Annotated in this window: 425 protein-coding genes, 2 tRNA genes and 5 pseudogenes; 194 read left to right on the forward strand and 238 right to left on the reverse strand. The window is 72.7% G+C overall.

The window, feature by feature from the left end; translation table 11 throughout:
* A partial coding sequence (locus tag BMW85_RS00005) for a transposase (RefSeq protein WP_143082045.1) occupies positions 1–213 on the forward strand: 213 nt, incomplete at its 5' end.
* 104 nt (positions 214–317) lie between these two features.
* Here BMW85_RS00005 and BMW85_RS00010 read toward each other — a convergent pair.
* Positions 318–2,186 (reverse strand): CASTOR/POLLUX-related putative ion channel, encoded by a 1,869-nt coding sequence (locus tag BMW85_RS00010; RefSeq protein ID WP_091075226.1) that lies wholly within the window; start codon positions 2,184–2,186, stop codon positions 318–320.
* A gap of 95 nt (positions 2,187–2,281) precedes the next feature.
* Between BMW85_RS00010 and BMW85_RS00015 the strand changes: the two genes are divergently transcribed.
* Both BMW85_RS00015 and BMW85_RS00020 read left to right on the forward strand, forming a co-directional pair.
* Positions 2,282–3,781: a serine/threonine-protein kinase gene (locus BMW85_RS00015; protein ID WP_091075228.1), complete on the forward strand. Its 1,500-nt coding sequence runs from the start codon at positions 2,282–2,284 to the stop codon at positions 3,779–3,781.
* A gap of 58 nt (positions 3,782–3,839) precedes the next feature.
* Positions 3,840–4,949: a DUF5925 domain-containing protein gene (locus BMW85_RS00020; RefSeq protein ID WP_091075230.1), complete on the forward strand. Its 1,110-nt coding sequence runs from the start codon at positions 3,840–3,842 to the stop codon at positions 4,947–4,949.
* A 16-nt stretch (positions 4,950–4,965) separates the two neighbouring features.
* Here BMW85_RS00020 and BMW85_RS00025 read toward each other — a convergent pair whose 3' ends face one another.
* Both BMW85_RS00025 and BMW85_RS00030 read right to left on the reverse strand, forming a co-directional pair.
* Positions 4,966–7,695 carry a DUF6493 family protein gene (locus BMW85_RS00025; RefSeq protein WP_143082046.1) on the reverse strand — a complete coding sequence of 910 codons (2,730 nt, stop codon included), beginning with the start codon at positions 7,693–7,695 and terminating at the stop codon, positions 4,966–4,968.
* 194 nt (positions 7,696–7,889) lie between these two features.
* Positions 7,890–9,251: an SWIM zinc finger family protein gene (locus BMW85_RS00030; protein WP_091077013.1), complete on the reverse strand. Its 1,362-nt coding sequence runs from the start codon at positions 9,249–9,251 to the stop codon at positions 7,890–7,892.
* A gap of 120 nt (positions 9,252–9,371) precedes the next feature.
* Between BMW85_RS00030 and BMW85_RS00035 the strand changes: the two genes are divergently transcribed.
* The 4 genes from BMW85_RS00035 to BMW85_RS00050 all read left to right on the forward strand — a co-directional run bounded on the left by BMW85_RS00035 (position 9,372) and on the right by BMW85_RS00050 (position 14,252).
* The gene (locus BMW85_RS00035) at positions 9,372–10,436 is read left to right on the forward strand and encodes a C39 family peptidase (protein ID WP_091075235.1); all 1,065 of its coding nucleotides are present in this window, start codon (positions 9,372–9,374) and stop codon (positions 10,434–10,436) included.
* A 4-nt stretch (positions 10,437–10,440) separates the two neighbouring features.
* Positions 10,441–12,303, forward strand: coding sequence for a prolyl oligopeptidase family serine peptidase (locus BMW85_RS00040; protein ID WP_245774516.1), 1,863 nt, complete (start codon positions 10,441–10,443; stop codon positions 12,301–12,303).
* A complete protein-coding gene (locus tag BMW85_RS00045) occupies positions 12,300–13,574 on the forward strand; it encodes a M20/M25/M40 family metallo-hydrolase (protein ID WP_091075239.1) in 1,275 nt (424 codons plus the stop codon). The genes BMW85_RS00040 and BMW85_RS00045 overlap by 4 nt, the downstream gene beginning before the upstream one ends.
* A 78-nt stretch (positions 13,575–13,652) precedes the next feature.
* On the forward strand, positions 13,653–14,252 hold the full coding sequence (locus BMW85_RS00050) for a TIGR03086 family metal-binding protein (protein ID WP_091075242.1): 600 nt from the start codon (positions 13,653–13,655) through the stop codon (positions 14,250–14,252).
* Here the strand turns inward: BMW85_RS00050 and BMW85_RS00055 are convergent.
* The 3 genes from BMW85_RS00055 to BMW85_RS00065 all read right to left on the reverse strand — a co-directional run bounded on the left by BMW85_RS00055 (position 14,249) and on the right by BMW85_RS00065 (position 16,557).
* The gene (locus BMW85_RS00055) at positions 14,249–14,992 is read right to left on the reverse strand and encodes a DUF427 domain-containing protein (RefSeq protein WP_091075244.1); all 744 of its coding nucleotides are present in this window, start codon (positions 14,990–14,992) and stop codon (positions 14,249–14,251) included. The two genes, BMW85_RS00050 and BMW85_RS00055, sit on opposite strands and share 4 nt — an antisense overlap.
* A gap of 41 nt (positions 14,993–15,033) precedes the next feature.
* Positions 15,034–15,618, reverse strand: coding sequence for a hypothetical protein (locus tag BMW85_RS00060; RefSeq protein ID WP_091075247.1), 585 nt, complete (start codon positions 15,616–15,618; stop codon positions 15,034–15,036).
* Between the two features lie 75 nt (positions 15,619–15,693).
* Positions 15,694–16,557, reverse strand: a complete 864-nt coding sequence (locus BMW85_RS00065; protein WP_091075249.1) for a DUF72 domain-containing protein — start codon at positions 16,555–16,557, stop codon at positions 15,694–15,696.
* A 44-nt stretch (positions 16,558–16,601) separates the two neighbouring features.
* Between BMW85_RS00065 and BMW85_RS00070 the strand changes: the two genes are divergently transcribed.
* On the forward strand, positions 16,602–17,459 hold the full coding sequence (locus BMW85_RS00070) for an NAD(+)/NADH kinase (RefSeq protein WP_091075252.1): 858 nt from the start codon (positions 16,602–16,604) through the stop codon (positions 17,457–17,459).
* Between the two features lie 18 nt (positions 17,460–17,477).
* On the opposite strand, the gene BMW85_RS00075 is transcribed toward BMW85_RS00070, so the two are convergent.
* Positions 17,478–18,950, reverse strand: coding sequence for a YibE/F family protein (locus BMW85_RS00075; protein WP_091075253.1), 1,473 nt, complete (start codon positions 18,948–18,950; stop codon positions 17,478–17,480).
* Positions 18,951–19,022: 72 nt separating this feature from the next.
* Between BMW85_RS00075 and BMW85_RS00080 the strand changes: the two genes are divergently transcribed.
* Both BMW85_RS00080 and BMW85_RS00085 read left to right on the forward strand, forming a co-directional pair.
* Positions 19,023–19,730: a DUF72 domain-containing protein gene (locus BMW85_RS00080; protein WP_091075256.1), complete on the forward strand. Its 708-nt coding sequence runs from the start codon at positions 19,023–19,025 to the stop codon at positions 19,728–19,730.
* Positions 19,730–20,698: a magnesium transporter CorA family protein gene (locus tag BMW85_RS00085; RefSeq protein WP_245774517.1), complete on the forward strand. Its 969-nt coding sequence runs from the start codon at positions 19,730–19,732 to the stop codon at positions 20,696–20,698. Before BMW85_RS00080 ends, BMW85_RS00085 begins: the two co-directional genes overlap by 1 nt.
* 17 nt (positions 20,699–20,715) lie before the next feature.
* On the opposite strand, the pseudogene thrS reads toward BMW85_RS00085, so the two are convergent.
* Positions 20,716–21,915, reverse strand: a pseudogene (gene thrS / locus BMW85_RS00090) (threonine--tRNA ligase); the annotation flags it as partial.
* Positions 21,916–22,103: 188 nt separating this feature from the next.
* Here thrS and BMW85_RS00095 point away from each other — a divergent pair.
* Positions 22,104–23,075, forward strand: a complete 972-nt coding sequence (locus tag BMW85_RS00095) for a helix-turn-helix transcriptional regulator (RefSeq protein ID WP_091075260.1) — start codon at positions 22,104–22,106, stop codon at positions 23,073–23,075.
* 24 nt (positions 23,076–23,099) lie between these two features.
* Here the strand turns inward: BMW85_RS00095 and BMW85_RS00100 are convergent, their stop codons facing one another.
* Entirely contained in the window at positions 23,100–23,675 is a 576-nt protein-coding gene (locus BMW85_RS00100) for an NADPH-dependent FMN reductase (protein ID WP_091075263.1), read from the reverse strand.
* Between the two features lie 88 nt (positions 23,676–23,763).
* On the opposite strand from BMW85_RS00100, the gene BMW85_RS00105 reads away from it, so the two are divergent.
* Positions 23,764–24,108 (forward strand): winged helix-turn-helix transcriptional regulator, encoded by a 345-nt coding sequence (locus BMW85_RS00105; protein ID WP_218155616.1) that lies wholly within the window; start codon positions 23,764–23,766, stop codon positions 24,106–24,108.
* 4 nt (positions 24,109–24,112) lie between these two features.
* Here the strand turns inward: BMW85_RS00105 and BMW85_RS00110 are convergent, their stop codons facing one another.
* A complete protein-coding gene (locus tag BMW85_RS00110; protein WP_091075264.1) occupies positions 24,113–24,568 on the reverse strand; it encodes an ATP-binding protein in 456 nt (151 codons plus the stop codon).
* Positions 24,569–24,777: 209 nt separating this feature from the next.
* On the opposite strand from BMW85_RS00110, the gene BMW85_RS00115 reads away from it, so the two are divergent.
* Positions 24,778–25,245: an adenylyltransferase/cytidyltransferase family protein gene (locus tag BMW85_RS00115; RefSeq protein ID WP_091075267.1), complete on the forward strand. Its 468-nt coding sequence runs from the start codon at positions 24,778–24,780 to the stop codon at positions 25,243–25,245.
* Between the two features lie 16 nt (positions 25,246–25,261).
* Here BMW85_RS00115 and BMW85_RS00120 read toward each other — a convergent pair whose 3' ends face one another.
* The gene (locus BMW85_RS00120) at positions 25,262–26,131 is read right to left on the reverse strand and encodes a glycerophosphodiester phosphodiesterase (RefSeq protein WP_091075270.1); all 870 of its coding nucleotides are present in this window, start codon (positions 26,129–26,131) and stop codon (positions 25,262–25,264) included.
* Between the two features lie 177 nt (positions 26,132–26,308).
* Here BMW85_RS00120 and BMW85_RS00125 point away from each other — a divergent pair, with 177 nt between their 5' ends.
* From BMW85_RS00125 to BMW85_RS00140, 4 genes are all read left to right on the forward strand, one after another.
* On the forward strand, positions 26,309–26,974 hold the full coding sequence (locus BMW85_RS00125) for a DUF1345 domain-containing protein (protein WP_091075272.1): 666 nt from the start codon (positions 26,309–26,311) through the stop codon (positions 26,972–26,974).
* Entirely contained in the window at positions 26,971–27,351 is a 381-nt protein-coding gene (locus BMW85_RS00130) for an STAS domain-containing protein (protein WP_091075274.1), read from the forward strand. The genes BMW85_RS00125 and BMW85_RS00130 overlap by 4 nt, the downstream gene beginning before the upstream one ends.
* A 70-nt stretch (positions 27,352–27,421) precedes the next feature.
* The gene (locus tag BMW85_RS00135) at positions 27,422–27,892 is read left to right on the forward strand and encodes an SPW repeat protein (protein WP_177240433.1); all 471 of its coding nucleotides are present in this window, start codon (positions 27,422–27,424) and stop codon (positions 27,890–27,892) included.
* Between the two features lie 206 nt (positions 27,893–28,098).
* Complete coding sequence (locus BMW85_RS00140; RefSeq protein WP_091075277.1) at positions 28,099–29,109, forward strand: TerC/Alx family metal homeostasis membrane protein; 1,011 nt, start codon at positions 28,099–28,101, stop codon at positions 29,107–29,109.
* Positions 29,110–29,127: 18 nt separating this feature from the next.
* Here BMW85_RS00140 and BMW85_RS00145 read toward each other — a convergent pair whose 3' ends face one another.
* Positions 29,128–30,993 carry an ABC transporter ATP-binding protein gene (locus tag BMW85_RS00145; RefSeq protein WP_091075280.1) on the reverse strand — a complete coding sequence of 622 codons (1,866 nt, stop codon included), beginning with the start codon at positions 30,991–30,993 and terminating at the stop codon, positions 29,128–29,130.
* A gap of 164 nt (positions 30,994–31,157) precedes the next feature.
* Here BMW85_RS00145 and BMW85_RS00150 point away from each other — a divergent pair, with 164 nt between their 5' ends.
* The 3 genes from BMW85_RS00150 (at position 31,158) to BMW85_RS00160 (ending at position 33,656) form a co-directional block, all read left to right on the forward strand.
* Positions 31,158–32,039, forward strand: a complete 882-nt coding sequence (locus BMW85_RS00150) for an alpha/beta fold hydrolase (RefSeq protein ID WP_091075282.1) — start codon at positions 31,158–31,160, stop codon at positions 32,037–32,039.
* Between the two features lie 131 nt (positions 32,040–32,170).
* Complete coding sequence (locus BMW85_RS00155; protein ID WP_091075284.1) at positions 32,171–32,527, forward strand: helix-turn-helix domain-containing protein; 357 nt, start codon at positions 32,171–32,173, stop codon at positions 32,525–32,527.
* A 178-nt stretch (positions 32,528–32,705) separates the two neighbouring features.
* The gene (locus BMW85_RS00160; RefSeq protein WP_091075286.1) at positions 32,706–33,656 is read left to right on the forward strand and encodes a M23 family metallopeptidase; all 951 of its coding nucleotides are present in this window, start codon (positions 32,706–32,708) and stop codon (positions 33,654–33,656) included.
* 65 nt (positions 33,657–33,721) lie between these two features.
* Here the strand turns inward: BMW85_RS00160 and BMW85_RS00165 are convergent, their stop codons facing one another.
* Genes BMW85_RS00165 through BMW85_RS00185 form a run of 5 tightly spaced genes read right to left on the reverse strand, consistent with a single transcriptional unit; the run spans position 33,722 to position 39,319 of the window.
* The gene (locus tag BMW85_RS00165) at positions 33,722–35,182 is read right to left on the reverse strand and encodes an FAD/NAD(P)-dependent oxidoreductase (protein ID WP_091075288.1); all 1,461 of its coding nucleotides are present in this window, start codon (positions 35,180–35,182) and stop codon (positions 33,722–33,724) included.
* Entirely contained in the window at positions 35,166–35,570 is a 405-nt protein-coding gene (locus BMW85_RS00170; RefSeq protein WP_091075290.1) for a (2Fe-2S)-binding protein, read from the reverse strand. Before BMW85_RS00170 ends, BMW85_RS00165 begins: the two co-directional genes overlap by 17 nt.
* Complete coding sequence (locus BMW85_RS00175; RefSeq protein ID WP_091075292.1) at positions 35,567–36,721, reverse strand: NAD(P)/FAD-dependent oxidoreductase; 1,155 nt, start codon at positions 36,719–36,721, stop codon at positions 35,567–35,569. The genes BMW85_RS00170 and BMW85_RS00175 overlap by 4 nt, the downstream gene beginning before the upstream one ends.
* Positions 36,718–38,037, reverse strand: a complete 1,320-nt coding sequence (locus BMW85_RS00180; protein ID WP_091075294.1) for an aminopeptidase P family protein — start codon at positions 38,035–38,037, stop codon at positions 36,718–36,720. Before BMW85_RS00180 ends, BMW85_RS00175 begins: the two co-directional genes overlap by 4 nt.
* Positions 38,030–39,319, reverse strand: coding sequence for an alpha/beta fold hydrolase (locus BMW85_RS00185; protein WP_245774518.1), 1,290 nt, complete (start codon positions 39,317–39,319; stop codon positions 38,030–38,032). Before BMW85_RS00185 ends, BMW85_RS00180 begins: the two co-directional genes overlap by 8 nt.
* Before the next feature lie 330 nt (positions 39,320–39,649).
* On the opposite strand from BMW85_RS00185, the gene BMW85_RS00190 reads away from it, so the two are divergent.
* Positions 39,650–40,792, forward strand: a complete 1,143-nt coding sequence (locus BMW85_RS00190) for an RNA-guided endonuclease InsQ/TnpB family protein (protein ID WP_245774519.1) — start codon at positions 39,650–39,652, stop codon at positions 40,790–40,792.
* 53 nt (positions 40,793–40,845) lie between these two features.
* Here BMW85_RS00190 and BMW85_RS00195 read toward each other — a convergent pair whose 3' ends face one another.
* Positions 40,846–41,772 (reverse strand): SDR family oxidoreductase, encoded by a 927-nt coding sequence (locus tag BMW85_RS00195; protein WP_091075299.1) that lies wholly within the window; start codon positions 41,770–41,772, stop codon positions 40,846–40,848.
* Between the two features lie 118 nt (positions 41,773–41,890).
* Between BMW85_RS00195 and BMW85_RS00200 the strand changes: the two genes are divergently transcribed.
* Entirely contained in the window at positions 41,891–42,466 is a 576-nt protein-coding gene (locus BMW85_RS00200) for a TetR/AcrR family transcriptional regulator (protein WP_091075302.1), read from the forward strand.
* A gap of 55 nt (positions 42,467–42,521) precedes the next feature.
* On the opposite strand, the gene BMW85_RS00205 is transcribed toward BMW85_RS00200, so the two are convergent.
* The 3 genes from BMW85_RS00205 to BMW85_RS00215 all read right to left on the reverse strand — a co-directional run bounded on the left by BMW85_RS00205 (position 42,522) and on the right by BMW85_RS00215 (position 46,246).
* Entirely contained in the window at positions 42,522–44,210 is a 1,689-nt protein-coding gene (locus BMW85_RS00205; RefSeq protein WP_245774520.1) for an RICIN domain-containing protein, read from the reverse strand.
* Positions 44,211–44,507: 297 nt separating this feature from the next.
* Complete coding sequence (locus BMW85_RS00210; RefSeq protein WP_091077024.1) at positions 44,508–44,897, reverse strand: VOC family protein; 390 nt, start codon at positions 44,895–44,897, stop codon at positions 44,508–44,510.
* Positions 44,898–44,959: 62 nt separating this feature from the next.
* Positions 44,960–46,246 carry a glycosyltransferase family 4 protein gene (locus BMW85_RS00215; RefSeq protein WP_091075303.1) on the reverse strand — a complete coding sequence of 429 codons (1,287 nt, stop codon included), beginning with the start codon at positions 46,244–46,246 and terminating at the stop codon, positions 44,960–44,962.
* Between the two features lie 237 nt (positions 46,247–46,483).
* Here BMW85_RS00215 and BMW85_RS00220 point away from each other — a divergent pair, with 237 nt between their 5' ends.
* Together BMW85_RS00220 and BMW85_RS00225 are read left to right on the forward strand one after the other, a co-directional pair.
* Positions 46,484–46,837, forward strand: coding sequence for a peptidase inhibitor family I36 protein (locus BMW85_RS00220; protein WP_091075306.1), 354 nt, complete (start codon positions 46,484–46,486; stop codon positions 46,835–46,837).
* Positions 46,838–46,951: 114 nt separating this feature from the next.
* Positions 46,952–48,622, forward strand: a complete 1,671-nt coding sequence (locus BMW85_RS00225) for a RecQ family ATP-dependent DNA helicase (protein WP_245774521.1) — start codon at positions 46,952–46,954, stop codon at positions 48,620–48,622.
* Between the two features lie 8 nt (positions 48,623–48,630).
* On the opposite strand, the gene BMW85_RS49165 is transcribed toward BMW85_RS00225, so the two are convergent.
* Entirely contained in the window at positions 48,631–48,807 is a 177-nt protein-coding gene (locus BMW85_RS49165) for a hypothetical protein (RefSeq protein WP_177240435.1), read from the reverse strand.
* Between the two features lie 23 nt (positions 48,808–48,830).
* The gene (locus BMW85_RS00230; RefSeq protein ID WP_091075310.1) at positions 48,831–49,034 is read right to left on the reverse strand and encodes a hypothetical protein; all 204 of its coding nucleotides are present in this window, start codon (positions 49,032–49,034) and stop codon (positions 48,831–48,833) included.
* Positions 49,035–49,476: 442 nt separating this feature from the next.
* Between BMW85_RS00230 and BMW85_RS00235 the strand changes: the two genes are divergently transcribed.
* A complete protein-coding gene (locus BMW85_RS00235) occupies positions 49,477–50,145 on the forward strand; it encodes an SEL1-like repeat protein (RefSeq protein ID WP_143082047.1) in 669 nt (222 codons plus the stop codon).
* 3 nt (positions 50,146–50,148) lie between these two features.
* On the opposite strand, the gene BMW85_RS00240 is transcribed toward BMW85_RS00235, so the two are convergent.
* Entirely contained in the window at positions 50,149–50,889 is a 741-nt protein-coding gene (locus BMW85_RS00240) for a GntR family transcriptional regulator (protein ID WP_091075314.1), read from the reverse strand.
* A gap of 74 nt (positions 50,890–50,963) precedes the next feature.
* Here BMW85_RS00240 and BMW85_RS00245 point away from each other — a divergent pair, with 74 nt between their 5' ends.
* From BMW85_RS00245 to BMW85_RS00285, 9 genes are all read left to right on the forward strand, one after another.
* Positions 50,964–52,454 carry an amino acid permease gene (locus BMW85_RS00245; protein ID WP_091075317.1) on the forward strand — a complete coding sequence of 497 codons (1,491 nt, stop codon included), beginning with the start codon at positions 50,964–50,966 and terminating at the stop codon, positions 52,452–52,454.
* A gap of 2 nt (positions 52,455–52,456) precedes the next feature.
* Entirely contained in the window at positions 52,457–53,893 is a 1,437-nt protein-coding gene (locus tag BMW85_RS00250) for an FGGY family carbohydrate kinase (protein WP_091075319.1), read from the forward strand.
* Positions 53,890–55,260 carry an NAD(P)/FAD-dependent oxidoreductase gene (locus tag BMW85_RS00255; RefSeq protein ID WP_091075321.1) on the forward strand — a complete coding sequence of 457 codons (1,371 nt, stop codon included), beginning with the start codon at positions 53,890–53,892 and terminating at the stop codon, positions 55,258–55,260. Before BMW85_RS00250 ends, BMW85_RS00255 begins: the two co-directional genes overlap by 4 nt.
* A complete protein-coding gene (locus tag BMW85_RS00260; protein ID WP_091075324.1) occupies positions 55,257–56,498 on the forward strand; it encodes an NAD(P)/FAD-dependent oxidoreductase in 1,242 nt (413 codons plus the stop codon). The genes BMW85_RS00255 and BMW85_RS00260 overlap by 4 nt, the downstream gene beginning before the upstream one ends.
* Before the next feature lie 94 nt (positions 56,499–56,592).
* On the forward strand, positions 56,593–57,828 hold the full coding sequence (locus tag BMW85_RS00265) for a cytochrome P450 (RefSeq protein ID WP_091077027.1): 1,236 nt from the start codon (positions 56,593–56,595) through the stop codon (positions 57,826–57,828).
* A complete protein-coding gene (locus BMW85_RS00270) occupies positions 57,825–58,463 on the forward strand; it encodes a TetR/AcrR family transcriptional regulator (protein ID WP_091075325.1) in 639 nt (212 codons plus the stop codon). The genes BMW85_RS00265 and BMW85_RS00270 overlap by 4 nt, the downstream gene beginning before the upstream one ends.
* A 104-nt stretch (positions 58,464–58,567) precedes the next feature.
* The gene (locus BMW85_RS00275) at positions 58,568–59,536 is read left to right on the forward strand and encodes an alpha/beta hydrolase (protein ID WP_091075328.1); all 969 of its coding nucleotides are present in this window, start codon (positions 58,568–58,570) and stop codon (positions 59,534–59,536) included.
* Positions 59,537–59,621: 85 nt separating this feature from the next.
* Positions 59,622–60,944, forward strand: a complete 1,323-nt coding sequence (locus tag BMW85_RS00280; protein ID WP_091075330.1) for a sensor histidine kinase — start codon at positions 59,622–59,624, stop codon at positions 60,942–60,944.
* Positions 60,941–61,612 (forward strand): response regulator, encoded by a 672-nt coding sequence (locus BMW85_RS00285; RefSeq protein WP_091075333.1) that lies wholly within the window; start codon positions 60,941–60,943, stop codon positions 61,610–61,612. Before BMW85_RS00280 ends, BMW85_RS00285 begins: the two co-directional genes overlap by 4 nt.
* On the opposite strand, the gene BMW85_RS47995 is transcribed toward BMW85_RS00285, so the two are convergent.
* The 5 genes from BMW85_RS47995 to BMW85_RS00315 form a co-directional block, all read right to left on the reverse strand.
* Positions 61,606–62,706 (reverse strand): phage terminase large subunit, encoded by a 1,101-nt coding sequence (locus BMW85_RS47995; protein ID WP_143082048.1) that lies wholly within the window; start codon positions 62,704–62,706, stop codon positions 61,606–61,608. The genes BMW85_RS00285 and BMW85_RS47995 overlap by 7 nt on opposite strands.
* Positions 62,707–63,129: 423 nt before the next feature.
* Positions 63,130–63,645, reverse strand: coding sequence for a hypothetical protein (locus BMW85_RS00295; protein WP_091075335.1), 516 nt, complete (start codon positions 63,643–63,645; stop codon positions 63,130–63,132).
* A gap of 438 nt (positions 63,646–64,083) precedes the next feature.
* Entirely contained in the window at positions 64,084–64,764 is a 681-nt protein-coding gene (locus BMW85_RS48000) for a hypothetical protein (protein ID WP_143082049.1), read from the reverse strand.
* Positions 64,765–64,888: 124 nt separating this feature from the next.
* Positions 64,889–65,356, reverse strand: coding sequence for a helix-turn-helix domain-containing protein (locus tag BMW85_RS00310; RefSeq protein WP_143082050.1), 468 nt, complete (start codon positions 65,354–65,356; stop codon positions 64,889–64,891).
* Between the two features lie 31 nt (positions 65,357–65,387).
* Positions 65,388–65,894 carry a hypothetical protein gene (locus BMW85_RS00315; RefSeq protein ID WP_091075344.1) on the reverse strand — a complete coding sequence of 169 codons (507 nt, stop codon included), beginning with the start codon at positions 65,892–65,894 and terminating at the stop codon, positions 65,388–65,390.
* A gap of 89 nt (positions 65,895–65,983) precedes the next feature.
* Between BMW85_RS00315 and BMW85_RS00320 the strand changes: the two genes are divergently transcribed.
* Positions 65,984–66,706: a hypothetical protein gene (locus tag BMW85_RS00320; RefSeq protein WP_091075346.1), complete on the forward strand. Its 723-nt coding sequence runs from the start codon at positions 65,984–65,986 to the stop codon at positions 66,704–66,706.
* Between the two features lie 35 nt (positions 66,707–66,741).
* Here the strand turns inward: BMW85_RS00320 and BMW85_RS00325 are convergent, their stop codons facing one another.
* Positions 66,742–67,539, reverse strand: a complete 798-nt coding sequence (locus BMW85_RS00325) for a hypothetical protein (protein WP_091075348.1) — start codon at positions 67,537–67,539, stop codon at positions 66,742–66,744.
* Between the two features lie 137 nt (positions 67,540–67,676).
* On the opposite strand from BMW85_RS00325, the gene BMW85_RS00330 reads away from it, so the two are divergent.
* Positions 67,677–67,862, forward strand: a complete 186-nt coding sequence (locus tag BMW85_RS00330) for a response regulator transcription factor (RefSeq protein ID WP_425434303.1) — start codon at positions 67,677–67,679, stop codon at positions 67,860–67,862.
* Here BMW85_RS00330 and BMW85_RS00335 read toward each other — a convergent pair.
* Together BMW85_RS00335 and BMW85_RS00340 are read right to left on the reverse strand one after the other, a co-directional pair.
* The gene (locus tag BMW85_RS00335; RefSeq protein WP_091075351.1) at positions 67,856–69,106 is read right to left on the reverse strand and encodes a DUF3500 domain-containing protein; all 1,251 of its coding nucleotides are present in this window, start codon (positions 69,104–69,106) and stop codon (positions 67,856–67,858) included. The genes BMW85_RS00330 and BMW85_RS00335 overlap by 7 nt on opposite strands.
* A gap of 26 nt (positions 69,107–69,132) precedes the next feature.
* Complete coding sequence (locus BMW85_RS00340) at positions 69,133–69,882, reverse strand: FadR/GntR family transcriptional regulator (protein ID WP_091075352.1); 750 nt, start codon at positions 69,880–69,882, stop codon at positions 69,133–69,135.
* A 68-nt stretch (positions 69,883–69,950) separates the two neighbouring features.
* Here BMW85_RS00340 and BMW85_RS00345 point away from each other — a divergent pair, with 68 nt between their 5' ends.
* Positions 69,951–70,997: a fumarylacetoacetate hydrolase family protein gene (locus BMW85_RS00345; protein ID WP_245774522.1), complete on the forward strand. Its 1,047-nt coding sequence runs from the start codon at positions 69,951–69,953 to the stop codon at positions 70,995–70,997.
* Here BMW85_RS00345 and BMW85_RS50685 read toward each other — a convergent pair.
* Positions 70,910–71,311: pseudogene (locus BMW85_RS50685) on the reverse strand (hypothetical protein); the annotation flags it as partial. The gene BMW85_RS00345 and the pseudogene BMW85_RS50685 overlap by 88 nt on opposite strands.
* Positions 71,312–71,403: 92 nt before the next feature.
* On the opposite strand from BMW85_RS50685, the gene BMW85_RS00355 reads away from it, so the two are divergent.
* Both BMW85_RS00355 and BMW85_RS00360 read left to right on the forward strand, forming a co-directional pair.
* Entirely contained in the window at positions 71,404–72,051 is a 648-nt protein-coding gene (locus tag BMW85_RS00355; RefSeq protein ID WP_091075355.1) for a DUF4142 domain-containing protein, read from the forward strand.
* Between the two features lie 26 nt (positions 72,052–72,077).
* The gene (locus BMW85_RS00360) at positions 72,078–72,584 is read left to right on the forward strand and encodes a MarR family winged helix-turn-helix transcriptional regulator (RefSeq protein WP_091075357.1); all 507 of its coding nucleotides are present in this window, start codon (positions 72,078–72,080) and stop codon (positions 72,582–72,584) included.
* An 8-nt stretch (positions 72,585–72,592) separates the two neighbouring features.
* Here the strand turns inward: BMW85_RS00360 and BMW85_RS00365 are convergent, their stop codons facing one another.
* The 5 genes from BMW85_RS00365 to BMW85_RS00385 are packed head-to-tail and all read right to left on the reverse strand — an operon-like array spanning position 72,593 to position 76,414.
* Complete coding sequence (locus BMW85_RS00365) at positions 72,593–73,021, reverse strand: GNAT family N-acetyltransferase (protein WP_091075360.1); 429 nt, start codon at positions 73,019–73,021, stop codon at positions 72,593–72,595.
* Positions 73,022–73,060: 39 nt separating this feature from the next.
* Complete coding sequence (locus tag BMW85_RS00370; protein WP_091075362.1) at positions 73,061–73,654, reverse strand: response regulator transcription factor; 594 nt, start codon at positions 73,652–73,654, stop codon at positions 73,061–73,063.
* A complete protein-coding gene (locus BMW85_RS00375) occupies positions 73,651–74,793 on the reverse strand; it encodes a sensor histidine kinase (RefSeq protein ID WP_143082051.1) in 1,143 nt (380 codons plus the stop codon). Before BMW85_RS00375 ends, BMW85_RS00370 begins: the two co-directional genes overlap by 4 nt.
* The gene (locus BMW85_RS00380) at positions 74,790–75,491 is read right to left on the reverse strand and encodes an ABC transporter permease (RefSeq protein ID WP_091075367.1); all 702 of its coding nucleotides are present in this window, start codon (positions 75,489–75,491) and stop codon (positions 74,790–74,792) included. The genes BMW85_RS00375 and BMW85_RS00380 overlap by 4 nt, the downstream gene beginning before the upstream one ends.
* The gene (locus BMW85_RS00385) at positions 75,488–76,414 is read right to left on the reverse strand and encodes an ABC transporter ATP-binding protein (protein WP_091075369.1); all 927 of its coding nucleotides are present in this window, start codon (positions 76,412–76,414) and stop codon (positions 75,488–75,490) included. The genes BMW85_RS00380 and BMW85_RS00385 overlap by 4 nt, the downstream gene beginning before the upstream one ends.
* A gap of 299 nt (positions 76,415–76,713) precedes the next feature.
* On the opposite strand from BMW85_RS00385, the gene BMW85_RS00390 reads away from it, so the two are divergent.
* Complete coding sequence (locus tag BMW85_RS00390) at positions 76,714–77,412, forward strand: CHAP domain-containing protein (protein ID WP_091075372.1); 699 nt, start codon at positions 76,714–76,716, stop codon at positions 77,410–77,412.
* 76 nt (positions 77,413–77,488) lie between these two features.
* Here BMW85_RS00390 and BMW85_RS00395 read toward each other — a convergent pair whose 3' ends face one another.
* The gene (locus BMW85_RS00395) at positions 77,489–78,703 is read right to left on the reverse strand and encodes a TetR/AcrR family transcriptional regulator (RefSeq protein WP_091075374.1); all 1,215 of its coding nucleotides are present in this window, start codon (positions 78,701–78,703) and stop codon (positions 77,489–77,491) included.
* Positions 78,704–78,877: 174 nt separating this feature from the next.
* Here BMW85_RS00395 and BMW85_RS00400 point away from each other — a divergent pair, with 174 nt between their 5' ends.
* The 4 genes from BMW85_RS00400 (at position 78,878) to BMW85_RS00415 (ending at position 84,532) form a co-directional block, all read left to right on the forward strand.
* Positions 78,878–80,665 (forward strand): AMP-dependent synthetase/ligase, encoded by a 1,788-nt coding sequence (locus tag BMW85_RS00400; RefSeq protein ID WP_091075375.1) that lies wholly within the window; start codon positions 78,878–78,880, stop codon positions 80,663–80,665.
* Positions 80,662–81,798 (forward strand): acyl-CoA dehydrogenase family protein, encoded by a 1,137-nt coding sequence (locus BMW85_RS00405; RefSeq protein ID WP_091075378.1) that lies wholly within the window; start codon positions 80,662–80,664, stop codon positions 81,796–81,798. The genes BMW85_RS00400 and BMW85_RS00405 overlap by 4 nt, the downstream gene beginning before the upstream one ends.
* Before the next feature lie 128 nt (positions 81,799–81,926).
* The gene (locus BMW85_RS00410) at positions 81,927–83,480 is read left to right on the forward strand and encodes a PP2C family protein-serine/threonine phosphatase (protein WP_091075380.1); all 1,554 of its coding nucleotides are present in this window, start codon (positions 81,927–81,929) and stop codon (positions 83,478–83,480) included.
* A 26-nt stretch (positions 83,481–83,506) separates the two neighbouring features.
* Positions 83,507–84,532: a cobalamin B12-binding domain-containing protein gene (locus tag BMW85_RS00415; protein ID WP_245774523.1), complete on the forward strand. Its 1,026-nt coding sequence runs from the start codon at positions 83,507–83,509 to the stop codon at positions 84,530–84,532.
* A gap of 13 nt (positions 84,533–84,545) precedes the next feature.
* On the opposite strand, the gene BMW85_RS00420 is transcribed toward BMW85_RS00415, so the two are convergent.
* Positions 84,546–86,198, reverse strand: a complete 1,653-nt coding sequence (locus BMW85_RS00420) for a YncE family protein (RefSeq protein WP_091075383.1) — start codon at positions 86,196–86,198, stop codon at positions 84,546–84,548.
* Between the two features lie 218 nt (positions 86,199–86,416).
* Positions 86,417–86,821 (reverse strand): hypothetical protein, encoded by a 405-nt coding sequence (locus BMW85_RS00425; RefSeq protein WP_143082052.1) that lies wholly within the window; start codon positions 86,819–86,821, stop codon positions 86,417–86,419.
* A gap of 214 nt (positions 86,822–87,035) precedes the next feature.
* On the opposite strand from BMW85_RS00425, the gene kdgD reads away from it, so the two are divergent.
* A complete protein-coding gene (gene kdgD / locus BMW85_RS00430) occupies positions 87,036–87,968 on the forward strand; it encodes a 5-dehydro-4-deoxyglucarate dehydratase (RefSeq protein ID WP_245774524.1) in 933 nt (310 codons plus the stop codon).
* 115 nt (positions 87,969–88,083) lie between these two features.
* On the opposite strand, the gene BMW85_RS00435 is transcribed toward kdgD, so the two are convergent.
* Complete coding sequence (locus tag BMW85_RS00435; protein WP_091075386.1) at positions 88,084–88,527, reverse strand: nucleoside deaminase; 444 nt, start codon at positions 88,525–88,527, stop codon at positions 88,084–88,086.
* Positions 88,524–89,378 (reverse strand): TIGR03619 family F420-dependent LLM class oxidoreductase, encoded by an 855-nt coding sequence (locus BMW85_RS00440; protein ID WP_091075387.1) that lies wholly within the window; start codon positions 89,376–89,378, stop codon positions 88,524–88,526. The genes BMW85_RS00435 and BMW85_RS00440 overlap by 4 nt, the downstream gene beginning before the upstream one ends.
* A 93-nt stretch (positions 89,379–89,471) precedes the next feature.
* Between BMW85_RS00440 and BMW85_RS00445 the strand changes: the two genes are divergently transcribed.
* Positions 89,472–89,921, forward strand: a complete 450-nt coding sequence (locus tag BMW85_RS00445; RefSeq protein ID WP_091075389.1) for an Lrp/AsnC family transcriptional regulator — start codon at positions 89,472–89,474, stop codon at positions 89,919–89,921.
* On the opposite strand, the gene BMW85_RS00450 is transcribed toward BMW85_RS00445, so the two are convergent.
* The 3 genes from BMW85_RS00450 to BMW85_RS00460 are packed head-to-tail and all read right to left on the reverse strand — an operon-like array spanning position 89,918 to position 91,561.
* The gene (locus BMW85_RS00450; RefSeq protein WP_091075391.1) at positions 89,918–90,277 is read right to left on the reverse strand and encodes a hypothetical protein; all 360 of its coding nucleotides are present in this window, start codon (positions 90,275–90,277) and stop codon (positions 89,918–89,920) included. The two genes, BMW85_RS00445 and BMW85_RS00450, sit on opposite strands and share 4 nt — an antisense overlap.
* 7 nt (positions 90,278–90,284) lie before the next feature.
* A complete protein-coding gene (locus tag BMW85_RS00455; RefSeq protein WP_091075393.1) occupies positions 90,285–91,190 on the reverse strand; it encodes a WXG100-like domain-containing protein in 906 nt (301 codons plus the stop codon).
* Positions 91,187–91,561 (reverse strand): YbaB/EbfC family nucleoid-associated protein, encoded by a 375-nt coding sequence (locus BMW85_RS00460; RefSeq protein ID WP_091077033.1) that lies wholly within the window; start codon positions 91,559–91,561, stop codon positions 91,187–91,189. The genes BMW85_RS00455 and BMW85_RS00460 overlap by 4 nt, the downstream gene beginning before the upstream one ends.
* Before the next feature lie 68 nt (positions 91,562–91,629).
* Here BMW85_RS00460 and BMW85_RS00465 point away from each other — a divergent pair, with 68 nt between their 5' ends.
* Entirely contained in the window at positions 91,630–92,337 is a 708-nt protein-coding gene (locus BMW85_RS00465) for an SDR family oxidoreductase (RefSeq protein WP_091075394.1), read from the forward strand.
* A 61-nt stretch (positions 92,338–92,398) separates the two neighbouring features.
* On the opposite strand, the gene BMW85_RS00470 is transcribed toward BMW85_RS00465, so the two are convergent.
* Both BMW85_RS00470 and BMW85_RS00475 read right to left on the reverse strand, forming a co-directional pair.
* The gene (locus BMW85_RS00470; protein WP_091075395.1) at positions 92,399–96,403 is read right to left on the reverse strand and encodes a S8 family serine peptidase; all 4,005 of its coding nucleotides are present in this window, start codon (positions 96,401–96,403) and stop codon (positions 92,399–92,401) included.
* A gap of 408 nt (positions 96,404–96,811) precedes the next feature.
* Positions 96,812–99,673: a helix-turn-helix transcriptional regulator gene (locus BMW85_RS00475; protein ID WP_245774525.1), complete on the reverse strand. Its 2,862-nt coding sequence runs from the start codon at positions 99,671–99,673 to the stop codon at positions 96,812–96,814.
* A gap of 90 nt (positions 99,674–99,763) precedes the next feature.
* Between BMW85_RS00475 and BMW85_RS00480 the strand changes: the two genes are divergently transcribed.
* Entirely contained in the window at positions 99,764–100,408 is a 645-nt protein-coding gene (locus BMW85_RS00480; RefSeq protein ID WP_091075398.1) for a LysE family translocator, read from the forward strand.
* A gap of 23 nt (positions 100,409–100,431) precedes the next feature.
* Here the strand turns inward: BMW85_RS00480 and BMW85_RS00485 are convergent, their stop codons facing one another.
* On the reverse strand, positions 100,432–101,331 hold the full coding sequence (locus tag BMW85_RS00485) for a cation diffusion facilitator family transporter (RefSeq protein WP_091075401.1): 900 nt from the start codon (positions 101,329–101,331) through the stop codon (positions 100,432–100,434).
* A complete protein-coding gene (locus tag BMW85_RS00490) occupies positions 101,331–101,744 on the reverse strand; it encodes an ArsR/SmtB family transcription factor (RefSeq protein ID WP_091075403.1) in 414 nt (137 codons plus the stop codon). The genes BMW85_RS00485 and BMW85_RS00490 overlap by 1 nt, the downstream gene beginning before the upstream one ends.
* 91 nt (positions 101,745–101,835) lie before the next feature.
* On the opposite strand from BMW85_RS00490, the gene BMW85_RS00495 reads away from it, so the two are divergent.
* From BMW85_RS00495 to BMW85_RS00525, 8 genes and pseudogenes are all read left to right on the forward strand, one after another.
* A complete protein-coding gene (locus BMW85_RS00495; protein WP_091075405.1) occupies positions 101,836–102,621 on the forward strand; it encodes an IclR family transcriptional regulator in 786 nt (261 codons plus the stop codon).
* An 86-nt stretch (positions 102,622–102,707) separates the two neighbouring features.
* Positions 102,708–102,968: pseudogene (locus tag BMW85_RS52425) on the forward strand (SMP-30/gluconolactonase/LRE family protein); the annotation flags it as partial.
* A gap of 109 nt (positions 102,969–103,077) precedes the next feature.
* Entirely contained in the window at positions 103,078–103,350 is a 273-nt protein-coding gene (locus BMW85_RS50695) for an SMP-30/gluconolactonase/LRE family protein (protein WP_245774527.1), read from the forward strand.
* A 20-nt stretch (positions 103,351–103,370) separates the two neighbouring features.
* Positions 103,371–104,210 carry a fumarylacetoacetate hydrolase family protein gene (locus tag BMW85_RS50700; RefSeq protein ID WP_425434312.1) on the forward strand — a complete coding sequence of 280 codons (840 nt, stop codon included), beginning with the start codon at positions 103,371–103,373 and terminating at the stop codon, positions 104,208–104,210.
* Positions 104,211–104,259: 49 nt separating this feature from the next.
* A complete protein-coding gene (locus tag BMW85_RS00510) occupies positions 104,260–107,064 on the forward strand; it encodes an FAD-binding and (Fe-S)-binding domain-containing protein (protein WP_218155619.1) in 2,805 nt (934 codons plus the stop codon).
* A 40-nt stretch (positions 107,065–107,104) separates the two neighbouring features.
* A complete protein-coding gene (locus tag BMW85_RS00515; RefSeq protein WP_091075409.1) occupies positions 107,105–107,863 on the forward strand; it encodes an IclR family transcriptional regulator in 759 nt (252 codons plus the stop codon).
* Between the two features lie 81 nt (positions 107,864–107,944).
* A complete protein-coding gene (locus BMW85_RS00520) occupies positions 107,945–108,655 on the forward strand; it encodes a type III PLP-dependent enzyme domain-containing protein (RefSeq protein WP_091075411.1) in 711 nt (236 codons plus the stop codon).
* Positions 108,656–108,671: 16 nt separating this feature from the next.
* Positions 108,672–109,436: an SDR family NAD(P)-dependent oxidoreductase gene (locus BMW85_RS00525; protein WP_091075413.1), complete on the forward strand. Its 765-nt coding sequence runs from the start codon at positions 108,672–108,674 to the stop codon at positions 109,434–109,436.
* Here BMW85_RS00525 and BMW85_RS49170 read toward each other — a convergent pair.
* From BMW85_RS49170 to BMW85_RS00550, 5 genes and pseudogenes are all read right to left on the reverse strand, one after another.
* Positions 109,429–111,246, reverse strand: a complete 1,818-nt coding sequence (locus BMW85_RS49170) for a spherulation-specific family 4 protein (protein ID WP_177240436.1) — start codon at positions 111,244–111,246, stop codon at positions 109,429–109,431. The two genes, BMW85_RS00525 and BMW85_RS49170, sit on opposite strands and share 8 nt — an antisense overlap.
* A 156-nt stretch (positions 111,247–111,402) precedes the next feature.
* Positions 111,403–112,092, reverse strand: a complete 690-nt coding sequence (locus tag BMW85_RS52430; protein ID WP_425434313.1) for a fibronectin type III domain-containing protein — start codon at positions 112,090–112,092, stop codon at positions 111,403–111,405.
* Positions 112,093–112,122: 30 nt separating this feature from the next.
* Positions 112,123–112,743: pseudogene (locus tag BMW85_RS52435) on the reverse strand (spherulation-specific family 4 protein); the annotation flags it as partial.
* A gap of 40 nt (positions 112,744–112,783) precedes the next feature.
* A pseudogene (locus BMW85_RS52440) lies at positions 112,784–113,035 on the reverse strand (spherulation-specific family 4 protein); the annotation flags it as partial.
* Positions 113,036–113,273: 238 nt separating this feature from the next.
* The gene (locus BMW85_RS00550) at positions 113,274–115,481 is read right to left on the reverse strand and encodes a SpoIIE family protein phosphatase (RefSeq protein WP_245774528.1); all 2,208 of its coding nucleotides are present in this window, start codon (positions 115,479–115,481) and stop codon (positions 113,274–113,276) included.
* Between the two features lie 59 nt (positions 115,482–115,540).
* Here BMW85_RS00550 and BMW85_RS00555 point away from each other — a divergent pair, with 59 nt between their 5' ends.
* Both BMW85_RS00555 and BMW85_RS00560 read left to right on the forward strand, forming a co-directional pair.
* A complete protein-coding gene (locus BMW85_RS00555) occupies positions 115,541–116,023 on the forward strand; it encodes a MarR family winged helix-turn-helix transcriptional regulator (protein ID WP_091075419.1) in 483 nt (160 codons plus the stop codon).
* Positions 116,024–116,068: 45 nt separating this feature from the next.
* Entirely contained in the window at positions 116,069–116,983 is a 915-nt protein-coding gene (locus BMW85_RS00560) for an LLM class flavin-dependent oxidoreductase (protein ID WP_091075421.1), read from the forward strand.
* A gap of 9 nt (positions 116,984–116,992) precedes the next feature.
* Here the strand turns inward: BMW85_RS00560 and BMW85_RS00565 are convergent, their stop codons facing one another.
* Both BMW85_RS00565 and BMW85_RS00570 read right to left on the reverse strand, forming a co-directional pair.
* Positions 116,993–118,150, reverse strand: coding sequence for an ArgE/DapE family deacylase (locus tag BMW85_RS00565; RefSeq protein ID WP_091075423.1), 1,158 nt, complete (start codon positions 118,148–118,150; stop codon positions 116,993–116,995).
* A gap of 23 nt (positions 118,151–118,173) precedes the next feature.
* Positions 118,174–119,271, reverse strand: coding sequence for a diaminopropionate ammonia-lyase (locus tag BMW85_RS00570; RefSeq protein WP_091075426.1), 1,098 nt, complete (start codon positions 119,269–119,271; stop codon positions 118,174–118,176).
* A 104-nt stretch (positions 119,272–119,375) separates the two neighbouring features.
* On the opposite strand from BMW85_RS00570, the gene BMW85_RS00575 reads away from it, so the two are divergent.
* On the forward strand, positions 119,376–120,914 hold the full coding sequence (locus BMW85_RS00575) for an alpha-N-arabinofuranosidase (protein WP_091075429.1): 1,539 nt from the start codon (positions 119,376–119,378) through the stop codon (positions 120,912–120,914).
* Between the two features lie 133 nt (positions 120,915–121,047).
* The gene (locus BMW85_RS00580; protein WP_091075431.1) at positions 121,048–122,409 is read left to right on the forward strand and encodes a glycoside hydrolase family 43 protein; all 1,362 of its coding nucleotides are present in this window, start codon (positions 121,048–121,050) and stop codon (positions 122,407–122,409) included.
* Positions 122,410–122,425: 16 nt separating this feature from the next.
* Here the strand turns inward: BMW85_RS00580 and BMW85_RS00585 are convergent, their stop codons facing one another.
* Positions 122,426–122,881, reverse strand: a complete 456-nt coding sequence (locus tag BMW85_RS00585) for a MarR family winged helix-turn-helix transcriptional regulator (RefSeq protein ID WP_245774529.1) — start codon at positions 122,879–122,881, stop codon at positions 122,426–122,428.
* Between the two features lie 92 nt (positions 122,882–122,973).
* On the opposite strand from BMW85_RS00585, the gene BMW85_RS00590 reads away from it, so the two are divergent.
* The 11 genes from BMW85_RS00590 to BMW85_RS00640 all read left to right on the forward strand — a co-directional run bounded on the left by BMW85_RS00590 (position 122,974) and on the right by BMW85_RS00640 (position 131,479).
* Positions 122,974–123,426 (forward strand): YybH family protein, encoded by a 453-nt coding sequence (locus BMW85_RS00590; RefSeq protein WP_091075434.1) that lies wholly within the window; start codon positions 122,974–122,976, stop codon positions 123,424–123,426.
* 68 nt (positions 123,427–123,494) lie between these two features.
* The gene (locus tag BMW85_RS00595; RefSeq protein WP_091075436.1) at positions 123,495–123,866 is read left to right on the forward strand and encodes an STAS domain-containing protein; all 372 of its coding nucleotides are present in this window, start codon (positions 123,495–123,497) and stop codon (positions 123,864–123,866) included.
* Between the two features lie 10 nt (positions 123,867–123,876).
* Complete coding sequence (locus tag BMW85_RS00600; RefSeq protein WP_091075438.1) at positions 123,877–124,656, forward strand: LLM class flavin-dependent oxidoreductase; 780 nt, start codon at positions 123,877–123,879, stop codon at positions 124,654–124,656.
* 136 nt (positions 124,657–124,792) lie between these two features.
* On the forward strand, positions 124,793–125,098 hold the full coding sequence (locus tag BMW85_RS00605) for a PadR family transcriptional regulator (protein WP_245774600.1): 306 nt from the start codon (positions 124,793–124,795) through the stop codon (positions 125,096–125,098).
* A 17-nt stretch (positions 125,099–125,115) separates the two neighbouring features.
* Positions 125,116–125,793, forward strand: coding sequence for a vWA domain-containing protein (locus BMW85_RS00610; RefSeq protein ID WP_091075441.1), 678 nt, complete (start codon positions 125,116–125,118; stop codon positions 125,791–125,793).
* Between the two features lie 41 nt (positions 125,794–125,834).
* The gene (locus BMW85_RS00615; protein ID WP_177240438.1) at positions 125,835–126,743 is read left to right on the forward strand and encodes a protein phosphatase 2C domain-containing protein; all 909 of its coding nucleotides are present in this window, start codon (positions 125,835–125,837) and stop codon (positions 126,741–126,743) included.
* Complete coding sequence (locus tag BMW85_RS00620; protein ID WP_091075446.1) at positions 126,740–128,500, forward strand: hypothetical protein; 1,761 nt, start codon at positions 126,740–126,742, stop codon at positions 128,498–128,500. The genes BMW85_RS00615 and BMW85_RS00620 overlap by 4 nt, the downstream gene beginning before the upstream one ends.
* Before the next feature lie 81 nt (positions 128,501–128,581).
* On the forward strand, positions 128,582–129,334 hold the full coding sequence (locus tag BMW85_RS00625) for an SDR family oxidoreductase (protein WP_091075448.1): 753 nt from the start codon (positions 128,582–128,584) through the stop codon (positions 129,332–129,334).
* 33 nt (positions 129,335–129,367) lie between these two features.
* Entirely contained in the window at positions 129,368–129,808 is a 441-nt protein-coding gene (locus tag BMW85_RS00630; RefSeq protein WP_091075450.1) for a cupin domain-containing protein, read from the forward strand.
* 20 nt (positions 129,809–129,828) lie between these two features.
* Positions 129,829–130,818, forward strand: coding sequence for an RNA polymerase subunit sigma-70 (locus tag BMW85_RS00635; RefSeq protein ID WP_091075453.1), 990 nt, complete (start codon positions 129,829–129,831; stop codon positions 130,816–130,818).
* Positions 130,819–130,879: 61 nt separating this feature from the next.
* Positions 130,880–131,479, forward strand: coding sequence for a maleylpyruvate isomerase family mycothiol-dependent enzyme (locus BMW85_RS00640; protein WP_091075454.1), 600 nt, complete (start codon positions 130,880–130,882; stop codon positions 131,477–131,479).
* On the opposite strand, the gene BMW85_RS00645 is transcribed toward BMW85_RS00640, so the two are convergent.
* Positions 131,469–133,148 (reverse strand): glycerol-3-phosphate dehydrogenase/oxidase, encoded by a 1,680-nt coding sequence (locus BMW85_RS00645; RefSeq protein WP_091075457.1) that lies wholly within the window; start codon positions 133,146–133,148, stop codon positions 131,469–131,471. The genes BMW85_RS00640 and BMW85_RS00645 overlap by 11 nt on opposite strands.
* A gap of 103 nt (positions 133,149–133,251) precedes the next feature.
* Between BMW85_RS00645 and BMW85_RS00650 the strand changes: the two genes are divergently transcribed.
* The 3 genes from BMW85_RS00650 (at position 133,252) to BMW85_RS00660 (ending at position 136,135) form a co-directional block, all read left to right on the forward strand.
* Complete coding sequence (locus tag BMW85_RS00650; RefSeq protein ID WP_245774530.1) at positions 133,252–134,049, forward strand: MIP/aquaporin family protein; 798 nt, start codon at positions 133,252–133,254, stop codon at positions 134,047–134,049.
* 10 nt (positions 134,050–134,059) lie between these two features.
* A complete protein-coding gene (gene glpK, locus BMW85_RS00655) occupies positions 134,060–135,568 on the forward strand; it encodes a glycerol kinase GlpK (protein WP_091075460.1) in 1,509 nt (502 codons plus the stop codon).
* Between the two features lie 117 nt (positions 135,569–135,685).
* Positions 135,686–136,135 (forward strand): carboxymuconolactone decarboxylase family protein, encoded by a 450-nt coding sequence (locus BMW85_RS00660; protein WP_245774531.1) that lies wholly within the window; start codon positions 135,686–135,688, stop codon positions 136,133–136,135.
* A gap of 2 nt (positions 136,136–136,137) precedes the next feature.
* Here the strand turns inward: BMW85_RS00660 and BMW85_RS00665 are convergent, their stop codons facing one another.
* The gene (locus tag BMW85_RS00665; RefSeq protein WP_091075462.1) at positions 136,138–136,881 is read right to left on the reverse strand and encodes an SDR family oxidoreductase; all 744 of its coding nucleotides are present in this window, start codon (positions 136,879–136,881) and stop codon (positions 136,138–136,140) included.
* A gap of 144 nt (positions 136,882–137,025) precedes the next feature.
* Here BMW85_RS00665 and BMW85_RS00670 point away from each other — a divergent pair, with 144 nt between their 5' ends.
* From BMW85_RS00670 to BMW85_RS00690, 5 genes are all read left to right on the forward strand, one after another.
* Positions 137,026–138,264 (forward strand): phospholipase D-like domain-containing protein, encoded by a 1,239-nt coding sequence (locus BMW85_RS00670; protein WP_143082053.1) that lies wholly within the window; start codon positions 137,026–137,028, stop codon positions 138,262–138,264.
* Between the two features lie 93 nt (positions 138,265–138,357).
* Positions 138,358–139,005: a hypothetical protein gene (locus tag BMW85_RS00675; RefSeq protein ID WP_091075467.1), complete on the forward strand. Its 648-nt coding sequence runs from the start codon at positions 138,358–138,360 to the stop codon at positions 139,003–139,005.
* 148 nt (positions 139,006–139,153) lie between these two features.
* Positions 139,154–139,723: a copper chaperone PCu(A)C gene (locus tag BMW85_RS00680; protein WP_245774532.1), complete on the forward strand. Its 570-nt coding sequence runs from the start codon at positions 139,154–139,156 to the stop codon at positions 139,721–139,723.
* Positions 139,716–140,978: a Dyp-type peroxidase gene (locus BMW85_RS00685; RefSeq protein WP_091077054.1), complete on the forward strand. Its 1,263-nt coding sequence runs from the start codon at positions 139,716–139,718 to the stop codon at positions 140,976–140,978. Before BMW85_RS00680 ends, BMW85_RS00685 begins: the two co-directional genes overlap by 8 nt.
* 170 nt (positions 140,979–141,148) lie before the next feature.
* Positions 141,149–142,501 (forward strand): cytochrome b, encoded by a 1,353-nt coding sequence (locus BMW85_RS00690; protein WP_091075471.1) that lies wholly within the window; start codon positions 141,149–141,151, stop codon positions 142,499–142,501.
* Between the two features lie 35 nt (positions 142,502–142,536).
* On the opposite strand, the gene BMW85_RS00695 is transcribed toward BMW85_RS00690, so the two are convergent.
* Positions 142,537–143,793: a hypothetical protein gene (locus BMW85_RS00695; RefSeq protein ID WP_143082054.1), complete on the reverse strand. Its 1,257-nt coding sequence runs from the start codon at positions 143,791–143,793 to the stop codon at positions 142,537–142,539.
* Positions 143,794–143,951: 158 nt separating this feature from the next.
* Between BMW85_RS00695 and BMW85_RS00700 the strand changes: the two genes are divergently transcribed.
* Positions 143,952–144,269 (forward strand): hypothetical protein, encoded by a 318-nt coding sequence (locus BMW85_RS00700; protein ID WP_143082055.1) that lies wholly within the window; start codon positions 143,952–143,954, stop codon positions 144,267–144,269.
* Here BMW85_RS00700 and BMW85_RS00705 read toward each other — a convergent pair.
* From BMW85_RS00705 to BMW85_RS00730, 6 genes are all read right to left on the reverse strand, one after another.
* Complete coding sequence (locus BMW85_RS00705) at positions 144,266–146,176, reverse strand: AfsR/SARP family transcriptional regulator (protein ID WP_177240439.1); 1,911 nt, start codon at positions 146,174–146,176, stop codon at positions 144,266–144,268. The genes BMW85_RS00700 and BMW85_RS00705 overlap by 4 nt on opposite strands.
* A gap of 185 nt (positions 146,177–146,361) precedes the next feature.
* Positions 146,362–146,733 (reverse strand): hypothetical protein, encoded by a 372-nt coding sequence (locus BMW85_RS00710; protein WP_143082056.1) that lies wholly within the window; start codon positions 146,731–146,733, stop codon positions 146,362–146,364.
* Positions 146,734–146,756: 23 nt separating this feature from the next.
* Positions 146,757–147,050: a hypothetical protein gene (locus BMW85_RS00715; RefSeq protein ID WP_091075482.1), complete on the reverse strand. Its 294-nt coding sequence runs from the start codon at positions 147,048–147,050 to the stop codon at positions 146,757–146,759.
* Positions 147,051–147,274: 224 nt separating this feature from the next.
* Entirely contained in the window at positions 147,275–150,769 is a 3,495-nt protein-coding gene (locus BMW85_RS00720) for an nSTAND1 domain-containing NTPase (RefSeq protein WP_091075484.1), read from the reverse strand.
* 266 nt (positions 150,770–151,035) lie between these two features.
* Complete coding sequence (locus BMW85_RS00725) at positions 151,036–151,647, reverse strand: VOC family protein (protein WP_091075486.1); 612 nt, start codon at positions 151,645–151,647, stop codon at positions 151,036–151,038.
* A gap of 23 nt (positions 151,648–151,670) precedes the next feature.
* Positions 151,671–152,021 (reverse strand): VOC family protein, encoded by a 351-nt coding sequence (locus BMW85_RS00730; protein WP_091075489.1) that lies wholly within the window; start codon positions 152,019–152,021, stop codon positions 151,671–151,673.
* A gap of 136 nt (positions 152,022–152,157) precedes the next feature.
* Here BMW85_RS00730 and BMW85_RS00735 point away from each other — a divergent pair, with 136 nt between their 5' ends.
* Entirely contained in the window at positions 152,158–155,040 is a 2,883-nt protein-coding gene (locus BMW85_RS00735; protein WP_245774533.1) for an ATP-binding protein, read from the forward strand.
* A 106-nt stretch (positions 155,041–155,146) separates the two neighbouring features.
* A complete protein-coding gene (gene nadE, locus BMW85_RS00740; RefSeq protein ID WP_091075494.1) occupies positions 155,147–155,977 on the forward strand; it encodes an NAD(+) synthase in 831 nt (276 codons plus the stop codon).
* Positions 155,978–155,983: 6 nt separating this feature from the next.
* Here the strand turns inward: nadE and BMW85_RS00745 are convergent, their stop codons facing one another.
* Positions 155,984–156,979 (reverse strand): aldo/keto reductase, encoded by a 996-nt coding sequence (locus BMW85_RS00745; protein WP_091075496.1) that lies wholly within the window; start codon positions 156,977–156,979, stop codon positions 155,984–155,986.
* Positions 156,980–157,115: 136 nt separating this feature from the next.
* On the opposite strand from BMW85_RS00745, the gene BMW85_RS00750 reads away from it, so the two are divergent.
* Positions 157,116–157,976: a helix-turn-helix transcriptional regulator gene (locus BMW85_RS00750; protein ID WP_091075498.1), complete on the forward strand. Its 861-nt coding sequence runs from the start codon at positions 157,116–157,118 to the stop codon at positions 157,974–157,976.
* 12 nt (positions 157,977–157,988) lie between these two features.
* Positions 157,989–158,681, forward strand: a complete 693-nt coding sequence (locus BMW85_RS00755) for an HAD family hydrolase (RefSeq protein ID WP_091075500.1) — start codon at positions 157,989–157,991, stop codon at positions 158,679–158,681.
* On the opposite strand, the gene BMW85_RS00760 is transcribed toward BMW85_RS00755, so the two are convergent.
* From BMW85_RS00760 to BMW85_RS00775, 4 genes are all read right to left on the reverse strand, one after another.
* Positions 158,610–159,041: an ester cyclase gene (locus BMW85_RS00760; protein ID WP_245774534.1), complete on the reverse strand. Its 432-nt coding sequence runs from the start codon at positions 159,039–159,041 to the stop codon at positions 158,610–158,612. The genes BMW85_RS00755 and BMW85_RS00760 overlap by 72 nt on opposite strands.
* 227 nt (positions 159,042–159,268) lie before the next feature.
* Positions 159,269–160,450: an FAD-dependent oxidoreductase gene (locus tag BMW85_RS00765; RefSeq protein ID WP_091075504.1), complete on the reverse strand. Its 1,182-nt coding sequence runs from the start codon at positions 160,448–160,450 to the stop codon at positions 159,269–159,271.
* Positions 160,451–160,453: 3 nt separating this feature from the next.
* A complete protein-coding gene (locus BMW85_RS00770; protein WP_091075507.1) occupies positions 160,454–161,020 on the reverse strand; it encodes a TetR/AcrR family transcriptional regulator in 567 nt (188 codons plus the stop codon).
* Between the two features lie 98 nt (positions 161,021–161,118).
* Positions 161,119–161,919: an SDR family NAD(P)-dependent oxidoreductase gene (locus BMW85_RS00775; RefSeq protein WP_091075510.1), complete on the reverse strand. Its 801-nt coding sequence runs from the start codon at positions 161,917–161,919 to the stop codon at positions 161,119–161,121.
* A gap of 122 nt (positions 161,920–162,041) precedes the next feature.
* Here BMW85_RS00775 and BMW85_RS00780 point away from each other — a divergent pair, with 122 nt between their 5' ends.
* The 3 genes from BMW85_RS00780 to BMW85_RS00790 all read left to right on the forward strand — a co-directional run bounded on the left by BMW85_RS00780 (position 162,042) and on the right by BMW85_RS00790 (position 165,535).
* Positions 162,042–162,374 carry a YnfA family protein gene (locus BMW85_RS00780; protein WP_091075512.1) on the forward strand — a complete coding sequence of 111 codons (333 nt, stop codon included), beginning with the start codon at positions 162,042–162,044 and terminating at the stop codon, positions 162,372–162,374.
* A gap of 102 nt (positions 162,375–162,476) precedes the next feature.
* Positions 162,477–163,766, forward strand: a complete 1,290-nt coding sequence (locus BMW85_RS00785) for an MFS transporter (RefSeq protein WP_245774535.1) — start codon at positions 162,477–162,479, stop codon at positions 163,764–163,766.
* Positions 163,763–165,535 carry a glycoside hydrolase family 2 protein gene (locus BMW85_RS00790; protein ID WP_091075517.1) on the forward strand — a complete coding sequence of 591 codons (1,773 nt, stop codon included), beginning with the start codon at positions 163,763–163,765 and terminating at the stop codon, positions 165,533–165,535. Before BMW85_RS00785 ends, BMW85_RS00790 begins: the two co-directional genes overlap by 4 nt.
* Here the strand turns inward: BMW85_RS00790 and BMW85_RS00795 are convergent.
* Complete coding sequence (locus tag BMW85_RS00795; protein ID WP_091075520.1) at positions 165,497–166,429, reverse strand: AraC family transcriptional regulator; 933 nt, start codon at positions 166,427–166,429, stop codon at positions 165,497–165,499. The two genes, BMW85_RS00790 and BMW85_RS00795, sit on opposite strands and share 39 nt — an antisense overlap.
* 60 nt (positions 166,430–166,489) lie before the next feature.
* Here BMW85_RS00795 and BMW85_RS00800 point away from each other — a divergent pair, with 60 nt between their 5' ends.
* The gene (locus BMW85_RS00800; RefSeq protein WP_091075522.1) at positions 166,490–167,410 is read left to right on the forward strand and encodes an SDR family NAD(P)-dependent oxidoreductase; all 921 of its coding nucleotides are present in this window, start codon (positions 166,490–166,492) and stop codon (positions 167,408–167,410) included.
* A 2-nt stretch (positions 167,411–167,412) separates the two neighbouring features.
* On the opposite strand, the gene BMW85_RS00805 is transcribed toward BMW85_RS00800, so the two are convergent.
* From BMW85_RS00805 to BMW85_RS00815, 3 genes are read right to left on the reverse strand one after another with little or no spacing between them, the layout of a single operon-like run.
* Positions 167,413–167,910 (reverse strand): NUDIX hydrolase, encoded by a 498-nt coding sequence (locus BMW85_RS00805; protein WP_091075525.1) that lies wholly within the window; start codon positions 167,908–167,910, stop codon positions 167,413–167,415.
* Between the two features lie 18 nt (positions 167,911–167,928).
* Positions 167,929–168,894 carry an alpha/beta hydrolase gene (locus BMW85_RS00810; RefSeq protein WP_091075527.1) on the reverse strand — a complete coding sequence of 322 codons (966 nt, stop codon included), beginning with the start codon at positions 168,892–168,894 and terminating at the stop codon, positions 167,929–167,931.
* Positions 168,895–168,933: 39 nt separating this feature from the next.
* Positions 168,934–169,251: a putative quinol monooxygenase gene (locus tag BMW85_RS00815; RefSeq protein ID WP_091075530.1), complete on the reverse strand. Its 318-nt coding sequence runs from the start codon at positions 169,249–169,251 to the stop codon at positions 168,934–168,936.
* 165 nt (positions 169,252–169,416) lie between these two features.
* On the opposite strand from BMW85_RS00815, the gene BMW85_RS00820 reads away from it, so the two are divergent.
* The gene (locus BMW85_RS00820; protein ID WP_091075531.1) at positions 169,417–170,301 is read left to right on the forward strand and encodes an AraC family transcriptional regulator; all 885 of its coding nucleotides are present in this window, start codon (positions 169,417–169,419) and stop codon (positions 170,299–170,301) included.
* A gap of 9 nt (positions 170,302–170,310) precedes the next feature.
* Here the strand turns inward: BMW85_RS00820 and BMW85_RS00825 are convergent, their stop codons facing one another.
* Positions 170,311–170,682: a universal stress protein gene (locus BMW85_RS00825; protein ID WP_245774536.1), complete on the reverse strand. Its 372-nt coding sequence runs from the start codon at positions 170,680–170,682 to the stop codon at positions 170,311–170,313.
* Between the two features lie 94 nt (positions 170,683–170,776).
* Between BMW85_RS00825 and BMW85_RS00830 the strand changes: the two genes are divergently transcribed.
* Genes BMW85_RS00830 through BMW85_RS00845 form a run of 4 tightly spaced genes read left to right on the forward strand, consistent with a single transcriptional unit; the run spans position 170,777 to position 175,979 of the window.
* Positions 170,777–171,118, forward strand: coding sequence for an ArsR/SmtB family transcription factor (locus BMW85_RS00830; protein WP_091075534.1), 342 nt, complete (start codon positions 170,777–170,779; stop codon positions 171,116–171,118).
* Positions 171,115–172,806, forward strand: coding sequence for a SulP family inorganic anion transporter (locus tag BMW85_RS00835; RefSeq protein WP_177240440.1), 1,692 nt, complete (start codon positions 171,115–171,117; stop codon positions 172,804–172,806). Before BMW85_RS00830 ends, BMW85_RS00835 begins: the two co-directional genes overlap by 4 nt.
* Positions 172,807–172,860: 54 nt before the next feature.
* The gene (locus BMW85_RS00840; RefSeq protein WP_342743372.1) at positions 172,861–173,616 is read left to right on the forward strand and encodes a beta-phosphoglucomutase family hydrolase; all 756 of its coding nucleotides are present in this window, start codon (positions 172,861–172,863) and stop codon (positions 173,614–173,616) included.
* Positions 173,613–175,979 carry a glycoside hydrolase family 65 protein gene (locus BMW85_RS00845; RefSeq protein ID WP_091075540.1) on the forward strand — a complete coding sequence of 789 codons (2,367 nt, stop codon included), beginning with the start codon at positions 173,613–173,615 and terminating at the stop codon, positions 175,977–175,979. Before BMW85_RS00840 ends, BMW85_RS00845 begins: the two co-directional genes overlap by 4 nt.
* A 3-nt stretch (positions 175,980–175,982) precedes the next feature.
* Here the strand turns inward: BMW85_RS00845 and BMW85_RS00850 are convergent, their stop codons facing one another.
* The 11 genes from BMW85_RS00850 to BMW85_RS00900 all read right to left on the reverse strand — a co-directional run bounded on the left by BMW85_RS00850 (position 175,983) and on the right by BMW85_RS00900 (position 185,935).
* Positions 175,983–177,902: an APC family permease gene (locus tag BMW85_RS00850; protein ID WP_245774537.1), complete on the reverse strand. Its 1,920-nt coding sequence runs from the start codon at positions 177,900–177,902 to the stop codon at positions 175,983–175,985.
* Positions 177,903–177,989: 87 nt separating this feature from the next.
* Complete coding sequence (locus tag BMW85_RS00855; protein ID WP_091075545.1) at positions 177,990–178,961, reverse strand: urease accessory protein UreD; 972 nt, start codon at positions 178,959–178,961, stop codon at positions 177,990–177,992.
* Entirely contained in the window at positions 178,943–179,617 is a 675-nt protein-coding gene (gene ureG / locus BMW85_RS00860; RefSeq protein WP_245774538.1) for an urease accessory protein UreG, read from the reverse strand. The genes BMW85_RS00855 and ureG overlap by 19 nt, the downstream gene beginning before the upstream one ends.
* A gap of 16 nt (positions 179,618–179,633) precedes the next feature.
* Complete coding sequence (locus BMW85_RS00865) at positions 179,634–180,305, reverse strand: urease accessory protein UreF (RefSeq protein WP_091075548.1); 672 nt, start codon at positions 180,303–180,305, stop codon at positions 179,634–179,636.
* Positions 180,302–182,026: an urease subunit alpha gene (gene ureC, locus BMW85_RS00870; RefSeq protein WP_091075550.1), complete on the reverse strand. Its 1,725-nt coding sequence runs from the start codon at positions 182,024–182,026 to the stop codon at positions 180,302–180,304. Before ureC ends, BMW85_RS00865 begins: the two co-directional genes overlap by 4 nt.
* Positions 182,027–182,031: 5 nt before the next feature.
* Positions 182,032–182,547 (reverse strand): urease subunit beta, encoded by a 516-nt coding sequence (locus BMW85_RS52445; protein WP_091075552.1) that lies wholly within the window; start codon positions 182,545–182,547, stop codon positions 182,032–182,034.
* Between the two features lie 33 nt (positions 182,548–182,580).
* Positions 182,581–182,886, reverse strand: a complete 306-nt coding sequence (locus BMW85_RS00880; protein ID WP_091075555.1) for an urease subunit gamma — start codon at positions 182,884–182,886, stop codon at positions 182,581–182,583.
* A gap of 10 nt (positions 182,887–182,896) precedes the next feature.
* Positions 182,897–183,829: an urea transporter gene (locus BMW85_RS00885; protein ID WP_091075557.1), complete on the reverse strand. Its 933-nt coding sequence runs from the start codon at positions 183,827–183,829 to the stop codon at positions 182,897–182,899.
* Positions 183,830–183,948: 119 nt separating this feature from the next.
* On the reverse strand, positions 183,949–184,326 hold the full coding sequence (gene crcB / locus BMW85_RS00890; protein WP_091075559.1) for a fluoride efflux transporter CrcB: 378 nt from the start codon (positions 184,324–184,326) through the stop codon (positions 183,949–183,951).
* Positions 184,323–184,721, reverse strand: coding sequence for a fluoride efflux transporter CrcB (gene crcB / locus BMW85_RS00895; RefSeq protein WP_091075561.1), 399 nt, complete (start codon positions 184,719–184,721; stop codon positions 184,323–184,325). The genes crcB (BMW85_RS00890) and crcB (BMW85_RS00895) overlap by 4 nt, the downstream gene beginning before the upstream one ends.
* Positions 184,718–185,935: an ammonium transporter gene (locus BMW85_RS00900; protein ID WP_091075563.1), complete on the reverse strand. Its 1,218-nt coding sequence runs from the start codon at positions 185,933–185,935 to the stop codon at positions 184,718–184,720. The genes crcB (BMW85_RS00895) and BMW85_RS00900 overlap by 4 nt, the downstream gene beginning before the upstream one ends.
* A gap of 196 nt (positions 185,936–186,131) precedes the next feature.
* Here BMW85_RS00900 and BMW85_RS00905 point away from each other — a divergent pair, with 196 nt between their 5' ends.
* Complete coding sequence (locus BMW85_RS00905) at positions 186,132–186,992, forward strand: LLM class F420-dependent oxidoreductase (RefSeq protein WP_091075565.1); 861 nt, start codon at positions 186,132–186,134, stop codon at positions 186,990–186,992.
* 25 nt (positions 186,993–187,017) lie between these two features.
* Here the strand turns inward: BMW85_RS00905 and BMW85_RS00910 are convergent, their stop codons facing one another.
* From BMW85_RS00910 to BMW85_RS00920, 3 genes are read right to left on the reverse strand one after another with little or no spacing between them, the layout of a single operon-like run.
* A complete protein-coding gene (locus tag BMW85_RS00910; RefSeq protein ID WP_091075568.1) occupies positions 187,018–187,629 on the reverse strand; it encodes a class I SAM-dependent methyltransferase in 612 nt (203 codons plus the stop codon).
* A complete protein-coding gene (locus BMW85_RS00915) occupies positions 187,626–188,276 on the reverse strand; it encodes a TIGR04282 family arsenosugar biosynthesis glycosyltransferase (protein WP_218155620.1) in 651 nt (216 codons plus the stop codon). The genes BMW85_RS00910 and BMW85_RS00915 overlap by 4 nt, the downstream gene beginning before the upstream one ends.
* A gap of 12 nt (positions 188,277–188,288) precedes the next feature.
* The gene (locus tag BMW85_RS00920) at positions 188,289–189,671 is read right to left on the reverse strand and encodes a glycosyltransferase 87 family protein (protein ID WP_218155621.1); all 1,383 of its coding nucleotides are present in this window, start codon (positions 189,669–189,671) and stop codon (positions 188,289–188,291) included.
* A 139-nt stretch (positions 189,672–189,810) separates the two neighbouring features.
* Here BMW85_RS00920 and BMW85_RS00925 point away from each other — a divergent pair, with 139 nt between their 5' ends.
* The 3 genes from BMW85_RS00925 to BMW85_RS00935 all read left to right on the forward strand — a co-directional run bounded on the left by BMW85_RS00925 (position 189,811) and on the right by BMW85_RS00935 (position 192,684).
* A complete protein-coding gene (locus tag BMW85_RS00925) occupies positions 189,811–190,782 on the forward strand; it encodes an NAD-dependent epimerase/dehydratase family protein (protein ID WP_091075571.1) in 972 nt (323 codons plus the stop codon).
* On the forward strand, positions 190,779–191,444 hold the full coding sequence (locus BMW85_RS00930) for a glycosyltransferase family 2 protein (RefSeq protein ID WP_091075574.1): 666 nt from the start codon (positions 190,779–190,781) through the stop codon (positions 191,442–191,444). Before BMW85_RS00925 ends, BMW85_RS00930 begins: the two co-directional genes overlap by 4 nt.
* Before the next feature lie 82 nt (positions 191,445–191,526).
* The gene (locus BMW85_RS00935; RefSeq protein WP_091075579.1) at positions 191,527–192,684 is read left to right on the forward strand and encodes a PP2C family protein-serine/threonine phosphatase; all 1,158 of its coding nucleotides are present in this window, start codon (positions 191,527–191,529) and stop codon (positions 192,682–192,684) included.
* On the opposite strand, the gene BMW85_RS00940 is transcribed toward BMW85_RS00935, so the two are convergent.
* The 3 genes from BMW85_RS00940 to BMW85_RS00950 are packed head-to-tail and all read right to left on the reverse strand — an operon-like array spanning position 192,620 to position 194,834.
* On the reverse strand, positions 192,620–193,879 hold the full coding sequence (locus BMW85_RS00940; protein ID WP_177240441.1) for an RNA polymerase sigma factor: 1,260 nt from the start codon (positions 193,877–193,879) through the stop codon (positions 192,620–192,622). The two genes, BMW85_RS00935 and BMW85_RS00940, sit on opposite strands and share 65 nt — an antisense overlap.
* Positions 193,861–194,238 carry a YciI family protein gene (locus BMW85_RS00945; RefSeq protein WP_091075580.1) on the reverse strand — a complete coding sequence of 126 codons (378 nt, stop codon included), beginning with the start codon at positions 194,236–194,238 and terminating at the stop codon, positions 193,861–193,863. Before BMW85_RS00945 ends, BMW85_RS00940 begins: the two co-directional genes overlap by 19 nt.
* Positions 194,239–194,255: 17 nt before the next feature.
* Positions 194,256–194,834, reverse strand: coding sequence for a dihydrofolate reductase family protein (locus tag BMW85_RS00950; protein ID WP_091077066.1), 579 nt, complete (start codon positions 194,832–194,834; stop codon positions 194,256–194,258).
* A gap of 123 nt (positions 194,835–194,957) precedes the next feature.
* Between BMW85_RS00950 and BMW85_RS00955 the strand changes: the two genes are divergently transcribed.
* A complete protein-coding gene (locus BMW85_RS00955) occupies positions 194,958–195,458 on the forward strand; it encodes a nucleotidyltransferase domain-containing protein (RefSeq protein WP_218155622.1) in 501 nt (166 codons plus the stop codon).
* Position 195,459: 1 nt separating this feature from the next.
* Here BMW85_RS00955 and BMW85_RS00960 read toward each other — a convergent pair whose 3' ends face one another.
* Positions 195,460–196,329 carry a helix-turn-helix domain-containing protein gene (locus BMW85_RS00960; RefSeq protein ID WP_425434314.1) on the reverse strand — a complete coding sequence of 290 codons (870 nt, stop codon included), beginning with the start codon at positions 196,327–196,329 and terminating at the stop codon, positions 195,460–195,462.
* Positions 196,330–196,451: 122 nt separating this feature from the next.
* Between BMW85_RS00960 and BMW85_RS00970 the strand changes: the two genes are divergently transcribed.
* The 3 genes from BMW85_RS00970 to BMW85_RS00980 all read left to right on the forward strand — a co-directional run bounded on the left by BMW85_RS00970 (position 196,452) and on the right by BMW85_RS00980 (position 197,942).
* A complete protein-coding gene (locus BMW85_RS00970; protein WP_091077069.1) occupies positions 196,452–197,081 on the forward strand; it encodes a DUF998 domain-containing protein in 630 nt (209 codons plus the stop codon).
* Between the two features lie 35 nt (positions 197,082–197,116).
* A complete protein-coding gene (locus BMW85_RS00975) occupies positions 197,117–197,410 on the forward strand; it encodes a DUF4287 domain-containing protein (RefSeq protein WP_091075587.1) in 294 nt (97 codons plus the stop codon).
* 109 nt (positions 197,411–197,519) lie between these two features.
* Complete coding sequence (locus tag BMW85_RS00980; protein ID WP_143082057.1) at positions 197,520–197,942, forward strand: spore-associated protein A; 423 nt, start codon at positions 197,520–197,522, stop codon at positions 197,940–197,942.
* Positions 197,943–197,963: 21 nt separating this feature from the next.
* Here BMW85_RS00980 and BMW85_RS00985 read toward each other — a convergent pair whose 3' ends face one another.
* Complete coding sequence (locus BMW85_RS00985; protein WP_091075592.1) at positions 197,964–198,872, reverse strand: helix-turn-helix transcriptional regulator; 909 nt, start codon at positions 198,870–198,872, stop codon at positions 197,964–197,966.
* Between the two features lie 264 nt (positions 198,873–199,136).
* Positions 199,137–199,343: a PLDc N-terminal domain-containing protein gene (locus tag BMW85_RS00990; protein WP_091075594.1), complete on the reverse strand. Its 207-nt coding sequence runs from the start codon at positions 199,341–199,343 to the stop codon at positions 199,137–199,139.
* Positions 199,344–199,494: 151 nt separating this feature from the next.
* On the opposite strand from BMW85_RS00990, the gene pflB reads away from it, so the two are divergent.
* From pflB to BMW85_RS01005, 3 genes are all read left to right on the forward strand, one after another.
* Positions 199,495–201,729, forward strand: a complete 2,235-nt coding sequence (gene pflB, locus BMW85_RS00995) for a formate C-acetyltransferase (protein ID WP_091075596.1) — start codon at positions 199,495–199,497, stop codon at positions 201,727–201,729.
* Positions 201,730–201,739: 10 nt separating this feature from the next.
* On the forward strand, positions 201,740–202,465 hold the full coding sequence (gene pflA / locus BMW85_RS01000; protein WP_091075598.1) for a pyruvate formate-lyase-activating protein: 726 nt from the start codon (positions 201,740–201,742) through the stop codon (positions 202,463–202,465).
* Positions 202,466–202,552: 87 nt separating this feature from the next.
* Positions 202,553–203,506, forward strand: a complete 954-nt coding sequence (locus BMW85_RS01005; RefSeq protein ID WP_091075600.1) for an Acg family FMN-binding oxidoreductase — start codon at positions 202,553–202,555, stop codon at positions 203,504–203,506.
* 3 nt (positions 203,507–203,509) lie between these two features.
* Here BMW85_RS01005 and BMW85_RS01010 read toward each other — a convergent pair whose 3' ends face one another.
* Entirely contained in the window at positions 203,510–204,211 is a 702-nt protein-coding gene (locus BMW85_RS01010; RefSeq protein ID WP_091075602.1) for a universal stress protein, read from the reverse strand.
* Positions 204,212–204,393: 182 nt separating this feature from the next.
* Positions 204,394–204,918 (reverse strand): DoxX family membrane protein, encoded by a 525-nt coding sequence (locus BMW85_RS01015; protein ID WP_091075604.1) that lies wholly within the window; start codon positions 204,916–204,918, stop codon positions 204,394–204,396.
* A 145-nt stretch (positions 204,919–205,063) separates the two neighbouring features.
* On the opposite strand from BMW85_RS01015, the gene BMW85_RS01020 reads away from it, so the two are divergent.
* A complete protein-coding gene (locus tag BMW85_RS01020) occupies positions 205,064–207,361 on the forward strand; it encodes a glycoside hydrolase family 65 protein (RefSeq protein WP_091077071.1) in 2,298 nt (765 codons plus the stop codon).
* On the opposite strand, the gene BMW85_RS49175 is transcribed toward BMW85_RS01020, so the two are convergent.
* Complete coding sequence (locus BMW85_RS49175; RefSeq protein WP_245774539.1) at positions 207,327–208,118, reverse strand: TetR/AcrR family transcriptional regulator; 792 nt, start codon at positions 208,116–208,118, stop codon at positions 207,327–207,329. The two genes, BMW85_RS01020 and BMW85_RS49175, sit on opposite strands and share 35 nt — an antisense overlap.
* Before the next feature lie 7 nt (positions 208,119–208,125).
* Between BMW85_RS49175 and BMW85_RS01030 the strand changes: the two genes are divergently transcribed.
* The gene (locus BMW85_RS01030) at positions 208,126–208,902 is read left to right on the forward strand and encodes a CPBP family glutamic-type intramembrane protease (RefSeq protein ID WP_177240442.1); all 777 of its coding nucleotides are present in this window, start codon (positions 208,126–208,128) and stop codon (positions 208,900–208,902) included.
* Here BMW85_RS01030 and BMW85_RS01035 read toward each other — a convergent pair.
* The 13 genes from BMW85_RS01035 to BMW85_RS01095 form a co-directional block, all read right to left on the reverse strand.
* Positions 208,896–211,343 (reverse strand): PEP/pyruvate-binding domain-containing protein, encoded by a 2,448-nt coding sequence (locus BMW85_RS01035; RefSeq protein ID WP_091075608.1) that lies wholly within the window; start codon positions 211,341–211,343, stop codon positions 208,896–208,898. The two genes, BMW85_RS01030 and BMW85_RS01035, sit on opposite strands and share 7 nt — an antisense overlap.
* Before the next feature lie 24 nt (positions 211,344–211,367).
* The gene (locus BMW85_RS01040; protein WP_091075611.1) at positions 211,368–212,525 is read right to left on the reverse strand and encodes a sensor histidine kinase; all 1,158 of its coding nucleotides are present in this window, start codon (positions 212,523–212,525) and stop codon (positions 211,368–211,370) included.
* Between the two features lie 11 nt (positions 212,526–212,536).
* Entirely contained in the window at positions 212,537–213,190 is a 654-nt protein-coding gene (locus BMW85_RS01045) for a response regulator transcription factor (RefSeq protein WP_091075613.1), read from the reverse strand.
* Between the two features lie 35 nt (positions 213,191–213,225).
* Entirely contained in the window at positions 213,226–214,395 is a 1,170-nt protein-coding gene (locus tag BMW85_RS01050; protein ID WP_091075615.1) for an ABC transporter permease, read from the reverse strand.
* On the reverse strand, positions 214,392–215,042 hold the full coding sequence (locus BMW85_RS01055; protein WP_091075617.1) for an ABC transporter ATP-binding protein: 651 nt from the start codon (positions 215,040–215,042) through the stop codon (positions 214,392–214,394). The genes BMW85_RS01050 and BMW85_RS01055 overlap by 4 nt, the downstream gene beginning before the upstream one ends.
* Positions 215,035–216,069, reverse strand: coding sequence for a peptidoglycan-binding protein (locus BMW85_RS01060; protein ID WP_245774540.1), 1,035 nt, complete (start codon positions 216,067–216,069; stop codon positions 215,035–215,037). The genes BMW85_RS01055 and BMW85_RS01060 overlap by 8 nt, the downstream gene beginning before the upstream one ends.
* A complete protein-coding gene (locus BMW85_RS01065; protein ID WP_143082060.1) occupies positions 216,066–216,542 on the reverse strand; it encodes a hypothetical protein in 477 nt (158 codons plus the stop codon). The genes BMW85_RS01060 and BMW85_RS01065 overlap by 4 nt, the downstream gene beginning before the upstream one ends.
* A 91-nt stretch (positions 216,543–216,633) precedes the next feature.
* Positions 216,634–219,150: a cation-translocating P-type ATPase gene (locus tag BMW85_RS01070; RefSeq protein WP_177240443.1), complete on the reverse strand. Its 2,517-nt coding sequence runs from the start codon at positions 219,148–219,150 to the stop codon at positions 216,634–216,636.
* A 187-nt stretch (positions 219,151–219,337) separates the two neighbouring features.
* The gene (locus BMW85_RS01075) at positions 219,338–220,171 is read right to left on the reverse strand and encodes a universal stress protein (RefSeq protein ID WP_091075624.1); all 834 of its coding nucleotides are present in this window, start codon (positions 220,169–220,171) and stop codon (positions 219,338–219,340) included.
* 13 nt (positions 220,172–220,184) lie between these two features.
* On the reverse strand, positions 220,185–221,024 hold the full coding sequence (locus tag BMW85_RS01080) for a universal stress protein (RefSeq protein WP_091075626.1): 840 nt from the start codon (positions 221,022–221,024) through the stop codon (positions 220,185–220,187).
* 90 nt (positions 221,025–221,114) lie between these two features.
* Positions 221,115–221,588, reverse strand: a complete 474-nt coding sequence (locus BMW85_RS01085) for a hypothetical protein (protein ID WP_091075629.1) — start codon at positions 221,586–221,588, stop codon at positions 221,115–221,117.
* A gap of 46 nt (positions 221,589–221,634) precedes the next feature.
* A complete protein-coding gene (locus tag BMW85_RS01090) occupies positions 221,635–221,922 on the reverse strand; it encodes a putative quinol monooxygenase (RefSeq protein ID WP_091077079.1) in 288 nt (95 codons plus the stop codon).
* A 143-nt stretch (positions 221,923–222,065) separates the two neighbouring features.
* Positions 222,066–222,842, reverse strand: coding sequence for a hypothetical protein (locus tag BMW85_RS01095; protein ID WP_091075631.1), 777 nt, complete (start codon positions 222,840–222,842; stop codon positions 222,066–222,068).
* A 112-nt stretch (positions 222,843–222,954) separates the two neighbouring features.
* On the opposite strand from BMW85_RS01095, the gene BMW85_RS01100 reads away from it, so the two are divergent.
* Positions 222,955–223,245, forward strand: a complete 291-nt coding sequence (locus BMW85_RS01100; protein WP_143082061.1) for a hypothetical protein — start codon at positions 222,955–222,957, stop codon at positions 223,243–223,245.
* Positions 223,246–223,250: 5 nt separating this feature from the next.
* On the opposite strand, the gene BMW85_RS01105 is transcribed toward BMW85_RS01100, so the two are convergent.
* Positions 223,251–223,327 (reverse strand) — tRNA-Pro (locus tag BMW85_RS01105).
* Positions 223,328–223,420: 93 nt separating this feature from the next.
* Here BMW85_RS01105 and BMW85_RS01110 point away from each other — a divergent pair.
* From BMW85_RS01110 to BMW85_RS01125, 4 genes are all read left to right on the forward strand, one after another.
* A complete protein-coding gene (locus BMW85_RS01110; protein WP_091075634.1) occupies positions 223,421–223,849 on the forward strand; it encodes a helix-turn-helix domain-containing protein in 429 nt (142 codons plus the stop codon).
* A gap of 111 nt (positions 223,850–223,960) precedes the next feature.
* Entirely contained in the window at positions 223,961–224,509 is a 549-nt protein-coding gene (locus BMW85_RS01115) for a hypothetical protein (RefSeq protein WP_091075635.1), read from the forward strand.
* Positions 224,510–224,517: 8 nt separating this feature from the next.
* Positions 224,518–225,345 carry a hypothetical protein gene (locus BMW85_RS01120; RefSeq protein ID WP_091075638.1) on the forward strand — a complete coding sequence of 276 codons (828 nt, stop codon included), beginning with the start codon at positions 224,518–224,520 and terminating at the stop codon, positions 225,343–225,345.
* A gap of 1 nt (position 225,346) precedes the next feature.
* Positions 225,347–225,544: a hypothetical protein gene (locus BMW85_RS01125; protein ID WP_091075640.1), complete on the forward strand. Its 198-nt coding sequence runs from the start codon at positions 225,347–225,349 to the stop codon at positions 225,542–225,544.
* 80 nt (positions 225,545–225,624) lie between these two features.
* Here the strand turns inward: BMW85_RS01125 and BMW85_RS01130 are convergent, their stop codons facing one another.
* Positions 225,625–226,035 carry an ATP-binding protein gene (locus tag BMW85_RS01130; RefSeq protein WP_091075643.1) on the reverse strand — a complete coding sequence of 137 codons (411 nt, stop codon included), beginning with the start codon at positions 226,033–226,035 and terminating at the stop codon, positions 225,625–225,627.
* Positions 226,036–226,050: 15 nt separating this feature from the next.
* Positions 226,051–226,821, reverse strand: a complete 771-nt coding sequence (locus tag BMW85_RS01135) for a SigB/SigF/SigG family RNA polymerase sigma factor (RefSeq protein WP_091075645.1) — start codon at positions 226,819–226,821, stop codon at positions 226,051–226,053.
* A 181-nt stretch (positions 226,822–227,002) separates the two neighbouring features.
* Between BMW85_RS01135 and BMW85_RS01140 the strand changes: the two genes are divergently transcribed.
* Positions 227,003–227,359, forward strand: a complete 357-nt coding sequence (locus BMW85_RS01140) for an STAS domain-containing protein (RefSeq protein ID WP_091075647.1) — start codon at positions 227,003–227,005, stop codon at positions 227,357–227,359.
* A 16-nt stretch (positions 227,360–227,375) separates the two neighbouring features.
* Here BMW85_RS01140 and BMW85_RS01145 read toward each other — a convergent pair whose 3' ends face one another.
* Entirely contained in the window at positions 227,376–228,101 is a 726-nt protein-coding gene (locus BMW85_RS01145; RefSeq protein ID WP_091075650.1) for an ANTAR domain-containing response regulator, read from the reverse strand.
* Between the two features lie 58 nt (positions 228,102–228,159).
* Between BMW85_RS01145 and BMW85_RS01150 the strand changes: the two genes are divergently transcribed.
* Both BMW85_RS01150 and BMW85_RS01155 read left to right on the forward strand, forming a co-directional pair.
* Positions 228,160–229,992 (forward strand): SpoIIE family protein phosphatase, encoded by a 1,833-nt coding sequence (locus tag BMW85_RS01150; RefSeq protein ID WP_245774541.1) that lies wholly within the window; start codon positions 228,160–228,162, stop codon positions 229,990–229,992.
* 111 nt (positions 229,993–230,103) lie between these two features.
* Positions 230,104–231,207, forward strand: coding sequence for a glycosyltransferase (locus BMW85_RS01155; protein WP_091075654.1), 1,104 nt, complete (start codon positions 230,104–230,106; stop codon positions 231,205–231,207).
* 66 nt (positions 231,208–231,273) lie between these two features.
* On the opposite strand, the gene BMW85_RS01160 is transcribed toward BMW85_RS01155, so the two are convergent.
* Positions 231,274–232,323 (reverse strand): PucR family transcriptional regulator, encoded by a 1,050-nt coding sequence (locus BMW85_RS01160; RefSeq protein WP_091075656.1) that lies wholly within the window; start codon positions 232,321–232,323, stop codon positions 231,274–231,276.
* 107 nt (positions 232,324–232,430) lie between these two features.
* On the opposite strand from BMW85_RS01160, the gene BMW85_RS01165 reads away from it, so the two are divergent.
* The 4 genes from BMW85_RS01165 to BMW85_RS01180 all read left to right on the forward strand — a co-directional run bounded on the left by BMW85_RS01165 (position 232,431) and on the right by BMW85_RS01180 (position 236,678).
* Positions 232,431–233,348 (forward strand): proline dehydrogenase family protein, encoded by a 918-nt coding sequence (locus tag BMW85_RS01165; RefSeq protein ID WP_091075659.1) that lies wholly within the window; start codon positions 232,431–232,433, stop codon positions 233,346–233,348.
* Entirely contained in the window at positions 233,349–234,974 is a 1,626-nt protein-coding gene (gene pruA, locus BMW85_RS01170) for an L-glutamate gamma-semialdehyde dehydrogenase (protein ID WP_091075661.1), read from the forward strand.
* Between the two features lie 115 nt (positions 234,975–235,089).
* Positions 235,090–236,052: a GlxA family transcriptional regulator gene (locus tag BMW85_RS01175; RefSeq protein WP_091075664.1), complete on the forward strand. Its 963-nt coding sequence runs from the start codon at positions 235,090–235,092 to the stop codon at positions 236,050–236,052.
* A 2-nt stretch (positions 236,053–236,054) separates the two neighbouring features.
* Complete coding sequence (locus BMW85_RS01180) at positions 236,055–236,678, forward strand: DJ-1/PfpI family protein (protein ID WP_091075667.1); 624 nt, start codon at positions 236,055–236,057, stop codon at positions 236,676–236,678.
* Positions 236,679–236,775: 97 nt separating this feature from the next.
* On the opposite strand, the gene BMW85_RS01185 is transcribed toward BMW85_RS01180, so the two are convergent.
* Positions 236,776–237,435, reverse strand: coding sequence for an ArsR/SmtB family transcription factor (locus BMW85_RS01185; protein WP_177240445.1), 660 nt, complete (start codon positions 237,433–237,435; stop codon positions 236,776–236,778).
* Positions 237,436–237,508: 73 nt separating this feature from the next.
* Here BMW85_RS01185 and BMW85_RS01190 point away from each other — a divergent pair, with 73 nt between their 5' ends.
* Complete coding sequence (locus BMW85_RS01190; protein ID WP_091075727.1) at positions 237,509–238,999, forward strand: MFS transporter; 1,491 nt, start codon at positions 237,509–237,511, stop codon at positions 238,997–238,999.
* 56 nt (positions 239,000–239,055) lie between these two features.
* Positions 239,056–239,862, forward strand: a complete 807-nt coding sequence (locus BMW85_RS01195; RefSeq protein ID WP_091075729.1) for a serine/threonine-protein kinase — start codon at positions 239,056–239,058, stop codon at positions 239,860–239,862.
* A gap of 279 nt (positions 239,863–240,141) precedes the next feature.
* Here the strand turns inward: BMW85_RS01195 and BMW85_RS01200 are convergent, their stop codons facing one another.
* Together BMW85_RS01200 and BMW85_RS01205 are read right to left on the reverse strand one after the other, a co-directional pair.
* Positions 240,142–240,888, reverse strand: coding sequence for a lysophospholipid acyltransferase family protein (locus tag BMW85_RS01200; protein ID WP_091075731.1), 747 nt, complete (start codon positions 240,886–240,888; stop codon positions 240,142–240,144).
* 21 nt (positions 240,889–240,909) lie between these two features.
* Complete coding sequence (locus BMW85_RS01205) at positions 240,910–242,076, reverse strand: cytochrome P450 (RefSeq protein ID WP_245774542.1); 1,167 nt, start codon at positions 242,074–242,076, stop codon at positions 240,910–240,912.
* Positions 242,077–242,197: 121 nt separating this feature from the next.
* Between BMW85_RS01205 and dhaK the strand changes: the two genes are divergently transcribed.
* Genes dhaK through dhaM form a run of 3 tightly spaced genes read left to right on the forward strand, consistent with a single transcriptional unit; the run spans position 242,198 to position 244,328 of the window.
* Positions 242,198–243,178 carry a dihydroxyacetone kinase subunit DhaK gene (dhaK, locus tag BMW85_RS01210; RefSeq protein WP_091075735.1) on the forward strand — a complete coding sequence of 327 codons (981 nt, stop codon included), beginning with the start codon at positions 242,198–242,200 and terminating at the stop codon, positions 243,176–243,178.
* A complete protein-coding gene (dhaL, locus tag BMW85_RS01215) occupies positions 243,178–243,954 on the forward strand; it encodes a dihydroxyacetone kinase subunit DhaL (RefSeq protein ID WP_245774543.1) in 777 nt (258 codons plus the stop codon). Before dhaK ends, dhaL begins: the two co-directional genes overlap by 1 nt.
* Positions 243,954–244,328, forward strand: coding sequence for a dihydroxyacetone kinase phosphoryl donor subunit DhaM (dhaM, locus tag BMW85_RS01220; RefSeq protein WP_091075738.1), 375 nt, complete (start codon positions 243,954–243,956; stop codon positions 244,326–244,328). Before dhaL ends, dhaM begins: the two co-directional genes overlap by 1 nt.
* Positions 244,329–244,362: 34 nt before the next feature.
* Here dhaM and BMW85_RS01225 read toward each other — a convergent pair whose 3' ends face one another.
* The 9 genes from BMW85_RS01225 to BMW85_RS01265 all read right to left on the reverse strand — a co-directional run bounded on the left by BMW85_RS01225 (position 244,363) and on the right by BMW85_RS01265 (position 253,481).
* Entirely contained in the window at positions 244,363–246,135 is a 1,773-nt protein-coding gene (locus tag BMW85_RS01225) for a thiamine pyrophosphate-binding protein (RefSeq protein WP_091075740.1), read from the reverse strand.
* Complete coding sequence (locus BMW85_RS01230) at positions 246,132–246,905, reverse strand: cyclase family protein (RefSeq protein WP_091075742.1); 774 nt, start codon at positions 246,903–246,905, stop codon at positions 246,132–246,134. Before BMW85_RS01230 ends, BMW85_RS01225 begins: the two co-directional genes overlap by 4 nt.
* 99 nt (positions 246,906–247,004) lie before the next feature.
* A complete protein-coding gene (locus BMW85_RS01235; RefSeq protein WP_091075744.1) occupies positions 247,005–247,826 on the reverse strand; it encodes a carbohydrate ABC transporter permease in 822 nt (273 codons plus the stop codon).
* Complete coding sequence (locus BMW85_RS01240; protein ID WP_091075746.1) at positions 247,823–248,737, reverse strand: carbohydrate ABC transporter permease; 915 nt, start codon at positions 248,735–248,737, stop codon at positions 247,823–247,825. The genes BMW85_RS01235 and BMW85_RS01240 overlap by 4 nt, the downstream gene beginning before the upstream one ends.
* On the reverse strand, positions 248,734–250,011 hold the full coding sequence (locus tag BMW85_RS01245) for an ABC transporter substrate-binding protein (protein WP_091075749.1): 1,278 nt from the start codon (positions 250,009–250,011) through the stop codon (positions 248,734–248,736). The genes BMW85_RS01240 and BMW85_RS01245 overlap by 4 nt, the downstream gene beginning before the upstream one ends.
* Positions 250,008–251,288, reverse strand: a complete 1,281-nt coding sequence (melA, locus tag BMW85_RS01250; RefSeq protein ID WP_218155623.1) for an alpha-glucosidase/alpha-galactosidase — start codon at positions 251,286–251,288, stop codon at positions 250,008–250,010. Before melA ends, BMW85_RS01245 begins: the two co-directional genes overlap by 4 nt.
* Positions 251,285–252,226: a carbohydrate kinase family protein gene (locus BMW85_RS01255; RefSeq protein ID WP_091075753.1), complete on the reverse strand. Its 942-nt coding sequence runs from the start codon at positions 252,224–252,226 to the stop codon at positions 251,285–251,287. The genes melA and BMW85_RS01255 overlap by 4 nt, the downstream gene beginning before the upstream one ends.
* Before the next feature lie 207 nt (positions 252,227–252,433).
* On the reverse strand, positions 252,434–253,030 hold the full coding sequence (locus tag BMW85_RS01260) for an Rv1352/Rv1906c domain-containing protein (protein WP_091075756.1): 597 nt from the start codon (positions 253,028–253,030) through the stop codon (positions 252,434–252,436).
* 22 nt (positions 253,031–253,052) lie between these two features.
* Positions 253,053–253,481: a CBS domain-containing protein gene (locus tag BMW85_RS01265; protein ID WP_091075758.1), complete on the reverse strand. Its 429-nt coding sequence runs from the start codon at positions 253,479–253,481 to the stop codon at positions 253,053–253,055.
* 145 nt (positions 253,482–253,626) lie between these two features.
* On the opposite strand from BMW85_RS01265, the gene BMW85_RS01270 reads away from it, so the two are divergent.
* The 11 genes from BMW85_RS01270 to BMW85_RS01320 all read left to right on the forward strand — a co-directional run bounded on the left by BMW85_RS01270 (position 253,627) and on the right by BMW85_RS01320 (position 264,628).
* Complete coding sequence (locus tag BMW85_RS01270; RefSeq protein WP_091075760.1) at positions 253,627–255,024, forward strand: aminopeptidase P family protein; 1,398 nt, start codon at positions 253,627–253,629, stop codon at positions 255,022–255,024.
* A 204-nt stretch (positions 255,025–255,228) separates the two neighbouring features.
* Complete coding sequence (locus BMW85_RS01275) at positions 255,229–255,981, forward strand: MlaE family ABC transporter permease (protein ID WP_091077086.1); 753 nt, start codon at positions 255,229–255,231, stop codon at positions 255,979–255,981.
* Positions 255,981–256,835 carry an ABC transporter permease gene (locus BMW85_RS01280; protein ID WP_091075763.1) on the forward strand — a complete coding sequence of 285 codons (855 nt, stop codon included), beginning with the start codon at positions 255,981–255,983 and terminating at the stop codon, positions 256,833–256,835. Before BMW85_RS01275 ends, BMW85_RS01280 begins: the two co-directional genes overlap by 1 nt.
* A 4-nt stretch (positions 256,836–256,839) precedes the next feature.
* A complete protein-coding gene (locus BMW85_RS01285) occupies positions 256,840–257,859 on the forward strand; it encodes an MCE family protein (protein ID WP_091075766.1) in 1,020 nt (339 codons plus the stop codon).
* Between the two features lies 1 nt (position 257,860).
* On the forward strand, positions 257,861–258,916 hold the full coding sequence (locus BMW85_RS01290) for an MCE family protein (protein ID WP_091075767.1): 1,056 nt from the start codon (positions 257,861–257,863) through the stop codon (positions 258,914–258,916).
* The gene (locus BMW85_RS01295; protein WP_091075770.1) at positions 258,916–259,941 is read left to right on the forward strand and encodes an MlaD family protein; all 1,026 of its coding nucleotides are present in this window, start codon (positions 258,916–258,918) and stop codon (positions 259,939–259,941) included. Before BMW85_RS01290 ends, BMW85_RS01295 begins: the two co-directional genes overlap by 1 nt.
* Positions 259,938–260,957 (forward strand): MCE family protein, encoded by a 1,020-nt coding sequence (locus BMW85_RS01300; protein WP_091075773.1) that lies wholly within the window; start codon positions 259,938–259,940, stop codon positions 260,955–260,957. The genes BMW85_RS01295 and BMW85_RS01300 overlap by 4 nt, the downstream gene beginning before the upstream one ends.
* Positions 260,954–261,970, forward strand: coding sequence for an MCE family protein (locus tag BMW85_RS01305; RefSeq protein WP_091075775.1), 1,017 nt, complete (start codon positions 260,954–260,956; stop codon positions 261,968–261,970). The genes BMW85_RS01300 and BMW85_RS01305 overlap by 4 nt, the downstream gene beginning before the upstream one ends.
* Positions 261,967–263,307, forward strand: a complete 1,341-nt coding sequence (locus BMW85_RS01310; RefSeq protein ID WP_091075777.1) for an MlaD family protein — start codon at positions 261,967–261,969, stop codon at positions 263,305–263,307. Before BMW85_RS01305 ends, BMW85_RS01310 begins: the two co-directional genes overlap by 4 nt.
* A complete protein-coding gene (locus BMW85_RS01315) occupies positions 263,304–264,011 on the forward strand; it encodes a hypothetical protein (RefSeq protein WP_091075779.1) in 708 nt (235 codons plus the stop codon). Before BMW85_RS01310 ends, BMW85_RS01315 begins: the two co-directional genes overlap by 4 nt.
* Before the next feature lie 17 nt (positions 264,012–264,028).
* Positions 264,029–264,628 (forward strand): 4'-phosphopantetheinyl transferase family protein, encoded by a 600-nt coding sequence (locus tag BMW85_RS01320; protein ID WP_091075781.1) that lies wholly within the window; start codon positions 264,029–264,031, stop codon positions 264,626–264,628.
* On the opposite strand, the gene BMW85_RS01325 is transcribed toward BMW85_RS01320, so the two are convergent.
* Positions 264,625–265,569, reverse strand: coding sequence for a cation diffusion facilitator family transporter (locus tag BMW85_RS01325; RefSeq protein ID WP_091075783.1), 945 nt, complete (start codon positions 265,567–265,569; stop codon positions 264,625–264,627). The genes BMW85_RS01320 and BMW85_RS01325 overlap by 4 nt on opposite strands.
* Before the next feature lie 33 nt (positions 265,570–265,602).
* Here BMW85_RS01325 and BMW85_RS01330 point away from each other — a divergent pair, with 33 nt between their 5' ends.
* From BMW85_RS01330 to BMW85_RS01340, 3 genes are all read left to right on the forward strand, one after another.
* A complete protein-coding gene (locus BMW85_RS01330; protein ID WP_091075785.1) occupies positions 265,603–266,061 on the forward strand; it encodes a MarR family winged helix-turn-helix transcriptional regulator in 459 nt (152 codons plus the stop codon).
* Between the two features lie 76 nt (positions 266,062–266,137).
* Positions 266,138–266,791 carry an LppX_LprAFG lipoprotein gene (locus tag BMW85_RS01335; RefSeq protein WP_091075787.1) on the forward strand — a complete coding sequence of 218 codons (654 nt, stop codon included), beginning with the start codon at positions 266,138–266,140 and terminating at the stop codon, positions 266,789–266,791.
* On the forward strand, positions 266,788–268,350 hold the full coding sequence (locus BMW85_RS01340; protein WP_091075788.1) for an MFS transporter: 1,563 nt from the start codon (positions 266,788–266,790) through the stop codon (positions 268,348–268,350). Before BMW85_RS01335 ends, BMW85_RS01340 begins: the two co-directional genes overlap by 4 nt.
* A gap of 27 nt (positions 268,351–268,377) precedes the next feature.
* On the opposite strand, the gene aspS is transcribed toward BMW85_RS01340, so the two are convergent.
* From aspS to BMW85_RS01365, 5 genes are all read right to left on the reverse strand, one after another.
* Positions 268,378–269,640 (reverse strand): aspartate--tRNA(Asn) ligase, encoded by a 1,263-nt coding sequence (aspS, locus tag BMW85_RS01345; protein WP_091075791.1) that lies wholly within the window; start codon positions 269,638–269,640, stop codon positions 268,378–268,380.
* 366 nt (positions 269,641–270,006) lie between these two features.
* Positions 270,007–271,398, reverse strand: a complete 1,392-nt coding sequence (gene der / locus BMW85_RS01350) for a ribosome biogenesis GTPase Der (RefSeq protein WP_091075793.1) — start codon at positions 271,396–271,398, stop codon at positions 270,007–270,009.
* Between the two features lie 42 nt (positions 271,399–271,440).
* A complete protein-coding gene (gene cmk / locus BMW85_RS01355) occupies positions 271,441–272,097 on the reverse strand; it encodes a (d)CMP kinase (RefSeq protein ID WP_091075795.1) in 657 nt (218 codons plus the stop codon).
* 52 nt (positions 272,098–272,149) lie between these two features.
* Positions 272,150–273,511 carry a carotenoid oxygenase family protein gene (locus BMW85_RS01360; RefSeq protein WP_091075798.1) on the reverse strand — a complete coding sequence of 454 codons (1,362 nt, stop codon included), beginning with the start codon at positions 273,509–273,511 and terminating at the stop codon, positions 272,150–272,152.
* Entirely contained in the window at positions 273,508–274,374 is an 867-nt protein-coding gene (locus BMW85_RS01365) for a TetR/AcrR family transcriptional regulator (protein WP_091075799.1), read from the reverse strand. The genes BMW85_RS01360 and BMW85_RS01365 overlap by 4 nt, the downstream gene beginning before the upstream one ends.
* Positions 274,375–274,492: 118 nt before the next feature.
* Between BMW85_RS01365 and BMW85_RS01370 the strand changes: the two genes are divergently transcribed.
* A complete protein-coding gene (locus tag BMW85_RS01370; protein WP_245774544.1) occupies positions 274,493–275,338 on the forward strand; it encodes a glycosyltransferase family 2 protein in 846 nt (281 codons plus the stop codon).
* Positions 275,339–275,388: 50 nt separating this feature from the next.
* Entirely contained in the window at positions 275,389–275,583 is a 195-nt protein-coding gene (locus tag BMW85_RS01375; protein WP_091075802.1) for a DUF2795 domain-containing protein, read from the forward strand.
* A 76-nt stretch (positions 275,584–275,659) separates the two neighbouring features.
* On the opposite strand, the gene BMW85_RS01380 is transcribed toward BMW85_RS01375, so the two are convergent.
* The 9 genes from BMW85_RS01380 to BMW85_RS01420 form a co-directional block, all read right to left on the reverse strand.
* Positions 275,660–276,748, reverse strand: a complete 1,089-nt coding sequence (locus BMW85_RS01380; RefSeq protein WP_091075805.1) for a prephenate dehydrogenase — start codon at positions 276,746–276,748, stop codon at positions 275,660–275,662.
* Between the two features lie 51 nt (positions 276,749–276,799).
* Entirely contained in the window at positions 276,800–277,159 is a 360-nt protein-coding gene (aroH, locus tag BMW85_RS01385; RefSeq protein WP_091075807.1) for a chorismate mutase, read from the reverse strand.
* Positions 277,160–277,234: 75 nt separating this feature from the next.
* Positions 277,235–279,277 carry a pseudouridine synthase gene (locus BMW85_RS01390; protein WP_245774545.1) on the reverse strand — a complete coding sequence of 681 codons (2,043 nt, stop codon included), beginning with the start codon at positions 279,275–279,277 and terminating at the stop codon, positions 277,235–277,237.
* Entirely contained in the window at positions 279,274–279,807 is a 534-nt protein-coding gene (scpB, locus tag BMW85_RS01395; RefSeq protein WP_091077093.1) for an SMC-Scp complex subunit ScpB, read from the reverse strand. Before scpB ends, BMW85_RS01390 begins: the two co-directional genes overlap by 4 nt.
* A gap of 412 nt (positions 279,808–280,219) precedes the next feature.
* Positions 280,220–281,041 (reverse strand): segregation and condensation protein A, encoded by an 822-nt coding sequence (locus BMW85_RS01400; RefSeq protein ID WP_091075808.1) that lies wholly within the window; start codon positions 281,039–281,041, stop codon positions 280,220–280,222.
* A complete protein-coding gene (locus BMW85_RS01405) occupies positions 281,038–281,973 on the reverse strand; it encodes a ParA family protein (RefSeq protein ID WP_393181595.1) in 936 nt (311 codons plus the stop codon). The genes BMW85_RS01400 and BMW85_RS01405 overlap by 4 nt, the downstream gene beginning before the upstream one ends.
* 123 nt (positions 281,974–282,096) lie before the next feature.
* Entirely contained in the window at positions 282,097–283,002 is a 906-nt protein-coding gene (gene xerD / locus BMW85_RS01410) for a site-specific tyrosine recombinase XerD (protein WP_177240446.1), read from the reverse strand.
* A gap of 21 nt (positions 283,003–283,023) precedes the next feature.
* On the reverse strand, positions 283,024–283,644 hold the full coding sequence (locus BMW85_RS01415) for an NUDIX domain-containing protein (RefSeq protein WP_245774546.1): 621 nt from the start codon (positions 283,642–283,644) through the stop codon (positions 283,024–283,026).
* On the reverse strand, positions 283,641–285,305 hold the full coding sequence (locus BMW85_RS01420) for a CTP synthase (protein WP_091075820.1): 1,665 nt from the start codon (positions 285,303–285,305) through the stop codon (positions 283,641–283,643). Before BMW85_RS01420 ends, BMW85_RS01415 begins: the two co-directional genes overlap by 4 nt.
* Before the next feature lie 131 nt (positions 285,306–285,436).
* Here BMW85_RS01420 and BMW85_RS01425 point away from each other — a divergent pair, with 131 nt between their 5' ends.
* The 3 genes from BMW85_RS01425 to BMW85_RS01435 all read left to right on the forward strand — a co-directional run bounded on the left by BMW85_RS01425 (position 285,437) and on the right by BMW85_RS01435 (position 288,058).
* Positions 285,437–286,060: a DapH/DapD/GlmU-related protein gene (locus BMW85_RS01425; RefSeq protein WP_091075822.1), complete on the forward strand. Its 624-nt coding sequence runs from the start codon at positions 285,437–285,439 to the stop codon at positions 286,058–286,060.
* A gap of 62 nt (positions 286,061–286,122) precedes the next feature.
* On the forward strand, positions 286,123–287,244 hold the full coding sequence (locus BMW85_RS01430) for an NAD(P)H-dependent flavin oxidoreductase (protein WP_091075825.1): 1,122 nt from the start codon (positions 286,123–286,125) through the stop codon (positions 287,242–287,244).
* 70 nt (positions 287,245–287,314) lie between these two features.
* Positions 287,315–288,058, forward strand: coding sequence for a GntR family transcriptional regulator (locus BMW85_RS01435; RefSeq protein ID WP_091075828.1), 744 nt, complete (start codon positions 287,315–287,317; stop codon positions 288,056–288,058).
* Here the strand turns inward: BMW85_RS01435 and BMW85_RS01440 are convergent.
* Entirely contained in the window at positions 288,051–290,414 is a 2,364-nt protein-coding gene (locus BMW85_RS01440) for a GcvT family protein (protein WP_091075830.1), read from the reverse strand. The two genes, BMW85_RS01435 and BMW85_RS01440, sit on opposite strands and share 8 nt — an antisense overlap.
* Positions 290,415–290,483: 69 nt before the next feature.
* Between BMW85_RS01440 and BMW85_RS01445 the strand changes: the two genes are divergently transcribed.
* Positions 290,484–291,416 (forward strand): choline kinase family protein, encoded by a 933-nt coding sequence (locus tag BMW85_RS01445; RefSeq protein ID WP_091075832.1) that lies wholly within the window; start codon positions 290,484–290,486, stop codon positions 291,414–291,416.
* A 19-nt stretch (positions 291,417–291,435) separates the two neighbouring features.
* The gene (locus tag BMW85_RS01450; RefSeq protein ID WP_091075834.1) at positions 291,436–292,059 is read left to right on the forward strand and encodes a DUF4126 domain-containing protein; all 624 of its coding nucleotides are present in this window, start codon (positions 291,436–291,438) and stop codon (positions 292,057–292,059) included.
* Between the two features lie 147 nt (positions 292,060–292,206).
* On the opposite strand, the gene BMW85_RS01455 is transcribed toward BMW85_RS01450, so the two are convergent.
* Both BMW85_RS01455 and BMW85_RS01460 read right to left on the reverse strand, forming a co-directional pair.
* On the reverse strand, positions 292,207–293,013 hold the full coding sequence (locus BMW85_RS01455; protein ID WP_091075838.1) for an alpha/beta fold hydrolase: 807 nt from the start codon (positions 293,011–293,013) through the stop codon (positions 292,207–292,209).
* Between the two features lie 3 nt (positions 293,014–293,016).
* Positions 293,017–293,841 (reverse strand): glucose 1-dehydrogenase, encoded by an 825-nt coding sequence (locus tag BMW85_RS01460; RefSeq protein ID WP_281249540.1) that lies wholly within the window; start codon positions 293,839–293,841, stop codon positions 293,017–293,019.
* A gap of 120 nt (positions 293,842–293,961) precedes the next feature.
* On the opposite strand from BMW85_RS01460, the gene BMW85_RS01465 reads away from it, so the two are divergent.
* On the forward strand, positions 293,962–294,567 hold the full coding sequence (locus tag BMW85_RS01465; protein WP_091075840.1) for a hypothetical protein: 606 nt from the start codon (positions 293,962–293,964) through the stop codon (positions 294,565–294,567).
* 59 nt (positions 294,568–294,626) lie between these two features.
* The gene (locus BMW85_RS01470) at positions 294,627–295,202 is read left to right on the forward strand and encodes a Uma2 family endonuclease (protein WP_091075842.1); all 576 of its coding nucleotides are present in this window, start codon (positions 294,627–294,629) and stop codon (positions 295,200–295,202) included.
* Positions 295,203–295,213: 11 nt separating this feature from the next.
* On the opposite strand, the gene BMW85_RS01475 is transcribed toward BMW85_RS01470, so the two are convergent.
* Entirely contained in the window at positions 295,214–296,011 is a 798-nt protein-coding gene (locus tag BMW85_RS01475) for an MBL fold metallo-hydrolase (RefSeq protein WP_091075844.1), read from the reverse strand.
* A gap of 47 nt (positions 296,012–296,058) precedes the next feature.
* On the opposite strand from BMW85_RS01475, the gene BMW85_RS01480 reads away from it, so the two are divergent.
* Positions 296,059–296,460, forward strand: a complete 402-nt coding sequence (locus BMW85_RS01480; protein WP_091075847.1) for a MerR family transcriptional regulator — start codon at positions 296,059–296,061, stop codon at positions 296,458–296,460.
* Here the strand turns inward: BMW85_RS01480 and BMW85_RS01485 are convergent.
* Both BMW85_RS01485 and BMW85_RS01490 read right to left on the reverse strand, forming a co-directional pair.
* Positions 296,457–297,035, reverse strand: coding sequence for a hypothetical protein (locus BMW85_RS01485; RefSeq protein WP_245774547.1), 579 nt, complete (start codon positions 297,033–297,035; stop codon positions 296,457–296,459). The genes BMW85_RS01480 and BMW85_RS01485 overlap by 4 nt on opposite strands.
* 41 nt (positions 297,036–297,076) lie before the next feature.
* A complete protein-coding gene (locus tag BMW85_RS01490) occupies positions 297,077–297,616 on the reverse strand; it encodes a PadR family transcriptional regulator (protein ID WP_091077097.1) in 540 nt (179 codons plus the stop codon).
* A gap of 58 nt (positions 297,617–297,674) precedes the next feature.
* Between BMW85_RS01490 and BMW85_RS01495 the strand changes: the two genes are divergently transcribed.
* Positions 297,675–298,436 carry an alpha/beta fold hydrolase gene (locus tag BMW85_RS01495; protein ID WP_177240448.1) on the forward strand — a complete coding sequence of 254 codons (762 nt, stop codon included), beginning with the start codon at positions 297,675–297,677 and terminating at the stop codon, positions 298,434–298,436.
* A gap of 168 nt (positions 298,437–298,604) precedes the next feature.
* On the opposite strand, the gene BMW85_RS01500 is transcribed toward BMW85_RS01495, so the two are convergent.
* From BMW85_RS01500 to BMW85_RS52450, 4 genes are read right to left on the reverse strand one after another with little or no spacing between them, the layout of a single operon-like run.
* Complete coding sequence (locus tag BMW85_RS01500) at positions 298,605–299,324, reverse strand: PepSY domain-containing protein (RefSeq protein WP_143082062.1); 720 nt, start codon at positions 299,322–299,324, stop codon at positions 298,605–298,607.
* Between the two features lie 55 nt (positions 299,325–299,379).
* Positions 299,380–301,500: an excinuclease ABC subunit UvrB gene (gene uvrB, locus BMW85_RS01505; RefSeq protein ID WP_091075855.1), complete on the reverse strand. Its 2,121-nt coding sequence runs from the start codon at positions 301,498–301,500 to the stop codon at positions 299,380–299,382.
* 38 nt (positions 301,501–301,538) lie between these two features.
* A complete protein-coding gene (locus BMW85_RS01510) occupies positions 301,539–301,772 on the reverse strand; it encodes a helix-turn-helix transcriptional regulator (RefSeq protein ID WP_020543761.1) in 234 nt (77 codons plus the stop codon).
* Between the two features lie 14 nt (positions 301,773–301,786).
* Positions 301,787–302,908: an ABC transporter ATP-binding protein/permease gene (locus BMW85_RS52450; protein WP_425434315.1), complete on the reverse strand. Its 1,122-nt coding sequence runs from the start codon at positions 302,906–302,908 to the stop codon at positions 301,787–301,789.
* A 194-nt stretch (positions 302,909–303,102) separates the two neighbouring features.
* On the opposite strand from BMW85_RS52450, the gene BMW85_RS01520 reads away from it, so the two are divergent.
* The 7 genes from BMW85_RS01520 (at position 303,103) to BMW85_RS01550 (ending at position 309,697) form a co-directional block, all read left to right on the forward strand.
* On the forward strand, positions 303,103–304,728 hold the full coding sequence (locus BMW85_RS01520) for an SPFH domain-containing protein (protein WP_245774548.1): 1,626 nt from the start codon (positions 303,103–303,105) through the stop codon (positions 304,726–304,728).
* Positions 304,725–305,954, forward strand: coding sequence for an SPFH domain-containing protein (locus BMW85_RS01525; RefSeq protein ID WP_091075862.1), 1,230 nt, complete (start codon positions 304,725–304,727; stop codon positions 305,952–305,954). The genes BMW85_RS01520 and BMW85_RS01525 overlap by 4 nt, the downstream gene beginning before the upstream one ends.
* 16 nt (positions 305,955–305,970) lie before the next feature.
* On the forward strand, positions 305,971–306,744 hold the full coding sequence (locus BMW85_RS01530) for a sporulation protein (protein ID WP_091075864.1): 774 nt from the start codon (positions 305,971–305,973) through the stop codon (positions 306,742–306,744).
* A 143-nt stretch (positions 306,745–306,887) separates the two neighbouring features.
* Positions 306,888–307,928 carry a hypothetical protein gene (locus BMW85_RS01535; RefSeq protein WP_245774549.1) on the forward strand — a complete coding sequence of 347 codons (1,041 nt, stop codon included), beginning with the start codon at positions 306,888–306,890 and terminating at the stop codon, positions 307,926–307,928.
* A complete protein-coding gene (locus BMW85_RS01540) occupies positions 307,925–308,539 on the forward strand; it encodes a hypothetical protein (RefSeq protein ID WP_091075866.1) in 615 nt (204 codons plus the stop codon). The genes BMW85_RS01535 and BMW85_RS01540 overlap by 4 nt, the downstream gene beginning before the upstream one ends.
* A gap of 10 nt (positions 308,540–308,549) precedes the next feature.
* On the forward strand, positions 308,550–309,350 hold the full coding sequence (locus tag BMW85_RS01545; protein WP_091075868.1) for an inositol monophosphatase family protein: 801 nt from the start codon (positions 308,550–308,552) through the stop codon (positions 309,348–309,350).
* Between the two features lie 104 nt (positions 309,351–309,454).
* Complete coding sequence (locus tag BMW85_RS01550) at positions 309,455–309,697, forward strand: hypothetical protein (protein WP_091075871.1); 243 nt, start codon at positions 309,455–309,457, stop codon at positions 309,695–309,697.
* A 12-nt stretch (positions 309,698–309,709) separates the two neighbouring features.
* Here the strand turns inward: BMW85_RS01550 and BMW85_RS01555 are convergent, their stop codons facing one another.
* Positions 309,710–310,867: an ArsB/NhaD family transporter gene (locus BMW85_RS01555; RefSeq protein ID WP_091075873.1), complete on the reverse strand. Its 1,158-nt coding sequence runs from the start codon at positions 310,865–310,867 to the stop codon at positions 309,710–309,712.
* Between the two features lie 58 nt (positions 310,868–310,925).
* On the opposite strand from BMW85_RS01555, the gene BMW85_RS01560 reads away from it, so the two are divergent.
* Positions 310,926–316,502: a WD40 domain-containing protein gene (locus BMW85_RS01560; protein ID WP_091075876.1), complete on the forward strand. Its 5,577-nt coding sequence runs from the start codon at positions 310,926–310,928 to the stop codon at positions 316,500–316,502.
* Here BMW85_RS01560 and BMW85_RS01565 read toward each other — a convergent pair.
* A complete protein-coding gene (locus BMW85_RS01565) occupies positions 316,491–317,066 on the reverse strand; it encodes a TetR/AcrR family transcriptional regulator (protein ID WP_091075879.1) in 576 nt (191 codons plus the stop codon). The two genes, BMW85_RS01560 and BMW85_RS01565, sit on opposite strands and share 12 nt — an antisense overlap.
* A gap of 95 nt (positions 317,067–317,161) precedes the next feature.
* On the opposite strand from BMW85_RS01565, the gene BMW85_RS01570 reads away from it, so the two are divergent.
* Complete coding sequence (locus tag BMW85_RS01570) at positions 317,162–317,983, forward strand: SDR family NAD(P)-dependent oxidoreductase (protein WP_091075881.1); 822 nt, start codon at positions 317,162–317,164, stop codon at positions 317,981–317,983.
* A gap of 127 nt (positions 317,984–318,110) precedes the next feature.
* A complete protein-coding gene (locus tag BMW85_RS49180; protein ID WP_177240449.1) occupies positions 318,111–318,830 on the forward strand; it encodes a hypothetical protein in 720 nt (239 codons plus the stop codon).
* Between the two features lie 129 nt (positions 318,831–318,959).
* Here the strand turns inward: BMW85_RS49180 and coaE are convergent, their stop codons facing one another.
* The 6 genes from coaE to polA all read right to left on the reverse strand — a co-directional run bounded on the left by coaE (position 318,960) and on the right by polA (position 327,041).
* Positions 318,960–319,562: a dephospho-CoA kinase gene (gene coaE / locus BMW85_RS01580; protein WP_091075886.1), complete on the reverse strand. Its 603-nt coding sequence runs from the start codon at positions 319,560–319,562 to the stop codon at positions 318,960–318,962.
* 9 nt (positions 319,563–319,571) lie between these two features.
* Positions 319,572–320,060 carry a GNAT family N-acetyltransferase gene (locus BMW85_RS01585; RefSeq protein WP_091077103.1) on the reverse strand — a complete coding sequence of 163 codons (489 nt, stop codon included), beginning with the start codon at positions 320,058–320,060 and terminating at the stop codon, positions 319,572–319,574.
* Positions 320,061–320,087: 27 nt separating this feature from the next.
* Positions 320,088–321,242 carry an epoxide hydrolase family protein gene (locus BMW85_RS01590; protein ID WP_091075888.1) on the reverse strand — a complete coding sequence of 385 codons (1,155 nt, stop codon included), beginning with the start codon at positions 321,240–321,242 and terminating at the stop codon, positions 320,088–320,090.
* A 171-nt stretch (positions 321,243–321,413) separates the two neighbouring features.
* Positions 321,414–322,892 carry a 30S ribosomal protein S1 gene (rpsA, locus tag BMW85_RS01595; protein WP_091075891.1) on the reverse strand — a complete coding sequence of 493 codons (1,479 nt, stop codon included), beginning with the start codon at positions 322,890–322,892 and terminating at the stop codon, positions 321,414–321,416.
* Between the two features lie 192 nt (positions 322,893–323,084).
* On the reverse strand, positions 323,085–324,194 hold the full coding sequence (locus BMW85_RS01600) for a polysaccharide deacetylase family protein (protein ID WP_091075894.1): 1,110 nt from the start codon (positions 324,192–324,194) through the stop codon (positions 323,085–323,087).
* Between the two features lie 156 nt (positions 324,195–324,350).
* A complete protein-coding gene (gene polA, locus BMW85_RS01605) occupies positions 324,351–327,041 on the reverse strand; it encodes a DNA polymerase I (protein ID WP_091075896.1) in 2,691 nt (896 codons plus the stop codon).
* Positions 327,042–327,145: 104 nt separating this feature from the next.
* Between polA and BMW85_RS01610 the strand changes: the two genes are divergently transcribed.
* From BMW85_RS01610 to BMW85_RS01635, 6 genes are all read left to right on the forward strand, one after another.
* Entirely contained in the window at positions 327,146–327,517 is a 372-nt protein-coding gene (locus tag BMW85_RS01610) for a PaaI family thioesterase (protein ID WP_091077106.1), read from the forward strand.
* 417 nt (positions 327,518–327,934) lie between these two features.
* Entirely contained in the window at positions 327,935–329,224 is a 1,290-nt protein-coding gene (locus BMW85_RS01615; protein WP_245774550.1) for a branched-chain amino acid ABC transporter permease, read from the forward strand.
* Between the two features lie 12 nt (positions 329,225–329,236).
* The gene (locus BMW85_RS01620) at positions 329,237–330,223 is read left to right on the forward strand and encodes a branched-chain amino acid ABC transporter permease (protein WP_091075899.1); all 987 of its coding nucleotides are present in this window, start codon (positions 329,237–329,239) and stop codon (positions 330,221–330,223) included.
* Positions 330,213–331,199, forward strand: a complete 987-nt coding sequence (locus BMW85_RS01625; RefSeq protein WP_091075901.1) for an ABC transporter ATP-binding protein — start codon at positions 330,213–330,215, stop codon at positions 331,197–331,199. The genes BMW85_RS01620 and BMW85_RS01625 overlap by 11 nt, the downstream gene beginning before the upstream one ends.
* Positions 331,196–331,990: an ABC transporter ATP-binding protein gene (locus BMW85_RS01630; RefSeq protein ID WP_091075904.1), complete on the forward strand. Its 795-nt coding sequence runs from the start codon at positions 331,196–331,198 to the stop codon at positions 331,988–331,990. The genes BMW85_RS01625 and BMW85_RS01630 overlap by 4 nt, the downstream gene beginning before the upstream one ends.
* An 88-nt stretch (positions 331,991–332,078) precedes the next feature.
* A complete protein-coding gene (locus BMW85_RS01635) occupies positions 332,079–332,453 on the forward strand; it encodes a hypothetical protein (protein WP_091075907.1) in 375 nt (124 codons plus the stop codon).
* 76 nt (positions 332,454–332,529) lie between these two features.
* Here BMW85_RS01635 and BMW85_RS01640 read toward each other — a convergent pair whose 3' ends face one another.
* On the reverse strand, positions 332,530–333,837 hold the full coding sequence (locus tag BMW85_RS01640) for an ABC transporter substrate-binding protein (RefSeq protein ID WP_091075909.1): 1,308 nt from the start codon (positions 333,835–333,837) through the stop codon (positions 332,530–332,532).
* Between the two features lie 187 nt (positions 333,838–334,024).
* Here BMW85_RS01640 and BMW85_RS01645 point away from each other — a divergent pair, with 187 nt between their 5' ends.
* Complete coding sequence (locus BMW85_RS01645; protein WP_143082063.1) at positions 334,025–334,864, forward strand: putative periplasmic lipoprotein; 840 nt, start codon at positions 334,025–334,027, stop codon at positions 334,862–334,864.
* Between the two features lie 3 nt (positions 334,865–334,867).
* Here BMW85_RS01645 and BMW85_RS01650 read toward each other — a convergent pair whose 3' ends face one another.
* Entirely contained in the window at positions 334,868–336,172 is a 1,305-nt protein-coding gene (locus BMW85_RS01650; protein WP_091075914.1) for an ABC transporter substrate-binding protein, read from the reverse strand.
* 277 nt (positions 336,173–336,449) lie between these two features.
* On the reverse strand, positions 336,450–337,034 hold the full coding sequence (locus BMW85_RS01655; protein ID WP_177240451.1) for an ANTAR domain-containing response regulator: 585 nt from the start codon (positions 337,032–337,034) through the stop codon (positions 336,450–336,452).
* 111 nt (positions 337,035–337,145) lie between these two features.
* On the opposite strand from BMW85_RS01655, the gene BMW85_RS01660 reads away from it, so the two are divergent.
* From BMW85_RS01660 to dapD, 3 genes are all read left to right on the forward strand, one after another.
* A tRNA-Leu gene (locus BMW85_RS01660) sits at positions 337,146–337,228 on the forward strand.
* Positions 337,229–337,353: 125 nt separating this feature from the next.
* A complete protein-coding gene (locus BMW85_RS01665) occupies positions 337,354–337,776 on the forward strand; it encodes a pyridoxamine 5'-phosphate oxidase family protein (RefSeq protein WP_091077111.1) in 423 nt (140 codons plus the stop codon).
* Positions 337,777–337,819: 43 nt separating this feature from the next.
* Positions 337,820–338,788 (forward strand): 2,3,4,5-tetrahydropyridine-2,6-dicarboxylate N-succinyltransferase, encoded by a 969-nt coding sequence (dapD, locus tag BMW85_RS01670; RefSeq protein ID WP_091075918.1) that lies wholly within the window; start codon positions 337,820–337,822, stop codon positions 338,786–338,788.
* A gap of 57 nt (positions 338,789–338,845) precedes the next feature.
* On the opposite strand, the gene pyk is transcribed toward dapD, so the two are convergent.
* The 4 genes from pyk to gltB all read right to left on the reverse strand — a co-directional run bounded on the left by pyk (position 338,846) and on the right by gltB (position 348,331).
* Entirely contained in the window at positions 338,846–340,276 is a 1,431-nt protein-coding gene (pyk, locus tag BMW85_RS01675; RefSeq protein WP_091075921.1) for a pyruvate kinase, read from the reverse strand.
* Positions 340,277–340,502: 226 nt separating this feature from the next.
* Positions 340,503–342,191 carry a S8 family peptidase gene (locus tag BMW85_RS01680; RefSeq protein ID WP_245774551.1) on the reverse strand — a complete coding sequence of 563 codons (1,689 nt, stop codon included), beginning with the start codon at positions 342,189–342,191 and terminating at the stop codon, positions 340,503–340,505.
* Positions 342,192–342,329: 138 nt separating this feature from the next.
* Positions 342,330–343,811, reverse strand: coding sequence for a glutamate synthase subunit beta (locus tag BMW85_RS01685; protein ID WP_091075926.1), 1,482 nt, complete (start codon positions 343,809–343,811; stop codon positions 342,330–342,332).
* 14 nt (positions 343,812–343,825) lie between these two features.
* A complete protein-coding gene (gltB, locus tag BMW85_RS01690; RefSeq protein WP_091077113.1) occupies positions 343,826–348,331 on the reverse strand; it encodes a glutamate synthase large subunit in 4,506 nt (1,501 codons plus the stop codon).
* Between the two features lie 342 nt (positions 348,332–348,673).
* On the opposite strand from gltB, the gene BMW85_RS01695 reads away from it, so the two are divergent.
* The gene (locus tag BMW85_RS01695; RefSeq protein ID WP_245774552.1) at positions 348,674–350,278 is read left to right on the forward strand and encodes a bis-aminopropyl spermidine synthase family protein; all 1,605 of its coding nucleotides are present in this window, start codon (positions 348,674–348,676) and stop codon (positions 350,276–350,278) included.
* A gap of 29 nt (positions 350,279–350,307) precedes the next feature.
* Here the strand turns inward: BMW85_RS01695 and BMW85_RS01700 are convergent, their stop codons facing one another.
* The 6 genes from BMW85_RS01700 to BMW85_RS01725 form a co-directional block, all read right to left on the reverse strand.
* Positions 350,308–350,895: a hypothetical protein gene (locus tag BMW85_RS01700; protein ID WP_143082064.1), complete on the reverse strand. Its 588-nt coding sequence runs from the start codon at positions 350,893–350,895 to the stop codon at positions 350,308–350,310.
* A 52-nt stretch (positions 350,896–350,947) separates the two neighbouring features.
* Positions 350,948–352,501, reverse strand: a complete 1,554-nt coding sequence (locus BMW85_RS48015) for a hypothetical protein (protein ID WP_143082065.1) — start codon at positions 352,499–352,501, stop codon at positions 350,948–350,950.
* A 530-nt stretch (positions 352,502–353,031) separates the two neighbouring features.
* Positions 353,032–353,736, reverse strand: coding sequence for a VIT1/CCC1 transporter family protein (locus BMW85_RS01710; protein WP_091075935.1), 705 nt, complete (start codon positions 353,734–353,736; stop codon positions 353,032–353,034).
* Entirely contained in the window at positions 353,733–355,019 is a 1,287-nt protein-coding gene (gene lgt, locus BMW85_RS01715) for a prolipoprotein diacylglyceryl transferase (RefSeq protein WP_091075937.1), read from the reverse strand. The genes BMW85_RS01710 and lgt overlap by 4 nt, the downstream gene beginning before the upstream one ends.
* Before the next feature lie 26 nt (positions 355,020–355,045).
* Complete coding sequence (locus BMW85_RS01720; RefSeq protein WP_091075939.1) at positions 355,046–355,807, reverse strand: DsbA family protein; 762 nt, start codon at positions 355,805–355,807, stop codon at positions 355,046–355,048.
* Positions 355,807–356,283: a MauE/DoxX family redox-associated membrane protein gene (locus BMW85_RS01725; protein WP_091075941.1), complete on the reverse strand. Its 477-nt coding sequence runs from the start codon at positions 356,281–356,283 to the stop codon at positions 355,807–355,809. Before BMW85_RS01725 ends, BMW85_RS01720 begins: the two co-directional genes overlap by 1 nt.
* Positions 356,284–356,479: 196 nt before the next feature.
* On the opposite strand from BMW85_RS01725, the gene BMW85_RS01730 reads away from it, so the two are divergent.
* Entirely contained in the window at positions 356,480–357,139 is a 660-nt protein-coding gene (locus tag BMW85_RS01730; RefSeq protein ID WP_091075944.1) for a VC0807 family protein, read from the forward strand.
* 61 nt (positions 357,140–357,200) lie between these two features.
* On the opposite strand, the gene trpA is transcribed toward BMW85_RS01730, so the two are convergent.
* The 9 genes from trpA to BMW85_RS01775 form a co-directional block, all read right to left on the reverse strand.
* Positions 357,201–357,995 carry a tryptophan synthase subunit alpha gene (trpA, locus tag BMW85_RS01735; RefSeq protein WP_091075946.1) on the reverse strand — a complete coding sequence of 265 codons (795 nt, stop codon included), beginning with the start codon at positions 357,993–357,995 and terminating at the stop codon, positions 357,201–357,203.
* 70 nt (positions 357,996–358,065) lie between these two features.
* Entirely contained in the window at positions 358,066–359,289 is a 1,224-nt protein-coding gene (gene trpB, locus BMW85_RS01740; protein WP_091077115.1) for a tryptophan synthase subunit beta, read from the reverse strand.
* Between the two features lie 20 nt (positions 359,290–359,309).
* Complete coding sequence (trpC, locus tag BMW85_RS01745) at positions 359,310–360,149, reverse strand: indole-3-glycerol phosphate synthase TrpC (protein WP_091075949.1); 840 nt, start codon at positions 360,147–360,149, stop codon at positions 359,310–359,312.
* A gap of 129 nt (positions 360,150–360,278) precedes the next feature.
* Positions 360,279–360,710 carry a DUF2752 domain-containing protein gene (locus BMW85_RS01750; protein ID WP_091075952.1) on the reverse strand — a complete coding sequence of 144 codons (432 nt, stop codon included), beginning with the start codon at positions 360,708–360,710 and terminating at the stop codon, positions 360,279–360,281.
* Positions 360,711–360,740: 30 nt separating this feature from the next.
* Positions 360,741–361,322 carry a CD225/dispanin family protein gene (locus tag BMW85_RS01755; protein WP_091075955.1) on the reverse strand — a complete coding sequence of 194 codons (582 nt, stop codon included), beginning with the start codon at positions 361,320–361,322 and terminating at the stop codon, positions 360,741–360,743.
* Positions 361,323–361,459: 137 nt separating this feature from the next.
* The gene (locus BMW85_RS01760) at positions 361,460–362,044 is read right to left on the reverse strand and encodes a DUF4190 domain-containing protein (protein WP_091075957.1); all 585 of its coding nucleotides are present in this window, start codon (positions 362,042–362,044) and stop codon (positions 361,460–361,462) included.
* Positions 362,045–362,149: 105 nt separating this feature from the next.
* On the reverse strand, positions 362,150–362,737 hold the full coding sequence (locus BMW85_RS01765; RefSeq protein ID WP_091075960.1) for a Trp biosynthesis-associated membrane protein: 588 nt from the start codon (positions 362,735–362,737) through the stop codon (positions 362,150–362,152).
* Between the two features lie 4 nt (positions 362,738–362,741).
* Entirely contained in the window at positions 362,742–363,077 is a 336-nt protein-coding gene (hisI, locus tag BMW85_RS01770) for a phosphoribosyl-AMP cyclohydrolase (protein WP_091075962.1), read from the reverse strand.
* A 48-nt stretch (positions 363,078–363,125) separates the two neighbouring features.
* On the reverse strand, positions 363,126–363,488 hold the full coding sequence (locus BMW85_RS01775; protein WP_091075964.1) for an STAS domain-containing protein: 363 nt from the start codon (positions 363,486–363,488) through the stop codon (positions 363,126–363,128).
* A gap of 171 nt (positions 363,489–363,659) precedes the next feature.
* Here BMW85_RS01775 and BMW85_RS01780 point away from each other — a divergent pair, with 171 nt between their 5' ends.
* Positions 363,660–364,028, forward strand: coding sequence for an ATP-binding protein (locus BMW85_RS01780; RefSeq protein WP_177240452.1), 369 nt, complete (start codon positions 363,660–363,662; stop codon positions 364,026–364,028).
* Here BMW85_RS01780 and BMW85_RS01785 read toward each other — a convergent pair whose 3' ends face one another.
* Both BMW85_RS01785 and BMW85_RS01790 read right to left on the reverse strand, forming a co-directional pair.
* Entirely contained in the window at positions 364,029–365,810 is a 1,782-nt protein-coding gene (locus BMW85_RS01785) for an ABC transporter ATP-binding protein (RefSeq protein ID WP_091075969.1), read from the reverse strand. It abuts the gene before it with no gap.
* Positions 365,807–367,645: an ABC transporter ATP-binding protein gene (locus BMW85_RS01790; protein ID WP_245774605.1), complete on the reverse strand. Its 1,839-nt coding sequence runs from the start codon at positions 367,643–367,645 to the stop codon at positions 365,807–365,809. Before BMW85_RS01790 ends, BMW85_RS01785 begins: the two co-directional genes overlap by 4 nt.
* A 117-nt stretch (positions 367,646–367,762) precedes the next feature.
* On the opposite strand from BMW85_RS01790, the gene BMW85_RS01795 reads away from it, so the two are divergent.
* The 3 genes from BMW85_RS01795 (at position 367,763) to BMW85_RS01800 (ending at position 370,151) form a co-directional block, all read left to right on the forward strand.
* Positions 367,763–368,392, forward strand: coding sequence for a TIGR03085 family metal-binding protein (locus tag BMW85_RS01795; protein WP_091075973.1), 630 nt, complete (start codon positions 367,763–367,765; stop codon positions 368,390–368,392).
* 174 nt (positions 368,393–368,566) lie between these two features.
* Complete coding sequence (locus tag BMW85_RS49185) at positions 368,567–368,728, forward strand: cytochrome c family protein (protein WP_020543816.1); 162 nt, start codon at positions 368,567–368,569, stop codon at positions 368,726–368,728.
* Positions 368,729–368,789: 61 nt separating this feature from the next.
* A complete protein-coding gene (locus BMW85_RS01800; protein WP_091075976.1) occupies positions 368,790–370,151 on the forward strand; it encodes a glutamine synthetase family protein in 1,362 nt (453 codons plus the stop codon).
* A gap of 31 nt (positions 370,152–370,182) precedes the next feature.
* On the opposite strand, the gene hisF is transcribed toward BMW85_RS01800, so the two are convergent.
* The 9 genes from hisF to hisD are packed head-to-tail and all read right to left on the reverse strand — an operon-like array spanning position 370,183 to position 376,246.
* Positions 370,183–370,944 (reverse strand): imidazole glycerol phosphate synthase subunit HisF, encoded by a 762-nt coding sequence (hisF, locus tag BMW85_RS01805; RefSeq protein ID WP_091075979.1) that lies wholly within the window; start codon positions 370,942–370,944, stop codon positions 370,183–370,185.
* Positions 370,941–371,351: a Rid family hydrolase gene (locus tag BMW85_RS01810; RefSeq protein WP_091075981.1), complete on the reverse strand. Its 411-nt coding sequence runs from the start codon at positions 371,349–371,351 to the stop codon at positions 370,941–370,943. Before BMW85_RS01810 ends, hisF begins: the two co-directional genes overlap by 4 nt.
* Positions 371,352–371,371: 20 nt before the next feature.
* Positions 371,372–372,094 carry a bifunctional 1-(5-phosphoribosyl)-5-((5-phosphoribosylamino)methylideneamino)imidazole-4-carboxamide isomerase/phosphoribosylanthranilate isomerase PriA gene (gene priA, locus BMW85_RS01815; RefSeq protein WP_091075983.1) on the reverse strand — a complete coding sequence of 241 codons (723 nt, stop codon included), beginning with the start codon at positions 372,092–372,094 and terminating at the stop codon, positions 371,372–371,374.
* Between the two features lie 4 nt (positions 372,095–372,098).
* Complete coding sequence (locus BMW85_RS01820) at positions 372,099–372,428, reverse strand: hypothetical protein (RefSeq protein ID WP_091075986.1); 330 nt, start codon at positions 372,426–372,428, stop codon at positions 372,099–372,101.
* A 27-nt stretch (positions 372,429–372,455) separates the two neighbouring features.
* Positions 372,456–373,091, reverse strand: coding sequence for an imidazole glycerol phosphate synthase subunit HisH (hisH, locus tag BMW85_RS01825; RefSeq protein ID WP_218155658.1), 636 nt, complete (start codon positions 373,089–373,091; stop codon positions 372,456–372,458).
* Positions 373,088–373,243 (reverse strand): CG2302 family histidine operon protein, encoded by a 156-nt coding sequence (locus tag BMW85_RS49190; protein ID WP_177240453.1) that lies wholly within the window; start codon positions 373,241–373,243, stop codon positions 373,088–373,090. The genes hisH and BMW85_RS49190 overlap by 4 nt, the downstream gene beginning before the upstream one ends.
* Positions 373,240–373,833 (reverse strand): imidazoleglycerol-phosphate dehydratase HisB, encoded by a 594-nt coding sequence (gene hisB / locus BMW85_RS01830; RefSeq protein WP_091075992.1) that lies wholly within the window; start codon positions 373,831–373,833, stop codon positions 373,240–373,242. The genes BMW85_RS49190 and hisB overlap by 4 nt, the downstream gene beginning before the upstream one ends.
* A complete protein-coding gene (locus BMW85_RS01835; protein WP_091077118.1) occupies positions 373,830–374,915 on the reverse strand; it encodes a histidinol-phosphate transaminase in 1,086 nt (361 codons plus the stop codon). Before BMW85_RS01835 ends, hisB begins: the two co-directional genes overlap by 4 nt.
* 8 nt (positions 374,916–374,923) lie before the next feature.
* Positions 374,924–376,246 carry a histidinol dehydrogenase gene (gene hisD / locus BMW85_RS01840; protein WP_091075994.1) on the reverse strand — a complete coding sequence of 441 codons (1,323 nt, stop codon included), beginning with the start codon at positions 376,244–376,246 and terminating at the stop codon, positions 374,924–374,926.
* Positions 376,247–376,624: 378 nt separating this feature from the next.
* Between hisD and BMW85_RS01845 the strand changes: the two genes are divergently transcribed.
* From BMW85_RS01845 to BMW85_RS01855, 3 genes are all read left to right on the forward strand, one after another.
* Positions 376,625–376,837: a hypothetical protein gene (locus BMW85_RS01845; RefSeq protein WP_091075996.1), complete on the forward strand. Its 213-nt coding sequence runs from the start codon at positions 376,625–376,627 to the stop codon at positions 376,835–376,837.
* Between the two features lie 30 nt (positions 376,838–376,867).
* Entirely contained in the window at positions 376,868–377,872 is a 1,005-nt protein-coding gene (gene ligD, locus BMW85_RS01850; RefSeq protein ID WP_091075999.1) for a non-homologous end-joining DNA ligase, read from the forward strand.
* 118 nt (positions 377,873–377,990) lie between these two features.
* Positions 377,991–379,460, forward strand: a complete 1,470-nt coding sequence (locus BMW85_RS01855; protein ID WP_143082066.1) for a trypsin-like serine peptidase — start codon at positions 377,991–377,993, stop codon at positions 379,458–379,460.
* A gap of 6 nt (positions 379,461–379,466) precedes the next feature.
* Here BMW85_RS01855 and BMW85_RS01860 read toward each other — a convergent pair whose 3' ends face one another.
* On the reverse strand, positions 379,467–380,597 hold the full coding sequence (locus tag BMW85_RS01860) for an MFS transporter (protein WP_245774554.1): 1,131 nt from the start codon (positions 380,595–380,597) through the stop codon (positions 379,467–379,469).
* Positions 380,598–380,652: 55 nt separating this feature from the next.
* On the opposite strand from BMW85_RS01860, the gene BMW85_RS01865 reads away from it, so the two are divergent.
* A complete protein-coding gene (locus BMW85_RS01865) occupies positions 380,653–381,393 on the forward strand; it encodes an AraC family transcriptional regulator (protein WP_091076004.1) in 741 nt (246 codons plus the stop codon).
* Positions 381,394–381,452: 59 nt separating this feature from the next.
* On the forward strand, positions 381,453–381,908 hold the full coding sequence (ybaK, locus tag BMW85_RS01870; protein WP_091076007.1) for a Cys-tRNA(Pro) deacylase: 456 nt from the start codon (positions 381,453–381,455) through the stop codon (positions 381,906–381,908).
* Here ybaK and BMW85_RS01875 read toward each other — a convergent pair whose 3' ends face one another.
* The gene (locus BMW85_RS01875) at positions 381,909–384,167 is read right to left on the reverse strand and encodes a transglycosylase domain-containing protein (RefSeq protein WP_091076009.1); all 2,259 of its coding nucleotides are present in this window, start codon (positions 384,165–384,167) and stop codon (positions 381,909–381,911) included.
* Positions 384,168–384,219: 52 nt separating this feature from the next.
* A complete protein-coding gene (gene murA / locus BMW85_RS01880) occupies positions 384,220–385,530 on the reverse strand; it encodes a UDP-N-acetylglucosamine 1-carboxyvinyltransferase (protein WP_245774555.1) in 1,311 nt (436 codons plus the stop codon).
* Positions 385,531–385,592: 62 nt separating this feature from the next.
* Between murA and BMW85_RS01885 the strand changes: the two genes are divergently transcribed.
* Complete coding sequence (locus BMW85_RS01885; protein ID WP_091076012.1) at positions 385,593–386,150, forward strand: hypothetical protein; 558 nt, start codon at positions 385,593–385,595, stop codon at positions 386,148–386,150.
* Between the two features lie 27 nt (positions 386,151–386,177).
* On the opposite strand, the gene sigJ is transcribed toward BMW85_RS01885, so the two are convergent.
* Positions 386,178–387,086 carry an RNA polymerase sigma factor SigJ gene (gene sigJ, locus BMW85_RS01890; protein WP_091076014.1) on the reverse strand — a complete coding sequence of 303 codons (909 nt, stop codon included), beginning with the start codon at positions 387,084–387,086 and terminating at the stop codon, positions 386,178–386,180.
* 102 nt (positions 387,087–387,188) lie between these two features.
* Here sigJ and BMW85_RS01895 point away from each other — a divergent pair, with 102 nt between their 5' ends.
* Positions 387,189–387,551 (forward strand): hypothetical protein, encoded by a 363-nt coding sequence (locus tag BMW85_RS01895; RefSeq protein ID WP_091076016.1) that lies wholly within the window; start codon positions 387,189–387,191, stop codon positions 387,549–387,551.
* 30 nt (positions 387,552–387,581) lie between these two features.
* Here BMW85_RS01895 and BMW85_RS01900 read toward each other — a convergent pair whose 3' ends face one another.
* Positions 387,582–388,952, reverse strand: coding sequence for an amidase (locus BMW85_RS01900; protein ID WP_091076019.1), 1,371 nt, complete (start codon positions 388,950–388,952; stop codon positions 387,582–387,584).
* Positions 388,953–389,049: 97 nt separating this feature from the next.
* Complete coding sequence (gene dnaE, locus BMW85_RS01905) at positions 389,050–392,577, reverse strand: DNA polymerase III subunit alpha (RefSeq protein ID WP_091076021.1); 3,528 nt, start codon at positions 392,575–392,577, stop codon at positions 389,050–389,052.
* 206 nt (positions 392,578–392,783) lie between these two features.
* On the opposite strand from dnaE, the gene BMW85_RS01910 reads away from it, so the two are divergent.
* Positions 392,784–394,169, forward strand: a complete 1,386-nt coding sequence (locus BMW85_RS01910) for an amino acid permease (RefSeq protein WP_091076023.1) — start codon at positions 392,784–392,786, stop codon at positions 394,167–394,169.
* Positions 394,170–394,298: 129 nt separating this feature from the next.
* Positions 394,299–395,492 carry an SGNH/GDSL hydrolase family protein gene (locus BMW85_RS01920; protein ID WP_143082067.1) on the forward strand — a complete coding sequence of 398 codons (1,194 nt, stop codon included), beginning with the start codon at positions 394,299–394,301 and terminating at the stop codon, positions 395,490–395,492.
* Between the two features lie 33 nt (positions 395,493–395,525).
* On the opposite strand, the gene BMW85_RS52285 is transcribed toward BMW85_RS01920, so the two are convergent.
* Positions 395,526–396,593 carry a chorismate mutase gene (locus tag BMW85_RS52285; protein WP_091076029.1) on the reverse strand — a complete coding sequence of 356 codons (1,068 nt, stop codon included), beginning with the start codon at positions 396,591–396,593 and terminating at the stop codon, positions 395,526–395,528.
* 303 nt (positions 396,594–396,896) lie between these two features.
* On the opposite strand from BMW85_RS52285, the gene BMW85_RS01930 reads away from it, so the two are divergent.
* Genes BMW85_RS01930 through BMW85_RS50725 form a run of 6 tightly spaced genes read left to right on the forward strand, consistent with a single transcriptional unit; the run spans position 396,897 to position 403,786 of the window.
* Positions 396,897–398,690, forward strand: a complete 1,794-nt coding sequence (locus tag BMW85_RS01930; protein WP_091076032.1) for a serine/threonine-protein kinase — start codon at positions 396,897–396,899, stop codon at positions 398,688–398,690.
* 10 nt (positions 398,691–398,700) lie between these two features.
* Positions 398,701–400,356 carry a protein kinase domain-containing protein gene (locus tag BMW85_RS01935; RefSeq protein ID WP_091076034.1) on the forward strand — a complete coding sequence of 552 codons (1,656 nt, stop codon included), beginning with the start codon at positions 398,701–398,703 and terminating at the stop codon, positions 400,354–400,356.
* A 29-nt stretch (positions 400,357–400,385) separates the two neighbouring features.
* Positions 400,386–401,228 carry an AraC family transcriptional regulator gene (locus BMW85_RS01940; RefSeq protein WP_245774556.1) on the forward strand — a complete coding sequence of 281 codons (843 nt, stop codon included), beginning with the start codon at positions 400,386–400,388 and terminating at the stop codon, positions 401,226–401,228.
* Between the two features lie 10 nt (positions 401,229–401,238).
* Positions 401,239–401,904 (forward strand): AzlC family ABC transporter permease, encoded by a 666-nt coding sequence (locus tag BMW85_RS01945; RefSeq protein ID WP_091076036.1) that lies wholly within the window; start codon positions 401,239–401,241, stop codon positions 401,902–401,904.
* 7 nt (positions 401,905–401,911) lie between these two features.
* A complete protein-coding gene (locus tag BMW85_RS01950) occupies positions 401,912–402,223 on the forward strand; it encodes an AzlD domain-containing protein (RefSeq protein ID WP_091076038.1) in 312 nt (103 codons plus the stop codon).
* 9 nt (positions 402,224–402,232) lie between these two features.
* Complete coding sequence (locus BMW85_RS50725) at positions 402,233–403,786, forward strand: serine/threonine-protein kinase (protein WP_245774557.1); 1,554 nt, start codon at positions 402,233–402,235, stop codon at positions 403,784–403,786.
* Between the two features lie 28 nt (positions 403,787–403,814).
* Here the strand turns inward: BMW85_RS50725 and BMW85_RS01960 are convergent, their stop codons facing one another.
* From BMW85_RS01960 to BMW85_RS01970, 3 genes are read right to left on the reverse strand one after another with little or no spacing between them, the layout of a single operon-like run.
* On the reverse strand, positions 403,815–404,744 hold the full coding sequence (locus BMW85_RS01960) for an RluA family pseudouridine synthase (protein ID WP_091076040.1): 930 nt from the start codon (positions 404,742–404,744) through the stop codon (positions 403,815–403,817).
* A complete protein-coding gene (gene lspA, locus BMW85_RS01965; protein ID WP_091076042.1) occupies positions 404,737–405,282 on the reverse strand; it encodes a signal peptidase II in 546 nt (181 codons plus the stop codon). The genes BMW85_RS01960 and lspA overlap by 8 nt, the downstream gene beginning before the upstream one ends.
* Before the next feature lie 38 nt (positions 405,283–405,320).
* On the reverse strand, positions 405,321–405,710 hold the full coding sequence (locus BMW85_RS01970; RefSeq protein ID WP_245774558.1) for a TraR/DksA family transcriptional regulator: 390 nt from the start codon (positions 405,708–405,710) through the stop codon (positions 405,321–405,323).
* A gap of 473 nt (positions 405,711–406,183) precedes the next feature.
* Here BMW85_RS01970 and ileS point away from each other — a divergent pair, with 473 nt between their 5' ends.
* Entirely contained in the window at positions 406,184–409,330 is a 3,147-nt protein-coding gene (gene ileS, locus BMW85_RS01975) for an isoleucine--tRNA ligase (protein WP_091077129.1), read from the forward strand.
* Positions 409,331–409,412: 82 nt separating this feature from the next.
* Here ileS and BMW85_RS01980 read toward each other — a convergent pair whose 3' ends face one another.
* The 18 genes from BMW85_RS01980 to mraZ form a co-directional block, all read right to left on the reverse strand.
* On the reverse strand, positions 409,413–411,515 hold the full coding sequence (locus tag BMW85_RS01980) for a hypothetical protein (protein ID WP_143082068.1): 2,103 nt from the start codon (positions 411,513–411,515) through the stop codon (positions 409,413–409,415).
* 41 nt (positions 411,516–411,556) lie between these two features.
* Positions 411,557–412,429 carry a DivIVA domain-containing protein gene (locus tag BMW85_RS01985; protein ID WP_091076048.1) on the reverse strand — a complete coding sequence of 291 codons (873 nt, stop codon included), beginning with the start codon at positions 412,427–412,429 and terminating at the stop codon, positions 411,557–411,559.
* Between the two features lie 107 nt (positions 412,430–412,536).
* Entirely contained in the window at positions 412,537–412,824 is a 288-nt protein-coding gene (locus BMW85_RS01990) for a YggT family protein (RefSeq protein ID WP_020545512.1), read from the reverse strand.
* Between the two features lie 80 nt (positions 412,825–412,904).
* A complete protein-coding gene (locus tag BMW85_RS01995) occupies positions 412,905–413,405 on the reverse strand; it encodes a cell division protein SepF (protein WP_091076051.1) in 501 nt (166 codons plus the stop codon).
* A 142-nt stretch (positions 413,406–413,547) separates the two neighbouring features.
* Positions 413,548–414,240, reverse strand: a complete 693-nt coding sequence (locus tag BMW85_RS02000; RefSeq protein WP_091076052.1) for a YggS family pyridoxal phosphate-dependent enzyme — start codon at positions 414,238–414,240, stop codon at positions 413,548–413,550.
* Positions 414,241–414,345: 105 nt separating this feature from the next.
* On the reverse strand, positions 414,346–415,761 hold the full coding sequence (ftsZ, locus tag BMW85_RS02005) for a cell division protein FtsZ (protein ID WP_091076054.1): 1,416 nt from the start codon (positions 415,759–415,761) through the stop codon (positions 414,346–414,348).
* Positions 415,762–416,095: 334 nt separating this feature from the next.
* Positions 416,096–416,761: a cell division protein FtsQ/DivIB gene (locus BMW85_RS02010; RefSeq protein ID WP_091076056.1), complete on the reverse strand. Its 666-nt coding sequence runs from the start codon at positions 416,759–416,761 to the stop codon at positions 416,096–416,098.
* 80 nt (positions 416,762–416,841) lie between these two features.
* On the reverse strand, positions 416,842–418,242 hold the full coding sequence (gene murC / locus BMW85_RS02015) for a UDP-N-acetylmuramate--L-alanine ligase (protein WP_091076059.1): 1,401 nt from the start codon (positions 418,240–418,242) through the stop codon (positions 416,842–416,844).
* Complete coding sequence (gene murG / locus BMW85_RS02020; RefSeq protein ID WP_091076062.1) at positions 418,239–419,315, reverse strand: undecaprenyldiphospho-muramoylpentapeptide beta-N-acetylglucosaminyltransferase; 1,077 nt, start codon at positions 419,313–419,315, stop codon at positions 418,239–418,241. Before murG ends, murC begins: the two co-directional genes overlap by 4 nt.
* Positions 419,316–419,327: 12 nt before the next feature.
* The gene (gene ftsW, locus BMW85_RS02025) at positions 419,328–420,623 is read right to left on the reverse strand and encodes a putative lipid II flippase FtsW (protein WP_091076065.1); all 1,296 of its coding nucleotides are present in this window, start codon (positions 420,621–420,623) and stop codon (positions 419,328–419,330) included.
* Positions 420,620–421,996 carry a UDP-N-acetylmuramoyl-L-alanine--D-glutamate ligase gene (gene murD / locus BMW85_RS02030; protein ID WP_091076068.1) on the reverse strand — a complete coding sequence of 459 codons (1,377 nt, stop codon included), beginning with the start codon at positions 421,994–421,996 and terminating at the stop codon, positions 420,620–420,622. The genes ftsW and murD overlap by 4 nt, the downstream gene beginning before the upstream one ends.
* Positions 421,993–423,051: a phospho-N-acetylmuramoyl-pentapeptide-transferase gene (gene mraY, locus BMW85_RS02035; protein ID WP_091076072.1), complete on the reverse strand. Its 1,059-nt coding sequence runs from the start codon at positions 423,049–423,051 to the stop codon at positions 421,993–421,995. Before mraY ends, murD begins: the two co-directional genes overlap by 4 nt.
* Entirely contained in the window at positions 423,048–424,472 is a 1,425-nt protein-coding gene (locus BMW85_RS02040) for a UDP-N-acetylmuramoyl-tripeptide--D-alanyl-D-alanine ligase (RefSeq protein WP_091076074.1), read from the reverse strand. The genes mraY and BMW85_RS02040 overlap by 4 nt, the downstream gene beginning before the upstream one ends.
* Positions 424,472–426,010, reverse strand: a complete 1,539-nt coding sequence (locus BMW85_RS02045; protein WP_091076076.1) for a UDP-N-acetylmuramoyl-L-alanyl-D-glutamate--2,6-diaminopimelate ligase — start codon at positions 426,008–426,010, stop codon at positions 424,472–424,474. The genes BMW85_RS02040 and BMW85_RS02045 overlap by 1 nt, the downstream gene beginning before the upstream one ends.
* Before the next feature lie 40 nt (positions 426,011–426,050).
* Positions 426,051–427,784 carry a peptidoglycan D,D-transpeptidase FtsI family protein gene (locus BMW85_RS02050; protein ID WP_454188952.1) on the reverse strand — a complete coding sequence of 578 codons (1,734 nt, stop codon included), beginning with the start codon at positions 427,782–427,784 and terminating at the stop codon, positions 426,051–426,053.
* 746 nt (positions 427,785–428,530) lie between these two features.
* Entirely contained in the window at positions 428,531–429,157 is a 627-nt protein-coding gene (locus BMW85_RS02055; protein ID WP_091076078.1) for a 4a-hydroxytetrahydrobiopterin dehydratase family protein, read from the reverse strand.
* Positions 429,147–430,112 carry a 16S rRNA (cytosine(1402)-N(4))-methyltransferase RsmH gene (gene rsmH / locus BMW85_RS02060; RefSeq protein WP_091077135.1) on the reverse strand — a complete coding sequence of 322 codons (966 nt, stop codon included), beginning with the start codon at positions 430,110–430,112 and terminating at the stop codon, positions 429,147–429,149. Before rsmH ends, BMW85_RS02055 begins: the two co-directional genes overlap by 11 nt.
* Positions 430,113–430,331: 219 nt before the next feature.
* Positions 430,332–430,763 carry a division/cell wall cluster transcriptional repressor MraZ gene (gene mraZ, locus BMW85_RS02065; RefSeq protein ID WP_091076081.1) on the reverse strand — a complete coding sequence of 144 codons (432 nt, stop codon included), beginning with the start codon at positions 430,761–430,763 and terminating at the stop codon, positions 430,332–430,334.
* A gap of 431 nt (positions 430,764–431,194) precedes the next feature.
* Here mraZ and BMW85_RS02070 point away from each other — a divergent pair, with 431 nt between their 5' ends.
* The 3 genes from BMW85_RS02070 to BMW85_RS02080 are packed head-to-tail and all read left to right on the forward strand — an operon-like array spanning position 431,195 to position 436,029.
* Complete coding sequence (locus tag BMW85_RS02070) at positions 431,195–432,232, forward strand: AAA family ATPase (protein WP_393180048.1); 1,038 nt, start codon at positions 431,195–431,197, stop codon at positions 432,230–432,232.
* Positions 432,233–432,284: 52 nt separating this feature from the next.
* Positions 432,285–433,547 carry a DUF58 domain-containing protein gene (locus BMW85_RS02075; RefSeq protein WP_091076087.1) on the forward strand — a complete coding sequence of 421 codons (1,263 nt, stop codon included), beginning with the start codon at positions 432,285–432,287 and terminating at the stop codon, positions 433,545–433,547.
* A 10-nt stretch (positions 433,548–433,557) separates the two neighbouring features.
* Entirely contained in the window at positions 433,558–436,029 is a 2,472-nt protein-coding gene (locus BMW85_RS02080; RefSeq protein ID WP_091076089.1) for a transglutaminase TgpA family protein, read from the forward strand.
* A gap of 110 nt (positions 436,030–436,139) precedes the next feature.
* On the opposite strand, the gene BMW85_RS02085 is transcribed toward BMW85_RS02080, so the two are convergent.
* The 9 genes from BMW85_RS02085 to BMW85_RS02125 form a co-directional block, all read right to left on the reverse strand.
* Positions 436,140–436,547 (reverse strand): SCO2097 family morphological protein, encoded by a 408-nt coding sequence (locus BMW85_RS02085; protein WP_091076091.1) that lies wholly within the window; start codon positions 436,545–436,547, stop codon positions 436,140–436,142.
* Positions 436,548–436,775: 228 nt separating this feature from the next.
* A complete protein-coding gene (gene dinB / locus BMW85_RS02090) occupies positions 436,776–438,017 on the reverse strand; it encodes a DNA polymerase IV (protein ID WP_091076094.1) in 1,242 nt (413 codons plus the stop codon).
* Positions 438,018–438,071: 54 nt separating this feature from the next.
* Positions 438,072–438,824, reverse strand: coding sequence for a methyltransferase domain-containing protein (locus BMW85_RS02095; RefSeq protein ID WP_218155626.1), 753 nt, complete (start codon positions 438,822–438,824; stop codon positions 438,072–438,074).
* Between the two features lie 298 nt (positions 438,825–439,122).
* The gene (gene nusB / locus BMW85_RS02100) at positions 439,123–439,533 is read right to left on the reverse strand and encodes a transcription antitermination factor NusB (RefSeq protein ID WP_091076098.1); all 411 of its coding nucleotides are present in this window, start codon (positions 439,531–439,533) and stop codon (positions 439,123–439,125) included.
* Between the two features lies 1 nt (position 439,534).
* Positions 439,535–440,095 carry an elongation factor P gene (efp, locus tag BMW85_RS02105; protein ID WP_091076101.1) on the reverse strand — a complete coding sequence of 187 codons (561 nt, stop codon included), beginning with the start codon at positions 440,093–440,095 and terminating at the stop codon, positions 439,535–439,537.
* A 26-nt stretch (positions 440,096–440,121) separates the two neighbouring features.
* On the reverse strand, positions 440,122–441,159 hold the full coding sequence (locus BMW85_RS02110) for a M24 family metallopeptidase (RefSeq protein ID WP_091076103.1): 1,038 nt from the start codon (positions 441,157–441,159) through the stop codon (positions 440,122–440,124).
* Positions 441,160–441,205: 46 nt separating this feature from the next.
* Complete coding sequence (locus BMW85_RS02115; RefSeq protein ID WP_091076105.1) at positions 441,206–442,771, reverse strand: serine/threonine-protein kinase; 1,566 nt, start codon at positions 442,769–442,771, stop codon at positions 441,206–441,208.
* 107 nt (positions 442,772–442,878) lie between these two features.
* Positions 442,879–444,162 (reverse strand): dicarboxylate/amino acid:cation symporter, encoded by a 1,284-nt coding sequence (locus tag BMW85_RS02120; RefSeq protein WP_091076107.1) that lies wholly within the window; start codon positions 444,160–444,162, stop codon positions 442,879–442,881.
* 205 nt (positions 444,163–444,367) lie between these two features.
* On the reverse strand, positions 444,368–445,408 hold the full coding sequence (locus BMW85_RS02125) for an LLM class F420-dependent oxidoreductase (RefSeq protein WP_091076110.1): 1,041 nt from the start codon (positions 445,406–445,408) through the stop codon (positions 444,368–444,370).
* A 92-nt stretch (positions 445,409–445,500) separates the two neighbouring features.
* On the opposite strand from BMW85_RS02125, the gene BMW85_RS02130 reads away from it, so the two are divergent.
* Positions 445,501–446,388 carry an endonuclease/exonuclease/phosphatase family protein gene (locus BMW85_RS02130; protein WP_245774560.1) on the forward strand — a complete coding sequence of 296 codons (888 nt, stop codon included), beginning with the start codon at positions 445,501–445,503 and terminating at the stop codon, positions 446,386–446,388.
* Here BMW85_RS02130 and BMW85_RS02135 read toward each other — a convergent pair.
* The 5 genes from BMW85_RS02135 to BMW85_RS02155 form a co-directional block, all read right to left on the reverse strand.
* Positions 446,385–446,939: a nucleotidyltransferase family protein gene (locus BMW85_RS02135; RefSeq protein WP_091077138.1), complete on the reverse strand. Its 555-nt coding sequence runs from the start codon at positions 446,937–446,939 to the stop codon at positions 446,385–446,387. The genes BMW85_RS02130 and BMW85_RS02135 overlap by 4 nt on opposite strands.
* The gene (locus BMW85_RS02140; protein ID WP_091076114.1) at positions 446,939–448,030 is read right to left on the reverse strand and encodes an XdhC family protein; all 1,092 of its coding nucleotides are present in this window, start codon (positions 448,028–448,030) and stop codon (positions 446,939–446,941) included. The genes BMW85_RS02135 and BMW85_RS02140 overlap by 1 nt, the downstream gene beginning before the upstream one ends.
* Positions 448,023–449,132: a vWA domain-containing protein gene (locus BMW85_RS02145; RefSeq protein WP_091076117.1), complete on the reverse strand. Its 1,110-nt coding sequence runs from the start codon at positions 449,130–449,132 to the stop codon at positions 448,023–448,025. The genes BMW85_RS02140 and BMW85_RS02145 overlap by 8 nt, the downstream gene beginning before the upstream one ends.
* Positions 449,125–449,991: an AAA family ATPase gene (locus tag BMW85_RS02150; RefSeq protein ID WP_091076119.1), complete on the reverse strand. Its 867-nt coding sequence runs from the start codon at positions 449,989–449,991 to the stop codon at positions 449,125–449,127. Before BMW85_RS02150 ends, BMW85_RS02145 begins: the two co-directional genes overlap by 8 nt.
* Before the next feature lie 84 nt (positions 449,992–450,075).
* Positions 450,076–450,534 (reverse strand): PH domain-containing protein, encoded by a 459-nt coding sequence (locus BMW85_RS02155; protein WP_091076121.1) that lies wholly within the window; start codon positions 450,532–450,534, stop codon positions 450,076–450,078.
* Positions 450,535–450,631 lie beyond the last annotated feature (97 nt).

The raw sequence follows: 450,631 nt of genomic DNA on the forward strand, positions 1-450,631 counted from the left end.
GCCGGCATCCGGCTGCGGGACCTGGTCCGCCTGGCCAAGATCCGCTGGCGCATCGAGCACGACTACCGCGAACTCAAGACCGGCCTGGGCCTGACCCACTTCGAAGGACGTTCTTGGAGCGGGTGGCATCGCCACGTCACCCTTGTCTCGGCTGCCCACCTGTTCCTCACAGAACTGCGGTTGACCAGCCCAAAAGTGGTCGGCGGGGGCTGACCTTCTACAAGATCTTGCACATGCTTCAGGTGCTGTTAGCCACCTGGAGCGGTCGCTGCCCCACCTGCCATCAACGACCGCCATAACGAACTAACAAAGTACTACTAGTGTTCAGCGAGGACGATCACGGTGTCGCCCTCGGCGAAGACGATCGGGTCGGATTTACCGGGGTTGAGGACGATCCCGTAGTGCGGCGGCTCGTCGCGCCCGGCGCAGGCGCGGTAGCCGATGGCGGTCTCGCCGCGACGCCGCGCGGCCTCGATCACCGTGGAGAACGTCACCTCCGCCCCGGTCCGCACGTACGAGGAGGCGGGACGGGGGTAGATCTCCGAGCCGCGCGAGTCGAAGAGGTAGCCGAACACCTCGGCGAGGTGGCGGTTCTCGGCGAGCTGCGCCAGAAGCAGGCCGATGACGGTGTCGCTGATGACGATGTCGTCGGCCTCGGTGACCTCGGCGAGGGCCCGGTTGTTCTCGTCGTGCATCTCGCTGACGATCGAGTAGTGCTCGCCGAGCGTGCTCTGCATGTCCCGGAGCTGCAGCAGGGTCATGAGCGTACGCGTGTCCGCGTGGTGCGAGTCGAACCGGTCGTCGGACAGGACGATGACGTGCTGGAACACGCCGACGCCGAGCGACTCCAGCGCGAAGCGGTCGGTGGTGTCGCAGTCCTTGACGTTGACGGTGAGGTTGCGCAGCCCGTCCAGCCCTGCGCCGGCCCTCGGGTCGCCGGCGGCGATCTCCAGGACCGAGCCGGGCGCCACGTAGGCGTCGAGGAGGCGGACGATCCGCTCGGCGCGGCCGTTCCAGTTGAGCAGCAGCGTGCGCTCGGGCGCGGGGGCCGGCGGCGCGGCGGGCGCGGCGATGGCGGACTCGTCCACGGACGGCCGGCCGGCGGCGAGACGTACGTGTGAGTCGTCGGCGGCGATGACGATCACCTCGTCGTCCGCGCCGATCACGGTGTCGCCGGGCGGGTTGAGCACGACCCCGGACGGGCGGCGCAGGCCGATCACGGAGGCCGTCTGGTAGGCGTGCAGCGCCTCCCCGTAGGTGACGCCGACGAGCTTCTTCGGGGTGCGCAGGTAGATCTCGCCGCCGTCGAAGTTCAGCAGGTCCATGCAGACCACGGACAGGCCGGACTGGCGGGAGGACTGCACGATGAGCCGGGCGGCGGTGTCGTCGGAGTCGACGAGGTGCACGTCGGGGCCGCCGGCCAGGCGGGCGGCGGCGAGGTTGCGTCCGGAGGTGAGCGCGGCGACCACCGGCGGGTGCGCGCCCTCGCGCTTGGCCAGCGCGAGCAGGATCTTGATGACGTGCGCGTCCGGGTCCTCGCCCTCGGGCGAGAGCACGACGACGCTCCTCGCGGCGGCGAGGTTCATGAGCGCGAGGTCGTGCGGCTCCGTGGGCTTGCCGGTGCGGCAGACCAGCCGGGTACGCCCGAGGTCGCCGAGATGCTCGCGGAGGTCCTCCTCCATGTCCAGTTTGTCGCGGTCGGCGAGGATCGCGACGGCCGACCGCTTCTGGCTGGCGTGCGCCTTGACCAGCTCGCCCACGATCGTGAACACCTGGTCCGACCAGCCGAGCACCACCGTGTGGCCGGACTCCACGATCCGCGAGCGCCCCCTGCGCAGGCGGTCCACCTTCTGCTTCAGCCCGTTGGACAGCAGGCCGACGAGCATGCTGACGATGAACAGCCCGCCGAGCGAGCCGGCGAACATCACCGCCAGGTACGCGGCCGAGCCCTTGTCGCTCGCCACCTTGCTCGGGGTGAGCGCGTGCATGAGCGTGATCCATAAGACCTCGCCCGCCTGGCCCGCGCCGTCCGGTTCGCCCGGCGCCAGCCACAGCGTGAACCCGGCCACCGTCACGATGAGCGCCACCGACACGACGGCCAGCCACCCGATCAGCGAGGCGGTGCCTTTGGACATCGTGTTGTCGAACCAGTACCGCACGCGCGCACGGACCGTGACCTTGGACATTTCCCCGTTACCTCCGTGTAAGGAGCTGTTTGACACGGGGCAACAAGGTACCTGGCGATCTTTCCAGACGCAGGAGGACCGGTAACGTATCCGCCATGGTGCACCCCCTCGCCCCGGACGACCCGGAATCGCTGGGCGGATACCGCCTGGCCGGGCGGCTCGGCGAGGGCGGGCAGGGCGTGGTCTACCTCGCCCATCCGGCCGGGGGCGGCGACCCGGTCGCGGTCAAGCTGCTCAGCGCGGGCGACCGGGAGACGCGGGCCCGGCTCGCCCGCGAGCTCGACGCGCTGGAGGGCATCGCCTCCTTCTGCACGGCACGCGTCCTCGACGCCTCCGTGGACGGGCCGCGGCCGTACGTGGTGAGCGAGTACGTGGACGGCCCCTCGCTGGCCGAGCGGGTGCGCGAACGCGGGCCGCTGCGCGGCGGCGAGCTCGAACGGCTGGTCGTCGGCACCGCCACCGCCCTGGCCGCCATCCACGCGGCCGGGATCGTGCACCGCGACTTCAAGCCGGGCAACGTCCTGCTGGGGCCGGACGGGCCGCGCGTGGTGGACTTCGGCATCGCGCGGGCGGAGGGCGCGGCGACGCTCACGTCCGGGATCATCGGGACGCCCGCCTACCTCGCGCCCGAACAGATCAACGGCACGCCCGCGTCGGCGGCCTCGGACGTGTTCGCGTGGGCGGCCTCGATGGTGTACGCGGGGACGGGGGTGAGCCCGTTCGGGGCCGACACGGTGCCGGCGGTGCTGCACCGGGTGCTGCACGCCGAGCCCGACCTGTCGCCGTTACCCGGGCGGCTGCGGGAGCCGCTCGCCGCCTGCCTGTCGAAGGAGCCGGGACGGCGACCCACGGCCCAGCAACTGATGGTCACCCTCGTCGCCCCCGGCCCTCACCCCTCCCGCCCCCCGGCCCCTTCGGGCCCCCACCCACCGGCCCTTTCGGACCCCCGCCCCTCGGCTCCTCCCGGCGGCCCCGCACCCGTGGGCGCGCCTCCACGGCATCCGGCCGACACCGTGCCCGGCCGTTCCCGGCCACGGGGGCTGATCATGGGCGCGGTGGGCGCGGTGGCGGTCGTGGCGGCGTCCGCCGTCGTCGCCGTCGTCCTGCTGGACCGGCCCCCCGACCACCTCACCGACACCGGCCGCTCTCCGACGGCCGCCCCGCCCGCCACCACCTCCCCGGTCTCCCCCGCCGCCCCCGCCTCCGGCGGCGGCACCAGCGCCCCCACCAGCGCCGCCTCCCGCCCCGCCACCGGGCTGAAGATCCCGGCCGCCTTCGCGGGCGACTGGTCCGGCCACACCACCAGCACCAACCCCTTGGACGGCGACGGCGCCGACAACGAGGTACGCATGAAGAAGGGCGAGTCCACCGCCGAATGGCGCGAGGACAACAACGGCGGCGAGTGCAAGGGCACGATCACCCTCACCCAGGTCGAGGACACCCGGCTCACCTTCTCCCTCGGCGCGAACGAGGGCGGCTGCATCGCCGGCACCATCTGGCTCGACCTGCGCTCCGACGGCACGCTCGGCTACACCTGGCGTGACGAGCCCGGCCTCGGCCTCGTCACACAGACCGGTGCGCTCAGCAGAAACTAACCAGATCGGCAGGCAAAAACCTTCGACATCGGGCCCGGCTGACTAGATCATGGACGCTATGTCTGTGATTAAGGAGGTGCCGTTCCCCAGCCCGGAGTCTTCGGAGCTTCCGATGAACATCTGGATCGACGACGCCGACTCCGCCATCGACGTGATCGACGCCCTGGCGCTGTCGCCGTTCGCGACGGGCGCCCAGCCGTGGTCCCGGCTGGCGAACCTGGAGCGCGTCCGTTCCGATGCGCCGCTCGCCCCCAAGGGCGGCCGGGTGCTGCGTACGGCGCGGGTCGAGGACGGCACGGAGTCGCGGCTCATCTGCGGCGACGGCTGGACGCTGCGCGTGGTGCGTCACCGCAACCGCACCGCCACGGTCAGCGTCACGGCCATCGACGAGGAGCTGGCCAAGTCGGTGCTGCGCGAGAGCATCGAGGGCGCCGAGGAGGCCGTGCCCGAGGCCGACCACGTCGACATGGGCTTCTGGTGGCGGGGCACGCACGGGGGTACGCGCTCGGAGAAGCCGATCACCGCCCAGCCCTGGCCGGAGATCAGCCAGAACTACTCCGGCAAGGTACGTCCCGCCCTCGACCGGCTGATGTCGATCACCCCGGCCGACGTCAACGGCCGGCTCATCCTGCTGCACGGCCAGCCCGGCACCGGCAAGACCACGCTGCTGCGCACGCTCGCCAAGCAGTGGCGCGAGTGGTGCCAGGTCGACTGCGTGCTCGACCCGGAGCGCCTGTTCAACGAGCCCGGCTACCTGATGGAGGTGGCGGTCGGCTACGACACCGACGAGGACGCGCAGCGCTGGCGGCTGCTCGTCCTGGAGGACTGCGACGAGCTGATCAGCTCGGGCGCGAAGGCACAGGCGGGGCAGGGCCTGTCGCGGCTGCTCAACCTGACCGACGGCCTGCTCGGCCAGGGCCGGGACGTGCTGGTGGCCATCACCACCAACGAGGACCTGGCCCGGCTCCACCCGGCGGTGGTCCGTCCGGGCCGGTGCCTGACCCAGCTGGAGGTCGGGCCGTTGAGCAGGGACGAGGCCGTCGCCTGGCTCGGCAGGTCCGACGGCGTGGGCCCGTCGGGGGCGACCCTGGCGGAGCTGTACGCGCTGCGCGCCGGCCGCGAGTTCACCCCCGCCCAAGGCGACGAGTCCACCGGCCTCTACCTCTGAGACCCGTCGCACCGGCTCACGTCAGATAGGTGTGGAGCCGCCGCGCCTCGCGTACGAAGTTGTTCGACGCCCGGCGCGCGGCGGCCTCCGCCACGCGCGGCACCGCCCCGCGCGCCCCGGCCCACCGCGCCGCGCGCAGGGCGAACGCGAGCACCTGCGCGTGCCGCGCGGCCGGCCGCTCCTCCAGCCCCGGCAGGAACGTCTCCAGCAACCCGGTCACGACCTCCCACACCTGCCGGTGCGCGCCCAGCGCCGCCGCGGCCTCCAGCGTCTCCAGCGCCGGACCCGGCCTGCACCAGCCCCGGCGCAGCAGCCGGCCGAGCTGCCGCCCGAGCTCACCCCCGTCCAGCTCGCCACGCGCCGCCAGCTCCGCCACCGGCCCGGCCCGCCGCTCCGGAGCGCCGCCCCGGACCCGGTCCGCGACGACGTGGGCGAGCACGAGGGCGACCCCCTCCCCCGGCGGCCCGCCGGCCGCCGCGAGCGCCAGCGCCTCGCCCGGCCCGACGCTCTCGCGAGCGCGCAGGTGGGGCAGGTAGTGCTGCGCGACCACCTCCCTGTCCGACGGCATGACGTACGGCCACCACGCCAGGCAACCGCCGTTGTCGTCGTCCGGACGCGGCCCGGGACCGACGAACAGCAGGTCGATCAGCGGCAGCCCGGTGGCGGGGGCGGCATGAACACGCGGCACGGGACCGGCGGGCCCGGCGGGACCCTCGTCCGGCTTCACGTCCGGTCCCTCCTCCGGCCAGTCCACCGCGGTCAGCGGCGCCGGGCGGGCACCGTCCATCCAGCGGGCCGCCGCACGTCCTGCGGGCGAGGTGAGCGCACGGGCCCGAGCCACCGCCTCGGGCGGAACGGCGCGGGGCAACCGCAGCAGCGCCTGCTGCAGGTCGGCGGGCATGGCCTGGACACCCGCCCGCTCGTACGACTCCAGCCGGCTCACCAGCTCGCCGGGATCGAGGTGGCCGGTCGGCTCGGTGGGCTCGCCCAGCAGGAACGGCGGCAACGTCCCCTCGCGCAGCCCGTCACGGACCTCGGCCCAGCGGCACAGCAGGAGCAGGTGGGGCGCCGGCAAGCGTGGACCATCGGCGAGTGCGTCCGCGCCCCCGTCCGGGAACTCGCCGGAGGCCCCCTGCGAAGGGCCGGACACCGACCGGTCCACGGGCCGGTCAGCGAGCCCGTCCGGAGGCCCGTCCCAAGGCCGATCAGCGAGCCCGTCCACAGATCGGTCGGCGGGCCCGCCCGCGTGCCGGTCAGCAGGCCGATCGACGGGGCCGTCCGCGAGGAGGGCGGCGATCGCCTCCGAGAACGCCTCGATCCCGTGGCGTGGGCCGCCGGTTCCCGTCCTGCGGGCGGCGCGTTCGGCCAGGGCCGTCGCGAGGCCGCCGGGGTCCTCGCCGTGGAGCCGTACGACGCCCGCCAGCCACCGTTCCATGCCCTGCCAGTCGTCCCGGTGAGGAAGCTGCGCGAGGTCGGTGGCGGTGCGGGGGGCGGGCGGCAGCGGCGCGATGGGCCGGGGGGCGGGCAGCGGAACGGGGACGAAACCGTCGTCCTCGCGCCGCATCCCCGCGTGCGCCTCGCCGCCGAACGCCGCCGCCAGGGTCTCCGCGAGGTCCTGGGGCAGCACCCTGGCTCCGGCCCGTACGGCCGCGACGCCTCCGGGTCCGAACTGCCGGGCATGCGTGACCGCAAGCCGTACCGCCCGTCCTTGCACGTCGGCCGACGGGCAGCGGAAGGCGTCGGCCAGCGCGGGTGCGAAGGCGTCCAGTCCGGCGTGCCGGTCGCGCGCGTACTCGTCGAGCCAGGTGAGCCCCGCCGTCACCAGCCTGCGTTCCGGGCGGGACAGCAGCGCCCGCACCGCCTCTCCCACGTCCTGCGGGCCGAGCCCGTCGAGCCGCCGCAGGTGCCGCAGCGCCAGGTCGGCGACCGAGCCCGGCGCGGCGGGAAGCAGGCGCAGGTAGGCGGCGGCACGCTCGCGCACCTCGTCGTACGTGGGCTCCAGCCGCTCGTGCAGGCGGGCGAAGAAACGCAGGCCGACCACGGGGCCGCCGCGCAGGAACCGGCGTACGCAGCCGTCGAGCAGCAGGCCGCGGTCGATGCCGCCCTCGCTGGCCAGTGTCGTGAGCGCGGCGAGCCAGGCGCCGGGGGCGGAACGGTCACCGCGTTCGTCGCGCAGCGCCCTGCCGACGCCCTCCGCCTCGAACAGCCGGGGCAGGAGGTGGCCGAGCAGCGGGTCGCGGCGGAGCCGGTCGGCGGTGGGCGGGCGGATGACCCACTCGACCACGATTGGGTCGTGCACGGGCGGGGTGACGCCGGTGTGGCGCAGCATCGCCAGGGCCAGGGTGCCCGCGCCGCCGGAGCGGCGGTGGCCGCCAGGGGGACGGCCGGGGAGCCTGAGCGCGGCGCGGGTGGCGAAGTCGGCCTGCCAGGCGGGCGGGCGGGCCGACAGGACGCGTACCAGGACGGGGGTGACGTCGGGGGCGTCGTGGGTGCGGTCCTGGAAGTCGCGGCGGTTGAGCCAGGCCACGGTGGCGGCGGCGCCGGAGATGGTGCCCGCGCCGGCGACGCGCATGGGGTCGATCCAGGTCTCGTCGCCGGTCCGGTCGGGGACGGTGGTCGCGGCGCGGCGCCGCCGTACGACGGGGAGGTGGCCGGGGAGGGCGGCGGCCACCTCCTTGCGTCCCGCCGCGTCCAGGCTCAGAACGTAGTCGGCGACAAGCTCCGGATCCCCGCTGCCGATCGCCACCACTACCCCCTCCCACGCCCCTCCCCCACCGCCCCGGGCAAGGCCCCCAGGAGAAGAAGGGGCCGGAGTGGGGGACCCGGGGGCAGGGCTCGGGGCAGGGGCTTCGTCAAGGCGATCCGCCTCCCCGCCCACCCGGGCGAGGTCCCCAAGGGAAGAGAGGGCCTCGGGACGGGTGGGTGGGGAGTGGGTGGGCGTCACGAGGTGGCCTCGGACGGGGTCGGCTCGGGCAGGGCGGTGGGCGGGGTGGCGGGGCGGGCGGCGATGCGGGCGGCGAGTACGTGCTTGCAGGGGCCGCGCGACCCACGGTGGTCCCACCACCAGGGGCAGGTGCACTCGCCGGCCTCGATGCGCACCCGGCGTACGCCGCCGTCGGTGGTGACCTCGGCCGTGTCGCCCATGAGGCGCACCGCGCCGGCGGCGACCAGCCGGCGGGCGGCCGTGAGGCGGGGGTTGAGCTGGGCGACCTGGTCGCGGTCGTACGGCAGTTCGCGGTGGAAGTGGGCGGCCTCGTGCAGGTCGTAGCCGACGCGGCCGGCGACGCCGAGCTGGGTGAGCGCGGCGCGGACGCGTTCGGCGGGCAGGCCGGAGCGGTCGGCGAGCAGGCCGAGCTCGACCGTCGGCTCGAAGTTGAGCAGCATGCCGACCAGGTCGGCGTCGCCGGCGGCCTCGTCGGTGGCGAGGTCGGACAGGACGGCGCCCTCGCCGGAGAAGCCGCGCCACGGCTCGGGCGAGACGGCGAGCGTGTAGCGCATGCCGGGCAGCTCCAGCTCCCAGGCGCCGGCGGTGGAGGAGCCGTCGGCGGGCCCGTACACGCGGAGTTTCTTGGCGAAGCGCAGCAGCGGCAGGAGGGTGGCGACGCGCCCGGTGCCGGACAGGCAGACGCCGCCGCGCGCGGGCCCGGAGGACAGGCGCAGGTCGCGTCCGGACGGGACGGCCCAGACGGTGGAGCGGGCGCCGCGCGGCAGGGACCGCAGGAAGCGGACCGCCTGCGGCCCCGCGAGCTCGGCCCGCAGGTCGAACCCGGCGGCGATGACCTGCACCTCGGCGAAGCCGCGCAGCCACCGCTCCGGCAGCGGCACCTTCTTCTCCACCACGGCGCCGTCGAGGGTGGTGACGGTCAGCTCGTCGGGCCCGACGCCGAGGTGGAGCGGGTCGCGCCCGCCGACCCTGGCGAGGGATTCGCGCAGCGGCCCGTTGACGTCGACGTTGGTGGTGCCGCGGTCGAGGACGTCGCCGTCGAGCTCCAGCACGTCGAGGCGGGCGTAGACGCCGCCGCAGGCGGAGAACGACTCGAACCTGAGCCGGTCGCCGTCGCAGGTCACCACCGGGTCGCGGGTCCAGCCGGGGCGGGGCTGGTGGTAGCGGGTGAGCGCGACGTCGGCGACGGCCAGCAGCCCGGCGGCGGCCGGGGCGGCGTGGGTGAGCAGGCCGCTGAAGAAGCGGGGGTGCGCCTGCGGGCCGGACAGCGCGGTGCCGCCGGAGGTCGAGAGGCCGAGCCTGCCGTCGGTGAGGGTGGAGAGGCCCGCGTAGGAGTAGGCCTGTACGGCTTGAGTCATGGCCCGCACATTAGAGATCAACACCGACACAATTCCGCCGCCGGGAAGCCGCCGGGAAAGGCCCCCACACAGGCCGGTACGTAAACCATCCGATGTGCGTCATCCGGGGACGAAACCACAATGTGCCTGGTGCTCACCGTCGATCTCGCCCGCGTCTCCTTCGCCCGCTTCGCCGTGCCTGAGGCACCCGGCGAGCAGGCGGGCGACGACGTGTGGACCGGTGAGGAACGCGAGATCGGCTTCCCCGCCACCCAGCTCGTGCCCTCGTGGACCGCGCGCACCCCGCCGGGCGCGTGGATCGAGGTCGCGCTCCGCGCCAGGGTCCCGTCGGGGGCCCTGACCAAGTGGTACGTGATGGGCCGCTGGTCCGAGCAGGGCGCACCCCGCACGTCGGTCCCCGGCCAGGGGGACGAGGACGGCGACGTGGCGGTGGACACGTTCGTGGCGCGGCGGCCGGTGACCGCCTACCAGGTGCGGGTCGTCCGGCACGGGCCCGCGCGGGTGACCGGGCTGGGCGTGATGGCCTCGGCCGTGCCGCGCCGGCCGGTCACGCCGAGCGCGCCGCTCGCCGCCGAGCCGGTGGAGCTGGCCGTGCCGCGGCACTGGCAGCACGCGCACGCCGGCCACCATCCGCGCTTCGACGGCGGCGGCGCCAACTGGTGCGGCCCGGCGTCGGTGGCCATGGTGCTCGGCTACTGGGGACGCGGCCCCGGCCAGGACGAACTGGCGTGGGTGGGCGCCGGCGACCCGGCCCCGTCCGTGGACCACGCGGCCATGGGCGCCTACGACGAGAGCTACCAGGGCACCGGCAACTGGCCGTTCAACGTGGCCTACGCGGGCCGTTACGGGCTGGCCGGGTTCGTGACGCGGCTGCGCTCGGCGGCGGAGCTGGAGCTGTTCGTCAGGGCCGGGATCCCGGTGGTCACGTCGCAGTCGTTCAAGGCGCACGAGCTGCCCGGCTCCGGCTACTCCACGAACGGCCACATCCACGTCGTCACCGGCTTCACCGCGGCCGGCGACGTGATCGTGAACGACCCGGCCGTGCCCGACGGCGAGGTGCGGCGGGTGTATCCGCGGGCCGCGTTCGAGAACGTGTGGCTGCGGGGCTCGGGCAGCGGCGGCATCGCGTACGTGCTGCACCCGCCCGAGCAGTCCCTTCCCTACAGTAGTGATGGCAATTGGTGAGTTGATGAGCATTCGACCGATCGACGTGGCCCGTACCGACGGCGGCCCCCAGTGGGTGGAGGCGGTGGCCACACCCGCCGGCGTCGAGGTGTGGTGGGACGAGCCGCGTCCCCACGAGGGCGGCCGCCGGTGTGTGGTGCGCAGGCTGCCGGACGGCACGCGCACGGACGCGCTGCCGCCCGGCTGGAACGCCCGCAACCGGGTGGTCGAGTACGGCGGCCGCTCCTGGCGCCCGCTGCCCGGCGGCGGCCTGGTCTTCACGAACTGGGCCGACCAGCGCCTCTACCGCCGCGACGGCGGGGCCGAGCCGGTCCCGCTCACCCCGGAGGGCCCGGCCAGGTACGCCGACCTGTACCTGCCGCCGGGCCGCGACGAGGTGTGGGCGGTGCGCGAGGTGGACGACGTCCGCGACCTGGTCGCGGTGCCGCTGGCGGGCGGCGAGGTCCGGGTGGTCGCGACGGCCCAGCACTTCCTCATGAACCCCCGCCTGTCGCCGGACGGCCGGCACGTCTGCTGGATCGGCTGGGACCACCCGAACATGCCCTGGGACGGCACCGAGCTGTGCGTGGCCCCGCTCGGCGAGGACGGCACGGCGGGCCCGCACCGCGTGGTGGCGGGCGGCCCGAGCGAGTCGGTCGCCCAGGCGGAGTGGCGTGACGGGGCGAGCCTGTACGCGGTGACCGACCCCACCGGCTGGTGGAACATCCACCTCGTGCCCCTCGACGGCTCCCCCTCGGTCAACCTGACCCCGATGGAGTCGGAGTTCGGCGCGGCCACGTGGAAGCCGGGCATGTCGTTCTTCGCCGTCGCGGCGGACGGCCGGCTGGCGGCCCTGTACGGCACGGCCGACCGCCGCCGGCTCGGCGTGCTCGACCCGGGGAGCGGCGAGCTGCGTGAGATCGGCGGGGAGGCGACGTACTGGGTCTCGACCGTGTCGGTGGCGGACGGGCGGGTGGCCGGGGTGGCGGCGACGCCGTACACGCCGATGGAGGTCGTGCTGCTCGACCTGGACGGCGGCGCGCCCGAGGTGGTGTCGGCGCCGAAGCCGCTGCCGGACCGGGCGCTGCTGCCCGCCCCGGAGGCGGTGACGGTGGAGGGCGTGCACGCGCACCTCTACCCGCCGTCGGGGGCGCCCGCGGGGCCGGCCCCGTACGTGATCTTCGTGCACGGCGGGCCCACCGGCCACATGCCGATCGTGCTCGACCTGGAGATCGCCTACTTCACCAGCCGCGGCATCGGCGTCGCCGTCGTCAACTACGGCGGCTCGACCGGCTACGGCCGCGCCTACCGGGAGCGGCTGCGTCACCAGTGGGGCGTGGTGGACGTGCAGGACTGCGCCAGGGTGGCGCGCGGCCTGGTCGAGCTGGGCCGCGCCGACGCCGCCAGGCTGGCGATCCGCGGCGGCAGCGCGGGCGGCTGGACGACGGTCGCCGCGCTGGTGCACAGCGACGTGTTCGCGGGCGGCGTGGCCCAGTACGCGATCACCGACCCGGAGAGCTGGGCGGCCGAGACGCACGACTTCGAGTCCCGCTACCTGGACGGCCTGGTGGGGCCGCTGCCGGAGACCCGGGAGCGCTACACCGAGCGTTCGCCGCTGCTCAACGCCGCCCGCGCCTCGGGACCGTGCCTGATGCTGCACGGACTGGAGGACGCCATCGTGGACGTGAGCCAGGCCGAGCGCTTCACCGCCGAGCTGGACCGGCACGGCAAGGAGTGGGCCCTGCTGACCTTCCCCGGCGAGCAGCACGGCTGGCGCAGGGAGGAGACCATCGTCGCGGCGCTGGAGGCCGAGCTGGCCTTCTACGGGCTGATCTTCGGCATGGAGACGCCCGAGGTGCCGCCGCTGACCCTGAAGGGACGAGTGTGAAGAGCGTCGCCGAGATCTGCTCGGATCTGATCAGGTTCGACACCACCAATCCGGGATCCGGGGAACGCCCGGCGGCCGAGTACACCGCCACCCTGCTGGCCGACGCCGGCCTGGAGCCGGTCGTGTTCGAGGCGGCGCCGAAGCGGACCACGGTCGTCGCGCGGATCGCCGGCGACTCGCCGGACGCGCTGCTCGTCCACGGCCACCTGGACGTGGTGCCGGCCGACCCGGCCGAGTGGCGGATGCACCCGTTCTCGGGCGAGATCGTGGACGGCTGCGTGTACGGGCGCGGCGCGGTCGACATGAAGGGCTCGTGCGCGATGACCCTCGCGGCCGTGCTCGGCATGGCGGCGCGCGGCGAGCGGCCCAGGCGGGACCTGGTGCTCGCGTTCCTCGCCGACGAGGAGGCGACCGGCGACCACGGCTCGCGGCACGCGGTCACCGAGCACCGGGAGCTGTTCGACGGGGTGAGCGAGGCGATCAGCGAGTCCGGCGGGTTCAGCGTGGACTCCGGCGGGCACCGGGTGTACCCGATCGCGGTGGGCGAGCGCGGCACCGCCTGGATGAAGCTGACCGCGCACGGCGTGGCCGGGCACGGCTCACGCCCGCCGGTGGACAACCCGGTCGCCACGCTGGTCCACGCCCTGTCCCGCGTCGCCTCCCACCGCTGGCCGGTACGGCTGACGCCGTCGGTGGCGGCGCTGCTGAAGGAGCTCGGGGAGATCACCGGCCGGCCCGTGGACCTGGACCGGCTGGACGAGGAGTCGGCCCGGCTCGGCCCGCTCGGCAGCCTGTTCATGAGCCAGATCCGCAACTCGGCCAACCCAACCATGCTGGACGCCGGCTACAAGGTGAACGTCGTCCCCTCGACGGCGGAGGCGCACGTGGACGGGCGTTACCTGCCGGGGCTGCGCGAGGAGTTCCTGGAGACGATCGACGAGCTGCTCGGGGCGAAGGTCACCCGCGAGTTCGTCAACCTGGAGGACGCGCCGGACGCGCCGTACCCGTCGGTGTTCTTCGACGAGCTGGCCGGGGCGCTGACGGCGGAGGATCCGCTCGCCCGGCCGGTGCCGTACGTGATGGCGGGCGGGACGGACGCCAAGTCGTTCGCCAGGATCGGCATCAAGGGCTACGGCTTCGCGCCGCTCATGCTCCGGCCCGATCTGGACTACTTCGGCATGTTCCACGGCAAGGACGAGCGGGTGCCGGTGGAGGGGCTGGAGTTCGGCGTCCGCGTCCTCACCCGGCTCCTGACGGGCCGTACGGACTGATCGCGAGAGGGTGAGCCCCTAGTGGAACAAAGCATTCCGTTCTGATAGAGTGGAGTCACCACGAAAGGGGGCTCACCCATGAGCAGCAACACCAGCGGCTGGGACGTTCTGGACGAGGCGCACGAGGCGCTCCGCACGGCGGTCGCCGCCGTTCCCGCCGGCGGCTGGGACCTCCCCACGCCCTGCACGGGCTGGAACGTCACGGCCGTCCTGCAGCACGCGGCCGGCGACCAGCTCGGGTTCGCCTCCGCGCTCACCGGCGAGCCCGGCCCGGACTTCGACCCGTTCTCCCCCTCCGGCAAGCCGGAGCAGGACCCGGCGGCGTTCCTGGAGGCGGCGCTGACCCGCTCGGCCGCCGCCTGGGCGGGCGTCGACCACGACGCCGCCGAGGTGCCCACCCCGGTGCCGCCGCACAAGATGACGGCCTGGTCCGGCATGGCCGCGTGCGCGCTCGACGCCGCCGTGCACGCCTGGGACATCGCGGTGGCGGCCGGCGCGCCCTCGCCGCTCACGCCCGCTCTGGCCCGGCCGCTCATGCGGGTGGCCCGCGAGATCGTCGAGCCGCTGCGCGCGTGGGGCGCGTACGCCGCCGCCCTCGCCCCCGAGCAGGGCGACGACGACGTGGCCGCGCTGCTGCGCTACCTCGGCCGCGACCCTCAGTGGCAGCCGGCCGCCTAGGAGAACTTCGTCCTCGGCCGCTCCTGGAGCTCGCCGTCCACGTAGATGTCGAGCTTCTCGTTGTAGAACGCGACCAGCCCGGCGATCCGCTCGCTCTCCGGCAGCGGCGTCCGATAGGACCAGGCCAGGTCCTCCTGTCCGTTGACCGACCAGTATTCCGCCGTCCCCTTGTAGGGGCAGTGGGTCACCGTGTCGGTGCGCTCCAGCAGATTGAGCCGGACGTCGGTCTTCGGCAGGTAGTAGCGGGCGGGCAGCCCGGTCTCGAACAGGACGCGGGCGCCGCGCGAGTCGGCCACGGTCACGCCGTCCACCTCCACCCGTACGTGGCGGGAGGTGGGCAGGATGTCGACCCGCGTGTACGGGTCGCGCGGGTGGACGTAGACCTCCTCGTCCTCCTCGAACCAGGCGTCCATCGCGTCCCACTCGAACCTGACGTGCCCGCGGATCTCCTCCAGCGGCGAGTCCGGGTAGGTCAGCGCCGCGTCGGGCGCCTCGGCGGCACCGCTCGTCACGGTGTGCACGACGCCCTCGCCACGCGACGGCGAGTGCGTGGTGGCGCCGGTCGCCTTCAGCGCCGACTCCTCGACATCGGCGAGCGGGAAGTAGTAGGTCGGATAGTACGGGACCTCCCACACGAGGAGGGCGGCGGTGGTGTCGGCCACCGCCCGGCCGCCCAGGTAGGCCCTGACACGCTTGGCCGTGCGCTCGACGCGCACCCGGCCGCGAGCTGCGGTATCCATGAACGCGGCAACCCCGCCGCGGGCCCGCCTATTCCGGCGGCTCAGAGCCCGAAGACGGTCAGGGTGGCCCAGGTCGTCAGCGCGCCGACCGCCGCGCCCGCCGCCACCTGCGGCCACGTGTGGTGCGTCAGCCGCACCCGCGCCCAGCAGATCAGCGCCACCACCGCCGCTCCGGCGAGCAGCGTCGGCGCGGACGGCAGCACGTACGCCAGCACGACGACCGTCCCCGCCGACACGGCGGCGTGGAAGGAGATCTTCCACCGCAGCGTGATCGGCACGGTCACCGCCAGCGCCACCAGCATCGCGGTCACGGTGGCCACGAGCAGCAGAGGCGCGCCCAGCAGCACGAGCAGCAGCAGCGCCACGAGCACCGCCGCCACGGCCGCCATGAGGGGCCCGGCCCGGCGCGCCCGGTCCACGATGTGGTGGGAGTCGAGCCGCCCCGACCGCACCCCGGCCGCGATCACCGCCGCCGGCACGCCGCCGCACAGCGCCGAGGCCACCAGGCCCCACGCGGCCCCGCCCCAGCCCTGCGCGATGAGCCCGACGAGCGGCGGCATGAGGATCACCAGCACCTGCGGCGCCAGCAGGTCCGTCACCCGTTTCGCCAGTGAGTCGGCCGTCATGTCAGGAAAGGTTACGCGATCATGGGCCGCGGCCCGATCACGCCGGTTCGCCGCGTGTCCGCGCCGGGAGCAGCCTCAGAAGAGGGTCAGGGGCTCGTCCTCGGCGGGCAGCGGCATCGGCTCGGGCAGCGGCTCCAGCTCGGGCAGGCGGGCACGCACCTCGTCGTGGAAGCGCCGGGCGAGCTCCAGGGCGTCGGCGTTGTCGGGGGTGTGGACGAACACGGTCGGCGAGCGGCCCTCGCGCAGCCACTCCGCGACGGTGTCCAGCCACGGCCGCCAGCCCTCCACCGTGCGCTCGGTGGCGTCGCGGCCGAGATAGCGGACGATCGGATGGCCGGTGAGCGCGCGGGTCCTGCGCGGCAGGCGGGGCTTCTTGGTCCACGCGTCGCGCTCGGCGTCGCTGGCCGGCGGCGCGGCGAACATCGTGGTCGTGTCGAACGGCACCCACTCGGCCCCCGCCGCGTCCAGCACCCGTTCCAGGGCCCGCTCGGCGCGGGCGTCGGCGAAGAACGCCGGGTGCCGCACCTCGACGGCGCACCGGTGCGAGCGCGGCATCCGGCGCAGGAAAGCCGCCAGCGCACCCAGGTCGCCGGGCCCGAACGAGCCGGGCAACTGCACCCAGAGCGCGTGCGTACGCGACTCGATCGGCTCCATCGTCTCCAGGAACGCCCGTACCGGCTCGTCGGCGTCCACCAGCCGCCGCTCGTGCGTGACCGGTTTGGGGAACTTCACCACGAACCGGAAGTCCGGCGGCGTCTGCCGCGCCCACGACTCCACGGTGTCGCGGGACGGGGTGGCGTAGAAGGTCGTGTTGCCCTCCACCGCGTTGCACCAGGTCGCGTACGCGCCCAGCCGCTCCCCCGCCGGCAGGTGGGGCGGCAGGAACCGCCCCGGCCACTTCGCGTGCGTCCACATCGCGCATCCCACATGAAGCCGCATGCCCTCGACCGTAGCGGAGGAGGGGCACCGCATAGTCTGGGCCTATGGGCATGGTCGGGACGGTCGGGCTGGTGTTGCATCCGGAGCGCGACTCGAAGAAGGCGATCGACACCATCCTGCGCTGGGCGGGGGCCAAGGACGCCACGGTGCTCGGCCTGCCGGAGGAGGTCGGGCGGATCGACTGCAGCGCCGTCGCGGTGGACGCCGACGCGCTGGTCGAGCGGTCCGACCTGCTGGTGGGGCTCGGCGGCGACGGGACGATGCTGCGCACCATGCGGCTGCTGGCCGGGCGGCCGACGCCCATCCTGGGGGTCAACCTCGGGCGGCTCGGGTTCCTCGCGGAGATCGACGTCGACGAGCTGGCGGACACCCTGTCGGCCATCGACGGGCACCGCTACACGGTCGAGCCGCGGATGGCGATCCGGAGCCGGGTGGGCGACACGCACGTGACCGCCTTCAACGACATCGCGCTCGTCCGCATCCCCGGCGAAGGGCTCGCGGGCGTGGCCGTCACCCTGTTGGGCAGCGACTTCGTCCGGTTCTCCGCCGACGCGGTGATCGTGGCGACCACCACCGGGTCCACCGCCTACAGCTTCTCGGCGGGCGGGCCGATCGTCTCGCCGCGGGTGGAGGCGGTGCTGGTGGTGCCCGCGGCGGCGCACTCGTCGTTCAACCGGGCGCTGGTGCTGCCCGCGGACGAGGAGGTGACGCTGGAGGTGCTGCCCTCCAGTGGACGGCTCGCGGTCGAGGTGGACGGCGCGGTCGTCGGCCACCTGTGCCCCGGCGACTCCGTCACGGTCAGCGCGTGGCCCGGGGCCGCCAAGGTGGTGCGGGTCGGCACCACCTTCTACGAACGGGCCCGGCGCAAGCTGCGGGTGGACGGCAGCGCCGAGGCGTACTGACCGGGCGCCTCGCGTCGGTCAGGCGCGGCGGCGGTGGCGGGACGCGCGGCGTTCGGCGGGCGGCTGGCCGTGGACGTCGCTCGCGCCGGACGACGGGTAGGCCGGGTGCGGGTCGGGGCGCAGCGCGGACGGGCCGCCGGGGCGCTGCGGGGACGGGGTGAAGAAGCCGCCCTCCGGCACCGGCGACTCGCGGCGCTCGGCCTCGCCCGGCGCGGCCACGTGCCCGTCGCCGCCCACCCGGCTGAAGAAGTCCTCGTCGTCGTCGGCGTCGTCCCGCCGGCTGAAGAAGTCGCCGGGCTCGTCGTCGGCCGGCCCGGCCTGCTCGGGCGCGGAGCCGGCGCGGCGGGCGGCGGCGAAGGCGGCCAGCGCCGTCGTGACGGGCACGGCGGAGATGAGGCCGAGCGTGCCCGCGATGCTGCGGACGATCTCCTGGGCGACCACCGGCGTCGTCAGCACCTCGCCCAGCGGCTGGGAGCCGATGCTGAACAGCAGCAGCAGCGGCAGCGACGCCCCCGCGTACGCCAGGATGATCGTGTTGATGACCGACGCGATGTGCGCCCGCCCCACCCGGGCGGCGGCCCGGTAGAGGCGTACGAAGCCGTAGGAGGGGTTGGCCTGGGCCAGCTCGGTCACCGTGACCGCCTGGGTGACGGTGACGTCGTCGAGCACGCCGAGCGCGCCGATGATGATCCCGGCCAGCAGCAGGCCCCGCGTGTCGATGGGCAGGCTCATGCCGACGGTGACGGCGACGTCGTCGGTGGCGCCGTTGAGCTGGGCGAGGCCCAGCGCCGCGGACGACAGCCCGGCGGTGAGCGCCAGCGCGGCGAGCGTGCCGAGCACGGCCGTCGTGGTGGACGGCGAGAAGCCGTGCGTCAGATAGAGCACGGTCAGCATGATCGCCGCCGCGCCGACGACGGCGACCAGGATGGGCGGCTTGCCCTCGATGATGCCGGGGATGACGAACGTCAGCAGCAGCACGAACGTCACCGCCAGCCCCGCCAGCGCGGTCACCCCGCGCCAGCGGCCGAAGGCGATCACCGCCAGCGCGAACGCCAGCCCGAACAGCAGCAGCGGCGTGCCCCGGTCGTGGTCGGAGAGCTGGTAGCCGCCGTCGGGGGCGCGCAGCAGGATCACCGCGTCGCCCGCGGCGAAGCGCTGCGCCCCCGGCCCGCTGGGCAGACGGAGCTCGACGTCCTTGCCCGTGTCGGGCCCGTCGCCGACCTTGACGGTGGCCTTGCCGCACGTGGCGGGGTCGGGCCGGGGAGCTCCTTCGCTCACGGCCGCGCAGGGCGTGAGCGTGACGGCGGTGACGGTGCCGCCGAGTCTCTGACTGCCGGTCTCCGCCGGGGCCGCGGCCTGGCCGCCGTCCGGCCACAGCCAGATCAGCGCCGCCAGCGTGACGATCGCCAGCGGCACCAGAACCGCCAGCCCGGCCATGAGCGTGCGCCGCGACAGGGGCGCGGCCGGGCCGTGAGCGTGATTGGCGCCCATCGCGTGTTGGTCCTCCTCGCCTGACGAATAGTGACAGTAGTGCACGGCGGCGGTCAGGGTAGGCGTAAAGCCATGACATGGTGGGTGGGCACCTCGGGCTGGCAGTACAAGGACTGGCGGGAGGTGCTGTATCCGGAGGGGGTGCCGCAGCGCCTCTGGCTGGAGACGTACGCCGCCGAGTTCCCCACGGTCGAGAGCAACAACGCCTTCTACCGGCTGCCGCGGCCGGAGACGTTCGCCGCCTGGCGGGAGCGTACGCCGGACGGGTTCGTGATGGCGGTCAAGGCGAGCCGGTTCCTCACGCACATCAAGCGGCTGCGGGATCCGGAGGAGCCGGTGCGGCGGCTGATGGGGGCGGTCTCGGGGCTGAAGGAGAAGCTGGGCCCGATCCTGCTGCAGCTCCCGCCGACCCTGCGGGCCGAGCCTGACCGCCTCGACCAGTGCCTGGCCTGCTTCCCCGGCGGGGTGCGGGTGGCGGTGGAGCCGCGGCACGAGTCCTGGTGGACCGGCGAGGTCAAGGGCCTGCTGGAGGCGCGCGGCGCGGCGCTGTGCTGGGCGGACCGCCTGGACCGGCCGGTGAGCCCGCTCTGGCGCACCGCGGACTGGGGGTACGTGCGCCTGCACCAGGCGGCGGACGGCTGGGAGTACGGCGAGCCCGTCCTGTCCGCGTGGGCGGCCCGGATCCGCGAGGCGGGCTTGGACGAGGCGTACGTGTACTTCAACAACGACCCGGGAGGCGCCGCGGTGCGCAACGCGCGGCTATTTGCCACACTCGCGTAGTGCACACGCGTCTGTACCGGAACGGCGTCCTCGAGAAGGAAGGGTTCCCGGTCGAGGAGGTCTCCGACCACGTCGGCGATCCGGACAACACGGTCTGGTTCGACCTGTGCGCACCCGCGCCCGAGGACCTGGCCGTGCTCGGGCAGGAGCTGGGGCTGCACGAGCTGGCCGTCGAGGACGTGCTCAGCGGCCCCCAGCGCCCGAAGGTGGACGTCTACGACAACCACCTGTTCATCACTGTGTACGGCGTGCACGTCGACCAGGGCCGTCTGGAGCCGGTCGAGGTGGACGTCTTCGTCACCGCCAACGCCCTGGTGACGGTCCGCGAGAGCGAGCGTTTCGACATCGGCGCGGTGACCCGCCGCTGGGACGCCGCCGCCCGCCTGGCCGGGCACGGCGTGACGTTCCTGCTGCACGGCCTGCTCGACCACGTGGTGGACGGCCAGCTCGACCTGGTCCAGGACCTCGACGCGCAGGCCGAGGCCCTGGAGGAGTCGCTGTTCGAGGACGACGTCCGCGACGGCAGGGAGCTGCAGCGGACCATGTACGAGCTGCGCAGGAACACCACCCGCCTGCGCAAGATCGCGATGCCCATGCGCGAGGTGCTGGGCACGCTGCTCCGCCCCGACCAGGACTTCGTCGGCGGCGCGGCGATGGCCCCCTACTACGAGGACGTCCGCGACCACGTGCTGCGCACCGTCGAGTGGGTGGGCGAGGTCCGCGACATGCTGGCCAACGCCCGCGAGACCCGCCTGGCCCAGCAGGGCTTCCGGCTCAACGACATCATGAAACGCATCACGGGCTGGGCGGCCGTCATCGCCGTCCCCACGCTGATCACCGGTTTCTTCGGGCAGAACGTGCCCTATCCGGGCTCCGGCGAGCCGTGGGGGTTCTGGCTGTCGTCGCTGCTGGTGGCGGTCACATCGGTGGCGCTGTACGCGGTGTTCAGGAAGAAGGACTGGTTATAAGGCCCGCGCGGGGCCGGTCAGGGGAACGGCCGCGCCTCGGCGGCGAGCCGCTCGACCGGCACGTCCCCCGCCTGGCCGCCGTCCCGCAGCCGCACCGCCGCGCCGCCGGACGCCGCCTCCCGCGGCCCCACCACGAGCTGGTACGGCACCAGCCGGTGCGCCCTGATCCTGGCCCCGAGGCTGCTCCGGTCGGCGGGCGCCAACTCGGCCCGCAGCCCGGCGGCCAGGCAGCGGCTCAGCACCCGGGCCGCGGCGGGCAGCTCGGCGTCCGACAGCGGCAGCACCACGGCCTGCACCGGCGCGAGCCAGGCGGGGAACGCCCCGGCATGCACCTCGATCAGGTGCGCGACCAGGCGTTCGAGGCCGCCGACGACGCTGCGGTGCACCATGACGGGCCGCCTGGGGCCCTCGGGGCTCACGTAGGTGAGGTCGAAGCGGGCGGGCTGGTAGAAGTCGACCTGGACGGTGGACAGGGTGCTCTCGCGGCCGGCAGGGTCGGTGATCTGGATGTCGATCTTCGGGCCGTAGAAGGCGCCCTCGCCGGGCTCCTCGTCGTAGTCCTGGCCGCGTTCGTCCAGCGCCTCGCGCAGCACGGACTCGGAGCGGGCCCACATGGCGGGGTCGTCGACGTACTTGCCGCCCTCGCCGCGCAGCGACAGCCGGTGGCGGACGGCGCCGACGCCGAGCCGCGCGTGGGCCTGCCCGATGAGGTCGAGCGCGGCCGAGACCTCGGCGGCGGCCCGCTCGGGCGGGCAGAAGACGTGGCCGTCGTTGAGCTGGATGGCGCGCACCCGGCTGAGGCCGCCGAGCACGCCGGACTGCTCGGAGCGGTACATGCCGCCCAGCTCGGCCAGGCGCAGCGGCAGGTCGCGGTGGCTGCGCTGCCGCGAGCGGTAGACGATCGCGTGGTGCGGGCACAGGCTGGGACGCAGCACGAACTCCTCGCCGCCGACGCTCATCGGCGGGAACATGTCCTCGGCGTAGTGGGCCCAGTGTCCGGATCGTTCGTAGAGCTCGCGTTTGCCGAGTACGGGCGAGTTGACGTGCTGGTAGCCGTTGCGGCGTTCGAGCTCGTGCACGTAGTCCTCGACGGCCTTGCGCACGGCCGCGCCGGCGGGCAGCCAGTAGGGCAGGCCGGAGCCGATGAGCGGGTCGGTGTCGAAGATGCCGAGCTCGCGGCCGAGACTGCGGTGGTCGTTCATGATCGTCCTTTCGCGGGAAAGGGCGAACGACCAGCGGTCCCGGGCGTTCGCCCGGGAAGCGTGGAGTCAGCGCGCCGGGACGGGGTCCGGCGTCGTCGTGGCGAGGACGTGAGCGCGCTGCATGGAATCACGGTAGCACTCCGGGCCCGCTGAAAATAATCTTCAGCGGGGCCTCGGAGATTGGCGAATGGTATAAAGGGGCGGTGGCCGAGATCACCCTGGACGTCCGCCATCTCCGGGCGTTCGCGGAGGTCGGCTATCAGGTGGCGGACGGCGGCGACGCGCACGGGGCGATGGCCGCGCTGCGCAGGGTGGTGCCGCTCGACGCGTACGAGTTCGTCGCGTTCGACCCGGCCACCGGGCGCCACCACAGCGTCGTCTCCGACGGCCACCGGCAGATCGACCGCGACGCCGCCGAGGAGTACGCCGGGCTGGAGGCCTACCGCCGCGCCCGCGCGACCCGCTCCCCCGTGCCGATGCCCGACCCCTGCACCGAGCGCTACTTCCGCCGCCACCTCGCCCCCTACGGCTGGCGGGCGGGGCTGACCGCGCCGCTGTTCCTGCCCGAGGGCCGCTACACGGGGCTGCTGCACCTGGCCACCCGGGAGACGTTCCCCGGCCGGATCGGGGCCGTGGTGTCGGCCGTCAGCCCGCTGCTCGCGCACCTCACCGACCTGAGCCGATGCGTGATCGACCCGGTCGGCCTGCCGCCCGGCTTCCGCGCGGTGGCCTTCGACCGGCTCGGCGTCCGGCGCGAGGTCCCGGGGCGGGAGCCGTCGCCGGCGCTCTGGGACGATCCGGCCATGGCGGCCTACGCCCGCGCGTTCATCGACTCGCGGGAGCTGAGCCGCCACGGCCTCTGGCTCGACGGCGGCGGGCGCTGGCACGAGCTGCGGCTGCTGCGGGCCGGCGTCGGGTTCCAGGGGTCGCTCCAGGGGGCGGTGGCCGGGGAGCGGCCGTGCGTGCTGCCGTACGAGCTGACCGGCCGCGAGGTGGACGTGCTCACCCGGGTGGCGGCGGGCGACAGCAACCCGCAGATCGCCGCCGCGCTGGTGCTCAGCGTGCGCACGGTGACGACGCACCTGGAGCACATCTTCGCCAAGCTTGGCTGCGACAGCCGCACCAGGCTCACCACGAAGGCGCTCGCCGAAGGGCTGTGCCGGCTCGACGTGTGAGGCCGCCCGGCCGGCGGGGCCGGGTCAGGAGGCCAGGCGCATCGGGCGCAGCGCGCCGCCGACCTTGGCCAGCTCGGCCAGCATGGCGTCGGCGGCGGCCACGGTCTCCTCGTTGGGCCGCAGCGTGCCGTCCTCGGCCAGGAAGCGCGGCAGGAACGGGATGTTCACCGCCTCCGACACGGGGACCATCTTGAGCAGGCCGATCACCGTGCGCAGGGCGGTGACGGCGCGGGTGCCGCCGGAGACGCCGCCGTAGCTGACGAAGCCGGCCGGCTTGTACTTCCACTCGTGGTGCAGGTAGTCCAGCGCGTTCTTCAGCACGGCGTTGAAGCTGTGGTTGTACTCGGGGGTCACGAACACGTACGCGTCGCCGCGCTCGACGGTGGCGCTCCACTCCTTGGTGTGGGCGTTGACGTACTGGCGCAGGCGGGGGTGGTGCGGCTCGTCCAGGAAGGGCAGGTTCACCTCCGCCAGGTCCACCAGCTCCACCTCGAACAGCCCGGAAACGGCGGCCCGCTCGGCGAACCAGTCGGCGACGGCGCGGCCGGCGCGGCCTGGGCGGGTGCTGGCGACGATGACCTGCAGGACGGGCTTGTGCATGACTCTCCTCATGGTGCTGGGCTGCCTCGACGCAGTACTCAACATTATTTAGTAGCTCTACATTCCTTAGCAAATGTAGGATCAAGAGGTGAGCTCGGATTCCGTCTGCACACGCTTCCACGTCGCCATGGAGCTGATCGGCGCCCGCTGGTCCGGCGCCGTGATCCACATGATCTTCAAGGGCGCGCACCGCTACGGCGACATCAAGGCGGCCATCCCCGGCATCAACGACACGATGCTCGCCCGCCGCCTGCGCGAGCTGGAGTCGGCCGGGCTGGTCGAGCGCCGCGTGCTCGCCACGTCCCCCGTGCGCGCCGAGTACCACCTGACCCGGATGGGCGAGGAGCTGCGCCCGGCGCTGGACGAGCTGGTCACCTGGTCCCACAAGTGGATCACGCTCCCCGGCGACCACCCCGGGCAGGCGGCCGGATGAGCCGCTAGACAGCGACCGCCGCGACGCCTGCCTGCAGCAGCTCGAACCAGACCGTCGTCGAGCCGTTCTCGCGGGTGAAGCCCCAGCGGTGGCTGAGCGCCTCGATGAGCGGCAGCCCGCGCCCGCTGGTCGACTGCGCCCCCGTACGGCACACGCACGGCGGCCCGTCCGACCCGGCGTCCTCCACGCGCACCCGCACCACCGACGGCGAGCTGGTCACGCTCACCGTGAACGAGCCGCCGGCACCGGACCGGGTGTGCAGGACCGCGTTCGTGGCCAGCTCGCTGGTGAGCAGCACCACGTCGTCGTGCAGCGGGTGGTCGCGGCCCAGCGCGTCGGTGACGATCCCCCGTGCCCTCGCCACCTGGGAGGGCGCCCCCGGCAACCGGACCACGAGGTCGCCGGAGGCGGGCAGGTGGTCCCCGTCGACACCCCCGTCAACGCGGTGAAAGTCCGGCATCAGCGACCTCCCCCATGATCGTGCCCGTGTCCGGGCGGCGTTATGAGACGCGCCGCGCCCACCTTCCGGAGCCTCGCCAAAAGGTAGGAATGCACTTTCCCATGGTCACCTGCACGGCCTGCCGGAGCGACCGAGTACGCTGCGATCGACGATTCGTATAGGCCCAGGGGCGGAGCCGTCGAGGCCGGCAGGGCAGCGGAGGAGGTCGCGTGAGCAGCCTGGAGGCCGTCTGGGTGCAGCCGTACGACCGGCCGGGGGCGGCGGTCGTGACCGGGGTCTTCGACATCCTGCACGTGGGCCACGTGCGCTATCTCGGCGCCGTGGCGGCACGCGGGCTGCCGCTCGTCGTCGGCGTCGAGGACGACCCCCGCGTGCGCGCGTGGAAGGGGCCGACCCGCCCGCTCAACCCCGCCGCCGAACGGGCCGAGGTGCTGGCCGCGCTCCGGTTCGTCGCGGGCGTCTTCATCGTGACCGGACCGCCCGAGGCGCACGGCCCGGAGGACTACATCGACCTGCTCGCCCCCATGAGCCCCCGCGCCCTGGCCCACACCGCGGGCGACCCGCACGCCGGGGCCCGCGCCGCGGCGGCGGCCATCCTCGGCGCCGACTGCTGGGAGATGGAGGCCATCCCCGGCCGCTCGACCACCCGCATCGTCAACGCCGCGGGAAAGGGCTGAGACGCCCCTTCCGGGGTCAATAGCGCAGCACGTCCCGCAGGCGGGCGGGAACGCCCGTCATGATGCCGTCCACGCCGAAGGAGAGCAGGCGGCGCTGCACCTGCGGCCGGTCCGTCGGGCCGGCGTAGACCCGCAGGCCGCGTGCCTTGACCTCGCGCACCTGCCCTGCGGTGAGCCGGGCGGCGTGCGGCAGGACGAGCGCGTCGGCGTAGTCGGCCACGTCGGACAGCTGTCCGTTGTCCGCGCCGAGCAGGAGGATGGGGACGTCGGGCACGGCGCGGTGCAGCTTTCGCAATGCCTGCCGGTCGAACGACTGGAGCGCGAGGCGCCGGCCCTCCCACAGGTCCCGGTTCTGCAGCAGCTCGGCGGCCACCCGGTTGTCGATGCCGGGGCTGCGAGGCGAGTGCTTGATCTCCAGCAGCAGCCCGGCCCTGCCCTTGCCCAGCATCTCCAGTGCCTGCTGGAGCGTGGGCACGCGCTCGTTGCGGAAGCGCGGCGAGAACCACGACCCGGCGTCCAGGCGGCGGATCTCGGCGAGGGTGAAGTCGGAGACCCGCCACGGGCTGCGGTCGGGGAAGAGCTCCTCGACGTTCGTGGTGCGGGCCAGCGTCTCGTCATGGATGAGGACGAGCTGCTGGTCCTTGGTCTGCTGGACGTCGAACTCGCACCGGTCGGCGCCCGAGGCGCTGGCCCTGGCGCAGGCGGCGATGGTGTTCTCGGGCGCGACGCCGGAACCCGCGCGGTGCGCGATGTTCTCGGCGTGCGTGAAGTGCGACCTCGGCACCCTCGGTGGCCTTGCCGGCGAGGCCACCGAGGCCCACGCCGTGCCGCCGAGAAGTGCCGTGCCGGTGAGAAGTGCGGCGGCGATGCCGAAGGAGCGGTACATCTCCCTCCTTCACCCACTACGGAAAGTAATGTCGGACATGCAGACTGTGCCCGTTAAGAGGTTGATCACTCCCTTCTGCGCAGGTGAGTGTTCGCGACCCGCGCGGTGGGAGATCATCCGGAGCGGCGGGCGGCGCTAGCCTGGACCCGACGCGGCAGGCGAACGGAGGGATCCCAAGTGGTGCGGCCGAAGCGGGTGTCCTGGCTGGTGGGGACCACGGCGCGGCGGACCGCCGAGCTCGCCGCCGTGATCGGGGTCGTCGTCATGGCCGGGGCCGCGGCCCTCGTGCCCCCGTCCTTCGTGCCGCTCATCGGCTGGGACGCCGCCGCGCTCGCCTTCCTCGTGATGACCTGGTTGCGGATCGGCCGGCTCGACGGCCCCGAGACCTCCGCCGCGATCGAGAGCGAGGACCCGTCCAGGGCGGGGGCGGATCTCGCGGTCCTCGCCGCCGCGGTGGCCAGCCTGGTGGCCGTGGCCTACTTGGTCGTCCAGGCCGACACCCCGGCCGAGCTGGTGCTGCACGTGGGGGTCGGCGTGGTCAGCGTGGTGGTCTCGTGGGCGGTGATCCACACGATCTTCACGCTGCGCTACACACGGATGTACTACTCGCCCGGCCCCTGGGGCGGTGTGGACTTCCACGACCACGACCCGTCCCCCCAGCCCCGCTTCACCGACTTCGCCTACCTCGCCTTCACCGTGGGGATGACGTTCCAGGTCTCCGACACCGAGCTCAACACCGCGGGGTTCCGCGCGGCGGTGCTGCGCCAGGCGCTGCTGTCCTACCTGTTCGGCGCCGTCATCCTGGCCCTCGCCATCAACCTGGTCGCGGGCGTGGGCCGATGAGCCCGTCGCGGAGCCACCGGCTGGAGATCGGCGACCGCCCGGCCGGCGACCGGGTCGTCGTGGTGACCGTACGCGGGCCGCTCGACATCGACACCTGTCCCGTGCTGCAGGCCGCGCTGGCCCGGGCGCTGACCGTGCGCGACCCGCCGCTGCTGGCGATCGACCTGAGCGGCCTGACCTCGGCGGACTCGTACGGGCTCACCGTCCTGCTGGCCACCGAGCGGCACGTGCGGACGACCGGGGGCGGCCTCGTCGTCTTCGGCGTCGGCCCGCTCCCCCGCCGCATCTTCCGCGACCGCGGCCTCGACCGGTTCCTGGACATCCAGCCGACGCTGGACGAGGCCGTGCGGCGGCTGGAGGACGGCCCGCTCCTTTGAATAGGCCCCTCACCAGGGGTATGAGGCCATGAGGCACCGAGTCCGCGTACTTTCAGGAAGGCGGTGCACGATGGCCCACACATCGGGGACGCGGATGCGTCCCGACATCGAGGAAACCCGGCAGCACTACGAGGAGGCGGCCTGCCGGGCCGTCTTCCAGGCGCTCGACGGGCTCACCCTTCTCGCCGGGCTCTATCTGGCGATCTCGCCGTGGGTGGCGAACTTCACCCCGCTCGGCCGGCTCACCGTCAACAACCTGGTGACCGGCCTGGCGGTGGCGGCCCTCGCCGTGGGCTTCGCCACGGCCTACGGCCGCACCCACGGGCTGGCCTGGGTGACGCCGATCGTAGGCGTCTGGACGATCATCGCGCCCTGGATCTTGTACGGCGGCGCGGCCCCGGGCAGAGCCGTGCTGAACAACGTCGTGGTCGGCATCTGGATCGCCCTCACGGGCCTGGCGGCGGCCGGTCTGGCGGCGAGCGGACGCGGACGCGGCAGGGGCCGGACCGCGCACGTGAACGGAACCCGGCCCACCGTCTGACGGCCACGCGATCGACTTTCCGGCCATGACTTCGGCCGGAAAGGTTCAGGTACGTCCTGATCTGGTCTACGCTCAGCGTGGCGAGGGGAGTACTTCACAAGCGCCGATCCGGTCAGTACGGACGTACCTGAGCGTCCCCGGACGGCCGCCCGCCACCCCCGGGTGAAGGAGACCTCGAACGGTTGAGTCACGTTCGAGGAGGCTTCATGTCCCCGGGGACACTTTCGGCTGCGTCCGGCGCCGCGTCCGGCACCATCGCGTCGTTCACGCTGTGGGCGGTCACCGTCGCCGCGCTGCTCCTGCTGCTGGTCGTCGACATCGTCCTGACCAGGCGCCCGCACGAGGTGCGCATGCGCGAGGCGGTCGGCTGGTCGGTGTTCTACATGGTGCTGCCGGTGCTGTTCGGCTTCTACCTGTGGGCCGAGTTCGACGGCGGCGTGGCGGTCGAGTTCTTCACCGGCTGGGTGGTGGAGAAGTCGCTGTCGGTGGACAACCTGTTCGTGTTCATGCTGCTGCTGGCGGCCTTCGCGGTGCCCACCGAGCTGGCGCAGCGGGTGCTGCTGTACGGGATCGTCGGGGCGCTGGTGCTCCGGGCGATCTTCATCGCGCTGGGAGCGGCGGCCCTGCAGAGCGGCACCTGGGCGTTCCTGCTGTTCGGCGCGGTGCTCATCCTGACCGCAGGCAAGGTGCTCAGGGACGCGCGCAAGGGCGAGGCGCACGCCGTGGACATCGACTCCATGCGCAGCGTCCGGCTGCTGCGCCGTCTCGTGCCGGTCTCGCCCCGCTACCACGGCTTCCGGCTCGTGGTGCGGGAGAACGGCCGGACCGCGATCACCCCGCTGGCGCTGGCGACCGTCGCCGTGTTCGCCACCGACATCGTCTTCGCCGTGGACTCCGTGCCCGCCGTCTACGGCGTCACCGACGACCCGTTCCTGGTCTTCGCCACCAACGCCTTCGCCCTGCTCGGCCTGCGTGCGTTGTACTTCGTGCTGCGCGGCGCGCTGGCCCGGCTGCGCCACCTCAACTACGGCCTGGCCGTCATCCTGGCCTTCATCGGGGTCAAGCTGGTGCTGCACTGGGCGCACGGGATCTGGGCGTGGGTGCCGGAGATCCCCACGCCGGCCTCGCTCGGCGTCATCATCACGGTCCTGTTCACCGTCACGGTCACCAGCCTGCGGGCCGAGCGCGTTCCGCCGCCGGCGGAGGACGAGGCTTGACCATCGCCTGGGCCGGGCTCAGGCCGTGAGCTCCCCGGCCCGGTGGCCCGCGTCGGCCTCCTGGATCACGTCGGAGGTGTCCTCCTCCGGCAGGAAGCCGCCCGACTGGTGGCTCCAGAGACGGGCGTAGGGGCCCTGCGCCCGCAGCAGCTCGCTGTGGGAGCCCTGCTCCACGATGGTCCCCCGGTTGAGCACCACGAGCCGGTCCATCCTGACCACCGTGCTCAGCCGGTGGGCGACCACGATCGCCGTACGGTCCTGCATGAGCCGCCACAGGGCCTCCTGGACGAGGATCTCGCTCTCGGAGTCGAGGGCGCTGGTGGCCTCGTCCAGCAGCAGGATCGGAGCGTCGCGGAGGATGGCGCGGGCGAGGGCGACGCGCTGGCGCTGCCCGCCGGACAGCTTCACGCCCCGCTCGCCGACCAGGGTGTCGAAGCCCTCCGGCAGGGCCTCGACGAACTCCGTGACGTGCGCCGCCCTCGCCGCCCGCAGGATCTCCGCCTCGGTGGCGCCCGGCCGGGCGAAGGCGATGTTGTCGCGGACCGTGCGGTGGAACATCGCGGGTTCCTGCGGAACGTAGGCGATCAGGCTCCGCAGGTCGGCCTGGCGCAGCCGGGAGATGTCCTGGCCGCCGACGAGGATCCGGCCGCCGTCGACGTCCATGAGACGCAGCAGCAGGCGGGTGAGCGTGGTCTTGCCGCCGCCCGACTGACCGACCAGACCGATCTTGGTGCCGCTGGGGATGTCGAGGTCGAGATCGGCGAAGAGGGGGTCGCCGTCGGCGTAGCCGAAGCGCACGCGCTCGAAGCGCACGCCCGCGTCGGCCGGGCGCAGCGGCAGCGGCTCGGGCGGGTCCACCACGGTCGGCGGGTCCAGCAGCAGCTCCGTGAACTGCGCGGCCTCCGTGAGCACGCTCTCCACCCGCCGGTAGATCTGGTTGAACTCGAACATGATGCTGATCGTGTTGGTGTAGTAGGTGAACGTCACCACGATCGCCTCCACGCCCAGCCCGCCGCGCAGCGCCACGGCGAGCAGCAGGCCGACGGCGCTGGTCAGCACCGACAGGGGCGCGACGACGGTGTCGACCCGCAGGTTGCCGTAGTCCCACGAGCGCAGGGACGCCCGGCCCTGCTCGGCGACCCTGGCCCGGTGCTCGGCGGCCTCGCGGTCCTCGGCGGCGAAGGCGCGGACGGTGTCCATGTTCGCCAGCACGTCGGCGACGTGCCCCGACACCAGCACCTTGGCCGCCTCCCGCCGGTCGACCAGCGCCTGCCGGCGCCGGATGAGCGGGGCGACGAGGAAGCCGGTGACCAGGATGAGGCCCACCAGCACCAGGACCAGCAGCGGGTGGTACTGCCACAGCACCACCGAGGCGAAGCCCAGCGGCACCACCTTGGCCATGATCGAGAAGGCGAGCGTGTCGGCGAACTCCTCGAACCTGGAGGAGAACCCGAGCACCCGCTTGGTCAGCGAGCCCGCGAAGTTGTTGTGGAAGAACGCCGCGTCCTTGGCCAGCAGCTCGTCCATGCCGACGACGCCGAGCCGTTCGATGCCACGGGCGTCGGTGCGGTTGAGGAAGTGCAGGCCCACCCGCCACAGGGCCTCGCCCGCCAGCAGCATCCCCGCGAAGTAGGCGACGTACGGCAGCAGCGCACCGACGGACCCGTCGCCCCCGCCCGCCAGGTGCCCCACCAGGCCGGCCACCGCCAGCGGCGCCAGGTAGAACAGGCAGATGTTGCCGACGGCGGGGAGTGTCAGCGCGGGCAGCGCGACCGGCCACTGCCGGCGCAGTTCGTTCCAGTAGTGGCGCAGCGCGAGCAGGACCGCCGATTTTCGTGCGGACGATCGCTCTCCGGAGCCCACAAGTGATCCGAGCACAGCCATCCGCCCCTCCCGAACGCCGACGCCGCCCTGTCATGCTGCCGCAGCGCTCATGGCGGGAGCCAACGATTTTCCGTCAGGAAAGTCGGCCGCGGATGTCGAGAAGCCGGCGGCGGCTCCGACCGCCCAGTGAAGGAGTCACCGTCAACCCTCCGAGGAGACACACCATGGAAGCCATCAGGACCGGCACGCTCGTCACGCCCGGCGCCACCTTGCACCACGAGGTGCGGGGCTCGGGCCCGATCCTGCTGCTGATCTGCGGCGGCGTGTACGACGCCGCCGGCTTCGCGGCCCTCGCCGCGACCCTGGCTGACAACTACACGGTGGTCACCTACGACCGGCGCGGCAACTCGCGCAGCCCCCTGGACGGCCCGCCGGAGCCGCAGAGCGTCGAGGTGCACGCCGACGACGCCGCCCGGTTGCTGACGGCGGTCGGCGTCACGCCGGAGGAGCCGGCCCTGGTCTTCGGCAACAGTTCCGGCGCGATGATCGGGCTGGAGCTCGCGGCCCGCCGTCCCGAGCTGGTGCGGACGCTGGTCGCCCACGAGCCGCCCCTGTTCGAGCTGCTGCCCGAGCGTGACCGCTGGCGGGCGCTGTTCCAGGACGTCGAGGACGCCTTCCACAAGGAGGGGCCCGGCGCCGCGCACCAGATCTTCGCGGCCGGCCTGGAAGGCGGCGGCGACGGCGAGCACGCGGAGGAGGGGCAGCAGGGCCAGGACGGCGGCGAGGCCCCCGGTGGGCCGCTGGACCCGGAGCTCATGGCCATGATGGGCCGCATGGAGCAGAACGCCGCGTTCTTCATCGGCTACGAGGCTCCGTCCTTCTCCCGCCACGCCCCCGACCTCGCCGCGGTCCGCGCGGCCGGGGTACGGGTCGTGCCGGGGCTCGGCGAGGCGACGGCGGAGGACGAGCCGTACGCGCGCGCCACGCGGCTGGTGGCCGAGCGGCTGGGGGCGGAGATCGCCCCGTTCCCCGGCGACCACGGCGGTTTCGGCACCGACCCGGCGGCGTTCGGGGCGGCGCTGCGGAAGGCGCTTGCCACCGGCTGAGCCCGGCGCGGATTTCGGCCAGCGTTCGCAGGGATCAGGACACGGACGGCCGGTGTCGTTGCCGCGCGGCCGGGCCCGGCGAAGAGTGGGTCCGGCCGGCGCGGTGCCGGCGTACGGAAGGAGGAGAGCCCATGCGGGTGCTGGCGGACATCACCGTGGCCGCACCGGCCGCGGAGGACGAGACCCCGCCGCGCGGGGCGCCGGTTCCCACGGGAGCGGAACCGGTGCTGGGCGCGCTGCTGCGGGCCTGGCGGGAGCGGGCCCTGGTGACCCAGGAGGAGCTGGCGGCGCGGGCGGGGCTGAACGTGCGCACGGTGCGCCGGCTGGAGGCGGGCGCGATGAGCAGGCCGCGCGCCACGTCGCTGCGGCTGCTCGCCGACGCACTCGGCCTGGAGGCGGCGGAGCTGGCCACCCTGACGCGGGCCGCGACCGGGACGGCGATCGAGCTGACCGTCACGCTGCGGTACGTGGAGGAGCCCGGCGACTGACGACGGGGCCGGGCGGGCGCGCCGGCGTCCGGCGACGGCCGGCGCCGCGGCACGGACGTTGATTGAAGACATCTTTCACAGATATCTTCTTGATCCTCCGCCTTACCGGCTGTCACTCCGGCACCAAAGGCGGAACGCCTGACAGCGTCCCCCTCGTCCCCGTTCATGAAAGGTGAGCATGCCGACCACCGGCGCGCCGACCTGGCCGAAGACCTTCAGATCCACGACCGCCGCCCTGCTGCTCGCCGTTCCCGCGGTGCTGCTCCCCCAGCACGCCGCCGTGGCGCAGCAGCAGGACACGGCGTCGCTCGCGGTGACGCACAAGAGCCCGTTCAACTGCGGCAAGACCTTCTACGCCAACAACTGGACCCCCTCGCACAACCCGTCGGGCTCCATCGACTGGCAGACCTACGGCGGCGACGCCATCAACGGCGAGACCGTACGCGCCACCGCCGCGGGCACCGCCAGCTTCCACGACGCGGGCAGCACGAGCTACGGCAAATGGGTCGAGATCCGCCACAGCGACGGCTCCCGCACCCGTTACGCCCACCTGGCGACGATGGTGCGGGGGGCCGGCGGCTCGATGAGCGTCGGCCAGGGCACTGTGATCGGCACCGTCGGCTCGACGGGCGGCTCCCAGGCCCCGCACCTGCACTACGAGCAGCGCACCTCCTCGGGCGCGATGGACACCAGCCCGACCGTGAACGGCGTGACCGTCTCCCTGGGCCAGAAGAAGGCCGTCAAGAGCACCAACGCCTGCAGCGGAAGCACCACCACCAGCAACAGCAACAACAACGGTGACGGCGGCAACCGCTACACCCCGGCGGGTGTCTGCGGCAGCGGCTACGCGGTCATCGACTCGGCGGCGCTCACCGGGGGCCGCGCCTACCTGCTCTACAACGCGGGCAACGGCTCCAACTGCGTCGTGACGCTCAAGACGACGAAGGTCGGCTCGGCCTCGCCCGTCTCGGCGTTCCTGGAGCCGAAGGGCACGAGCCGGGCCACCGACTCGGGCAGCTTCGCCTACTACGCCGGGCCGGTCAAGCGCAGCGCCCCCGGCAAGTGCGTCCGGTGGGGCGGCTCGATCGGCTCCAGCTCCTACACCAGCCCGTTCGAGCACTGCGGCTGACGCCCGCCTCTTCCGTCGCCCCGGCCGGCACCGCGTCCGGCCGGGGCGTCGCCGTTCCCGGGCGGTCAGGCGACGGTGCCCTCCCCCGCCGCGTCGTCGGCCAGCGCGGCGAGCTCGCCCAGCGTCACCGGGGCGGCGATCGGGCGGGTGGACATCGGCCGCAGGTCGTCGGCGGTGCTCTCACGGCCGCTCAGGCAGGCCGCGATGCCCGCGGTGGCGAAGCCGCACACCCGGCCCTGGCACCAGCCCATGCCGGGCCTGGCCAGCATCTTCAGCGTGCGCGGGTCCGCGGCGCCCAGCTCGGCGTGCGCGGCGCGCAGCTCGCCGTACGAGACCTCCTCGCACCGGCAGACCAGCGTGGAGTCCCGCAGCCAGCCGGTCCACGCGGGCGGCACCGGGTAGGTGCGGTGCATGGCGGCGGCGAAGCGGCGGCCCCGTACGATCGCGGCCCGCAGCCGGACCATCAGCGCCGGATCCGCCGGGCGGCCCAGGGAGCGGGCCAGGGCGAGCGCGCTCAGGCGGCCCTCCTGCCCGGCCAGGGCCGCGCCGCCGACGCCGGTCGCCTCGCCGGCCACGTACAGGCCGGGGACGGTGCTGCGCTGCAGGGCGTCCACCGACACCACGAGCGAGCCGTCCACGTCCTTGCGGGCGGCGGCGCCGAGCATGAGCGGCAGCTCGATCGACGGGGTGAAACCCCAGCCGAGCGCGACGAGGTCGGCGCGGAGCTCCTCCGCCGGTCCGTCCGGGCGGCCGTCGCGGTCCACCCGGGCGACCCGGACCGCCTCCACCCGGTCCTCGCCGAGGATCTCGGTGACCACCGTCCTGGTCCGGTACGGGATGCGGTGCCGGGCCATCAGCGCCGCGTACTGGAGCGCCTCCAGGCCCTTGCCGGGCGCCGAGGCCGCGCCCACCGGGTCGCGCAGCCAGCCGAGGGTGGCGTTGGCCTCGACGACGGCGGCCACCTCGGTGCCCGCGCGGGCGAGGCCGGTCGCGACCGGCAGCAGGAAGGGGCCGGTGCCGGCGACGACGGCGCGCCGGCCGGCCGCCGTGCGGTGGCCCTTGAGCAGGGCCTGCGCGCCGCCCGCGGTCATCACGCCGGGCAGGTCCCAGCCGGGGACGGGGAGTTGCCGGTCGTAGCCGCCGGGGCACAGGATCAGCGCGGCGGCGGTGACCGTGGCGCCGGTCTCGCCCGGCGCGCCGGCCGCCGGGGTGGTGCGGAGGGTGAAGGCGCCGTCGGCGGCGCGGTTGATCAGCCAGACCTGGAGGCCGGGGAGGTGGCGGATCAGGCCGGCGGCGGACAGGGCGCGCAGGCGGGCGCGCAGGGCGGTGAACGTACGCAGGTCGTGGTGGCCCGCGCGGTCGGCGGGGCGGGCGTGGCGTTCGTCGTAGTGCCGCCAGTACTGGCCGCCGGGCTGGGCGGCGGCGTCGATGAGCGCGACCCGCAACCCGGCCTCGGCCGCCTCCACAGCCGCGGCCAGTCCCGCCGGCCCGGCCCCGACCACGGCCACATCATGCTGACGGCGCATGCCCGCCCCCCATCTCGCCACGGCCGAGCGCGGGGTCCTCAGGGGCGGGGTCCTTACGGGGAGGGCCGCCGAGCGCGGGGTCCTCACGGGCGGGGTCCTTACGGGGAGGGCCGCCGAGCGCGGGGTCCTCAGAAGCGGAGTCGCCAGGGGTGTCGGTGAGGTGGAGGCCGTCGGCGGCTGGGGTGAGGCAGGCGCGGCGGTCGGGGACGCCGTCCACCGTGATGAGGCAGTCGAAGCAGACGCCGATGCCGCAGAACAGGCCGCGCGGCCGGCCGCCCCTGCGGGTGCTGCGCCAGTCGCGGATCCCGGCCGCGACCAGTGCCGCGCCGACGCTCTGGCCCGGCTCGGCGGGCACGACGGCCCCGCGGAAGGTCATGTGGTACGTCATGAGAGCACCTCCTCGGGCTCCGGGAACCGTTCGGGCGCGAACGGTTCGAGTTCCAGGTCGGGCCGCTCACCGGTGAGGGCCTGCGCGATCAGCTTGCCGGTGCCCGCCGACAGCCCGATGCCGGCCCCCTCGTGGCCGCAGGCGTGCCACAGGCCGGGCGCCCGCGGGTCGGGCCCGATGACCGGCAGGTGGTCGGGGCAGTAGGGGCGGAACCCGAGGTACGTCCGCATGACGCGGACGTCGCGCAGCATGGGGAACAGCGCGATCGCCTTGCTCGCCAGCGCGCCGATCGCCGCCGTGGACACCGTACGGTCGAAGCCGACCCGCTCGCGCGAGGCGCCGATGAGGATCGTGCCGCTGCCGGTGCCCTCGACGACGGGCGAGGTCTGGAGCGCGGCGTCGGAGCTGGCGACGTCGCCGACGTACTCGGCGGCGTACACCTTGTGCCGGATCGTACGCGCCGGCATGGGCTGGGTGACCAGCACGAACCCGCGCCGCGGCAGCACCGGCACGTGCGTCCCCGCCAGCGCGGCCACGTCGCCCGCCCAGGTGCCGGCGGCGTTGAGCACCGCGCCCGCCGGGAGGTCGCCGGCGGTGGTGCGCACGCCGGTCACGCGGTCGCCGGCGCGCAGGAACCCGGTCACCTCGGCCCCGGTGCGCACCCGCGCGCCGAGCCCGCGGGCCAGGCGCAGCAGGTGGGCGACCACGAGCATCGGCTGTACCTGGGCGTCCTGCGGGTAGAACGCGCCGCCGCGCAGCTCGGGCGACAGGTGCGGCTCGTACCCGCGCAGCTCGTCCCCGGGGATGTCGCGGACCTCGACGCCGTGGCGGCGCTGGTGGACGGCGAGCTCGCGCAGCGCCGCGGCGCTCGCCTCCGACCCGGCGACGACCAGGCCGCCCTTGGACTCGAACTCCCACAGCCCGGCGTGCTCGGCCAGGTCCTCGCGCCACACGCGCTGGGCGTACAGGGCGAGGTCGAGCTCGGGCCCGGCCTCCTTGTCGGAGACGAGCAGGTTGCCCTCGCCGGCGCTCGAAGTGCCGCCGGCGATGGCGCCGCGCTCGGCGACGACCACCCGCAGCCCGGCCAGCGACGCGAAGTAGGCGGCGGCGGCGCCGACCACGCCCGCGCCGATGACCACGAGATCGGTCACGCCTGCGCCATCCACTTCTCGACGCCGGCCGCGTCCAGGGGCAGCGCCTCCGACAGCACCCGCGCGCCGCCGGGGGTGACCAGCAGGTCGTCCTCCAGGCGTACGCCGATGCCGCGCAGCTCGGGCGGCACGGTGAGGTCGTGGGCGTGGAAGTACAGTCCGGGCTCCACGGTGAGCACCATGCCGGGCGCGAGCAGGGCCCCGTGGTAGCTCTCCTCGCGGGCGCGGGCGCAGTCGTGCACGTCCAGCCCGAGGTGGTGGCCGATGCCGCACACCAGGTAGCGGCGGTGGTGCTGGCCGTCGTCGGACAGCGCCTCGTCCACGGAGACCGGCAGCAGCCCCCAGTCGGCCAGGCCGTGCGCGATGACCTCCATCGCGGCGTGGTGGAAGTCGGTGAAGGGGCGGCCGGGCCCGACGGCGGCGAGCCCGGCCCGGTGTGCCCGTTCGACCAGGTCGTGGACCTGCCGCTGGGCGGGGCTGAAGCGGCCGGAGGCGGGGAAGGTGCGGGTGACGTCGGCGGTGTAGTGGCTGGTCACCTCGACGCCCAGGTCGAGCAGGAGCAGCTCGTCCGGCAGGACGGGGCCGTCGCAGCGTTCCCAGTGCAGGGTGGCCGCGTGAGGGCCGCTGCCGACGATGGAGGCGTAGCCGGGGCCGTTGCCGTAGGCGCGGGCGTACCGGTCGAAGGTGCCCTGGAGCCAGCGCTCGCCGGGGCCCGCGACGGCGGCGGGGATCTCGCGGACGACGGCGGCGAACCCCTCGACCGTGCGGTCCACGGCCTGGCGGAGCTGTTCCACCTCCCAGTCGTCCTTGTGCATGCGCAGCTCGGCGAGCACGCGGCGGGCCTCGGCGTCCTCGCCCGCCTCCAGGTCCAGCTCGGCGAGCGGCCGGACCGGCACGCCGAGCGCCCGCGACCAGTCGTCCAGGCCGGGGGCGGCGCCGACCCAGAGCTCGCCGTGGCGGGCGTCGCTCCAGAAGCGGGGGTCGCCGGGGTAGGCGGGGGGCGGCGCGTAGAGGACGGCCTCGCCGTCGCGCAGCACGACGACGGCGTCCTCGATCGCGCAGCCCGTCGTCCAGACGAAGTCGCTGTCGGCGCGGAAGCCGTACGTGGTGTCGTTGCTGCGGACGGGGGCCCGCCCGGCGGCGAGCACCACGGTCCGGCCGGGCAGCGCCTCGGCGAGCCTCGCCCGGTGCGCGGCGGCGGCCTCGGCGGCGCCGGGGACGACGGGCAGGGTGCGGTCGGGAATGTCCCAGCCGGTGTTCATGTACGCGGTGAACGCCGGGACCTCGCTGAGTCTCGGCGGTCTGCCGTCACGCATCGGCGATCTCTCCTCCCATGTCGCGGACCAGTTCCCTGAGCCGGCCGAGGACCCGGGGGTCGCCGACGCCGTCGTGCTCGTACTCGTTGGTGACCCAGCACCGGGCGTTGCCGATCCGGGCCGCGGTGTCGAGCTGGAGGTGGGCGTCGACGTACATGTCGTCGTAGTAGACGGCGGCGGCGAGCGGCACCTCGTTCGCGGCCAGCCGGTCGTGGTCGTAGAGCGGCGGCCACTCGGGGCGGGCGGCGAGCAGCTCGACCGCGGCGCGGAAGGGCCGCAGCCCGGCGATCTCCTCGAACATCCAGGGGTAGATCATCTCGCCGGTGAACAGCAGCGGCCTGGCCTCCTCGGCGAAGCCCGGGTGCCGGGCCCGCTCGGCCTCGGCGGCCCACCCGGTGGGGCCGGGGCCGTGGCCGTAGATGCTCTCCTGGAGGGCGGCGTACAGCGGATTGTCGCTGTAGGAGGTGCGGGCCAGCACCTGGTGCAGGAACGTCTCCGACAGCTCGTCCCCGGTGAACGCCTCGTCGAGCAGGTAGTGCATGCGCTCGTAGCCGGGTTTCATGCCGAAGTCGACGCCGAGCGACTGCAGCCGCCGCACGGTCAGCGGGTCGCCGTCGGGCAGCCGTACGTCGCCCGCGGCGAGCCGGTCGGCGACGCGGGCGGCCGTCTCGACGTGCTGGGGGTAGCGGCGGTAGAACTCCTCGTTCTTGGCCTGGACGCGGGGGTAGGTGCGGCGGTACACCTCGGCCGCGGACGGGTCCAGGCCGGGCAGGCCGCCGGTGACGTAGCAGGCGCTCAGCCCTTCGGGCGCGTTCGACAGGTACGTCAGCGTGAGGAACCCGCCGTACGACTGGCCGAGGGTGGCCCAGCGCCGCCCGCCGAAGAACGTCCGGCGTACGTGCTCGTGGTCGGCCACGATCGCGTCGGCCCGGAAGCAGGCGAGGTGGCGCGCCCCTTCCTCTGCGGTGGCGAAGGCGCTCATCCGGCGGCCGTCGACCCGGGTGCTGCGGCCGGTGCCGCGCTGGTCCATGAGGATCACCCGGTGGGTGCGCAGCGCCTGGCCGAGCCAGCCGTCCGCGGTGAGCGGGCGCGGCCCCTTACCGCCGGGGCCGCCCTGCAGGTAGACCAGGCACGGCAGGTCCTCGCGCGCTCGCTCAGGGTCCACCAGCTCGCGGAAGAAGATCTCGATCTCGCCCCGCGACGGGTCGGACCAGTCGAGCGGCACGGCGGTGACGTGCTCGCGTACGAGGACGCCCGGCATGATGTAAGTAATGTGTGGCATTGCACCGAACATTAAAGGCAGGCGCGGCGGCTGCCAAGGCCGCCACCCGCGATTCAGCATGATCTGCCGTGGAACGACGGAGGTTCACGCCCGCCAGGAGACGCCGGCCCGGGAGGCCCTCCAGGCCCGAGCGGTGCTCTGACGGTCGGTCTCTGTGGACGGCTCAGCCTGCCCGTATCTCGCCGCGTCCTGCGGCGGGGCCGCCCCACAGATACCGGCGGTTGTGGGCCGGAAACTCCTTGCGCAGCAGTCGCGCTGACCACGCTACGACCCCGCCGGAAACCGGGTTTCCAGCGCGGCGAGATGGACCTGCTGATAGTTTGTTCGATTGTGAAACTGGTGGTGCAGGTGAAGCTCCTGCCGACGCCGCAGCAGGCGGCGGCGCTCGAAGCCACTCTGGACGCCGCCAACCGAGCGGCGAATCTGGTCGCGGCACTGGCGTTCCAGCGACACTGTTTCCGTAACTTCGACCTGCGCAAGCACGCCTACGACCGGATCAAGGCCGAGTTCGGGCTGGCCGCGCAGGCCGCTCAGCATGTGATCAAGAAGGTGTGCGACGCCTATCGCACCCTGCACGCCAACCTGGCCGCCGGGCACCTGGGCAAGCCCGGATCGCCGCGCCGAGCCAGAATCGAAGCCCGGCCGATCTCCTTCCGGCCGCGGGCGGCCCAGCCGTATGACGACCGGTGCCTGTCCTGGCAGCATGACGCGCGGACGGTGTCGATCTGGACGACCGCCGGGCGGCTGAAAGGGGTGACCTTCACCGGCTCGTCGCAGCAACTGGCGCTGCTGGCCGCCCATCGACGCGGCGAGTCGGACCTGATCTGCCGGGATGGAATGTGGTTCCTGCATGCCACGGTCGAGGTGGCCGACCGGCCGCCGTCGGAACCGGACGGCTTCGTCGGGGTGGATCTGGGTATCGCCAACATCGCCACCACCTCCGATGGGGTCCGTCACCGCGGCAGGGGCCTGAACGCGGTCCGCCACCGTCATCGCCGGCTTCGCCGCCGCCTGCAGGCCAGGCGGACCAAGTCCGCCAAGCGGCTGCTGAAACGGCGTCGTCGTCGTGAGGCGCGGTTCGCCGCGAATGTCAACCACATCATCGCCAAGAGCATCGTGACCGAGGCAGAACGCACCGGGCGCGGGATCGCTCTGGAGGATCTCCAGGGCATCCGCGAACGGGTACGGCTTCGCAAGCCCCAGCGGGTCACGCTGCATTCCTGGAGTTTCCACCAGCTCGGAGCTTTCATCGCCTACAAGGCGGTCCGGGCAGGAGTGGCGGTGATGGTCGTGGATGCGGCCTACACCTCACAGCAGTGCTCGCACTGTGGGCATGTGGACAAGCGCAACCGGCCTGACCAGGCCACCTTCAGATGTACGTCGTGCGGTTTCGCTGAGCACGCCGACGTCAACGCAGCCCGCAACATCGCCTCACGCGGTGAGACGGGCTGGGCAGTGAGTCACGCTGCCTGACGCGGACCGGACCGTCGAAGCCATCGACGGCGAGGAGCTGCAAGCTCGGTCGTTCACGGCCGAGAAGCTGACCGGAAGTAGTGTCCCTCGTCGAGATCGGCGAGCAGCCCCTGGCGTACGGGCCGCCAGCCGAGCAGCTCGCGGGTCAGCTCGCTGGAGGCCGGGGCGTCCGTGCCGGCGAAGGCGGCCAGCCAGCCGAAGTGCGCGCCCGCCTCCCCCTCCGGGATCGAGGCCACCGGCAGCCCCAGGTGGCGGCCGAACACCTCGGCGATCGCGCGGAACGGCACCCCTTCCTCGGCGGCGGCGTGCAGCACCGACCCCGCGGGGGCCCACTCAAGCGCCGCCAGGAAGAGCGTCGCGACGTCGAGGCGGTGCGCGGCCGGCCACCGGTTGGACCCGTCGCCCACGTAGCCCGCCACGCCCTTGTCCCGGGCGACGCCGACCAGCGACGCCATGAAGCCGTAGTCCCCTTCGCCGTGCACGGTCGGAGGCAGCCGCAGGACGCTCGACCGCACGCCCCGCTCCGCGAGCGCGACGGTCAGCCGCGCGGTCTCCCGCCGGACGGCGGGGCCCGCGGGCAGGTGGTCCGTGGGCGGGTCGTCCCGCTCGGTGGACACCTGGCCGGGCAGCAGCCCCAGCAGGCCGGAGGCGAGGACGAACGGCCGGCCGGAGCCCGCCAGCGCCTCCCCCATGACCTCGACGGCACGCCGGTCGGCGGTGGCGGCGGCCTCGAAGCCGCCGCTGAAGGCGAGGTCGTGCTTGAAGGCGAGGTGAATCACGCCGTCGGCGGCGGCGGAGGCGTCCCGCAGGACGTCGAGGTCATCGAGGGCGCCCCGGCGGACCTCCGCGCCGGCCGCGGCGAGCGCGTCCGCCGCGGCGTCGGACCGGGCGAGCCCGATGACCTGGTGTCCCGCGCCGATGAGCTCGGGGACGAGGGCGGATCCGATCCAGCCGGACGCGCCGGTGACGAAGACACGCATGAGAAAGACCTCCGGGAGAGCCGGCGGGCAGGCTGACGTCGCCGCCGACTGATGTCAGTTGCTGTCATCACGAGCATAGCCCGCGATGACAGTAACTGTCATCAACTATGATCGGGCCATGGGGCGATGGGAGCCGAACGCGCGCGGCCGGCTTGAGGAGGCCGCACTGGAGCTGTACGGCGAGCGCGGCTACGAGCAGACGACGGTGGCGGAGATCGCCAGGCGCGCCGGGCTCACCGAGCGCACGTTCTTCCGGCACTTCGCCGACAAGCGCGAGGTGCTGTTCGGCGGCGGGACGCTGCTGGAGGAGCGCCTGACGGCGGCCGTCGCCGCCGCGCCCGACTCGGCCGGGCCGCTGGAGGCGGTCGCGGCGGCACTCGACGCCGTCGGGCCGCTGTTCCAGGAGCGCCACGAGCGCTCCCGCAGGCGTCAGGCGATCATCCTCGCCCACGCCGAGCTGCGGGAGCGCGAGCTGATCAAGCTGGCCACGCTCGCCAGGGCACTCGCCGGCGCCCTGCGCGAGCGCGGGGTCGGCGAGCCGGCCGCGAGCCTCGCCGCCGAGGCGGGCATCGCGGTCTTCAAGATCGCCTTTGAACGCTGGACGGACGAGCCCGGCGAGGCGGACCTGCGGCAGGCGATGCGGGAGGCGTTCGCCGAGCTGAGGGCCGTGACGGCGGGCACGCCGGCCCCGTGAACGCGAGCGCCACCCGCCCGGAGCTCCCGGACGGGTGGCGGGGAGAAGGGCCGCGCTAGAACGTGACCGGGACGCCGCCGAAGCTCACGACGAGCCGGCCGTCCGAGGCGAAGGACCAGCTCAGCGCGCCGCTGTAGGACGAGCAGCGCGAGCCGTTGGAGCCGCTCCAGAACTGGTTGGAGCTGTCGGAGTTACCGACGATCTTGTCGTTGCTCCCGCTGCCGCTGCGGCAGGAGGTGTTGCCCCGGAAGACCGAGGTGCCGCCGTCGAAGGAGAAGTTCCGCTCGGTGTTGTCGATGCTCACGTTGTCGGAGATCGTCATGGTGCCGAGGTTGCGGTTGTAGGTGAAGCCGTGCTTGCCGTTGCGGTAGGCGATGTTGCGGCGGATGACGTGGTTGACGGAGATGTCCTCGCCGCCGAGCTTGAAGCCGTTGCGGTCGCCGTTGCCGGCCTGGCCGCCGTTGCTCAGGGTGCCGTTGTTGTAGGCCAGGGAGTCCTCGATCGTCACCACGCCGATGGGGCCGGTGTCGGTCTTGGTGTAGAGGTCCCAGCCGTCGTCGATGTTGTTGCGGGACACCGCGTAGCGGAAGACGTTGCCGGAGCCCACCGTCAGCTTGGCGGCGAAGCCGTCGGCGTCCTCGCCGTCGGAGTCGGCGTTGTCGTGCGACAGGACGCTGAGCATGAGGTTGTTGGCCGGCCACTGGCTCTGCGGGGTGTCGGAGGCGATCCGCGAGAGCTGCAGGCCGGTGTCGCGGTTGTAGCGCGTCGTGGTGCGCTCGATGATGTTGTTGCTGCCGCCGACGAAGATGCCGTTGTCACCGGCCCGCTCGACGACGATGCCGTAGACGTGCCAGTACGACCCGTTCACCGCGAGCCCGCGGTTGGCCGGGTCCTCGCTCTGGGCCGAGAAGTTCAGCACCGGGGTCTCGCCCGGGTAGGCCGACAGCTTCTTGCGGGCGCTGGAGGTGCCGTTGTTGCCCGCGGCGATGGTGACGGTCTGGGCGTAGGAGTAGGTGCCGCCCCGCAGGTAGATCGTGCCACCGGCGGCGACGCGGGTGATCGCCGAGGTGAGCGTCGTCGGGTCGGACTGCGTGCCGGTGGCGCTGTCGCGGCCGCTCGGCGAGACGTACAGGGTGCCGCTCGCCGGCGGGGGCGTGGTGGTCGGGGTGCTGGTGGGAGTGGACGTGGGGGTGGACGTGGGCGTCGGGCCGCCGCCCGCGGGGCTGAGCGTCCACTGCTTGGTGGAGACGGAGTCGCAGGAGTTCTGCTGGAGCAGAGCGCCGGAGGAGGTGGCGTTGTCCTTGACGTTGAGGCACTTGCCGCCGTTGGCGTTGACCACGCGGTAGTTCGCGCCGGAGGCGGTGAGCTGCCAGGTCTGGGAGGTGGCGCCGGTGCAGCTCTCCTGCTGGACGGGCTTGCCCGCGCTGGTGGAGGCGTCGCGTACGCCGACGCACTTGCCGCTGTGCCGGGCGGTGAGCCGGTAGGCGGAGCCGCTGGCGGTGAGGGTGAAGACCTGTCCGGCGGCGCCGGTGCACGAGGTCTGGCTGAGCTGGACGCCGTCTCCCGTGGCGGCGCCCGGGACGGTGGCGCACAGGCCGCTGCCCGCGTTGACGAGGGTGTAGGCGCCGTCGGCGGGGGCGGCCGAGGCGGGGGTGCCGAGCACGGCCACCAGGCCGCCCGCGGCGAGGACGCCGGCGGCCAGCACGACGGCCGCCCTGCGTCCCGAGAGTTGGATGTTGCGCACGTCCGGCTCCGTTCGGTCGGTTCGAGGCATGGCGCTGCAGAGCTCTCAAGGGGAAGTACCAACCGGTTGCAGTCACAGTGACGTTACCTGGCGGAAACGTCAATACATCCAGGTAAAACTGCAAACGACGCTGGGCGTTCTGGCTGGCTGCGCGGAGATTTCTGCAACAACCGATTGCAAGAATCCTGCAATCGGGGCCGATTTCGACAGGCGGGCGCGGGCGCAAGGAAAGCCGGGTGGGCATGAGAAAGCCGGGCGGGCAGTGCCCGCCCGGCCTCGTGGGCAGACCGAAGGCCGTCAGTCCTCCCAGCGCTGGGCGTTGCCGTCGTGGAGGGCGCCGGGCGGCTCCGGGACGACGCAGAACCGCAACCCGGCCGGGTCCTCCATGATCCACCAGCGGCCGTCAAGCTGCCGGACGCGCTTGGCGCCCAGACGCTCCAGCCGGGCCGTCTCGGCCTCGACGTCGTCGGTGTGGAAGTCGAGGTGCACCCGCGCCGGCCCCTCGTCCAGGCGCTGGAGCAGCAGCCCGAAGTCGCCGTCGCCCAGCATGGCGCCGTGGAACTCGGGGAAGGAGGGAAAGTTCTCCAGCGCGGCCCCGGTCGCGGCCTGCCAGAAGGCGAGCTCGTCGGCGTGGTGGCGTTCCTCGACGTCGATCACGATGCGGCAGAGCTTGCTGTAGTGCGGCACGTCGTCCTCTTTCTGATCAGATTCGGCGATCAACCGGACCGTACAGGGAGGCGGACGCGGCCTCACGCGCCGCGGCCGGCCTCCGCCGCCTCGGCGTAGACGGCGAGGGTGGCCTCGGCCGTACGGTCCCAGCTGAACCGCGCCCGTACGTGCGCCGCGCCCCGCTCCCCCAGCCGCCCGGCGGCCTCCGGTTCGCCGAGGCACCACAGGAGGGCGCCGGCCAGCTCGTCCGGCGAGTCGCGGACGCAGCGCAGCGCCCCGTCGCCGACGACGTCGGGCGAGAACCCCGGCCCGACCACGACGGGACGGCCGAGCGCCATCGCCTCGACCGCGACCAGCCCGAACGGCTCGTACGTCGAGGGGAACACGCACACGTCGGCGGCGAGGAAGCAGCCGAACACCTCCTCCTGCGGCAGGAAGCGGTGGCTGGCCGTGACCCGCCCGGCGACGCCGGTCCGCTCGATGAGCCGGGCCACCACGGCGTCGTCGCCGCCGCTGCGCGGCGGTCGCCCGCCGACGAGCAGGACACGCACGTCGTCGTACGTCTCGGCGACGCGCGGCACGGCCCGGACGAGCGTGCCGACGCCCTTGTGCGGCGACAGCCGCCCGGCGAACACGACGAGCCGCCCCTTCCCGCCGGGCAGGTGCCGTGCCCGCACCTCGGCCCGCAGCCGCTCGCGCTCCGGCCGGGGCAGCGCGGCCAGCCGCAGCAGGGCGGGCTCCTCGAAGCCGTGCGGCACGACCCGCAGCCGGGCCGCGGGCCAGCCCCGGGCCAGCAGCTCGGCGCGTACGCCGGCGCTCGGCACGACGACCAGGCGGGCCAGCCTGGCCATCGCCGTCTCCAGCGCGTCCAGGACGGCGGTGAACGGGGAGCGGCGGGCGCCGGGGGCGTCGTTCAGCTCGCGGGTGTGGACGTGGAACACCACGGGCAGGCGGCCGAGCAGCGCGCACAGGATGCCCGCCGGGCAGCCCATCCAGTCGTGCACGGCGACCACGGGCCCGTCCGGGCCGCGCCGCGCCCAGGGCGGCTCAGCGCGCAGGACGCGGGCGGCGACGCGCAGGTTGTAGCCGAGGATCCCGGCGAACCTGGCCGCCCTGCGCAGCCGCGCGGGCAGCCGGGAGCGCCCGGCGGGGCCCCAGCCCATGACCGTCACCCGGCGGAGCAGGACCTCGTCCAGGCGTTCCGTGCGCGGCGCGCGCCCGCGCCCGGCGGCGCCGTGGACGACGACCGGCGTGCCGCGCCCGCGCAGCGCCGCGATCAGCCGCTCGGCGTAGCGGCCGAGCCCGCCGACGATGTCGGGCGGCACCTCGGCGCAGACGACGTGGACGCGGCCGGGACGGTCGCTCATCGTGCGCCTCGCAGGTGGGCATGGGGTGTCCGCCGACCGGGCGTAAGGGGCCCGGCCGATCGAGCGGATCGTAGCCGAGAGCGGCGGCTTTCGCCATGACCCTCGGGCCACTTCTCCGCCACCTGGAGTGCCCTCTCATGTACCACACGGGCTGATTCGGAAAGTGACGGCACTGTTACAGACTGTGACGGTGCCGGACGGCAAACGCTGTCCCGGCACCGGACACGAGGAGACACCATGAGGACGACCCACGTCACCCGCATCGCCGCCGCCTCCGCCGCCACACTCGCCGCGCTGGCCGTCCTGGCCGCCCCGGCCGCCGCGGCCCGCGCCGGGGACATCTGCCTCTACACCGGCCGCAACTTCAGCGGTGCGCACTGGTGCTGGAACCCGGGCAACGGATACGTGGACGTGCCGCCCGCCCTGCACGACAACGTCGGCTCCTTTCGCGCGCAGGCGAACGGCTGCTTCATCAACTGGATCACGGTCCCCACCAGGAAGGAGACCCGCGTCGTCCGTAACGGCGACTACCGCACCGTCTACGACAACGACTTCGGCGCCAAGATCGACGCCGTGGCGCCGCAGTGCTGACCCGGCGGGTCCAGGGCTCGTTCCCGACCTCCTGATCGCCTCCCTGAGCGCATGGGCGGGGCCAGGCTGGGTACTGGCCCCGCCACCATGGCGGCGGGACCGGGCGAAGGGCGGGTGGCAGTGGGCCTGACGGTGGCGTTGAGGCATCGGTTCGGGCGGCGCGGCCGGCGGCTGCGGGCCGCGGCGCGGCGGCGGTTCGGGTGGGAGCGGCTGCGGCCGGGCCAGCAGGAGGCGATGGAGCACCTGCTCGCCGGGCGGGACGTGCTGCTCGTCATGCCGACGGGGGCCGGCAAGTCGGCCGTCTACCAGCTCCCCGCGCAGCTCCTCGACGGGCCGACGGTCGTCGTCTCGCCGCTCATCGCGCTCCAGCGCGACCAGGTGGCGGGCCTGCTGAAGGCGGACGCGGGCGGCGCGGTCGCGGTCAACTCGACCACGTCCGTGGACAGCGGGCTGGAGCAGGTGACGGCGGGCGCGGCGGAGTTCGTGTTCCTGTCGCCGGAGCAGCTCGCCAAGGCGGACGTGGTGGAGCGGCTGGCGCGGGCCAGGCCGTCGCTGATCGCCATCGACGAGGCGCACTGCGTCGCGGCCTGGGGCCACGACTTCCGGCCCGACTACCAGCGGCTCGGCAGGGTCATCGCCCGGCTGGGGCATCCGCCGGTGGTGGCGATGACGGCCACGGCCGCGCCGAACGTCCGCGAGGAGATCGTCCGCGCGCTCGGCCTGGCCGACCCGGTGGAGATCGTCCGGGGCTTCGACCGGCCGAACATCACGCTGGAGGTCCGCCGGTTCGTCCGCGAGGAGGACAAGAGCAAGGCGCTGGTCGAGCACGCCGCCGGGCAGGACGGCCTCGGCCTGTTCTACGTCGCCACCCGCAAGGACACCGAGCGGTACGCCGCCGCGCTGGCCGAGCGGGGGCGGCGGGCGGAGGCGTACCACGGCGGGCTGCGGGCCGCGGAGCGGACCCGCGTCCAGGAGCTGTTCGCGGCCGGGGACCTGGACGTGGTGGTGGCGACGTCGGCGTTCGGGATGGGCATCGACCGGCCGGACGTCCGTTACGTGCTGCACGCCGCGCCGCCCGAGTCCCCTGACGCCTACTACCAGGAGATCGGCCGCGCGGGGCGGGACGGCGCGCCCGCCTCGGCGGTGCTGTTCTACCGGCCGGAGGACCTCGGCCTGCGCCGCTTCTTCACCGGCGGCCGGGCCGACGCCGGGACGCTGCTCCGGGTGGCGGCCCTCGCCCGCGAGCACGCGGGGGCGGTGCCCGCGCGGGAGCTGGCCGGGCTGCTGGAGCTGAGCGCGTCCCAGCTCACCCGGCTGGTCAACCTGCTGGAGCGGGCGGGGGCGCTCGCCGTGACCGACACCGGCGACTTACGGTACGCCGATCCCGGGATGGCGCCCGAGGAGGCCGCCGAGCGGGCGGCGGCGCTCGACGAGGCCCGGCACCACCTGGACCGGTCGCGGGTCGACATGATGCGCGGTTACGCGGAGACCACGGGGTGCCGCCGCCGTTTCCTGCTGGCGTACTTCGGGGAGCCGTACGCGGCCGGGGCGTGCGGCTCGTGCGACACCTGCCGCGACGGCGGGGCGCCGGAGCCGGCGCCCGCGACGGACGAGGGGCCGTTCCCCGTGGGGGCGAAGGTGACACACAAGACGTGGGGCCAGGGGACGGTGATGGGCCGCGAGCCCGACCGGATCACGGTGCTGTTCGACTCGGTCGGCTACAAGACGCTGGCGCTGAGCGCGGTCGATCACGTGCTGACGCCCGGCGGCGACGGGCCCGGCTAGGAGGCCGGTCAGGGGTCGCGCCTGCTCAGCAGCTTCGGCAGGGCCGCCAGGGTCGCGCCGCCGGCCCCGCCCGCGCCGAGCAGGGCGCCCGGCCACTGCGCGCCGGTGGCCAGGACGAGCGCACAGGTGATCGCGGCGATCACGACGGTGACGGTGAGCGTGAGCAGCTGGCGCGTGGTGAACATGGGTCCTCTTCTCTGCGAAGCGGTCAGGGCCGGTCGTCGGCCCAGAAGTCGATGAGCTCCTCGGGGGTGAGGTCCCCGGGGCGGCCGGTGGGAGGGGTGCGGCCCGTCGCCAGCACCCAGGTCGTCAGCAGCGTGACCAGCAGGCGCTCGTCCGCGAGGCACGGGGCGTCGGGACGGTACGCGATGCTCGGCGGGCGCGCCGTGAGCAGCGGCACGGGCGGGGGCATGGGCGGGGGTCTCCCAGTTGGTGGCGGTGGAACGCGCCCCACCCTGCCGGTGCGGGAAGGCGGCCGGCCACCGGTCCAAACGTGCCCGGACGGGGTCGTACGAGCCCGGAAACGGGCCGGCCCGGCCGCCCATATCCGTAATTCTCGGCACTCGTCCGGATTTATCCGGAATCATCCGGACGGAATAACAAAGAGAAGTGCGGAACCGCTTCTGAGACCTTTGGGACGGCGATTGATCGGCGTGACCCGGGTGACCGAACGAGATGGAATTCGTCAATCTTCGCGGATTGCGAGGATTTTTCTGGAACTATGGCGCCACTCACCCATCTCTCCGACCTCACCAGGGACGATGACCGACACCTTCCGGGCGGGATCGCATTCCGCCTTCATCGCTGCGCTCATAGAGTTGCGGGAAGCGGCCGGGCAGCCGAGTTATGCCCAGATGCACCGATTGTCCCGCGTGCCGGGCACGCCCAAAGAGCTTCCGGCGAGCACGCTCCACGACATACTCACCGGCAAACGGGAGCGCCTGCCGGACTGGGAACTGGTCGCCTCCTTCGTCGCGGTCTGCCGGCGCCATGCCGCGAACACTGGCCTGCCGCCCGGCTCTCTCGGCACGCTGGAGCAGTGGCAGGTCCGCTGGCGCGCCGCCCGCAACGAGCCGGCCCGCCCGCGCGTCTCCGGCTCGTACGACCCCTACACCACACCCCCCGACGAGGCGGAGCGGCGCACCACCAGGACCGTCGCGCGCCTGGTCCGCCTGGCGGGCGACGGCGATCCCGACGCGGCGTGCCGGCTGGCCATCATCGACCTGCTGACCGGCAACCTCGCGGAGGCGCGTTACTGGATCCACGCGGCGGCCCGGCGCGGCCATCCGGACGCCCGCGCCCTCGCCGCCCATCCGCGGCCGGTCGAGCTCGCGGCCGCTCTGTCCTTCGCCTGCGGGGAGGCGTGCGAGCAGGCGGGCCCGGCCAAGCTCGACATCGCCCGGTTCTACTACCGGCTCGCCGCCGAGCGGGGCCATCCGGCCGCCGCCGAACGCCTGCGCGTGCTGCGCGCAGTCCCGTTCGGCAAACCGCTCCCCGCTCCCCCGCGGGCGGACGACGACTGAGAGTCAGTCGACGACGGGCACGGGGATGCGCGCCTCGACCTTGAACGAGGCCCGGTCGGCGCGGTAGACGTCGCGGGCGAACTCGATGCAGCGGCCCTCGGCGTTGTAGGTGCGCCGGGTCAGCAGGACGCCGTTGGAGGCGCTGCGCACCTTGAGCCGGGCGCACGAGGTGTCGTCGATGACGATCGACTCGATGACGGCGGAGGCGTCCGTGGGGACGATGTCGTACTCGCTGCGCAGTACGTGCCAGAGCGAGCCGGTGAGCGGCTGCTCCAGCAGGCCGGGCGTGAGCGCACTCGGGAAGTAGGTAGTCTCCAGGGCAATGGGCTCGTCGTCGGCGAAGCGCAGCCGGTGCAGGGCGTGCACGGTCTCCTCGCCCGCCAGGTCGAGAGCCGCCCGCGCGGAGGGGGTGGGCGGGCGCTCCTCGGCCCAGATGAGCTGGGCGGACGGCCGACGGCCGGCCAGGATGATTTCGTCGGAGAAGCTGCCGATGTGGAAGGGCACACGGGGCTCGGCGACGAACGTGCCGCGTGGCGGCCGGCGGTAGACGTACCCTTCCTTCTCCAGGAGCGCGAGGGCCTGCCTGGCGGTCATCCTGCTGACGCCGTAGGTCTCGCTGAGCTCCCGTTCCGACGGCATGAGGGTGTGCGGGCCGAGCTTCTCGCCGGTGATCCGGTCACGGAGCTCCGCGGCGATCGTCACGTAACGCGGAGATGTTGCGGTCTTGCAAACTCTCGTCCCCATGGTTGACACCTTAGCCCTGTTGGACGGTACCTTGCGGTCTACACCAGATGGTATATACCAAGGAGGAGGTTGCGATGAGTGAACCAAGAACCGACAGCGACGAGCTGGCCCGCTTCGGCTATGAGCAGTCATTTGAACGGCGGACCGGTAAGTTCGCGTCCTTCGCCGTGGCCTTCGCGTTCGTCTCGATCGCGACCGGCATCTTCACCACCTACGGGTCGGTCCTGAACTCCTCGGGCCCGCTCGGCATCTGGACCTGGCCGATCGCGGTGGTCGGCCAGCTCGCGGTGGCCCTCGTCATCGGCTCGCTGGCCTCCCGCATCCCGGTGACCGGCTACGCCTACCAGTGGACCTCCCGCCTGGCCAACCCCGTGCTCGGCTGGATCATCGGCTGGATCTCGTTCATGTTCCTCGCGGTCGTGGTCGTGGCCGTGGACTACACGGTGGCCTCGACGGTGCTGCCCGTCCTGCTGGACTACGAGGCGAACGGCTTCGTCACCTGGGCGGTCACCGCCGTGATCCTGCTCGGGCAGGCCGCGCTCATCGGCAGCTCGACCCGGTGGACGGAGAAGGTCAACAACGCCGCCGTCTCGGCCGAGCTCGTCGGCATGGTGCTGCTGACCGTGCTGCTGCTCGTGGTGGCCGCGATCCGCAACAACATGGACTTCAGCAACCTGTGGAGCCGGGGCGCCGTCGCGGCCGAGGGCTACTGGAGCTTCGGGGAGGCGACCTCGGCCGGCCCGTGGATGCTGGGCTTCCTGCTGGGCGCGTTCACCATCGTCGGCTTCGAGTCGGCGGCCAACCTCGCCGAGGAGACCAACGACCCCGAGCGGGTGGTGCCGCGGGCCATGTGGCAGGCCGTGCTCGCCTCGGGCGTGCTGGGCTTCCTGTTCCTGGTCGCGGTGACGCTCGCGGCCGGTGACCCGGTGGCGCTGGCCGCGTCCGGCACGCCGATCGCCGACGTCATCAAGAACACCCTCGGCCCGGTCGTGGCCACGCTCCTGCTGCTGCTCGTCGTGCTGGCGATCTTCGCCTGCGGCCTGGTCATCATGATGACCGGCACCCGCCTGACCTGGGCGATGTCCCGCGACGAGCGTTTTCCCGGCTGGCGGCAGTGGAAGCGGGTCTCGCCGCGCTTCGGCACCCCGCTGCGTGCGACGGTGTTCTACGTGGTGCTCGCCGAGGTGATCCTGGGCCTGTTCTCGGCCTTCTCGGAGGACGCGCTGTTCACCCTGTTCGGCGCGGCCACGCTGCTGCCGGCCGTCATCTACGCCGCGACCGTCACGCTCTACCTCACCAAGCGGCGGGCGCTGCCCGAGGGCGGCAAGTTCGACCTCGGCGGGTGGGAGAAGCCCGTGCTGGCAGTGTCCGTGGTGTGGCTGGTGTTCGAGCTGTCGCTCTTCCGCGACGCCTCCTTCCGCGACGCCTGGCTCTACGTCCTGGTGATGGTCGTGATCGGCGCCGCCTATCTGGTGACGGTGCTGGCCACCCGGGGCCGCCGGGCACTGGACATGCCCGACATGCACTCGATCGACGCCGCTTTCGCACAGAAGGAACAAGTCTGACGATGCACATCCTCGCCATCGACCAGGGCACCTCCGGGACCAAGGCCATCGTCGTGGACGCGGCCGGAAAGGTCCTGGCGATCGCCGAGGAGGGCCTGCGGCCCCGCTACCTCGACGGCGGCGGAGTCGAGCAGGACCCTCAGGCCCTGCTCGACTCCGTCCTCACCGCCGGGCGGCGGGCCGCGGCCGAGGCCGGGGTGCCGCTGGACGCGGTCGCCCTGGCCAACCAGGGCGAGACCGTGCTCGCCTGGGACCCGCGCACCGGCGAGCCGCTCACCCCCGCCATCGTCTGGCAGGACCGCCGGGCCGAGCCGCTGTGCGCGGCGCGGGCCGGGCACGCCGGGCGGGTCGCCGAGCTCACCGGCCTCGTGCTCGACCCGTACTTCTCCGCGCCGAAGATGCGCTGGATCCGCGACGAGCTCACCACCGAGGGCGTCGTCACGACCACCGACACCTGGCTGGTGCACCGGCTGAGCGGGGCGTTCGTCACCGACGCCTCCACCGCCTCCCGCTCGCTGCTGCTCGGCCTCGACGACGCCCGCTGGAACGACGAGCTGGTCGAGCTGTTCGGGCTCGGCGGCGAGCGGCTGCCGGAGATCGTCGCCAGCGACGACGTGGTGGGCACGACCCGCGCGTTCGGCCCCGAGCTGCCGCTGACCGGGCTGATCGTGGACCAGCAGGCGGCGCTGCTGGCCGAGGCGTGCCTGGAGGCGGGCACCGCCAAGTGCACGTACGGCACCGGCGCGTTCCTGCTCGCCCAGCTCGGCACCACGCCCGCGCGCTCGGCGTCCGGGCTGGCCACCTCGATCGCCTGGCGGCTGCGCGGCGAGACCCGCTATTGCGTGGACGGCCAGGTCTACACCGCGGCCTCGGCCGTGCGCTGGCTCGCCGACCTCGGGCTCATCAGCGGCGCGGGCGAGCTCGACGCCGTCGCGGCGCCTTCCGGCGACGGGGTGCTGTGCGTGCCCGCGCTCGCCGGGCTGGCCGCGCCCTGGTGGGACTCGGCCGCCACCGCCTCCTTCACCGGCATGACGCTCAGCACCGGCCGCGGCCACCTCGTACGCGCCCTGCTGGAGGGCGTCGCCGCGCAGGTCGCCGCGCTGGCCGAGCTGGCCGGGGCGGACCTCGGCGCGCCGCTGACCCGGCTGCGCGCCGACGGCGGCCTGACCCGCTCCCGCGTCCTCATGCAGGCGCAGGCCGACCTCGCGCAGATCCCCGTCGAGGTCTACCCGTCGCCGCACGCGACCCCGCTCGGCGCCGCCGCCTGCGCCCTGATGGCCCTCGATCCCACTCTGGATCCGGCCACCGCGACGGGCGGCTGGCTGCCGTCGGCCGTCTACGAGCCCGCCTGGCCCGCCGAGCGGGCGGCCGGCTACCTGGAGCGATGGCAGGCCGCCGCCCGCGCCACCCTGTCCGCGAACACTGAGGAGCAGTCTTGATCACGTACGACGTCGCCGTGATCGGCGGCGGCATCGTCGGCTCGGCCATCGCCCGCCTGCTGGGCGGCGCCGACCTGTCGGTGGCGCTGCTGGAGGCGCGCGGGGACGTGGGCGACGGCACCAGCAAGGCCAACACCGCGATCCTGCACACCGGCTTCGACGCCAAGCCGGGCACCTTGGAGTCGCGCCTGGTCGCCCGCGGCTACCACCTGCTCGGCGAGTACGCCGCCGCCACCGGCATCCCGGTCGAGCGCACCGGCGCGCTGCTGGTCGCCTGGAGCCAGGAGCAGCTCGACGCCCTGCCCGGGCTGCGTGACAAGGCCGCGCGCAACAGCTACACCGCCTGCGAGATCGTGGACGCGGCCGAGGTCTACCGCCGGGTCCCCGCGCTCGGCGCCGGCGCGCTCGGCGGCCTGACCGTGCCCGGCGAGTCCGTCATCTGCACCTGGACCACCAACCTGGCCCTCGCCACCGACGCCGTCAACCGCGGCGTACGGCTGCTGCGCCACCACCGCGTCACCGCGGTCCACCAGGACGCCGACGTCACCCGGCTGACCACCACCGCGGGCGAGGTCACCGCCCGGTGGGTGGTCAACGCCGCCGGGCTCGGCGCCGACCGGCTCGACGCGCTCTTCGGCCACGACCGCTTCACCGTGACGCCGCGCCGCGGCGAGCTGCTGGTCTACGACAAGCTCGCCCGGCCGCTCGCGCCCTGCATCGTGCTGCCGGTCCCGTCGTCGGCGGGCAAGGGCGTGCTGGTCAGCCCGACGATCTACGGCAACGTCATGGTCGGGCCGACCGCCGAGGACCTGACCGACCGCACCGCGACCGGCACCTCGGAGACCGGCCTCGCGTTCCTGCGGGAGAAGGCGGCCACGCTCATGCCGGCGCTGACGAAGGAGGAGGTCACGGCCACGTACGCGGGGCTGCGGGCCTCGATCGGCCGCGACGACTACCTGATCGACCTGGACGCCGGGCAGCGCTACCTCCTGGTCGGCGGGATCCGCTCGACCGGCCTGACCGCCGGGATGGCGATCGCCGAGCACGTCGCGGAGCTGCTGGGCGGGCATCTGGACCTGGCCCGGCGGGCCGGGCTGCCCGCGCCGCCGCGCATGCCCAACCTCGGCGAGGCGTTCACCCGCCCGTACCAGGACGCCGCCGCGATCGCGGCCGACCCCGAGTACGGCCGGGTGGTGTGCTTCTGCGAGCGGGTCACCCGCGGCGAGCTGCGTGACGCCCTCGCCTCGCCGGTGCCGCCCGCCGACCTGGAGGGGCTGCGGCGCCGTACGAGGGCCATGAACGGGCGCTGCCAGGGGTTCTACTGCGGCGCCCGGGTACGCGAGATCTTCGAGGGGGAGAAGGAATGACCGAGCGCGTGCGGGTGGCCGTGATCGGCGGCGGCCCGGCCGGGCTGACCGCGGCGGCGGCACTCGCCCCGTCCGTGGCCGGCGACGTGCTGGTGCTGGAGCGGGAGACGGAGACCGGCGGGATCCCCCGGCACAGCGACCACCCCGGCTACGGCATGCGTGACCTGCGCAGGTTCATGTCCGGCCCCGAGTACGCGCGCCGGCTGACCCGCTCGGCCCGCGAGGCCGGCGCCCTGCTGGAGACCGAGGCCATGGTGACCGGCTGGGCCGGGCCGCGCACCCTTGAGGTGACCTCGCCGCGCGGCCGGCGGCTGGTCGAGGCGGACGCGGTGGTCCTCGCGACGGGGGCTCGTGAGCGGCCCCGGCCGGCCCGGTTCATCGCGGGCGACCGCCCCGACGGCGTCTACACCACCGGCCAGCTGCAGAACCTGGTGCACCTGCACCACCGCGAGGTCGGTCGGCGGGCCGTGATCGTCGGCGCGGAGCTGGTGAGCTGGTCGGCGGTGCTGACCCTGCACGAGGCGGGCTGCCGTACGGTGCTCATGACCAGCGAGTACGACAAGCCCGAGGCATACACGGCGTTCCGCGTGCCGGGGCGGCTGGCCTTCAGCGTGCTGGTGCGCGCCCGCACCCGCGTGGTCGCCATCCACGGCAAGGGCCGGGTGACCTCGGTCGACATCGAGAACCTGGACACCGGGCAGCGCCACCGCGTCCCCTGCGACACGGTGATCACCACCGGCGACTGGATCCCGGACCACGAGCTGGCCCGCAGCGGCGGCCTCGACCTCGACGAGGGCACGCGGGGGCCGCGCGTGGACACCTCGCTGGCCACGAGCGTGCCGGGGGTGTTCGCGGCGGGGAACCTGCTGCACCCGGTGGACACCGCCGACGTCGCCGCGCTCGACGGCCGGCACGTCGCCGCGGCCGTGCTCGGCCATCTGGCCGGCGAGCCCGCGCCGGGCGGCGGCGGGGTGCCGCTGGTCGCCGAGGCGCCGCTGCGGTGGGTCGCGCCGCAGCTCGTCCGGCCCGGCGGCCCGCCGCCCTCGCGCGGCAAGCTGCTGCTGTGGTCGGACGCCTTCCGCACGCTCCCCCGCGTCACCGCCACGCAGGACGGGCGGGTGCTCGGCCGTACCCGCCTGCCGTGGCCGGCCGCGCCGGGGCGGGTCTTCCGCGTCCCGTTCTCCCTGGTGGCGGGGGCCGACCCGGCGGGCGGGCCGGTGCGTCTCACCCTGGCCTGACGCTCTGAATGTGCACGACGTGCATGGATGCACGTCGTGCATGTTTGTCCTAGGGTGGCGGGCGAGACCTTGCCGTCCAGGAGAGGATGTGCTCATGACCACCGAATCCCCCACCGCGATGCGGCGTCTGCTGCCCGCGGACATGGTGGAGCGGGGCGCCTGCCCGTTCGACCCGCCGGCCGGGCTGCGGGAGCTGCGCGGGAAGGCCGCGATCCAGCCGCTGACGCTGGCCAACGGCGCGCCGGTCTGGCTGGTCACCGGTTTGGAGGAGGCGCGGGCCGTGCTCGGCGACACCCGTTTCAGCTCCGACCGGGTCCGCCACCCCGACGCCACGCGCCCCGGACCGGCCGCGCCCCAGGTCGAGAGCCGTACCGACGGGATGTTCGTCTTCATGGACCCGCCGGAGCACACCCGGCTGCGGCGGCTGCTGACCGGCCAGTTCACCGTGCGGCGGATGCGGGCGCTGGAGTCGCGCATCCGCGAGATCGCCGTCGAGCACCTGGAGGCCATGCGGGCCGCGGGCACCGAGGCCGACCTCGTGCCCGCGTACGCGCTGCCGATCCCCTCCCTCGTGATCTGCGAGATGCTCGGCGTCGACTACGCCGACCGCGCGCAGTTCCAGAGCAACACCGCCGTCGCGCTCAACTCCGACACCCCCGACGACGAGCGGGCCCGCGCCGGGCTGGAGCTGTACGGGTTCATCCAGAAACTGGTCGAGGCCAAGAAGAGCGAGCCGGGCGACGACATGCTGTCCGGGCTCATCCACGACGCCGACCCGCCGCTGACCGACGCCCAGCTCGTCGACATGGCCCTGGTGCTGCTCGGCGCCGGCCACGAGACGACCGCCAACATGCTGGCCCTCGGCACGTTCGCGCTGCTGGAGAACCCCGAGCAGGCCGCCGCGCTGCGCGACGACCCCGGCCTGCTGGACAACGCGGTCGAGGAGCTGCTGCGGTTCCTGTCGATCATCCAGATGGGCGTCAGCCGGGTGGCGACCGAGGACGTCACGATCGCCGGCGTGGACATCAGCGCGGGCGCCACGGTGATCATCGCCACGCCCGAGGCCAACCGCGACGCGCGCCACTGGGACGACCCCGACCGGCTCGACGTACGCCGCCGCCGGGTCTCGCACCTCGCCTTCGGGCACGGCGTGCACCAGTGCCTCGGCCAGCAGCTCGCCCGCGTGGAGCTCAAGGTCGGCCTGGGCGAGCTGCTGGCCCGGCTGCCGGACCTGCGGCTCGCCGTACCCGCCGAGCAGGTGCCGCTGCGCAACGAGATGCTGATCTTCGGGGTGCACTCCCTGCCGGTGACCTGGGGGCCCGTGACATGAGCGGAGCGGCCCCGCCGGCGGGCACCGGACGGCGCGAGCGCAAGAAGCTGGCCACCCGCGCCGCCCTCAGGGAGGCGGCGCTGCGGCTGGCCGTGCGCCACGGCGTGGAGAGCGTCACCGTCGAGCAGATCGCCGCCGAGGCCGACATCGCGGTGCGCACCTTCTTCAACTACTTCTCCACCAGGGAGGAGGCGCTGGTCGCCACGCTGGCCGCCGGGGCGGAGGCGCTGATCGCGGAGTTCCGCGCCCGGCCGGGCGCGGAGTCGGTGCTGACGGCCCTGCGGGAGGCGGCGCTGCGCGTGCTGCGGACCGGCGACCTCGCCGGGCCGGAACGGGTCCAGGCGCTGCGGCTGATCGTACGGGCGCCCTCGCTGGAGCCGCAGCGGCTGGCGGTGTTCGCCGCGCAGGAGAGGGCCCTCGCGGCGGCCATCGCCGAGCGGGTGCCGGCCGCGGCGGGCGCCCGCTACCCGGCGTTGTGCGCGGCCACGGCGCTGACGGCCATGCGCCTCGTCCTCGACGAGTGGCTGGACGGCGGCGCGGCGTCCCGGGCGGCCCTGCGGGAGAGCCTGGACGAGGTGATCGCCGAGCTGGCCGCGGGGCTCGACCGGCCCGGCGTCCGGCTCGTGGACCCGTAGTACGCGGGAGCTACGCGCGAGGTTCGCTCCACGGCGGGAGTCGGGCGGGCCCCGGTGATCCGTACGGTCGGCGTGGACGATCACCGAACACCGAGGGACCCGCCATGCTCCTCTTCCCCACCCCTCCGAACCCCCGCCCACCGGCGCTCCGGGCCGCGCTGGCGGCGCTGATCATGGGGGCGGTCGTGTGGCCGGCGACCGGGGCGGCGCGGCCCGGCGCGGTGCCGGCGCCCGTGCCCGCGCCGGTCCCGCCGCTGGCCGTCTCGCTCGGCGACGGGCTCGCGACGCGGTACGCGGCGGCCCGCGCGGAGATCCTGGCCGCCGTACGGACCGCCGACCGCCACGGGCACCACCGGCGGGCCGCCGCCCTCCGCGAGCTGGCCGCCCCCGCCCGCCGTTTCCTGGCCTTCGACGGGCGGGACGGCGGCCGGGCGGCCGAGGTCTTCGGCGACCTGCCCGCCGCCCGCGAGATCGCGGTGCTGGTCCCCGGCGCGGGCGTCGACCTCGACCGGTACGGCCCGCTGCGGGGCGGGGCAATGCGGCTGCGGGGCGCGCTCGGCGACGGTTCCGCCGTGGTCGCCTGGCTCGGGTACGCCACCCCGAGCAGCGTGAGCCTCCAGGCGCTGACCCCGGCCCGAGCCGACGCGGCGGTGCCCGCCCTGCGCGCCTTCGTACGGGAGCTGCGCGCGGCCAGGCCGGCGGCGCGGATCTGGCTCCTGTGCCACTCCTACGGCGCCGTCGTGTGCGGCCGAGCCGCCGGCGGGCTGGACGTGACGGGCGTCGTGCTGCTCGGCGGCCCCGGCGCGGGCGTCGCCACCGCCGCCGCGCTGGGCCCGTACGCCGAGGTGTGGGCCGGCCGGGCGGCCGGTGACTGGGTCGCCCTGCTGCCGCACGTGTCCGTCGAGCTGCCGTTCGGCACGGTGGGGCTGGCCGCCGACCCGGTGTCGCCCGGGTTCGGCGCCCGGGTGCTCGACGCGGGCGGCGGCGGGCACGGCGACTACCTGGCGGCCGGTTCCACGGCGCTGGCGAGCGTCGCGCGGATCGTGGCGGGGGCGGGTGACGGCCATGGATGACCGTCCCCGGCGGGTGCTGCCACGGGCCCGGCCGCGTCGCTACGCTGGACCGGCCGGACGCGGGGACGGCCAGGGTGGAGGCGACGTGAGGCGGAAGCAGGAAGCCGCGCGGCGTGGTCTCCTCGCTGCCCTGCGCGCCGACCTGTGGTCCACGGCCGCCGACTCGCTCCCCCGGATGCGCGGGCCGCGCCCGCTGGCCCGGCTGCCGCACGTCCTGGTCGTCCTGTACGCGCTGGTCCTGGGCCTGTTCCCGGACGGCGAGGGCATCGATCCGACGGTCCCGCTGCTCGCGACGGCGCAGGCGGCGACGCTGGTGGCCGCGATGTTCCGCCCGCTGCCGGCCTTCTGGGCGTCGCTCGCCGTCGTGCTCGCCGGAGCCCGTACCGGGATGACGTACCTGCCGCAGACCCTCACCTTCCCCTGGATGGTCGAGCCGGGAGCGCGCCTGCCGAGGTTCCAGCACGCCGACCCGGTGGCGTTCCCCTGGACGGGGTCGGGGATCTTCCTGCACGCCGGGGTGCTGTTCCTGCTGGCCCTGCGGGTACGGCCCCGCGCCGCCGCGGAGACGCTGGCGATCAGCGTGCTCGCCGCGGCGGCGTGCGTGGTGCTCCTGCCCGAGCAGACGGGCGGCACCCCCGTGCTCGCCGTCCCCGTGTACGCGTTCGCCGTCGCCTCGGGCATGATGACGCGGCTGCTGAGGACGACCCGGACCCGGCTGGAGGCCCAGGAGGAGCTGACGGCGGAGGAGCGCGCCCACCGCACGCTGCTCCAGGAGCGCAGCAGGATCGCCCGTGAGCTGCACGACGTGGTGGCGCACCACATGTCGGTGATCTCCATCCAGGCGCAGGTGGCGCCGCACCTCGTCCGCGACCCGCCCGACGAGCTGCGCGACAACCTCGCCGGCATCCGCGAGAACGCCGTCGAGGCGCTGACCGAGCTGCGCAGGATCCTCGGCGTGCTGCGTACGGAGGACAGCGCGAAGGACGGGCAGGCGCCGCAGCCGACGCTGGACCGGCTCGGCGAGCTGCTGGCGAACGTGCGCGGCGCGGGCGTCGCGCTCACCGAGGAGATCGCGGGCGAGCCGCGTCCGCTCGCGCCCGGCGTGGAGCTGTCGGCGTTCCGGATCGTGCAGGAGGCGCTCAGCAACGCGATGCGGCACGCGCCGGGCGCGGCCGTGACGCTCCGGCTGCGTTACCGGCCGGACGCTCTGACGATCCGGGTCGTCAACGCCGCCCCGGCGAAGCCCGTGACGGCCCCGGGCGGCGGGCACGGGCTGCCGGGCATGCGCGAGCGCGCCGCCATGCTCGGCGGCGACCTGGTCGCCGGGCCGACGCCGGACGGCGGCTACGAGGTCAGCGCGTTCCTGCCCGCCGGCCCTTCCGGGAAAGGTGACGAGAGCGCCCCATGACGAGCATCCGCGTGCTCATAGCCGACGACCAGGCGATGGTCCGCCAGGGCTTCACCGTGCTGCTCGACGCCGAGCCGGGCATCGAGGTCGCCGGCCAGGCCGCGAACGGCCTCGAAGCCGTCGCCATGGCCGCCGAGCTGAACCCCGACGTCGTGCTCATGGACGTGCGGATGCCCGAGCTGGGCGGCATCGAGGCCACCCGCCGCATCGCGGCCCGGACGGGCACGACGGTGAAGGTCCTGATGCTGACCACGTTCGACCTGGACGACTACGTGTACGAGGCGCTGCGCGCCGGCGCGTCCGGCTTCCTGCTCAAGGACGCCTCGGCGGCCGAGCTGGCGCAGGCGGTGCGGGTGGTCGCGGCCGGGGACGCGCTGCTCGCGCCGGCCGTCACCAGGCGGCTCATCGCCGAGTTCACGCGGCTGAGCGCCGGGCCTCGCCCGCCGATGAAGGAGCGCCTCGGCGACCTGACCGAGCGGGAGACGGAGGTGCTGGCGCTGGTCGCGCAGGGCCTGTCGAACGCGGAGATCGCGGCCGGCCTGGTGGTCGCCGAGCAGACGGTCAAGACGCACGTGAGCCGGATCCTGGTCAAGCTCGGGCTGCGCGACCGGACGCAGGCGGCGGTGTTCGCGTACGAGACGGGCCTGGTCCGCCCGTCCGGCTACTGACCCCGCCCAGCCTGCCACTGCCGGACCCAGGCGCGGCCGTAGTCGTTGCCGTGCGGGGTGCGCAGCACAGTGTGGACGTGGAACGGCTTGGGGGTGTCGTAGTCGAGGAAGACGCCGCAGTGGTGGTCGAGCTCGGCGATGAGGACGGGCGACTGGAGCCGGTAGTAGAAGACGTCGCCGGGCCGGTGCCCGCCGATCCAGCAGAACCAGGTCTCCTCCAGGTGGGCGGCGACCTCCCTGAGCCGGGCGGCGCGCGGTCCCTCGGGCAGGAGCCCGGCGAACGTGGCGCGGGTACAGATACAACCGGCCGTCCGGATCCTCGGTCCAGCGCCGCACGATGAAGGGGGTGGTGTAACCGAAGCCCACCGTCCGCCTTCGGGTCCAGCCTCTGGGGATGGGGAGCCGATCGGCCAGGTGCATGGAGGGGTCGAAGTCCTCGCCCTGACGAGCCGGCCGAGCTTGCCGATGTAGTCGGTGCCGACCGGCGTGGGCTGGCCGTCGTCGTCGAACAGGACAGGGTTGTCCTCGTGGCGGCAATCGAGCACCACCGTGTCGCCCCGGTCGCAGCGGGCCCTAAGCCAAAGCCAGTGCGTCGGCACCGAGGGGTTGGTGTCGGCGATCAGCTGCTGGAAGGACACCTTGCCGTTGCGCAGGCGGGTGGTGATGGCTTCCCAGTCGTCCTCGGTCAGCTCGATGGCTTCTTGGACGTAGGCGATGTCGTACTCCGAGGACATGATCTTCGTGGCCTTATCCATGCCGCCGACCACGATGACGCTGCCGTTGGTGTACCGGTAGGAGGCCGCCTCCTGGGCGCTGCCGCCGTACCAGACCACGTCCCCGGCAGCGAGGGACTCCTTGGCCACGTGCTCGCGGAAGGTGACCAGGCTAGTGGAGCCGAGCGAGACCGCCGTCTTCCGCACGATCAGGGCCCGCATCCCGGGATTGAGCAGGGCCATCAGATGCAGCTTTTCCAGGCAGGCTCGGGACTTGCCCGTGCCCGCAGGGCCGGACAGGAGAACCTCAGGAGTTCTGCAGTCGAAGAGGGCGGCGGCCACACCGCGTGGTCGGTAGTGGTGCCGAAGGGCAACGCCCATGAACCACCACCTTTTCGGCCCGGATCTTTGGCCATTTTCGGGCCCACCTCATCGCAAGACGGCCCCGGCTTGAGCGCTTCCGCCTAAGCTCGCCGTTGCGGAGATGTCCCATCGGGACGTCATGACGCTCCGCTCGATCCCAGGTAGATCGCGGGGATCCTGAGCCGAAGGGCCCGGGACCTCCGAGGCGCAAGAGAGCCCCCTAAAAAAGACAGAGGCTCCGCCTCGGGAACGAGGAGATGAGAGTCATGTCCCCTGAGCAGGGCAAACGGAGCCGCTGGTGGTGGGTTCCGGGAACGGCAGTGGCGGTCATTTCAGCAATGAGGTTCGCCTACCAGATCCTCCGCGACCACCATTACCTCTTCTAGAGGTAGCAAAGGGCCCCGGCCGGTTCGTCCGGTTCGGGGCTCTGCGCTGTGCCGGCTAAGAGGCCAGTTCCTTATTCATCACGTCGCTGAGCTGGCGGGCCGCGACCTCCATTGACTGACTTGAATCGAACAGCTCGTCTTTCAGGGTCGGCAACTCGGACAGATCTCCTTCAAAGACCTCTCGCATCCCCACCCGGTTGATTGAGTGCCTAAAATGAAGAAGCCACTGATCAAAAGCGGCTCGGACGGCTTCGGATCCATAGATGGCCACCTTTGTCCGCGCGGCCATGTGTTCCTCGGGAGAAGGGAGTGAGGTGACCTGCTCTCCTACGAACTTGATGCTCGAACTCATGTCGCCTACGGCTACGGTCGCGTTCTGCACAGTGGTCATGACCTCAAGGTACGCAGTCGCCCTACGAGCTTCCCGCGCCTGCTGGAGAGTCGACGTGCTGTTGATGGTGGCCACACGCTCGGCGTGCTGCCGTCCCTGATGTCCTGCATACCAGGTGAAACCCACGCCGACGATGCCGCTCACCCCGGTCATCACGGGGGCGACCCACTCCCATGCCATTGACCCAGTATGGGGGCTCATAACCGATCTATTTACGGACGAACCATTATGGGAATTTAGGGCCGGAATCATCGACAGTGTTTGACCATGACATGACGAGAGCAGCTACGGTCTTCTCATCCCAAAACCCGCAGAAGGAATCGGTTAGTTGCAAAGACGACAAAACCATTCACCATAGACACCCCCGTCCGTGGTGTTACCTTTGCGGGAGCTATAAATGAAAAACCCCGATAACGAGCACAAGAAGCCCAGCCGTTTCTGGTGGCTGCCAGGAACTGTCTCGGCCGTCATCTCAGCGGCGAGGCTCGCCTATGAGTTCGTACGGGATCACTACCACCTGAACGGTCGGTAGCGGGGGAGCCCGGCTGGATTAAGGCCCTGGCCGGGCTCTTCGGGGGCACCCGCCTATCCGCGGAATGCCTGCTTCAGCCCGATCTCTCACCCCATTAGCTCGGCAATGTTGTCGCCGATCTCTTGGTACAGCCACTCCTGCTGGATCCTTTCGTACTCGTAGCCGACCCTCAGCATCTCGACAGCACGCTGCGTCAAGCGCCTGAACTGCGTCCGCCCCGACTGCAGATCTTCGTCCTCCATCGACTTGATGATGGAGGCCAGGTAGCTGGGACCGTGGTTCACCAGGCCATGTGCGCCCAGCCGCTGTTCCAGGACCCGAAGAGTCCCCTCGCTCAAAGGTGCGAAACCATAGTCGTTTCGAGGGTCAGCCCCTCGGATGAAGTAGCGGAGAATGGTGGCGTCCTCATCGGGGATGGCAGGCAGGACGCCAGCCAGCAGGTTCACCTGGCCCTGGGACCAGTAGAGAGCAGCCTTCTGGAGCTGATCGACCAGGAGGCGTCGACGATCCCTCTCCCTCTCTTCTTCGAGGAGAAGCCGCAACCTCCGGTCACCTGCTTCGCGCTCCTGTTCCAGGCGGCGCTCGGCGTGCCCGTGGTCCTCTTCGCGATCACTCTTCGCGGCCCCGAGGTCCTTCTTGCGTCGGCAGGTCTCCACGAGTGCTAAGACCAGGGCGAGCACGACAGCGGCGACAGTGCCCCAACCCTGAAGGTGATTAGCTAACGGCACCTCGTCAGGCGGCGGCACCACATGAACCGTGCCGGACACCGCAACCGTAGGCTGGGGCGTCGCAACCGGTGGCTACGAGACGCGCGGCTCTGCCGTCTCCTTGGACGTCGAAGCGGGGCTGGCGGTGACGCTCGGCGACGGAGTCATGTCGCGATTCTGCCGCTTACCGCAGGTTGTTCAGGTCCACACCTTCGAAGGCGTACGTGATCGTTTGATCCGTCTGGATCTGCTGCTTCACCGGGGTGTCCAGTCCCAGCAGCTTCGCCCGCCTGGTCTCGATGTCCAGGACCGTCTTGATGGCGTCCAGCAGCGGGCCGGCGTCCTGCAGAGGCTTCCCGTCCAGCGTCACGACCCGGCCGTTGGAGACCGTGATGTGGTGGCGCTCCAGAACTTCGTTGGCCTTCACCAACAGGGCGTCCAGGCGCTCCATCTGCTCGGCCCGGTATGTCTCCACCGCCTCAACGGGGATCTCGGCCAGGGTCGCCTTGTACAGCCTGTGTACGGCCTGCTTCGTGATGCCCAGCTGCTTGCCGATCGCCTCGTAAGTCATACCGGTACGACGCAGTCTCATCACCTCGGCACGGCGGTTACGGGAGTCTTCAACCTGATCCGGGGGACGACGATCGCCCATGGTCAAGCCCCCCTATGTCAACTTCGGCTGCCTATGAGGCAAGCAGGTCGAAATGGAAACCGAGGATCAAGCCGACCATCGCAATCCAGCGAATCAGCCGTTCTACCTTCGGGTTCCTCAGTGCCTTTGCAGACGTCTCAACAGCCCACTTCATGAGCCATGGCGCCCCAAGCAGCAATGCAAGCGCCCCAAAGACTGTACCCCCGGCATATATGCGCACCAGTACGTCCCGCCACGAGGGAAACCATATGACAAGCAAGGTGGCAGCAGTTCCCGCTAGCATGCACAGAGCTGTTGCAGCATAAACAGCATTCAACCGGCGCGACCTGATCGGATCAAAGCTCGTATACCTGCTGCCGAACTCGCGTATACGCTCCGGCCCGATTATGTCCATGATGATCGTCATGCCCGATAGGAACGCGATCACCTTTCCTGCCCGCCCAAGAGCCAGGATGGACCACCCGTACAGGGTGTGCTGGTTCACCTGGACGTTGTGGAACCACATGTCCCACGCCTCCAAGTAGCTGATGTCGGTCATGGCGGGAGCGTAGGCATACAGCGCTGATCAGGTCCTCGACTTCTCCAACTCCACTGGCAACAACAGCTTCTCCACGCGATAGTCGGGGGGTGAACTGGGCTCAGGTCGTCCCCGCGCTCCTTGGCACTCTCCTAGGCGGTGGTATCTCCCTCGTCACCACCTGGTGGTCACAACGCCACCAGGTCCGGCTTGCTCGCGAGGAGCGCGATCAGGAGCGCGAGCGGGCCGCCCTGCTGAGCGCCCGAGCGGCCATCGTGAAGTTGATCGAGCTGAGACCCAAACCCAGTCAGTCAGTCGAGTTACGAGACTTTCGGGCAGCCCTGGGTCGCCGCCCGCGTCCGAAGCCAGAAGACTGGCCTCCGAAGGAGGACGACAAGGCGTGGGAGGAGGAGCGGAGCGCCCTACTCTTTCAGTTCCAACTGGCCATCGACGAGTTCTCCGATGCGACCATTCGGAAGCGGCTCGACGAGATCCACATCGTGTTGCACTTCGCGGACTTCTGGTGGAGGGAGATCGGCCGACCAGAATCGAACACTCGTGACCGTGTGGCTCATGACGCCCGAGTTCTCCTAGGGCGGATCAGTCGCGGAGAGCCTCCAGGAGAACTGTCAGAGGTATCCCAGGACGCTCTTTCCACGATCCGCGACCAGATCGCAATCCACGAAGAGATGCAAGAACTACAGGAGAAGGAGCGCGAGCGGCGTTTCGCTGCAGAGTGGGAGAATCGCCCCCCCATCTTCGGCGGGAGGGCCAAGCCCAAACAAGACGAAGAGCCCGGTCCGGAACCAGGCTCTTCTGACAATGATCGTTAGGCTACTCGCACAGTACGTCACACCGATCTTCGGTATCAAGCAGCCACAACAGCGCCCATCGCCACGCTCACCACATCCCCCACTCGATAGAGCGGCCGAGGCGGTCCGTCCGGCTTCAGCGGGGGTGCGTATTCACGGGGGGCCAGCTTTCCCCGCTTCACCCACATGCGTACCGCCGAGCTGCTCACCTTCACGCCCACGCCGGTCGCTGGCATAGCCACGTACGAGGAACTGCCGAGCAGGTTCTCAATCTGTGCGAGCATCCACTTCCGACGCGCTGAGATGTCGTAGACGAGCCGCTCTCCGTCCTCGGCCAGGCAGTGCCGACAGGTCACCTCCGCGTCCCCTGGCCGGGCGTACAGGGGCATCTGGCAGACCTCGCACGGCCCCGCGTACAGCTGGTCCGGAGGCCGGTCGATGACCATCCGGACGCCTTGGACCGCGTCGCCGACCTCCTGTACTGCCTCTCCCCCAGCAGGGTGATGACGGAGCCATTCAGCCTGTCTCAGGAGCCAGGTGGAGATGGGGACGAGGTCGTCCGCGGGAAGCTGGACGCCGCGCTCGTCGGCCACCAGACGCGCCCACGAGACCAGCACCTGCCGCAGGTGGCCCCCCTTCTCCGAGGCGGCGATGTGGAACGGCAGCCGCCTCTCACTGGACCGCCGCACAGCCCCGCTCGTCATCCGCGCCCGGCCGGTGAGCGTCACCTCCAGCTCCTCCACAAGGAGTGGCACCGCCTCAAGGTCGAGTCGGAGCCGATCCCCGCACCGGGCACAGACGTGGGCGAGATCGGCGACGGGTGCGCCGCACAGGTCGCACAGGACCCCGTTCACCGCAGTTCCCGCACGTCATAGTCCTTCAAGGACTTGAGCGTGATGCCGGTGACGAACTCCACAGGCCCCACATACGGACGCCGTTCGCCGGCGCCGCTGCCCTAAGGCAGCAAGGGCCTGTCGGGGCTTTGTGCGTGATGGCTCGCCGGCTCACTGCCGCGATAACGATCACCTCAACGGAGATCGCGGCCGGCCTGGTGGTCGCCGAGCAGACGGTCAAGACGCACGTGAGCCGGATCCTGGTCAAGCTCGGGCTGCGCGACCGGACGCAGGCGGCGGTGTTCGCGTACGAGACGGGCCTGGTCCGCCCGTCCGGCTACTGACCCCGCCCAGCCTGCCACTGCCGCACCCAGGCGCGGCCGTAGTCGTTGCCGTGCGGGGTGCGCAGCACGGTGTGGACGTGGAACGGCTTGGGGGTGTCGTAGTCGAGGAAGACGCCGCAGTGGTGGTCGAGCTCGGCGATGAGGACGGGCGACTGGAGCCGGTAGTAGAAGACGTCGCCGGGCCGGTGCCCGCCGATCCAGCAGAACCAGGTCTCCTCCAGGTGGGCGGCGACCTCCCTGAGCCGGGCGGCGCGCGGCCCTTCGGGCAGCAGCCCGGCGAACGTGGCCGCGATGGCCAGCGCGTGCTGCCTGGCCTCGGCGGGCATGTGGGCGACCCGGAGGCCCTCGACCGGGATCACCCGGTTGTCCTGGAACGCCCCGGCCAGGTGGCGTTCGTCGCCGGGGTCCACCCGGCCCTCCGGCATGGCCGGATCGACCATCCGCTCGTAGACGACCGCCTGCCGGCGCTGCTCGGCGGGCAGCGCGGCCATCAGCCGGAGCCCAAGCTCCACCCGGTCGGCGAACACGTCGCGCAGCCCGGCGTGCGGGCCCGCGTCGATCTCGTCGGGCTCGGCGCCGAGGAACACCGGCGACAGCGCCATGCGGCCCTCGACGACCAGGCAGTTGATCGCGCAGTGGTGACCGTAGAGCTGCCAGCCCCAAGGGGCGCGCAGGTCGGGGGTGCCATAGAGGGCGAGGTTGTAGCTGAACTCGTTGAGCACGGTCTCCAGGCCGACGACCTCGCCGAGGAAGCCGTTGATGCGCATCATCGCGCGGGCCAGCTCGTACCCCTCGGGCGAGAGCGAGGCCCGCACCAGCGCCAGGGCCTTCTCACGGACCGGCTCGGGCTGGCGCTCCAGGCGCAGGCCGGTGTCGAACTGCAGGAACTCCGGGTTGGCCCAGGTCTGCCACTCCACGGCGTCCACCGGATGGGTGACGCGGGCGCGGCTCTCGTCGTCGAGTGCGGCGAGCAGGTCGCGGGCGGCGGCCGTCATGGCCGCGACGGGCGCCTCCTCGCCCGGCTCGGCCGGTGTCAGCGGGAAAAGGCCCTCGCGGAGGACGCCGTCCTCGGTGACGCCGCGGAACTCGTTCTTGTAGAGCGGGGTCCAGTTCGCCACCAGGCCGCCGGTGAACGTGCCCGGTGTCCTGGCCAGCTCGCCGTAGGCGTACGGGTCGAGGCCGCGGATCCCGGCCAGGCGCGGGTGGTCGTGCGGGAACAGGTGCCGTCGGTAACCACCGGGCATGACGGGCTCCTCCGGCGATCGGGGGGTCAGGGGGCGGGGGTGCGGTGTGCGGCGACGGCGGCGCGGACCGCGGCCTCGTCGCCGTCGGCGATGGCCTCGACCAGATCGGCGTGGACCTGGTAGCGGGCGGCCCGGTACGCCTCCCTCCGGTCGTCACCGGGCCGGTCAGTGACGGGCCGGTCGGTGGCGGGCCGGTCGTCGGCGAGGTGGGCGGACGTGGTGCCCAGATGGCCGAGGGTGCCGACGTAGACGGCCCGTGCCATCGCGTTCGGGCTGATGGCGGCGATCCGCTCGTGCAGCGCCCAGTTGGCGCGCATGAAGCCGTCCCAGCCGGGCGCGGCGCGCAGCCGGCGCAGCAGGCGGCGCAGGTCGGCGACGTCCCGGCCGGTGCGGTGCCGGGCGGCGCCGAGGTCGATGAGCTCTTCGAGGTGCTCGCGCAGCTCGATGGCGTCGGCGACCGTGCCGGGCTCGTCGGCGACGCTCAGCAGCGTGTGCCGCAGCCGCACCACCGGCCCCCGGTCGGCGGCGAACAGCCCGCCGCCGCGCCCCGGGCGGATCTCCAGCACGCCCCGGTCGCGCAGCAGCCGGACGGCCTCGCTGACCGTCGCGTAGGCGAGGCCGGTCTCGGCGCGCAGCGACTCCAGCGTCCCGACCGGCTCGCCGGGCGCGAGCCCGCGGATGCGCTCGTCGAGCGCGGCGGCCAGCCGCTCGGCGCGGGTGCGCGCGCCCTGCCCGACGCCGGCCAGGGGTTGTCCGGCGGAGGAGGTGTGCGGCATAGTCGCCATCCAAGCACAAACCTGCGAACCTTTAGAAGGGTTGCGCGGCAGGCGCGAGGAGTTGGCCGATGAGGATCGTGGGCATCCGCAGGGACGGCGGCCCGGTCGAGGTGGCGGCGCTGTCTCCGGACGGCACGGAGGTCACCGTGCTGGCCGGGCTGCGGGAGTTCTGGGCCGGCGCGTCCGCCTGGCTGTCGCGGGAGCCGGCCGGCGAGACCGTCCCGGCCTCGGCGGTCGCCTTCGTGCCGCCGGTGCTGCCGGAGGCGCGGGTGATCTGCGTCGGGCTCAACTACCTCAGGCACGTGGCCGAGGGCTCGTACGCGGGCGAGGGCGTGCCGCCGCACCCGACGCTGTTCGCCCGCTGGACGCGGTCGCTGACCGTCGGCGGCGTCCCGGTGCCGGTGCCGTCGGGCGAGGACGGCCTGGACTGGGAGGGCGAGGTCGTGGCGTACGTGGGGGCGCCGCTGGCCGACGCCGGCCCCGACGAGGCGCTGGCCGCCGTGGCCGGCTACTCGGCCTTCAACGACATCACCTCACGCCGCGCGCAGAAGCTGACCAGCCAGTGGATCCTCGGCAAGAACGGCGACAACTCCGGCCCGCTCGGCCCGCTGGTGCCCGCCGCCGAGGTCGGCGACCTGCGTGACGGGCTGCGGGTGCGGACCAGGGTCAACGGCGAGGTCGTCCAGGACGGCTCCACCGACGAGATGGTCTACACCGTCGGCGACACGCTCGCCCTCATCTCCCGTACGTTCACGCTGCGGCCCGGCGACCTGCTCGCCACCGGCACCCCCTCCGGGGTCGGCTACGCCCGTACGCCGCCGTGGCTCCTGCGTCCTGGCGACGAGGTGGAGGTCGAGGTCGAGCGGCTCGGCAGCGTACGCAACCCGATCGTCGCCAACGACGCCCGCCTGAAGGAAGTCACCGCAGGCGCTCGCGCACCCAGGCCGGGTCGGGGGTTGACGTACGCCTCGCCGTCCAGCACCACCGTCGGGACCGTCTCCGAGCCGCCGTTGACGGCGCGCACCGCCGCCGCGCCCTCCGGATCGCGCCAGATGTCCACCCAGTACGCCCGGCGGGCGTCGCGCCCCAGCCGGAGGCGCAGCCGAAGACAGTAGCGGCAGCCCGCCCGCCAGTAGACGATCGCGCGGCCGTCGGCGGCGCTCAGCTCGCGGGCGCGGGCCGCGCCGACCGGCCGGGGGAACGCCAGCGGCGACAGCCACCAGGCGGCCGCACCGAACAGCACGAGGAGCACGGCCGCGGCGACGGTCTCCCCCGAGGTGAACCTGGTGATCGCCGACGCCAGGCCGAGCAGCGCCATCAGCCCGGCCATCGTCCACGCGCGCATCATGGTGCGGACGTTATCGGGGCCCCGGTCGCCGGTCGGACGCCGGGGGCCCTCTTGCACTGCGCAACCGTTGCACACTGCCATGAACAGACCCGTGCCCGTCGCGCGTATCCCATGACGAGCGGCGCCTTCCGACCCGACGCCGCGCCACCCGGATCCGGAACGGGATGACTGTCATGGCTCACCGCAGCTTGTCCACCGCCGGGGGCCTCGCCGCCCTCTGCCTGCTCACCGCCTGCGCCGGCTACACCCCCACGCCCCTCCCCGACACCGCCGCGTTCGACGCCACCGTGGCCGCCCAGCCCACCGGCACTCCCGCCCAGCGAGAGGACGAGGCCGGCACCGTACAGACCAAGTGGGGGCCGCTGTCGGAGCTCGACCGCGACCTCGTCCGCAAGGTACGCCTGGCCAGCCTGTGGGAGATGCCCATGGCGCAGGACGCGATCCAGCGCGCCGACGCCGCCCGCGTCCGCCAGATCAGCCGGGAGATCGCCGACCAGCACCACACCCTCGACCGCCAGGTCCGCGACGTGGCCGGCAAGCTGCGGATCACCCTGCCGGTCAAGCCCACCGACCAGCAGCAGGCGTGGATGACCGACATCTCCGGCCGGTCAGGCCCGGCCTACGACGCCACGTACGTCAAGTGGCTGCGCCTGGCGCACGGCCAGATCTTCGGGGTGATCGGCACCGTGCGCGGCACCACCCAGAACACCCTGATCCGCCGCTTCTCCGAGCAGGCCAACGCGGCCGTGCTCAACCACCAGCGCCTCCTGGAGAGCACCGGCCTGACCACCCCCGAGAGCTTCCCCACCCCGCCCTCCTGACCTCACCAACGTGTACAACTGTGCCCATGAAACAGCCCTTCGCGGGCGGCGGGGCCGACGCCGACGACCTCGACGCCGTCATCTCGGCCGTGCTCACCGGCTCGCGGCTGCTGGTGGCCGTCGCGGCCCGCTCCCTGGCCGCGGCCCAGGACCGGGTCACCCTCCCCCAGTTCCGCATGCTGGTGGTGCTGTCGATGCACGGCGAGACCAAGCTCGTCACCATGGCCGAGCTGCTCGCCGTCAACAGCTCCACCGCCATGCGGATGGCCGACCGCCTCGCCGCCGCCGGTCTCGTCACCCGAGAGGTCAACCCGCACAACCGCCGCGAAAGCCTCATGCGACTCACCGCCGGCGGCCGTCAGCTCGTCGAGGAGGTGACGGCGCGCCGCCGCGAGGAGATCGCGGCCATCGTCTCCCGCATGACCCCCGAGCAGTCCCGTGCGCTCATCTCCGCCATGAACGCCTTCACCGAGGCCGGCGGCGAGAGCCCGCCGGGGCCCCGCTATCCGCTCGGCTGGCCCGACGCCCCCTGAGACCGGCCTCACGCCAGCGGCTTGACCCAGCGGGACCACTCGGGCTGCGGTGCGTAGCCGGCCGCGGACCAGGCCGGATGGGCGAGGACGTTGTCCTCGAGCACCATGGCGTCGGCCCGGAACGCGCCGAACGCGGCGAAGCGCGCCTCGGCCGCGGCGAGCAGCGCCGTGGCGATGCCCTGGCGGCGGTGACCGGGGTGGACGGCCAGCCGGTAGAGGTGGGCGCGCCAGCCGTCCCAGCCGGCGATCAGCGTCCCCACGAGTTCGCCGCCGTCCGGCCGCTCGGCGATGAGCAGGGCCTCGGGGTCGCGTTCGACGAGCGCGATCACCTTGTCCGGCGAGTCGGGCCGGTCGGTGCCCTCGGCGGCCAGCAGCCAGAAGGCGAGCACGTCCGGCACGTCGTCAGGCCCGCCGCAGCGGATCTTCACCCCACGCATGCGGGCGAGCCTAACAGGCCCTCCTCCGGCGGCCCCCGGTCAGAGCCAGCCGCGTGACTCGGCGACCCGTACGGCCTCGGCCCGGTTGCGGGCGCCGGTCTTGCCGATCGCGGAGGACAGGTAGTTGCGCACGGTGCCCTCGGTCAGGAACAGGTGGCGGGCGATGTCGGCGACGGTCGCGCCGCCGGACGCGGTCCGCAGCACCTCGGCCTCGCGCTGGGTGAGCGGGCTCGGCCCGACGGTCAGGGCGGAGACCGCCAGCTTCGGGTCGATCACCGTCTCCCCGGCCATGACCCGGCGCACCGCCGCGGTCAGCTCGGCCACCGGCGCGTCCTTGACCACGAACCCGGCCACGCCGGCCGCCAGCGCCCGGCCGAGATAGCCGGGCCGGCCGAACGTCGTGACGATGACCACGCGCTGCCCGCGCAGGCGTTCGGCTACCGTCAGGCCGGACATGCCGGGCATCTCGATGTCGAGCAGGATCACGTCGGGCCGGTGCTCGGCCACCGCGGCCTCGACCTGGTCGCCGCGCCCGACCTCGGCCACCACCTCGATGTCGTCCTCCAGCGACAGCAGCGCGGCGAGGCCGCCCCTGACGAGCTCCTGGTCGTCGGCGACGAGGACGCGGATCACGACGGCTCCACCGGTACGCGGGCGCGCAGCAGGTAGCCGGCGCCGTCCGGGGTCGGGCCCGTCTCCAGGCGCCCGCCGGCCGCGGCGAGGCGTTCGGCCAGCCCGGTCAGGCCGTTCCCCGGGGCGGTGCCGGGGGGCGGGCCGGTGCCGTCGTCGCGTACCTCGACGGTGGCGGCGCCGCCGTCCACGGCGAGGGCGATCCGGCAGCGGCGGGCGCGGCTGTGGCGGACGACGTTCGTGGCGGCCTCGCGTACGGTCCAGGCGAGCAGCGTCTCGGCGGCGGCCGGGATGGGGCCGCCGGCGGGCGAGACCTCCAGATGGATCCCGGCCAGCGCGAGGCCGCCGCTCGCCCGCCGCAGCTCGTCGGACAGTGCGGGGGCGCGGTAGCCGGCGACGGCGTGACGCACCTCGTCGAGCGCCCGGCGGGCGGCGCGCTCCACGTCGGCCATCCGGCTCGCGGCCCCCTCGGGGTCGGCGCGGGCCAGCCGGGCGGCGAGCTGGCTGCTGATCGTGATCGAGGTGAGCGTGTGGCCGAGGGTGTCGTGCAGGTCGCGGGCGAAGCGCAGCCGCTCGTTGTCCACGGCGAGCTGCGCCACCTCGGCGCGGGCGGCGGCGAGCCTGGCCAGCAGCTCGCCCATGCCCAGCAGCGCCGACACCGCACCCGCCTCGGCGAAGATCACCAGCGGCACCCACCAGATCTGCCCCACCGGCAGCCCGTACGCCGCCAGCACCCCGGCCGTGACCGCCGCCGTCGCCACCAGCGCCGCCGCGAACGCCACGCCGCGCACCACGGGGGCCAGCGCGCTCACCACGAAGACGAAGCTCACGTACGCCCACGGCGGCCCCAGGACCGGCATGCCCGCCAGCGCCGCGACGACCACCCCGGCCGGCCACCACGGCGCCGGCCGGCCCGGCCCGAACACCGCCCACGTCGTACGGAGCCAGCACACCACGAAGACCGCGGCCACCGCCGCCACCCACAGCACCCGCCACGGCTCCGGCCGGGACCCGGCGGACGTCCACGCGAACGTCCCCAGCGGCCAGGCCAGCAGGGCCAGCCAGGCGGCCGACCCTGCCCTGGCCGCCGTACGCCCGCGGCTGAAGTCGAAATCCTCCACGCTCACGTCGTCCGCATTCACAACGCCCGACGGTAACGCCAGAGGGCCAGCGCGACGAAGACCAGCGTCCACCCGGCGAGCACGGCGAGCGAGAGCCCCGTCGGCGGCTCGCCCTCCAGCGCCCGCCAGCCGAGCGAGCCGACCTGGTAGGTGGGGCTGTACTCGGCCAGCGCCCGCATGCCGGCCGGCATGCTGGTCACCGGCACCCACAGCCCGCCGAGCACGGACAGCCCGAAGTAGACGATCATCATGGCCAGGCTGGCGAGCTGGCCTCTGAAGGTGTAGCCGAAGGCCACGCCGAGCGCGGCGAACGGCAGCACGCCCGCCCAGATGAGCGGCACCAGCGCCGCCCACGTGCCCGCGGGCAGCCGCACCCCGCCCAGCAGCGCGCCCGCCGCCAGCACGACGAGGATGCTGGGCAGCACCCCGGCGGCGGCGCCGAGCAGCTTGGCGGTCACGTAGCCGTGGGCGGGCAGCGGGGTGACGGCGAGCTGCCGCAGCCAGCCGCCGGCCCGCTCCATCGCGATGGCGCCGCCGACGAACATCGCGCCGCCCATCGCCCCGTAGGTGGCCATGGACACCATCGCCTGGGCGGGCGGCGCCACGGTCAGCACCTTGGCCCAGAGCAGGAAGAGCAGGAGCGGGAAGACGGTCAGCATGGTCATCCCGACCGGGTTGCGGAGGGCCCGCGCCAGCTCCAGCCGTACGTACGCGCTCATCGCCGCGGTCCTTCCGTCTGCTCCGTACCGGCCGTCAGGCTGACGAAGGCGCTCTCCAGGTCCACGCCCTCGACGCGCACGCCCCTGACGTCGTCGAAGGCGGCGAACAGCGCCCGCAGCGTCGCGTCGGAGTCGACGGTGCGCAGGGCCACGGCGCCGCCCCCGGAGACGCCGCCCTCGACGTGGACGCCGCGCACGCCCGGCAGCGCGCGCAGCCGGGCCAGGTCGGCGCCTTCGGGGACGTCCGCCCGGTCGAAGCGCACCTCTCCCCCGCCGACCAGGGCCTTGATCGCGTCCACCGGGCCGTCGGCGACGACCCGGCCGCGGGCCAGCAGCACGACGCGGTCGGCGTAGGCGTCGGCCTCGGCCAGGTAGTGGGTGGCGAAGACGGTGGTGCCTGCCCGGCGTTTCACCTCGTGCCAGAGGGCGCGGCGGCCGTCCACGTCCAGGCCGGCGGTGGGCTCGTCGAGCACCAGCATCCCGGGGCCGCCGGCCAGGGCGAGGGCGAACCTGACCCGCTGCCGCTGCCCGCCGGACAGCCGGCCCACGAGCCGCTGGGCGAGGTCCTCGACGCCCGCGGCGCGCAGGGTGGCGGCGAGGGGTGGCGGGCGGTCGTACATGGCGGCGACGGTGGCGACCAGCTCGCGCACCCGTACGTCGTCGAGCAGCCCCGCCTCCTGCGGCAGCACGCCGACGCGGCCGGCGCGCAGGGCGTCGGCGGGCGGGCGGCCGAGCAGCGTGGCCCGGCCCGAGGTGGCCGGCAGCAGGCCGAGCGCCACGGCGAGCAGGGTGCTCTTGCCCGCCCCATTGGGTCCGAGCAGCGCCACCGTCTCCCCTTCGGCGACGGTGAGGTCCACCCCGTCCAGGGCGGTGACAGGTCCGTAGCGTTTGCGTACGTCGTCCAGTTCCAGGGCGTTTCGCATGGCTCCAGCGTGCGGGGGCGGGGTGCCGTGGAGGTAGTGCGGCACGTCAGCCACGCGGACATGACAAACGTCATCGCAGGTAAAGACTGGCGGCGATCTCGTTGCCGGGGAATTACCCAGGTAGGGGCTTAGTTGTACACATCGGACGCGAGATGACATAACTCCGCGTACCGGGCATCGCAATCTTTTTCTCTTACTGGCCCTCTGCGAGGAGCCGTGCGATCGCCCCCCTGGCAGCCGCCGCTTCGGACGCTGCCGACGACCATTGCACGACACACCGCCCAGGAGCGTATTTCTTCATGTTCGAGCACCGTCTTACGCATGCCCGCACCGCCCTCCGCGCCACGCTCGGCGCCGCCCTCGCCGCAGGAGCCGTCGCCGGTGGCATCGCCGCCGGTGGCACCGCCGCCCACGCCGACACCGACGTCCGTCCGCCCGCCCACGCCGCCCAGGTCGCCCAGACCGGGGCCAACGGCGAGGCCGGCGAGCGCTCGCAGGCCGTCCAGGTGACCGCCGACCAGGTCCTGGCCGCGGCCAGGGCGCAGATCGGCACCACCGAGAACGCCGACGGTGGCGGCACGAAGTTCCAGGACTGGTACGTCACCTCGCAGCGCGGCGCGGAGACCGCCGCCCGCGACGGCGGCAACATCACCTCCTACAAGAACGCCCCCTGGTGCTCGATGTTCGTGTCCTGGGTCGGCGAGCACACCGGCGCCCGCTCGCAGATCGGCTGGGACGCCTACACCGTGGCCCACGCCAAGTGGTTCGAGGCCAACCACCGCTGGGGCACCGAGGCCAAGCCCGGCGCCGTCGTCTTCTTCGACTGGAACGGCAGCAAGAGCTTGACCGCCATCGACCACGTCGGCTTCGTCGTCAAGGACAACGGCGACGGCACCCTGACCACCATCGAGGGCAACACCGGCAACGGCAAGGTCGAGCAGCGGACCCGTCCGACCTCGCAGGTCGTCGGCTACGGCTACCCGGCCTACGCCTCCTGAGACGAAGCCTCATGAACGGCGCCCCCGCGTACGCGGCGGGCGCCGTTCGCGTCTCCAGGGTCCCCCCAGTGTCCCCTCAGCGCCCGTCGTCCGCGGCGGGTGCGGCGTCCCGGTCCGTGACGAGCAGCTGCCTGAGCAGCGCGGCGGTGCGTGACTCCGACGCCGACGGGCCGGCCGAGCGGGCGAGGTCGGCCACGATGTTGAGCGCCGCGTGCGCGCGGAAACGGACGCGGGCCGGCTCCTCCCCCGGCCGCAGCTCGGCGAGCAGGCCGGTCCAGGTGTCGACGTGCCGCCGCTGGGCGGCGCGCAGCCGCCGCAGGTCGGCCGGGGGCAGGTTCTCGCCCTCGGTGAGGTAGACGGCGGTGAGGTCGGCCTGGTCGAAGGTGTAGGCGACATAGGTGTCGATCAGCCGGGACAGGGCCTCGGCAGGCGTGCCCGCGCCGGCCAGCGCGGCGGCCGTGAGGTGCTCCAGACGGCTGGTGGCGCGGTAGTAGGCGGCGGCGAGCAGCTCGGCCTTGCCGGTGAAGTGCGTGTAGACGCTGGAGGCGTTGATGCCGGCGGCCTGGCCGATGTCGGCGATGCTGACCTGGTGGTAGCCGCGCTCGTCGAAGAGCCTGACGGCCTCGGCGAGCAGCCGCTCACGGCGGGGCAGCAACGCGAACCGCCCCGCGTCGCCGGGCGACTCTCCCTGCGCGGGCGGGTTTTCCGGGGCGGGGAGGTCGGCGGCGAGGACCGTGGCGACGCAGCCGAGAACGGTCTGCTCGGCCTTCGCCCTGGGCAGGCTCGCCCGATGGGTGGCCGGGCTCGCGATCACGCTCAGCGCGGCCGAGGTGAGCAGCGCGGCGTCGCGCCTCCCCAGCTCGGGCCGCACCCCCAGCAGCAGCTCCCGCAGGGCGCGCACCGAACGGCCGAACGACGCGGCCGGCCCCGCCTGGAGCCCGGGGTCGAGATGGCGGGCCTCCCACTGGTAGAGCCGCGCCACGCCGCGCCGGTCGAGGGTGTAGCGGACCAGCGCCCGCAGCGCGGCGTCCAGGCGCTCGCCGGGGGTCGGGGCGTCGGCGCCGGCGGCCACGCACCCGGCGAAGCGGGTGACCAGCTCCTCGACGGCCGCGGCGAGCACGGCCTGTTTGTTCGGGAAATGCCGGTAGATGGCCGGGCCGGTGATGCCGACCTCCTGGGCGATGTCCTCGATGCCGACGTTGTGGTAGCCGCGGGCGCAGAACAGCTCGGCGGCGACGAGGGCGATCGCCTCCCTGCGGTCCTTGGGCCGGGCGCGCTGACTTGTCGGCATGACCCGAGTGTAGCGATCGCGTGGTGAGCCGGAAATCACCCCTCCCTCTTCCGAACGTACGCTTTCTACCTGCTCCAACGTGGACGTAAGTAAGTCGTGATTCGGATGTATTGACACCAGAACGATGTTCGGGCTTCGATGGAGGCGCTCGGGGTCTGCGGAGGGAGAAAAAGGATGATCACAGAGGCGGACGTGCGCGCCGCGCTGGGTACGCACACGGTTCCTGAGCTGCTGCGGCGCAACGCCGAGGAGCACGGCGACCTGCCCGCCCTGACCGGGACCGACGGGAACACGCTGACCTGGGGCGAGCTGCGCGAGCGGGTGCTGTCCGTGGCGAGCGGGCTCCACGCGCTGGGCCTGCGGCACGGCGAGCGGCTGCTCATCGGCATGTCGAGCCGTCCTGAGCACTGGATCGCCGACCTCGCCGCGGTCGAGCTGGGCGCGATCCCCTGCACCACGTACGCGACGTTGAGCCCGGAGCAGATCCGCCAGGTCGCGCTGCACAGCGCGGCCACCGTGGTGGTGCTGGAGGGCCCGGCCGAGCTGGAGCGGTGGGCGCCCGCGCTGGCCGCGATGCCGGGGCTGAAGGGCGTCGTGGTCGTCGAGGACGTCGGCGACTCCGGCCACACGCGCTTCGCCGACCTGGTGGCCGCCACGGGCGACGCGCCGCCGCCCGCGAACGCCGCGCAGGACGACCCGGTGACGATGATCTACACCTCGGGGACGACCGGCGACCCGAAGGGCGTGGTGCTCTCGCACCTCAACGTGCTCTACCAGTGCGCGCTCCAGGAGCTGGTCCAGCCCACGCCCGCGAACCCGCGGACGGTCGCTTACCTGCCGCTCGCGCACATCGCCGAGCGAGTCCTTGGCATCTACCTGCCGATCTACACCGCGGGCCACGTGACGATCTGCGCCGACTCCACGAAGCTGCTGCCCACGCTGGTCGCGGTCCGGCCGCAGGCGTTCTTCGGCGTGCCGCGCGTGTGGGAGAAGTTCGCCGCCGGGTTGCAGCAGATGCTCACCGCCCTGGACAGCGACGCGCTCCGCCGGGCGCGCGAGCTGGCCGCCGAGGCGTACCGGATCCGCGCCACCGGCGACGAACCGGACGCCGAGCTGGCCGCAGAGCTGGAGCGCGCGGACCAGGAGGTGCTCCGGCCGCTGCGCGAGCGCATCGGGCTCGCCGAGGCGGTCCGGCTGGGCAGCGGCGCGGCGCCCATCCCCGCCGAGGTGCTGGAGTTCTTCGGCAGCCTCGGCATGACGGTCATGGAGGTCTGGGGGCTCAGCGAGACCACCGGCTCGGCCACCAGCACGTTCCGCGACGACTACCGGGCCGGCACGGTCGGCCGCCCGATGCCGGGCATGGAGATCAAGCTCGCCGACGACGGCGAGATCCTGGTCCGCGGGCCGCTGGTGTTCCTCGGCTACCTCCAGCCCGACGGGCAGGTGAAGCCCGCGGTGGACGCCGACGGCTGGCTCGCGACCGGCGACATCGGCGCCCACGACGACAACGGGCTGCTGCGGATCATCGACCGCAAGAAGGAGATGATCATCACTTCGCACGGCAAGAACATCGCGCCGAGCGCCGTCGAGTCGCTGCTGCGCGCGCACCCGCTGATCGGGTACGCCGTCGTGGTCGGCGACCGGCGGCCTTACCTGACGGCGCTGATCATGCTGGACGAGGAGGCAGCGCCCGCCTGGGCCAAGGCGCGGGGCATCGCCGGGGTCGAGCTGAAGGAGCTCGCCGCCGACCCGCAGGTTCTGGCGGAGCTGGCCGAGGGCGTCGAACGGGCGAACGCGGCGCTGTCGCGGCCCGAGCAGGTGAAGGCGTACCGCGTGCTCGACCACGCGTGGAGCCCGGCGAGCGGGGAGCTCACCCCGTCGCTGAAGCTGCGGCGGCGGGTCATCGAGCAGCGCTACGCCGAGGTGATCGAAGAGCTCTACAGGGGAGGATCTGGGGCGTGACCTTGACCGACGAGCGGCGCGACTTCGTGGCCGCCATCGAGGACTTCTGCCGCCGCGAGGCCGGCACCCGCGAGCAGTGGCTCAAGCTGACGAACGGGGGCGCCGAGCCGCACCACGACGGCATCTACCGGAAGATGGGCGAGCTCGGCTGGCTGGGCGTCGCGGTCCCGCAGGAGTACGGCGGCGCCGGCCAGAGCATGGTGGACCTGCTGCTGTTCCTGGAGACCACCGCCTACTGGCAGGTGCCGATCGGCGGGTTCGCCACGTCCGCGATCACCGCCGCCTCCTACGAGAAGTTCGGCAGCGAGGAGCAGAAGCACCGGGTGCTCGGCGACTTCCTGCGCGGCGAGGTGCTGGCGGTGTCGATGTCGGAGCCCGGCGCGGGGTCGGACGTCGCGGCGCTGAACTGCCGGGCCGAGCGGCGCGACGGCGGCTGGGTGATCAACGGCCAGAAGACGTGGTGCTCCAACGCGCACCTCGCCGAGCACATCCTGCTCGTCGCCCGCACGTCCACGGAGGGCGGTAAGCACGACGGGCTCACCATGTTCTCCGTCGCGGCCGGCGTCGAGGGCCTGACCATCCGCGGCATCGAGACGATGGGCGGGCGCGAGGTCAACGACCTCTACTTCACCGACTGCCGGCTGCCGGAGAACGCGGTGGTGGGCGAGGTCGGCTCGGCCTGGCGGCAGCTCATGTCCGGGCTCAACCTGGAGCGCATGATCCTCGCCGGACTGATGCTCGGCACCGCGCGCCGGGTGTTCGACGACACGGTGGCGTACGTGCGCGAGCGGCGGCAGTTCGGCCGCCCGGTCGGCAGCTTCCAGGCGCTGCGGCACCGGCTCGCCGACCACGCCACCGAGCTGGAGTGCACGCGGCTGCTGGTGCACGACGTGGCGCGGCGGATCGAGGCCGACCCGGAGCGGCAGCTCCCGCGCGAGGCGTCGATGGCCAAGCTGAAGGCGACGGAGCTGGCCAAGGCGCTGGCCCTGGACGGCATGCAGATGATGGGCGGCTACGGCTACGCCACGGAGTACGGCATGGAACGCCTGCTGCGCTCCACGGTCGTGTCCACCGTGTACGGGGGCACGAGCGAGATCCAGCGCGACATCATCGGCAAGTCGTACGGGCTCTGACCGCCGGCCCGGCCCCCGCCGGGCTGGCACAAAAATGGCACAAAGACGGCCGAGCATCGGGAAAGCCATGTAAGTCCCGTCACTAGGGTGAAAACCAGGCAGGTGACCGCGGACGGGGCAGGTTCGGCATGGCACGGGAGGACACGCCGTACCCGATGCTGGTCGTCGGCGCGTCAGGCGTCGTCGAGGAGGCGAACGCGGCCGCCCGCGCGCTGCCCGGCGGCGCGCGGGACGTTCCCGCGTGGCTGCTGCGTGCCCACCGCGAGCACGCCGGCGGGGAGCCCGATGAGCCGGTCTTCGGGCCCGTGGGCGAGCGGGTCTTCGAGGCGTATCCCGTGCACGACGACGGCGCGGGCCGCGTCGAGTGGTGGCTCGTGGACGTCACCGTACGGCACCGGGCCGACGAGGCACTGCGGGCCGAGCGGGACTCGCTGGCGGCCGTGGTGAAGGCGTCCAGCGAGCTGCTGTCCACGCTCAACCTGGACCGCTGCCTGGAGTCCGTCGCGCGGCTGGCGGTACGGCACCTCGCCGTGGCCGCCCGGGTCGTCCTGCCGCGCCACGGACATCGGCACGTGGTCGCCTGCTGCGATGCGGGCGACGGCGCCGTACACCGGGACCTGGCCCGCGACGCGGGGAGCATGCCCGGCCTGGCCGAGGCGCTGCGGGGCTTCCCGCCGGTGCCGCCCCGCTGGCTGGACCCCGCCGAGGCGCCCGGCTGGGTGACGGGGGACGCGCCCGCCGGGATCGGCTCGGTCGTGGTGCTCGCGCTTCCCGGGTACGGGCTGCCGGCCGGCGCGCTGATCCTCCTGCGCCGTTCGGAGAGTCACGGTTTCACCCCGTTCGAGGAGTTGTTCGCCCCGCTGTTCGCCGCCCGCGCGGGCACCGCGATCTCGATCGCCCGCCTGTACGCCGAGCAGGCCGCGATCACCGAGACCCTGATGGCCGACCTGCTGCCGCCCGTCGTGACGCACGTGGACGGCGTGGAGGTGGCCGGCCGCTACCGGGCGGCGGGCGACAGCGCGCTGGTCGGCGGGGACTTCTACGACGTGCACGCGGTCGCGGGCGCCGGCCGCCGGTCCCTGGTGGTGCTCGGCGACGTGTCCGGCAAAGGGCTGGAGGCGGCGGTGCTCACCGGCAAGATCCGCAACACGCTGCGCGCCCTGCTGCCGTTCGCCGACGACCATCAGTGGGTGCTGAACCGCCTCAACGACGTGCTGCTCGCCACCGTCGGCCCCCGCTACGTCACGCTCGTGCTGGCCGGGGTCGAACGCCGCGGCGGCCGGGTCGTGCTCCGGCTGACCAGCGCGGGCCATCCGCCGCCGATGATCGTCCGCCTCGACGGGCGGGTGCAGGTGGCCCGTACCAGGGGGACGCTGATCGGGCTGCTGGAGCACGTCACCAGCGTCACCGAGGAGGTGCTGCTGGAGCCCGGCGACACCTGCCTGCTCTACAGCGACGGCGTCATCGAGGCGAGGGGCGGGCCGCTCGGGGGCGAGATGTTCGGCGACGAACGGCTGGAGGCCGAGCTGCGGCGCTGCGCCGGCATGCCGGCCGACGCCCTGGCCGAGCGGGTGCAGATGCTCGCCTCGCAGTGGGCGGGCGGCGGCGAGCGCGACGACCTCGCGATCGTCGCCATCGGCGTGCCGCGCGAGCCGCCGCCACGGAACGGCCCGGTCCAGTGAACGGCGGCCCTGTGAACGGCGGCCCTGTGAACGACGGCCCTGTGAACGACGGCGTCGAGCGGTACGAGGAAGAGCTGTGGGAGGCGGCGACCGCCGGCGACGAGTACGCCGCGATCGACGCCGCCGTGTCCGCGCTCGACGGCGGCGTACCCGCCGAGAGCCTGATCCTGGACGTGGTGGCCGCCGTGCAGGCGCGGGTCGGCCAGGCGTGGGCGGACAACCTGATCACGGTCGCCCAGGAGCACACGGCGACCGCGGTCAACGAGAGCGTGCTCGTCGTCGCGGCCCACCACGCGGCGACGCTGCAGCACGGCCCCGCGCCGGTCAAGGGGCGGATCTGCGTGGCGTGCGTGGAGGGCGAGTGGCACACGTTCCCCGTCCGGCTGCTGTCGGAGGTGCTGCGGCTGCGCGGCTGGCGGGTCGACTACCTGGGCGCGCACGTCCCCACCTCGCACCTCGTCCCGCACCTGCACCGGACCGGTCCTAGCGCGGTCGCCCTGTCCGGCTCGATCGCCATCCACCTGCCGGCCGCGCACGCGTCGATCACGGCCTGCCAGGCGGCGGGCACGCCGGTGCTCGCCGGCGGCCCCGCGTTCGGCCCGGACGGCCGTTACGCCCGCCGGTTCGGCGCGGACGCCTGGGCGCCGGACGCCCGCGCGGCCGCCGACCTGCTCGACCGCGGTCTCCCCCGGCGCGGCACGCCCGGAGACGCCTACCAGGCCGACCCCGAGTACGTGGTCCTCGACGACCGCGCGCCCGTCCTGGTCAGGGACGTCATGGAGGAGCTGGCCCGGCACGCCCCCGAGGAGGAACCGCGCGGCGACACTGCCGAGGACGCCGCCTCGGTCGTCGGCTACCTGAAGGCGGCCGTCTACGTCGGCGACCCTGGGCTGTTCACCTCCTTCGCCGGGTGGCTGGCGCAGATGCTCGGGGCGCGCGGCATGCCCGCCCCCGCCCTGCTGGCCGCCCTGGACGTGCTGGCCGCCCGCCTGCCCGGCCTGCCGCACGCCCAGGCGACACTCGCCGAGGCCCGCGCGACCCTCCTCGCCTAGCGCGTGCTGATGGTCACCCGGTGCCCGGGGTGACCGTGACCAGCTTCAAGGCCTTGGCCGCTCCGGCCGTGGTGTTCCCTGTCCACCTCGCCAGGTAGGTGTACGTCCCGGCGATCTGGGGCGTGTCGGTGAAGCTGTACGAGCCGTCGGCGTTCGTGCTCACCGACTCGAGCGGGACGGACCCGGAGTCGTCGTCCGACACGTTGCGCTGCAGGATGATCGTGGCGCCCGGTCCGGGCGGCCCGTCACCCACCGTCAGCACGCCGGTCAGCTCCATGGGCTCGCCGACGGTGCCGGACTCCGGCCCGTCCAGGGTGAGGGTGGAGTTGCGCCTGACCGTCGTGGTGGCGGAGGTGCTGCTCCAGCGGGCTCTGCCGTCTCCGTCCCAGAGCACGGTGTAGGTCACCGCGCCGACGTCCGGCGGCGTGTCCGTGAAGGCGAACGTGCCGTCCTTGCCTGTCGTCACGCTGTCGAGCGGCTCGCTCGTCCCGTCGGCCAGGCGGCGGGTCACGGCGAGCGACTGCCTGGTGAGCGGCCTGCCGCCGGCATATGTGAGCCGCCCCTCGAGGGGGACCGGTGCGCCGAACGACGCGCGCGCCGGGGCCGTCAGCGTCAGCTCGGAGGCCGGCAGCGTGATACCGCGCAGCCGCCACAGCAGCAGCCGGCCCGCCGGATTCCGCAGCAGCACGAAGACGTCCGGCTCGGAGAACGCGACGCCGCCCGGGACCAGCTCGGCGTCCGGCTGGTCGGCGGAGTACACGGACGCTCCGGTCTCGCCGTCATAGAGCGTGAAGTCGGTGCCCCACTGGCGTCCCGCGGCCACGAAGCGCCCTCCGGCGGAGATCGCCACGCCGGCCGGATACCCGTCCCATTCGTCCCCATAGGCTCCGGTCGCCCCCAGGGTCGTGGTGTCGTACTTGGTGAAGGACCCGGGGGCGTCGGCCGCCGAGATCAGGGTGGAGCCGTCGAGGGAGAGCGCGAGCTCGTTCAGCCTGTCGAGGTACTGCGTCTGGCCGTCGATCTCGCCGCGCAGGACCGGGCTGCCGCCGCCGACGTCGTAGACCAGCAGGTCGGCTTGGTGCGTGCCGGTCTCGCCGACCACGAGCGTGTCGCGGGCGGCCGCGAGCGCGGGAGGCCGGGCGTGCACGCGCCCGAGCGTCACCGGTTCCGGTGCCGCCACCGTGAGGTCCAGGCCGACGACGCCGCCGTCCTCGCCGCCCTTCTCGCCGCCGCAGCCGTGTCCCACCCACAGCCGGTCGCCGGACAGGGCCAGCGTGGACGGGCAGGGATGTGCGGACAGGTCGAGGCGCCGGATGACGGTGCTGCTCGCGGTGTCGATCTCGGCCACCTCGTTCGAGCCGGGGAGCGAGGCGTACAGGCGGGTGGCGTCCGCGTTCAGGGCCAGCCGTGCCACGCCCGCCAGGCCGGTGACGACGTCGCCCGTGTCGTTCCCGTCCATGTCGCCCACCATGACCCGGTCCGCGGCGGAGACGAACACCCGGCCACCCCCGACGGCGAGGTCGGCGGTGAAGGAGGTGATGCTCACCCCGAGGTCTCTCGTGGTGTCGGCGGCCGAGGCGACGGTGGCCGGCACGGTGAGCAGGCCCGCGATCAGGGCGGCGGCGCCGCCGGCGGCGGTTAATCGGCGGACCAGCGGATGGGGCATGTAGGACCTCCCAAGATCGGAACAGACGTTCCCATGACGTCCTAGAAGTGCTCCCACGTCAAGATCGGCATCTCACCGAGAACCCGACTCTCCGTGATACCGCCAGGTCGACACGCCCGGGCGGCGTCGGATTCTGATCAAGTGCACTCCGTGCCGGCCGGTGGGCAGGGCTCCTTCGCGCACGGAAGGAGTCCTGCCGGTTTCGCTACGTGTCGCCCCTAGTAGTCCTGGCAGGGCAGGCCGTGGGACTCGTAGCCGCCGCCGGGCTTGTGGTACCAGAGCTGCGCGCACAGCCGCTTGCCCGCGACGTCCGACACCCGGCCCTTCAGGAACTCCCTGGTGCCGCCGTTGTAGGAGTAGTCGCCCGTGCCGCCGTAGCGGGCGCCGGTGGCCCAGTACCAGATGTCGATGTGGTAGGTCCCGCTGATCCCGGTGTTCTGCTGGACGCTGACCCGTCGCGTGCCGGCCGGATCGGTGTTCGAGCCGATCCACATCCAGCCGTTGCCGCCGGCCGCCGCGGGCGGCGCGCCGATGGCCGCGACGGTTCCGGCGAGCAGGACGCCGAGCGCCGCGCTGATCATGCCCCGCCGCATCGTGCCGCGTCGCCTCGATCTCGTTGTCACGTGAACCTCCAGGGTCGGCTTCATGCCGTCGTACGGATGCGAGATGGTGCGGAGCGCTCCTCTGCCGATGCTTCCGCGGGGGGCGTGCCTTCGACAGGGCATTGACCGGCCATCTGCCGCCGCCCCGGGCCGACCAGAGGCGATGCCGTACAGGTATCACCGGATGCAGAAATGCACTTGGACGGGAATCGTCGCTCGTCCTTACCCTGGCGCCATGAGCATGCCCCGTTACTCCCCGCAGGAGCTCGCCGCCCGGCTCAGGAGCGGCCTGTTGTCGTTCCCCGTCACGCACTTCACCCCTGACCTGCGCTTCGACGAGGCGGGCTACCGCGAGCACGTGTCCTGGCTGAGCGAGCACCCGGTGGCCGGGCTGTTCGCGGCGGGCGGCACCGGCGAGGGCTTCTCGCTGACCGGCGAGGAGATCGACCGGGTCGTCCGTGCGGCGGTCGGCGAGGTCGGCGGCCGGGTGCCGGTCATCGCGCCGGCCACCGGCGGCACCGCCACCGCCGTCGCCCAGGCGCGCGCCGCCGAGGCGGCGGGCGCCGACGGGCTGCTGCTGATGCCGCCCTACCTCACGGAGGCCGGCCAGGACGGGCTGGTCGAGCACGTGTCGGCGGTCTGCGCCGCCACCGGGCTCGGCGTGATCGTCTACAGCCGGGCCAACGCGGTGCTCACCGACCGCAGCGTGGAGCGGCTGGCCGCGCGCAACCCGACGTTCGTCGGCCTCAAGGACGGCGTCGGCGACATCGAGAACCTCACCCGCGTCTACGCCGCCGTCGGCGAGCGCCTGACCTACATCGGCGGCCTGCCCACGGCCGAGACCTTCGCGCTGCCGCTGCTGCAGCTCGGCGTGAGCACGTACTCCTCGGCGATCTTCAACTTCCTGCCGGAGTTCGCGCTCGGCTTCTACGCCGACGTACGGGCGCAGGACCACGCGGCGGTCTACCGCCGCATCCGCGAGTTCATCGTGCCCTACCTGGACATCCGGGACCGGACGAAGGGGTACGCCGTCTCGATCGTCAAGGCGGGCCTGGCCGCCGTCGGCCGCCCCGCCGGCCCGGTCCGGCCGCCGCTGCAGAACCTGACCGACGCCGAGCTGGCCGAGCTGACCCTGCTCATCGGCAAGGTCTCCCCGGGGATCGCCTAGCATCACGGCATGGCCGGGATGACGGTGATCGAGTGCGCTGGCAGCCCCCTGGAGATGGGCCGGGCGCACGGCGAGCAGGCGCGGCCCGTCGTGCGGCGCGCGCCGGCTCGGACGTTCACGGCCGAGAAGCTGACCGGTAGTAGCCCTCGACCGGGACGCGGGCCTCGTCGTGGAGCGCCGGGCCCTCCAACGGCACGTCAGGCCAGCCGGCGCCGCCCGGCTTGAGCTCGCCGAGCTGCCGCTCCGAGAGGGCGTAGACGACACGCCCGAGCCCGCTGCGCTGGATCGCCCCCGTGCACATGCCGCACGGCTGGCAGCTCGTGTACATCGTGGTGGCGGCGGCGGTCGCGGGGTCGAGCTCGCGGGCCGCCCAGACGGCCAGCTTCAGCTCCGGGTGGGCGCTGATGTCGCGGCCGGTCACGGTGGTGTTGCGCTCCTCGGCGAGCACCCGTCCCCCGGCGTCGGCCAGCAGCGAGCCGAACGGCGGGTCGCCCGCCGCGCGGGCCTCGGCGGCCAGCTCGATCGCCCGTCGCAGCAGCGTTTCCTCGTCCGGTTTCATGATCGCTCCTTCGCGTCGCGGAGGTCGGTGTGGGCGGCGACGTCGGCGAGCATCCGCCATTTGGCCGCCGGGTGGAGGGTCTCGGCCGGGTCGCCGTCGAACGGGTCGAGGACGACCGTGTCGGCGCCGAGCCGGTCGAGCTCGGCGAGGTCCGCGACGACCTGCTCGATCGTGCCCTCGCCGGCGCGCCGGTCCGGCGCGGTGACGGGCGCGGCGGTGATCCGCAGGTGGATGCGCGGGGCGAAGGCGGGCACCGGCCGGTCGCCGGCGATCGTCCGCATCCGCTCCACCGCCTCGCGCAGCCACGGCAGGGTGGCGCGCAGCGGGTGCCAGGCGTCACCGAGCCGGACGGCCCGGCGGATGCCGGCGTCGCTGTTGCCGCCGATCCACAGCGGCAGCGGCCCCGCGCGGAGGTCCTCGGTGTCCTCGCGGGCGGCCCGCAGGGCCCGCAGCACCTCGTCGGTCAGCTCGCCGCGCCGCTCGAACGGCACCCCGAGCGCGGCGAACTCCTGCCGCGCCCATCCGGAGGCCACGCCGAGGACCAGCCGGCCGCCGCTCAGCCGGTTGAGGTTGGCCGCCATGCGGGCGGTCAGCAGCGGGTGCCGGTAGGGCGCGATGAGCACGGTCGTGCCGAGCCGGAGCCGGTCGGTGACGCCGGCCAGCCAGGAAAGGGTGGTGAACGGCTCGTAGAACGGCGCGGGGTACTGCGCGGCGACGTCCGGTGTCACCACGACGTGGTCGGAGACCATCAGCAGGTCGAAGCCGAGGCCCTCCACGGTCTGCGCCCACGCGCGCAGGACGCCCGGGTCGGTGCCGGGGCCGAAGTTGGGAACGTTCACGCCTAGTCGCACCGGTTCAGGCTATCCAGGCGGCTTGGCCCGGAGTAAGGGATTCCTCCCGGCATGAACGGCCATTCGCCGGGATTATCCCGGTATTTTGGCCGAATGGCCGAGAACATCGACGCGACCGACTGGGCGATCCTGGCCGAGCTGCAACGGGACGGGCGGATGCCGTTCACCGAGCTGGGCCGGCGCGTAAGACTCAGCTCCTCGGCGACCACCGAACGGGTGCGCCGGCTGGAGTCGCTGGGCGTCATCACCGGCTACCGCGCCGAGGTGGACCTGGAGAAGGCCGGGTACGCGGTGCTGGCCGTGGTGCGGCTGAAGTATCCGGGCAACCGGCACGAGCCGCTGCACCGGCTGCTCGCCGAGCGTACGGAGATCCTGGAGTGCCTGCGCACCACCGGCGACGACTGCTACACGCTGAAGGTCGCGGCGTCCTCGATGCGGCACCTGGAGCGGCTGGTGGGCGAGCTCGCCGAGCTGGGCAGCACGACCACCAGCGTCGTCTACAGTCAGCCCCTGCCCTACCGGGGGCCGCGGCCCGCTTCCTAGCCGGTGCCCCAGATGGGCCGTCCGGGGTCGGCCGGGGGCAGCTCGGCCAGGATCTCCGCAATGGTCGCCCAGTCGGCCACCTGGACGACGTCCGCCATGAGCCGCAGCCGTTCGGCGATCTCGTGGTGGGCGTCGAGCCACTCCTCCACGCCCGCCATGACCTGGCCGGTGACCGCCTCGTAGCCGCCGGCGCCGCCCTGGCCCTTGGCGAAGGTGGTGCCGAGATTGTCGTCGCCCCAGAAGGCGCCGATGGCGTTCAGCTCGCCGGCCGCGGCGCGTACGAACTCCCCCAGGGCCTGCCGTTCCAGGTCGTAGGCGTCGGCGGCGGAGCGGAGATGCTTCTTGTGGATCTCCACGCCGCGCTCAGCCTCCCGCCGGTTTGTGCGCCATGGTGAAGTAGAGCAGCATGCGGCCCAGGGTCTCCTTCCAGGTGGGCACCAGCTCCTCCCCCGACTGCCCGTTCATGGCGTCGTAGGAGGGGCCGTAGCCGAGGGAACCGCCGGCGAGGCGGCTCAGGAAATACTGCACGTCGGCGTTGCCGCTCACCTTCCTGGCCAGCGGCGCGGCGGCGTCGAACACGCCGTAGAAGGCGACCGACGCGGCGAACTCCTTCAGCGCCTGCCTGGCGTTGTCCTGCAGCGAGCCGGGGTCGTCGCCGCGCGCCGCCTTCACGCCCGCGACCACGGTCACGTCGCCGACGGCGAAGAAGGCGCTGCCGATCGTGTACTCGGTCAGCTTGGCCGCCACGATCCGCGCGACGGAGTGCTCGAGCAGCCGGGCGAGCATGCCCGCCTGGGCGCGGCGCATGAGGAACTGGGTGATCTGGTAGGCCGCCCCCGCCTGCCAGGGGAAGGTGCTGATGAAGACGAAGCTGGCGAAGTTGGCCCACGCCAGCGTCCAGTAGGCGTGCCTGGCGGTCTCGAGCGCGTCGGCGTACTCGGCGCACGCCTCGCTGTTGTCCCTGCAGCGGCGGGCGAGCCTGGCGGCGTAGCCGTCCGCGGGATCGGGCGGGTAGAGACCGGGGGTGACGGCCTCGCGGAACTCCGGGACGCCGCCGCCCTCGTTCCTGCGCCACACCGAGGCCGCGGCGCCGGACGTACGGCCGGGGCTGCGCTCGACGCGCTCGGCCAGCCGCGCCCAGACGGCGGCGGCCTGGCGGGCCTTGTCCGGGTCGCCCTCGGGGTAGTCGACCGCCAGCATCTGGAAGACGAAGCCGGCGATGCCGAGGGTGCCGGCGCCGTAGACGCCCGCGCGGCCGAGGCTGATCATCGGGACCGCCTCCGTTCGCGGCCGGGCGGCCCGCTGCCGCTCTCCGGCAGCGCGTGCTCCAGGGGCGTGCCGGCGAGGAACGGCGTGACCAGGTCGGCGGCCCGCTCCCCCGCCGCGCGTGCGGCCCGATCGGACGCCCGCAGGATCGCCTCGGCGAGCCGGTCGGAGCCGAGGCGCATGGCGCGCGGGTCGATGGAGAGCCCGGTGAGCGCGCCGTCCTGCGTCGTCTCGGCGACGACCCGGCCGTCCGCGGCCTCGCCCCGTCCCCTGACCTCGGCGAGCCGGTCGCGTAATCCTTCCAGCGCCGCGACATCGCGCTGGTGGTCCCCCAGCAGCCTGCCTAGCTCGGTGTCGTCTGGCTCCTTGAACATGATCTCCACCCTATAGTCTGGTAAGCCTGTAGGAATTACATAATTCAGGATCCCGGTACCGTGGCCGCATGGTGATCGTCGTGACCGGCGCCACCCGCGGCATCGGCCGCGGCCTCGCCGAGCAGCTCGCCGTCCGCGGCCATCAGGTCGTGACCTGCGGCACCACCGGCGGCGACGTGATCGCCGACGTGACCGACCGCGACCAGGTGCGCCGGGTCTGGGACACCGCCGTGGACCGGCACGGCCGGGTCGACATGTGGATCAACAACGCCGGCGTCACCCAGTCCCGGCTCCCGCTCTGGGAGCTGCCCGCCGACGAGGCCCGGCACGTGCTCGACGTCAACCTCGACGGCGTCGTCAACGGCTGCGCGGTGGCCGTCCGGGGCATGGCCGCCCAGGGGCACGGCCACGTGTGGAACATGGAGGGCCTCGGCAGCGACGGCCGGGTCGTGCCGGGGCTGGCCGTCTACGGCGCGAGCAAGCGGGCGGTCACCTACCTCACCAAGGCGCTGGCCAAGGAGGTCCCCCCTGGGGTCTCCGCCGGGCTGCTGAGCCCCGGCATGGTGGTCACCGACCTGCTCATGCGCGACGCCGGGCCGGCGCCGGGCCGGGCGCTCCGGCTGCTCGCCGACCGCGTGGAGACCGTGACGCCGTGGCTGGCCGAGCAGGCGGTCACGCGGGCCCGCAACGGCGCCCACGTACGCTGGCTGACCAGGCGCAAGGTCCTCGCCCGGTTCGCCCTGGCCCCGTTCACCGGCCGGGACGCGCTGTCCTGAGCCCAGGAACGGCCGAGCTCCCGCCGGCCAGGCGGCCGGCGGGAGCTCTACAGGGAAGTGCTCAGCGCAGGTTGAAGGCGCGCAGCGCGGTCTGCTTGACGCGGTTGCCGGCCGCGTCCCACGCCTCCACCTTCAGGCTGACCGCGCCCTTCGTCGCCCGGTACGCCGGGTACGTCGCCGAGGCGGTGTAACGGCCGTCCCGTCCCTTCCTGAGGTCGGCGGGCCGCCACGTGGCGCCGTCGTCGGTGCTGGTCCACAGGCGCACGCCCGCGATGGCGGGCGTCCTGCCGCCCGACGGCCCGTGGTAGGCCTCCAGCTCGAACGAGTGCCGCCGGCCGGCCGCCACCGTGTTCCGCTCCGACAGGGTGCCGCCGAGGTCGTAGCTGACGTAGACCGCCGGCACGGTGCGGCACTGCTCCACCGCCCCGTCGATCCACCAGGCGTAGCAGTTGAGCCCTGGCTGCGTCTGGTCCTTGCCGGGCGGCGCGGTGAACGTCCACTCGATGTCCTGGAGGTCGTTCTTCGCCGTCAGCCGGTAGGCGCCCTTACCCTCCGGCAGCGGGTAGCGCGGCAGCTTCATGAACGGGTCGACGGGCGTGTTCGGGATCTCCTTCCCGTCGCGGTAGAGGTGCAGGTCGTAGCGCGGCTGGATGTCGCCGAAGACGACGCCGTCGTCGCGCTGCTCCCCGACCCCGTTGACCATGGACGGCGTCACCCACAGGTTGCCGTCGTGCACGCAGATCGCGCACGGCATCCCGATGAGGTCCGTCATCGGCGGGGCGTCCCGGTCGCCGAGCCGGTACAGGTTCTCGCCCGAGGTCGCGGCGCCCGGCACGCTCGGCATGGCGAACCACTGCTGGACCGTGCTCCCGGCCTTGTCGAAGACCTGGGTGCGGAAGCGGCTCTCCTCGACGTCCTGGACCGGGTCGGGGGTGATGAGCGCGGACATACCGGCCTGGTTCACGACCTTGGGGTCGAGCGGCCAGATCCACTGCGGCCTGCGGTCGGGCGCCGGGTAGGACCAGTGCAGCGTGTTCGAGGCGGTCGAGGTGTAGGAGACGTCGTCGGGCCGCCACGCGCTGCGCCAGTTCATGTAGTTCTTGTACGGCCCCGCGTGCACGTCGAGGTCGACCCGGTGCATCTGGCGCTCGGTGACCTTGAAGCGCATCGAGTCGGGGACGCGCCCCTCCGCGTACGGCTTGAACACGTACGAGTACGGCGTGTTCGGCGTGCCCACCACGTCGATCGTGACCTGGCCGCGCCGGACCGCCTCACGGATCTTCGTGCCCTCGGCGTTCGAGACGTAGGCCACGGGGATGTCGACCGGCTTCCCCGGCCCGGTGTTCGGCTTCTGGGCGATGCCCAGCGGGATCGGGCACCTGCCGCGCTCCTCGTTGAAGGCCAGGACGCCGGCCGCGCCCGCGTCCCTGACCGCGGACGTGCGCTCGACCTGCAGGCCGCACTCGGGGCCGAACACGCCCTCGGCCAGCTCGGCGTCGATCAGGACGAGCGCGCCGCGCACGTCCTTGCCGTCGAGGTCCTCGGGACGGCCCTTGCCCGCGTCCACGACCCGCAGGCTCCTGCTCGGGAACGGCATCCAGCCCGGGTGGAGCTCCCCCCGGTCGAGGATGTGGACCCGGGAGACCGGGTGCAGGGCGACCGGCTTCGGCGTGCGCATCGTCATGCTGACCTCGGGCACGCCGAGCTCCCACTGGCCCGTGAGACGGAAGCCGCCCTTGGTGACCCGCTTGGTCGGCAGCGCCCAAGCCTTCTCCCAGGAGCCGATCGGGCGGTTGACCGGCAGCGCGCCGCCATAGACGTCGCCGCTCGGCAGGGTCCGCTGGAAGAACAGGTCGTAGCTGTTGTTGAGCGGCTGCGCGGTCTTCGGCGCGTCGAACGAGATCTCGGTGGCCTTGCGGGCGTCGAGAGTGATCTCGGTGTCGGCGGTGACGGTGAGCTCCGGGTCGAACAGCCAGGCCCGGTTCGCGCGGTCGTCGCCGTCCACCCAGTCGAGCACCTGGACCACACTGACGGTGCCGACGGGCACCCGGGTGACGACTAGGCCGGTGTCGTGGATGCTGTACGGGCCGAGCTCGCCCTTGGTGCCGTCCACGTCGACGACGCTCATGGCGGTCGGGGTGCGCGGCTTGCCGTCCCGGTCGAGGGTGCGGATGGTGAGGCTCACCTTGGGGACGTCGCGTACCGCGCCGAGCGGCGTGGTCAGCCGTACGTCGCCGTCGGCCTCGGCGGTCACGGCGCCGCTGTAGGTGCCGAGAGCGAGCCCGGACGGGTCCAGGGTGACGGTGGTGCCGGCGGTGCCGCCCGCCGGGACGGTCAGCGTGGACTCGGCGAGGCTCGGCTTCGCACCGCCGCTCATCGCCGCCTTCAGGGTGAGCGTGACGGGCTCCTTGCCCAGGTTGGCGTAGGTGACCTGGCCGGTACGCGGCTCGCCGTCACCCTCCAGCAGGCCGAAGTCGACTCCGCCGCCGGTGGTGAAGACCTGCTGGCGGGTGGCCCGCTCCAGGTCCACGCGGCCCGCGCCCTGCTCGTAGACGGTGAAGCCGTCGTCCTTCGCGGTGGACATCAGCGCGGACTTGAGCTGCTGGGCCGTCCAGTCGGGGTGCTGCTGGGCCATGATCGCCACGGCGCCGGCCACGTGCGGCGTGGCCATGGAGGTGCCGGAGGCGGCGGTGTAGTGGTCGTCCACCGGCTCGCCCATGGAGGTGCCGGCGGCTCGGGCGGCCACGATGTCCACGCCCGGCGCGGCGATGTCCGGCTTGAGCGCGCCGTCGCCGACCCGCGGCCCGCGGCTGGAGAAGCCGGCGAGCTGGTCGCTCTTGTCCACGGCGGCCACGGTCAGCGCCGCGTCGGCCGCGCCCGGGGTGCCCACCGTCTCCTTCTCGTAGGCGTTGCCCGCGGCGATCACGAAGAGGGTGCCGGTCTCGGCGGTCAGGTCGTTCACGGCCTGGCTGAGCGGGTCGGTGCCGTCGGTGGGCGGGCCGCCGAGACTCATGCTGACGGCCTTGGCGCCGCTGCGCGCGGCCCACTCCATGCCCTCGATGATCCACGACTCCAGGCCGGAGCCGCTGTTGTCGAGCACCTTGCCGACGACCAGCTTCGCGCCGGGCGCGACGCCCTTGTTCCTGCCGCCGGAGGCCGCGCCGCTGCCGGCGATGGTCGAGGCGACGTGGGTGCCGTGACCCTGGCCGTCCTGCACTTCCTGGTCGGGGACGAACGACCTGCTGTCGGAGATCTTGCCGGCCAGGTCGGGGTGGGCGAGGTCCGCGCCGGTGTCGAGGACGGCGATGGTCACGCCGGTGCCGTCGTGGCCGCGTTCCCATGCCTTGGGCGCGCCGATCTGCGGGACGCTCTTGTCGAGGTCGGCCTTGACCTTGGCGTCCAGCCAGATCTTGGCGATGCCGCCGCGCAGGCTCTTCGCGGTGCTCTGCTGGGCGCGTACGGCCTCCCAGAACGTGCCCGCCTCGCCCTTGGTGACGTCGAGGGCGGCGGCGTGGATGCTCTCCAGCGTACGGGTGGGCTCACCGGCGGGGATGGCCGCGGCGGAGCGCTTGACCTCGGCCTCGGGCTGCCCGCCCGGATACTGGACGATGACCGGCAGGCGCTTGGTCACGTCGTCGGCGTAGCCGTTCTCGACCAGGTACTTCACGTCGAACAGCCGCTTGTCCAGCAGACCCGACTGGACGGCGGGGACGGCGTCGTCCGGCAGCACGTAGACGCCGTCCGGGGTGAACTGGGTGAACAGGTTGATCCGGCCGCCGCCCTGGCGGGTGCCGGGGGCGGGCTCCACGCGGTACTTCCCGGGGACGGTCTGGGTGAGCTGGACCTTGTCACCGGTGATCAGCGTGACGACCAGGCGGCGGGCGCGCACGCCGGTCAGGGGGACGGTCTGCGCCTCGTTCTGTGCGCCCTGGGCGGCGGTGGGGGTGGGGGCCGGGGTGGTCACAGCGGCGGGCGCGGGGGTCGCGGGCGACAGGACCGTCAGCACGGTGACGGCGGTCAGCAGCGCGCCTGCGCGGCGCGCTAACGGGGGGCGGGGCAGCGCCATGGGCGGCCTTTCTGAGGGGGGCTTTGCCTTGCGGGACGATCACCGGCGGACGTGGCCCGCCGGGTGGCGGTTCAGACGGGCTCGAAGCCTTCGGGCAGCGCCGGCGGCACGGGGTCCGCGGGGGCCGGGTCCGCTGGGGGTGGGTGCGCTGAGGGCGGGTGCGCTGGGGGTGGGTCGTCGGGGCCGGGTTCGCCGCCGGGGTCCGGCCGGCCGGGCTCCGGCTCTGGTGGGGTTTCGGACACGGGGAAAGTGTCGCGGCGGCGGCGCGGAATGGGGAATGGGGTGCCCCATGGGGAAAAATCCCCATTCGCGAAGCAAAGAGGGGCCGACCGGCCCCGCTGGGGATGCTCTCGCGGCCGGTCAGTCGGCCGGTCAGTCGGCCGGTCAGTCGGGCGGTCAGTCGGCGGGTCAGTCGGCGGGGAGGAGGCGGGCGAGCTCCGTACGTGACCGGGCGCCGACCTTGCGCATCGCCGCGCTCACATGCTTGTCCACCGTCTTCGGCGACAGGAACAGCTCCCTGGCGATCTCCTGATTGGTCAGCCCCTCCGCCGCCAGCCGGGCCACCTGCTCCTGGCGGGCCGACAGCACGTGGTCGTCCCCGCCGCGCGCGGGCGCGGCCGGCGACGGGCGGAGCCCCCACCGGCGGCCCAGCCCGGCCGCGCGGTCCAGGTCCCAGCGGGCGCCGAGCTCCCCGTAGAGGGTGACGGCCCGGCCGAGCCGGGTGGCGGCGGCGGGGTCGTCCAGGGTGAACAGGCAGGCGGCGGCCTGCTCGTGCGCCTGCGCGGCCTCGTACCTGGCGGGGACCGCCTCGAAGGCGTCCGCCGCCGCGGCGAACTCGGCGGCGGCCTCCGCCCACCGCTCGCCGGTGGCGGCGAGCAGGCCGCGGGCGTACGCGAGGGACGGCCCGGCCAGCGGGGCGTCGAGCCCGTCGAGGTGGGCGGCCCACCTGGCGACCGTGTCCGCGGCGTCCCCGGCCCGGCCCGCCGCGAGCAGCGCCTGGGTGAGCGCGGGCAGCGTGCGGACGGCCACGGGCCACAGGCGCGCCGCCTCCCAGCGGACGGCCACCTCGGCCGCCACGGCGAGCGCCGCCTCCTGCTCGCCCCGGAGCGCGGCCAGGCGCAGCAGCACGGCCAGGGGCAGGACGAGATCGTCGAACTGCCCCCGCGTCTGTGCCGTGGCGACCGCCTCGAACAGGAACGGCGGCGCCGCCTCCGGCCGCCCCTGAACCGCGGCCAGGCAGGCGCCCACCCCGTCCATGATGATCCGCTCGTGCGGCTCGTCGCCGAAGTACTCGCGCAGCTCCTCCAGCCGCGCCGCGAGGCCGTCCCACGAGCCTTCGAGGTAGTCGGCCACGGCGATGACCACCAGGGACCGCAGTTCGAGCCGTCCCCGCAGGTCGGGTTCCGCGCCGTCCTCGATCGCGGCCGTCACCAGGCGGCGGCCCGCGCGGTGGTGGCCGGCGAACAGGCCGGCCCCGCCGATGGAGCGGTAGGCGTTGACCTCGCGGCGCAGCAGCCTGCGTCCGCCGGTCTCGCGCAGCAGGTCCTCGGCCAGCCCGGCCCAGCGGGGGTCGCCGATCACCACGAAGATCATCGCGATCTTGCCGAGCACCAGCATCCGCATGGCGGGGTCGTCCACGGCGGGCAGCGTCGCGAGCGCCCGCTCCAGCCAGGACATGGCCTCGTCCTGCGGCACGGGGCTCGGCGGGCGGCCCACGCCGGCCATGGCCCAGGCGGCGAGGCCGGGCCGGCCGGGCTCCCCCGGGCGGCCGGTCAGGTCCTCGGCGGCGGCGGCGAAGGCCTCGCCGATGCGGGCCTCGTCGGTCCGCGTACGTTCCAGGTGCAGCGCGAGCAGCAGGCGGAGCGTGCCGCGGATCGGGCGGGGCACGTCCTGCTCCAGCGCGGCGGCGATGAGATCGGCGACGGGCGGCGGGCGCAGCAGCTCCAGTGCGGCCCAGCCGAGCCGGACCGTCAGCTCCGCCCGCCGCGCCGCCGGCGGGTCGGTCTCGCGCAGCACGTCCGCCAGCAACCGCGCGGCCTCGGCGTCGTCGCCCAGCCTGGAGGCCTGCTCGGCCGCCTCGACGGCGGTCTCGGCCCACTGCTCCGTACGTCCGGCGTGCCGCAGGTGGTGCGCCAGCCGTCCCAGGGGCACCGGCCGCAGCCCGCGTACGGCGTCGGCGGCCTCGGCGTGCAGCGCCCGGCGGCGGCCTGCCGGGATCGCCTCGTAGACCGCCTGCGCCGCCAGCACGTGCCGGAACCCGACCAGGCCGCCGGCGTCCGTGAGCAGCCCGGAGCCGAGCACCTCGTCGATCGCCCCGGCCTCGCCGGGGGCCAGCAGGCCGATGGGCACCGCCGTCTGCAGCACGGCGACCCGTTCGGCCACCTCCTTGGCCCCGGCGGACAGCTGGGCGACGCGCTCCTGCACCGAGGCGCGTACGCCGCTCGGCACGTCCAGCTCCTCCAGGGCGCGGCGCGCCCAGCCGCCCTCCCACCTGATGAGCGTGCCGCGGGTGCGCAGCAGGGCCAGCAGCTCCTGGACGGCGAGCGGCAGCCCGGACGCCCGCGCGCACAGGTGCTCGGCGAACTCGGCCGTCACCTCCTCCGCACCGAGGATGGCCGAGGCCATGACCCGGGTCTGGGCGGCGTCGAGCGGCGGCAGCACCAGGTGCTCGCGCCGGATCGCGTCGGGGAGGCGGGCGGTGATCCCGCGGACCGCGGCCGACGCCTCCTCCCGGTAGGTCAGGACCACCCGGAGCGTGCCGGGCGGTGTCCCCGGCAGCACGGACATCAGGTAGGTCAGGAACTCGACCGTCTGCCCGTCCGCCCAGTGCAGGTCCTCCACGACCAGGACGGCCGGGCCGAGCGCGGTCAGCACCTCGGCGAGCCCGCGGAAGACCCGGTGCCGTTCGGCCGCCCGGTCGTCCAGCGGGGGCGGCGCGGGCGGCAGGACCGTGGCGAGCTCGGGCAGCAGCTCGCGCAGAGCTCCGGCGACCGGCGACAGGGCGGACTCCCCGAGATCGGCGGCCCGGCCGCGGAGCGCCTCCACCAGCGCTCCCAGCGGGAACGGCTCCCTGATCTGCAGGCAGGCGCCGCGCAGCACCCGCAGGCCGGTCACGGCGGGGCCGGTCAGCAGCTCGGCGACGAGCCTGGACTTGCCGATCCCCGCCTCGCCCTCGACCACGGCCACGGCGGGGACGGGAGAGGTGACGGAGATCAGCTCGACGAGCCGGGCGAGCTCCTTCTCCCGCCCCACGAGTATCGGGGAGACCATCCGCCCAGCTTGCATCCGATCATTCAACTGCACCCCGAGTCATCGGGCAATGTCATCTCTTGTACTGGTCGTCCGGGTAAAGTCGCGCATGTGACGATCAGCAGCTCCTTGTGGTCATTCGCGCTCGTCGTCGGGTTGCTCACCCTCACTCCGGGGCTCGACACCGCCCTGATCCTGCGGACCGCGGCACTCGGGCGCCGCCAGGGCGCGTGGGGCGTGGTCCTGGGGATCCAGGCGGGCACGCTGGCGTGGGGCGCGCTCACCTCGCTCGGCGTGACGGCCGTGCTCACCGCCTCCCACCTCGCGTACGAGGTGCTGCGGTGGGCGGGGGCGGCGTACCTGGTGTGGATGGGCGCGCGGATGCTGATCGGAACCTTCCGGCGGGAGACCGCCCCCATGCCGGAGGACAGCGTGCTGGAGGACAGAGTGCTGGAGGACACCGTGGCGCGCGGCTTCCGGCAGGGCCTCACGACGAACCTGCTCAACCCGAAGGTCGGCGCGTTCTACGTCGCCGTGCTGCCGCAGTTCATCCCGGCGGGGGCCGCCCCTCTGGCGATGGGGGTGCTGCTCGCCTCGGTCCACGTCGCGCTCGGGCTGATCTGGTCGGCCGTGCTGGTCGCCTTCGCCCGCGTCCTGCGCGAACGGTTGAGGACGGCCCGCGCGAGACGGCTGCTGGACCGCGTCACCGGCACGGTGATCGCGGCCTTCGGCGTCCGGCTCGCGCTCGGCGACTGAGCCGCCCTGGTCACCCTGGGCGCCTACCAGCCGATCTCGTCGCAGCCGGTGTGGTCGTGCGGCTCCACCTGGAGGGTGGCGTGGGCGACGCCGTGACGCAGGCGGAGCAGGTCACGGGCCTGGTCGAGCACCGCGTGGTGGTCGTCCTGGTCGGCCGTGACGAGGTGGGCGGTGGCGACGTTCATGCCAGAGGTGAGCGTCCACAGGTGCAGGTCGTGGACGTCGCGTACGCCCTCGATGGCCGCGAGGTCGGCGGCGACGGCGGCGGCGTCGAGCCCTTCGGGCACGTGCTGCCCGAGCACGGCGAAGACCTCCCGGCCGAGCGAGACGGCCCGTACGGCGACGAACACCCCGATGGCCAGGGCGATCAGCGTGTCCCAGAACACCTGGCCGGTCGCGGCGATGAGCCAGCCCGCGACGATGACGCCGACCGAGCCGGCGGTGTCGGCGACGACCTCCAGGTAGGCGCCCTTGACGTTGAGGCTCTCGCGCGCGCCGGCGCGCAGCAGGACCAGCGCGACCAGGTTGACCGCCAGGCCGATCGCGCCGACGACGAGCATCGGCCCGGCGGAGACCTCGGCCGGACCGCCGATGCGGCCGATCGCCTCGGCGACCACGTAGACGGCGACGCCCAGCATGAGCACCACGGCCAGCAGGGAGGCGAACACCTCGGCCCGGTAGGAGCCGTAGCTGCGCCGGCCGGTGGTGTCGGGGCGGGTGGCGATTCGCGTGGCGAGCAGCGCCGCGCCGAGTGTGACCACGTCGGCGGCCATGTGCCCGGCGTCCGACATGAGGGCCAGCGAGCCGGAGAGCAGCCCGTAGATCAGCTCGACCACGAAGAAGCAGCCGATCAGGACGAACGCGAGCGCCAGCCGCCAGCGGTGCCGCCCGGCGGCATGCCCGTGCCCGTGTCCCGCGCCCATCACCGGTCTCCGGCGCGTTCCGGGTGGATGGCCTCGGTGTGCTCGGTGTGGGCGAGCGCGAGGTCGAGCAGCATCCGTACGTGGGGGTCGGCCAGCCGGTAGTAGGCCATCCGGCCCGCCCGGCGGGCGGCGACGATGCGGTGCGCGCGCAGCAGCCGCAGGGCGTGGGAGACGGCGGACTCGCTCTGGCCGGTGACGGCGGCGAGGTCGCACACGCACAGCTCGCCCTCCAGGAGCGCGACGAGCAGCTTCAGCCGGTTCGTGTCCGACAGCAGGCCGAAGACGTCGGCCGTGTCGGCGAGGTCGTCGCCGGGCGGCATCCGCTCGCGCACCGCGGCGACCCGGTCGGCGTCCACGACCTTGAGCGCGCAGCCGTCCACCGCGGTCACGCTCACATCTGAAGACTTGTTCATATGTCTATTGTGTCGCTGCGGCAGACGTTGTCAACAGACCCCAAAGGGGGTCAACTTTCGTTTGACGGAACGATGGTCTAATGTTCGGAACGTGTCGCGAGCAACCCCTGACGATCCCGCCGCCGAGACCCGGCTCGTCGGGGCCGACCGCGTTCTCGCGGTGCTCGCCGAGCTGGCCCGCCACCCCGACGGCATCGGGCTGGAGGAGATGGCGCGGGCCGTGGCGAGCCCGAAGCCGACCGTGCACCGCGCGCTGGCGGCGCTGCGCAGGGCCGGGTTCGCCGCGCAGCACGGCCACGGCCGCTACGTGCTGGGCGACGAGTTCCTGCGGATGGCCTTCGCGCACCACGAGGAGCGGCCCGACCACGTCCGCGTCACGCCGATGCTCAAGGCGCTCTGCGACCGGCACGGCGAGACCGTGCACTACGCGGTCCTGGACGGGGCCTCGGTGGTCTACCGGTCCAAGCTGGACCCCCCGATGGGGGCGGTGCGGCTGACGTCCGTCGTGGGCGGGCGCAACCCGGCGCACTGCACCGCAGTCGGCAAGGTGCTGCTGGCCCACGCCCTGCCCGACGAGGACGCGGTCCGCGCCTGGGTGGGCGGCCGGACGCTCGAACGCCGCACCGAGCGCTCGATCGGCACGGCCGGCGAGCTGCACGCCGAGCTGGCCCGCGTCCGCGAGCGGGGCTACGCCTGCGACGACCAGGAGAACGAGCCGGGCGTCAACTGCGTCGCGGTCCCCGCCTACCTGACCTCGCCCACCTCCCCCAGCGGCGCGATCAGCGTCAGCGGCCTGGCCTACCGCACCCCGCTGCGCGCCCTGATCGACGACCTGCCCGCCATCCGCGCCATCGTCTCCGGAGAGGACCCTTCGTGATCATCACCGCCGTCCCGGCCTCGCCCGAGGTCCACGCCCTCGGCGAGGGCCCGGTCTGGGACGCCGACCGCCGGCGCCTGCTGTGGGTGGACATCGTCGCCGGCGCCGTGCACGAGGGCACGCTCGACGGCGGCACGATCACCCCTGCCCGCCGGCACGACTTCGGCTCGACTGTGGGCGCGGTGGCCGTCGCCGCCGGCGGCGACCTCATCGTGGCCGAGCGGCACACCCTCACCCGCCTCGCCCCCGACGGCTCCCGCGCCGGGCTGGCCCGGGTGCTGCCCGAGGAGAGGCTCAGCCGGCTCAACGACGGCGCGGTGGACCCGGCCGGCCGGTTCCTGGTCGGCAGCCTGGCCCAGGACGGCCGCGAGGGCGAGGAGGTGCTGGCCCGCCTGGACGGCGCCGGCGTCACCTACCTCGACACCGACCTGGTGCTGCGACGGCCTGCCCGACGGCATGTGCGCCGACGCCGACGGCAACCTGTGGATCGCCATCTGGGGCCGCGGCCGGGTCGAGTGCCGCACCACGGACGGCGAGCTGCTGGCCGTCGTGGAGACCGGCGCCACGCACACCTCCTGCCCGGTCTTCGCCGGGCCGGAGCTCGACACCCTCGTCATCACCAGCGCCACCCAGGACCTGGCCGAGCCAGGCCCGCTCGACGGCCGCCTGTTCACCGCGAAGGTCGGCGTCCGCGGCCTGCCCACGCCCTACTGGAACCTCTCCTTCTGAAAGAGATATCCGTGCAGCTCATGCGCATCGGCGCTCCCGGCGCCGAGAAGCCCGTCGTCCGCATCGACGAGACGCACTACGTCGACGTCTCCGACCTCACCCCCGACTTCGACGAGAAGTTCTTCGCCGCGGGCGGCAACGCGCTGCTCGCCGACCGGGTCGCCACCGGCGAGCGGCGCGCGTTCGCCGGCGAGCGGATCGGCGCGCCGATCGCCCGCCCGCACCAGATCCTGTGCATCGGGCTCAACTACAGCGACCACGCCGCCGAGACCGGCCAGGCCGTGCCGGCCGAGCCGATCCTGTTCACCAAGTCGCCCAACACGCTGGTCGGCCCGAACGACGACGTACGCATCCCGCGCGGCTCCACCAAGACCGACTGGGAGGTGGAGCTGGGCATCGTCATCGGCAGGCGCACCTCCTACCTCGACTCGGCCGAGGAGGCGAAGGACGTGATCGCCGGCTACTGCGTGGTCAACGACGTCAGCGAGCGGGCGTTCCAGATGGAACGCGGCGGGCAGTGGAGCAAGGGCAAGTCCGCCGAGACCTTCAACCCGGCCGGCCCGTGGCTGGTCACCCCCGACGAGATCGCCGACGTCAGGAACCTCGGCATGTGGCTCGACGTCAACGGGGTGCGCCGGCAGACCGGCACCACCAAGACCATGATCTTCGACCCGTACGTCATCGTGCACCACCTGAGCCAGTTCATGGTGCTGGAGCCGGGCGACCTGATCAACACCGGCACCCCGCCGGGCGTCGGCATGGGCCACGACCCGCAGATCTGGCTCCAGCCCGGCGACGTGATGGAGCTCGGCATCGAAGGACTCGGCAGCCAGCGCCAGAACGTCGTCGGGCCGCGCTAGCGCGCCCGGCCCCGCACATCAGCACGTCCCCAGTGAAGAGAGCACGACCGTGATCCACGCCCGACCGTCCCGTCTGACCGCTCCCGACCCCGCCGTCCTGTCCCGCGTGGAGGCGGCGGTGCCGGGCATCGCCAGGACCAGAGCGAGCGACCGGCTCGGCATGGCCCACGACGCCTCGCACTACCTGCTCACCCCGGAGGCGGTGCTGGTGCCGGAGAGCGCCGGGCAGGTGGCGGCGCTGCTGCGGACGGGGCTGCCGCTGACGTTCCGCTCCGGCGGCACCAGCCTCAGCGGGCAGGGCGTGAGCGAGCACCTGCTGGTGGACACGCGCCGGCACTTCAGGGACATCGAGGTGCTGGACGGCGGGGCCCGGGTGCGGGTGCAGCCGGGCGCGGTGCTGCGCCAGGTCAACGCCCGCCTCGCGCCCTACGGCCGCAAGCTCGGCCCCGATCCGGCGAGCGAGTCGGCGTGCACGATCGGCGGCGTGGTCGCCAACAACTCCAGCGGCATGACCTGCGGCACCCACGCGAACACGTACCGGACGCTGGAGTCGATGACGCTCGTGCTGGCGAGCGGCACCGTCGTCAACACGGGCGCGCCGGACGCCGACGAGCGGCTGCGGGCACTTGAGCCCGAGCTGGCCGAGGGCCTGCTGCGGCTGCGCGACCGGGTGCGGGGCAACCCGGAGTCGGTGCGGCGGGTCCAGGCGCAGTTCTCGCTGAAGAACACCATGGGCTACGGCCTCAACAGCTTCCTCGACCACGACTCCCCCGCACAGATCCTCGCCCACCTGGTCATCGGCAGCGAGGGCACGCTCGGCTTCGTCGCCGAGGCGGTGCTGCGCACCGTCCCCGCGCATCCGCTGGCCGCCACGGGGCTGCTCGTCTTCCCCTCACTGGGGCGGGCGATGGCCGCCATGCCGGAGCTGGTGGCCGCCGAGCCGGCCGCGGTCGAGCTGCTGGACGCCGAGTCGCTGCGGGTCGCCCAGGCCGACCCCAAGGCCGACGACGTGCTGCGCTCGATGGAGGTCGCCGGGCACGCGGCGCTGCTGGTCGAGTGGCAGGAGTCCGACGCGGACGCGCTGGCCGGGCGCGAGCGGGCCGCCGAGAAGGTGTTCGGCGCGCTGGAGCTGGCCGCGCCGGCCAGGCTGAGCCGCGACGCCGCCGGCCGGGCCGCGCTCTGGCACATCCGCAAGGGCCTGTACGCCGCCGTCGCCGGCGCCCGCCCCTCCGGCACCACGGCCCTGCTGGAGGACGTCGCCGTGCCGGTGCCCGCCCTGGCGGACCTGTGCGAGGAGCTGAGCGCGCTGTTCGCCAAGCACCGCTACGAGCGCAGCGTCGTCTTCGGCCACGCCAAGGACGGCAACCTGCACTTCATGCTGAACGAGCGCTTCGCCACCGACCTGGAGCGCTACGCCGACTTCACGGAGGACCTGGTGACCGCCGTGCTGGAGCGGGGCGGCACGCTGAAGGCCGAGCACGGCACCGGCCGGGTCATGGCGCCGTTCGTCCGCCGCCAGTACGGCGACGAGCTGTACGAGGTGATGCGCGAGGTCAAGCGCCTGTGCGACCCGGCGGGCACGCTCAACCCGGGCGTCGTGCTCACCGACGACGCCGACGCTCACCTGCGCGACCTCAAGAGCGTGGTCACCGTCGAGCCCGAGGTCGACCGGTGCGTCGAGTGCGGCTACTGCGAGCCGGTCTGCCCCAGCCGCGACCTGACCACCACGCCCCGCCAGCGCATCGTGCTGCGCCGCGAGCTGGCCGCCGCCCGCGAGGCGGGCGACCGCGCGCTCGCCCGCGAGCTGGAGGCCAACTACGGCTACGACGCCGTGGACACCTGCGCCGTGGACGGCATGTGCGCGACCGCCTGCCCGGTCGGCATCAACACCGGCGACCTGACCAAGCGGCTGCGCGCCGAGCGCCACGGCCGCGCGGCCCGCGCCGGCTGGAACGGCGCCGCCAAGCACTGGGACGGCGTCACCCGGGCGATGAACCTGGCACTGGACACCGCGGCGGCGGTCCCGCCGGCGCTGGCCGAGGGCGCGAGCCGGGCGGCCCGCGCCGTCACGAGCGCCGAGGCAGTGCCCCAGTGGAGCCGTGACCTGCCCCGGGGCGGCCGGCCCCGCCGCCCGGTGCCTGCCGCCGCGCCCGATGCCGTCTACCTGCCGTCCTGCCTGAACACGATGTTCGCGCCCGCCGACGGCGGTCCCGGCGTGATGGCCGCGGTGCGGCGCCTGGCCGAGCGGGCCGGGGTCACGCTGCGGGTCCCCGAGGGGGTCGCGGGCCTGTGCTGCGGCACCCCCTGGTCGTCCAAGGGGTTCACCGACGGGCAGCGGACGATGGGCGAGCGCGTCCGCGAGGCGCTGCTGGAGGCCACGGACGGCGGGCGGCTGCCGGTGATCACCGACGCCGCCTCCTGCACCGAGGGTTTCCACCGCCTCGGCCTGGAGTCGGCGGGCGTGCGGGTGGTGGACGCGGTCGCGTACGCCGCCGAGCACCTGCTGCCCCGCCTGACCGTCACCCGCCGGCTGCCCTCGCTGGCGCTGCACCCCACCTGCTCCTCCACGCAGCTCGGCCTGGACGCCGCGATCACCCTCATCGCCGAGGCCGTGGCCGAGGAGGTCGTCGTCCCCCAGGGCTGGCAGTGCTGCGCCTTCGCCGGTGACCGCGGCCTGCTGCATCCGGAGCTGACCGCCTCCGCGACCCGGGCCGAGGCCGCCGCGGTGCGGGCCGGGGAGTACGCGGCCCACGCCTCGGTCAACCGTACGTGTGAGCTCGGCCTGACCCGCGCCACCGGGGAGTCCTATCACCACCTGCTCGAACTCCTCGACCAGTGCACGGGTTCCGCATGACGCGCTAGCATTCCATCAAGCGGAACAGAAGGAGACAGCAGTGGCTGAGGCCCGATCCCCGGTGGGCAGCGTCGACCGCGCCCTGGTGATCCTGCAGGAGATCGGCAGGCACAGCAGGGGCGTCACGCTGGACGAGCTGGCCACCCGGCTCGGCCTGCCCAAGAGCTCGCTGCACCGCCTGCTGGGGGCGCTGAAGCACCGGGGGTTCGCGGCGCAGCCCGAGCCCAACGGGCCCTACTTCCTCGGCACCGAGCTGCTGGCCACGGCCTTCCGCTTCTACGAGTCGATGGACCTGCGCACCCTCATCCGGCCCCTGCTGCTGAGCGTGAGCGAGGAGTTCGCCGAGACCGTGCACATGGCGACGCTGGACGGCGGCGAGGTCGTCTACGTCGACAAGGTCGAGGCGGTGCGCTCGATCACCATGACCTCGGTCATCGGGGGCCGCAACGCCGCCCACTGCACGGGCGTCGGCAAGGCGCTGCTGGCCTGGACCCATCCCACGGAAGAGGCGATCAAGGAGTGGGCGGAGCGCTACGGCCCCCTCGTCGCCAGGACCCGCAACACCATCACCAACCCGGCCAAGCTGGCCACGCACCTCGACCAGGTCCGCCGCCAGGGCTACGCGCTCGACCTGGAGGAGAACGAACCGGGCGTGCGCTGCGTGGCGGTGCCGGTCTTCATGGGCCGCACCACGCCGGTGGCCGCGGTGAGCGTGACCGCGCTCAAGGACCGCATGCCGCCGGCCCGCATGGAGGAGATCGGCCACGGCCTGCGCCGCGCGGTGGCCGAACGCCACTGATTCCGGCATACGGAACGATAGTGCGCATTGCGGAATAAGTGTTATCTTCGGGAGGAACTTCTCCCCGAGGAGCCGTGCATCATGTTCTCCGAGCTCGACGCCGGAGCGTGCGGCATCACCTGCGCCAAGCTCGGCGAGGCCGAGATCATGGCCGACGCCGGGATCGACGACATCCTGCTGGCCTTCCCGATCTGGGGCGAGCCGAAGCTGCGCCGCCTGGCCGCGCTGCGCGAGCGGGCCCGGGTCCGGGTGAGCCTCGACTCCCCCGAGGTCGCCGCCGTCCCCGGGGTCGAGGTGGTGGGGCTGCTCACCCTGGCCGGGCACGCCTACCACGCGCGCACCCCCGAGGAGCTGGCCGAGACCGCCCGCCGCGAGGGCGAGGACCTGGTCCGGACCGCCGAGCTGTGTGCCAAGGACGGGATCGAGCTGCGCGAGATCAGCGTCGGCTCGACCTCCACCGCCCGGCACGCGGCCGGGGTGGCCGGCGTTACCGAGATCCGGCCGGGCACCTACATCTTCAACGACACCTCCATGATCCGCCTGGGAGTGGCCACCGAGCGGACGGCCGCCGCCCGCGTGCTGAGCACCGTGATCGCCCGCTCGACCCCCGAACGGGTCGTCTTCGACGCGGGCACCAAGTGCCTCACCTCCGACGGCGCGGGCTCGCCCGGCTGGATCCGCGCCGCCGGGCTGCCGTACGTGCGCATGGACTTCCTCAACGAGGAGCACGGCGTCGAGAACGGCCGGGTCACCACCGAGCTCCGCGTCGCCGCCCGCGGCGCGGTGCGCTGAACGGAAGGACGACGTCATGCGGGGACTCGCGGGCAAGCGGGTGCTCATCAGCGGCGGGAGCAGCGGCATCGGCGCCGCCACGGCCCGCAGGTTCCTGGAGGAGGGCTCCAGGGTGGTCCTCGGCGGGCTCGACCCGGCCGAGGTGGACGCCACGGTGGCCGAGCTGTCCCCGCTCGGCGAGGTGAGCGGGATCGCCGGCGACATCAGCACCGAGGCGGACGTCACCTGGCTCGTCGAGGGGGCGGACGCCGCGCTCGGCGGCATCGACGTCCTGGTCAACAACGCCGGCACGGCCTGGCGGGAGCCGTTCCTGGAGATCACCCCGGCGCACTGGGACACGATCATGGCGGTCAACCTGCGCGGCATGTTCCTCGTCGCCCAGGCGGTCGCCCGGCGGCTCGTCGCGCAGGGCACCGGCGGGGTGATACTCAACATGTCCTCCACCAACGGCCTGGGCGGCGAGGCCGACTACGCCCACTACAACGCCTCCAAGGGCGGCGTGCTGCTGCTGACCAGGACGATGGCGGTCGAGCTGGGCAAGCACGGCATCCGGGTCAACGCGCTCTGCCCCGGCTACATCCGGACGCCGCTCAACGCCACCATCGCGGCCGGGCTGGACGGCGGCTTCGTCTCGGACTACGAGCGCGAGCACATCCCGCTCGGCCGGGCCGGCCTGGCCGAGGAGGTCGCCGCCGGGTATGCCTTCCTCGCCTCCGACGACGCCGCCTTCGTCCACGGCACCGAGCTGGTCATCGACGGCGGCCAGCTCGCGATCATGTAGAGCCCGTGGTGAGCGTGACGACGTCCGGGGCGTAGTCGTGCCGGACGCCGTCGGTCCCGTGGAAGACGATCCGCTGCGTGCTCCCCGTGCCGGCCAGCACCGGGAGCGGCACCGACCACCGGTGGACGCCGTCCGCGACCAGCGGGCCGACACCGGTCACCGCGCTCCACGACCAGTCGCCGCGCTCGCCGGTCTTCTGGTAGAGCGTGTCGTTCTCGATCATGTACTCGGCGCCGATGCTGTGCACCGGCCAGCCCGTCAGGGAGTCCTCGTCGGTGTCGATGAAGACGTGGCGCTGCGCGTACGGCAGGGTGAACCGCGCCTGGTAGATCGCCTCGCCCCCGCTCGCCGACGCCGTCGCGCCGGTGATCGGGCCCGCGCCGGCCGTCACCGACACCGCGCCCGACCGCGCCGAGACCCGGTCGGTCGTGTCACGGGCCCGGACCGTGAAGGCGTAGGTGGCGCCGAGGGTCAGGCCGCCCACGGTGACGCCGGTCAGCGTGCCGGGCACGGCCAGCTCGCGCACGCCGTCCCGGTAGACGTCGTAGTACTGGACGCGGTCGCCGGGGTCGGCGTCGGAGGACGCCGTCCAGGTCAGCCTGACGCTGGTCGGTCCGATGTCGGAGGCGACCGGGGTGCCGGGCGTCGTCGGGGCGCTCGCGCTGGCCGCGGCGGTGGTCACGGTCAGCGCCCGGCTCGCCGTGGAGGTCCTCCCCGCCTTGTCCCGCGCCCTGACTGTGAAGGTGTAGGAGGTGGCGGGCGACAACCCGGCCACGTCGTACGTTGTCGCCGCCGGCGCGAAGTCGGCCTGCGTGCCGATCCGCACGCCGTCCTGGTGGATGTCGTAGCCGACCGCGCCGGGGCAGAGGGCCGAGGTCCAGCTCAGGCGCAGGCCCGTGGCCGTCACCTGGCTCGCCACGGGCCTGGGAGGCGCCGCGGGGGTGGTGCCGCCGCTGCCCTTGGCCGCCGTAACCTGCGCCGTGTGGTACGGCGGCAGCCGGTCCCACGGGTTGGGCAGCACGTCGTCGGTCACGTACACGTAGCCCGCGTTGTTGGCCTTGGACAGGCTCATCACGGTGGCCAGCCCCGACGCCGGCACGTCGTAGACCAGGTGCCAGATGCGCCTGGGGTCGTGGCGGGCCTCCCAAGCCGCCGGGAGGTAGGAGCCCTGCCGGTCGAGGTAGGAGCCGTAGGGGCCCTCGAAGGTGACGAGGATGTCGGCGGCGTCGGCGTAGCACGGGTTCGGGGAGACGCCCGGGTTGATGACGGTGGTGGCGCCCGGGTGGTACTTCTTCACGTACGCGGTGGCCTCGCGGTAGAGGCTCACCCAGGCGTCGCCGACGCCCGCCGGGCCGCAGAGGCTCTGCGCCTGGTCGAAGAAGATGCCGTCGATCGAGGAGCCGTAGAAGCGATACCACTTGTTGACGTCGGACTGGACCTGCGCCCGCCAGTCGTCGGCCGAGGCCGAGCCGAGCCTGGTGGTGAAGCCGGTGGTGCCGAAGTAGCCCGTGTCGACATAGCCGATGACCTTGATGCCGGCGTCGTGCGCGGCCGCGAGCGCGCTGATGTAGGCGGGCTTGGCCTCGTCGTCCGGGCCGTTGGCGACGTTCGCGACCAGTAGGCCGGGCTTGCCGGCCGCGGTGTTCATGAGGCTCCAGTCGGCGGCGGTGTCGCCGCTCGGCAGGAAGTAGGCGGGCACCGCGACGCGCTGGCCGAGCACGGCTTCCGCCGCCTGGGCGGGCGCGGCGGTCGCCTGCGGAAAGGCCAGGAGCACGGTGGCGAGCACCGTGCGCAGGCGGACATCGTGCATGTGCGGCCTCTCTGGCTGGAAACAGGGCGTTCACGCCACCCCGACCCTGCCACGCCCCTCGCCGCGCCGCCACTATAAGAGACTATTTTATCACAGAAAGTGGCGACGGCCACCACGCGGGTGAGCGTGATGGCCGTCGTTTCCTCTCGGGCCGGCTCAGCGGGTGGTGAGCGTGACCGCGGGCAGGTAGTCGTTACGGGATCCGTCGGTGCCGTGGAAGACGACCTTCTGGACGTTGCCGGAGCCGGTCAGCACCGACAGCGGAACCGACCACTGGTAGCGGCCGTTGTCCGTGGACACCAGCGGCGAGACGCCGGGCACCTGGCTCCAGGACCAGTCGGTCGAGGCGCCGGTCTTCTGGAACAGGGTGTTGTTCTCGATCATGAACTCGGCGCCGATCTGGTTCACCGACCAGCCGGTCTGGTAGTTCGCGTCGGTGTCGATGAAGACGTGGCGCTGCGTGTACGGCAGGTTGAACGTGGCCGTGTAGACCGCGTTGCCGTTGCTGACCGCCGCCGTCGGGTTCGTGATAGGAGCCGGGTTGGTGGTGGTGGCCGAGACCGTGGCCGTCTGGGCCGAGGCCCGGTCGGTGGTGTGACGGGCCCGCACGGTGAAGCCGTAGGAGGTGTTGGGCGTCAGGCCGCCCAGGGTGACGCCGGTCAGGGTGCCGGGCAGGGACAGCTCGCGCACGCCGTTCCTGTACACGTCGTAGAAGGCCACGTAGTCGCCGGAGTCGGCGTCCGTGGCGGCGGCCCAGGTCAGCTTGACGCTGGTCGGGCCGACGTCCGAGACGACCGGCGTGCCGGGGACGGTGGGCGCGCTCGCGCTGGCCGCGGCGGTGGTCACGGTCAGCGCCTGGCCGGCCGCGGAGACCTTGCCGGCCTTGTCGCGCGCCTTGACGGTGAAGGTGTAGGCGGTGGCGGGCGACAGCCCGGCCACGTCGAAGACGGTCGCCGACGGCGTGAAGTTCGCCTCGGTGCCGATCTTCACGCTGCCCTGGTAGATGTCATAGCCGACCACGCCGGGGTAGGCGGCCGAGGTCCAGCTCAGGCGCAGGCCGGTGGCCTTCACCTGGCTCGCCGTGGGCTTGGCGGGCGTCGCGGGGGTGGCGCCGCCGCTGCCCTTGGCCGCCGTGACCTGCCCCGCCTGGTACGGCGGCAGCCGGTCCCACGGGTTGGGCAGCACGTCGTCGGTCACGTACACGTAGCCCGCGTTGTTGGCCTTGGACCTGGCGACGACCTTGGCCAGCGCGGTCGCGTCGGGCACGTCGTAGACCAGGTGCCAGATCCGCTGGGGGTCGTAGGCGGCCTCCCACGCCTGCGGCTGGTAGGGCGCCGGACGCGTGGCCACGTCGTAGGCGCTGTAGGGGCCCTCGAAGGTGACGAGGATGTCGGCCGTGTCCTGGTAGCACGCGGCGGGCGCGATGCCCGGGTTGGCGATGGTCGTGGCGCCCGGGTGGTACTTCTTCACGTACGCGGTGGCCTCGCGGTAGAGGGTTCGCGTACGCCTGGCTGCCGGCCGTCGGCCCGCAGGTGTTCTGCGCCTGGTCGAAGAAGATGCCGTCGATCGAGGAGCCGTAGAAGCGGTACCAGTTGTTGACGTCGGACTGGACCTGCACCCGCCAGTCGTCGGCCGAGGCCGAGCCGAGCCTGGTGCCGAGCCCCGTGGTGCCGAAGTAGCCGGTGTCCACATAGCCGATGACCTTGATGCCGGCGGCGTGCGCCGCCGACAGGGCACTGGTGTAGGCCGGCTTGACCAGGCAAGGACGCCGTGCAGCTCGCTGCCGCAGATGCCGGACGTGACGACGTGCACGAGGACCTCTCCGGAGCCGACCTCGGGCTCGGGCACGTCCTGCGGCTCCACGACGCCCGGGGCGGTGAAGACCAGGGCCTTCATCGGGTTCCTCCGGCGGTCGTCGCCTGCGCGCGTTCCATGGGGCTCCGTTCCTCGCACTGTGAACACGTCATTCCGTAATGCAGAACGACGTTCCGAACTTGCGACAGGAGATCACTGCGGCTGAAGGGCTGTCAAGAGGTACGGGTCCGCCGGGCCCGCGACGGCAACCGCAGGGCCATGACGGCGATGTCGTCCAGACCGGTCGTCGGAAGGTCGTCCAGCAGGGCGTCGCAGAAGGTGTCCACCGGCCGGGAGGCGAGCCGTTCGGCGGCCAGCCGGAGCCGTTCCAGACCTCGGTCCAGGTGCTCGCCCGGCCGCTCCACGAGACCGTCGGTGTAGAGCAGGAGCGTGCCGCCCGGCGGCAGCGGCTCCTCCCCCGACCGGCGCCGCCCGCCGGGGGTGAGACCGAGCAGCGGGCTCGCGGCCCCCTCCAGGAAGCGGCCCCGGCCACCGGGCTCGACCAGCAGCGGCGGCGGATGGCCGGCCACCGCGTAGTCCAGCCGGTAGCCGTCGCCGGCGGGCTCCACGCGGGCGCACACGCAGGTCGCGGTGATCTCGTCGGCCAGCGACTCCATCGCGGTGTCGAGCCGGGCCAGGACGTCCCCCGGCGGTTCGCGGCGGTCCATGGCGATCGCGCGCAGCATGTTGCGGAGCTGGCTCATGGCGACGGCGGCGTTGAGGTCGTGGCCGGCCACGTCGCCGATGACGAGCACCGGGACGCCGTCGGGCAGGACGAAGGAGTCGTACCAGTCGCCACCGATCTCCGCGGCGGCCGGGCTCGCCCGGTAGCGGGCCACGATGCGCAGGCCGGGCAGCCGCGGCGGCTCGGCGAGCAGGCTGTACTGCAGGGCCAGCGCGACCTGCTGGGTCCGCTGGAACCGGATGGCCCGGCTCAGCGCGTCGTGCGTGTGGTCGAACATCCGGTCCAGCAGCTCGGCGTCCTCCTCGTCAATGGGCGGGCGGTCCCCGCAGGTCACGGCCACGACCACGGCGGGAACGGTCCCGTCGACCACGACGGGCAGGATCAGCGCGCCGTTGCCGCCGCTGTCCCTCAGCCACGGCCGGCTCACGTCGGGGACGACGCCCGGCGGCGGCGAGCCGGCCGGGAACGTCCTGCGCAGGGGCCGGCGCCGCCGTACGGTCCTGACGAACGGGTGCCGCCCCGGCAGCCGCTCCTCGACGTACGGCGCCGGGGTCTCCAGGCCCGGCCGGGCGGCGGTGGCCAGCCGCCGGACGATGAGCGGCGCCTCGCCCTGGCTGCCGTCGGCGAGGTCGGTGACGAGGTAGACGCTGCAGCCGTCGGCCACCTCCGGCACGATCACCCCGGCCAGCGCGTTCAGCATCTCCTCCAGGCTGCGCAACCGCGTGGTCGCCCCGGCGGCCCGGTCGAGCAGGCGCTGTGCCCGCTGCTCCCGCCACTGGTCCTCGATGTCGGTGCTCGACCCCACCCACTCGACCACCCGGCCGCCCTCGCAGACGGGCACGGCGCAGAGCTGGAAGTGCCGGTAGCCGCCGTCCGTGGTGCGCAGCCGGTAGACGTGCTCCCACATCCCGCTGACGTCGTTGACGGCCCGCGCCCAGGATCTGATCGTGGCCCCGCGGTCGTCGGGATGGACCGCCCGCAGCCAGCCCTGCCCGCGGTACTCCTCCCACGTCTGGCCGGTCACCCGCTCCCAGTTGGGGCTCGGCTCGCTCACGTGGCCGTCGCGGCTGGTGACCCAGACGACCGGGGCGCTGAGCTCCATGAGGCTCGCCAGCCGGCGCAGGAGGCGGCGGCGCTCCTCGGCGATGGCGGCGATCCGGTGGGCGGCGCCGACCTGCTCGGTCACGTCGATCACCATGGCCAGCACGCCGTGGTCGCCGGGGCCGAAGGAGATCCGCGACAGGCTGGCGGTGAAGAACCGTTCGGGGGTGGGGCGCTCGCCGGAGGGCAGCTCGGGCTCGGCGAGGATCATGATCGGCTCGCCGGTGGCGTGGACGTGGTCCATGCGCGGGCGGTAGTAACGCCGGACGAACCTGGCGAACGACTCCTCCACCGTCACCTTGCCCCTGGGGTCACTGAACAGCGACCGGAACAGGGCGTTCGTGTAGACCAGCCGGTGCTCGGGGCCCCGCGTCACCACGACGCCGACCGGCGCGGGATCCAGCATCTCCAGCGACAGGCCGCTGTCCCCGCGGCCCTCATCCGCACCCATGGTGACCTCCCCCGATGGCCACGTGTACGGGTCCCCTACCCGGTGCGGGGCGCTCGATGCCGCCCGCCCGATGTGCACCATGCACACCTTGTGCAGCTGCGCGTCCGTGACCCGCTGGGGGACCTCCCAGTCGCTGGCCGTCATGCAGACCGACCACTCCCCAGGGGTTAGTTCGTGCCACGAATTTCCCATACGCTGAGCGCGTGACAGGAGAAGAAGTCGGGCGGATCGGCGTGGTGGCCGCGCTGGTGCGCGGCGCGTTCCTGGTGAACGCCGTCTACGCCGAGTCAGCCAGGGAGTTCGGCATCACCGCGCAGCAGGGGCAACTGTTGTGCGTGCTGATGCCGGGGCCGTACGGGATGGGCGAGCTGGGCACCACGCTGGGGCTGGCCAAGTCGAGCCTGACCGGCCTGGTGGACCGCACCGAGCGCAACGGCCTGGTCCGGCGCGGGCCGGACCCCCGAGACTCGCGGGCGGTGCGGATCGCGCTGACCAGGAAGGGCGCCGCGCTCGCCGAGCGGTTCTACGCCGAGACCTGCCGCCGGGTGGAGCGGCTGACAGCGGAGCTGACCGACGCCGATCGCGACACGCTCGCCGCGCTGCTCGGCTCCGTCGTGACGGCCAACAAGGTGCCCGTGGTGTTCCACGAACCGGATCCGGGAATTGAAGTTCGTGCCACGAACTAATATGGTTCGTAGCACGAACTGACTTTCTCGACGGAAGGCGTCATCATGTCCGCACCCGGCGTCGTCTTCGGCTTCGGCGCACCCGGCGGTGTCGGCGGGGCAGGCGAGCTGCTGCGCCTGGCCGAGCAGGCCGACCGCGACGGGCTCGACCTGTTCTCCCTGTCGGACCACCCCTACCTCGGCGGGCGCCTGGACGCCTACGCCGCGCTCGGCGTCGTCCTCGGCCGCACCCGGCGGCTCTCCGGCCTGGTCAACGTCACCAACCTGCCGACCAGGCCCGCCCCCATGCTGGCCAGGACCGTCACGTCGCTGTCGGCGCTGGCGGACGGCCGCGTCGTGCTCGGCATGGGCGCGGGCGGCCTGTGGGACCGGATCGCCGCCATGGGCGTGCCCCGGCTGTCGCCCGGCGCGGCCGTGGAGGCGTTCGAGGAGGCGATCGTCCTGGTCAGGCTGTTGTCGGGCGGCGGCCCTCCGGTCACCTTCGAGGGCCGCCACTACCAGGTGCACGGCATCGAGCCGGCCCCGGTGGCCGCTCCCCCGGTGTGGACCGGCTCCAACGGACCCAAGTCGCTGGCCGCGACCGGGCGGGTGGCCGACGGCTGGATCCCCGGCCACGCCGCCGACTGGCTCAGCGAGCGCTACCGCGCCTCACGGCCGCTCATCGACGAGGCCGCCGTGGCCGCCGGCCGCGACCCGGGCGAGATCCGTACCGTCTACAACCTGCCCGGCCGCGTCACCGACCGGCCGCTCGCCGCCACCCGCGACCGCGACGGCCGCTGGCTCGGCGGCTCGCCCGCCCAGTGGGCCGAGGAGCTGACCGGGGCCGTGCTCGACCACGGCGCGTCCGGCTTCATCCTCTTCTCCGCCGAGCAGGGCGTCGCCGACCAGGTCACGCTCGGCCGCTGGGCCGGGGAGATCGCCCCCGCCGTCCGCGAGGCGGTCGCCAAGGAGCGCGGCTGAGGGCCGCGGTCACGAGCAGAAGTCGATGATCGTGCCGTCGAGCACGGCGGCCAGGCCGTCCACCGAGGCGAGGTCCGCCCACTCGCGGGCCGCGTGGGCGCCCTCGCCGTCCACGCCGAAGAGCAGGCAGGGGATGCCGGCGCGGTCCAGCAGGGCGGCGTCGGTCCAGAACGGCTCGCCGCGCACCGCGGGCGGATGCCCGAGCACCGCCTCCGCGTTCTTCGTCAGGGTGCGGACGATCGCGGACTCCGGGTCGGCCGCGAACGGCTCGCGGTGCAGGCCCCGGGTCAGGCGGTAGCTGAAGTCGGGGACCGTGGCGGCGAGACGGCCGAGCACCCCGGTCAGCTCCGCCTCGACCGTGGCGGCGTCCTCGCCGGGGACGGTGCGGCGTTCGAGGGTGATCTCGCAGTGCTCCGGATAGGTGGAGGGCTCCCGGCCGCCGGAGATGACGGAGGCGTGCACGGTGCCGGTGCCGAGCAGCGGGTGGGCCGGGCCCCGCGCGAGCCGCGCCCCCAGCTCCTCCAGGGCGACCAGGAAGTGCCCGGCCTTGGCGATGGCGTCCACGCCGAGGTCGGGGCGCGAGCCGTGCGCCGCGCGGCCCTCCACGCGTACGTCGAACCAGGCGAAGCCCTTGTGGGCGAGGGTGACCTCCAGATGGCTCGGCTCGGTGACGATCGCCGCGTCGGCCGTGAACGACTCCAGCACCTCCTCGGTGCCCGAGCTGCCGTGCTCCTCGTCGGCGACGCAGGCGAGGAGCACGTCGCCGCGCAGCGGCCCGCGGGCGGCGGCGCGGGCGGCGGCGATCATCATGGCCGCGAGGCCGCCCTTCATGTCGAAGGCGCCGCGGCCGTGCATGCGGCCGTCCCGGACCCTCGGTTCGAGAGGGTCGCCGTCGTAGCCGGTCAGTCCGACGGTGTCGAGGTGGCCGTTGAGCATGAGCGAGCGTCCGCCGCCGGCGCCGCGGGCGATCGCGACGAGCGAGGGACGGCCGGGGCGCCGCTCCAGGGTGTGCACCTCGAAGCCGCGCGCGGCCAGCCAGGCGGCGCAGAAGGCGGCGATCGCGCTCTCGCCCGCGCCGCCGGCCACGAGGTCCGGGTTGACGGAGTCGATGGCGATCAGCCGGGCCAGCAGGCCGGCGGGGTCGTCGGTCGCGGTCTCGGGAAGCATGGCGTCCTCTCGGCTGGGGGCGGTCAGAGCTCGGCGTACGGGTTGGCGTCCGGGCCCTCGGTGCTGAGCAGCACGGCCACCGAGTCGGGGCCGAGGCCCAGCGCCGCCCGGTGCTCCGCGCCGTCCTCGCCGCCGAGCAGCGCGCGCAGCCCGGCGAGGGCGGCGGCTCCGCAGGGCCCGGAGCGTACGCCGAGCGCGGCGAGGTCGGCGGCGGCGCGGGCACTGTCGGCGTCGCGGACGGCGACCGCGGCGTCCAGCCCGCTCCGCAGGAAGGGCCAGGCGAGGCTGGAGGGGGTGCCGCAGTTGAGCCCGGCCATGGTGGTCTCGCCGGTGGCGACGCTGACGGGCGCGCCCCGGGTGAGGCTCGCGAGCACGCACGGCGCGGCCTCCGGCTCGACGGCCACGAGCGCCGGGGGGTTCCCTGAGCGGCGGCTGCGGTAGTGGGTGACGACGGACTGCGCCAGCGACCCCACGCCGACCGGTACGGCCACCAGGCCGGGCCCGTCGATGCCGGCGGCGGCGAGCTGCTCGTCGATCTCGGCGCTGAGGGTGGAGTAGCCCTCGACGATCCAGCCGGGGACCCGCTCGTAGCCGGGCCAGGCGGTGTCCTGGACGAGGACCGCGTCCGGCGCGGCGGCGGCCTCGGCGGCGAGGCGCACGGCCTCGTCGTAGGAGCCGGGGACCTCCGTCACCTCGGCCCCTTCTGCGGCGATGGCCGCGACGGCCAGCGGATGCACCCCGCGCGGGACGAGGACGCGGGCCCGCTGCCCGAGCAGGCGGGCCGTACGGGCCAGGGCCCTGCCGTGGTTGCCGTCGGTGGCGGTCACCAGGGTGACCGGGCCGCTGTCCTCGTCGCGTTCGGCGAGCAGCCGGTGCACGGCCCAGGACGCCCCGAGCGCCTTGAACGCGGGCAGCCCGAGCCGCCGCGACTCGTCCTTGACGAAGACCCGGCCGATCCCCAGCTCCGCCGCCGGCGGCGGCAGCTCGGTCAGCGGGGTGGGCGCGTAGCCGGGCAGCGAGGCGTGGAAGCGGCGCACCTCGGCGGGCGCGGGGGCGCATCTCCAGGCGCGGGCGGCGGGCGGCGCGAACCAGGGACTGCGGAGGGAGGCGTTCTGCGGCACCTCCCCAGGGTGGCACCGCGCGCGCCCGTCACGCACCGGGACACGCGCTAAGATCACCTCCAGAAAGCGCTTTCCACGCCCGTTCGACAGCAAGGTGCGCCTCGATGACCCACCCCGTCGTGCCCGCCATCGTCAACCTCGACGTTCCCGGACCGGTGATCAGCCGGCACCTGTACGGCCACTTCGCCGAACACCTGGGCCGCTGCGTCTACGGCGGCTTCTACGTCGGCGAGGACAGCGACCTGCCCAACGCCGGCGGCATCCGCCTCGACGTCGTGGCGGCGCTGCGCGCCCTCGACATCCCCAACCTGCGCTGGCCGGGCGGCTGCTTCGCCGACGAGTACCACTGGATGGACGGCATCGGCCCGAAGGAGCAGCGCCCCTCCATGGTCAACACCCATTGGGGCAACGTGGAGGAGAACAACCACTTCGGCACGCACGAGTTCATGGAGCTGTGCGAGCTGCTCGGCGCGGAGCCGTACATCAGCGGCAACGTCGGCTCCGGCACGGTCAGGGAGATGAGCGACTGGGTGGAGTACCTCACCCGCGACGGCGACTCCCCCATGGTCCGGCTGCGCCGGGCCAACGGCCGCGAGCGGCCCTGGCGCGTGCGCTTCTGGGGGCTCGGCAACGAGGCGTGGGGCTGCGGCGGCCACATGCGGGCCGAGCAGTACGCGGCCGAGGCCCGCCGCTACGGCACCTACTGCCGCGACCACGGCGGCAACACGCTCTACCGCATCGCCGCGGGCGCCAACGGCGCCGACTACGCCTGGACCGAGACGCTGATGAAGCAGCTCGGCGACCTGGGCTGCGCCTACCGGCCCGCGCCGTTCATGCAGGCGCTGTCGTTCCACTACTACACGATCCCCGGCACCTGGCAGGACAAGGGCGCGGCCACCGTCTTCGACACGGGCGACCACTACCGCACGATGGTCCAGGCCGCCCGCGTGGACGAGCTGATCACCGGCCACTCCAACGTCATGGACTGCTACGACCCGGGCAGGAACGTCGGCCTGGTGCTCGACGAATGGGGCACCTGGTGGAACGTCGAGCCGGGCACGAACCCGGGCTTCCTCCACCAGCAGAACACGATGCGCGACGCGCTCGTGGCGAGCGTGCACTTCGACGTCTTCCACCGGCACGCCGGCCGCCTGGTCATGGCCAACATCGCCCAGACCGTCAACGTGCTCCAGGCCATGATCCTCACCGATCCGGACACGGGGGCGCTCGTCCTGACGCCGACGTACCACGTCTTCGAGATGAACAAGGGCCACCAGGACGCCGCCTCGCTGCGTGTGGACCTGCCCGCGGGCACGCCCGAGCGCGCGGTCGGCGACGCGCGGCTCGCCACCGTCTCGATGTCGGCCAGCCGCAAGGACGGCAGGGCGCTGTTCTCCCTCTCCAACCTGGACGCCGACGAGCCCGCCGAGGTCGAGCTGGACCTGCGCGGCGGCGCGCTGACGGAGGTGAGCGCGAGGATCCTGACCGCGGGCAGGCTCCAGGACCACAACACCCCGGACGCGCCCGAGGCCGTCGCGCCCCGGCCGTACGAGGTGGCCGCCACGCGGGCCGGGCTGCGGGTGCACCTGCCCGCCCGCTCCTTCGTCACCGTGACGGGGCGCCTGGCGGGGTCCGACACTTAGGGGCCTTGACTCCCGGTGATGTTCGCGTTGACACTCGTGCACAACCCCTTTCGCTCGGCTGTTGTCGCGAGCCCAGCCCAGCAGTGTTAGCGCTAACACACGCCCACCCCCCGACAGGAAGGGCCGTACCGCGATGTACCGCAGAAGAGCACTCATCCTGCTCGCCGCCTTATGCGCGGCGCTCGGCGTCGGCGTCTCCCCCGCCTCCGCCGCCAACACCGCCTACGTCTTCGCCTACTTCACCGAGTCCCCGAACATGAACGGCGCCAACTACGGCCTGCACCTCGCCGTCAGCCAGGACGGGCTCAACTGGACCCCGCTCAACCAGAACAACCCCGTGGTCACCCCGACCGCCGGCACGCTCGGCTTGCGCGACCCGTTCATCCTGCGCAAGCAGGACGGCACGTTCGCCGTCCTCGCCACCGACCTCAACGGCACCGACTTCGGGCAGAACAACCAGTACCTGCATGTGTGGGACTCCACCGACCTGACCGCCTTCACCGGCTACCGCCGGATCAAGATGCACAACCTGAACACCCACACCTGGGCCCCGACCGCCTTCTGGGACGCCTCCCGCGGCCAGTACGGCATCGTCTACTCGGCCAGCAACGGCAGCACCGACGTCTTCATGGTCAACTACACGACCGACTTCCGCACGGTCACCGCCAACCAGGTGTACTTCAGCCCCGGCTTCCCCGTGCTGGACGGCGACATCGTCGTGGACGGCTCGACCTTCTACCTGTACTACAAGAACCTCTCCAACGGCCTGCTGTACGGCGCCCGCTCCAGCACCGGCGCCGCCAACAGCTACACCACCTACACCAGCGGCCTGCGGCAGGGCAACGCCATCGAGGCGCCGCTGCTCGTCAAGAACAACGACGGCAGCGGCTGGCGGCTGTGGGGCGACTCCTTCAGCCCGGTCAACAACGACTACTACGCCTGGTCCACCTCGAACGTCGGCGGCAACTCCTGGACCGCGCTGAACCAGCGCGCCTACACCCCGCCGCTGAACGCCAAGCACGGCTCCATCGCCGGGATCAGCGCCGCCGAGTACAACGCCCTCGTCTCCCGCTGGGGGCTGCCGAACTGGTCACGGCTGAAGTCGTCGAACTTCCCCGACCGCTACGTCCGGCACTACGACTACGCGGGACGGCTGGACGCCTATCCCTTCGACCCGTACCAGGACCAGCTCTGGCGGATGGTGCCCGGACTGTCCGACTCGGCCGGCGTGTCGTTCGAGTCGGTCAACTATCCCGGCCGCTACCTGCGGCACTACGACTACGTGATCCGGCTGGACGCGAACGACGGCACCGCCGCCTTCCGCTCCGACGCCACCTTCTACCGGGTCGCGGGGCTCGCGGACCCGGCCTGGTCGTCGTTCCGCTCCGCGAACTACCCCGACCGCTACCTGCGGCATTACAACTACCTGCTGCGCGTCGACCCGGTCAGCAGCGCGACCGACCGGGAGGACGCGACGTTTCGCGTCACCCCCTGATCCGGGGGCGCGCGGGTCAGGAGCCGGAGCGCAGCAGCTCGGCGGCCTCCTGGTAGGCGGCGGCGGCCCGGTCGAAGTAGTCGTACAGGACCTCCAGCTGCTCCGGCGAGTAGCCGGCCAGGATCTCGCCGACCTTCCGCCGGGCGGGGGCCAGGACCTGGTCGAGCCCGGCGGGCCGGCCGGCCGGCTCGACGATCACCTTGCGGCGGTCGTCGGGCGCGGGGACGCGGCGGACGTAGCCGGCCTGCTCCAGCCGGTCGATGAGCCGCGTGGTCGGCCCGGTGGTCAGGCCGGTGCGGGCCCCCAGCTCGCCCGGGGTCATCGCGCCGGCCAGTTCGAGGACGTTGAGCGCGTACAGGTCGGTGGCGCCGAGGTCGCACGCCTTGGCGCCGGCCTGGCCGTGCAGCATCACCGCGCTGAGATAGCGCCGGTAGCGCCGGCTCGCCTCCGCCTGTCCACCTGTCGTTGACACCCGGTCCTCCACTCCCTATTCTCTTCTTTAGAGAAGATAAATCTTCAGAGAAGAAACTTCCCCTCTGCAGGCACTACGATAGGGGCATCACCATGACCGGCACCACCACTTCCTCCACCTCCGACCTCGCCGCCATCACCGAAGTGCTGCGGCGCGGCCAGGACGCCTGGAACGCCGGCGACGGCGCGGCCTACGGCGCCTGCTTCACCGACGACGCCACCGACGTCACCTTCGTCGGCACCGTCTACCACGGCGCCGCCGAGATCGGCCGCGCCCACCAGGCCCTGTTCGACAGCTTCCTCAAGGACACCCTCCTGACCATCGAGATCGTCGAGATCCGCCGGTACGGCGACGCCGCCGTCGTGCTCACCCGCGGCGAGGTCGCCAAGGGCGCCCCGAAGAAGCTCGGCAAACTCGCCACCTACACCCTCGTCCGCCAGGCCGGCGGTCAGTGGCGCATCGCCGCCGTCCAGAAGACCAAGCACAAGCCCCTCATGGAGACCGTCTCCTTCACCTTCCAGCCCGCCACCCGGCCTTCCTCCTGAGCGCACGACCGTTCACCGGAAAACGGGGAAGGGGTAGCGCGACGGCGAAGGGACGGAGGAGCCCGACCGTGGCGGCGCACCAGGAGGTTCCGGACTACGGCCGGGGCTGGGCGGCGGTCGTGCTGAGCGAGCGCCTCGACGCGGCCACGGCGGCGGGGATCGAGCGGGAGCTGAAGCTCCTGCCCGGCGACGACCCCCGGCTGATCCTGGAGGTGAGCCGCCTGGAGGACCTCGACGACCACGAGTACGAGACGCTGGTGAGCCTGGCGGACGCGGTGCGCGAGCGGGGCGGGCGGATGGCGGTGGCCGGCGCGCGGGGCGGCACGCTGCGCGCGCTGACCAGGCCGGGGCTGCGCGGCCGGCTGGCGCTGTTCGCCACCGTGGCCGAGGCGGTGCTCGACCTGGACGACGGCTCCGCGCCCGGCGGATCACCGGCATAGCCTGGGGCGCATGGTGAAATACGCGGTCGGGCTGCCGAACGTCGGCGAGTTCGGCGACCCTCAGGTGCTGACGGAGCTGGGCGTGGCGGCGGAGGAGCACGGCTGGGACGGGGTGTTCCTGTGGGACCACCTGCTCTACCACGACCGGGACTGGCCGGTCGTGAGCCCGACGGTGGTGCTGTCGGCGATCGCCGCGCGCACCCGGCGGGTCCGGATCGGCGTGCTGATGACGGCCCTGCCCCGGCGGCGGGTGCAGACGGTGGCGAAGGAGACCGCGACGCTGGACCTGCTGTCCGGCGGGCGGCTGGTCGTCGGCGCCGGCCTCGGCTCGATGGACGCCGAGTACGCGGAGTTCGGCGAGGACCCCGACCTGAAGGCGCGCGCCGCCCGGCTGGACGAGGGGCTGGCGGACCTGACCCGGCTCTGGGCGGAGCTGCCGCCGGCGCCGGTGCAGCGGCCACGGATCCCCGTCTGGTGCCCGGGGCGGTGGCCGGTCCGGGCCGGGTTCCGGCGGGCCGCCCGGTGGGACGGGGCGATGCCGACCTTCCACGGGTACGGGCAGGAGCGGGGACCGGTGCCGGTCGCGGAGTTCGCCCGCGTGGTGGACTTCCTGGGCGAGCAGCGGGGCTCGCTGGACGGGTTCGACATCGCGCTGGAGGGCCGGGCCGCGGACGGGCTCGTGGAGGCGTACGCGGAGGCGGGCATGACCTGGTGGGTGGAGGCTATGGGCTGGTGGCGGGGCGGCGTCGCCGACGCCCGCGCCACCATCGCCGCCGGCCCGCCCCGCTGACCCCGCCCGCCCGGCAGGGCCGTCAGCCCCGATCGGCGGGGGCGGCCGCTCCGGCGGCCAGGCGGGCCTCGATCTCGGCGGCCGTCCACTGGCGATCCTGGGGTTCCTGGCGGAAGGCCCGCTGCACGGCTACGAGCTGCGCCGCCGGGTCGCGGCCCTGTCCGGCCACACCCGCCCGGTCAGCGACGGCAGCCTCTACCCGGCGATCAACCGGCTGGCACGAGCCGGCCTCCTGGAGCGGCGCGCCGAGCCGGGCGCCTCCGCCGCGCAGCGCCAGACGCTCAGCCTGACCGGGGAGGGCCACGCCGACCCAGCCGCGCCGAACGCGCCTGGCTGCACGAGATCCTGTCCGGCTGACGCCCTCGTGGACGCGAGTGTCGCCCTCCGGATCTTTGATCTTCATGGGTTGGGCGCTAATGTCGCGGTTGACAGAGATGTGTGAAGGGCGGTGGAGGCCGGGTGGCCGAGACGAGGGGCGTGTTACTGCCCGCCTATGTGGTGGCCGACGAGTCCGCCTCCATGGGGCCGCACCACCAGGCCCTCTCGGCAGGGCTCGCGTCCCTGTGCAACGGGCTGCGCGCGGAGCCGATGATCGCGGCCAAGGTGCGACTGGCCATCCTCGGCTTCTCCGACGACGTGCAGCTGCGCCAGGGCCTCAGCGACATGCGGATGGTCGAGCGGCTGCCCGTGCTCGCCGTACGCGGGGCGACCAACTACGGCGCGGCCTTCGCCGACCTCGGGCGGCGCATCCCGCAGGACATCCAGTGGCTCAAGAACGAGGGCTACAAGGTCCACCGCCCGGTCGCGTTCTTCCTGAGCGACGGCCAGCCCACCGACGGCCGGCACTGGCACGAGCCGCACCGCAGGCTCGTCGACCGCGAGGCCACGCCGTTCGCGCCCAACATCATCGCCTGCGGCATCGGCTCGGCGCGGGCCGACACGATGCTGCAGGTGGCCACCCGCCGGGAGTTCGCCTTCGTCGCGCTGCCCAGCGCCGACATCGGCACGGCGATCGCGGAGTTCTTCCACGCGCTGACGGCGAGCCTGGTCGCCTCCGGGCGGGCCCTGGCCGGCGGCGAGCCGCAGCTCGTGGTGACCCGGCCGGAGCAGTTCCGGCTGGCGATCGACGAGGTCTGACCGCGGCGCGAGTCACGGCACGAGTCAGGGAGGTCGGGGACGTGCACCGCCCACAGCGGCAGGCCGAGGGTACGCGGGCCTGGAACCGGGTCGTCATCGACGTCCCCGGCCCGCGGTTCGAGCCGACGCCCCCGCGCGTGTCGGGCGGCACCTGCCCCGACGCCGAGTGCGACGGCTGGTCCGCCCCCGGCCTGACGCTCAGGTCGGCCTCGGTGCGGGGCGAGCGGCACCGCTACTACCGCCAGCCCCGGCAGGACGCCACCTGCGCCGTGCTGCACGAGGAGAGCGGCGTCGTGGTGTTCGCCGTCGCCGACGGGCTGTCCAGCGCGAGCGCCGCGACGATCGGCGCGGCCGAGGCCTGCCGGGCGGCGGTCTGGTCGCTGCACGCGCGGCTCGACGAGGGCGGCTCTCACTCTCCAGCCGACTTCACCGCCACCGCCAGGTACGCCGCCGAGGCGCTGCACCGGCAGGCCGCCGCCATCCTGCGCCGCGAACCCGGCCCCGCGCAGGTCGAGGAGCTGGTCGCCACCACCCTCGTGGCGGGCGTGGCCCGGCCGGGCGCGCACGGCGTGGAGGTCTCCCTGTTCCGGATCGGCGACTCGGCCGCCTGGACGCTCGACCCGGCCCGTGCCCGCTACCGGCCCCTGTTCGCGGCGAAGACGGACGGGGACCTGGTCCCGACGTCGGTCGCCGCCCTGCCCAGGGTGCCCGAACCGCTGGAACGCTGGTCGGGCCTGCTCCCGCCCGGCCAGGTGCTGCTGGTCGGCACCGACGGGTTCGGCGACCCGCTCGGCGACGGCGACGGGCAGGTGGGCGCGCTGTTCGCCGAGCACCTGGCCGTGCCGCCGTCCCCGCTGTGGCTGGCCCATCTGCTGGACTTCTCCAGGGAGACGTTCGACGACGACCGGACGCTGCTGGCCCTCTGGCCGCGGAACGAGGCCCCCCGATGAGCCGTACCGACCGCGGCACGCTCACCCTCGGCCGCCGCCTCGGCCAGGGCGGCCAGGGCACCGTGCACGAGGTGCTCAACCGCCGCATCAACGGCCAGTGGGACGTCGCCTACAAGGAGTACGACCCCGGCGTCCTGGAGAGCCTCGACACCGCCGCGCTCACCGCCATGACCGGCCTCATCGGGCGGCTGCCGGGATGGGACGCCGCCTGGCTGTGCGACAAGACGGCCTGGCCCGCCGAGCTCGTGGAGACCGGCGGCGCGGTCAGCGGGTTCCTCATGCGGGCGGTGCCCCAGAGGTACTTCTTCGACCTGCGTACCCTGTCGGGCGCCGAGCGGCGGCCCGCGACGCTGGAGTTCCTGCTCAACGACGACGCGTACGTCGCCGGCATCGGCCTCAGGATCAGCGACCGGGACCGCATGCTGCTCATGGCCGACCTGGCCGGCACGCTGGCCCGCCTGCACGCGATGGACATCGTCGTCGGCGACCTGTCGCCCAAGAACCTGCTGTTCTCCACCGACGCGCCGCCGGAGTGCTTCCTCATCGACTGCGACGCCATGCGGCTGGCCGGGGCCGAGGCGATGCCGCAGGTGGAGACGCCCGACTGGCGGCTGCCCGAGGGTGAGGAGAAGGGCACGCCGGGCGGCGACGCGTACAAGCTCGCGCTGCTGGTGGTGCGGATGTTCGCCCGCGACCAGACCTCCGCCGACCCCGGCCGGCTGGCGGCGGTCAGCCCGGCGCTGGCCGACCTCGCCGCGGCCGGGCTCCAGGAGGACCCCGCGCTGCGGCCGGGCCCGGAGCAGTGGGCGGCGGCGTTACGGGAGGCGGCGGGGTCGGCCTCGGCCGTGCCGCCTCCTCCCCCGCCGCCCCGGCCGCCCGTGCCCCCTCCCGGTCCGCCGGGTCCCGTGCCGCTGCCGGTGCGGGGGCGTCCCGGGTTCGTCGTCACCATGCCGAAGATGATCGCCATCGGCGCGGGCGCGGCGGTGGTGGGGCTGGCGCTCGTCCTGGTCGCCGTACTGGCGGGAAGGTCCCTGCTCGTGGCGGTCGAGGGGCCGGGCGGCGCGGGCGTGGACGTGACGTCCTCCGGCAGCCCGTCCGTGCTCGCGGAGTCGCCCACCTCCCCCAGCCCTCCGCCCACGTTGGAGCCCACGCCCACCCAGGAGCCGACCGAGGAGCCCACGCCCACCGAGGAGCTGTTCCGCCTCTCCGACCTCGACCTCCAGAGCACCGACCCGACCCCCGTCACGGCGTCGGCGCTGCTGCCGAGGTCCTTCAAGTCCGCCAAGGGCGTGCGCTACACCCTCCGGGCGAGCGGGGTGGCCAAGTGCCCGGACTCCTACCACGACAGCAACGTCCGCTCGGCGCTGCGCAAGGCGAAGTGCACCAAGATGATCAAGGGCGCGTACGTCAACCCGGGCGCGCCGGCGAACCAGCGGATCATGGTGTCCGTGTGGGTGGTGCCGCTGAAGAGCGACGACCGGGCCGCCACCGCGTACGGGCGGCTGGAGAGCGCCTACGCCGACGACTGGGGCATCGTGTGCCCCAAGAAGGGCCCCGGCTCCGGCCTCTGCCACACCACCTACTGGAACAGCGCCCAGACGTGGGGCTGGGTCGGCTACACCCACCGCTATCTGCTGCACACCATGGCCATCTACACCAACCGCGCGAACTCCACCAAGGTGCGCCCCTGGCTCAAGGACGCCTCCAAGGCGGCGTTCAACGCGGCCGGCCCCATGGTCTACCACGACACGGACTGACCCCGGCCCGGATGACGGTTTCCCCAGCTCAGCGGGGTATGAGACCGGCCAGGACCTCGGCGTACGGACAGGAGCGTTCCCATGAAGATCGTGGTCATCGGCGGCACCGGCCTGATCGGCTCGAAGGTGGTGGCGAGGCTCACCCAGGAGGGACACGAGGCGGTGGCCGCGTCGCCGCGCACCGGCGTCAACGCCCTGACCGGCGAGGGGCTGGAGCAGGCTCTGACCGGCGCGCGGGTGGTGGTGGACGTCTCCAACTCGCCGTCGTTCGAGCGGGCGGAGGTCATGGAGTTCTTCGAGACCTCGACCCGCAACCTGCTCGCGGCCGAGGCGGCGGCGGGCGTGGGCCACCACGTCGCGCTGTCGGTGGTGGGCACCGAGCGGATGCCGGACAACGGCTACTTCGCGGCGAAGATCGCCCAGGAGCGGCTGATCGAGAAGTCCGGCATCCCGTACTCGCTGGTGCACGCCACGCAGTTCTTCGAGTTCGCGCGGGCCATCGCCGACGAGGCGACGGTGGACGGCGAGGTGCACATCGCGCCGGTGCGCTTCCAGCCGATCGCGGCCGACGACGTGGCCGACGCGGTCGCCGGCGTCGCGATGGGCGCGCCGCTGAACGGCCGGATCGAGGTGGGCGGGCCGGACCAGTACCGGATGGACGAGTTCTTCCGCGAGGCGCTGGCCGCGTGGGGGGACCCGCGCGAGGTGGTCGCCGACGAGGGGGCCCGCTACTTCGGCAGCGTGCCGGGCGAGCGGACGCTGGTGCCCGGCGACGGCGCGCGGCTCGGCCAGGTCAGCTACCGCGACTGGCTGGCCCGCGACCCCGCCCGGTGACCGTCTCCGTGACGACGACGAAAGGCCGTTCCCATGTACGACAGCGACCAGGACTCCGGAGGCGGGCCCGCGCCGCACTCGACCGCCTGGCAGAAGGCGCTCACGGTGGTGCAGGAGGTGCGGCCGCCGTTCATCCCTGCGGGAGCGCACGCGATGACGGTCGTCGTCGAGCACCCGCCAGGCAGCCCCGGCACGCCGCCGCACCGCCACTCCGGCCCCGCCTTCGGCTACGTCATCGAGGGCGAGATGCGGCTGGAGCTGGAGGGCGATCCGGAGCGCATCGTCCGGGCCGGCGAGGCGTTCTGGGAGCCGGGCGGCGACGTCATCCACTACCAGGACGGCAACGCCCGCGACGACGTCCCGCTCCGCTTCACCGTCACCATGCTGTGCGAGCCGGACCGGCCGATGCTCGTCCTGGTCGAGGAGGAGGAGCTGGCCCGGCGCCGGCACCTGCGCGCGCCTCGCCCGTCCTGAGCCCTTGCCATGATGGGAGGGTGACCGTACGGGACGAGACCGGTTCCCTGGTGGCGCGGCTGGAGTCGCTGCGCGGCCCGCTGACCGGCTACTGCTACCGCCTGCTGGGCGCGTCGGGCGAGGTCGACGACGCCGTGCAGGAGACCATGCTGCGGGCGTTCCGCGCGATCGGCGGCTACGACCCCAAGCGGGCCGCCCTGTCCACGTGGGTGCACAGGATCGCCACGAACGTCTGCCTCGACATGCTGCGCGGCGCCGAGCGGCGGGCGCTGCCGTGGGACATGGGGCCGGCCGCGACCGGCGGCGACCTCGGCGTTCCCCTGCCGCCCGACCGGTGGGTGGAGCCGCCGATCGGCCTCGGGCCGGCGGGCGCGGACGATCCGGCACACCTCGCGGTGCGGCACGAGACGCTGCGCCTGGCCTTCGTCGCCGCCCTGCAGTGGCTGCCGCCGCGCCAGCGGGCCGTGCTGGTGCTGCGGGACGTCCTCGGGTTCAGCGCCGCGGAGACGGCCGAGGTCGTGGAGACGTCGGTGGCGGCGGCCAACAGCGCGTTGCAGCGCGCGCGGGCGACGCTGGAGCGGCACCGGCCGCGCCCGGCGGACCCGCCGGAGCCGGCCGACCCGGCCCAGCGTGACCTGCTGCGCCGCTACGTACGGGCCTTCGAGACGCACGACGTGCGCGGGCTGCTGGACGTGCTGGCCGACGACGCCCGGTCCGGGATGCCGCCGTTCCCGTGGTGGCTGGACGGGCCGGCGAGCATCACGGCGGCGATGTCGGCGGCGATGTCGGCGGGCGACGCCTGCGCCGGCGACCGGCTCGTCCCGGCCGGGGTCGCCGGCGGGTGCTGGACGCTCGGCCAGTACCGGCCGGACACGGACGGGGCCATGCGGCCGTTCGCGCTGCTGGTGGTGGAGCTGCGCGGCGGGCGGATCGGCGACGTCGTCACCTACCTGGGGCACGGTGACCGCTTCGCCGCGTTCGGCCTGCCCGCGCTCCTCCCGGACCGATGAGTCCGGTGGCCGCCGGTCGTACAAGAGGCGAAACCTCTGACCCGAACGGAAGGCCATATCCATGTCATCGACCGACGCCGAGCTGACGCGGCACGTCCACGCCGAGCGCGAACGGCTGGCGGAGCTGCTCGCCGGGCTCCCGGAGGAGGGCTGGGCCGCTCCGTCGCTGTGCTCGGGCTGGCGGGTGCGCGAGGTCGTCGCGCACCTCACCGCCGCGTTCCGCACCAGCCTGCCCAGTCTCATGGCGGGGCTGGTCGCGGCCCGTTTCTCCTTCGACCGCTACGCCGACCGGGCGGCCCGCGCCGACACCGCCCGCCTGTCCGACGCCGATCTGCTGGCGTGCCTGCGCGCGAACATCACCCACCCGTGGCGGCCTCCGGGTGGCGGGACCGGCGGAGCGCTGGCCCACGACACCATCCACGGCCTCGACATCACCGAGCCGCTGGGCCTGCCCGCACCGCCCGTCGAGCGGATCGCCCTCGTGCTCGCCGGCACGAACCCCCGCAACATCGCCTACTTCGGCGTGGACCTCACGGGCGTGCAGTTGCGCGGCGCCGACGCCGACGTACGGGTGGGCACGGGCGAGCCGGTCGAGCTGCCGGCCAAGGACATCCTGCTGACCATCACCGGCCGCCGTCCCCTGCCGTCCGTCACAACATGACCGCCGCGGCCGTCCTGGCCTCGGCCAGGACGGTCCGCTCCGCCTCCACCAGCCGCAGGCACGCGGCCGTCTCCTCCTCCACCCGCCGCTCGTCCCAGCCGAGCAGGCCGGCCATCAGCCGGGCGATCCGCGGCGCCGCCCGCTCGGCCAGCTCGCTCGACTCGATGAGCATCCTGGTGCGCCGGGCGAGCACGTCCTCGGCGTGCAGCGCGCCCTCGTGGGTGACGGCGTAGCAGACCTCGGCCCGCAGCCACGGACCGGGCTCGATCAGCGGCTCGGCGAGCGAACGGTCACGGGCGACGAGGGCGAGCACCTCCAGGGCGAGCGTGCCGTAGCGGCGGATGAGATGGCGTACGGTCTCGGGTTCGAGGTCGTGGTCCTCGGCCAGCCGCCCGGCGGCCGGCTCCAGCGCGGGCAGCCCGTCCGCGCCGACCAGCGGCAGCCGGTCGGTGACCGAGGCGGGCACGTCGTAGCCTTCGAGCGCGGCGTCGATCACGTCCCTGGCCATGATCCGGTAGGTCGTGTACTTGCCGCCGGCGATCGCCGCCAGGCCGGGCACCGGCACGTCCACCACGTGCTCCCGCGACAGCTTCGCGGTGGAGGAGTGCTTGTCGGCGGCCACGAGCGGGCGCAGCCCGACGTAGAGGCCGACGACGTCCTCCCTGGTCAGCGGCCTGACCAGGACCTCGTTGGCGTGGTGGAGTATGTAGTCGACGTCCTCGCCGGTGGCGGTGGGCTCGGCGCGCTCGCCGTGCCAGTCGGTGTCGGTGGTGCCGACGATCCAGCGGCGCCCGGTCCACGGGATGATGAACAGCACGCTCTTCTCCGTGCGGATGATCAGGCCGGTCTGCGAGTCGATGGCCTCGCCCGGCACCATGATGTGCACGCCCTTCGACATCCTGACCTGGAAGGCGGGCTCGGCGCCGCCCGGCAGGCCGGTCACGGGGCCGGTCCACACGCCCGCGCACACCACCACGGCGTCGGCCGAGACGTCGATCTCGGCGCCGGTCTCCTCGTCGCGGACGCGCGCGCCGACCACGCGCTCGCCGAACTCGTCCCTGTTCAGCGCCACCACCGACGTACGGGTGGCGATGGTGGCGCCGTGCGCGGCGGCGGTGCGGGCCAGGGCGAGGGTGAAGCGGGCGTCGTCCACCTGCGCGTCGTAGTAGATGACGCCGCCGCTCAGCACGTCGGTCCGCAGGCCGGGCACCAGGCGGCGGGCCGCCTTCGGCGACAGGTTGCGGTGCCGGGGCATCGGATGGCGCACGCCCTCAAGGGCGTCGTACAAGGTCAGGCCGGCCGCCACGTACGGCTGCTCGATCATCCGGTTGCGCACCGGGTACAGGAACGTGACCGGCCGCACCAGGTGCGGGGCCAGCCGCGCGACCAGCAGGTCGCGCTCCTTCAGCGCCTCGCGCACCAGCTTGAAGTCGAACTGCTCCAGGTAGCGCAGCCCGCCGTGGATCAGCTTGCTGGACCGGCTCGACGTGCCGGCCGCGAGGTCACGGCTCTCCACGAGGGCGACCCGCAGCCCGCGCGAGGCCGCGTCCAGGGCCGCGCCCGCCCCCGTCACCCCGCCGCCCACCACCAGGACGTCGAAGGTCTGCGCCCGGAGCCGGTCGAGGCACTCCTGGCGGTCACGCGCGTCGAGCGCCCCGGTGATTCCCATCGCCTTGTTCTCACTTTTCGTAACTGATCACATTCGCACTGTATGCCTTCCCTGGAAGGGGGAAGGCTCACCTACCGGAGAAGGAGCCCGGGAAGGGGACGGGGTGACGATTAACAGGACGTTGGCCGGCGAGATGATCGCCGAGTTCGCCGGGACGATGGTGCTCATCGTGTTCGGCGTGGGCGTCGTCGCCCAGGTGATCGCGGCCGAGCTCGGCAACCACGACAGCATCGCCTGGTCCTGGGGCATCGGGGTCGCGCTCGGCGTCTACGTCGCAGGCCGCACCACGGGCGCGCACCTCAACCCGGCGGTGACGCTGGGGTTCGCCGTCTTCCGCGGGTTCGAGTGGCACAAGGTGATGCCGTACGTGGTGGCGCAGACCGCGGGCGCCTTCGTCGGCGCGCTGCTGATCCGCTGGAACTACACCGAGGTGCTCTCCGCCGTCGATCCCGGGCACACGCTCAAGACGCAACTGGTGTTCTCGACGCTGCCGGGCAACGGCACGCTCCCGGTCGGCCAATGGGGCGCGCTGCGCGACCAGATCATCGGCACGGCCGTGCTGCTCTTCGTCATCTTCGCGCTGTCCGACACCCGCAACATGGCCCCGGGCGCGAACATGGGCCCGTTCGTCATCGGCCTGCTCATCGTCGGCATCGGCATGGCGCTCGGCGCCGACGCCGGCTACGCGATCAACCCGGCCCGCGACTTCGGGCCGCGCCTGGCGAGCTTCCTCACCGGCTACCGCGGCGCCTGGCGCGACCAGTACGGCGACCTCTACTTCTGGGTGCCCATCGTGGGCCCGCTGATCGGCGGGGTGATCGGCGCGGGCCTCTACCAGGTGCTCATCGCCCGCCACCTCCCCCGTGACGAGGACCGCGACACCGTCAAGCCGTCCGACTAGGGAGTACGACATGCCTGACTTCGTGGGCGCCGTGGACCAGGGCACGACGAGTACCCGCTTCATGATCTTCGACCGGGAGGGCGCCGAGGTCGCGAAGTTCCAGTTCGAGCACGAGCAGATCATGCCGAGGGCGGGCTGGGTGGAGCACAACCCCATCGAGATCTGGACCCGGACCGCCGCCGTGATCCAGACGACGCTCCAGCGCTCCGGGCTGCACGACAGCGACCTCGCGGCGATCGGCCTCACCAACCAGCGCGAGACCACCGTCGTGTGGGACCGGCGCACCGGACGGCCCTACTACAACGCCATCGTCTGGCAGGACACCCGCACCGACGAGATCGCCGCCGCGCTGGATCGGGACGGCCGGGGCCAGGTCATCCGCGACCGTACGGGGCTGCGGCCTGAGGCGTACTTCTCGGGCGGCAAGATCCAGTGGATCCTGGAGAACGTCGAAGGCGTGCGCGAGGCGGCCGAGCGCGGCGAGGCCGCCTTCGGCACCACCGACACCTGGACGCTGTGGAACCTGACCGGCGGGCGCAACGGCGGCGTGCACATCACCGACGTGACCAACGCCAGCCGGACCATGCTGATGGACCTCGACACGCTCGACTGGGACGACGAGCTGCTGTCGTTCTTCGGCGTGCCGCGCGCGATGCTGCCGGAGATCCGCCCGTCGTCCGACCCCTCCGCCTACGGCACCACCTTCCGCTACGGCCCGCTCGGCGGCGAGGTGCCGATCACCGCGATCCTCGGCGACCAGCAGGCCGCCACCGTCGGCCAGGTCTGCTTCTCGCCCGGCGAGGCCAAGAACACCTACGGCACCGGCAACTTCCTGCTGCTCAACACCGGCACCGAGCGGGTGCGCTCGGAGAGCGGCCTGCTCACCACCGTCGCGTACAAGTTCGGCGACCAGCCGGCCGTCTTCGCGCTGGAGGGCTCCATCGCGGTCACCGGCTCGGCCGTGCAGTGGCTGCGCGACCAGTTGGGCGTCATCACCACGGCGGCGCAGAGCGAGACGCTGGCGCGGCAGGTGGCCGACAACGGCGGCCTGTACTTCGTCCCGGCCTTCTCGGGGTTGTTCGCGCCGTACTGGCGGGCCGACGCGCGCGGTGCGATCGTCGGGCTGTCGCGCTACAACACCTCCGCCCATCTCGCGCGGGCCACGCTGGAGGCCATCTGCTACCAGAGCCGCGACGTCGTCGAGGCCATGCAGCGCGACTCCGGGGTGGTGCTGGACGTGCTCCGGGTGGACGGCGGCGTGACCGCGAACGCCCTGTGCATGCAGCTCCAGTCCGACATCCTCGGCGTGCCGGTGAGCCGGCCGGTGGTGGCGGAGACGACCGCGCTCGGGGCGGCGTACGCGGCGGGGCTGGCGGTGGGCTACTGGCGCGACCAGGAGGAGCTGCGCTCCCACTGGGCCGAGGACCGCCGGTGGGAGCCCACGTGGAGCCCTGAGCAGCGCGAGCGCGGGTACGCCGGCTGGAAGAAGGCGGTCTCCAAGTCCTTCGACTGGCTCTGACGGCGAACCGCGGCGGGTGAGGGCGCGTATCTCAGGCCGTACGCATCTCAGGCCGTACGCATCCGCGAAGCCGGGAGGACCGCATTGCCGCACGCGCCGCGCATCATGATCGGTGAGGTGACACCGGACGTCTCCAGCGCCATGGACGCCCTGCACGAGGCCGCCTTCGCCGCGGCCGACGCGGCGGGCGTCGAGCCGGAGCTGCTGCAGCTCGTGAAGATCCGCGCGTCCCAGATCAACGGCTGCTCGCTCTCGCTCGGCCGGCACGTACGGGACGCCCGCGCGACCGGCCAGAGCGAGCAGCGCATCCGCGACACCCGGGCCTGGCGCAACAGCAAGGTGCTCACGCGGCGGGAGCAGGCGGCGCTGTCGCTGACGGAGGCGATCACCCTGGTCTTCGCCGGTCAGGTGCCCGACACGGTGTACGCCGAGGCGGCCCGCGTCTTCGACGAGACCCAGCTCGCCGCGCTGATCTGGGCCGCGACCGTGATCAACGCGCGCAACCGGATCGCGGTCGCCACCCGCCTGGAGGGCAGCGGCGCGCCCCCTGCCGCCGCCGCGAGCTGACGCTAGTGAGGCCGGCGGGCGAGCCAGTCGCGGTAGGTGGTGGCGGCGATGACGGCGCCGCGGCCGGCGACGAGGGCGTGGCCCTTGGCGGCGGCGTACAGTCCGGCGTCCTCGTCGGTGACGACGGCGCGGCGGTCGCCGCGGGCGTCGAGGGTGATCCGGCCCAGCTCGTCCAGCGGGAACACCTCGGGGCCCGCGAGGTCGATCGTGCCGTTCAGCGGCGCGCCCACGACGACGCCGGCGACCACCCGGGCGACCTCGTCCCCGGCCACCGGCTGCAGGAGGGTGGGGGGCAGGCGGACGGTGTGCTCGTCGGACGTCCAGGACAGCACCGTGTCGATGAACTCGAAGAACTGCGTGGAGCGCACGATCGAGTAGGGCACCGGCCCGGCCTTGAGGAGGTCCTCCTGCAGCACCTTCGACCGGTAGTAGGCCAGGCCGGGCACCTGGTCGGCGCCCACGATGGACAGGATGACCGCGTGGCCGACACCGGCGGAGCCGGCGGCGGCCAGCAGGTGGCCCATGGTGGCGCGGAAGAAGGCGGGTGAGGTGTCGTCGAAGGCCGGCGGCTTGGTCAGGTCGACCACGACGTCCGCGCCCGCCAGCGCCTCCGGCAGGCCCCGCCCGCTCAGCAGGTCGACGCCGGTGGAGCGCGAGCGCGACACCGCCTCGTGGCCGGCCTCGGTCAGCAGCCCGACCACGCGGGATCCGATGAGGCCGGACCCGCCGATGACGACGATCCTCATGTGCGGCAGCCTCCCTGAATCCCCCGGCGGCACTGCGTCCACCTTAGACCTCCTTGACAAAAACCCTCGACAGGCGCTCACCATGATCTCGACAACGGCGACGTCTGGCCGGGCAGCGTCACCTCCCACGACGAAGGAGTCACCGTGACAGCAGTGAGACCCCCAGTCGCCATCCTCCTCGCGTTATGCCTGGCCCTCACGCCGGCCGCCCCCGCCGGGGCCGCGGTCAGCGGGCCGCCCGTCATCGACGCCCCGGTGTTCAACGACCCGACCTCGGACTCGGGCGTCGCCCACAGTCCGAGCGCCCGGCAGTCGGCCGTCATGGACCAGCTCATCAGGCTCATCAAGGCGGTGCCCGCGGGCGGCGAGATCCGCTTCGCCATGCACCAGTTCGTCCCCGGCGACCGGTCGAGCGAGGTCGCCGCGGAGCTGGCCGCCGCGCACGCCAGGGGCGCCGGGGTGCAGGTCATACTCGACAGCCAGGACGACGGCCGCAACGACGCCGTCTTCGCCCAGCTCAGCGCCGCCCTCGGCACCACCGAGACGGCCCGGTCGTGGGCCGTGCGCTGTGAGTACCCCGACGAGAGCGCCGACCGGGGCTGCATCGCCAGGGACTACCTGCACGCCAAGTTCGCGACGTTCTCCAGCGTGGTGGCAGGGGGTGTGACGTACCCGAAGGTCGTCTTCCAGACCTCGTCCAACCTGTCGGACTGGTACCTCTACAACTCCTACAACGACAGCTTCACGGTCAGCGACGCCGTGACCTACGACGGGTACGTCACCTACTTCAACGACCTGCGGGCCCGGCGCATGCGGCCCGTCGACCCGGACTACTTCTGGACGACCCCGACGGGAACGGCGTACAAGGCCCACTTCTTCCCGCGCAGTTCCTCCAGCGGCGACCCGATCGCCAACGTGCTGAAGCTGGTCAAGTGCAGTTACAAGGACGCCGGGGGCGTCACCCGCCAGACCGACATCCGCCTGGCGCTGACCGCCTTCAACTACAACCGCAAGGCGATCGTGGACGAGTTGCTGCGGCTGCGCGGCGAGAACTGCTGGATCGACGTCGTCTACTACGACGGCACCGGCGTCACCTCCTACATCAGGGACCGCCTCGCCGAACGGGCCTCTAACGGCAAGTATCTCCAGGTCACGCCGTGCCGCTTCACGGTGGGCGACCGTTCGGTGGTGACCCACACCAAGATCATGATGATCGACGGGTTCTACGACGACGACCTCACGCCGCGCGTCTACACCGGCAGCGCGAACTTCACGACGCTGGAGAACTCCGACGACTCCATGCTGCGGATCGCCGGCCGCGACGTGCACGACCAGTACCTGTCGTGGTTCTACGGCCTGCGCCGCGCCTGCGGCGGGCCCTGACCCGTCCACGCCCTGACATGTCCTGACCTGCCCTGACCGTCGTGTCAACCTGCCGGAGGGACCGGGGTGGTCGCGTGCGATGATGGCGGCGCCATGTCGCTCGCCGCATCAGCCGCCGCCGGGTCCACCGGCAGGCCTGCCGCCGGGCCGGCCTCGGGGCCGGCCGGCTTCGCGCTGCGCGCGCTTCGGGCCGCCGTCTTCGCGGCGGTCTCGCTGCTGCTCGGCCTGGTGGCCCACCTGCTGGCGGGCGGTCCGGTGGCGGCGGGCTGGCTGCTGCCGGCCTGGGGCGTCGCGTTCGGTCCCGCTTACCTGCTGGCGGGGCGCGAACGTACGCTGCCGGTCATCGTGGCGACGCTGGCGGTCGCGCAGGTCGCGCTGCACCTGCTGTTCTCCTCTGCGCACGCCGTGGAGGCGGCGGTCGCCGGGCACCCGCACGCGGGCCACGCGGGCCACGCCGCGCAGACCGGGCTCGTGCCGGACGCCGGCATGCTGGTCATGCACGCCTGGGCGGTCCTGCTGGCCGCGACCTGGCTGGCCCGCGGCGAGGCGGCACTCTGGGCGGTGCTGCGCCGGCTGGCCGTACGGCTGTTCGCCGTGGTCGTCGCCGTCATCGTCCCGGCCGTCCGCCCTCTGATCACCGCGCCGGTGCGGGAGCCGGTGGCCCCGCGGCCGGTTCTGCTCGGGCATGAGATGGGCCGGCGCGGCCCGCCCTTCGGCCGCGCCGTCACCGCGTCCGCCTGACCCGCTCCGCGGAGCGCGTCCGGCCGGTCCGTTCTCCTGTCACGCCCCTGGTCGAGGGGTGTCCCCGGCGTGCCCGCCCTGTTGTGGCGGGCGCTGGGGCGCAGCAGTCTGTCATCGTTCCGGCTTGAGCCGGATGAAGGGCTTTGTCATGTTCTCGCGTATCACCGTCGCCGGCCTCGCCGTCGTCGTGCTCACCGCCTGCGGCGGCGCGCCGCAGCAGGCCGCGCCGGCCGTTCCCGCCGCCGCCACCACTCCCCCGGCCGCGCAGGCCGGGCCCGCGCTCTCCATCACCGATCCCTGGGTCAAGACCGCGAAGAAGGGCATGAGCGCCGCCTTCGGCACCCTGGTCAACAACTCCGGCACGGACGTGGTCGTGATGTCGGCCGCCACGCCGCTGTCGCCGAAGGTCGAGCTGCACGAGGTGGCGGAGTCGGCGGGCAAGTCGGTCATGCGGCCCAAGGAAGGCGGTTTCGTGATCCCCGCGCACGGCAGCCACGAGCTCAAGCCGGGCGGCGACCACATCATGCTCATGGGCCTCGCCCAGGAGGTACGGCCCGGCGACGAGATCAGCTTCACCCTCACGCTGGAGGACGGCGGCACGTTCGACTTCACGGCGCTCGGCAAGGACTTCGCCGGGGCCAAGGAGGACTATCAGCCCGGCATGGACATGGACGCCCATGGCGAATCGGGCGCCGATCAAGGCGGCGAGCATGGGTGAGCGGCCGACCGCCGGCGGGAGCGGGCGCCGACTGACCCGGCGCGGCCTGCTGAGCGGCGGCGCCCTGGCCGCGGCCGCCACGGTGACCGGCGCGGTGGCGGTGACCGGTTCGGCGGCGACCGACGGCGCGGCGGCCGGCGCTTCACCCGCGGCCCCGTCGCCCGCGGCGCCCGCGGCCTCCCCGGACGCCGGCGCGGTCGTGCCCTTCCATGGGCCGCACCAGGCCGGGGTGGCCACGCCGCCGCAGGCCCATGCCGTCTTCGTGGGCTTCGACCTGCGCAAGGGCGTCGGCAGGGAGGCGCTGGCGCGGATGATGCGGCTGCTGACCGACGACGCCCGCCGCCTCACCCAGGGGCGGCCCGCGCTGGCCGACACCGAGCCTGAGCTGGCGGCGCTGCCCGCCCGGCTGAGCGTGACGTTCGGTTTCGGCCCCGGGCTCTTCGACGCCGCCGGCGTGGGCGAGCACCGGCCGGAGTCCGTGGCGGCGCTGCCCGCGTTCACGATCGACAGGTTGCGGCGGGAGTGGAGCGGCGGCGACCTGCTGGTGCAGATCTGCGCCGACGACCCGCTCACCGTGACCCACGCCCTGCGCATGATCGTCAAGGACGCCCGCGCGTTCGCCGAGGTCCGCTGGACCCAGCGCGGGTTCCGGCGCGCCGCGCACAGCCAGCCCGGCGGCACGACCCAGCGCAACGTGATGGGGCAACTCGACGGCACGGTCAACCTGGTCGCCGGCACGCCGGACTTCGACCGGGCGGTGTGGATCGAGGAGGGCCGCCTGCGCGGCGGCACCACCCTGGTCCTGCGGCGCATCCGGGCCGAGATGGAGACCTGGGACGCCACCGACACCACGGCCAAGGAGTTCACCGTGGGCCGCCGCCTGTCCGACGGCGCGCCGCTGACCGGGGGGCGCGAGCACGACGAGCCGGACTTCGACCGGCTCACCCCGGTCGGCTTCCCGGTCATCTCCGAGTACGCCCACATCCGCCGCGCCCACGTCCCCGACCCGGGGCTGCGCATGCTGCGCCGGGTCTACAACTACGACGAGGGCGTGGCGGCCGACGGGACCGCCGACTGCGGGCTGCTGTTCGCCGCTTTCCAGGCCGACATCGCCCGTCAGTTCATCCCGGTCCAGCGGCGGCTGGCCGAGGCGGACCTGCTCAACGAGTGGACCACGCCGATCGGCTCGGCCGTCTTCGCCATCCCGCCGGGCTGCGGCCCTGACGGCTGGATCGGCGAGACCCTGCTGGGCTGAGCCCCCGATGGTGACGGGGCCACGGGACTCCCCGTACCGGCCCCGGAGCGGCCCCTGAGCGGCCCGGCGGCGGCGGCGTGACGAGCATCACCGTCGCCGGAGCCCTCCGGGATGTCACAGGGCCTGGCCCGCCACCGTCTTGTGTGCAGGCAAGGTTAAGGGGGCCTCAGATGCGTTCCTCGGTGGCCGGGCGCCGCTCGTTCCGGTTCTCGCACTGGTCGTTCATGTTCGCGGAGATCGCCGTCTGGTCGTTCGCCGTCCTGCTGGTGACGGGGGCGGTGCTCATGTTGTTCTACGACCCGGGCATGACCCGGGTGACCTACGACGGATCGTACGGCCCGCTGCGCGGGCTCCTCGTCAGCCGGGCCTTCGACTCGGCCATGCACCTCAGTCTGGAGGTGCGCGGCGGCCTGCTCATCCGCCAGATGCACCACTGGGCGGCGCTCGTGTTCGTGGCCGCCGTCGCGCTGCAGTTGCTGCGCATGTTCCTCACGGGCGCGTTCCGCCGCCCGCGTACCCGGCAGTGGCTGATCTGGGTGGCGCTGCTGGGGTTGGCGATGGCGGCCGGTGAGACGGGCAACGCCCTGCCGGACGACAACCTGTCGGGCGGCAGCCTGTGGCTGATCCTGTCGGTGGTGCAGTCGATCCCCGTGGTGGGCTCCTGGGTGGGCGCGCTGCTGTTCGGGACGGAGTTCCCCGGCGATCAGGTCATTCCGGTCATGTACGGCCTGCACCTGGTGATCCCGCTCGTCATGGCCGCGCTGCTGATCGTCCGCGAGCTGCTGGTGCGCCGGCACGGCCACTCCCGGTTCGTCGCCTCGCTGCCGGAGCGTCGGGGCGCCCGTCCGCTGATGGCCGCCGCGACGACCGGCATGCTGATCATCCTCGGGTTCGGCTTCCAGATCGCGCCCATCTGGCTGTACGGCCCCGCCACGCCGTCGCAGATCTCGGCGGGCTCGGTCCCCGACTGGTACATGGGCTTCCTCGACGGCGCCCTGCGGATCATGCCCGGCTGGGAGCTCACCATCGGCGGCCACACGCTCAGCCTCGCGGTCCTCGTGCCGACGCTGGTGGTCCCCGGGCTGTTCTTCACCGCCCTCGCCGCCTACCCCACGGCCGAGCGCCTCCTCGCCGCCCGCCGCGGCAGGCCGGCCGCCGTCCGCGATGTGCTCGACCGGCCCAGGGAGACGCCGGTGAAGACGGGCCTCGCGGTCGCCGGCGTCACGTTCTACGGCCTGCTGTGGGCGGCCGCCGCCAACGACCAGCTCGCCCACCAGTTCCATCTCACCGTGAACGCCGTGACCGTCTTCTTCAGGTACGCCGTGATCATCGGGCCCGTCATCGCCTTCGCCGTCACCCGGTGGATCTGCCTCGCCCTCCGGCAGGCGGAGCGCGAGACCGCCGAGCACGGCGTGGAGACCGGCATCATCGTGCGCTCCCCCGACGGCGGGTTCCACGAGCGGCTCGCCCCGGCGGACCACGAAGCGGGTCACCTGGTGGCGGCGAAGACCCGGGTCCCGTAAGTCCCATCATCGGAGTCCTCAGCCGGCGGCGGCGGTCAGGAGGTCGAGCGTGTGGGTGAGGGCGGCGCGGCCTCTGCGCAGGGCGGCGGCCGGGTGCATCGTGGGGGGACCCTGCCAGCGCAGGTAGACCATGGTGGAGCCGTGCCGCACGGCCAGTGCCACATGCGTGACGGCGCCCCTGCGGGCGGCCAGGGTTTCGATCTCGCGCCCACCCAGGGGCCCCTGGCGAAGGGATCGAGGCGGCGGTCGGTGTTCTCGAGGGTCTTGTCGCGGAACTCGCAGCCTCGTCCCCCGCGTGCGTCCCATCCCGTCTGCAGAAGAGGCCGGACGCGCGCGAGCCCGGCGCTCTGCTCATCGGGCAGGAACAGCACGTCCTCCCGGACGGAGACCTCGCCGATCAAGCGGCGTGAGACGGCGGGGGCGCCGCCGTACATGGTCTCGTCGAAAGCCCACGAGCAGAGCCAGTCATGGGCGGCAGCAGAAGGGCCCGGCCAGACGGTCATGTCCTTGCCGTACGCGGAGTGGGCGGGCAGGGCGGCGGCCATCGCCGTCGAGACCGCCGGCGGGCCGTCGGGCGGCGCGGGACGGGCGGGGTCGCCGCCCACTGCGGCCAGCACGGACCGCGCCACCACGGCGCCTTGGTGCAACGGCTCCCGACCCGGCAGGCCGCCCGCCTCGAACTCCCAGTCCCATGACACCTCGGCCAGCAGGCTGCCACGCGCGGCCACGATCGTCGCCCTGGCGCCCGAGTCGCCCTGCTCCGTCCAGTTCTCCGTGGTGACCAGGGCCTGCACACCGCGCCATCCCCCACGGTCGAGCTCCGTCGCCTCCACGAGCGCGTAGTCGGGCTGATCGTCCCACTGCTCCGTCCCGCGCCGCGCCGCCTCGACCAGGCGGACCGCCTGAGCGGGTGAGGTGATCCAGAACCGTACCTCCAGCGGCCTGGGCACCTCCTCGGCGTGCAACTGCGCGGTGTAGCCAGGCACGCCTTCGGGCGGTTGCCGCGCCTCGACGCCCTGTTCCTGTTCGGGCCGGCACCAGTGCAGCAAGGGGGCGTCCAGCCCCAGCGCGAAGGGCGGGTAGATGACGCCGAAGTCCTCCCATCTGCGGTCGACGTCGTCGTTCACGCGCCCCCGCAGCCGCTCGGCGATCTCCTCGACGGAGCTCGCCGCGTTCTCGGGCATCGGCAGCGCGGGAACCTTCAGCTGCTCGAACCCGCCGAGGACGAACAACAAGGTGACGGCCGCGGCCGCGAACCGCAGCCCGGGAAGCCTGGCAAGATCCACAAGCATACGACGCGCCGCATCCGGCCGAAGTTCCCGCAAGCGGGTGAATAGCCGATCGCAAGGTGTCGGATAAGGGCAGGTAGTTACGCTTACCCGGAAATGCCATAAATGCCGAAAAGGGCATTTATGGCGACATGGCGGGTGTCATTCCTGTGGAGAGCACGATGACGAGCATCAAAAGAATGCTGCAGCTGGCGGCGATGGGCGGAGCGCTGGCAGCGGGCGTGACGGTTCTGCCGGCCACGGCCGCGCACGCCGCCAACAATTGCGACGGCACCTACACCACCTACACCTACGAGGTGTTCTGCTACACCTCCGACTGGGACGAGTTCCGGGCGAAGGTCCGGTGCTACAAGATCGGTTCCAGCTCCTACACGACCAGGTACGGAGCGTGGACCAGAGTCGGCACGGCGAGGTCCGTGGCCAAGTGCACGACCAGCGAGGAGCCGGCGTCCGGCAGCTGGCTGTTCCGTAACGTCTAGCGAGGACCCGATCCCGGCGAGCTCGGCAGCGGCACGGTGGCCGCCCGTCGTGGCGGGCGGCCACCGTCCTGTGCCACAGGTCGAGCGCCTGCGAACAGGTACGCCTCGCGACCGGCCTCGGGTTCCTCGTCGGCGAGGCGGCCTGCGGCGTAGCCGCGCAACAGCTCGTGCATGACGTAGCGGCCGGAGCGATGTCCGGCGACCAGATGGGCGGCGCACAGCTCCTCAAGAGGGCCGCGCGCCGCGCCCGGAGTCACGCCGAGCAGGGCGGCGGCCGTGACCGGCGTGAAGTCCTGACCTGGCACCAGGCTCAGCAGCCGGAACAGCCGCTGCGCGGCGGGCCCGAGTGCCCGGTACGACAGGGCGAACGCGGAGCTGAGCGCGCCGTCCAGATCGTCCGGTCCGTCGAGGACGGCGAGCGCGTCGCCGTCCGCCAGTTCCGCCGCGTAGCCGGCGACCGTCAGATGGCGGTCGCAGGACAGCCGGGCCGCCGCGATCCGCAGCGCCAGCGGCAGGTACGCGCACCGCCGGGCGAGCCGGGCCCCGCCGGCCTCGTCCATCCGCTCGCCGAGCGCGGCGCGGAGCAGTTCGCCGGCCTCGGCCTCGGTGAGCGGGGCGAGGTGGAGCGGCCGGGCGCCTTCGTGCGCCACGAGCCCGCGAAGCTGATTCCGGCTGGTGACGAGGACGGCGCAGGTCCCGGAGCCGGGCAGCAGGGGCCGCACCTGATCGACGCTACGGGCGTCGTCGAGCACGAGGAGGACGCGCCGCCGGGCAAGCCGCGACCGGAACAGCGCGGCGGCCTCCTCCACCTCCTGCGGCACGACGGCGTCGCCGACGTCCAGTGCTCGGAGGAGCCGGCGCAGGACGTCGAGCGGCTCCGCCGGCGTCCTGGCCGCGTCGAAGCCGTGCAGGTCGACGAAGAACTGCCCGTCGGGGAACCGGTCACGGTGGCGGTGGGCCCAGTGCACCGCCAGCGCGGTCTTGCCGACCCCGGCCGTGCCGGCGACCAGCACCATGGCCGCCCGATCAGCGGCATCGGTCAGCACGGCGAGCTGACCGAGCTCCCGGCGGCGACCGGCGAACCCCTGCACGTCGAACGGAAGCTGGGCCGGTGTGGTCGCGGCGGAGGACGCCGGGACTCCCCCGGCCGTGGGGCTGACGTCGAGCGCCAGGTCGCCGTTGAGCATGGCGGTCTCCAGCGTCGACAGTTCCTGGCCGGGATCGAGCCCCTGTTCCTCCGCGAGCAGAGCCCGCGTGCGCCTGGCCGTCTCCAGCGCGTCGAGGTGCAGCCCCGCCCGATACTGGGCGAGCATCAGCCGGCAGGCCACGCGTTCCCGTGTCGGATGCTCCTCCAGGAGCCTCCGTAGTCCTGGGATGAGCCTGTCGTGACGCCCGAGCGCGAGTTCCGCGTCGAACAGCAACTCCTGCGCGATCAGACGCTGTTCGAGCAGCCGTTGCCGCACCGGCTCCGCGAACGCCGCCGTGATGTCCGTCAACGCCTGGCCGCGCCACAGCCCGAGCGCCGCGCGCAGGTGACCGGCCGCCTCCTCGTGCCGGCCATGCCCCGCGGAGGCGCGCGCGGCCTCGACCTGCCGCTCGAACAGGTCGGCGTCCAGCTGATCGTTCGCCAGGACCAGGCGGTATCCGCCGGGCCTGGTGACGATGACGTCGTCCAGCCCGTGGTCTCGCAGTGCCCGCCGCAGCCGGGACACCGCCACGTGTATCTGGGACCTCGCGGTGGCGGGTTCGGCACCGCCCCAGATCGCCTCCGCCAGTTGCGCCGGGGTCACCACCAGGTTCGCCTGTAACAGCAGGTACGCCAGCAGGGCCCGATGCCTGGGCTGCGCGACCGAGACGGGCCCGTTGTCCGCCACCGCCTCCACCGGCCCGAGAATGCCGAACCTCAACCGCCGCACCCCTCCCCGGGGACACCAGGCGGTCCGGGGCCGGGCCGATCACCGCGGCCCCGAACCGTTTCCTGACGCCGCGGCCCGCGGCCCCGCGTCACCGGCTCCCGCGGAAGGAGCGCGAGGACGTCAAGGCATTCGGCGACACCCCTGCCGGAGCGCGACGACGCGGGCGTGGACAACGCCTACGAGCACTCCTCGATCTTGGCCGGGGCCATGTAGATTCTGCTCACCTTCTTGGCCCCGAGATAGATGTCCCGGTAATCGCAGAAGTAGTCACTTCCGCCGTTCGAGTAGTACACGTAGCCGGAATATCCGCCCGGCTTGATCCGGTATCCATAGGTGCTCTGGGAGTGGCTGCCCGTGCAGTTGTACCACTTCGACAGCACCGTGCCGCCGGAGCCGGAATTGTAGTAGTCGTACTGGAGCCTCGAATCAGGGCTGCAGACGGCCGCGGACTGCGAGGCCGAGGCCGCCGTGGAGGTCACGGCGACCCCGATCGACAAGGCCGCCCCCATGGCCGCCGCTCCTGCGATCAGTTTGTGGGAAAAGCGCATCAGAAATTCCTTTCGACAGTCAATCAGGAGGAGACTCGGACGCTGCGGAACTCGCCCGTCGTGCTCCGGCCCGGCTGGACGACCAGGGAAAGCCCGGTACAACCGCTCCCCGAGTACGCGGTGACAGCCGTGTCGGTGTCGTTCGTGACACCGGAGTACGGCGTCCCCGAGCCGTAACAGCCCGGACCGGGATTGATCACCACGCGGCCGGTCTCTCCGTGCAGGACAAGGCGGCCGGTCGCCGCCGTGGCGGGCGCGGCGGCCATCGCCAGCGCGCCGGCGGTCAGGAGCACCACCGCGGACAGCTTTCTGATCACCGTGCTCCTCCTTTCTCTTCGTGTCCGCCACGCCGTGGCAACGGGGAGGAGCGGACGGTGCGAGGGAGTCGCCGCGCGTTCGGGCCCACGCATCCAGAACGTGGGCAGGGCGGCGTGACCGTTCTAGACCGGCGGGACGTTGTCCAGCAACGCTCGTCGCGATGGACAAACATCGCGGCATGCTGGACAACCCGACGTCGCAGGTGAGGCGGTGCGCGAGCGCGTCAGTCCGCCGTGGCGGCGAGCCGGTCGTCCACCTGGGCGAGCAGCGCCGGGACCGGTGCGCAGACGTCGCAGCGCCGCACCCGTACGGTGCCGTCGCCGTGGGCCGTGGCCAGCAGCCGGCCGTCGCGGCTGAACTCGACGGCTTCGACGGTCGCGGCGAACCCGCCGACGACGATCGGAGGGGAGGCGGTGTCGCTCCGCCAGATCCGCACGGTGCCGTCCTTGCCCGCTCCGGCCACCCAGCGTCCGTCCGGGCTGAAGGCGACGTACCACACCATATTCGGGCTGCCGCGCTGCACCAGAGGCTCGCCCCCGCCCGTGGTGGACCAGATCCGCACGGTGCCGTCGGTGCCGGCGCCCGCCACCCGGCGGCCGTCGGGGCTGAAGGCGACGGCCCACACGAGACCTTCGTGGCCGCGCAGGATCAGCGGGGCCGTGGCGCCGGTGGCGTCCCAGATCCTGACGGTGCCGTCCTGCCCGCCGGTGGCCACGTGCCGCCCGTCGGGGCTGAACGCGGCGAACCTGATCTGCCGGGCGTCGGCCCTGAACAGGAGAGGCGGCCGTCCCGGGTCCGCCGTGTCCCAGATCCGGAGCGTGCCGTCCGCGCCCGCGCCGGCCACCCGCCGCCCGTCGGGACTGAACGAGGCGCTCCACACGACCCCGTCGTGCCCGCGCAGGACCATCGGGTCGCCCGCGCCGTCGACCTCCCAGATCCGGATCGTGCCGTCCCTGCTCGCGCCGGCGACCCGCCGCCCGTCGCGGCTCACCGCGAGCCCCACCACCTCGTCGGTGTGGCCGCGCAGCGCCCGGTGCGCGCCCGTCGTCGGCTCCCAGATCCGAACGGTCCTGTCCACGCCGCCGGTGACCACGCGCCCGTCGGGGGAGAAACCGACGGCCAGCGCCGCGCCGTCGTGCCCGCGCAGCACCGCCGGGTCGCCCGTCCCCCTCGGGTCCCAGACCCGTACGGTGCCGTCCTCGCCCGCCGTGGCCAGCCGGCGCCCGTCCGCGCTGAACGACGCCTCCCACACCACCCGCTGGTGGCCGCGCAGCACGAGAGGGTCTCCACCGCCGTCCGGGGACCAGACGCGAACCGTGGAATCGTCGCCGGTGGTCGCCAGCCGGTGTCCGTCGCGGCTGAACGCCATGCCCTCGGCCGTGCCCTCGTGCCGGAACACGAGAGGCGGGCTCTCCCGCTGGTCGAGCCGCCAGACACGGGCGGCGCCGTCCGTGCTGGTGCTCGCCAGGCGGCGCCCGTCGGGACTGAAGCCCACGTTCTTCACGACGCCCCCGTGCCCACGCAGCAGGAGCGGCGCGTCCGGGCCCGCCAGGTCCCAGATCCGTACGGTGCCGTCCTCGCCACCGGCGGCGAGGCGGCGTCCGTCGGGGCTGAACGCGACCCCGACGACCGCGCCCTCGGGCCCGCGCAGGACCCGTGGGCCGCCGCCGTCCCCGAGGCTCCAGATCCGTACGGTGCCGTCGTCACCGGCGCCGGCCACGGCGCGGCCGTCGGGGCTGAAGGCCACGTTCCACACCGCGCCCGCATGTCCGGTCAGCTTCACCGTCGCCTCGGGGCGTTCCAGGTCCCACACCCTGACCGTGCCGTCCAGGCCGGCGGTCGCCAGCCTGGACCCGTCGGGACTGAACACGGGGCTCCACACCTCGCCCTGGTGCCCGCGCAGCACGGCCGGGGCCTCGGGCGACACTCCCCCGCCGGACCAGGACCACACCCGGACCAGGCCGTCCGCGCTGGTGACGGCCAGGCGGGCGTCGCCGGGGCTGAAGGCCACGCCCAGCGCGCGCCCCAGACCAGGAAGCGTGGCGAGCAGGTGGTCATCGGCGATCCCCTGCCGGAGGACCCCCTCCGCCTCGGCGGTCGGCCACAGCGCGTACGCCTGCTTGGCGAGCCGCAGCGCCTGCTTCGGGTCCAGGTGCAGCTGGCCCCGCGCCTCGGCCGCGATCTGCCGGGAGAGCGCGATGTCCCTCTGCTCCGTGGCCTCGTGAGCCTGGCCGAGGGCGAGGCAGGCGAGCAGCGTCATCGCCACCACGGCCGCCGTGAGCCCGGTCAGCGCCAGCCGTACGCGCCGCCGTCCCGCCGTGCGCGCGGCTTCCTCGCGTCGCCCGCTCGCCTCCAGGAACTCCCGCTCCAGCGAGTTCAGCCGGTGCGTCCTGTCCCCTTCCCACACCGCCAGCCGGCTCCCGCGGAAGAGGAAGGCGTCGTCGCGGCCGTGCTCCTCCCACTCCGCGACGGCCTCGGTCAGCCGGCGGTGCGCCCGCAGCGCCTCACGGTCCTCCTCCAGCCAGGAACGCAGCCGCGGCCAGCCGCGGATGAGCGCCTCGTGCGCGATGGTCACGCAGCTCTCGTCGACGATCACCAGCCGTGCCGCGATGGCCTTGTCCAGCACCGCCGCCACGGCGTCACCGTCCGGCCCGCCCCACCGGCCGGGAAGCTCCCCGGCCCCGTCGAGCAGCTCGTCGCGAGGCGCGCGCCGCCGGGTGTCCTCCGTCCCGTCCCCGGGGACGGTCAGCCGCAGGAACATCTGCCGGACGATCTCGCGTCCCTGCGCGTCCAGCTCGCCGTACACGTGCTCGGCGGTCTGCGCGATCGCCCCCCGCACCCCGCCGGCGGCGAGGTAGGCGGCCACGGTCAGCGCCGGGCCGGTGCGCCGCCTCCACGTCTCCAGCAGCGCGTGGGAGACGAGGGAGAGCGCGCCCGGCTGCCCCTGCGCCTCGTTCACGACCAGCTCGACCAGTTCGGCCTCGACCGCCAGGCCCGCCCGTTCGGCGGGGCCCGTCACCACCCGCCGCAGGTCCTCCTCCTCCATCGGGCCGACGATGAGCTGGTTGTCCTGCAGCACCGACGCCAGGCCGGGCAGCTCGGCGCATCGCGCGTAGAAGTCGGCCCGCATGCCGGCGACGACGTGCGTGCGCGGCTCCCGCGCCAGCGCGAGCAGCGCCGAGACGAACGCCGTCCGCTCGCCCTCATCGCGGCAGAGGGTGAACACCTCCTCGAACTGGTCCACGATGACGACCAGCCGCGTCCCGGCCGGCCAGCCGGCCACGAACCGGGCGGCGGCGCGCGGCAGGTCGTCCTCCCCGAGATGGACGGCCAGTGCCCGCAGCGGGTGCTCGCCCGGGACCATGACGACGGCGGGCCACTCCGCGCCGTCGGCGGTGATCCCCTGGCGCAGCGCGGGCAGGAGGCCGGCGCGGAGCAGAGAGGACTTCCCGCTTCCTGACGTGCCCATGACGGCGAGGAAGGGCGTCCCCGGCAGCCTGTCGCACAGCTCACGCACCAGCCGCTCACGCCCGAAGTACCACCTCGCGTCCTCCGGCTGGAACGCCACCAGCCCGCGGTAGGGCGCGACCTCCTCGGCCGAGGGCGGGACGTCGCCCTCCAGTTCCCGCATCAGCAGGTGCCAGCGCGCCTCCCACTCCGACCGGTCGCCGCCGCACGCCACCGCGTACCCCAGGGTGACCGGCAGGGTCGGCGCCACCCGCCCGCCCGCCGCTTCGGAAAGCGCCGTTACCGAGAAACGCGCGCGTTTGGCCAGCTCCCGATAACTCGGCTTACCGGCCTTGTCCCTTAATCGCCGAAGCTCTGCGGCGAACCGGTGCAATGGATTGTTCTCCGGATCGAGCGCACGCTCTGGCCGCCCCAATGACTTTCACTTCCCCCGCAAAAGCTGATGACTTCATCCCCGAATCAGCTTGATCATACGAGCCGGTACGGCCCGCGGAACGGGAGAAAAGCCGGCGACCGTCAGGCCGACGCCGGCTCCCACACGAAGCCGTCCGGGTCGGTGAAGGGGCCGGCGTCGCCGCCGATCACCAGGCGGTGCGAGCCGCTGCCCTCCTGCGGGACGCCGGCGTCCTTGGCGAGGGCGCGGCGCGGGTAGAGCGCCAGCGTGACGGCCGACGACGGGGTGGCGAACTCGACGTACTTGCCGCCGAAGCTCTTCGCCACGGCCAGGCCGCGCCCGGTGTAGAAGCGCTTGCTCGCCTTGACGTCGGCCACGCCCAGCAGCAGCGCGACCTGGCCGATGCGGCGGGCGACGGGGGCGGTGTCCTTCTTGGCCGAACTCGCGATCTTGCAGATGGTGCCGTCCGGGGCGCGGACGACGGCGCCGTACCCCCAGAAGCTCTTCTCGGCCGGCTTGAGGGTCGTCGCGCCGGCGTCCAGGGCGGCGGCGACGAAGGCGTCCACGTCGCCCGGCTGGGACACCACGAGGGACAGCGCGAACCCGCGGAAGCCGTCCGTCGGCGACTGCGCGGCCCTCAGGCTCAGGTACGGGCTCAGGCCGAGGGCGTCGTAGAAAGCGCTCGCCGCGGCCGGGTCGGGTACTTCGAGGGTGACGGTGGTGAAGGCGGTCATGGTCGTTCTCCTTGGTAGAGGGCTCACTGGTCCTGGAGGAGGCCGAGGACGTTGCCGTCGGGGTCGGTGACGGTGGCCACCCGGCGACCGCCGCCGACCTCGTGCGCGGCCTCCCGCACCACGGCCCCGGCGGCGGTGAGCTCGGCCAGCTTGGCGTCGAGGTCCTCGACGTGCCAGTACGCCACCGGCGTCGTCATGGCCTGCGGCCCGCCGCCCGGCACCAGCCCGATGTGCTGGCCCTCGGCCTCGAAGCCGACGTAGTAGGGCGAGTCGGCCTGCGGCTGGACGCCGAGCAGGGCCTCGTACACCGCCTTGGCCCTCCCCAGGTCGGACACCGGGTGCAGCACGGTCCTGATGCCGGAAGTGCCGGTCATGGTCGCTCCTCGTGGTCGTGGGTCGCGTTCGACCCGCTTTCTGCGTGGTCACAGCTTCGCCGCCGGCCCGCCCGCGCCGCATCCGTGGTGACCACGGATTCTCGGTACGTACCGGGTACGGGAAACTAGGACAGTGGTGACGGAAGCGGCAGACGCCGAGATCTCCCCTCGGGAAGCCGAGGTGCTGGGGCTCGTCGGCGACCATCTCAGCAACGCCGAGATCGCGGCCCGGCTGTGCATCTCGATACGCACCGTGGAGAGCCACGTCTCCTCGCTGCTGCGCAAGCTGGAGGTGCCGGACCGCCGGGCCCTCGCCCGCCGCGCCCCCGTCCGGGGCGGCGCCGCCCCTGACCGTGCGGCGGCGGTCCTGCCGGCCCCGCTGACCTCGTTCATCGGTCGGGCCCGGGAGCGTTCCAAGCTGGCGGCGCTGCTCAAGGAGCACCGGCAGGTCACCGCGGTCGGCCCCGGCGGGGTGGGCAAGACCCGGCTGGCGCTGGCGGTGGCGGCGGAGGCCGCCGGCGCCTACCCCGACGGCGTGTGGTTCGCCGACCTGGTGCCGGTCACCGACCCCGGCATGATCGCCGCCGCCGTGGCCGGCGCGCTCGGCCTCGGCGAGCAGCCCGGCCGCGACCTGGCCGACTCCGTGGCCGCCGCGCTGGCCGACCGGGACGCGCTCGTCGTCCTCGACAACTGCGAGCACGTGCTTGACGGGGTGGCGCCGTTCCTCGAACGGCTGCTGGCCACGTGCCCGCGCCTCACGGTGCTGGCGACCAGCCGGGCGCGGTTGATGGTGCCGTTCGAGCGGGTGTATCCGGTCCCGCCGCTGTCGCTGGACGCCGGGGGCGACTCGGACGCGGTCGCGCTGTTCATGGAGCGGGCCGCGGCGGTCGGCCGGCCGCTCGACGCGGCGCTGCGCGGCCAGATCGCCGCCGTCTGCGCGCGGCTGGACGGGATGGCGCTGGCGATCGAGCTGGCCGCGGCCCGCTGCCCCACCCTCGGGCTGGACGGCATCACCGCGGCACTCTCCCACCCGTTGCGGATGCTCACCGGCGGCTCCCGCGCCGACGAACGGCACCGGTCGGTACGGGCGGCGCTCGACTGGAGCCATGCCCTGCTGGAGCCGGCCGACCGGGCGCTGCTGCGCCGGGTGTCGGTGTTCGCGGCGCCGTTCACCGTCGCCGCGGCGGCGGAGGTGGCGGGGGTCGAGGACGGCCTCGCCGCCGACGGGCTGGCCCGGCTCGCCGAGCAGAGCCTGCTGGTGGTGGCGGCGGCGCCGGACGGCACGGAGTACCGCGCGCTGGAGACCATCCGCCAGTACGCCGCCGAGCGGCTCGCCGAGGCCGGCGAGCCCGGCGAGGTCCGCTCCCGGCACCTGCGCTGGTGCCTGGCGCGGGCCGCCGGGCTGGAGGTGGCCCGGCCGGACTGGCGGGTCAGGTTCGACCAGGTCGCCGACGACCTGCGTGCGGCCCTGGCCTGGGCGGCCGAGCAGCCGGAGCGGCGCGCGGACGCCTTCGGGCTCGCCCGCCGGCTCGCGGAGCTGGCCTTCACCCGCAACCTGACCGGCGAGTCCCAGCGCCGCTTCGAGCAGGCGGCGGCGCTCGCGGCCGGTCCCGCCGAGAGCGCGGCGATGCTCCGGCAGGCCGCCGCCGTGGCCGGCTGCCGGGCGGCGGGCGACGACATGTACCGCCTGCGCCTCGCCGCCGCATCGGCCGCCCGCGACGCGGGCGACTCGGCCGGGGCCGCCGTGGACCTGGCGACCGCCGCGACGATGGCGTTCCGGTACTGGGCCACGTTCGTCCGGATACCGTCCCGAGAGGAGGCCCTCGCCCTGCTGACCGACGCACGAAAGGCCGCCGCCGGCGACCGGACCACGCGGTCCAGTGGCGCCCCGGCCACGCAGGCGCCGCAGGTCGGGGACGATCCGGCCGAGCAGGCCACGCCGGCCGGGGGCGATCCCGGCGCGTTGGCGGCGGTGGCGTTGGCGGAGGCGGCTGTGGTTGCCGATGCGTTCGGGGCCGTGCAGGGGCCCGCTGACAACGTCGCGGTGCCGGAGACGATCGCGCGCGCCGAGCGGGCGGTCGAGCTGGCCGCCAGGACCGGCGACCCGCTCGCCGAGTCGGCCGCGCTCGACGCGCTCACCTGCGCGCACATCTGGGCCGGCGACACCTTCGCCGCCGCCGCCAGATCCCGGCGGCGGGTCACGCTCCTGTCGTCCCTGCCGCCCTCGCCGGCCGTCACCCACGAACTGATCGACGCGCTCGGCATGGTCACCGAGGCCACGCTCGGCGCGGGGGACATGCCGGACGCCTGCCGGTGGGCGCGGCAGCTCGACGGGCACCCGTCGCTGGCGGAGGTCGGTCACCGGGCGCCGCTGATGGTGGACGCGCTGGCGGGCAACGTCGAGGAGGTGCTGGCCGGCAGCGTACGGCTGCTCGACGCCTGGCGTCGGGCGGGCAGCCCCGCGCGAGCCCACCTCGGGCCGGCGGTGGCCGCCGTGGCGATGGTCCACGGCCTGCGCGACGACCACGACGCCCAGCGCGGCTGGCGGGAGATCCTGGACCGGCTCGACGTCTCGGCGGAGCGCGCCCACGGCTATGCGGCGGTCTTCGACGGCATGCTGCTGCTGCACCGCGGGCAGGCCCGGGACGCCCTGGAACGGATGGCCCCCGAGGCGAGCGAGGTCTGGAAGTGGGTGAGCTGGATCTGGCACCACTGGTACGTCGCCCTGCGCACCGAGGCCGTCGTGCTCGCCGGCGACCCCGACGCCCGCCGCCACGTGACCGAGGCGAGAGTCGCCGTGGCCGGGAACCCGGTCGCCGAGGCGCTCGTGGCGCGGGCCGCGGCCGTGCTCGACGGTGACCGGGACGCGCTGCTCGCCACGGCGGACGCCTTCGACGCGGCCGGCTGCCCCTACCAGTCCGCGCGTACCCTGCTGCTCGCCGGAGGGGAGCACGCCGGGCGCGGGACGGCCGCGTTCGCCGCGCTCGGCCTGGCCCCGAAGGCCGTGAGCCTCTGGTGAGCCGCCGCGATCCCGTTCATCTCGGGCTGGGCCGGGAACAGTACGGTGTCCGCGTCCGCCCCCACGGACGCGTCGCGAACAACCCCCGACCGACCGAGGAGCAGACTTGACCGCCCCCGCCCCCACGTCCCAGCAGCAGGAGATCGCCAAGGAGCTCCAGGTGAGCGCGTCCTTCGAGGCCGCGGCGGAGGCCGAGCGCCGGGTCGCCTTCCTCGCCGCGCAGCTCGCCGCCTCCGACCGGCGCGCGCTGGTGCTGGGCATCAGCGGCGGCGTCGACTCCACCGTGGCGGGCCGGCTGTGCCAGCTCGCGGCCGAACGGGTCCGCGGGTTGGGGCGGGAGGCGACGTTCATCGCGATGCGGCTGCCGTACGGCGTGCAGGCCGACGAGCGGGACGCCCAGCTCGCGCTGGAGTTCATCCGGCCCGACCGGGTCATGACGGTGGACGTGAAGCCCGCGAGCGACGCCTCGCTGGAGGCGGTGCTGGCCGCCGGCCTGGCCTTCCGCGACGAACGGCACCAGGATTTCGTGCTCGGCAACGTCAAGGCCCGCCAGCGCATGATCGTCCAGTACACGGTGGCCAACGCGCACGACGGCCTGGTGGTGGGCACTGACCAGGCCGCCGAGGCGATTTCCGGCTTCTACACCAAATATGGTGACGGCGCCGCCGACGTGGTCCCGCTCGCCGGCCTCACCAAGCGCCGGGTGCGGGCGATCGGCGACACGCTGGGCGCGCCGGCCGCCCTCGTGCGCAAGGTCCCCACCGCCGACCTGGAGACGCTGAACCCCGGCGTGGCCGACGAGGACGTGCTCGGCGTCTCCTACGACACCATCGACGACTTCCTGGAGGGCGAGCCGGTCGACGACGCCGCGCTCACCGTGCTGATCGACCGCTACCGGCTCACGGAGCACAAGCGCCGCCCGCCGATCACGCCCTGAACCCCTTTAGTTGCCCACGCCGAGGTTCGCCATGAACGCCGCCGGGTACCGGTCGCCGCGCGCCGCGCCCGGCGGCACCGCCTTCTCGATCGCGGCGAGGTCGTCGGCGGTGAGGTGGAGCTCGGCGGCGGGCAGCGCCTCGGCCAGCCGCTCGCGGGTACGCGCGCCGACCAGCGGCAAGACGTCCTCGCCCTGCGCGGCCACCCAGGCGATGACGAGCTGGGCCACGGTGCAGCCCTTGGCCTCGGCGACCCGGCGCAGCTCGGCGACGAGGGCGAGGTTGTGCTCGACGTTCCCGCTCGCGAACCGGGGTCCGAAGCCGCGACTGTCCCCGGGGCCGGCGGTGCGGCCGGCGGTCCAGTGCCCGGAGATGAGACCGCGCCCGAGCACCCCGTACGCGGTCAGCCCGATCCCGAGCTCCCGCAACGTGGGCAGGACGTCCGCCTCGACCGCGCGGGAGATCACCGAGTACTCGATCTGCAGGTCGGAGATCGGGTGCACGGCGTGCGCCCGGCGGATCGTGGCCGCGTCGACCTCCGAGAGCCCGATGTGCCGGACGTACCCGGCCTCCACCAGCTCCTTGATCGCGCCCACCGTCTCCTCGATCGGCACCGCCGGGTCCAGGCGGGCCGGGCGGTAGATGTCGACGTGGTCGGTGCCGAGCCGGGTCAGCGAGTGCGTCAGGAAGTTCTTCACCGCCTCGGGGCGGGCGTCGTTCCCGCCGAATCCGCCGCCCGGCCGCAGCAGCATGCCGAACTTCACGCTCAGCGCGTAACTGTCGCGGGCCCGGCCGCGCAGCGCCTCGGCGAGCAGCAGCTCGTTGTGGCCCGCGCCGTAGAAGTCTCCGGTGTCGATCAGGGTGACGCCGGCCTCCAGCGCGGCGTGCACGGTGGCGATGCTCTCCGCGCGGTCGGCCTCGCCGTACGCGCCCGACATGCCCATAGCGCCCAGGCCCAGCATGGAGACGGCCGGTCCGGTGCTTCCCAAAGTTCGCGTCCGCATCACGTTTCTCCTTGTCGTCAGGTTGTCTGCGTTCCTCCTCACCCTGGGCCCGGTCCGGGACGGGCGGAAGCGGAGCGTTCATCATGGGAGCGCCCCTCCCTGGCTCGGCCCGGCAGCCGCGAGGCAGGATGACGTCATGGAACGTGAGCAGCTCGCCGACTTCCTGCGCCGCCGCCGGGAGGCGATCCGCCCGGCCGAGGTGGGCCTCACGGACGGCCCCCGCCGCCGCGCCGCCGGCCTGCGCCGGGAGGAGGTGGCGATGCTGGCCGGCATGTCGGTGGACTACGTCGTACGCCTGGAGCAGGGCCGCAGCAGCCAGCCGTCGGTCCAGTTGCTCGGCGCGCTGGCCCGGGCACTGCGGCTGTCCGACGACGAGCGCGACCACCTGTTCCACCTGGCCGGCCACCGGCCCCCGCCCGCCGACGGTCTCGCCGGTCTGGCCCGCGCCGGGCTGATCCGCATGCTGGACCTGCTGGGCGACACCCCGGCCGTGGTGCTGTCCGACCTCGGCGAGTTCCTCGCGCAGAACCGGATGGCCGTCCTGCTGATGGGCGACCACACCGGCCTCACCGGGGACCGCCGTTACCTCGTCTACCGCTGGTTCACCGAGGAGGCCGTGCGCGGCATCCATCCGCCCGAGGAGCAGGAGCATCACGCCCGCCAGCTCGTGGCGGACCTGCGCGCGGTCGCCGGCCGCCGCTCCGGCGACCCCGTGGTCGCCCGGCTCGTCGAACGCCTCCTGGCCGCGAGCGCCGACTTCCGCCGGCTCTGGGCGGAGCACGAGGTGGCGGTGCGGCGTACCGACCGCAAGAGCATGATGCATCAGCGGGTGGGCCGGCTGGTGATGGACTGCACCACCCTGGTCACCCCCGACCAGGGGCAGCAGCTGCTGGTGTTCACCCCGGTGGGCGACGAGGCCCGTGAGCGGCTCGAACTGCTGCGCGTGCTCGGCACCGAGGACTTCCCCACCGGGGACGTCAGGGACAGACGGCCGTGAAATGATCCACGAGTGGCGGATGTGATCTTCTTCGACCTGGACGGGACCCTGGTCGACCACCGAAGCGCGGTCATGGAGACGATCGCGGCGATCGTCCGGGCGGCGCCGGACGCGACGGCTCCGCCGGACGAGCTGGTGGCGTTGTGGTGGAGCCTGGAGGCGCGCCACATGCGGGAGTATCTGGCCGGTCAGTGCTCCTTCGCCGAGCACCACCGGCGCAGGCTCCGCTCCTTCCTGCCGATGCTGGGCGAGCCGGTCCCTGACGATCCCGCTCTTCTGGACGCCTGGATCGAGGAGCGCTACCTCAGCGCGTTCGAGGAGTCCTGGCAGACATATCCCGATGTCCGGCCCTGCCTGGAGGCACTGAAAGAGCTCCCCCGCGGACCGCGGCTGGCCGTGCTCACCAACGGCGACCCCGGGCAGCAGCGCGCCAAGCTCGCCCGCTTCGGCCTCCTCGGCTACTTCGAAGCCGTCCTCACCCCGACCGAGCTCGGCGCGGCCAAGCCCGCCGCCTACGCCGCCGCCTGCGCGTGGATGCGGACGGAGCCCGCGCGGGATCGAACGACTGACCGACCTCGCCGACCGGCTGACCCGCCTCCCCGACCCTTCGCCGCCCGGCCCGTAGGTGGGGATTCAGTCCAGCTCCGCCAGTCCGAAACCGAGCTGGCTGTAGAGCTCGAGTTGGTCGAAGTACTCACGGTGTGAGTCGATCTTGCCGTCGGAGATGTGGGCGGTGCAGCTCGCCCTGATGGCGATGCGGCGGCCCGTACCCGCGATCTCGCGCCCGCCCGGCAGCAGGAGCGGGCCGGTGTGAGTGCCGGTGTAGGTCCATTCGGTGCAGGTCGGGTTGTCGCAGCCGTCCAGCTCGAACCACGCCGCCATGTGGAAGTCCGGGAACGCCCTGAAGACGTCCTGGTAGACCCAGCCGATCTCGTCGTGTCCCTGCGCGACGCCCGTGGGCGAGACGAAGACGGCGTCGTCGCTGTAGCAGGCGAGCACGCCGGCCATGTCGTGCGCGTTGACGGCCTGGTTCAGCCGGTGTTTGAGATCCCACTGGATCGACATGGGCACCTCCTGGCAGTGGTGTGGCCGGGGTCGCGGTGACGGGACACGGCGTTCGTTCCTCCGCGGTGCAGGACGCCGCCCGCGCCGCCTCGTGTCCTTGCCGACGTTTTCATCGCTCCTTTCAGTGTCCGTGCGATGTCACGCACGACGGTGCCAAGCGCCTGCCAAAATCGGCCTCGTCGGCGGGGCCTGATGGAAGCATGGGGTAAATGCCCGGGAGGGCCGTGTCAGGCCGTACGGCGCTGCTTGCGAGCGGTGAGCCGGTCGGCTCTGCTGGTGATCAGCTCGTGGCCGCCGGGCGTGAGTGAGGTGAGGAACAGGCGGTTGACGCCGGGCAGGGCGGCGAGGCGCAGCAGCCAGTCGCGGGCGGCGATCCGGCGGCGGCTGGAGGGCGCCATCCACTCGATGAAGCGGCGGCCGAACGCCTGCACCTCGTCGATCGTCGGCCGCATGCGCTCCTCGTACCTGGTCAGCGCGGTGGGCAGGTCGCCGGCGGCCAGCTCGTCGGCGAGGACCCAGGCGGCGGCGACCGCCATGGACGCGCCGTGTCCGGCGAACAGCGAGACCGCCTGGCAGGAGTCCCCCAGCAGCACGACCCTGCCGCGGCTCCAGGAGCCGATCCGCACCTGGGTGACCTGGTCGTAGTAGAGGTCGGCGGGCAGCCGGGGCAGCGTCTCGGGCAGGATCCAGCCGAGGTCGCCGTAGTGGCGGCGCAGCGCAGCCGCGGGGTCGGCCGGCAGGGCAGGATCGGGCTCGCGGTGCAGGAACAGCAGCGCGAGCCGGTCCTCGGGCAGCGCGTACGCGCCGGCCATCAGGCCGGGGACGGTCAGCATCCGGTAGCGCGGCCCGATCTGCGCGCTCAGCTCAGGATCGGTGAGGACGCAGGCGGCGACGTGATGGCCGAGGTGGCGCAGGTAGCGTTCCTCGGGGCCGAAGACCAGCTCGCGGACGCGGGAGTGCACGCCGTCGGCCCCGACGAGCAGGTCCACGGTGCGGTGGGTGCCGTCGGTGAGGGTGACCTCGACCTGGTGGGCGTCCTGCCGGACCGTCTCGATCGTGACGCCGTGGCGGACCGGTGCGACGACGTCGTCGGCGAGGGTCCTGGCGAGGTCGCCGCGCGGCAGGCTGACCACGCGGGAGAAGCCGGGCGGCAGGACGAACCGGCTGGTGCGCCGGCCGTCGCGGTCGACGTAGTCCAGCTCGCGCACCGGGTGGCGCAGCTCGCGCAGGCGGGTGGCCAGGCCCATGCGCTCGGTCACCTCGTAGCCGGCGCCGTAGAAGTCGATCATGTAGCCGCCGGTGCGCAAGGCCGGTGCGCGTTCGACGAGCTCGACGTCCCAGCCGTCGCGTTCGAGGTGCCAGGCGAGCGCCAGGCCCGCGATGCCGGCTCCGCAGATGAGGGCCTTCATGGGTCACTCCTTTCGCAGCAGCCGCCGTACCGGCCCGGCCAGCGCGGCGACGTCCAGTTCCGGATCGAGGCGGTGGTGCAGGACCAGCCCGTCGATCGCGGCGGCGAGCAGGGCGGCGACCGTGTCGGCGTCCTCGACGCCGTGCCCGGCCAGCCAGCGGGCCAGGGTGCGGCGGAAGGCGAGGACGAGCTCGGCGAGCCGGTCGCGCAGCTCGGGGATGCGGGTCGAGGCCAGATATGTCTCCGCCACCAGCAGCGAGGCCGGATCGTCGCCGGCGTAGACGGCCACGGCGCCCATCAGCCAGTCGAGGCCGGCTTCCGGGTCGGGCAGCCGGGTCAGCTCCTCGCCGATCTGGCCGATCAGCTCGTGGACGAAACCGAGGGAGGCCGCCGTCAGCAGCTCGGTGACCGAGCCGAAGTGGTAGTGGACGACGCCGGGCGCGACGCCGGCCCGCTCGGCGACCAGGCGGGTGGTCACGCCGTTCCAGCCGGCCTCGCCGATGAGCGTCACGGCCGCGCGCAGCAGGCGTTCCCTGGTGGCTCGGCCGCGTTCGAGCGACGTCTCCGGCATTCCCGACCCTCTCTTGGACGACCGCCTTGGGCGTTTGCCCAAATTCACGATAGTTGCATGCTGCAAAGATCGCTAGAGGGTCGTACGAGAAGATCCGCTCAACGGTCGCCGGAGCCCGGCTCGGCCATCCGGCGGTGCGCCGCGGCCTTGACCTTCTCGGGCACGACCTTGGCCGCGCCGGCCATCACCTTGTTCATGAACGACCCGGCGACCACCTGGGCCTCGCCCTTCATCAGCGCCTCGTACCCCTGCTCGGCGACCTGCGCCGGATCGTCCTTCCTCCCGGAGCCGACCCGGGTGTCCTCCATGCCCGCCCGTTCGAAGAACTCGGTGTCGGTCGGGCCCGGCATCAGCGCGGTCACCGTCACGCCGGTGTCCTTGAGCTCGTCGCGCAGCGCCTCGGCGAAGGACAGCAGGAACGCCTTCGACGCGGCGTACGTGGCCTCGAACGGCCCCGGCTGCGTGGCGGCGACGGACGACGTGAACATCACCCGCCCCTCCCCCCGGGGGACCATGTCCCGCAGGCAGAGCTTGGCCAGGTGCACCGCGGAACGGACGTTGAGGTCCACGACCTCCAGGTCGCCGGCCAGGTCCGTCTCCGCGAACGGGCCGCCCGCGCCGATCCCCGCGTTGATCACCACCGCGCCCAGGGGACGGCCGCCGGCCGTGACCCGCTCGTAGAGGCGCTCGACGCCGTCGTGGGTGGCGAGGTCGGCCTGGACGGCCTCGACGGACGTGCCGAGCTCGCGCAGCTCACGGGCCGCGCCGGCGATGCCCGGGTCCTCGGCGTTGACGATCAGGTCGAAGCCGTGCCAGGCGAACTGCTTGGCCAGCTCGTAGCCGATGCCGCTGGACGCGCCGGTCACCAGGGCGAGCGGCCGGGCTTGTTCTTTCCTCATGATGGCGGTTCCTCTCGTCGGTCTCCGCCTGACCGGCTGCCCATGACGGCCGCGCCCAACCGCCCCGCCCAACCGCCCCGCCCCAGGTCAGGGCGGGCGCCGCGATGCGGTTCACTACGGGCATGACGATCCTCCGCTCCCTCGCCCTGTTCGCCCTGGCCGCCCTCGCCGAGATCGGCGGCGCGTGGCTCGTCTGGCAGGGGGTGCGCGAGCAGCGCGGCCTGCTGTGGGTCGGCGCCGGCTTCGTCGCGCTCGGCCTGTACGGGCTGGTGGCCACGTTGCAGCCGGACGCGAACTTCGGCCGCATCCTGGCCGCGTACGGCGGGGTGTTCGTCGCCGGGTCGCTGGCCTGGGGCATGGTCGTGGACGGGTTCCGTCCCGACCGGTGGGACATCGTCGGAGCGCTGGTCTGCCTGGCCGGAGTCCTGGTCATCATGTACGCGCCCCGCGCCTGACGGGCCGCCGGATCGGGGCAGGCCGCGCGGCCGTCAGGGGGCGTCCTCCCGCGCGGCACCGCGCGCGGTCGTGCGCCGGCGACCGGCTATACGCTGTCGCCCGTGATCACACCAGTCACCGCCCGGCTGGGCCCCCGCCGCTGGACGGCCTTGATCGTGCTCGGCTTCGTCGGCCAGCTCGCCTGGACCGTCGAGAACATGTATCTCAACGTCTTCCTCTACGACACGATCACCGACGACCCCACCGCCATCGCCACGATGGTGGCCGCCAGCGCGTTCACCGCCACGGTCGCGACGCTGCTGGTGGGCGCGCTGTCCGACCGCACGGGCCGGCGGCGGGCCTTCATCGCCGCCGGCTACGTCCTGTGGGGCCTCGCCACGGCGGCGTTCGGGCTGGTCACCGTGGACACCGTGGGGAGCCTCGCGCCGGCCGCGAACGCCGTGCTCATCGCCATGATCGCGGTCATCGTGCTGGACTGCGTCATGTCGTTCCTGGGCTCCGGCGCGAATGACGCCGCCTTCCAGGCGTGGGTGACCGACGTGACGTGGCCGGCCGTGCGCGGCCGGGTGGAGTCCGTGCTCGCGATCATGCCGCTGGTGTCGATGCTGGCCGTCTTCGGCGCCCTCGACCCGCTCACCCGGGCCGGGCAGTGGCGGGAGTTCTTCCTGCTGATCGGGTCGGTCATCACCGTGGTCGGCGTGGTGGCGTGGTTCCTCGTACGGGACCGCCCGGCCCTGCCCCGGGCGCGCGGCGGCGCGCTGGACGCGCTCTTCCACGGCCTGCGCCCCAGCGCGATGCGCGCCAACCCTGGCCTCTACCTGCTGCTGGCGGCGTGGGCGATCTGGGGCGTCTCCACGCAGATCTTCCTGCCCTACCTGATCATCTACGTGCAGCGCTACCTCCAGATCGAGGCGTACGCGGTCGTCCTCGGCGTGGTGCTGACCGGCGCGTCCGCGGTCACCGTCGGCTGCGGCCGGCTGATCGACCGGGTCGGCAAGAGGCGTTTCCTGCTGCCCGCCCTCGGGATCTACGCCGTCGGGCTGCTGGCGATGTGGCCGGCGCGCGGCCTGGTCCCGGTCATCGCGGCCGGTCTGGTGATGATGTCCGGGTTCATGCTGGTCGCCGCGACGATCGGCGCGCTGGTCCGCGACCACACGCCGCCCGAGCACGCGGGGCACGTGCAGGGGCTGCGGATGGTGTTCGCGATCCTGATCCCGATGCTGATCGGCCCGTACGTGGGAGCGCTGGTCATCCGCGGCGCGGACGCCTACTACGAGGATCTGGGCGTGCTCAGACAGGTGCCCACGCCCGCGATCTTCCTGGCGGCCGCCGCGGTGCTGCTGCTGATCGCCCTTCCCGTCCTGGCACTGCGCAAGAGAGAGGCCGCATGAGCATGCTCACCCGCTGGGGCAGGGAGCTCGACCCCGACGCCGTCCTGACCGAGTACCCGCGTCCGCAGCTCGTCCGCGACAGCTACCTCAACCTCAACGGCCGGTGGGACTACGCGATCACCGGCGACGGCGGCGCGGAGCCCGCGGCCTACGACGGGACGATCGTGGTGCCGTTCTCGCCCGAGGCCGAGCTGTCCGGCGTCGGCCGGCAGCTCATGCCCGGCCAGACCCTCTGGTACCGCCGCACCCTCGTGCTCCCCGACGGGTTCGGCACGGGCGGCCGGGTGCTGCTGCACTTCGGCGCGGTGGACCAGACCTGCCGGGTGCTGCTCAACGGCGTCGAGGTGGGCGCGCACACCGGCGGCTACCTCCCGTTCAGCTGCGACGTCACCGGCGCCCTGCGCGACGGCGAGAACGTGCTGACCGTCGCCGTACGCGACGACACCGACACCGTCCCGCACTCCCGCGGCAAGCAGAAGCTGGAGCGGGGCGGCATCTGGTACACCCCGCAGTCCGGCATCTGGCAGACCGTGTGGGCCGAGCGGGTGCCCGACGTGCACGTGGAGCGGCTCACCCTCACCCCGCACCTGGCCGATTCCTGCGTCGAGGTGACCGTGCACGCCGCCGAGGGGGAGGCGGACGTCGAGATCCTGGCCGCCGGGTCCGTCGTCGCCCGCGCCACCGTCCCGGCCGGGCGGCCGGTGCGCGTCCCGATCCCGGACGTCCGGCCGTGGAGCCCGGAGGACCCCTTCCTGTACGACGTCACCGTGGAGCTGGGCGCCGACCGGGTGCGCAGCTATGTGGGCATGCGCTCGTTCGGGGTGGTGACGGACGCGGACGGGGTGCCCCGGCTGCTGCTCAACGGCCGCCCCTACTTCCACGCGGGGGTGCTCGACCAGGGCTACTGGTCCGACGGGATGTACACGCCGCCGTCCGACGAGGCCATGATCCACGACATCGTCACCATGAAGCGGCTCGGCTTCACCATGCTGCGCAAGCACATCAAGATCGAGCCGCTGCGCTGGTACCACCACTGCGACCGGCTCGGCATGCTCGTCTGGCAGGACATGGTCAACGGCGGCGGCCGCTACCACCCGCTGGTCGTCACCGCTCCGGCGTTCGTCCCGTTCCACCTGCCCGACCGCTGGTTCGGCCGGCCGCACCGCGAACGGTTCATGGCCGAGCTGCGCGAGACCGTCGAGCACCTGCGCAACGTGGTGAGCATCGCCGTCTGGGTGCCGTTCAACGAGGGGTGGGGCCAGTTCGACGCGGCCCGCGTCGCCGGGGAGCTGGCCGCGCTCGACCCCACCAGGACCGTCGACCACGCCAGCGGCTGGCACGACCAGGGCGCCGGCGACCTGCGGAGCCTGCACGTCTACTTCCGCCGGTTCCGCGCGCCGCGCCGCCGCCGCGACCGGCGGGCGCTCGTGCTGTCGGAGTACGGCGGGTACGGCCTGCGGGTCGACGGCCACACCTTCAACGACCGCAACTTCGGCTACCGGCGCTACGACACCCCCGAACGCCTCGGCGCCGCGTTCGCCCGGCTGCACGCCGAGCAGATCGTCCCGGCCATCCGGCGCGGCCTGAGCGCCACCGTCTACACCCAGCTCTCCGACGTCGAGGACGAGCTGAACGGCCTGCTCACCTACGACAGGGAGGTGCTCAAGCTGCCGGAGGACCTGGTCCGCGCGGTCAACCGCCGGCTCACGCTCGGCCAGACCCCTGACGCCTCAGACGGGTCCGGCGCGGCGGCGGTAGTCGCGGGGTGAGACGCCGATGCGGCGCTTGAACGCGTTGCTCAGCGCGCTCACCGAGCCGTAGCCGACCTCGCGGGCGATCGCCTCCAGCGTCTCGTCGCCGCGGCGCAGCCGGGCGGCGGCCAGTTCGAGGCGCCAGCCCGTCAGGTATTCCAGCGGCCCCCGCCCCACGACCTGCTTGAACCGGGCGGCCAGCGTCGAGCGGGACACCGCCGCGACCCCGGCGAGCTGGGACACGGTCCAGGGGCGCGCGGGGTCGGCGTGCATGGCCCGCAGCGCGGGAGCCACGACCGGGTCGGTGAGCCCGGCCGGCCAACCCGACGTCCCGCCCGGTCCGGCGGTGACCAGGTGCAGACGCAGGAGGTGGATCAGCATGACCAGGGCGAGATGCTCGGTGACCAGGGCCGAGGCGGGCGGACGGGCGCGCAGCTCGGCGGCGATCTGCTCCAGCGCCCAGCGGACGGTGGCGGCCTCGGCGGTGTGGCCGGGCACGTGGATCACCGGCGGCAGCGCGTCGAGCAGCAGCTCCCTGGCCCGTTCGCCGAAGTCGAACCGGCCGCCGAGGAGGAGCACGTCCTCGCCGTCGCCGACGCGCGCCACGCCGTCCGTGGCCGCCGCGAAGATCGGCGCAGCCGGGACCGGGCGCACGTCCGCGCCGCCGGCCAGGGTGAAGGCACGCGGCTGGACGAGCAGGAAGCAGTCGCCCTCGGCCAGCTCGATCGGCTCCGGCACGCCCTCCACGGTGAGCAGGCAGCGCCCGCGGCGGATCGCGTTGAACTTGACCCCCTCCGGCGGGTCGAACGCCAGCGCCCACTCCCCTCCGGCGGCCAGCCCGACGGAGAGGCGGCTGGTCGTGCCGACGAGGGTGAGAACCTCTTCCAGAGGATCAGCATGCTGGACGTTCACGCAACTATTCTCGACTCTGTCTCATTCCGCGTCCACCCGGGCGTTCCTAGGCTGACCGTCATGACACGCATCAGCACCCCTTTCACCACCCCTTTCACCGCCAGGACCACGGCCACGGAGATTCTGGCCGGCGTCGACCTCACCGGGCGGCGCGTCATCGTCACCGGTGGCGCCTCCGGGATCGGCGCGCAGACCGTCCGGGCCCTGGAGGGAGCGGGGGCCGAGGTCACGGTGGCCACGCGCCGTCCCGCCCCCGGGCAGCGGGCGCTGGACCTGAGCGATCTCGGCTCGGTACGCCGGTTCGTGGCCGGCTGGAGCGGGCCGGTGCACGCGATCGTGGCGAACGCCGGAATCATGGCGCTGCCCGCCCGCAGGACCACCCCCGAGGGCTGGGAGCTCCAGCTCGCGACGAACTTTCTCGGGCACTTCGCCCTGATCGCCGGCCTGCACGCGCATCTCCGGCAGGCGGGCGGCGCGCGGGTGGTCATGGTCAGCTCGGGAGCCCAGTTGGGCGCGCCGTTCGACTTCGACGACCCGCACTTCGAGCGCCGCCCGTACGATCCGTGGACCGCGTACGCGCAGTCGAAGACGGCCGACGTGCTGCTCGCGGTCGCCGCCGCCCGGCGCTGGGCCGCCGACGGCATCACCGCGAACGCCCACGAACCCGGCTACGTCCACACCAACCTGCAGCGGCACGTCGACCAGGCCACCATGCGGGCGTGGGGCGCGATGGACGACGACGGGAGCCTGCTGACCCCCGGCTACTTCAAGACGCCCGAGCAGGGGGCCGCCACCTCGGTGCTGCTCGCCGCGTCCCCCCTGCTGGACGGCGTGACCGGCCGCTACTTCTCGAACGACAACCAGGAGGCCGAGGTGGTGCCGGGCGGCCCGGACGCGACCGGCGGCGTCGCGGCCTGGGCCGTGGACCCCGGCGCCGCCGACCGGCTCTGGGACCTCGCCACCGCCGCCTGCCGGCCGTAGCCCTACAGTCCGAGCCGCACCGGCCGGGCCGGCGGGCCGCCGGCGAGGAGCCCTGCCAGCGGCGTCGCCAGGTCGCGCGGCGAGAACAGCTCGGGCCCGCGGTAGCCGGCGATCTCTTGGAGCGTCCACCAGCGGAAACCGTCGATGTGCTCGGCGGCCAGTTCCTCGTCCGACCGCGCGCCCCGGGGCGGGAACGACGGGGCACGGACGAGGAAGTAGTCGTTGACCACGCCGTCGTAGCCCGGCGCGTACCCGGAGCCGACCACCCGCTGGTGCCACACGTGCGGCGGGCCGGCCTCGACCGCCAGCCCGACCTCCTCATCCAGCTCGCGCCGCAGCGCGGCGAGCGGCGTCTCCCCCGGCTCGACGCCGCCGCCGGGGGCCGCCCAGACGATCGTGGTGCCGGCCGGCTTCGGCAAGGCGTGCCGGCAGAGCAGGATGCGGTCGTGGTCGTCGAGGACGATCGCGCGGACGGCGTGGCGCAGGTTCGGCGAAGGCATCCGGCATCTTATGCCCGATCATGCGCCGGCGAGCCGATCGAGGGTGCGGGCCAGCCAGCCGGTACGGGTCCGCCGGGCGGCGGCGGACAGCGCTGCCCCGGGGAAGAGCGCGTCGAAGCCGTGGCAGCCGCCGGCCCACACGTGCAGCTCGGCCTGGCCGCCCGCCGCCCAGATGCGGGTGGCGTACTCCACGTCCTCGTCGCGGAAGACCTCGGCGGAGCCCGCGTCCACGTACGTGGGGGGCAGCCCGGACAGGTCGTCCGCCCTGGCGGGCGAGACGTAGGCGGGGACGTCGTCGCCGGCGAGGCCGCCGAGAACGGCGTTCCAGGCGAACGCGTTGGTCTCGCGGGTCCACACGCCGGGCTCGCCGGCGTACTGGCGGCTGGAGGTGGTGCTGTTGCGGTGGTCGAGCATGGGGCAGATCAGGACCTGGGCGGCGATGGCGGGGGCGCCGCGGTCGCGGGCCATGAGCGTGACGCCCGCGGCGAGGCCGCCGCCGGCGCTGGCGCCCGCGACGACGACGCGGCCGGGGTCGATGCCGAGCTCGGCGGCGTGCCCGGCGACCCACCGCAGGCCCTCGTAGCAGTCCTCGACGGGGGTGGCGCCGCCGGCCTCGGGGGCGAGCCGGTAGCCGACGGTGACCACGACCGCGCCGAGCCGGTCGAGCCATTCGAGGGGGATGTCGAGCTGCGAGAACCGGTCCCCCATGATCATGCCGCCGCCGTGCATCCAGTAGACGCACGGCGCTCCGGGCGCGGCGCCGGCCGGGGTGAGGACCGTCATCGGGATCGGCGCGCCGCCGGAGCCTGGGACGGTGACGTCGCGCCGATCGACGGTCCGGCCGCGCAGCAGGGGCTCGACCGGCGGCGCGGGGATCCCGCGCAGGTCCGCGAGGATCCGCGGGGTGATCTCCGACACGAGCGGCATGCCGGTGAGCAGGGCGTCGAGCTCGGGGTCGAGCGCGGGGCGAGGGAGGGAGGACATGACGGTGTTCCTTTCGAGGAGGTCAGAAATTCGAGGGGGTCAGAAGGCGGCCTTGCCGCCGACGGGCACGTAGTCGGTGTACGGGGCCTGCGCGGCGAGCAGTTCCTGGAGCCGGGAGACGAGGGACTGGGCGGCCGGACCGGCGAAGACCCGGTGGTGCTCCTCCTCGCCGGTCCAGCCCTCGGTGACGTGGACGACGTCGGGGTCCGAGCTCGACCGGCAGACGAGGTAGACCAGGCAGTGCTCGCTCGCGGCGGGGCCGCCCTCGTCCAGGGCGGTCAGCAGCAGATCGGCCAGCCGCTCCCCCATGCCGGGCCTGGCGGTCAGGGTGGCGTTGAACCCGTATCGGATCTTCACGGTGTGCTCCTCGGTCGCGGGAAGGCGATGCCTTTTCCTCCTGCCGGACGCGCGGGACCGCCGTCGGTCAGGTGCTCTCATTTCACCGTCTGAACTCGGAGAACGGTAGAACGAAGCTCCTCGCTTCTTGCCTGATCCTCCACGCTTCGTGGTGGAATGAGAGGCATGGGATTCGACGAGCTGCTTGCGTCGCTGGCCCGGCACGTGCGGCCGGACGAGAGCACGGCCATCGACGGCCTGCACATCGCGAAGGCCGAGTGGCCGGGCCCGCCGTCACCCGCGATGTCCGGCACGGTGCTGGCCGTCCTCGCCCAGGGCGCCAAACGGCTCGCGGTGGGCGACCGCGTCCACGAGTACCACCCCGGCAGCTACCTGGTGGCTTCCGTGGACCTGCCGGTCACCGGGCACTTCGTCGGGATCAGCCCGGAACGTCCGGCGCTGGGGCTGGCGCTCGTCCTGGAGCCGGCCGCCGTCGCCGACCTCCTCCTGCACGCCGCCCCCGGCGACCTGCCGCCCGCCCGCGCGGGAGCGCTGCCGGGCATCGCCGTCGCCGGCATGACGGCCGACCTCCTCGACGCCCTGGTCCGCCTGCTGCGCCTGCTCGACCGGCCCCGCGACCGGGCGGTGCTGGCCCCGCTGGTCAAGCGCGAGATCCTCTGGCGGCTGCTCACCGGGGAGCAGGGCGACGCCGTACGCCGGCTCGGCCTGGCCGACAGCAGCCTCGCTCACGTCGCCCGCGCCGTCCGCTGGATCCAGGACCACTACGCCGAGCCGTTCCGCGTGGAGGAGCTGGCGCGGCTGGCCGGCATGAGCCCGTCGGCGTTCTACCGCCACTTCCAGACGGTCACCGCGCTCAGCCCCATCCAGTTCCAGAAGCGCATCCGGCTCCAGCAGGCCCGGCTCCTGCTCGCCGGCCGCCCGCACGACATCACCGCCGTCGCCCACCGCGTCGGCTACGACAGCCCCTCCCAGTTCAGCCGCGAGTACCGCCGCCGGTACGGCGTCCCGCCCAGCCGCGACGCCACCCGCCTCCATGCGGGCGCGGGGTGACTCCCGTGGTCAGGCCGTCCGGGCGCGCGGGCGGACCACCGCGACGGGATGGGTGACGTGGTGCAGCACGCCGTGCCCGACCGAGCCCATGATCGCGGCGGCGAAGCCGCCCAGCCCGCGCGAGCCCACCACGACCAGGTCGGCCGAGGCCGCCGCCTCGGTCAGCACGCTCACCGGGTGCCCGACCCACGCCGCGTGGGTGATCTCGACGTCGGGGTTCTCCGCCCGCCACCGGTCCACGCCGTCCGCGACCGCGCGGGTGTCCTCCTGGTAGAGGTCCATGAGGACGCCGTCGCCGGCGAGCGCGTACGGGGAGACCGCCGGGGTGCGCCAGACGTGCACGGCGTGTAACCGCGCGCCGCGGGCCGGGACCAAGGTCACTGGGGCGGAGGGAGCCTTCACATCTATCGAATTGCGAAGTTTCGCAATTGCGAGCAGAATGGTGACGGCAGGCGAAGGAGAGGACGCGCAGAGAATGTCGGTGCCGTTGTACGAAGCCAAGGCCGAGCTGTTCAGGCTCCTCGGCCATCCGGTGCGCATCCGCGTCCTGGAGCTGCTGCAGGACGGACCGAAGCCGGTGCGCGACCTGCTGGCCGCGATCGAGGTCGAGCCGACCGGGCTGTCCCAGCATCTGGCCGTGCTGCGCCGCTCCGAGCTGGTGACCGCCCGCCGCGACGGCTCGACCGTCGTCTACGCGCTGTCCGGCGGCGACGTCGCCGAGCTGCTGCGGGCGGCCCGCGCCCTGCTCAGCGCCAAGCTGTCGGGCCGGCACGCGCTGCTCAACGAACTCCTCGAAGAAGAGACCGGCCAGCGGTGAACCCTGTGCTCGTGGCGGGCCTCGGCCGCCTGCGCTCCGTCCTGCCCGCCCGCGCCGACCTGGCCGCGATGGGCCGTCATCCGCGGCGCGACCTGCTCGCCGGGCTGACGGTGGCGATCGTGGCGCTGCCGCTGGCGCTCGGGTTCGGCATCTCCTCCGGGCTGGGCGCCGAGGCCGGGCTCGCCACGGCGGTGGTGGCCGGCGCCCTCGCAGCCGTCTTCGGCGGGTCCGCGCTGCAGGTGTCCGGGCCGACCGGCGCCATGACGGTGGTGCTGGTGCCGATCATGCACGCGCACGGCGCGTCCGGCGTGCTCACAGTGGGCGTGCTGGCCGGGCTGCTGCTGCTCGGGCTGGCCCTGGCCCGGGCGGGCCGTTACATGGCGCTCGTCCCCGCGCCGGTGGTGGAGGGCTTCACCCTGGGCATCGCCTGCGTCATCGGCCTGCAGCAGGTGCCGGCCGCGCTCGGCGTGCCCACCCCCGAGGGCGACAAGGTGCTGGCCGTGGCCTGGCAGGCGGTGCTCGCCTTCGCCGCCCACCCGCACTGGCTCGCCCTCACGATGGCCGTCGCCGTCGCGGCGGTGATGCTGGCCGGGGCGCGCCTGCGGCCCGGCGTGCCGTTCTCGCTGCTGGCCGTGGCCGCCGCCACCGTCGTGGCCGAGCTGGCCGACCTGCCGGTGACGCGCATCGACGCCCTGCCCGCCGGGCTGCCCGCCCCGTCGCTCGCCTTCCTCGACGTCGGCGCGCTGAGCTCGCTGATCGCCCCCGCCGTCGCGGTCGCCGCGCTCGCCGCGCTGGAGTCGCTGCTGTCGGCCGCCGTCGCCGACGGCATGGGCGTCGGCCACCGGCACGACCCCGACCGGGAGCTGTTCGGCCAGGGGCTGGCCAACCTGGTGGCGCCGCTGTTCGGCGGCGTGCCGGCCACCGGCGCGATCGCCCGCACCGCCGTCAACGTGCGCTCGGGCGCCTCCTCCCGGCTGGCCGCGCTCGCCCACGCGGCGATACTCGGGGTGATCGTGTTCACCGCCGCCGATCTCGTGGCCCGCATCCCGCTGGCGGCGCTGGCGGGGGTGCTGCTGGCCACCGCCGTGCGGATGGTCGAGGTCGGCTCGGTGGCGGCGATGCTCCGCTCCACCAGGTCCGACGCGCTCGTGCTCGCGCTGACCGCGATCGCCACCCTCGCACTCGACCTGGTCTCCGCCGTCATCCTCGGCCTGGTCGTGGCCGGCGCGCTGGCGCTGCGCGCCATCGCCAGGAACGTCCGGCTGGACGCGATGCCGCTGCACCCGGACCTGCCCGGCGACCACGACGCCGAGGAACACGCGCTGCTGGCCGAGCACATCGTCGCCTACCGGCTGGACGGGCCGCTGTTCTTCGCCGCCGCGCACCGTTTCCTGCTGGAGCTGTCCGAGGTCGCCGACGTCTCGGTGGTCATCCTGCGGATGTCCAGGGTCACCACCTTGGACGCCAGCGGCGCCCTGGTGCTCGGCGACGCCATCTCCCGCCTGGAACGCCGCGGCATCACCGTGTACGTCTCCGGCATCCGCGACGGTCACCACCGGCCGCTGCGCGCCCTCGGCGTCGTCTCGCGGCTCGACGAGGCCGGGCAGGTGTTCGCCACCACCCCCGAGGCGATCGCCGCCGCCCGCCACCGCCTCCGACTGGACGGCGTCCTTCCCGCCGTCCGGTGACGGGTACTCGCAGGTCAGGCGGGTATTGCCCTCTTCGGAGGACGAATGCTGGGGATGCCTGAGGGAATTCGCGGGTGCCTGTTCGACATGGACGGCGTGCTGACGCGCACCGCCACCGTGCACGCCGCGGCGTGGAAGACGATGTTCGACGAGTTCCTGCGCAAGTGGGGTGAGAAGTCGGGGACGCCCTTCGTGCCCTTCGACGCGAAGGCCGACTACGACCGCTACGTGGACGGCAAGAAGCGGGTGGACGGGGCGAGGAGTTTCCTTCAGTCGCGAGGGATCAGCCTGCCGGAGGGGACGCCGGACGACCCGCCCGGCGCGATGACCGTCAACGGGCTGAGCAACAGGAAGAACCAGCTCGTCCAGGCCATCATCGACCGGGACGGCGTGGAGGTGTTCCCCGGCTCCGTCCGCTACCTGGACGCGGTCCGGGACGCGGGACTGCGCAGCGCCGTGGTGTCGTCGAGCGCCAACACCGTGCACGTCCTGACCGCCGCGGGGCTCGCCTCGCGGTTCGAGGCCAGGATCGACGGCGTCGTGGCCCGGGAGCGGCGGCTGGCGGGGAAGCCCGCCCCGGACATGTATCTCGCGGCGGCCGAGGCGCTGTCGCTGGAGCCGTCGGAGGCGGCGGTGTTCGAGGACGCCCTGGCAGGGGTCGCGGCCGGCCGCGCGGGCGGGTTCGGCTTCGTCGTCGGCGTCGACCGGGCGGGGCAGGCGGAGGCGCTGCGGCAGCACGGGGCCGACGTCGTGGTCACCGACCTGGCCGAGCTCCTGGAGCCGAGTACGCACTCCGGGGACGCGGGATGATCCGGCACCCGGCGTTCGAGGTCGAGCCGTGGACGCTCAGGGAGCACCATCTGGATCTGGACGTGCTGGCGCAGACCGAGTCGGTGTTCGCGCTGTCCAACGGGCACATCGGCCTGCGCGGCAACCTGGACGAGGGCGAGCCGCACGGGGAGCCGGGCACCTACCTCAACGGGTTCTACGAGCTGAGGCCGCTGCCGTACGCGGAGGGCGGCTACGGATATCCGGAGTCGGGGCAGACGGTGGTGAACGTCACCAACGGCAAACTGATCCGGCTGCTGGTCGGCGACGAGCCCTTCGACCTGCGGTACGGCACGCTGCACCAGCACGAACGGGTGCTGGACCTGCGGGCCGGCACCCTCACGCGCACGGCGCACTGGAGCTCGCCGACCGGCATCTCGGTGCGGATCAGGTCCACGCGGCTGGTGTCGTTCACCCATCGCGCGGTCGCCGCGATCCAGTACGAGGTCGAGGCCGTGGACCGGCCGACCCACTTCGTCGTCCAGTCGGAGCTGGTCGCCAACGAGACCCAGACGTCGGCGGGCGGTGACCCGCGGGCCGCCGCGACGCTGCGGTCCCCCTTGGTCGCGGAGGAGACCGTCGTCGACGGGGACAACCTGACGATCATGGTGCACCGCACCCGGGCCAGCGGGCTGCGGGTCGCCGCGGGCATGTGGCACGAGATCGACGGGCCGGACGGCACCGTGACCGAGGCGCAGGGCAGCGAGGACGTGAGCCGGGTGACCGTGGCCACGCTGCTGTCGCCCGGGCAGAAGCTGCGGCTGGTCAAGTACTTCTCCTACGGGTGGTCGGCCAAGCGGTCGCGGCCCGCCCTGCACGACCAGGTGGCCGCGGCGCTGGCGGCCGCCCGCCTGGTCGGCTGGGACGGCCTGTGCGCGGACCAGCGGCGCTTCCTCGACGACTTCTGGGACGGCGCGGACGTGGAGGTGGAGGGCGACGCGGAGGTGCAGCAGGCCGTGCGGTTCGGGCTGTTCCATCTGCTGCAGTCGGCCGCGCGCCTGGAGGAGCGCGCCCTGCCGGCCAAGGGCCTGACCGGGTCCGGCTATGACGGGCACGCCTTCTGGGACACCGAGATCTTCGTGCTGCCCGTGCTCACCTACACCTATCCGAGAGCCGTCGCGGACGCCCTGTCGTGGCGGCGGTCCATCCTCCCCCTGGCCCGGGCCCGCGCCAGGCAACTGGGGCTGCGCGGCGCCGCCTTCCCCTGGCGGACCATCCACGGCGAGGAGTGCTCCGGCTACTGGCCGGCGGGAGCCGCGGCCTTCCACGTCAACGCCGACATCGCGCACGCCGTCGCCCAATACGTCGACGCCTGCCAGCACGTGGCGTTCGACCGTGACGCCGGCCTGCACGTGCTCGTCGAGACGGCCCGGCTGTGGTGCGCACTGGGCCACCACGACGCGGCCGGGCGGTACCGCATCGACGGCGTGACCGGACCGGACGAGTACACCGCCGTCGCCGACAACAACGTGTACACGAACCTGATGGCCCAGCGGAACCTGCGCGAGGCGGCCGAGGCCGCGGCCCGCCATCCGGCCCTCGCGGCCCGGCTGGAGGTCACGGAGGAGGAGATCCGCCGGTGGCGCGGGGCGGCGGAGGCGATGACCGTCCCCTGGGACGAGCGGCTGGGGGTGCATCCGCAGAGTGAGGGGTTCACGCAGCACGCGCTCTGGGACTTCGCCGCCACCGGTCCCGACCGTTATCCGCTGCTGCTGCACTTCCCCTACTTCGACCTCTACCGGCGGCAGGTGGTCAAGCAGGCGGACGTGGTGCTCGCGATGCATCTGCGCGGGGATGCCTTCACGCCGGAGCAGAAGGCCGACAACTTCGCCTATTACGAGGCTTTGACGGTGCGCGACTCGTCCCTGTCCGCCTGCACCCAGGCGGTCATCGCCGCCGAGGTGGGATATCTGGAGCTGGCCTACCGCTATCTCGGCGAGGCGGCGCTGATGGACCTCGCCGACCTGGAGAAGAACACCGTGGACGGCGTGCACATGGCGTCGCTGGCCGGAGCGTGGATCGCCCTCGTGGCGGGGTTCGGCGGGATGCGCGCGGGCGGCGGACGGGTGTGCTTCGCGCCCGCTCTGCCCTCCGGCATCACCCGGCTCGCCTTCCGGCTGAGTTACCGCGGCAGCCTGATGAGCGTCAGCGCCACCAAGGAGGCGACGGCCTACCGGCTCCTGGCAGGGCCGCCGATCACGCTGACCCACTACGGCGAGGAGTTCGACCTGGGCCAGGAGGAGGTCACCCGGCCCAATCCGCCCCGGCCCGCGCCGGAGCGGGAGGTTCACCAGCCGCCCGGCCGCGAGCCTCGTGCGCGCCGGCCCCGCGAGCACGGCGGGTGACGCTCAGCCCTGGACGCGGAACGGTACGAAGCACACCATCGCGCTCGTGTGGTCGCGCAGGGACGCGGCCAGGAGCAGGTCACGCTGGGTGTGCAGGAGCCGGTAGCGGGGACGGGGCGGCTCGATGCGCGGGATCACCACGGCGATCCATCGGCCGCTCGCCTCCTGGCGGCGCACGTACTCGACGACGGGGCGGACCACCGCGTGACGGGGGCTCTCCAGGATCTTCAGCCGGGCGTGCGGGCTCCACCGCTCCCACTCCGCGCGCAGGCCGCCGAGCTCGTCGGCGGCGTCGGAGACGACGACGGCGACGACCTCCCCGCCGAGGGCCAGCGCCGCGCCGAGCGCCCGTTCCGACAGGGCGCTGATCGCCGAGGTCGGGCTGAGGGGGACGATCACCAGCCGCCGGTCCGGCTCGGGGCGGTGCGGCTCCGCCGGGCGCCCGCCGAGCCCGAGCGCGGCCGCCACCCGGCCGTAGTAGCGCTCCACCCACCTGAAGAGCAGGATCAGCAGCGGGACGGCCACGAGCACCACCCAGGCGCCTTCCGTGAACTTCGTGGTCAGCAGCACCAGCGTGGCCACCGTCGTCGCGACGGCGCCGGCGCCGTTCAGCAGTGCCTTGCGCGTCCACCCCTGCGGGCGTTCCCGCGTCCAGTAGCGGACGAGCCCCGTCTGGCTGATCGTGAACCCGGTGAACACGCCGATCGCGAACAGCGGGATCAGCCGGTGGGTCTGCGCGTCCAGCGCGATCAGGAGCAGCGCGGCGAGGACGGCCACCGCGACGACGCCGTAGCGGTGGACGGGCCGCTCGGAGCGCAGGGCGAACAGGTGCGGCAGCCGGTTGTCCTTGGCCAGCAGGGCCATCAGCACCGGCAGGCCGCCGAAGCTGGTGTTGGCGGCCAGGGCGAGCGCGAGGGTGACGATGATGTTGACCGCGAGGTAGAGCCAGCCCGTGCCGTAGGCGCCGGCCGTGAGCTGCGCCAGGATGGTGACGCCCGAGCGCGGCACGACGTCGTCGCGCCGGATGAGCAGCGCGGTCCCGATGAGCATCGTCCCGAGCAGCAGGCCGAGCATCAGCTCGGTCCGCTGGGCCCGGCGCACCCGCGGCCGACGGAACATCGGCACCCCGTTGGCGATGGCCTCCACGCCGGTCAGCGCCGAGCAGCCCGAGGAGAACGCCTTGAGTATCAGCAGCACGCTGAGTGCCTCGTGCACGGGCAGGGGCGTGGCCGTGCCGACGACCGCCGCCGGATGGGAGCGGGCCAGGCCGACGACGACCATGCCGAGGATGCTCGCGATGAACAGCAGGGTCGGCACCGCCAGCACGCGGGCGCTGTCGGCTATGCCGTACAGGTTCAGCGCGGTGAGCACGGCCAGTCCGAGCAGGCAGGTCGCCAGGAGATGAGGACGGAGGACGGGGAAGGCGGAGGCGAGGCTCGCGGCGCCGGCCGCCAGGCTCACCGCGACGGTGAGCACGTAGTCCACGACGAGCGCGGCGGCGGCCAGCAGGCTCACCATCGGGCCGAAGCTCCGCTTGGCCACCGCGTAGGAGCCGCCGCCGTCGGGGAAGGCGGCGATCACCTGGCAGTAGGAGGTGACCAGCAGGATGAGCAGCGCGGCGATGGCCAGCGTGACCGGCAGCGTGTGACCGACCGCGGCGCTTCCCGCGGCGGCGAGGACGAGGGCGATGGCCTCCGGGCCGTAGGCGACGGAGCTCAGCGCGTCCAGGGACAGCGCCACCAGCCCCTGCAGGCTGGTCAGGTGGCCTTTCTCGCCCTCGCCATGCTGGACCTGGACCTTGGGCGCCCGGTTCGTGGACAGGAGGGCGCCCGTGGTGGCGACTGCGCGGCCCGCGGGCAGGCCCGCCTCCCCCTGGGGGCGGGCCGCCGGGGCGTCGTCGGCATCAGGTTCGTGATCGGCCACCGGTTTCCCCTCGTCGTTCCCCATCGGCTGTCCGGCGGCCCACCCGCGCGGAGACTTCGCTGTGTCCGGCTCCCCCGGAACCCCGGTTCAGGGTCTGCGCCGGTCGGGCGCGGGATGGCCGGTGATCAGCCGCCGGGCGAGATCCCACAGCCGGTCCAGCGTCGCGCGGACGGGCGGGGACTCAGGCCCCAGCAGCCGGACCCAGGCGCCCGCCCCGTTCGGCAGGGTGCTCGCCCCGCCCGCCAGCCCGCCGCCCGCCGCCCCGCTGTCCGCCACCACACTGTCCGCCACCACCTCGTGCAGGGCGTCGGCCAGGGCGTCCGCCTCGACGGCCTGGGTGATGACGTACAGGGTGGACAGCACCCCGTGCTCGCCGAACATGGCCGGGCCCGTCACGGGGGAACGCCCGGGGACGAGCCTGAGCGGATCGGCGAACAGCAGCGCGCCGCCGGGCCGATGCGCCGACAGGTCGGTGCAGCAGGCGGTGTAGGCGTGCCGCTCGCCCCTGGCCAGCCGGCCGGCCAGCATGCTCTCGGCGACGATCGCCGTGCCGCCGGGATCGCAGGTGAGGTGCGTCCGCTGGTAGAAGCGGGAACCGGCGAACGGGATCACCGGGTCCGGCAGATACTCCAGGTAGCCGCCGGGGCCGACCGTGAGGCGCACGAGCTGCGTGCCGTAGTCCTGCTCCATCCGGTAGACCTTGGTGGCGGTCTGGGTGGTGACGTGCACGGCGGCGCCCGCGCCGCAGGTCACGTCGAGGCGGTAGCGGTCGCCCTGCAGGACGCCGGCACCGGCCGACATGACGCACACGTACGGCAGGTCGGGACGGGCCGGGTCGTAGTAGAGCGGCCGCATGATCTGCAGCGGCGTCTTCTGGTAGTGGCCGGTCAGCTCGGTGCGCCCGCCGCGCCGCTCGAAGGTCAGGTCGAGCACGCCCACCTTGCCGGAGCTGCCGACCGGCAGCGTGTCCAGGGCCTGCGCGTGCCTCGCCACCTCCTCCGGCACGGAGGGGATCGTGTAGTGGCCGGGCGCGAGCCGGTCTAGGCGCTCGGCGAGCATGCGCGCCTGCGGCTGGTGATGAAGTCGGCGACCTCCGGCAGGCCCGTGCCCCGCAGCGCGTCGGTCAGGATCACCGGCCGGCCCTCGCGGACCCGGTCGGCGTCGCGGGCCATCACGTCGAGGTCGGCCCGCACGTACGGCGCGATGTCGATCTTGTTGATGACGAGCAGGTCGGAGTCGGTGATGCCCGGCCCGCGTTTGCGCGGCATCTTGTCGCCCTCGCCGGTGTCCAGCACGAACACGTAGACGTCGGCCAGCAGCGGGCTGAAGGTGAGGGTGAGGTTGTCGCCGCCGCTTTCGTACAGCAGCGTGTCGATGTCCCCGAAGCGCTCCAGGAGCTCGGCGCCGGCGGCCAGGTTCATGGACGGGTCGTCGCGTACGGCCGTGTGCGGGCAGGAACCGGTCTCCACGCCCATGATCCGCGCCGGGTCCAGCACGCCGTCCAGGGTGCGCCTGACGTGGTCGGCGTCCTCCTGCGTGTAGATGTCGTTGGTGATGACGCCGACGCTGTGCCCGCGCCGCAGCAGGATCGGCACGAGCGCCTCGATCAGCGCCGTCTTGCCCGAGCCGACCGGGCCGCCGACGCCGACCTTGAAGACGCGGTCCAGCGCCGTGGTCAGGTGGGTGGCCGGGGCCGGGTGCGCGTGTTGGTGCATGGGTGTGCGCAGCCTTTCATGTGGTGAAGAGCCGAGCCGTCGCCCGCTCGTGGGCGCAGCTCATCGTGTCGGCGATCGGCGTGGCGGCGTACAGGTCGAGCGGGTCGCGGGCGGCCAGCGCGGCGGCCGCCGCCCGTTCGATCGCGGGCCCGGCGCCGTACAGGGTGGCCTGGGCCTGGCGGAAGTCGAGCCGGCGCAGCCGGACGGCCGCGCTGACCCAGCTCGCCGCGAAGGCGTACAGGTCGCCCGTCACCGCGCCGTCCTCGGCCACGCCCAGCCCGGCGTAGGCCGTGCCCAGGACGACCGCGTGGTTGCCCGGCGTGGCTCCCGCCCCGGTCAGCTCCACCAGCCGGAGCAGCTCCGGGGTGGCGAAGACCGTGGCGGCCGTCCGCAGGACCTGGTTGCCGGTCCTGGTCGCCGCCGCCCGCAGCTCGCGGTTGAGCTTGATGGCGTGCAGCCGCTGGTCGACCGCCACCACCGTGTCCCAGTCGTCCCTCCGTACGGCCCGGTGGGCGAGCACCAGCGCGGTGGCGTCGCCCGGTCCCGCCGCGTGCAGCAGCACGTCCTCCAGCAGCGCGGCGACGTCCACGGGCCCCGCCTGGGCGTAGGACTCCAGCCCGTGCGAGAGCGTGTAGAGCCCGCCGGGGAAGGCGGAGTCGGCCAGCTGGAGCTGGGCGAGCAGGCTCATGCCAGGAAGAACAGGTGGTTCAGCGGCAGCTCCTCGGCCGGTGCGATGGTCGCGTGCTCGCCGTCGACGGTGACCTTGAACGTCTCCGGGTCCACGGTGATCTTGGGCAGCGCGGAGTTGCGCACCATGTGCCGCTTGTCGACCGTACGGGTGTGGCGCACCCTGGCGATCAGCCGCTGCAGGCCGAGCCGGTCCGGCACCCCGGCGGCGATGGCGGCGTCCGGCAGGAAGGTCACGTTGCTCTTGCGCTGCGCCATCCCCATCGCGCCGAACATCGGCCGGTAGTAGACGGGCTGCGGCGTCGGCAGCGAGGCGTTCGGGTCCCCCATCTGCGCCCAGTTGATCAGCCCGCCCTTGACCACGACGGCGGGCTTGGCGCCGAACGAGGTGAACGGCCAGAGCACGATGTCGGCCAGCTTGCCGTCCTCCAACGAGCCGACCGTCTCGGCGATGCCCACGGTCCTGGCCGGGTTGATGGTCAGCTTGGCGAGGTAGCGCAGCACCCGCTGGTTGTCGTTGCGCTCGGAGTCCTCCGGCAGCTTGCCCCGCTGGTCCTTGCAGTGGTGCGCGGTCTGGAAGGCCCGGGTGAAGGTCTCGCCGACCCGGCCCATGGCCTGCGAGTCGGAGGAGAACATGCTGATCACGCCCATGTCCTGCAGCACCGTCTCGGCCGCGATGGTCTCCGCGCGCACCCGGCTGTCGGCGAACGACACGTCCTCGGGGATGTCGTGGCTGAGGTGGTGGCAGACCATCACCATGTCGAGCAGCTCGTCCACCGAGTTGATCGTGTACGGCAGCGTCGGGTTCGTCGAGGACGGCAACGCGTTCGGCTCGCCGGCGATGCGGATCAGGTCGGGCGCGTGCCCGCCGCCCGCGCCCTCGGTGTGGAAGGTGTGGATGGCCCGGCCGTCGATGGCGCTGATGGTGTCCTCCAGGTAGCCGGCCTCGTTGAGGCTGTCGGAGTGCAGCGCCACCTGGACGTCGTAGTCGTCGGCCACCCGCAGCGCGCAGTCCACCACCGACGGGGTGGAGCCCCAGTCCTCGTGCACCTTGAGCACGCACGCCCCGGCCTCGATCTGCTCGGCCAGCGAGCCCGGCAGGCTGGAGTTGCCCTTCGCCATGACGCCGATGTTGACCGGCAGCGCCTCGACGGCCTGGAGTATCCGGCCGATGTTCCACGGGCCGGGCGTGCAGGTCGTGCCCCGGGTGCCGTCGGTGGGGCCGGTGCCGCCGCCGATCAGCGTCGTGATGCCGTTGGTGAGCGCGGCCTGGGCCTGCTGCGGCGCGATCAGGTGGACGTGCGGGTCGATGGCGCCCGGCGTGGCGATCATGTGCTCGCCCGCCAGCACCTCCGTGCCGACGCCGATGACCAGCCGGCGGTCCACGCCGTTCTGGGTGTGCGGGTTGCCCGCCTTGCCGATGCCGACGATCTTGCCGTCCTTGATGCCGATGTCGCCCTTGACGACGCCGAGGATCGGGTCGAGGACGACCGCGTTGGTGATCACCAGGTCGAGCGCGATCGTGGCGTTCTGGGAGAGCGGGTCGGCCGACATGCCGTCGCGTACGGTCTTGCCGCCGCCGTAGACGGCCTCGTCGCCGTAGTGGCCGGCGGTGTGGTCCTTCTCGACCTCGATCACCAGGTTGGTGTCGGCGAGGCGGATGCGGTCGCCCACCGTCGGGCCGAACATGCTCCCGTACTGCTTGCGGCTCATCGTGGCCATCGGGGTCAGCCCTTCTTCCTGGTGGGAGATTTCTTGGACACCGCGGGCTTCTCCGGTTTCTGCGGTTTCTGCGGTTTCTGCGGTTTCTGCGGTTTCTGCGGTTTTTCCTGCTTCGCGCCGCCGGCCGGCTGGATGGTGGCCGAGGGCTCCGGCTCGTCGGCGTAGCCGAGCTCGGCCAGCCGCCGCAGCGCGCGGATCCTGGCGTCCCTGGTCCGCAGGCCGCCGTCGACCAGGCCGGCGAAGCCGACGATCCGCATGCCGCCGCCGTACTCGACCAGGTTCACCTGGTGGGTGTCGCCCGGCTCGATGCGGACCGCGGTGCCCGCAGGGATGTCCAGGTGCATGCCGTACGCCTTCTCGCGGTCGAAGCGGAGCGCCCGGTTGGCCTCGAAGAAGTGGTAGTGGGAGCCGACCTGGACGGCCCGGTCCCCCGTGTTGCGCACGGTCAGCCTGACCGTGCGCCGCCCCGCGTTGATCTCGATCGGGCCGTCGGCGTAGACGACCCTGTCCGTGTCCGTCATGACGAACCGGTCCTTCCTGGTCTGGCGGCGGTGTCAGCCGCCGATGGGGTCGTGGCAGGAGACGAGCTTGGAGCCGTCCTTGAACGACGCCTCGACCTGCATCAGCTTGAGCATTTCGCGCACGCCCGGCATGACGTCGCCGGGGCCGAGCACGTTCTTGCCGAGCTCCATGCACTCGGCGACGGTCTTGCCTTCTCTGGCGCCCTCCAGCACCGCGACGCTGATCAACGCCACCGCCTCGCTGTAGTTCAGCTTCAGGCCGCGGTCGCGGCGCTTGGCCGCCACCTCGGCGACCACGTAGATCAGCAGTTTGTCGATCTCACGCGGAGCGAGATTCATGAGCTCTCCTTCAGGTGGGAACGCGCCGGATGCCGGACAACACCGGCACCGCCGCCAGGAAGATCCAGGTGACCACGACGAACGGCCAGGTCAGCGTGTGCCCGCCGACCGGCGCGAACAGGTCCGTGATGAACGCCGTCAGGACGGTCGCCGAGATCGCGCCCGCCAGGGCGTAGACCAGGCCGAGAACGCTCGGCATGACGAAGGTGCCGCACAGGGCGATCCCGGTGAGCACCGCGTTGTAGCCGTACAGTCCCGCCCCGATGTCGGCGGCGTGCGCGCCGAGCAGGATCGCCACCACGATGCCCACCGCGCTGGAGACCAGCGCGGCCGCGGCCACCATCCATCCGGCGAACGCCAGGCCGATCAGGAAGATCAGCCCGACGTACCACGTGCCCTGGAAGAACACCTGGCCGATGCCGTTGAACAGCCCCTGCCACAGATCGGAGAACGTCACGGACGCCCCCGGGTGCGTGGCCGACGGAGGCGTGGCGAAGGCGCGCCCGTGCCAGAGCCGCTCGTACGAGGGAGCCCCGACCACCATGGCCGTGGTCACCGCGCAGAACGGCGCCGTGAGCGTCGGCAGGTTGTGCGGCGTCAGCAGCGCGTTCAGTGCCGACGTCAGGACGCTGCCCATGATCGCTGCGACGATCACGAGCAGCACGGTGATCCAGCGGGTGTTGAAGTACAGCACCAGCGCGACGCCGATCAGCGTTCCGTTGAAGCCCTCCAGGCCGCCCATCACCCGGTCACCCGAGACGCCGAGAACCCAGGCGGTGAGCGTCGCCACGACCGTGCCGAGCAGTCCGAAGACCCCGAACTGCCAGCCCGCGGCGAACAGCGCGACGATGAAACAGGCCGCCGTCCGCCAGTCGGTCTGGAACTCGACCTGGCTGACGCCTCTGAGCGTGGCGAGGGGCATGTTCGAGACCTGTTCGCTCATGCCCGCTCACTCCTTCTGCCGTTCGTGGCTCGAACAACCGACGTAGTGCCCGGCGGATTGTCCGCCAAAGCGGTGATTACCATTTGCTGGACGACCATGGAGAAGGCTGTACGCCTTTCTCACCCGGCGATCGTCCGGCCCAGCAGATAGAACAGGAAGACGGCGGCGAGGCCGAGGACGAGGTTCATGGCGACGTTGACCAGCGCCTTGCCCGTGGAGCCCCCGGTGAGCAGCTTGTACGTGTCGGTGCTGAAGGTGCTGAACGTGGTCAGCGCGCCGCAGAATCCGGTGCCCACCAGGGACAGCACCACGCCCGGCAGGGCGTCGCGCGAGGCGATGCCCATCAGCAGGCCGAGGACGGCCGAGCCGATGATGTTGACGGCCAGCGTGCCCCACGGCAGTTCGGTGCCGGCGCGCTGCTTGACGAAGGCGTCCACGAGGTAGCGTGCGGGGGCGCCGATCAGGCCGCCGATGAAGACCGCCAGGACGAGCATCATCGCCTGCCTTTCCCCACGGTGATGCCGGCCCAGACGGCCAGCAGCCCGAGGACGACGCTGAGCACCAGGTAGACGGTGGCCCATCCGGGCGAGCCGCCCACCGTGAGCTCGCGCACGCCGTCCACGTAGTGGGAGAAGGTGGTGAAGCCGCCCAGGAACCCGGTGCCGAGCAGCAGCTTGACCGGCCGGCGGTGCAGCGGGAGCCTGGTCAGCTCGCTGGTCAGCAGCCCCATGAGCAGGCAGCCCAGGATGTTGACCACCAGCGTCGGCCACGGCAGCGGATGGTCGGAGCCCGGCAGGGTCTGGGTGAGCAGATGCCGGACGACCGCGCCGACGCCGCCGCCGACCGCGACGAAGGCCAGGGCCCGCGCGGGCGGCGCGGCGTCGGCCGTCATCCCTCCGTCCCGAGCTGGACGTCGGTGCCGGCGAGCTGCTCGGCCTCGGTCTCGCGCATGCGCAGCAGCTTGTCGACGGCCTTGCCGATCAGGTAGGTCACGACGAAGGAGTAGATCGCCACCGCGAAGATCGCGGCGATCTGCTTGAGCAGCAGCTCGATCGAGCCCCCGTACAGCAGGCCCTTGGTCGGGCTCGCCACGGCGCCGGTCGCGAGCAGGCCGATGAGGACCACGCCGACCACGCCGCCCGCGCCGTGCACGCCGACGACGTCGAGGGTGTCGTCGTAGCCGAGGACGAGCTTCCAGGTGACGGCGAAGGACACCACGACGGCCGCCACGACCCCCACGACGAACGCGCCCTCGGAGCTGACATAAGCGCAGGAAGGAGTGATGGCCACGAGCCCGGCCAGCGCGCCCGTGGCCGAGCCCAGCCGGGTGAAGTGCTTGAACCTGAACCACTCGATGACCAGCCACGTCAGCATGCCGGCCGCTCCGGCGATCATGGTGCTGAGGAACGCGGTCACCGCCACGCTGCCGTCGGTCATGGCCGAGCCGGCGTTGAAGCCGAACCAGCCGAACCACAGCAGGCCCAGGCCGAGCATGACCAGCGGGATGTTGCTGGGCTGGGGCGGCTCCCTCCTGCGGAACCTGACGCTGGGGCCCAGCGCGATCGCCAGGGCCAGGCCCGCCATGCCGGAGTTCAGCTCGACGACCAGGCCGCCGGCGAAGTCGAGCACCCCCCAGCGGCTGATCCACCCGGCCGGGTCGAACACCCAGTGCGCGATGGGGAAGTACACCAGCGTCACCCACAACACGGAGAAGATGATCCACGGCCCGAGCCTGGTCCGCCCGGCCACCGAGCCGCTGATCAGCGCCACCGTGATGATCGCGAACGTGAGCTGGAACAGCGCGAAGGCGTACGTCGGGACGCGGCCGTGCAGCATGACGGGAGAGATGTCGGCGAAGCGCAGGTCCCCGAACCCGATCAGACCGGCGCCGCCCACGTCGGGGCCGAAGACGAGGCCGTATCCGTAGCCGAACCACAGGATGGTGACCAGCGCGATCGACACGAAGCTCATGAAGATGATGCTCAGCACGTTCTGCGCGCGAACCATGCCGCCGTAGAAGAAGGCGAGCCCGGGGGTCATGAGCAGCACCATGGCGGCACTGACGAGAACCCACGCGGAGTCTCCGGTGTTCAGACCTGGTGGCATGAGCCGACCTCCTTTTCCTCTGAAAAGGTGATCGGCCGGGCAGGTGCCAAAACGGCGCTGGATTTCTTTTGCCGAAGATATGTCGCAATCAGCACGGCGATGAGGGGCTTCGCCGACCGGCGCCCCGGCGAACGCCGGGGAGGGTGATCGGCGGCCGATCTGGGCAGGTCAGTGCCAGACGAAGGGAGAAGACGTCATGGATCTTTCCGGGGTGGGCGTGTGGAGCCATCACCTGCGTTACGGCGATCCGGGTGAGGCCGCCGAGGCCGCCACCGAGCTGGAGGAGCTGGGCTACAGCGCGCTGTGGGTGCCGGACACGGGAGGACCGGTCTTCGAGGCCGTCGGCAACCTCCTGACGGCCACCCGCCGGATCGTCGTGGCCACCGGGATCCTGAACCTCTGGATGCACGATCCCGCCGGCGTCGCGGCCTCCTTCGCCGAGCTCTCCTCGAACCACCACCACCGCTTCCTCATGGGCATCGGCGTGAGCCACGCGGTGGCGGTGGACCGGCAGGAGCCGGGACGCTACCGCAAGCCGCTGGCGGCCATGACGGCGTTCCTCGACGCGCTGGACCAGGCGGATCCGCCCGTGCCGGAGAACAGCCGGGTGCTGGCCGCGCTCGGTCCCAAGATGCTGGACCTCGCCGCGAAGCGGGCGCGGGGCGCGCATCCGTACCTCGTCACGCCCGAGCACACCCGGCAGGCTCGGGAGGCGCTGGGGGACGGCCCGCTCCTGCTCCCCGAGCAGACGGTGATCCTCTGCAAGGGCAAGGACGAGGCGCGCGCGATCGGCGGCGAATGGCTGCGGCGCTACCTGTCGCTGCCGAACTACGCCAACAACGTGCTGCGCCTCGGCTACACCGAGGAGGACGTGGAGTCGGTGAGCGACCGCCTGTTCGACGGCCTGATCGCCTGGGGCGACGAGGACGCGATCAGGCGACGGCTGGACGAGCACCGCGACGCCGGCGCCGATCACGTCTGCCTGCAGGTCCTCACGGCCGACGCGGACGCCCTGCCGCGCCGCGAGTGGCGCGCCCTCGCCGTCGCGCTCCTGTAGGCCGGGCTCCGGGCTTCTGGCGGGCTCAGTGGATCCGGGCCAGCCAGCGGCCGTGCGCCGGCCAGCAGCGGGCCTCGGTGAACCCGGCGGCCAGCGCGACCCTGCCCAGGTCGCTCGCCGAGACGGTCGCCCAGGCGAACCACTCGCCGGTGACCCGGCCGCGGCGCAGCCGTACCCGGTCGACCCGGCTCCTCGTGCCGGGCGGCGCGACCTCGGCCAGGACCGTGCCGCCGGGCCGCAGGAGCTGCCCGACCCGCCGCAGCAGCGCCTCGGGATGGCCGCCGATGCCGATGTTGCCGTCCGCGAGCAGGGCCGTCGCCCAGCGACCGCTGAAGGGGACGTCGTCGTAGACGTCCCTGAGCAGGGCGAACCCTCCGGCGCGGCGGGTCAGGGCGACGGCGCGCGGCGTGATGTCGATGCCGAGCGAACGGACGCCGCGCCGGGTCAGCGCCGCCGTCAGCCGCCCGGGACCCGAGCCGATGTCGAGCGTGGGGCCGGCGCAGCGGCTCAGCAGCTCCTCGTCTCCGTCGATGGGCTCGAACCAGCGGGCGGCCTCCAGCGGGACCCGGGTGCCGTCCACGTACTCGAGTTCGGCGTTCTCCCCGGCGAGCGCGTCGGCGTACAACTCCCCGATCATCGGCCCAGCTCCCGCAGCGCGGCGGCGAAGCAGGACCCCGGCGCCTGGCCCGCCACCGTGGCGGCGTCGGCGGCGGTGTCGACGTCGGTCAGCTCGGGCAGCACGCGCACGCTCAGCCCGGCGCGTTCGAGCCGGTCGAGCTGGAGCTTGCCGGTGTCAGGACGCGACATCGGCACCCCCAGCAGCAGCGCGGGGTCCGGCCGGCGCAGGCCGAGCAGCCAGAAGCCGCCGTCGGCGGCCGGGCCGTACACCGCGTCGTGCTCCGTCAGCGCCGCGCCGGCCTCGTCCAGCAGGGCTGGGGTGATCTGCGGGGTGTCCATGCCGATGAGGACGACCGGGCCCGGCCGGAGCCGGTGGGCGTCGGAGAAGGCGGCGGCCAGCCGCTCGTCCAGCCCCGCGCCGCGCTGCGGGATCACCACCACGCCCGGCGGCAGCCAGCTTCCCGGCAGTCCGTCCAGCGCCAGCACCCGCTGACCGGCCGGCGTGGCGGCGACGGCCCGCAGGCTGTCGCGCAGCGCGGCCTCGGCCAGGACGGCGGCCTGCTCCGGGCTGAACGGCGGGGTCAGACGGGTCTTCACCCTGCCCGGCACCGGTTCCTTGGCGATGACCAGGATCTGCGGCAGGTGATCGGGATGACGATGGCTCAACGGAGACGATCCTCACGTGCTGCGGACGACGGGTGCTCCGTCATCGCCGGCGGGGCGACGACGGCGAGGCTCGGCGGAGCGCCGCGCGGCCCAGCCGGCCAGCGCGGCCACCGCGGCCACGGCGTAGAAGGGGGTGCCGAGGTTGTCGGGCGCGGCCGGGCCGTCGGTGTAGGCGACCGCGCCCGCCACGGCGACGCCCAGCCACTCCCACCAGCCGGTCATGGCGGCCAGGGCCACGACCAGCAGGGCGTACCAGGAGTATCCGGGGGTGAGCAGCAGCAGGAACGAGCCGCTGACCAGCAGCGCGCCCTGCCAGGGCCGCTCCGCGTCCCCGTGCCGCAGGACGGCCAGGACGATCAGGGCGAGCAGCACGATCGCGACGTACGGGGCCCAGGAGTCCGGCATCAGCAGGCGCAGGACGGCGTACCGGTTGCCGCCGCCGTCGTAGCGCTCCTCCCGGAGGTAGCCCGGCAGGTAGCCGGCCACCGAGCTCCCCGAGACCAGCGCGTACGGCAGGTACGACAGCGCCACCACGAGCACGGCGGGCACCCCGACCAGGAGCAGCCGCCGCCACGCCACCCGACCGTTCCCCGCCACCCCTCCGTTGCCCGCCAGCACTCCGGACAGGGCGCCCGGCAGCGCCGTCACCGGCAGCAGCTTGGCCGCCACCGCCGCCCCCAGCAGCGCGCCCGCCCCCGCGGGCCCGCCGCGCCCGCGCACCGCGCCGAAGGCCAGCACCACCAGCAGCACCCCGAGCATGTCGACGTGCGCGTTGTTCACCGCCTCGACCGGCACCGCCGGGCACCACGCCCAGTAAGCCGCCCGCCGCGCCCCCGCCAGCCGCCACAGCGCCGGCAGCGCGAGCACGGCGAGTGCCCAGCCGCCCAGCTGCAGCCCCTTGTGCCGGGAACCCTCCGGCGACAGCCACTCGACCAGCAGGAAGTACCCCTGCGCGAGCGGCGGGTAGATCGTGGACACGGTCGGGCGGTTGATCCGGGTGCAGCCGCCCTCCGGCAGCGGCCACAGCAGCGGGTCCGCGCAGGCGGCAGGGAAGAGCCAGTCGTCACGCAGACCGGCGAGCGCCGGGGCGGCCGGCGGACGCTCGTAGGGCGAGATGCCCGCCGCCTGCACCCGGCCGTCCCAGGCGTAACGGAAGGAGTCGGTGCTGCTGCTCGGCGGCGCCGCCAGCCCGACCGTGGCCAGCACGATCCCGCCGGCCACGACCAGCACGTCCAGCCGCTTCCCCGGCACCCGCCGGGCCAGCCACACGGCCGCCGCGAACAGCGCCCAGGCCAGCAGATACCAGCCCAGGCCCGGCGGCCCGAGCACCATCCTGAGCACGACGGCCCCCAGGGCGGCGAGCACCGCCCCGGTGAAGATCAGGTTTCGGCTCACAGCCCGCAGCCTGACATCCCCGGCCCCGTCCGGGGCCGCCGCGCGGCCCGCCGTCCGCGCTTCGTAAGAAGCCTTACGAACCGCGAACGTGTCATCCGGCCGCGCCTCCCGCCGGGCTAGCGTCGGCGGCGTGAGAGTCATGGTCACCGGCTCGGCCGGTTTCATCGGCGGGCACGTGGCGGAGGCGCTGCGGGCGGCCGGTCACGACGTCGTCGGCCTGGACCTGCGGACCGGCGCGGACGTCCGCGACCCGGCCGCGCTGGACGCGCTGCTCCCCGGCGTCGAGGTCGTCGTGCACCAGGCCGCCAGGGTGGGGCTCGGCGTGGACGTCGCCGACCTGCCCGGCTACGCCTCCGTCAACGTCTACGGCACCGCCGTCCTGCTCGCCGCGATGGCGCGGCACGAGATCGGCCGGCTGGTGCTGGCGTCCTCGATGGTGGTCTACGGCGAAGGCCACTACGAGTGCGCCGCGCACGGCCACGTCAGGCCGGGGCCGCGCGCCGTGCCGGACCTGGAGCGGGGCTCGTTCGAGCCGCTCTGCCCGCGCTGCGGCGCGGCGCTGGCCTGCGCGCCGATCGGCGAGGACGCCAGGCCCGATCCGCGCAACGCCTACGCCACCACCAAGCTCGCCCAGGAACACCTGGCCGCCAACTGGGCCAGGGAGACGGGCGGCAGCGCGGCGGCGCTGAGGTACCACAACGTCTACGGTCCCCGTATGCCCCGCGACACCCCGTACGCCGGGGTGGCCGCGATCTTCCGCTCGGAGCTGGAGGCGGGCCGGGCGCCGAAGGTGTTCGAGGACGGCCGCCAGCTGCGCGACTTCGTGCACGTACGCGACGTCGCCCGGGCCAACCTCGCGGCCATGTCCGCGCCCGTCCGCCCCGGCGAGCTGCGCGCCTGGAACATCGCCTCCGGCGCCCCGCACACCGTGGGCGAGATGGCGGACACGCTGGCCGCCGCGCGGGGCGGCCCCGCCCCGCAGGTCACCGGGGACTACCGGCTGGGCGACGTCCGCCACATCGTGGCCTCGCCCGAGCGGGCGCGGGCCGAGCTCGGGTTCCGCGCGGAGGTCGAGTTCGGCGCGGGTATGAAGGAGTTCGCCTGGTCATGACCGTCGACGTGATCCTGCCCTGCCTGAACGAGGAGGCCGCGCTCGCCTGGGTGCTCGGGCGCATGCCGGACGGCTACCGCCCGATCGTGGTGGACAACGGCTCCACCGACCGCTCGGCGGCGGTCGCGGAGAGCCTCGGCGCGCGGGTGGTCCACGAGCCCGTACGCGGCTTCGGTGCGGCCTGCCACGCCGGGCTGCTCGCCGCCACCGCCGAACTGGTCTGCTTCATGGACGCCGACGCCTCACTCAACCCCCGCCAGCTCCCCCGGGTGAGCGCCGCCGTGCTCGATGGGGACGGCGATCTCGTCCTGGGGCGGAGGGTGCCGCGGGCGGCCGGCGCCTGGCCTCTGCACGCGCGGCTGGGCAACACGGTGCTCGCCGGCGCCCTGCGCCGCCGTACGGGTGCGCCGCTCCGCGACCTCGGCCCGATGCGCGCGGCCAGGCGCGCGGCCCTCCTGGAGCTGGGGCTGACCGACCGCCGTTTCGGCTACCCGCTGGAGATGGTGCTGCGCGCCGCCACGGCCGGCTGGCGGATCGCCGAGGTGGAGGTGGACTACCTGCCGCGGACCGGGCGTTCCAAGGTCACCGGCACCCTGCGCGGCACGCTCCGCGCCGTCGCCGACATGCGGCGGGTCATGGCCGAGCTCCGGCCGCCGTCCTAGAGGCCGCCGTCCTAGAGATCGCGCGCCGGCTCGTCATACCCGCGGCGGCCTAGGGCAGAGGTGCGGGGACCGAGGAGGGCGCATGACCCACGACCGGCTCCGCCTGGAGGAGCTTCTCACGGAGGCGGAGAACGCCGCGCCGGTGGACTCCATCGACGTGATAGCCGCCGACCTGCGCAGAAGGTTCGGGGCCACGGCCGTGTCGTTCATGTTCCTCGACCTCGTCGGCCAGCAGATGGTGCGCATGATCCGCGGCGACGGGGGGCGGCAGAGCGAGCGGATCCACCTGCGCGGCAGCGTCTACGACCAGGCGTTGCGCACCCAGGAGCTGACCCTGGCGCCCGATGACCGCCTGGGACAGCGGGTGCTCGCCCCCGTGACCAACCGGGGCGACGCGATCGGCCTGCTGGAGCTGACCCTGCCGCGCTTCGACGAGGAGGTGCTGGAGCAGATCAGCCAGGCCGCGCACGCGCTGGCGTACATCGTGGTCACCGACCGCCGCTTCACCGACCTCTACCTCTGGGGGCAGCGCACCACCCCGGTGAGCCTGGCCGCCGAGATCCAGAACCAGCTCCTGCCGTCGTCCTCCTCCTGCGAGGCCGCCCAGTTCGTGCTGGCCGGAGCCCTGGTGCCGGCCGACACCATCGGCGGCGACGCCTCCCGCGGCGCCCGCCGCGCCTCCCGCAGCCTGGCCGAGCAGGCGGGTGCGACCCATCAGGCGCTCCTGGACCACGGCCGGCAATCCCTGGCCACCGGCCAGTTGCTGCGCGTCTCCCTCGACGGCACCGGCGCCCGGCTCGTCAACGCCGGTCACCCATGGCCGCTGCGCCTTCGCGACGGCAAGGTGCGGGAGGTGCCGCTGCGCATCGACCCGCCGTTCGGCTTCCCGTTCCCCGTCGACTTCCAGGTGCAGGACCTCGACCTGCGGGCCGGCGACCGTCTCGTGTTCTACACGGACGGCATGCGCGAACGCCAGGCGGCGAGCCTCGACCTGCCCGGCCTCATCCAGGACACGGCCGACCAGCATCCTCGCGAGCTCGTACGGACGCTGACCGGCGCCGTCATCGACGCCTGCCACGGCCATCTGCAGGACGACGCCAGCGTCCTCTGCCTGGACTGGCGCGGCCCCAGCCGCCAGGGCCGCCGCACCCACGCCGGGGCCGACACAGCGGGCCCTAGGGTCCGCCCGCTTCCTCGGCGCGCCGCCCGAGGAAGGCCCGGGCGGCCGGGTCGGTGGTGAGGGCGGCGGCCCGCGTGTAGGCGGCGGCCGCCTCCTCGCGCCGGCCGAGCCGGGCGAGCAGGTCGCCGCGCGCCGCGTGATAGGGCTGGAACCGCTCCCGTTCGACCGGCAGGGCCTCCAGCAGCTCCAGTCCCGCGCCGGGCGAGCGGGCTCGGCCGATGACGGCGGCGTGCGCGACCCGGCCGCCCAGGCTCGGCGCGATCGCGACCAGCGCGGTGTAGAGGGTGCACAGGGCGTCCCAGTCGGTGGCGCCGGCGCGGGCCCGGTCGCAGTGGACCGCCTGGATCGCCGCCTCAAGCTGGAAGCGTCCCGGCGCGCGGCCGGGCCGCCCGGCCCGGCGCAGGTACGCCTCGCCCTCGGCGATGAGGCCGCGGTCCCACGTGCCCGGGTCCTGGTCCTGCAACGGCAGATAGGGACCGCCGGGAGCCGCGGCGCGCGCGGAGGTCAGGGTGAGCAGCGCCGCCAGCGACCACGCCTCCGGCTCGTCGCCGAGCAGCCGCGCGGTGGTGACGGCCAGGTGGCGGGCCTCGCCCGCGAGCGAGTCCCCCTCCCCCCGGTCCTGGAACGACAGCGCGTAACAGCCGTACACCGCCTCGAGCACCCACGGCAGCCGCTCCGGCATCGCCTGCCGCCCGGGAACGGCGAAGGGGACCCGGGCGTCCCTGATCCGCCGCTTGGCCCGTACCAGCCGTTGCGACATCGCCGCGGCGGGCACGGCGAAGGCCCGCGCGATCGCCGCCGCGTCGAACCCGAGCACGACCTGCAACATCAGCGGAGTACGGACGTCGGCGGCGATCGCCGGGTGCGCGCAGACGAACAGCAGGGCGAGACGCCGGTCCGGGATCCGGTCCGGATCGAGGTCGTCCAGGGTCGCGACGACGCCCGCACCCAGGTCGGCGCCTGCGTCGACGGCCGCCTCCAGCGACCGGCTGCGGCGGTGGGCCGCGGACTTCCACAGGTCCCGCTGCCGGTTGCGGGCGACCGCCAGCAGCCAGCCCTCCGGGTTGTCCGGTACGCCGTCGCGCGGCCACGTGGTCAGCGCCCGCTCGAAGGCCTGCGCCAGGGTGTCCTCGGCGAGTTCGAGGTCCCCGGCCGGAGCGGCCAGCAGGGCCACCAGCCGGCCGTAGGACTCCCGCGCGGCCCGCTCGGCCACCTGCGCGGCCCGCTCACCCGGGTTCACCAGGACGGGACCCATTTCCCGTCCTCGATGTGCATCCCACCGGGCCGGATCTCGACGCTCCCCCAGGACAGCGGCGGCGCCTGCCGCGCCCAGTCCAGGGCCGCGTCCAGATCCGGCACGTCGATGACGACCACGCCGCCGAGCTGCTCCTTGGTGTCGGCGAACGGCCCGTCCTGGATGCGCGGCTCCCCGTCGACCAGCGTGAGCGTGGTCGAATCCGCCGACGGCCGCAGCACCTGGCCGCTCACCAGGATCCCGGCCTGCTCCAGCGTGGCGGCGTAACTGGCCATGGCCCGCATCCCTTCGGCCATCGCCTCGGCCCCGACCGACTCCTCGGTCGCCTCACGGTGATGGAACAACAGCATGTAACGCATGTCTCGATCCTCTCTCGTCATTTGGTCCGGTAGCGCGCGATCACGACACCGGTCGTCGCGGTGATCGCCTCCTGAAGCTCCAGGCCGGTACGTTCCCCTTCGCCGAACAGCCGCGTGCCCGAGCCGAGCACGATCGGATGGGTCAGCAGGACGTACTCCTCGACCAGGCCCGCCGCGTGCAGGGAACGCACCAGCTCGCCGCTGCCGAGCACCCTGATCACGCCGTCGACCCGCTCCTTCAGCCCGGCGACGGCGCCGGCCGCCTCCCCGGCCAGCAGCGTGGAGTTGGGGTGGGCGAGCACGGTGTCCGGTCGGCGGGAGGCGACGTACTTGGGCGTGTTCACCAGCGTCTCGGTGAACGGGTTGGGCTCGCCGACGGAGGTCCAGTAACCCAGCACGTCGTCGTACGTCCGCCGCCCGAACAGCATCGCCGCCGCGCCGGCCTCCTCGGCGACGTACTTCCCGATCACCTGGTCGGCGTACCCGGCGCCCCAGCCGCCGTGCCGGAACCCGCCCCTCGTGTCCTCGTCCGCCCGGCCCGGCCCCTGCATGACGCCGTCCAGGCTGACGCTCACGAAAACGCTGATCGTGCCCACCACGAACTCCTCATCTCACTGACCGCCGGGGCCACGTTCCGGCCCGGCACAGTGATGACGAGCTCGACCGGCCCGAACAGACACCGCGAGAACCAGACCTGCGAGCCCGTTACGCTGCGTCCCGTGAACGCCGACGAAGTCCTCGCGCTCTACCGCGGCCTCGCCGCCGAGAACGTCCCCGTCTGGATCGACGGCGGATGGTGCGTGGACGCGCTGCTCGGCAGGCAGACCCGTGAGCACGCCGACCTCGACCTCGCCGTCGCACGCGAGCACGCGCGGCGTCTCGGGGAGCTGCTGGCCCGGTGGGGGTACGCGCCGCGGCCACGGCAGGACTCGACCGACTGGAACCACGTCGTCGCGACCCCCAGCGGCGCCACGGTGGACGTCCACGTGTTCGAGTTCGACGACCAGGGCCGCAACGTCTACGGCGTCGCGTACCCCGAGGGCTCCCTGACGGGCACGGGTGTCATCGCCGGGCAGGAGGTGCGGTGCGTCGCCCCCGAGTGGATGTTCCGGTTCAAGACGGCGTACCCGCCCAAGGACAAGGATCTCGCCGACGTCCGCGCCCTCGGCGAGAAGTACGGGTTCGAGATCCCGGCCACACACCGCGGCCCACGCGGATGAGTCACCCGGGCGGGCAGACAGGGCAGGGCCCGCTCGGCGCGGCGGGGGCAGTGTGGTCCTCGGGCAGGAGGAAGGCCAGCAGGCGGTGGTGGTCCCCCATCCGCACCGGAGCGAGCGTGGTGATGGTCAGCCGGACGTGATGGTCCTCGTCGTCCGGCCGGTCCGGGTCGGTGTGGCCGGGCTCGCGGAAGAGCATCGGCCTGGACGGGCCCTGGACCAGCAGGTCGGTGCCGCTCGCCCAGATGCGCTCGGCGTCCGGGCTGCGCTCGCGCAGGTCGTCGACCACGGCCATGAGCTCGTGGCCGTGCCGTTCGCGCATCGCCCGGCCGCGGACCAGCGACATCAGCGCCGTCGCCTCGCGCTCCCACTCGACCATGACGTGCTTGGAGTGCTCCTGAAGGAAGAACCAGTGCAGGATGGTGCGCTCGCCTTCGGGCACGGCGGTGAAGTCGCAGATCCACCGGGCGAAGGCGGAGTTCTGGCTCAGGACGTTCCATAATCCGTCGGTCACGTAGGCGGGGTGCGGCTCCAGGGCGTCGACCAGCCGGCGCAGGGCCGGGTCGGGTTCGGCGGCGTGGTCGGGCTCGGGCGGGGTGCCGTTCGCGAGGTACCACAGGATGCTGCGCTCGTCCTGGCTGAGCTGGAGCGCCGAGGCGATGGACTCCAGCAGCTCGGCGGTGGGGCGGTGTTCGGCGCCCTGCTCCAGCGCGCTGATCGTGCGGATCGAGTAGCCCGTGACGTAGGCCAGGTCCTCCTGGGTGAGCGAACTGCCGCGGCGGGACCGTCGCGCGGGCAGCCCCGCCTGGTCGCGGGAGATCCTGGCACGGCGCTCGCGCAGGAACTGGCCGAGGAGCTCACGGCTGTCGTTCAGGGTCTCCCCCTTGCCGCTTCAAGCAGGAAATGACGTTGCCGGTAACGGTATCGCCGGTGACGGCCCGCCAGGAACTCAGTTTGCTCTGGCGCCGCGGCGACGCCGTTCCGATCATGGTCGGCATGACAACTCTTGAGGCAAGAACCCGGCGACGGCCGCCGCTGCTCACCGCCGGGCTGGCGGCGGCGCCGATCTGGATCCTGCTCGCCGTGGTCCAGGCGGCCACCCGGACGGGCTTCGACCTGACCCGGCATCCGGTCAGCATGCTCTCGCTGGGCGAGCTCGGCTGGATCCAGATCTCCAGCTTCGTCGTGACCGGCGTGCTGACCCTGTGCGGCGCGGCGGGCCTGTACGCCACCGGCGCGGGCGGTGTGTGGGGGCCCCGCCTGCTCGGCGTCCAGGGCGCCGGCCTGATCGTGGCCGGCCTCTTCCCCGCCGATCCTGGCTTCGCCTTCCCTCCCGGCACGCCGGACGTGCCCGGGACGATGAGCGCGGCCGGCGCGGTGCATCTGGCGGCGGCCAGTGCGTCGTTCCTCGCGATGATCGCGTTCTGCTTCGTCATGAGCCGGCGCTTCGGCGGCTCGTCCTGGGCCGTCGCCGGCCGCGCCGGCGGCGCGCTGCTGGCCGCCGGCCTCTGCTGGGCGATGAGCGGCGCGGCGGGCGGGCCGCTCGCCATGTTCGCCGGGGTCGTGGCGGCGTGGGCCTGGATCACGGTGACCATGGCCAAGCTGGAGCGGGCCGCTCAGGGCTGACGGGCCCGCTCCCCTGTTTCCCGGAAGGAGAAGACATGTCGTTTCAGGCGTACCTGGACAACATCGAGGACAGGACGGGGCTGACGCCCCGGCAGTTCGTCGAACTCGCGAAGGAACGCGGGTTGGACAGCCCTTCGGTCAAGGCGGGCACGATCGTCGAGTGGCTCAAGCAAGACTACGGTCTCGGCCGTGGGCACGCGATGGCCCTGGTGCACGTGATCAAGAAGGGCCCCGAGATCGGCACCAAGCATGTCGGCAGCGCGGGGACGCATCGGGACGAGTCACACCTGCTGTGGCTGGACGGAAAGGACAACCGCCCCGCGTCCTGACCCGGAAGCGGATCTTTGTGTCAAGTCTCACATCGCGCGCATTCTACGGGTGAAGCGTCGGGAGCCGGTGATATCCATGATCGAAATGTCGGCGACCGAAAGGATTTTCGTGCGCATCCGTAAGCTGGCGACCCTCCTGTCCGGTGCGGCCCTGGCCGCCTCGACCACGCTGGTGGCGGGCGCCGCCCCCGCCGCCGCGGCCGGGCCCTGCGGCAGCAGCTACACCCGCGTCGGCGTCTACCCGATCAAGAGGGGGGACGGGACCCGTACGGGCACGCTGGAGGTCCACTACAGCTCCAGCGCCGGCAAGAACTGCGCCCTGACCTACGGCTACGGCGCCTACGCCAACACCCCGAGCTGGAAGAGCGTCGTCATCTCCCGGGCCGACGGCAGCGGCCGGGATCCCGACTCCGGCACCTACACGTACTACGCCGGCCCCGTGTACGTCTCCGCGGCCGGCCAGTGCATCGACGTCCAGGGGACGGTGCCGGACTGGGTGACGCTCAAGCTCGACAACGTGCACTGCGGCTGAGCCCCGCGCCTGTCCCCCGGCTCAGGCGCTCAGCGGGCCGGGGGGCAGGTGGCTGGGCCGCAGGGCCTGCCGCTGCGCCCAGGAGGCCAGCCGGCGCAGGGCGAAGTGGCCGGGGCTGCCGGGCGGCGCGGTGACGAGGATGATGACCTGTTCCTGGTCGTCCACGGTGGTCAGGGCCTGCCAGTCGAGGTCGAAGGAGCCGGCGACGGGGTGGTGCACGCGGTTGTGCCCGAACGGGTGCATGGTGACCAGGTGCTGGTTCCACCAGACGCGGAAGTCGTCGTCGCGGCGCAGCAGCTCGCCCACGAGCTCCTGCAGCCGCGGCTGGCCGGGGTAGGTGCCGGCCGCCATGCGCAGGCTGGAGACCGCTTCGCGGGCCCGGGCGGGCCAGTCGTCCTGCATCGCCCGGACCTGCGGGTCCAGGAAGATCATGCGCACGTAGTTGCGGTGCGCGGGCGGCATCGCGGCCAGGTCGCCGAGCAGGGCGGCGGCGAGCCGGTTCCAGGCCAGGATGTCCTGGTAGCGGCCCAGCACCAGAGCGGGCGTGTCGACCAGGTTGGTCAGCAACCGCACGGTCTGCTGGCTGACCCGCTGCTCGCCTTCGTCGGTCTGCTCCCCCGTGTACGGGTCGGCGAGCTGGCACAGATGCCGCTGCTGGTCGTCGTCGAGCCGCAGGGCCCGGCCGATGGCGGCCAGCACCGAACGGGAGGCGGTGCGGACCCGGCCCTGTTCCAGCCGGGTGTAGTAGTCGGTGCTGATGCCGGCCAGCTGGGCCACTTCCTCCCGCCGCAACCCGGGGACCCGGCGCGGGTAGGCGGGCTCCGGCAGTCCGTGTTCGGCCGCGGTGACCGCGGCTCGCCGGGCGATCAGGAAATCGGCCAGCGCTCCTTTCGGTGAGGCGAGGTCGAAGGACGGGCTGTGCGCATCCATATCATCCGATGATGGCATCCGAGCGGCCGAACTTCCGGGGAAAAGAATTCCTAGGAACAATTGATCCTTCCGCTTTACCGAGTCCATCGGCCACGGTAGACGGGGAAAGGGCGGCAAGCGGGACCTGCGGAACACTGGAGGGGGGCCGTGGGATCGGTTTGCCCCTTTCCTGTGGTCGGAGGGATCAAAACCTCCAATGCCGCACGATTCCACCGTCCTCTCACATTGCGGGAGGACGGTGGAATCACAGCACAATTGTTCCGGTCATCTCCGCCGTCCCCACAGCAGGTACGCGACGGGCCCCACCGGCTGAACGAAGATCGCCGGCCACCACAGTGCCTTGCGGCCCCGCACATCCGCCGCGGGCCGCCGGCTGAGGTCGACCGCGGCGGCCGCGGTGAACGCGAGCTCCACGGACGCCAGCGCGATCACCGCGCCCCGCTGCCTGCCCGACATCTCGTCCCAGCGCATCACGGGCTCCCTTCACTCGTTCGTACCGGCACCATTGTGACGGTTCACCCCAAGGACGTTCGTCCCGGCCACCGGTGTCCTTGGCCCGCTGTGCCCGGCTCGCCGGCGCGGCACGGTGGGAGAGGACCCCAACCGGGACGAAGGAGTGACGATGAACGCGACGGCGGCGTGGCGTGGATTCCGCGGTGCGAACTGGCGGTCGGCCGTGGACGTGCGGGCCTTCATCCAGGCGAACTACACGCCTTACGAGGGTGACGACCGCTTCCTGACCGGGCCGACCGAACGCACCCGCGCGGTGTGGGAGAAGGTCTCGTCCCTGTTCCCCGAGGAGCGGCGGCGCGGGATCCTCGACGCCGACACCACCACCCCGTCCTCGATCACCTCCCACCCGCCCGGCTACATCGACCGCGACCGCGAGCTGATCGTGGGCCTGCAGACCGACGCGCCGCTGAAGCGGGCGATCATGCCCGCGGGCGGGCTGCGCATGGTGGAGACGGGCCTGGCCGCCTACGGCTACAAGCTCGACCCGGCGGTGAAGGAGATCTTCACCTCGTACCGCAAGACCCACAACGACGGCGTGTTCGACGCCTACACCCCCGAGATCCGGGCTGCGCGCCGGTCCGGCGTCATCACCGGGCTGCCGGACGCCTACGGCCGTGGCCGCATCATCGGCGACTACCGCCGCGTCCCGCTGTACGGCGTGGACCGGCTGATCGAGGCCAAGCAGGCCGAGCTGCGCTCCCTGGACGACGCGGACGCCACGGACGCCGTGATCCGCGACCGGGAGGAGCTGTCCGAGCAGATCCGCGCCCTCGGCGAGCTGAGGACGATGGCCGCCTCCTACGGCCACGACCTGTCCCGTCCCGCCGCGACCGCGCACGAGGCGGTCCAGTGGCTCTACCTCGCCTACCTGGCCGCGATCAAGGAGCAGAACGGCGCCGCCATGTCGCTGGGCCGCACCTCCACCTTCCTGGACGTCTATCTCGAACGCGACCTCGCCGAGGGCCGCATCACCGAGGAACGCGCGCAGGAGCTCGTCGACGACTTCGTGATCAAGCTGCGGATCGTCCGCTTCCTGCGCACCCCCGAGTACGACCAGCTCTTCTCCGGCGACCCCACCTGGGTGACCGAGTCGATCGGCGGCCTCGGCGAAGACGGCCGCCCGCTGGTCACCCGGACCAGCTACCGCTTCCTGCGGACGCTGCGCAACCTCGGCCCGGCCCCCGAGCCGAACCTGACCGTCCTGTGGTCCCCCCGGCTGCCCGAGCCGTTCAAGCGCTACTGCGCCGCGCTGTCGATCGAGACCAGCGCCATCCAGTACGAGAGCGACGAGCTGACCCGCCCGCGCACCGGCGACGACACCGCCATCGCCTGCTGCGTGTCGGCGGCCCCGGTCGGCAGGCAGATGCAGTTCTTCGGCGCCCGGGTCAACCTGGCCAAGACCCTGCTGTACGCGATCAACGGCGGCCGCGACGAGCTCACCGGCGCCCAGGTCGGCCCCGCCCACCCGCCGCTCACCGGCGACGTCCTCGACTACGAGGAGGTCACCGAGGCGCTGGACCGGATGATGGACTGGCTCGCCCGCACCTACGTGAACGCGCTCAACATCATCCACTACATGCACGACAAATACGCCTACGAGCGGCTGGAGATGGCGCTGCACGACTACCCGGTCAAGCGCACGCTGGCCTGCGGCATCGCCGGGCTGTCCGTCGCCGCCGACAGCCTGTCGGCCATCAGGCACGCCCGCGTCGAGGTGATCCGCGACGCCACCGGCCTGGCCGTGGACTACCGGGTCACAGGCGACTACCCGGCCTACGGCAACAACGACGACCGCGCCGACGCCATCGCCGTCGGCCTGGTGCGCTCGTTCATGGCCAAGATCCGCGAGCACCGGGCGTACCGGGACGCCGAGCACACCCAGTCCGTTCTGACGATCACCTCCAACGTGGTCTACGGCAGGCACACCGGCAACACGCCCGACGGCCGCCGGTCCGGCGAGCCGTTCGCCCCCGGCGCCAACCCGATGAACGGCCGCGACCGCCACGGCATGATCGCCTCCGCCCTGTCGGTCGCCAAGCTCCCCTACGACCAGGCACTCGACGGCATCTCCCTGACCAACACGGCCACGCCCGACGGGCTCGGCCGCACGCCGGACGAGCGGGTCGGCAACCTGGTCGGCGTGCTGGACGGCTACTTCGACGCCGGCGGCTTCCACATGAACGTCAACGTGCTCACCCGCGCCGTCCTGCTGGACGCCATGGAACACCCCGAGCGCCATCCGCAGCTCACCGTGCGCGTCTCCGGCTACGCGGTGAACTTCGTCCGGCTCACCCCGGACCAGCAGCGCGACGTCGTCAGCCGCACTTTCCACGGCTCGCTGTGAACGGCCCGAGATGAACGGTTCCGTCAGCTCCTGGGACCTGTCGGTCGGCGTGGACGGCCCCGGCACCCGGTTCGTCGTCTTCACCGCGGGCTGCCCGCTGCGCTGCCGCTACTGCCAGAACCCGGAGACCTGGCGGATGCGCGACGGCCGCCAGGTCCCCGCGGACGAGATCATGGCCGAGATCGGCAAGTACCGGCGCTTCATCTCCGTCGCGGGCGGCGGGGTGACTGTCAGCGGCGGCGAGCCGCTGCTGCAGCCGCGCTTCACCGCCGAGCTGCTGCGCCGCTGCCACGACGACGGCCTGCACACCGCGCTCGACACCTCCGGACTGCTCGGCGTACGCGCCACCGACGCGATGCTGGCCGACACCGACCTGGTGCTGCTCGACATCAAGTCCTTCGACCCGGCCACCTACCGGCGCGTGACGGGCGGGCCGGTAGAGCCGACGCTGCGCTTCGCCCGCCGCCTCGCCGACCTGGGACGGCCCACCTGGGTGCGGTTCGTCCTGGTCCCCGGCCTCACCGACGCGCCCGCGAACGTGGACGCGCTGGCCGCCTTCGTGGCGGGCCTGGGCAACGTCGAACGCGTCGACGTCCTGCCCTTCCACCGCATGGCCACCGGCAAGTACGACCGCCTCGGCCTGCGTTTCCCCCTCGCCGACGTCGAGCCGCCGGGCCAGGAGCAGCTCGACCGCGTGCACGCCCGGTTCCGCGCGCACGGCGTGGTCTCGGTCTGAGCAGGGGACCTTCGGCCCCGGGACAGGGGCCGCACGGCACTCACCGCCGCCGGCCGGATGCGGGAGCGTCGTCGTAGGAGGTGCGCCATGTCCGTCTCACTCGCTGCCGAACTCAACACCAGGCGACTGCTTGAGGCCGCCGGCCGGGCCCCGTCGGTGCTCAACACCCAGCCCTGGCGGTTCCGCGTGGTCCACGGGGAGTTCGTCGAGGTGCTCGCCGACCAGGACCGGCGGCTGCGCGTCAGCGATCCGCGTGGCCGCAGCCTGCACGTGAGCTGCGGCGCGGCCCTGTTCAACCTGCGGCTGGCGATGCGCACGGCCGGGCACCGGCCGATCGTGTGGCTGCTGCCGTCGCCGGAGGAGGAGCCCGACCTGCTCGCGGCGGTGCGCATGGGCGCGGAGCTGCCGGTCCCGGCGGAGCACCGCGAGCTGTACGACCTCATCCCGGTCCGCCGCACCAACCGCCTGCCGTTCTACGACCGGGCGCTGCCGCGTCCCGTCCTGGCCGAGCTCCGGCTCGCGGCCGCGCGGGAAGGCGCGGCCCTCCTGCCCCTCGACCGGCACGCCACGAGCGACACGCTCGGGTACGCCGCCGTCGCCGAGGACGAGCTGGCCGGCGACCACGACTACCGCGCCGAGCTGGCCGCGTGGACGATGCCGGGCGCGCGGTACGACGGCGTCCCCTCCTATGCGCACGGGCCGCACGCCCTGCGGGACCCGTCGCCCATCAGGGACTTCGGGCGGCAGGAGTACACGGCGCACTTCGAGGAGCGGCCCCAGCTCGCCGTCCTCGTCACCGCGGGCGACCGGCCCGCCGACTGGCTGCGCGCCGGTCAGGCCCTGCAGCGGGTCCTGCTCGTCGCCGCCCGGCACGACGTGTCGGCCTCGCTGCTGAACCAGTCGCTCGACCTGCGCGACATGCGTGGACGCAGGGACCCGCACCACCGGCGCGGGCACCCGCAGGCCGTCATCCGGTTCGGCTACGGGCCGTACGTGCCCGGCACACCCCGCCGCCCGGCGGCCGAGCTGGAGCTCAGGTAGTCCTCAGCCTCCCACCACCGCCACGGGGCAGGGCGCGTGCTGGAGGAGTGAGGCGGCGACGCCGGCGGGCGCGGCCCGCCGGCGGCCGGCGACCACGAGGGTCGCGGTCCCGAAGTCGGCGGCCTCCTGGACGGGCACGCCCGGATGGCGGGCCGCCCACGCGGTCACGTCCGCCGAGGTGGCGAGGGGCACCCGGCGCAGGGCGGCCTCCTCGAACGCGAAGTCCAGCACGGCGGCGTCCGGGTCGCGGTCGGCCACGACGACCGGTCCCGGCTGCGACGCCGCGGGCAGCGGCCCCGGCCCGCGCACCACGATCACGGGGCAGTGGGCGTGCGTGGCGACGTACCCGGCCACCGAGCCCACGACCGCTCGCGGCAGCGCGCTGAGCCCGCGCGAGCCGACCACGACGAGCGCGGCCTCGTGGGAGAGCTCGACGAGGCGCTCGGCGGCGGGACCCTCGTGCAGGTCCGTCTCCACGGTGAGGCCGGAGCTGGTGTGGCGGGCGCAGTCGGCGCCGTGCCACAGCACGTGCTCGGCCGCCTTGCGCAGGTGGGACCTGGCCTCCTCGGGGGCCTCGCCGTACGGCCACTGCCAGGCGTGGGCGACGGTCAGGGACAGCCCGCGGAGCTCGGCCTCGTCCAGCGCCCAGTCCAGCGCCTGCATCGAGAAGGCCGATCCGTCGTAGCCGAGAACGATGTGCTTCATGCCGCTGCCTCCTGTCCGTACGCCTGCCCACGTCAGAGTGGCCCTACCACCAGCCTCGTACGGGCGGGCGCGGCCCCGGCAGGGACTTTCGGCCCGCATGCCGGGGCCGTCCGGCTCTGACTGACCCCCGGCAGCACGACGCCCACCTCCGGCGTCCGGAGGTGGGCGGGTGACCGATCGTGCTACTTGAGCCAGGGGGTGCGCTGGACGATCGGCAGGTTGCCGAGCCCTAAGGTGCTCCCGGCGCCGGCGAGCGCGAGGCCGATGAGGACGAGCGAGTAGATGATGTGGTCGTCCATGAACGGGTTGGTGTCCAGCGGCAGCTCGGCGGCCCACATCAGGAGCAGCATCGCGGTGCCCGCCCCGGCCGCGACACGGGTGCCGATGCCGAGGACCAGGGCGAGGCCGACGCCGAGCAGGCCGGCCATGAACAGCCAGTCCACCCAGCCCTGACCGGCCAGGTTCGAGAAGAAGCCGCCGAGGGCGTTCTCTCCGGTGCCCTTGAGGAACCCGGTCGTGGGGCTTCCGCCCGCGGTCCAGGCGCGCTCGGCCGGCGTCGCGAAGCCCCAGCCGAAGGTCTTGTCCAGGAACGCCCACAGGAACACCCAGCCGATCGCGATCCGGGTGACCGCCCAGACGTAGTCGACGGGGCGGCGCGCTCCCGCGGTGCCGGTTTCCATGACGGGCCTGTTGCTCGTGGCGGCCATGACGGCCTCCCTTCCCAGGGTGATCGCTTTCCGTGTCGTACCAAGCACACCAGCCGCTCGACCACGGCAGCAGTGTCGTACGCCCTCCGGCGCCAGGACCTTGGTCCCCTGTATGGGCCGGTGGTGCATGGGTAGCGTCATCGCCATGGCCACTCTCGCTCCGGCCAACCCTTGGACACTTGTCTACGAGGGCTACGATCCCGCCGCCGAAGGGCTGCGGGAGGCGTTGTGCACGCTCGGCAACGGCCGCTTCGCCACCCGCGGCGCCACGCCCGACGGCCTCTGCCGCACTCCGGGCACCTACCGGGCCGGCTGTTACGACCGGCTCGCCTCGCGGGTGGCGGGCCGTACGGTCGTCAACGAGGACCTGGTCAACCTGCCCGACTGGCTGCCGCTGACCTTCGCCACGCCGGGCTCGGACTGGTTCCATCCGGACGGGGCCGAGCTGCTGGAGTACCGCCAGGAGCTCGACCTGCGGCGCGGGGTGCTGCTGCGGGAGCTGCGCCGGCGCGACGACGCCGGCCGGATCACCCGGGTACGTCAGCGCCGCCTGGTGTCCATGGCCGACCCGGCCCTGGCCGCGCTGGAGACCACCTTCACGGCCGAGAACTGGTCGGGGCCGCTCCGCGTCCGCGCCGCGCTGGACGGGACGGTGACCAACCACGGCGTCGCCCGGTACCGCGACCTGCGCGGCGACCACCTCACCGAGCACGCGACCGGGGACGAGGACGGGCTGACCTGGCTGACGGCGACGACCCGCTCCTCCCGGATCACGGCCGCGCTCGCCGCGCGGATGGACGCCCCCGTTCCCGGCAGGGCCGAGCGGGAGCCCGGCCGGATCGGCACCGAGCACGTGCTGCACGCGGAGGAGGGCGTGCCGGTGACGGTCACGAAGATCGTCGCGCTGGTGACGTCCCGCGACCCCGCCGTCCACGACCCGCTGTCGGCGGCGCTGCGCTGGGCCGGGCAGGCTCCCCCCTTCGAGGAGCTGCTGGCCGCGCACGAGGCGGCGTGGGAACGCCTGTGGGAGCGGGCCCGGCTGGAGGTGGGCGGCCCGGAGCTGGCGCAGCTCGTGCACCTGCACGTCTTCCACCTCCTGCAGACGCTCAGCCCGCACACCTTCGACCTGGACGTCGGCGTGCCCGCCCGGGGCCTGCACGGCGAGGCCTACCGCGGTCACGTGTTCTGGGACGAGCTGTTCGTGCTGCCGTGGCTGAACCTGCGCTTCCCCGACATCTCGCTCGGCCTGCTGCGCTACCGCTGGCGGCGGCTGCCGGAGGCGCGGGCGGCCGCGCGCGCGGCCGGGTACGACGGCGCGATGTTCCCCTGGCAGAGCGGCAGCGACGGCCGCGAGGAGACCCAGACCTTCCACCTCAACCCCGACTCGGGCCGCTGGCTGCCGGACGTCTCCCACCTGCAACGCCACGTCGGCCTGGCCATCGCGTACAACGTGTGGCAGCACCACCTGGTGACCGGCTCCATGAGGTCGTGGTGCGCCGACCTGCTGACGGACATCGCCCGCTTCTTCGCCTCGCTCGCCGTGCTCGACCCGGCCTCCGGCAGGTACGAGATCCGCGGCGTCATGGGACCGGACGAGTACCACACCGCCCGTCCAGGCGCCGCGGCCCCCGGCCTGGACAACAACGCCTACACCAACGTCATGACCGTGTGGCTGCTGGCCCGCGCCCTGGAGCTCGGCCTCGCCCGCCCCGGGGAGAGCGCCCGCTGGGCGGACATCACCCGGCGCATGCGGGTCGACTTCCACGACGGCGTCATCAGCCAGTTCACCGGCTACGCCGACCTGGCCGAGCTCGACTGGGGCCGCTACCGGGGGGTGCGGCGGCTGGACCGGGCGCTGGAGGCGGACGGCGACGACGTCAACCGCTACAAGGCGTCCAAGCAGGCAGACACGCTGATGCTGTGCTACCTGCTCACCACCGACGAGCTGCTGGACATCCTGCGCCGGCTCGGCTATCCCGCCGATCCCGAGCTGATCCCCCGCACGATCTCCTACTACCTGGACCGGACCAGCCACGGCTCCACGCTCAGCTCCGTCGTCCACGCCTGGGTCCTGGCCCACGCCGACCGGGCCCGCTCCTGGCAGTTCTTCGCCGAGGCGGCGCTCAGCGACATCAAGGACGTGCAGGGCGGCACCACGGCCGAGGGCATCCACCTGGGCGCCATGGGCGGCACCCTCGACATGCTGCAACGCTGCTACCTCGGACTGGAGCCGCGCCCCGACGGCCTGCGGCTCGACCCGTGCCTGCCGGAACGGCTCGGGTCGCTGTCGTTGCCGATCGAGTTCCGGGGGCGCCGGCTCCTCGTCGAGGCCGACCACGAGCGGACCCGCGTGGACGGCATCACCCTGCCGCGCGGCGCCGCCGCCACGATCCCCTTCCCGCCCCTGATCATCCGGCGTCCGGGTCGGGTTCGAGGTAGGTGACGGCGATGCTCGCCGCCGCCATGCCGAGCAGCGACCAGTCGGCGGCGGCGCTCGCGCCCGTGGGGTTGCCCGGCACCCGCCGGGTGAGCAGCTCCGGGTCGGCCGCCGCCATGATCACCAGCCCGCGTATCGTGGCGGCGGCCATGGTGCCGATGAGAGCGAAGCTGCCGCCCGAGTCCGGCCGTACCCGGTAGCCCAGGGCGGTGGCCACCGTCTCCCAGCCGCGCGCGATCCGGTCGGCGAACCGCCGCTCCGAGCGGGCCAGCGCGGCCTGGACGTCCGCGCGCACGTCGCCCTCCGGCAGGCTCAGGAACGTGGCCTGCAGGGCCAGGTAGGTGCGCCACTCCGGAGAGCCGGACACCGTTTCCAGGTCGCCGGCGGCGGTCACCCGCAGCAGCTCGGTGACCAGGTCGTGCCGGCCCTGGGGCGAGGCGAGCTCAGCGGCGCGCTCGGCCAGGACCGCGGCGACCAGCCGCCGGGCGGCCTCCCCGTCGGCGGCGGCCGCGGGTGCCGCGCCCGCGGCCAGCTCGCGCAGCAGGTCGGCGAAGAACAGGTCCTTGTACGGCCAGCGGCGGTAGACGGCGGCCCTGGCCACGCCGGCGTCGCGGATGACGTCCTCGAAGCCGAGGTGGTCGAGCCCGACGGTCAGGCCGTCGCGGTTGACCATCGCGAGAGCGGTGTCGAGCATCCGCCGCTCGGTCTCCTGGTCGCTCAGCCTGGGGCGGCGGCGTCCGGGGCCGTCGCCTGAGGAGTACATTCGAGCCATGAGACATGGTATCTCAAGTACCATTACCTACTTCCTGCTGGTGTTCCTGCTGTCGGTCCCCTTCGTGGCGGCGGGCTCGCTGACCGGCGCGCAGATCCTGCCGGGCGTTCCCCTGGCGGGGCTCGCCTTCGTCTGCCCGGCGGTGGCGGGCATCGTGCTCGCCCGCCGCGCGGCCGGGGGCGCCGGGGTGCGGGCGTTCCTGGGGCGGGCCTTCGACGCCTCCCGCGTACGGGACAAGAGGTGGTTCCTGCCGGTCGTGCTGCTGTACCCGGCCGTGGTGGCTCTCTCGTACGTCCTGCTGCGCCTGGCCGGCGTCCCCTTGCCGGACCCGGACGTGTCCCTGGTCCCGGCGGCGGCGCTGGCCGTCGCGCTGTTCGCGGGAGCGTTGTGCGAGGAGCTGGGCTGGTCGGGCCACGCCACCGAGCCCCTGCTGGCCCGCTGGGGCGTGGCGGGAGCGGGGCTGGCCGTCGGCCTGGTCTGGGCCGTCTGGCACTGGGTGCCGCTGCTCCAGGTCGGCCGTACGGTGCCGTGGATCGCCTGGTGGTCGCTCGGCACCGTGGCGGCGCGCGTGATCATGGTGTGGCTGTTCGCCGCGACGGGCGGCAGCGTCCTCGCCATGGCGCTCTTCCACACGACGCTCAACCTGGCGTGGCAGCTCTTCCCGGTGAACGGGTCACACTTCCCGTTCGCGCTGGTGGCCGTGCTCATGGCGGGCACGGCGGCGGCGGTCGTCATCGGGAACGCCGCCCGCCGACGGTCGCCGACGGCTCAGTAGGGCTCCACCCGTACCGTCCCCGCCGTGCCGTCCACCGTGATCACCTGCCCGGTCCTGATCTCGGAGGTGGCGTCGCGGACGCAGATGACGGCGGGGATGCCGTACTCGCGGGCGACGGTGGGGCCGTGGGCCACCGGCGAGCCGGTCTCGGTCACCAGCCCGGCCGCGGTCATGAACAGCGGCGTCCAGCCCGGGTCCGTGGTCGGCGCCACCAGGATCTCGCCCGGTTCGAGATGCGCGCCCATCGGGTCGCGGATCACCCGCGCCGGGCCGGTCGCCTGCCCGGCGGCCCCCGACATGCCGGTCAGCACGCCGTCCCGCGCCGGCGGCGCGGGGGCGAGCGCCTCCACGTCGGTCCCGTCGGACAGCAACGCTCCGGGAACGGTGCGGCGCCTCGCCTCCCGCTCGTGCTCGGCGCGCCGCGCCGCGACCGTCCCCCGGACGTCGCGCTCGCCGTCCACGGCCGCGCGGGCCTCCGGGAGTGTCAGGAACATGATGTCGCCGGCCTGCTCCAGCCGGCCCTCCCTGACCAGGTCGTCGCCGACGAGGAGGAGCTGGCGCCGGGCCGCCTGGAGCGCCGGCAGCCAGGCGAACTTGCCGATCTCCCGCAGCCCGGTGAGCTGGCGCGAGCGGCGCAGGAGGAACACCGCCAGCCGTCCGCGCACCGGCCGCCTGGCCCGCGCCCGCCGCGCCAGCGTCCCGATCATCCGCTCGGCCCTGGCCGCCGCCGCCTCGAACCGCACGTCGGGCGCCTGCCCGGGATCCTCCACGCGCAGGTAGTTGGCGATCGTGGCGAACAGCGGCGCCGGGTCCTCCTCCCAGCGGGGGACGCCGACGTCGATCTCGCCCGCCGCGCGCATGCCGTACTTCGCCAGGAAGCCCGCCAGGCCGATGTCCGGGAGCTCGTTCGCGACGTACGCGGCGGCCAGCGCCTCCGGCGGCGTGTCCAGGAACAGGTCGCGGTGCTCGCGCGCCCGTACGGCGAGGCCCCAGAGCGCGAGGTCCATCTCCGTGGTCACGTTGTGCGGCATGCCGCCGAGCACGGTGTCGAGCTCCTCGCGGGTGGCGACGCCGCCGAGCAGCCCGGCCGGGAGCGCTCCGGCGAGCATCCCGGCCACCAGGGGGCCGACGATGCCGTGCAGGTCCGGGCTCATGATCGACCGGTGCGAGTCCTCGATCACCCAGCGCAGCCGCTCGGCGGCGGTCGCCGACGGGCCGGGCGGCGTGATCAGCCGCCTGACCTCGGCGAGTCCCCGGTCGGCGCGGGCGCGGGCCCGGACCGGGTCGGCCAGGCTCGACACCACTCCGGCGAGCGTGCGCGGCAACAGCCGCGCCGTGCCCTTGAGCACGCTGCCGAGGCGGAACGGCAGGCCGGGCCGGGGCGCGAACCGCGGATCGTCCATCATGCTCAGCACGGCCGTCTGCACCCGCGGCCCGTAGACCTCCAGGGCGGGCCCGAGCCGCCGGCGCATGGCCTTGTTCCGCAGGTAGTCCGTCATGTCGTAGAAGATCCGGCCGCCGATGGGCACCAGCCGGGGCAGCGGGTCACGCCGGTCGACCTTGGCCCCCATGACCTCGAACCACAGGCTCGCGCCCGTCTTCAGCAACGAGACGCCCATCGGCGTGCACGGGCGCAGCATGCCCTGCATGTGGCCGAACTCCAGGTAGAGCCGCATGTCACCGGTGTCGGGCGGCAGCGGGAAGAGCGTGGTGACCGGGCGCGACTGCAGCAGCCACAACGTGTCGTCGGCGTCGATGGCCCACTCGACGTCCTGCGGCGAGCCGAAGTGCTCCTGGAGCCGCAGCCCGGCCGCGCGCAGCCGTTCGAGCTGGTCCGCGCGCAGGCAGCCGCCGGGGTTCGCCGCGGCCGGCGCCCCCTCGCGCAGCACGTAGTGGTCCGGCACGACGCTGCCGTCGACGATGGCGGTGCCCAGTCCGGGGGCGGCGTCGAGGACCATCTCCGCACGGCAGCCGGTGATCGGGTTGGCGGTGAAGAGCACGCCCGCCGCGACCGGATCGACCATGCGCTGCACCACCACGGCCATGGCCGCGTCGTCGATCCCGGCGGCGGCCCGGTTGGTGGCGCGGTAGGCGACGGCCCGCTCGGTGAACAGGGAGTCCCAGCAGCGGCGTACCGCGCCGACGAGCTCGCCGGCGCCCTCGACGTCGAGGTAGGTGTCCTGCTGGCCGGCGAAGCTGGCCTCCGGCAGGTCCTCGGCGGTGGCGCTGGAACGGACCGCCACCCGCCCGCCGCCCAGCCGCTCGTATGCCTCGACGAGCTCCCGCTCCGGGAGCTCCCCCGACCGGTAGGACTCGACGGTCAGGCAGAAGCCGTCGGGGACGCGCTCACCCGCCCTGATCATCTCTCCTAAACCGGCGCCCTTGCCTCCCACGACGTCGATCATCGAAGCGTCGACGTCGGACAGCCAGATCAGTTGCATCGCGCGTGCTCCTCGAAGCCGACATCACCACGACCGTGCCGACCGGGCCTCACCGCACCCGCCTCCGACGCTAACACCATGGAGCGCCGCGCGAGAGAGCCGGACGGTCACGGCAAGGCCGCCGTCCTCGCGTGGCACGGTGGCGACCGTGCCGCCGTGGGCCCGTACGATCGCCCGGACGATCGACAGCCCCAGCCCGGCGCCCGAGGCCGAACCGACGCGGTCGCGTTCGAGCCGGCTGAAAGGCTCGAACAGCAGGGCGACCTGCCCGGCCGGCACCACGGGCCCGGTGTTCTCGACGGTGATGGCGACCTGGTCGGCGGACGTGGCGGTGCGGACCTCGATCAGGCCGCGCTCGTCGTTGTACTTGGCCGCGTTGTCCAGCAGGTTGGCGACCATCCGCTCCAGCAGGACGGGGTCGCCGACCGTGGGGGCCGGCGGCAGATCGGGCCGGTCGGCGAGGTCGCGCAGGTCCACCGGCTCCCGGACGGTCACCTCCCGCTCGCTCTGGGCCAGCAGGAGCAGCCCTTCGATCAGGCGCTCCTGCCGGCCGTTCGCGGCGAGCAGTTCGTCCCTGACGGGGCGCAGCGGCCGTGGGAGTGCGTCGTCGGCGAGGGAGACCTGCAGCAGCGCCCGGTTGATCGCGAGGGGCGTCCTGAGCTCGTGGGAGACGTTGGCGACGAACCGGCGCTGGCCGTCGAAGGCGCGGTCCAGCCGTTCCAGCATCGAGTCGAAGGTGTCGGCGAGTTCCCTGACCTCGTCGTGCGGGCCGCCCAGCGAGATGCGGCGGTGCAGCGTCTCCTCCGACAGTTTCCTGGCCGTCTCGGTGACGGTCTGCAGCGGCCTCAGCGCCCTGCGGGCGATGAGCCATCCGGTCGCCACCCCGGCCAGCCCCACGATGGCGGTCGCCAGCAGGGACCAGCGCAGCAGCCAGCTCATCACCAGCTCCCGGTAGCGGCCGATCTGGTCGTTCACGGACGAGGCCAGGAGCGCGCGGCTCCCGCCCGGCGGCGGGCCCGGCTGCGGGACGACCTCCCCGACCTGGTGGATCATCGCCCCCTCGGCGAGGACCTGCTGGTTGACGATCTGGTCGACCACCACGTAGTTGATCGCCACCAGGATGCCGGCGGCGAGGAAGAACACGCTTCCGTAGGTGAGGGCCAGCCGCCGGCGGATCGGCACCCGCCCCGCGGTCAGAGCCGGTAACCCGCGCCGGGCACGGTCTCGATCACGGGCGGATGGCCGAGCTTCTTCCGCAGGGTCATCACGGTCATCCGCACGGAGTTCGTGAAGTAGTTGACGTTCTCGTCCCATGCCTTCTCCAGCAGGACCTCGGCGCTCACGACGGTGCCCTCGGCCCGCATGAGGACCTCCAGCACGGCGAACTCCTTCGGGCTGAGCGCGACGTACCGGGAGTCGCGGAACACCTGGCGGCGGCCCGCGTCCAGGGTGACCCCGGCCCGCTCCAGGACGGGCGGCACGGCCTGCGGGGTGCGGCGGGCGAGCGCGCGCAGGCGGGCCACGAGCTCCGGGAAGTCGAACGGTTTCGTCAGGTAGTCGTCGGCGCCCAGGCCCAGCCCTTCGACCTTGGAGCGCAGGTCGCTCGCCGCCGTCAGCATGATGATCCGGGCCGGGACCCGCCCGGCGGCGAGCGCGCGGCACACGTCGTCGCCGTGCACGGCCGGCAGGTCCCGGTCCAGGACGATCACGTCGTAGTCGTGCGTCATGGCCCGCTCGACGGCGGCGGAGCCGTCATGGACGACGTCCACCGCCATCGCCTCCTTCCGCAGCCCGCTCGCCACGACCTCGGCGAGGACGCGCTCGTCCTCTGCGATGAGCACCCGCATACCGGACATGATCTCCCTCGCCGCGTAAGAGGCTGCTAAGCGGTCGCGAGGGCCAGCGTGGGCGGAAGCCTGGCCGCCCGCATCGCGGGGAAGATCCCCGCCACGGCCCCCACGAGGAGCGTCGCCGCCAGGCCGCCGCCCAAGGCCCACAAGGGGATCACGGCGTGGAGGTCCCGCCAGACCGCGAAGCCGAGCGTGACCGCCGCACCGCAGCCGGCGCCGGCCGCGCCGCCCAGGCAGGACAGCAGCAGCGACTCGGTCAGGAACTGCGTGCGCACCTGGCCCCGGGTGGCTCCCAGCGCCCGCCTGAGTCCGATCTCCCGCCGCCGTTCGAGCACCGAGATGACCATGGTGTTGGCCACTCCGACGCCGCCGACCAGCAGCGCGACCGCCCCGACGCCGAGCAGGACGCCGGTGAAGGCGTCCGTGGCCGCGGCCCGCGCGGCCAGGGCGTCCGAGGGGCGGCTGACCTTGACCTCCTCCGGATGCTCCGGGCTCACCGTCCTGGCCAGCACGTCCCGGACGCCGACGACGTGCTCGTCCGCGGCCCGCGTGTAGATGGTGGTCGGGTGGCCGTCGAACGCCAGGTAACGCTCCGCCGCGGGGAAGCCGATCAGCACCGACCGGTCGATCTCCGGCGCCAGCGTGGAGTTGTCCAGGACGCCGACGACCGTCCACCACTGCCCGCCGATCCACACCTGGTCCCCGGGCCCCGCGCCGAGCCGCCCGGCGGCCAGCCCCCCGAGGACGACGGCCCGCTGCCGCTCGGTCGCCGCGTTCAGCCACAGCCCCCGCCGCAGCGGGGTCTTGAGCGTCCCGAGCAGGTCCGCCGTGGCGGCCTGGACCAGGAGCCCGGCGGTCCTGGCCTGGGGGATGTGGCCGGTGCGGTAGGCGGGCACGCCGGTCAGCCCGGTGGACGCCACCGACTCCACCGCTTCGACGGCCCTGACCATCCTGGTGGCGGTCTTCGGCAACCGGGCGGCCCCGCCGAACACGGTGTCGCCGGGCGCGACCCGCAGCAGGCCGGTGCCGAGCCGGTCGAGCTGGTCAAGCAGGTCCGCCCTGCTGCTGGCGGAGATGCCGACGACGGCCACCATGGTGGCGATGCCGATCGCGACCCCCAGGGCCGACAGCAGCGCGCGGGCGGGGCGCGAGCGCAGCCCTTCCACGCCCACCAGGATGACGTCGGACGCCGCGAGCCTCATACGATCCGCCCGTCCCGCAGCCGGATCCGCCGGGGGGCGGCGGCGGCGACCTCGTTGTCATGGGTGATGACGGCGACCGTGGTGCCGTCGCCGTGCAGTCGGCGCAGGATCGCCAGGACCTCGGCCCCCGCGGCGCTGTCCAGGTTGCCCGTGGGCTCGTCGGCCAGGAGCAGCGCGGGCTCCCCCACGATCGCCCTGGCCACGGCGACCCGCTGCTTCTCGCCGCCGGACAACTGGCCGGGCCGATGATCCAGGCGATGGCCGAGCCCCACGCGCCGCAGCGCCTCGGCCGCGCGCCGGGTGCGCTCGCCCCGTCGTACGCCCGCGTAGAGCAGGCCGTCGGCCACGTTGCCGAGCGCGCTCAGGTGCTCCGACAGGTGGAAGGACTGGAAGACGAAGCCGATGTGGCGGGCGCGCAGCTCGGCCAGGCCCGCGTCGTCGAGGCCCGCGACGTCGTGCCCGGCGATGCGCACGGTCCCCGCCGACGGGCGGTCCAGGGTGCCGATGAGGTGCAGCATGGTCGACTTGCCCGAGCCGGACGGGCCGACGATGGCGACCAGCTCGCCCGCCGCCACCCGCAGATCCACGCCGCGCAGCGCGCGGACCCCGCCCGGGTACGTCTTCTCCGCGCCGATCAGCTCAATCACCGGGCACCTCGACGTTCGTCCCGGCCCGCAGCCCGGTGCCGGTGATCTCCACCCGCCCGGCGGCGAACAGGCCCGTCGTCACCTTGACGAGGCGCCGGCCCGCGCCCTCGACGACGCGCACGGCGTAGCCTCCTTCGCGTACCGCGAGCAGCGCCTCGACCGGGACCGACAGCACGCCGGGCCGCGTCTCGCCGCGGATCGCCACGGCGACCGGCGCCTGGTCGTAGCCGCCGAGCTCGCCGTCCAGGGTCACCTCGACGTCGAGGGTCGGCCCGCCGCCCTGCTCCTTCGGCAGGCGGGCGACGCTGCCGATCGAGGTGATCCGGCCGGTGACGCGCTCGCCCGACGGGCTCTCCAGGCCGACCTGCGCCCGCGGCGTCACCAGCCGCCGGTTGGTGACCGGCAGGTCGATGTGCACGATCAGCGTCGTGTCGGTCACGGTGACGGCCGACGCGCCGGCCCGCGCGCCCTTGACCCCGGTCACCTCGGCGACGCGGACGGGGCCGGGCGCCACGATCACCTGCTCGCCGTCCACCCGGCCGGTCCTGGGCAGGCCGCTCGCGCGCTGCCAGGCTTCGACCGCCTTCTCCGTCTCGGCGGTGAAGACGTCGTCGATCGTGCCGGGGTCCTGGCCGAGGGCCTTGAGGTTACGTTCGAGCTGCTTGACGTCCTTGCCCCGGGACCCACGGGACAGCCGCCGGTAGACGGGCGTCTCGCCGTACATGAGCAGCACGGGCCTGCCGGCGACCTCGTAGAGCCATTCGCCCCTGCGGACGACGCCGCCCTCGGGCCGGGTGTCGCTGATCACGCCGCGGGCCTCGTTGGGCAGGGCGCGGCGGGCGGCGTAGCCCAGGGTGCCGGGCACGGTGAGCTCGTCCACGAGGTCGGACCGGGTGACGGGGGCCGTCCTCGTGGGCGCAGCGGTCTCGGGCGGCTCGCCGTCGCGGGCGGCGCCGGCGGCCACGACGGCGGCCACGACGGCGCCGCCCGCCACCACGGCGACCGGCAGGCGGGCGCGGCTTCTCACTGCTCGCCGCCCTGCGGCAGCAGCGGCCGGCACGCCTTGTCGGCGTTCTTCATCACCGGCGAGTCGGGGGTGACCCCCTTCTGCCCGGACAGGCCAAGCTGGGCCTGTCCGCCCTCGAATTTCGGGTCCGGCATGTCGACGCCGTGCTCGCGCATGCATTTCGCGTACGCGATGAATTTCGCCTGATCGGCCGCGGGGACTTCGCCCGCGGCCTTTCCTGTCGTGACGGGCGCGTACTTCTTGCACGCCTCCTGGGCCTTTTCCAGCGCCGCTTTGCCGCCCGAGGGGATTTTCAGGTGGATGCGCCCCTCGACGCCGGGGTCGTCCATCTCGACGCCGTGCTCACGCATGCATTGCGCGTACTTCACCCCGTCGCCCTGCGTCCCCGCCGGGCCCGGCGCGGCCGGTCCGCCGCCGCAGCCGGCCATGCCCGCCAGCAAAAGGGCGGCGCCGAGCCATTTCAATGTGGTCATGCCGGATTTATAGCGAGCCGCCGTTAAGCATGCGATAAGCGGATATGTTTATGCGATGTTTATTTCGCTGAATGTCCTGGCGATTTCGCGGTCAGTTCGGCCGGGCCGGTGGGACGGGCTCGCGGTGCAGGAACCGGTCCAGGCGAGCGGCGGCGTAGCCGAGGAACGACAGCACGGCCACGATCAGCAGGTCGGCGGCGGCCAGGGGCTCGGTGCTCAGAAGTTCGCGCAGCAGCGGCACGTACAGGCCCGCGAGCTGGAGCACGAGCGCCCCCGCCACGGCGAGCGGCAGCATGAGGTTGGCCGTCGAGCCGGGGCGGGCGCGCGAGCCGAGCGCCACGCCGAGCTGGGTGGCGCCGAGGGCGAAGAACGCCATGCTCTGCCACGGACGGCCGGTGTGCAGGGCCCAGACGGCGACGCCGAGCGTGACGGCGGTCAGCACGACGGCGATGCGGACGACACGCTGCCACAGGCCGGCGCGCAGGATGCTCTGGTCGGGCGGGCGGGGCGGGCGGTCCATCAGGGCGGGGTCGGCGGGCTCGCCACCGAGCGCGACGCCGGGCAGGCCGTGGGTGAGCAGGTTGATCCACAGGATCTGGGCGGGCAGCAGCGGCAGCGCCAGCCCGAAGAGCGGCCCCAGCAGCATGACGGCGATCTCGGCCGCGCCGCCGGACAGGCCGTAGACGAGGAAGCGGCGGATGTTGGCGTAGACCCGCCGGCCCTCCTCGACGGCGGCCACCACCGTGTCCAGGTCGTCGTCGGCCAGCACCAGGTCGGCGGCCTGCCGGGCGACCTCGGTGCCGCGCCTGCCCATGGCCACGCCGATGTCGGCGCGGCGCAGCGCGGGGCCGTCGTTGACGCCGTCGCCGGTCATCGCCACCACGTCGCCGTCCGCGCGCATGCCTTCGATGAGGTCGAGCTTCTGCTCGGGGGTGGCCCGCGCGTAGACGGCCGCGCCGGGCCGTACGGGCAGCTCACGGCAGTCGGCGACCGGGGCGTCCGGGGCGATGATGCCGAGCTCGGTGGCGATGGCGCGGGCCGTGCCCGGATGGTCGCCGGTGATGAGCACCGGCTTGATCCCGGCCCTGCGGCAGGCGGCGACGGCGCCGGCGGCGGCCTGGCGCGGCGGATCGACGATGGCGACCAGCCCCAGCAGGTCCAGCCCCTCCTCGGGCACCTCGCGGGGCACGGCCGCGAGGTCGGCGCGGGCCACGGCCAGCACCCGGTAGCCCGCGCGGGCGAACCGTTCGGCCTGCTCGGCGGCCCGGAGGTGAGCGGCGGGGTCGCCGGCGAGCACCGGCGGGCGCAGCAGGGACTCCGGGGCGCCCTTGCAGACCACCACGGCCCCGCCGCCGGGCCGCGCGTGCAGGGTGCTCATGCGTTTGCGCACGCTGTCGAAGGGGCGTTCGGCCAGGCGGTCGTAGCGCTCGTGCAGGTCGGCGGGGCCGAGGCCGGCCTTCGCGGCGGCGGCGAGCAGCGCCGCCTCGGTGGGGTCGCCGAGCGCCTGCCACCGGCCGTCCTCGTCCTCCAGGAGGCGGGCGTCGTTGCAGAGGGCGGCGGCGGTGAGCAGGTCCGTGAACGCGGCGGGCGGACCGCCCTCGATCCGCCCGGCGGGATCGTATCCGGTGCCGGTGAGCGTGGCCTCGGCCGTGGGGGTCCACAGGTGGCGGACGACCATCCGGCCCTCGGTGAGGGTGCCGGTCTTGTCGGTGGCGAGGACCGTGACGGAGCCGAGCGTCTCGACGGCGTGCAGGCGTCGTACGAGAGCCTGCCGCGCCGCCATCCGCCGCGCGCCCAGCGCCAGGCTCAGCGTGACCACGGCCGGCAGCGACTCGGGCACGGCCGCCACCACCAGGCTGATCGCGGTCACCACCATCAGCTCGACCGGCTGTCCCCGCACCAGGCCGAGCGCCCCGACCACCACGCACAGGAACACGGTGACCCCGGCCAGCAGCCGCCCCACCCCCATCAGGCGACGCTGCAACGGCGTCAGGCCGGAGCCCTTCTCCATCAGCGCGGCGATGCGCCCGGCCGCGCTCGCCGAGCCCGTCGCCGTGACCTCGGCCAGGCCCCGCCCGCGCGCCACGACCGTGCCCGCCGACACCTTCTCGCCCGGGTCCTTGTCCACGGGGACCGACTCGCCGGTGAGCGCCGACTCGTCCACCAGCAGCGCCGCGGCCTCCTCCACGCGGGCGTCGGCCGGCACGATGTCGCCTTCGGCCAGCACCAGCACATCGCCGGTCACGACGTCGGCCGCCGGGATCTGCCGCTGCGTCCCGTCACGTACGACGCGGGCCACGGGCGCGGTGAGCTCGGTCAGCGCGGTGATGGCGCGGTCCGCGCGGACCTCCTGCACCACGCCGACGCTGGTGTTGACCACGATCACCAGCATGATCACGGCCATGTCCGCCCAGTCGCCGGTGACCGCGGTCAGCGTCGCGGCCACCAGCAGCACGATGATCAGCGGGTCGCGGAGCTGTCCGGCCACCCGCCGCCACAGCGCCACCGGAGGGCGGGCGGGCAGGAGGTTCGGCCCGTCCCTGCGCAGCCGCTCGCCCGCCTCCCGCGAGGACAAGCCCGATCGGCGGCCGGTCTCCGAAGCGCCCATCTCTCCTGCTCCCCCTCGTAGGCGTCGTACCATTCTCACAGGTCACAGGCGTTTCACCGGGGTCTTCCGCACGGAGGAAGGCGGGCGCGAGCCGCCTGCCCTCGACCCACGTGATCAGCAAACCGCACGGACCAGGCGGCGCCGTAGAGGCCAAAGGCCCTTCGCCGCGGCCGTCCGGCCCTTCGGTTCAGTCCTGGGGGCGGACCACCGCGACCGGGCAGCGCGCGTAGTGGAGCACCCCTCTGCTGACCGATCCGAGGAACAGCGAGCCGAGCGCGCTGCGCCCGTGCGAACCGACCACGATCAGGTCACACGGGACGCCGGTGAGCGCGTCGATGGGGTGGGCGTTCTGGACGTCCTCGGCGACCTCCACGTCCGGGAACCTCTCCCGCCAGGGCGCGAGCCGCGTGCTGACGAGCCGCTGCCGGGCGGCGCGGACCTCGTCCAGGTCGTAGGTGATCTCGGGGGCGAAGGCGTGCACGGGCACCTGCCAGGCGTGGACCGGGCGCAGCGTGGCGCCGGACGACCTGGCCCGCTCGAAGGCGTAGCCGAGGGCCGGCTCGCAGGTGTCGGACTCGTCGACGCCGACCCCGATCACGCCGGTCTCCTCGCGCGGCTCGGCGCGTACCACGACCACGGGGCAGCGCGCCCGCGCGGCCACCTCCATGGTGACCGAGCCGAGCAGGGCGCCGGCGAAGCCGCCCACGCCGCGGTTGCCGACGACCAGCTCGCTCGCCTCCAGCTCCCGCAGCACGGCCCCGGGAACGCCCTCCACCACGCGGGAGCTCACCTCCACGCCCGGCTGCCGGGCGTGGGCGACCTCCTCCGCGACTGCCGCCACCCTGCCCGCCGCCCGCCGCAGGGGATCCTGCTGCCCCGTGAAGACCTCGTACGGCCGCAGGTCCAGCACGTGCACGATCCGCAGCTCCGCGCCGGTCCTGGCCGCGTCGTCGGCGGCCCACTCGACGGCCGCGAGGCTGGGCGCCGAACCGTCCACGCCTGCGATGATCAGACCGCTCATGGTCCCTCCCCGGTCAGCCGGCGCCCTGGCGTGGCCGTACCACGGCCACCGGGCACTGCGCGTGGTGCAGCACGCCATGGCTGACCGAGCCGAGCACCGCGGAGGAGAACCCGCCCAGGCCGCGCGAGCCGACGACGACGAGATCCGCCATGGCCGTGGCGTCGGAGAGCGCGGCCACGGGATGGTCGCGCAGTTGTTCGTCGTCGATCACGAGGTCGGGGTTCGCCTCCCGCCAGCGGTCCGCCCGCTCGTGGGCGGCCCGCGCGTCCTCCTCGAAGTAGGCCGCGAGCTGAGGGCCCTGAACCGGCCACGAGGACTCCACCACCGGCACCCGCCAGGCGTAGATCACCCGCAGGCGGGCCCGGCGGGCGCGGGCCTGTTCGATGGCGTACGCCACGGCCTCCCGGGCGCCCGGCGAGCCGTCGTCACCGGCCACGACCAGACCGTGCTCGCGGCCGGCGTCGCCGTGGACGATCACGACGGGGCAGGCGGCGTGCCCTGCCACGGCCAGCCCCACGGAACCGAGCACCATGCCGGCGAACCCGCCCGCGCCCCTGCTGCCGAGCACCAGGCTGTCGGCGGACGCCGACTCGGCCACCAGCGCCTCGATCACGTTGCCGGCCGGCATCGCCGTACTGACCTGGACCTCCGTGCTCAGCGCGCGGGCTCTGTCCGCGGCGGCCTCCAGCGCGCCCGCGCAGTACTTCGACATGTCCACGTCGTGCGTCCACTGCTCGCAGACGTGCACGATCCGCAGCGGCAGCCCCCGCCTGCGCGCGTCGGCGGCGGCCCATTCCACGGCCGGCGCCGATGACGGGGAGCCATCCGTACCGACCACTACAGCTCCACGCATCGCCCCTCGCCTTCGCCGGCCGGCTCCCCCATGTCCTCCACATTCCCAGAACGGACAAGAAGACACGATCAACCAGAAACCTCCGCTCGGTCAGGAGCGGTCCCGGCCCGCGCCGACCAACCAGCCCACCACCGCCACCAGGGTCAGCACCCCGATGGCGACCAGCGCGGGAAAGTGCCACGCGGGGACCAGTTGGTCGAGAGCGCTGTCGTCGTTGAGCTCCCACAGCGAGCTCGTGGGATCGGCCGCGACGGCGAGGGCGAGGCTCAGCAGGTAACCGACGCCCACGACCGCGCGCGGCACGACGCGGGCGACCTCGGGACGGCGGTTCAACCAGCCGTCCAGAGCGCCGAGGAAGGCCGCCTCGGCGGCGAGGATGAAAGCGATGCTGAACGTCCACATCCGCGCCGACGCGCGTTCCCTGTCCAGAGGCCCCAGCATCCAGTCGCCCGGGGGATCGGCGACGGCGGCCTGGATCGCGATCAGGTTGACCACCAGATAGAGCGCGGGGGCGGCCATGGCACACAGCAGCGCCGGCGAGCGTACCGCCGCCAGTTTTCCCATGATCGATGAGGCTGCCTACCCGGCCGCCGGGTTCGCCGCACACTCCTCAGGTGAGCGAGCGCACGTCCGCGATCTCGTACTCGGCCACCGAGGCGGCGAGCATCACAGCACGTTGCGCGTCGCTGGGGCCGCCGGTACGGAACGCCTCGACGGCCGACAACGACTCCCAGCGCTCCAAGATGTTGACGCGACCGGCATCCACCAGGTCCGCGCTGACGGCGAAGTCCAGGCAGCCAGGTGCGCGGCGGGCCAACTCGATGACACCCACGCAGTCCGCGAGATAGCGCTCGCGCTGTTGCGGGTCGACGACGACATGCCCCGCAATGATCATCATGTGTTGCTCCTCTGCCATGTTCGCGAACTGAACGTCCTGGACTGTGACCATCGACCGAGCCGGAACTCATCGGTGCTCGCGATCCCGAAACTCCGGCAGGGCTTGCCGACCTTCCAGAGCCGTCCGGCCTGGTTGTCGCTCGCTCAATCACCCCGAGACTGGCCCGCGGGCTGGGGCTCCTTCCACACGTCACGGCCGTTGCTCCACAGCTCATAAGCGTGGTAGGCGAACCGGTCGAACAACCCGTCGTCCTGGTAGCGCCGCAGGTGCAGCATCGGCGAGTCGTGGCCGACGAGCTTCGCCAGGTGTGGCGTGACGAGCATCTCCGAGTCGAACCGGAACACGCTCATGGCGATGTGCTCGTCACCGAACCGGGCGTCGGCGCCGGGGACGTCGCGCAGCTGCTCGACCTCCGACAACGTGATCCGGATGCGGGTGGAGACGGTCAGCGGGACGTTCTCCACGTCCTCACGGCGCCGCGTGACCTCGCTCTCCGGGTCGCCGATGAGGAACCGGATCCTGCAGCCCTGCTGGGCCTTTCGCTTGAGCGCCTTCGCGAGGTTGGGGTGTTCCAGCCACAGGAAGTAGTTGGTGTAACCGGCGAAGAGGATCTCCTCGCGCGCCGAGCTGATGAGATTGCGCCAGATCGATTTCGGACATGCGGAGCGATACGGATAAACGGTCAAGACTTCCTTATCTGGCCCAGTTTTTACCGTATTGCGCATTACATCCGGCCATAGCACGGCTGTCTCAACTCCTAGTGCCTCTGCGGCGGCCCATTGATGTCGCATGTGCGGAACGCGCGTTTCGTCTTGCAGCCAGCGTTCCACCGTCTTGACGTCCACTCCACATCGGTCGGCCAAGTTCTGGTTCGTGACCTGGGCGTTCAGCATGGCGCTGCGCAGGGAGACGTTTGCCACGGTGCACCTCGTGCTGGGGGACGCCAGGGACGTCTGGAGCGTAACGCCATAACGTCCTGGACGTCTTGATAACGCGGTGGGTTTGTCGCACGCGGGTAAGCACGCTGATCCCATGACCATCCCGGTAATTCTCGAAGACCTCCAAGCGGCCTTTCCCGGTTGGTGCATTTGGCGTAGTTCCGCGGGTCGTCTCTGGGCCACCCGGAACGGTCGCCGCCTGTCCCGGCACGAGGTGGATCACGGCCTGTCCCAGACGATCGACGCGGACGACGTCGCCCAGCTCGCCGAGCAGCTGAAGGGGCAGCGAACAGCGGAGGAGGCACTGTCGAGCCCGCCACAGCGGGACGACGGTCACATGCGAAAGGGTGCCACCCTTGTGGGCGACACCCTGCTCGACCAGTAAAAACCTGGTCGGGACGACAGGATTTGAACCTGCGACCCCTTGACCCCCAGTCAAGTGCGCTACCAAGCTGCGCTACGTCCCGGTTTGTCGGCCGCCCCCTGCGGGGCGGGACGTCATAACCTTAGCGCACATCGGAGGTACACGCGCACACGTGAAGCGGTAGTGGAGGTGGCAGGTGGGGCGGAAGCCGACCATCGATCGGGGGGAGCTGGCACGGCTGGTCGCCCAGGGCATGAGCGTGCAGGAGCTGGCGGGGCACTTCGGGGTTAGCGAATCGGGGGTGCTGCAGGCCAAGCGGGCCGCGGGGCTGGCCAAGCCGATGATGGACCACAGCCGCGCCCTGCCGTGGAAGCTGGCGCGGGCCCATGCCCAGTCGGGGCCGGCCACCAATCTGCGCAATCTGTCGGCGGCGGCGCAGGGCAGGCCGCCGGCGGCCGAGCGGCTGAACACGGCGCTGCGGTGGGCGCAGCGGCTGGTGGACGCCGGGCTGGACGTCCGGTACGACGCCGCCGAGGGATTCAGCGAGGTCCCGGCTGCGGCGGGCGGGTCGCACGTGGCGGTCGTGCTGGAGGAGGCGCGCCGGGCACTGGGTGAGGGGCGGTAGCCGGTCGCGGCAAAAGGACCGATCCGGGCCTCCTAGTGGGGTTGCGCGAGTTTTACCTACCTTTTCGAGGGAAGTCGCTGGTCTCAAGTTGAGAGACCGGAGGCGAAGATCATGACCACCTTTGCGTGGGTGGCCGTCGTCGTGGTCGCGGTGGTGGCACTCGCCGCTGTGGCATATTTCGTCGGTCAGCGGCAGAAGCGCAGCAGTCATCTCCGCGAGCGTTTCGGCCCCGAGTACGAACGCGTGGTATCCGAGCGCGACAACCGGCGCGAGGCCGAGGAGGAGCTGCGGGCCCGCGAGGAGCGGCTCAAGGAGCTCGACATCCGCCCCCTCCCGCCGGAGACCCGCGACTCGTACGCGGCCCGGTGGACCGAGGTGCAGGAGCGCTTCGTGGACGCCCCGATGTTCGCGGTGACGGAGGCCGACCAGCTGGTCACGTCCGTCATGGCCGAGCGGGGCTACCCCACCGAGGACTTCGAGCAGCGCCTGTCCGACCTGTCGGTACGGCACGCGTCCACCCTGGACCACTACCGGACGGCTCACGAGATCAGCGGGCGCGCGGCCAGGAAGGAAGCCTCCACCGAGGAGCTCCGCCAGGCCATGGTGCACTACCGCGCGCTGTTCGAGGAGCTGCTCCAGGAAACCACCCGAGGACGGTGAGGGAAGACATGAGCAGCGACAGCGATGAGCTGAAGGTCCCGGCCAAGCGGGGCGACGACGACGTACGGGCCCGTGAGGCGTACGAGCGCGGGTACGAGGACGACGCCGAGGCCGGGGACGTCCGGGTGGCCGGGACCGGGACCGGGCGGGACGTCCTGGACGACCATCCCGACCGCACCGGCCCCGATCACCTCGATCCCGATCACACCGGCGGCTTCGACGACCCCGATCGGCGCGAGGTGGACGAGGACGAGCGGGTCCACCCGGTGAACACGCACGACCCCCTGCACGAGGACAAGGACCCCCTGGACGGGGACCACCGCACCGGGACCGTGATCGACGACGGCGACGACGAGTTCGCGCGCAGCGAGCAGACCACCGTTCCGTCGCCGCCACCGCACACCGACACCACCGACACCGGCGCCGTCCCTGCCGAGACGCCGGCGCACGCGGCCCCCGCCGACACGGCGCTGTTCGACCAGGACCCGGCCGAGGTGCAGTCCCGCTGGCGCGACCTGCAGGCCGCGTTCGTGGACGACCCCGGCGACGCCGTGCAGCGCGCCGACGGCCTGCTGGGCGAGGTCGTGGAGTCGCTGACCGCCGGGCTCAACAGCCGTACGTCCGCCCTGCGCGAGCGCTGGAAGGACGTCGGCACCCCGGACACCGAGCAGCTCCGGCAGGCGCTGCGCGAGTACAGGACCGTCCTGGAGCGTCTCCTGGCGATCTCCTCGACGCCGGACGCGAAGCCGGAGACGACGACGGCAGGGGCGGTCGGCGCGCACACGTCCACGTACGGCTCCCACAACCAGGCCACGATCAGGGATGAGGTGAGATGACATGCTCGCGATAGTCGCAGCGATCATCTTCGGGCTGGGCTTCCTGCTCGACCTGGTCGGCGCGAAGATCCCCGGCGGGTTCTCCGGCATGACCTTCGCGCTGCTGGGCCTGTGCCTGCTGGCCCTGCACCAGGCGGGCGTCGGCACCGCCGGCATCCGCAGCGGGTACAGCAACTGGCGGAGCCGCTCCCGGCGCTGACCCACCGGCCACTCCCCTAGACGGACGGCCCTCCGCGTGATCCAGGCGGGGGGCCGTTCGCATGCACCCCCGCGAGGGGGTCACTTGCCGGGGAAGCGCATGATCACGGTGCTGCCGCCGTCGCCGACGCGCAGCGTCAGGTCGGACGACAGCAGCCGGGCCACCCAAAGCCCCATGCCGCCGACGGCGCCGGGCATCGGCCCGGGCTTCCAGGTGCCCTCGTCGTGCACCTCCACGACCAGGTCACCGCTCGACACCCAGGTGCGCAGGACGGCCTGGTCGGCGCCGTGCGTGACGGCGTTGGTGGCGACCTCGTTGACGGCGATGACGAAGTCGCCGATCGACTCCTCGGGCATGCCGGCGTCGCGGGCTCCGTCCTCAGCGAACTGCCGGACCTGCGGCAGGTCCGGCAGCCGGAACCGGAGCCGTTTCACGGGCGCGCCGGGTGGCGGGCCCGCGTGGCCCGACTGAGGCTCGACGTCCTCGTTCACCCGGCGACCTTCTTCTCAACCCACCAGCTCGGTGCGTAGCTGGTCCAGTACTTTCCTGAGGATGCGCGAGACGTGCATCTGGGAGATCCCGAACTCAGCGGCTATCTCCGCCTGCGTCATGTTGCCGAAGAACCGTAGCAGCAGAATGTGTTTCTCGCGCGACGGGAGCGCGTCGATGAGTGGTTTGACCGCTTCCCTGTCGACCATCGTGCTCAGTGTGTCGTCGTCCTCCGGGATGACGTCGCCGAGCGAGGCGGCGTCGTCGTCGGTGCCGAGCGGCGCGTCGAGCGAGAGCGTGCTGTAGGCGGCGGAGGCGTCGAGCGTGAGCAGGACGTCCTCCTCGGTGATGTTCATCTTCGCGGCGAGCTCGGCGACGGTCGGCGACCGGCCGAGGTCCTGGCTGAGGTCGGCGACGAGCCTGTTGAGCTCGGAGCGGCGTTCCTGGTACAGGCGCGGCACCCGGATGGCCCAGGTGCGGTCGCGGAAATGACGCTTGACCTCCCCGGTCATCGTGACGACCGCGTAGCCCCTGAACGCGTGTCCGAGGCTCGCGTCGAAGCCGTTGACGGCCTTCATCAGGCCAACATACGCGGCTTGGAGGAGATCCTCCAACGGCTCGCCCCGGTAGCGGTAGCGGCGGGCGATCTCCATGGCGAGCGACCGGTGCATCTCGACGATGCGCTCACGCAGCCGCTCCCTGAGGCTTGCGGGGGTGTCCTCCCGGGCCATCTCGGCCAGGAGCTCTTCGGCGGTCATCTCCTCGAGGACGTATTCCTGCACAGCCATCGCTGCTCCTCATATGGATGCAGGGCGGCCTCCGCGGGAGCAATGTGAAAAAGCCCATGCAGAGGCACACCTCGCTCTACTCTCGAGACGAAAGCCCTCTGCTGGACTTCGGCTCCAGTGTCCCCCCTGGCGCCGGAAGTATTCCTCCCTCGCGTGGTGACAGTAGGGTTGCTGCGTGACAATGCCGGAGAACGGCGAAGGGACCGCGGCGGCCCTGAGCCTGACGTCGTCTACCGTCGACGGGATCAGCGTGATCCGCGTCGACGGCGTGCTCGACGCGACCACGCGCGAGCAGTTCGCCGATTACCTGTCGATGGCGGGTGCCGACGTGATCCTCGATCTCGCCGGTGTGACGTTCATGGACTCACGCGCGCTCGGCCTGATCGTGCACCACTGGCAGACGAGCCTGACCTCGGGGTCCAGGTTCGCGCTGGTCGGCGTGGAGTACTCCAAGTCGAAGGTGATGTGGATCACGGGCCTGGCGCAGCGCCTGCCGCTCTACGACACCCTCGACGACGCGCTGGCGGCCCTCGGCTGACCCGGAGGCGGCCAGGTCAGCCGGGTGAGCGGCGCGACTTGCGCTGGTGCTCCTCCACGAGGAGCCTGGCGAGGTCGGCCACCTTGACCTGGTGGTGCTGCGAGATCCTGCGCAGCTCCTCGAAGGCGTCCTCGGCGGTGCATCCGCTGGTCTGCATGATGATGCCCTTGGCCTGGTCGATGAGCGCGCGACCGGCGAGCGCCTCCTGGAGCTGGGCGGCGTCGGTGCGCACCTCCTCGAAGTCCCACATGTTGGCCATGGCGACGCCGAGCTGCTCGGTCAGCATGTCGGTGAGCGAGTGGGCGCCCTGCGGCGAGAATGCGCCGGGCCGCACGGAGTAGAGACCGACGACGAGCTGGGCCTGGGCCACGTCGATGGGCACGGCGAGCGCGGAGCGCACGCCCCAGCGGGTGGCGAGGGCGTCGTAGCGGGGCCAGCGGCCGTCGGTGAGCACGTCGGAGACCGACGCGCGGGCGCCGCTCTTCCTGGCCTCCACGGACGGGCCCTCGCCGACCTCGCGTTCGCCCTCGACGAGCATGATCAGCTCGCTGTGCGAGCCGGAGACGAGCACCCGCTGGTCGCGCCAGTGCTCGGCGGAGGCGCCCGCGCAGCCCGGCACCCCGGTCGCCAGCGCCGTGGTGAGACCCCTCAGCACGCTCTCCATGGAGGTGTCCTCGCCGAGACGGCCGAGAGCGGCGAGGTCACGGGCGAGTCCGGGGGTGATCAGGGCGGTCGATTCCATAGCGATAAGCCTCTACCCCATATGGCAACCAATATCCCGAGTAGCGTAGCGTCGGAGGATGACCATGCCGGACCTCGAACATGCGCTGGACGCGCTGGCTGGGCGCGTCACGTCGCTGCGTGAGGCGAGGACCGCCTATCCCAACGACCTGGCGCCCACGCTCGACGCGACCCTCGCCGAGCTCGACACTGCCGTCGAGCTGCTGGCCGAGGCGCGCGAGCAGCTGCGCAAGGCCCCCAAACGCACGACGGGCAGGAAGGACGGCGCGCAGCGCGAGCTGAAGCTGCTGCGGCAGGTGTTCCGGGCGTTCCCGGTGCCGGTGATCGTGCTCGACGGCGGTGGCGTGGTCAGGCGGATCAACCCCGAGACCTCGCAGATGCTGGGCAGCCCGGACGGCTATCTGGTCGGGCGCTCGTTCCCGCTGCTGGTGGACGTGTCGCGGCGGGCGGCGTTCCGCTCGCACCTGACGTCGGTGCTGCAGACCGGGCAACCGTCGGCGTTCGAGACCCGGCTGGCTCACCAGGGGCGCACCCACACCGTGCAGGTGGCGCTGACCAGGCTGACGATGCCGGGCGAGCCGCAGCAGATGGTGGCGGCCGTGGCGCTGCCGACGGAGGTGCAGCTTCCCGAGCCGGGCGCGCGGCGGCCCGAGCAGTCCGACGGCGCGCTGCTCATCGCCGCGGCCAAGCGGCAGGACCTGCTGGTCAAGATGGGCAAGCTGCTGCTGGACGAGCAGGCGCTGCTGCGCCCGGTCGCGGTGGCGCGGGCCACCCGCCTGCTGGCGGCCGAGTGGGCCGACTGGGTGATCGCCGATCTCGTACGTGACGGGCTGGCCCGCCGCTCGGCGGTGATGGGGCCGAAGAACCTGCCGGTCGCGGGGCTGGTCCGGCAGGTCGAGGCGAGCGACCCGATGGGCAGCCAGGTGGTGCTGCAGGTGCTGGAGCGGCGCACGGGCGTCGTCCAGGAGATGGTGGACGACGAGACGCTGTTTGGCTTCTCCGCCGAGGGGCCGCTGCTGACGGCGATGGGCGCGGGCTCGCTGGTGTGCGTGCCGATCGGCAACGGTGACGGCGCCCTGACGCTGGTGCGCGGGCACGACCGGCCGCCGTTCACGCTGGCGGACCTCGCGGTGCTGCAGGAGGTCGGGCTCCAGCTCGGCCTCGCGGTACGCGCCCAGAGCAGTTACCAGAGCCGTTCGCGGGCGGCGGACGCGCTGTCGGCGAGCGTCGCGCCGCGCAACCTGCCCGATGTGCCCGGCTACGAGGCCGCGGCCGTCTACCATCCCGGCTCGTCGGTGGGCGCGGAGTTCTACGACGTGTTCCCGGTCTCGAAGGGCTGGGGCTTCGCGCTGGGCGGCGCGGCGGGCAAGGGCGAGGAGGCCGCCTCGGTCAGCGCCATGGTGCGCGGCGGCCTGCGGGTGCTGAGCGCCTGGGAGTCCGATCCGGACCTGGTGATGCGCAAGGTCAACGAGGCGCTGGTGGCGCAGGGCACGGGCATGTTCGTGATGGCCGTGGCCGGGTTCGTCAAGGGCCGCACGCTGCGCATGTCGTCGGCGGGGCACCATCCGGCGGTGCTGCTGCAGCCCGACGGGGGCGTGCGCTACGCGGCCGGCGGCGGCGTGCCTCTGGGCATCGCGCCCGAGGCGGAGACGAGCGTGGAGACGCTGACGGTGGCTCCCGGGGAGACGCTGGTGCTCTATTCGGAGGGCCTGATCTCCTCCAGGAACGACCGGGGCGAGCCGTACGGCGAGGAGCGACTGGCCGATGTGCTGGCCAGATGCGCAGGTCAGGCGCCCAGCGCGGTGGTGAAGGCGGTCGAGGAGGACCGCAATCTGTTCTCCGGCGGCCAGGTTTGGGATGAGATCGTGGTGTTCGCGCTACGCGGTGTCTGAGTTGTGGGGGTTTGCGATCGCGGCAAACCTGGGTATTCTCTAGGGCACAGCCTTTCCGTGCCTAAGACGCAGGCACACCTTCTGACGCTTTTCACGTTGCTGAGGTGTGCCATGAACATCGCGATCGTCGCTTCCGCCGGAGGCAGCCAGCGCCACCGTCTGCTCGCCGTCGCCCGCGAGCTGGGCCGCGAGCACCACGTCACCATCTACTCCCGCCGTGACAACGCCGACGGCAAGCCCAAGACGAGGGTGGCCCCGGGTGTCACGCTGGAGCAGCTGGACGTGGGCCCGGCCAGGGACCTGCCCGCCGACGACGTGCTGCCCTACCTGAACGACCTCGGCGACCACCTCTCCAAGCGGTGGAACCACGACCGTCCCGACGTGATCCACGCGCACTCCTGGACCTGGGGCCTGGCCGCCGTGGCCGGCGCGCAGGGGTTGTCGGTGCCGGTGACGCAGACGTTCCACACCGTCGACACCGCGCATAAGGACGTCGAGCGGGCGCTCGGCCGCCGCGCCCGCGCCGTCATCGCCGGCTCGGGCGACGAGGAGTCCGCGCTGATCCGGCTCGGCGTGCCGCGCAACAACATCGCGATCGTGCCCCCGGGCGTCGACACCGAGCGTTTCCAGCGGCGCGGGCCCGTCGCCACCCGCGGCTCCCACAAGCGGCTGCTGCACGTCGGCCCGCTCACCCCCGACCGCGGCGCGCACACCATCGTGCGGGCGCTGCAGGGCCTGCAGGACGTCGAGCTGGTCATCGCCGGCGGCCCCGAGCCCGAGGACCTGGACGCCGACCGCGACGCCCGCCGCCTGCGCGTGCTGGCCGAGCAGCTCGGCGTCGCCGACCGCGTGACGCTGCTGGGCCAGGTCAAGCGCCCGGCCGTGCCGAAGCTCATGCGCAGCGCGGACGCCGTGGTGTCGGTGCCGCGCGAGGCCGCGAGCGGGATCGTCGCGCTGGAGGCCATGGCCTGCGGCGTGCCGGTCATCGCCTCGGCCGTCGGCGCGCACCTCGACTCCGTCATCGACGGCGTGACCGGCCTGCTGGTGCCGCCGGACCGCCCCGCCCGCACCGCGCGACTCGCCCGCGAGCTGCTCCAGGACCCGACGCTGCGCACCGCGCTCGGCTACGCGGGCGCCGACCGGGCGCGCTCGCGCTACTCCTGGGAGCGGGTCAGCCAGGAACTCGTACGGGTGTACGAGGCCGCCTGCGCCTGACGATCACGCGAACACCTCACCGGCTCCGGCAGGGCTTCCCTGCCGGAGCCGTTCGCGTTGCTCCGGCTACGGGCCCTCCTGGCGGCACAGGCGCGCGGCCTTGAGCCCCAGGTGGACGGCCAGGCGGTCGTCGCCGTCCGACAGGTCCCGGCCGGTCAGGCGCTCGGCCTTGCCCAGCCGGTAGTAGAGGGTCTGGCGGTGGACGCCCAGCTCGGCGGCGGCCTTCTGGGCGTGGCCGCCCTGGTCGAGGTAGACCTCCACGGTCTGGGCCAGCTCGTCGTCCAGCGCCGCGACCTCGGCCGCCAGCTCGCGCAGGTCCGGCAGGCCGAGCCGGGCCAGCAGGCGGTGCACGCCCAGGTCCTCCCAGCGGGCGACGGGGGCGTACCGGGGGAAGTGCTCGGCGATGCGCAGCGCCTGACGGGCCTCGCGCCAGCTCAGCCAGGCGTCGGCCAGGTCCGTACGGGGTGCGCCGACGCCGGCGGCGGTGCCGTACGCGCTCCGCACGGTCTGCGCCACCTCCCCCGCCAGGTACGCGGGGGCGAGCAGGGCGACCGGCGAGCCGGGGCGCGCCAGCACCCCGCGCGGCAGCGTCCACAGGGCGGCGACCCGCTCCTGCGACTCGCGTACCGCGATGGCCGTGACCGGGCCGGTGACCGGGCCGGCCGCCTCGACGGCGGCTCCCGCGCGCTCCTCCGGGTCGGCCGAGAACAGCGCGAGCAGCCCCCGCCCGAGGTCGCTGCGGCTCCTCGCCTCCTGGGCGAGCGCGGCGGCGGCCCTCGCCACGAGCGGCGCGGCGGCGGCCAGCCGTTCGTCGGTGAGGGCGCCGGAGTCGAGCAGCCACAGGTAGCCGTAGGTGACCTCGCCGTGCCGGAGCGGCCAGCACACCCGGGCGAGGACCCCGAGCGCGGCGTCGGCCGGGATCCGCACCGGGCCCGCCGCGCGGGCGATGCCGTAGCGTTCGAAGTAGTCGCGCACCTCGCCGCTGGCCCGCCTGCGCAGGATCGACTCCTGGCGGACCGTGTCGATGTCGCCGTGCTGCGCGCCATAAGCGAGCAGCCGGAACGAGCGGTCCTCCAGCGTGGCGGAGGCGCCCAGCCGGGCGGCGATCTCGTCCACGGTCTCTTGTAGAGCTGCCGGGTCATACATTTGTATGACAGCCTGCCACAAGAGGCGTTACGCCCGTCAATGGACCCCTCTGAGCTGGGATTTCTAGACTTGAGCACATGCTCGGTCAACTGCTGCTCGCCGCTTCCAGGAGTGGCCTCGTCCGCCGCTCCGTGTCAGGCTTCCCGCTCACCAACAAGGTGGTCCAGCGGTTCGTCGCGGGCGAGAGCGTCGAGGAGGCCCGCGTCGCCGTCGAACGCCTCCGTGACGCCAACCTGGCCGTGACCATCGACCACCTCGGCGAGGAGACGCTCGACGCGGACGCCGCCAAGGCCACCGCCGGCGCGTACATCACGCTGCTGGAGGCGCTGCGCCCGCTGGGGCTGGGCGCGCGCGGCGAGGTGTCGGTCAAGCTGTCGGCCGTCGGGCAGCGGCTCGACGACGCCATGGCGCTGGAGCACGCCCGCGAGATCTGCGCGGCCGCCGCGCTCAACGGCTCGACCGTGACCCTCGACATGGAGGACCACACCACCGTCGACTCCACCCTCGCCATCCTGCGCAAGCTGCGCGAGGACCACCCGGAGACGGGCGTGGCCGTCCAGGCGTACCTGTTCCGCAGCGAGGCGGACTGCCGCGACCTGTCCGCCGAGGGCTCCCGCGTACGGCTGGTCAAGGGCGCCTACCGCGAGCCCGCCTCCGTCGCCCACCAGAGCAAGGCCGAGGTCGACAAGGCGTACGTGCGATGCCTGCGGATCCTCATGGCGGGGAAGGGTTACCCCATGGTGGCGACGCACGACGACCGCCTGATCGCGATCACGGAGCTGCTCGCCGACCGTCACGGGCGGTCGATCGGCGACCACGAGTTCCAGATGCTCTACGGAATCCGGACCGACCGGCAGGAGTCCCTGGCGGGCGCCGGTCACACGGTCCGCGTCTACGTCCCGTACGGCGACGACTGGTACGGCTACTTCATGCGCCGCCTGGCGGAGCGCCCGGCCAACGTCGCCTTCTTCCTTCGCGCCCTTGGGGGTAAGTAAGTGGATGCCATCAGCAATGTCCCCACGCCCGTGAACGAGCCGATCCACGGCTACGCGCCGGGCAGCGCCGAGCGGGCCGCGCTGGAGGACCGTATCAAGGAGCTCTCCGGGGCCTCGCTCGACCTGACCATGACCATCGGCGGCGAGCAGCGGCTCGGCGGCGGCGCGCCCATCGACGTGGTGCAGCCGCACAACCATGCCTCCGTCCTGGGCCGTACCAACGACGCTACGGCCCAGGACGTGCGGGACGCCATCGACAACGCGCTCCAGGCGGCCCCCGCCTGGCGGGCGCTGTCGTTCGACGAGCGGGCGGCGATCTTCCTCAAGGCCGCCGACCTGCTCGCCGGACCGTGGCGGGCCACGCTCAACGCGGCCACGATGCTCGGCCAGTCGAAGTCGGTGCAGCAGGCGGAGATCGACGCGGCCTGCGAGCTGATCGACTTCCTGCGCTTCAACGTGTCCTACGCCCGGCAGCTCTACGCCGACCAGCCGATCTCGTCGCCCGGCGTGTGGAACCGGATGGAGTACCGGCCGCTTGAGGGGTTCGTGCTGGCGATCACGCCGTTCAACTTCACGGCCATCGCCGGCAACCTGCCCGCCTCGGCCGCGCTGATGGGCAACGTCGTGGTCTGGAAGCCGTCGCCGACGCAGCAGTTCGCCGCGCACTTCACGATGCGGCTGCTGGAGGAGGCCGGGCTGCCGCCGGGCGTCATCAACATGGTCACCGGCAACGGCCAGGGCGTCTCCGAGGCCGCGCTCACCCACCCGGCGCTCGCGGGCATCCACTTCACCGGGTCCACCGCGACGTTCCAGCACCTGTGGGCCACCGTGGGCCAGAACATCGCCTCCTACCACGCCTACCCGCGCCTGGTCGGCGAGACCGGCGGCAAGGACTTCGTGCTCGCCCACCCGTCCGCCGACCCGGCCGTGCTGTCCACGGCGCTGATCAGGGGCGCGTTCGAGTACCAGGGGCAGAAGTGCTCGGCGGCGTCGCGGGCGTACGTGCCGCGCTCCCTCTGGAACCGCGTGCGCGACGACTTCGTCGCCACGGCCGAGTCGCTGACCGTCGGGGACGTGACCGGCGACCTGTCGACGTTCATGGGGGCCGTCATCGACGGGCGGGCCTTCGCCAAGCACAAGGCGGCGATCGACCGGGCCCGCGAGTCCTCGGGCATCGACCTGCTCACCGGCTCCTACGACGACAGCACGGGCTGGTTCGTCCGGCCGACGGTCCTGGAGTGCGCCGACCCGACGGACGAGATCTTCGTCAAGGAGTACTTCGGGCCGATCCTCGGCGTGCACGTCTACGACGACGGCGACTTCGACCGGGTGCTCGACCAGATGGAGGGCGTGGCGCCGTACGCGCTGACCGGCTCGATCATCGCCCAGGACCGGTACGCCATCGCCTCGGCCTCGGAGCGGCTGCGCTTCGCGGCGGGCAACTTCTACGTCAACGACAAGCCGACGGGCGCGGTCGTGGGGCAGCAGCCGTTCGGCGGCGCGCGGGCCTCCGGCACCAACGACAAGGCCGGGTCGATCTTCAACCTGATCCGCTGGGTGAACGCCCGCACGATCAAGGAGCTGTTCGTCCCGCCCACGGACCACCGTTACCCGCACATGGGCTGAGTCCCTGATCGTGCCGCGTCACCGAGCCCCCGGGGTGTTCCCCGGGGGCTCGTGGCGTGATGTGCAACAGTTGTGTCGTTGACGCCACGCCGCCGCCGCGACCAGCATGAAAGGCATGCAGCGGAGGATCGTGGTCGTCGTCTTCCCCGGCTTCCAGCTCCTCGATCTGGCCGGGCCCGCCGACGTGTTCGGCACGGCGGAGCTGGTCGTGCCCGGCTCCTACCGGGTCGAGGTGGTCGCGCCGGGCGGCGGTCTCGTGCCCGCGGGCAACGGCGTCACGGTCGCGGCGAGCGCCCTCGACGAGGTCGAGGGGCCGATCGACACGCTGATGGTGGCTGGTGGCCTGTCGGTGCCCGGGCACCTGGCCGACGCCGGGCTGGTCGGCGGCATCGCGGCGCTGGCCGGGGCGGCGCGGCGTACCGCGTCGGTGTGCAACGGGGCGTTCCTGCTGGCCGAGGCCGGCCTCCTGGAACGCCGCCGGGCCACCACCCACTGGCTGAGCGCCGGCGAGCTGCGCGCGCGTTACCCGGACGTCGAGGTGGACGCCGACCCGCTCTACATCGAGGACGGCCACGTCTGGACCTCGGCCGGGGTGCTGTCCGGGGTCGATCTCGCGCTGGCGCTCGTGGCCAGGGACCTCGGGCACGAGACGGCCGGGCGGGTCGCCCGGGGGCTCGTCGTCTACCTGCACCGGCCCGGCGGGCAGAGCCAGTTCAGCCTGCCGATGGCGGCGCTGACGCCGCGCAGCGAGCCGCTGCGTGAGCTGCAGGCGTACATCGACGCCCATCCCCGCGCCGACCTCAGCGTGCCCGCGCTCGCCGCGCGGGCGGGCATGAGCGAGCGGCACTTCTCCCGCGTCTTCACCCGCCAGACCGGGCTCTCCCCCGGCCGGTACGTCGAGCGCAGCCGCGCCGACGCCGCCCGGCGGCTCCTGGAGACCACCGACCATCCGCTGGAGACGGTGGCCAGGCGGTCCGGGCTCGGGACGGCCGAGACGCTCTACCGCGTCTTCCGCCGCCACTGGCGGGTCTCACCCGGCGACCACCGCCGCCGGTTCTCATCACCTAAGGAGCATTGACGATGCACGTGGCCATCCCTCTCTATCCCCGTTTCACGGCACTGGACGCGGTCGGGCCCTATACGGTGCTCGCCTTCGCGCCCGGCTGGCGAGTGACGTTCGTCGCGGCCGAGCCGGGCCCGGTGACCGACGACCGGGGCGCGCTCAGCCTCGCCGCCACCGCCTCCTACGACGACGTGCCCGACCCCGACGTGATCGTGGTGCCCGGCGGCCCCGGCACCTTCGACGCGCTCGCCGACGAGGCCCTGCTCGGCTGGATCCGGCGGGCGCACGAGCGTACGAGCTGGACGACGTCCGTGTGCAGCGGCTCCCTGCTGCTCGGCGCGGCCGGCCTGCTCGACGGCCTGAGCGCCACCACCCACTGGGCGGCGCTGGAGCTGCTGCGGCAGTACGGGGCGGAGCCGGTGAGCGAGCGCACGGTCGTCCAGGGCAAGGTGGTGACGGCGGCCGGGGTGTCGGCGGGCATCGACATGGCGCTGACGCTGCTGGCGCGGGCCAGGGACGAGGAGACGGCGCAGGCGGTGCAGCTCGCCATCGAGTACGACCCGCGGCCGCCGTTCGACGCGGGCTCGCCGCGTACGGCGCCGGCGGGCCTCACCGACCGCGCCCTCCAGCTCATCGTCTGACCTCCACGCATCCGTGGGCCGAGGGGGCCTCCCTGACCGAGGGGAGGCCCCCTCGTCACGCCGGCTCACCCTCGTGTCACGCCGGACCAGCCTCCTGTCACGCCGGACCAGCCTCTTGGCCCGCCGGATCAGCCTCTTGGCCCGCCGCTTCATCCTCGGGAACGGCGCCCAGCGGCAGCACGTCGAAGTGGATCACCACGTGCCCGGTCGACGGATCACGGCCCTCCTCCGCCGCCTCGGCCTGCCTGCCGTCCGCGACCGTACGGTAGCGCTCCAGCACCTCCAGCACCTGATCGCGCAGCTCGGCGGTCTCCTCCACGGTGAGCCGCAGCGACCGGCGCCCGAACCCGCTCGCCTCCACCCACTCCGCCGGCGCCCGTGACGCCCCTTCCCGCCATCTCGCCAGCTCGCTCCCCCGCTGGCGTACGAGGTCGTCCAGCAGGACCTCCAGGGCGCTGGCCGCCTCGGCGTCGGGCGGCGCGTCGCCGTAGGTGAAGCCGCCGGGCACGACCCGCCAGTATTTCTCCTTGCCCCGCCCCATCCCGGCCGCGACCTCGATCATGCCGTGCCTGGCCAGCTCCCTGAGGTGGTAGCTCGTCGCTCCGGTGTTCTCCCCGAGCAGCGCGGCGAGGCCGGTCGCGGTCGCCGGGCCGCGCTCGTCGAGCAGCTCGTAGATGCGCAGTCGCAGCGGGTGCGCGAACGACTTCAGCGCGTTCGCGTCAAGCGTACGGGCGGAGAAGCTCTTGCTCTTTCTCACGTGCAAGCCTATCTTTGCAAAGAAATCTATGCACACTTTTCCTTGTAAGCCTTCACCCTACTGGAGTCATGTCATGTCCGGCCATGGCCTCGGGCGGCCTTTCGCCTTCCTGTGGTCCTCCACCGCGCTGTCCAACCTCGCCGACGGCGTGCTCAAGGTCGGCGCGCCCCTGCTGGCGGTGTCGATGACCCGCTCCCCCACCCTGGTCTCCCTCGTGGGCGCGGCGGCCACCCTGCCCTGGCTGCTGCTCGCGCTGCCCGCCGGCGCCGTCGCCGACCGCGCCGACCGCCGCCACATCATGGCGGGAGCGGGGGCTGTCAGGGCCGTCGCGCTGGCGGTCGCGGCGCTGCTGGCGGCGTCGGGGACGCTCGACCTGTGGGTGCTGCTCGCGGCCGTGCTGGCGGCCGGCGTGGCCGAGGTCTTCGCCGACACCTCGGCGCAGGCCGTCCTGCCGATGACCGTGCCCGCCTCCCAGCTCACGCGGGCCAACGGCCGGGTGTCCAGCGCCCAGCAGATCGGCAACGAGTTCGCCGGCGCACCCGTGGCCGGGCTCCTGGTCGGCCTCTTACCAGCCGCCGTCTTCGGCGCCCCGGCCCTGCTGTACGCCGCCGCAGCAGCACTCCTGCTCGGCATGCGCGGCACCTACCGTCCAACCAGAAACACCCCACCAGGCAGCGCCCCGGCCGAGGGCACCGCGCCGGACAGCAGCCCGGCCGGGGGCACCACGCCGCACGACAGCCCGGCCGGAGGCACCACGCCGCACGACAGCCCGGCCGGAGGCACCACGCCGGACAGCAGCCCTGCCGCGAACACCACGCCCGGCAGCGGCCCTGCCGCGAACACCACGCCGAACGGCAGCCCCGCCGCGAGCGGGCCGGGGCGAAGGGCGTCGGGGAGGGCGCCGTCAGGTCCGCTGCTGCGGGAGATCGGCGAGGCGCTGCGCTTCCTGCTGGCCCATCGAGTGCTGCGCAGCCTGGCGATCACCGCGGGCCTGCTCAACCTCGCCAACTCCGCCTACTTCGCCGTCTTCGTCCTGTGGGCGGTGGGCGACGGCTCGGCGATCGGCCTGCCGCCGGAAGGGTACGGCCTGATGATGACGGCCTTCGCCGCCGGCGCGGTGCTCGGCTCGCTGCTGGCCGAGCGCATCGCCGGGATCTTCGGGGAGTTCCGCGCGCTGACGAGCTGCTGGCTGGCCAGCAGCCTGCTGCTCCTGGTGCCGGTCGTCGCGCCGTCCCCGTGGGCGCTCTACCCGACCGCCGTGCTCTGGGGCGTCTGCGGAGCGGCCGCCAACGTGCTGGTGATCTCCACGAGGCAGCGGCTGATCCCGCCGGAGCTGCTCGGCCGGGTGAATTCGGCCTACCGGCTCGTCGGCATGGGCGGCATGCCGCTGGGGGCTGCGCTCGGGGGTGTCGTGGCGGAGTTCGCGGGGCTTCCAGCCGTCCTGCTGGGGTCGATCGGCGTGTGTCTGCTCGGGGTCGGACTGGTGCGGCACGCCTTGGCGGATCGAATTTCTAGGCCCTTGACCAGCAGCGCCGCACTTCCTGACATAACCAGATCACTTTAGGCACCCTATGGAGTGTGTTGAAGTGACATGATTATCCCCGAGTCTGAGGGGATGGTATGCGGAAGATCGGCGGACGGTACCTCCTGCACGAGGAGGCCGGTCGTGGGGGTATGGGAGTCGTCTGGCGTGCGTTCGATCAGCTCCTCCACCGAACGGTGGCGCTCAAGGAGCTGACCTTGGCCGGTGAGGTCGAGATGGTACGCCGCCGGGTGCTGCGTGAGGCCAGGATGGCTGCTGGGCTGACGCATCCCAACATCGTCACCGTCCACGACCTCATGGAGGAGGCCGGCAAGCTCTGGATCGTGATGGAGTACCTCGACGGGCTCTCACTGCACCAGTTGCTGTCGCAGGTCGGCACGCTCCCGGCGCAGTCGGTCGCGGCCATCGGGCAACACCTGCTCGCCGCGCTGCGCACCGCGCACCAGGCCGGGGTGCTGCACCGCGACGTGAAGCCCGCGAACGTCATGCTGACCGGCGACCGGGTGGTGCTGACCGACTTCGGCATAGCCACGGCCGAGGGCGACATCCGCATGACGACGTCGCGGCGGCTGCGCGGCACACCCGCCTTCATGGCGCCCGAGCGCCTGCACGGCGGCCCGGCCAGCAAGGAGGCCGACATGTGGTCCTTCGGCGCCACGCTCTACAGCGCGGTCGAGGGGCAGCCTCCCTACCCGGGGCAGGACGCGGCCACGGTCCTCGGCATGGCGCGCAGCGGGCCCTACCCGCCGCCGCGCCGGGCCGGCGTGATGCGTCCCCTGCTCGAAGGGCTGCTGCACCACGACCCTGTACGCCGGTTCACGCCGGAGCAGACGGCGGGGCTCCTGGCGGGCATGCGCGCCAGCGCCTACCAGGCAGCCATCTGACCACCAACGGCACTTGACGCGCCCGCCGACAGGCTGAAGAGTCGGCGGGCGCGCCCGCAGCCACCAACAGATTGGTGTCGCCGGGTGCGCTTCACCCACCGACAGGACGGTGTCGGTGGGTGCGCTTCGCTCCCCAGTGGTGTGGAGTCGGCGGGGGGCCGCAGCCGCCGACCCATCGATTCGCCGCCCGCGCGCTGGGGGCGGCGCGGGGCGGGGCGGGTCAGTCCTTCTCACGCGGGCGGCGGGGAACGGTGGCGATGTCCCACCTGCCGGTCGCGGTCAGTCCTTCTTGGCGCGGGCGGCGGCTTCGGCGGCGTCCAGGGCGGCGGCCTCTTCCGGGGTCGGGGCGGTGCCGCCCAGGTGGGCGGGCTGCCACCACACGCCCGGCGTGATCTCCGGGTACGTCCGCTGCGCCCGGTCCACCAGCGTCGAGATGCGCTCGTGCAGGTCGAGCGTGTGCTTGTTGACGTCCTCGCCGCGCTTGGGGTACATCGGCTCCCCCACGAGGATGGTCAGCGGGATGTGGCGCTGGAGCAGCTTGCGGGGGCGGCCCTTGGTCCAGAAGCGCTGGCTGCCCCAGAGGGCCACAGGGATGACCGGCACGTTCGTCGCCTGGGCCATGCGGATGGCGCCGTTCTTGATCTCTTTGACCGTGAACGAGCGGCTGATAGTAGCTTCGGCGAAGACGCCGACCACCTCGCCGGCCTTGAGCATGCGCAGCGCGGTGGCGTACGAGCCCGCGCCCGCCCCCCGGTCGACCGGGATGTGGTGCATGCCGCGCATGAGCGGCCCGGAGATCCGGTGTTCGAAGACGTCCTGTTTGGCCATGAAGCGCACCAGCCGCCGGGACGGGTGCGCGGCCCAGCCGGCGAAGATGAAGTCCAGGTAGCTGATGTGATTGCTCACCAGCACCGCTCCGCCGCTGCGCGGCACGTTCTCGGTCCCCTCCAGGTGGAAGCGGACGTCGAGCGCGCGAAAGAAGGTCCGCGCGGCGGCGATCACCGGCGGGTACACAATCTCAGCCATGTGCAGAAGGTAGCAGCCGGATCAGGCAGGTCGGGCGGTGGTGGGAAGGCTGATCATGCCCCGGACGTTGCCGTGCGCGGTCCGCCGGATGCCCTCCTGGTGGATGTGGTAGTCGGGCGCGACGGCCTTGGTCAGCTCCTCCAGCGTGATCCGGCCCTCCAGGCGGGCGAGGGCGGCCCCGAGACAGTAGTGGCGGCCGACGCCGAAGCTGATGGCGCGGGAGGTGTCGCGGCCGAGGTCGTACACGTCGGGGTCGGGGAAGACGTCCTCGTCGCGGTTGGCGGAGCCGATGAGCACCCACATCTTGGCGTCGCGCGGCACGAGCACGCCGTGCAGCTCGGTGGGTCCGGTGAGGCGGCGGGCGGTTCCGTGCGCCGGCGTGTCGTAGCGCAGCGACTCCTCCACCCACTGCGGCACGCCGCCGTCGAAGGCGATCTCGCGCTGCTCGGGGTTGCGCCAGGCCCAGTACCAGGCCGCGCAGAGCAGGTGGGTCGTGGTCTCCGAGCCCGCCCCGATCAGCAGGAACAGGAACGCGACGATCTCCTCGTCGGTGAGGTCTCCGTCGGCGACGAGCGCGGAGACGAGGTCGTCGCGCGGCTCGGCGCGGCGCTGGGCGACGACGGAGGCGTAGTAGTCGCCGAGGGACAGCAGGCCGCGGAGCCCGGACTCGGTGAGGGTGGTGGCGAGGTCGTGCCTCAGCAGGATGCTCTCGGTGCGCCGCACCTTGTGCCGCCGCGACGACGGCACGCCCATCAGCTCGGAGATCACGTCGAGCGGCAGCTTCGCGGCGAGGTCGGCGGCGAAGTCGAACGTGCCCTTCGCCAGCCTCTCCTCGATGTAAGCGCGGGCGATCTCGCGGATCATGGGTTCGAGCGCGGCGATCCGGCGCGGCGTGAACGCCCGGGACACGACGGCCCGCATCCGGGTGTGGTCGGGCGGGTCCATGGCCACGAACGACAGGTACGCCCGCGCCTGAGGCGTCCAGGCCCCGGCGTCGATCATGGGGCCGTGGTCGCTGGAGTACCGCGCGCTGTCCACGAGCGCGGCGGCGACGTCGGCGTGCCTCGACAGGGCCCAGAAGCCGAGCTCCGGGTTGTGGTAGAGCGGGGCATCGCGGCGTAAACGGGCGTAGACGGGGTACGGATCGTCGTTGATCGACGGGTCGTAGGGGTTGTAGTTGACGTCCACCCCGTCCACGCTACGACGCCCGCGTCTCGGTGAGAACGGGGCAGATCCGGCGATCCGCTCCTGGGCCGGGCGGAGGCGGCCCTTGTAGGCTCGCCTCACGTGCCGACAGGCTGGAGATCCGATGAAGAAGCTCATCAACTCGGCGAACTCCGTCGTCGCGGACGCGCTCAACGGCATGGCCGCGGCCCATCCGTCGCTGCGGGTGCGCGACCAGGTGGTCTACCGCGCCGAGGGGCCGCGCCAGGGAAAGGTCGGCCTGGTCTCGGGCGGCGGCTCGGGGCACGAGCCGCTGCACGCCGGGTTCGTCGGGTACGGCATGCTCGACGCGGCCTGCCCCGGCGAGGTCTTCACCTCACCGGTGCCCGACCAGATCATCGACGCCACGAAGGCCGTGGACGGCGGCGCGGGCGTGCTGCACATCGTCAAGAACTACACCGGCGACGTGCTGAACTTCGAGATGGCCGCCGAGCTGGTCGAGGACGTCGAGGTGGCGAGCGTCCTGGTGGACGACGACGTGGCCGTCCAGGACTCCCTCTACACGGCCGGCCGCCGGGGCACCGGCGCCACGCTGTTCGTGGAGAAGATCGCCGGGGCGCTGGCGGAGGAGGGCGCGCCGCTGGCCGAGGTCGCGGCGGTGGCGCGCGAGGTGGACGAGCGCAGCCGCTCGTTCGGCATCGCGCTCACCTCCTGTACGACGCCGCACGCCGGCAAGCCGACCTTCGACCTGCCGGACGACCAGGTGGAGCTGGGCATCGGCATCCACGGCGAGCCGGGGCGGGCCCGTGCGCCCATGGCGTCGGCGCGCGAGCTGGCCGGGGTGGCGATGGAGGCGCTTCACGGGGATCTGCCGCTGAGCGGCGACCTGCTGGTCATGGTCAACGGCATGGGCGGGACGCCGCTGATGGAGCTGTACGTGGTGTTCGCCGAGGTGGAGTCGTTCGTCAAGGGGAAGGGGGCGCGGGTGGCGCGGTCGCTGGTCGGCAATTACGTGACAAGTCTGGATATGCAGGGGTTTTCCGTTACGGTCTGCCGGCTCGACGACACGCTGACCCGCCTGTGGGACGCGCCGGTCGAGACGCCGGCGCTGCGCTGGGGGCGCTGATGTCCACCCCGGGCAACGACGACGGCAACCCGGGCGCCGAGGACACGGGCACCCGGGTCGGGGGGACGGGCACGGGCACGGGGACGGGCACCGGTGCCGGGGGCGGGGGCGGCAGGCCCATGGACGCGGGGTTCTTCGTGGCGTGGTTCGAGGAGGCGGCCGGGCTGGTCCGGCGCGACCGCGACCGGCTGACCGAGTTGGACGCCGCCATCGGCGACGCCGACCACGGCACGAACCTGGACCGCGGCCTCACCGAGGTCGTCCAGGCCCTCGCCGGCTCGCCGCCCGAGTCTCCGGGGCAGGTGCTCTCCGTGGTCGGAGCGACGCTGATCAGGAAGGTGGGCGGCGCGTCGGGCCCGCTCTACGGCTCGGTGTTCCGGCAGATGGGACGGAGCATCGCGGAGCCGGTGACGCTGGCGGGGTTCGCGGCGGCGTTCGAGGAGGGCGTGGTCGCGCTGGAGCGGCTCGGCAAGGCCGCGCTCGGCGACAAGACGATGGTGGACGCGCTGGTCCCCGCCTCGCGGGCGCTGGCACTGGCGCTGCGGGACGGCGTCGGGACACCGGAAGCGTTCGAGCTGGCGGCGCGGGCCGCCGCCGAGGGCGCGGCGGGCACGATCCCGCTGCAGGCGCGCAAGGGCCGGGCCAGCTACCTCGGCGAGCGCAGCATCGGGCACGAGGATCCGGGGGCGGCGTCGTCGGCGCTGTTCCTGGCGGCCCTGGCCTCAGTGGCCGCGGACGGCCCCGGCCCGGCGGCGGGAGCGGCGGGAGCTGCGTGATGGTGGGCGTGGTGGTGGTGTCGCACAGCGCCGGACTGGCGCGCGAGGTCGTGGCCCTGGTACGCGGGATCGCGGGCGAGGAGGTGCCCGTGGCGGCGGCCGGGGGCACCGAGGACGGCGGGCTCGGCACCAGCCTGGACCTCGTCGAGGCCGCCGTACGCGAGGTGGACCAGGGCGACGGCGTGCTGCTCGTGCCCGACCTCGGCAGTTCGGTGCTGACCGCCCGGCTGCTGGAGGAGCCGGGCCGGATCGTGGTGGCGGACGTGCCGTTCGTGGAGGGCGCGATCGCGGCGGCGGTGATGGCGGGCACGGGAATGCCGCTGCCCGACGTCCTGGCCGCCGCCGACGAGGCCCGCACCGTCCGCAAGATGTGACAGCAGGCTCTGGTGGCGGGCTGCGGTGGCTGGGTCAGTGGCCCTTGAACGCCTCCTCCAGCCACCACGACCCCCGGTCACGCGTCACCTTGGCGTGGACGAGCAGCGGCCGGTCGCGCGGCCCCTTGAGCCACTCCGCCACGCCGCCCAGATCGCCCTCCCGCGTGACGGTCACGGCGGCGAAGCCGTGCCCGCGCGCGATCGCGGCCAGGTCGGCCGGCGGGAAGGTGACGGTGTCCAGCGGGTGCCCGTGCGGCCCGAAGTGGTGCACCTCGGCGCCGTACGCCTCGTCGTCGTAGACCACGACCACCATCGGCAGGCCCAGCCGGACGACGGTCTCCAGCTCGGCGGCGCCCATGAGCGCGCCGCCGTCGCCGAGCGCGGCCACCGGCAGCCGGTCGGGCCGGGCCACGGCCGCGCCGATCGCGGTGGCCAGGCCGAGTCCGACCGACTGGAACGCCTGGGTGAAGCAGAACCCGTTCTCGTCGGGGACGTCGAGGAACATCGACGGGTACCCCATGAAGTTGCCGCTGTCGACGGCCACGACGCGCTCGGCCGGGAGGAGGTCGTCCAGGCCGATGGTGAGCGTCCGCGGGTCGATGCGGCCGCCGTCGCCCTGGTCCTCGTACGGGACCGCCCGCCAACGGCCTTCGGCCCGGATCCGGCTCTCGAGGGCGGCCGAGCGGTAGCCCGCCGCGGCCGGGACGAGGCCGGTCAGGGCCGAGGCGACGGCGGCCGTGTCGCCCGTGACGCCCAGGTCGACGGGCACGTGGACGCCGATCGCGGCGGGGTCGAGGTCCACCTGGACGACCTGGCCGGCGGCCGGGAGCAGGGAGCCGTGCCGGGTGGTCCACATGTTGAGCGCGCAGCCCCAGCCGACGACGAGGTCGGCTCCCGTGATCAGCTCGGCGGCCAGCGGGGTGGCGAAGCCGCCGGACACGTCCAGGTCCCACGGGCTGCCCCGGAACAGGCCGCGGGCGACGGCCGAGGTGGCGAGGAGGGCGCCCGTCCGCTCGGCGAGCGCCTCCAGCTCCCGCCGCGCGTGCCGGGCGCCCCGGCCGGCGATGAACACCGGCCGCGACGCCTCGGCCAGCAGGCGGGCGAGCGCGTCCACCTCGGCCGGGAGCGGCAGATCCGCCTCGTCCCCACCGGCGGCGGACCAGGCGGCCGGCCCGAATCCGCCGACGGCGGCCCTCGCCCCCGACCCGGATCCGGTCGCGGTCGCCCCAGGTCCGCCCGCGGTCGGCCCGGATCCGCCCGCGGTCGGCCCGGATCCGGAGACGGACCTCGCGGCCGGGCCGGAGCCGGCGGTGGGGGCGGCGGGGCAGGGCTGGGACTGGACGTCGAGGGGCAGGCTCAGCAGGACCGTGCGGCGTTCCTCGACCGCGACCCGGTACGCCTCCTCCGCCCGCTCCCACGCCTCCTCACCCGACGTGACCCGCATCGCCACCGCGCCGACGGCCGCCACGAGCGCGTCCTGGTCGATGTGGAAGTTGGAGCGGCGGTCGGTGGCCTCGCCGGCGAGGACGACGAGCGGCGTGCGGCTCTTGGCCGCCTCCGCGATGCCGGTCAGGGCGTTGGTGAGGCCGGGCCCCTGGTGCACGGACAGGACGCCGGCCCGCCCGCTCATCCGCGCGTAGGCGTCGGCCATGGTCGCCGCGCCGCCCTCGTGGCGGGCCGCGACGAACCGCGCCCCCGCCGCGACCAGGGCGTTGGTGACGTGGAAGTTGCCGCTGCCGACCACGCCGAAGACGGCCTCGACGCCCCGGGCGGCGAGGGCGCGGCCGACCGCCTCGGCGACGATCACCGTTCGACCAGGGCGAGTACGCGGACGGGGCTGCCGGAGCCGCCGAGGATGGGCAGCGGCGGGGCGACCACGACGGCGCCGGTCACCGGCAGGCGGTCGAGGTTGCGGAGCTGGGTGAGGCCGTACTTGCCGGCGCCGAGGAGGAAGGCGTGGCAGGGGAAGGGCGGGTCGAAGGAGTGGGCGGCGCCGGCGTCGGTGCCGACGGTCTCGACGCCGAGGCCGAGGATCGGGGTCTCGGTGGCCAGCCAGGCGGCGCACTCGGCGGAGATGCCGGGCGTGTGGGAGCCGGTCTCGTCGGCGTTGTGGAAGGCGGCGCTGTCGGCGGCGCGGGCGTCCCAGCCGGTGCGGTAGAGCAGCCAGCCGCCCTCGGGCAGCGGCCCGTTGGCGCGTTCCCACTCCTTGACGTGGTCGATCTGGAGGAGGAAGTCGGGGTCCTTGGACGCCTCGGCGGCCAGGTCGAGCACGACGGCGGGGGCGATCAGCTGGCCGGCGGGGACCTGGGAGACGTCCTCGCCGTCGCGTCCGGTGGCCCAGTGGATGGGCGCGTCGAAGTGCGTGCCGGTGTGCTCGCCGGTGTGGATGTCGTTCCAGTACCAGGCGGGGCCGCGGTCGTCGTAGCGGCTGATCTCCTCCAGCCGGAACGGGATCGTGTTGCCGAACGGTTCGGGGAGCTGGAGGATCGGCGTGTCGGCCGAGAGCGGTGCGGTGAGGTCGATCACCTCGATGGCGCCGCTGCGTACGCTGTCCACGAAGTTTCTCAAGACCGACATGTCATCCTCCTCGATGTGGCTGAGCGCATCCTCCTACGCCCCACCGCACCGCCGCAAACACCGCCGCGAACCCGACGCGGACACGGACGCGCCGGGGGCTCAGCCCTTCAGTCCGCTGAAGCTCATCGTGGCCACGAAGTGCCGCTGGGCCAGGACGAACGCGGCCACGAGCGGCAGCACCGCCACCACGTTCCCCGCCATGAGCGCCGACCACTCGGTGTGCCGGGCGCCGGCGAAGGTGGCCAGGCCGAGTTGCAGCGTGTAGTGCTCTTCGGAGGAGATGGCGATGAGCGGCCAGATGAGGTCGTTCCAGGAGCCGAGCAGCGTGAAGACGACGAGCGTGGCCAGCGCGGGCCGGGCGAGCGGCAGCACCACGCGGACGAACACGCCGACCCGGCCGCACCCGTCGATGGTGGCGGCCTCCTCCAGCTCGCGCGGCAGCGACAGGAAGAACTGCCGCATGAGGAACACGCCGAACGCCGAGGCCAGCCAGGGCACGATGGCCGCGCCGAGGGTGTCGATGAGGCCGAGGTTCTTGAACAGCAGGAACGTCGGGATCATCAGCACCTGCGTGGGCACCATGATGGTGGCCATGAGCGCGGCGAAGGCCACCCCGCGGCCGCGGAAGCGCAGCCGGGCGAAGCCGTACCCGGCTAGCGAGCACAGCACGACGTGCCCGAGCACGGCCGCGACGGCCACGACCACCGTGTTGGCCAGCCAGCGCGGATAGTCGTCCTCGGTGAGGATGCGCTCGAAGCCGGCCAGGGTGGGGTGCTCGGGCCACAGCTTGGGCGGGTAGCTGTTGATGTCGGCGTCCGGCATGAACGCGGTCAGCACCATCCACACCAGCGGCGCCACGAACAGCAGCGCGAGCGGCATGAGCACGAGGTGGGCCAGGTGCCGGGGCTTGAGGTGCTTCATCGCGCGCTCCTCCAGAGGACGGCGCCCGACACGGCGAGCGTGACGAGGAACAGGACGTAGGCGATGGCGGTGCCGTAGCCGGAGTGGAAGAGCTGGAACGCCTGCCGGTAGAGGTAGAACACGACGGTGGTGGTGGAGTCGAGCGGCTGGCCTTTGGTGGTCGTGTAGACGAGGTCGAACAGTTGCAGCGCGGTGATCGTCTGCCAGATGACCAGGAAGACGGTGGCGGGCCTGAGCTGCGGCAGCACGACGTGGCGCAGCACGTGCCGGCCGCTGCCGCCGTCCACGCGGGCGGCCTCGACCAGCTCGCGCGGGATGTCCTGGAGCGCGGCGAGGTAGACGACGGCCGGCATGCCGACGCCGCCCCAGACGGAGATGACGACCAGCGTGAGCATCGCCTGGTCGGGGTCCTGGAGGAAGCCCATCGGGGGCAGGCCGACGGCTTTGAGCGCGGCGTTGACGATGCCGAAGTCGGGGTCGAAGACGAAGTTGGCGAGGATGCCGGTGGCGGCGGCCGAGACGACGTACGGGACGAAGAAGCAGGTGCGGTAGAAGCCGATGAGGCGGATGCGCAGGTTGAGCGCCAGCGCCAGCAGCAGCCCGAGCGCGACCGAGCCGGGCACGAACAGCACGGTGTAGAGGAGGGTGTGCCCGGTCGCCGCGGCCAGCTCGGCGTCGCCCATCAGGTCGGCGTAGTTGCGCAGGCCGACGTAGGAGCCGCCGGTGAGCAGGTCGCCGTCCTGGAGCGACAGCAGCAGCGCCCACACGGCGGGGAAGACGCTGAGCCCGACGATCACGAGCGTGGCGGGCAGGACGAAGCCCCACCCGGTGAGGTGGGGCAGCCACCGGGCGCGCCGCGCCGCCCGATGGGCTGCCACCTTCGCCGTGACGGCGGTCGCCGCGGGGGTCATCGCGAGCGCTCCAGCACCCGGTCCCCTTCGGTGGCGGCCCTGGTGAGGGCCTCCTGCGCGGGCGTGCCGCCGACCAGGGCCTGCGCGATGGCGTTGCCGACCTTCTCGGAGAACTCCGGGTACGCCGGGAGCTGCGGACGCGCCTTCTTGGCGTTGTCGAGGTTGGCGGTGAAGACGTCGATGCCGGGGAAGTCCTCGGTGAACTTCCGGTACGCGGGCAGCTCGGTGGTGGCCTTGCGCACCGGCAGGTTGCCGAGGCCGAGCGTCCACCGGGCGTCCTGCTCGGGGCGGGTGAGCCAGGTGAGGAAGTCGGTGGCGGCCTTGGTCCGGCGCGCGCCGTTGTCGAAGACGACCCAGTTGTCCGGGCCGGCGATGGTCTGGTGGTCGCCGTTCGTGCCGGGGAGGATCTGGACGCCGTAGGAGATCTTGTGGTCGATGATGTCGAGCAGCGCCCACGGTCCCGCGATGACCATGCCGATCTTGCCGCTCTGGAACAGCGGCAGGAACTTCTCGCCGTTCTGGTCGAGGTAGACCGACTTGTCCTGGCGGGCCATGGCGCTCCACAGGTCGAGCGCGGCGACGGCCTGCGGGGTGTTGAAGGCGGACTTCTTGCCGTCGGGGCTGAGGATCTCGCCGCCCTGCTGCCACAGGTGCGGCCAGAAGCGCCAGACGGTGTCCTCGGTGCCGGTGACGGGGTAGGCGGTGCCGTAGACGCCGCCGCCGGTCAGCTTCTTCGCCGCGTCGCGGAAGTCGTCCCAGGTCCAGTCCTTCTCGGGGTACGCGAGACCGGCCGCGTCGAACAGCTTCTTGTTGTAGATGACGGCCAGGTTGTCCACGATGGCGGGGATGCCGACGACCTTGCCGTCCACCTCGGAGACGGCCCGCTCCGACGGCCAGAAGTCGTCCCAGCCGAAGCCGGGCGCGTTCACGGTGGCGGTCAGGTCGTGGACCTTGGGGGTCCTGGCGAGGACCGGCGACCACGTGCCGTACATGTAGGCGATGTCGGGCGCCTTGCCGCCGGCCAGGACCGCCTGCACCTTCTGCAGCATCTCGTCCACGTTGGTGGTGCCGACGGCCGGGACGACCTTGACGTCCGGGTGGGCCTTGCCGTACTCGGCGGCCAGCTCCTCGATGACCTTGGCCTGGCTCTCGACCTGGCCGTGCCACCAGGTGATCTCGATCGGGCCGTTCTCCTGCTCGGCGCCGCCCCCGCCGCAGGCCGTGAGCAGCCCGGCGGCGAGTACGAGGACGGCCGCGCCCGCGCGCGCCCTCATCGCAGGGACTCCGGCAGGAGGCCGGCGTGGGCGGCGAGCAGGTCGTCGCAGAGCGCGTCGATCTGGCCCCCGGTGAGGGAGGCGGCGGTGTTGGGGTCGGCCATCATGGCGTGCCGCACGTGGTCGCGGCGGCCCTCGACGGCGGCGCGCACGGTCAGCTCGTTGACGTTGACGTAGGCGCGGTTGAGCGCGGCGCACTGCGGCGGCAGGTCGCCGACGGCCATCGGGCGGACGCCGAGCGCGTCCACGGTGCACGGCACCTCGACCACGGCGCCGGTCGGCAGGTTGCCGATCAGGCCGGTGTTGGGGACGTTGCCGTAGACGACGCGGGGCGCGCCGGTGACGATGCTGTGGATGATCTGCGGGGCGTATTCCATCGTGCCCTCCACGGTGATCGGCCGGCCCGCGCGGAGCGCGTCGCGGGTGGCCTCGTACTGGCGGACGTTCTCCTCGCTGATGGCGAGGTAGGCGCCCACGGGGATGCGCAGGCGCTCGATCTCGTCCTCGTGGCACAGGTACCAGGGGACGTACTCGGAGGAGTGCTCGCTGGTCTCCGTCGGGTAGAAGCCGAGCCTGCGGTACATGTCCACACGCACCCGGCGGGCCAGCTCGGGGTCGCGCGCGACGGCCTCGTCCAGGCGGGGGTAGAGGCTCTCGCCGCGGTGCTCGAAGCGCAGCATCCACGACTGGTGGTTGACCCCCGCCGCCAGGTAGGACACCTCCTCGTACGGCACCCCGACGAGCTCGGACAGGTCGTGGGCGGTCCAGTAGATCGAATGACAGAGCCCGACCACGTTGCGGACGGGGGTGGCGGCGGCCAGGTACCAGACGTTCATGGCCATGGGGTTGGTGTAGTTGAGCAGCCAGGCGTCGGGGCAGACCTCCGCCATGGCCCTGCCGATGAGGTCCAGGGCGGGGAACGTCCGCAGCGCGCGGAAGATCCCGCCCACGCCGATGGTGTCGGCGATCGTCTGGCGCAGCCCGTAGCGGGCCGGCACCTCGAAGTCGACGCGGGTGGCGTCGATCATGCCGACCTGGATCATGTTGATCGCGAAGTCGGCGCCCTCCAGCGCGCGGCGCAGGCCGAGGCTGGAGGAGATCGTGACGGGGCGGCCGGCGGCGATGACCCGGGCGGCGGCCTCGGCGGTCTCCAGGCGTTCGGGGTGGATGTCGTGCAGCGCCACCTCGAACTCCCCGAGTCCGGGGAGGTCGACCAGGTCGGCCAAGAGGCCCTGGGTGAACTCGACGCTGCCCGCGCCGATGAAGGCGATTTTCACAGTTCCTTCCAGGTGGGCTGGGCGGCGGTGCCGCCGGCGGCCTGGGTCGAGAGGGATCCGCAGGTCACCGCCACGCGCAGGCATTCGCGCAGGTCCAGCCCGCGCAGCCGGGCGGCGATGAGGCCCGCGTTGAAGCTGTCACCGGCTCCCACGGTGTCCACCGGCTCCAGGGGGACGGCGGGGACGCGGACGATCCGGCCCGCGTCCCAGGCGAGCGCGCCCTCGGCGCCGTCCTTGACGGCGACGAGCGGGCCGAGCGCGCCCAGCCGAGCCGCGGCCTGCTCCACAGGCAGGGGCTGGTCGGCGAGGCGGGCGGCGATCGCGACGGCCTCGGCGGCGTTGGGGAGGAAGACGTCCACCTCCGGGAGCACGCCGGCCAGGCCGTCCCACGCGCCCGCCGGGTCGTCGTTGGTGTCGAGCGACGTGCTCGCGCCGCCCGCGCGCTCCTCCGCCAGGAGGCCGGGCAGACCGCCCGCCAGCGCCGGTTGCAGGAAATAGGAGGAGACGTGCACGTGGCGGGCCAGGCCGCGCGGCACGTCGTCGGCGGTCAGGTCGGGCAGGCAGCCGGGCGAGGTGAGGATCGCCCGGTCCTGGCCGTCGGCGAGCACCACGGTCATGGCCGTCGGCCGGGGGCCGACGACGCAGTGCGTGACGTCCACGCCGCGCGCGGACAGGGCGTCCAGGACGAACCGCCCGGCGGCGTCGTCCCCTACCCGTCCCGCGAACGCCACCCGCAGGCCCAGGCGGGCGGCCCCGCACGCGGTGATCGCCCCGGAGCCGCCGAGTACGAGATCGCCGCCGGAGACGAGTTGCTCGCGCTGGCCGTAGGCGAGCCGCCGGGGCGCGCCGGAGAGCACCACGTCGGGGTTGGCGTCGCCGATGACCAGCAGGTCGAACGCGCGCGTCGAGTCAGGGGGGTCGGATGGGGAGAGCCGCATGTCACTCCTCGCGAACGTGTGGTTCGGGACAAGTGGCGCTGCGCGCTGTTCCGCACTCTCCGATCCGCGCCCGTGCCGGGGGCGCCGGAGTGGCGTGGCCCATACCCGTAGGACGTCACGCCAGCACGCTGGACCGTGCCTCCCTCCTGGTTGCCGATAGAATTGCGCGTTCTTGTTCCTTTGTCCAGACTTTGGCGCACCAAATAATCATGCGCGGGTCCATTCCGCGCAGCCACCGGTCGAGAACGCCTTGTCGGTCGGCTGGATGGTGACGGTGGTGGGGCCGGTCGGCATGCCCGAGGTGATGACGTCGTCGAGGCCGGCGGTGGCGCTGCGCATCCGGGCCCAGAAGCACATGGAGAAGCCGGACGTCGGGCCGGTGGTGCGGTAGGTGCCGGGCTGGATGTCGGTGCCGACGACGAGGGTGCGGAGGGAGGCGGGGTTCACTCCGGTCCCGGCGGACGCGCCGCCGCTCGGCACGACCCCGGGCTGGGTCACAGGCGGCTCACCGGCGGGCGGCCCGGAGGTGGGGGGCTCAGAGGCAGGGGGTCCGGAGGTGGGGGGCTCAGAGGCGGGAGGATCGGTGGCGGGGGGATCGGTGTCCTCGACGGTCACCGTCACCGCCGGGTCGGGCTCGGCGTCCGCGCCGCCTCCCGTGCCGGCCGCGCCGAAGCCCACGAAGACGCCCAGCAGGAAGCCCAGCAGCGCGGCGAGCCCGGACACCAGCAGGATGATCGGCGGGCTGCTGGTCGCGCGGGGGTATTCGGGTAAGTATCCGGGGGGAGGCGGCGGCCCGTACGTCACGGGTCCCAGCGTCCCACCCCTGTCAACGGTGCAGGTAGTCGACGAGCGACGCCTTCTCCGTCTCCAGCTCCTCGATGGCGCTCTTGACCACGTCGCCGATGCTGACGATGCCGGCCAGGCGCCCGTTCTCGACGACCGGCATGTGACGGAAGCGCTGCTCGGTCATGATCTGCCGCAGCGCCTCGACGTTCTCGCCGGGCCCGACCGTGTGCACGTCGGTGGTCATGATGGCGGACACCGGCTCCTCCAGCACGCCCGCGCCGCGCTCGTTCAGGTGGCGGACCACGTCGCGCTCGGAGGCGATGCCCTCGATGGTGAAGCCGTCGGTGGAGACCACCACGGCTCCGATGTTGTGCGCGGCGAGCTGCGCGAGCATTGCCCTGACGGACGCCGACGGGGGCACGGTCGTCACCCGGCTGCCTTTGACGCGCAGGATCGTCCCGATGAGCATGTGGCATCACCTCTGCCTCGGTGTTCCTTCTCCTGCCCCAAGGCAAACAAGCCGGTGGGGAGCCCGTCAACCCGTCCCGTAGGCTGCTTGCCGGACCCGCTCCATTACCTGTACCGATTCATCACTTGACCAGGGACACAGTGAGATGACCGAGCCGCTGAACATCGGAAGCCATGACCTGCCCGTCACCGACGAACTGGCCGCCTTCATGCGGACGGGCTGGGCGGACACCCGGCGCACCGACGTGACCGCGCTGCCGATCGCGCCCTGGGCCGCCAAGCGCCGCGCCGCGCTCGCCTCCCGTTTCCCCGGCGAGCGGCTGGTGATCCCGGCGGGCACGCTCAAGGTGCGCAGCAACGACGCCGACTTCCGGTTCCGTCCGCACAGCGCGTACGCGTACCTGACCGGCGCCGGCGAGCCCGACGACGTGCTGGTGGTCGAGCCGTCCGGCGAGAGCGTGCTCTACCTGCGTCCGCGTTCGCCGCGCGGCGAGGGCCAGGAGTTCTACCGCGACCGCCGCTACGGCGAGTTCTGGGCCGGCCGCCGCCCCGACCTGGCCGAGGCCGCCGAGCTCTACCAGATCGAGTGCGCCCACATCCGCGACCTCGACCTCGACCGCCCGGCCCGGGTGCTGCGCGGCGTGGACCCGTCCGTGGACGCCCGGGTGCCGCGCGGCGGCGACGGCGGCGACGCCGAGCTGGAGACGTTCCTGTCGGAGCTGCGGCTGGTCAAGGACGAGTGGGAGCTCGGCGAGCTGCAGCACGCCGTGGACGCGACCGCGCGCGGCTTCGAGGACGTCGTGCGCGCCCTCCCCCAGGCGATGGCCCATCCGCGCGGCGAGCGTTACCTGGAGGGCGTGTTCGGGCTGCGGGCCCGCCTTGAGGGCAACGCGACCGGCTACGAGAGCATCGTCGCCTCCGGCGCGCACGCCTGCGTGCTGCACTGGATCCGCAACGACGGCCGGCTCGACGCGAACGACCTGCTGCTGCTTGACGCGGGCGTCGAGAGCGACACCCTCTACACCGCCGACGTGACCCGCACCTTCCCCCTGTCGGGGCGCTTCACTCCGGCGCAGCGGCAGGCGTACGAGCTGGTGTACGAGGCTCAGAGCGCGGCCATCGCCACGCTGCGCCCCGGCGCCCGGTTCCGTGACTTCCACCTCGCGGCCATGCGGGTGATCTGCGAAGGACTGCGCGACTGGGGCCTGCTCAAGGGCTCGACCGACGAGCTGATGGAGACCGGGCTCTACCGCCGCTACACGCTCTGCAGCAGCGGCCACATGCTCGGCCTGGACGTGCACGACTGCGCCCGTTCCCGCAGCGAGGTCTACCTGGACGGCGTCCTGGAGGAGGGCCACGTGCTGACCGTCGAGCCGGGCCTGTACTTCCAGCCGGACGACCTGACGCTGCCCGAGGAGCTGCGCGGCATGGGCATCCGCATCGAGGACGATCTCACCGTCACCGCCGACGGGGCCGTGCTCATGTCGGCCGCGCTCCCCCGCCGCGCCGACGAGATCGAGTCGTGGATGAGCGGCCTGGCGTAACGAAGCGGCCACGTTTCACCCCGGGCTGACAAGGCATGGCCGGCGCCTCATCGCTTTCCCGCAAATTCTGAACAAAGCGTCGACTACTGGACAACCCGTCAGTAGGGTGGCTGATCCGTAGGCGGCGGAGGTGGTCAGCGCATGGCCGTGCCCGGATCGGCGTCTGGATTCGCTTCTGGATTCTTGGGGCGCAAGGCCCGCTCGATGCTCGGGCAGGTCGGCGATCTGTTCGTCATCGCCCTGGAGGGCCTGCGGCGCAGCTGGGACGTCAAGAGCTGGTGGTGGGAGTTCGTCGACCAGTGCTGGTTCCTCGCCCGCGTCACCAGCGTCCCGGTGCTGCTGGTCTCCCTGCCGCTGGGCGCGACCGTGGCCCTCCAGGTGGGCGAGCTGGCCTGGCAGCTCGGCGCCGGCTCGGCCACCGGCAGCGCGGTGTTCGTCGGACTCATCCGCGAGGTGGCGCCGCTGGCCAGCGCGCTGCTGATCGCCGGGGCCGGCGGCAGCGCCATGACCTCCGACATCGGCGCCCGGCACATCCGTGACGAGCTGTCGGCCATGGAGGTCATGTCCGTCAACCCGATCCACCGCCTGGTCACGCCGCGCATGTGGGCGGCCAGCACGGTCGCGGTGTGCCTGTGCCCGCTGGTCATCCTGGCGGGCGCGAGCGGCGGCTACTTCTTCAACGTCGTGGTGCAGGGCGTCACGCCCGGCGCGTACTTCGACGGGGCGCTGTCCCTGGTGGTCTCCTCCGACCTGTACGTCACGCTGTTCAAGGCGTGGATCTTCGGCTTCATCGCCGCCGCCGTGGCCTGCTACAAGGGCATGACCTGCGCGACCAGCCCGGTCGGCGTGGGCCGGGCGGTCAACCAGGCGACCGTGGTCACGTTCATGCTGGTGTTCGCGTTCAACTACGTGATCTCCGCGGTGTACTTCCTCGCCTATCCCCCGAGGTCCCTGTGATGGTGTCGCGGACCGCGGGTCTGCGGCTCGCCCACCGGGGGCGGGATCTCGCCGAGCGGTTCGCCGGGCTGGCGGACTGGCCGCTGTTCGTGGGGAAGGTGCTCTTCTACTGCGTCCGCGACGTCGTCCTGCGGCTGCGTTACTTCAAGGTCGTCATCCGGCAGGTCAGCGACGTCGTGGTGGGGGTCGGGGCGACCGTCATCGGCGGCGGCATGGTGTTCGTGGTGTTCACCATGGCGTTCGTCGTGGGCGCGACCGTCGGGCTGCAGGGTTATCAGGGGCTGCAGGCCATCGGCGCGGAGTCGTTCATGGGGCTGGTCGGCAGCTTCGCCAACGTCCGCGAGATCACCCCGATCATCGCGGCGACGGCGCTCGCGGCGCAGGTCGGCTCGTCGTTCACGGCCGAGCTGGGCGCGATGCGGATCTCGGAGGAGATCGACGCGCTGGAGGTGATGGGCATCAACGCCTTCACCTATCTCATCTGCACCCGCGTGGTGGCGGCGCTGCTGGCGCTCATGCCGATCTATCTGATCGCGTTGTTCGCCAGCTTCTTCGCCACCCGGCTCATGTGCACGGCGTTGTTCGGGCTCGCGCCCGGCGTCTACGACTACTACTTCTATCTGTACCTGCCGGTCAGCGACATCCTGTTCAGCGTCGCCAAGGTCGGCGTGTTCGCCTTCGCGGTCATCGTGATCCACTGCTACCACGGCTACCACGCCACGGGCGGGCCGGTGGGCGTGGGGGTGGCGGCGGGCCGCGCCATCCGCCAGTCGATCGTCACGATCGTGCTGCTCAACCTGCTGCTGTCGTACCTGTTCTGGGGTGGCGGCGGCAACATACCGCTGACGGGGTGAGCCGGTGGCCCGATTACAACTTCCCCTCGCCGCCCGGGTGGGCATCGCCTTCGCCATGCTCGCCGTGCTGGCGGCGGCGGGGGTCGTCGTGGTGCGCACGGCCACCGAGGTGGCCGGGACGCGGATCGACGCGGTGTTCGCCCGCGCCGGGCAGGGCCTGGACACCAACTCGCCGGTCAAGATCCGCGGCATCACGGTGGGCGACGTGACCGGCGTCTCCCTCGACGCCAGGGGCCGCGCCGTGGTCACCATGCACGTGCGGCCGGGGGTGCGGGTGCCCGCCTCGGCGTCCGCCTCCGTCGAGCCCAGCTCGGTGTTCGGCCCCAAGTACGTCGCGCTCGTCCCCGGCCCGGACGAGGCCACCGGCCCCTTCCTCGCCTCCGGCGCGGTCATCACGAACACCACGGGACCGCTCGACCTGTCCGACACGCTCGGCGCCGCCTACCGCGGCCTGGACGCGATCGACCCGCGCGAGGTCACCGTCATCGTCCACACCCTGGCCCGCGGCCTGGACGGCGAGGGGGGCAACCTGCGCGAGCTGATCGGCGACGCCGGCACCCTCGTCGGCGTCGCCCACCGGCGGCGCGACCTCGCCCGGCGGTTCCTGCGCGACACCGCCGCGCTCGGCACGGCCCTGTCGGACAAGGGCGACGAGCTCGTCTCCATCTCCGCCGACGTCAACGTCATCACCCCCGACCTGCTGAGACGCGCCGACAAGGTACGCGCCCTGCTGGAGGAGACGACCTCGATCGCCGACCAGGGCGCGCACGGCCTGCGCGCGCACCGCCAGGACCTGCGGGCCGGGGTGCACTCCGCCGAGCGAGTGGCCGCGCTCATCTACGCCCAGCTCGGCCTGGCCGGGGACGGCGTGCGCGGACTCAACCGGCTGCTCGACCTGCTCAACGAGCTCGTCGAGGCCCCCGGGCCGGGCGGCAGGAACCAGCTCCAGGTGGAGGCGTTCGTGGAGACCGACGTCTGCGAGCTCATCGTCGGCGCCTGCGGCCCGACCGACGGGAGGCGCTGAGATGGGCGTCTCCGCCGAGCGGGCCCGCCGCCGCTGGACTTTCCTGCGCTTCGCGCTGTTCCTCGGGCTGACCGTGACGCTGATCGTGGTGATCGGCGTGCAGATCGCCCGGGTCGGCGGCGGGGGCGGCTATCGCGTCGTGGCCGCGTTCGACGACGTGTCCGGGCTGGCCGAGGGCGACCAGGTGAAGATCGCCGGCGCGCCGGTGGGCCGGGTCGAGGACATCAGGGTCGTGGACGGCCGCGCCGAGGTCACCATGGAGGTGCAGGACGCCGTGCGGGTGCCGGCCGACACCGAGGCGGCGATCCGCTGGCGCAACGCGATCGGGCAGCGCGTGGTCTACCTGCTGCCCGGCACCGCCGCCGGCCGGCTGCCGCCCGGCGGCCGGATCGCGCGCACCTCGTCCGTCGTGGACGTCGGGCAGCTCGTCAGCGACCTCGGCCCGCTGACCCGCAGCCTCGACGCCGACCAGATCAACCGGCTCCTGACCGCCGCCGCGGCCGCGCTCAAGGGCAACGAGCGCAACATCCCCCGGCTGCTGGACAACGTCGACGCCATCACCACCACGGTCAGCGAACGCCGCCGGACGATCGAGCAGCTGCTCAAGGACTACGCGACCGTCAGCGACGTGGTCGCCCGCCGGGACGTACAGATCGAACGGCTCGTCGACAACCTCGTCACGCTGACCGAGGCGTTCGCCGCCAACCGCCGGCTCGTGGACGACTCGCTGGTGGAGCTGTCGGCCACCGTGCACACCGCCGACCAGGTGCTCGGCAGGAACGCCGGGGAGCTGGGCGCGTTCGTGGACAACCTTCAAGGGCTGACCGGCGGCGTCCGGCGGCACGTCGGCGAGATCGACCGGACGGTGAACACCCTGCAGCCGGTGCTCGCGCGGGCGTACTCGACCGTGGACCGGGGCCGCTACTTCGTCACCGCCGTGCCCTGCGTGGCGCTGGGGCCGGCGCCGTGCCCGTACGGGATGCAGACGCCGCCGCCGCTCCGCAACACCCGCGTGCGGAGCACCGACGACCTTCGCAAGCTGATGGTGGGCCGCTGATGCCGCTCAAATCCTTTCGGGACAGGAACAAGTACGCCGTCGGCCTGGTGTCGATGGTGACGCTCGCCGCGATCCTCGTCGTCACGTTCCTGGTGGGCAACCTCGGGCTGCTGGAGGGCGGCTACACCGTCTCGGGCGTGTTCGCCGACTCCGGCGGGCTGCGGACCGGCAACGACGTACGGGTGGCCGGGGTACGGGTCGGCAAGGTGACCGAGGTGCGCGCCGACTACGCGCGGGGCCAGGTCGTCGTCACCTGGCGGGTGGACGACGGCGTACGGCTCGGCCGCGCCACCCGGGCCGACATCGCCCTGTCGAACCTGCTCGGCGGCCGCTACGTCAAGCTGTCCGGCGCCGTGGCGGCCCCCTACCTGGACCAGCTCCCCGAGGCGCAACGGCACATCCCGCTGGACCGCACGGGCGTGCCGACGCTGGTCAACGACGCCATCAACGACGCCACCCGGCTGGTGAAGCGGCTCGACACCGACGCCGTGGACGACCTGCTGAGCGAGCTGAACAAGGTGGACCTGTCCAAGAAGGGCCGGCTGACCCGGCTGCTGCGCAACATCGGCGACCTGTCGGACACGATCAGCAAGAGCGAGCCGCAGCTCCAGCGGCTCCTCGACAACGGCAACAAGATCATGGACGTCCTGGAGAAGAAGGACAGACAGCTCGTCCGGCTCATCGACGCCATCGAGGTCATGCTGCGCGAGCTGCGCAAACGGCGCAACGAGCTGCGCACCCTGCTCGGCGACGGCAGCGACCTCGTGCAGAGCACCACGCGGCTGATCAGCGAGCACGAGCGCGCCCTCGTCCAGGTGCTCGACGACAACGCGGCCATCACGACCCGGCTCAGCGGCAGCAACAAGGAGTTCAACGCGCTCCTCGCGTGGGCGGGCCCGACGTTCACGGGCCTCGCCACGATGGGCGGCCAGGGCCCATGGCTGGAGGCCATCGCCACCGGTCTCGGTCCCATCAACCCCGAGGTGCTGGCCGCGGTGGCGAAGGACAGGAAGGACGACCGGTGAGGCGGCTGGCGGCGGTCCTGACGGTGTGGGCGCTGCTGGCGTCCGGGTGCTCGGTGCTGGGGGCGCAGCCGTACCGGCTGACGGCGGTCTTCAGCGCCGCGCCCGCCCTGTACGAGCAGGCGCGGGTCAAGGTCATGGGCCTCGACGCCGGCTACGTCGAGAGCATCCGCGTCGACGGCGACCGGGTGCGCGTGAGCCTGCTGGTGGACCGGGAGGTGCCGCTGCCCGCGGACGTCCGCGCCGTGGTCGCGCCGCAGAACACCCTCGGCGAGCGGAACGTCGTGCTCTACCCGCCGTGGCGGCCCGGCGACCGGCGGATCGCGGCCGGCACCACGATCCCGCTGGAGCGCACCGAGCTGCCGGTGGAGATCGACGACGCGCTCGACGCGTTCACCAAGCTGACCGACGCGCTCGACTCCGACAAGCTGGGCGAGACGGCGGGCGACCTGGCCCGCAGCGTCCGGGGCCGCGGCAAGACGATCAACAACGCGATCGCCGACACCGCCGAGCTGACCGGCACCCTCGCCAAGCAGGACCAGCAGCTCGTCGACCTGGCCAAGGGCCTCAACAGGATCGCCACCACGCTCAACGAGCGCGAGAGCCAGGTGACCGGCGCCATCGACTCCTTCTCCGAGGCGAGCGCCATCCTCGCCGAGGAGCGGCGGCGGCTGCGCGGCTTCATCGCCGGGATGGCCGACTTCGTCCGGCGCGGCGACGTGCTCATCGAGCAGTACTCCACCCGGCTGCCGCAGGCCGCGGGGACGCTGGCCGAGCTGGTCCTGACGATGCGGGCCAACAGCGAGTCCGTCGCGCGGGCGGTCAAGGGCGCGGCCGACTTCGCCGACGTGCTCGTGGACTCCTGGGACAGGAAACACCACGTGCTGAAGATCAGGGTCGTGCTCAACGCGCTCACCAGGGCGTGGCTGCAGCCGCTGTTCGACGCGCTGAAGCTGGGACCGGTGCCGTGCCTGCCCGGCGGGCTCAGCAACTGCCCCTTCGAGAGGAGACGGCGATGAGGGCCCGCCTGCCGGCCGCGCTGCTCGCGCTGCTCATGACCGCGTCCTGCTCGCTGCCGACGCCGGGCGCCACGACCGGCGAGCTGACCCTGCACGCCGTCTTCGACGACGTGCAGAGCCTGGTCACCGGGCACAGCGTGCAGATCGCCGACGTACGGGTCGGCACCGTCACCGGCATCCGGCTCCAGGGCTACCGGGCCAGGGTCACCATGTCGGTCCAGGCCGCGCACCGGGTGCCGCAGGGCAGCACCGCCACCGTGGCGAAGACGTCCGTGCTGGGCGAGAACTACGTTCTGCTCACCCCGCCGCCGGGCAAGGACCTGAGCACGGGACCGTACCTCGCGGACGGCGCCACCATCGCCGAGACCTCCGTCGAACCGGACATCGAGCAGGTCACCGCCAGGGCCGGGCCGCTCATCGAGGCGCTCGGCGCGCAGGACGTCAACGCCATCCTCGACGCCGCCTCGACCGCGTTCGCCGGGCAGGGCGACCAGGTCAACCGGCTGATCAGGCAGACCGCCGAAGTCACCGACGCCTACGCCGCCGCCCGCGCCGACCTCGCCACCACCATCGACGCGCTGGCCCGGCTGGGCGACGACCTGGCCGAGGGCAGCGCCGAGCTGGACCGGCTGCCCGGCACGCTCGCCGCGGCCACCTCCCGGCTCGCGCACGGCCGCCGGCACATCAAGACGACCGTGATCGCCCTGACGAAGCTGGCCGAGGAGGCCAACCTCACCGTCTACCCGCGCCACGCCGCCCGGCTGCGTACGCTGCTGCGCGAGCTGGAGGCCGTCTCGTCGTCCATGCAGCGCGGCAAGGAGGACCTGAAGAGGCTGGTGAACGAGCTCCAGGAGTTCATCGACGCGCCGCCGATCGTGGTCAACGGGCAGATGCTCACCTACCTCTGGCTGAAGGGCCTGCTGCTGCCCGCCCCTGGCCCCTCCTCCTCCGCCGACCCGCCCGCGGCCGACCGGGGCGGGGACTTCCGCCTGCTGCTGGAGCCGCCGCGATGAGGAACCGCATCTACCTGAACCTCGGCTTCTTCGTGCTGCTCGGGATCGTCATGACGGTCTGGGCGTTCAGCACCATCATCCGGCTGGACGTCATCGAGCGGCCGTATCGGGTGTCGGCCGAGTTCGTCTCCTCCCCCGGGCTGGTGCGCGGGTTCGACGTGGCGTACCTGGGGGTGCGGGTCGGCAGGATCGGCGACGTGCGGCTCGCGCCCGGCCGGATCGTCGTCGGGCTCGACCTCGACCGGGACGTACGGCTGCCGAAGGGCGTGACGGCCGAGGTGCGGCGCAAGTCGGCGGTCGGGGAGCCGTACGTGGAGCTGTCACCACCCGCGAGCGGTGTGCGCGGGCCGGTCCTCGCGGCCGGGGACACGATCCCGCTGACGAGGACGGCGGTGCCGCTCGACTACAAGCGGCTGTTCGAGGGCGTCGGCAAGCTGCTGAACGCCGTGCCGCCCCGCGACGCCAGGACCATCACCCACGAGCTGGCCGTCGCGCTCGACGGGCGGGCGCCCGCGATCCGCAACCTCATCGAGGATGCCCACTCGCTCACCGGGACGCTGGCCGACAACGCCGACGCGCTCGACGAGCTGGCGGTGCAGCTCACCCGGCTCACCCACACCCTGGCCGGGCGGAAGGACGCGCTCGCCTCCGGGATCGGCGACCTCAGCGCGGTGACGGCCGCGCTGCGGGCCTCGCGCACCGACCTGAACGCCTTCCTCGACCAGGGGCCGGGCGTGTTCGCGCAGCTCGACGCGGCCGTCAAGCGGTCACGGCCGGGGTTCTCCTGCCTGCTGACGGGGCTCGGGCTGCCGCACCGCCCCGCGTTCTCGGCCGCGACCGAACGCAACACCCACCACCTGCTCTCCATCGTGCCGACGGCGCTCACCCTGGCCGGCGACATCAGCGAACGGCAGGGCGGCACCGTGTACGGGAAGGCGACGTTCATCTTCAGCGTGCCGGGCGGGCCGACCCCGGCCGAGGAGTACGCGGGGCCGCTCGGGCCGCCGTCCGTGCCCCGGGTGCGCGCCTGCCCGAAGCGCGCGGTGGCCGCCGACGTCCGCCACACCGGCGCCCCGCCCTCCCCAGCCCCTGACCCCGACCTCGCCACCACGTCGCCGCCTGATCCCCCTGCCGAACCGTCTCCCGAACCGTCGGACGAGGGCGAATTCGACACCGGGACGCCCTCCCCCAGCGGGGTGGCCGCCCCGTCGTCCCGTACCCCGACGAACATCGTCCCGCTGATCGCCGCGATATTCCTCGCCGTGGTGGCGAGCGGCGGCATCGTGGGCTGGACCGCGGCGGGCCGGGCGGCCCGCCGCCGTGAGGAGTCCGAATGACCCCCGAACAGGACCTCGCCCCCTCCCCGGAGGAGACTTCCCCTTCCCAGAAGAAGCCCTCCTCCCCCGAGCCCGAGGCGACGCCCGCTCCCCCCGAATCCGAAGAGACGCCCGCCGGTGACCGGGGGAAGCGGCACCGGATCGTCCGCGCCAAGCTGGCGGGCGCGATGGCCGCCATGCTGGTGGTGGCGCTCGCCGCCACCGCCGGGCTCCAGTGGTTCGCCGCGGCCCGCGCCGACGAGGCCCGCACCGCGCTGGAGGCCGAACGGGCGCTGCGCCTGGAGGTGTCCGGCGCGGCGAGCGCGTTCAGCACGTCCCTGCTGAGCTACGACTACCGCGACCTCCAGTCCACCCGCTCCACCCTGAGCGCCCAGGCGACGGGCGACTTCCTCACCACCTACGACACCGCGTTCGGCGGCGCGATGGCGCAGGTCATCGTCAAGCTGAAGGCCGTCGCCCAGGCCACGGTCCGCGAGGTCTACCTGGCCGACGTGGACGAGGCCACGGCCCACGCGATCGTCGTCGTCGATCAGCAGGTGAACACCTCGGAAGCGATCCGCTCGGTGAAGGATTCGCACCTTAAGATCGCTCTTGTGAAGGAAAAGGGCGTCTGGAAGGTCCGCGACGTCACCGTGCTCGGCGCCGCCTCGGACGACCAGTACGCCCTCGACGACGGCAAGAACGACGGCAAGAAGAAGGACTGACGATCAGCCCTCTGGCGATGGGCGGCCACCCCGGCGAGGTGCGCGCGCCCGAACACTGGCTCACCGACGTGGAGCGCGAGCGTGCCGCGCGGTTCCGGTTCGAGGCGGACCGTGAGACGTTCGTGGCCGCCCACCTGCTCGTCCGGCTCTGCGCGGCGGCCGCGCTCGGCGACGGCGCCGACCCGGCCGCGCTGACGCTGCTGCAGATCTGCGACGTGCACGGCCCCGGCCACGGCCGGCCGTACCTGGAGCAGGCCCCCGAACTGGGCGTGAGCCTCAGCCACACCCGCGGGTACGTGTGCGCCGCGGCCGGCCCCGGCAGGGTCGGCGTGGACGCCGAGCACGTGCCGCCAGGATCGTTGGACGAGGCACTGGCCGAGCGCGTGCTCACCCCGCGCGAGCGGGCCGAGGTCACCGGCAACGACGAGCTGATGCGGCGCTGGACCCGTAAGGAGGCGCTGATCAAGCGGGGCGAGCTGTCGCTGGACCGGCTCGACCGCGGCGGCGACGACCTGGACGGCCGCCACCTGCTGGAGTGGACCGCCGGTCCGGACATCAGGGTCGCGGTCGTCACGGACCTCCCGGCCCGACGCGTGCCGATCCCGCACCTGGGCTAGCCGGCGGCGCGGCGGGTCGGGGTGGGGTCGAGGAAGACCATCCTGACGACGGGGAAGTCCCTGCGCAGCCGCCGGTCCACCTCGTCGCAGGCGATCTCGACGCCGGCCGCGGTGGCCTCGTCCCTGAAGTCGATCTTGGCGGCGACCAGCACCTCGCCGGGGCCGATCATCATGGTGAGCAGTTCGACGACGTCCTCGACCTCCGGCTGGGCCAGGAGCACCGCGCGGATACCGGTCTGGATGCCGGGCGGCGCGGCCTGCCCGATGAGCAGCGACAGGTTGGCCCGGATCAGGGTGAGCGCGGCCAGCAGCAGGAGCAGGCCGATCGCGACGGAGGCCAGGCCGTCCCACAGGGCCGACCCGGAGAGCTGGGAGCCGAGCAGCCCGCCACCCGCAATCACCAGCCCGGCCAGCGCGGCCGTGTCCTCGAACACCACGGCCTTGAGCGCCGTGTCGGAGGTGATCCGCACCAGCCGCACCGGATGGAGCCGGTAGCGGGCCGCCTCGGCGCGCAGTTGCCCGTACGCCTTGGCGAACGACAGGGCCTCGATGACGAAGGAGACGGCCAGCACGATGTAGGACGGGACGAGGTCGCCGAGCTTCTCGCCGTGGCTGATCACGTGCACACCGTGCGTGACGGAGAAGCCGGCGCCGCCCACGAGCGTGGCCACCGCCGCCATCATCGCCCAGACGAACCCAGCCTTGCCGTACCCGAACGGGCGACGCCGGTCCGCCGGCCGGGCCGCGCGGCGGATCGCGACCAGCAGCAGGACCTCGGTGACGGTGTCGGCGGCCGAGTGCGCGGCCTCCGAGAGCATGGCCGCCGAGCCGCTGAACAGGCCGGCGATCAGCTTGGCCAGCGCGATGGCCAGGTTCGCCGCGCCGGCCACGAGCACGGTGCGGAGGCTCTCGCCGCCCTTCTCCGCCGGCCTCTCCCCCATACCGTTCACTCTACGTACGCTAATGTTGAGATCATGAGCGCCCCTCGCTGGCTTTCATCCGCCGAACAGCGTGCCTGGCGCACGCACCTGGCGCTGCACAAGCTGCTCATGCACCGGCTCGACCGCGAGCTGCAGGAGCACTCCCTGTCGCTCAACGACTACGAGATCCTCGTCAACCTGTCGGAGAGCCAGGGCCGCCGGATGCGCATGAGCGACCTGGCCGACGCCACCATCCAGTCCCGCAGCCGCCTGTCGCACCAGATCTCCCGCATGGAGGCCAAGGGCCTGGTCAAGCGGGAGGACTGCCGTGACGACCGGCGGGGCACGTTCGCCGTGCTGACGGACGAGGGCTGGGAGACCATCCAGCGGGTGGCGCCGTTCCATGTGGCGAGCGTGCGCGAGCACTTCGTGGACCGGCTCACCGACGAGCAGCTCGAATCGATCGAGGCGGCGTACGCGCCGCTCGTGGAGCAGCTGAAGAAGCTGCGCTGACCGCGCCACGGGCCCGACACTCAACCGATATCCGCGACGGCGCGCGGCCTCCGCCGCCGGTCGCTACGATCCGCTCATGTTCAGAAGACTTCTGATCGTGGCGGTTCTCGCGCTCGTGTCGGCCTGCTCGTCGGGCGGCGGCGGTGGCGAGCCCGAGCTGCCCGCCGGCCCCGACCTGATGAAGAAGGCCGCCCAGGCCATGACGACGGTCAAGTCGGCCGCCTTCTCCATCGCCACCGAAGGCAAGCCGGAGGTGCCGCTGCAGAAGGCCGACGGCAGGCTCACGGCCGGCGGCGACGCCGACGGCACGCTCACGATCTCCATCCTGGGCAACCTCCAGGAGGTCACCTTCGCCCTCGTCGGCGACACGGTGCACTTCAAGGGCCCGACGGGCGGCTTCCAGAAGATGACCCGGCAGCAGCTCGCGCAGTTCTACGACCCTTCGGTGATCCTGGAGCCGACGAAGGGCATCGCGAAGTTGTTGTCCTCGGCGACGAACCCGCAGGTCGAGGGCGTCGAAGGCGGCGCCTACCGGGTGGCGACGACGTTCCCGGCCCAGGTGGTCAAGGACATCGTGCCCGGGGTGACCCAGGACGTGAACGGCAAGGTCTGGATCGACCAGGCCACCAGCAGGCTCGACAAGGCGAGCCTGCCGTTGCCCGGCGGCACCGTGACGGTGTCGTTCAGCGACTACGACGCGCCGGTCACGATCACGCCGCCCGCCGGATGATGGCCGTCGCCCGCCGGGTCGCGCTCGGCGCGGGGGGCGCGGTGGTGCTGCTGGCCGCGCTCGACGCGTACGTGGTGGTGACCGTCCTCATCGAGATCGCCAGGGACGTCGGCGTGCCGCTCAACCATCTGGAGCGGGCCACGCCGATCGTCACGGGTTTCCTGCTCGGCTACATCGCGGCGATGCCGCTGCTCGGGCAGCTCTCCGACCGTTTCGGGCGGCGGCCGCTGATCCACGCCTGCCTGGCGGTGTTCGCGCTCGGGTCGGCGCTGACGGCGCTGGCGGCCGGCGAGACGATGGTGGTGGCCGGGCGCACCGTGCAGGGCATCGCCGGCGGGGCGCTGCTGCCGATCACGATGGCGCTCATCGGCGATCTGTGGGAGGAGCGGGAGCGGCCGGTCGCGCTCGGCGCGGTCGGCGCGGCGCAGGAGCTGGGCTCGGCGCTCGGCCCCCTCTACGGCGGGCTGCTGGCGCAGATCCCGGCGTTCGCGGTGGCGGGCGTGGAGCTGGGCGGCTGGCACGCCATCTTCTGGGTCAACGTGCCGCTGGCGGCGCTCGCGGCCGTGGCGGTCCACTTCACCGTCCCCGGCCGTCCCGCCCGCCCAGTGGAAGGCGGGGCGGAAGGCGCGGCCCGGCGCGTGGACGCGGTGGGTGGCGCCCTGCTGGCTCTCGCCCTGGCCCTGCTGGTCATCGGGCTCTACAACCCCGACCCGGCCGAGGCGTTCCTGCCGCCCTGGGGAGCGCCGCTCATCGCGGCGGGCGCGGTGGTGGCCGGGGTCTTCGTCTGGTGGGAGATCCGCTCCCCCGTACGCATCCTCGACCTGTCCGGCGTTCCCAAGGGGCCGCTGCTGGCGACGCTGGGCGTGAGCTTCCTCGCGGGGGCGGCGCTGCTGGTCACGATGGTGTTCGTGCCGTTCACCGCGCAGACGCTGCTCGACCGGGACGAGCTGGGCGCGGCGTTCGTCCTGGCCCGCTTCCTGATCGCGCTGACCGTCGGCGCGCTGCTGGGCGGGGTTCTCGCCCGCCGGCTGGGTGAGCGCGTGGTCGCGGTGGCGGGCATGGCGGTCGCCGCCGTCGGTTACGGGCTGATGAGCCGCTGGCCGCTGCGGCTGGCCGAGGCGGGCCTGGTCGTGGACGCCGACCTGGTGGTGGCCGGGCTGGGCCTCGGCGTGGTGATCGCCCCGGTGTCGTCCGCGGTGCTGCGGGCCAGCCGGGCCGACCAGCACGGGGTGGCCTCGGCGGCGGTCGTGGTGGCCAGGATGATGGGCATGCTGGTCGGCATCGCGGCGGTGTCGGCGTGGGGGTTCCACCGGTTCCAGTCGCTCACGGCCGACCTGGACACGCCGCTCCCGTTCGGCGTGGACGCCGCGACCTACCAGCGGCAGCTCGCCGAGTACACCGCGCAGGTGCAGGCGGCGCTGCACGTGGAGTACACCGAGATGTTCCTCGTCACGGCGTTCGTCTGCCTGGCGGGCGCGGCGGCCGCCTTCCTCATGCCGCGCACCCTTGCCGCGCGGGTGCCCGCCCCGGCCCCGGACCCGGCGGCGGAGACCCGCTGACCGGGACCGGGGCCGGGGCGCCGCCGGTCAGGGTGACAGGCGGTGGAGGTCGCGGGGGAAGGCGGTCGTCTCGCGGATGTTGGCCGCGCCGGTCAGCCGGGCCGTCCAGCGTTCCAGGCCCAGCGCGAACCCTCCGTGCGGCGGCATGCCGTACCTGAACGCCTGCAGATACCCCTCGTACGGCTCCACCGGCTCCCCGCGGGCGGCCAGCGCCGCCGTGTAGTCCTCGTACCGGTGCAGCCGCTGCCCGCCCGTCACCAGCTCCAGCCCGCGGAACAGCAGGTCGAAGCCGTTGGAGTAGGCGGGCCTGGCGGGGTCGGGGTGGGTGTAGAACGGCCGTTTGGCCATGGGGTAGCCGGTGACGAACAGGAACTCCGACCCGTGCTCCCGCAGCGCCCACTCCGACAGCCACCGCTCCTGCGCCGGGTCCAGGTCCGGCTCGCCTGAGGAGGTGAGCCGCTGCGCCTCGGTGAAGTGCACGGCCGGGATCTCGGCGGGCACGTCCGGCAGTGTCAGGCCGAGCAGTTCGACGGCCGGCGCGGCGCGGCGGCGCACCGACGCCAGCATGCCCGCGACGGCCTCGCGGAGCACGGCCATGACGTCCCGGTGGTCGGCGACGAAGCCCAGCTCGGCGTCCAGGCTGGTGTACTGGGCCAGGTGCCGCGCGGTGTCGTGCGGCTCGGCGCGGAAGACCGGCCCCACCTCGTAGACCCGCTCGAACACCCCCACCATCGCCTGCTTGTAGAACTGCGGCGACTGGGCCAGGTAGGCGGGCCGCCCGAAGTAGTCGATGCCGAAGACGTTCGCGCCGGACTCGGTGGCCGAGGCGACGATCTTCGGGGTGTGGATCTCGGTGAAGCCGAGCCGGTCGAGCGTCTCGCGGAACCCGGCCACGCTCGCGGCCGAGATCTCCAGCGGCGCCCGCAGCCGGGGATGGCGCAGCGCGACCGGCGCGTGGTCGAGCACGGTCGGCAGCGCGGCGGGCACCACCGGCCGGTAGAGGTCGAACGGGGGCGGCGCGCCCGGCTCGGCCAGCACCTCGATCTCCGGCTCGGTCAACTCGACGCCGCCGGGCGCCTGCGGCCGGGCGGTCACGGTGCCGGTGACCCGGACCACGCTCTCCTCCCCCGGCAGGCCGCTCCCGGTGACCACCTGGGCCAGGCCGGTGCGGTCGCGTACCACGAGGAAGGACACGGATTTCAGGTGCCGGCGGCGATGGACCCAGCCGGCGATCGTCACTCGTCGTCCGGTGTGCTCGGCGAGCTCAGCGGACAGGATACGAGAGATCATCACAGCTCCTTTTACGGAATGTGCGTGATCCCTTGGGAGTGCGGGGGAGAAGGGAACTCCCGGTGCCACCGCACTTTCGCCGCCCCGCCGGAGCGGCGCGGCCTCGAAGAGGACCCGATGACGGGGGTCAGGCCGGCGGGGCATTTCCTCCCCGCACTCAGGAGTGTCTTCGCCGCGGGGCCCGGGGCCGCCTTCTCAGCTTCCGGCGGCTCTCTGCACCCGAGCGGGACCGCGGCTACTCGGCTCCCTCAACGCGTTGCCGATCACTTTACGGCCGCGCGTGGCTCGCGGGCAAAGCGGGGGCGCTCCCGGACTCCAGGCGAGCGGCGAGCGGGCGCTCCCGGTCTCCGGAAGCGCCCGCGTCGATCACTTGTCCTTCTTGGAACGCTTTTCCCTGATCTTCATGGTGACCTCGATCGGCGAGCCCGCGAACCCGAACTCCTCGCGGATGCGCCGCTCGATGAAGCGCCGGTAGGTGTCCTCCAGCCAGCCGGAGGTGAACAGCACGAACTTCGGCGGCTCGGTCGACGCCTGCGTGGCGAAGAGGATCTTCGGCTGCTTGCCGCCCCGCACCGGCGGCGGCGTCTGCTGCACCAGCTCGGTCAGGAACGCGTTGAGCCGCGCCGTCGGCACCCGCGTGGACCACGAGTCGAGCGCCTTCTCCAGCGCAGGGACGAGCCGGTCGACGTGCCGCCCGGTCTTGGCGGAGATGTTGACCCGCAGCGCCCACGGGGTGCGGACGAGCTGCCGGTCGATCTCCTTCTCCAGGTAGTAGCGGCGGTCCTCGTCGACGAGGTCCCACTTGTTGAAGGCGACCACCATGGCCCGGCCCGACTCGATGACCAGGCCGATGATGCGCAGGTCCTGCTCGGTGAGCGGCTGGCTGGCGTCGACCAGCACGATCGCCACCTCCGAGCGCTCCAGGGCGGCGCGGGTGCGCATGGCGGCGTAGAAGTCGGCGCCCTGCAGCTCGCGGTCGCGCCTGCGGATGCCGGCGGTGTCGATGAAGCGCCAGGTGCGCCCGCCCAGCTCGACCAGCTCGTCCACCGGGTCGCGGGTGGTGCCCGCCATCGGGTCGACCAGCACCCGCTCCTCGTCGGCGAGCTTGTTGAGCAGCGAGGACTTGCCGACGTTGGGCTTGCCGAGCAGCGCGATCCTGGCCGGGCCGCGCTCGGTCTCGAAGGTGACGCGCGGCGTGTCGGGCAGCGCGTCGAGCACCACGTCGAGCAGGTCGCCGCTGGAGCGGCCGTGCAGGGCCGAGACGGGGTAGGGCTCGCCGAGGCCGAGCGCCCACAGCGCGGCGGCCTCGAGTTCGAGCTGCTGGTTGTCGACCTTGTTGGCGGCCAGCACGACCGGCTTGCCGGACTGGCGCAGCACGGCGCCCACGATCTCGTCGGCGTCGGTCGCGCCGACGGTGGCGTCCACCACGAACACGATCACGTCGGCCAGCTCGACGGCGACCTGTGCCTGCTCGGCGATGCGCAGGCCCATGCCGGTCGCGTCGGGGTCCCAGCCGCCGGTGTCGACGACGGTGAAGCGGCGGCCACGCCAGTTGGCCTCGTAGGTGACGCGGTCGCGGGTGACGCCCGGCACGTCCTCGACGACCGCCTCGCGGCGGCCGATGATGCGGTTGACCAGCGTGGACTTGCCGACGTTCGGGCGTCCTACGATGGCGACGACGGGCAGCGGCGTGCTGTCGCCGTGCTCGGTGATCTCAAGGTCGTCGAGCTCTGCCTCGACCCAGTCCCCCGTTGACACGATATTTCGTCCTTTGTGTGAGTACCGCGCCTGACATGGTCATCAGACGCGCTCCTTGACCAGCCTCAGCACCTCCGCGATCACCTCGTCGAGGCTGAACGCGGTGGTGTCGAGCTCGATGGCGCCATCCGCCATCGAGAGTGGGTCGGTCTTCCTCGTCGAGTCCAGGGTGTCACGCCTGGCCAACGCCTCCTGCTGCGCCTCGACCGTGGTGCCCGCCAGCTCGGCGGAACGCCTGCGGGCACGCGCCTCCGCGCTCGCCGTCAGGTAGATCTTGACGGGGGCGTCGGGGCAGACGACGGAGCCGATGTCGCGGCCCTCGACGACGATGCCGCCGGCGCCGACGACCTCACGCTGGAGTGCGACCAGCCGCGCCCGCACCTCGGGGACGGCGGCCACGGCGGAGACCGCGCCGGTCACCTCGGCCTCCCTGATCGGCCCGCCGACGTCGACGCCGTCGACGTGGATGGCGGGCGCGTCGGGGTCGGTGGCGGCGACGATGACCGGCTCGCCGCTGCGGGCCGCGATCGCGGCCGGATCGGCGAGGTCGACGCCCTCCCGGAGCATCCACCAGGTCATCGCGCGGTACATGGCCCCGGTGTCGAGGTAGCGCAGGCCCAGCGCGCGGGCGACCCCGCGCGACACGCTCGACTTGCCCGACCCCGAAGGTCCGTCCATGGCGACGACCAGACCGGTCACGGCCTCTCCCTCTTCACGTGTGTCTCGACCTGAAGAGGCTACCGCGTCCGGCTCAGTCGGCGATCCAGCTCCCATGGAAGCCGAGCGGGACGCGGGCGGGAAGGTGCACGGTGGCGACCGGCTCGCCGGTGAAGTCGCGGGCCGAGACGATCACGAGGTCGGCCGCTCCCCTGTCCGGGTTGTTGACCAGCGTCATCACGTAACCGTCGTCCTCGGCCTCGCCCTCGGGGACGAAGACCGGCTCGCCGACGTACGCGCCCCGCCCGAACTGCCGCGCCTCCTGCGTGCCGCGGACCAGGTCGTGCTTGATGAGCGTGTTGTCGAACGCCTCGTCGGGCAGGTCCTCCAGCTCCGTGTCGTGCGGGCTGACGATGTCGTTCAGCTCGCGGGCGGCGGCGGTGTAGCCGTAGCGGTGGGGCAGGCCGGTGCGCCGCTCGTCGATGCGCGGGAACTCCTGGGAGCGGTCGTCCAGCCGGGTCTGGGAGACCTTCCCGGAGACCGTGTCGATGCGCCAGCGGTCGAGCGTGGGCGCGCCGCCGGCGTCGAGCCGGGCGTCCACGAACCTCTTGGGATAGCGGATCACGTCCACCACCACCTCGTCGCCGTCGTCGTAGGCGTTGACGGTGTGGAAGACCCAGCACGGCTCCACGTCGAACCAGCGCGTCTCGCCGCCGGCGCGGGGCAGCAGGCCGAGCCGGGCGCCGTGGGCCTCGTTCCAGGCGTACGGCAGCGGCGCGCCCTTCTGGGCGTGCTCCATGCTGAAGGTGACCGGCAGGTCGTAGAGGACGACGTAGCGCTCGGTGAGCGCGAAGTCGTGCAGCATCGGCGCGTCGGCGATCGGGATGTCGCGCACCTGCCGCACCGTGCCGTCGGGGCCGAGGACGAGGTGCTGGTGGTGGTCCCAGCCGAAGAAGTACGCCATCGCGTGCAGCTCGCCGGTGACCGGGTCGGCGTGGGTGTGGGCGGCGAACCCGCCCGGCAGGCCGCCGCCGAAGTCGCAGCTGCCGATGGTCTCCAGCTCGTAGCTCAGCTCGTACGGCAGCGCGCCCGCCTCCACGGTCGCGAACGTGCGCCCGGCCAGCCCGATGACGTGCGTGTTGGGCGCGAAGTCCATGCCCCCGTGCACCGGTCCCGGCCGGACCGGCTCGCCCAGCCTGCGGGCGACCTCCGCGCTGCGTACCCACCGGTTGCGGTACCACTCGGCGCGGCCGTCGCGCAGCCGCACCCCGTGCACCATGCCCTCGCCGAGGAACAGGTGGGAGGCGTGCGGGTCGTCGAGGCTGAGCGGGTTGGGGCCGTTGCGCAGGAAACGGCCGTTGAACACGGCCGGGATGCGGCCGGTCACCTCCAGGTCGAAGGCGGTGATCTCCTCGGTCACGGGCGCGAAGCCGTCCCTGAACGGGGTGGTGGTCATGACGCGGTCCTCTCTACGGACTCCTCGTACGACAGTTCGCGAACTTCGCCGCCCGGCACACCGGCCGGATCGTCGTCGGGCAGGTCGGGCGGCAGCAGGAAGGGGGCGAGCACGGCGGCGTACAGGGCGCGGTAGCGCCGGGCGGACTCGGGCGGCGCGAAGAAGCCGGTGATCTCCAGGCTGACGGCTCCGTGGACGGCCATCCAGAGCAGGTCGGCGATCTCCCTGGCGGTGCCGCCGCGCAGCAGGCCCTGCTCCAGGCACGCTCGTACGGCGTGGACGAGCAGGTCGAACGAGCGCCCCGCGGCCTCCACGGCCTCGGGCCCCGGGTTGAACCCGGGCACCGCGCCCTGGAACATGACCCGGTAGTAGTCGGGCTCGGCGAGCGCGTAGTCCCGATAGGCGTCGAGCCCGGCCCGCAGTTCGGCCAAGGGGTCGGCCGGCGGATCGGTCAGGGAGCCGGCGCGAGTGCCGTACCCGAACCGCGCTCCGTCCGGCGTGGACGGCTCGGCCGGCGGGCCGGCGAGAGGGTCGGCCAGGGAACCGGCAAGGAGCCGCCGCTCCCCGTGCTCGCCCTCGGGCGTGACGTGCGGCGGCCGCTCTCCTCGCGCGCTCTTCGGCGCGGCGCGCAGGCGGCGCTCGAAGCGGGCGAACCCCTCCAGCCACAGGGCCTCGACCAGCCCGTCCTTGCCGCCGAACAGCGTGTAGATGACCTTCGTGGAGCAGCCGGCCTCGCCCGCGATGCGCCGGACAGTGAGCGCGCCCGGCCCTTCGGTGACGAGCAAGTGCGTGGCGGTGTCGAGGATCGCCGTCCGTACGACGTCCTGCCCTTCTCGCTGTGCCTGCTGGTACGCGGTCGCCATACTCGGTAACGCCGTTTCTTCTCGGTAACGTTGTTACCGTCCTTTGTACGCCCTCCTCCCCCGCTTCACAACCCTCTATTTCGGGACTAATGGTGTTTCGGGAGGTAAGTGCTCTGATGTGAGTGAACCCCGGGTCACGGTCGTGGTGGCCAGCAAGGACAGGCTGCGAGCGCTGGCCCGCTCGCTCCCCCGGCACCCGCGTCCGGTGATCCTCGTCGACAACGGCTCGACCGACGGGACGGCGGGCTTCGTCCGCAAACACTTCCCCGACGTACAGGTGGTCGAGGCGGGCGAGAACCTGGGAGCGCCCGCCCGCAACGTCGGCGTGCGCCTCGCGGAGACGCCCTACGTGGCCTTCGCCGACGACGACTCCTGGTGGGCGCCGGGAGCGCTGGGACGGGCGGCCGACGTGCTGGACGCCCACCCCCGGCTGGCCGTCCTGGGGGCGCGCGTGCTCGTAGGCCCCGAGGAGCGGCTGGACCCGGTGTCGGAGCTGATGGCGCACTCGCCGCTCGGCACCGAGCCGGACCTGCCGGGGCCGAGCGTGCTGGGGTTCCTGGCGTGCGGCGCCGTGGTGCGGCGGGAGGCGTTCCTGGAGGCGGGCGGGTTCGACGACGTGATCTTCTTCTTCGGCGAGGAGGAGCGGCTGGCGGTGGACCTGGCGGCGCGGGGATGGGGCCTGGCGTACGTGGACGACGTCGTGGCCCACCACCACCCGTCACCGTCCAGGGACCTCCGGGCACGGCAGGTGCTGGCCGCGCGCAACTCCGTGCTCACGGCGGTGCTGCGCCGTCCGTGGCCGGTGGTGGCCCGGCGGCTCCTCGCCGCGCTGCGCCGGGGACCGACGGGCTGGGAAGGGCTGCGTACGGCCGTGCCCCGGCTGCCACGGGCCCTGGCCGCCCGCCGCGCGCTCCCTCCGGCCGTCGAACGCGACCGCCGCCTCCTGGAACGCGCCGGAGACTGACTTCGGGGCACCCGCTGTTACCTCCCGCGTACGACGGGCAGCAGGCCGACATGAGTACAGCACCGAACCCGATCCAGCTCCAAAAGCACCTGAGCGGCGTGGACTACCCCGCCAGCAAGGACGACCTGGTCAGGGCCGCCCGTGACCACGGCGCGGACGATGACATCGTCAAGGCTCTGGAGAACATGCCGGACCGCGAGTACGACGGCCCCAACGCCGTCAGCCAGGCGGTCACCAAGAAGTGACCGCGCGGTGATCAGCGTGCGCGGCGGGCCGCCGACACCCGTCGCGCACCCCACCGGGGCCCCAGCGAGCAGTGGGTCAGGGGAGCTGCCAGCCCCGGTCGCGCAGCGCCTCGACGAGCGAGACCGCGGCGTCGGGCTGCACGGACAACTCGGCGATGCCCAGCGGCAGCCCGGGCGCGTGCTCCAGCCGGACGTCCTCGACGTTGACCCCCACCTCGTCGCACACCTGGAACAGCCGGGCGAGCTGGCCGGGACGGTCGCCGATGACCACCTGGACCACCGCGTACGCCGAGGCGGGCCCACCGTGCTTGCCCGGGATGCGGTCGTGCCCGACGACACCCCGCTTGAGCAGCTGGGTGATGTCCTGCATGGCGGCGCCGTCGCCGCCGGCCAGGGCCCGCAGCGCGCCGGCGGCCTCGTTGAGGTCCCGCGCGACCGCCTCCAGCACCTCGGCGACGGGGGCCGCGTTGCCGGACAGGATGCCGAGCCACAGGCCGGGGTCGCTGCCGGCGATCCTGGTGACGTCCCTGACGCCCTGACCGGCCAGGCCGAGCGCGACGTCCGTGGTGTCCGCGAGGCGCGCGGCCACGGCCGAGGCGGTGACGTGCGGCGCGTGGGAGACGACGGCCACCGCGCGGTCGTGCTCGGCCGCGTCGACCTCGACCGGGTTGGCCCCGCACAGCTCGACCAGCCGGAGCACGGCGGCCCTCGCCTCGGGACCGGCCTCCTCGGTGGGGCACAGCGCCCACGGACGGCCCAGGAACAGGTCCTCGCGGGCGGCGCCCGGGCCGCTCCGCTCCCGCCCCGCGAGCGGGTGCGAGGCGACGTAGGACGCCAGGTCACAACCGAGCTGCCGGGCCCGGTGAATGGGCTCGGCCTTGACGCTGGCCACGTCGGTGTAGCAGCGCGCGGCGTCGTGCCGCTGCAGCTCCAGCAACTCGCTCGCCACGAACGCCGGGGGCACCGCGATCACCGCCAGGTCCACGCCCTCCTCGGGCGGGGCCTCCGGCGTCCACTCCTCGCCCGCGCCGAGCTCGCGCGCCAGCCGTACGGCGCCCGCGTCACGGTCGGCGAGCAGGACCCGCACGCCGTGCCTGCGCAGCGCCAGCGCGGTGCTGGTGCCGATGAGACCGGTGCCGACGACGAGCACGGTGCGTAGTTCCATCTGGATGTCCTGGTGTGTCGGGCCGCCCCTGGCCGGGGCTTACGTCGGGGCTTATTGGGCGATGTCCTGGCGGAGAGCCACGGCACCCCGCAGATAGACGTGGTGGATCTCCGAACGGGGGCGGTCGGTCTCGATGTGGGCCATGAGGCGTACGATGCGGGGCAGCGCCCCCGGCACGCCGATCTCGGTGCAGCAGATCAGCGGCACCTCGTGGAAGCCCAGCTTGCGCGCCGCGAGCGCGGGGAACTCCGCCGTCAGGTCGGGCGTGGCCGTGAACAGCACGCTGATCACGTCGTCCGTGGTCAGCCGGTTGCGCTCCATGAGCGTGCTGACCAGCTCGGTCGTACCCTCGATGATCGAGTCACGATCGTCGGCGTCCACCTGGATCGCCCCGCGGACCGCCCGCACCATGTCGTTCGTCCCCTTCTGACAAGCGGGAGAGCCCGTGCGGGACAAAGCACGCACGGGCTCCTGCGTTCGGACAGATTACAGCTTCACGGCCGCGTACAGCTCGCCGACTTCCTTCAGGCTCAGCGCGCGGATGGTGCCGGGCTTGGTACGGCCCAGCTTCACCGGGCCGAACTCGATCCTGGCCAGGTCGATGACCCGGTGCCCGGCCTCCTCCAGCATCCGCCTGACGACGTGCTTGCGTCCCTCGTGCAGGACGATCTCGACCAGCGCCTGCTGGGCGTGCTCCTGCACGATGGCGAAGCTGTCGGCCCGGGCGAGGCCGTCCTCCAGCTCGATGCCCTGCTTGAGCCTGCGACCGAGGTCCCTCGGGATCGGGCCCGGCACCTTCGCCCAGTACTTCTTCTGCACGCCGTAGCTGGGGTGGGTGAGCCGGTTGGCCAGCTCGCCGTCGTTGGTGAGCAGCAGCAGGCCCTCGGTCTCGGTGTCGAGCCGGCCCACGTGGAACAGCCGCGGCGCCAGCTCCTGGACGTAGTCGGCCAGGCACGGGCGGCCCTGCGGGTCCTCCATGGTGGACACGACGCCGATGGGCTTGTTGAGCGCGTAGTAGACCAGGTCGGGGGCCGTCGGGATGCGCTTGCCGTCCACGTGGATGACCTGCTTGGCGGGGTCGACCTTGGCGCCGAAGCGGCGTACGACCTGGCCGTTCACCGTGACGCGGCCCTCGCCGATCATCTCCTCGCACGCCCTGCGGCTGGCCACGCCCGCCTGCGCGAGCACCTTCTGCAGCCGGACGCCGTCCGGCACCTCGGTGGTGTCGCGCTCGTCGGTGTAGCCCTCGGGGAACAGGTCGCGGTCGCGGATGGGCTGGCGGGCCGCCTTGATCCGGGCCTCCTGGGGGCTGCCGGGTCCCTTGCGGTCACCGGACGCGCCACCCCCCGGCCCGCCGGTCCTGCCTGCCCTGCCGATGGTCTGGACGTCGTCACGCCTGCCGCCACGGGCGGTCGCCCGTGCGACGCCCCGGGGGGCGTCGGCGTCGCGGCCGTAGCGGGAACGGGTCGAACCCGCCTCGCGAGGCCCGCCCTGCTCGGAGCGGCCCCCGCTCCGGTCGGACCGGAACCCGCCGCGGTCATCCCGGCGCTCACCACGCTCAGAACGGTAACCACCCCGGTCGGAACGCCCCTCAGAACGCCCGCCGAACCCGCCGGAACGCCCCTCGGAACGGCCACCGAACCCGCCGGAACGCCCCTCGGAACGGCCACCGAACCCGCCGGAACGCCCCTCGGAACGGCCACCGAACCGGTCGGAACTGCGCTCGGGACGGTCCCCGAACCGGTCATTGCGACGCTCGGGACGGTCCCCGAAGCGGTCGGTGCGGCGCTCGGGACGGTCGAAGGAGCGCTCGGGACGGTCCCCGAAGCGGTCGGTGCGGCGCTCGGGGCGGTCGGCGCGGTAGCCGCCACGGTTCCCGTCGCGGTCGCGGTCCCAGCTCCGGCTGCCGCCCCGGTCACCGGTCCGGTCGCCGGTCCGGTCGCCGGACCTGCCGCCGCTCCGGTCGCGGTCCCAGCCGCGGTCACGATCGCCGCGGGGGCCGCCGAAGCCTTCGCCGCGTGGGCGCTCGGCGCGGGCGCTTCGCCCGTACCTGTCGGAACGGTCGTCACGGGAGTATCCGCCGTCCCGGTCGCCGCGGGCGGGCCGGTCGTCGCGGTCGCCTCGCGACCAGGAGCCACGGTCCCGGTCGCCGCCGCGGTCGCCACCGGCGTAACGGTCATCCCGGCGGTTTCGGTCGTCTCGGGGGTTTCGGTCGTCTCGGGGGTAGCGGCCCTCGCTCGCGCCGTCACGTCCGCCGTACCGGGCGCGGGAACCCCCGCGGTCGGCGCGGAGGGAGTCGCGCGAAGGGCGGCTGTCGCTCACGGAGTCGCGGTTGTCACGGTCACCGCCGGAGGAGCGGTCACGACCGTACGAGCGGTCACGGTCGCCGGAGGGCCGGCCGCCGTATCCGCGGTCGTCGCGCTCCGTGCGGAAGGCGGGACGCCCGCCACGGCCGGCACTACGGTCCGAGCCGCCGGTGCGTCCACGACCGCGTCCATCACCGGACGGGGTGCTTCGCCTGTTGATCACTTTGTTGTCTCCTCGAGGTTCTCCACGTCGTCGGGGAGGAAGGGCGCGAGCTCGGGGAGCTCGCTCAGGTCCCGCAGTCCCAGACGTTCAAGGAAGTATGAGCTTGTCCGGTAGAGCACTGCCTGGCTCTCCGGGTCGGTGCCGGCCTCTTCGACCAGCCCCCTGGCGACGAGCGTCCGCATGACGCCGTCGCTGTTGACGCCGCGTACGGCGGCGACACGGGCGCGGCTCACCGGTTGCCGGTAGGCCACGACCGCGAGGGTTTCCAGCGCGGCCTGGGTCAGCCGCGACTGCTGGCCGTCGCGGACGAACCGCTCGACCAGCGTGGCGCAGTCGGCGCGCGTGTAGAACCGCCAGCCGCCCGCGACCTCTCTCAGATCGAAACCCCGCCCGGAGGCGGTGTATTCCGCCGCGAGCCCGCGCAGCGCGGCGGCCACCTCGTGGGTGGGCCGCTCCAGCACCTGCGCCAGGGTCACCTCGGCGACGGGCTCATCGACCACCAGCAGGATAGCCTCCAGAGCCGCCCGCAACGTCGGCCCTTCCGCCCGCTTCCGCTCTTCCGCCTGGTCACCGGCGCCGAAATCCTCCGCGCCAGGCGCGGCCACGCCTCCAGAAAGGGAGGAAGACACCGGAGGAGGAAGGAACGGCTCCGGCTGCGGGGGCGCTTGCGCTTCTCCGGTCATGGGCAGCACGGCGCCGCCCAGCGTCCCTTGCGCTGCCGATGCCGGAACGGCATGGGGATCCGGCTCGGGAACGGACACCTCAGCGGGCTCAGCTTCAGCTACAGGCCCGGCGTCCTCAGCAGGCTGAGGTTCGTGGGCAAGCTCGGGGGCCTCAGCGGGCTGAGGTTCGTCGGTAGGAGGGTCCGCCTGGTGCGCCAGGGAGCCGGGGAGGGTCATCCAGGCGGGCAAAGGTTGGCGGGGGTCGGGCGGGTTGGGGCTGTCAGTCATTGCGTGGCTTCTCCGCGGATTCCTCGTAGTCGTCCCCCACCGCCACATCTCCCTCATCAGCCCCGGTCCAGGTGACGTGCAGGTCGCCCAGCGGCTCGACCTGCTCGAAGGTCACCGCCGCCTCCCGGAACAGCTCCAGCACGGCCAGGAACCGCGCGATGACCTCGAAGGTCCCCGCGCAGTCGGCGACGAGCGCGCGGAAGGTGGCCCGGCGCAGCCGCCGCAGGTGGGAGACGAGGATCGCGGCCTGCTCCTTGACGCTGGCCAGCGGCTCGTAGATGTGCCCGAGGCCGACGGTGGGCGGCGCCTTGGGCGTGAAGGCCCGCGCCGCGATCCTGGCGAGCTGCTCGGGCCCGATGCCGAGCACCAGCTCGGGCAGCAGGTTCGCGAACTGGGGCTCCATCTGCACGGTGCGTGGGAAGCGCAGCGCCTGCTCCGCCATGAGCCCGGAGAAGACCTTCGCCACCTCTTTGTACGCCTTGTACTGCAGCAACCGCGCGAACAGCAGGTCCCTGGCCTCCAGCAGCGCCAGGTCCTCCTCGTCCTCGACCTCCCCGGAGGGCAGCAGCCGGGCCGCTTTGAGGTCGAGCAGCGTGGCCGCGACCAGCAGGAAGTGGCTGGTCTGGTCGAGGTCCCACTCGGGGCCCCGGGAGCGGATGTAGGCGATGAACTCGTCGGTGACCTTGGAGAGCGAGACCTCGGTGATGTCCAGCTTGTGCTTGGCGATGAGGCCGAGGAGCAGATCGAAGGGCCCTTCGAAGACGTCCAGGTGGACCTGGAAGCCCTGGGGGTCGCTCTGCTCGGCGGTGGTCACCTGGACATTGTGGCAGGTGCCGGCCAGCGCGAGAGCACTTCGCGGGCCAGCTCGCGATAGGCGTTGGCGCCCAGCGAGGAGGGGTCGAACGTGGTGATCGGCTCGCCGGCCACGGTCGCGTCGGGGAAGCGCACGGTGCGGTTGATGACCGTGTGGAACACCTTGTCGCCGAACGCCTCGACCACGCGGGCCAGCACCTCGCGGCCGTGCAGGGTGCGGGCGTCGTACATGGTGGCGAGCAGGCCCTCGATCTCGAGGTCCTCGTTGAGGCGCTCCTGGACCTTGGAGATGGTGTCCATGAGCAGCGCGACGCCGCGCAGGGCGAAGAACTCGCACTCCAGCGGCACCATGACGCCGTGGGCGCAGGTCAGCGCGTTGATGGTGAGCAGGCCGAGCGACGGCTGGCAGTCGATGAGGCAGACGTCGTAGTGCGGCAGCAGCGGCTTGATGACGCGGCCGAGCACCTGCTCGCGAGCCACCTCGGTGACGAGCTGGACCTCGGCGGCGGACAGGTCGATGTTGCTGGGCAGCAGGTCGAGGCCCTCGACGCCGGTCTGCAGCAGCACCTCCTCGGCGGTGACGCCGCGCTCCATGAGGAGGTTGTAGACGGTCAGGTCGAGCTGGAGCGGGTTGATGCCCAGTCCGACGGAGAGCGCGCCCTGGGGGTCGAAGTCGACCAGCAGCACCTTGAGGCCGTATTCGACGAGGGCGGCGCCCAGGTTGATGGTGGTCGTGGTCTTGCCGACCCCGCCCTTCTGGTTGACCATCGCGACGACGCGCGCCGGGCCGTGCACGGCGGGTGGCACCGGCTCGGGGAACACCGGCCGTGGCCGCTGCGTGGGCCCCAGGTTGACGCCGTTGGAAGGCGCGTTGGTCTTCGTGTCGCCCCAGGGGTTGTCGGGGGTCCCCGGGGTCGAACCCTTGGTCGTCACAGTCACCAGCTCGAACCTCCCTGACGGTCCCGAACCGGACCGTCCGGACGGACACTATGGCGTCACCACTTAAGGCGGCAAGGCGGCACGCCGTCGCCGCCGCACGTCCCAAAAGACTATAGATCACTGCCGGGCGCGCGGGTGCGCCGCCGCGTAGACCTCTCGGAGCTTGTCGACGGTGACCAGGGTGTAGACCTGCGTGGTCGTGACCGAGGCGTGGCCGAGCAGTTCCTGGACCACTCTGACGTCGGCGCCGCCGTCGAGGAGATGGGTGGCGAAGGAGTGCCGTAGGACGTGGGGGCTTATCCCGTCGAGTCCGGCTCGTTCGGCGGCGGCCTGGAGCACCTCCCAGGCGCCCTGCCTGGTCAGGCGTCCGCCGCGGGCGTTGAGGAAGATGCCGGGCGTGCCGCGCCCGTGCGCGAGCAGGCCGGGCCGGGCGCGGACGAGGTAGGCGTCGAGCGCGGCGCGGGCGTAGCGGCCCAGGGGGACGACGCGGGTGCGTCCGCCCTTGCCGCGCAGGCGCACCTGGTCGTCCTCCAGGTCGTCGACGGCCAGGCCGACGGCCTCGGAGATGCGCGCGCCGGTGCCGTACAGGACCTCCAGCAGGGCGCGGTTGCGCAGGGTCAGGGGCGCGCCGTCGGGGCCGGAGGCGGCGATGAGCCGCTCGACCTCGTCCACCGTGATGGCCTTGGGCAGCCGGCGGAGCTGGCGCGGCGGGCGCACCTGGTGGGCGGGGTCGTGCGCGGTGACGCCTTCGCGCAGGGCGAAGCGGTGCAGGCCGCGTACGGCCGACACCGCGCGCGCGGCCGAGCTGGCGACGAGCGCGGGATGCTCGCCGTCGCCCTCGCGCAGCGCGGCGAGGAAGGCCTGTACGTCGGCCTCCCCCACCTCGCCGAGCTCGGCACGGCCGCGCGCCTGCAGGTGCTCCATGTAGCGGCGCAGGTCACGGCGGTAGGACGCAAGCGTGTTGGCGGCCAGGCCCCGCTCCACCGCCAGATGGGCGAGGTAGCTGGAGAGCACTGCCTCCACGAGCCGGTCCTTCCCGATACGTCACGCCTCCGGGGCGTCGGCCGGGCGCAACGTCGCGAAACCCTCGACCGAAGCCGCATATGCGGCGAGGATACCGGCCACGGCCGGGGAATTGTGGATCATACCCATGAGCGCCTTCTCGACCGCGTCGGGCAGGGGGACCCATTCGACCGGCATGTCGACCTCCTCGTGCCGGTGCACGAAGCCGTTCTCCTCGTCGGGGATCTTGGTGAGGTCGCGGGCGAGGAAGACGCGGATGCGCTCGTCGCTCATGCCGGGCGAGGTGCGCAGGTCGACGAGGGTGTGCCAGGTGGCCGCCCGGTAGCCGGCCTCCTCGGCCAGCTCGCGGGCCGCCCCGTCGACCAGCGATTCGCCCGCCACGTCGCGGATCCCGGCCGGCAGCTCCCACATGAGCCGCCGGGTCGGATGGCGGTACTGCCTGATCATGAGGACACGGTCGAGGTCGTCGAGGGCGAGCACCGCGACGGAGCCGGGATGCACCACGTAGTCGCGGTCGGCGACCTCGTCGCGGGGCATCCTGACGGTGTCGGTGACCACCCGGATGACGTAACCGGAGAAACGTTCCTTGCTCTCGACGACGTCCCACGACTCGGGCGTGTCGCTGATCACGGTTGGGCTCACGGGGCGACCCTAGCGCCCACCCGGCCCTCGGCGTAGTCGAGCGCCGCGCCGATAAGGCCCTTGAACATCGGGTTGGCGCGGGTCGGGCGGGAACGGAACTCGGGGTGCGCCTGCGTGCCGACGAAGAACGGGTGCGTCTCCACCGGCAGCTCGGTGTACTCGACCAGGCGGCCGTCGGGCGACAGGCCGGAGAAGACCAGGCCGACCCGCTCAAGCTGCTCGCGGTAGGCGTTGTTGACCTCGTACCTGTGGCGGTGGCGCTCGTCGGCCTTGGCCTTGCCGCCGTAGAGCCGGCGGGCGAGCGAGCCTTCGGCGAGCTTGGCGGTGTAGCTGCCGAGGCGCATGGTGCCGCCCATGTCGCGCTCGCCGGCGACGACGTCCTCCTGGTCGGCCATGGTGGAGATGACCGGGTGCTTGGTGTCGGGGTCGAACTCGGTGGAGTTGGCGTCGGTGATGCCGGCCATGTTGCGGGCGGCCTCGATGACCATGCCCTGCATGCCGAGGCAGATGCCGAGCAGCGGGATCTTCTGCTCCCTGGCGTGCCGGATCGCGCCGATCTTGCCCTCGATGCCGCGTACGCCGAACCCGCCGGGGATGAGCACGCCGTCCACGCCGTCGAGCTCGCGCTCGGCGCCCTCGGGCGTCTCGCAGTCGTCGCTCTTGACCCAGCGGATGTTGACCCGGGCGTCGTTGGCGAAGCCGCCCGCGCGCAGCGCCTCGGTGACCGACAGGTAGGCGTCGGGCAGGTCGATGTACTTGCCGACCAGCGCGATCGTGACCTCCTTCGCCGGCCGGTGCACCCGGCGCAGCAGCTCCTCCCACTCCTTCCAGTCGACGTCGCGGAAGGGCAGGCCGAGCCGGCGCACGACGTAGGCGTCGAGTCCTTCGGAGTGGAGCACCTTCGGGATGTCGTAGATGGAGGCGGCGTCGACGGCGGAGACCACGGCGTCCTCGTCGACGTCGCACATCAGGCTGATCTTGCGCTTGATCGCCGTCTGCACGGACCGGTCGGAGCGCAGCACGATGGCGTCGGGCTGGATGCCGATGCTGCGCAGCGCGGCCACGCTGTGCTGGGTGGGCTTGGTCTTGAGCTCGCCGGACGGCCCGATGTAGGGCAGCAGCGAGACGTGCAGGCAGAAGACGTTGTCGCGGCCCACCTCGTGCCGGATCTGCCGGACGGCCTCCAGGAACGGCAGCGACTCGATGTCGCCGACGGTGCCGCCGACCTCGGTGATGACCACGTCGACCTCGGGACCGGCCATGCCCCGGATGCGGTCCTTGATCTCGTTGGTGATGTGCGGGATGACCTGGACGGTGTCGCCGAGGTATTCGCCCCGCCGCTCCTTGGCGATGACGTTGGAGTAGACCTGGCCGGTGGTGACGTTGGCCGAGCCGTGCAGGTCGGTGTCGAGGAAACGCTCGTAGTGGCCGACGTCGAGGTCGGTCTCCGCGCCGTCGTCGGTGACGAACACCTCGCCGTGCTGGAACGGGTTCATCGTCCCGGGGTCCACGTTGAGGTAGGGGTCGAGCTTCTGCATGGTGACCCGGAGACCGCGTGCCTTGAGCAGGCGACCGAGGCTGGAGGCCGTGAGCCCCTTGCCGAGACTGGAGGCGACACCGCCGGTGACGAACAGATGCTTGGTTTGCGATGCGCTGCGCAAAGGGGCTCCCGTGGCTCGATGTGTGGTCGAAGTGTCCACGGGCTCTCAGGATATCAAACAACGCCCCTCACATGCCCGAACGGTATGACCTAGCGGTAACTTTGGTGGCTATGTCACTAGTTCGGCGGGTCGTGAACGTTGCGATCCATCGTGCCTACACGGCGATCCGCCGCGCCGGCGCGATCACTCCGGCCACTCCGGGCGGCCACCGGTTCCGCCGGATCGGCGACGGGGTCAGCATCGCGTTCCCTCCTGGGGCGATCTTCGGCGAGACGTACATCGAGATCGGCGACCACACGCTGATCGGCGAGCGCGTGTCGATGTCCTGCGGCATGAACCCCGGCCTTGACCTCGGCCCCTCCTCCATCCTGAGGATCGGCCGCGGCTGCTCGATCGGCCGGGGCAGCCACATCGTGGCCCACCAGTCGATCGACATCGGCGACGACGTCTTCACCGGCCCGTACGTCTACATCACCGACCAGAACCATGTCTACGACGACCCCGACGTGCCGATCGGCCGGCAGTGGCCGCGCAACAGCCCCGTCTCGATCGGCTCGGGCTCGTGGCTGGGCGCCGGGGCGATCATCCTGCCGGGCACCACGCTCGGCCGGCAGTGCGTGGTGGCGGGGGGCGCGGTGGTGCGCGGCACGTTCCCCGACCACAGCGTGGTGGCGGGGGTGCCGGCGCGGCGGGTCCGCGGCTACACGCCGGAGCTGGGCTGGCACGATCCCGTACGGCCGGACACGGCGCCCTGAGCCTGGACGCCGCCGCGGTCAGGGGATGGACCGAACTTCCTTCGGTCGGTTAGCGTCAGGCCATGAGGACCCCTGTGTGTGAACGTCTCGGCGTCGAGTTCCCGTTGTTCGCCTTCAGCCACTGCAGGGACGTCGTGGCCGCGGTCACGAACGCGGGCGGGTTCGGGGTGCTGGGCGCGGTCGCGTACTCGCCCGAGCAGCTCGACAACGAGCTGTCCTGGATCGACGAGCAGGTGGGCGGCAGGCCGTACGGGGTGGACGTGCTCGTGCCCGGCAAGGTGGACGCCGCCGCGCTGGAGGGCGGCCACCTGATGGACTTCGTGCCCGAGCGGCACCGCGACTTCGTCGCCCACCTGATGTCCAAGTACCGGGTGGGCGGGTCGGCGCAGCCGATGGCGGCGACGGCGGACTCCTTCGGCCGGCGGGTGACGGCGGCGGGCGCGTCGAGCCTGGTGGACGTGGCGCTCAAGCACCCGATCGGGCTGATCGCGAGCGCCCTGGGCCCGCCACCGCCGGAGATGGTGGCCAAGGCGCGGGAGGCCGGGGTGCCGGTCGCGGCGCTGGTCGGCACCGTGGAGCACGCGCGCAGGCAGGTGGCCGCGGGCGCGGACCTCATCGTGGCGCAGGGCACCGAGGCGGGCGGCCACACCGGGGAGATCTCCACGATGGTGCTGGTGCCGCAGGTCGTGGACGCGGTCGCGCCGGTGCCGGTGCTGGCCGCGGGCGGCATCGCCACCGGGCGGCAGATGGCGGCGGCCATGGCGCTCGGCGCGCAGGGCGTGTGGTGCGGCTCGGTCTGGCTGACCACGGAGGAGGCCGAGACGGCTCTGGCGGTCAAGCGCAAGATGCTGGCCGCCTCGTCACTCGACACGGTCCGCTCGCGTTCGCGCACCGGCAAGCCGGCCCGCCAGCTCAAGTCCGCCTGGACGCAGGAGTGGGACGCCGCCCAGGAGAGCCCCGGACCGCTCGGCATGCCGCTGCAGATGCTCATCGCCGAAGGGGCGATGGCCCGCATCACCTCGGCGGCGGAGAGGGGCGAGCCGGGCGCGGTGGAGCTGGCCAACTACTTCGTGGGGCAGGTCGTGGGGCAGCTCGACCAGATCAAGCCCGCCCGGCAGGTGGTCTACGAGATGGTCAGCGAGTTCGCGGAGGCGGTCGAGCGCCTGGCCCGCCTCTCGGAGTGAGCCCGCCCGCCTCTCGGGATGAGCCCGCCCGCCTCTCGGAGTGAGCGCTCCGCCGGGGTAGCCTGCGCCTGTGGTCGGCACTCCGCCTGAGCTGGAACGCGGCACCGGCGTCCCCGCGCACGTGCAGATCGAGCGGTGGCTGCTGGAGTCGATCGACCAGGGCGAGCTGGCGCCCGGCGACCGGCTGCCCGGCGAGCGGGAGCTGGCCGGGCGGCTCGGCGTGAGCCGGATGACGCTGCGCCAGGCCCTCGCCACGCTGGAGCGCGACGGCCTGCTGGTACGGGTGCCGGGCCGCGCGGGCGGGGCGTTCGTGTCCGAGCCGCGCGTCGAGTGCGACCTGACCGGGCTCGCCGGGTTCACCGAGCAGATGCGCCGGGCCCGCCTGCGGGCCGGGGCGCGCGTCCTGACCGCCGCGACCGTGCCCGCGCCCGGCCCGGCGGCGCGGGCGCTGGGCGTCGCGGCGGGCTCGCCGGTGCACGAGGTGGCCCGGGTGCGCTCGGCGGGCCGCTCGCCGGTGGCGCTGGAGCGCTCGTTCTTCCCGCCGCTGCCCGGCTTCCTCGGCGAGGACCTGACGGGCTCGCTCTACGCGCTGCTCGCCGCCCGCTACGACCTGGAGCCGCGGACGGCGGTCGAGCACCTGGACCCCGTGATCGCCGGCGCCGGGGAGGCCGCCGAGCTGGGCATCGAGCCGGGCGCGCCGCTCATGCTCATCGAGCGGACGGCGTACGCGGCCGGCGGCACGCCGGTGGAGTACGCCCGCGACCTGTTCCGCCCGGACCGGGTGCGGATCTCGGTGCGCAGCGGCATCACGTGAGCGGCGTCTTGACGACCGTGCCGGCCACGCGGGAGCCCTCGATCTCGACCTCCACCTCGGCGCCGACGCCCGCCTCCACGGGCAGGTACGCGTAGGCGATGGAGGCGCGGGCGGTGTGGCCGTAGCCGCCGGAGGTCACCCGTGACACCACCCGGCCGGCCAGGCCGACCGGCTCGTTGCCGAGCGCCACGGCCCGCGGGTCGGCGAGGACGAGGCAGCGCAGCCGCCGTTCCGGGTCGGGGTCGAGCGCGTCGCGGCCGATGAAGTCCTTGTCCGGTTTGACGCAGAAGCCGAGGCCCGCCTCGTACGGTGTGGTCTCCGGGCCGATGTCCGCGCCCCACACGCGGTAGCCCTTCTCCAGCCGGAGGCTGTCGATGGCCCGGTAGCCGCCCGCCACCAGGCCGTGCGGCTGCCCGGCACGCCACAGGGTCTCCCAGAGCGCGCGGCCGTACTCGCTGGAGCAGTAGAGCTCCCAGCCCGGCTCGCCGACGAACGTCACGGCCAGCGCCAGCACCGGCACGTCGCCGACGGTGGTCTCGCGGGCGGTCATGAACGGCAGGTCCATAGGGCCCGGGGTGAGCCCGGCGACGACGTCCGCGGCGCGCGGGCCCCACAGGGCGAAGCAGGCGTACTGGCCGGTCACGTCGGCGATCCTGGCCTTCGCGCCGGTGAGCGCGGCCTGCCGGCGCAGCCAGCCGAGGTCGTGCGTGCCGAAGGCGGTGCCGGTGACGACGAGGAACTCCTCCTCGCCCCGCCGGGTGACGGTGAAGTCGCACTCGATGCCGCCGCGCCGGTTGAGCGCCTGGGTGTAGACGACCGCGCCGACCTCGCGGGCGACCCGGTTGGCGCAGACCCGCTCCAGCAGCTCGGCCGCGTCCGGGCCGGTGACCTCGATCTTGGCGAACGAGCTCTCGTCGAACAGCCCGGCGGCCGTGCGCGTGGCGCGGTGCTCGGCGCCGATCGCGGGCGACCAGCCGCGCCCGGCCCACCCGTACGGCCGCTCCCCCACGTCGCCGGTGTCGTTGGCCGCGTAGTAGTGGACGCGTTCCCAGCCCGCCTTCTCGCCGAAGACGGCGCCGTGGGCGGCGTGCCAGGCGTAGGCGGGCGAGGTGCGGAGCGGCCGGCCCGCGCCGCGCTCCTCGCCGGGGTAGCGGATGTCGTAGTAGGTCTCGTAGTTCTCGACGGCCCGCTTCAGCGTGTACGACGGTGAGCGGTAGTGGCGGCCGAAGCGGCGTACGTCCATGTGCCAGAGATCCATCGGCGGCTCGCCACCGGCGATCCACTCGGCCATCACCTTGCCGACGCCGCCCGCGCCCGCGATGCCGTGGGCGCAGAACCCGGCGGCCACGAAGAAGCCGGCGACCTCGCTCTCGCCGAGGCAGAACTCGTTGTCGGGGGTGAACGCCTCCGGCCCGTTGACGAGCTTGCGGATGCCGACGTCGCCCATCGCGGGGACGCGGAGCCGGGAGTTGGCGGAGATCTCCTCGAAGCGCGGCCAGTCCTCGGGCAGGAGGCGGCCGTTGAAGTCGGCGGGCACGGCGTCGTAGGAGTCGGGGGCGGCGGTCCAGGGCGCGCAGGTGCGCTCGTAGCCGCCCATGACCAGGCCGCGCACCTCCTGCCGGTAGTAGACGAGCAGGTCGGGGTCGCGCAGGGTGGGCAGGCGGGGGTGGTCGTGGCAGGCGTCGGTGACGACGTACTGGTGCGACATCGGGATGATCGGGACGCGTACCCCGGCCATGCGGCCGATCTCGGCGGCGAACATGCCGCCGCAGTTGACCACGATCTCGCAGTCGATGTCCCCGTGGTCGGTGACGACGCCGGTGACCCGGCCGCGGGCCGTCCTGACGCCGAGGACGCGGACGCCGGTCCTGATCCGCGCACCGCCCTCGCGGGCCCCGGCGGCGAGCGCGTAGCAGAGCTGGGAGGGGTCGATCTGGCCGTCGGTCGGCAGGTACGCCGCCCCGACCACGCCTTCCGGGTCCATGAGCGGGAACAGCTCCACGGCCTCGGCCACCGAGATCTCCTCCAGCGGCAGCCCCGCCGCGCGCGCCCAGCCGATCTGGCGGCGGATCTCCTCCATGCGCTCGGGCGTGGAGGCCAGCTTGATGCCGCCGCACTCGGTCCAGCCGGCGTCGAGGGTGCGGTAGAGCTCGACCGAGTACTGGTTCATGCGGGTCAGCGTCGGGTCGGCGCGGAGCTGGCCGACCAGGCCCGCGGAGTGGAAGGTGGAGCCGCTGGTCAGCTCGTCCCGCTCCAGCACGACGACGTCGCGCTCGCCGAGCCGGGTCAGATGGTAGGCCACGGACGTGCCGCCGACGCCCCCGCCGATGATCACGATGCGGGCCGAGTCGCTCATGATCCGGAGGCTAACCGGCGGGGTCTGAAAGGTCTAGACCGTTCGGCGGCGGGCGGCCTAGCATCGACCATGGCCGTGCCCGAGGCTCCCCTGCCGTCCGAGCTGCTCGACCTGCTCGACCGCGTCCCCCTGCCGGGCGGCGGGCCGCGCTCGGTCGAGGAGCTGCCCGGCGGGCTCACCAACCGCAACTACAAGGTCGTCACGCCCGCCGGCGCGTACGTCGTGCGGGTGCAGGCCAGCGACGGCGCGTTGCTGGCCATCGACAGGGACGCCGAGCACGCCAGCTCGCTCGCGGCGGCGGACGCGGGGGTGGGGGCGCCGGTGCACGCGTACCTGCCGGAGCTGGGGGTGCTGGTGGTGGAGTATCTTCCCGCGCGCGCCTTCACCGAGGCGGACCTGCGGGACCCGGCGAACCTGCCGCGGGTGGCGGAGGCGTGCCGGCGGCTGCACGCGGGGCCGCGGTTCCCGCGTGACTTCGACATGTTCGAGGTGCAGCGGCGGTACTTGGGGATCGTGCGGGAGCGGGGCTTCCGGTTACCGGCGAGATATCTGGATTTCATGCCCGACGCCGAAAAAATCCGGAAATGTCTGGCGGTGCGCGCCGAGGGCACCGTCCCCTGCAACAACGACCTGCTGCCGGGCAACATCCTCGACGACGGCGAGCGCCTGTGGCTGATCGACTACGAGTACGCCGGCAACAACGACCCCTGCTTCGAGCTCGGCAACATCTGGAGCGAGTCCGACCTGCCGCCGGGCCACCTGGAGGAGCTGGTCACCGCGTACTACGGCCGCAGGCTGCGCCACAAGATCGCCCGCGCCCGGCTGCTCGGCCTCATGTCCAAGTACGGCTGGACGCTCTGGGCCGCCATCCAGGACGGCGCGAACGACACCATCGACTTCGACTTCTGGTCCTGGGGGATGGAGAAGTACGAGCGGGCCGTGGCGGAGTTCACCGGCGGCGGGCTCACGGATCTCATGAACGAGGCCGCGCGTACCGACTGAATCCGGGCAGACTGGAGCAATGCTCGCCGCACTGACCGGCCTGGGCCTGTCCACGGCCGCCGGCCTCAACGCCTACATCCCGCTCCTGGTCGTTGGCGTGCTGTCGAACTTCACCGACACCGTGCAGCTCCCCGACGGCTACGGCTGGTTGTCGAACTGGGGCGTGCTCGCCGTCATCGCGGTGCTGCTGGCCGCCGAGGTGGTCCTCGACAAGGTGCCCGCCGTCGACAGCGTCAACGACGCCATCCAGACCGTGGTGCGCCCCGCCTCGGGCGGCGTGGTCTTCTCCGCCACCAACGCCGCCGCCGAGCTGGAGCAGTCCTCCTGGATGACCGAGCATCCCTGGGTGGGCTGGCTGCTCGGCATCGGCGTCGCGCTGGCCGTACACGCCATGAAGGCTGCCGCCCGCCCCCTCGTCAACGTGGGCACGGCCGGGGCCGGCGCCCCCGTCGTGAGCACCGTCGAGGACGCGGGCTCGCTCGGCATGAGCCTGATCGCGATCTTCCTGCCGGTGCTGGTGATCGTCGCGCTGGTGCTGCTCGCCGTGCTGAGCTGGTGGCTGCTGCGGCGCGTACGCCGGTTCCGGGCACGCAGGCGAGCCGCCCGGAGCCGGCCGCCAGGGTGGAGTCAGCCTTCAGGATGATCCGCGGTCACCCTGCGGGCTGATCCGCGGCTCCCGCGCGGTTCCCTACAGTCCTTCCCGGTAGCGAACGCGACGTGTGGGCGTCACGTGGCCCCCGACCCTGCCGCGCCCACGCGGTGAGGGGTCCCGGCGCTCCGCCGGGGCCCCTCACGCTGCCACTCGACGCAGCCACCCCGTCACCAGATCGACGAACTCGGCGGGCCGCTCCTCGTGCAGCCGGTGGCTGGAGCCCTCCCAGCACACGACTCTCGACGCCGGGTCCTTCAGCAGCCCCGTCTCCCAGGCCGCCCGCCCCGCGTCGGACCAGATCGACAGCACCGGGCAGGTCCGCCGCGCCAGGTACTCCTCGCTCGCGGGCCGCGCCCCGATCGCGTCCGGCGCGACGAACATCGCCTCCATGGCCTCGGCCAGCACGTGCGGGGCCATGCCGTACAGGCGGCGCTTGTGCCAGCGGCGGACGACGGCGGGGGTGGCGGCGTTCGTGCACCACTCGTCGATGGCCTCGGCGGCCTCGTGCGGGCGCGGCCCGCGCAGGCTCGCGACCATCCGGGGGAAGCCGCGGGCGATGTCGTCGGACATGCCGTAGCCGGGATCGACGGCGACGAGCGCGCGGACCCGGTCCGGATGCTCGACGGCGAGGAAGGAGACCACCTGGGCGCCCATCGAGTGGCCGATCGCGACCACCTGACGGACGCCGAGGACGTCGAGGAGCGCCTTGAGGTCGGCGGCCATCGCGCGGGGCGTGTTGCCGGTCTCCGGGACCGACGAGTAACCGTGCCCGCGCAGGTCGGGGGCGATCACGCGGTGACCGGCGGCGGTCAGGGCGTCGATGTGCCAGGACCACTGGTGGGAGTCGGTGCCCCAGCCGTGCACGAGCAGCAACGGCGGCCGTTCACTGGTGCCGTCATCCGTGTAGAAGAGCCGGACGTCGCCGGCCACGTCTGCGTACGGCACGGCTCAGCCCACCCCGCCCGCACCGGGGGCCGGGGGTGGGGGCGGGCCCAGGAGGGCGGCCTCGCCCGCCGTCCAGCCGCCGTCCACGGCCAGCTCCGCGCCGGTCACGTACGACGCCGCGTCCGACAGCAGGAACGCGATCGCCTCCGCGACCTCCTCGGGCTCGCCCCACCGCCCGGCCGGGGCCAGAGGGAAGGTCCCCTCGCCGGAGACGGCGCCGAACGGCAGCGTCATCGGGGTGACGATCATCCCGGGATGCACCGAGTTGACGCGGATCCGGTCCCGCGCGAACTCCAGCGCCGCCATCTTCGTCAGTCCGCGCACGCCCCACTTGGAGGCGCCGTACCCGCCCGTTCCCGGCAGCGCGAAGAGCCCCGCGACGGACGACAGGTTCACGATCGCGCCGCCGCCCGACGCCCGCATGGCCCCGGCGGCGGCCTTGAGCCCGAGGAAGACCCCGACCAGGTTGATCCGCAGCACTCGCTCGAACTCCTGGAGGGACTGCTGCTCGATGGTCGCGGCGGTCGCGATGCCTGCGTTGTTGACCAGGCCGTCCAGCCGCCCGAACTCCTCGACCGTGCGCGCGACCACCGTCGCCCACCGCTCCTCGTCGGTCACGTCGTGCGGCAGGAACCGGCCGCCGACCTCCTTGGCGGTGGCGGCCCCCTCGTCCTCCAGCACGTCGGTGAGCACGACGTGCGCCCCGCCGGCGGCGCAGCGCCGCGCGGTGGCCGCGCCCATGCCGCGCGCTCCCCCCGTGATGATCACAACCTTGCCGTCCAGCACGCCCGCCGCCCTTCCGCCGCGATCCAGCCCCGACCTGTGCACTGAAACACGACTCCCTTGCCGGATCAAGTGCTTGCTTGGCACGCGCCCTGACGCGGGGCGCGGGGCGCGCCAGGACCGCCGGGGCCGACTATCCTCAAGACAGCGACACCGACAAGGGGGGTGACGGAGATCGGCGAATTCCTCGTCGTCGTCCTGGTGATTCTGGCGTTCCTCCTGCTGCTCGGAGGCGTCGGCATCTACCTGCTGGTCAAGCTGGGCCAAAAGGCCGCGGGCCGGGCCAAGCAGGCCGCCACCCGGCTGAGCACGCACGTCAACGCGATGGGCACGGGCGACGCCGCCGAGGTCGAACGCCTCCGCCTCGACCTGCGCCGGGAGGTCGCCCTCACCCGCCAGGCCTTCGAGCACGCCCAGCGTCAGGGCTGGGGCCTCGGCGACCTGCCCCGCCTCCTCGCCGACCTGGAGGCCCAGGCCGAGGTGCACGACGGCCAGCTCGGCATGTACGCCCAGCAGCGCCGCGTCTCCCCCTACGTGGACCACGCCACGCTCGGCCGGCTGCGCGAGCATCAGGCAACGCTGACGGCCATGTGCGCCCGCATCCGCGCCGACCTTCTCGGCGACCAGGTCCAGCACACCTCCGCCGGGATCGCCGACCTGTCGTCCCGTACGGACCTGGAGATCGAGGCCCGCCGCCGCCCGCCGGACCCCCTCGAGGAGATCGACGAGCTCTACCGCCGCTCCCTCGACGAACGCCGAGACCGCCCCTGACGGTCACTTTTCGTGGCATCATTGATGCGCAGGGTGAGGAGCACTGAGGAGGCATTTCGATGACCACAGCTCTTCCTGAGTGGTTCTATCCCGGCCCTCCCGGCGGCTGGACCGCCGACATGCTCGATCACCTTCCCCCCGGCGCGCCACGGCACGTCGAGCTGATCGATGGGTCACTCATCATGATGTCGCCCCAGACGGCGTTCCACCTTTATGCGATCCGCCTGTTCGAGAACCGTCTCAAGCCGCCGGAGCACCTGGCGGTGGTGCGCGAGATGACGGTCACCTTGGGCATGCGCCAGCGACCGGAGCCCGACATCCTTCTTGTGGAGAAGTCGGCGATCACCCCGCGCACCACCTCCTTCCGTCCCGAGGACGTGCACCTGGTGGTGGAGGTCGTCTCGGAGGAGTCGATGGACCGCGACCGCACCACCAAGCCGATCAAATACTCCAACGCCGGCATCCGGCACTTCTGGCGGGTCGAGCAGGAGGACGGCCTGCCGGTCGTCTTCACCTTCGAGCTGGAGCCGGCGGTCAGGGCTTATGTCCCTACCGGCATCCACCGCAAGAGGCTGCAGCTCGACATCGGCTTCGACGTCGACCTCGACCTGAGCCTGAGCTGGCCGCCGGACTAGCCGCCGCGCTGTCAGCGGTAGCGGGCCAGTTCCCACGGGTCGTGCGCGGAGAACAACTCGACCTCGCCCCCGTGGTCGCGTACCAGCTCGCGCAGCCGGGCCTGGGTGCCGAGCCGCAGGTCGCGATGCACCTCTGAACCGGTCTGGACGAGGTCCAGCAGCGGGTGCGGCTCCTTCACCGCCTCCAGCTCACGGTGGTAGTAGTAGGCGTCGCCGCAGTGCAGGAGCCACCGGTCGCCGTCCCGTACGGCGACCCCGGCGTGGCCGGCGGTGTGCCCGCCGAGCGGGATCAGCTTGATCTCCGGCGGCAGCCCTTCCGGCTGCACCGCCGTGAAGCCGAACCACTCCTCCCCTGGCGCGGGACGGTAGGTGACCCAGTCGGGGCCGTGAGCCCAGTGGGCGGGACGGTAGCGGCGGCTGGGCGCCTCGGCCAGTGCCGCCTCCAGTTCGGCGGCGAGCACATGAACCCGTGCGCCGGGGAAGTCGGGCAGGCCGCCGCAGTGGTCCACGTCCAGATGGGTGACGATGATGTGGCGGACGTCGGACGGCGCGTGGCCGAGCCGGGTGATCTGGCGGACGGCCGTTTCCTCCTCATCGAGGGCGGGTTGTGCCATCTCAACCCATTCAGCACCGAGCGTGCCGCCAGGATCACGGACATCGCCGAGGCCGAGCCCGGTCTCGATCAGCACCAGGCCGTCGGCGTCAGTCTCGACCAGCAGACAGTGGTTCACCGCGGGTGCGGGCTGCGGACCGTCGTAGGTGGCCTCGATCGTCCGTACGGACCCGCAGTTCAGATGATGGATCTTCATGGCGTCTAGACTGCGACTTGAAGCGCGGTTCAAGTCAAGGGGCAGCGATGAACGAGGGTTGGCTGGACATCGCCGAGGTGGCGCAGTGGGCCGGGTTGGCGCCTTCGGCGCTGCGGTTCTACGAGAAGAAGGGACTGATCGCCTCCGCCGGACGCAACGGGCTCCGCCGCACCTACCACCCGGACGTGCTGGAACGCCTGGAGCTGATCACGTGCGCGCGTGAAGCCGGATTCTCGGTCGCGGAGATCGACCGGTTCCTGGCGGCCCGGCCCGGTGACCCGGATCTGCGTGCCCGCATGGCCGACAGGGCCGCCGACCTCGACGAGCAGATCGGCCGGCTCACCCGGCTGCGCGACAGTCTCCGGCACGCCGCCGTCTGCGATCACGAGCCGATCGTCAAATGCCCCGACTTCAAGCAGGCCCTCGGCAACGGACGCGCCCGGCCCTAGCCGCGTCCCCATTCCCCGTAGACCAGGGCGGCCAGCTCGGCCTCCGTCGCGCCGGCGTTCGCCGCCGCCTTGGTGGCCTGGGCCTGGGCCGTCGTGGGCAGCAGGCCGTCCAGCAGGATCGGCAGGGACAGCCGGCGCAGCAGCACCTCAGCGGCCGAGACGCCGTACGGGCGACGGGTCACCGCCACGTTCACCCGCAGCGCGTGCTCGTTGCCCGGCGGCACGCCAGGGCGGTCGATCTCGACGGCGGCGTAACGGAAGCCGTTGGCCAGGTCGCAGGGGGCGCAGCCGGCCGGGCCCCGGCTGAGCCGGCCGCCGCACTCGGGGCAGGTCAGCCGGTCGTAGGCGGCGTCCACCACCCGCCAGGGGTGCCGGTCGGGCTCGTCCACGACCATCTCGGCGATCAGGCGTTCGCCGGGCGGGTCCGCCGTGCCGAACTCGCGCTCCACGAAGGCCCGCCAGCCCTCCTCGACGATCTCGTCCACCAGGGCCGCGCACCGCTCACAGGCGGGCGCCCCTGCGGGCTCCCAGTGACCGCACTCCCCGCATCGCCGCCTGCTCCGAACGGTACGCATGCCCCGAACCGTACGCATGCGCTCGGGCCCGGCGCATCCCGTTATCCGGCCGCCGGGGCTTTCTCCAGCTCCGCGATCGTGTTCCTGAGCCAGGTCAGCTCGGCGTGGCTGGTGGCCTGGGCGATGACGAGCAGGCCCTGCCGGAACGGGTCCGCGAACTCCTCGGCCGCCATCGGCCGCTCGCCGTCGTAGAAGAAGCTGGTCGGCTCCTCCAGGAACGCCAGCCGCCTCCGCAGCACGGCCGCCTGCGCGTCCGGCTCGTCCAGGTGGCGCAGGAACGCCAGCAGCGTGAACCAGCGGTTCTCGTCGCTGATGTCGAGGTCGGCGGGCTCGCGCAGGCGCCGCTCCAGCTCCTCGCGGCCCTCCCCGGTCAGGTAGAGGACGCGGCGGGGCGCGGCTGCGACGCCCGGCTCGTCCTTCCTCGTCACCCATCCGGCGGCGGCCAGTCGCTTGATGGCCGGGTAGAGCGTGCCGTCGGCCACCGGGCGTACGTGTCCCATCAGGGCCGCCACCCGTTTACGCAGCTCATAGCCGTGCAGGGGATGGTCACTGAGGAACCCGAGTATCGCCAGCTCCAACATGACGATGAGCATACCTCGGTGTCGATATATATTGAGCCCGAGGTATGAGGAGACCGCCATGCACGATGCCATCGTCCATCCCAGCGGCGCCCGCATGCGCTGGGTCGAGCTGCCGGGGCCGGACCCGGCCCGGGTCTACGTCCACGGGCTCGGCGCCACCTCCGCCCCCTACTACGCGGAGGTCGCCGCCCATCCGCTGCTGCCGCGCCGCCGTTCCCTCCTGATCGACCTGCTCGGGTTCGGCATCAGCGACCGGCCGCGGGAGTTCGCGTACACGCTGGAGGCCCACGCCGGCGCGCTGGCCGCCGCCCTGGAGAAGGCAGGGGTCGCCGACGCGGCGCTCATCGCCCACAGCATGGGCGGGGCCGTGGCCATCGTCCTCGCCGCCCGCCGTCCCGAGCTCGTCGCCCACCTGGTCCTCGTGGACGCCAACCTCGACCCCTACCCCCCGGTCCCGGTGCCGCCCGGCGGCAGCGGCATCGCGAGCTACGGGGAGGAGGAGTTCGTCGAAGGCGGCTGGAAGGAGGTGCGCGACCGCGTGGGGCCGCACTGGTGGTCCACGATGCGCCTGGCCGACCTGCGCGGGCTCCACCGCACGGCCGTCAGCCTGGCCAGGGGCACCGATCCCACGATGCGCGAGCTGCTCGTGTCGCTGCGGATGCCGCGTACGTACCTGCATCCGGAGGGCGGCGCCCCGGACGACGCCGATGGCCTGCGGGCGGCCGGGGTCCGGGTGCTGTCCGTCCCGGAGTCGGGCCACAACATCATGCTCGACAACCCGGACACCTTCGCCCGAACCCTCGCCACCCTCCTCCCTTGACCCCGCCCCCGCCCCCGACCACCGGCAGACAGGCCGAGGGCCAGCGGCCGTGGAGCCGAGGGAAGGCGAGCAGGCCCAGGCCCGGGTGCGAGTGCGAGCCCAGGTGCGGGCGTGGGCGCAGGTGCGGGCCCGGGCGCGCGGGTGCGGGCCCGGGCGCGCGGGTGCGGGTCAGCCTGTGGGTGTTTCGGTTCCGGTGGGTGTTTCGGTTCCGGTGGGTGTTTCGGTCATCGTGGGTGTGCCGGTCTCGGTGGGTGTGGCGGTGGCGGGGGTGGTTGCTTCGCCGGTGACGGCGTCGATTGCGACCTCCTGCTTGGTCCCGTTCGGGAGGACGACGTCAGCGTCCCAGACGGGTTTGCCGTGCTCGGAGTCGAGGCTGAGCTCCGTCACGCGTCCCTCGGGGACGGTGGCGGTGATCTTGTCCAGGGCCTGGGTGTAGTCGACCTTGGCCGCGCTCAGCAGCTTCTGGAGCTTGGCCTTTTCCTCGGGATCGTTGTCCTCCACGCTCGGGCCGGAGACGACCTTGCCGTCGGCGACGTCCAGCCGGCGCTCGGTGCCGTCGGGGTCGGCGACCTGTACCTCCCAGCGTTTGCCGTTCTCCTCGCTCTCGATCGCGACGAGTTTGGCGCCGGAGGCGGCGGCGAGCGCGGCCTGGGCGGCCCGTTTCAGGTCGTCCGCCCCGGCGGCGCCGGTCTGGCCGGCGGTGGGCGTGCCGGTCGCGGGAGTGGACATCATCGGACCGGTGGGCAGAGGGGTGGGCATGCCTCCCGTCGGGCTGGGCGGCTGGGCGGCCAGCCGCTCGATCCCCTGTGCTTCGTGCGCGGCTTGCCCGCCACACCCTCCTGCCAGCAGCGCTGCGCCGGCCAGGACCCCCGTGAGCGTCTTGTTCATGCAGCTCCGCTGCCCGAGGGCGCCGGGTCCATGCCCGCGGACGGCCTGGCGGGGGCTACTTCACGCCGGCCTCGCGCATGTCGCGGAGCTCGCGCTTGAGCTCCTTGATCTCGTCGCGCAGCCGCGCCGCCACCTCGAACTGGAGGTCGGCCGCCGCCTGGTGCATCTGCTCGGTCAGCGACTCGACGAGCGACTCCATCTGCGCCCGCGGCATCTCGCCGGCGATGGCCTTGGCGTGCTGCCCGACCTGCCCGGCGGCGCGGCCGGCGAAGCCGGGGACCGGGGCCTTGCCGCGCGACTGCTGGCGACCGCCTCCGCCGAGGAGCTTGTCGGTGTCGGCGTCCTCGCGCTGCAGCGAGTCGAGGATGTCGGCGATCTTCTTGCGCAGCGGCTGCGGGTCGATGCCGTTGGCCTCGTTGTAGGCGATCTGCTTGGCCCGGCGCCGGTTGGTCTCGTCGATCGCCCGCTCCATGGACGGGGTGACCTTGTCGGCGTACATGTGGACCTGGCCCGACACGTTACGGGCGGCGCGGCCGATGGTCTGGATCAGCGACGTCTCGGAGCGCAGGAAGCCCTCCTTGTCGGCGTCGAGGATGGCGACCAGCGACACCTCGGGCAGGTCGAGGCCCTCGCGCAGCAGGTTGATGCCGACGAGCACGTCGTATTCGCCGGTGCGCAGCTCGCGCAGCAGCTCGATGCGGCGCAGCGTGTCGACCTCGCTGTGGAGGTAGCGGACCCGGATGCCGAGCTCCAGGAGGTAGTCGGTGAGGTCTTCGGCCATCTTCTTGGTCAGCGTGGTGACGAGCACGCGCTCGTCGCGCTCGGCCCGCTCGCGGATCTCGTGCACCAGGTCGTCGATCTGCCCCTTGGTGGGCTTGACCACGATCTCGGGGTCGACCAGGCCGGTCGGGCGGATGACCTGCTCGACGACCTCGCCCTTGGCCCGCCCCAGCTCGTAGGGGCCGGGCGTCGCCGACAGGTAGACCGTCTGCCCGATGCGCTCCAGGAACTCCTCCCACTTGAGCGGCCGGTTGTCCAGCGCCGACGGCAGCCGGAATCCGTGGTCGACCAGCGTGCGCTTGCGCGAGGCGTCGCCTTCGTACATCGCCCCGATCTGCGGCACGGTCTGGTGCGACTCGTCGAGGACCAGCAGGAAGTCCTCGGGGAAGTAGTCGAGCAGGGTGTTGGGCGCGCTGCCGGGGGCCCGGCCGTCCATGTGGCGCGAGTAGTTCTCGATGCCGGAGCAGGTGCCGATCTGGCGCATCATCTCGATGTCGTACGTCGTGCGCATCCGCAGCCGCTGCGCCTCCAGCAGCTTGCCCTGCCGCTCCAGCTCCGACAGCCGCTCGGCCAGCTCCGCCTCGATGCCCGTGACCGCCGCGGCCATGCGCTCCTCGCCCGCGACGTAGTGGGAGGCGGGGAAGATGTAGAGCTCTTCGTCCTCGGTGATGACCTCGCCGGTGAGCGGGTGCATCGTGGACAGCTTCTCGATCTCGTCGCCGAACATCTCGATGCGGACGGCGAGCTCTTCGTACTTGGGGATGATCTCGATGGTGTCGCCGCGCACCCGGAACGTGCCGCGGGTGAAGGCGAGGTCGTTGCGGGTGTACTGCATGTCGACCAGGCGGCGCAGGAGCTGGTCGCGGTCGATGTCCATGCCGACGCGCAGGCGGGCCATGCGGTCGACGTATTCCTGCGGCGTGCCGAGGCCGTAGATGCACGACACCGAGGCGACCACGATGGTGTCGCGCCGGGTGAGCAGCGAGTTGGTGGCCGAGTGACGCAGCCGCTCGACCTCGTCGTTGATCGAGGAGTCCTTCTCGATGTAGGTGTCGCTCTGCGGGACGTAGGCCTCGGGCTGGTAGTAGTCGTAGTAGGAGACGAAGTATTCGACCGCGTTGTTGGGCAGCATCTCCCGCAGCTCGTTGGCGAACTGCGCGGCGAGCGTCTTGTTGGGCTGCATCACCAGGGCGGGCCGTTGCAGCCGCTCGATCAGCCAGGCGATCGTGGCGGTCTTGCCGGTGCCGGTGGCGCCGAGCAGGACGCTGTCCTTCTCGCCGGCCGTGACGCGGCGCTCCAGCTCGGCGATGGCCGTCGGCTGGTCGCCCGAGGGAGTCATCTCGGTGACGACCTCGAACGGCGCCACCTTCCGCTGCAAATCTGTGACCGGACGCATGTTGCCACTGTAGGTGCCGCTACCGACAGAATCCGACCTCAGGCGGAGCGCTCACCGATGCGCGGGAAGGGCGTGGTGGAGAAGACGACCTCGACGGGCACCTCGAAGTAGCCGGCGATCCTCAGGGCCAGGTAAAGACTGGGGCTGTACTCGCCGCGCTCCAGGTAGCCGACGGTCTGGTAGTGCACGCCCAGGGCGTCGGCCAGTTGTCTTCTGGTCACGTTCCGCTCGGCCCGGAGCAGCGCGATGCGGTTGTAGACGGTCTCGCTCATCACCGCGTATCTTCTCAGCCGATCCGCTGCATCGCCCGCCGGCGGCGCGCCTCCATCATGGAGCCGGACTCGCGCCTGGCCATCCTGCGCAGGATCGGCGGGGCGGCCACCAGCGCGGCCGCGGCCCACGCGGCCGGCACGAGCACGGTCTCCACCGGCCGCCACGAGCCGCCGACCTCGGCGACGGCGGCCGCGTCGGGCAGCATCGCGGCGCGCATGCCGAGCCCGAGCCAGTAGATCGGGAAGATCTGCGCGACGGTCTGCAGCCAGCCGGCGAGCGCGGTGATCGGGTAGAAGACGCCGGAGACGGCGACGAGCCCGCCGGTGGTGATCAGCGCCAGCCCGGCCGCGGTCTGCGGATTGCTCGCCATGGCGCCGACGATCGCGCCGAGCGGCAGCGAGAACAGCAGCCCGAGCACGGTCAGCCCGGCGACGGCGAGCCAGCCGCCTGGCCCCACCCCCGCCAGCGCGGGCAGCAGGAGTATCCCGGCCACGACGATGGTCAGCATGCTGCACACGGTGGTCAGGGACAGCGCCACCACCCGGCCGACGAGATAGCCGACCATGCCCGCGTCCAGGTCGTGCGTGGTGAGCAGGATCGTGGTGTCGTCGAGGTCGGACAGCCGGTGCGCCAGGTCGTGGAAGTCGCGCCGCGCCTGCGGGTCGAAGCCGGCGGTCGGCTCGTCGAGGAAGAGCACCTCGGGGCGGCCGACGATGCCGATGGCCACGTCGAGGCGGCGGCGCTGGCCGCCGGACAGGCGGCTGACGCGCTGGTCGGCGTGCTCGGTGAGGCCGACGGCGTCGATCAGCTCGGCGGCGCCGAAGGGTGGCCTGCCGGGGGCGGCGTACGGCTCGTAGTAGCGGGCGAGGTGGCCGAGGAGCCGGCGCACCGGCCAGCGGCCGTGGTCGCGCCACGACTGCAGCACCACGCCCAGCCTGGCCCGCCAGCGCTCGTCGCCGCGGACCGGCTCGGCGTCGAGCACTCGTACGTGCCCGCCGGAGGGCGCGCGGAAGCCCTCCAGGATCTCGATGGTCGTGGTCTTGCCCGCGCCGTTGGGACCGAGCAGGGCGATGACCTCGCCGGGCGCGACGGTGAAGCCGACGTCGCTCAGGACCTCCTTGGTCCCGTAGGTCATGCGTAAACCGCGGACCTCGATCGCGGCGGCCGCGCCGCTGGTTGTCTTCACCGACCCTCAGAAGTAGTAGACCTACTACATAGATAGCACACCTACTACAGGCCGCAATAGACCTGTGACGTCGCTTTGCAAGCGAATAGTAAGTGGCACCCGATACGGTCGGATTCGCGCCGGCAGTGGAAGAGAGAGGTTCGATGTCACGACCCAGAGAGGCACTGATCCAGGCAGGTCAGGGCATAGCCCAGGCGATGGCACAAGGGGGTGACGTACGCGGGGCGGTCAGCCAGGTCGCCGGCCAGTTCGCCGGCCAGGTGGGCTCCCCCGGCGGCCCGCGGGGGAACCAGGGCCAGGCCCCCGGCTTCGCGCTGAACCCGCACGACTTCGCCGCCGACAGGGACGGCGGCGTGTCCGTCGGCACGCTCATCGAGGCGCGCACCGCCTCGCTGAACGAGGCCGGCGAGATCGTCAACCGCAGCTTCGCCGAGAACGGCATGCACGTCATCTCGCCGGTGGTGATCCCCAAGAGCGGCACCGCCAAGGTGCTGGTGCCCCTGGGCATCCTCGTGGTGCTCGGCCTCATCGGCGCGCTCGGCAACGTCATCCCGAACACCGACCTGCTCTTCGGGCCGCACTACTGGGTGACGCTGGTCCTCGCGGCCGCGTTCCTGTGGTGGCGGCGCAGCGTGGTGATGGTGCCCGAGGGCTGCAAGGCGCTCATCACCAAGTTCGGCAAGCTGGTGCACATCGCCGACCCGGGCCGGGTGACGCTGTTCAACCCGTGGAAGCGGGTCAGCTACATCGTCAACACCACCCGTGAATACCCGTTCAACGCCCCCATCCGCGAGGCGCCGACGCAGCAGGGCGTCAAGGCGAGCGTGGACCTGTTCCTGCAGTTCAGGATCGAGAACCCGGCGGAGTTCATCTTCGTGCTCGGCTCGGTCAGCGGCTTCCAGTCCAAGCTGCAGAACGCCATCAGCGAGGTCACCCGCTCCCTCATCTACGCCCAGCGGGCCGAGGACATCTACGACCTGGTGGGCGAGAGCACGCTCGGCATGCTGGAGAACCTGAACCAGCAGTTCCTGCCGGCCGTCCGGCTCACGGACGTGAACATCACGCACGCCGAGCCGTCCAGCCAGGAGTACCGCATGGACCTGGCCGCCCCCGAGATGGTCCGGGTCGCCAAGGAGGCGTACACCTACGAGTACGAGCTCCAGCTCCGCAAGGAGCAGAACGAGGGCGACCTGGTCAAGGAGCTGGCCGGGCTCCAGGAGACGCTGAGCGCCATCCAGGCGGAGATCGCCGGCTACCAGGCCCGCATGGACACCGCGCTGGAGCGCGCGACCCACCAGGCCACGGCGCAGGCCAGGCAGCGCCTGGTCGAGGCCGAGTCCACGGCCAACGCCAACGCCGCCCTCCTGGAGGCGCAGGCGCTGGACATCAGGGCGCTGTCGGCCGCCGAGGCCCCCGAGATCCTCGACTACCGCTTCCAGCAGGACCTGCTCGCCAAGCTGGAGTCCGTGGCCACCCGGCTGCCCCAGGTGGTGCAGGTCGGCGAGCAGAGCGACATCGACTTCCTCGCCCTCGCGCAGCAGCTCGTGGGCGGCAAGGGGGCGCAGCTCTTCTCCGCCGAGGACATGGCCGCCATCCGGTCCCGCCTCGACGAGATTGGCGCCCGCGTCCGCGACCGCGAGGCCGAGATCGCGGCGCTGCTCAGGAAGGCCGCCGCGGACGTCGCGGGCCCCCAGGACCCGCCCGAGCCCGACCAGGACCTTGAGCGAACCGTCGAACGCCTGCTGCCCGGCAAGGGGGAGATCCGATGAGCCGCGAGTTCTCCAAGATCAAGGAGTCGGTCGCCTCCTGGGGTGACATCCGCCAGCTCCTGAGGGGCGGCGAGCAGGGCCAGCTCGTGCCCGTCGTCATTCCCAAGGACCGGCGCGGCTTCGCCTGGATGACGCTGGTCTTCCTGGCGCTCTACTTCGCCGGCATGGCCGTGCTGACCGACTTCACGGTCTCCGCCGCGCTGCTGGCGCTGCTGCTCCTGCTGCTCGCGCTGGTCACCATGTGGCGCAAGGCGATCATCGAGATCGAGGAGGGCACCACCGGCGTGCGCAGCCGCTGGGGCGCCATCACCGGCACGCTGCCGCCGGGCCGCCACTACCTGTGGCTGCCGTGGGACCGGGTGGACGCGGTCGTCGACACCTCCACCGAGATCCCGTACTCGGCGCCCATCGTGGCCTGCCCCACGGCCGAGAACGTGCCGCTGAAGTCGATCGAGTTCTTCCTGAAGTTCCGGATCGTCGACCCAGTGGCCTTCCACCGCACGATCGGGGCGGGCAACTTCGACCTGGTGCTGTCCAGCGCCGTGCAGGACGCGATCCGCCAGCGCAGCCGCAGGGTCAACACCGAGCGGGCCTACGACCTGCGCGGCTCCGACGTCGGCGACATGCAGGACGCGCTCAACCGGCAGCTCGGCCGCTACGGCGTGCGCATCACCGGCGCGAACATCCCCGACGTCCAGCTCCCCGACCAGTACCAGCAGCACCTGGCCACCCGGGAGAAGGTCGCCAAGGAGCTGTCGGCGTACGAGCGCGAGTGGGAGCTGACCCGCAAGCGCCGCATCGACACGCTGCTGATGGAGATCGAGCGCTCCAAGAAGACCCGCGACGCCCGCGTCGTCGAGGTCAAGGCCGCCTACAACACCGCGCGCAAGGACGTCGCGCGCATGCTGGAGGAGCAGGAGACCGAGGCCCAGCGGGTCACGTGGGAGATCGAGGCGCGCGGCAGGGCCGAGCTGACCGCCGCCGAGAACGAGGCCAAGGCGCTGCGCCGGCTGGCCGAGTCCTACCGCGACAACCGGGCCGTGCTGCAGTACGAGCTGGCCAGAAGGCGTCTCGACGTCGGCGCCCGCCTGGCGGAGAACGCCCCCCAGCCGCTGGTCGTACGGACCCAGCAGGGCCAGGGCGACTCCGCGCTGTCCACCCTCCTCCTGGCCCAGCTGCTCCCCCGGCTCTCGGGCCAGAACGGCCATTCCCCTTCCGCTCAGTAACCAGGAGAAGAACCCCATGGTGTTCCGCAAACTGATGGCCGCGTTCGGCGCGGGCGTCGAGGTCGACACGGTCCTGACGAACACCGGCGTGCGGCCGGGCGAGAGCCTGCACGGCGTGGTGAACTTCCGCGGCGGCAACAGCGACTACAAGGTCGAGGGCATCTACATCGACCTGACCGCCGTGGTCGAGGTGGAGTCCGGCGACAACGAGTACAAGACGAGCTACAGCTTCCTGCGCCAGCAGGTCGCGGGCACGTTCCAGCTCACCGCCGGAGCTCAGCACCAGCAGCCGTTCCAGATCGCCATCCCGTGGGAGACGCCGATCAGCGCGATCGGCGGCCACCCGCTGCACGGGATGAAGCTGGGCGTGCAGACGGAGCTGGCCCTCGCCGGCGCGCTCGACAAGGGCGACCTCGACCCGCTGTTCGTCAGCCCGCTGCCGGCCCAGGAGTACGTCATCGCCGCGCTCGACCGGATGGGCTTCCACTTCAAGAAGGCCGACCTGGAGCGCGGCACGCTGTACGGCTCAACGATGCCGTTCTTCCAGGAGATCGAGTACCACGCCGGCGGGCAGTGGCGGCGGCACTTCAACGAGCTGGAGCTGACGTTCATCGCCGGGCCGCGGCAGATGGACGTCATCCTGGAGGCCGACAAGCGCGGCGGCTTCCTGACCTCCAGCCACGACGCCTACAACCGCTTCACCGTCCACTACGACGGCCCGCCGCACGCGGCGGAGCAGGCGCTGCAGCAGGGCCTGGAGCAGATGGCCCGCCGCCGCGGCTGGTTCTGAGACGGGTCACGCTCCGGGCGGAGGGTGCCGCCCGGGGCGAAGTCACCGGCATCTTTCGCCACGTGATCGTTCTCTGGTGGTCTCCTGGCGTGGTCGTTACCATGACCTCGGGGACTGACTGATCGTCGGACGGCGGGGCGAAGATGGCACGGTTCGTGTGGGCGATGAAGCGGGCCGCGCCGTGGGCGGCGCGCAACGCCGACGGCGCCATCGCCCTGATCCTGGCCGTCGTCGTGGGCGTGCTCGGCATCATGCCGGACGAGATGTTCGGCAAGGAGGGCCAGGACATCCAGCGCCAGCTCGTCAACGCCGCGACGCTGGTCATCCTCGCGCTGGTGGCCACCGCGCTGCTGCGCGACCGGCTGCGCCAGGCCCCCGTCGAGCGGACGATCACCTCGGGCGCGCTGGCCGAGCTGCCGGTGCGCCTGGCGCGCATGGAGCAGATCGAGAGCCTCGCCCACAGCACCCGCCGGGCGCTCGACGCCCTGCAGCTCGTCCGGGTGCTGGGCAGCCGTCAGGAGATCGCGCAGTCGCACGCCGAGGCGCGCAAGGACACCGCCCGCTGGAGCTTCAAGGGCGGCACCGGCACCTATCTGCGGGCGGTCACGCTGCCGCTGTGCGTGGCGGCGGCGCGCAGGGACAAGCGGCACCTCACCGTACGCGTCGAGGTGCTCGACCCGGCCGACGCCGAGGTGTGCGAGACCTACGCCCACTACCGCCGCTCGCTGTCCGAGTCGCCCGACGCCACCGGCGAGACGTGGACGACCGACCGGGTCAGGAAGGAGTCGTACGCGACCGTCCTGGCCGCCTTCTGGCACCGCCAGCGCTACGGCCTGCTCGACATCGCCGTGGGCCTGTCGGCCACGATGACCACGTTCAGGTGGGACCTGTCGAGCACCCGCCTGATCATGACGGTCGAGGACCCCAACATGGCGATGACCGCGCTCGCCGGCACCTTCTACTACGAGAACTGCGACACCGAGCTGCGGCTCAGCTTCGAGCAGGCGCGGCGGGTGCCGCTGGAGATGTACAAGAAGGTGCCGCTGAGCGACGAGCCGACGATCGAGGAGGTGCAGGAGCTGTTCGAGCACATCGGCATGCCCCTGCCCAAGTCGTACGACGGCCGCGACGTGGTGGACATCGCGCGCAAGGCGCTGCGCGCCGTGGATCCCTACGGACCATGAGCTATCGGGACGTACGCCGCAGGCTGACGGCGGGGCAGGCGCGGGAATGGGCCCTGGAGGCGCTGCAACGGCCGCTGAGCGCCGTACGCCATCCGCTGGGCTTCGTGTGCCTGCCCCTGGAGCGCGACGGCGACGAGGGCGTCTGCGTCCATCTGTGGACCGGCTCGCTCGTCCACGCCGAGAGCACCACCTCGCAGATCCACTGCCACAGCTGGGACCTTTTCAGCCACGTGCTCTACGGGCAGATACGCAACGTGCACGTCATCGTCGCGGACGCCGGCGCGGAGGCCACGCACCGGGTGTTCGAGGTGGTCAGCGACGCCTCCGGCGACCGCATCTCGCCCACCGGCCGCACCGTGCGGCACACCACCGGCCTCGTGGAGGTCTTCGGCCCCGGCGACACCTACACGCTGCCGGCCGGCCGCTTCCACTCCAGCGTGGTGCCCGAGGGCGGCGAGGCCGCCACCATCGCGCTCGGCCGGGGCCGGCCGGGCAGCCACGACCTGTCGCTCGGGCCGCTCGACGCCGGCCCGCACCGCGTGTCCAGGCAGCACCTGGACCCCGGCGAGACCGCACTCGCCGTCCGCCTCGTCACCGCGCGCCTGACCTGAGGGGTAGCCGATGGACCTGGACCACGCTCGCACGGTCGCCGTCGAGGCCGCCGAGGCCGCGGGGGATCTGCTCAGGGAGGGCATGCGGGGCACGATCGGGGTCCGGGCCAAGGGCGTGGCCGGCGACGTCGTCACCGACCTCGACCTCGCCTCCGAGAAGCTGCTGCTGGAGCGCATCCTGACGGCGTTCCCGTCCCACTCGGTGATCGCCGAGGAGTCCGGGCTGGTGGGGGCGGCCGGCGGCGAGTGGACGTGGCTGGTCGACCCGCTCGACGGCACCAACAACGTGGCGATCGGGCTGCCCGCGTACGTGGTGGGCGTGGCGCTGTGCAGGGACGGGCGGCCGGTGCTGGGCGTGGTGCACGATCCGGTGTCCGGGCAGACGTGGTCGGCGCTGCGGGGGCGGGGGGCGACGGCCTCCTCGGGGGCGCGCCTCGCGCCGCCGTACGCGCCGAGCCCGCACGGCCCGCTGCTGGCCTGGACCCAGGGCTACGGCGTCGCCAGGGACGACGCCAGGGGCAGCGCGCTCAAGCAGGCGATGGAGCGGGCCTCGCGCCGGGTCCTGCAGCTGTGGGCGCCGCTGCTGTCGTGGGCGATGCTGGCGCGCGGCGACATCGACGGCATCGTCGGCTACCGTGCCGAGGCCGTCGACCTGCCGGCGGGCGCGCTGCTGGCCGTGGAGGCCGGGCTCGACATCAGGACGCTGGACGGCGGGCCGTTCGAGGCGTGCATGGACGCGCCCGCCGAGCGGCGCAGCTTCGTGGCCGCCCATCCGCGCGCCATCCCCGGGCTGCTCGCGCTGCTCCGCTGATCCGCTTTGTGCAGAAGTACGCGGAAGAAGTGTGTCGCAAGCCGATGAGTTCCGCTCCCGTCCGGGGTCTTATTGGACGACGGCACACGGAAGGGGAGCCCGACATGATGACCACGGCCGAACTCGCGCAGGTGCTCTTCACGACCGCTCTGCAGCCCTCCGACGCGCTCTCGCCGTACGCCATCCGCGCGGCCGTGGACGAGCGGCTGTGCGCGTGCGGCGGCGACCCGGCCCGGTGCGCGGGTCAGGTGGCGCAGGAGGCCGGCGACCACCCCGAGGCGTACGCGCGGCGCATGCGCTGGGCGCTCGGCGCGGTCGCCGGCGCCTACCAGCTCGCCGCGGCCTGACCCGCGCGGCTCTCAGAGCGCCCAGACGGTGGCGGCCAGTCCCACCACGGCCAGCCCGGCGCCGGTGAGCAGGAAGCGGCCCATCGGCACCCGCACCTCGTGCCGGCGGCACGACTCGAACCACAGCAGCGTCGCCAGCGACGCCCACGGCGTCACCACCGGGCCGACGTTGGTGCCCACCAGCAGCGACAGCAGCCGGTCCTGGTCGGCGGCCGGGATGACACCCTCGACGGCCTTGTAGGCGGGCAGGTTGTTGATCGCATTGGACAGGCCCGCGCCCACGGCGGCGGTGCGGTAGGGGTCGCCCTCGGCGCCGATCATCCACGTCATCAGGTCGGCGAGACCGTGCCGGCTCAGCGTCGGCACCACCAGGAACAGCCCGGTCACGAACACCACGAGCTGCCACGGGAACAACCGCCAGGACAGTCGCTCCCGGGCGCGCAGCAGGAACGCCGCCAGGACCAGCGCGGCGGCCCCACCCGCGGCCACGGCCACATGCGCCTTGAGCAGCAGCAGCACGATGAACAGCAGGCAACCGGCCGACGCCGCGCCGAACAGCACCCGGTCGCCGACCGGCTCCAGCACCGGCGGGCTGTAGCGCAGGTCGCCCCGCTCCCCCCGCCGCCAGAAGAACGCCCACAGGAACGCCATCGTCACCAGGATGGCCGCGATCTGCGGCGCCCACATGCGGGCGGCGAACTCCTGGGCGTCGAGGCCGAGCTTGTCCATGGCCAGGAGGTTGGTGAGGTTGGAGACCGGCAGCAGCAGGCTCGCGGTGTTGGCCAGCCAGATCGTCGTCATCGCCAGCGGCAGCGGGGCGATGCGGGCCTTCGGGGCGAGGGCCAGCATGACGGGGGTGAGCAGGACGGCGGTGGTGTCCAGGTTGAGGAAGATCGTGACGAACGACGCGAAGGCCGTGCAGAGGAGGAACAGGGCGGCGTAGTTGCCGCGGCCCACCACCGCCATCCGCGCCGCGACGGCGTCGAAGACCTGGGCCTCCTTGGTCAGCTCGGCCAGCACGATGACCGCCACCAGGAAGATCAGCAGCGGCCAGATCTCGTCCAGGCTCTCTGCGGCGGCCTCCCACGGCAGCAGCCCGGTCGCCACGAACACCAGGCCGAGCACCAGGAGGCCGATCCTGATCCAGTCGAGCAGACTGAGACGCCACACGCGAAGATGATCGCATAAGACCCCATGACCCGCGTTGCGCGCGGGGGATACTGACGGCATGGCACGTGACGGCAGGCCGACCGACATCTTCGTCAGCTACTCCCCGGCCGACACCGCGTGGGCGACGTGGATCGCCTGGGAACTCGAGGCGGCGGGCTACCGGACGATGATCCAGGCGTGGGACTTCGTCCCCGGCACCAACTTCATCGACTTCATGGACCGCGGGGTCAGCGAGGCCCAGCTCGTCGTCGCCGTGCTCTCGCGCAACTACCTGACCTCCCGCTACGGCCGCATGGAGTGGCAGGCGGCGCTGCGGGCCGATCCCGACAACCCCTCCAACAAGCTCGTGACGATCCGCCTGGAGGACGTCCAGCTCGAAGGGCTGCTGTCCACGATCACCTGGGTGGATCTGCTCGGCGTCACCGACCCCGGGCAGGCCAGGGCGCTGCTGCTGGGCCGGGTCGGCGAGGCGCTGGCGGGCCGGGCCAAGCCGGAGTACGCCCCCGCCTTCCCCGACGCCGGCCGGGGCGGCCGCGCGCCGGCGCCCGCGCCGACGCTGCCGCCCCCGGCCGAGCGGGCCCGGAACCGCCGCGCCCCGGTGACCGCGCCCGCCTTCCCGCCCGCGGCCGGCCCCGCCGGCGGGCGGAAGTCGGTCAGCGTGCTGCACATCGGCGGCCCTCGGTTCGGCCGGGCGCTGCCCGATCCGGGCGACCCGTTCACGCCCGAGGACATGCAGGCGCGCATCTGGGCGGACCTCACCGCGATGTACGACCGCGGCACCCCCCGTCCCGACCTCATGGTCGTCAGCGGCGACCTGACCGAGTCGGGCAGTCTGCGGCAGTTCGGGCAGGCCACCAGGTTCGTCACCGACCTGCGGCTGCTGCTCGGGCTGGAGCCGCACCGGCTGGTGCTGCTGCCCGGCCCGCGCGACGTGACCAAGGCGGCGGCCAGCGCCTACTTCATGACGTGCGAGGCCGACGACGTGAGCCCGCAGCCTCCTTACTGGCCGAAGTGGCGGCACTTCGCCGGGCTGTTCGGCGAGGTCTACCAGGGGCTGGACGACCGGGTGTTCGACGGCGGGCAGCCGTGGACGCTGTTCGAGGTGCCCGATCTCAAGGTGGTCGTGGCGGCGCTCAACTCGACGATGGCGATGAGCCACCTCGAACGGGACGCGTACGCGCTGCTGGGCGAGGCGCAGGCGGCCTGGTTCGCCGAGCGGCTGCGGCCGTACGAGGAGAGCGGCTGGCTGCGCCTCGGCGCGATGGGCCATCCGCCGCGGGAGCTGCGGGACGCGCCGACCTTCGAGCGGCTGCTGGGGCACCGCCTCCACCTGCTCTTCCACGGCGGCCCCGGGCACGGCGGCGAGGGCCGGGTGGCCGCGCCGCGCGCCGGGCGGCACCAGGTCGTCGAGATCACCCCCGACGGCATGCGCACGTGGCTGCCGGACGAGGGCGTGCCGGAGCGGGTGCCGGGGAGGTGGCGGGGCGCGCAGGCGACGTTCACCGGCCGCGCCCTGGACGTGCCGCCGCCGCGGCCCAAGCCGGACGAGCGCGCGCCGACCCCGGTCGAGCTGCTGCTCGACCGGATCGCCGAGGTGTGCGAGGCGCGCCACGAGCGGGCCAGGATCCGCCGCTTCCCCGCCCATCTCGTGGTCACCCACCCCGAGGACGGGTTCGTCCGGCAGCTGATGATCGGCGCGCACGTCGGCGAGGTGACCGAGGAGGCCGCCGACACCTTCGCCCGGCAGGCGCACGCCGCCGGGCTGGCCGCCGAGCTGGTCCACCAGGGCCCGCCTGCGCCCCGCTGGATCCGCGACGACCTGATGCGGCAGGGGGTGCGGCTGCGCAGCTTCACCGAGTTCCAGGGCCTGCTCGACCTCACGGGCTACGTCAGCGAGCAGACCGCGCGGCTGATCGGCGACCGCCGCTACCCGCCCGACCTGTACGTCCCGCAGCGCTTCCGCGAGCTCGACCGCCCCGGCGGCCAGGTCAGGCACGGCCTGACGGACGAGATGATGCGGCTGCTGGCCACCGACCACGGCCGCTTCCTGCTGCTGCTCGGAGACTTCGGGCACGGCAAGACGTTCGCGCTGCGCGAGCTGGCCCGGCGCATCCCGGCCGAGCTGCCGCACCTGACGCCGATCCTCATCGAGCTGCGCGCCCTGGACAAGGCGCACTCGGTGGACGCGCTGGTCGCGGCCCACCTGGCCTCCCACGGCGAGGAGTACATCGATCTCAAGGCGTTCCGCTACCTGCTGCGGCAGGGGCGCATCGTGCTGCTGTTCGACGGGTTCGACGAGCTGGTGACGCGGCTGACCTACGACCGGGCGGCCGACCACCTCGCGACCCTGCTGGCGGCGGCCGAGGACAAGGCGAAGGTCGTGGTGGCCAGCCGCACCCAGCACTTCAAGTCGCACAGCCAGGTGCTCACCTCGCTCGGCGAGATGGTCGGGGTGCTGCCGCAGCGGCGGGTGCTCAGCGTCGAAGACTTCACCCACGACCAGATCCGCTCCTACCTGGACAACCGGTTCGAGGACGGCGACGAGGCGCACGCCCGCATGTCGCTCATGGGCGAGCTCACGGACCTGCTGGCACTCGCCCAGAACCCGCGCATGCTCTCCTTCATCGCCGACCTCGACGCCGACCGGCTGCGCACCGTGGCGCGGGCCCGCCACACGATCAGCCCGGCCCTGCTGTACGAGGAGATCCTCGGCTCGTGGCTGGCCTTCGAGGAGCGGCGGGCCCGGGTGCCCGGCTCCGCGATGGCCCTGACCACCGGCGAGCTGTGGCAGGTGGTGACGGCGCTGGCGCTGCGGCTGTGGGAGACGGGCGAGTCGCTGCTCGGCGTGGACGAGCTGACCGAGATCGGCGAGACGCTCACCGACCTGGCGGGCGGCCAGCTCTCGGCCGCCCACGCGGCGCACGCGATGGGCTCGGGCAGCCTGCTCGTACGCACCGAGGAGGGCATGTTCGGCTTCATCCACGCCTCGGTCATGGAGTGGCTGATCGCCAGGCACCTCGCCACGGGCGACCTCGCCCTGCTGGCCCGCCACCCGCTGTCGGCGCTCACCGTGGAGTTCCTGTGCGACCTCGCGGACGTACGGGCGCTGCGGGCCTGGGTGGCCGATCCGCCCGCCGGCGACGTCCCGCGCGCCAACGCCGTCAAGATCGCCGCCCGGCTGCGCACCCCCGCCCGCGCCGACCTGCGCGGCGCCAACCTCAAGGGCGAGGACCTGTCGGCCCGCGACCTGCGCGAGGTCGATCTCACCGGCGCCGACCTGTCGGAGGCCACGCTGGCCGGCACCAACCTGTCGCGGGCGGTCCTGCACGGGGCCCGGCTGGCGGGCGCGCGGCTCGACGGCGCGACGCTCGCCGGGGCCGACCTCACCGACGCCGACCTGTCGGGGGCGCGGCTGGCGCAGACCGACCTCAGCGACGTGACCGTGACGGGCGCCCGCTGGCACCGGGCCGCGCTCATCAACGTCACCGGCACGCTGCCGCACCTGCCCGGCGCGGCCGTGGTGCCCGGGCAGCCGGTCGAGGTGGAGTTCGCCCCCGCCGGCATCGGCGTCCCCTACGGCTACCACTTCCAGACCAGCCGTCTGCCCGAGCCGATCGCCTACAGCCCCGACGGCGCCACGGTCGCGATCGGCGACGAGGACGGCGGCGTGCTGCTGTGCGCGGGCGGCGCGCCGGTGCGCACGCTCCAGGGTCACCGGGGCCGCGTCTACGCCGTCTCCTTCGCCGGCGACCTGCTGGCCACGGGCGCGAGCGACGGCCAGGTCATCCTGTGGGACGCGCTCACCGGCGAACGGCTGCGCACCCTGACCGGCCACCCCGACGGCGTCTGGCCGGTGCGTCTCAACCCCGGCGGCGACCTGGTGGCGGCCGGCGGCGGCGACGGCGTCGTCCGCGTGTGGGAGAGCGCGACCGGACGGGCCGTGCACGAGCTGGCCGGGCACCAGGCGCCGGTCTACACGACGGCCTTCAGCCGCTCGGAGCTGGTGACCGGCGACGCGGCGGGGGCCGTACGCGTCTGGGACCTGGAGAACGGGCAGATGCGGCACACCCTCGACGGCCACCGCGGCGGCGTCTACCGCACCGTGCTCAGCCCCGACGGCACGCTGCTGGCCACCGGCGACGAGGCGGGCACGGTCCGGCTCTGGGACACCGCCTCCTGGCGGCTGCTGCACACCCTCACCGGGCACGCGGGCAGCGTCTACTGCCTGACGTTCGCGCCGGACGGCTCGCTGCTGGCCAGCGGCGACACCGCGGGCGGCGTACGGCTCTGGGACCCGTCTGGGCGCACGCTCGGCGTGCACACGACGCACGCGTCATCGGTCTACCAGGTCACCTTCAGCCCCGACGGCGCCGTGCTCGCCTCCGGCGACTCCGCCGGGCTGGTCCGTCTCCAGCCCGTGGGCGGCGGGCCGCGGGTGGAGCTGACCGGGCATCGCAGCTCGGTGTGGCCGTTCGCGTACCGGCCGGACGGGCAGCAGCTCGCGACCAGCAGCAACGACGGCACCGTGCGGCTGTGGGACCCCCACACCGGCCAGTGCCAGCGGGTGCTGCGCGGCCACGGGCGGCGCATCTCGTCGGTACGCTTCAGCGCCGACGGCACGATGCTGGCCACCAGCGGCAACGACGGCGTCGTACGGCTGTGGGAGCCGCGCACCGGGCGGCGGCTGCGCGAGTTCAGCGGCACCTCCGACCGGCTGATCTCCGCGCTGTTCTCCCCCGCCGCGCCGGTGCTGGCCACCTCCAGCAACGACGGCGGAGTGCACCTGTGGAACGCCGTCACCGGCGACTACGAGCGCGAGCTGCACGCCGAGACCGACCACGTGTGGGCCGAGGCGTTCAGCCCCGACGGCGACCTGCTGGCCACGGCCAACGACGACGACAGCGTACGCATCTGGTACCGGCCTACCGGGCGGCTGGCGGCCAACCTGCTCGACCACCGGGGGCGGGTGCGCTCGATCGCGTTCAGCCCCGACGGCTCGTACGTGGCCACCGGCTGCGACGACAAGCTCGTCCGGATCTGGCACGTGGCCTCGGGCGGCCGGATCGCCACCCTCGAAGGGCACACCGACCGCGTCTACTCCGTGGCCTTCTCCCCCGACGGGCGGCTCCTGGCGAGCGCCGGCAACGACGGGCGCGCCCTGATGTGGGAGCTGCTGCCCGGCCAGCCCTGGCAGCCGCGGCTCAGGCGCACGCTCGGCGGCGACGGCGGGCGGTGGTGGGGCGTGGCCTTCGACGCCGCCGGCGCGCGGCTGGCGACCTGCGGCGACGACAAGCTCGTCCGGGTCTGGGACGTGGCGACCGGGCGGCAGCTCCACGCGCTGGCCGGGCACACCAGGCGGGTCTGGTCGGTCGCGTTCAGCCCGGCCGGTGACGACCTGCTGGCCAGCGCGGGCGACGACGGCGTGGTGATCCTCTGGTCGGGCGGCAAACGGCGGGCGACGCTGCTCGGGCTGCCCGAGGGGTGGGCGGCGCTGGCCCCCGACGGCCGCTACAAGCTGCACGGCGAGCCGGGCGGGCAGTTCTGGCACGTGATCGGGATGTCGCGGTTCGAGCTGGGCGAGCTGGATCCGTACCTGCCCGGGGTGCGGCAGGTGCCGCTGGACTCACCCTTCTGACGTGCCGCGCATGGGGCGGCCGAGCAGGGCGGTCGCCACGCTCTCGATGTGCGGGGCGAGGTCGGCGGTGGCCGCCCCGGCGAGCGCCGGGGTGCCGACGACCGAGCGCAGGATGCCGATGCCGACCAGCCAGGCGCTGAGCAGCTCGGCGCGCAGCTCGGCGTCCTCGCCCTCGGCCAGGTCGGCGAGGGCCCGTACGTAGGTGCCGCAGACCTCCTCGCGTATCCGCAGGCGGGCGTCCTCGTGGGCCGAGGAGCGGAGCATGGCCACCAGCGGGTGCTCGCCGCCGTAGCCGGTCCAGTCCTGGAAGACGACCGCGCCGACCATGCGGGCGACCAGCTCCTCGGGCGGGCCGTCCGCGGCGAGGCCGGCCGGGAGGTCGGCGGTGACCTCGTCGAACAGGGCCTTCTTGGAGCCGAAGTAGCGGAAGATCAGGGTGGCGTCCACGCCGGCGTCGGCGGCGACGTCGCGGACGCTGGTGGCGTCGTAGCCGTCGCGGGCGAAGCGCAGGCGGGCGGCCTCCAGCAGCCGGGCCCTCGTGGCCTCCCGGTCCCTCTTCGCCATCGCCCCTCCTGGTCATCGACTGTTGACATCCTATCGGCCGGGCATGTTACGGTCCTTCAAGTCATCGAACGATGACTTGGCGACGGGAGCACGGCATGGGAACGTACGTGGTGGCGGGCGGCACGACCGGGATGGGGCGCGGCCTGGCGCTGCACCACCTCCGGGCCGGCGACCGGGTGACAGTGGTCGGCAGCGATCCGGGCAGGGGGCGGGCCCTCCTCGCCGAGGCGGAGCGGCTGGGGGCCGGGGAGCGGGCCGCGTTCGTACGGGCCGACCTGACCTCGGTCGCGGAGAACCGGCGGGTGATCGAGGAGGTCAGGGCCCGGCACGACGCCCTCGACGGGCTGATCCTCACCGCCATCCGGCACTTCGGGAGCCGCACCCTCACCCCTGACGGGTACGAGGCCACCTTCGCCCTCTACTACGTCAGCCGCCTCCTGCTCAGCCACGGCCTCACGGACCTGCTGGAGAAAGGGGACCAGCCGATGATCGTGAACGTGTGCGGCGTCGGCGTCACGAAGGGCCGCATCCACTGGGACGACCTGTCGCTCGGCCACGACTACGGCGGCATCAAGGCGATGCTGCAGGGCGGACGGGCCACGGACCTGCTGGGCGTCGCGTACCCGGACGTGCATCCCGGCGGGCGCACCCGCTTCCTGCTGCACCATCCGGGCTTCACCGACAGCGGCACCGGCAGCCTCTCCCAGCCCGCGCGGACGCTCGTCCGGCTCCTCGCCAAGGTCGCCGGGCAGCCCGTGGAGAAGGCCATCGAACCGATCATCGCGCTGATGGCGGACCCGCCCGCCGGGCGGCTGCTCGCCTACGACCGCCGTACGCCGGTGGACCCGTCGATCCCGACGCTCGACCCGGCCGCCGCCCGCCGCCTTTACGACCTGACCCGCCACCTCCTCGACTGAACGCCCCTTTTGCCGCGATTGCCGCGCTCGGCCGCCGGACTGTGGGAGGATCCAGGGCTAGATCGTTTCGGTGGCGCGGAGCATCGCGAAGGGAATGGACGATGGTTACCTGCCGGAGGCTGGGCTCGTGACCGACGGACGCGACCACGCCGGGCCGGGCGACGCGGAGTGTGTCCCGGCAGCGGGCGGGCGGGAGGTCATGCCCAAGCGGGCCCCCGTACCGTTGCCGTGGGCCCAGGACCCGGGCACCAGCCCTGCGCGCGAGGGCGAAGGTGAGGGCGAGGGCGAGGGCGAGGGCCGCTCGCAGGCCGCCAAGACGGCCGCCGTGGCGGTGGGCGTGGTGCTGCTGACCCTGGCCGGGGTGCTGATCGGCATCCCGGCGTTCCGCACGACGCTGGACCCCGTGCCCTACCCGGGGTCGGTGCCTCCGACGCCGCCCGCGGCGGCACTGCGTAGCAGCCCCGCCGCCACCGCACCCGCGTCGGTCACCACGCCACCGACCGTGGACGCCGCGCCCGTCACGGCGCCCTCAGCGCCCGTCACGACCCCCTCGGCGCCGCCTTCGTCGCGGCCGTCGTCACAACCGGTCACGACCTACCCGACCACGCCGGGCATCGTACGGCCGCAGGCCGCCCGCAACCCGCGCGACCGCACCACCCGCCCGCGCGCCATCCGCCCCCAGCCGGTACGCCGCAAAGGAAACTCCGTGGTCATGGGCACCGGCGGGGACTCAGGCACCCCCGCCCCCACGGCCACCACGACCTCCCCGGACACCACCGGCACCCGCACCCCGGCCCCGCAGGCCCCGGGCCGCCTCAAGGGCCAGGCAGCCCGCGAATCCTCCTGACCGGCCCGAAGCCCGGCCCACGGACCAGCGCAGGGACCGGTGGTCCATCGATCAGCCCAGGGACCGGTGGTCCACAGACCAGCCCAGGGACCGGTGGCCTGGACAGGCCGCCCGCCGGCGCACGGCCGGTCAGCCGCGCGCACCTCGCCGCAGCAGGTCGGTCCAGACCTCGGCCACCCGCGCGTCCAGCTCCTCCAACGACCCTTCGTTCGCGATGACGACGTCGGCGACCGCCAGCCGGTCCTCCCGGCTCGCCTGGGCGGCGATGCGCGCCTTGGCGTCGGTCTCCGCCATGCCGCGATGCTCGGCGAGCCGCCGGATGCGCACCTCGTCGGCCGCGTCCACGACGATCACGACGTCGTGCATGGGGGCGAGTTTGTTCTCGGCCAGCAGCGGCACGTCGTAGACCACGACGGCGTCGCCGGGCGCGTCCGCCTGCAACTGCGCCACCCGCTCCCCCACGAGCGGATGCACGATGCCGTTGAGCACGGCCAGCTTCTGGGAGTCGGCGAAGACGATCGAGCCCAGCTTCTCGCGGTCGAGCGCCCCGTCGGGGCGGAGCACCTCCTCGCCGAAGGCCGCGACCACCCGCGCCAGCCCGGCCGTGCCGGGTTCGACGACCTCGCGGGCGATCTTGTCGGCGTCGATCACGACCGCCCCGTGAGCGGCGAGCCGCCTGGACACCTCGCTCTTGCCTGATCCGATGCCGCCGGTGAGTCCAATCTTCAGCACCGCTGAAGCCTATCCACGATGGACGGACGGCGCACCGCCGGACGGCTCCGGCTCCCGGCGCAGGTGGACCATCATCAGGTGGTCGTCCATCCGCTCGCGGTGCGTCTCCCGGTAGCCCAGCCGCCGGTAGAGCTTGAGGTTGCCCGCCGACAGGTGCCCGGTGAACAGGTCGAACGCGGTCGCCTCCGGCACCTGCTCGTGCAGCGCCCGCAGCAGCGCCGTGCCGACGCCCTGCCCCTGCCGGTCGGGTACGACGACCAGCCGGCCGACCAGGCAGGTGGTGCCGGAGAGCTGCCCGCGTACGGCGCCGACGATGCGGCGGCCGCCGTCGAGCGCCTTGAGCACGAGGGCGCTCTCGATGGCCTTGCGCAGCTGCTCCAGCGACTCGACGAGCGGCGGGATGTAGGGGTCGCCGTAGAGCTGGGCCTCGCTCACGTAGGCCGCCCGTTGCACGGTGAGGATCTCCCCGGCGTCCGCCGGCGCCGCTCGTTCGATGATCACGCCGTCACCCTACCGGCCGGGCACTCACGGCCGGAGGAGGACCTGGAAGAACTCCCGGATCCCGGTCACGACCGTCGCGGGCGCGGCCATGGCCACCATGTGGCTGGGGCTCTCCCCGTCGCCCCAGTACACGACGTCGTTGCCGCGCTCGGCGATACGGCGCAGCAGGTCAGGTCCGCCGTGCGTGGCCCCGGTCGGCACCTCCCGCTGGTCGACGGGCATGCCGGCGGCGCCCTCGTAGTACGTCCAGGAGGACGAGCCGCCGGTGCCGGTGAACCAGTACAGGCTGGCGGTGGTCAGCAGCAGGTCACGGCCGATCGGCTCGGCGACGGGGCCGTTGCGCTCGGGCCAGCCGTCGAACTCCTTGAACCGCTCCACCAGGTACGCCAGCTGCGCCACCGGCGAGTCGGCGAACCCGTGGGCGAGCGTCTGGGGGCGGCTCGCCAGGTAGGGGCCGTACCCGCTGCCGCCGGCCATCCGCTCCCCCAGCGTCTTCAGCCAGCCCAGCTCCTCCGCGCTCGCCCCTTCCAGCTCGGCGGGGTCACCGGTCGGGATGCCGAGGCCGGAGGTGATGACCGCCCCGGTCACGTGCTCGGGGTCGAGGGCGGCGAGCCGCGCCGTGACCAGCGCACCGGCGTCGTTGCCGTGGGCTCCGTAGCGGTCGTGGCCGAGGCGGCGCATCAGCTCGGCCCACGTACGTGCGACCCGGTCGACGCTCCACGGCCGCTCGTCGGCGGGCTCGGGGAACGGCGAGAAGGCGAAGCCGGGCAGGGACGGCGCGACGACGTGGAAGGCGAGGGCGGGGTCGAGCCCGTGGGCACGCGGGTCGGTGAGCGGGCCGAGCACGTCGAGCAGCTCGGCGACCGTGCTCGGCCAGCTGTGCGTGACGATCAGCGGCAGCGCGTGCGGCTCCGGCGAGCGTACGTGCAGGAAGTGCACGCGCTGCCCGTCGATGTCGGTCGTGAACTGCGGGAAGGCGTTGAGCCTGGCCTCCTGGGCCCGCCAGTCGAAGGTCTCGGCCCAGTATTCGGCCAGCTCCCGCAGGTGGGCGACGGGCACCCCGCGGTCCCAACCGCCGGGAAGCTGTCGGGCCCAGCGGGTGCGCCGCAGCCGCTCGCGCAGGTCGTCGAGGTCGGCCTGGGGAATGTCGATACGGAACGGCGTGATCGTTTCGGTCATGGAACGAACAGTAGGAGGACATGCGGCAAGTACCGTTCCGCAATGTCCCGGGACGCCGAGAAGATCGGCGCCGTGGGGAAGATCGGTGTCCGAGCACGCGAAAAGCCCCGCACGAACCCGTGCGGGGCTTTCCGTTACCGCCTACTCCTGGCTACTCCTGGTGGCAGAGCCTCAGCTCTGGCCGCCCGCGAGCTTCTCGCGCAGGGCCGCGAGCGCCTCGTCCGAGGCGAGCGCGCCGGCAGCCGGAGCGGACGAGGAGCTCTGCTGAGCCTGGGTCTCGCCGCCGTAGGACGTCGGAGCGCCCTCGCCGGCCTCGGCCTCGGCCTTGCGGGCCTCCTCGATCTGCTTGCGGTGGGCCTCGAAGCGCTGCTGGGCCTCGGCGTACTGCCGCTCCCACTCCTCACGCTGCTTGTCGAAGCCTTCGAGCCACTCGCCCGTCTCCGGGTCGAAGCCCTCGGGGTAGATGTAGTTGCCCTGGTCGTCGTACGTCGCGGCCATGCCGTAGAGCGTCGGGTCGAACTCGACCTCGGCGCCCACGCCCTCGTTGGCCTGCTTCAGCGAGAGGCTGATGCGGCGACGGTCGAGGTCGATGTCGATGATCTTCACGAAGATCTCGTCGCCGACCTGGACGACCTGCTCCGGGATCTCCACGTGGCGCTCGGCCAGCTCGGAGATGTGGACCAGGCCCTCGATGCCCTCCTCGACCCGGACGAACGCGCCGAACGGCACCAGCTTGGTGACGCGGCCCGGCACGACCTGGCCGATCTGGTGGGTGCGGGCGAACTGCTGCCACGGGTCTTCCTGGGTGGCCTTGAGCGACAGGGAGACGCGCTCGCGCTCCATGTCGACGTCGAGGACCTCGACCGTGACCTCCTGGCCGACCTCGACGACCTCGGAGGGGTGGTCGATGTGCTTCCAGGACAGCTCGGACACGTGGACCAGGCCGTCGACGCCGCCGAGGTCCACGAACGCGCCGAAGTTGACGATCGAGGAGACGACGCCCTTGCGGACCTGACCCTTCTGCAGGGTGTTGAGGAAGGTCTGGCGGACCTCCGACTGCGTCTGCTCAAGCCAGGCGCGGCGCGACAGGACCACGTTGTTGCGGTTCTTGTCGAGCTCTATGATCTTGGCCTCGAGCTCGCGGCCGACGTACGGCTGCAGGTCGCGGACCCGTCGCATCTCGACCAGGGACGCCGGGAGGAAGCCACGGAGGCCGATGTCGAGGATGAGACCACCCTTGACGACCTCGATGACGGTGCCGGTGACGATGCCGTCCTCGTCCTTGATCTTCTCGATCGTGCCCCAGGCGCGCTCGTACTGGGCGCGCTTCTTGGACAGGATCAGGCGGCCCTCCTTGTCCTCCTTCTGGAGAACCAGGGCCTCGACGTGTTCGCCGACCTCCACGACGTCAGCAGGGTCGACATCGTGCTTGATCGAAAGCTCGCGCGAGGGGATGACACCCTCGGTCTTGTAGCCGATATCGAGAAGGACCTCGTCTCGATCGACCTTGACGACGGTGCCCTCGACGATGTCGCCGTCGTTGAAGTACTTGATGGTCTCGTCGATCGCGGCGAGGAAGGCTTCCTCGGACCCGATGTCGTTGACCGCTACCTGCGGGGTGCTCGAGGTGGCCTCAGTGCTGGACGTCATGTGTGGAATTGCTCCGAACGCGGACAGGATGTCGATGTGGCGGACGCGCGGCAGGCCCTCTTCCGCATCAAGCCGAGGAATTACGACATCGACGTGACCGAGCGCGAGCCCGCTCCGTCTGAGGCGCGCGCGAGCCCACAGCGCAGCGATCAGCATATGAGACCAAGGCCACGGGGTCAATCCAGGGCGAGGTCAGTACACGACGACCTGGAGCCCTCGCTTGGGGATGATATTACCCCTCGCCGCCCTGGGGATGGAGATCCGCTCCGGGTCCCCGTCGGAGACGTAGCGCTTGCCGGGATGCTTGCCCAGCCACTCCAGCCAGTACTGGGAGCACCATTTGCGGCACTCGCCCTTTTTGCCGTTGCTCTGGATCCGCTGGATCGCACCCCGGTCGAAATTTTTCGCGTAGGGCGAAACCGAAGGCTCGGCCCCGGCGAGGAACACGCCGGCGAAATCATAACGGTGCCCGTCCCATGATCCGGTCCTGGCGACCTTCTTGCCGTGCGGCATCGACCCGTACGGCAACGCCATGGTCCGGGACGGCGGCGCGCCGAGCTTCTTCAGCATCCGCTCGATCTTGCCGATCTGCTCGCGGACCTTGCGCTTGCGCAGCGCCCGCAGGTTGGGGTGGCTCCAGGTGTGGTTGGCCACCTCGTAGCCGCGCTCGGTCAGCCAGCGCAGGGCGTCCGCCTGCGCGGCCTGGTCGCGCAGGCCGAACGGCTCGTGGTTGACCCAGAACGTGGCGGTCGGCCGGAACGACGGGTAACGGGCGGCCACCTCCTGGATGATCGCCACCGCCGTGCCGGGAGCGGGGTTGCCGCTCGCGTCCAGCGCGAAGTGGCTCGAATGCCCGTCGTCGAAGGTGAGCACGACCGGGTAGTGGCCCGCGGGCACGTGGATGTCCCCGGTGGCGAACTCGGCCGCGGTGATCGGCACGTAGCCCTCGCGGGCCAGCCGTTCCAGCTCCTTCCTGAGCTGGTCGGGGGTGCGGTCGATGGAGGCGAGCCGCTTGCGCAGGATGCGGTGGTACATGAGGACCGGCACCAGCCCCGCCTCGTTGGCGCGCACCTGCCGGGCGAACTCGGGCGTGGACACCACACCGGGCGGCTGCCCGGGCGGGGTCGCCGGAGTCTCGGCCGGCGCCGTGGACGGCGGGCTCTCCTCGACCTTCCCGGCGGAGGCCGGGCCGGCGTGCGGGAGCCCCTGCGCCGGCATGAGACTGAGCCCGATGACCGCCACGGTGACCACGACGACGTTCGCGAGGCCGATGATCTTCGTGGAGGACGCTGGTAACCGCACAGAACTCCCGTGCCGCTAGGGGAAGCCGACACTCCACCCTAGTCCAGATCTGTACGGAAACCGGGGACCCCGGGCGACATGCCCCCCTCCCAGGCCCCCGACCAGCGCCCCGCCAGGGTCACTGCCGGACGTGGCGCCGCCGGGGGCCCGGGAGGGTCAGTGGCCGGCGTCCTCCCAGGTGCGGCCGACGCCCACCGAGACCTCCAGCGGCACCCGCAGGTGGTAGGCGGCGTTCATCTGGTCGCACACGAGCTGCCGGAGCGCCTCCAGCTCGCCCGGCGCCACCTCGAACACGAGCTCGTCGTGGACCTGCAGCAACATCCGCGAGGCCAGCCCCTCCTCCCGGATGGCCTGGTGCACGTGGAGCATGGCGACCTTGATGATGTCGGCCGCCGAGCCCTGGATCGGCGCGTTGAGCGCCATCCGCTCGGCCATCTCGCGCCGCTGCCGGTTGTCGCTGGTGAGGTCGGGGAGGTAGCGGCGGCGGCCCATGATCGTCTCGGTGTAGCCGTCGGCGCGCGCCTGGGCCACGATGGCCTGCAGGAAGTCGCGCACGCCGCCGAACTCCTGGAAGTATTCCTCCTTCAGCGCCCGCGCCTCGGCCACCGGGATGTTGAGCTGCCCGGACAGCCCGAAGTCGGACAATCCGTAGGCGAGGCCGTAGTTCATGGCCTTGATGCGCGCCCGCAGCTCGCCGTCGATCTGCTCGGGCGGCAGGTCGAAGACCCGGGCCGCGGTGGCCTTGTGGAAGTCGTGACCGGACTCGAACGCGGCGATCAGCGACTCGTCGCCCGACAGGTGGGCCATGATGCGCAGCTCGATCTGGCTGTAGTCGGCCGTGAGCAGCGTCTCGTAGCCCTCGCCGACGGTGAAGCCCTGCCGGATGCGCCGACCCTCGGCGGTGCGGATCGGGATGTTCTGGAGGTTGGGCTTCTCGGAGGAGAGCCGGCCGGTCGCGGCGATGATCTGGTTGAACGTCGTGTGGATGCGCCCGTCGTCGGCGATCTCCTTGATCAGCCCCTCGACCGTGGTGCGCAGCTTCTGCTGGTCGCGGTGGCGCAGCATGATCGTCGGCAGCTCGTGCTCGGTCTGCGTGGCGAGCCAGGCGAGCTGGTCGGCGTCGGTGCTGTAGCCGGTCTTGATCTTCTTCGTCTTGGGCAGGTTGAGCCGGACGAACAGGATCTCCTGGAGCTGCTTGGGCGAGCCCAGGTTGAACTGCTCGCCCACGGAGCGGTGCGCCTCCTCCACGGCGTGCTTGACGGCCGAGCCGAACTCGGCCTCCAGCCCGGTGAAGTAGGCGCTGTCGACCGCGATGCCTGCGCGCTCCATCTCGGCCAGCACGGTGAGCAGCGGCAGCTCGACGTCGTCGAGGAGCTGGGTGCCGCCGCGCCCGGTCAGGAAACGCTCCAGCGCCTCGGCGAGCTCGCGCACGACGTGGGCGCGCAGCGCGAGGTCCTTGGCGGGGGCGTCCTCGTCGTCACCGAAGAGCGCGGCCTGCCCGTCGGACTCCGCCTCGGCGCGCAGGTCGCGGTTGAGGTAGCGGCGGGCGAGGTCCTCCAGGGCGAAGGTGCGCTGGCCGGGCATCGCGAGGTAGGCGGCCAGCGCGGTGTCGCAGCTCAGGCCGCGCAGGTCCATGCCCTGCGCCCACAGGGCCAGCAGCGGGCCCTTGGCGTCGTGGACGGCCTTGGGCCGCCCCTCGTCGGCCAGCCAGGCCCGCAGGGCCGCCTCGTCGGCCTCGGTGAGCTTGACCGGGTCGATGTGGGCGGCCGTGCCGTCGGGCGAGGCCACGGCGATGGCGTCGATGCGGCCGGTGCCGCTGCCGTAGGCGCCCTTGAAGGCGAGCCCGGCCCGGCCCTCCGGCATGGCGGCCAGCCAGCCGGCCACCCGGTCGGGGCCGAGGATCACGGTCTCGACCTCGAAGCCCTGGTCGGGCTCCTGCTCGCCGGTGCCGAGCACCTTGAACACCCGCTCGCGCAGCTCGCCGCGGATCTGCAGGGTGTCGAAGAGCTTGTTGACCTCCTCGCGCTCCCACGCGCCCTGCTTGAGCTCGCCGAGCTCGGCCTCGACCGGGACGTCGCGCAGCAGCTGGGTGAGCCGGCGGTTCATCAGCACCTGGGCGACGTGGTCGCGCAGCTTGTCGCCGACCTTGCCCTTGACCTCGTCGACCCGGTCGACGAGCGCGGTCAGCGTGCCGAACTCGCGCACCCACTTGGCCGCGGTCTTCTCGCCCACGCCGGGGATGCTCAGGAGGTTGTCGCTGGGGTCGCCGCGCAGCGCCGCGAAGTCGGGGTATTGGGCCGGGGTGAGGCCGTATTTCTCCTCGACGGCCTCGGGCGTGAACCGGGTCATGTCGCTGATGCCGCGCCGGGTCATCAGGACGGTGACGTGCTCGTTGACGAGCTGCAGCGCGTCGCGGTCGCCGGTGACGATGAGGACGCTCAGCCCCTCCTCGGCCGCGCGGGTGGCGAGCGTGGCGATGATGTCGTCGGCCTCGAAGCCCGCCTTGGACAGGCGCGGGATGCGCAGCGTGTCGAGCAGCTCGAAGATGAGCTGCATCTGGCCGCGGAAGTCCTCCGGCGTCTCGCTCCTGTTGGCCTTGTAGTCGGCGTATTCCTCGTGCCGGAACGTGGGCTCGGACCGGTCGAAGGCCACGGCGACGTGGCTCGGCTGCTCGTCGCGCAGGACGTTGGTCAGCATCGAGGTGAACCCGTAGACCGCCTCGGTGTGCTGACCGTCGGAGGTCATGAGGTTGGCGTCCTTGAGCGCGTAGAAGGCGCGATAAGCCAGGGAATGCCCGTCAAGCAGCAGCAGGCACGGACGGCTGGGGGTCACTTCACTCTTCGGCACGTACGCAGCCTAGTCTGCCCCTGCGACAGAAAACCTGAGCTCGGAAGAGTGGAGGCGTCCCCTTGACGCAGACCAACCCGCTTGATCTCCCGCTGCTGAGCGGCATGCACGACGGGACGCTGGCGAGCCGCATGGGCATCGAGTTCCTTGAGGCGGGCCCGGACCGGGTGGTGGGCCGGATGCCGGTGGAGGGCAACACGCAGCCGTACGGGCTGCTGCACGGCGGCGCCTCCGTGGTGCTGGCCGAGACCCTCGGCTCCGTGGCCGCGGCGATCCACGCCGGGCCGGAGCGCATCGCGGTGGGCGTCGAGATCAACGCCACGCACCACCGTTCGGCCCGCTCGGGGCACGTCACGGGCGTGGCGACGCGGTTGCACGCGGGGCGGACGCTGGCGACGTACGACATCGAGATCACCGACGAGGAGGGCCGGCGGGTGTGCACCTCCCGCCTCACCTGCATGCTGCGCGACCGTTGAGGCTTTTGCCGTAAATTTGCGCAGCGGTCACTTCGCCCGATTCTTTGCGCATCGCCCCCGCGGGTCGCTACGGTGGTCCGAACGCGAGCCCGCGGGGAGGCCCGGTAGATAACGTGTACGGCCGGCGATGCCCTGCACGGCCCCAAAGGCCGCCCCCGCGGGCTCGTCCATACTTACCGCGATTTCGTTATCGTTCCGTTCCTTCCGGCCGCCAGGTGTCTTCCCCTATTTAGCCCCTGACCTGCCAACTTGATTCCTCACATGAGTGACACCGTGTTGTCACTAATTGGTGACGAACGATACTGAAACGGGCGTCACGGCAATAGGCTCCCGCCATTGCATCCCAGTTGTGCCTGCGATGCAGCGTGTCGAGATGGAGGGGCACCACCCCGCCTTGACCTACTTGAGGGAGCACCATTGCGCAGAGCCGTGATCGCGTTCACGGCCTTCCTGGGTGGACTCATCTTCCTGCTGGCCGGACCCGCGCACGCGGGCCCCGCCGACTGCCAGGGGCTGAAGGGAACACTCAAACTTCAAGGCCAGCCAGTGAACGGCGCCAAAATCTCGGTGACCACCGAGGGCGGTCAACCCGTCCAGGAGGTCACCTCGAACGCCCAAGGCATTTGGGACGTCCAGGTCGACAAACCGGGCAAGTACAAGGTCACCCTGGACCCCGGCTCGCTTCCTCAGAACTCCCAGGTCCGCGGCGGCAACAACGTCCGCACGCCGACCGTGTACGAGGGCAACTGCTCCACCGTGCTGTTCGCGCTGGAGGCCAAGGGCGCCGCCGCCGGCGCCGACCAGGAGGCCACCGGCGAGAGCTCCTTCTGGGCCCAGGCCGCGCAGCTCGCGTTCGAGGGACTCAACCTCGGTCTCATCATCGCCCTGGGCGCGCTCGGCCTCTCCCTCATCTACGGGACGACCGGCCTGACCAACTTCGCCCACGGTGAGCTGGTCACCCTAGGCGCGGTCCTGGCGTACGCGTTCAACGTCGGGTTCAGCATCCAGCTCATCCCGGCGGCGATCCTGGCCGTCGTGGTGGCGGGCGCCCTGGGCTACGGACAGGACCGCTTCTTCTGGGGACAGCTCCGCAAACGCGGCACCGGCACCATCGCCATGATGATCATCTCGATCGGTGTCGCGATCCTGCTGCGCAACCTCATCCAGTTCTTCTTCGGGCCGCAGACGGAGACCTTCACCGACTACAACACCCAGGCCGGTCTCCAGCTCGGCCCCATCAGCGCCGCCCCCAAGAACCTGTGGGCCATGGGCATCGAGCTCGCGGTGCTCGTCGTCGTGGGCCTGGCCCTGATGAAGACCCGCACCGGCAAGGCCGCCCGCGCCGTGTCCGACAACCCGGCGCTCGCCGCCTCCTCGGGCATCAACGTCGACCGCGTGATCCGCATCATCTGGACCGGCGGCGGCGCCATCGCCGCGCTGGCCGGCGTCATGCTCGGCCTGTCGCAGTCGCTGAAGTTCACCATGGGCCAGGACATCCTGCTCCTCATCTTCGCCGGCGTCACGCTCGGCGGGCTCGGCACCGCCTTCGGCGCGCTGGTCGGCTCGATCGTGGTCGGTGTGTTCATCCAGGTGTCCACGCTGTGGGTGCCGCCGGAGCTGAAGTCCGTCGGCGCGCTGGTGGTGCTCATCGTCGTGCTTCTCTTCCGGCCGCAGGGCATCCTCGGCCGACGCGAGCGGATCGGGTGACGGGGGTAAGACATGGACTGGCTCACGATTTTCACCACCACCGTCCACGCCGCCATCGGCTGGGAGACCGTCGTCTACGGTCTGGCCGCGATCGGCGTCAACATCCACTTCGGCTACACCGGCCTGCTCAACTTCGGCCAGGCGGCGTTCATGGCCGTGGCCGGCTACGGCCTGGCCGTCACCGTCACCGTGCTCAACCTGCCCTTCTGGGTCGGCATCTTCGTCGGCCTCGGAGCCGCGGTGCTCCTGGCGCTCCTCATGGGCATCCCGACCCTGCAGCTGCGCGCCGACTACCTGGCGATCGTCACCATCGCCGCGGCCGAGATCATCCGGCTGATCTTCAGGTCGGTGCAGTTCAAGGGGGTCTTCGGCGGCTCGGACGGCAGGCGCGGCTTCAACGGCGACTTCTACGCCATGAACCCCTACCCCGAGGGCCGCTACGGCATCGGCCCGATCGTCTTCGACGAGCGCACGCTGTGGCTGCTGACGGTCGGCTGGATCGTCGTGCTGCTCGCCTGCGGCCTGGTCTACCTGCTCATGAAGAGCCCGTGGGGCCGCGTGCTCAAGGCCATCCGCGAGGACGAGGACGCCGTGCGCGCGCTCGGCAAGAACGTCTTCGCGTACAAGATGCAGTCGCTGGTGCTCGGCGGCGTCGTCGGTTGCTTCGGCGGCTTCTTCTACGGCCTCTACAACGGCGCCGTTCAGCCCGACGTCTTCGGCACCGAGATGACGTTCTTCGCCTACACGATCGTCATCCTCGGCGGCGCCGCCCGCGTCTTCGGCCCGGTCGTCGGCGCGATGATCTTCTGGGTGCTGTTCGTCTTCATCGGCAACCTGCTCGCCGAGCTGGTCGCCAACGGCTACATCCCGTTCATGACCAGCATCCAGGTAGGCCCCATCCGCTATGCCCTGGTCGGTCTTGGATTCATCCTGTTGCTGATCGTCCGGCCGCAGGGCATCTTCGGTGACAAGAGGGAGATCGCCATCGATGCGCGATGACACGATGGATGAGACGACCGGCGAGTCGAGTGACGAGTCGAAGGACGCCGCGGTGACCGCCACCCGCAAGGCCGCGGCCCTGGAGGCGTTCAAGGACATGGCCCGCGAGCCGGGCGTGGCCAAGCCCGACCCCATCCTCGTCGTGGACAAGGTCGTGCGCCGCTTCGGCGGCCTCACCGCGGTCGACGTCGAGCACGTGGAGGTCCAGCGCGGCGCCATCACCGCGCTGATCGGCCCCAACGGCGCGGGCAAGACCACTTTCTTCAACCAGCTCACCGGGTTCGACACCGCCGACGCCGGCACCTGGACGTTCAACGGCCGCGCGATGAGCGGCGTGCCCGCCCACAAGGTGGCCCGCGCCGGCATGGTGCGCACCTTCCAGCTCACCAAGGCGCTCTCCCGGCTGACCGTCATGGAGAACATGCGCCTCGGCGCCCAGCAGCAGAAGGGCGAGAGCTTCTGGCGGGCCCTCGTGCCCGGCTTCTGGCGCTCCCAGGAGCAGGAGATCACCGAACGGGCCGAGGAGCTGCTGGTCCGGTTCAAGCTCGACGCCAAGCGCGACGACTTCGCCGGCTCGCTCTCCGGCGGCCAGCGCAAGCTGCTGGAGATGGCGAGGGCGCTCATGGTGGGCCCCGAGCTGGTCATGCTGGACGAGCCCATGGCGGGCGTGAACCCGGCGCTGACGCAGTCGCTGCTCGGCCACGTCAAGGACCTGCGCGAGCAGGGCATGACGGTGCTGTTCGTCGAGCACGACATGGACATGGTCCGCGACATCAGCGACTGGGTGATCGTCATGGCTCAGGGCGCGGTGATCGCCGAGGGCCCGCCCTCGACGATCATGTCGGACGAGCGCGTGATCGACGCCTACCTCGGCGCGCACCACGACGCCCCGCTGTCGGACACCGAGCTCCAGGCCCAGCTCCACGATGCCGAGGCCGAGCTGGAGGCCGAGATCGAAGAGGAGACGCAGAAGTGAACGCCGTCCCGGAGCCGGCCGAGTCCAAGGCGGCGATCACCGACCGCGCCGCGCACCTGGAGGGCGCCGAGAACGCCCTCCTGCGCTGCGACGAGCTGATCGCCGGCTACCTGCCGGGCGTCAACATCCTCAACGGCGCCGACCTCTACGTGGCCGAGGGCGAGCTCATCGGCATCATCGGCCCCAACGGCGCCGGCAAGTCGACGCTGCTCAAGGCCATGTTCGGGCTGGTCAACATCCGCAGCGGCACGGTGCTGCTGAAGGGCGAGAACATCACGAACATGAAGGCGCACGCGCTGGTCTCGCGCGGCGTCGGCTACGTCCCGCAGACCAACAACGTCTTCCCCAGCCTCACCATCGAGGAGAACCTGGAGATGGGCGCCTTCCAGGTGCCGGGGAAGTTCAAGGAGCGCTTCGAGTTCGTGGCCGAGCTGTTCCCCGCGCTGAAGGAGCGGCGCAAGCAGCGCGCCGGCTCGCTGTCCGGCGGTGAGCGGCAGATGGTGGCGATGGCGCGGGCCCTGATGACCGAGCCGTCGGTGCTGCTGCTGGACGAGCCGTCGGCCGGTCTGTCGCCCAAGCTGCAGGACCTGGTCTTCATCCAGGCCCAGCAGATCAACAAGGCCGGCGTCACCGTCATCATGGTCGAGCAGAACGCCCGCCGCTGCCTGCAGATCTGCCACCGCGGCTACGTCCTGGACCAGGGCCGCAACGCCTACAGCGGCACTGGCAGGGAGCTCGCGAACGACCCGAAGGTGATCGAGCTGTACCTCGGCACGCTCGCCAAGGCGTAATTCGTCCCGGAACGGCTGGGGGGCTCCCGCGGAGCCCCCCAGCCGTTTTTTAATGAGCGGTGTGAAACGCTTAGCGACAGTCGCGCTCATGCTGCCCGTCCTGCTCCTGGGCTGCCAGGACGACGCCTCCTCGGCGCCGAGATACAGCACCGGCGGCGACCCCACCGACAGCCCCTGTGCCCGGGTGGTCTCCGCCATCGGGTACGTCGACCTGCTGCTGGAGCCGAAGGGCCAGGAGGACCGGCAGCGCTTCGAGGACGCCGTGATCGGCCGCCTGGCCGAGGCCCGCGGCATCACCCTGCAGTTCGGCGCCCGGCTGCCCGCCTCGCTCAAGGGCGACGTGGCGGCCCTGGAGTCGGCCACCGCCGGGCTCGCCAGGAACGACGTGCCCCGGGAGCGGCAGGTGACGCTGCTGAGGCAGTACCGGACGGCGGCCGACCGGATCGTCGCCGGCTGCCGGTGACGCCCGCTGAGGGCGTCTCCGGGGACGCGGAAGGGCCCGGCCGTGGCGGCCGGGCCCTTCGTCTCAGCGCTGGTGATCAGCCGGCGATGTTGCCGGTGCGGTACTCGATCGCCTTGCTGCCGTACTTGTTGTCGTCGCCGTACTCGTAGATGCCGATCGTGGCGACGGCCGGGTCACCGGCGTCGTTGAACTCGACCGGGCCGCTGACGCCGTCGTAGTCGATGTCCTTGCCGGCCTTGAGCAGGTCGACGCACTCCTTGAAGCTCTTGCACTTCTCGCCGCCCTTGCTGACCTCGGCCAGCTTGGCGGCGATGTCCGCGCCCGCGTCGCTCTTGGCGGCCTCGGCGGCCAGCGCGATCAGGTTCGCCGCGTCGTAGGACTCGGGGGCGTAGCTGAAGTCCTCGAGCTCCTTGTCGACCTCGAGCAGCTTCTTCTGGAACTCCTCCGGAGCGGCCGCGCCGGGGATGGTGCCCTTGACACCCTTGAGGGTGCCCTTGGGCATCTTCAGGTAGTTGGTGTTCGAGGTGTTGCCGTCCACCATGTACCACTTGTGCTTGCTGGCCGGCAGGCCCTGCTTGACGAGCTCCTGGATGACCTTGGAGGTCTCCTCGAAGCCGATCAGGACGATCGCCTTGGGGCTCTTGGACTTGATCTTGGTGACCTCGGCCGAGAAGTCGGCGGCCTTGGGGTCGTAGTCCACCCGCTCGACCACTTCGGCGCCGCCGTCGGTGACGGTCTTCTGGACCTGGTCGGCCAGACCCGTGCCGTAGGAGTCCTGCATGGCGAAGATGGCGACCGTGTCGCTGCCGTCGGCCACGATCAGGTCACCGAGCACGCGGCCCTGGAGCTTGTCCGGGGGCGCGGTGCGGAAGTACAGGCCCTGGTCGTTGAGCGTGGTGAACTTGTCGGAGGTGTTGGCGGGCGAGAACTGCACCACGCCGGCACCCGTGATCTTGTCGACCACCGACTCCGACACCGAGGACGACGCGGCGCCGATGATGGCGTCGGCCTTCTGCGCCAGCAGCTTGTCCACCGACTGCGAGGCGATGTTGGTCGTCGTGTCGCCAGAGTCGGTGTCGATCTTGGCGACCGGCTTGCCCAGCACGCCGCCTGCCTCGTTGATCTCCTTGATGGCGAGATCGACGCCCGCGAACTCGGGCGGGCCGAGGAACGCGAGGTTCCCGGTCTGGGGCAGCAGGGTCCCGATCGTCAGCGTGCCGTCGCCCTTCGTCGCGGCGGGGGCCGATGACGAGGCTGCGGGAGCGGCCGAAGACGGTGAGGTCTCCGAGGCGGTGTCGCCGCCGCCACCGCCGCAGGCTGTCAGGGTCAGGCTGGTGGCAGCCAGGACAGCCAGCGCCCGCCCCACGGGAGCAATGCGGATCATGAAGTGTCTCCTTCATTTCCAGGCCGGGATTCGTCAGCAGGCCGAGCGTTCCCGATCGAATGTTGGAAACGTACAAAACCGCTGCATGCCGGAACCAGATGCGCTCAACAACTGTCGGCACTTGGATGCGGAGTCGTAATCAGTCCTCAACTTACGGAGCTGGTCAGGCGTGCTTAAGGTGCGGCAGGTGAAGCGCATTACGCTGTCCCTCGCTCTGGCGGCCTCCCTCACCGCCTGCGGCTCCCCGGCGCGACCAGACACCACGCCTCCTCCGGGGGTGTCGGTGTCGCTGGCCCAGTGGCGCTCCGACGAGCCCGCGCACCGGCTGCAGATCGCCGTCCGTAACACCACGGACACGCCCGTCCACTTCGCCGACGTGCAGCTCGTCACGCCGTCGTTCAGGACGCTGGCGCCGGCCAGGGCCGACACCACGCTCGGCCGTACGGACCGGACGGACCTGCCCGCCCCGTACGGCGCCGCCAACTGCTCGCCCCAGGGGCTCCCCCAGGTGCGGCCGGCGACCGTCGTGGCGCGGCTCAGCGCCGGCGGCGGCCCGCTGCGCACGGTCGTCTTCCCGCTGCCGCACCCGGACCCGCTGCTGGCCAGGCTGCTGCGCGACGAGTGCTCGGAGTTCCTGATCAAGCAGGTCGCGGAGCTCGCGTTCGGCCCGGAGTGGACGGAGTCGGACGGGACCATGCGCGGCAGCATCGTGGTCACGCGGCGCGGCGCGGGGAAGGTGACACTGACCGACATGGGCGGCACGACCCACTACATCGTCACACCGGAGCACCGGCCGCTGGGAACGCTGGAGCCTGGCGCGTCACGGCTGGAGGTGCGCGTGGCCCTCTCGCCGGGCCGCTGCGACCCGCACGCCTTCGCCGAGGCCAAGAAGGCGTTCCTGTTCCCCGTGCGGGCCTCGCTGGACGGTGACGAGGCCCGCGTGATCATCGTGGTGCCGCCCGAGCCGCTGCAGGAGCGTCTCACGCGGTGGGCGCGCGAGACGTGCGGCCTGGGCGGCGGCTCGTAGCCGTCAGCCGGCGATGTTGCCGGTGCGGTACTCCTCGGCCTTGCCCGGGTACTTGTTGTCGTCGCCGTACTGGTAGACGCCGATGGTGGCCACGGCCGGGTCGCCGTTGTCGTCGAACTCGATCGGGCCGCTGAGGCCCTCGTAGTCGATGTCCTTGCCGGCCTTCAGCAGGTCGGCGCACTCCTTGAAGCTCTTGCACTTCTCGCCGCCCTTGCTGACCTCGGCCAGCTTGGCGGCGATGGAGCGGCCGCTGTCGTCCTGGGCGGCCTCGGCGGCCAGGGCGATGAGGACGGCGGCGTCGTACGACTCCGCGGCGTAGGTGTAGTCCTCAAGCTCCTTGTCGACCGTGAGGAGCCGCTCGCGGAACGCGTCGGGGGCCTCGGCGCCGGGGATGGTGCCCTTGACGCCCTTGAGGGTGCCCTTGGGCATCTTCAGGTAGTTGGTGTTCGACATGTTGCCGTCCACCATGTACCACTTCACCTTGTCCGCCGTCAGGCCCTGCTTGACGAGCTCCTGGATGACCTTGGAGGTCTCCTCGAAGCCGATCAGCACGACGGCCTTGGGGTTCTTGGCCTTGATCTTGGTCACGTCGGCCGAGAACTCGGCGGCCTTCGGGTCGTAGTCCACCCGCTCGACGACCGTCGCGCCGCCCTCCTCGGCGGTCTTCGCGATCTGGTCGGCGAGGCCCGAGCCGTAGGAGTCCTGCATGGCGAGGATGCCTACGGAGTCGTTGCCGTCGGCCACGACGAGGTCGCCGAGCACGCGGCCCTGGAGCTTGTCCGGGGGCGCGGTACGGAAGTAAAGGCCCTGGTCGTTGACCGTGGTGAACTTGTCGGAGGTGTTGGCGGGCGAGAACTGCACCACGCCCGCGCCGGTGATCTTGTCGATGATCGACTCCGACACCGAGGACGACGCGGCGCCGATGATGGCGTCGGCCTTCTGGCCCAGCAGCTTGTCCACCGACTGCGAGGCGATGTTCGTGGTGGTGTCGCCGGAGTCGGTGTGGATCGCCTTCACCGGCTTGCCGAGCACGCCACCGGCCTCGTTGATCTCCTTGACGGCCAGGTCCACCGCGGCGAACTCGGGCGGGCCGAGGAAGGCGAGCGAACCGGTCTGCGGCAGCACGGTGCCGAGCGTCAGCGTGCCGTCGCCCTGGGTGGCGGCCGGCGCCGAGGAGGCCGGCGCGGCCGAGGACGCGGTCTGCTGCGGCGCGGCGGTGTCGTCGCCACTGCCGCCGCAGGCCGTCAGGGCCAGGCTCGCCGCGGCGGCGACGGCGAGGACGCGACCTGCTGGAGCAATGCGGATCATGTAAAAGGTACTCCCTGTAGGCGCCCGGCGGGGATGCTCCCCCGTTGACGTTTTGCAAGCTCAGCATGCCCGGATTGGGCGCTTCGCGCAGTTTTCACGCGGCTTTTATGCAGAGTTGTGATGTCCGAAACGTCGGCGTAACGAGAATCGGCCGGCGCGGCCGCGCGTCAGGCGTCCGCGGCGCCGCCCTCCGCGCTCCATGCGGAAGGCAGGGACGGCCGGAAATGGGAAGTCCCTTTTCGACTGCTGTCAGGTGTGACTCGCGCGCTCCCGCGGCTCAGCGCTTGTCGGCGGCGTCGTCGATGACGATCTGGGCGACCTCGCGCATGCTCAGCCGCCGGTCCATGGACGCCTTCTGGATCCAGCGGAACGCCTGCGGCTCGGTCCAGCCGTGCTGCGCCATGAGCTGGCCCTTGGCCCGCTCCACCAGCTTCCTCGTCTCCAGGCGCTCGGACAGGCTGGAGACCTCGGCGCTCAGCGCCACCATCTCCTCGTGCCGGCTGACCGCCATCTCGATGGCCGGCACCAGGTCGGCCTTGGTGAAGGGCTTGACCAGATAGGCCATCGCGCCGGCGTCGCGGGCACGCTCGACCAGGTCGCGCTGGGAGAAGGCGGTCAGGATCAGGCACGGCGCGATGCGCTCGGAGACGATGCGCTCGGCCGCGGAGATGCCGTCGAGCACCGGCATCTTGACGTCGAGGATCACCAGATCGGGTTTCAGCTCGGCGGCCAGCCGGATCGCCTGCTCGCCGTCGCCGGCCTCGCCCACGACGATGTAGCCGTCCTCCTGGAGCATCTCCTTGAGGTCAAGGCGGATCAGGGCCTCGTCTTCCGCGATCACTACTCGCCGCTGCGTACTCACGAGCAGAAGAGTACCGACGTCCGGTAGATTAGATCCACGCTGGCACCCCTGCTGCTGATCAACTTGTGGCGGTAGGATGTACCGTCGATCCGGACAAGTCCGGATATTTCGGCCGGAATGATGGAATGGCAGACATGGACGCCTCAAAAGCGTCTGCTCGAAAGGGCGTGCGGGTTCGAATCCCGCTTCCGGCACCCTCCCCGGGCCAGCCCCTCACCAGGGCACCACGCCTGCCCCTGATTCCACGCCTGCCCCTGATTCGCGGCGGCGTACGGCGGGAATAGCCGTTGCACGAACGATCGGCACGGGGGTGGGCGACATGTCGTTGAGCGTGGCGGCACGGGAGGAGTTCCTGGCGGAGGCGCACATCGCGAGCCTGGCCGTCGAGGCGGGCGAGGGCCGGGGCCCGCTGACGGTGCCCGTCTGGTACGACTACGTCCCCGGCGGCGACGTCCGCTTCCTGACCGACGGCGAGTCGGTCAAGGCCAAGCTCATCGCGAAGGCGGGCCGCTTCTCCCTCCTGGTGCAGCGCGGCAGCCCCACCTACCGCTACGTCTCCGTCGAGGGCCCGATCGTGCTGTCCAGCCCGTCCACGCTGGAGGACCTGACCCGCATCTCGGCCCGCTACCTGCCGCCCGACGCCTTGACGGGCTACGTGCACGGCTCCGACCTGCACGCGCTGGTGACGTTCAGGATGCGGCCGGAGCGCTGGCTCTCGGCCGACCTGGGGGCGCTCGCCTGAGCCGGTTCCGTCCCGCGTCCTCCCCAACGGGTATTTTTGGCCCGTGACTGCTATCGATCCCACCTCGACCGGCGCCCACGGCGTCGGCCTCGCGACCATCGCCGACGACGGCACCGTACTCGACACCTGGTTCCCCTCCCCCGCGCTGGGCGAGGCGCCGTTCTCGGGCACCGAGCGGCTGTCCGACGACGAGGCCGGCGAACTTTCCTCGCTGACGGGCCCCGACCCGGCGCGCGGCGTGGAGGTGGTGGCGGTGCGCACCGGCATCCCCAAGCTCTCCGAGGCCCCGGTCGACGCCCACGACGTCTACCTGCGCCTGCACCTGCTGTCCTGCCGGCTGATCCAGCCGCACGGAGCCAACCTGGACGGCGTCTTCGGCCTGCTGGCCAACGTCGTGTGGACCAGTCACGGCCCGTGCCCGGTGCCGGACTTCGAGCAGACCAGGCTGCGGCTGCGGCTGCACGCCCGTGGCCCGGTCACGGTGTACGGGGTGGACAAGTTCCCGCGCATGGTCGACTACGTGCTGCCGTCCGGGGTGCGCGTCGCCGACGCCGACCGCGTCCGCCTCGGCGCCCATCTGGCGAGCGGCACCACGGTCATGCACGAGGGCTTCGTCAACTACAACGCCGGCACCCTGGGCTCGTCGATGGTCGAGGGCCGCATCTCGGCCGGCGTGGTCGTCGGCGACGGCTCCGACGTCGGCGGCGGCGCCTCGATCATGGGCACGCTGTCGGGCGGCGGCAAGCACGTCATCTCCGTCGGCGAGCGCTGCCTGCTGGGCGCCAACGCCGGCATCGGCATCTCGCTCGGCGACGACTGCGTGGTCGAGGCCGGCCTCTACGTCACGGCGGGCACCAAGGTCGCCCTCCCGGACGGGAAGGTCGTCAAGGCGGCCGAGCTGTCGGGCGCCGACGGCATCCTGCTGCGCCGCAACTCGCGTACGGGCGCGGTCGAGGCGGTGCCGCGCACGGGCACCGGCATCGAGCTCAACGCCGCCCTGCACGCCAACTGAGCGGCCCGGCGCCCCGGCTCCCGCTGTGAAGGGGCCGGGGCGGAGCCGTCAGGTGCGTCAGTTGGCGTGCGAGACGGCCGAGCCGATGGTGTGGACGCGCAGGGCGTTGGTGGAGCCGGGGGTGCCGGGAGGCGATCCGGCCACGATGACCACCTTGTCGCCCTTCTCCAGCCGCCCCAGCGACAGCAGCGACGCCTCGACCTGCCGCACCATGTCGTCGGTGTGGTGCACGAACGGCACCTGGAAGGTCTCCACCCCCCAGGTCAGCGAGAGCTGGCCGCGCACGTGCGGCGACGAGGTGAAGGCGAGCAGCGGGATCGGCGAGCGGTAGCGGGCCAGCCGCCGCGCCGTCTCACCGGACATGGTGAACGCCACCAGCGCCTTGGCGCCCACGATCGCGCCGACCTCGGCCGCGGCCCGCGCTATGGCACCGCCCGTGGTCTCGGGCATGCGCTCCAGTGTGTGGGTGGCGTGCAGGGACGACTTCTCGGCGGCGCAGGCGATGCGGTCCATCGTGGAGACCGACTCGATCGGGTAGTTGCCGACCGAGGTCTCGCCGGACAGCATGACCGCGTCGGCGCCGTCCATGACGGCGTAGGCGACGTCGGAGGCCTCGGCCCGGGTGGGGCGGGGCGCGTTCATCATGGAGTCGAGCATCTGCGTGGCGACGATGACCGGGCGGGCCTTCTCGCGGCACAGCTCGATGATGCGCCGCTGCACGATCGGCACCTGCTCCAGCGGCAGCTCCACGCCGAGGTCGCCGCGGGCGACCATGATGCCGTCGAACGCCTCGACGATCTCGGGCAGCCGGTCGACGGCCTGGGGCTTCTCGATCTTGGCGAGCAGCGGCAGGCGCACGGCCTCCTGCTCCATGATGTTGCGCACCACGTCGGCGTCGGACGGGCGGCGCACGAACGACAGGGCGATCATGTCGAAGCCGGTGCGCAGCGCCCAGCGCAGGTCGGATTCGTCCTTGTCGGTGAGCGCGGGCGCGCTGACGTTGACGCCGGGCAGGTTGAGGCCCTTGTTGTCGGAGATCATGCCGCCGATGACGACGCGGGTGATGATGCGGTCGCCGTCGACCCGGGTCGCCTCCAGCACGAGCCGGCCGTCGTCGACGAGGATCGTGTCACCGGGCCGCACGTCCTTCGGCAGCCCCTTGTAGCTGGTGGAGACCTGCTCGCGGTCGCCGGGGACGTCCTCGGTGGTGATGGCGAAGACGTCACCGAAGCCCAGCCGGACCGGGCCCTCCTCGAACGTGCCGACGCGGATCTTGGGACCCTGCAGGTCGGCGAGCACGCCTACGCCGCGGCCGAGGTCGGCCGCCACCCGCCTCACCCGGTCGTAGACCTCCCGGTGCAGATCGTGGTTTCCGTGGCTGAGGTTGAACCGGGCCACGTCCATCCCCGCGGTGATGAGCTCACGGAGACGCTCCTCGGAGGAGGTGGCCGGACCTAGGGTGCAGACGATTTTCGCGCGACGAGTCACGAGTCCTACCTTAATTGGTACAGACCACTTGGCAGTCACCGACGACGGAGAACGTAGCCCGCGCAGGGAAACAGCACGAGAACGGCGACCCCAGAACGCGTCAAGTTCGTGTGCCGCTCCGGTTGAACTGTGCCGCTCCGGTTGAACGACGCCTTCAACGTAGACGCCTTCAATCTAGTGGCCGAGGAGGCCCGGGGGCGACAGCCCACGCTCGCCGCGCGGCGGATCACGGCTCGAAGGTGACGGCCTTCCAGGCGTCCACCACACCGTGGCCGTAGAAGCCGTTGTCGGCCGTGTCGCCCTCGCAGACGTGCGTCTGGGTCTGGCCGAAGGTCTGGTAGACGTGCTGGCGGGGGGTCGGGCAAGGTTTGGGGTCGGCGCTCGCGTACAGCAGCTTCTCGACGGTGGCCGGGTCGAGCGTCAGGCCGCCGCCGGGCGCGGGCTTGCCGAAGCGGCTGACGAGCAGGGCGGCGACGCCGGTCGCGTGCGGGGCGGCCATCGAGGTGCCGTCGAGATACTGGTAGTAGGAGCAGGCGCCCCGGGTGCAGTCGCGTACGACGTCGGCGCCCTTGGGTGTGCCGTCGGCGGCGATGCGGCCGGCGGCGCGCAGCGCGCGCTCGGGGGCGGCGGCCAGGATGGAGCGGGTGGCCTTGGCGCCCTGCCCGTCCGTGGTGTCGCCGCCCGGCGCGGCCACGTCGGTCTGCTCGGCTCCGTAGTCGCTGTAGACGGCCTTGCGCCCGGACGGGCCGAGCGCGGAGACGGAGATGACCCCGTTGGACTCGGCGGGCACGTTGAGGCAGGTGTTGTCGACCTTGCGGGCCTTCGCGCTGCCCTCCGGGTAGCCGGGGCTCTTGTCGTCGGCCGTGGGACGTCCGAGGTCGGTGGAGCCGTTGCCGAGCGCGGAGATGATCGTGACGCCCTTCTTGCGGGCGTAGTCGATGGCGCGCTGCATGCCGGTGACGATGGCCTGCTGCTCCAGCTGCTCCTTGCGGGTGTCGGCGGGGTTGCGGGCGCAGTTGTACAGCCAGGGGTCGACGTAGTAGCTGAGGTTGGCCACGTCCACGCCGATGTCGCCGGCGTAGGCGAGCGCGTCGAGGCTCGGCTTGAGGAAGAAGAATCCGGAGTCCTGCCCGGCCCGTACGTTGACCAGCCGCACGCCGGGCGCGACGCCGGCGATGCCGATGCCGTTGATCGGGGAGGCGATGGTGCTGGCCACGTGGGTGCCGTGGCCGTCGTCGTCCTGGTCCACGGGGTCCTTGCAGCCGGCCACCTCGCAGGGGCCGTCGAGGGTCTCGCCGTTCTCGTCCTTGGGCTTGTCGGTGACGAAGTTGCGGCTGAGCTCGCGGTCGAAGTTGGGGGCGATGTCGGGGTGCTTGCCGTCGATGCCGGTGTCGATGACGGCGACGAGCACGTCCTTGCTGCCGGGGTTCTTGGCGTTGGCGCGGTCGGCGCCGATCATGCGCATGTCCCACTGGCGGCCGGCGAGCGGCTCGCCGGCCGCGCGCCCGCTCCTGAGCGCGCCCGCCTCGGGGAACGAGCGGCCGGGCGCGGCGGTGGCGTGGCCGATGCTGCGGTCCTGGGAGACGCCGACGACGGCGGCGTCGCCGCCCACGGCCTCGGCGAAGCCGTCACGGCCGCCCTTGGCCAGGATGTAGCCGAGCCGGGTGTCCTCGCTCACCTTGGTGCCGCCGGCGTGCGTGACGGCGTCCAGGGCCTGGCGCTGCCGACCTTCGGCGTAGAAGACCAGGTAGTCGGTCTGTGGGCCTCTGACCTGCGTCCGGGCGTTCTGGGAGGTCTGAGAGGTCCGGGAGCTCTGGGTGGGCTGCTGGGCCGGGGTGGCGGGGGTGCAGGCGGCGAGCCCGAGGAGGGCCAGCGCCGTCACCCCAGAGGCGACTCGCCGCGTCGTTCCCCTCATCCGCCACCGACCTCCCGAAAGGATTTGCATCTTCCCGACAGTCAACCGCCGATGCCACCAAGTAGCCAAATTTACGACTACATACGACGGAGCGGACTCCCCGGAAGGAGCCCGCTCCGCAAGACGGCGAAACCGCGGTCAGACCAGCGGACGCGCGGTCGGCAGGATCGGGTACGGCAGCGCCGTCTCCCCGCTCAGGTAGCGGTCCACGCCGGAGGCGGCGGCGCGGCCCTCGGCGATCGCCCACACGATGAGCGACTGCCCGCGGCCCATGTCACCGGCCACGAAGACGCCGTCCACCTTGGACATGTAGGTCTTGTCGCGAGCGACGTTGCCCCGCCGGTCGAAGAAGTCGTCACCGCCGGCGACCTCGGCGAGATCGGTCAGCAGCGCGCCCTTCTCCGGCCCGAGGAAGCCCATGGACAGCGTGACCAGCTCGGCCGGGATCTCCCGCTCGGTGCCGGGGATCGGCTTGAAACCGGCCTGCGGCCCCTCGACCTCGACCAGGCGCAGCGCCCGCACGTTGCCGTCGGCGTCGCCGACGAACTCCGTGGTGGAGACCGCGTACACGCGCTCCCCGCCGCGGTCGGCGAGCTCCTCGTGGGCGCTCTCCATCTTGAACAGGATCGGGAAGGTGGGCCACGGCTGGCCGGCCGGCCGCTCACGGGGCGGGACCGGCATGATCTCCAGCTGGGTGACCGACGCCGCGCCCTGCCTGATCGCGGTGCCGATGCAGTCGGCGCCGGTGTCGCCGCCGCCGATCACCACCACGTGCTTGCCCTCGGCCGAGACGGGCGAGACCGCGTAGTCGCCCTCCTGGACCTTGTTGGACAGCGGGAGGTACTCCATCGCCTGGTAGACGCCCTTGAGCTCGCGCCCGGGCACCGGCAGGTCGCGCCACTGGGTGGCGCCACCGGACAGCACGACGGCGTCGAACCGCTCGCGCAGCTCGGCCGCGGTGATGTCCACGCCGACCTCGACGCCGGTGCGGAACTCGGTGCCCTCGGCCCGCATCTGCGCCAGGCGGCGCTCGATGTGGCGCTTCTCCATCTTGAACTCGGGGATGCCGTAGCGCAGCAGGCCGCCGACACGGTCGGCGCGCTCGAACACCACCACGTCGTGCCCGGCCCGCGTGAGCTGCTGGGCGGCGGCGAGACCCGCGGGCCCGGAGCCGACGACCGCGACCCGCTTGCCGGTCCGCGCCGCCGGGGGCCGCGGGGTGACCCAGCCCTCGGCGAACGCCCGGTCGATGATCTCGACCTCGACCCGCTTGATCGCCACCGGGTCCGCGTTGATGCCGAGCACGCACGCCGCCTCGCACGGAGCCGGGCAGAGCCTGCCGGTGAACTCGGGGAAGTTGTTGGTGGCGTGCAGCCGCTCGATCGCCTCCCGCCAGTCGGTGCGGTGGACGAGGTCGTTCCACTCGGGGATGAGGTTGCCGAGCGGGCAGCCGTTGTGGCAGAACGGGATGCCGCAGTCCATGCAGCGGGACGCCTGCTTCGTCAGCTTCTCGGCGGAGAAGTCCTCGTAGACCTCGTGCCAGTCGCTGATGCGGACGTCCACCGGGCGGCGTGCCGGCAGCTCCCGGTCGTGCGTGAGGAAACCCTTCGGGTCAGCCATTCGGTACGCCTCCCTTAACCCTGAACCGCGGCGGCCATGACCGCCTCGTCGACGTTCCTGCCTTCGATGCGGGCGGCCTCGGCGGCGGCCAGCACCCGCTTGTAGTCGGTCGGCATGATCTTGCCGAACCTGCCGAGCGCCGCCTCCCAGTCGGCCAGCAGCTCCTTGGCCACCGGCGAGCCGGTCTCCGCGAAGTGCTTCTCGACGACCTCCTTGAGGAACTCGGCGTCGGCCGCGGACAGCTCCTCGACCGCGACCATCTCGCGGTTGACCCGCTCCTGCCTGAGGTCCAGCAGGTAGGCGATGCCACCGGACATGCCGGCCGCGAAGTTGCGCCCAGTGGGGCCGAGCACGACGGCCCGGCCGCCGGTCATGTACTCGCAGCCGTGGTCGCCCACGCCCTCGACGACGGCCGTCGCGCCGGAGTTGCGCACGCAGAACCGCTCGCCGACGACGCCCCGGATGAACACCTCGCCGGACGTGGCCCCGTACAGCGCCACGTTGCCGGCGATGATGTCGCCGTCCAGCGGCGCCTCCTCGTGCGGCCGGAGGGTGATCCGGCCGCCGGACAGGCCCTTGCCGAGGTAGTCGTTGGCGTCGCCGGTCAGCCGCAGCGTGATCCCGCGCGGCACGAAGGCGCCGAAGGAGTTGCCCGCCGAGCCGGTGAAGCCGATGTCGATCGTGTTGTCGGGCAGGCCCTGGCCGCCGTAGCGCTTGGTGACCTGGTAGCCGAGCATGGTGCCGACCGTGCGGTTGACGTTGCGGATCGGCAGCTCCAGCGTGACCGGGGTGCCGTGGTCCAGCGCGCCCTCCGCGAGCTGGATCAGGGTGTTGTCCAGCGCGTGCGCCAGCCCGTGGTCCTGGCCGGTGACCCGGCGCAGCGGCGTGCCCTCGGGCAGCTCCGGCCGGTGCAGGATCGGCGACAGGTCCAGGCCGCTCGCCTTCCAGTGCTCCTCGGCGGCCGTGGTGTCGAGCAGCTCGACGTGCCCGATCGCCTCGTCCAGCGAGCGGAAGCCCAGCTCGGCCAGGTATTCGCGGATCTCCTCGGCGATGAACTCGAAGAAGTTGACCACGAACTCCGGCTTGCCGGTGAAGCGCTTGCGCAGCTCCGGGTTCTGCGTGGCGACGCCCACGGGGCAGGTGTCGAGGTGGCAGACCCGCATCATGACGCAGCCGCTGACGACGAGGGGCGCGGTGGCGAAGCCGTACTCCTCGGCACCGAGCAGCGCGGCGATGACGACATCGCGGCCGGTCTTGAGCTGGCCGTCGACCTGGACCACGATGCGGTCGCGCAGGTCGTTGAGCAGCAGCGTCTGCTGGGTCTCGGCGAGGCCCAGCTCCCACGGCGCGCCGGCGTGCTTCAGCGACGTCAGCGGGGACGCGCCGGTGCCGCCGTCGTGGCCGGAGATGAGCACCACGTCGGCGTGCGCCTTGGACACGCCCGCGGCGACCGTGCCGACGCCGACCTCGGCCACCAGCTTCACGTGGACCCGCGACTCCGGGTTGGAGTTCTTCAGGTCGTGGATGAGCTGGGCGAGGTCCTCGATCGAGTAGATGTCGTGGTGCGGCGGCGGCGAGATGAGGCCGACGCCGGGCGTGGAGTGCCGGGTCTTGGCGATCCACGGGTAGACCTTGTGGCCGGGGAGCTGGCCGCCCTCGCCGGGCTTGGCGCCCTGGGCCATCTTGATCTGCAGGTCGTCGGCGTTGACCAGGTATTCGCTGGTGACGCCGAAGCGGCCGGAGGCCACCTGCTTGATCGCCGAGCGGCGGGCCGGGTCGTAGAGCCGCTCGGGGTCCTCGCCGCCCTCGCCGGTGTTGGACTTGCCGCCCAGCCGGTTCATGGCGATGGCGAGGGTCTCGTGCGCCTCCATGGAGATGGAGCCGTACGACATCGCGCCGGTGGAGAAGCGCTTGACGATCTCCGAGACCGGCTCGACCTCCTCGATCGGGATCGGCCGGCCCTCGCGCAGCTTGAACAGGCCGCGCAGCGTCATCAGCCGCTCGGCCTGGGAGTCCACGAGGTTCGTGTACTCCTTGAAGATCTCGTAGCGGCGCGTCCTGGTGGCGTGCTGCAGCTTGAAGACCGTCTCGGGGTTGAACAGGTGGGGCTCGCCCTCGCGCCGCCACTGGTATTCGCCGCCGACCTGGAGCCTGCGGTGGGCGTTCTCGGCCCGCGGGTAGGCGTGGCGGTGCCGCTGCGCGACCTCCTCGGCCAGCACGTCGAAGCCGACGCCGCCGAGGCGCGAGGTGGTGCCGGTGAAGCAGGAGTCGATGACCTCCTGGCTCAGGCCGAGCGCCTCGAAGATCTGCGCGCCGGTGTAGGAGGCCACCGTGGACACGCCCATCTTGGACATGACCTTGATGACGCCCTTGCCGTAGGCCTTGATGAGGTTGCGTACGGCCTTGTGCTTGTCGAGCGGCAGGGCGCCGGAGTCGACGAGGTCCTCGACGGTCTCGATCGCGAGGTAGGGGTTGATCGCGCCCGCGCCGTAGCCGATGAGCAGCGCCATGTGGTGGCACTCGCGGGCCTCGCCGGTCTCCACGACCAGGCCGATCTTGGTGCGGGTCTTCTCCTGGATCAGGTGGTGGTGCACCGCGCCGGTCAGCAGCAGCGACGGGATCGGGGCGAGGCTGTCGGACGAGCCGCGGTCGGTCAGCACGAGGATGCGCGCGCCGTCGGCAATCGCCCTGGACGCCTCGGCCCGGATCTCCTCCAGGCGGCGCAGCAGGGCCTGGCCGCCGCCGGCGACCTCGTACAGACCGCTGATGACGCGCGGCTGGAAGCCGGGCAGGTCGTGCTCGTCGTTGATGTGGATGATCTTGGCGAGCTCGTCGTTGTCGATCACCGGGTACGGCAGCACGAGCTGCCGGCACGAGGCCGGGCCCGGGTCGAGCAGGTTGCCCTCGGGGCCGATGGTGCTGGCCAGCGAGGTGACCAGCTCCTCGCGGATGGCGTCCAGCGGCGGGTTGGTGACCTGGGCGAACAACTGCGTGAAGTAGTCGAACAGCAGCCGCGGCTTCTCGCTCAGGACCGCCACCGGCGTGTCGGTGCCCATGGAGCCGATCGGCTCCTGGCCCGCCTTTGCCATCGGCGACAGGATGATCCGCAGCTCCTCCTCGGTGTAGCCGAAGGTCTGCTGCCGCTTGACCAGCGCCTCGTGGGTGAGGGTCTCGCGCTCGCGGGACGGCAGCTCCTCGAAGCGGACCAGGCCGGCGTGCAGCCAGTCGGCGTAGGGGAGCTCGGCGGCCAGCTCGGCCTTGATCTCGTCGTCCTCGATGATCTTGCCGCGGGCGGTGTCGATGAGGAACATCCGGCCGGGCTGCAGGCGGCCCTTGCGTACGACGTCCTCGGGCCTGATGTCGAGCACGCCGGCCTCGGAGGCCAGCACGACCAGGCCGTCCGCGGTCACCCAGAAGCGGCCGGGGCGCAGGCCGTTGCGGTCGAGCACGGCGCCGGCCAGGGTGCCGTCGGTGAAGGTGATCGAGGCGGGGCCGTCCCAGGCCTCCATCATCGAGGAGTGGAACTCGTAGAAGGCCCGGCGGGCCGGGTCCATCTCGGTGTGGTTCTCCCACGCCTCCGGGATCATCATGAGGACCGCGTGCGGCAGGGTGCGCCCGCCGAGGTGCAGCAGCTCCAGGGCCTCGTCGAAGCTGGCGGTGTCGCTGCCGTCAGGGTCGCAGATCGGGAAAAGGCGGGAGATGTCGCCCGGGATGTGCGGGGAGGCCAGCATCGCCTCGCGGGCGCGCATCCAGTTGCGGTTGCCCTTGACCGTGTTGATCTCGCCGTTGTGTGCGATGTAGCGGTAGGGGTGGGCGAGCGGCCAGCTCGGGAACGTGTTGGTGGAGAAACGCGAGTGCACCAGGGCGATCGCGCTCTCGTAGCGCTCGTCGGACAGGTCGGGGAAGAACGGCTCGACCTGGTCGGGGGTGAGCATCCCCTTGTAGACGATCGTGCGCGCCGACAGCGAGGGGAAGTAGACGTCCGCCTCGTGCTCGGCCCGCTTGCGCAGGCAGAACGCCAGCCGGTCCAGCTCCAGCCCCTCGCGGCCCTCGGGGCTCGCGACGAACAGCTGGGCGAAGTGCGGCATGACCGCGCGGGCGCTCGGGCCCGGGAGTGTGCGGTCGACCGGCGTCTCACGCCAGCCGAGGACGGTCAGGCCCTCTTCCCCCGCGATCTCCTCGATCAGCCGTACGGCGACGGCGCGGGCCTCCTCGTCGGCCGGGAGGAAGGCCATGCCGGCGGCGTACGCGCCGGCGGCGGGCAGGGTGAACGGCACCACGGCCCGGAAGAACGCATCGGGGATCTGCGTGAGGATGCCGGCGCCGTCGCCGGTGTCGGGCTCGCTACCCTTGGCCCCCCGATGGTCAAGATTGCACAGTGCCGTCAGCGCCTTGACCACGATCCCGTGCTCCCGGCGTCCCGCGACGTCGGCGACCATCGCGACACCGCAGGCGTCGTGCTCGTTGGCGGGGTGGTAGAGGCCCTGGGGCTCGGGGAACCCGAGGTGGGCAGCAGGCATGTAGTCCCTCCCGTCGTCATCGTCTGTCTGGAACTTCACTCACAGGCGGGGACGACGTTGGCCCTGCTGCATATCGTGCGTAGAGATTACCGCACCATGTCGGAATGGTGCCCGGCGCGTCCGCATTGCGAACATTCGGGCATTCCCCACATCCGAACGCAACATCCCAAAGTTCGGACATCTGCCGCAAAATTCCCGATCATGACGGGTTTTTGCGGACCAATAAGCGATATCCGCCCCCTCCGCCCCCTCACCGGGCCTCGCCCCTCTGGCCCCACCTGTGCCTTTGGTCTCGTTCCTGCACCAGACCGGACGGGGCCGGGCCCTCGATAGGGTTGTTCCATGCGGGAGGACGGGGCACGGGACGAGACTGCAGCGCACTCCGGCGGGGTCGAGGGGCGGCTCGGGGTGGAGCGGCTGCTCGACGCGGCGGGCGCCGACAGCCGGCGCCTCCGGCACGCCCTGGCGCTGCTCTGCGACGGCCAGTGGTGGACGCTCGCCGACCTGGTCAGGGCCACCGCCACGTCCCGCCGCACGGTCGAGGCCCTGCTCCGCGAGCTGCCACTCGAACGACGGCCGGACGCCGACGGCTTCCGCGTCCCGCTCACCCACACCCCCGCCTACCAGGACCTCGTCGCCGTCGCGCCGCCTCCCGAGGACCCTGTGGGCCACCTCGTCCCCCACTACGCCGACACTCTCGACCGGCTGACCCGCCTCGTCGCGGACGCCCCGCGCGCCCGCCACACGCTGGACCACGTCTCGGCCACGCCGGAGACGGCGCTGCGGCGCGCGCTCCTGCTAGGCGCCCGCTTCTGGCTGCCCGGCGCCCGCCTGCTGTGCGTCGGCGACCACGACCTCACCTCTCTGGCGGTCAAGCTGGTTCATCCCGGTACGGACGTCACGGTCGTGGACGTGGACGAGCGCATCCTGGCCTACATCGACGCCCAGGACCTCGGTGTCCGCACCCGCTGGGCGGACCTGCGGCTCGGCCTGCCCGCCTCCGCGCACGGGCACGACCTGGCCTTCACCGATCCGCCGTACACACCGGAGGGCATCGGCCTGTTCGCGGCGCGCGCCGTGGAGGGGCTGAAGGACGACGGCAGGGTGCTGCTGGCGTACGGGGCTAGCGAGCGCACGCCGATGCTGGCGTACAAGGTGCAGCAGGCGCTGGCGGAGCTCAACCTCGCCTACGAGGCGATCTATCCCGACTTCAACCGCTATTTCGGCGCGGAGGCCATCGGCTCGGCCGCCGATCTCTACCTCCTGCGCCCCACCACCAAGACCCGCCCGGCCGTGGCCTCCCGGCTGAGCCGCCTGACCACCGCCATCTACACCCAGGGCCCGCAGTCCGTCGAGTCCGCGCCCGGCGAGGGGGCTCCGGCCGCCGTCGCCACGGACTTCGAGCCCGACCTCCTCGTCGGCGACTGGCCCAAGGGCCTGCCGCAGCCGCGGGTCAAGCTGTCCACGTGGCTCGTCAAGCCGTACGCGGCGGCGGCCGAGCGGGTCGCGATCGCCGTGCCGCCCGGGCTGGAGGCCGCACTCCCCCGGCTGCTGCTGGCCACCCGCGCCCCGCGCGTCCGCGTCACCGGCGCCGGGCTGCCGCCCCTCCCCGACGTCCTGTCCACCGTCTACGCGGTGGAGCCCGGCTCCGGCGGCCTCGACGTCACCCGCCTGCCGCAGCCGGACGGCGACGTCCCCGCGGTGCTGCGCCGCATCCTCGACAACGGCCACGCCAAGCTGGCCAACACCTGGCGCGAGGCGCTCATCGCGCTCGCCCGCGCCCAGGGCTCGGCCCTCACCAAGAACGAGGCCCGCGCCCTGATCCGCGAGGCCGCCCCCTGGTCGGACGACCTCACCCCCCTGGACGCGCCGCTCCACCGCCTGGAGTCCCTGCCCGCCGCGATCGCCACCACGATCACGGCACTCACCACGACGACGACGCCCTGACGCGATCCTGCGGCGACTCGGATGGCGGCTCAGATGGCGGCGACGAGCCTGCCCTGCACCACACGCCCGAGCCCGTCCAGCGCGACCAGCGCCGCCACCAGCTCCTGCTCGTACGCGGTCCCGCCGGCCCAGCTCACCGTCACGTAGTGCCCCATCGCACGGGCCTGCGCCCGGCTGGTCGCCGGGTCGAACGGCACGCCCTGCCGTACGAACCCGTCCTTGCCCAGCGCCGCCACCAGCGCGTCGGCCGCCGCGCTGTCGCTCATGTTGAAGATGACGAACTGCCCGGCCATCGTGCCACCTCTGTAGGTGGCCCGCAGCGCCTGCGTGCACCCGGCGGCCGAGGCGCCCCAAAGGACCTCGTCGCAGTCGGCGAACTCCGCCGTGGTCTCGCGCCGCATCGCGCCGACCGTCTCGGTGCCGGCGGTGAAGACCTCCTGCGCGGTGAGCGGGGCGGCGTCCTTGCCGCGGGTGTCGATGGCGGCGTAGAAGGCCGAGGTGGACTCGCCGTGGAACGCGGCGGGCCGCGGGCCGTCACCACGCAGCCACCACCACGCGACGGCGGCGATGACCAGCACGTTGACGGCCACGACGGAGATCACCACACGACCTGACATCAGCCCCCCGCTCCCCCGCCCGCGACGACGGCGACGGCCTGCCGCGAGCGCGTCACGACTTCGGCCCCGTGATCGCGACGACCCTGCGGTAGACGGCCTTCTCCGCCCCGCGCAGGCCCAGCGTGAGCGAGACGTAGTCGTCCTTCACGCCGGGCTCGGCGCCGTCGAGCCGGCCCAGCCACACCAGGCCGACGTAATGACCGAGAGCATAAGCACCGGCCTCGGAATAACCACCCGCGGGGAAGGAGCCCTTGGACGAGGGCAGCGGACGCGCCCAGCCGCCCCGGTAGAGGGTGTCCAGCGCGTTGACCAGCTCGGTGGCGGCCTGGCCGTCCTTGAGGTTGAGCAGGGTGTACTGGCCGACGTAGCGCCCATCGGAGCTGAGGTAGAGCCCGCGGGCGGCCTGGGTGCAGCCGGCGTCGGAGAGCCGTTCGGTGAGCCCTTCGCCCCACACCGCCGCCGAGCAGTCGGAGTCGAGCCGCTTGGCCACGAGCTTCAGCCGCTGTTTCTTGTCGACCGAGAGCTCGCTCTGCCCGAACACCTCCTTCTCCGTCAGCGCCTTGGCGTCCTTGGCCCGGTCGGCCAGCGGGTCGAACAGTCTCGGCGAGTTCCAGCCCCGGAACACCTGCGGCAGCGTGGTGTTGGGGCCCAGCAGGGCCGCGCTGGCCTCACGGTCGGGCGCGTACTTGCCGAGCGAGGTGGCGAACAACGCCACCCCCGCCAGGGCGGCCACCGCGCCGACGACCGACGTGACGATGACGATCAGCTTCTGCTGCCCGGGGCGCAGGCCCATGGCGGTGAGCACGGGGAACTGCCAGTCGGACGGCGGGGTACGCCGCCGCTTCCGCGACCCACCGCCCTCCGTCTCCCGACCCTCGTCGCCGTCCTGGCCGGCCATCGCGTCGTCCCCACCACGACCGGCCTCCGCGTCCGCCCCAAAGCCCCCACGACCACCGGCCCCGGCATCCGCGCCGAAGCCCCCATGACCACCAGCCCCGGCATCCGCTGCGAAGCCGCTGCCTCCCGCGCCCCGCGCGAAGCCGCCGGCCGCCGCGTCTCGCTTCTGGCCCATGTCGCGACCATGTGCCGGGCCCTGCCCCGCATCCGGACCACGCCCCGCACCCTGGCCCGCGTCTGCACCACGCGCTGGGCCCTGGGCGCGTCTGGAGCGGCGTGACGGACCCTGGGCGGGGCCGGAGCCGCGCGGCATGCCGTCGTCCAGGCCGAAGCTCGCGGCTGCCGTGCCGTCCGAGCTGTAGCCCTCCGACACGACCCGGTCCTTCGCGAAGAAGTCGCGTCGGTCCCCGTCGTCTCCTCCGCCGAAGGCGTCCTCTTCGGGCTTGCCCTTGCCGAACAGGCCCTTACGACGCTTGCCACGGCCGGCTTCAGCCGCCGAGACCTCGGCTCCGGGGTCGATGCCCCGGCTCCCCGCACCGTGGCCGCCGCGCGCGCTGCCGGATGTGTCGGCCTCCGCCGCACCCGGGCCCGCGACCACCGCCCAGCCGCCGTCGTCGGCGCCGGCCAGCGCCCGATGTCCGCCACCGCCGAAGCCTGAGGCGGCGCGATTGCCGCCACCGTCCGCAGGAGCCGGCGTCCAGTTGCTCACGCCCTCCACAGGGGTGGGCGCCCAGGGGCTCCCGCCGTCCGCAGGGGCAGACGCCGTCCGGCTGCCCCCACCTGGTCCAGGGGCCGCTGTCCAAGCGCTCCCGCTGCCCGGCGAGGTGGACGTCCAGGCGTTCTCGCCGGTCGGTGGGGGGGACGGCCAGTTGCCCGTGCCGCCTGACCCGCCGGCATCCGGTGCGCCGGTGCCGCTCGTGGAACGGCCCGCGGCGCGGCGGCCGTGCCTGGATCGTCCGCCCCGGCCGCCCGCGTCTTCTCGCCGGCCGTCGTCGTACGACGCCGAGGTGGGCGGGTATCCGCCGACGGACGGGGAGCCACCGGCCGGGCCGTAACCGGGGACGGCGCGGTTGGCACCGCTCGCCGGGCCTTGCGTGTACGGGCCCTCACCGTATGCCGGGCTCGGGTAGCCGCCGGTCGACGGGCCCTGGTCCGGCCGTGAGGGGTCGGACCAGGCGGCGTCCTGGTCCTGGGCGGGCCGGTCGTTCTTCGCGCGGGAGCCCGCTCGTCTGCGGGCCATCACAGCCCCGCCGCCCCGACCAGGTTGCCCACCCCGAAGGTGACCGCGGCCGCCACCGCGCCCACCACGAGCTGCCTCAGTCCTGAGTACCACCAGCTTCGCGCCGTCACGGCCGACACGATAGCGCCCGCCGCGAACAGCGCCGCACACGAGAGCGCCGCCGAGATCATCAGCTCGTCGGCCCCCAGCAAGTACGGCAGCAGCGGCAGCAACGCCCCGGCCCCGAAGGACAGGAATGACGAGATCGCGGCGACCAGCGGAGACGGCAGTTTCCCCGGCGCGACCCCCAGTTCGTTGACCGCGTGCACTTCCAGGGCACGTTCGGGGTTGCGGGAGATCTGCCGGGCCACCTCGGAGGCGAGCTCGGGGTCCACGCCCTTGTCGACGAAGGTCTGGGCGAGCTCGACCTGTTCGTCCTCGGGGTGGTGGCGCAGCTCGCGGCGTTCGACGGCGATCTCGGCCTGGGCCAGCTCCCGCTGGCTGGCCACCGAGACGTACTCGCCGCCGGCCATCGACAGCGCCCCGGCGGCCAGGCCGGCGACGCCGCTGAGGGCGATGACGCGGGTGTCGGCGGTGCCGCCGGCGACACCCGCGATGAGCGCGAAGTTGGACACCAGCCCGTCCATCGTGCCGAACACCGAGGGCCGTAGCCAGCCGCCCGTGACGTCGCGATGCCGGTGGTGGAGCTCCGCGCCTTCGGTCATCGCGTGTTCGTCTCCTTCCCGGCGTGGCTGCCGGGCTCCTTCTCCGCCTCCTCGGCGCCCTCGCGCGAGTCGGCGACGACGACATCGGCGGCGTCCGCCGTGACGGCGGCGTCATCGGTGCCGGAGCCGGCGCCCCGGTCGCCGGCGGCGGCCTCCCGCGCGTCGGCGAGGCCGGCGGCGGAGTGGGCCGGGTCGGCGTCCGGTGCGGCACCGTCGCCGTCCGTCGCGGACCGGCCGTCACCGTCCGTCGCCGACCGACCGTCGGCGTCCGTCGCGGACCGGCCGTCGGCGTCCGTCGCCGACCGGCCCTCGCCGGACGCCCCCGCCCCACCGTCCGCGGCGGGCACGTCGGAGGCGAGGGCCTCCGATTCGGGCGTGTCGGAGGCGCGGGTGTCGTCGGTGGAGCCGGGGTCGCTCTGGCCGGTGCCGTGCGCCGGGTCCGCGTCGGCGGACGGTGGGGCGACGACCTCCACGCCCTCCTTGTTGCGGGTCGCCCAGAAGTAGACGAGCGCCCCGATGAACAGCACGATCGACGTCCACTGGTTGATGCGCAGCCCGAGGAACGTCACCGCGTGGTCGACCCCGCCGACCGGGTCGATGCGCAGCCCCTCGATCCAGAAGCGGGCGAAGGTGTAGCCGGCCACGTAGAGGGCGAACAGCCGCCCGTAACGCAGGTTCAGGCGGCGGCCCACGAACAGCAGGGCGAAGCCGAGCAGGATGTCCCAGATCGACTCGTACAGGAAGGTCGGGTGGTAGAGGACGCCGGGCTCGCCGCCGTGGTCGACGTCGATCTCCAGGCCCCATGGCAGCGTCGTCGGCGAGCCGTACAGCTCCTGGTTGAACCAGTTGCCCCAGCGGCCGATGCCCTGGGCGAACGCGATGCCGGGGGCGATCGTGTCGGCCAGGGCGGTCATGGACAGGCCGCGTCGGCGCGCCGCCAGCCAGACGCCGACGCCGCCGAGCGCGATCGCCCCCCAGATGCCGAGGCCGCCCTCCCAGATGAACAGCGCCTTGTAGGCGGGCTTGATCGCGCGGCTGCCGAAGTAGGTCTGCCAGTCCGTGATGACGTGGTAGAGCCGGCCGCCGATCAGCCCGAAGATGACCGCGGGGACCGCGATGTCGATGATCGTCCCCTTCTGGCCACCGCGGGCGCGCCAGCGCCGCTCGCTCAGCCAGACGGCGACGATGACACCGAGCACGATGCACAGCGCATAGGCCCGGATCGGGATGATTCCGAGATACCAGACCCCTTGGGAAGGGCTGGGAATCGAGGCAAGGGGCATGTCAGGTGAGGGTAGCGGACGTGAGGCTACTTGGCGGCCTTCGTCACTGCGTCCCGCAGCTCCGAAGGACTGAAGACGACCGCGTTGTCCACTTCTGTGCCGTTAAGTTTCAGCGTCGGCGTGTGGGTCAGCTTCTGCTCGTCCATGATCTTCTCGCTGTACGACTGCTGCGCCTGCACGTGCTTGCCCGAGTTGACGCACTGCTCGAAGTCCGGCGCGGTCACCCCGGCCTCCTTGCCCCACTCCACGAGCTGGCTGTTGGTGAAGCCCTCCGCGGTCTCGGACGGCTGGTTCTGGAAGAGCAGGTTGTGGAAGGCCATCCACTGCTTGCCGTCGGCGATGCACCTGGCGGCGTTGCCGGCGCGCAGGGAGTTGGACCGGGTGGGCTCCTGGGAGAAGATCGTGATGGGGTGGTAGACGACCTTGGCCTTGCCCTCGGCGGCGAGGTTCTTGATCGTCTGGCCGCTGACCCGCTCGGCCTCCTTGCAGGCCGGGCACTGGAAGTCCTCGTAGACGTCGAGCACGGGCTTCTCGACCCCGCTCTTGGCCATGACCACAGTGCCGTCGGGCTGCACGGTGACCGGCGCGAGGCCGGCGGCGGCCTGCTCGGGCTGGGACTTGCTGGCGCCGTACCAGATGCCGGCCCCGAGGGCGGCCACGGCGAGGACCCCGGCCGCGGTGTAGGTGATCACCCGCCTGCGCCGTTCCTGGGCGCGCGCGGCGGCCTGCTGCTGCTTGATCTTCTCTCGTGCGCCGGGTGTCGCCGTCGCCCGCTCGCCCTTGCCCATCACAGGTCCTCCAAGTCGTCGTCAGCACTGTCGCCCCCGAGTCCGAGGGCGCCGTCGAGCGCGAAGCGGCCCGGCGGGAAGCGGACCGTCCAGACCCCGAGCAGCGCCAGCCCGAAGTCGCGCAGGATGTCGATCAGGTAGGCAGGCTCCTGGCCCGCCCCGAGCTGCCCGCCGCCGCCGAAGCAGCCACAGTCGATCCGCAGGCCGTTCGCCCACGCCCAGCCGATGCCGAACACGAACGCGAGCATGAGCAGCGCCGCGATCACGGCGGCCACCCTGGTCAGCAGACCGACGACCAGCAGCACGCCGACGACGATCTCCACGATCGGCAGGGCGTAGCCCACCCCGATCGCGACCGACTCGGGCAGCAGCTGGTAAGCCTTGACCGCCAGGACCGAGTCGGACGGGTTGCCGATCTTGAGCGCACCCGCCGCGATCAGCACTCCGCCCAGCACCAGCCGGGCGACTGTCGTCACCCAGGGTATCGGCAATCTGGCCGAACGTGACGATAGTGACGCGTCCACAGGCCATCTCCTTCTTCTCCATGCCCGGACTGCGCACAGTACCGGGACTCCATCGGACCACGCCCCGGATAAGCACCAGCTAAGCGGCGTGTCCCGGCTCCGACCTGCGACGTTTGCCGGTTTTACCAGGAGAGAGTAAGAATTACTCATGCGAGTAAAAGCGCTGGCCGCCCTGGGGGTCGACATCGCGTTGCCCACGGGGGTCTACTACGTCCTGCGCTACGCCGCCGGCCTCGACGAGCACCTGGCCCTGGTGGTCAGTTCGCTCGTCCCGGCGCTGAGCGTCGCCGTCAGCCTGGCGCGGGGGCGCAGGCCCGACCGGCTGGCGCTCTTCATGACCGCGATGATCCTGGCCGGCGCCGCGGTCTCGGCGCTCGTGCACGACCCGCGCTTCCTGCTGGCCAAGGACGGCTGGTTCATGGGCGTGGCGGGGCTGTGGTTCCTGTCGAGCGCGCGCTGGGACCGGCCGCTCGCGTTCACGTTCACCCGGTTCCTGCTGGAGGGGCGGGTCGGGCCGGGACGCGAGTCCTGGGACGTGCTGTGGGAGCGGCTGCCCGCCTTCCGCCGGATCTGGCGGGTGGTGACCGTGATGTACGGGCTGGGCCTGCTGGCGGACGCCGCGGTGCGGGTGGTGATGGCCTACGCCCTGCCCATGGACGTGGTGCCCGCGCTGGGCACCGCGCAGTACGTGGTGTGGCTCCTGCTCATGCAGGTCGCCATCAACGTCTATCTGGTGCCCTCGGGGCTCTACAACCGGTATTCGCCGTTGTACGCGCCCCTGCGGGAGCCCGCCGCCGCGAACGGGTGAGGCGGGAACAACACGACAGCGCGGCCCCCGTACGAGGGGACCGCGCCGCACGCGCACATCGTCAGCGGCGTACGCCGTGCGCCATGTCGCGGGCCAGGGCGGCGCAGGACTCGCGCCCCGCGGCCTCGTCGGGCGCGTCGAGCATCCGCCGGATGAACGCCGAGCCCACGATCACGCCGTCGGCGTAGGAGGCGACCTCGGCCGCCTGCGCGCCGGTGCCGACGCCGAGCCCGACGCACACCGGCAGCGAGGTGTGCTCCCGGGTCCGCTTGACCAGGCCCTCGGCGGCGACGTTGACGGTCTCGCGGGCGCCGGTGACGCCCATGAGCGAGGCGGCGTAGACGAAGCCGGTGCAGCAGTCGACGACCGCCTTGATGCGCGCCTCGGTCGAGCTGGGCGCGACCAGGAACACGGTGTCGATGCCGGCGGCGGCCGAGGCGGCCCGCCACGGCTCGGACTCCTCGGGCGTCAGGTCGGGCGTGATCGTGCCCACCCCGCCCGCGGCGGCGAGGTCACGGGCGAAGCGCTCGGCGCCGTAGCGGTCGATCGGGTTCCAGTAGGTCATGACGAGCGTGGCCGCGCCGGTCGCCGCCACCCCCTCGACGGTGCGCAGGACGTCGGCGATGCGGGTGCCGTTGGTCAGCGACCGGTGCACCGCGTCCTGGATGGTCGGTCCGTCCATGAGCGGGTCGGAGTAGGGCAGGCCGATCTCGATGACGTCGCAGCCGGCCTCCACCAGGGCCGCGGCTGCGGCGATGGCGCCGTCCTTGGACGGGAAGCCCGCGGGCAGGTAGCCGACGAGCGCGGCTCTGTTGTCCGCCTTCGCCTTGGCGAACACCGTCTGTAGAGTCGTCATGTCTGTCCGTTCCGAAGGTCGAGTCCCATCATGATGCCCCCGGCAGGGCCGCTGCCGGGGTGGCGACTCGTCAGAGGTTGAAGTATTTCATCGCCGTGCCCATGTCCTTGTCGCCGCGGCCGGAGAGGTTGACCAGGATGGTCGCCTCCGGGCCGAGCTCACGACCCAGCTCCAGCGCGCCCGCCAGGGCGTGGGAGGACTCGATGGCCGGGATGATGCCCTCGGTCCTCGCCAGCAGGGAGAACGCCTGCATGGCCTGGTCGTCGGTCACCCCGTGGTAGGTGGCCCGGCCGATGTCCTTGAGCCAGGCGTGCTCGGGGCCGACGCCCGGGTAGTCGAGTCCGGCCGAGATCGAGTGGGACTCGATCGTCTGGCCCTCGTCGTCCTGGAGCACGTAGGTGCGCGAGCCGTGCAGCACGCCGACCGTTCCGGCGGTGAGCGTGAGCGCGTGCTCACCGCTGTCGAGGCCGTGCCCGGCGGCCTCGTAGCCGTGCAGGCGCACGTCCTGGTCGCCGAGGAAGGCGTGGAAGATGCCGATGGCGTTGCTGCCGCCGCCGACGGCCGCGCACACGGCGTCGGGCAGCCGGCCGGTGAGCTCCTGGATCTGGCGGCGGGCCTCGACGCCGATGATGCGCGCGAAGTCGCGGACCATCTCGGGGAACGGGTGCGGCCCCGCGATGGTGCCGAACAGGTAGTGGGTGGTGTCGACGTTGGTGACCCAGTCGCGGAACGCCTCGTTGATGGCGTCCTTGAGCGTCTGCGAGCCGTTGGTGACCGGCACCACCTGGGCGCCGAGCAGCTTCATCCTGGCCACGTTGAGCGCCTGGCGCTCGCAGTCGACGGCGCCCATGTAGATGACGCACTCCAGGCCGAGCAGGGCCGCGGCGGTGGCGGTGGCGACGCCGTGCTGCCCCGCGCCGGTCTCGGCGATGACCCGCTTCTTGCCCAGCCGCTTGGTGAGCAGCGCCTGCCCCAGCACGTTGTTGATCTTGTGGGCGCCGGTGTGGGTGAGGTCCTCGCGCTTGAGCACGATCCTGGCGCCGCCGGCCTGCTCGCTGAAGCGCGGCACGTCGGTCAGCGTCGTGGGCCGGCCGGCGTAGGTGCGCAGCAGGTGGTCGAACTCGCGGATGAACTCCTGGTCGTTCTTGGCCTTCTCGTAGACCGAGGCGACCTCGTCGAGCGCCGGGATCAGCGCCTCGGGCACGAACCGGCCGCCGAAGATGCCGAACTTGCCGTGCACGTCGGGGTCGTTGCCCTGCGCGCCGTTGCCCGCCAGGTCCGCGGCGGTCAGGATGGTGCCTTCGTTTGCCACTGCTATCCCTCTGCTGAGTGGTCGGGGCGCGTCGACGGGTGCGCGCCGGCGGTGACCAGCGCCTCCACGGCCTTGCGCGGATCCTTGCCCGTGACCAGGCTCTCCCCCACCAGGACGGCGTCGGCGCCGTTACGGGCGTAGGCGAGCAGGTCGTGCGGGCCTCGCACGCCCGACTCGGCGATCTTGAGGACATTATCCGGGATCTTGGGCGCCAGTTTCGTGAAGACCTCGCGATCGACCTCAAGTGTCTTGAGGTTGCGCGCGTTGATCCCGATGACGCGGGCCCCGGCGGCGACCGCCCGGTCGAGCTCCTCCTCGGTGTGCACCTCGACCAGCGGGGTGAGCCCGATCGACTCGGCCCGCTCGATGAGGGACACCAGGGCCTCCTGCTCCAGGCAGACGACCATGAGCAGCGCCAGGTCGGCGCCGTGCGCCCGCGCCTCCCAGAGCTGGTAGGAGGTGAGGATGAAGTCCTTGCGCAGGATGGGGATGTCGACCCGGGCGCGCACCGCGGCCAGGTCGTCGAGGCTGCCGCCGAACTTGCGCTGCTCGGTCAGCACGCTGATGACGTGGGCGCCACCCGCTTCGTAGTCGGCCGCCAGTGCGGCGGGGTCGGCGATGGCGGCCAGCGCGCCCTTGGACGGGCTGGAGCGCTTGACCTCGGCGATCACCGAGACCTTGTCGCCTCCGAGGGCGGCCATCGCGTCCCTGGTCGGCCGGGCCCGCTCGGCCCGCCGCTTGAGCTCCTCGATGGACACAACCTGCTGTCGTGTCGCGAGGTCGGCGCGCACCCCGTCGAGGATGTCGTCGAGGACACTCGGCCCTTCCGTCCGCTCACTCACGCGCTTGGGGTCCCTCCGGATCGACTGTGGGGGTGGCTGAGAGTTCGCTTCGCGTCCGCTCTCCGCCTGTCCTGCGATGGTATCGGCCCCTGCGGGGTACCTCACCACAGGGCTCGCGTCTCGACGTGCCTAAGGGGCGAGGAACGCGCCGAAAGGCAGGTTCCGGACGATCCAGTAGACCACGACGATCGCGAGGAAGGCCCATAGCCACGCCGGGTGGGCGAGTGTCGTTCTGCGCGGGCGGCCCTGCCAGGCTCGCACCACCCATCGGCCCCACCAGAACAGCAGGAACGGGATCATCGCCACCATGAGCGGGTTGAGCCCGAGCGCCGCGACCGGATCGAGGTGCGCCAGCGCGTGGATGGACCTCAGCGTGCCGCAGCCCGGGCAGTAGAGGCCGGTCAGCCACAGGAAGGGGCAGGTCGGGTAGTGGCCGGGCTCGTTGGGGTCGACCGCGCCGACGAGCGCGAACACCGCCCCCGTCCCGGCCGCGACCCCGAGCGGCGCGAGCAGACCCTTGATCCGGTCCGTGCCGCGCCGCCCGGTCGTCGCGATGTTCATGCTCCCAGTATCCGCCTTCGCGTCCGGCCGTCAGTACGACGTCACGCTGGTGCTCGCCGCCGCGAGCAGGACGAACACCACGACGTAGAAGATGACGACGATCCCCCAGCCGATGGCGCCGAAGATGATCGAGCGCTTCCACCAGGTCTTGGCCTCCTCGCTCGCCTGCACCGCGCCCTGGTAGTCGCCGATCTGCCACTTCTGGTTGACCTGCGACGACTTCACGATGGACACGATGCCGAGGGGCAGGCAGCAGAACAGCGTGGTGAGGATGGCGGGGACGAGGTGGTTGTCCGGCGGCTGCTGGCCGCCGTAACCGCCGCCGGGGGGCTGCTGGCCGTAGCCGCCGTAGCCGCCGCCGCTCGGCGGCTGCTGACCGTAACCGCCGTAACCGCCGCCGCTGGGCGGCTGCTCGCCATAGCCGCCGCCGCTCGGGGGCTGCTGACCGTAACCGCCGTAGCCACCGCCGCTGGGCGGCTGCTGGCCGTAACCGCCGCCACCGCTCGGCGGCTGCTGGCCATAGCCGCCGCCACCGCTCGGGGGCTGCTGGCCGTAGCCCCCACCGGGCGGCTGCGAGCCGTAGCCGCCGTCGCCCTGGTTTCCGTACGTCATGGGTTTTACCTCTCAAGTCGTGCGAGTGCGCGGCAGCTTAGCGAGAAACCCCGTCCTACATGGACTTACACCTGCATTGCGGACAATTCGTGATCCGACCGCAAGCACGTGGTCATCGTGCGGCTACCGGCGATCGGCTAATAGCCGTAGGAGGTCGACGCCGCGGCGCCCAGCCCGATGATCGAGAGGATCATGCCGCCGAACCAGATCAGCAGCAGGACGTTGATCACGACCATGACGTACGACGTCACCAGGCCGGCCACCGCCATGCCCTGGCCCTCCTCGCCGGAGCGCTTGATGCGGGCGAGCGCGATGTGGCCCAGGATCACCCCGACGATGCTGGTCAGCCCGCAGCTGATCATGCCCACGATGCCGAGGACGAGCGAGGCGACCGCCATGCCGTTGGTGGGGCGCTGCGGGGGCGGGGCCGCGCCGTAGGGGTTGTAGCCGTAGGCGCCGCTCGGGGGCATCTGTCCGTAGGCGTACTGCTGCTGACCGTATCCCGCGCCGCTCTGCGGCTGCTCGCCGTAGCCGCCGCCGCTCTGGGGCTGCTGGCCGTAACCGCCCCCGCTCTGCGGCTGCTGGCCGTAGCCCCCGTAGCCTGGCTGGCCGTAACCCGGCTGGCCCTGGCCCGGCTGCCCGTATCCAGGCTGGCCCTGCTGGCCGTAACCCCCGCCGGGCTGTTGGGCGCCGTAGCCGCCGCCCTGGTCCCCGTAGCTCATCCCCTGACTCCTCGTGTCGTGGCCCGTTGCACCGGCAGCTTATTGAGGAAACGGCGGAGGGGCGGACAGAGGTTCAGAACAGTGCTGATTTCGTCATCCCCGGCGTCAGCGGGGATCGGTCGGGTCGTCGCCCCGGTCGAGGGCGTCCCACAGCGCCTTGTCGCCGTCGGCGGGGGCCGGGCCGCGCCGCTCGTAGCGGGCCGACATGCCGGCCCACCTGCCGCCGCGTACGACCGCCAGCACGCCCCCGGCGGCCAGCAGCAGCGCGCCGGCCCCTGCCACCGCCGGCCACAGCGCCACGAAATGCCACGTGAGGCCGGTCGCGCCGTGCAGGGTGTTGTGGGCGGCGAGCCAGTCGGTCACGCCGGAGCCGTCGAGCGCCGTCCACGTCCCGGCGCCCGCTCCGGCCCCGCACAGGGCGAGCAGACCGCCGACGACGCGGCGGCCCACGCCCTTGGTGGCCAGCACGGCCACCACGCCGGCCAGCCCGGCCAACGCGACGGGCGTCAGCACGGGGCTGAGGTCGCCGCCGGTCGGCGCGTCCGCCCCGGTCTGGGCGACGCTCACCCAGGTGCGGCCGGCGGCCAGCAGCACGAGCAGGCAGCCGAGAACGGTGACCGCCAGCCAGGCCCCCAGCTCCCGTCCGCGCGCGGTCGCCCGCGGCCGGATCTCGGGCTCCATCGACATCGACATCGACCTAGCCGAGCACGTCGACGTCGAAGCAGGTGCGGTCGCCGGTGTGGCAGGCCGCGCCCACCTGGTCGACCCGGACGAGCAGGGTGTCGCCGTCGCAATCGAGCGCCACCGACTTGACGTGCTGGACGTGGCCGGAGGTGTCGCCCTTCACCCAGAACTGCCCGCGGCTGCGCGACCAGTAGGTGGCCCGGCCGGTGGTCAGCGTGCGGTGCAGCGCCTCGTCGTTCATCCAGGCCAGCATCAGCACTTCGCCGGTGTCGTACTGCTGGGCGATGGCGGGGACGAGGCCCTCGGGGTTGCGCTTCAGCCGGGCGGCGATCTCCGGATCCAGGGACATGTGTTCCATTCAACCAGCCCTGGGGCCGGCCCCCGCCATCGCCGTCGCTCAGGCGAGGGCCTGGGAGAGCGTGTCGTAGATGGGGAACAGCGGCGCGAGGTTGGTCCTGCGCAGCCGCCGCAGCACCTGGCCGTCGGGCGCGACGAGCGCCATCGAGCCGTCGCGCTCGCGCAGCGCGGCGAGCTGGCGCACGAGGACGCCGAGCCCCGTCGTGTCGATGAACGTCAGCCCGCTCAGATCGACGACCAGGCGCGGTCCGGGGGCTCGCGCGGCCTCGGCCGCCGCCTCGCCCAGGCAGGCGCGCACCCGCGTGGCGTTGTCCACGTCGACCTCCCCGGACAGGCTCACCACCACGAGCTCGCCGCAGCGGCGCCGCGTCATCTCCAGCACGCCGGCGCTCACGTCGTTCATGACCCCTCCCCTGGGCGGTCCCCCGCCGAAAAGGTACACCGCACAGGGCGGCGTCACCGTGAGTTTTGCAGAGAATGCGCTACGTGATGGCGAGCCGCCGGGTATTTTCGTGCCCGGCGCGTGCTAGGGAGGGACGTCCCGGGGTGGGCGATGTGTAGGCAGGTGCTTGGCGTGGTCTTCGCGCGCGGGCACATCACGTCCCTGCGCAGGACGGTCGCCGAGCACGCCGCCCGCGAAGGGCTGGCCGGGCCGCGGCTGGAGGACTTCGTGCTGGCGGTCAACGAGATCACCACGAACGCCGTGGTGCACGGCGGCGGGCGCGGCACGCTGCGTCTCTGGTCGCAGGCCGGCCGGCTGTGGTGCGAGGTCTCCGACGAGGGCCCGGGGCTTCCGCCGGGCTGGACGGCCGCCGAGCGCCCGCCCGCCGGCCTGGAGAGCGGCGGGCGAGGGCTGTGGCTGACGCGGACGTTGTGCGACCAGGTGATGATCGTGTCCGGGCCCCGCGGCACGACCGTGACGTTCGCCTCGGGGCCCGGCTGATCAGGAACGGGCGGCCGAGACCCAGGAGGCGTGCAGGTCGGCGTACACCCCGGGCTGCCCCACGAGCTCGGCGTGCGGGCCGCGCTGCACCAGCCGCCCGGCGTCGAAGACCAGCACCTCGTCGGCGTTCTCGGCCGTGGACAGGCGGTGGGCGATCGAGACGGCGGTGCGCCCGCGGGTGACGCCCTCCAGGGCGCGGGCCAGGCGCACCTCGGTGGCCGGGTCCACGGCCGAGGTGGCCTCGTCGAGCAGCAGCAGGTCGGGGTCGGCGAGGTAGGCGCGGGCCAGGGCGACGAGCTGGCGCTCGCCCGCCGACAGCGACTCGCCGCGCTGGCCGACGGGCGTGTCGAGGCCCGCGGGCAGTCCCTCCAGCCAGTCGGCGAGGCCCAGCTCGGTCAGCGCCAGCGCGATCTCCTCGCGGGTCGCCGACGGCTTGCCGTAGCGGATGTTCTGCTCCAGCGTGCCGTCGAACAGGAAGCCGTCCTGCGGGACCATGACGATGCGCTCGCGCAGCGAGGAGAAACGTACGTCGCGCAGGTCGTGGCCGTCCACGGTGACGCGGCCCGCGACGGGGTCCATCAGCCGGGTCAGCAGCTTGGCGAACGTGGTCTTGCCCGAGCCGGTCTCCCCCACGATCGCGACCCGCGAGCGCGGCGGGATCCGCACCGAGACCTCGCGCAGCACGGGCGCGCCGCCCGGGTAGGCGAAGTCCACGTCCTCGAAGGCGACGGAGATCGGGCCGCGGGGCAGCTCGACGCCCTTGGGGCCGGGGTCGGCCACGTCGGGCGGGGTGTCGAGGACGCCGAGGATGCGCCGCCACCCGGCGACCGCGTTCTGGGCCTCGTTCAGCACCTCGGTGGCGGTCTGGAGCGGCGAGACGAAGAGCGTGACGAGGAAGAGGAAGGCCACGAGCCGGCCCTGCGAGATGTCGCCGGACAGGCCGAGCCGTACGCCGAGCAGGACGATCCCGGCGATGGCGACGGCGGCCACGATCTCGGTCAGCGGGAAGACGAAGCCGACGATGGTCTGCGCCCTGGTCTGGGCGGCCCGGTTGGCGTTGACGGCCTTGTCGACGCGCTCGGCGGTGCGGCGCTCGGCGGCGTAGGCGCGGATGACGGCGGCGCCGACGACGGACTCGCTGACCGCGGCCAGCATGTCGCCGGTGCGCTCGCGCACCACCGTGTACGCCCGCGACAGCAGCCGCTGGAAGCGCGGCAGGGCGATCATCAGCGGGATGAAGCAGATCCACACCAGCAGCGTGAGCTGCCAGGAGTAGACGAGCATGAGCACGGTGGCCACGAAGAGCTGCCCCAGCGACACGATGATCATCAGCCCGCCCCACTGCATGAACGAGCTGATCTGGTCGATGTCGTTGGTGACGCGCGAGACCAGGGCGCCGCGGCGCTCGGAGTTCTGGGTGAGCACCGACAGGTCGTGCACGTGCCGGAAGCCGCGTACGCGCAGGGTGGCCAGCGACGACTCGGTGGCCTTGTAGAGACGGACGTTCATGACGTACGCGGCCAGCGCCGTCAGCAGCACGGCGGCGGCGCACACGACCACGGCCCAGGTGATGTACGCGACGTCCGGCCTGCCGGACTTGAGCCCCTGGTCGATGGTCTGCTGGACGGCGATCGGCACGATGATCTTGCCGACCGTGGCGACGACGGCGAGGGCCAGCGTGACCCCGAGCCCCTTGCGGAACTCGGGCGTGAGCGACAGCCCCTGCCGGACGGTGGCCAGCGCGGAGCGTTCGGCGTTGCCGTGGATGCCCTGGACCGTCATGCGCTGACCTCTTCTTCCTCGCCGGCGATCTCTTTCTCGATCTCTTCCTCCAGCTCCTCCCCGGTGACGCCCGCGACCTCGATCGCGGCGCGCTCGGCCTCCTCGCGCTCGTAGGCCGTCACGAGGTTGCGGTAGCCCGCGCAGCGCTCGATGAGCTCCTCGTGCGGGCCGCGGTCCACGACCCGGCCGTGGTCGAGGTAGACGACCTCGTCGGCGAGCGCGATCGTGGCCATGCGGTAGGCGACCACCACGACGGTGGAGGCCTCGGCGGCGTCCCGCAGGCCGTAAAGGATCTTGGCCTCGACCTGGGGATCGACGCTGCTGGTCGCGTCGTCGAGCACGAGCAGGCGGGGGCGGCGCACGACCGCGCGGGCCAGCGCGACGCGCTGGCGCTGGCCGCCGGACAGGGACGCGCCCCGCTCGCCGACCCGCGTGTCCAGCCCCTCGGGCAGCCGGGCCACGAAGCCGTCGGCCTGGGCCAGCCGGAGCGCGGCCCACACGTCCTCGTCGGGGGTGTCGAGGTTGAGCGCGACGTTGCCGCGTACGGTGTCGTCGAACAGGAACGTCTGCTGGGGCACCAGGGCCGCCGAGGAGGCGACCGCGCCGTAGGCCAGCTCGCGCAGGTCGGCGCCGTCGAGCAGGACCGCGCCCCGGTCGGGGTCGACGAGCCTGACGAGCAGTTGCACCAGCGTGGACTTGCCCGCGCCGGTCGGCCCGACGATCGCGACGGTACGCCCGGCGGGCACCTCGAAGGCGACGTCGTGCAGCACCTCGGCCTCGCCGTAGGCGTAGGAGACGCCGCGCACCTCCAGGGCGGCGGGCCCGGCCTCCTGCGCGGCGGCCTCCCGCGTGCCGTAGTCCATGGAGCCGGTGGCGTCCAGCACGGCCTGCACCCGCTGCCAGCCGACGACGCTGCGCGGCAGCTCGGCCAGCACCCAGCCGAGCGCCCTGATCGGGAAGGCCAGCAGCGTGAACAGGTAGGCGACCTGCACCAGGTCGCCCGAGCCGATGGCGCCGCCGGACAGCCGCATCGCGCCGACGGCGAGGACCGCGAGCACGCCCAGCGTGGGCAGCGCCTCCAGCATCGGGTCGAACAGGCCGCGCACCCGCCCGACGGCGATGTTGGCGTCGCGCAGCTCGTGGGCGCGGCGCTGGAAGCGCTCGGTCTCCAGGTCCTCCCTGCCGAGGGTCTTGACGACGAGCGCGCCGTCGAAGCTCTCGTGCGCGATCTCGCTGACCTCGGCGCGCAACTGCTGGGCGCGGGTGGCCAGCGGGCTGAGCCGGCGCTGGTAGACGAGGTTGAGCACGGCGATGGCCGGGAAGATCAGGAAGCCCACCAGGGCCAGCACGAGATCGGTGAACACCATCGCCACGGCCGCGGTGACCAGCATGACGATCACGCCGACGGCCATGGGCAGCGGCGCGAGCGGGGCCCAGGCGGCCTCGGCGTCGGCGCTGGCGTTCGACAGGAGCTGGCCGGTGGGGTGCCGGTGGTGCCAGGACAGCGGCAGCCGGAGGTACTGCTTGGTGACGTCCCTGCGGGACCTGGCCTGCATGCGGTACTGCATGACGCCCGCCAGGATGCGCCGGCCGGCCACACCCAGCGCCTTGAGCAGCGCGGTGCCCAGGATGAAGCCCGCGCCGGCCCACAGCGCGCCGGCGCCGACCCGGCCCTCGGCGAAGGCGGGCAGCACCACGTTCTCGGTGGCCCAGCCGAGCGCCCACGCGGAGGCGACGGTCATGCCCCCGTAGACCGCGCTGGCCAGCACGGCGAGGGCGAAGACGGCCTTCTCGGTACGGACGGCCACCCCAAGGACCCGCAGTCCTTGACGCATGACGGCCGAGGTGACCTTGCTCGCCACCGGTTGGCCTCCCTCTATTCAACGGTATTTACACGCAAGTCACTACATCACCCCTGATCCTGCTGTTATTCCCGTGGGTAGGGTGGTCACGTGACGTATGCCCGCGACGAGCGCAACGCGCTGTGTGACCTGCTCGACCGGGTCGGCCCCGACGCGCCGACCCTGTGCACGGGCTGGACCACCTACGACCTGGCCGCCCACCTGGCGGTGCGCGAGCGCCGCCCGGACGCGATGCCCGGCATCGCGGTCAAGGCGCTGTCCGGCTACACCGCCTCCGTCATGGCTGCCATGAAGGCCAGACATCCCTATCCCGAGCTGGTCGGCATCGTCCGGCAGCCCGGCGGCGTCTACGGCCTGGCCCGCTTCCTCGACGAGACCGTCAACACGATCGAGCTGTTCGTCCACCACGAGGACGTACGCCGCGCCCAGCCCGCGTGGGAGCCCCGCGACCTGCCCGCCGGCCTCGACCGCCTCCTGTGGCAGCGGGTCTCGGCCGGCGCCCGGCTCATGCTGCGCCGCTCGCCGGTCGGCGTCGTGCTGCACCGCCTCGGCGGCGGCGTGACGCTCGGCGGCCCGCGCCAGGGACCTCGGGTCGAGGTCACCGGCACCGCCTCCGAGCTGTTGATGTTCTGCTTCGGCCGCCAGGAGCACGCCCGGGTGGAGCTCACGGGAGACCCCGAGGCGGTCGCCCGGGTGCGCTCGGCGACCCTGGGGATCTAGCCGCCGGTCAAGCAGAAGTCCCGGCCCAGTAGGGGCTCGCATGAGCATTCGAGCCCGTACCATGGCAGAGGAAAGAAGCCCCCCGGTTATGATCATGAACATCTTCGCCGTGGATGCCAGTGATCGCCCAGATCCGGGTATATACGGCTGGGAATGGACTGCAGGAGGCCCCCCATGCAGGTCAAGAAGGTGATCACCTACGTGGCTATCGCGTTCGTGGTCTTCTACCTGTTCACCCGGCCGGCCCAAGCCGCCGACGCGGTGAACGGTGTGATCAACGGAATCTTCCAAGGAGCCGATCAGTTGGCCGTGTTCTTCTCACAGGTTCTGACGTAACCCGCCCTTCTGTCTGCGCCGGGTGCTTCCCCGCAGTGCCCGATCGTGTTACGCAGGCAGGATGAGAGATCGCCCCAGCGGCATCAGGACCAGCCAGCTCGACCCCCACGCACGGCGCATTCTCGAACGGGCCGAGCTGGAGGGCATCGAGCTGATCCGCTTCTTGTACGCCGATCACGGTGGCGTGATCCGTGGCAAGGCGGCGTCCAGGTCGCGGCTGGCCGAACGCCTCGGCACGGGCATCGGGCACACGGTGGCCATGATGGCGATGAACATGCTCGACCAGCTCCAGGACGTCGAGCAGCTGGGCCCGGTGGGCGAGGTCCGCATCGTCCCCGACCCGGCCACCTACGTCCCGCTGCCCCATGCCCCAGGCGCGGCCGCCATGCTGTCGGACCTCCGCAGGCCCGACGGCTCGCCCTGGGAGGCGTGCGCGCGGACGTTCCTCAAGGACGCGATCGCCGAGCTCGCCACGGAGGGTTACACGCTGGTCGCGGCGTTCGAGCCGGAGTTCACGCTCGGACGCCGGCTGCCCGACCCCACGGGCGGCCCCGACCGGCTGGTCCCGCTCGACGACTCGCTGTGCTACGCCAACATCGGGTTCGACACGGCCCACGACTACGCCGTCAAGCTCGTCCGGGCGCTGGAGACGCAGGGCCTGCGCGTCGAGCACTACCACCCGGAGCTCGGGCCCGGCCAGCAGGAGCTGTCGATCCGGCACGCGCCCGCGCTGCGGGCCGCCGACAACCACGTGCTGTTCCGCGAGACCGCGCGCGGCGTGGCCATGCGGATGCAGATGTGGGCCACGCTGGCGCCCAAGCCGCTGGCCGACCAGGCGGGCAACGGCGCCCACCTGCACCTGTCCCTGTGGGACGACAAGGTCAACGTCTTCGGCGAGGACAACGACGTGCGCGCCGCCTTCATCGGCGGGCTCCTCGCCCACCTGCCCGGCCTCACCGCGCTCACCTGCGGCAGCGTCAACAGCTTCCGCCGGCTGGCGCCGCGCACCTGGGCCGGAGCGTACGCGGTCTACGGGCCGGACAACCGCGAGGCCGCGGTCCGCGTGTGCTCCGCGCTCGGCGAGAGCGGCGAGCCCAACCTGGAGCTGAAGACGTCGGACTCCTCGGCGAACCCCTATCTGTCGCTGGGCGCGGTCATCCACGCCGGCCTCGACGGCATCCGGCGCGGGCTCGACCCCGGCGAGCCGGTCGGCGTCGATCCCGACACGCTGCCGGGCCGCTACCCGCGCCTGCCGGCCTCGCTCGGCGAGGCGCTCGACGCGCTGGAGGCCGACGAGGTGCTGATGGAGGCGCTCGGGCCGCTGCGGCGCCGCGCGTACGTGGCGGTCAAGCGGTCGGAGGCGGCCGCGTTCGCCGCCCACGACACCGCCTACGAGCTGTACCACCACGTGCGCGCCTTCTGACCTGACACGTCACGTGGTGGCCCCCAGCGGGTCAGCGGACCGGGTGGCCCGCCATCCGCAGTGTGTCCTTCACCTCGGAGATCTTCAGCGTGCCGAAGTGGAAGACCGACGCCGCGAGGACGGCGTCGGCGCCCGCCGCCACCGCCGGCGGGAAGTCCTCCAGCCGGCCGGCCCCGCCGCTGGCGATCACCGGCACCCGGACGGCGGCGCGCACCGCCCGCAGCATCTCCAGGTCGTAGCCGTCGAGCGTGCCGTCGCCGTCCATCGAGTTGAGCAGGATCTCGCCCACGCCCAGCTCCTCGCCGCGCGCCGCCCACTCCACGGCGTCGATGCCGGTGCCGCGGCGCCCGCCGTGCGTGGTCACCTCGAACCCGCTCGGGGTGCCGGGCGCCCGCCGGGCGTCCACCGACAGCACGACGCACTGGGCGCCGAACCGTCGCGACGCCTCGGTCAGCAGCTCCGGCCGGGCGATGGCGGCGGTGTTGAGCGACACCTTGTCGGCGCCGGCCCGCAGCAGCCGGTCGATGTCGTCGACCGAGCGCACCCCGCCGCCGACGGTGAGCGGGATGAACACCTGCTCGGCGGTCCTGCGCACCACGTCGAGCATGGTCTCCCGCTCGCCGGACGAGGCGGTGATGTCGAGGAAGGTCAGCTCGTCGGCGCCCTCCTCGTCATAGCGCCGGGCCAGTTCGACGGGATCGCCCGCGTCGCGCAGGTTCTCGAAGTTGACGCCCTTGACCACACGCCCGGCGTCGACGTCGAGACAGGGGATCACTCGTACCGCTACGGTCATGCTCGCAGTGCCTCGATTTCGATCTCGACCAGCATTCTCGGGTCGACCAGTCCGGCGACCCGTACTCCTGTGCAGGCGGGCCGCACCTTGCCGAAGGCCTCGCCGATGGCCTCGCCGACGACGTCGAAGTGACGCTGCTCGACCACGTAGTAGCGGACCATGACGACGTCCTCGCGGGTGAGCCCGCCCATCAGGACGGCCTCCAGCGCGATGTCGATCGCGGTCAGCGCCTGTGCGTAGGCGTCGCCGACGTGCCGGACCTCTCCCTCGACCGTGGCCGTGCACCCGGACACGATCACCCGCTCCCCGGCGACCACGGCCCGGGCGTAGCCGTATCTCTCCTCCCAGATGCCTCCGGAGAAGATCCTCGGACCGGTGTTCTGCATGCCGTCGCTGCTGACGCTCATTCCGTCCCCTCCCGGCGGAGCTACACGCGTACCGCGGCCAGCGCGTTCTCCAGTGTGAACGCGTGAGCGTAGAGGGCCTTCCCGACTATGGCCCCCTCCACTCCGTCCGGAACGAGAGAAGCCAGTGCGAGCAGGTCATCGAGGCTGGAGACGCCGCCACTGGCGATGACCGGTTTGTCAGTGCGTGCGCAGATTTGCCGGTAAAGGTCAAGGTTGGGGCCTTGGAGCATGCCGTCCTTGGTGACGTCGGTGACGACGTAGCGGGGGCAGCCGTCGGCCTCCAGCCGGTCGAGCACCTCCCACAGGTCACCGGCGTCCTGGGTCCAGCCACGCGCGGCCAGCGTCGTGCCCCGCACGTCCAGGCCCACCGCGATGCGGTCGCCGTGCTCGGCGATGATCTTGCGGCACCACTCGGGCTTCTCCAGCGCGGCGGTGCCGATGTTGACCCGGCGGCAGCCGGTGGCCAGGGCGGCGGCCAGGGTGGCGTCGTCGCGGATGCCGCCGGACAGCTCCACGTTGACGTCCAGCCGGCCGATCAGCTCCGCGATCAGCTCGCGGTTGTCCCCCCGGCCGAACGCCGCGTCGAGGTCCACCAGGTGGATCCACTCGGCGCCGGCCTCCTGCCAGGCCAGCGCGGCGGCCAGCGGCGGGCCGTAGCCGGTCTCGGTGCCGGCCTCACCCTGGCTCAGGCGGACGGCCTGGCCGTCCACGATGTCCACGGCGGGCAGCAGTACGAGCGACATTTCTTCAGGTCCTCCGGTCGAAGGCGAGGGTCACGACAACGGGTATGAGCAGCAGGGACAGGACGAGCACCGCGAAACTGACCGCCGGCGAGCCCCACATCAGCCAGGCCAGCGCCTGGACCAGCAGGAAGGCCGCCCCCACCACGACGTTCTGGACGCGGTGGCGGCGGGCGATCAGCCCGCCCTGGCGGCGGACGCGCACCGGGCGCGGCACGAGCCGGGCGAGGAGGGCCCGCCGCCGGGCGCCACGGGCCTGGCGCTCCTCGTTGACGCGCATGGCGCGGGCCCGCTCGGCCTCACGTTCGGCCCGCCGGCGCGCCCGCTCCTTGCTCACCGCTCTCCCGCCCTGGTCGTGTCGTGCTCAGTCGAGGGTCTTGAGCCAGTTGCCCAGCAGCACGGCGCCGGCGTCGCCGGACTTCTCCGGGTGGAACTGGGTGGCCATGAGCGGGCCGTTCTCCACGGCGGCGACGAACGGCACGCCGTGCTCGGCCCAGGTGACGACCGGCTCGGCGAACCCCTCGCCGGCGTGCAGCTCCCACTCGCGCACGCCGTAGGAGTGCACGAAGTAGAAACGGGTCGCGGCGTCGAGCCCGGCGAACAGCACGCTCCCCGCGGGCGCCTTGACGGTGTTCCAGCCCATGTGGGGCAGCACGGGGGCATCCAGCCGCTCGACCGTGCCGGGCCACTCGCCGCAGCCCTGGGTCTCCACGCCGTGCTCGACGCCGCGGGCGAACAGGATCTGCATGCCGACGCAGATGCCCAGCACCGGCCGGCCGCCGGCCAGCCGCCGCCCGACGATCTGCTCGCCGCGCACCGAACGCAGCCCGGCCATGCACGCGGCGAACGCGCCCACGCCGGGCACGACCAGCCCCTCGGCCTCGACCGCCGTGTCGAAGTCGGCGGTCACGGTCACCTCGGCGCCGGCCCTGGCGAGGGCCCGCTCGGCCGAGCGCAGGTTGCCCGAGCCGTAGTCGAGGACGACGACGTTCTTCTTCACCACCACAACACCCCCGCCGTGACCGCCATGACCGCGCCCACGGCGCAGACCGCGGCACCGATCTTGAGACCTTGCTTGAACAGGGAGAATACGCCGCCGGCGAGGAACAGTCCGACGAAGACCAGCACGACGGCGATGGCGTTGCCCGTCACAGCACGCCCTTGGTGCTGGGCACCCCCGTCGCCCGCGGGTCGGGCTCGGACGCCTCGCGCAGCGCCCGCGCCAGCGCCTTGAACTGGGCCTCGACGATGTGGTGGGCGTTGCGCCCGTAGGGGACGTGCACGTGCAGGCAGATCGCGGCCTGGGCGACCAGCGACTCCAGGATGTGACGGGTCATCGTGGTGTCGTAGTCGTGGCCGATCATCGGCGCCATGCCCTCGGGCTCGGTGTGCACGAGGTAGGGGCGGCCGGACAGGTCGACGGTGACCTGGGCGAGGGACTCGTCCAGCGGGCACGACGCGCTGCCGAACCGCCTGATGCCCGACTTGTCGCCCAGCGCCTCGCGGAACGCGGCGCCCAGCGCGAGCGCGGTGTCCTCGATCGTGTGGTGGGAGTCGATGTGCAGGTCGCCCTCGGTCTTGACGGTCAGGTCGAACAGCCCGTGCTTGCCGATCTGGGCCAGCATGTGGTCGAAGAAGCCGACCCCGGTCGCGACCTCCACCTGGCCGGTGCCGTCGAGACCGACCTCCACCAGGACCGAGGTCTCCTTCGTGACGCGCTCCACGCGGCCTACGCGGCTCACAGGACTCCTTCCAGGGCGGCACGGAAGGCCGCCATCTCCTCGCCGGTGCCGATCGACACCCGCAGCCATTCGGGCGGGCCCACCTCACGGATGAGCACGCCCCGCTCCAGCAGCCCCTCCCAGACCGCGCGGCGGTCGGGGAAACGGCCGAACAACACGAAGTTCGCGTCGGAGTCGGCGACCCGCAGCCCCTTGGCGCGCAGCCAGGCCACCGTGTCGTCCCGCTCGCGGCGCAGCGCGTCGACCGTGCCGAGCAGCTCCGCGCGGTGGCGCAGCGCCACCCGCGCCGCCGTCTGGGTGAGCGTCGACAGATGATAAGGCAGCCGCACCAGCAGCAGCGCCTCGATCACCGCGGGGTGCGCGGCGAGGTAGCCGAGACGGGTGCCGGCCATGGCGAACGCCTTGGACATCGTCCGGGTGACGATCAGCCGCGGGTGCTCCGGCAGCAGCGTCAGCGCCGACGGCGTGCCCTCGCGGGCGAACTCGAAGTATGCCTCGTCCACCACGACCATGCCCGGCGCGGCCTTGAGCACGGCCTCGATGACGGGCAGCGGCTGCGCGGTGCCGGTCGGGTTGTTGGGCGAGGTCAGGAAGACGATGTCGGGGCGGTGCTCCTCGATCGCCGCGACCGCCTTGCCGGGGTCGATGGAGAAGTCGTCCTCGCGGCTGGCCCTGATCCACTCGGTGCTGGTGCCGCCGGTGATGATCGGGTGCATCGAGTAGGAGGGCTCGAACCCGATCGCCGTGCGGCCGTGGCCGCCGAACGCCTGCAGGATCTGCTGCAGCACCTCGTTGGAGCCGTTGGCCGCCCACACCTGCCCGGCGGAGAGCCCGTGGCCGAGGTAGCCGGCGAGGTCGGCGCGCAGGGCGAGGGCGTCGCGGTCGGGGTAGCGGTTGAGTTCGACCGCCTGGCGGCGCACCTCCTCGGCGAGGTCGGCGACCAGCTCGGGCGAGGGCGGGTAGGGGTTCTCGTTGGTGTTGAGCCGGACCGGGACGTCGATCTGGGGAGCGCCGTAGGGCGACTTGCCCCTGAGGTCGTCGCGGATGGGCAGGTCGGCGAGCGTCACGTCGCCGGGTTTCATGTCGGGGTTCACTCGGTCGTCTCCGTGGTGGGCACGCGCCAGTCGAAGCGGGCGCGGATGGCGGCGCCGTGGGCGGGCAGGTCCTCGGCGTCGGCCAGGACCGTGACGTGCGCGGCGGAGTGCGCCAGCGCGTCGCGGGTGTAGTCGACGACGTGGATGCCGCGCAGGAACGACTGCACCGACAGACCGCTGGAGTGGCAGGCGCAGCCGCCCGTGGGCAGCACGTGGTTGGAGCCGGCGAGGTAGTCGCCGAGCGAGACCGGCGCGTACGTGCCCACGAAGATCGCGCCGGCGTTGCGCACCCGCGCCGCCACGGCGGCGGCGTCGGCGGTGTGGATCTCCAGGTGCTCGGCGGCGTAGGCGTCGACGACCTTCAGGCCGTCGTCGAGGTCGCTCACCAGCACGATGCCGGACTGCCTGCCGCTCAGTGCCTCGGCGATGCGCGCCGAGTGGCGGGTGGCCGAGACCTGGCCGGGCAGCTCCTTCTCCACGGCGTCGGCCAGCTCGGGGCTGGTGGTGACCAGCACGGCGGCGGCGATCGTGTCGTGCTCGGCCTGGCTGATCAGGTCGGCGGCGACGTGCACCGCGTCGGCGGTGTCGTCGGCGAGGATCGCGATCTCGGTCGGCCCGGCCTCGGAGTCGATGCCGATGCGGCCCTTCAGCAGGCGCTTGGCGGCGGCGACGTAGATGTTGCCCGGCCCGGTGACCAGGGTGGCCGGCGCGCACTCCTCGGTGCCGTAGGCGAACATGGCCACGGCCTGGGCGCCGCCCACGTTGTAGACCTCCTCGACGCCGAGCAGGGCGCAGGCGGCGAGGATCGTGGGGTGCGGCAGCCCGCCGAACTCCTTCTGGGCCGGGCTGGTGACGGCCAGCGAGGGGACGCCCGCCTCTTGGGCGGGGACGACGTTCATGACCACGCTTGAGGGGTAGACCGCCCGGCCGCCGGGGACGTAGAGGCCCACCCGGTCGACAGGGACCCACCGCTCGGTGACCGTGCCGCCCGGCACCACCTGGGTGGTGACGTCGGCGCGCCGCTGGTCGCGGTGGACCAGCCGGGTCCGCCGGATCGACTCCTCCAGCGCCGCGCGCACCCGCGGGTCGAGCTCGGCAAGAGCGCGCTCGATGGCCTCGGCGGGGACGCGGGTGGTGGCGATCTCCACGCCGTCGAACCTGGCGGTCAGCTCCCGTACGGCGGCCACGCCGCGATGGCGCACGTCGTCGCAGATGGGCCGCACCTTCTCCAGGGCGGCCTCGACGTCGAGCTCGGCGCGGGGCAGCACGTCACGCAGGTTCGCCGGGAGGGAACCGCGCATGTCAATACGGGAAATCACCCCCACAGTCTACGGAGTCCGGGCCCCGAATCTCGTTCTGTCCACACTGCGGGACACGGCGGCGGGGCGGGGCGTACGACGGCCGCGGGGCGGCATTCGCCTATACCGCTCCGCGGCCGTCGCCGCCCCGGACCGGGCCTGCCGGGGCGTTCCGCCGTGGCCGCCACGGGGGCGCGGCCACGACTCCGGAGGAAGTTCGGGTTGTGCAGTGCCCCGGGCAACGCGCTTCTAACGCCCGGGCACCGAACTACTTTGTGCTGTTAAAGCTAGCCCTAAGTTATCTTTGCCGCTAGGGACACCCGTTCCGGGCGAGTCAGGAAACATGACGGTCGCTTTTCTATTACATGTCCATTATGTCCAGTCACATACCCTTGCCGCATGGGACAGTGGCGCGGGCCGGACGGCATCCTGGTGGAGGCGATCATCCTTGACGACCGCCCCCTCCTCCGCGTCACCCACAACATCGGCGGCCGGACGTACCTGCGCGGCTACTGCCACAACGTCACCGAGCTGCACCGCCACGGCGTCGACCTGGCCGAACTCGTCGAGGACCGGCCGCTTGACCATCCGGAGACCCCCGGCCGGCCTTGACGATCAAGCGAACGGGGTAATGCACGCACCATGGTGCGGCTGCCGGCCTACGCGCCGATGCTCGCCCAGCTCGGCACCCTGACCTCCGTCCAGGGCGAGGACTGGGCCGTGGAGATGAAATGGGACGGCGTGCGCGCCCTCGCCTACGTGGAGGGCGGCGCCGTCCGCCTGATGTCGCGCAACGGCAAGGACATCACCCCCGCCTACCCCGAGCTCCAGCTCATGGCCGGCGCCACGGACCGCCGCGCCGCCGTGATCGACGGCGAGATCGTCGCCTTCGACGAGGCAGGCCGCCCCAGCTTCGGCGCGCTCCAGCCGCGCATGCACCAGCGCAACCCGGTCGCCGTCGCCGAGCTGGCCAGGGCCGTGCCGGTGACGTTCATGGCCTTCGACATCCTGCACCTGGACGAGACGCCCACCGTCGGCCTGCCCTACAGCGAGCGGCGGCGGCTGCTCGAAAGCGTGCTCACGCCGGGGTTCCGGTGGCAGGTGCCCGTCTCGTTCCCCGACCACGCCGAGCGCGCGCTCGACTCCTCCCGCCGGCTCGGGCTCGAAGGGGTGGTGTGCAAGCGGCTGAACTCGCCGTACCGGCCGGGCCGGCGCAGCACGGAATGGACCAAGATCAAGAACGTCAGCGCCGTCGAGGTCGTCATCGGCGGCTGGCGGCCCGGCGGCGGCCGGCGCTCCGGCACGATCGGCTCGCTGCTGCTCGGCGCGTACGACGAACACGGCCTGCTGCGCTACGTCGGCCACGTCGGCACCGGCTTCACCCAGGCCATGCTCGCCGACCTGCACCAGCGGCTGGCCCCACTGGAGCGGCCCGACCCGCCGTTCGCCGAACCGGTGCCGCGCGAGCACGCCCGCGACGCCCGCTGGACCGAGCCCGTCCTGGTCGGCGAGGTCCAGTACGCCGAGGTCACCGGCGACGGGCTGCTGCGCCACCCGTCCTGGCGCGGCCTGCGCCCCGACCGCTCCCCCGCCGAAGCGGTCACCTCCGAGCTCCTGCCGCGCCCCGGCGACGCCGCCACCGGCTGACCCGGCCGGCCGGGGCCGGACCGATCACGACACGGCCCCCATGACTACGGTTCGTCCTATTCTCGTGACTTAAAGTGACCGAGAGGATCTGCTCCGCACCGACGCGCAGGGGGACACCGTGGCGAGAACGCTGGTCACCACACTGGTCACGGCACTGGCCGCGCTGGGCGGCCTCGCGATCCAGCCGTCGCCCGCCACCACCGGCTCCGCGGGAAGCGGCGCCGCCGTCGCGCAGGTGCGGGCCCGCGCGGAGGCGTCCCCCCTCATGCGCCCCGGCCAGGCCGTCCGCTACTGGACGCCCGCCAGGCAGGCCGAGGCCGGCGCCACCCCCCTGCCCGCCACCCGGCCGCCCCTCGTCCCCGCCTCCGCCAGCCGCCTGCTCAGCGTGCCCGACGGCAAGCGCATCACCCCCGGCGGCGACGCCAACGGCTACGCCCGCGTCCGCCGCCCGTACACCGGGGCCGCGCGCAGCCGCGTCACCGGCCGGCTGTTCTTCGTCAACTCCGGCGGGCAGGGCGACTCCTGCAGCGCGAGCGTCGTCCGCTCGGCGTCCGGGCTGCTCGTCGCGACCGCCGCCCACTGCGTCTACAGCGTCCCCGAAGGGGCCGAGCGCGGGAGGTGGCACAGCCACTTCGCCTTCGTCCCCGCCTACGACGGGCGCGCCACCGACGAGCGGCAGCGCGAACCGTACGGACGCTGGGGCGGGCGCCGCGCCTGGAAACCCGGCGCCTACACCGGCCTGGCCGGCGGCGACTGGAACTCCGTCTACGACTTCGCCCTCATCGAGGTAGGGCGGCGCGAGCGCACCCTCCAGGACGCCGTCGGCGGTGCCCTGACCCCCCTGCGCAGCCAGGGCGGGTGGCACACCGTCATCGCCACCGGCTACCCCGGCGTCCTCGGCAGGAAGCCCTACGACGGCAGGGACCAGCTCTGGTGCCTGGCCCGCACCCAGCCCGCCCGCGCCCTCACCGCCGTCAACGCCGCCACCGTCCCTGCCGCCGTCCCCGCCGCCGGCCCGGCCGGGAAGCTGGAGACGTACAACTGCCACCTGTCCAAGGGCCACAGCGGCGGCCCCTTCGTGGTCAAGGGCACCCGCGACCTCGTCGGCGTGCTGTCGGCCGGCACCGAGGACGGCGAGGCCGACGGCTACTCCGTCGCCAACGCGCTCAACGTCGAGAGCTACGGCGTCATCGTCGGGGAGGCCGACCCGCGCGGCGTGTACGACGCCCTGTCCATCACCGCCACCGGCCCCACCGGCCCCGTCCGCCGCGGCCGGACCGCCACCGTCACCGCCACCGTCACCATGCGCGGCCTCCTGGCCGCCGCCCAGGTGCCGGTCACCTTCCGCGTCCCCGACGGCGCCGCGTTCACCGCCCTCAGCGGCGCCGACTGCGCCCGCACCGCCCGGCAGGCCGCCTGCGCGATCGACACCGTACGGCCGGGCCACCCGGTCCGCCTCACCGCCCGCGTACGCCTCACCGCCGACGCGCCGCGGCAGGTGCCGGTCACCGCGCACGTCGCCGCCACCCGCCTCGACCCGTCGCGGCGCGACAACACCGCGGTGGCCCGCCTCCCGGTCCAGGGCTGAGGCGCCTCACGCGCCGGCCGGCTCCTCCAGCGTGCGCGCCAGCAGCCACGCCAGGACCGGGAAGACGACCAGGCAGGCCAGCGCCACCCGCAGCGAGGACGCCTCCGCGACCGCGCCCACCAGCGGGCTGGTCAGCCCGCCCACGCTCACCGCGAGCCCCAGCGTCACGCCGCCCGCCGTGCCCACCCGGTTCGGCAGGAGATCCTGGCCCAGCGTCACGTGCAGGGAGAACGGGACGTACAAGGCGATCGAGGAGGCGGCCACGAAGACGTACGCGGCCGGCCCCGGCGCGAGCACCACGCCCGCGACCGCCGGGACCGCCGCCGCGTACGCCAGCCGCATCGTCCGCACCCGCCCCCATCGGCCCGCCAGCCGCCCGCCCAGCACCGTCCCGGCCGCACCGCCCGCGAACAGCACGAACAGCGCCACGGCCCCCGCCGCCCCGCCGCCCACGTACAAGGCGACGAACGTGCTCAGGCCCACGTACACGACCGACCGGAACACGATCACCAGCGTCAGCCGCGTGAACGAGCGCCAGTCGTCCCGCCGCCGCACCAGCCCGGCCCCTTCCCGCCGCGTCCCGCCCCCGCCGTCGCCGCCGCCCGTCAGCGCCAGCACCGCGGGCAACGTCACCAGCGCCCCCGCCACCGCCGGCACCGCCAGCAGCGGCGACGCCCCCAGCCCCCACCCCGCCAGCAACGGGGTCACCAGCACCGGAGCCGCCGCGAACCCCAGCGTCCCGCCCAGCGAGAACCAGCTCATCCGCACGTGACTGCCCGCGCTCGCGATCCGCGCCAGCCGCGCCGACTCCGGATGGTAGGCCGCCACCCCCAGCCCGGACAGCGCCACCGCCAGGCAGGTCAGGGCGTACGAGCCGGCCACCCCGCCCACCGCCACCCCCGCCCCGGCCGCCACCATGCTCAACGGGATCAGCCACGGCATCCGCCACCGGTCCGTCAGCAGCCCGAACAGCGGCTGCACGACCGACGACAACAACGTCGCGGCCAGCACCACCCCCGAGACCGCGACGTAGCCGTACCCGCGCTCGGCCACCAGGAAGGGCACCAGGGCGGGCACCGCGCCCTGGTAGAGATCGACGGCCGCGTGCCCGGCGGCCAGCATGGGGACCCTGTTCACACCTCCGATCGTGGCCCCCGCCGCCGGTGGCCTGCTTCCGATAAAGTGCCAACTCATGTCGGAGATCCGCCACCTCGCCGAGGCGCCGACCGGTCGGCGCCCGCTCGCGCCCGGCGGCGGCATCGACGCCCACCGCCACGACACCCACCAGATCGTGTACGCCTGCCGCGGCGTCCTGTCCGTCACCACCGGCGCCGGGGTCTGGGTGGCGCCCGCCAGCCGCGCGATCTGGGTGCCCGCCGGCACCGTCCACGAGCACCGGGCGCACGGCCACACCGAGCTGCGCCTGATCGGCCTCACCGGCAACCCGCTCGCCCTCGACCGCCCCGCCGTCCTCGCCGTGGACCCCCTGCTCCGCGAGCTGATCATCGCCTACACCGGCGAGCCAGGCGACCTCGGGAGCGGCGAGCGCGGGCGGCTGCTGGGGGTGCTGCTCGACCGGTTGCGGCGGGCGCCCGAGCAGGCGTTCCATCTGCCCGCCCCCACCGACCCCCGTCTCGCCGCCGTCTGCGCCGCGCTGGAGCGGGACCCCGCCGACCGCAGGACGCTGGGCGAGCTGGCCGCCGGGGCGGGCGCGAGCGAGCGCACGCTGGCCCGGCTGTTCAGGAACGAGCTCGGCATGAGCTTCCCGCAGTGGCGCACCCAGCTCCGCCTGCACCACGCGCTCCTGCTCCTGGCCGACGGCCTGCCGGTGACCGCGGTGGCGCACCGCTGCGGGTGGGCGTCGGCGAGCGCGTTCATCGACGTGTTCCGGCGGGCCCTGGGGTACACCCCCGGCCGCGTCTTTACATTGTAGATTCGCTACAATCACTTTCTGTGAGCAAAGCGAAAGGCAAAGGCGGCACGCCGGCGACGATGGCCCTCACCAAGGCCAAGGCCGACTTCACGCTCCACCCGTACGACCACGACCCCTCCGCCCAGGCCTACGGCGAGGAGGCCGCCGACGCGCTCGGCATCCCGTACGAGCGCATCTTCAAGACCCTCGTCGCCGAGACCGAGAGCGGCCTCGCGGTGGCCGTGGTGCCGGTGGCCGGCAAGCTCGACCTCAAGGCGCTCGCCCACGCGCTGGGCGGCAAGCGGGCCGCCATGGCCGACGCGGCCAGGGTCGAGCGGGTGACCGGCTACGTCGTCGGCGGCATCAGCCCGCTCGGCCAGCGCAAGCAGCTCCCGACCGTGGTCGACTCCTCCGCGCTCGACTTCCCGACGATCTACTTCTCGGCGGGCAGACGCGGCCTCCAGATCGAGACCGCGCCCGACAACCTCATCACGCTCACCCGCGCCGTCACAGCTCCCATCGGTAAGGCCGGCTGATCAGTGGCGGTGGCGCCGGGGCCAGGGGCGCCGGCCCCAGCCGTCGAGCGGCTCGCGCGGCGGCCACTCCAGTGACGGCACGCCCGGCGTCTGTCCGAGCAGCCACTGGAAGAGCCTGCGGTGCCGGCGGAAGGCCCGGTCGCCGGGCCGCTTCTTCCGCTTCTCCTCCTCGGCCAGCGCCTCCTTGAGCCCGGGCGTGTTGCCGCCGCCGAAGCGGCTCATGTCCGGCGGATGGAACCGCCGGGGCTCGACCGCCCGCAGCGCCGGCCCCATCGACTCCACCCAGATCGGCCCGGGCAACGACGCGCCCTGCACCGCGCCGTAGTATTCGTCGCCGATCTGCACGTCCCGCAGCGGGTAGCGGTAGGAGCCCCGGATGTCGCCGACGCTGACCGCCGCCGCGAGCTGCGGGGTGTAACCGGCGAACCAGGCCGAGGTGTAACCGTTGTTCGTGCCGGTCTTGCCGGCGGCCGGGCGGCCGATGCCCTGCCCCTTCATGGTGCCCTTGTCGAAGACGCCTTCGAGCACGTGGTTGACCGCGTCCGCGACCGGCCGCTCGATGCCCTGCTCGCAGGAGGGCGGCACGTGGGTGCGCTGCCCGTCCCTGCCGACGATCTCGACGATGGCGAGCGGCCGGCAGTAGGTCCCGCGGGCGGCGAACGCCGCGAACGCCGCCGCCACCGTCACCGGGTCCATCTCGTTGATGCCCAGCGTGAACGTCGGCACCTCGCGCAGCGGCGTCCCGTCGGCCCTGGCGATGCCGAGCGCCTTGGCGGTCTTGACCACGTTGCACAGCCCGACCTTGCGCTCCAGCATCATGTAGAAGATGTTCACCGACTTCCAGGTGCCGGTCTCGATGCTGTGCGGGCCGCCCTCGCCCTCACCGCTGGCGTTGAGCACGCGGGTGCCGGGGTCGTTGACCGGCCGGCCCTCGCAGTTGCGGTAGCCCGCGGCGGGCACCAGCGCCCCGGGCGTCTGGAAGCCGTCACCGAACCTCCACCCCTGCCGCAGCGCCGTGGCCAGGGTGAACACCTTGAACGTCGAGCCCGCCTGGAAGCCCTGGCCGCCGCCGTGCGCGACGTCGGCGACCAGGTTGAAGGTGGTCCTGGAGCCGTTCTTGCGGTTGCCGGGGTTGCGGCCGAACCGTTTGCTGGCCGCCATGGCCCGGATCCGGCCGGTGCCCGGCTCGACCATGGCCTCGGCGGCCACCTCGGTGTCCTGGGGGTGGACGTGGCGGCGGATGGCGCGCTCGGCGGCGCGCTGCGCGGTCGGGTCGAGGCTGGTCCTGATCGTCAGGCCGCCCCGGGCCATCCTGGCCCGCCGGATCGACGGCGTGTTGCCGAAGACGGGGTTCGACAGCAGCTCGCGCTGGACGTACAGGCAGTAGAACGGGTAGTCGCTCTGCTCGCAGCCGCCGGGCTCGGGCCGCAGCATGATGCCGAGCGGCGCGCTCTTGGCCGCCGCCGCCTCCTGCTGGCTGATGATCTTCAGCCCGGCCATGCGGTCCAGCACGAGGTCGCGCCGGGCCCGCAGCCGGGTGCGGTGGGCCGAGCCGAGCGAGGGATCGGTCGAGTACGGCATCCGCACCGCCCCCGCCAGCGTGGCCGCCTGGGTCAGCGTCAGCTGGGCGGCCGAGGTGGAGAAGAAGCGGCGGGCCGCCGCCTCCACGCCGTACGCCCCGGCGCCGAAGTAGGCGATGTTGAGATAGCGCTCCAGGATCTCGTCCTTGCGGTACTTGCGCTCCAGCGCCATCGCGAGCCGCAGCTCGGTGATCTTGCGCGCCAGGTTCGGGGCGCGGGCGCGGTCGCGTTCCTCGTCGGTACGCGCGCTCTCCACCAGGATGTTCTTGACGAGCTGCTGCGTCAGCGACGAGCCGCCCTGGCGGATGCCGCCCGCCTGGGTGTTGGTCAGCAGCGCCCGCAGGGTGCCGCGCACGTCGAGGCCGCCGTGCTCGTAGAAGCGGGCGTCCTCGATGGCCACGATGGCCTTGCGCATGACGGGCGAGACCGACGCCAGCGGCACGGCCGTCCTGTTGGCCTCGTAGAACTGCGCGAACGGCCGGCCGTCCCGGTCCAGCAGCCTGGTCACCTGCGCCAGCGGCTCCTCGCGGGGCGCCGCCGGCAGCTGGACGAAGGTGTCGGCGACGTTCTTGGCCGCCAGGCCGCCCCCGCTCACCACGGGCGCGGCCAGCGCCGCCGCCAGCACGCCGCCGAGCGCGCCGGTCAGGGCGAGCGTTCCGGCGGTCCTGAGTACGGTCACTCAAACGATGTGCAACCGGACGATCATCGGCAAACGCCCGAATCCTGCCTCTTTACCGTTGCCTGCGAATGTTCAGACCGAGCGAGGCGAACTGCTCGAACGGCCGGTGGTACCCGCGCTCGATGTGGTGCACCCCGCGCAGCGTGGACGGCCCGTCGGCCACCGCCGCCGCCAGCACCGCCGAGAACCCGGCCCGGATGTCCGGCAGCGTCACGTCGGCGCCCTTGAGCTTGGACACGCCGCGCACGACCGCCGAGTGGCGGGCGTTGGTGTCGTGGTAGCGGCAGGCCGGGCCGCCGAGGCACTGGTCGAAGACCTCGATCTCGCAGCCCATCTTCTGCAGCGCGGGCACGTACACCAGGCGGTTCTCGAAGACCGTCTCGTGCAGCACCGACATGCCCTGGCTCTGCGTGAACAGCACCATGAGCGGCGTCTGCCAGTCGGTCATGAACCCCGGATGCGTGTCGGTCTGCACGGCCGCCGCGCGCAGCCCCTCGGGCGGGGCGGTCGCGCACAGGTACTGGTCGTTGATCTCGAAGTCGGCGCCCATCCTGGCCAGCGTGGTGATGGCGGTGACCAGGCGGTCCTGCGGGCAGCCGTGCACCCGCACCTCTCCCCCGGTCACCAGGCCGGCCGCCAGGTACGAGAACGCCTCGATGCGGTCACCGTTCAGCCAGGTGGAGGCGCCGCGCAGCCGTTCGACGCCCTCGATGACGATCCTGCGGTCGGGCGACAGCTCGATCCGCGCCCCCATCCGCTGCAGGAACAGCGCCAGCTCCACCACCTCGGGCTCCATGGCGGCGTTCTTCAGCACCGTCTTGCCCTCGGCCAGCACCGCCGACATCAGCACCGTCTCGGTCGCGCCCACGCTCGGGTACGGCAGCTCGATCCGGGTGCCGCGCAGCCGTCCCGCCTTGGCGTAGATGCCGCCGTCGCCCACCTCCACCTCGGCGCCCATCGAGCGCAGGGCCTCCACGTGGAAGTTCACCGGCCGCCGCCCGATGGGGTCGCCGCCGACCAGCGGCACGAACGCCTCCCCCGCCAAGTGCAGCAGCGGGCCGAGCATGAGGATCGGGATGCGGTTGAGCCCGGTGAACGCGTCGGGCACCCGCGGCTCGATGTGCGCCCCCGGCTCGATCCTGATCTCCGGCCCGTCGATCCGCACGTGGATGCCGAGCGCCTCCAGCATGGCGGCGGTGATGCCGACCTCGCCCACCTCGGGGGCGTTGTGGATGCTGCTCTCGCCGGTGCCCAGCATGGCGGCGACCATGTGCTTGGACACGCCGTTCTTGGAGCCGCGCACCTCGACGTCCCCCCGGAGCGGGCCGGAGGGCTCAATCAGCCAGACCTCTTCTGCAATCACGAAGCGAGCCTAGCCGGGGGATACCATCGAGTGATTCGGACGCAGATATCAGGGAGCGTGGAGTGACGAGGGAAGTACGCGCCTTCGCGGTAACTGTCCTCGCACTCGCCACACTCGGGATCGGCGCCGGGCTGCTCTGGTCCGCCGTGTCGCCGCGCGCCCCCTACCAGGTCACCGAGCGCGGGCTCGTGCTGGCCGACATCTCCACGCAGGCGCTCATCGCCGCCGACGGCTGGTACGCGGTGATCACCGGCGGGCTCGGGCTGCTCTGCGGCGCGGCCGGCTGGTTCGCCGGGCGGCGGTGGATGCTGGGCGTGCTGGCCGGGCTCGGCGTGGGCGGGAGCGCGGGGGCGGCGCTCACGTACTGGGTCGGCTCGACGTTCACGATCGGGGCCGCCACGGTGGAGGCGGCGGCCGCGCCGGGGGTGAAGATCGTTCCCGGGGCGCTGGCGCTGACCGCGAACGGCGTCGCGGTGTCCTGGCCGCTGCTCGCGGTGGGGCTGTTCGGGCTGCTGGAGGGCATGCACGGCTACCGCGAGTCGCCGCTGCGGCAGCCGTACGGCGAGGACCCGCTCACCGGCCCCGCGGGCGGGCCCCTCGACGGCCCCGGCCGCGGCTAGAGCAGCCGTCACCGGCCGGCCGAGCGGTCAGTCGCCCCGCCTCCACGCCCGCAGCTTCTCCGGATTGCGCACCGCCCAGATCCGGGTCACGCGACCGCCGACGATCTCGAACGACGCCACGGTCCCGACGACGCCGGCCTCCCGCGCCACCAGGCCGGGCGTTCCGTTGACCGGCCGCTCCAGGAGCTCGAGCCCCGGGGCGAGGGCGGCGATGGCGACCAGGTAGCGGGCGATCTCCGCGCCGCCCTCGACCGGATGAGGGGCGGTGCTGACCAGGCCGCCGCCGTCGGCGGTCAGCACGGCGGCCGGGTCGAGGAGGTCGACGAGGGCCGCGATGTCCCTGGCCTCCCATGCCTCCTTGACCCGCCGTACGGTGGCGGCCCGCTCGGCCGCCGGCCCCGGCGTCCCCGCGGCCCGCGCCCGCCGCCGGGCGGAGGAGGCGAGCTGCTTGCAGGCGGCCGGGGTGCGGCCCACGATGTCGGCGATCTCGGCGAACGGGTAGCGGAAGACGTCGTGCAGCACGAACGCCACCCGTTCGGCGGGCGTCATCGACTCCAGGACGACGAGGAAGGCCGTGGTCACCGACTCGTCCATCACCAGCAGGTCGGCGGGGTCGGCGCCGGACCCCTGGCCCTCCCCCGCGCCGCCCGGCAGCGGCTCGGGCAGCCACGCGCCGACGTACCGTTCGCGACGGGCCCGCGCCGAGCCGAGCACGTCCAGGCAGATGCGGCCGGTCACCGTCGTCAGCCAGGCGCCCGGAGACACGACCTCGTCGCGCCGGTCGCGCGGCAGCGCGTACCAGCGTGCGTAGGCCTCCTGCACGGCGTCCTCGGCCTCGGACAGCGAGCCGAGCAGCCGGTAGGCGACGTTGATCAGCGGGCCCCGCTCACCGGCGAGCTCGCCGGCGCCCGTCCCCGCCGTCCCAGACGTCCCCATGGTCTCCGGCAGCCTCCTCGCCTTACCTTTCGCGCGCCCGCGTCGTCGGGCTGGTGAGACCTTATCGACCCACCGCCCCGGGGCGGGAAAGGGGACCATGACATGGCCACCCAGGCGACGGCACAGGGCCGTCTTTCGTTGCTGCGGATCGCGATCGCCCTGCAGACCTTGACCATCCTCCTGCAGGCGATCTCCGCCGGACTGCTGCTGACCACGTCCTACGGGGAGACGTTGCACGGCATCGGAGCCCGCGTGATGTGGGGGGCGGCGCTGCTGTACGTGCTCGCGGCGGTGCCGGCGTGGAAGCCGGGCGGTGGCTCCCCCCGGCCCATCGGGCAGGCGGCCGTCTTCCTCGTCCTCGCCTCGGCGCAGGTCGCGCTCGGCATCGCGGGCATGACGGCGGTCCATGTGCCCCTGGGCGTCCTGATGTTCGGCCTGAGCGTGCTGGCGCTGGCCCGACGCTGACGCCCGTCCCGGGGCCGGAGGAGAAGGGGGTCAGAGGAGCGGGCGGCGCTGGCCGTGACCGGTCGCCTGCTCGAAGGCGCGCGCCACGCGCAGCACCCGCGCGTCGGCGAACGGCGCGCCCACGATCTGCACCCCCACCGGCAGCCCCTCCGGCGTGAACCCGGCCGGCACCGACGCGGCCGGCGCGTGCAGCACGCTGATCCAGTACGCCGACCGCATCCACGCCAGGTAGTCCGGCAGCTCCTGCCCGTTGATCTCGCTGACGTACGGGTGCTCGACCGGGAACGGCGGCACCTGGCTGACCGGCGCGATCAGCACGTCGTAGACGTCGAAGAAGGCCGCCATGCGCTGGTAGAGGCGGCTGCGCGCGCGCTCGGCCCGCGCCAGGTCCTCGCCTGTGACCTTGCGGCCCTGCTCGACGTTCCAGGCCGTGTTGGGGCCGAGGCGGTCGAGGTCGCCGAAGGACAGCGCGTAGTTCCAGGCCCGGTAGGTGCGGAAGGCGTCCTCGGCGTCCGACAGGTCGAGCTCGACCTGCTCCACGTGCGCCCCGAGCCGCTCGAACACGGCCGGCGCGGTGGCGGTGACCGCCGCCGTGCGCGGATCGACGGGCAGCCCGCCCAGGTCGGGGCTCCACGCCACGCGCATCCCCCGCACGCCCTCCTCCGGCTCGGGCGCGAAGAACTCCTTGATCGCGTACGGCGAGCGCCGGTCGAACCCGGCGACCGCGCCCAGCATCAGCGTGACGTCCTCGACCGTGCGGGCCATCGGCCCGAGAACCGACAGCGTGTACCAGGCGTTGACGTCGGAGACCACCGGGACGCGGCCTGGGGTGGGCCGCAGGCCCACCACGTTGCAGAACGAGGCCGGGTTGCGCAGCGAGCCGCCCATGTCGGAGCCGTCGGCCAGCGGCACCATGCCGGTGGCCAGCGCCACGGCCGCCCCGCCGCTGCTGCCGCCCGCCGACCTCGACAGGTCGTAGGGGTTCCTGGTCGCGCCGAACACCTCGTTGACCGTGTGGGAGCCGGTGCCGAACTCGGGCGTGTTGGTCTTGCCGATGCTGATCGCGCCGGCCGCGCGCAGCCGCTCGACGATCAGCTCGTCCCGGTCGGGGACGTGGTCGGCGTAGACCGGCGAGCCGTAGGTGGTGCGGATGCCGGCGGTGTCGACGAGGTCCTTGTGGGCGACGGGCACCCCGTGCAGCGGGCCGTCGGGCTCGCGGGCGTCGGCCGCCTTAGCCGCGTCGAGCGCCTGCTCGGCGGCCAGCGTGACGATGGCGTTGACGTGCGGGTTGACCTGGTCGATGCGGTCGAGGCAGGCGCGGACCGCCTCGACCGCGCTCACCTGCCTGGTCCTGATCAGTCCGGCCAGCTCGGTCGCGCTGAGGTAGTGCAGTTCGCTCACCCTGACGATCCTGCCCCACGGGGGGCGGGTGGACGACGGCGAGGGTTGCCGATCGCCGTCCCGCCGCCCTGTGAAGATCAGACGCCGCGACCGGAGGTCAGGCGCCGAGGCAGGCCGGGCCGAGGAGCTGCTTGAGGTCGCCCATCAGGGCCGGCGACGGGGTGACGCGCAACCGGTCGTCGACCCGCATCACCGTCGTCCGCGGCCCGTTGTGGACCTGGAGGTGCACCTCCGACGTGCCAGGATGCGTGGTGAGGATCTCCTTCAGCCGGGTCACCACGGGCGGCGTGCAGCGGGTCAGCGGCAGGCTCACCAGCAGCGGCCCGCCGGCCTCCTGGGTGAGGTCGGGCGCGGTCACCTCCATCGCGATGATCTTGCCGATGTCCTCGCGCTTGTCGATGCGCCCCTTGACGAACACGATCGCGTCCTCGGCCAGGATCGTCGAGCAGAGCTGGTAGGCCGACGGGAAGATCATCACCTCGATGGCGCCTTCGAGGTCCTCCAGCTGGGTCAGCACCCAGGTGTCGCCCTTCTTGGTGACCTTGCGCTGCACCCCGCTGAGGATGCCGCCCACCGTGACGATCTGCCCGTCGGGCCGGCTGTCGTCCTGGAGTGCCGCGATCGAGCAGTCGGCCCCGGCCGCCAGGATGTGCTCGACGCCGAACAGCGGATGGTCGGAGACGTAGAGGCCGAGCATCTCCCGCTCGAACTGCAGCAGCGTCGTCTTGTCCCACTCGCCCGGCGGGATCTGCACGTCGAACGTCTGGTCCTCGCCGCCGTCGATCGCGCCGAACAGGGAGTCCTGGCCGATGGCCTCGTTCTTCTTGATGTCGATGATCGCGTCGACGGCCTGCTCGTGCACCATGACCAGGCCCTTGCGGACGTGCCCGAGCGAGTCGAACGCGCCGGCCTTGATCAGCGACTCGATGACGCGCTTGTTGCACACCAGCGCGGGCACCTTGCGCAGGAAGTCCTTGAAGTCGGCGAAGCGGCCCTTCTCCTTGCGCGCGGCGATGATGCCGTCGACGACGTTGGCGCCGACGTTGCGGATGGCCGACAGGCCGAAGCGGATGTCGGTGCCGCGCGGGGTGAAGTCGAAGTCGGAGTCGTTGACGTCCGGCGGGAACACCTTGATGCCCATGCGGCGGCACTCGTTGAGGTAGAGCGCCGACTTGTCCTTGTCGTCCTTGACCGACGACAGCAGGGCGGCCATGTAGGCGGCCGGGTGGTTGGCCTTGAGGTAGGCGGTCCAGTAGGAGACCAGGCCGTAGCCGGCCGTGTGGGCCTTGTTGAAGGCGTAGTCGGAGAAGGGCAGCAGGATGTCCCACAGGGCCTTGACCGCGGCGTCGGAGAAGCCGTTGTCCTTCATGCCCGCCTCGAAGGTCACGAACTGTTTGTCCAGCTCGGACTTCTTCTTCTTGCCCATCGCGCGGCGCAGCAGGTCGGCGCCGCCCAGCGAGTAGTTGGCGACCTTCTGGGCGATGGCCATGACCTGCTCCTGATAGACGATCAGGCCGTAGGTCGTGGACAGGATCTCCGCGAGCGGCTCCTCCAGCTCGGGATGGATCGGAGTGATCTCCTGCGCGCCGTTCTTGCGCAGCGCGTAGTTGGTGTGGGAGTTGGCGCCCATCGGGCCGGGGCGGTAGAGCGCGAGGGCGGCGGAGATGTCCTCGAAGTTGTCGGGCTTCATCAGCCGCAGCAGGGTGCGCATGCCGCCGCCGTCGAGCTGGAAGATGCCGAGCGTGTCGCCCCGGGCCAGCAGCTCGTAGGACTTGCGGTCGTCGAGCGGCAGCTTGAGCAGGTCGATCTGCTCGCCGCTGGTGCCCTCGATCAGCTTGAGGCAGTCGTCGATGATCGTGAGGTTGCGCAGGCCCAGGAAGTCCATCTTCAGCAGGCCGAGCGTCTCGCAGGTCGGATAGTCGAACTGCGTGATGATCGCGCCGTCGGAGTCGCGGCGCATGATCGGGATGTGGTCGGTCAGCACCTCGGCGGACATGATCACGCCGGCCGCGTGCACGCCGGTCTGCCGGATCAGGCCCTCCAGGCCGCGCCCGAGGTCGATCGTCGACTTGACGTCGACGTCCTCCTCGTAGAGCTTGCGCAGCTCGCCGGCCTCGGCGAAGCGGGGGTGGTCCTTGTCGAAGATGCCCGACAGCGGGATGTCCTTGCCCATGACGGCGGGCGGGAACGCCTTGGAGACCTTGTCGCCCAGCGCGTAGGGGTAGCCGAGGACGCGGCCGGCGTCCTTGACGGCGGCCTTCGCCTTGATCGTGCCGAACGTGGCGATCATGGCGACCTTGTCGGCGCCCCACTTCTCGGTGACGTAGCGGATCACGTCGCCGCGCCGACGCTCGTCGAAGTCGATGTCGACGTCGGGCATGGACACGCGCTCGGGGTTGAGGAAGCGCTCGAAGATCAGGCCGTGCGGGATCGGGTCGAGGTCGGTGATGCCCAGCGCGTACGCCACCAGCGAGCCGGCCGCCGAGCCACGCCCGGGACCGACGCGGATGCCGTTGTTCTTGGCCCACATGATGAAGTCGGCGACCACGAGGAAGTAGCTGGGGAAGCCCATCTGGATGATGACCCGCAGCTCGTTCTCGGCCCACTCGCGGTGCTCGTCGTCGAGGCCCTCGGGGAAGCGGCGCTCCAGCCCCTTCCAGACCTCCTGCCGGAAGAACTCCTCCTCGGTCATCCCCTCGGGGACGGGGAAGGTCGGCATGAGGTTCTTGTAGGTGAAGAACCCCGTGGGATCGACCTTCTCGGCCACGAGCAGGGTGTTGCGGCAGCCCTCGGCCCACAGGTCGGAGGAGTCGACGGCGCGCATCTCGTCGGCGGTCTTGATGTAGTAGCCGGAGCCGTCGAAGCGGAAGCGGTCGGGGTCGGACAGCTGCTTGCCGGTCTGGATGCACAGGAGGGCGTCGTGCGAGGAGGCGTCGGACTCGTAGGTGTAGTGGGAGTCGTTGGTGACGAGGGGCGGGATGCCCAGCTCCTTGCTGATGCGGGTCAGCCCGTCGCGGACGCGGCGCTCGATGTCGAGGCCGTGGTCCATGATCTCCAGGAAGAAGTTGTCCTTGCCGAAGATGTCCTGGTATTTCGCGGCGGCCTTGAGCGCCTCGTCGTACTGGCCGAGACGCAGCCGGGTCTGCACCTCACCCGAGGGGCAGCCGGTGGTGGCCATGAGGCCCTCGGAGTGCTCGGCGAGGATCTCGGCGTCCATGCGGGCCCACTTGCGCACGAAACCCTCGGTGAAGGCGCGCGAGCTCAGCTTCATCAGGTTGTGCAGGCCCGTCTTGTCGCGGGCCCAGATCGTCATGTGGGTGTAGTAGCCGCCCGCCGAGACGTCGTCCCTCTTCTGGTGCGGCTCGCCCCACAGCACCGGGCGCTTGTTGTGGCGCAGCTCCGGCGCGACGTACGCCTCGATGCCGATGATCGGCTTGATGCCGGCGCCGGTGGCCTGCTTGTAGAAGTCGTAGGCGCCGTGCATGTTGCCGTGGTCGGTGATGGCGATCGCCGGCATGCCGAGGTCGCCGACCTGTTTGAACATCTGCTTCAGCCGGGCGGCGCCGTCCAGCATCGAGTATTCGGTGTGCACGTGCAGATGGACGAACGAGTCGCTGGACGACATGGAGCGGCGCCTCCCGGGTCTGCCTGACGGTGCCCGCCGGACGATGGCGGTGGTCCGACTCTAGTGGCCCGCGCCGACATCCTGGAGCCGCCCCGCGACGATCCCCGGGCGTCTTCCGGCCGGGCTCACGGACGGCGTGCCGGGGCTCGCGCGATCAGCGGCGCCGATATCGTCGTGGCTACGGAAAGTAGCGGAAGGGACGCGGAGTGCGCACGCAGACCGACGAGGGTTACTCGCACGCGCTGGGCAACCGGCAGGTCCAGATGATCGCGATCGGCGGGGCGATCGGGGTGGGGCTGTTCCTCGGCGCGGGCGGGCGGCTGCAGGCCACCGGGCCCGCGCTGGTGCTGTCCTACACCGCGGCCGGCCTCGCCGCCTTCTTCGTCATGCGGGCGCTCGGCGAGCTCGTGCTCTACCGGCCCACGTCGGGGTCGTTCGTCGAGTACGCCGGCGAGTTCATCGGCCCCTGGGCTGCCTTCGCCAGCGGCTGGATGTACTGGGTCAACTGGGCGTTCACCGGCATCGCCGAGCTGACCGCGATCGCCGCCTACATCCACTACTGGGCGCCCGCCTTCCCCCAGGCGCTGACGGCGCTGATCGCGCTCGGCTTCGTCCTGCTGGTCAACCTGCTGTCGGTGCGGCTGTTCGGCGAGCTGGAGTTCTGGTTCGCGCTGCTGAAGGTGCTGGCGATCACCGTCTTCCTCGTGGTGGGGCTGGTGCTGGTGGTCTTCTCGGTCGGCGGCGCCGGGCCGGGCAACCTGGTCGCGCACGGCGGGTTCACCCCGACCGGGCTGCCCATGGTGCTGATGAGCCTGCAGTCGGTGGTGTTCGCGTACGCCTCGATCGAGCTGGTCGGCATCGCGGCGGGAGAGACGGCGCGGCCCCGCGAGGTGATGCCCAAGGCCGTCAACGGCGTGGTGTGGCGCATTGCGGTCTTCTACGTGGGATCGGTGCTGCTGCTGGCGATGGTGCTGCCGTGGACGGTCTACCGGGCCGGGGAGTCGCCGTTCGTGACCGTCTTCTCCGGGCTCGGCGTGCCGTGGGCGGCCGACGCCATGAACCTCGTCGTCATCACGGCGGCCCTGTCGTCGTGCAACTCCGGCCTGTACGCGACCGGGCGCATCCTGCGGTCCATGGCCAGGAAGGGCGAGGCGCCGGGGTTCGCCGTCGCGCTGAGCAAACGGCACGTGCCCGTCGGGGGCATCGTGTTCACGGCGCTCACGTTCCTCGGCGGGGTCGTGCTGTTCTACTTCCTGCCGGAGCGGGCGTTCAACATCGCCACGGCGGGCGCCTCGCTCGGCGTGGTCACTACCTGGGGGGTGCTGGTCTACTGCCAGCTGCGGCTGCGGCGGGCGGGGCACCGCTCGGCGTTCCCCATGCCGGGCTCCCCCGTCACCAACTGGCTGACGCTGGCGTTCCTGGCGCTGGTGGTGCTGCTGATGCCGTTCGCCGACCGCGATCAGCGGGTGGCGTTCTTCCTCATCCCCGCGCTGGTCGCGGCCATCGCCGCGGGGTGGCTGCTGGTGCGCAGGCGGCGCAGGGCGCCCGCGCCGGCCCTCGCGACTCCCGAAGGGCGGCCGGAGACGGGTTAGTCTCGATGCGGCACGAAGTCCGCCGTCCGGGGGGAGGCCGCACTGGACACGTCCGAGCCCGACACCACTCGCCGGGCCGCCGAGCCCGCCTCACCCACCCTCACAGAGCCCGTCCCCACACCCGCACCCGTGCCGAGAGAGCCGGCACTGACGGAGTCGGGGCCGACGCAGCCCCTGCCGGCGGAGCCCTTGCCGGCGTCCTCGCCCCCGGCGTCCTCAGGCCAGCCGTCCTCACGCCCGCCGTCGTCTCGTCTGCCGGCGCTGGAGCGGGGCGCGGGGCGGTCGTGGTGGCGGGGGGCGCCGGGGCGGGTCGTCGTCGCGGTCGTCCTGGGCGTCGCCCTCGCGGTCGCCTGCCTGCCGCTCGGCGTGGTGCCGAAACTGGCCTGCGCCGTCCTCGGCCTCGGCTGCCCGGACATGACCGCGCCGACCGGCCGGCTCCCCGAACGGGTCCGCCTCACGCCGGTCCAGGCGGCGCAGAGCGGCGCGTACGTCGGCCTCGGCGACTCCTACTCCTCCGGCGAAGGCGTCTACGACCAGGACACCGAGCCGGTCAACGACGGCGCCGACCGCTGCCACCGGGCAAGCGGCTCGTACGTCCCCGTGATCGCCGAGACCTACCGCTTCGCCGGCGGCACCGCCTTCTACGCCTGCAGCGGCGCCACGACCGGCCAGCTCCTCACCGGCCAGTGGGGGCATCCCCCGCAGATCAGCCGGGTCGGCCCGGAGGCGAGCCTGATCACGCTGAGCATCGGCGGCAACGACGCGGGCTTCTCCAAGGTCCTGACCGCCTGCATCGCCAAACTGCCCTGGTCGTCGGCCTGCGTCGACCAGGACGCCGCCGTCGGCCACCGCATCGGGCAACTGCGCGCCGACATGCTCAAGGTCCTGCGCGAGCTGCGCGGCCGGGCGCCCGAGGCGCGGATCGTCGTCCTCGGCTACCCCCGGCCGTTCCCGCAGGATCCGGTGGCCTCCGTCGACAACCTGAGCGCCGACGACCAGCGGTGGATCAACGGCGTGGCCCGGCGGCTCAACGACACGGTCGGGGCCGTGGTGCGCGACTTCGACCGCGCCATCGCGGCGTTCGGCGGGCCGGGCAGCGCTGAGTACGTGGACGCCTACGAGGCTTTCACGGGGCACGAGGTGGGACGGCAGCAGCCTTACCTGAACGGGCTGGCGCTGGACATGGACCCGATCAACGTCAACGCCCGCAGCTACCACCCGACGGGCGAGGGTTACCGGCGCTTCGCCGAGCTGATCAACGAACAGATCGCCGCCGGCCCCGGCCGGCCGCTCAACAACTACCGCCTCACCGCCACCCCCTGACCCCGTCCGCCGCGCGAACCGGGGTGGAGGGGGTCAGCTGTGGTGGCCGCGTTCCTCGGCCAGGTGGAGGCCGGCCTCGATGACGGCGTTCATGACGGGGGCCAGCCGGGCCTCGCCGAGTGACGGGGCGCGCAGGGCCATACGGGCCACCAGGGCGCGTTCCCTGGCCAGGTCGCGGCCGGCGAAGCCGCCGACGGGCTTGAGGCGCTGGACGGTGCCCGCGAGGGCGGCACGCCGTTCGAGGAGGGTGGCCAGGGCGGCGTCCACGCGGTCGATGGCGGCCCGGCACTCGGGGATGGTCGCGGGCGACTCGGGCCGCAGCAACGCCCCCACGACCGTCACGGCCTCCTCGGCCACCCGCCACGCCGTCAACGCCTCCACCTCCGCGTCCGACGCGCCCTGGCCGGTCCCCCGCCGTACGGCGCCACCACGCGGGAGGGGCGGCGTCCCGTACGGGAAGGCCGGGGCGAGGCGGAGGCGGGCGGGGGCGTGCACGACGAGGCCGTCGGCGCCGGCGGCGACGGCGGCCGGGGACAGTCCGGGGTCGGCCGAGACGTCGGCCAGCACCGGCCGGCCCGACGCCGTACGTGCCGCCCGTAGCAGCCCGAGGTCGAGCGGGCCGCGCTCGCAGAGGATCACCCGCCCGTCGCCTTCGACGGCGCAGTAGTCCGCGAGCCCGAGCCACTCCTCCAGCGGCGCGCCCGCCCGCCGCTCGACGACGACCGGCAGCCCGAGCTCCGCCGCCGCCCGTACGAGCGGGATGTCGCGCGTCCAGGCCGCCCCCACCACGACCGCGTCCGCGAGCGCGGCGATGGCCGGCAGGTCGGCGGCGGTGCGCGGCTCGGCGAGCACGACCGCGGCCCCCTCACGAGCCCCCGCGCCCGCCCGAGCGCCCTCCGGGACGCCTTCGGCAAGGCCGCCCGGCAACCCGCGGGCCTCCCACGCGCCCGGCAACCCGCGGGCCTCCCGCAGCACCTCGTACGCGTCCGTCTCCGCCGGATGGGCCCGCAGGCTCACCCGGTCACCGATCACCACGGCGGGCCCCTCGCCCACCAGCAGTTCGCCGACGGCCACCGCGTGCCGTTCCAAGGTCGACGACATGACCCAACCCTCTCTGCACAGGCCGGCCCACACGCCATGCGGACAGGAGCCGGCGGGAAAACAAAAAGGCAGAGACGGGTGCGTCTCTGCCTCGTGCCGGCTCCAGGTGGTCGCTAGCTGCCGACCGGCCCTCCCGGAGCCGGCTCGGTAAACACCTGGCGACAAGTCATGTGAGCAGCCTACACCCTGTTCTCACCTGCTGGACGGCCGTTCTCGTATGGCGGACTGTCCTTCGCGCGAGTCGCCGATGATCCCCCGCTATGGGAGTATTTCTTGGCCGAGAGGGAGGGTTTGAGGCCGTTGATGTCGGATCGTAAGCAGGCAGGACGTCGCATCGCCGGCCGCTACCAGCTGCAGGAGATCATCGGCCGGGGCGGGATGGGCATCGTCTGGCGAGCCCACGACGAGCTGCTCGACCGCACCGTCGCGGTCAAGGAGGTCCGCTACGCGGCCGCCCTGGGCGAGGAAGTGCAGCTCCTGAACCGGCGCACGATGCGCGAGGCTAGGGCGGCGGCGCGGTTCGAGCATCCCAACGTGATCGTCGTGCACGACGTGATCGAGGAGGACGACCGTCCCTGGATCGTCATGCAGCTCGTGCAGTCGCGATCGCTGGGGACGGTCATCAAGCAGGAGGGGCCGCTGCCGCCCAAGCGGGTGGCCGAGATCGGCCTCGCCGTGCTCGACGCGCTGCACCGGGCGCACGAGGCGGGGGTGCTGCACCGCGACGTCAAGCCCGAGAACGTGCTGCTGGCCGACGACGGCCGCGTGGTGCTCACCGACTTCGGCATCGCCACGCTGGAGACCGAGACGCAGCTCACGGTGACGGGTCTGGCGGGCACGCCGGCGTTCATCGCGCCCGAGCGGCTGAAAGGGCTGCCCGCGCGGCGCGAGTCCGACCTGTGGTCGCTGGGCGCCACCCTCTACACGGCGGTGGAGGGCCGCTCGCCGCACGAGCGCGGCATGGCGCTGGCGACCATGCACGCCGTGCTGACCGACGAGCCCGACCCGGCCCCGCACGCGGGCCCGCTGGCCGACGTGATCGCCGGGCTGCTGGCCAAGGAGCCGGTGCAGCGGCTGATGTACGAGGAGGCCGAGCGCATGCTGCGCCGGGCGATCGCGCAGGCGAGCCCGGAGGCCACCACGCAGTTCCCTGCCTCGGCGCCGCGGGAGACCAGGTCGTCCGCGAAGCCGGCCCGGCCGCGCAGGCAGCCTTACCAGCCCAAGCCGCCCGCCGAGGACGACACCCCCACAGATCCCGACCTGCTGCCCGCCGCCGCAGGCACACCGCCCGAGACGGGCGCCAGGCTCACCCCGGTGACCGGCGGCCCGAAGCCGCCCGCGGAGTCCACCATGGACGCGGGCGCCCCGTCACAGCAGCGGCGGCCCGGCCCGGTGATCGCGGCCGCGCTCGCGGTCCTGCTCGTCGCGGGCGTGGCCGGCTACCTCGGCCTGCGTCAAGGCCCCGGCGACGATCCCGGCGACGCCGGCGCCTCCACGGCGGGCGTGCGCACGTCGGCGTCCCCGCCGTCCTCGCCGTCGGCGAGCGAGGGCACGCCCTCGGACGACCCGTCGCCGAGCGCCTCCGCCACGCCGAGCGCCTCCGCCTCGCCGAGCGCGTCCCCGAGCGAGACGAAGAGCGCCGACGCCGCGCTGCCCAAGGGCTGGAAGTGGTACAAGGACAAGAAGATGGGCTTCACCATCGGACTGCCTCCCGGCTGGGACGTGTGGGACCGTAGCGGGCTGCAGGTCAAGTTCAAGGGTCCGGGGGCGGCGTCCAACGCGTACGTCATGGTCGAGGAGGCCGCCAAGCCCGGCAAGGACCCGTACAAGGACTGGAAGAAGCAGGAGCCGGTGCTGAAGCACAACTTCGGCGGCTACAAGAAGCTCGACATCAAGCGGGTCGACTACCAGAAGTCCGCCGCCGACTGGGACTTCACCTGGAACACCAACACCGGCAAGACGCGGGTGCGCAACCGGGGCTTCGTCACCGACAACGGGCGGGCGTACGCCATCTACTGGCACACGCTCAACAGTCACTGGAAGTCCGACTACCGCTTCTTCGAAGGGTTCTGCGCGTCGTTCAAACCGGCCAAGTAGGCTTCCCGCCGTGCGTGTCAGCAACCGCTACCGACTGCTCGAGCCCCTCGGCGAGGGCGGCATGGGCGTGGTCTGGCGGGCCTACGACGAGTTGCTCGACCGTACGGTCGCGATCAAGGAGGTCCGCTACGCCGGCGTCGGCGACGAGCGGCGGGCCGAGCTCAACCGGCGCACGATCAGGGAGGCGAGGGCGGCGGGCCGCCTGGACCACCCGTCGGTCGTGGTCGTCCACGACGTGGTCGAGGAGGACGGCCGGCCGTGGATCGTGATGCAGCTCGTACGCTCGCGCTCGCTCGGCCAGGTGGTGCGCGAGCAGGGGCCGCTGCCGGTCGGGCAGGTGGCGCTGATCGGCGGCCGGGTGCTGGACGCGCTGCGGACCGCGCACGCGACCGGTGTGCTGCACCGCGACGTCAAACCGGAGAACGTGCTGCTGGCCGACGACGGCCGGGTGGTGCTGACCGACTTCGGCATCGCCTCGCTGGAGGCCGAGGCGGGGCTGACGGCGACCGGCGGGCTGGTGGGCACGCCCGCGTACATGCCGCCGGAGCGGCTGAACGGCGAGCCCGCGCGGCCGGAGTCCGACCTGTGGTCGCTGGGCGCGACGCTGTACGCGGCGGTCGAGGGCGAGCCGCCGTTCAAGCGCGACTCGTGGGCGGCGACCGTGGCGGCGGTGCTGCGCGACCAGCCTGAGCCGCCGCGCCGGGCGGGGGCGCTGACGCCGGTCGTCATGGGGCTGCTGCACCGGGACCCGGCGGGCCGGCTGCCGGCGGGGGAGGCCGCGCGGCTGCTGCACGAGATCGCCACCACCCACACCACACCCCCCGCCCCCTTCCCCAGCCCTGCCGGGCAGGTGCCTCACTCCTCCGGGCCGGTGCCGCAGGCGACGCAGGAGCCGGGGCGGGCGCACGTCACAATGCCGGAGGGGCGGTCCCGGGGTGGCCGGGGGCCGCTGGCCGTGGTGACGGCGGTCGTGGCCGCGCTGGCGGTGCTCGGCGCGCTCGGCGTGGGGGGCTGGCTGCTGTACGACAACTCGGCGTCCCCCCTGACGTCCTCCCCGGCGGCCGACCAGACGGCGACCGGCCCGACAGACATCGGCCCGACGGCGACCAGCCCGACGGCGACCGGCCCGACAGGGGCCGATCCGACGGCCACCGATCCGGCGGAGCCGACGCCGTCCGGCACCTCCTCGCCCCGCCCGACGACCCGCCCCCTCCCCGCGGGCTGGCGTACGCTCACCAACACGGCGGGCGGCTTCACCATCGGCCTCCCCAAGGGCTGGCGGGCCACGAAGACCCCCGACAGGGACAGCATCCGCCTCACCGGCCCCGACACCCCCGGCGCCATGATCGTCGAGTGGACCGTCCCCGACCTCCCCTGGCAGGACCCCAAAGCCCACTGGCTGGGCCTCGAACGGGAGATCCGCGCCAAGGGCGAGTTCCGCGACTACACCCGCATCGGCATCACCGGCGTCAGGTACCTTGGACGGGAAGCCGCCGACTGGGAGTTCACCCGGGCCCGCTCCGGGAGCCTCATCCACGTCGTCAACCGCGGCTTCCACACCGCCGACGGCCGCCCGTTCGCCCTTTACTGGGAGACCCTCGACTCCCGCTGGGCCCGCGACCGTCACTATTTCGACGCCTTCGTGAGGACCTTCCGTCCCCGGTGAAGGCCCGGACCGATGAGCAGGGACCTGGCGTGAAAGAGCTGGCCCACTTCTGGCGGCACCCCGCGGTGCCGGAGACCGACCTGCTCAAGGCCCGCTACGTCACCCACCGCTTCTCCCGCCACGTCCACGACGGCTACGCCATCGGGGTGATCCTCAGCGGCGTGGAGGAGTTCGACTACCGGGGCACCACCCACCGGGCTGGCGCGGGCGAGCTGGTGCTGGTCAATCCCGAGTCGGTGCACACCGGCCAGGCGGGCACGCCGGAGGGCTGGTCGTACCGCATGTTGTACCCGTCGATCGAGGCGCTGGCCGGGATCGCGGCCGAGCTGCGTGCCCCCTACGCGACGCCGCACTTCCCGCGCCAGGTGGTGCAGGACCAGGCGGTGGCGGCGCTGCTGGCGCGGGCCCACCAGGCGGCCGAGCGGGGCGACGCGCTGGCCGCCTCGACGCTGAGCCGGACGATGTTCGCCCGGCTGCTGACCCGCCACGCCGCGCCCCGCCCGGTGCGGCCGTTGTCGCCCGCGGGCGGCCGGGCCGTGCGGGAGGCGCTGGAGCTGCTGCACGAGAGCCTGGTGGACCCGCCCGCGCTGGAGGAGCTGGCCGCGGCGGTGGGGGCGCGGCCGTTCGGGCTGCTGCGGGCGTTCAAGGAGGCGACGGGGCTGCCGCCGCACGCCTACCTGACCTCGCTCCGCGTACGCACCGCGCGCCGCCTGCTGGAGGACGGCGTACGGCCGGCGCAGGTGGCCGCCGAGGTGGGGTTCACCGACCAGGCGCATCTCACCCGGCACTTCCGCCGCATCGTGGGGGTTCCGCCGGCTGCCTATCAACGTGCCGCAGGAACGTACAAGACGGACGAAACGCCCATCGCCTAACCTCCAGGCCATGGATGGAACGACACATCGTCCCGCCGCCGTGCGGGACGGTCTGGGCGTGGGCCTGGCCGTGGGGCTGTCCGGGCTCGCTTTCGGGGCCGCGGCCGTCACCGCGGGGCTGAGCGTGCCGCAGGCGTGCGTGCTGAGCCTGCTGACGTTCACGGGGGCCTCCCAGTTCGCGCTGACCGGAGCCGTCGGCGCGGGCGGCGACCCGCTGGCCGCCGTCGCCGGCGCGCTGCTCCTCGGCGGCCGCAACACCCTGTACGGCCTGCGCCTCGCCGACCTGCTCCGCGTACGCGGCCCCCGGCGACTGCTGGCCGCGCACGGCGTGATCGACGAGACCGCGGCCGTCGCGCTCGCCCAGCCCGACCGGGACTCGGCGCGGACGGGCTTCACGGTCACCTTCGTCAGCCTCTACATCGCCTGGAACCTGACGACGCTCGCCGGCGCGTACGGCACCGCGTTCCTAGGCGACCCCGGCGCGTTCGGGCTGGACGTGGTGGGCCCGGCGGCGTTCCTCGCCATCCTCTGGCCCCGGCTGAGCACGAGCCGCGAGCTGCGCGTGCTCGCGGCGGGCGCGGCGGCGCTCGCGCTGTGCGCCACGCCGTTCCTGCCGCCGGGCGTACCGGTGCTGCTGTCGGCCGCGGCCGTCCTGCCGGCCCTGATGCGAAGGTGAGGCGGCGATGACGTTGTGGTGGGCGATCGCCGCCCTGTGCGCGGGCTGCTACGCGCTGAAGCTCTCGGGACTGGCCGCGCCGCGGTGGGTGCTGGACCATCCCGTGGTACGCAGGTTCGCCGAACTGGTGCCGGTGGCGCTGCTCGGCGCGCTGGTCGCGGTGCAGGTGTTCACCGAGGCGGGCGAGCTGCACATCGATCCGGCCCGTACGGCGGGGCTCGCCGCGGCGGTGGTCGCGCTGCTGCTGCGGGCGCCGTTCCTCGCCGTGCTGTTCGCCGCGGCGGCGGTGACCGCGCTTGCCCGGCTGCTTCTCGGGTAGTCGCGATGCATGTCCGATTCAGCGGCGGTGACGGTCGGCGGGAGATATCGGCTGCTCAAGGCGATCGGCAAGGGCGGCATGGGGAAGGTCTGGCAGGCGCATGACGAGGTGCTGGGCCGGGACGTGGCGGTCAAGGAGGTCCTGCCTCCGCCCGACCTGACCGGGCCGGAGCGCGAGGTGTTCTCCCGGCGCACCTTCCGCGAGGCCAGGGCGGCCGGCCGGGTGGCGCATCCGGGCGTGGCCACCGTGTACGACGTCCTGGAGGAGAACGGGCACCCCTGGATCGTCATGCAGCTCGTACGCTCCCGTACGCTCGGCGAGGCGATCAGGGAGGACGGGCCGCTGTCCCCGCACGACGTCGCGAAGATCGGCGTGCAGCTCCTCCAGGCGCTGCGCGCGGCGCACGCCGCCGGGGTGCTGCACCGCGACGTCAAACCGGACAACGTGCTGCTCGCCGAGGACGACCGTGCCGTGCTGACCGACTTCGGCATCGCCACGACCGAGGACGACAGCACCGTCACCCGTACGGGCGTCCTCATCGGGACGCCCGCCTTCATCGCGCCCGAGCGGGCGGCCGGCGGGCGCGCCTCGCCCGCGTCGGACCTGTGGTCGTTAGGCGTCACGCTCTACCAGGCCGTCGAGGGCCACTCCCCCTTCCAGCGGACCAACCCCCTCACCACGCTGGGCGCGGTCATGCACGCCGAGCCGGAGCCGGCGACCCGCGCGGGCGTGCTCGCCCCGGTGCTGGGCGGGCTGCTGCGCAAGAACCCGGCCGAACGCATGACGCTGGACGACGCCGAACGGCGGCTCGCCGCGATCGTCATGGGCGGCTCCCCCGGCCCGGCGTCGGCCACCCGGATCATGCCCACCCCCGTGGCAGGCGCCGCCGCAGCGGGCGCGACCGGGCTGGACGCGGGGACGGTCCCGGGCGGCCCGGCGGAGGCCGGCGCAGCCGGGGAAACGCGCGTGGCGGGCGCGGGCATGGCGGGCATGGACGCGTGGGGCACGGCGGGCACGGCAACGGCGGGCGCTGACGCCCGGGCCGCGTACGGCGGCGCCGAAACGGCGGACGAGGACTACGGGACGGCGAGTGCGGGCGCCGGGGTGGCCGGCGGTTCGGGGAGGCGGCGGCGCGGGGTCACACTGGCGGCGCTCGCCGGTGGCGTGGTCCTGGTGGCCGCGGTCACCGGCGGCGCGGCCTGGTGGTCCAGCCGGGCCACCGACTCGGAGCACACCCCGTCGTCCACCCAGCCGGCCGTCGTCACCGAGTCCTCCTCACGGCCCTCCTCCTCGGAGGAGGAGTCCCGCCCGGCGCAGACCGAGCCGCCCTCCAGCCGGAGCGGCGAGGCGCCCGCGCCCGAGCGGTCACCGGACGCCTCGCCCTCCCCCACCGGCGATCGCCCGACCCAGAAGAAGACCCCCGCCAGGACCTCGGCCCCCGCCGACGACGAAGACCAGAACGGCGGCGACGACAACGGCGGCGGCGAGAAGCGGGACACCGGCGAGGGGGAGGACAAGCCGTCCGACTCGGACACGTCCGGCGTGATCGAGGGCTCGCAATAACGCCGGCCGCCCCGCAGGACTCCTCGCCTCAGGACTCCTCGCGCACGATGTCGAGCGCCTTCTGCAGGTCGGCCGGATAGTCGGTGCTGAACGACATCCACTCACCCGTGGACGGGTGCTCGAACCCGAGCGCCACCGCGTGCAGCCACTGCCGGGTCACCCCGAGGCGGCCGGCGAGCGTGGGGTCGGCGCCGTAGAGCAGGTCGCCGACGCACGGGTGCCGCAGGGCGGACATGTGCACCCGGATCTGGTGGGTGCGTCCGGTCTCCAGCTTGATGTCCAGCAGCGAAGCCGCCCGGAACGCCTCTATCGTGTCGTAGTGGGTGATGGACGGCTTGCCGCCGGCCACCACCGCGAAGCGGCCGTCGCCCGACGGGTGGCGGTCGATCGGCGCGTCCACCGTGCCCCGGAACGGGTCGGGATGCCCCTGCACCAGCGCGTGGTAACGCTTGTCGACCGTACGCTCCTTGAAGGCGCGCTTGAGGTGGGAGTAGGCGTGCTCGCTCTTGGCGACGACCATGGCCCCCGTGGTGTTGGCGTCGAGGCGGTGCACGATGCCCTGGCGTTCGGCGGCGCCGCTGGTGGCGATGGTGTGCCCGGCGCCGAGCAGCCCGCCGATGACCGTGGGGCCGGTCCAGCCGACGGTCGGGTGGGCGGCCACGCCGATGGGCTTGTTGACCACGATGATGTCGTCGTCCTCGTACACGATGGTCATGCCCGGCACCGGCTCGGCCACGGGCATGGGGGTGGTGACCGGCGGCGGCAGCGTGACCTCCAGCCACGCGCCCGCCTGCACGCGGTCCGACTTGGCCGGCTGCCGGCCGTCCACCAGCACGTCGCCGCCCGCGATCAGGTCGGCGGCCCGGGTGCGGGAGAAGCCGAACAGCCGCGAGAGCGCGGCGTCGAGCCGCTCGCCCTCCAGACCGTCGGGCACCGGCAGGCTGCGCTGCTCACTCACTCGGGCCCGCCTCCTTGCCGCCGTCCGCCTTCGCCTCGCCGGCGATCTCCCTGGTCCCGTCGATCTGTACGTTCCGCCAGGCCAGCAGCACCGCCAGGATGCCGCCGCAGACGATGGCGGAGTCGGCGATGTTGAAGACGGGGAAGTAGTCGATGACGGGGAAGTGGCCGGGCAGCACCTCGATGAAGTCGACCACGTGCCCCTGGAGCTGCGTCAGCCGCCCGAACCCCGACGGGTAGCGCAGCAGCCGGTCGGTGAGGTTGCCGAGGGCACCGCCGAGCAGCAGGCCGAGCGTGACGGCCCACGCCCGGCTGCCCAGCTTGCGCGCGGTACGGATGATCGCCACCACCACACAGGCGGCGATCAGCGTGAAGACGAAGGTCATCCCGGTGCCGAGGCTGAACGCGGCTCCGGAGTTGAAGATCACCCGGAACTGCAGGACGTCCTGGATGACGACCAGCGGCGCCTGGCCCTCAAGCGTCCGCAGCGCCACCGTCTTGGTGATGAGGTCGGCCGCGTAGATCACGGCCGACAGCACGACGAGGAGCGCGACCAGGCGACGACGGCGAGGTCGGCCTAGCGGCGCTCCTCCTTCTGCTTGCAGGCCACGCACAGCGTCGCCCTCGGGAACGCCTGCAGGCGCTCCTTGCCGATCGGCTTGTGGCACGATTCGCACACTCCATAGGTCCCTGCGTCGATCCTGGCGATCGCACGTTCGTTCTGCGCGACCAGGTCGCGCGCATTCAGGGTAAGGGCGATCTCACGTTCGCGCTCGTACGTCTTCGCGCCGGCGTCCGCCTGGTCGTCGCCGGCTCCCTGGGTGATCTCCCCGGAGGCTATCTCGCTCTCGTGCCGGAGGATGTCCGCTTCGAGTTCGTCGATCTCCTGCTGGAGCCTGTCGCGTACCTCGGCCAGCTCCTTGTTCGACCACATCGACGGTGTAGCGGTCTGCGTGACTGCCGCCATGCTTGCCTCCATTGCTGATCAAGGCCATAAGGTGCGGGCAGCTTAGGATCCTGCTAACGGAACGACAAACGACCCGCCGCACGGTTTACCTGTCCCGTACTATCCCGGCTCGCGCGTCTAACTCCTCAACCGCGGCGTCCATTCCCACAACTTTGTCGGTGTTTACGGCTTGCGTACCCGGCTCGGCGGGCCGGCTTCCGCGCACGCCACCGGAAAACATGGAAGCTCCGGCCCCAGCTCTGCGTTATGGTTGAAGACCTGCAAGGCGTTGATGGGGCCCCGACTGTGAGGGATATCACCCCGGAGCCGCCGGAAGAACGGCTCGTTCCGAGCTCACTAGACCCGGCAGCAGACCCAAAGAAGAGGGCTCCGCCCGCGGGCGGAGTCAAGAAGGGTGGTACCGCGGAGTCTCACTGGCTTCGTCCCTTCACGCTTGCCCAACCGGACGATCAAGCGTGGAGGTCTCGCCCGAGATGTCTTCCCCAACCTTCCGCCCTCTCCCCGCGCAGGTCGACCTGCCCGCGCTCGAGCGCGAGGTCCTCGACCGCTGGCGGGACGGGAAGATCTTCGAGCGTTCCGTGGAGCAGAACGCGGGCAACCCGTCGTGGGTCTTCTACGAGGGCCCGCCCACCGCCAACGGCCTGCCCGGCGTGCACCACGTCGAGGCGCGCGTCTTCAAGGACCTCTTCCCCCGCTACAAGTCGATGCGCGGCTTCAGCGTCCCGCGCAAGGCCGGCTGGGACTGCCACGGCCTGCCCGTCGAGGTGGGCGTCGAGCGCGAGCTGGGCCTGTCCGGCAAGCGCGACATCGAGACGTACGGCATCGCCGAGTTCAACGCCAAGTGCCGCGAGTCGGTGCTGCGGAACGTGGACGCCTTCGAGCAGCTCACCGAGCGGATGGGCTACTGGATCGACCTGTCGCAGGCCTACCGCACCATGGACCCGTCCTACGTCGAGTCCGTGTGGTGGTCGCTGAAGGTCATCTTCGACAAGGGGCTGCTGTTCCGCGACTTCCGGATCACGCCCTACTGCCCGCGCTGCGGCACCGGCCTCTCCGACCACGAGATGGGCCAGCCCGGCGCGTACGAGACCGTCTCCAGCCCGTCCGTCTACGTCCGCATGCCGGTGCTGTCCGGCCCGCTGGCCGAGCTGAACGCCTCGCTGCTGATCTGGACCACCACGCCGTGGACGCTGGTCTCCAACACCGCCGTCGCCGTGCACCCCGACGTCACCTACGTCGCCGCGCGCACCGCCGACGGCGAGGTCCTGGTCGTGGCCGAGCCGCTGCTGTCGGTCCTCGGCGAGGACGCCACCGAGGTCGCCCGCTACACCGGCCGTGAGCTGGAGCGCACTCCGTACGCGCGGCCGTTCGAGCTGGTCGACATCCCTGACGCCCACTACGTCGTGCTGGGCGACTACGTCACCGTCGAGGACGGCACCGGCCTGGTCCACCAGGCCCCCGCCTTCGGCGCCGACGACATGGCCGTCATCAAGCGCTACGACATGCCCGTCGTCAACCCGATCGGCCCCGACGGCCGTTTCCTCGACGACGTGCCCATGGTGGGCGGCACGTTCTTCAAGGACGCCGACGAGCGGCTGACCGACGACCTGCGCGCCCGCGGCCTGCTCTACCGCGGCGGCCACTTCGACCACAGCTACCCGCACTGCTGGCGCTGCCACACGGCGCTGCTCTACTACGCGCTCCCGTCCTGGTACATCCGCACCACCGCGGTCAAGGACCAGATGCTGGCCGAGAACGCCGACACCAACTGGTTCCCCGAGACGATCAAGTGGGGCCGGTTCGGCGAGTGGCTGCGCAACAACGTCGACTGGTCGCTGTCGCGCTCGCGCTACTGGGGCACGCCGCTGCCGCTGTGGGTGTGCGGCGAGAACGACGGCCACGTCACCTGCGTCGGCTCGCTGGAGGAGCTGGGCACGCTGGCCGGGCGGGACGTCTCCGCGCTCGACCCGCACCGCCCCTTCGTGGACGACGTCAGCTTCCCCTGCCCGACCTGCGGCGCCGAGGCCCGCCGGGTGCCGGACGTCATCGACGCCTGGTACGACTCCGGCTCGATGCCGTTCGCGCAGTGGGGCGAGCGCGGCAAGCCCGAGGGCGTCTACCCGGCGCAGTTCATCTGCGAGGCCACCGACCAGACCCGCGGCTGGTTCTACTCGCTCATGGCCGTCGGCACGCTGGTCTTCGGCCAGTCCTCCTACGAGAACGTGCTCTGCCTCGGCCTGATCCTCGCCGAGGACGGCCGCAAGATGAGCAAGCACCTCGGCAACATCCTGGAGCCGATCCCGCTCATGGACGAGCACGGCGCCGACGCGCTGCGCTGGTTCATGGCCTGCTCCAGCTCGCCGTGGTCGGCCCGGCGCGTGGGACACAACGTCCTGGAGGAGATCGTCCGCAAGGTCCTCCTGACGTTGTGGAACACCTCGTCGTTCTTCACCCTCTACGCCAACGCCGAGTCCTGGACCCCGGCCCGGCTGGCCGAGGCCACCCCGGCCGCCGAGCGCTCGCTGCTCGACCGCTGGGCCCTCGCAGAGCTGCACCGCACGGTCGCCGAGGTCACGGCCGCGTTCGACGAGTACGACACCCAGCGGGCCGGCCGCCGCCTGGCCGAGTTCCTCGACGACCTGTCCAACTGGTACGTCCGCCGCTCGCGCCGCCGCTTCTGGCAGGGCTCCGAGGACGCCTTCGCGACCCTGTACGAGTGCCTGGAGACGGTGCTGCGGCTCATGGCGCCCGTCACGCCGTTCGTCACCGACCACCTCTGGGACGTCCTCCGCCCGGCCGACGCCCCCGTCTCCGTGCACCTGGCGTCCTGGCCGGAGGCGCGCCAGGACCTCATCGACCCGGTGCTGTCCGACCGGATGGCGCTGGTGCGGCGGCTGGTGGAGCTGGGCCGCTCGGCCCGCGCCACCTCCGGCGTCAAGACCCGGCAGCCGCTGCGGCGGGCCCTGGTGGGCGCGCACGGGTGGCAGTCGCTGCCCGGCGAGCTGCGAGGGCTGGTGGCCGAGGAGCTCAATGTCCAGACCCTGGAGGACATGTCGGGCTTCAGCGCCGACCTCGTGTCCTACACGGTCAAGCCCAACTTCCGGACGCTGGGCAAGCGGTTCGGGCCGCGTACCAAGCTGGTGGCCGCCGCCGTCACCGCCGCCGACCCGGCCCGGGTGGCCCGCGCGATCCGCGCCGGCGGCACGGTCATGGTCGAGGCGGACGAGCTCGGCGAGATCATGCTCGGCCCCGACGACGTGATCGTCAACGAGCAGCCCAAGTCCGGCTGGGCCGTGGAGACCGGCGCCATCGGCGCGGGCGCGGGCGAGACCGTCGCCCTGGACCTGGAGCTCACGGACGAGCTGCGCCGCGCCGGACTGCTGCGCGAGGTGATCCGCCTGGTCCAGGAGGCCCGCAAGGCCACCGGGCTGTCGATCACCGACCGCATCGAGCTGTGGTGGTCGACCGCGTCGCCGGAGCTCGCCGCCGCGCTGCGGGAGGAGCCGCGCGTGGTGACGGAGGAGGTGCTGGCGACGTCGATGACGGAGGGCGCCGCCGACGGCCTTCCGGTCCACACGGACGACGACCTGTCCCTGACCTTCCAGCTCCGCCGCGCCTGACCCCGTACGGTACGGCGAACGCCCCCGGTCGTGTGATGACCGGGGGCGTTCGTCTGTCTGTGCCGAGGGCGTGCGCTCGGGGTCAGGAGACCGATTCGCGGTCGTGCCGGCAGATCGGGCAGATCGTCAGCCCGGCGGCCTTCGCCTCGGTGACCGTCATCGTCTCGACGCCGCTGTCCCCAGCGCCCTTGATCAACGGGCAGTCGGCGCCGTGGTAGCGGCGCGTGCCGACGATGACCTTCACCGTGCTGGCGCCCTGGTCCGGCCGCTTCGGCCCCGACGGCTTCTCACCGCTCTCGGACCCTTCCTGCCCCGCGACGGGGAACACCGTGGTCCGGGAGGCGGCGGAAGACTCCTGCGCCCGCTCCTTCGGGGCGACCGTGATCCGCGGCTGCGGCGCCGTGGACGGCCCCGAATCGTCGTCCTCGTCGTCGGTGGACGCGGACTGACCCGGCTCGGCGGCGCCGGACCGGCCCGGGAGGCGCAGCGAGGGGTCGGTGCGTTCGGCGTCACCCTCGGGCGGCGCCACGCTCCCGCCTCCGGACGAGCCACCACGGCCCTCACCAGAAGCACCGCCTGACGTGGTGGCGGGCTTGGGCGGCGTGGTGGATTCACCGGACGTGGTCGCGGACTTGCCAGAGGCGACGGCGGACCCACCAGCGCCGGGCTCACCGGACTTGCCTGAAGTCGCGGACTTGCCAGACGTCGCGACGGGTTTGCCAGACGTCGCGGACTTACCGGACGTCTCAGCAGACTTCCCGGACGTGCTGATGGACTTCCCGGACGTCTCAGCAGACTTCCCGGACGTGCTGACGGGCTTGCCGGACGTCTCGGCGGACTTGCCGGACGTCGCGGACTTCCCGGGCGTCTCGGCGGACTTGCCGGGCTTGCCGGCGGCCTCGGATGCCGTCTCGGATGCCGCTCCCGTACCGGAAGCAGGCGCGGTGCCGGGCTTCTTGCCCTCGGCGGGGCGCGGGGTGGGCTCGTCCTCGGAGCGGGAGCCCTTGCCGGGCGGCGTGGGCTGGGGCCGGCTCGCATAGGGCGGCGGCCGGAAGATGGAGGTCTGGGTCTCCCCCTGCTCGTCCTCTGACCCGGCTCCTTGGTCGGACGGGCCGCCCTTGGTCGCGGTCTGGCCTGCCGATGCGGCGGCCGGCCTGCCGAACCATCCGGCGGCGCCTTCCTCGCGGGTGGCGGCCTGCTCCGGCCTGTCCCCGGGCTTCGGCCCCTCGGGCTCTGCTCCGGCGGCGGGCTCCTGGCGGGCGGCCGGTCCGGTGCCGGATTGCGGCGCGTCGCCGGGCCTGCCGCCTTCGGCGGGCCTCGGGCCGGTGACCGCGTGCGGGCCGCTGGGCGACTGCGAACGGGCGCCCGGCTTCGCGCCTGTGGGCGACTGCGAGCCTGTGGGCGACTGCGGGCCGGAAGACGGTTGCGCGCCGCTGGCCGACCGTGGACCTGTGGCCGACTGCGGGCCGGTGGCGGGCTGCGCATCAGCGGTCGGGCGTGCGCCCGTGACCGGTTGCGGGCCGCTGGCCGGTTGCGGGCCTGGGCGCGGGGTGGACGGCGGGCGCGGGATGCGGGGTTCCGTGGGCGACTCCACCCGGCTCTCCGCGGCGAGCGCGGAGCCGGGGGCGGCGGACTCGGGATCGGCGGCAGGCGGCAGCTGCCGTCCGCCGAGCGCTGCGTCGGGCAGGCACGCCGTGCAGGGCGTGAAGCCCTCCTCGCGTGCCTCCTCGTAGGTGAGCTCCTCGTGCTCCCGGCCGGCGAGCTGCCGACAGCCGGCCACGTGGTAGCGCTTGCGGCCGGGGATCACCAGCACGATCGCGTCCGGTGCGACACCGCCGGCCGGGGGGCGGCGCGGACCGGTGGCCGGAACGGTCACCGTCCGCTGCGGCGGCTGCGGCTGCGGGCGCGGGGGGGGCGAGGGCTGGTGAGCCACAGGACCGGTCTGGTTGTACGGCGAGCCAGGAGGCGGCATGAGCCCCGCGGGAGGGGGGGTGGCCGGTGCGGCGGCCCGCCCACCACCGGGGAACAGCTCGTGTCTCCGCAGGAACGCCCCGATCACCAGGAACAGCGCGGACAGCACGCTGACCACGATGGACCACATGATCAGGAACGGCTTCGCCAGTACGAAGCCCGCGATCAGCAACACGACCGCCGCGAGCACCAAACCAGCACTGATAAGGATCACAGAGGGCTCTTTCGAGTGACAGGTCCTAGTGACCCGTTACTTTACCGGCGGTCGTTGTGGGGACCGTCACCGCCGGGAAAAGCACCCTGAGGAGCCTCTCCGCCGAAGGGGTTGGGGTTGCCGGGAAGCGGCGGCTGGCCACCCTGCGGCACGGCGTGCATGGCCGGAGCCTGACCGCCGGGACCACCGGACATGACCGGGAACCCTCCGCTGCCCTCGGCCGAGACGTTGAGCTCGGCGAGCTGGTTCTCCAGGTAGAGCTTGAGCCTGCTGCGGTATTCGCGCTCGAAGCTGCGCAGCTCCTCGACCTTGCGCTCCAGCTCGTCGCGGGTCTGCACGAGCGAGCCCATGGCCTGGCGGTGGCGCTCCTGCGCGTCGCGCTCCAGGGTCTCGGCGCGGGCGCGGGCGTCGCCGATGACCTGCTCGGCCTGGCGGCGGGCCTTGGTGAGGATCTCGTCGGCCTCGCGGCGGGCGCGGGTGACGGTCTCGTCCGCCTCGCGGCGGGCGTCGGCGATCGCCTGGTCGGCGGTCTGCTGGGCGAGGGCGAGCACGCGGGCCGCGGTGTCCATGTTGTCCTCGGCGGGAGGCATGTTCATGGCAACGGGGACCGGCTGCTGCTGCACCGGCGGCGGCTCGGGGGCCCGCATGGGCTCCGGCTGCGGCGGCGCCATCATCTCGGGCTTGGGCTGCTCCTGGACCGGGGCGGAGGCCATGGGCATGCTCATGCCGCCCGGCACCTTCCCACGCAGGCACTCGGCCAGCTTGGCGCGGAGCTCCTCGTTCTCTTGGATCAGGCGGTCAAGCTCAGCCTCCACCTCGTCGAGGAAGGCGTCGACCTCTTCCTCGTCGTAGCCCGGCCGCAACCGGGTGGTACTGAACTGCTTGTTCCGCACATCAGCGGGCGTCAGCGGCATCTTTTTGGTCTCCTTGGCGCGCTTGGAGTCTGTCCGGAGGGACGGTAACCCGAATCACTTCAGCGCGGACACGAGTTGGAACACGACCTGCGCGGCACCGGTCCCGCTCACCGCAGCAGCCCCGCGAGCTGGATCAAGATCAGGACCACGATGAAGAGGACGGTGAAGCTTAGGTCAAAGGCCACCGTACCCAACCGGAGCGGGGGAATGAAACGGCGGAGGAACTTCAGAGGTGGATCCGTCGCGGTGTACGTGGCCTCTGCCAGCACCAGCACGAGCCCGGTCGGCCGCCAGTGTCTGGCGAAGGCCTGCACGGTCTCGAAGATCATTCTGCCGATGAGCAGCACCAAGTAGAGAGACAGGACTACGACCAAGATCTGACCTACGATCGCCACGGCCCGGCCGAGCCTCCACTTCTGATGAGCCCTCCCCGTCTCGCCGAGACCGGGTGGGGTGGGTTGGACATACAGAGACTCTAACTCTGATTGAAGAACCCGCGTTCCGCGATTCGAGCCTTGTCCTCGGCGGTCACCTCGACATTGGCAGGGGACAACAGGAACACCTTGTTGGTAACACGTTCAATGCTTCCGTGTAGGCCAAAGACCAGACCTGCCGCGAAATCGACCAGCCGTTTGGCGTCGCTGTCAACCATTTCGGTCAGGTTCATGATGACCGGGGTGCCGTCGCGAAAGTGCTCGCCGATGGTGCGCGCCTCGTTGTACGTGCGCGGATGGAGCGTGGTGATGCGGGCCAGATCGGTCGTGCGGCGCTCCAGGATCGCCGTGGAGGGCCTGGGCGCGGGCACCGGGGCGTCGGGCTCGTCGTCGCGGTCCTGGACCGCAACGGGCCGCTCCTCGCCGGTCCGCTGTGCCTCGTCCTCGTAGGCGTAATCGTCCTGGTAGGTCTCATACCTCTCGTAGCGGTCGTCCTCCACGAGACCGAGGTAGACCGCCATCTTGCGCATCGCGCCGGCCATCGCTACGTCGTCCTCCTGCTCATGGTCGCCCTCGCTCGGGCCCGGTGTCCCGGCGCCGAGGCGGTATCCGTGACCCGTCTCAGACCCTCCACCGGCTCGACCTCTACCTGATCATGGGCCTGAAGACCCACTTGAGGGGACATTACCTGACGAAGGGCTTGCGACGACCGAGCAACGCCGTACCGACGCGCACGTGTGTCGCCCCGTGGGCGACGGCCTCGGCGAGGTCGCCGCTCATCCCGGCGGAGACGATCGTGGCGCGGGGATGCTGCTCCTGCACCAGCGTGGCCACCTCGCGCAGCCGGGCGAACGCCTTGGCCGGCTCCTCCCCCAGCGGCGCCACCGCCATGACGCCGCCGAGCCACACGCCCTCGGCCAGCGCCACCTCGTCGGCGAGCTCCGGCACGTCCGCGGGGCGGGCGCCGCCCCTGGCCGGGTCGTCGTCGAGGGCGACCTGGATGAGACAGCCGACGTTGCGTCCCTGGCGGACCGCCTCGCGGCTGATCGCCTCCACCAGACGTACGCGGTCCACGGATTGGATCACGTCGGCGTAGGCGACGACGGAGCGGACCTTGTTGGTCTGCAGCTGCCCCACGAAGTGCCAGGTCAGCGGGAGCCCGGCCAGCTCGGCCGCCTTGGGGGCGGCCTCCTGGTCGCGGTTCTCGCCGACGTCGCGCACGCCCAGCTCGGCGAGGATCCTGACGTCCTCGGCCGGGCGGGTCTTGGTGACGGCGATCAGCGTGACCTCACCCCGGTCGCGGCCCACCGCGCGGCAGGCCGCCGCGATGCGCTCGTCGACCTGGGCGAGGCCGGCCGCGATCTCGTCCCTTCTCACCTGAGTCTCCCTGCGTGTCTTCGTACCGGGTCGTCGCGCCCGGACCTGTCGCGCACATGACGGCGCCGCTCCCGTCTCCCCGGGGAGCGGCGTGGGGCGCCCGTGCTACTTGAGGAAGTCGGGAACGTCGAGCTCCTCTTCCTGCTCCTCGAAGATCACCCGGGGACGTTTGGCCGGCTCCTGCATGCGGGAGGTGATGGGCGTGGGCGGGTTGGCGGGCTCGGGCGTGGGCCGCGGGATGGAGACGGGCCCGGACGGCTCGTCGGCGGGCGGCTCCCCGGCCGGCTCGGCGACGGCCTGCACCGGCTCCACCGGGCGCACCGGCTCGGGCCGCGGCTCCGGCCTGAACTCCTGCCGCGGCTCGGGGCGCGGCTCGGGACGCGGCTCGGGGCGGGTCTCCGTACGGAAGTCCGCGCGCGGCTCCGGACGCGGCTCGGGGCGCAGCGTGGGCGGCTCGGACTTGACGCTGGGCGACGACACGGTGGGCCGCACCGGCGAGGACACCGGGGGCGCGGGCGGCGGCGTGGCGGCGGCGCGGCCGGCCGGCCGCGGCACCTCCTTGACCGCCGGTCCCGGCACGTCGTCGAAGCCGGCCGCGATCACCGTCACGCGCACCTCGTCGCCGAGGGCGTCGTCGATGACCGTGCCGAAGATGATGTTGGCGTCGGGCGCCGCGGCCATCGACACGAGCTGGGCGGCCTCGTTGATCTCGAACAGGCCGAGGTCGGAGCCGCCCGCGATGGACAGCAGCACGCCGTGGGCGCCGTCGATGCTGGCCTCCAGCAGCGGGCTGGAGACGGCCATCTCGGCGGCGGCCACTGAGCGGTCGTCGCCGCGGGCGTGGCCGATGCCCATGAGGGCCGAGCCGGCGCCGGACATGACCGACTTGACGTCGGCGAAGTCCAGGTTGATCAGGCCGGGGGTGGTGATGAGGTCGGTGATGCCTTGGACACCGGACAGCAGCACCTGGTCGGCCGCCTTGAACGCGTCCAGGACGCTGACCTGCCGGTCGGAGATCGACAGGAGCCGGTCGTTGGGGATGACGATCAGCGTGTCGACCTCGTCGCGCAGCGTCTCGATGCCCGCCTCGGCCTGCATGGCCCTGCGGCGTCCCTCGAAGCTGAACGGCCTGGTGACGACGCCGATGGTGAGTGCGCCGAGCGACCTGGCGATGTTGGCCACCACGGGGGCGCCGCCGGTGCCGGTGCCGCCGCCCTCGCCCGCCGTGACGAAGACCATGTCGGCCCCCTTGAGGACCTCCTCGATCTCCTCGCGGTGGTCCTCGGCGGCCTTGCGCCCGACGTCGGGGTTGGCGCCCGCGCCCAGTCCGCGCGTGAGCTCGCGGCCCACGTCGAGTTTCACGTCGGCGTCACTCATCAGCAGCGCCTGGGCGTCGGTGTTGATGGCGATGAACTCGACGCCCTTGAGTCCCTCCTCGATCATCCGGTTGACGGCGTTGACTCCGCCGCCGCCGATGCCGACGACCTTGATGACCGCGAGGTAGTTCTGCGGTGCTGCCACGACGAGGGGCCTTTCCGCTCGTTGACTTGCCATTTCGGTGCGGATTGTCTCCGCTTTTTGTCAGTTCGGGTAACTCTCAACCTCAGGTTGAGATTTAGATTTATGTCAACCTGAGGATTGATACGGACAGTAGGAGTTACGCTCCGGGCGGGTCAACTAACCGCGCCGCAAGCACGTCCGGCGTGTCGCGGGCTGTCCGGTTCGCTCCGAAGTCGTGCCTGGTCCGGGCACTCCCGTGGCCGATCCAGACTTTAGGCTCTCACGCCGCGACCCCTGCCTCGCACAGGCTCGGCGATGCCGTTGCCGCGGGGTTGCCAGACCCTGACGTTCTTGATCACTTCAGGGTGACCACGTCGGGCGAGCTCACGTCGTAGACATTCGCCTTCTCGCGCCTGAGGAGCGAGGCCAGGATGCGGCCCTTCTCCTTGGAACGGTCGGGGCCGCCCCAGACGACCGTACGGCCGTCGGACAGCACCAGCGTGACGCCCTCGGCCGTGCCGGCGCGCACCTGCCTGACCTTCGGCGCGATCGCGCCGGGAACGGCCTGGATGACCTGGAGCGCGGCGACCGTCGCCGGGTCGGTGGCCGAGGGGTTGTCCACCCGCAGCACCGGCAGCAGGGGCGGCGCCTCCTGCCTGATCTCGATCACCACGCCCTGGCCGTCCACGATCGCGACCTTGTCGCCGGCGGGGACGGCCGCCACGGCCTCCCGCTCGACGACCTCGATCCGCAGCGTGCCCGGCCAGACCCGGTCCACCTTGGCGCTGGCGAGCTGTCTGATGCCGAGCACCCGCGTCTGGACGCCCGCCAGGTCGACAGTGGCCAGAGGATGGAGGTCGGCCACCGCGGCCTGCCGCTCGATGTGCTCGCGCGGGACTGTGATATTTCCCACGATCTCCACCGAACGCACGCCCAGCACGGGCGAGAAGAACACCAGCCACGCGGCCGTGCCCACCACCCCCGCCGTGAGCAGGACCAGGAATGCCGTCCGCGCCTTCATCGCCCTCCCAGATCACGCATATCGGCACCGAACCTACGCCCGCGCGCCGCCCGGAACCCGGCGCCACGCCCGGAGAGCGGTCAGGAAAGCCGGGCGACGATCTGGGGGCCCAGTTCGGTGACGTCGCCGGCGCCCATCGTGAGGACGATGTCGCCCGGCCGGGCCCGCTCGGCCACCAGCGCGGGCACGGCGGCCCGGTCCGGCGCGTACGAGACCTGCCCCTCCGGCAGCGGCACCCGCGAGGCCACCAGCGCCCCCGACACGCCCGGCTCCGGGTCCTCACGGGCTCCGTAGACATCGAGCACGATGGCCTCGTCGGCAAGCCCCAGCGCCGCGCCGAACTCGTCGGCGAAGAAGCGGGTCCGCGAGTAGAGGTGCGGCTGGAAGACCGCGATGACCCGCCCGTCGCCCGAGTAGGAGGCGACGACGTCGCGGGCGGCCCGGAGGTCGGCGGCCAGCTCGGTCGGATGGTGGGCGTAGCTGTCGAACACCGCGACGCCCCCGGCCTCCCCTTTGGCCTCGAAGCGCCGCTTGGCCCCTGTGAAGGCCCCCAGGCCCCCTCTGATCTCCTCGAAGGACAATCCCAGCTCGTCGGCCACGGCGATCACCGCGGTGGCGTTGAGCGCGTTGTGCGCCCCGGGGACGGCCAGGCGTACGTCGCCGCGCCCCTCGATCTCGAAGACCGTGCCGAACCCGTCGGGCCGGACCCCGGAGAGGCGGTAGTCGGCGCCCTCGGCGAGGCCGTAGGTGCGCACCCGCAGCCCGCGCGAGCGCGCCCGCCCCGCCAGCTCGGCCGAGCCCGGGTCGTCGGCGCAGATCACCAGCAGCGAGCCGACCCGGTCGGCGAAGCGGGCGAAGCTGTCGTGCACGGCCCGCGGGTCGCCGTAGTTGTCGAGGTGGTCGGCCTCGACGTTGGTGACCACGGCGATGTCGGGGGCCAGCATGAGGAACGAGCCGTCGCTCTCGTCGGCCTCGGCCACGAACACCGTGCCGGCGCCCTCGTCGGCGCCGAGCCCGGTGGTGACGAGCTGGCCGCCCACGCAGTAGGACGGATCGGCCCCGCACTTCTGCAGCGCCACCGTCAGCATCGAGGTCGTGGTGGTCTTGCCGTGGGTGCCGGCGATGGCCACGGCGGTGCGCCCGGCCATCACGGAGGCGAGTGCGGCCGCCCGCGGGATGATGCGCAGCCCCTGCTTGAGCGCCTCGCCCAGCTCAGGGTTGGAGTCGCGGATGGCGGTCGAGACGACGACGGTGTCGACGTCCTTGATGTGCGAGGCGGCGTGGCCGATGTGCACGGACGCGCCGAGCTCGCGCAGCTCGGCCACCAGCTCGGAGCTGCGGGCGTCGCTGCCCGACACGCGCACGCCGCGCTTGAGCAGGATGCGCGCGATGCCGGACATGCCCGCTCCGCCGATGCCGATGAAGTGCACCCGCCCCAGATCTTCGACGCGGACCGGATCGACCAGCTTCACGAGACTCATCGGGCTATCTCCAACACTTTCCTGGCAAGGATGATATCTGCGTCCTTACGGCCGAGCCTGGCGGCGGCCTCCGACATGGCGGCGACGCGCTCGGGGTCGTGCAGCATCGGCAGCACGTTCCTGATGATCCAGTCGGGCGACAACTCGGAGTCGTCGGCCATGAGCCCGCCACCGCCGCGGACGATGCGCTCGGCGTTGAGCGCCTGCTCGCCGTTGCCGTGCGGCAGCGGGACGTACGCGGCCGGCAGCCCCACCGCGGTCAGCTCCGCGCAGGTGAGCGCGCCGCTGCGGCACAGGGCCACGTCGGCGGCGGCGTAGGCGAGGTCCATGCGGTCGACGTAGGGCAGCAGGACGTATTGAGGGTCTCCGGGCGGCGGCTCGTGCTCGACGAGGTTCTTCGGCCCGATCACGTGCAGCACCTGCACCCCGGCCCGGCGCAGCGCGGGTGCGGCGGCCAGCGCGGCCTCGTTGATCGAGCGGGCCCCCTGCGAGCCGCCGAAGACCAGCAGCGTGGGCCGGTCGGTCTCCAGACCGAACCACGAGCGCGCCTTGTCGCCCATGGACAGCCGGTCGAGCGAGACGATCTCGCGGCGCAGCGGCGTGCCGATGTAGTCGGCCTTGGGCAGCGCTGCCTCGGGGTGGCCGGTGAAGACGTGCTCGGTGAGCCGCGCGCCGAGCCGGTTGGCCAGCCCGGCGCGCGGGTTGGCCTCGTGGACGACGATCGGCAGGCCGCGCCGCTTGGCCGCCAGGTAGGCGGGCGTGGCGACGTAGCCGCCGAAGCCGACCAGGACGTCGGCCTGGACGCGTTCGAGCACGTTCACGACCGCGTTGATCGCCCCGGCCAGCCGGCCGGGGACGGTCAGCAGGCTCGGGGTGATCGCGCGCGGCAGCGGGACCGCGGGCACCAGCTCCAGCTCGTAGCCCCTGGCGGGCACCAGCCGGGTCTCCAGGCCGCGCTCGGTGCCCACGCAGGTGATGCCGATGCCGGGATCGAGATGGCGCAGCGCGTCCGCAAGGGCTAGCGCGGGCTCGATGTGCCCGGCCGTCCCCCCACCGGCGAGGACCACCCTCATCAAGGTCACTCCCTAACGTGTCGCTCGGCCTCTGGACGTACCCCCCAGGCCAAGCCAGCTTAGGGCCCGCGCGCCGGGTCCGGGGCCACGAGCGGCCAGAGCCTCACGCGCGCCCGGCTCATGTTTGGCGAACGACAGCAGCATGCCGAGCGCGGCGAGCGTGGGCAGCAGCGACGAGCCGCCGTACGAGACCAGCGGAAGGGGGATGCCGGTGATGGGCAGGACGCCGAGTACGGCGCCCATGTTGACGGTGGCCTGCCCGACGATCCAGGCGACCATGGCGGCCGCGGCCAGCCGGATGAAGGGGTCGTTGACGCGTACGGCGACGCGCAGCCCCGCGTAGCCGAGCAGCCCGAACAGCGCGACGACCAGGAGCGTGCCCATGAGCCCCAGCTCCTCGCCGACGATGGCGAAGATGAAGTCGCTCTCGCCGTGCGGCAGCCAGCTCCACTTCTGCCGGCTCTGGCCGAGCCCGACCCCGAACCAGCCGCCGGAGCCCATCGCGATCTGCCCCTGCACGGCCTGGTAGCCGGCGCCCTGGGCGTCGGCCCAGGGGTTGAGGAAGGCGCCGATGCGCCGCATCCGGTAGGGCTCCACCTTGATCATGATGAGCGCGGCCAGCACGGCCAGCGACATGATGCCGCCGAACAGCTTGATCGGCGCGCCCACCACCCACAGCAGGGACAGGAAGACCATGAAGAGCACCAGCGTGGTGCCGAGGTCGCTGCCCAGCAGGACCAGCACGACCAGGATGGCGGTGCCCGGCATCAGCGGGATCAGCAATTGCCGCCATTCGATGCGGCCCTGCCGCGCCCGCCGCGCCAGCAGGTCGGCGCCCCACAGCACGAGCGCGAGCTTGGCGGGCTCCGACGGCTGGATGGTCAGCGAGCCGACGTAGATCCAGCGCTGCGCGCCCAGCTCCGCGGAGCCGATGAACAGCACCATCACCAGCGAGATGATCGACAACGCCATCAGCGGGTAGCCGGCCCAGCGGAAGAACTTGACCGGCAGGCGCGAGCAGGCGTACATGACCGGCACGGAGACCAGGGCCGACAGCGACTGCTTGATGAACCACGAGAACGGGCTGCCGGTCTTGCGCAGCGCCTCGACGCTGGAGGCCGACAGCACCATCATCAAACCCAGCGCGAGCAGCAGCGCGCCGCACATGATGATCAGGTAGTAGGTGGTGAGCGGCCTGCCGAGCAGCTCGCGCAGCGTGGCGAGCTGCTCGCGGGCCCAGCCCTGCGGCCCCTCGGCGGAGGCAGAGGCGGGGGCGGGTTGCGCGCCCTTCTCGACGGTCGCGCTCACACCGCTCCCTCGGCCCGCTCCTTCAGCCCGCGCACGGCGCGCGCGAAGGCCTCGCCCCGCGCTGGGTAGCCGGGGTACATGTCGAGTGAGGCCGCCGACGGGGAGAGCAGCACGGTGTCGCCCGGCGAGGCCAGGCGGGCGGCTGCGATGACGACTTTCTCCATCGCACCAGTGTCCCGATCGGCGATGTCCACGACGGGGACATTCGGGGCGTGTCGCGCGAGGGCTTCGGCGATCTCGGCACGGTCGGCGCCGAGCAGCACGGCGCCGCGCAGCCGAGGTGCGGCCCGGCGGACGAGGTCGTCCACGTCGGCCCCCTTGAGCTGGCCGCCCGCCACCCACACGATCGACGGGTAGGAGGCCAGCGCCGCGGCGGCGGCGTGCGGGTTGGTGGCCTTGGAGTCGTCCACGTAGTCGACGCCGCCGACCTGGTCGACCAGCGCCAGCCGGTGCGGGTCGGGCACGAAGTCGCGAAGGCCCCGCGCGACCGCCTCGCCCGGCACGCCGAACGCGCGGGCCAGGGCCGCCGCGGCCAGGGCGTTGGCCACGTTGTGCGGGGCGAGCGGGCGGATGTCGCCCAGCGTGGCGAGCTCCTCGGCCGCCTCCACCGGGTCGGCCACGAACGCCCGGTCGACCAGCAGGTCCTCCACGACGCCGAGCTGCCCGCGCTTCGGCACCCGCAGCGTGAACCCGACGGCCCCCGGGTAGGGCGCGGCCAGCCGGGTCGCCTCGGGGTCGTCGGCGTTGTAGATCACGGTGCCTGCGCGCTCGTAGACGCGGCCCTTGGCGGCGGCGTACGCCTCCATGGAGCCGTGCCAGTCGAGGTGGTCGGGGGCGACGTTGAGTATGGCCGCGGCGTGCGGGGCCAGCGTGGCCGACCAGTGGAGCTGGAAGCTGGACAGCTCGACGGCCAGCACGTCGTACGGCTCCGCGACCGCCCGCACCACGGGCAGGCCCACGTTGCCCACGGCCAGGGCCTTGTGCCCGGCGGCGAGCAGGATCGAGGTGAGCATGCGCACGGCGGTGGTCTTGCCGTTGGTGCCGGTCAGGGCGAGCCACGGGGCGGCGTGGGCCGGGCGCAGCCGCCAGGCCAGCTCGACCTCCCCCACGACCTCCACGCCCGCCTCCAGCGCGGCGGCGACGAGCGGGTGGTGCGGCGCCCAGCCGGTGGTGACGAGCCGCGTGGCGCCCTCGGGCAGGGCCATCTCGCCGAAGCGGGTCTCGACGCCGAGCCCGGCCAGCTCGGCCGCGGCGGCGAGCTGGCGCTCCCCCTCGACGGCCTCCACGACGACGACGTGCTCGCCGCGCTCGGCGAGGGCCCGCGCCACGGCGGTGCCGGAGACGCCGAGCCCGGCGACGCAGGTGAAGGTCATGGCTTGGGCATCCACTCGACGTAGAACAGGCCGAGCCCGAGCGCGGCGCAGAGCATGGCGATGAGCCAGAAGCGGACCACGATCGTGGTCTCCGCCCAGCCCTTGAGCTCGAAGTGGTGCTGGAGCGGGGCCATGCGGAAGACCCGTTTGCCGGTCATCTTGAAGAACCCGACCTGGATGATCACGGACAGGGTGATGATCACGCACAGGCCGGCGAGGATGATGAGGAGGAGCTGGGTGCGGGTGGCGATGGCCAGGCCGGCCAGCACGCCGCCGAGGGCGAGTGAGCCGGTGTCGCCCATGAAGATGCGGGCGGGCGGGGCGTTCCACCACAAGAAGCCTATGAGCGCGCCTAGCACGGCCGCGGCGACCACGGCGAGGTCGAGGGGGTCGCGTACCCAGTAGCAGTTGGGTCCGAGCTGGTCGATGCAGTTGTTGCGGAGCTGCCAGTTGCCGATCAGCACGTACGCCGCCAGCACCACGCCGGAGGCGCCGCTCGCCAGGCCGTCGAGGCCGTCGGTGAGGTTCACCGCGTTGGAGAACCCGACGATCATGATGAGCACCCAGATGGTGAACCCGACGATGCCGATCGAGGGGCCGATGTCGCGCAGGAACGACACCCGGGTCTCGGCGGGGGTGATGCCGTAGACGTTGGGCTGGCGGACGACGAGGACGGCGAAGACCGCGCCGACGACGAGCTGGCCGAGCGCCTTGGCGCCGCTGCGCAGGCCGAGGCTGCGCTGCTTGTAGATCTTGATGAAGTCGTCGAGGAACCCGACCGCGCCGAGCCCCGTCATCAGGAACAGCACCAGCGTGCCCGAGACGGTCGGCGGCGTGAGGGTGGCCAGGTGGGAGGCCCCGTAGGCGAACAGGGCGGCCAGGACGAACACTATGCCGCCCATGGTGGGGGTGCCCCGCTTGCCGAGGTGGGCCTGCACGCCCTCCTCCCGGACCTGCTGGCCGATGCCGCGCCGCGTCAAGAGCCGGATCGCCAGCGGGGTGCCCAGCATCGAGAGGATGAGGCCCACCGCGCCGGCGATGATGATGTTGGTCACTGGGGGGCACCTCCGAGGACCAGTTCGGCCGTACGCTCCAGGCCCATGGCGCGCGGCCCCTTGATCAGCACCGCGTCGCCGGGCCGCAGCCACCCGCCGAGCTCGGCGGCGGCCGCGGCGGCGTCGGGGACGTGCACGATGCGCGTCGCGGTCTCGCCCGGCGGGCCGCCCGGCGGCGCCTGCGCGGCCCTCGCGGCCTCGTGGGCGCCCTCCAGGACGGGCTCGGCGTCGGGCCCGGCCACGACGAGGCCCGTCAGGCCCGCGCCGCCGGCCAGGACGCCCAGCTCGCGGTTGAGCGCGGTGGCCTCCTCGCCCAGCTCGCGCAGGGCCGCGATGACGGCGAAGCGCCGCCGCCCCTGACCGAGCACGGCGAACGTCTCGAACGCGGCCCGCATCGAGTCGGGGTTGGCGTTGTAGGCGTCGTTGATCACGGTGACGCCGTCGGCCCGCTCGCTGACCTCCATCCGCCAGCGGCTGGCCGGCGTGGCCTGCGACAGCTCGTCGGCGATGGTGGCGACGGGCAGCCCCAGCTCGTACGCCGCCGCCGCGGCGGCCAGCGCGTTGTCGACCGAGTGGCCGCCGTAGAGCTGGAGCGTGACGGGCGCGTCGCCGGACGGGGTGCGCAGGGTGAAGGAGGCCCGCCCGCGCTCGTCCATGGTGACGTCGTCGGCGCGGATCGCGGCGTCCTCGCCCCGGCCGTAGAAGGTGACCCTGGCCTCGGTGCGCGAGGCCATCTCGCGGACGAGGGGGTCGTCGGCGTTGAGCACCGCCACGCCCTCACCGGACAGCGCCTCGACCAGCTCGCCCTTGGCCTTGGCGATGGCCTCCTTGCCGCCGAACACGCCGAGGTGGGCGGTGCCGACGTTGAGCACGACGCCGATGCGCGGCGGCGCGATGCGGGTCAGCTCCTTGATGTGGCCGATGTTGCGGGCGGCCAGCTCCAGCACCATGAACCGGGTGTCCTGGTCGGCGCGCAGCACGGTCAGCGGGTGGCCGAGCTCGTTGTTGAAGCTCCCGACGGGCGCGACGGTCGGGCCCATCCTGGCCGTGAGCCGGGCCAGGAGGTCCTTGGTGGTGGTCTTGCCTGCCGAGCCGGTCACGCCGATCACGGTGGTGCGGGGCAGCGCGGCCACCTGCGCGGAGGCCAGCACGGCGAGGGCCGCGGCGGCGTCCTCGACGATCACCGCGGGCGCGTCGACGGGCCTGGTGGCCAGCACGGCGACGGCCCCGGCCCGGACGGCCTGGGCGGCGAAGTCGTGGCCGTCCACGCGCGCGCCCGCGAACGCGACGAACAACGATCCCGGTTCGACGGCCCGCGAGTCGATCACGACGGGCCCGCGCACCACGGCGCGGGGATCGGCCATGCCCGACAGGGTGCCGGAGGTGATCTCGGCGATCCTGGCCAGCGGCAACGGGATCATCAGTGCTTCCTGCTTTCCGTGCTTTCCTTGCGTGCGTGGATCGCCTCGGCGACGGCCTCGCGGTCGTCGAAGGGGATCACTTCGCCTGAGACGTACTGGCCCTGCTCGTGACCCTTGCCCGCTACGACGATCACGTCGCCGCGCCCGGCCCTGGCGATCGCCAGGCCGATGGCTGCGGCGCGGTCGGGCTCAATGATCACATGAGCGCGGCCGTGCTGCGGAACGCGGAGCGCTCCCTCCATCATCGCCGAGAGAATGGCGAGCGGATCCTCGGTACGAGGATTGTCGCTGGTGAAAATGGCCACATCCGCCAGCTCAGCGGAGATCTCGCCCATGATGGGCCTTTTGCCCGTGTCGCGGTCGCCGCCGCAGCCGAGGACGATGACCAGCCGGCCGGCGGTGACCGTACGCAGCGAGCGCAGCACCGACTCCACCGCGCCCGGTTTGTGCGAGTAGTCGACGATCGCCTGGAAGTCGTCCTCGGCGCTCGTGACGCGCTGCATGCGCCCGGGGACCCCGGCGAGCGTGCCGACGCCGTGCACCGCGGTCTGCAGCGGCACCCCGGCCTCGACCAGGGTGACGATGGCGCCGAGCGCGTTGGCGACGTTGAACGGCCCCGGCAGGGCGATCCGCGCGTCGGCCTCCACGCCGCCGGGACCGGTCACCCGGAAGGCGCTGCCGTCGGCGCCCAGGCGGACGTCCAGCGCCCGCCAGTCGGCCTCGGGGTCGCCCTCCGCCGAGAACGTGGTCATCGGCACCTTGGCCCGGTGCAGCAGCTCGCGGCCGTGACGGTCGTCGAGGTTGGTGACCCCCGCCCGGCTCAGCTCCGGCTGGAACAGCCGCGTCTTGGCGGCGAAGTAGTCCTCGAAGTCCTTGTGGAAGTCGAGGTGGTCCTGGGACAGGTTGGTGAACAGCGCCACGTCGTAGTAGACGCCGTCGATCCGGCCGAGGGCGAGCGCGTGACTGGAGACCTCCATGGCGGCCGCGGTGACGGACCGCTCGCGCATGAGGGCGAACAGTCCGTGCAGCGTCGTGGCCTCCGGCGTGGTCAGCGTCGGCTGGAAGCACAGCTCGCCCGCGCGGATCTCGACGCCGCCCACCAGGCCCGTCGTGTGCCCGGCCGCCCGCAGGCCCGCCTCCAGCATGAACGTGGTGGTGGACTTGCCGCTGGTGCCGGTCACGCCGAGGACCTGGATGTCGTGGGCCGGCTGGCCGTAGACCCAGGAGGAGATCTGCCCGAGCAGCGCGCGCGGGTCCGGCACGATCAGCACCGGCAGCCCGGTGGCCGCGGCGGCCTCGCGCCCGGCGGGATCGGTCAGGATCGCCACCGCGCCACCGGCCATCGCCTGCGCGGCGAACGTGGCGCCGTGCACCTGGCTGCCGGGCAGGGCGACGTAGAGATCACCTCGCCGGACGTCGCGGGAGTCGATGGTGACGCCGGTCAGCGCGGCGTGGGGCGACCTCGACGTGCCGGAGCCGGCGTCGAGCATGGTCGCGAGCCCGGTCAGCGGGCGGGGCGGATTGGTCGTGGGACGCATAGACGACGGGGGACGCACGGCGAGAGCGTACCTTCCCTGGTCACTCTCCGGCGCGCGTACGCACCGGCGGCGCGGAGGAGCCTGTGGGAGGAATCTTCTTGCTCTTGATGGCGAACGTCATCACATCCTTGAACACGGGGGCCGCGAGCTGCCCGCCGAAGTGCCCGTTCTTCGGGTTCTGCAGCACCGACAGCACCACCAGGCGCGGGTCGTCGGCCGGCGCGAACCCGACGAACGACGCAGTGTAGCCGTCGTAGCGGCCGAGGCCGGCGTCGTAGCGGTTGGCGGTGCCGGTCTTGCCCGCCACCCGGTAGCCGGGGATGGCGGCCAGATGGCCGGTGCCCTCCTCGCCGACGGCGCTCTCCAGCATGGTCGTGATCTCCTTGGCGGTGGTCTCGCTCACCACCCTGGTCTGCTTGCCCGGCGCGGCCGGGACGAAGTGGCCGGAGGCGTCCGTGGCGCCGGCCACGATCTGCGGCTCGATCTTGACCCCGCCGTTGGCGATGGTCTGGTAGACGCTGGCCATCTGCAGCGCGGTCACCGACACGCCCTGTCCATAGGCTACGGTGCAGCTCTGACTGCCCGACCACTTCCGGTAGTCGGGCAGCAGGCCCGCCTCGGCGCCCGGCACCCCGCCGCCCGGCGTGCTGCCGAAGCCGAACGCCTTCAGCATCGCGTACAGCCGGGCGCTGCCGACCTTGCGCGCGGCCATGACCGTGGCCACGTTGCTCGACTCGGCCATCGCCTGGCGGAACGTCATCGACTCGGCCGCGTGCGCGTGCGCGTCGCGCAGCACCTGGTCGTAGCACTTGATCCGGTCGGGCACCTCGAACACCGTGTCCGGGGTGACCATCCCGGCCTCCAGCGCGGCGGCGGCCGTGATGACCTTGTTGGTGCTGCCCGGCTCGAAGACGTCGGCGGCGGCCTTGTTGATCTGGCTGGAGGCCGGGGCCGAGCGCCAGTTGCCGAGATCGAGCTCGGGGGCGTTGGCCATGGCGACGATCTGCGCGGTGCGCACGTCCATGACGATGACCGTGCCGCTGTCCGCGCCCGACTTCTTGACCTGGTCGGCGACCGACTTCTGGGCGGCCCACTGGACGTCGCGGTCGATGGTCAGCCGGACGTCCTGGCCGTTGACCGGGGCCGTGCGCTGACTGCTGGTCATCGGGATGCGCTGGCCGTCGCGGCCGGTCTCCACGCGCTGCCGGCCGTCGCGGCCGGCGAGCACCTTGTTGCTGGTGCGCTCGATGCCGATCAGGCCCTTGCCCTCGTCGCCGACGAAGCCGATGAGGCTGCCCGCGAGGTCGCCCGCCGGATAGAGGCGGCGGTAGGTCTTCTTCGCGTTCAGCGCCGGGATGGACGCCTGCAGCAGCCTGCTCGCCACGAGCGGGTCGACGTCGCTCGCCAGGCGCTGATAGCGGGTGTCGGTACGGGCCAGCTTGGCGGCCATGTCCTGCTCGCTCTTGCCGAGCTGCTGGGCGAGGATCTTGGCGATCTTCGCGCGCACCCCGGCGTCGGTGATCTTGGACGGGTCGATGGACAGCTCGCGCGCCTCGACCGTCACCGCCAGGTCGTGGCCATTGGCGTCGGTGATCGAGCCGCGCTTGGCGGGGATCGTCTCGACGTGCTGGCGCTGGTCGACGGCGGCGGCCTCGTAGACCTTGGAGTCGAGGCCCTGCATCTGGATCAGGCGGCCCGCGAAGATCGACAGCACGAACGTCATGCCGATCAGGCCGATGTTGACGCGCCGGCGCGGGCTGCCGAGCCGCAGCACCAGCGGCGGCTTCGGCGGGCGCGGCGGGGCCGGCGGGCGGCGGCCGGGACCCCTCGGCGGCGGGACGTCCCCGCCGCGCGGGCCCCTGGGGCCGTCGGCGGGACGGCGCGGCGGGACGCGGTCACGTTCGCCCGGCCGGGCCCGGCGCGCCGGCCCGTCGTCCTGACGTCCTCGTGCCCGCCCGTCGTCGTCCCGTCCACCACGGGCCCGGCCGTCACCCGCCCGGTCGCCACGTGCCCGTGCGTCGTCGTCCTGGCGTCCTCGGCTTCGTGTTTCGCCCGGGCGCCCCTCCCGGAGCGTGCGCCGGTCGTCCTGGTCCTGGACGCGTCCCCGCAGACGCTCGTCGTCCCGCTCCCCGGGCGCACGGCGGGACCGGCCCGCGTCGTCGCGCTCGGCGGAGGTGCGGCGGGGGCGGTCGTCGTCCCGGCCGCCCGGGGTGCGCGGGCCGGTGTCGCGGCTCTGGGCGCCGGCGCGGCCACGGGGGCGGTCGTCGTCCCTGGACGGGCGGGCGCGGGGGTCGTCGTCGGGCCCGAACGGCAGGTCCAGCGGATCGGGTCGCTTGCGCGGCTGCCGGGGCGGGTTGTCCGGCGACGCCGGGCGGCCCGAACCCTCCGAACGGGCGGAGCCGCCCTGACGCCCCGTCCGTCCCGGTCCGCCCGGCGTACGACGAGCGGCGCCGGGCCCTCCTTGAGAGCCGGCGCCGCCGGCGCCGCGGCCGGGTCCCTGCCCCCTGCCGCCTGATTCCCTCACCGCTGCGTGTCCGCCTGGGGTGCCTGGTCGCCGTTCCAGCTGTTGACGTTGTCCCAGTCGGGGTGCTGCCCCTGCTGCTCGGCGAGCTCGGCGATGACGCCGGGCTGGGTCTTGCGCTGGTAGTCCTGCTCGATCTTCTCCTTCTCCTGACGCGCGACCGCGATCTGCTCGCGCAGCTTGGCGTCGGTGATGGCGTCCTGCGCGAGCATGGTGTTGAGCAGCAGCAGGCTGACCAGGCCGCCGGACATCAGCCCGACGACGAGCAGCACGAACGGCGTGCGCTGGCGCCGCGCGGGCCGCCGCGCCGCCGCGGGCCGCGCCGGCCTGCTCGCGGCCTCGGGACGCGCGCTGGTACGGGTGCCGGGACGCGCCTCGGTGCGGGTCCCGGTTCGTGCCTCGGTGCGGGGCTCCGGGCGTGCCTCGGTGCGGGCGCGGGCCTTCGGCTGCTGCGGCTCGGGCGGATGCGGCTTGGACTGGTGCGGGGCCGGGGACCGGCGCACGCCGGTCCGGGGAACCGTCTTGGCCCCCGTCTTGGAACCGCTCTTGGAACCCACCTTGGACGCTGCGGCGGGCGCCGCGCGGCGCACGGCCGCGACCCGGCCGGTCTCCTGCTCAGTCGTCAACACGGATCCTCTCTGCCGCCCGTAGCCGGGCCGAGGTCGCCCGCGGGTTGCGGGCGACTTCTTCTTCGCTCGGGAGCTCCGCTCCCCTCGTCAGCAGGCGGAACCTGGGCTGGTGAGCCTCCAGGGGGACGGGCAGCCCGGGGGGGCTGGTGTCCCTGGTTCGCGCCGTGAGGGCCTGCTTGGTGAGCCGGTCCTCAAGTGAGTGGTATGAGAGCACGACGACTCGACCACCCAGGGCGAGCGCGTCGAGTGCCGCGGGCAGCGCCGCCTCCAGGGCGGACAGTTCCGCGTTCACCTCGATGCGCAGCGCCTGAAAAGTCCTTTTGGCGGGGTTGCCCCCGGTGCGCCGGGTAGCGGCGGGGATCGCGTCGCGCACGATGTCCGCGAGCCGCTTGGTCGAGGTTATGGCCTCTTTGGCGCGTTCTTTGATGATCAGGGCCGCGACACGCGGAGCGAATCTCTCCTCGCCGTAGACGCGCAGAATGCGGGTCAGCTCGGCGGCGGAGTAGGTGTTGACCACCGTCTCGGCCGTCAGCTCCTGCTCGGTGTCCATGCGCATGTCGAGCGGCGCGTCGTAGGAGTAGGCGAACCCGCGTCCGGCCTCGTCGAGCTGCGGCGAGGACACCCCGAGGTCGAACAGCACCCCGTTGACGACGGGGCGGCCGACCTGCTCGAGCACCTCCCGCAGGTCGCCGGAGGAGGCGTGGACCAGCGTGATGCGGTCCGCGTACGGGCTCAGCCTCCGTGTGGAGTGCTCGATCGCGAACGGGTCGCGGTCGATGCCGATCAGGTGAAGCGACGGGTGGGCCGCGAGCAGGGCCGCGGAATGACCGCCGAGGCCGAGATTGGCGTCGACCACGACGGGGTCGGGGCCGGTGAGCGCTGGGCCCAGCAGTTCCAGTACGCGCCCGAGCATCACCGGAACGTGACCACCCGTGCCGACGTCGTCCTGCATCTCCAACCCCCCTTTCGCGTCCTTGCTCGCGGATGACGCGTACAGATCGATCCGTTTCTTTCTGGGTCCCCACCCGGCGCCGCCCGGCCAGGTCCCCATCCGCACCCTCTTCGTGGAAGCCCGTCCACTGACACCGGGGAAGGTGCATCAGTTGACCGGCAGTGGTTGCGGGTGGAGACCTCGCCGAACGACAGCTCCGACGGATCGACCGTGGCTACATCACAAGATCCCTGGCAGCACCTCCTCCGACAGATCGGCGAACGCCTGCTCCTGTGCGCTGAGATAGGTGTCCCAGGCCTGGGAGTCCCAGATCTCCAGCCGGGTGTTGGCTCCGATGACGACGCAGTCACGCTCCAGGCCGGCGTAGTGGCGCAGGCCCTGCGGGATGGTGACGCGTCCTTGTTTGTCCGGTGTCTCGTCGGACGCGCTGGCGAAGAAGACGCGGCTGTAGTCACGCACCGCCTTGGCGGTGACCGGGGCGGTCCGGAGAGCCTCGGTAATGCGCTGGAACTCCTCCACGGGAAAAACGTAGAGGCATCGCTCCTGGCCTTTGGTGATCACAAGACCCTCCGCCAGCTCCTCACGGTACTTAGCCGGCAGGAACAGCCGTCCCTTGTCGTCGAGGCGCGGGTGATGGGTGCCGAGGAACATCGGCGCCACCTCCCGTGCCTGGCGAAGCGCTCAGCGCTGGCGCACCGTGCCCTCCACTGCGCACCACCATACTCCACTTCTCCCCACCGTCAACTGATTCGAACCGTCTTCACCATCGGTTTCGTTTGCGTCGCCGCAGGTCAGAGGGGTGGGGCGGAGTGGAGGGGGGTGCGGGCGCGACCAACTCTCATGGGCGTGTCGAGACTTCGGCGGAGCCGGGGAACGCGGGCTCGGGCGGCTCGGGAAGGGCCCGGGGGACGGCCGGGGGACGGCCGCGTGGAGGAAGGTGGAGTGGCGCGCGGGCCAGTGTGTCACAGGACGCGTACCCCGGCGGCACGGAATCGGGAACATCGCCCAGGTTCCCTGGAATATCCACAAATGTCGCTCGAGAACCCACAGCGTCGTAGGGTCGTACACACAATGGAAAAGGAATGGCATGGCTCCCGCAAAGGCAACGCCGGGACAGCCGTCGCACTTCTCATGGAGGCCTGGTGGCAGTAACCCATGACGTCCCTCCCCAGCTCGACGAGCTGGTCACCGTGGCCCACCGGATCCGCGAGGCGATCGAGTCGGTGATCGAGGGCAAGGGCGACGCCGTCCGCCTCACCCTCACCGTCCTGCTCTCCGAGGGCCACCTGCTCATCGAGGACGTCCCCGGCGTCGGCAAGACCATGCTGGCCAAGGCGCTGGCGCGTTCCATCGACTGTCCCGTACGCCGCGTGCAGTTCACCCCCGACCTGTTGCCCAGCGACATCACCGGGGTGAGCGCCTACAACCAGCAGACCCGGGAGTTCGAGTTCAAGCCGGGGCCGGTCTTCGCCAACATCGTGGTGGGCGACGAGATCAACCGCGCCTCCCCCAAGACGCAGTCGGCGCTCCTCGAATGCATGGAGGAGCACCAGGTGACGGTGGACGGCGAGACGTACCGGCTCGACGCGCCCTTCATGGTGATCGCCACCCAGAACCCGATCGAGATGGAGGGCACCTATCCCCTCCCCGAGGCCCAGCGCGACCGCTTCACCGCGCGGGTCGCCATGGGCTACCCCGAGCCCACGGCCGAGCTGGAGATGCTCGACGTGCACGGCGGCGCCTCGCCGCTGGACAAGCTGGAGCCGGTGGCGACCACGTCGGAGGTGCGGGCGCTCATCGAGGCCGTGCGCGGCGTGTACGTCTCCCAGCCGGTCAAGAAGTACGCCATCGACCTGGTCGTGGCCACCCGCCACTCCCCCGACCTGCGGCTGGGCGCCTCGCCCCGGTCCACGCTGCAGCTCGTACGGGCCGCGAGGGCGCACGCCGCCCTGGCCGGCCGCGACTACGTCATCCCCGACGACCTTCAGGACCTCGCGATCCCCGTGCTCGCCCACCGGCTGCTGCCGAGCGTCGAGGCCCAGGGCCAGCGCCGGCTGCCCGAGCAGGTGGTGGCCGACCTGATCAGGCGCGTGCCGGTGCCGGAGACGCGGGGCCGTTGATGGACCGGCGGCGCGCGCACGCCTCCGGGCCGCACGGCACGGGCGGCACGTCATGAGGGCCGGGCTGCGGGCGCTGACCAGCAGGGGCCGCTCGTTCCTCGCCTCGGGGATCGCGGCCCTGCTGATGGCGTTCTTCCTCGGCGAGAGCGACCTGTTCAGGATCGGCGTGCTGATCACGGCGCTGCCGCTGCTGGCCGCCATGGTGGTGGCGCGGACCCGCTACCGGCTGAGCTGCGCCCGGCGGCTGGACCCGCCGAGGGCGGAGGTGGGCGGCGAGGCCACCGTGACCCTGCGGCTGGAGAACGTCACCCGGCTGCCCACCGGGCTGCTGCTCATCGAGGACACGGTCCCGTACGCGCTGGGCGTGCGGCCCCGGTTCGTGCTGGACCGGGTCGAGCCGCGCGGCGTGCGGGAGATCGACTACCGGGTGCGCTCCGACCTGCGGGGCCGCTACACGATCGGGCCCCTGTCCATCCGCATCGCCGACCCGTTCGGGCTGGTGGAGCTGACCCGCTCGTTCACCATCAGCGACACGCTCGTGGTGACCCCGCACGTGGCGGCGCTGCCGCACGTACGGCTGTCGGGCGAGTGGTCGGGCGGCGGCGAGAGCCGTACCCGCAGCGTGGCGGCGGCCGGCGACGACGACGTGGCGCCGCGCGAGTACCGCCAGGGCGACGACCTGCGCCGGGTGCACTGGCGCTCGACCGCCCGGCGCGGCGAGCTGATGGTACGGCGGGAGGAGCAGCAGTGGCAGAGCCGCGGCGCGCTCCTGCTCGACACCCGCCGGCACGCGCACCGCGGCGAGGGGCCGCGCTCGTCGTTCGAGGTGGCGGTCTCGGCCGCGGCCTCCATCGGCGTGCACCTCGCCCACGAGGGCCTGGGCCTGCGGCTGGTCACCGACCAGGGGCCCGAGCACCTGACCGACAGCGGGCTCAGCTACTCGCTGCTCGACACCCTCGCCGTGATCAGGCAGAGCCCGGCCCGCTCGCTGGAGATGGGCGTCTCCGCGCTGCGCCAGGGCGGCGGCGACGGCCTGATCGTGGCCGTGCTCGGCGCGCTGGAGCCGGAGGAGGCGAGGGAGCTGGCCCGGCTGCGGCACAGCAGCATCACCGGCGTGGCGGTGCTGCTCGACGTCGGCACCTGGGACGGCGGCGGGCCGGGCTCGGCCGACGACCACCAGGCCGTGCAGGCGGTGCTCGCAGGCTACGGCTGGCGCATCGTCAACCTGCCGGCGGGCGCCTCGATCGCGTCGGTCTGGCAGCACGCCGCCAACCGCGGCCGGTACGTGCTCAATCCCGCGGGAGGCCCGGCGTGAGGGGGAGGAAATGAGACTGACCATCGCCTCGGCAGCGGCCACGTTCACCGCGGCCATCCTGCTGTATCCCCTGTTCGAGGGCGGGACGTGGTTCTGGTCGTCGCTCGGCGCCGTGCTGGCCGTGATGCTGGCCGGCCTGGTGAGCAGCCGCCTGTCGCTGCCCGCGTGGGCGGCGCCGGCCCTGGCCCTGGCCGCCACGTGGGTCTACCTGACGATGTCCTTCGCCGCGGAGGAGGCGTGGGGGCTGGTGGTGCCGACGAAGGCGTCGGTGCTGGAGCTCGGCCGGCTGCTCGGGGTCGGCTGGGCCGACATCCAGCGCTTCGCCGCCCCGGTGCCCAACACCGAGGGCATCGTGCTGCTGGCCACCGGTGGGGTCGCGCTCATCGCGATCCTCGTGGACCTGTTCGCGGCGCGGCTGCGCCGGGCCGCCCTGGCGGGGCTGCCGCTGCTGGCGCTCGCGACGGTCCCGGCGACGATCCTGCCTGACCCGATCAGCTGGCCGGCGTTCATCATCGCCGCGTTCGGCTTCGTCGGGCTGCTCGTCGCGGACGGGCGGGAGCGGATCGGCCACTGGGGCCGGGCGGTGCTGGTGCGCAGGACCCGCATGGCGGCGACGCCGGCGCCGCGGGTCCCCGGACGGACCTCGGCTCCGGCGCGGCCGTCGGCGGCGGCCGACACGAGCGGGCTGCGGCTTTCGGGCAAGCGGATCGGGTTCGCCGCGATCGCGCTGGCCGTGCTGGTGCCCGCGTTGCTGCCGGCGATGGAGCCGGTGTCGTTCTTCCAGTTCGGCGTGGGCGGCAGCGGGACGGGCGGGCGTGGCAACTCCATCAGCATCCCCAACCCGATCGCCAACCTGAAGGGCCAGCTCGAACTGCCCGAGCGGCGCGTGGTCCTCACCTACGCCAGCAACGACAACCAGCCGCGCTACCTGCGGATCTACACGCTCGACACGTTCGACGGCCAGCAGTTCGGCATGACCAAGCCGAAGGGCGCCGTCGCCAACCGCACGGACAACGGCCCGCTGCCCGAGCCGCCAGGGCTGACCGGGAGGACCGACGTCACGAACGTGACCACCGACATCGAGATCAGCGACGAGATCGCGGAGCTGATGTTCCTGCCGCTGCCGTACCCGCCGAGGGAGATCCAGGTGGACGGCGACTGGCGGGCCGACGTGGACACGCTGATGGTCTTCTCCACCCGGGACGAGGCGGCGGGGCTGGACTACCAGGTGCTGACGTCGGAGCCGGAGCCGACGCGCGAGCTGCTGGAGTCGCTGCCGTTCGACCGGGACGCGGTGGACCCGCGCTTCCTCGCGCTGCCCGACGACCTGCCGGCCGAGATCCGGGCGCTGCCGCGGCGCATCGTCGGGGAGGTCTCCTCGCCGTACGAGGCGGCGGTGAAGCTGCAGAAGTGGTTCACCGAGGACGGCGGTTTCACCTACAACCTGCGTACGCAGGGGCACAGCAACTCGGCGCTCGCCGACTTCCTGCTGCACAGCCGGACGGGCTACTGCGAGCAGTTCGCCGCGTCAATGGCGGTGCTGGCCCGGCTGATGGGCATCCCGTCGCGGGTGGCCATCGGCTACACCGGCGGGAGCACCGTCGGCGGCCGGTGGCAGGTGGGGACCAACGACTCCCACTCGTGGCCCGAGCTGTACTTCGACGGGGTGGGCTGGCTGCCGTTCGAGCCGACGCCCTCGGGCTCGCTCGGGCAGGGCAGCGCGCGGGCGCCGGCGTACTCGGTGCCCGCGCCGGAGACCACCGGCGACTCCTCGACGCCGACGCCCGGCGCGACGAGCTCGGCGGGCGGCGACGAGATCGCCCCCGGCTCGCAGCAGAACCCGCGCGCGGTGGACCGGGAGAGCCAGCTCCTGGCGGGCGGCGTGCCGGCCACGGAGGAGTCCGCGCCGGTGATCGGCAAGGTCGGCCTCGGCCTCGCTGGGCTGCTGCTCGTCCTGCTGATCCCCGCCGCCGCGCGGCTGGTCACCAGGAGCCGGCGGGTACGCGCCCTGGACCGGCAGGCGACGAGATCGCAGGACGAGGCGACGGCGGTGACGTCGAGGACGGCCGCCACCGAACGTGTCCCCTCGGTCACGGCCGCCTGGGCCGAGCTGGACGACGTCCTGTACGACTACGGCCTGGCCCGCCACGCCAGCGAGACCCCACGGGCGCTGGCACGCCGGCTGGTCCAGCAGTACGAGTTCGGCGCGGACGCGGCGGCGGCCCTCACGGCCATCGCCTCGGCCGTCGAGCGGGTGCTGTTCGCCCGTGACCCGGGCCGCACCGGGCCGCTGCGCAAGGAGTTGCGCACGGTGCGCCAGGCCATCGCGGCCACGGTGCCGCGGCGGCGGCGGATCCTGGCGGTGCTGCTGCCACCGTCCACCCTGCGGCGGCTGCGCGGCTTCGGCGAGCGGCTGCTGGACGGGTTCGACCTGCTGGAGACCATCAGGCTGCGCCGTACGGCCGCCGAGAAGGGCTCCTGACCGGGCGGAACATGAGAGAGCGTGCGGCCCCTCCCCACGTCGGGGAGGGGCCGCACGCTCTCTTGCGTCATGGCGCGCCCCGTGGGGCGCGGGTCAGCGGGGCGGCGGGCTCAGCGCTCGTCGTGCCGGCGGCGCCAGCGCTCCTCCATGCGCTCCATGAAGGTGCCCCGGTTGGTCCGGCGGGCGGGCTTGCCCGGCGCGGCCTGCCCTGGGGCGGCCGGCGGGACGTCGCCGAACCCGTTCATGCGTTTCCAGCTCGACAGGCCCCACAGACACGCGGCGAGCATGACCACGAAACCGCCGACGCCGAGGGGGATCAGAGCGTTGCCGCTCACGACGACACCGACCATCATGACGACGACGCCGAGGGCAAAGCCGATGGTGGCCTTGATGAGGCGACGCTTGTAGTGGCGGCGCGGGTCACTGATCCTTACGGTGTTGGCCCACTTCGGGTCCTCGGCGTAGAGGGCCTGCTCGATCTGGTCGAGCAAGCGCTGCTCGTGCTCAGAGAGCGGCACGGCGCCTCCCAAGGACAGCCCCAGGACGGGGAAGACGGCAACGGACGACACGGGGTGTCCGAACCTCGCGGTCGGTTATCCCCAGAATACGAGGCTGTAGACGTAGGCGAAAGCAAACGTCCAACGCAGACCAAACCGGAGGTGACGTCATGGCTCCATTGTGGCCCATCTCGCCCCCCTCTCCCCAAAATAGCGACTCCGGCGCACCACGAAGTAGGGACATCGGCGTCATGTCTCTATTTCATCAAGCTTGCCACGTACGAGCGACGCTGGGACCACCGCATCGGGACCGAATCTTCGGATTGCCTTGTCCATCGCCTGTTCGGCCTCCCGCCACCCGGTCTCGCGCTCGCCGAGACTGAGCTGTCTGGTGGCCTCCTCCGCCGGGCGCAGGTTCTCCATCCGGACCCCCACGAGGCGCAGCCGCACCCGCTCCAGGCCCGCGGCCTGGTAGAGCTCGCAGGCGGTGGCGTAAATCACCTGGGCCACGTCGGTCGGCTCACGCAGCGTGCGCGAGCGCGTGATCGTCGTGAAATCGGCTCGGCGAAGCTTCACACTTACAGTTCTTCCCACGTGGCCGCCCTTACGCATCCTCGCGGCGACCCGCTCCGACAGCCGCAGCAGCTCGCGCCTGATGACGCCGGGGTCGTCGACGTCGGCGGCGAAGGTCTCCTCGTTGCCGATGCTCTTGTCGGGCACGTGCGCGGTCACCTGACGCTCGTCGCGCCCCCAGGCCAGCGCCGCCAGATGGCCGCCCACCGCCTGGCCCAGCTCGCGCTGGAGCGTGCCCGGCGGCACCCTCGCGAGGTCTCCGACGGTGCGGATGCCGAGGCGGACCAGGGACTGCTCGGTGCGCTCACCGACGCCCCAGAGGGCCGACACGGGCAGCGGGTGCAGGAAGGCGACCACCTCGTCGGCCGGGACCACCAGCAGGCCGTCCGGCTTGCACTGTTTGGAGGCCAGCTTGGCCACGAATTTGCTGGCGGCCACGCCCACCGAGCACGTGATGCCGTAGCGGTCGAGAACCTGCTCCTTGATCATCGCGGCGATGGCGGCGGGCGGGCCGAGCCGCCGCCGGGCGCCGCCGACGTCGAGGAACGCCTCGTCGGAGGCGATCGGCTCGACCAGCGGGGTGATCGCGTGGAAGATCTCCATGACGCCCTTGGAGACCTCGGAGTATTTGCCGTGTCCTGGCGGGATGATCACGGCCTGCGGGCAGAGCCTGCGGGCCCGGCTCATCGGCATCGCGGAGTGCACGCCGTGGGCGCGGGCCTCGTAGGTGGCGCTCAGCACGACGCCGCGCCCGGCGGGCGAGCCCACGATGACCGGCCGGCCGCGCAGCTCGGGGCGTTCGAGCAGCTCGACGCTGGCGAAGAAGGCGTCCATGTCGACGTGGAGTATCGGGCAGCCGCTGTCATCGGCCCCGGTGCGCGGAGCGGGGCCGATGCCGGTGATCTGCTTACGGGACACGCGTCGATTCTATCCGAACACGAATTCGATACCAGAGGACGCCCGGAGGGGCGTTCAGGCGCGCCGGCCCAGCACGTGGAGCTGGGTCGCGATGTCACGCAGCACGGGATGCGCGGAGGCGGCCTGCTCCAGCGCCGCCAGCGACTCGGCCGCGCCGGGCTCGCCGTCCACCAGCCGGCTCGGCACCAGGTCGGCGAAGACGCGTACGCCGTGGACCGGACCGGCCGAGAACCCGGCGGCCTCCAGCAGCCCGGCCAGCGCCTCCGCGGTGAAGCGGCGGGGCGTGGGGTCGCGCTCGCCCCAGCTTCCCCGGGGGTCGCCGAGCACCGCCCGCGCCTCGTCGAACTGCCCGGCGAGAGCGCGGTGGATCGCGGTGGCGACCGGGTTGGCGGCCAGCACGCTGACCGCGCCGCCCTGACGCAGCACGCCCGCGACGGCGGACAGCGCGCTGACGGGGTCCTCGACGTACTCCAGGACGCTGTGGCAGAGGACCAGATCGGCGCTGTCACGCTGGAGCAGCTCGCCCAGGGCGTCGGCGTCGCCCTGCAGCGAACGCACGCCCACGCCCTTCTCCTTGGCCCGGCGCTCCAGCGCGGCCAGCGAGTCGGGGCTCGGGTCGACGACGGTCACGGAGTGGCCCAGCGCGGCGAGCGGCACGGCGAAGCCGCCGGTGCCCCCGCCGGCGTCGACGATGTCGAGCGCCTCGCGGCCGGTGGCCTCGCTCCGCTCGGCCAGGACCGACCGCAGCGCGTCCCAGACGACGGCGGTGCGCACCGCCGGGGTCCTCGTGACGCTTTCAGCACGCACCGTTGGGCTCGCCTCCCTCTCGCCCCGCGAGCTGCTGCTTCGCGGCGGGCTCCTTCGCGGACGCGCCCCAGCCTACGCCGTGCGGGGCATCGCCCGCTGCCCCGCACGGGGACGGCGGCGCGAGGAAGGCGGCGCGAAGGCCGGAAAACAGGCCCGAGATGGGCGGAAAACGCAGAAGGGGCGCGTCGCGGCTGGTGACGCGCCACTTCTCCGTGGGCGATCACGCCGCCCGCGCCCCCACGGCCGAGCGGTCGCTGTGCTTGGAGGCTACCCCGAAACGACCGGTTTCGACGGGTCTCTAAAGGGTGAGGCTTGGCTTGAGTTGCTTGAATCTGGCCAGCAGCCCGTTGACGAACTGAGGGGACTCGTCGGTGGACAGCTCGCCCGCCAGGTGCACCCACTCGCTGATCACCACGCCCTCGGGGACGTCGGGCATCCACAGCAGCTCGTAGGTGCCGCCGCGCAGCAGGTTGCGGTCGACCGCGGGCATGCGGTCGAGGGTCCAGCCCTCGGCGTAGGTGGTGATGAGCTCGTCGATGCGCGGGCGGTGCCGCGCCACGCCCTCGACGATGGCCGAGGTGTATTCGTTGACCGGGGGCTCCTTGCGCTCCACGCGCTCGGCGAGGATCTTCAGTGGGTCCTCGTCGCGTAGTTCGGACTCGAAGAGGATGTCGAGCGCACGCCTGCGCGCCTTGCCGCGTGCGGACACCTCAGGCCCGGCCGAGGTACTCGCCGGTGCGGGTGTCGACCTTCACCTTCTCGCCCGTCGTGATGAACAGCGGGACCTTGATCTCCGCGCCGGTCTCCAGCGTGGCGGGCTTGGTGCCGCCGGTGGAGCGGTCGCCCTGCAGGCCCGGCTCGGTGCTGGCGATGGTGAGCTCGGCCGCGGCGGGCAGGTCGACGTAGAGGGCGGCGCCCTCGTTGAAGGCGACCGTGGCCGTGGTGTTCTCCAGCATGTAGTTGGCGGCGGTGCCGACCGTGCCGGCGGGCACGTTGACCATGTCGTAGGTCTCGGTGTCCATGAAGACGAAGTCGTCGCCGTCGCGGTAGGAATATTGCATCTCGCGCTTGTCGACGTTGGCCACGTCGACCTTCACGCCGGCGTTGAAGGTCTTGTCGACGACCTTGCCGGAGAGGACGTTCTTGAGCTTGGTGCGCACGAACGCGCCGCCCTTGCCCGGCTTGACGTGCTGGAACTCGACAACGCTCCAGAGCTCACCGCCCTCGAGCTTCAGCACGATGCCGTTCTTGAGGTCGTTGGTCGTCGCCACTCGTTCTACTCCCGCGTGCGGCCGCTCTAAAGGATGAGCAGCTCCTTGGATGTCTTGGTGAAAAGCTCCGGCCCGCCCGCACGGGTCACGAGGGTGTCCTCGATCCGGACGCCGCCTCGGCCGGGGAGGTAGACCCCGGGCTCGACAGTGATCGGAACTCGATCCTCTAGTCTACCGGTACGCGAGGGGCCCAGGAACGGCTCCTCGTGGATCTCCAGGCCGACGCCGTGCCCGAGTCCGTGCCTGAAGTGCTCGCCGTGGCCCGCCTCCGCCACGATCGAGCGGGCCGCGCGGTCCACGTCGCCGGCCGACGCGCCGGGCGCGAGCGCGTGCCGGCCCGCCCGCTGGGCGGCGGCCACCAGGTCGTAGATCTCGCGCTGCCAGCCGGCGGGCGGGCCGAGGCTGACCGTACGCGTCATGTCGGCGTGATAGCCCTGGTAGCGGGCGCCGAAGTCCATCGTCACCAGGTCGCCGGCGCGCAGCTCCCTGTCGGTGGGGGCGTGGTGCGGGATCGCGCCGTTCTCGCCCGCGGCCACGATCGAGTCGAACGCGGGCTTGTCGGCGCCCAGCTCCGTCATGCGGTTCTCCAGCAGCCGGGCGAGCTCGCGCTCGGTCATGCCGGGCACGACGCGGGCCGACACGTCGGCGAACGCCTGGTCGGTGATCGCGCAGGCGGTGCGCAGCAGCTCCAGCTCGTCGTCGTCCTTGACCGCGCGCAGCTCCTCCACCACCGGGCCGAGCGGCACCAGCCCCGCGCCCAGCCGGCGGTAGGTGGCCACGGTCATGCTCGCCGCCTCGATGCCCGCGCCCGGCTCGGCCAGCCGGGCCGCGACGTCGGACGCCTCGACGACCGGGACGCCGAGGGTGCGGGCCTTGCCGATGTAGCGGTTGTCGGTGGCGAGCAGCGCCGAGCCGTCGGCCCGGACCAGGACGGCCGCGTTCGAGCTGGCCAGGCCCGTCAGGTAGCGGACGTTGACCGCGGAGGTGACGAGGAGCGCGGGCACCTCGCGGGCGGGCAGCAGCGCGGCGAGCCGCGCCAGGCGCGCCGCGTGGTCGAAGGTCATCCCGTCAATCTACGGCCACTCCCGGGCCCTCGCGGCGCGCGGCGGGTCAGCGGTCCGGGACGGCCCATTCCCGGATGAACTCCGCGAGCGGGCCGGTCGGCTCCATGTCGCCCTTCTGCTGGGCGCGCTGGAGGTCGCGGTAGACCCGGGAGACCTCCTTGAGCGCGCCGTCGCGGTGGCCCGCGGCGTACTTGCCCGCCGCCTTGCGCAGTTTGTCGTGGGCCTTCTCCGCGACGTGCGGGTTGATGCCGTTGGTGCCGACCTGGTGCGTCACGGCCTGGTCGAACGCGGCCAGCCACCGGCCGAAGCCGCCGGGCGGCTCCTGGCCCGGGCGGAGGGTGCCGCGGACGGGGGGCGTCTCGCGCAGCGCGCTGGGCAGCTCGCTGTCCGGCCCGAAGGTGATCACGTTGCCCGGGGACGCCTGGGCCGGCGGACTGGAGGGCTCGCCGGTGGGCCAGTCGGACGTCGTGGTGGGCGTCTGTCCCGGCACGGCGGCCGTGGTGGGCGCCTCGCTGGGAGTGGCCACCGCGACGGGGTCACGATCCGCGGGGTCGTCGCCCGCGTTCGCCCAGAGGACCATGCCGACGGTCACCGCGACGATGGCGGCCACGGCGGCGCCGAGCTGGACGGCGAGCCTGCGCCCGCCGCGCGCCGGCTGCCGCGGGCCCTCCATCGCGAGGTCGCCGGCCTGGTAGACGGCGGTGTCCCCGGCGCGGGGCGCCGGTGAGGCGCCCCGGGAGGCGCCGGGTACGCCCTCGCGCAGCATGGCGCCGGTCACGGGCATGCCGGCCGGAGCCGCGGGGGCGTCGGGGTTGGCGCGGGGGTGGGCTATGTTCACCAGCGCGCGGCGGACGGTCTCGCCGCCGGCCGGGCGGCGCGCGGGATCCTCCGCGATCATGGCGAGCACCAGGCGGTCCAGCTCGGCGGGCACCCCGGGCCTGAGCGCGCCGGGCGGCACCGGCCCCCCGCCGGCGGCGCCGGTGGCGGAGACGTCCTCCGTCCCTGCGGCCTCGAAGGGGTGGCGTCCGCACAGCAGCTCGTAGCAGACGCAGCCGAGGGCGTACACGTCGCCGGCGGGCCGCGCCTCGGCCCCCGCGGCCCGCTCCGGGGCCAGGTAGCGAGGGTCGCCGCCGGGGGTGGCCGCGCCGCCGAGCCCGAACCCGACGACCTTGAGCACGCCGCTGCCGGCCCGCCGGAAGCTGTCCGGGTCGATCTCCCCGTGCACCACCCCGGCCCGGTGCGCGGCGTCCAGCCCGGCCGCCGCCTGCGCCACCAGGTCGCACGTCTCCACCACGCCCAGGGCGCCGCCCGCGGCCTGCCGCTCCTCGCCGAGGCTCGGCCCCGTGAGGTGCTCCATCACCAGGAACGGCGCCCCGTCGTGCTCGCCGACGTCCAGCACCATGGCCACGTTCGGATGGATGACCTTGGCCACGGCCTGGGCGTGCTGCCTGAGCAGTTCGGGGGTGCCGGCGCCCCGCAACAGCTTCACGGCCACGACCCAGTCGGCGCGGGTGTCGTACCCCCGCCACACCTCGCCCACCGGCCCGGCGCCGATGCGCTCCTCCAGCCGGTACCGGTCGGCTATCAACGCCGGCGTCGTCGCGTCGGACATATCCCCGCCAAACACTCGAACATCATCGATTTCGACCCACCATAGGGCCCTACGGCTCCGCGCGCCCCCGAACCCGGTACGGGGCACCGGCCGGAAAGGGCCCGTGATCAGGCGGCGGCGGGCTGCGGAACGCGGGTGCGCCCTGCGGTGTCGTCGAGCGGCTGCGGCGGGGCGTCGAAGACCGCCGTGTCGAGTCGGCCCTCCGAGCGGGCCACCAGCACCGGCACCACCATCTGGCCGGCGACGTTGGTGGCGGTGCGCATCATGTCGAGGATCGGGTCGATGGCCAGCAGCAGGCCGACGCCCTCCAGCGGCAGCCCCAGGGTGCTGAGCATGAGCGTCAGCATGACGGTCGCGCCGGTGAGCCCGGCGGTGGCGGCCGAGCCGACGACCGAGACGAACGCGATCAGCAGGTAGTCGCCGAGCCCGAGCGGCACGCCGAAGACCTGCGCCACGAAGATCGCGGCGAGCGCCGGGTAGACCGAGGCGCAGCCGTCCATCTTGGTGGTGGCGCCGAACGGCACCGCGAAGGAGGCGTAGTCGGGGTCCACGCCGTTGCGCTCGACCGTGACGCGCTGCGTCAGCGGCAGCGTGCCGACCGACGAGCGCGAGACGAACGCCAGCTCGATCGCGGGCCAGGCATTGCGGAAGAAGCGCACGGGGCTGACCTTGCCCCAGACCGCCAGCAGCACCGGGTAGACGGCCAGCAGCACCAGGAGGCAGCCGGCGTAGACCCCGGCGCTGAACTTGGCGAGCGGCGCGAGCAGGTCCCACCCGTACGTGGACACGGCCTTGCCGATGAGGCCGGCCGTGCCGATCGGCGCGAGCCTGATGACCCACCACAGCGCCTTCTGGACCAGCTCCAGCACCGACCGGGCGAGCGCGAGCGCCGGCTCGGCCTTCTCCCCGGCGGCCAGGGCGGCCGCGCCGAGCACGGCGCCGAGGAAGACGATCTGCAGGACGTTGACCTCGGTGAAGGCGGTGACGACGTTCGTGGGCAGGATGCCGGTGACGAAGTCGAGCCAGGTGCCGGCGTGCTCGGGGGCCCTGGCGGCGCCGGTGTCGAGGGTGACGCCGCGGCCGGGGTCGATGAGCAGGCCGAGCCCGATGGCGAGGGCCACCGACACCGCGGCGGTGATCAGGAACCACATCAGGGTCTTGACGGCGAGCCTGGCCGCGCCGTTGACGTTGCGCAGGTTGGCGACGCTGACCAGCACGGCGGTGAAGACCAGCGGCGGCACGGCGAGCTTGAGCAGCTGGACGAAGATCTGGCCGACCCTGTTCAGGGTCTCGGCCAGCCAGGTCACGTCCCAGATCCTGGCGGCGAAGCCCAGCGCGACGCCGGCGGCGAGGCCGGTGAGGAGCTGGAGCGAGAAGGAGAATCTCTTCACGGGAGGAAAGCTCCGGACTTGTGAGGTTGTGGATGGTCGCGACGTCGTACGGTCAGCGACACAGCGACGTGTGCAACCGGCACAGGTCGACGTGCAGCCGCCCGACGAGCAGCACGAGCACCAGGGAGAACCTCACGGAGGCTGGCAACACCGGAAAGATCCGGAGCATTCCTCGCGGGAAGGGTGATTCACCCCACTCGGCCGGTCAGCCGGCGATCTCCTTGATCTGCTCGATGAGCCGGACCCGCTCCTCGTGCGTACGCCCGAGCGGCGCCACGTTGAGCGTGGTGACCCCCGACTCCTTGAACGCCTGCACCCGGTCGCGCACGAACCCCTCGCTGCCGATCAGCGACTGCTTCTCCAGCAGCTCGGTGGGCACCTTGGCGGCGGCCTCGTCCTTCTTGCCCGCGAGGTAGAGGTCCTGGATCTCCTCGGCCTCCTTCTCGTAGCCGTAGCGCCTGGCGAGGTCGTTGTAGAAGTTCTTGCCCTTGGCGCCCATGCCGCCGATGTAGAGGGCCGCCATCGGCCGCCCGAACTCCAGCAGCCCCGACACGTCGTCGCCGATCGCGAGGGACGCCTGCGCGATCACGTCCAGCTCACCCAGCTCGGGGTCGCGCGCGGCCTTGCCCGCGGCCAGGGCCTCGCCCCACACGTCGCCGGCCTTCTCCGGCACGTAGAAGATCGGCTCCCAGCCCTCGGCCAGCTCGGCGGCCAGCTCGACGTTCTTGGGCCCGATGGCGGCGACCACGATCGGGATGCGGGGGCGCACCGGGTGGTTGATGATCTTCAGGGCCTTGCCGAGGCCGGTGCCCTGGCCGGGCGGGAGCGGCACCTGGTAGTGGCGGCCCTGGTGCTCCACGCGCTCGCGCCGCCACACCTGGCGGCAGATCTCGATGACCTCCCGCGTACGCGCCAGCGGCGCGGTGTACGGCACCCCGTGGAAGCCCTCGATCACCTGCGGCCCCGACGCGCCGATGCCGAGCGTGAAACGCCCGTCGGAGACGAAGTCGAGCCCGGCGGCGGTCATGGCCAGGAGCGTCGGCGTGCGCGAGTAGATCGGCAGGATGCCGGAGGCGATCTGCAGCCGCTCGGTCTTCGCCGCGATGTAGCCCATCTGGCTGACCGCGTCGAAGCTGTATGCCTCGGCCACGAACACGATGTCCAGTCCGGCCTTCTCGTAGTCCGCCAGCTCGGCGACGGTCTCCTTGAAGCCGCCCGAGTAGTTGATTGCCATACCGATGCGCATGCCGGGCTCCCCTAGAACCGAATGATGTTCCGTTTCGACGCGAACAGGCTATCGCGTCGGCTCTCGGACGGGGAGCGGCTAGCCTGGGACGGGTGCTGAGTCGCGTTGTCGTGGTGCTGTCGGCGGTCGTGGCGGCGGCTCTGGCAGGTCATCGGCTGATCCCCTCGCTCGGCGGGTTCACCCCTGTCCTGGAGAGCCTGCTGCCCTGGATCGGGCTGGCCGTGCCGGTGCTGCTGCTCGCCGCCGCGCTGGCGCGTTCCACCGTGGCCGCCGCGGCCGCGCTGGTGCCGGGGGTGGTGTGGGCGGCGATGTTCGGCTCGACGCTGCTGCGCACGCCGCCCGGCGGGGCCAGCGACCTATCCGTGGGCACGGTCAACGTCGGGGTGCGCAACGACGCCTCCGGCGAGGCCGTACGCGCCATCGCCAAGGACCTCGACCTGCTGGCCGCCCAGGAGCTGACGCCCGGCGGCCCGGCCGCCAAGCAGCTCAACAAGATGTTCAAGTACCACTACCCGGTCAGCACCGTCGGCCTGTGGAGCCGCTACCCGCTCACCCGCACCGAGCCGCTCGACGTCGGCCTGGGCTGGCCGCGCGCCCTGCGCGCCGTCGCCGACACCCCCAAGGGCAAGGTCACCGTCTACGTCATGCACCTCGCCTCGGCCCGCCCCGGCCACACCGCCTCGCGCGACGCCTCGCTGGCCCGCGCCCGCGCCCTGGTCGACGCCGACCCGAGCAGGCGCATCCTGCTGCTCGGCGACCTCAACACCGCCACCACCGACCGCAACCTGCGCGGCCTCACCCCGCCGCTCACCGACGCGCAGAGCGTGGCGGGCGACGGGTTCGGCTTCACCTGGCCGGCCGGGTTCCCGGTCACCCGGCCCGACCACATTCTGTTCAAGGGGATGGAGGCCACCAAGGCGGGGGTGGCCCCGGCGACCGGCAGCGACCACCGCGCGGCGATCGCCTCGTTCCGCTTCTAGCCCTGGCTTCGCAGGGCGGCGAGGTCCTGCGGCGTGTCGATGTCGGCGGGGTCGCCGTGACCGTCGCACGGCACCTCGGTCACCAGTTCGGGATGGGCCTGGATGAACGCGCGGGCCCCGACGTCCCCCACCGCGCGCTCGGCCACCCCGGCGAAGTGCTCGCGGGCGATGAGCACCGGGTTCCTGCGCCGGCCCCCGTACGTCGCGACGGCCAGCCCGGCGCGCGCCTCGATCAGCGCGCGCACCGCGCCCGGCCGGATCAGCGGCTGGTCCACCAGGGCGATCACCACGGCCTCCGCCTCCTCGGGCAGCGCGGCCAGGCCGGCCCGCAGCGACGAGCCCATGCCGGAGGCCCAGCCGGGGTTGCGCACCACGACCGCCCCGCGCACGTCCGCGTCGGCCGCGCCCAGCACCACCACGACCGGGCGGCAGCCGCCCTCCGCCAGCAGCCGCACGCCCCGGTCGAGCAGGCGTTCGCCGGCGTACTCGACGAGCGCCTTCGGGGTGCCGAGCCGTTCGCCGCGCCCGGCCGCGAGCAGCAGTCCCGCGATCACGGCGACTCGTGGTGGATGCGGCCGTGGGTGGTGGACAGCGGGCGGCCGGTGCCGCCCCAGCGGAGCTGGATCAGCTCGGCGGCGATCGACACGGCGGTCTCCTCGGGGGTGCGCGCGCCGAGGTCCAGGCCGATGGGCGAGCGCAGCCGGGACAGCTCCTCCTCGCCGAGCCCGGCCTCGCGCAGCCGGGCCAGGCGGTCCTCGTGGGTACGCCGCGAGCCCATGGCCCCGACGTACCCGGCGCCGGTGCGCAGCGCCACCTCCAGCAGCGGGACGTCGAACTTCGGGTCGTGGGTGAGCACGCAGATCACCGTGCGCTCGTCCACCTCCACCGTGGCGAGGTAGTCGTGCGGCCACTTGACCACGACCTCGTCGGCGTCGGGGAAACGCTTCGGTGTGGCGAAGACCGGCCGGGCGTCGCACACCGTGACGTGGTAGCCGAGGAACTTGCCGACCCGCGCCACCGCCGCCGCGAAGTCGATCGCCCCGAACACCAGCATGCGCGGCGGCGGCGCGAACGCGTGCACGAACACCGCGAGGTCGTCCAGCCGCCGCTCCCCCTCGCCGCCGTAGCGGCGGATGCCGGTCGCGCCCTGGGCGAGCATGCCGCGCGCGTCGTCGTCCACGGCCTCGTCGAGCCGGCGCACCCCGAGCGTGCCCGAGGCGCGGTCCGGCCAGACGATCCGGCGCGCCCCGATCCGGCCGGGGCCCGAGACGACGGTGGCGACGGCGACCGGCTCGCGCGCCTCGATCGACGCGGCCACCTCGCCGAGCTCGGGGAAGGTCTCGGGCGAGATGGGCTCGACGAGGATGTCGATGATGCCGCCGCAGGTCAGGCCGACGGCGAAGGCGTCGTCGTCGCTGACGCCGTAGCGCTGGAGCACCGGCGTGTCGACGGCGGCGGCCAGCTCGAACACCGCGCCCTCGACGCAGCCACCGGACACGCTGCCCACGACCTCGTCGCCGCGCACCGCCATCGCCGCGCCGGGCGGGCGCGGCGCGCTGCTGAACGTGCTGACCACGGTCGCGAGCCCGAACCTGAGCCCCGACCGGTACCAGCGCATGATCTCCGGCAGCACGTCACGCATGGGCGAGCCTTTCGCTGAGTTGCTCGTAGGCGGCCAGGCTGTGCCCGGCCACCAGGTCGTCGATGTACGGCAGTGCGGCCCGCATGCCCCCCGTGAGGGGCTGATAGTCCTCGTACCCCTTGTGCGGGTTGACCCATATGATGCGGTACGCCTGCCGCGAGAGCCTGGCCATCTGGGCGGCGAGCAGACCGGGATCGCCGCGCTCCCAGCCGTCGGAGGCGATCACCACGATCGCGCCCCGCGCGCTGAACCGGGAAAGGTACTCGCGCAGCTCCTCCCCCAGCCGGGTGCCGCCGCTCCAGTCGGGGATGGCCTTCGACGCCTCGTTCAGCGCGGTGCCGGGGTCGCGGTGGCGCAGCTCGGCGGTGAGCGGGGTGAGGCGGGTGCCGACGGAGTAGACCCTGGTGGCCCGCGGCTCGCTCCTGACCAGGGCGTGGGCGAAGCGCAGCAGCGTCTCGGCGTAGGGGGCCATGGAGCCGCTGACGTCCACGAACAGCACCACCGTACGGGGCCGGGTGGCGTGCGCGCGGTGGCGGAGCCCGGCCACCTCGCCCTTGCGCAGCGCCTCCCTGATCGTCCGGCGCCGGTCGAGCGCGCCGCGGTGGGCCCGCTCGAAGCGGCGCGAGCGCCGCCGGGCCCGCCGGTCGCGCAGCAGGGCCAGCAGGCGGTGCACCTCGGCCCGCTCGGCCTCGGTGAGCCTGGCCACGTCCCGGTGGCGCAGGATCTCGGCGCGGCTCGCGGTCGCGGGCGCGGCCGTCGCCTCGCCGTCGCCCTCCTCCTCGCCGCCCGGGTCCTCGCGCGCCGCCAGGTGCCGGGTGACGCTCGTCACGGCCGTACGGGCGAGCGTCGCGCGCCGCCCGGCGAAGTAGGCGGCGAAGCAGCGGTCGTAGCGGGGCAGGTCGTCCGGCGACGCGCACAGCGTGAGCCGCCCGGCCCAGTAGACGGCGGCGCGGTCGGTCACGTCGAGGTGGGCGAGCGCGGCCAGCAGGCTCTGGGTGCGGTCGTGGTCGGCGGCCACCCCGGCCGCCCGCAGCGTCCTGGCGAAGCCCGTCATGACGGCGACCAGCCCGCCGGCGTCCCCGGACGCGTCCCGGTCAGTCATGGGAGAGCAGCCCGTTGCCGAGGACGCTCACCACGTCCTCCCGGTACTTCAGCGCCGCCCCCAGCGTGGCGGCGGCGAGCCCCGGGTCCAGCTCCTTCGCGCCCAGCGTGAGCAGCGCCTCCGTCCAGTCCAGCGTCTCGGCCACGCCGGGCGGCTTGACCAGGTCGGCCTGGCGCAGCCGCTCGGCCGCCCGCGCCACCTGCAGCGCGAGGGTCTCGGTGCAGTGCGGCAGGCGGCGCAGCAGGATCGCCACCTCGCGGTCGTAGCCCGGGTGCTCCAGCCAGTGGTAGAGGCAGCGCCGCTTGAGCGCGTCGTGGACCTCACGGGTGCGGTTGGAGGTCACCACGACCACCGGCGGCGTCTTCGCCCTGATCGTGCCCAGCTCGGGGATCGAGATCGTGAAGTCCGACAGGACCTCCAGCAGGAACGCCTCGAACTCGTCGTCGGCCCGGTCGATCTCGTCCACCAGCAGCACGCTGGGCTGCGTCTCGACGGCCTTCAGCAGCGGGCGGGCGATGAGGAAGCGCCGGTCGTAGATCTCGCCCTCCAGGCGGCGCACGTCGGTGGCCCCGGCCGCCTCGGCGGCCTTGAGATGCAGGAGCTGGCGGGCGAAGTCCCAGTCGTAGAGCGCCTGGGCGGCGTCCAGGCCCTCGTAGCACTGGAGGCGGATGAGCGGCGCGCCGAGCAGCGCGGCCAGGGTCTTGGCCAGCTCGGTCTTGCCGACGCCCGCCTCCCCTTCCAGGAACAGCGGCCGTCCCATGCGCAGCGCGAGGAAGGCGGCCGTCGCGAGTCCTTCGTCGGCCAAATAAGCGTGCCGGTCGAGCAGCTCGATGAGCTTTTCCGGCGACTGGATGTCCATCGTCCTGATTGTCCGGCGCAGCACGCCTTCAGGCTACGTCCACACTCGCCCCGGCATAAGGTGCGGCGCCGGCCCGACCCACCGTCAGGGCCGCTCCGGCGCCTCCCCGCGCTCGTGGATCAGCGCCGTGAGCTCGGCGACGGCCCGCGCGGCGCGGTCCTTCTCCGAGCCCTGGATGCCCATCGCGCCGATCGTGCTGCCGTCGGAGAAGTCGACGCGCGGCCACGGCTCGCCCGGCGTCATCGACACCTCCAGGACCTCCGGCCAGGAGTAGCGGTGGGTGCGTACGGCGTTGACGAGGGTGACGCCGTGCTCGTCGGCGTCCACCCGGACCCGGCCCAGCAGGTGCAGCACGTACGCCACCGCCCCGCCGAACGCGACGATCGCGATGCGGTCGGGCAGCTTGAACGGCTCGGAGATGAAGATCGCCATGATCACCGCGCCCGCCACGACCAGCGCGGCGGAGCCGTAGGCGACCATGCGCGGGACGCGCGGGCGCCAGGTGACGGGCAGGGACGGCGGCGGGACGGCGGGCTCGGACACGAGGAGAACCTACCGCAGCTCAGGCCAGGTCCCGCAGGAGGAGTCGCCGGTTCGGCCCGATGTCGGACCGGCGACTCCCCCGGAGCGGGAGCCCGGC

The organism is Nonomuraea wenchangensis (genome assembly GCF_900111685.1).
In the GTDB taxonomy this organism is placed as follows: domain Bacteria; phylum Actinomycetota; class Actinomycetes; order Streptosporangiales; family Streptosporangiaceae; genus Nonomuraea; species Nonomuraea wenchangensis.

What these genes read in the sequence shown, in the direction of transcription:
- BMW85_RS00925 (WP_091075571.1), top strand. Translation starts at nt 189,811, where the DNA reads ATGGTCACCGGCTCGGCCGGTTTCATCGGCGGGCACGTGGCGGAGGCG.
- BMW85_RS01755 (WP_091075955.1), bottom strand. Translation starts at nt 361,322, where the DNA reads ATGACGTACGGAAACCAGGGCGACGGCGGCTACGGCTCGCAGCCGCCC.
- BMW85_RS02150 (WP_091076119.1), bottom strand. Translation starts at nt 449,991, where the DNA reads ATGGACATCCAGTCGCCGGAAAAGCTCATCGAGCTGCTCGACCGGCAC.
- BMW85_RS00360 (WP_091075357.1), top strand. Translation starts at nt 72,078, where the DNA reads ATGAAACAGCCCTTCGCGGGCGGCGGGGCCGACGCCGACGACCTCGAC.
- BMW85_RS01680 (WP_245774551.1), bottom strand. Translation starts at nt 342,191, where the DNA reads ATGAGGGGAACGACGCGGCGAGTCGCCTCTGGGGTGACGGCGCTGGCC.
- ileS (WP_091077129.1), top strand. Translation starts at nt 406,184, where the DNA reads ATGTCTTCCCCAACCTTCCGCCCTCTCCCCGCGCAGGTCGACCTGCCC.
- BMW85_RS00135 (WP_177240433.1), top strand. Translation starts at nt 27,422, where the DNA reads ATGGCCCACACATCGGGGACGCGGATGCGTCCCGACATCGAGGAAACC.
- BMW85_RS01490 (WP_091077097.1), bottom strand. Translation starts at nt 297,616, where the DNA reads ATGTTGGAGCTGGCGATACTCGGGTTCCTCAGTGACCATCCCCTGCAC.
- BMW85_RS00485 (WP_091075401.1), bottom strand. Translation starts at nt 101,331, where the DNA reads ATGGGCGCGGGACACGGGCACGGGCATGCCGCCGGGCGGCACCGCTGG.
- BMW85_RS01340 (WP_091075788.1), top strand. Translation starts at nt 266,788, where the DNA reads ATGATGGCCGTCGCCCGCCGGGTCGCGCTCGGCGCGGGGGGCGCGGTG.
- BMW85_RS00560 (WP_091075421.1), top strand. Translation starts at nt 116,069, where the DNA reads ATGTCCGCACCCGGCGTCGTCTTCGGCTTCGGCGCACCCGGCGGTGTC.
- BMW85_RS00780 (WP_091075512.1), top strand. Translation starts at nt 162,042, where the DNA reads ATGACGATCCTCCGCTCCCTCGCCCTGTTCGCCCTGGCCGCCCTCGCC.
- BMW85_RS01845 (WP_091075996.1), top strand. Translation starts at nt 376,625, where the DNA reads ATGGGACAGTGGCGCGGGCCGGACGGCATCCTGGTGGAGGCGATCATC.
- BMW85_RS01265 (WP_091075758.1), bottom strand. Translation starts at nt 253,481, where the DNA reads ATGCTCATCGGGACGATCCTGCGCGTCAAAGGCAGCCGGGTGACGACC.
- BMW85_RS01985 (WP_091076048.1), bottom strand. Translation starts at nt 412,429, where the DNA reads ATGCCGCTGACGCCCGCTGATGTGCGGAACAAGCAGTTCAGTACCACC.
- BMW85_RS01245 (WP_091075749.1), bottom strand. Translation starts at nt 250,011, where the DNA reads ATGAGGGCGCGCGCGGGCGCGGCCGTCCTCGTACTCGCCGCCGGGCTG.
- BMW85_RS00235 (WP_143082047.1), top strand. Translation starts at nt 49,477, where the DNA reads ATGCACCGATTGTCCCGCGTGCCGGGCACGCCCAAAGAGCTTCCGGCG.
- BMW85_RS01190 (WP_091075727.1), top strand. Translation starts at nt 237,509, where the DNA reads ATGTCCGGCCATGGCCTCGGGCGGCCTTTCGCCTTCCTGTGGTCCTCC.
- BMW85_RS01510 (WP_020543761.1), bottom strand. Translation starts at nt 301,772, where the DNA reads ATGAGCGAGACCGTCTACAACCGCATCGCGCTGCTCCGGGCCGAGCGG.
- BMW85_RS00575 (WP_091075429.1), top strand. Translation starts at nt 119,376, where the DNA reads ATGACCCACCCCGTCGTGCCCGCCATCGTCAACCTCGACGTTCCCGGA.
- ligD (WP_091075999.1), top strand. Translation starts at nt 376,868, where the DNA reads ATGGTGCGGCTGCCGGCCTACGCGCCGATGCTCGCCCAGCTCGGCACC.
- BMW85_RS00640 (WP_091075454.1), top strand. Translation starts at nt 130,880, where the DNA reads ATGTCATCGACCGACGCCGAGCTGACGCGGCACGTCCACGCCGAGCGC.
- BMW85_RS01470 (WP_091075842.1), top strand. Translation starts at nt 294,627, where the DNA reads ATGACCACAGCTCTTCCTGAGTGGTTCTATCCCGGCCCTCCCGGCGGC.
- BMW85_RS00905 (WP_091075565.1), top strand. Translation starts at nt 186,132, where the DNA reads ATGGATCTTTCCGGGGTGGGCGTGTGGAGCCATCACCTGCGTTACGGC.
- BMW85_RS52450 (WP_425434315.1), bottom strand. Translation starts at nt 302,908, where the DNA reads ATGACCTACGGGACCAAGGAGGTCCTGAGCGACGTCGGCTTCACCGTC.
- BMW85_RS01800 (WP_091075976.1), top strand. Translation starts at nt 368,790, where the DNA reads ATGAGAGATCGCCCCAGCGGCATCAGGACCAGCCAGCTCGACCCCCAC.
- BMW85_RS01115 (WP_091075635.1), top strand. Translation starts at nt 223,961, where the DNA reads ATGACCACCTTTGCGTGGGTGGCCGTCGTCGTGGTCGCGGTGGTGGCA.
- BMW85_RS00355 (WP_091075355.1), top strand. Translation starts at nt 71,404, where the DNA reads ATGGCTCACCGCAGCTTGTCCACCGCCGGGGGCCTCGCCGCCCTCTGC.
- BMW85_RS01200 (WP_091075731.1), bottom strand. Translation starts at nt 240,888, where the DNA reads ATGGCTGAGATTGTGTACCCGCCGGTGATCGCCGCCGCGCGGACCTTC.
- BMW85_RS00420 (WP_091075383.1), bottom strand. Translation starts at nt 86,198, where the DNA reads ATGCCCCATCCGCTGGTCCGCCGATTAACCGCCGCCGGCGGCGCCGCC.
- BMW85_RS00080 (WP_091075256.1), top strand. Translation starts at nt 19,023, where the DNA reads ATGACATGGTGGGTGGGCACCTCGGGCTGGCAGTACAAGGACTGGCGG.
- BMW85_RS00065 (WP_091075249.1), bottom strand. Translation starts at nt 16,557, where the DNA reads ATGCGGCTTCATGTGGGATGCGCGATGTGGACGCACGCGAAGTGGCCG.
- hisI (WP_091075962.1), bottom strand. Translation starts at nt 363,077, where the DNA reads ATGTCCCTGGATCCGGAGATCGCCGCCCGGCTGAAGCGCAACCCCGAG.
- BMW85_RS00730 (WP_091075489.1), bottom strand. Translation starts at nt 152,021, where the DNA reads ATGACCGGCACTTCCGGCATCAGGACCGTGCTGCACCCGGTGTCCGAC.
- BMW85_RS00550 (WP_245774528.1), bottom strand. Translation starts at nt 115,481, where the DNA reads ATGACGGCCAGCGACTGGGAGGTCCCCCAGCGGGTCACGGACGCGCAG.
- rsmH (WP_091077135.1), bottom strand. Translation starts at nt 430,112, where the DNA reads ATGCAGGACGACGTCGGCACGGGTGGTCACGTTCCGGTGATGCTCGGG.
- BMW85_RS01950 (WP_091076038.1), top strand. Translation starts at nt 401,912, where the DNA reads ATGACGTTGTGGTGGGCGATCGCCGCCCTGTGCGCGGGCTGCTACGCG.
- BMW85_RS01995 (WP_091076051.1), bottom strand. Translation starts at nt 413,405, where the DNA reads ATGGCCGGCGCGATGCGCAAGATGGCGGTCTACCTCGGTCTCGTGGAG.
- BMW85_RS01495 (WP_177240448.1), top strand. Translation starts at nt 297,675, where the DNA reads ATGCACGATGCCATCGTCCATCCCAGCGGCGCCCGCATGCGCTGGGTC.
- BMW85_RS00230 (WP_091075310.1), bottom strand. Translation starts at nt 49,034, where the DNA reads ATGCCCCCGCCCGTGCCGCTGCTCACGGCGCGCCCGCCGAGCATCGCG.
- BMW85_RS00930 (WP_091075574.1), top strand. Translation starts at nt 190,779, where the DNA reads ATGACCGTCGACGTGATCCTGCCCTGCCTGAACGAGGAGGCCGCGCTC.
- BMW85_RS00680 (WP_245774532.1), top strand. Translation starts at nt 139,154, where the DNA reads ATGTTCTCGCGTATCACCGTCGCCGGCCTCGCCGTCGTCGTGCTCACC.
- BMW85_RS01810 (WP_091075981.1), bottom strand. Translation starts at nt 371,351, where the DNA reads ATGAGCGTCAGCAGCGACGGCATGCAGAACACCGGTCCGAGGATCTTC.
- BMW85_RS00130 (WP_091075274.1), top strand. Translation starts at nt 26,971, where the DNA reads ATGAGCCCGTCGCGGAGCCACCGGCTGGAGATCGGCGACCGCCCGGCC.
- BMW85_RS02125 (WP_091076110.1), bottom strand. Translation starts at nt 445,408, where the DNA reads ATGCGCATCGGTATGGCAATCAACTACTCGGGCGGCTTCAAGGAGACC.
- BMW85_RS01765 (WP_091075960.1), bottom strand. Translation starts at nt 362,737, where the DNA reads ATGTCGATGTCGATGGAGCCCGAGATCCGGCCGCGGGCGACCGCGCGC.
- crcB (WP_091075559.1), bottom strand. Translation starts at nt 184,326, where the DNA reads ATGATGCTCGTCCTGGCGGTCTTCATCGGCGGCCTGATCGGCGCCCCC.
- BMW85_RS00330 (WP_425434303.1), top strand. Translation starts at nt 67,677, where the DNA reads ATGGCTCGCCGGCTCACTGCCGCGATAACGATCACCTCAACGGAGATC.
- BMW85_RS01945 (WP_091076036.1), top strand. Translation starts at nt 401,239, where the DNA reads ATGGATGGAACGACACATCGTCCCGCCGCCGTGCGGGACGGTCTGGGC.
- BMW85_RS00800 (WP_091075522.1), top strand. Translation starts at nt 166,490, where the DNA reads ATGACACGCATCAGCACCCCTTTCACCACCCCTTTCACCGCCAGGACC.
- BMW85_RS02045 (WP_091076076.1), bottom strand. Translation starts at nt 426,010, where the DNA reads ATGCGTCCCACGACCAATCCGCCCCGCCCGCTGACCGGGCTCGCGACC.
- BMW85_RS01325 (WP_091075783.1), bottom strand. Translation starts at nt 265,569, where the DNA reads ATGGGGGAGAGGCCGGCGGAGAAGGGCGGCGAGAGCCTCCGCACCGTG.
- BMW85_RS01315 (WP_091075779.1), top strand. Translation starts at nt 263,304, where the DNA reads ATGACCCCCGAACAGGACCTCGCCCCCTCCCCGGAGGAGACTTCCCCT.
- BMW85_RS01430 (WP_091075825.1), top strand. Translation starts at nt 286,123, where the DNA reads ATGAGGACCCCTGTGTGTGAACGTCTCGGCGTCGAGTTCCCGTTGTTC.
- BMW85_RS00035 (WP_091075235.1), top strand. Translation starts at nt 9,372, where the DNA reads ATGTGCCTGGTGCTCACCGTCGATCTCGCCCGCGTCTCCTTCGCCCGC.
- BMW85_RS00220 (WP_091075306.1), top strand. Translation starts at nt 46,484, where the DNA reads ATGAGGACGACCCACGTCACCCGCATCGCCGCCGCCTCCGCCGCCACA.
- BMW85_RS00985 (WP_091075592.1), bottom strand. Translation starts at nt 198,872, where the DNA reads ATGGATGCGCACAGCCCGTCCTTCGACCTCGCCTCACCGAAAGGAGCG.
- BMW85_RS01270 (WP_091075760.1), top strand. Translation starts at nt 253,627, where the DNA reads ATGACCGAGCCGCTGAACATCGGAAGCCATGACCTGCCCGTCACCGAC.
- BMW85_RS01280 (WP_091075763.1), top strand. Translation starts at nt 255,981, where the DNA reads ATGGTGTCGCGGACCGCGGGTCTGCGGCTCGCCCACCGGGGGCGGGAT.
- BMW85_RS01050 (WP_091075615.1), bottom strand. Translation starts at nt 214,395, where the DNA reads ATGAGGCTCGCGGCGTCCGACGTCATCCTGGTGGGCGTGGAAGGGCTG.
- BMW85_RS01565 (WP_091075879.1), bottom strand. Translation starts at nt 317,066, where the DNA reads ATGGCGAAGAGGGACCGGGAGGCCACGAGGGCCCGGCTGCTGGAGGCC.
- BMW85_RS00630 (WP_091075450.1), top strand. Translation starts at nt 129,368, where the DNA reads ATGTACGACAGCGACCAGGACTCCGGAGGCGGGCCCGCGCCGCACTCG.
- BMW85_RS01010 (WP_091075602.1), bottom strand. Translation starts at nt 204,211, where the DNA reads ATGAAGCACATCGTTCTCGGCTACGACGGATCGGCCTTCTCGATGCAG.
- BMW85_RS01865 (WP_091076004.1), top strand. Translation starts at nt 380,653, where the DNA reads ATGTCGGAGATCCGCCACCTCGCCGAGGCGCCGACCGGTCGGCGCCCG.
- BMW85_RS01665 (WP_091077111.1), top strand. Translation starts at nt 337,354, where the DNA reads ATGTCGTTGAGCGTGGCGGCACGGGAGGAGTTCCTGGCGGAGGCGCAC.
- BMW85_RS01480 (WP_091075847.1), top strand. Translation starts at nt 296,059, where the DNA reads ATGAACGAGGGTTGGCTGGACATCGCCGAGGTGGCGCAGTGGGCCGGG.
- hisF (WP_091075979.1), bottom strand. Translation starts at nt 370,944, where the DNA reads ATGACCGTAGCGGTACGAGTGATCCCCTGTCTCGACGTCGACGCCGGG.
- BMW85_RS00460 (WP_091077033.1), bottom strand. Translation starts at nt 91,561, where the DNA reads ATGTTCAAGGAGCCAGACGACACCGAGCTAGGCAGGCTGCTGGGGGAC.
- BMW85_RS47995 (WP_143082048.1), bottom strand. Translation starts at nt 62,706, where the DNA reads ATGGGCGTTGCCCTTCGGCACCACTACCGACCACGCGGTGTGGCCGCC.
- BMW85_RS00345 (WP_245774522.1), top strand. Translation starts at nt 69,951, where the DNA reads ATGAGGATCGTGGGCATCCGCAGGGACGGCGGCCCGGTCGAGGTGGCG.
- BMW85_RS00490 (WP_091075403.1), bottom strand. Translation starts at nt 101,744, where the DNA reads ATGAACAAGTCTTCAGATGTGAGCGTGACCGCGGTGGACGGCTGCGCG.
- BMW85_RS00900 (WP_091075563.1), bottom strand. Translation starts at nt 185,935, where the DNA reads ATGCCACCAGGTCTGAACACCGGAGACTCCGCGTGGGTTCTCGTCAGT.
- BMW85_RS00140 (WP_091075277.1), top strand. Translation starts at nt 28,099, where the DNA reads ATGTCCCCGGGGACACTTTCGGCTGCGTCCGGCGCCGCGTCCGGCACC.
- BMW85_RS00765 (WP_091075504.1), bottom strand. Translation starts at nt 160,450, where the DNA reads ATGAAGGCCCTCATCTGCGGAGCCGGCATCGCGGGCCTGGCGCTCGCC.
- BMW85_RS02070 (WP_393180048.1), top strand. Translation starts at nt 431,195, where the DNA reads ATGGCATGGCTCCCGCAAAGGCAACGCCGGGACAGCCGTCGCACTTCT.
- BMW85_RS01140 (WP_091075647.1), top strand. Translation starts at nt 227,003, where the DNA reads ATGCCGGAGAACGGCGAAGGGACCGCGGCGGCCCTGAGCCTGACGTCG.
- BMW85_RS00145 (WP_091075280.1), bottom strand. Translation starts at nt 30,993, where the DNA reads ATGGCTGTGCTCGGATCACTTGTGGGCTCCGGAGAGCGATCGTCCGCA.
- BMW85_RS01590 (WP_091075888.1), bottom strand. Translation starts at nt 321,242, where the DNA reads ATGACCGAAACGATCACGCCGTTCCGTATCGACATTCCCCAGGCCGAC.
- BMW85_RS00685 (WP_091077054.1), top strand. Translation starts at nt 139,716, where the DNA reads ATGGGTGAGCGGCCGACCGCCGGCGGGAGCGGGCGCCGACTGACCCGG.
- BMW85_RS00160 (WP_091075286.1), top strand. Translation starts at nt 32,706, where the DNA reads ATGCCGACCACCGGCGCGCCGACCTGGCCGAAGACCTTCAGATCCACG.
- murD (WP_091076068.1), bottom strand. Translation starts at nt 421,996, where the DNA reads ATGACCTTCACCTGCGTCGCCGGGCTCGGCGTCTCCGGCACCGCCGTG.
- BMW85_RS00990 (WP_091075594.1), bottom strand. Translation starts at nt 199,343, where the DNA reads ATGCGCTGGGACGAGATGTCGGGCAGGCAGCGGGGCGCGGTGATCGCG.
- BMW85_RS01440 (WP_091075830.1), bottom strand. Translation starts at nt 290,414, where the DNA reads ATGAGCGACTCGGCCCGCATCGTGATCATCGGCGGGGGCGTCGGCGGC.
- BMW85_RS01255 (WP_091075753.1), bottom strand. Translation starts at nt 252,226, where the DNA reads ATGCGGCTCTCCCCATCCGACCCCCCTGACTCGACGCGCGCGTTCGAC.
- BMW85_RS01090 (WP_091077079.1), bottom strand. Translation starts at nt 221,922, where the DNA reads ATGATGATCATTGCGGGGCATGTCGTCGTCGACCCGCAACAGCGCGAG.
- BMW85_RS00240 (WP_091075314.1), bottom strand. Translation starts at nt 50,889, where the DNA reads ATGGGGACGAGAGTTTGCAAGACCGCAACATCTCCGCGTTACGTGACG.
- BMW85_RS01015 (WP_091075604.1), bottom strand. Translation starts at nt 204,918, where the DNA reads ATGGCCGCCACGAGCAACAGGCCCGTCATGGAAACCGGCACCGCGGGA.
- lgt (WP_091075937.1), bottom strand. Translation starts at nt 355,019, where the DNA reads ATGCCCCTTGCCTCGATTCCCAGCCCTTCCCAAGGGGTCTGGTATCTC.
- dnaE (WP_091076021.1), bottom strand. Translation starts at nt 392,577, where the DNA reads ATGTCGTCCAGCGACTCGTTCGTCCATCTGCACGTGCACACCGAATAC.
- BMW85_RS02040 (WP_091076074.1), bottom strand. Translation starts at nt 424,472, where the DNA reads ATGATCCCGTTGCCGCTGGCCAGGATCGCCGAGATCACCTCCGGCACC.
- BMW85_RS00665 (WP_091075462.1), bottom strand. Translation starts at nt 136,881, where the DNA reads ATGAGGATCGTCGTCATCGGCGGGTCCGGCCTCATCGGATCCCGCGTG.
- BMW85_RS00590 (WP_091075434.1), top strand. Translation starts at nt 122,974, where the DNA reads ATGACCGGCACCACCACTTCCTCCACCTCCGACCTCGCCGCCATCACC.
- BMW85_RS01635 (WP_091075907.1), top strand. Translation starts at nt 332,079, where the DNA reads ATGCTGCCCGTCCTGCTCCTGGGCTGCCAGGACGACGCCTCCTCGGCG.
- BMW85_RS01540 (WP_091075866.1), top strand. Translation starts at nt 307,925, where the DNA reads ATGAGCTATCGGGACGTACGCCGCAGGCTGACGGCGGGGCAGGCGCGG.
- BMW85_RS52285 (WP_091076029.1), bottom strand. Translation starts at nt 396,593, where the DNA reads ATGTCGTCGACCTTGGAACGGCACGCGGTGGCCGTCGGCGAACTGCTG.
- BMW85_RS00805 (WP_091075525.1), bottom strand. Translation starts at nt 167,910, where the DNA reads ATGCCTTCGCCGAACCTGCGCCACGCCGTCCGCGCGATCGTCCTCGAC.
- dhaL (WP_245774543.1), top strand. Translation starts at nt 243,178, where the DNA reads ATGTCCACCCCGGGCAACGACGACGGCAACCCGGGCGCCGAGGACACG.
- BMW85_RS01450 (WP_091075834.1), top strand. Translation starts at nt 291,436, where the DNA reads ATGCTCGCCGCACTGACCGGCCTGGGCCTGTCCACGGCCGCCGGCCTC.
- BMW85_RS00810 (WP_091075527.1), bottom strand. Translation starts at nt 168,894, where the DNA reads ATGTCCTCCCTCCCTCGCCCCGCGCTCGACCCCGAGCTCGACGCCCTG.
- BMW85_RS01035 (WP_091075608.1), bottom strand. Translation starts at nt 211,343, where the DNA reads ATGCAACTGATCTGGCTGTCCGACGTCGACGCTTCGATGATCGACGTC.
- BMW85_RS00820 (WP_091075531.1), top strand. Translation starts at nt 169,417, where the DNA reads ATGGGATTCGACGAGCTGCTTGCGTCGCTGGCCCGGCACGTGCGGCCG.
- BMW85_RS00910 (WP_091075568.1), bottom strand. Translation starts at nt 187,629, where the DNA reads ATGATCGGGGAGTTGTACGCCGACGCGCTCGCCGGGGAGAACGCCGAA.
- gltB (WP_091077113.1), bottom strand. Translation starts at nt 348,331, where the DNA reads ATGCCTGCTGCCCACCTCGGGTTCCCCGAGCCCCAGGGCCTCTACCAC.
- BMW85_RS00725 (WP_091075486.1), bottom strand. Translation starts at nt 151,647, where the DNA reads ATGACCGCCTTCACCACCGTCACCCTCGAAGTACCCGACCCGGCCGCG.
- BMW85_RS01120 (WP_091075638.1), top strand. Translation starts at nt 224,518, where the DNA reads ATGAGCAGCGACAGCGATGAGCTGAAGGTCCCGGCCAAGCGGGGCGAC.
- BMW85_RS00250 (WP_091075319.1), top strand. Translation starts at nt 52,457, where the DNA reads ATGCACATCCTCGCCATCGACCAGGGCACCTCCGGGACCAAGGCCATC.
- BMW85_RS49185 (WP_020543816.1), top strand. Translation starts at nt 368,567, where the DNA reads ATGCAGGTCAAGAAGGTGATCACCTACGTGGCTATCGCGTTCGTGGTC.
- BMW85_RS00275 (WP_091075328.1), top strand. Translation starts at nt 58,568, where the DNA reads ATGCTCCTCTTCCCCACCCCTCCGAACCCCCGCCCACCGGCGCTCCGG.
- BMW85_RS01620 (WP_091075899.1), top strand. Translation starts at nt 329,237, where the DNA reads ATGGACTGGCTCACGATTTTCACCACCACCGTCCACGCCGCCATCGGC.
- BMW85_RS01030 (WP_177240442.1), top strand. Translation starts at nt 208,126, where the DNA reads ATGAGACATGGTATCTCAAGTACCATTACCTACTTCCTGCTGGTGTTC.
- BMW85_RS49170 (WP_177240436.1), bottom strand. Translation starts at nt 111,246, where the DNA reads ATGCACGATGTCCGCCTGCGCACGGTGCTCGCCACCGTGCTCCTGGCC.
- BMW85_RS01640 (WP_091075909.1), bottom strand. Translation starts at nt 333,837, where the DNA reads ATGATCCGCATTGCTCCCGTGGGGCGGGCGCTGGCTGTCCTGGCTGCC.
- BMW85_RS01970 (WP_245774558.1), bottom strand. Translation starts at nt 405,710, where the DNA reads ATGGCGGCAGTCACGCAGACCGCTACACCGTCGATGTGGTCGAACAAG.
- rpsA (WP_091075891.1), bottom strand. Translation starts at nt 322,892, where the DNA reads ATGACGTCCAGCACTGAGGCCACCTCGAGCACCCCGCAGGTAGCGGTC.
- BMW85_RS01625 (WP_091075901.1), top strand. Translation starts at nt 330,213, where the DNA reads ATGCGCGATGACACGATGGATGAGACGACCGGCGAGTCGAGTGACGAG.
- BMW85_RS00750 (WP_091075498.1), top strand. Translation starts at nt 157,116, where the DNA reads ATGGAACGTGAGCAGCTCGCCGACTTCCTGCGCCGCCGCCGGGAGGCG.
- ureC (WP_091075550.1), bottom strand. Translation starts at nt 182,026, where the DNA reads ATGGCCACGATGAGCCGCAAGCAGTACGGGAGCATGTTCGGCCCGACG.
- BMW85_RS01685 (WP_091075926.1), bottom strand. Translation starts at nt 343,811, where the DNA reads ATGGCTGACCCGAAGGGTTTCCTCACGCACGACCGGGAGCTGCCGGCA.
- BMW85_RS01145 (WP_091075650.1), bottom strand. Translation starts at nt 228,101, where the DNA reads ATGGAATCGACCGCCCTGATCACCCCCGGACTCGCCCGTGACCTCGCC.
- BMW85_RS01775 (WP_091075964.1), bottom strand. Translation starts at nt 363,488, where the DNA reads ATGAACGACGTGAGCGCCGGCGTGCTGGAGATGACGCGGCGCCGCTGC.
- BMW85_RS00690 (WP_091075471.1), top strand. Translation starts at nt 141,149, where the DNA reads ATGCGTTCCTCGGTGGCCGGGCGCCGCTCGTTCCGGTTCTCGCACTGG.
- BMW85_RS01065 (WP_143082060.1), bottom strand. Translation starts at nt 216,542, where the DNA reads ATGACCACATTGAAATGGCTCGGCGCCGCCCTTTTGCTGGCGGGCATG.
- BMW85_RS01005 (WP_091075600.1), top strand. Translation starts at nt 202,553, where the DNA reads ATGTCCGTCTCACTCGCTGCCGAACTCAACACCAGGCGACTGCTTGAG.
- BMW85_RS01380 (WP_091075805.1), bottom strand. Translation starts at nt 276,748, where the DNA reads ATGGAACTACGCACCGTGCTCGTCGTCGGCACCGGTCTCATCGGCACC.
- BMW85_RS00110 (WP_091075264.1), bottom strand. Translation starts at nt 24,568, where the DNA reads ATGCCGGACTTTCACCGCGTTGACGGGGGTGTCGACGGGGACCACCTG.
- BMW85_RS01125 (WP_091075640.1), top strand. Translation starts at nt 225,347, where the DNA reads ATGCTCGCGATAGTCGCAGCGATCATCTTCGGGCTGGGCTTCCTGCTC.
- BMW85_RS00285 (WP_091075333.1), top strand. Translation starts at nt 60,941, where the DNA reads ATGACGAGCATCCGCGTGCTCATAGCCGACGACCAGGCGATGGTCCGC.
- BMW85_RS00385 (WP_091075369.1), bottom strand. Translation starts at nt 76,414, where the DNA reads ATGCGAAACGCCCTGGAACTGGACGACGTACGCAAACGCTACGGACCT.
- BMW85_RS01730 (WP_091075944.1), top strand. Translation starts at nt 356,480, where the DNA reads ATGCGAGTAAAAGCGCTGGCCGCCCTGGGGGTCGACATCGCGTTGCCC.
- pflA (WP_091075598.1), top strand. Translation starts at nt 201,740, where the DNA reads ATGAACGGTTCCGTCAGCTCCTGGGACCTGTCGGTCGGCGTGGACGGC.
- mraZ (WP_091076081.1), bottom strand. Translation starts at nt 430,763, where the DNA reads ATGTTCCTCGGCACCCATCACCCGCGCCTCGACGACAAGGGACGGCTG.
- ybaK (WP_091076007.1), top strand. Translation starts at nt 381,453, where the DNA reads ATGGCCCTCACCAAGGCCAAGGCCGACTTCACGCTCCACCCGTACGAC.
- BMW85_RS00200 (WP_091075302.1), top strand. Translation starts at nt 41,891, where the DNA reads ATGGGGCGATGGGAGCCGAACGCGCGCGGCCGGCTTGAGGAGGCCGCA.
- BMW85_RS01100 (WP_143082061.1), top strand. Translation starts at nt 222,955, where the DNA reads ATGACCATCCCGGTAATTCTCGAAGACCTCCAAGCGGCCTTTCCCGGT.
- BMW85_RS00675 (WP_091075467.1), top strand. Translation starts at nt 138,358, where the DNA reads ATGTCGCTCGCCGCATCAGCCGCCGCCGGGTCCACCGGCAGGCCTGCC.
- BMW85_RS00055 (WP_091075244.1), bottom strand. Translation starts at nt 14,992, where the DNA reads ATGGATACCGCAGCTCGCGGCCGGGTGCGCGTCGAGCGCACGGCCAAG.
- BMW85_RS01360 (WP_091075798.1), bottom strand. Translation starts at nt 273,511, where the DNA reads ATGACCACCACCCCGTTCAGGGACGGCTTCGCGCCCGTGACCGAGGAG.
- BMW85_RS01785 (WP_091075969.1), bottom strand. Translation starts at nt 365,810, where the DNA reads ATGACGGTCCAGGGCATCCACGGCAACGCCGAACGCTCCGCGCTGGCC.
- BMW85_RS01365 (WP_091075799.1), bottom strand. Translation starts at nt 274,374, where the DNA reads ATGGCGACCGCGTACCAGCAGGCACAGCGAGAAGGGCAGGACGTCGTA.
- BMW85_RS00455 (WP_091075393.1), bottom strand. Translation starts at nt 91,190, where the DNA reads ATGATCAGCCTCGGCCGCGCGGGCGTCTACGGCGCCGGCACCCTCGGC.
- BMW85_RS02115 (WP_091076105.1), bottom strand. Translation starts at nt 442,771, where the DNA reads ATGTCCGACGCGACGACGCCGGCGTTGATAGCCGACCGGTACCGGCTG.
- BMW85_RS00150 (WP_091075282.1), top strand. Translation starts at nt 31,158, where the DNA reads ATGGAAGCCATCAGGACCGGCACGCTCGTCACGCCCGGCGCCACCTTG.
- kdgD (WP_245774524.1), top strand. Translation starts at nt 87,036, where the DNA reads ATGAGCATGCCCCGTTACTCCCCGCAGGAGCTCGCCGCCCGGCTCAGG.
- BMW85_RS01195 (WP_091075729.1), top strand. Translation starts at nt 239,056, where the DNA reads ATGCGGAAGATCGGCGGACGGTACCTCCTGCACGAGGAGGCCGGTCGT.
- BMW85_RS01525 (WP_091075862.1), top strand. Translation starts at nt 304,725, where the DNA reads ATGAGCCGCGAGTTCTCCAAGATCAAGGAGTCGGTCGCCTCCTGGGGT.
- BMW85_RS00070 (WP_091075252.1), top strand. Translation starts at nt 16,602, where the DNA reads ATGGGCATGGTCGGGACGGTCGGGCTGGTGTTGCATCCGGAGCGCGAC.
- BMW85_RS02145 (WP_091076117.1), bottom strand. Translation starts at nt 449,132, where the DNA reads ATGACTGACCGGGACGCGTCCGGGGACGCCGGCGGGCTGGTCGCCGTC.
- BMW85_RS49165 (WP_177240435.1), bottom strand. Translation starts at nt 48,807, where the DNA reads ATGTTCACCACGCGCCAGCTGCTCACGCTCACCGTCACCGTCGTGATC.
- BMW85_RS01175 (WP_091075664.1), top strand. Translation starts at nt 235,090, where the DNA reads ATGCAGCGGAGGATCGTGGTCGTCGTCTTCCCCGGCTTCCAGCTCCTC.
- BMW85_RS01085 (WP_091075629.1), bottom strand. Translation starts at nt 221,588, where the DNA reads ATGGGAAAACTGGCGGCGGTACGCTCGCCGGCGCTGCTGTGTGCCATG.
- uvrB (WP_091075855.1), bottom strand. Translation starts at nt 301,500, where the DNA reads ATGCGTCCGGTCACAGATTTGCAGCGGAAGGTGGCGCCGTTCGAGGTC.
- trpA (WP_091075946.1), bottom strand. Translation starts at nt 357,995, where the DNA reads ATGACGACTCTACAGACGGTGTTCGCCAAGGCGAAGGCGGACAACAGA.
- BMW85_RS01650 (WP_091075914.1), bottom strand. Translation starts at nt 336,172, where the DNA reads ATGATCCGCATTGCTCCAGCAGGTCGCGTCCTCGCCGTCGCCGCCGCG.
- BMW85_RS00170 (WP_091075290.1), bottom strand. Translation starts at nt 35,570, where the DNA reads ATGACGTACCACATGACCTTCCGCGGGGCCGTCGTGCCCGCCGAGCCG.
- BMW85_RS00865 (WP_091075548.1), bottom strand. Translation starts at nt 180,305, where the DNA reads ATGAGCCTGCTCGCCCAGCTCCAGCTGGCCGACTCCGCCTTCCCCGGC.
- BMW85_RS00155 (WP_091075284.1), top strand. Translation starts at nt 32,171, where the DNA reads ATGCGGGTGCTGGCGGACATCACCGTGGCCGCACCGGCCGCGGAGGAC.
- BMW85_RS01150 (WP_245774541.1), top strand. Translation starts at nt 228,160, where the DNA reads ATGACCATGCCGGACCTCGAACATGCGCTGGACGCGCTGGCTGGGCGC.
- BMW85_RS01080 (WP_091075626.1), bottom strand. Translation starts at nt 221,024, where the DNA reads ATGCGTGGAGCTGTAGTGGTCGGTACGGATGGCTCCCCGTCATCGGCG.
- BMW85_RS00710 (WP_143082056.1), bottom strand. Translation starts at nt 146,733, where the DNA reads ATGCGCTTTTCCCACAAACTGATCGCAGGAGCGGCGGCCATGGGGGCG.
- BMW85_RS00975 (WP_091075587.1), top strand. Translation starts at nt 197,117, where the DNA reads ATGTCGTTTCAGGCGTACCTGGACAACATCGAGGACAGGACGGGGCTG.
- BMW85_RS00395 (WP_091075374.1), bottom strand. Translation starts at nt 78,703, where the DNA reads ATGCCGACAAGTCAGCGCGCCCGGCCCAAGGACCGCAGGGAGGCGATC.
- BMW85_RS00940 (WP_177240441.1), bottom strand. Translation starts at nt 193,879, where the DNA reads ATGGGTCCCGTCCTGGTGAACCCGGGTGAGCGGGCCGCGCAGGTGGCC.
- BMW85_RS00340 (WP_091075352.1), bottom strand. Translation starts at nt 69,882, where the DNA reads ATGCCGCACACCTCCTCCGCCGGACAACCCCTGGCCGGCGTCGGGCAG.
- BMW85_RS50695 (WP_245774527.1), top strand. Translation starts at nt 103,078, where the DNA reads ATGTGCGCCGACGCCGACGGCAACCTGTGGATCGCCATCTGGGGCCGC.
- BMW85_RS01835 (WP_091077118.1), bottom strand. Translation starts at nt 374,915, where the DNA reads ATGAAACCCGGCGACGTGACGCTCGCCGACCTGCCCATCCGCGACGAC.
- BMW85_RS00695 (WP_143082054.1), bottom strand. Translation starts at nt 143,793, where the DNA reads ATGCTTGTGGATCTTGCCAGGCTTCCCGGGCTGCGGTTCGCGGCCGCG.
- BMW85_RS01330 (WP_091075785.1), top strand. Translation starts at nt 265,603, where the DNA reads ATGAGCGCCCCTCGCTGGCTTTCATCCGCCGAACAGCGTGCCTGGCGC.
- BMW85_RS00945 (WP_091075580.1), bottom strand. Translation starts at nt 194,238, where the DNA reads ATGCGTTACATGCTGTTGTTCCATCACCGTGAGGCGACCGAGGAGTCG.
- BMW85_RS00050 (WP_091075242.1), top strand. Translation starts at nt 13,653, where the DNA reads ATGAGCAGCAACACCAGCGGCTGGGACGTTCTGGACGAGGCGCACGAG.
- BMW85_RS01155 (WP_091075654.1), top strand. Translation starts at nt 230,104, where the DNA reads ATGAACATCGCGATCGTCGCTTCCGCCGGAGGCAGCCAGCGCCACCGT.
- BMW85_RS00775 (WP_091075510.1), bottom strand. Translation starts at nt 161,919, where the DNA reads ATGAGGAAAGAACAAGCCCGGCCGCTCGCCCTGGTGACCGGCGCGTCC.
- BMW85_RS00830 (WP_091075534.1), top strand. Translation starts at nt 170,777, where the DNA reads ATGTCGGTGCCGTTGTACGAAGCCAAGGCCGAGCTGTTCAGGCTCCTC.
- BMW85_RS00215 (WP_091075303.1), bottom strand. Translation starts at nt 46,246, where the DNA reads ATGAGCGACCGTCCCGGCCGCGTCCACGTCGTCTGCGCCGAGGTGCCG.
- murG (WP_091076062.1), bottom strand. Translation starts at nt 419,315, where the DNA reads ATGAGGGTGGTCCTCGCCGGTGGGGGGACGGCCGGGCACATCGAGCCC.
- BMW85_RS00310 (WP_143082050.1), bottom strand. Translation starts at nt 65,356, where the DNA reads ATGGGCGATCGTCGTCCCCCGGATCAGGTTGAAGACTCCCGTAACCGC.
- BMW85_RS49175 (WP_245774539.1), bottom strand. Translation starts at nt 208,118, where the DNA reads ATGTACTCCTCAGGCGACGGCCCCGGACGCCGCCGCCCCAGGCTGAGC.
- BMW85_RS00790 (WP_091075517.1), top strand. Translation starts at nt 163,763, where the DNA reads ATGAGCATGCTCACCCGCTGGGGCAGGGAGCTCGACCCCGACGCCGTC.
- BMW85_RS01135 (WP_091075645.1), bottom strand. Translation starts at nt 226,821, where the DNA reads ATGGCTGTGCAGGAATACGTCCTCGAGGAGATGACCGCCGAAGAGCTC.
- BMW85_RS00380 (WP_091075367.1), bottom strand. Translation starts at nt 75,491, where the DNA reads ATGAGCGCGTACGTACGGCTGGAGCTGGCGCGGGCCCTCCGCAACCCG.
- BMW85_RS00400 (WP_091075375.1), top strand. Translation starts at nt 78,878, where the DNA reads ATGATCACAGAGGCGGACGTGCGCGCCGCGCTGGGTACGCACACGGTT.
- BMW85_RS01930 (WP_091076032.1), top strand. Translation starts at nt 396,897, where the DNA reads ATGTCGGATCGTAAGCAGGCAGGACGTCGCATCGCCGGCCGCTACCAG.
- BMW85_RS00270 (WP_091075325.1), top strand. Translation starts at nt 57,825, where the DNA reads ATGAGCGGAGCGGCCCCGCCGGCGGGCACCGGACGGCGCGAGCGCAAG.
- BMW85_RS00465 (WP_091075394.1), top strand. Translation starts at nt 91,630, where the DNA reads ATGGTGATCGTCGTGACCGGCGCCACCCGCGGCATCGGCCGCGGCCTC.
- BMW85_RS01535 (WP_245774549.1), top strand. Translation starts at nt 306,888, where the DNA reads ATGGCACGGTTCGTGTGGGCGATGAAGCGGGCCGCGCCGTGGGCGGCG.
- BMW85_RS01520 (WP_245774548.1), top strand. Translation starts at nt 303,103, where the DNA reads ATGTCACGACCCAGAGAGGCACTGATCCAGGCAGGTCAGGGCATAGCC.
- BMW85_RS00260 (WP_091075324.1), top strand. Translation starts at nt 55,257, where the DNA reads ATGACCGAGCGCGTGCGGGTGGCCGTGATCGGCGGCGGCCCGGCCGGG.
- BMW85_RS02075 (WP_091076087.1), top strand. Translation starts at nt 432,285, where the DNA reads ATGAGGGCCGGGCTGCGGGCGCTGACCAGCAGGGGCCGCTCGTTCCTC.
- BMW85_RS01075 (WP_091075624.1), bottom strand. Translation starts at nt 220,171, where the DNA reads ATGAGCGGTCTGATCATCGCAGGCGTGGACGGTTCGGCGCCCAGCCTC.
- BMW85_RS02010 (WP_091076056.1), bottom strand. Translation starts at nt 416,761, where the DNA reads ATGAAGGCGCGGACGGCATTCCTGGTCCTGCTCACGGCGGGGGTGGTG.
- BMW85_RS01320 (WP_091075781.1), top strand. Translation starts at nt 264,029, where the DNA reads ATGGGCGGCCACCCCGGCGAGGTGCGCGCGCCCGAACACTGGCTCACC.
- BMW85_RS01760 (WP_091075957.1), bottom strand. Translation starts at nt 362,044, where the DNA reads ATGAGCTACGGGGACCAGGGCGGCGGCTACGGCGCCCAACAGCCCGGC.
- BMW85_RS00245 (WP_091075317.1), top strand. Translation starts at nt 50,964, where the DNA reads ATGAGTGAACCAAGAACCGACAGCGACGAGCTGGCCCGCTTCGGCTAT.
- BMW85_RS52445 (WP_091075552.1), bottom strand. Translation starts at nt 182,547, where the DNA reads ATGACGGACACGGACAGGGTCGTCTACGCCGACGGCCCGATCGAGATC.
- BMW85_RS01165 (WP_091075659.1), top strand. Translation starts at nt 232,431, where the DNA reads ATGCTCGGTCAACTGCTGCTCGCCGCTTCCAGGAGTGGCCTCGTCCGC.
- BMW85_RS00020 (WP_091075230.1), top strand. Translation starts at nt 3,840, where the DNA reads ATGTCTGTGATTAAGGAGGTGCCGTTCCCCAGCCCGGAGTCTTCGGAG.
- BMW85_RS00180 (WP_091075294.1), bottom strand. Translation starts at nt 38,037, where the DNA reads ATGCGTGACGGCAGACCGCCGAGACTCAGCGAGGTCCCGGCGTTCACC.
- BMW85_RS00060 (WP_091075247.1), bottom strand. Translation starts at nt 15,618, where the DNA reads ATGACGGCCGACTCACTGGCGAAACGGGTGACGGACCTGCTGGCGCCG.
- BMW85_RS01500 (WP_143082062.1), bottom strand. Translation starts at nt 299,324, where the DNA reads ATGAACAAGACGCTCACGGGGGTCCTGGCCGGCGCAGCGCTGCTGGCA.
- BMW85_RS01045 (WP_091075613.1), bottom strand. Translation starts at nt 213,190, where the DNA reads ATGCGGGTGCTCATCGCAGAGGACGAGCGCGTCCTCGCCGAGGTCGTG.
- BMW85_RS00315 (WP_091075344.1), bottom strand. Translation starts at nt 65,894, where the DNA reads ATGACCGACATCAGCTACTTGGAGGCGTGGGACATGTGGTTCCACAAC.
- BMW85_RS01700 (WP_143082064.1), bottom strand. Translation starts at nt 350,895, where the DNA reads ATGTCAGGTCGTGTGGTGATCTCCGTCGTGGCCGTCAACGTGCTGGTC.
- BMW85_RS02080 (WP_091076089.1), top strand. Translation starts at nt 433,558, where the DNA reads ATGAGACTGACCATCGCCTCGGCAGCGGCCACGTTCACCGCGGCCATC.
- BMW85_RS01070 (WP_177240443.1), bottom strand. Translation starts at nt 219,150, where the DNA reads ATGGGCGCTTCGGAGACCGGCCGCCGATCGGGCTTGTCCTCGCGGGAG.
- BMW85_RS01445 (WP_091075832.1), top strand. Translation starts at nt 290,484, where the DNA reads ATGGCCGTGCCCGAGGCTCCCCTGCCGTCCGAGCTGCTCGACCTGCTC.
- BMW85_RS00760 (WP_245774534.1), bottom strand. Translation starts at nt 159,041, where the DNA reads ATGTCGATCCAGTGGGATCTCAAACACCGGCTGAACCAGGCCGTCAAC.
- BMW85_RS01275 (WP_091077086.1), top strand. Translation starts at nt 255,229, where the DNA reads ATGCTCGGGCAGGTCGGCGATCTGTTCGTCATCGCCCTGGAGGGCCTG.
- BMW85_RS01550 (WP_091075871.1), top strand. Translation starts at nt 309,455, where the DNA reads ATGATGACCACGGCCGAACTCGCGCAGGTGCTCTTCACGACCGCTCTG.
- BMW85_RS00625 (WP_091075448.1), top strand. Translation starts at nt 128,582, where the DNA reads ATGAAGATCGTGGTCATCGGCGGCACCGGCCTGATCGGCTCGAAGGTG.
- BMW85_RS01720 (WP_091075939.1), bottom strand. Translation starts at nt 355,807, where the DNA reads ATGGGCAAGGGCGAGCGGGCGACGGCGACACCCGGCGCACGAGAGAAG.
- priA (WP_091075983.1), bottom strand. Translation starts at nt 372,094, where the DNA reads ATGTCGCTCGTACTGCTGCCCGCCGTGGACATCGTGGACGGCCAGGCC.
- BMW85_RS50700 (WP_425434312.1), top strand. Translation starts at nt 103,371, where the DNA reads ATGCGCATCGGCGCTCCCGGCGCCGAGAAGCCCGTCGTCCGCATCGAC.
- BMW85_RS50725 (WP_245774557.1), top strand. Translation starts at nt 402,233, where the DNA reads ATGTCCGATTCAGCGGCGGTGACGGTCGGCGGGAGATATCGGCTGCTC.
- dhaK (WP_091075735.1), top strand. Translation starts at nt 242,198, where the DNA reads ATGAAGAAGCTCATCAACTCGGCGAACTCCGTCGTCGCGGACGCGCTC.
- BMW85_RS01695 (WP_245774552.1), top strand. Translation starts at nt 348,674, where the DNA reads ATGCGGGAGGACGGGGCACGGGACGAGACTGCAGCGCACTCCGGCGGG.
- BMW85_RS01790 (WP_245774605.1), bottom strand. Translation starts at nt 367,645, where the DNA reads ATGCGTCAAGGACTGCGGGTCCTTGGGGTGGCCGTCCGTACCGAGAAG.
- BMW85_RS01240 (WP_091075746.1), bottom strand. Translation starts at nt 248,737, where the DNA reads ATGACCCCCGCGGCGACCGCCGTCACGGCGAAGGTGGCAGCCCATCGG.
- BMW85_RS00195 (WP_091075299.1), bottom strand. Translation starts at nt 41,772, where the DNA reads ATGCGTGTCTTCGTCACCGGCGCGTCCGGCTGGATCGGATCCGCCCTC.
- BMW85_RS01895 (WP_091076016.1), top strand. Translation starts at nt 387,189, where the DNA reads ATGGCCACCCAGGCGACGGCACAGGGCCGTCTTTCGTTGCTGCGGATC.
- BMW85_RS00030 (WP_091077013.1), bottom strand. Translation starts at nt 9,251, where the DNA reads ATGACTCAAGCCGTACAGGCCTACTCCTACGCGGGCCTCTCCACCCTC.
- BMW85_RS00435 (WP_091075386.1), bottom strand. Translation starts at nt 88,527, where the DNA reads ATGAAACCGGACGAGGAAACGCTGCTGCGACGGGCGATCGAGCTGGCC.
- BMW85_RS00365 (WP_091075360.1), bottom strand. Translation starts at nt 73,021, where the DNA reads ATGCGTGGGGTGAAGATCCGCTGCGGCGGGCCTGACGACGTGCCGGAC.
- BMW85_RS00475 (WP_245774525.1), bottom strand. Translation starts at nt 99,673, where the DNA reads ATGGTCTCCCCGATACTCGTGGGGCGGGAGAAGGAGCTCGCCCGGCTC.
- BMW85_RS00520 (WP_091075411.1), top strand. Translation starts at nt 107,945, where the DNA reads ATGTTCTCCGAGCTCGACGCCGGAGCGTGCGGCATCACCTGCGCCAAG.
- ureG (WP_245774538.1), bottom strand. Translation starts at nt 179,617, where the DNA reads ATGCACCAACACGCGCACCCGGCCCCGGCCACCCACCTGACCACGGCG.
- BMW85_RS00335 (WP_091075351.1), bottom strand. Translation starts at nt 69,106, where the DNA reads ATGCCCGGTGGTTACCGACGGCACCTGTTCCCGCACGACCACCCGCGC.
- BMW85_RS00120 (WP_091075270.1), bottom strand. Translation starts at nt 26,131, where the DNA reads ATGTACCGCTCCTTCGGCATCGCCGCCGCACTTCTCACCGGCACGGCA.
- BMW85_RS00075 (WP_091075253.1), bottom strand. Translation starts at nt 18,950, where the DNA reads ATGGGCGCCAATCACGCTCACGGCCCGGCCGCGCCCCTGTCGCGGCGC.
- sigJ (WP_091076014.1), bottom strand. Translation starts at nt 387,086, where the DNA reads ATGGGGACGTCTGGGACGGCGGGGACGGGCGCCGGCGAGCTCGCCGGT.
- BMW85_RS00100 (WP_091075263.1), bottom strand. Translation starts at nt 23,675, where the DNA reads ATGCACAAGCCCGTCCTGCAGGTCATCGTCGCCAGCACCCGCCCAGGC.
- BMW85_RS01530 (WP_091075864.1), top strand. Translation starts at nt 305,971, where the DNA reads ATGGTGTTCCGCAAACTGATGGCCGCGTTCGGCGCGGGCGTCGAGGTC.
- BMW85_RS00390 (WP_091075372.1), top strand. Translation starts at nt 76,714, where the DNA reads ATGTTCGAGCACCGTCTTACGCATGCCCGCACCGCCCTCCGCGCCACG.
- BMW85_RS01020 (WP_091077071.1), top strand. Translation starts at nt 205,064, where the DNA reads ATGGCCACTCTCGCTCCGGCCAACCCTTGGACACTTGTCTACGAGGGC.
- BMW85_RS00525 (WP_091075413.1), top strand. Translation starts at nt 108,672, where the DNA reads ATGCGGGGACTCGCGGGCAAGCGGGTGCTCATCAGCGGCGGGAGCAGC.
- aspS (WP_091075791.1), bottom strand. Translation starts at nt 269,640, where the DNA reads ATGATCTCTCGTATCCTGTCCGCTGAGCTCGCCGAGCACACCGGACGA.
- BMW85_RS00580 (WP_091075431.1), top strand. Translation starts at nt 121,048, where the DNA reads ATGTACCGCAGAAGAGCACTCATCCTGCTCGCCGCCTTATGCGCGGCG.
- BMW85_RS01545 (WP_091075868.1), top strand. Translation starts at nt 308,550, where the DNA reads ATGGACCTGGACCACGCTCGCACGGTCGCCGTCGAGGCCGCCGAGGCC.
- BMW85_RS00620 (WP_091075446.1), top strand. Translation starts at nt 126,740, where the DNA reads ATGAGCCGTACCGACCGCGGCACGCTCACCCTCGGCCGCCGCCTCGGC.
- dhaM (WP_091075738.1), top strand. Translation starts at nt 243,954, where the DNA reads ATGGTGGGCGTGGTGGTGGTGTCGCACAGCGCCGGACTGGCGCGCGAG.
- BMW85_RS00565 (WP_091075423.1), bottom strand. Translation starts at nt 118,150, where the DNA reads ATGCTTCCCGAGACCGCGACCGACGACCCCGCCGGCCTGCTGGCCCGG.
- BMW85_RS02140 (WP_091076114.1), bottom strand. Translation starts at nt 448,030, where the DNA reads ATGCGTGACGTGCTGCCGGAGATCATGCGCTGGTACCGGTCGGGGCTC.
- BMW85_RS01295 (WP_091075770.1), top strand. Translation starts at nt 258,916, where the DNA reads ATGCCGCTCAAATCCTTTCGGGACAGGAACAAGTACGCCGTCGGCCTG.
- BMW85_RS00265 (WP_091077027.1), top strand. Translation starts at nt 56,593, where the DNA reads ATGACCACCGAATCCCCCACCGCGATGCGGCGTCTGCTGCCCGCGGAC.
- BMW85_RS00015 (WP_091075228.1), top strand. Translation starts at nt 2,282, where the DNA reads ATGGTGCACCCCCTCGCCCCGGACGACCCGGAATCGCTGGGCGGATAC.
- BMW85_RS00600 (WP_091075438.1), top strand. Translation starts at nt 123,877, where the DNA reads ATGGTGAAATACGCGGTCGGGCTGCCGAACGTCGGCGAGTTCGGCGAC.
- BMW85_RS00165 (WP_091075288.1), bottom strand. Translation starts at nt 35,182, where the DNA reads ATGCGCCGTCAGCATGATGTGGCCGTGGTCGGGGCCGGGCCGGCGGGA.
- BMW85_RS00185 (WP_245774518.1), bottom strand. Translation starts at nt 39,319, where the DNA reads ATGCCACACATTACTTACATCATGCCGGGCGTCCTCGTACGCGAGCAC.
- BMW85_RS00745 (WP_091075496.1), bottom strand. Translation starts at nt 156,979, where the DNA reads ATGCGGACGCGAACTTTGGGAAGCACCGGACCGGCCGTCTCCATGCTG.
- BMW85_RS00645 (WP_091075457.1), bottom strand. Translation starts at nt 133,148, where the DNA reads ATGGGAATCACCGGGGCGCTCGACGCGCGTGACCGCCAGGAGTGCCTC.
- BMW85_RS00770 (WP_091075507.1), bottom strand. Translation starts at nt 161,020, where the DNA reads ATGCCGGAGACGTCGCTCGAACGCGGCCGAGCCACCAGGGAACGCCTG.
- BMW85_RS01750 (WP_091075952.1), bottom strand. Translation starts at nt 360,710, where the DNA reads ATGAACATCGCGACGACCGGGCGGCGCGGCACGGACCGGATCAAGGGT.
- BMW85_RS00700 (WP_143082055.1), top strand. Translation starts at nt 143,952, where the DNA reads ATGACGAGCATCAAAAGAATGCTGCAGCTGGCGGCGATGGGCGGAGCG.
- BMW85_RS01570 (WP_091075881.1), top strand. Translation starts at nt 317,162, where the DNA reads ATGGGAACGTACGTGGTGGCGGGCGGCACGACCGGGATGGGGCGCGGC.
- BMW85_RS00040 (WP_245774516.1), top strand. Translation starts at nt 10,441, where the DNA reads ATGAGCATTCGACCGATCGACGTGGCCCGTACCGACGGCGGCCCCCAG.
- BMW85_RS00970 (WP_091077069.1), top strand. Translation starts at nt 196,452, where the DNA reads ATGACAACTCTTGAGGCAAGAACCCGGCGACGGCCGCCGCTGCTCACC.
- BMW85_RS00855 (WP_091075545.1), bottom strand. Translation starts at nt 178,961, where the DNA reads ATGCTCGCCGAGCGCCTAGACCGGCTCGCGCCCGGCCACTACACGATC.
- aroH (WP_091075807.1), bottom strand. Translation starts at nt 277,159, where the DNA reads ATGGTGCGGGCGGTCCGCGGGGCGATCCAGGTGGACGCCGACGATCGT.
- BMW85_RS01475 (WP_091075844.1), bottom strand. Translation starts at nt 296,011, where the DNA reads ATGAAGATCCATCATCTGAACTGCGGGTCCGTACGGACGATCGAGGCC.
- glpK (WP_091075460.1), top strand. Translation starts at nt 134,060, where the DNA reads ATGCCTGACTTCGTGGGCGCCGTGGACCAGGGCACGACGAGTACCCGC.
- BMW85_RS00845 (WP_091075540.1), top strand. Translation starts at nt 173,613, where the DNA reads ATGATCCGGCACCCGGCGTTCGAGGTCGAGCCGTGGACGCTCAGGGAG.
- murC (WP_091076059.1), bottom strand. Translation starts at nt 418,242, where the DNA reads ATGAGTCTCGTGAAGCTGGTCGATCCGGTCCGCGTCGAAGATCTGGGG.
- BMW85_RS01610 (WP_091077106.1), top strand. Translation starts at nt 327,146, where the DNA reads ATGCACGACGGGACGCTGGCGAGCCGCATGGGCATCGAGTTCCTTGAG.
- BMW85_RS02110 (WP_091076103.1), bottom strand. Translation starts at nt 441,159, where the DNA reads ATGACCTTCGACCACGCGGCGCGCCTGGCGCGGCTCGCCGCGCTGCTG.
- BMW85_RS01305 (WP_091075775.1), top strand. Translation starts at nt 260,954, where the DNA reads ATGAGGGCCCGCCTGCCGGCCGCGCTGCTCGCGCTGCTCATGACCGCG.
- BMW85_RS00880 (WP_091075555.1), bottom strand. Translation starts at nt 182,886, where the DNA reads ATGAATCTCGCTCCGCGTGAGATCGACAAACTGCTGATCTACGTGGTC.
- BMW85_RS00935 (WP_091075579.1), top strand. Translation starts at nt 191,527, where the DNA reads ATGACCCACGACCGGCTCCGCCTGGAGGAGCTTCTCACGGAGGCGGAG.
- BMW85_RS00445 (WP_091075389.1), top strand. Translation starts at nt 89,472, where the DNA reads ATGGCCGAGAACATCGACGCGACCGACTGGGCGATCCTGGCCGAGCTG.
- BMW85_RS01485 (WP_245774547.1), bottom strand. Translation starts at nt 297,035, where the DNA reads ATGCGTACCGTTCGGAGCAGGCGGCGATGCGGGGAGTGCGGTCACTGG.
- crcB (WP_091075561.1), bottom strand. Translation starts at nt 184,721, where the DNA reads ATGACGGCCGACGCCGCGCCGCCCGCGCGGGCCCTGGCCTTCGTCGCG.
- BMW85_RS01290 (WP_091075767.1), top strand. Translation starts at nt 257,861, where the DNA reads ATGGGCGTCTCCGCCGAGCGGGCCCGCCGCCGCTGGACTTTCCTGCGC.
- pflB (WP_091075596.1), top strand. Translation starts at nt 199,495, where the DNA reads ATGAACGCGACGGCGGCGTGGCGTGGATTCCGCGGTGCGAACTGGCGG.
- BMW85_RS01310 (WP_091075777.1), top strand. Translation starts at nt 261,967, where the DNA reads ATGAGGAACCGCATCTACCTGAACCTCGGCTTCTTCGTGCTGCTCGGG.
- BMW85_RS01335 (WP_091075787.1), top strand. Translation starts at nt 266,138, where the DNA reads ATGTTCAGAAGACTTCTGATCGTGGCGGTTCTCGCGCTCGTGTCGGCC.
- BMW85_RS00885 (WP_091075557.1), bottom strand. Translation starts at nt 183,829, where the DNA reads ATGAGCGAACAGGTCTCGAACATGCCCCTCGCCACGCTCAGAGGCGTC.
- BMW85_RS01560 (WP_091075876.1), top strand. Translation starts at nt 310,926, where the DNA reads ATGGCACGTGACGGCAGGCCGACCGACATCTTCGTCAGCTACTCCCCG.
- BMW85_RS01235 (WP_091075744.1), bottom strand. Translation starts at nt 247,826, where the DNA reads ATGAAGCACCTCAAGCCCCGGCACCTGGCCCACCTCGTGCTCATGCCG.
- BMW85_RS00010 (WP_091075226.1), bottom strand. Translation starts at nt 2,186, where the DNA reads ATGTCCAAGGTCACGGTCCGTGCGCGCGTGCGGTACTGGTTCGACAAC.
- BMW85_RS00840 (WP_342743372.1), top strand. Translation starts at nt 172,861, where the DNA reads ATGCCTGAGGGAATTCGCGGGTGCCTGTTCGACATGGACGGCGTGCTG.
- BMW85_RS00295 (WP_091075335.1), bottom strand. Translation starts at nt 63,645, where the DNA reads ATGGCATGGGAGTGGGTCGCCCCCGTGATGACCGGGGTGAGCGGCATC.
- BMW85_RS01180 (WP_091075667.1), top strand. Translation starts at nt 236,055, where the DNA reads ATGCACGTGGCCATCCCTCTCTATCCCCGTTTCACGGCACTGGACGCG.
- BMW85_RS01710 (WP_091075935.1), bottom strand. Translation starts at nt 353,736, where the DNA reads ATGACCGAAGGCGCGGAGCTCCACCACCGGCATCGCGACGTCACGGGC.
- BMW85_RS01375 (WP_091075802.1), top strand. Translation starts at nt 275,389, where the DNA reads ATGAGTACAGCACCGAACCCGATCCAGCTCCAAAAGCACCTGAGCGGC.
- BMW85_RS01230 (WP_091075742.1), bottom strand. Translation starts at nt 246,905, where the DNA reads ATGTCGGTCTTGAGAAACTTCGTGGACAGCGTACGCAGCGGCGCCATC.
- BMW85_RS00410 (WP_091075380.1), top strand. Translation starts at nt 81,927, where the DNA reads ATGGCACGGGAGGACACGCCGTACCCGATGCTGGTCGTCGGCGCGTCA.
- BMW85_RS00470 (WP_091075395.1), bottom strand. Translation starts at nt 96,403, where the DNA reads ATGGCGCTGCCCCGCCCCCCGTTAGCGCGCCGCGCAGGCGCGCTGCTG.